Genomic DNA, 394,664 nt, shown 5'->3' with positions numbered 1-394,664 from the left:
CAGGCGCGTGCGCCGGCGTTTGCGCCGCCGGCGTGGCGGCGTCCGCGGCAGGCTTGGGGGCGCGTGCGGCACGCACCGCGCGCGCCCCGAGCCACAGGGCCGCCAGCATCGCCAGAGGCAGCGCGAAGAGATACAGCCCGATGTCCACGCCGGTCGGCAGCGTGCGGGATTCCTGCCACCAGATGATGACGGCCAGCCACACCACGGCGAACAGCATCAGGACCAACAGACCTTTCTTGACTACGCGGGCCATCACTTGGCGCCCTCGCGAGCGCGTTGCATGACTCCGGGACGACGCAGTTCGACGTGGCCGAAGTCCATCATCTTCCAGCGGCCGCCCCACGTCAGGCCGACCAGTTCGGCGGTTTCGCCAAAGAGTTCATAGCCGCGCATGGCCCAGGGGTCTTTTTCAGAGATGACGATCTTGCCGTCGCGGAAGAATGCGCTGTCGGCGGCCAGGCCATATTGGTGATAGCTCTGGAACGCGCCCGCGTTCGTCACGTGCGTGCCCATGCCCGCCAGTTCTTCCTGCCGCTCGGGGCTGCGATAGCCCTCGATCAGCGCCATTTCGTACCCATGCTGTTCACGCATGATGCGATACGCCAAGAGCAGGCGCTGGCGGAAATCCGCGTCCAGCAGATCCCAGTTGCGGCTTGCGCCGCCCAGCTTCGGACGCACCAATTCCACTTCGCGGGTGGTGAATGCATCGGGGGGCAGCGGAGCGGGCGGAGCCAGCCTTTCGCCCTCCAGCAAAGCCTGTATCCGGCGGTCCGGACCGGCCGTTTGGGTGCTGTAAACGAATGTGTGATTGTGTCGCATGAAGAAAGCAAAAAGTGACGGAAGCATTACAACTGTCAGCCCGATTGCGACTTGCCAGCGATACCTTCCGACCCAATCCCTCGACGCGTTCATGCCGCTGCGCAGCACGCCTGCCGTCCCTCCAACTGCACCGCCCGCGTGGGTCACGCCACGCGTCGCACCCCGCGCCACGCCTTGTACGCAGGCGCGCAGACCCCGGGCTGCGCCGTGGCGCAACGCGGGAAAAAAAAGGAGAGCGGAGACGCCCACCGCCAGTAAAAAATACAGGGGCAGTAGCAGCAACAAGATAGGTCCCTCATGTGAAGGCGTAATCTTTTGTTCTATTCGCGCACGAGGCAAGTGCTCGGGCGTTGCAAGTAGCGTCCGACCCTTAGGAATCGTAACAAGGAGCGATGATCGAAATGGATCGATCGGGTATTCTCGGCGGGCTTGGTTACAGGGGGGCTGCACACGCCTCCTGCTGACACGGGAATCCGCATGGCAGAAGACAAACAAGAATCTCGCCCTACGAAGACCGCGCCGAGTTTGCTCAGCGCCACGGCGTCCTCGTCACGCGAGATCGAATCGGCGCGCATTCTGGCGGCGCTAGAGGGGCGCGTACCGCAAGCCGAGGTCAAACATCTAGCGCCGCCGCGTCGCCGCGCGGGGCGGTGGCTGGCGCTGGCGCTGTTGCTGGCCTTGCTGGCTGGCGGCGTCACCTGGTTCATTCATGAAGAGGGCGCGGCGCCCATGACGGCGCAAGCGCCGGCGCCCGCCGTGGCGTCGGCCGAGCGCCCCGTCTCTGCGCTGCCGCAAGCGTCTGGCGCGGCCTCCGCGGCAGAGACGTCGCTACCCGCTGCGTTGGACACGCCGCCGGCGGTCGCCGCCATCGTTGACGAAGCGCCGCCCGCGCGCGATGCGAACATCGGCCGGGGCGATCCGGACCCGCTGGGCGAACCCACCAATCCGCTGTCCGTGCTGGCCATGACGCCGCCGCCCGCGGCCGCGCCCGCGCCCGGACCCACGCGTCAGGCAGCCGAACAGCAACGCGCACGCCAGTCTGGCGCGCCGCAAGCGGCCAAGCCCGCCAGCAACACGCCGCGCACTGCCGCCAAGCAGTCGGACACCGACGCCGCCTTGCTCTCGGCGTTGATGAGCTACGGGCTGCCGCCCGCGTCTCCGCCGGGCACGCGCGTCTACAAGTCCGACGGCGTGTTCATCCGCGAGATGCCCGGCTCGCCGCTGGCCGACCGGCTGAAGGCGTGCCGCAAACTCAGTTTCATCGAAGGCGAGCAATGCCGCCTGCGCGTGTGCGCGGGGCAGTGGGGCACGGCCCCGGAATGCCCCACGCCGCAAGCCAACGTCGAACCCTGAATTCGCATCGCCCGGAGCGGGCGAATGTCGTCAACGTCTTCCAAGAGGTTTTTGTTCCATGGCTGTCAACGCAAGCAGCGGCAGTTTCAGCGCCGAGACCCGCCTTTTCCGGCTGGACGGCGAAGGGGCGATGTCGTCCTTGCAGGTGGAAGGCTGGGCCGCGCGCGAGGGGCTGTCGACGATTGGTCAAATGCGCGTGGTGGCGCTGGCCGAAGATGCCGGGCTGGACCTGAACGACATGATCTCGCGCTCGGCCACCTTGTGGACCACGTGTGCGGACGGCACCGAAATCGGGCGCAGCGGCGTCGTGCGCGAGGCCGAGATGCTGGGCGGCAATCCGGGCATTGCGCGGTATCGTCTGACCTTGGCGCCGTGGTTGTGGCTGGCGACGCAGCGGCGCGAAAGCCGCATCTATGAAAGCCAGCCCGTATTGGACATCGTGCGGCACGTGCTAGATACCTACCCGGGCTACACGTACAAGGTGTCCGCCGAGGTCGAGACGCATCTGGCCGATCTGCCCGCGCGTCCCTACACCACGCAGTATCGCGAAACCGATTACGACTTCCTGTCGCGGCTGTTGGCCGAGTCCGGTCTGGGCTGGACCACCGTCGAAGACGACAGCGCGCCTGCGCGCCACGCGGTGCTGATCTTTGCCGACAGCCGAAGGCTGGCCGAGGACGCCCAGTCCGCCGGCGTTGGAGTGCGCTTTCAGCGCGCGCATGCCACCGAATCGCAGGACGGCGTGCAGGTGTTTGCGCGGCGGCAACGCCGCGGCGTGGAACGCGTCACCGTGCTGGGATGGCACGGCAGCGGCAAGCATGCCATTTCGGGGCAGGCCCTGGCGGGCCCGGCCAGCGGGGCCGATGACGAGAGCGCCGGACTGGAATGGTTCGAGCCGCTGGGCCACGGCGCCTTGCTGAATCAGGCGCATGCGCAGTTCCAGGCCACGCTGATGATGCAGGCGGTGCAGGCAAGCGCCGAGACGTTCGTGGGGCGCGGCAATGTGCGAACCTTCCGGTCTGGAACGCGGTTCACCCTGCAAGACATGTCGCCGCTCGGTCCGTCCGGCGAGGCGGGTTTTGAACCGGTCTTCGCGCTGGATCTGCTGGAGCAGGTGGGCGTGAACAATCTGCCTGGCCAGGCAGATGCCGGCATGGCGGGACTGCGGGGCGCGCTGGATGATTTTCTGCGATTCGACGACGAGGACATGGCGCACTGCGCGCACGAGGATGAGCCTGCCCGCAGCGACGCCTTCCTTGCCCAGGCGCAGCCCGACGCCGCCGTGCTGGCGCGCGCGCACGACGTCGGCTATGCAAACCGGTTCCGCGCCGTGCGTTGCGACCGGCCCTGGCGCGCCGCCTTCGCTGCGGGGCGCGGCGCACGGCTGGCGGGCGCGCCGTCGGTGGTGGGCGTGCACACGGCCATCGTCACCAACGCTGAAGGTTCCACCGAGGCCCGCGGCGAGGACGAGATCTACCGCAATGCCCGCGGCGATGTGCGCGTGCGCTTTCATTGGCAGGCGGACGGCGCGGGCCTGGCAAAAAGCCGATGGGCGCGCGTGGCGCAGCGCCAGGCAGGCGCGGGGATGGGCATGAGCTTCGTGCCGCGCGTCGGCCAGGAAGTGCTGGTGCGGTTTCTGGATGAAGACATCGATCAGCCCCTGGTGGTGGGCGCGCTGTACAACGGACGCGGCGAGGGCGGCATTCCCTCCACGCCCGGCGGCAGGGCCGGCGAACCGATGAACACCAACGTCTACGCCGCCGCCCTGGACGGCAAGCCCAGTGCGCAGGCCAACCTGGCCAGCGGCAATGCGCCTGCCTGGCATGGTGCGGCTGGTGGCGACGAACAGCATCGCAACGCGGCCGCGCTGAGCGGCTTCAAGAGCAAGGAATTCGGCGGCGACGGCTACAACCAGATCGTGTTCGACGACAGCGATGGCCAGCTGCGCATGCAGATCAAGACGACGCAGGCCGCCACGGAGTTGAACCTGGGCCACTTGATCCATCAAAGCGGCAACTATCGCGGCAACGTGCGCGGCGTGGGCGCAGAGCTGCGCACCGATGCATTCGGCGCAGTGCGCGGCGCAGGCGGCGTGTTGCTCACGACTTATAACGCGGGCGGCAGCGAGCCGGCGGGCGAGGCCGCGGCGCCTTTGACGCTGGCTGGGCAGGCCGACATCATGGCGCAGTCGTTCGATGGCGTGGTCGGCGCCCACCAGGGCGTTCGGCTGGCGTCCGCGCGCGGCACGACGTCCGAAGGCGCCAGCCGCCTGGATGGCGAACGCGCGCCGCTGGCCGCCATGACGCACGCCGTGTCCGGCACCGTGGCCGGCGAGGCGCTGGGCGGCGCGGCGGGCGATGCCTCGGCCAAACATACGGACGTAGTGGACGGCAAAGTGCCCCACCTGACGGACCCGCTGGTGCTGATGGCGGGCAGGGCGGGCCTGACGCAAGCGGCCGGACGCAACCTGCAGGTGGCGGCGGGCGAACTGGTGCATTGGTCTTCCGGGCAGGACCACAACCTGGCCGTCATCGGGTCGTTGCGCGTGCATACCGGGCAGGCGCTGGGCATCGTGGCCGGGGTGCAGCAGGGCGGCTCGGAATCGGGCTTGGACCTGATAGCGGGCACGGGCGATGTCGAGGTGCTGTCGCAGCACGATGTGCTGACAGTGCAGGCGCAGCAGGATCTGCGCATGGTGAGCGCCAACGCGGGCATCGAGTACGCGTCGCCCACGCGAATCCGCATCGCCAACGCGGCGGGAGCCAGCATCGTGATCGAAGGCGGCAACATCACCGTCACCGCCCCGGGCCGTATCGACGTCAAGACCGGCAACAAGCAATTTGCCGGCCCGACGCAGATGCCGTATCCGCTCCCCCAGTTCACCGTCTGCAAGACCTGCATCCTGGACGCCCTGGAGAGCGTGCAGTCCATCACCGACAAGGCATGACGGCGATGCAATATTCCTGGCAGGACGCGCTGCTGTCCACATTCGCCGAATTGCCCCATCACCGCGGCCCGTATGGCGAGGCCGCGCGCGCGTATGTGATTGTCGACTTCCGCGGCCATCCGGATCTGCTGGCGCGGCTGACCGCGACCGAGGACCTGAGCTTCGGCTCGGTGTGGGCGCAGACCGGGCTGGACATATACGGCGACGTGGCGCCGCTGCTGATCGAAGTGGACGGCGCCTCGCAAGGCGTGCTGCGCGGGCCGCGTCACGGGGATTTCAGCACCGTGCTGGTGCGCGTGCTGGAAGCGCTGCATGAGCGCGCCGCAGGCCGCTACGCGATGATGAGCTTCGCGTCGGCGGTGCCGCTGGAGAAGCTGATCGCGCACTTCGGCGCGTTCTGCGACTACGCCTTGCCGGATGCCAGCGAGTTCTTCCTGCATTGGTACGACAGCCGCATCCTCGCGCGCGCGGTGCAGGTCTGGACACCCGAGCAGCGCGCGCGTTTCGCGGCGCCCTTGATCACGCTGCGTTATGCGCTGCGAGATGGCTCGCAGGGCGAGCTGGCTGGCACGGGCCGGCTACCCGCGGCGCGGCCAGACGGCATCGAACGCTTCACGCCCGAACAGCACCAGATGCTGTTCGATCTGGACTACCCGGACAAGCTGGCGGTGCAGTTGCGCCGGCTTTATCCGAACCTGCTGCCCGGCAACCCCGATCAGGACGCCCTGGTGCCGCGCGTGCAGGCGCAATTGGAACGCGCGCGTGCTCACGGCGTGGCGGGGGATAAGGACACGTTCGACTATGTCGCGTGGGGCGTGGCGATCTCGCCGCGCTTCGATGAGCATCCGGCGATCGCCGACGGGCTGCGTGCGTATCGTGCAAACGCAGAAGGCGGGCTGTCGAAAGCGCTGGAAGGCGTGCCGGACGCGGTGTGGGATGCTGTGCATGCAAAGTGGCGCGAGACGATTTCGGAGAAATGAATGCGTAAGGGTTTGATCGGGGTACTGCTGTGGCTGGGTCTGTTGGCGGGGTGCAATGGCGAACCCACGTACCAGGGTGTCAGCTTCATCGCGTACAACTACACGCCCTGGAATCTGGAGCCGGTTAGGCTGAGTGACGCATCGGGCAACGTAGTCAGTTCAAGTACGTTGGTGCCGGGCGGAGGCGAGGGGCGGGTTTCCTGCTGCTACACATTCAAGGGGACTGACTTTACGGTGAAGTGGAGCGGGGGGGACCCTGAGTTGCTTCGCAAACATCTGTTCGACGACAAGTTCGACGATCTGTTGTTCAGGAAGGAAACAAAGGTGCATTTTCCCGCCACCAAGGCGCCCGACGGAGACGGCACGCTTTATCTGGAATTGCATATCTATCCTGACGAGCATATGGAGCTCGCGCTGAGTCGCAATCTGACCGGTCAAGTCAGAATTCCAATCGTGGAAACGACGCGATGGCTGTACGGGAAGTACGGCCCCGAGTTGACCGGCTACGAAAACGCGACCCAGTTGAAGCATGTTCTCGCAAAAGTCACCCAGCAGGCCTGGACGCGGTATCGCATTGAAGAGGCCGAGGACATGCGCGGCTACATGTATCTCTACTTTGTCGTGGCCTCGGATTTTGACAAGCAGGCCGAGATCGCGAAACTCTTGAAAGATCCGAATCGCAAGCCGGGTGATTTTGGCCGTGCCGTGTTTGCCCTGCCGAGCGAAAAGATTGCACAGATCAAGGCGTCCGGCACGCCTCCTGGAGAGAAGAATGTCCAGTGATCAAATTCCTGAAGTCGACAGAACGCCCGCTTCAGTCTTGAAGGCCATGGCGGCCAATGAGGCCGCCTATCCCAAGGATTCCTGCACCGAGTGCGGTATCACTTTGCGTATGGGCTTCTTTTTCGATGGCTTCGGGCGGAACAAGGATATCGATAAGGAGAATCCGACGTTCCTGTCCAATGTGAGCAGGCTGTGGATGGCCCACTTCAGCGAAGACGACGAAAACAGGCCGAACAAGCAGCACTGGTTTCCGTTCTACTACTCGGGCCTTGGCGTCGAGCTGAACGAGAGCGCAAAGGCTGACGTCGTTGTCCGCGCGCTGACGATTGCTGGAGGAAAAGTGGCCGACAAGGCGATCTCCAGCGCGCAGGACGCGGCAAAGAACATCACGCGTCTTGATGAAATTCCGGATGTGGATGCCACAGGACGCGCAAAGAAGGCTGTCCAGCAATCCATCAAGGATGGGTCCTTCCACCCCATGGTGAAGGCATACAAGGACGTCGTGAAAGACGTCCAGTCGCTTCCCGAGAAGACGGTAAGAATCTGGAATGCACTGGACCCCGAGCGAATCCGCAATCGCGCACAAGCCACCATGCGCGGCTTCTGGTCGGATTTCAAGAAGAATCCGCTGAAGGTTGCCTGGACGGCGGGAAAGAACGCTGCCAAAGCTACGTTGCTGGAGGGCGTGCCGGTCGTGCGGGACAATGCCGCCGTCGCCGAATTGATGGGAACCGGTGTTGACACGCGCCTGGACGCGGCCAGGCGTCAGTTCGAGGAAGCCTATCAGAAGGCAAACGCGGGCACGGAAAAGGTCGTGCGTATCGAGATCTGCGTTTTTGGCGCGGATCGTGGCGGGGTCATCGCCAAGCAATTCGTCAACGATATCGTCAAGAAGTACAAGCGCCGCCACGACACCGACCTGGCCATCATCGGAAAAGACGGTGCCCCGGACGCGAAGATTGTCATTCGATTCCTGGGACTGTTTGACAGTGTCGCTTCCATCATGGAAGAAAGCTGGTTCCTTGAATTCATTCCCTTCACGGATCTGATCAAACAGACGCACAAGGACCGCACGCTGACCATACCCGCGGCTGTGGAGAAGGCTGTGCATTTCGCCGCGGCGCATGAGTTGCGCCGCAATCAGCGGCTGGACTCCCTGGAAAAGACGCGTGGCCTGCAGTATCTCTATCCGGGCTCAAGCGGTGACGTGACCGGCGTGGCCCCAATGGGATCGCTGGGCACTCGCGCGTCGCTATCCCGGGTTCCATTGCGCGAGATGATGAACCTGGCGCTCGCGCACGGCGCTGCGATGTATAGCATGGAGAGCATTGCGTCCCGGGATCAGGTGCTGTACCGGATGCTGAGCCTGGCCGGCTCGATCGAAGACGAAGGACAGACCTATCACGTCCAGGAACTGGTCGATGCCTACCGCGAGATCGTCAAATACGAACCCGGCTGCGATTTCGCGCCCCACATGGAAGTTTTCCTGCGGTGGCTGGCGGTGCGATATCAAGACCCCGTGTTTCGCGCCGGGATGTCGGATCCCGCGGAGGCGTGGATCAAGGACCGGGACTTCTTCACCCCGGAGCAGGAGCTCATCGAAGAGCGCAGGCGATTGAGCATGCTTTCGCGGGAGGAGCTTGCCAAGCCCGAGACGACGGCGCGCGCGCGCGAACTGGAGGCCCTGGCCAATGAGCGCCGCGAGCGGGCCAATGCCAGCCGTGGCGAAGCGCCGCCGCGGCGCTTCCTGCCGCTGTGGGAGCGCCTGGAAGAAGAGTACAAGGGCCTGGAAGAAGCCGAGCGCCAGGATGCGGCGACGGAGCAGCGGCGTCAGGACATGGAACGCAACCAACCCGAGCAGCTGCGGACCATGGAAAGATGGGAGCAGGAGGCGGTCGTAATGGAAAACATGCGCCTTGGCAGAAAGCCGGGCGACCCCGATTACGTTCAGAAGCTGCCGGACCCCTTCGCCGACATGAAAGCCGATCGCGCCATGCAGCGGCGTCTGCTGACCGCCTGGCGTGATGCGCGCGACGGCAAGACGCAATTGCCGCCCAAGGTGATGACGCTGTTCGACTGGCTGGTGCATGACGCGATGCTGAGCAGCTGGCCAGACCATCTGCTGGCCAGCACCCGCATGTATTTCCGCGTGCGCGACAAGGATGTGTTCGCCAAGACCGACGCGAAGGCCGAGATGGAACAGCGCGCCAAGGATATGCGCAACGCTGAGAAGGTGGAGGCGATGGCCGCGCGCAACGAGCAGAACATCCGGCAGATGACGCCCGCACGGCCCTGAGCGGCGGCTTGTTGTTGATGGAAAGACTGCCCTGCAGAGCAGGGCCGTCTTCATTTGACCGGCCCGTTCCTTTGGCAGCCCGATCTTCTGCTGGCCGGCTCTTTCCCTGGCCGGCGCTTGCTTCTAGCCAAGTTTTACTTTTGGCCTTCTTCGACCTCGATGGTCACCGTGTTCGACTTCACGTCCTCGGCCTCGATGTAGACCTCATAGGTGGCCGGCGTGGCCGGCAGGTGCAGCACGCCGGCCATGTCGGTGGTGAAGCGCGTTTCCACGGTCATGCCCGGCGGCAGGGCGATCTTCGGGGGGCGGGGGCCGCCTTCGCGCGGGTCCACCGAGACATTGGGCAGCTTGGGACGCACGTAGTTGAACGCGACGCCGCGGTAGACCTTGCCGGTGCGCGTATCCTTCGCCACGAAGCGCGGCAGTTGCGGATTGTCGATGACGGGCAGGATGCCGCGTGCGCAGACCGGAATCGTCAGGGTGCTGCCGTCGCGGATCCTTACGCGCGAGGGCGCGGCGATGCGCATCTGCGCGTCGTAGCCTTGCAGCGGCGGCATGCAGGCGTGTTCCTGCTGCGAGTGCGTGGGCACCGAGGCAAAGGAGGCGGGCTCGATCCAGTCGGTAGTCATGATGGGCATGTCGATGTCGTTTCAGAGGGCGAAGGTGATCAGGGGCGCGTCGTCAGAATGAGGTCCAGCCTTCCGAGCAGTCCACCTTGCGCACGGCCTTGCTGCAACTCGGGCAGAAGTGGATGTTGGCGCAGGTGATGCCGTACATCACGCACTGCCCGATCTCATCGCTGTACTGGCCGTTCCGGTTGGGCAGGCCAAAGTAGCAGTGTCCTCCCATGTTGTAGTAGAAGTACTGCGGCGGATCCAGCTTGGAATCGTCGGCCGAGGAGTCTTCGTTGCGCAGGCCGGGCCAATCGGGGCCGCTGGGCACCATGCCGAGCAGGTGGCCCATTTCGTGGGCCAGCGTTTCCGTCAGGTACGCCTGCGAGTTAGGGACGTAGGGATCCAGCGTGGACACGAACAGCAGGTTGGTGCCGGTGATGGCCAGGCCAGCATAGCTGGCGGCGACCGTGTTGAACTGGATGTTCAGCACACCGTTCAGGGGCGTTGACGAAATCTGGGTCAGGTCGACTTTCACGGAGAAGACGGCGCCGGAGCTTTCGCGCAGCGGCGTCATCAAATGGCGCGGAATGGGAATCGACCGTTCCGCGCCTGACGCGTCGGTGTAGATGTACCGGGCGTGGACGAGCCAGTCGTCGCTGTCGTCGAACTCGTACCATAGGCTGGCAAGGGTGCGGTCGTCGTTGACGATGGGCACCGTCATCACGCGTCCGCCCGGGCCGGCCGGCACGGGCAGGCGCATGTCGCCGCTGGTGCCAGGCGCGGCCAGCCGGTCGACGTGGCACACCACCAGCGTGTAAGGCTCGCGCTGCTTGCCGGGCGAGGTGGCGTACACGCGGCGCACGGCGTCCATGATCGCCTGCTGCGCGTCGACGTTGTCCGCCGCATCCACCGCCGAGCGGCCGCGGAATTGCAGGCGCGGCAGCTGGATCATGTCGATGCCGTGCAGCGCGAATTCCGCGGTGACCGGCGTCACGTCGGCCAGATGGTTCGCCGGGCGGGCGCTCATGCACATCACTTCCTGGATATACAGGCGGCGCGCGGTCTCGACGCGCTCCGTCTTGATGAGCTGGCCGCGTTCGTCGCGCACCTCGAACAGGTAGACGTTGCGGCCGGCGGCGGGCAGGTCGATGTCATCGACGATGCGGGTGCCGTCGGCGTCCGTGACGTAGCTGCGCGGGTTGGCGTGCGGCTCCTGGTAGCTGGCGCGGCGGCCGCGCTCGCGGCTGGAGTAGGCGATGTTGCCGGCGTCGGCCTTGACGGTGATGGTGAAGCGGTGCGCGCCCGGACGGTTGAACTCCACGTGGATTCGCGGGCGTCGGGTCTGCCGCTCGGTGGTGGTCAACGCGTTGCCGTCGTTCCAGCGTTCGTCCGCGCGTTCCAGGTTGACGTATTGCAGGCGCGCGCCATCCTGGCGGCCGCGATACGTGGAGACGCTGGGCACCACACGCCCGGAGCCCGACGGGCCGGGCAGGCCGCCAGGCAGATTGGTGCCCTGCGTGCGGGCGACCGGGCCCAGTCCGATCGTGTCCAGCACGTCCCGCGCGATCTGCGGCAGCGGCGAATCCGCCACGCCCGGGATCTTCATCAACACCTCGGCCACCTTCGGCAGCGTTTCGGTGGCGAGCGTGGGCGATTGCAGGATGGCGCCAATGACGCCCGGCACCGACGAGGACGACAGGCCCGGCATGCTGAGAATGGCGCCGGCCACGGCGGGAATGTTGGCCTGCTTCACGTCGGGCAGCGAGAACAGTGTGTCCACGGCTGAACTCAGCGCGGCGGCGCGGTCACCCGCCGCGTTCAGCGCTTGCGTCATGACGGGCACGATGGCCGCGCCGACGTTGGCGCTGACGCCGCCGCTGGCGAGCGTGCTGGCGCTAGATAGCACGGTGGAGGCGGTGCTGGCCTGCTGCGCGACGGCCGCCAGGGTGCCTCCGCCAGCCACGGCGGCAATGCCGGACGCCCCGGCGCCGCCACCTCCGCCCGCGGCAGCGCCGGCTGCACCGCCTGCGGCCGACAGGTCCGTCGCGCGGGTTGCCGGTGTGCTGTCGGCCATGCCCGCCGCGCGCGCGGTCTCGGCGCCGAGCACGGTGTCCGGCGGGGCGGCGGGGGCTGTGGTTCCGGCCGGCGCAAAGGGCGGCGTGGCGCTTGCAGCGCCGGCCGTTGCGAGGGGAGGCGTTGCGCCGGTGGCACCGGCGCCGGTGCTGGCGAGGGGTGGCGTTACGCTGGTGGCATCGGCACCGGTGCTTGCGCTGGCCAGGGGCGGCGTTGCGCCGGTGGTGTTGCCGGCGGCGAGGGGAGGCGTTGGGCTGGCGCCGCCGCCAGCGATGGGGGCGGTGCTCTCGGCCGGTTGCGTCGAAGCGACGTCCGCCGGGGAGGGCGCGCCGGTAGTTTGCGTTGTGACGGTTGCCGGTGCGCTGCCATTGGCCGCTGCGGAATCGCCCGGCGCGGCCGCACCATTCGCGCCGATGGGAGCGGAGGCCACCGAGGCATTCGTTGAACTTGCGGTCGCGTCGGCGCCGGGGATTGCCCCTGCGCCTGCATCCGCTGAGCCTGTCTCTATTCCGGCGCCTGCCGCCGTGCCTTCGCTGACGTCGGCAGTTGCCAAACGGGGAGAAGCCCCCGCGGAACCTGCAACCGAGTCTGTTCCCGCGAGCGGGCCCGCGCTGGCGATGCCGCCCGTGGCTGCGGGCAGGGTCGAGGTCGCGGCGCCGCTTGTCGCGGCCGCGTCAACCGCCGCTCCCGCGCCCGCCGCGCCGACGGCGACGGACGGGCTGGGAGAGGCTTCGATGTTCGGAAGCCCGAAAGTATCGTCCCCGGTCGTACCGGGCAGCCCGGTTCCCTGCGGCAGGCTCTCGCCGGACGCAGGCACGAAGCCGGGCATTTGCGGCGCCGCGCCAGACAAGGGCGGCGTGGTTAAAACGCCGGCCGATTCGGGCAGCGACGGCGCGCCTGCCAGGGTAGCGCCCGGGTCCGTGGCGCCGGAGGAGACCGCCAACCCGCTTATCGCCGCGTCAGACGCGACCGGCACGCTCGGCGCGGCAACGGAGGGCGCGCCAGTCGGCAACGCCAATGCATCGGGCAGACTGCCCGGCGCGGCGGTCGAGCCGGACGCCGCTTGCGTGACGCTGCTGGCCGCGGCAGAGGTGGCGCCGAGCAGACTGCCCGCGCCCGCCGCAATGGACGCGAGCAGCGCGGCATTCGCAGCCGGGCTGCGCCCCTTGGTCGTGTCGTCCTGCTGCGCGGCATCAGCCGCGTCAGGAGCGGGGGCGTTTATGGACCCGCGCGCAGCGGCCGCGCCGGTGGCTACGGGGGCATCGGCACGCTGGCTTGCGTGTACGCCGGACGCTGTGTCGCTGCCGCCTTCGCGGTGGGCGGACGTGCCGCGCGCAAGCCAGTCGCGCGCGTCTCGCGCAGTCTGTTCCGCGTGGGTGGTCTGCTCGTCCCGTTCCGCCGTGCGATCGAGATGCGGGGCTGGGCCGGTCGAGCGATGCGCGTCAGGCGACGCGCCCGGATGCTGCGCTGTCGATCCTTGCGTGAACGCGGGCGCCAGTCCCGCGGCGGCGGCGCCGATACGTGTCGGGTCGATGTGCGCGTGCTGGGTGGCGTCGTCGCCGTCATGCGCGTGCTGCGTGTCGTCATCGCCGTCCTGGGCGTGCGTACGACGGGACGTCGTCGCGGCCACGGTTCCGGCGACGGCGGCGAGCAGGCCGATGGCGGCTCCCGATCCCTCAGCCTGACGGGCGTGGCCCTGCGCGGCCATGGACGCGGACGGCGGCGCGTCGTGGGTCGAGCCCGGCGCCGTCCTGGCGTCCGCCTCGATGCGGCCGGGCGCTTCCGTGCCCGAGCTGGCGGACAGATGCGAGCGGGCGGCAGCGTCGGATTGCGTAGCGGACGTGGACGCGTCTGACGAGGACGAGCCGAAAGCGGGCTCGCCTGCCTTGGACGCTTGCGAGTCAAACGCCGATCCGGACCCCGATCCCGATTGGGTCGCGATGGGCATCGTTGCGGACGCCGAACTGCTGCGGCCCGCCAACGAGGCAGCCAGCGCGCCCGTGGCCGGGATGCCGACTCCCGTTGCGCCAGCAGCAAAGGCGGCGGCGCCGCCAGCAGCCGACGCGATGGACGGGACGGCCGTGCCGGCGCTTGAGGTGGCGATGGCAGACGCAACGCCAGCGTCCGCGCCAGCAACAGATGCGGGCGAGGCGATGTTCGCATCCGCGCCAGCGGCCACGACGCCGGGGACCAGGCGGTCGTCCGCGCTTGCGGGGGACGCGGCGGAGGCAATACCGGCGTCTGTGTTTGCGAGGGACGTGTCGGAGGCAATACCGGCGTCTGTGTTTGCGAGGGAAGTGGCGGAGGCAATACCGGCATCCGCGCTTGGGAGGGAAGTTGCGGAGGCTATCCCGGCGTCTGCGTTTGCGAGCGACCCGGCGGAGGCAATCCCGGCGTCCGCGTTTGCAAGGGACGTGCCGGAGGCAATACCTGCGTCCGCGCTTGTGAAGGACGTGCCGGATGCAATGCCCGGGTTCGCATCTGCCAGGAACATGCTGGAGGCGTCGCCGGTGTCCGCACCGGCGAGCGACGCATTGGACGCGATGCCTGTGCCTGCCAGGGTTGCGCCCGATGCGACACCCGCACCAGCGACTGAAGCGATGCCCGCGCCCGCGCCGGAGCTACTTCCCACGCCGGCGCTGGCGCTTGCTTGGGAAGGAATTGCAGACGCGGCGCCGCTGCCGGCCGCTGCCGTGGCAAGCGTGGGCGTTTGTGTTCCGGCGTCGGATGCGGACGGCGCTTGCAGGGTGCCGTTGGCCGGATGCGCACTGTTGTCAACCATGGCGCCTGCGGGCGATGCCGCGGGCGCCGCGGCGGCGGGGGCCGCCGAAGACGGAGGCGTTGCGGCCGCTGTGGCCTGCGGGGCGGACGTCGCGGCGGATTCCGACGTCGCGGCCGATCCCGATCCCAACGCCGTTTCCGAGGCTGATTGCGAGGCCGGTGACGAGGCCTGTGCCGACGCGGACGCCGGAGTTCCTGAAGCGGCGGAGGGGGCCGCGGATGGCGGTGTTGCCGTGGTCGCGGAAGCCGTGGTCTGCGTCGATGCGCCTGCCGTGCCCGACGCACCTGCCGTTCCCGATGCACCCGCAGTAGCCGACGCACCTGCCGTTGCCGATGTCCCTGCCGTAGCCGATGCGCCTGCGCCTGCCGGGTCGGCGGCCGGCGACGCACTCGCCGCAGTCATCGGGCTTGATGCCGACGCTGGCGCCGATCCTGCAGCCGCCGATTGCGCAGCGCCGGTCCCCGTCGGCGCGAAAGACGGCGTCGCGGCCGCGCTCGTCAGTCCGCCGTCGGCGCCAAGTCCCGCGCCCGAACCTACCTCTGCACCCTTGCCCAGTCCCGCGATCGACGCGGCGCTCGTGATCATCTTGGACGCGCCTTCGGGCGCGGCCGAAGCCAGCATGTCGGTCGCGGCGGGCAGGGCGGCGGTGGGGTCCTTGACCCATTCAGCCGCCTTCGAGACCGTGCCAACGGCTGCCGTCGCGCCGTCGATCATGCCGCCCGCGCCAGGCGCGATGGACTCCAGCATGCCGGAGGCGGCGGGCAGCGCGGACATCGGGTTGGCGATCATGGCTTGCGCCTGCGACACCATGCCCATCGTGTTCTTGGCCGTGTTCAGCAAGCCTCCCACGGCGGAGGGCGTCGAACCCATGCCGCCGAGCAAGCCCGGCGCCTGCGACAACGCGCCCATGGGATTTTTCGCCAGCCCGGCCAAGGTGTTTGCCTGGCCGGCAAATTGCGAGAGCTTGGCGGCCGCGCCGGCGGCCGTCTTGCCCAGCTCGCCCAAGCCGCTGGGCGCCAGGTCGCCCAATCCGCCCAGGCCCCCGCCCGCACCCGCCGCGCCGCCGAAACCGGCCATCAGGCTGGTTCCGGCCTTTTTGGCCGCCGAGGCCAGGGCGCCGTCCTTGTGGATAAGCTCTGCGCTGACGATTAGCGGGTCGTCGACCGTGGTGCTGGGCAGCGCCGGCAGCGCGGCGGCGTCGCTGCCGGGGCCGACGAAGTTGTGCGTGGCGCCCTTGACCGAAAACAGCCCCGGTCCCTTGAAGACGATATCGGCGCCGTCGAGAATGACGCTGCCGCCCGCTGCCTGCAAGGTGACGCGCTGCTGGCCCAGGATCTCGATGCCTTCGGCCGATGACGTGACGGTGATGTCTTGCCCCGCCAGGGCTTCCAGAATGTCGGTGTGCGCGTGCAGCGACACGGGCGCGTGCGCCGAAACCGCGCGTATCGCCCCTTGCTGCGCGAACACGCTGGCCGACCGCGCCGACACCGCCGCATAGGTTTGCGTGGCGGCCACATGCGCATCGGACTGCGCCGTGGCGTGCAGGTGTTCGCCCGCGTGCAACACGGCGCTGGCCGGCGTGGCCAGGTTCAGCGAGTTCGGCGAATCGATCAACAGATGCGGACCGTTGATGCGCTCGACGGCGGCCTCGCCGGTGCGTTTCCCATCGACGGCCTTGCCCGCGGCCTGCCCGTTCACCTGAGCGGCGTAGCGGCCTTCCAGCTTGGGGTCCAGCGCCTTGAGCAGATCCTCGTAGCCTTCGGACGCCGCCAGCGGGCGCGCCTTGTGCTGGCCCGCGCTGTCGTTCAACCGGCGCGACGCGTCCTGCGCGCCGCGCAGCAGCAGCAAGGCCTCTTCTGCATCGGCTTGCGTCGACTTGCCTTGTTCCCGCGCGGTGGCCGACAACAGCATGCCCTGACCGGAACGCACGACCGTCCACGCATCCGAGCGCAGTTCAAAGCCGGTGCCGCGCCATTGGCCGCGGCTGGCGTCGTCCAGATCCTGTTCCACCAGGTAGCCCAGCCCAAGTTGCGTGGCCGCGGTGGAACTGGCCAGCCGTGTGCGCAGCTTGCCCTTGGTGTCGTCGAACAGCCATTGGTTGCGGCCCGCGCCATCCAGGCCCTGGCTGTGCCACCCGCTCAACACGCCGGCGTGATTGGCGTCGCCGTCTTCGCCGGCGGACCAGGGCGGCAGATCCGCATCGTTGTAGAGCTGCCCGGCGACAACGGGCTGGTTGATATCGCCGTCGATGAATTCAACGATGACCTCGGTGCCGGCGCGCGGAAGGTGATGCGCGCCCCAGTTCGGGCCCGCCTGCGCGCTGGCCACGCGCAGCCACGTGCCCGAGCGGTCATCGCCGGGCGCATTGCCGCTGGCATCGCCATGCGTGCGATGCGGCAGGCCGCCCGGAAGCGGCTTTTCGCCGCGCTGCCACGGAAACTGCACCTTGACTCGCAGGTCGCGGTCGGCGGTGATGGGCGCATCGGCCGCGCTGACGACCACGGCAGCCAGGCTTTCCGGCGCCGTGGGGCGCGCGCGCCACGCGGGCATCAACGCGGCCGCGTCGGGCTGCGCAACGAAGACATTGCGATACGTGCCGCGCTCCATGTCCGGGGTGTTCAACATCTGCGCGGCCTGGCTGCCCAGGTTGTTCGTGGCTTCGTGCGTCACGTCGAGCACCACGTAACGGTTGCCGCCCAGTTCGTCGGCGGCCTGTCCGCCGCCGCCTTCGGCGTAGCGTGCGTGCTGGCTCAGCGCGAACACGTGCCCTGCCGCCAGCGAGCGGGCGGTGCCCGCGCCCTCAAAGCGCACCACCTCGGATTCATGCGCGCGCAGCGCCCGCGCGGCGCTCTGCTCGGCCGCGTCGTCATCGCCATAGCGGCCATGGCCGGCGTAGTCGTAGTCTTCAAGGACGGGCAGCGATTCCACCTGCACCTGCGACTGGCTCTGCGCGGCGTGCGCGTTCAGCGTGCGCTCGTTCCAGGCGGCGCGCGCCACGCGGTTGGGCCGCACGGCCTGCCGGGCGGCAAACCGGGTGATGCTGTCGCTTGTTTCGGTCGCGTCGCTACGGTGAAAGCGCAAGGGCGAGGCCGGGTCCTGCGGACGCGCGGCGTCGGCGTCGAAGATCACCACGCGGTGGCGCGCGCCGCCGCTGGCAGACTGGCCGTCGTCCTGCTGATGTTCGAAGCGATAGCTCAGCCCCGCCTCGGCCAGGATGCGTTCGACGAACGCCAGGTCCGACTCTCGATACTGCGTGCAGACGGCAAGCGGCTCCAGCGCCTGGCTCAATTCAAAGGCGAACGCGGCCTGGGGATAATCCGAAAACACCTCGCTGACGATGTCCTGCACCGACAGGTCCTGGTAGATAAAGCTGTCGCGCCGCAACGCCAGCGCGGCCATCCACGGCGCGGCATGCAGGCGGAAACGCGCCAGCCCGCCGTCGGCGCCCAGCGCGTCCACCCCTTCCACCACCGCATGCCACCGCCGCATTGCGCCATCGGCCTGCAGCAGGCTGACGCTGATCTCCTTGCCCAGCAACGCGCTCACGTCCACTTCGGCGCTGGCCGCCAGGCAATCCAGCGTCAGCGAGAACAGGCGCGACACGCCTTCGCGCAGGCTCAGGTGTTCGACCACGAGTTCGGCGTTCAGCGGGGTGTCCAGGCGCAGCAGGCGCGCCTGCTGCGACAGCGTGGCGATGTTCAATGACGAGTAGGCCGGGGCGTTCGAAGGCAAGGCGTTCATAGGACGTGGCGAATGTCGGTCGGCAGAGCCGGGGCGCGGGGCACGCGCCGGGAGGGGGCGGGTGAAAGCGGGGCCGGTAGCCGGCCCGGACGCTATGGCAGCGAAATCGTCAGGTGCGCGGCACGCGGACCCAATTTGACGATGTCGTGGTACGGCGCCATCGCCGTCTGCATCTCGGTGTTCAGGAAATGGCGCATCCCCAGAAACGCCAGCAGGCCGAGCAGCGCAAAGACAGCCATGATCGACCACAGCGGCACGTCGCGTTTCAGCGTGTGCGCCACCTTGTCGGGCAGCGGCCAGTGCGGCGCGAAGCCGGTGCGCTTGCCGCGCAGCAGCGCGATCTCGTCGCCCAGCCGCGCAGTCAGATAGCCGAGTTTTTCCTGGCCCTCGATCAGGTACTTGCCCTGAAAGCCGAGCAACAGGCACATGTAATAGATCTCAAGCGATTGCAGGCGCGGCGCGCCTTGGGCGCGCAGGTCTTCCAGCCGGGCAAAGAAATTCTCGCCGGCCAGCTGTTCGCCGAACAAGGTGAGCTGCAGGGGCTGCAGCATCCACGCATCGCGAATGGCGAACTGCGAATTCAGCACGGTCTCATCCACCGCGGCGCAGAATGCATACTTCGTGGCGTACACGTCCTCCGCGGGAATATCCATTTTCTTGGCGGCGCGTTCGTAGTCCGCCAGAAACTGCTGCACCCGCGCCGAGAACGCCGCGGCGTCGGTGGGCTCCTGTCCGCTCTTGAGCAGGAACAACATCAGGAAGCCGTCATACAGCAAGTCCAGCAAGGACCGGGCCGGACGGCTGGCGTGGAACTCGGCGGCCCGGGGCGGCAGGGTGGCGCCGGGCATCAGGGAGGGAGCGTCTGCGGTCATGGAAGTACGTGTCCTGTCAGCGGGTGACTGCAATCAAATCCAGCTTGAGTTCAGGGATGCCGGCGGGCGCGTAGATCGCGATGCTGCGCGCTTGCAGCATGCGGTCATAGAGCGAACCTCGCGCCTGTAGCGCGAAATACACCGCCCCGGGCTTGACGGGCACCGCCGGCGGCACCTGCGGCGTGTAGGCCAGCGGCACGCCGGGCATGGCCGACAGCACCAGCTTGTCCACGTCTTCCGGCGCGCCCACCTTAAAGCGCATGGGTACGCTTTCGGATAGTTCCGAGGCAGGCATCGCGGCCTGCACCGCCAGATACAGCGACGTGGTTTCGTCGAGCTTTTCCGAATCCAGCCTGCCCATGTGGAACGACGGCCGCAACTCTTCCAGCACGATGGAGAAGTAGCGTGTGGAGATCACCGTTTCCAGCAGGTCGCGCAGGATTTCGTCCATGCGGGCAAACGCCGGGCCGGGCGCGTCATGCCGGTAGACGGGCAGGTCGGCCAGCGTATGCAGCTTGGAGAACGTCATCAGTGCGCCCGCCAGCCGCGCCAGTTCCTGGAACAGGCGTTCCGGGTGGAGCTGCGGGTGGTGAAACAGATGCGACAGCGTGGCGTAGGCCTCGTTGGCCGTGTGCAGCAGCCAGAACGAGGCGACGTCGCCCGAGCGGAACTCGATGATGTTCTTGCTGGGTTCGCGGTGAAAGCCGTACAGCGCATTCACCTTGGCCTGCAGCGCGTCCAGCAGGCGGCGCAGCTGTTCATGCAGGGCGCCAGAGGCCGTCAGCGACAGGCTCGGCGCAACGAAGGTGGTGTCCAGCTCATAGCCCGCGCTGGCGGTGCGGCGCACGCGCGCCACCGGAATGGCCAGCAGGGCGTCGCGCGGTTCGAATTCCGAGATCAGGCGCACGTCTTTGCGCAGGAACGCCAGCTCAGCCGTGGTGGCCCCGGTGTACAGGTCGGGGGCCGGCGCATTGTTGTGCGTGTAGCGTGAGTCGAAGCTGGCTGCCGATTGGCCATCGCGGTAATTGCCGCCAATCGCCTTGAGCGGATGGATGGCCAGGTAAAAGACCGCTTCGGTGACGCCATCCAGCGCGGTCAGCGCAACCGGCGGCGGCAGTTCATCGCCGTGGGGGGCGTTGTAGAGTTCACCGTCCGGAAACACCGCGCTCATCTCGGTGGCGCGCAACATGCCATTAGCTAGCGCCGATGCATCGAAGCGCGCGGCGCGCAGGCCCCACGCATAGGGATGCAAGGCGCGGGCCATCTCGGCCAGCCGGTCTTCGTGATAGGCATCCTGCCGCTGAAAATGTTGCGGCCTCAGAAACAACCCTTCGCCCCAAAGGACTTTGGCTGAGTGACTCAAGTTGGCGCTCCCTTTGCTTGTCTTTCCATGTCTTCATATAGAAGTCGGGCCTACGCGCAATGCGCGTCAACCGGGACACTGCACGCCGGAAAGGCGTGCCGGGTCATAGGCTGGCAGGCCCGCCGGCAACGTGGGTTTGCCAGTGGCGACGGTGAGCGCACACGCGTGCGCGCCCAGCACAATCCCACTGTCTTCCACGTCGTCGACCTTGAATACATACTTCCAACGCATCGGCGCGGGCGCGTAGAACAACCCGGCGATCGCGATGTAATCGGCTTGCTTGGGGACCTTTTCGACGGCGTCGAACCGTTGGCCGGGTGTGAGCGTCAGCTCACGTATTCCCAGCACGGATTCCCCGAGCGTGGCTTTCTCGGCAGCAGTGTCTATCAATTGCGTGAGCGGCGCACGTTGGAATTGCTCAGGATTCTTCAGGTAGTATATTTTTGTAACTACAGCCATCGACTGTCCGCTGCTGGCATTCAAATTTTCTCCGGCATGGATCGTCAAATTCACCTCGACAGGCGCGTTTTCGGGCTTTTTCAAGCCCGCCATCTCCATCGCATTTCCGGTCAAGCCGGCCACCGCGCCGATGGCTGATACGGCCGCACATCCAGTAATGACGGTGCTTGCAAGCGAGCAAGCCGCGACTGCGAAGAAGCGTGATAAATGGATATGTTTGGACATGGCCCTTTATACCGGAAGTGTGTGAAGCAATACAGATCGCAGCACGTTAAGCGCAATTTCGACGCAAGTAACATGAAGACACGTGCTGTAGCGCTGGGCTAACAAAAGGTTGTTGAAATACGGCCCCTAGTTACAACCCCGCTAGGTGCTTAAAAATGCGCTTTCCTCGCCTCGTCGTTCTCGCAGGTGTCGTTGCCCTAATGGCCGGCTGCGCGTCGGTAAAACCGCAGTCGGAAACCGAATACAAACAATCCATGGCCGAAGCGGAAAAGGCGCTTGAGCAAAAGAGCGCCGACCAGGCCGTCGCGCAATTCGAGGAGATTGCGGTCCGCAATCCGTCCAAGGGATTGCCGTGGTCCTACATCGCGAAGATTCGTTTCGACGAACAGAAATATGGTCAAGCCATCGTCGCGGCCGACGAGGCGCTGAGCCGCGATCCGGATGATTTCGTGGCTAAGAGCGTGCGCGCCGTCGGCGGCCTGCGCGTGGCCATGCAGTCGCTGGCGGACCTGCGCGCCGATGCGTTGCTGGCGGGCAATGCGCGCGCAGACGCCGTGGCCCTAGCCGCGGCAATGCGCGAGACGCTGGGGCAGGATGTGCTGTTTCCGGAAGGCCGCCGCCCGCCGCCGCGTCCGCGTCAGCCGCCGCGCAAGGCCGACCCCGCCCCGGCGAGCGCGTCGCCTTCTAGCGCCGCCCCTACGGGCGCAGTACCCGCCGCATCGACGTCTGCCGCACCCAAGGTCACTCCCAGCGCCGCGCCGGGGGCCGCATCCAATGCGTCGCCCGCCGCAACCCAGCCCGCCCAGCAGCCCAACCGCGCGCCGAACCCGTTCGGCGACCTGCTTACCAAGTGATTCGCCCAGGCCGCGCCGGCTAGCCCGGCGCGCCTGACCGACCGCCACGATCCTTTGCACGGAGCCATCCATGGCCAAGAAAGAAAGCGTTCAGAAACGATTGCAGAAAGTCCGTCCGCCGCGCGTTCAGCTCACGTATGACGTGGAGAAGGGCGACGCCATCGAACAGAAGGAGCTTCCCTTCGTCGTGGGCGTGGTGGGGGACTTTTCGGCGCAATCCGAAGCCGAGCTGCCGCGTCTGAAGGACCGCAAGTTCGTCAACATCGACGTCGACAACTTCGACGACGTGATGCGTGGGCTGGAGCCGCGCGCCGCGTACCGCGTCAAGAATGCGCTGACCGAGGAAGGCGGCACGTTCGGCGTGGATCTGAAGTTCCGCTCGATCGAGGATTTCCGCCCGGAAGCCGTGGTCCAGCAGGTGGATCCGCTGCGCGAACTGCTCGACATCCGCACCAAGCTGGCGGACCTGCGCAACAAGCTGGCGGGCAACGACAAGCTGGAAGACCTGCTGGGCGAAGTGTTGTCCAGCACCGAGAAGCTGCAACAGTTGACCAGCGAGACCGACAAGGGAGGCCGCAATGAGTAATTCCGCCGCTGCACAGAACACCGCTGCCGCTCCGGCCGACGCGCAAGGCGGCCTGCTGGACCAGATCGTCGAGCAAAGCCGGGTCGCCAAGTCGACGGCCGAGCACGATCGCGCAAAAGACATCATCGGTGAGCTGGTGCGTGAAGTCATGAAGGGCACCGTGGTGGTGTCCGACAATCTTTCCGCGATGCTGGACGCGCGCGTGGCCGAGCTGGACCGCCTGATCTCCGCGCAACTGAGCGAGGTGATGCACGCGCCGGAATTCCAGAACCTGGAGAGCACGTGGCGCGGCCTGCACTACCTGTGCCAGGAGACCGACACCAGCCCGATGCTGAAGATCAAGGTGTTGAACACTACCAAGCGTGATCTGGTTCGCGACTTCCAGACCGCAATCGACTTCGACCAGAGCCTGATGTTCAAGAAGGTCTACGAAGAAGAATTCGGCACGTTTGGCGGCGCGCCGTTCGGCGCATTGCTGGGCAACTTCGAGATCACGCGCCAGCCCGAGGACATGTACTTCATCGAGCAGATGTCGCACGTGGCCGCGGCGTCGCATGCGCCCTTCATCGCCTCGGCCTCGCCCGAACTGCTGGGCCTGGACAGCTTTGCCGACCTGGGCCGCCCGCGCGACCTGGCCAAGGTGTTTGACACCGTGGAATACACCAAGTGGCGCAGCTTCCGCGATTCGGAAGACTCCCGCTATGTGGGCCTGACCATGCCGCGCTTTCTGGGCCGCCTGCCCTACGATCCGGTGGAAGGCACCACGGTCGAAGGCTTCAACTTCGTCGAGGACGTGGACGGCACCGACCACTCGAAGTACCTGTGGTGCAACGCGGCGTGGGCGTTCGGCGCCCGCCTGACGGCCGCGTTTGCCGACTTTGGCTGGTGCGCCGCGATCCGCGGCGTGGAAGGCGGCGGTCTGGTCGAGAACCTGCCGACCCACACGTTCAAGACGGACGACGGCGAAATCGCGCTCAAGTGCCCGACCGAAATCGCAATCACGGACCGCCGGGAAAAGGAACTGAGCGATCAGGGCCTGATCCCGCTGGTGCATTGCAAGAATTCGGACTACGCGGCCTTCTTCGGCGCACAGTCGGTGCAGAAGGCCAAGAAATACAACACGGACAGCGCCAACGCCAATGCGGTGTTGTCGGCGCAGCTGCAGTACATCTTCTCGGTGTCGCGCGTGGCGCATTACCTGAAGGCGATGATGCGCGACAAGATCGGCAGCTTCGCGTCGGCGCAGTCCGTTGAGAGTTTCCTGAATCGCTGGGTGTCGCAGTACGTGCTGCTGGACGACAACGCGACGCAGGAACAAAAAGCGCAGTTTCCGCTGCGCGAAGCTTCGGTGCAGGTGGCCGAGGTCCCGGGACGTCCAGGCGTCTTCCGCGCCGTGGCGTTTTTGCGGCCGCATTTCCAGCTTGACGAACTCTCGATCTCGTTGCGCCTGGTTGCCGAACTGCCGGCTCAGGCTCAGAAATCCTGATCGTCATTGCACTGACCACTCATCCATTGAAAGAGGTTATCAACAATGAAGGACATCTACGTCAAGTTCGGCAATCCGGCGCTCAAGGGCGAATCGCAAGACAAGGACCACCCGGACTGGATCGAAGTCAGCTCGTGGCGCCATGAAATCATCCAGCCGCGTTCGGCCACGGCGTCGACCTCGGGCGGCCATACCGCCGAGCGCACCGAACACGGCGAAATGGTCTTCACCAAGGATCTGGACGTGGTCAGTCCGCTGCTGTATCAGCACGCGTCCGGCGGCACGACGTTCGATGAAGTCACCATCGATTTCCTGCGCGCGGACGGTGAGGGCAATCGGGTCAAGTACCTGGAAATCAAGCTCAAGTACGTGATCATTGCGCGCGTGGCGCCGGAAGTGGTGGCCGAAGGCCTGCCGCACGAGTCGTTCTCGCTGAAGTACGCCGCCGTGCAGTGGAAGTACACGCAGCAGAAGGTCGGCGGCAACCAGGGCGGCAACGCCCAGGGCGCCTGGAGCCTGACCAAGAACGACAAGACCTACTCGGTCTGATCGCTGCCAGGTTGCCAAGAGACCGCGGCCCGAGCCGGGCCGCTGTCCATTTTTTTGCTGTCTCCGGATTGATCAGGCCCCGATGAAAGGATTCGAACCGAGTCTGTTCGACAAGCTGTTCGAGGCGGAGGGCCAATCGCCCTATGCGCTGCGCCGCCTGTCGATCGAAGAGATGAAGGAAACGGTGGCGCGCGACATCGAGGCCTTGCTGAACACCCGCATGGTGTTCACCGAGGAAGACCTGCGGCGCTTCCCCAACTGCCAGCGGTCGGTGCTGACGTACGGCCTGTCGGACTTTTCCGGATTGAGTCTTGCCAGCCACTATGACCGCGAATTCATCTGCCGGTCGCTGGAGCAGGCGATCGCGCGCCACGAGCCTCGCCTGACGCACGTGCGGGTGATGCTCCAGGTGGACAGCCGCGCGACGTCGGTGCTGTATTTCGCGATCACGGCGATGCTGGACGTGGGACCGGCCCACGAGCCCGTCACCTTCGACGCCACGTTGCAGCCCTCGACGCTGCAGTACTCCGTGACCAAGGGCTGGGCCAAGAGCCCGGCCACGGTCTGAGTCCCCATTCGTAACGCAGGTGCATTGGCGCGCTGGAAGGAAAGACAACAATGGAAGAATTGCTGCCTTATTACGAGCGCGAACTGGGCTTTCTGCGCTCGTCGTCGCGCGACTTCGCCGAACGCTACCCGAAGATCGCCGCGCGGCTCGGCCTGTCGGGCGAGACCTGCGAAGATCCGCACGTTGAACGCATGATCGAGTCGTTCGCCTTGTTGAGCGCGCGCATCAACAAGAAGCTGGACGACGACTACCCTGAATTCACTGAAGCGTTGTTCGAGGTGATGTACCCGCATTACCTGCGGCCATTTCCCTCTTGCAGCATCGCGCAGTTCGACCTTGGCGGCGCGGGCGCGCAACTGACCGCGCCGGTCCGGATTGCGCGCGGCACGGAACTGAAGTCGCACCCGGTGCGGGGCGTGTCGTGCCGGTTTCGCACCACCTATGAGGTCACGCTGGCGCCTGTCGAAGTCCTGCGCGCCGGCTTTGAGTCCAGCGCCAATGCGCCCGCCACGGCCAAGCTGCCGGCCGGCGTGACCGGGCGCTTTTCCGTCACCCTGCGTTGCCTCGGCGAGAACCAGCATTTCGGGGCCCTGGGCGTGGACCGGCTTCGGGTGTACCTGCACGGTGAACCGTCATTCGTGGCGGCATTGCGCGACGCGCTGTTCCTGCGCGCCGCCGCGGCCTATGTCGAGCTGCAACCGGGGCGCTGGGATCGTCTGCCCGCCATTCCGGTCGGGCAGGTCGGGCTGGCGGAAGAAGACGCGCTGATCGACTTTCCGGCCAGTTCGCACCCGGCGTATCGCCTGCTGGCCGAGTACTTCGTGTTTTCGGAAAAATTCAACTTCGTGGACATCGACCTGGCCGCGCTGCGCCCCTATCTGGGCACGGTGCGCCAGTTCACGCTGCACCTGCCGGTAAGCGGCCTGCGCGCGGATTCCAATACCGCGCGGCTGCTGGAGTCGACGTCCGCCGACAATCTGCGGCTCGGTTGCACGCCGGTATCGAACCTGTTTTCGCAGCGTGCGGATCCCATCCGCGTCACGCATGCGTCGGCGTCGTACCCTGTGGTGGCGGACGCGCGGCGGGCCTATGGTTACGAGGTCTATTCGATCGACCGCGTGCGCCAGGTGCGTCAGAACGCGCAGGGCGATGCGGTCGTGGAATTCAGGCCGTTCTATTCGCTGCACCATGGCGAGTCGCCCGAAAAGGCGGGCCACTACTGGACGATGCGGCGCGATGCATCGATGGCGCAGCGCAGCCCGGGCTACGAGACGGAGATTTCGATCGTCGATATCGATTTCGACCCGTCGGTGCCGCAGACCGAAACGCTGAGCCTGGATCTGACCTGCACCAATCGGGACTTGCCGTCGCAGATTGCGGTGGGCCAGGCGGGCGGCGACCTGTTTTTGGAAGGCGGTTCGGTGGCGCGCACGATCCGCATGCTGCGCCGCCCGACGCATTCGCACCGGTTCCAGCAGGGCCGCGCGGCGCATTGGCGCCTGATTTCGCATCTGGCGTTGAACCATCTGTCCCTGGTGCAAAGCGGTTTGCCGGCGCTCAAGGAAACGCTGCGCCTGTACGACCTGTCCGGCTCGGCCGTGGCCGCGCGCCAGATCGAAGGGCTGGTCGGACTGGACTACAAGCCCGCCACGCACTGGATGCCGGGCGAACCGTTCGCCACCTTCGTGCGCGGCATCGAAATCCGGTTGACCGTCAATGAAGACCACTTCGTGGGCACCAGCCTGCACACGTTCGTGGCGGTCATCAACCGCTTCTTCGGCCTCTATGTGCACGCGAACAGTTTCGTGCAGTTGGTTGTGTTGTCGCGCCGCGGCGCGGAGGAACTTCTACGATGCCCCCCTTGCAACGGCGACGCCATCCTAGCGTGATGGACGCGCTGCTGGCCGAGCCGCAGCGCTTCAAGTTTTTTCAGGCGGTGCGCCTGCTGGAGCAATGTTTTGCGCGGCAGGAGCGCGGAGCGACTCGTCATCCGGTGCCGGTGCACCTGCGCTTTCCCAACGCGCCGGGCCTGGGCTTTCCGCCCAGCGAGATCGTGGATGCGGTGGCGTACGACAAGAACGGCGAAGTGCTGGCGGACGAGGCTGCGCGGCAGGCCGCCGTGGCCGAAGGCAGGCTGGGCCGCGTGGACGTGACGCCCGCATTCTTTGGCCTCTTGGGCGGGCAGGGCGCATTGCCGCTGCACTACTCGGAAATGCTGGCCAACCGCGAAAGCCTGCGGCGCGACAGGGGCGCACGCGCGTTCTTCGACATTTTTTCGAATCGGGCGGCGGCGCTGTTCTACGCGGCGTGGAAGAAGTACCGCATGCCGCTGCGGCACGAAACCGAACAGGACCATCATTACCTGCCGCTCCTGCTGGCCTTGGGCGGCATCGGCCATCCGGCGCTGCGGGACCGGCTGCACAACGGCGCGGGCCGCGTCTATGACGAATCGATCGCGCACTACGCGGCGGCGGCGCGTCAGCGGCCGGTGTCGGCGCCGTACCTGCAGCGCGTGCTTCAGGATTACTTTGGCGTGCCGCTGCGCGTGGAACAGTTCGTCGGCCGCTGGTATGACGTGCCGCCGCAGAACCGCACGCAGCTTGGGCATCCTGGCGCCGTGCTGGGCGTGTCGGCGCTTGCTGGCGACCGCATCTGGCAGCGCGACCTGCGCATCCGGCTTTGGATCGGCCCCTTGTCGGGCCAGGCGTTCACCGACTTCCTGCCGGGTGGCGAGCGCGCGCAGGCGCTGGAGAAACTGCTGACGATGTTCGGCGGGATGACGTTCGAATACGAGGTGCGGCTGGTGCTGGCGCGCGAGAGCGTCACCCCCAGCCAGTTGGGCGGGGGCGGCGAGGTGCGCCTGGGCTGGAATTCGTTCCTCTGCACCGAGCCCGCCCGGCAAGACCGCGACGACGCCAGTTACGAACTGCACACCATTCATTGACCCCATCACCCTCAGAGACTCATGGCCACACCGCTGAAGACCTTGATCGGAAAGCTCAACCAGACCTGCCGCCAGGCCGCCGAACGCGCCGCCAGCCTGTGCATGGCGCAAGGCCACTACGAAGTGGATCTGGAGCATCTGTTTCTGGCCTTGCTGGAAAAGCCGGCCAGCGACGTGAGCGTCATCGCGCAGCGTTGCCACATCAAGACCGACGCGTTGGAGGCGGACCTGAATGCGGAAATCGGCCGCTTCAAGAACGGCAATACGCGCACCCCGGTGTTTTCGCCGCATCTACCCAAGCTGTTTGAACACGCGTGGCTGATTGCGTCGCTCGATACCCAGACGACGCGCATCCGGTCCGGCCACCTGTTGCTGGCCCTGCTGACCGAGCCCGATCTGGCGCAACTGGCGCGGCGCGGATCGACGCTGTTCGAATCGTTCCGGCTGGATGCGTTAAAGCATGACTTTGCTGCCTTGACGGCCGGTTCGGAAGAGGCCGGGCAAGCCGTGGGTTTTGCCGATGGCGCGGGGCCGCAGGGCGACGCTGGCCAGCCGGCGCCCGCGCTGTCGGCCACCCCGGCCCTGGACCAATACACCACGAACCTGACCGAACGCGCCCGCGAGGGCAAGATCGACCCGGTGATCGGGCGGGACGCCGAGATCCGCCAGATGATCGACATCCTGACGCGGCGGCGGCAGAACAACCCCATCCTGACCGGCGAGGCGGGCGTGGGCAAGACGGCGGTGGTCGAGGGATTGGCGCTGCGCATCGTCTCGGGCGACGTGCCGCCCGCGCTGGCCGAGGTGACGCTGCGCACGCTGGACATGGGTCTGCTGCAAGCGGGCGCCAGCGTCAAGGGCGAGTTCGAGAACCGCTTGAAGAACGTCATCGACGAGGTCAAGAAGAGTCCGTCGCCCATCATCCTGTTCATCGATGAAGCCCACACCATGATCGGCGCGGGCGGGCAGGCGGGGCAGAACGACGCGGCCAACCTGCTCAAGCCGGCCCTGGCGCGCGGCGAACTGCGCACCATCGCCGCGACCACCTGGAGCGAATACAAGAAGTTCTTCGAGAAGGACGCCGCGCTGGCGCGCCGCTTCCAGGTAATCAAGGTGGAGGAACCGGACGAGACGCTGGCCGCGTCGATGTTGCGCGGCATGGCGCCGCTGATGGAGCGCCATTTCGGTGTGCGCATCCTGGACGAAGCGATCAGCGCGGCGGCCCGGCTGTCGCATCGCTACATCACCGGCCGCCAGTTGCCCGATAAGGCGGTCAGTGTGCTGGATACGGCGTGCGCGCGCGTGGCGTTGGGCCGCAGCGCCACGCCGGCCTTGATCGATGATGCGCGGCATCGCCTGACGCGCCTTCGCGCCGAACAGGCGGCGTTGCAGCGCGAAGCCGCCACGGGTGCGTCGCACGCGCGCCTGGACGAATTGCGCGACGAGATCGCGGCGGTTACGCAGACTTTGGCCGATGCCGAGTCGCGCCATGCGGCGGAAATGGACCTGGTGGAGCGGATACACGCCTTGCGGGCGGAGCTGGAGACCGCGCCGCAGGAAGCGGCCGCGGAGGCGTCCGCGGGGACGCCGCCGTCCTCGTCGCGCCGCAAGGCCGCGCAGGCCGTGCCGCTGACGCCCGCGCAGCAGCGTCTGGCGGGCTTGATGGACGAGCTGCGGGCGTTGCAAGGCGAACAGCCCCTGGTGCCGGCCTGCGTGGACGCGCAGATCGTGGCCGAGATCATCTCGGCATGGACCGGGATTCCGCTGGGCCGCATGGTCAACGACGAGATCCGCACGGTGCTGCAATTGCAGCCGCTGCTGGCCGAACGGGTGATCGGGCAGGACCACGCGCTGGAGGCCATCGCGCAGCGCGTTCGCACGGCGCGCGCCGGGCTGGAAGACCCGGACAAGCCCAAGGGCGTGTTCCTGTTCGTGGGTCCGTCGGGCGTGGGCAAGACCGAGACCGCGCTGGCGCTGGCCGACATTCTTTATGGCGGCGAACGCAAGCTCGTCACGATCAACATGAGCGAGTACCAGGAGGCCCACAGCATTTCGGGCCTGAAGGGCTCGCCGCCGGGCTATGTGGGCTACGGCGAAGGCGGCGTGCTGACCGAGGCGGTGCGCCGCCAGCCCTACAGCGTGGTGCTGCTGGATGAAATCGAAAAGGCTCACCCCGATGTGCTGGAGCTGTTCTTCCAGGTCTTTGACAAGGGTGTGATGGACGACGCGGAGGGGCGCGAAATCGACTTCCGCAACACGCTGATCATCCTGACGTCGAACGTCGGCTCCAGCGCCATCATGCAGGCGTGCCTGAACAAGCCGGCCGCGGAGCGCCCGACGCCGGACGCCTTGTCCGAGCTGTTGATGCCGCAGTTGTACAAGGCATTCAAGCCGGCCTTCCTGGGCCGCATGAAGACCATTCCTTACTTCCCCGTGGACGATGACGCGCTGGCGCACATCATCGAACTGAAGCTGGGCCGCATCGCGCGCCGCGTGGCGGCCACGCACCGCGCGGTGTTCGAATGGGATGAGGCGCTGGTCGAGGCGGTGCTGGCCCGCTGCACCGAAGTGGACACGGGGGCGCGCAATGTCGATCACATCCTCAATGGAACGCTGCTGCCCGAGATTGCCGGGCAGGTCCTCAGCCGCATGGCGCAAGGTGAGGCGATCGCCAAGATCCGTGTCAGTGCGGGCAAGAACGGCGAATTCCGCTTCCGCATGAGCTGATTCAAGACAGAGAGGTTACGCCAACATGGCTCAGACACTTGCCGCCGCCAGCCCATTGGGCGCGGGCTTCACGCAGGCCGACCGCCTGCTCGACCTGTGCACGCCGCTGGGGCCGGACAAGCTGCTGGCCGAGCGTCTTCAGGGCACCGAGCAACTGAGCGATGGCGGCTTTGCGCTGATGGTCGATGCGCTGTCGGACGATGCGCATGTGCCGCTGAAGTCGCTGATCGGCCAGCCGGCGCAGGTAAAGCTGCAAACGGCCTTGGGCCGCGACGCGCATCGCGTGTGGTGCGGCCTGGTGACGGAGGCGCGCTTTGAAGGGGCCAACGGCGGCTTCGCGCGCTACCGGCTGCGCATCGAGCCGTGGCTGGCGCTGCTGCGCCAGCGCCGCGACAGCTTCGCCTTCCAGGACTTGTCGGTGATCGACATCGTGGACAGCGTGTTCGGGGACTACAACGGGCAGGGCGCGGTGGCGGCGCAGTGGCGCTGGGAAGTGAAGGACCGGGACGCTTACGCCAAGCGCAGCCTGACCATTCAGTACCGCGAGACCGACTACGCCTTTGTCGAGCGGCTGCTGGCCGAAGAGGGGCTCTTCTATTGGGTCGAGCACGAGGCCGGTGACGGCGCGCCGGGCGGCCATACCGTGGTCATTGCCGACCACAACGGCGCATTCAAGGCCGGGCCGCAAGACAGCATCAAGTTCCAGCGGGCGGACGCGACCGAAACCGAAGACACCATCCAGGCGTGGCGCCAGCGCCGCGCGTGGCGCACCAACGCCGTGCGGCTGGCCACGTGGGATTACCGCGCGATGCAGGCGCGGCGGGTCAGCGCGCAAGTCGAGGACAAGCTGGCCAACGCCGTGGAACTGGCGGATTCGGACTACCCCGGCCAGTATCTGTTCGAAGACGGCGCCCAAGGCGAGCGGCTGGCGCACAACGCGTTGGCCGCGCAGCGGGTGCGCCAGTCGTTGCATGAAGGCGAGGGCACAGCGCGCACCTTGGCCCCGGGGCAGCGCTTTACGCTGACGGGGCATTTCGGGCCGTCGCAGGGGGCGGGTGCGGAATTCGTGGTGCTGCGCATCGCGCACGAGGCCCGCAACAATTTCGATGAAAGCCTGGGCCGGGCGGTGGCCGACGCCCTGGGCGCGGCAGGGGAAAACCAGGACCAAGACAACGCCGATGGCGCCGGGGCGGATTTCTATCGCAACCGCTTCGAGGCGATCGCCGCCACGCTGGAGTACCGTCCCAGCACGCTGGATGGCCACGGCGCGCGTCTGCATCCCCGTCCCACCGTGCACGGCGCGCAGACGGCGCTGGTGGTCGGGGCGAATGATCCGGTCCATACGGACCGCGACCATCGCATCAAGATCCAATTCCATTGGCAGCGCGGCAGCGCGTCCAGCAATCGCCAGGATCACCCCGCGGGCGAAGACAACGCGCCGGCCAGCGACGCGCTGGGCACGTGGGTGCGCGTGGCCGAACCGGTGGCGGGATCGGACTGGGGCGGTCACTTCGTGCCCCGCCTGGGCCAGGAGGTGCTGGTGCAGTTTATGCACGGCGACATCGACCGGCCGGTGGTGGTTGGCGCGCTGTATAACGGCGCGGGCAGCGAGAACGCCGCCAACAACCAGGTGCAGGCCGGCGCGGCCAAGGCCACCGGCAACGCGCCTGCCTGGTTCGCGGGCAGCGAGGCCGGGCACGCGCACAACGTGGTGATGTCGGGCTTCAAGACACAGGCGCTGGCCGATAGCGGGCAGGGCATGGGCGGCTACAACCAGTTGGTGCAGGACGACACGCCGGGACAGTCGCGCCTGACGGCATCGACCACGCAGGCCGAGGCGCGGCTGAACCTGGGCCACCTGAAGCAGCAGCGCGACAACGAGCGGCTGTCGGACCTGGGACATGGTGCGGAACTGGCGACCAGCGAGGCAGTGGCGTTGCGCGCGGGCGAGGGCCTGCTGATCAGCGCGGACAAGCGCGAGGGCGCGACGGGCGGCCTGCTGGATAGCGAGCCGGCCATCCAGCAGATGGAAAAGGCCATCGAGCAGGCCAAAGAGCTGTCGGCCACGGCGGCGCGCCAGGAAGCGAAGTTGTCCGGCGACGGCGACAAGACGCGTCCGCTGGATGAACTGGACGCCGTGCGCAAGATCATCGAAGGCACCCGCGCCGAGGAGGGCGCGCAGGTGCCGGCGTACAGCCTGCCGCACATCCAGGTCAGCGCCCCGAAGGGCATTGGCCAGTACACGCCAAAGAACGCGTTTGCCGTGGCGGGCGCCACCTTGTGCCAGGTGGCGCCGGACGTGAACTGGGCCGCCGGCGCGCACCTGTCCCTGTGCGTGGCGCAGGGCGTGGTCTTGTTCACCAAAGGCTTGGGCGGCGACGGCCGGGCCGTGCCGGAGAAAGGGATCCGGTTGCACGCGGCAGGCGGGCAGTTGCGGATGCAAAGCCAGAAGGCGCGCATGCGCCTGGCCGCCGAGAAGTCGGTGACGCTGGCCTCGGCCCAAGGCGCCGTGGACGTGAACGCATCGAAAAAGGTGCTGGCCACCGCGGCCGGCGCGTACATGCGGATCGAGGGCGGCGGGATTCAATTGCATGCGCCAGGCAAGGTGGAATTGAAGGCGGGTGTGCATAACTGGGTGGGACCGCAAAGCGGAACCGGCCCGGCGCAGCCGCCGCAGGGCGATATGGAAGGCTGCGCCGCGGCGCTCGAAGACGCGGCCGGCAGCGGCGCATTGGCGGCATGATGGCATCGTCAACGCCCCGTCTTGCGCAAGCGTCTCAAGGACGTTGGGAACCGCCTCGCGCCGAGGACTGTGTCGAACGCGCCATCGCGGGCTTGCGGGCGGTGCTGGACGGCCGCGCCAGCCGGCGCGTGCTGCTCTTGTGCGATTCCACCTTGGCCGATCCGCTGGCCGACGACATCGCGGCTGCGGGATTGGCGCGACGCGAGGTCGATCTGATCTCGCAGGGCGCGGCCGCGCCACCGCTGTATCTGGCAGAGGTGCCGGACGAGATCCGCCATGAGCGGCTGATCAACGCCAGCATCCGCGTGGCGGTGGACGAAGCCTTGCGTCCCGCGCCCGCCGCCAAGCGCCCGCGGTCGATGGCGGCGTGGCTGGCCACGGACCTGCCGCTGGCCGAAGTGGCGCAGCGGCTCGCGCTGCGCGCCCGTTTGCGCGACGCGCAGGCGCGCGTGCGCATCCTGCGATTCTGGGATCCACGCACCACGCAGTACCAGAGCGAGCTGTATGCGGGCACGGCGCCCGCCTCGTGGATACCGGGCGTCACGTGGATGACGATAGACGGCTTTGCGCGCTGGCAGGTGCTGCCCGATGTGCCGGGTCCGATGCAGACCGTGACGCCTGACTGGCCGCGCCTTGCGCGGCTGGGACGCATCAACGCGGTGCTGCAGCGCTTGAACGCGAAAGGCCTGTGCGTGGGGCCGTCCGTGCTGGACGCGGTTCGCCGCGCGCTGGACGCGGCCGCGGATTGCGGGATTGACGACGATGAAGACGCGGCGCTGTTCGCCGCCTGGCGTGTGCGCCTGGACGCGCCGCTGGAACGTGCGCCGTCCTTCGCGGCCTTGCTGCGCGAGGTGCAAGAAGAAGGCGGCCGCCTGCGCGGCGCCGCGCAGGACATGGACGACGAGGATTGGCAGCGGTTTGCGCAAGAGGCGCACGCGCGGGAGGATCTGCAAGCATGACGACTGACTACGACGCGTTGCCCTGCAAGGGCAAGTTCTGCGGCCGGCCGGGGCTGCCCATCCTGCCGATGCGAATTGCGTACGTGCCGGGCGGCAAGAACGATTTGCCCGACGGCGTGTACATGGATCCCGAGCTGTACTACGAGACCATGCGCCAGGGCGCCTACATGCTGCGCGCCATCACCGCCGGCTACGTGTACCTGTGGGATCCGCGCCGCAGCTACGGCTGGCGCGCGTTCGCGGCCACGGCAACGGGGCAGATGAAGGAAGTGCCGGTTGACGACGACAACCGACCGTCCGAGCAACCGACGTTCACGTGCACGCGCGAAGGCCACGGCCTGGAATCCGCGTTGATCAACGTCGAGGCGCCCGCAAACGCGTCGCGCAGCGTGTGGGTCGGCTATTCGCGCGTGTGGTGGACGCAGGATATCCGCCGCGAGCTGGCGCGCAATGATCGCTGGCGCAAGAAGGTCATGGTGGAGCTGGACGCCAAGGCCGTCTGGGCGGGGGGCTACCCCAAGCCCGAAACCGGCTTTCGCGTGGCGGAAGACGGCGCCAATCTGGCCAAGCATTCGATCGAGTTCCGGGACGCCGCCGGCGCGGCGACCTTGTTTGCCAACACGCTGACCCCCGGCGTCAGCGTATTTGGCGGGCAGGCGGCGGAGATGGCCGGCAAGATGCGGCAGATGACGCCCAAGGGCGGCGTGGCGCTGGCGCTGCGCGACCCGGTGGGCGTGCTGGCCGACATTTCCACCTGGCGCAACAAGTGCATGGGCGAGCTGGCCGAGCATCATCTGGAGCCCACCCGGCTGCGCGAGGTGGCGGTGGCGCAGATCATCGACGGGCTGGAAAAGCAGATGGACTCGTCCAGCGACGAACGCCAGCGCTTGCGCGAGCGCATCGACACCGGCAAGGTCGCCAAGACGCTCAGCGACAACAAGGCGGCCATAGCCCGCATGCGCGACAAGATCGAGGGCGCGGGCAAGGACTGGGCCTGGTGGTATGGCCGCGATACGTTCTGGCTGGCCTGCAAGGCATATTCGCCCAAGGACGCCGCCGCCGGCGAGCGCCTGGAAGACGACATGGCGATGTGCGTCGATGGGGCGGGCGCGGTGGCCAGCGAGCACAAGGCCATCGATGACGCGCTGAAAGACGAGGACATGGTCGACGGCACCTACGAGGCGCTATGGCGATCGCTGGCGGGCAACGATGGCGACTTGCTGGCCTTCCTGAACCGGGAAGGCAAAGGCAAGGTGATCTCCAAGCAGGTGTCCAACCTGCGCAAGATGGTCAAGAGCTACAACGATTGGATCAAGTTGCGGGCGGCCGAGGGGAAGCTGCCGCCCATGCGGGCGGCGGGCTCGGCCATTGGCCGCTTCATGGCCACGCAGCTTTTGCGTATGACCCTGTCGGGCGACCCCATCGCCGAACGGGTGGCGGCGCGCGTCACGTTGTCCGTGTCGGCGCGCATGAACATCGTGGTGGCGGTGCGCACGCATACGACGACGCTGCCGCGAATGATCGCGGACATGCACCAGATCGTCTGGGAGCCGAATCTGACGTCGGTCACGGTCGGCGGCGGGGGCGGGATCTACGCGAACAAGCACATGCAGTCCGGCTGGATCGGCACGCAGGCCGAACGGTCCACCCCGCTGACCATCAACTACATCATTCCCGAGGAGGTCGACGCGCAGCTGAACGCGGCGGCCAACGCGCCGCCGCCTTCTCGCCCCGCGGCCTCGCCGCAATTGTCCCTGCCGTCGCCGCCCAGGGTGCTGGCCTTGCCGGCGCCCACGATGTCGCCGCTGGCGGGGCTGGTCAAGTGGGCAAAGACGCGGGACGGCCAGAACGCCAGCGCGACGGGCGTGTTGACGCTGGTGGCCCTGTACACGTCTGTGTCGGACTTGAACAAGGCCGACGCCATCGGCGATGCGAAGGCGGCGCGCAAGGCGTGGTTCGGCATCACGTCCGGCGTGTTGGGCGTGGGCAGCGTGGCGATCGAAGCCACGGCGGGCGCGATCGGCGCGCGCGTGGGCACGAATACCGCGTATTCGATGAACCTGACCCTGAACATGCGTCTGGCCACGGTGCGCACGGCGGGCGCGGTGTTTGCCGCTGCGGCCACGTTTGTGGATGGCGCCAACAACGCGCTCAGCGCCGTGGATCAATATGACGTCAAGAACTACGAGGCGGGCGGCGCGTATGCGACTTCCTCGATGTTCCTGTTGCTGTCCGGCCTGACCGGCGTGGCCGCGTCGCTGGTCAGCCTGGGCGGCGCTTTCAGCGCGGCGGGCGTGGTGGCGGGCGCCGGCGGGTTTGGCAGCGCGATGGTCGGGTTGACGAGCGGCGGCACCGTGCTGCTGGGGATTCCGGTCTGGGGCTGGATCGTGCTGGGCCTGTGCCTGCTTGCGGCGGGCCTGTATTTCAAGTTCTGGGGCGATAGCGCCAAGGACAGCGAGCTCGAAATTTGGTACACCCGTTGCTGCATGCGCTCGGCCGCGTATGAAGACGTGAAAGACCGCCCGCCGTTCGAGAACCGCGAAGAGGAACTCGATGCGTTCAACCGTGCGGTGTTCGGCGTGCGTGTGACGCTGGACTGGAAGGGCCTGTGGCAAGGCGAAATTTTTGGCCGTGACCGGCTGGTGCTGGAAGTGATGATGCCCGGCTATACCGAACACAGCGACTACGCCTACAGCCTGAAGCTGGTGGGCGAGGGCGTCAGCGCCGTGGTGTCCAGCAAGGGGTCGATGCGTTCGAATGACCCCGAATTGCAGCCGCGCGGCCCCTCCAATGCGCAGCTCGTGCAAGGCCGGCCCAAGCCGGAAACGTGGGCCGACCGCATGGACAAGTACGTGGACAACATGGCCTCGCGCCCGGGATGGGCCGATGCGTGGCGCTGGATACGCAAGGACCGGAGCCAACCCATCGAGTTCACGAGCAAACCGTGGGAAGAGGTCGTGAAGTTCAACGTCAGCAATGGCTGCGCGGTGCTGCGCACCGAGGTGCTGGTCGATGACGACATCTTCCAGGAAGCGATCATCAAGGTCGAATACTGGCCCGATCCGGACCGCATGCCTGACATTCGCTCGGTGCCGATGGGCGGCAACGGGTCCAATCTGATAAAAGCAAACAATTGAGCCGGCGATCCGCCGGATGATTTCGCAAACGACAGACCAGCATGGGCGGCAAGCATGAAAAGCAGTGAAGGGATCCAGGCGGCGGTGTACACGCGATGGCATCAGTTGTCGGTGCCGTTGGCGTTCGTGCTGGCGGCGGGCAGCTTCATGCTGGTGGTGCTGAACCGGGGGCCGATCGGGTTGGGCGCGGCGCTGGCCGTGCTGGGCCTGCTGGTGCCGCCGCTGGTGGCGTTCAAGGGCTTTCCCACGCGCAACGCCGTCAGGGTGACGCCGGATGGCCTGGAGTTTTCGCGCCGGTCGCCCATCGCCTTTGCCGACCTGAGCAGTTGGGGCACGGACGACTACCTGAAACTGGTCCGCCCCGGCCTTCCCACGCTGCTGGTCAGCCCGGCGGACCTGCCCAGCCGCGAAAAGCTGCTGCGCGAATTTGAAGCGGCGCTGGCCGCGTGGCAGGCGCGGCAGCCGGCGGGCACGGCGGCCGCGCGCCGCACGCATTTCTACGGATCGACGGGCGGGCGTCTGGTGGGCGGCGTGATCACGGCCCTGGGCGCGGGCTCGGCCATCATGGCGCTGAACCTGCGCGAACCGTCGATCTCGCTGGCGGTGGTGGGCGGGCTTGGCGCGGTGTTCGGCCTGGCCCTGCTGTTTGGCAAGCGGGGCTGAGGGCGGCGGCAGACCGTTACGCGACCCCATGGCAACGACATTTCAGCTGGACACGCTCAAGATTCGGATGAGCGAGGCGGCGCTCCAGCGATTGGACCTGCATCAGCGCATCCAGCGGGCGCTGCGCGCGCTGATCCTGGACGGCGCGCTGGGCCCGGGGGTCAAGCTGCCCGCGACGCGCGGCCTGGCCAAGTCGCTGGGCGTGTCGCGCGACACCGTCGAGAATGCCTATGTGCAGCTGCACCGCGACGGTTACATCGTGCGCCGCGAGGGTTCGGGCAGCTATGTGTCCGAGACGGTGGGCATCGAGCTCCGGGGCGCGACGCGCAAGCGGGCAACGCCGGAGCGCAAGCCGGGCGCGGCGCAGCCCGGGACAGGCCTGAGCCGGCGCGGGCGGGCGATCCTGGAGAGCGGCGGCGTTTCCGATCAGCAGGTCATCAGGGCGTTCGCCACCGGACTGCCCGAGACGCGCACGTTTCCCACCGGTGTCTGGGAGCGCCTGCAGCGCCAGGTCATGAAGGACAGCCGCGCCCACGTGCTGCTGCATGGCGACCCGCAGGGCGCAGAACCGCTGCGCCGCGCGATCGCGGCCTACCTGAACCTGGAGCGTGGCGCCAAGGTGTTGCCTGAGCAGGTGCTGGTGCTGAGCAGCACCCGGCAAGCGCTCTTTCTGTGCGCGCAACTGCTGGCGGACGCAGACAAGCCCATCCTCATGGAGAATCCCGGCTACTTCGGCGCTCGCAAGGCGTTCGAAGCCGCGGAGACGCGGATCGTACCCATCGACGTCGATGCGCAGGGCATACGCACGGACCTCTTGCACGCGGACCGCAGCGGCGCCAGTTGCGTCTACGTGACGCCGTCGCACCAGTATCCGACCGGTGTGACGTTATCGCTGGAACGCAGGCTGGCGCTGATCGGTTGGGCCGCAAGCCATGGCAAGTGGATCATCGAGGACGACTACGACAGCGAATTCCACTACGACGGGTTGCCGACCGCTTGTGTGCAGGGCCTGGACCGGCATCAACGCACCTTGTACCTGGGCACCTTCAGCAAGACGCTGTATCCCGGCCTCCGGATGGGATACATGGCGCTGCCGCTGGAACTGGTCGACGCCTTTTCACGGGCGCGCAGCATCATGGACGGGCACACCCCGCAGATACTGCAACTGACGCTGGCCCGTTTCATGGAAGACGGTCATTACCATACGCACGTGCGGGCGATGCGCAAGCTGTACGCGGGACGCCGCGAAGTGCTGCTGGCGTCGCTGGTAAAGCGGCTGGGCGGCGTCGTGCAGGCCGTGCGTCCGCCGGGCGGCTTGCAGATTCCATGCCTGCTCCAGCCGGGCTGGACCGAGGAAAAGACCCTCCGTCTGGCAGAGCGCGCCGGTCTGCGCCTGCCCGGACTGAGCCGGCTGTATGCCGGCGAGTTCAAGCAGCCCGGCTGGCTGTTGGGCTACGCGTCGCTGACGGCCTACGAGATCGAGGACGCCGTGCTGCGTCTGGCGAACGCGTTGTCAAGCGCCTGACCGGCCTTCACGGGTCAGAATGAAGGCCCGGCCGCCATGCATCAGCAGGTGCGCGGTCAGGCCGGCCACCAGTCCCCAGAATGCGCCGCCCACGCCCAGCAAGGTCACGTTTGCGGCGGTGGCCAGGAACGTGATGAGCGCCGTTTCCCGGGTGCGTGCGTCGGCCATGGCGTTGGCCAGGCTGCCGCCGATGGCGCCAAGCAGCGCAAGCCCGGCCAGCGTGGTGATGAAGGCCTTGGGCAGCACCATGAACAGCGTCGCCAACGTGACGCCGAACGTGCCCACCAGAATGTAGAACACGCCGCAGGCCAGACCTGCGATGTATCGCTTGGCGGGATCTTCATGGGCATCCTTGCCGGTGCAGATGGCCGCGGTGATCGCCGCGACATTGAACGCGTGCGCGCCAAAGGGCGCCATGACGAGCGAACCCAGCCCCGTCACGGTCAGGATCGGATTCGCGCTGGTCCGGTAGCCGTCGTTGCGCAGCACCAGCATGCCGGGCATGTACTGGCCCGTGAGTGTGATGATGAAAAGGGGCAGCGCGACGCCCAGCAAGGCCTGCAACGAGAAGCTGGGCATTTCGAACACGGGCGCCGCCAGGCGCAGATGGACGGCCGAGAAGTCGATGCGGCCTTGCACGATGAGCAGTCCGAGACCGATGGCCAGGATGCCGACCACGGCAAAGCGCGAGGTAAAGCGCTTGAGCAGCGCGTAGGAGATCACCAGCACGATCACCAGCAGGGGGTCGGCGCTGGCGCCGCCGAAGGCATTGACGCCGAACTGCAGCAGGATGCCCGCCAGCAGGCCGGCGGCAATGCCGCCCGGGATCCTGCGCACAAGCTTTTCAAAAGCGCCCGACAGCCCCAGCGCGATGAAGCCCATCGCCGAAAGCATGTACGCGCCGATGACTTCGCCATAAGGCGTGAATGGCATGACGGTTGCCAGGAACGCGACGCCGGGCGTGGACCACGCCGTGATGATCGGCGCCTTGTAGCGCCAGCTCAGCAGCGCGCCGGTCACGCCCACCCCGACGGAAACCGCCCATACCCAGGAGGTGGTTTGCGCCGGCGACAACCGGGCCAGCTCGGCCGCCTGGAACACCAGGACGAAGGTGCCGCCGTAGTTCACCAGGACCGAGATCAGGGCTGCGACGGTGGGGGATAGGAAGTCGGCGGGTCTGAGACCCGCCCGAGGTGCTGTCATGAGTGGCTCCGCATTCAAGAGGCGCCCGGCCGCAGGCCGGACTTGAACGGGGAGTCTATGAGGAACGCGGTACGTTGATACCCGCCACATGCGGTAGAACGGGCAGACCGCTTTGGGCCTTTCGGTGGCGACTACGCTATTCTTCGGTCGGTCGTTCCCTTGCCGGCAGGGGCGTCGCTTCAGTAGCGCAAGGCCAGGCTGACCAACGTGGTGCGTCCATCCCCCAGCGCGACGGCGTTGCGCACGCCGCCCGCGTAATACTGTTTGTCGAACAGGTTGTTCATGGTCAGGGCCGCCCGCCAACGCCCCGCGTCATAGGCCACGCCCGCATCGGCCACCAGATATCCGGGAATGTCGTAGCCGTAGGTATAGCGGCTTCCTTCTGCACGAAGGCCGCCCGTCAGCTCCCAGCCGGCCAGGCTGCCCTGCATCCGATAGCGCGCCGTCACGTTGAAGCTGTGCCGCGGCACGCTGTTGAGCCGGGTGTTGTTGGTGGAGGGCACTTGGCCGCCATCGTCCACGACCACGGCCGATAGATAGGCGTAGCCGCCCATGAGGCTCAGGCCATTGCCCAGGTCCGACGCCCACCCCAGTTCCGCGCCGCGTGTGCGCTGCTTGCCGACCGCGATGCTGTAGCCGTCATTCACCGGGTCCGCCTGCAGGACGTTGCGCCGCTCCAGGTCGAACGCGGCCACCGTGATGCTGGTGGCGCCGTCGTCAAGATCGATCTTCACGCCGGCTTCCCATTGCCTGCCGCTTTCGGGCTTGAAGGTGTTGCCGTCGACGTTGGTGCCGCTGTTGGGATAGAACGACGTGGCGTAGCTGATATAGGGCCGCACGCCAGGCAGGATCTCGTACATCAGCGCGCCCGAGCCGGTGATGGCGTTATCGCTGCTGTCCTCGCGGGCTTGCGTGAGATGGTCGGTCGAATAGGTGCTGGCGGTGTCATGGCGCAGGCCGAAGACCGCGTTCCACCGTTCGCCCAGGGCGATCTGATCGCGGGCATACACGCCGATCGCGCGCACGGTGGTGCTGCTGTCGGTGCGCGGATTGGCCGGGCAGTTGATGGGGCTGCCGTAAACCGGCTGGTAGACGTCCAGATCCCGCACCGAGCAGTTGTACGACAGGCTGTTTTCGCGGGTGCGCAGGTAATCCACGCCGACCGTGATGTCGTGGGCGCCGAATCCCGTTTCGAATCTGCGCTGCGCGTTGGTGTCCAGCGTGATCGTGTCGCCGTCCCAGTGCTGGTCCGTGGCGGTGCGCCGCAGCGTCCGATTGTCGGCGCGCAGCAGGCCATTGGCGACCAGTTGGCCGTTGAGCGTGAACGACTGCCAACGCGCGTTCTGGTTGACCGTCCAGCCATTGTCGAAGCGGTGCGTCAGCGCGTAACCCACGCGGCTCTGGTAGCCGCGATAGGGGTCCTGGCCGGGCTCGCCGGTGAAGCGGTCCCGGGGGATGGCGCCATTGGGGTTGGACTGGACCGTCCCGACGATCGGCAGTCCCTGCTGGCGGATGTAGCGGCGTTCCTGGTAGCTGGTCAGGATGGTGAAATCCGTGCGCGGACCCAGATCCAGCGACAGCGACGGGGCGATGAATCGATTCTTGAACCACACGTGGTCGGTTTCGTCATTCGAATTCATGGCCAGGCCATTGACGCGAAACGCCGCCTTGCCGTTGTCCGACAGCGGGGTGCCCATGTCCAGCGTGGCCTGCCGGAAATCGTGGCTGCCCAGCGTGGTGGCCGCTTCGGCGAAGGTTTCGGCGCGCGGGCGCTTGCTGACCATGTTGACCAGGCCCCCGGGAAGGACCTGGCCGTAAAGCAGCGAGGCCGGCCCCTTCAGCACTTCCACTTGCTCCACACCGAACAGCTGTTCGGCGACGCGGTTGCTTGCCGCCGTGCGCAGTCCGTCCAGAAACAGGGAATCCGAGGCGACCTGGCCGCGGATGATGAGGTCGTCCCAGCCGCGGCGGCCAAACTGATTTGCGACCACACCGGGCACGTTATGCAACGCGTCGGCCAGGGTCTGCGCCTGCTGCGCGTCCAGAACCGAGCGGGGCACGACGGTGATCGACTGCGGCGTCTTGGACAGGGGAACGGACGACTTGTTGACGGCGGGCGGCGCGACCGGGTTGAAGAGTCCGTCCTGGCCGGCGTCATCGTCGCCGGTGACGCGCACGGCGGGCAGTTGCACGGGGGAATCGGCAGTCTGAGCGACAGCGGCAAAGGGGGCGGCCAGCACGATGGCGGCGGCCAGTGCCGAATAGGAATTCAAGGGCATGGAAGGACGGCGGGCGCAGGAGAAGCGGTGGGTATGCATGCGCGGCGGCACGCTTGATCGATGATCAACGCGCTTTGCGAATGAGAATAACAACGATTAATTATAAGCACTACAATGCGCGTTGGGCGCGGCAATGCGCCCGAAAATTTCGTCCTTGTGTCGCTTTACATCACGTTCATGTCCCATGCCGTCTTCGCTTGAATCTTCCGCTGGCACGCTTGCCGCAGCCAAGACGCGTTCGTCCGCCCGCCGGCTTTGGTTCGATCTGCATAGCTGGATTGGCATGAATCTATGCCTTCTGCTCAGCTTCATTTTCTGTACGGGGACGCTGGCGGTGGTGGCGACCGAGATCGATTGGCTGATCGAACCCGCCATGCGCGTGACACCCCAGGACCGCCAGGCCAGTTGGGGAGAAATGCTGGCGGCTGCGCAGCGGGAGCACCCTGGTTTGCGCCTGCGCAGCCTGGCCGCGCCACACGGCGAGCGCTTTGCCGCCGAAGCGCTGATGCGTCGGGACAATGGTGAGTTGTTGCGGGTGTGGGTGAATCCGCATACCGCGAAAGTGACCGGGCAATCGTCGTGGTGGAGCGCGCAGCGATGGCTGCGGGACACGCATCGCAACCTCATGCTGCCCCCGAAATATGGCGTGCCATTGGTCGCCCTTCTGTCGATTCCGCTCTTGTTGATGGTGGTCAGCAGTCTTTACATCTACAAGCGTTGGTGGCGCGGATTTCTGGCCTGGCCACGCAAGGGCAAACCGCGACTGACGTGGGGCGACGTGCATCGCCTGGCGGGCGTCTGGAGCCTCGGGTTCATGTTGCTCATCGGCTTGACCGCCTTTTGGTATCTGGTCGAATCACTGGGGGCGAAGGCGCCGCTCCCGCCGGCGATCGTGCAGCTCAAGGGCGCGGCCACGCACGCGCCGCTGGCCGCCCAGGACGTGGACAGGGCGATTTCTGCCGCGCAGGCGGCGTGGCCCGATCTGAAGATCTCCAGCGTGCGGCCAAGCCCAAATGGGAAGGCGCTGCTGTTGGAAGGGCAGGCAAACGGATGGCTGTTGCGTGAGCGCGCCAACGTCATCGGCGTGGAGATCGCCTCGGGCGCCATCCTGGGACGCAACGACGGGCAGGACATGAGTGTTCACCAGCGCGTCGGCGAGGCGGCCGACCCCATCCATTTCGGCACGTTCGGCGGCTGGCCGGTGCGGGCGTTGTGGTGCTTTTTCGGAATACTGTTGACCACGCTATCCCTGACCGGCGCGTATCTCTACGGCATCCGCATCGCCGAGTCGGCGCGCACCGCGCTCAAGCGCCGCGGTGCCCCGGCCGGCGCACCGCATTCCCGCGACCCGTCTGCCTGGGCGGCCGCGTGGCGCCGAATGGGCCGGTGGCGCTGGCTGGCCGGCGGCCTGCTCGGCATGTGGCTCGCGCTCGTGCTCATCCAGGCGCTGAAATGACGTCAAGGGCCGCGCGGCAGGCAGTTCAGTAGGCGGCGCGGTAAATGTCCAGCGCCTGGGCCTCATCAATCGGCAGCGGGTTGTTCATCAACAGGCGCTGCTGCGCCATGGCGGCGCTTGCCAGCGTGGGCAAGTCGGCTTCCGAGATGCCCACGGCGCGCAGCCCCTTCGGCAACTCGGCCTGGCGGATCAGGTCTTCCAGGAAGGCGATGAAGGCGGCCGCGCCGCTGGCGTCATCCGCGGCCGGCGGCAAGCCCACCGCCCGCCCCAGTTCCGCGTAGAGAGGCGCCGCGGCCTGCGCATTGAAGTGCAGCACGGCGGGAAGCACCAGCGCGTTCGACAGGCCATGCGGCACATGGAATATGCCGCCGATGGGGTAGGCCAGCGCGTGCACGCCACCGACGGGCGCATTGGCGAATGCCTGACCGGCCAGCATCGCGCCCAGCAGCATGTCCGAGCGCGCCTGCAGATTGGCGCCGTCGCGGCAAACGGTGATCAGGTTGGCGGACAGCAGCTTCAACGCCAGGATGGCCAGGTGATCGGACAGCGGATTCTTCAGGCGTTTGCTGGTGTAGGCCTCGATGGCGTGCACCATTGCGTCCACGCCGGTGGCGGCCGTGGCCGCTGGCGGCAGGCCGACCGTCAGTTCGGCATCCAGAAAGGCCGCGTCGGCATAGAGTTGCGGCGCGACCACGCCGCTCTTGGTGGTGGCGCCCGTGGTCACGATCGAGATCGGCGTGACTTCCGAGCCTGTGCCGGCCGTTGTCGGCACCTGAATCAGCGGCAAGCGCTGGCCTTGCACCTGGTTGACGCCGTACATGGCGGCCAGCGGCTGATCGCTCTTGCACAACAACGCCACCAGCTTGGCCACGTCCATGGACGAACCGCCGCCAAAGCCGATCACCACGTCGGCGTCGAACGCACGGGCGCGTTCGGCGGCCGCCTGGACGACGGCTTCGGGCGGGTCGGCGACCACATCGTCGATCACCAGCGTCTGCCAGCCGCTGGCGGCCAGGCTGTCCAGCGCCGGTTGCAGCGCGCCGCTGCGGTTCAGGAAGTTGTCGGTGACGAGCACCGCGCGCGCGCCGGCGTGGCGCTCGCGCAGCAGGGCGCCCAGGCGGCGAGCCAGGCCCGGTTCGACAAGAATGTGGGGGACGGTCTGAAATGAAAAGGCGGACATGGGATCAGGAGAATTCGTTGATGATGGTTTGCGCCACGTCTTCGAGCGACGATCGCGTGGCCATGGCGCGCCCCTGGATTCGGCGGTGCGCCTCGTTTTCGGTGATGCCTTCGCGCGCGATCAGCAGCGTCTTGGCGGTGGCGACCTTGCTGACCGCGGCGTAACGCCCTTCGAGCTTGCGCATGTGTGCCATCGTGGCGGCCTGCTGGCGCCAGGCGGTGCGCGCCAGCAGCAGCTGGGTCAGCAGGCCAAAAGGGCGGATCGGCCGTTCGATGACGCCGGTGCATCCGCTATGCAGCACCAGTTGCAGCGTGGCAGGGTTCTCGTACTCGACGATGCCGACCAGCGGCGGGCTCAGCGCATTCAGGCCATCGGCCAGCTTCTGGATGGCGTCGCGATAGTCTTCTTCGATGGGCAGAACGACCACGTCGGTATCGGTGCAGAGCGTATCGGGCAGCGGCCATTGCTGGGTCGGCACGCAGCCGATGCGTTTCAGATGCGACATCAACAGACGCGATTCGGCATCCTGCGGGTGCAGGACCAGCACGCGCAGGCCGTTCAGTTCGCGCAGCGCCGTGGTGCTGCGGCCGGGCCGGGTCAGGGAGGCGGTCACGGTAGCGCCAGGGCCTCGGGGTCGAGCGCGTGGTCCACGAGGTACGGCACCGGCCGCACCGCGGCCCGCGCGGCGTAGATGATCTTGAACTGGCGCTGCGCATCGATGCGCGCGATGCGCGGCCAGAGCGAGGTGTGCTGCGTGTCGCCATCGATGGTGACCAGGCCTTGGGGCGCTTCGAACTGGGCGCCGTCCAGGGCCTGAACCAGGTCGGGCACGGCCAGACCGCCCGCGCGGCGCGCGGCGTCGGCCACGAGATGGACCTGGGAGTAGGCGGCTTCGGCGCCTGCCGTGATCGGGCTGTCTTCGCCGAAGCGCGCATGGTAGGCCTGGGCGAACCGGCGGCTGGGCGCAGTGTCCAGGGACGCGAAGTAGGGCGCGGCCGTGATGTGGCCTTCGGCTTCTTCAGCGGTAAGCGCTGCCACGTCGGTCTCGTTGGTGGCAAGGCTGACGATGGGCATGCGCGCCGGGTCCAGGCCCAGCTCGCGGTACGCGCGGTACAGCTTGACGATGTCCCGGCCGACCATGGTCGAGTAGATGGCGTCCGGACGCAACGCCACGGCGCGCTTAAGGACATCGGCCAGGTCTTCCTGGGGCGCGTTCAGCGGCAGGTAGACCTCGTCGACCACTTCGCCGCCCGCCTGCTCGTAGAGCTCGCGCATGATGCGGTTCGACTCGCGCGGGTAGACGTACTGGCCGCCAATGAAGAGCACGCGGTTGCCGAAGTGGCGGATCACGTAACTGGCCAGCTGCACCGAGTTCTGGTTGGGCACCGAGCCGCCGTAGAAGCAATAGGGCGAGTACTCGAAACCCTCGTAGAGCGTGGCGTAGAACAGCAGCGCGCGGCGGCTTTCGACGACCGGCAGCACGGCCTTGCGGGTGCTGGACATATGGGTGCCGAAGATCAGCGGCACGCGCTCGCGGTCGCAGAGCCATTCGGCGGCTTGGCGATAGTCGGCCGGCTGGGCGCCCACGCGTGCGCTGACAGGAACCAGAGGCACCCCGCCGATGCCGCCGGCGGCATTGACCTCGTCGATGGCCAGCAGCGTGGCGTTTTCCTGGGTGATCTCGGTGGCCGCCGTCAAGCTCTCGTGCGAGAACAGCAGGCCGACCCGATGGCCGGTGGTGGCGGTCACAGCGATGTCCAGTCGAGCGATTGCTCGAAAGCATGGGCGGCGCGATACAGCGTCGTTTCGTCGAAATGGCGGCCCACCAGCATCATCCCGACGGGCAGGCCGTCGCGCAGGGCGCAGGGCACGGAGATGGCCGGATGGCCGGTGACGTCGAAGGGCGCGGTATTGGCGTTCATTTCAAGGGCGCGGGTCACGAAGAGGTCCGGGGCCGCGCCGGCATCGATGAGACGGGGCGCGCGCATGGGCACGGTCGGCATCAACAGCAGGTCGACGCGGTCCAAAGCCTGATCATAGGCCTGGCGCAGGCGGCGCGCGAGGTTTTGCGCCTTGCCATAGTACTGGCCGCCGTAGCGCGCGTAGAAGTATTCGCCGGCCAGCAGGCAGGTCTTGACGTCGTGCGGGAACTCGTCGGCGTGGTCGCGCCAGTGGCGTTGCGCCTGCATCAGGCCGGTCACGTACAGGCCCTTCCAGTTGGTGCCGTAATTGAAGCCTTTCATCTGCTGGGTGGTGCCCTCGACCGCGATCGGCGTCCAGATGGCATGGCCCTTGCGGTGCAGGGGCACCGGCAGCTCGATGACGTCGGCGCCCAGCGCGGCCATCTCCCGGGCTGCCTTGCGCACCGCTTCGTCCACCTCGCTTTCACTGTTTGCCCAGCCAAAGCCCTCGGGCACGACGCCAACGCGCAACCCCTTGAGCGGCATGTCCAACGCGTCGCGGTAGGACGGGCGCTTGGCGGGCAGGCCTTGCTGGCGCGGGTCCAGTCCGTCGGCGCCGGCGATGGCGTCCAGCAGCAAGGCGTTGTCAGCCACATTGGCGGTCATGATGCCGGCGTGGTCCAGCGTCATTTCGATCGGCATGATGCCGGTATAGGGAATGAGGCCGTGGGTGGGCTTCATGCCGTAGATGCCGGAGTAGGCCGCCGGAATGCGCACCGACCCGCCCTGGTCCGTGCCGATGGCCATGTCGGCTTCGCCGGCGCCGACCAGGGCCGCCGCGCCCGAGGACGAGCCGCCGGCAGAGTGCTCGGGGTTGCGCGGGTTGCGCACCGGGCCCGCGGCATTGGTATGGCTGCTGCCGGACACGCAGAAGTACTCGCAATGGGCCTTGCCGACAATGCGGCCGCCGGCATCCAGAATACGCGTGGCGACGGTGGCGTCCTGGTCGGGCACGTAGCCGCGCAGCGTGGCCGCGCCGTTCATCATGGGCACGCCGGCCAGGCAGACGTTGTCCTTGAGCACCACGCGCTTGCCCGCCAGCGGACCGCCGGGGCGGCCGTCGATCTCGGTGCGCACATACCAGGCGTTGAGCGGGTTGTCTTCGGGCTGCACGCCGGGCGTGCGCGGATAGCGCACCACCGGCGGCTGATCGATCAGCGCATCGACCTGATCGTATTCGGCAAACGTGGCCTCCAGAATGCTGCCGTAGGCGTGCAGCGTGGCATCGTCCAGATTCAGGCCGATGCGGCGCGCGGCCTGATCCAGCGCTTCCAGGGTGGGACGGGGAAGGGACATCTCGGATTCCGTATCAGGATTGCAGACCGCCGTAACGCCGGGCGATCTCTTGGGGTGTGGTGGTGGCGGTGGGAACGTCGGCGATCAGCTCGCCTTTTTCCAGCACCAGGATGCGGTCGGACAGCGCGCACAGGAAGTCGATGTCCTGTTCGACCAGCAGGATGGCGATGCCATGCGAGGCGCGCAGCGTCTGCAAGGCCTCGACGATCTCATCGCAGATAGACGGCTGGATGCCTTCGGTGGGTTCGTCCAGCAGCATCAGCTTGGGTTCGCCGCACAGGCAGCGGGCCAGCGCCAGCAATTGCTGTTCGCCGCCCGACAGGCTGCCGCCGGGACGATCGAGCAGCCTTTGCAGACGCGGAAAGACCTTCAACACCGAGGCGATCATGGCATCGGCGCCGCGCAGGTTCTTCACGCAGCCCATGCGCAGGTTTTCAGCCACGCTCAGCGCGGGGAAGATCTGCCGGCCTTGCGGCACGAAGCCCAGGCCCTGGCGCGCGCGCGCATGCGGGGCAAGCGCGCCGATCTTCCGGTCGGCCAGCGTCAGGTCGCCGCCGGTGAGCGGCAGCTCGCCCATCAATGTGCGCAACAACGTGGTCTTGCCCATGCCGTTGCGGCCCAGGATGCCGGTGAATTCCCCGGCGGCCATGCTGAAGCTCACGCCATGCAGCACCGGGATGCGGCCGTACCCGGCCTTCAGGTCACGCGCCTGGAGCATGTGTCTCTCCTTGCTTGCCCAGATAGGCGGCACGCACTTCGGCATGCGCCATGATGTCGTCGAAGCTGCCTTCGGCCAGCACTTCGCCCTGGTTGAAGACCGTGATGCGGCCGGCGATCAGCCGGATAAAGGCCATGTCGTGCTCGACCACGACCACGGTGCTGTGGCGGTTGATGGCGCCAATCAGGTCGGCTGTCTTGCGCACCTCCTGGTGCGTCATGCCGGCTGCCGGTTCGTCCAGCAGCACCAGCTCGGGCCGTGACGCCAGGATCATGCCAAGCTCGACCCATTGCCGTTGGCCGTGGGCCAGCGCGTTGACCGGCGTGCCGGCCACCGCGTCCAGGCCGATTTCCGCCAGCACCTGGGCGGCGATCTCGTCCGGCACGCCCTGCGCGCGCCGCGCCGCGGCCAGGCGCAGGTTCTCGCGCACGTCCAACCCTTCGAAAACGCTGGGCACCTGGGTCTTGATGCCGATGCCCAAACGCGCCACTTCGTGCGTGGCCAGCCCGCGCAGGGGGCGCCCCTTGAAGCGGATCTCGCCGCGGCTGGGCTGCAACTGGCCCGACAGCATCTTGAAGAACGTGCTTTTGCCGGCGCCGTTGGGGCCGATCAGGCAGCGCACTTCACCGCGTTCCAGCCGGAAATCGACCTCTCTGACGGCGTGCACGCCACCGAAGCTCACGCCCAGGCCCTGGGTTTCCAACAGCAGCGTGCTCATGTTTGCTCCTTGGCCGGCCGCACCATGCGGCGGCACGCGTCGAGCACCGTCGGGGCCAGGCCGCGCGGGATCAACAGAACGAAGAGAATCAGGATGACGCCCAGCACCAGGCCGGTGTCGACGGTGTGCTGCGCGCCCAGTTGCGTGACCATGGCTTGCAGCGCCACGCAGGCGATGATGGGGCCGATCAACGTGCCCCGGCCGCCGACGATCACCCAGATGATGATCTGCGCCGACTGCGACAGGCCGAACACGCCAGGGCTGACGAAGGCGCCCCAGTTGGCGTAGAGCATGCCGGCAAGGCCAGCCAGCGCGCCGCCCAGCGTGAACGCGGCCAGCTTGTACAGGCTGGCGTTGTAGCCCAGCAGCAGCGCGCGCTGCTCGTTTTCACGGACGGCGGCGACCACGCGGCCAAAGCGCGAGGCCATGACGGCGCGCAGGCCGAAGTACGCCGCGATCAGGATCAGCGCGGCCAGCGTGAACGTGCCTTCGGGCGACAGGGGTTCGGCCGCGCCCGGCAGCGTCAGCGGCGGAATGGACGGAATGCCATTGAATCCGCCCAGCAGCGCCTGGCCGATGCGATAGCTGTCGCCCGAGGTCGAATTCATCAGGTTGAACAGGATCAAGGTCACGGCCAGCGTGATGACGCCCAGATAGACGTCGCTGATCTTGCCGTAGAACATGAAGTAGCCCAGCAGGGCGGCAAAGGCTGCCGGCACGGCGACCGCCAGGGCCATAGCGGCAAGGCCGGGGCCGAAGTTGAAGGCGCCGATCGCCCAGGCGTAGGCGCCCAGGCCAAAGAAGGCGGCCTGCCCGAAGCACAGGATGCCGCCGTGCCCCCAGACGAACGCCAGGCTCAGGGCCAGCAACGCCATGACGAGGTAGACCGTCATGGACAAGAGGCTGAACATGTCGACGACGGTGGGCAACAGGATCGCGGCGGCGACGGCCGCGGCGCCCAGCGCCAGAGAAATCACAGGTACACGCATCAGATCGCTCGCTTGAAGAATCGGCCGGTGATGCCTTGCGGCAGCAGACGGATCAGCACGATGGCGGCCAGCAGCAAGGCCACCTGGCCGTAAACCGGCGTGGCAAGAAAGGTCACGCCCTGGCTGATGGCGCCGAAAAATCCCGATGCGCTTACCGTGCCGGCGATGACGGCGCTGCCGCCGCTGATGACGGTGATGAAGGCCTTGGCGATATAGGCCGCGCCGATGGTCGGGATGACGCCGGTCAGCGGGGCGAGCACGGCGCCCGCCAGACCGGACAAGGCGGCGCCCAGACCGAAGGTCATCTTGTAGACGCCATTGGGGTTCATGCCCAGCGCATTGGCCATCGCGGCGTTCTGCATGCAGGCGCGGGCGCGCAGGCCGAAATCGGTAAAGCGCAATAGGCACCACAGCGCCACCATGACGCCGGCGGCCAGCGCAATCAGAAAGAGCGTGTAGCCGCTTGCCTGGCGCGCGCCGATCGTGATGCCGCCCAGGGGCGAGGAAATGCCGACCGTGGTGTTGCCAAAGACCATCGTGGCCAGGCCGATGACGGCCAGCGACAGTCCCCAGGTCGCCAGCATGGTGTCGATCATGCGGCCGTACAGATGGCGCACCAGCAGGTGCTCGACCAGCACGCCGAAGACGCCGACGATCAAGGGGGCCAGCACCAGCATGGAGATCCAGATCGGCACGCCCCACTGGTTGGTGGCAAGGATGGCGACGTAGCCGCCCAGCATCATGAACTCGCCGTGGGCGAGGTTGATGATCTTCATCATCCCGAACACCACCGCCAACCCGACGCTCAACAGCGCCAGGATGGCGATCGCACCCAGGATATCGATGGCATAAATGGCAACGAGATCCATGGAACGCTCAGAACTTGATGGCGTATTGACGGTTGTCCGCCGGGTTCTTGATCAGGTCGCAGACCGCCGCGGTGTCGCCGGGCTGCTGCTGCGGGAAGCTCTCGACCAGATTGAGCTTGCGGTCGCGCACTTCGGCGATGTGAACGTCCAGCGTGCAGTGGTGGGTGGCCGGGTCCAGCGACACGCGGCCGCTCGGCGCATCGATGGCGATGCCCGATTCCAGCGCTTCGATGACCTTCATGCGGTCCAGCGAACCCGCCTTGCGCACGCCTTCGGCCCACAACATGAAGCCTTGATAGGCGCCCATGGCCAGTTCGGTGATGTAGGGATAGTCGGCGCCGTAGCGGGCATGGAAGCGCTTGACGAAGTCGGCGTTGGCCGCGCCGGGCAGCTCTTGCAGGTAGTTCTGGCAGACCAGGAAGCCATTGCATTCCTCGGGCGAGAGCACGATGTGTTCATTGCCGCCGGCAAAGGTGGTCGAGGCGAGCGGGATCTTGCCCGTCATGCCGGTGGCCTTCCATTGCCGGTAGAACGACATGTGCGCGCCGCCCACCAGACCCGACCAGATGAAGTCGGGCGAGGCGGCCTGGATCTTGGAGATGGCGGCGCCGAAATCGGTCACATCCAGCGGGAAGAATTCCGTGGCGACGGTCTTGCCGCCCACGTCGGCCGCGTACTTGCGCACCCAGTTGGACACGATCTGGCCGTAGTTGTAGTCCGCGGCCACGATGTACACCTTCTTGCCCCAGTTCTTGACGGCGTAGGGGGCGAGCTTCTGCACGGTCTGCGCGGGCGTCACGCCGGCCGCGAAGTAGTTGCGATCGCAGACACCGCCTTCGTACTGGTTGTTGTAGAAGTACAGGGTGCGATAACGGTTGAGCACCGGACGCACGACCTCGCGCGAGGCCGACGTGATGCCGGCGTGGACCACGGCGGCCTTGTCGCGCAGCGCGGCCTGCTGCGCGAACTGCGCATACAGCTGCATGTTCGACTGCGCGTCATAGGCGATGAAGTTGATCTGCCTGTCCAGCAGGCCGCCCTTGGCGTTGATTTCCTCGGCCGCGAATCGCAGCGCGTCCATCACCGGCTTGCCGTAGATGTCCAGGCCCCCCGACAGATCGTAGATGGCGGCGACGTTGATTTTTTCCTCGCCGGCCGCAAAGGCGCGCGAGCCCGCCAGCCCCATCAGGGTGGCGGAGGCGGCGGTGGCAGCGGTGGACGAGAGGAACTGGCGGCGGTTCATGCTCATGTTGATGGCCCCTTGAGCGCTTGCGGCGCGCACGGTCTGACGCCCGGCGCAAAGTGCAGGGACGAGCAGAGGCCGACGCCGAAAGTCGCGTAGACGTGTATAGGTGTGTGGGTATGCCGAGAACCCGGCAGGATGTCGACGCCGTTGTCGACGAGAAAAACTGAGCGGCCTTGCGGGCAGTTGCGCCTTTGGAACTTGCCGAGCCGGCCTTCAATGCGTGAAGGCAGGGCAAATTCTAGGGGAAGGGCAAAGTCCAGGCTAGCCCCGGGATTTCCCTAGGGGCTGGCGCAGGTTCGGCGTTTCGCGTTGCGTTGGGCCTGGCGTTAGCGGCGCCCCGGCAGCATGCGCGCCAGCGTATTGTCCTGCAGGATGTAGTGGTGAAACAGCGCCGCGGCGGCGTGCAGGCCCACCAGAAAGTAGCCGGCCGTCGCCAAGGTTTCATGCAGTTCCTTCAGCTGGCTTGCCAGCGCCTTGTCCGCGCCTACCAAGGCGGGCATCTCAAGGCCGAACAGCGGAATGGTCTTTCCGCCCGCGCTCAGCGTCAGCCATCCGAGAATCGGCGTGGCGATCATGAAGGCATACAGGGCGTAGTGCATCAGCCGGGCAAGCACCTCCTGCCAAGTCGGCATCGGCGGCCGGACGGCAGGCGCGGCGCCGGCGGCCACGCGGATGCCCAGCCGCAAGACAACCAGCCCGATCACGCACAGCCCCAGCGAGAAATGCAGCGCCTTGACGTTGTTGTAGAGATCGGTGCCTTTCGTGGCCAGGCCGCGCAGCTCCATGCAGGCGTAGACCAGGGCCAGCACGATGAGCATGAGCCAGTGCAGCGCGATGACCAGGCCGCCAAACTGTGTATCGGTGTTCTTGATTGCCATGAGGATTCCTTATTTTCAGGACTGCTGCGCAATGGTGGGCGTGATGCCGGACGCACCCTGATCGGAACTTGCCGGCGCGCCGGTGCGCCGCCAGGGGTCGACGTGGGTCATCAGATTCAATACACGGTGCCGCTGCATGACCCGGTGGCGGGCCTCGACCGCGATCTTGTGCCCTTCGTCCACGGTCAACGCCGCGTCGATTTCCAGGTGGGCATCGGCCAGAATCATGTCGCCCATTTTTCGGGTCCGCAGGTCATGCACGCCTTGAACGCCGGCGGTATCCAGCAAGGTCCGGCGTATGGCTGCGGTTTCGTCTTCGTCGGCCGCACGGTCCATCAGATCGTGCAGGGCATCCCACCCAAAATTCCAGCCCATTCTTGCCACCATGAACCCCACGATGGCGGCGGCCACGGGATCCAGGATAGGGTAGCCGAGCAGGTTGCCGACGATGCCGATGCCGACCACCAACGAGGAAGCGGCATCCGAGCGCGCATGCCAGGCATTGGCCACCAGCATGCTGGACTTCACACGCTTGGCCACAGCGAGCATGTAGCGGAACAGGATTTCCTTGGCGACCAGGGCGGCGCCCACGACCCAGAGGGCAATGCCATGCACCTGCGGGATCGCGCCGGGCTGCTCCAGCTTGCTGATTGCCGCCCAGAGCATGCCGCCGCCCACGAGCAGCAGCAAGATGCCCAGCGCAAACGACGCCGCGGTCTCGTAGCGGTAATGCCCATAGTGATGACCGGCATCGGCTTCCTTCTGGCTATGCCGGTTGGCAAGCAGCACAATGAAGTCTGCGACCAGATCTGAAAGCGAGTGAATGCCGTCGGCTACCAAGCCTTGGGATTTCGAGAATATGCCCAGGATGATCTGGGCGGTCGCAAGCGCCACATTGACGCCCACGCTGACCCATGTGCTGCGGGAGGCGGCGGCAGCGCGCTCTGCCGGCGTGTGTTCGTTATCTTCGGGGGCGTCGGGCGCGGGCCGAAGGGGTGTCATGGGTACAGCTCCGATGCTTGGTGTTTGCGATGGGATATTTGGGCGCCCAGCATAACGGCCCGACCTTAACGCAGGATGAATGCCGCCGGAATGATTCGCGCTCTGGCGTTGAGCGAGTCTTACAGTCCTTCCAGGCGCGTCAACGTCAGCGCCGCCTGCTCACGCACCGCGGCCTGCGCCTCCTCGGGAAGGTCCTGCCATCGCCGGTACACCATGGCAAGGCGCCGGTTGTCCTCAAGCTGCGATCTGTGGCGCGCAAAGAAATCCCAGTACAGGGCGTTGAACGGACAGGCGCGTTCGCCCGTCTTCTGTTTCTTGTCGTACGGACACGCGTGACAGTAATCGCTCATCCGGTCGATGTATGACGCGCTGCTGACATAGGGTTTGGTGCCCAGCAAGCCCCCGTCGGCAAACTGGCTCATCCCCACTGTGTTGGGCAGCTCGACCCATTCGAACGCGTCGATGTAGACGCCCAGATACCAGCGGTGCACCTCGGCAGGGTCCAGGCCGGCCAACAGCGCGAAGTTGCCGATGACCATCAGGCGCTGGATATGGTGCGCGTAGGCGTTCTCCAGCGAATTGCCGATGGCGTCGCTCATGCAGCGCATGCGGGTCTGCCCGGTCCAGAACCAAGCCGGCAGCGGGCGCGTGTGCCCCAACGCGTTGCGCGTCTCGTACCCCGGCATGTGCGCCCAATACACGCCGCGGACATACTCGCGCCATCCCAGGATCTGCCGGATGAAGCCTTCAACGGCCGCAAGGGGAGCTTGTCCCGTTTCGTAGGCGGCCTGCGCCTGCCGCACCAGCTCGGCGGGGTGCAGCATCTTCGTGTTCAGGGCGAACGACAACTGCGAGTGAAACAGGCGCGGATTGCCCGCGCTCATGGCGTCTTCGTAGGCCCCGAAGTTGGGCAGCGTGTGCTGGATGAAATGGTCCAGCCATTCAAGCGCCTGCGCGCGATTCAACGGCCAGCGGAACTGATCGGCCTGCGGATTTCCAAAGCTCTGCACGCCTGCCTGACAGATCGTCTCCCATAACGCGCGATGGTCGTGCACCGGCCGGACGTCGGGCGGCAGCGGCGGGGTGCCGGGCCAGGGCTTGCGGTTGTCGTGATCAAAGTTCCATCGCCCGCCCACTGGCTCGCCAGTTGCATCCATCAATACGCCGTGACGCCGGCGCATATGGCGGTAGAACGTCTCCATGAGCCAGCTCTTGCGGGGGCCGAAGAATCTGGCCACTTCATCACGCGTCGTATGGAAATGCTCGCTGTCGGCCTGCTGCACGGAGAATGCCTGCGTCGCACTCCAGGCGCCAAGGACCTGGCTGACCCGCCATTCATCGGGTTGCTGGTAGACCAGTTCGCGGGCGCCGTAGTGCGCCATCAGCGCAGCCAGATTTTGGGTGATGTCCTGCCGGTTGCTGGGGTTGTCGATCGCGACATACCTGACGCGATGTCCCGCCTTGCGCAGATGGCGCGCGAAGTCGCGCATGGCGGCGAATATCGCCAGGATTTTTTGCGCGTGGTGCAGCACGTAGTCCGTCTCTTGACGCACTTCCATCAGCACATACACCACGTCTGGATCGGTCCGGGCGAACCAGCTGTGCAGCGGGTTCAGCTGGTCGCCGAGAATCAAGCGCAGGGTGTGCGCGCCAGCGCCTTTGGATGTCATGGCGCGCGACGCGGCATCAGGAAGCCGGTTCCAGCGGCGGCTGTTCGCGATCCTGGCTGACCCAGATGAACGCGTCGGTGTCCACGCCCAACGCCTTGGCGCGGCTCAGGATGTCGTCGCGCGTCTGCGCATTCAGTGTCTTGTCGCGCGCGAGGATCCAGGCATAGCTGCGATCCGGGCCCACCACCAGTGCCCAGCGATAATCCGGATCCAATGCGGCCACATGGTAGCCGCCATAGAAGGGGCCGAAGAACGACACCTTCAGAGAAGCTACCGAGGGGTCTCCCGTGAAGCGGGCCAGCCCCTCTGCCGAACGCCAATCGCCTTGCGACCCCTTGGCCGGGTCGAATCCGCGGTTCACGACGCGCACGGTGCCGTCATCCTGAAGCGTGTAGTGCGCGGTGACGTCCGTCATGCCGCGTTCGAAACGGTGGTCCAGCCGCGCGATTTCGAACCAGCGGCCTTCATAACGATGCACGTCGAAGTCGCCCACGGGCGTCACGCCTTTGGGCGGCGTGGTCGCGGCACAGCCATACAACGTCAAGCCCAATAGTCCCAACGCCAACCACGGCGCGACGCGCCGCAACGGGTGGGTGAAACGACGACCGGCTTCTGCATGGCGCATGGCAAACCTCCGCTGAATTTGAGTCCTGGAAATTATATTTGCGCGGTTTCCGGGCCATGCTTGCGGTTCGGAAAAAATGGAAACAAATCTTGGTGCGCGAGTTTCGGCTCCGCTTCAGTGGGAAAGATCGCGGCCATCGGCCGCTGAAGTTGAACGTGATTTCAGAACTGATACTCGAACCGCGCATACCCCGCTTGCGCCGACGCGTGCCCGGTATTGATCAGCGCGTCGTAACCCACCGAGATCGACGTGGCCTTCGAGGGGCGAAAACCGATGCTCGCGCCGCCCGTGACGTAATTGCGCGGCAGCGCGACGCCGGGCGCGGCGAAGCGGGTGCCGTCCTGCGACAGGACGGTGACCTGCCGGCTCGTGCCCATCAGTTCCCGCGCATAGCCCACGCGCAACTGGGCATCGACGGCGCGTTCTCCCTCGCCGAACGTCTTGTCCAGCTTGAGCATCACGTAGGGCTGAAGACTGCGCGCGGTGTCGGAATCGACGCTCAGGTTCTGCGCCGAGGCGCCGCTTTCGGTGAAGCTTGCGCCCCGGAAGAAGGCGTAGCGCAGCCCGGCGGCGGGCGTCAGCGTGATACTGCCCACGCGCATCGGCACGGCGGCCTGGGTGGCGGCCGAGATCTCGTGCCCGATGTGATCGCCTTGCGCGGTGCCAGACGCGCCAAACGGGCGCTTCTGCGACAGGAAGTCCAGGCCATAGCCGAGCGTTGCCGACACGGTGACCGGTCCGAAGTCGCGGCCGCCATAGAGGGCCAGGCGCACGGTGTCGGTGGCGCCGGAGCTGCCCGTCTCGTCTTCGTCGAGCGACGTATGCGCGTAGCCGCCGGCCAGGCCCACGGTGTAGTCGCCGACGCGCCGGTCGCTGCCCGCCAGAAAGCCGAACTGGTTTGCCTTGAAGCCAGGCTGCCCGTCGTCGGCGTGCAGGCGCGTGCTGGACCCGGTGGCCTCGATCCAGGCGCCGCGCGCGGCCGGCTGCGTCTGCGGCGAGGGCACGAAGCGGCCGAGCAGCGTCGCGTTGACCGATTGCGCGCGCATGATCGCCGCCGTGCCAAGCGCGGTGTAGATGCTGGTGTTGGTGGGAGCGACGATCACGGAGCCAGGGGCGTCGGGGGAGAACAATTGCAGGCCGACCTCGTTTGCGCCGTAGGTGACCGACTGGTTGAGCGTGGACAGATCCGCGCCGGCGGACGTGGTGCTGGTCACCGTGGCAAAGGTGCCGTTGACGCCGTTGGCGGCCGAAAGCAGGGTATAGCGGCGCGCCGTATAGGTGCCGGGCGCGTAGACGATCGACAGGCCGCCGTCCAGGGTGGCGGCGCCACCGACGCGCAGCAGCGAGCTTTCCAGCGGATTGACCTCGATGGACAGCGTCGCGTTGCTGGCCTGGGTGTAGTTGCCGCCCACGCTCAACGTGCCGACCGACCCGCCTGGCATGACGATGCCCTGGTTCAAGAGGCTGCCGGCGATCGTGCCGTGACCCTTCAACGTGCCCTGGGCCCCCACGGCCACGTTGCCGCCGAGCAGCGCGGTGTCGTGGTTGGCATCGCCCACGGCCAGCGTGCCGCCGTCCACCCGCGTGAGGCCGGCGAAACCGCTGCTGTCGCCGTTCAGTGTCAGCATGCCGGCGCCTTGTTTGGCGAAGACGCCAGAGCCGTTCAATGCGCCGTCAAACGTGCTGTCGGCCGGCGAATCCAGCGTCAACGTGCTTGTGCCGAGTTGCAGGCGCGTGCCCGCCCCGCCGGCCAGCGCGGTCATCCGCTGCGCGCCGGCGCCCGACACATCGAGCGCGGCGCCCGGGCCGGCCAGCACGACGTTCGACGCGGACGACAGGCTGCCCGTGACGGCAAGCGTGCCGCTGTTGATGGTGGTGGCGCCCGTGTAGTTGTTGGTGCCCGCCAGGACCTGCGTGCCGCCGTTAAGCGTCAGGCCGCCCGTGCCGGCAATGGCCCCCGAGAAATTGCCCGCCGCGTTCGTCAGCGTAAGCGTGCGCGCGCCGAGCGCCACGTTCCCCGAGCCGCTCAGGCTCGTTACCGACGCGCCCGCCGCCGTGCCCGAGATATCCAGCGTGCCTAGGTTCGTGATCCCGTTGGAGGCTGCGATGCTGCCCGCGCCGTTGATGGCGAGCGTGGCGCCCGGGCTGATCGTGGTTGCGCCGGTATAGGTGTTTGCGCCGGTGAGCGTTTGCGTGCCGCCTCCCACCGTCAGGCCGCCCGTGCCGCCAATGCTGCCGCCGAAGGCGCTCGCCGCGTTGCTGATCGTCAGGGTGCGGCTGCCCAGCGCGACCGCGCCGCTGCCCGACAACCCCGTGACTGATGCGCCCGCCGCGGCGTTGGAAATATCGAATGTGCCGTTGTTGACGACGACATTGGAGGCCGCGGCGCTGCCGTTGCCCGTCAGCGCCAGCGTGCCGCCGTTGATCGTGGTCGCGCCGCTGTACGTGTTGTTGCCGGTCAGCGTCTGCGTGCCGGCGCTCAGCGTGATCCCGCCCGTTCCGCCAATGGCGCCCGCATAGGTGCCCGCCGCGTTCGTCAGGGTCAGGGTGCGCGAGCCGAGCGTGGTGATACCTGCGCCTGTCAGGGCCGTGATGGATGCGCCCGCCGTGGTGCTGGAAATATCGAACGTGCCGTTGTTGATGACGCCACTGGAGGCCGCGAGGCTGCCGCTGCCTGCCAGCGCGAGGGTCGCGCCATTGCCGATGTCGGTCGCACCGGTGTAGATGTTGACGCCCGAGAACGTCTGCGTGCCGCCCGCCACCGTGAAACCACCGGCGCCGCCGATCACGCCGCTGAAGTCGCCAGCGGCGCTGTTCACGGTCAGGGACTGGGAGCCCAGCGCGATGACGCCGGTGCCGGACAGCGCCTTGAGCGAAGCGCCTGCGGCGGTGCCAGAGATTTCGAACCGGCCATTGTTGACCAGCCCCGACGAGGCCGCGATGTTGCCGTTGCCCGTCAGCACCAGCGTGCCGCCATTGATCGTGGTCGCGCCACTGTACGTGTTGTTGCCGGTCAGCGTCTGCGTGCCGGCGTTCAGCGTGATCCCGCCCGTTCCGCCAATCGAACCCGCATACGTGCCCGCCGCGTTCGTCAGCGTCAGGGTGCGCGAGCCAAGCGTGGTAGCGCCAGCGCCAGTCAGGGCTTGGACGGAAGCGCCCGCCGTGGTGCCGGAAATGTCGAACGTGCCGTTGTTGATGACGCCGCTGGAGGCCGCGAGGCTGCCATTGCCTGCCAGCGCGAGGGTCGCGCCATTGCCGATGTCGGTCGCACCGGTGTAGATGTTGACGCCCGAGAGCGTCTGCGTGCCGCCCGCCACCGTGAAGCCACCCGCGCCGCCGATCACGCCGCTGAAGTCGCCAGCGGCGCTGTTCACGGTCAGGGACTGGGAGCCCAGCTCGATGACGCCGGTGCCGGAAAGCGCCTTGAGCGAAGCGCCTGCGGTGGTGGCGGAGATATCGAACCGGCCATTGTTGACCAGCCCCGACGAGGCCGCGATGCTGCCGTTGCCCGTCAGCGCCAGCGTGCCGCTCGTGATCGTCGTGGCGCCCGTGTAGCCGTGGACGGCCGACGTTGACAGCGTGCCTCCCATCGCGGTCACGCCGCCAAATCCGGAAATGGTGCCCGTCAGCGTGAGGGGGGCCGTGCTGGTGTTGAAGGAGACTGCGGATGCGGCGTCGGTCAGGATCACGGCATTGCCGAGAGATAGGCCCTGGTGTGCCGGGTTGATCTGGGCAGATGCGCCGGCGGCTATGACCAGGTCGCCTAAAAGCGTGGAGCCCGAGAGCAGCGTGAGCGAGTTGCCCGAGCCCTCAAACTGGATGGCAGCCGCGCGCGTGCCGTTGGCGACGCCGCCAACGATGGTGCCGGCATTCGTGATGTTGGTAAAGCCGTGCGCGATCACGCCTGCGCCCGCCGCCCCGCCGTTGCTGCTGCCGCCGGTGATCGTGCCCGCGTTCAGTATGGTGCTGTAGCCTCCCGCGAAATTGACGCCGGCGCCGCCGTCACCGCCGGTTCCGTTGCCATTGGCGCCTGTGCCGCCCGCACCGCCTGCACCGCCGTTTATCTCGCCAAGGTTGAGGATGGAGGAGCCAGTGCCAAACACCACCAGCCCATCGCCTCCGCCACCGCCACCCCCGCCAAAGCCGCCCGGCCCGCCCGCGCCGCCGCCGCCGCCCTGGAGCAGCCCGTGCGACGTGAGATTCGCGCCAGTGGTGATCGATATCATCCCGGCGCCGCCACCGCCACCGGCGCCCGCATTGCCTACGGCACCATTGGACGTGGTGCCCCCGGCACCTCCGGCGCCGCCCGACATGGCGGCATTGACATCGATCGTCGCCTCGGTCCCGCTGTAGTACAGCCCGGTGCCCCCACCGCCGCCGCCGCCGCCAAAGTTGGTGCCGTCTGCGCCCGCGTTGCCCGCGGCTCCGCCGAAGCTTGTGTTTACGCCGACGTTGGTGGACGAGAGAGCCAGGCCGGTGGCACCGCCGGCAGCGTTGCCGCCCGCATCGCCCGCGGCGCCGCTGCCGCCGCTGCCGTTGGCGCCTGGCGCGCCGCCGGGAACCGTCACCGTGACGTTATTGGCGTCGAGCTCGCTTGAGCCGCCGCCCTGACCGTTGCCCGCCCCGCCGTTGCCGCTGCGTCCCGGGTAACCCGCGCCGCCGGCCGCGCCGCAGGCGCTGGCATCGCCGGGTGCGCACCCGGCGGCCCACACGGAAGGTAAAGCGCAGGTCAGGCCGAGCATCAAGGCGATCTGCCTGGCCCTGTGCGCGGCGCGGGGAAGGGAGCGCCGTGGTGTCCCGCAATGTGTCGCGCTGCCTGGGACCGAGGATCTGGATGAAGCGATTTCGGGCGCGACCTGCATCATTTGCAAGGCCTGATTCCAGACGAGCCGATAGCTGCGGTTCATCGTTGCTTTCCCTTTGCGCGCCCATTGGTCGGCCGGCCCGGAGCCGGCGTTCGCTGACAACTGAGGCAGCGCTGATTCATTGATGGTGGTGGATCCGGGCGGCGATCCTCCCGAGTGCTCGGGTACGACAGGTCGACATGCCGCCTACGGCATTCGCATGAGGCGGTCGGACTATATCACCGGGCCGCCGGTCGTCATTCGCGGAATTAAGCCCAATTTTTGAGGCAATTCGATGCGGACCGGTTCGCGACGATCGCATGGCGGCGGGGCAACAGGCGGGCGGCTTGAAGTGCAACAGCGCTGTGCAAAGGCAAGCGTCACTGGTAAAAAACGTCCGGAGCAGAATCAATCAGAAAACTTATGCGGCCCGTTGTTACGGCTCGCACCGAGGGGAAGACGATGGGAAAGCCGACCGCAAAGCGACCTTTGCGAGCCAGGGCCACTGTTGTTGGGGCGCTGGAACCACGCCGTTCGCTGCCACGTCCCCCGGACTGGCGTGAGATGCTCTCCGTCACTGCCGTGGGGCTCGTCATGGCGCAGCCCGCCGTCGCGGCATTGAGTTGTCCTTCGGTCGACACCAACCCTGCCAATTCCACCACCTGCACCATTTCGTCCAGCCAGGGCGGATCGGGTGCACAGGTCAGTGTCGTCAACACCGCCAGCGCCGGCACCGGCGACAACGTCGGCGGCTATGGCGGCAACTACACGGTGGTCAACAACGGCGCCGTGTTGCAGCCGAGCGTCCCGCAGGGCGGCATCTTCGTTCGCCTGACGGGCGGCATGGGGTCCAGCGACACCAGCAACAATGCGACGAACGGCGGCAACGGCGGCACCATCACCATCAACAACAACGGCGGGACAATCACCGTTCAGAACGCGCCGACCTCCAGCACCCAAGGCAGCGGTCCTGGCATCTGGGCGGATTCGGGCGCGCAGTTCGGGATCTACGGCGTGTCGGTCGGGGGGATCGGCGCCAATGCCAACGAGACGGTGATTGGCGGGGGCAACGGGGGCCAGGGGGGCGATGGCTCTGCCGTCACCATCACCAATAGCGGCAACGTCAGCGTCTTGAACCTGCCCTATGGCGGCGTGGGCCTCTACGGCGCCAGCATCGGCGCGACGGGCGGGAACCAGGACAATGCGGCGACCGGCGACCAGGTCGGCGGCAACGGCGGCGGTAGCAATATCGTCAATATCTCGAATTCCGGGGCCGTGTCGGTCACCGGTTCCACGTCGCGCTATGCATGGGGTGTCGGCGCGGAATCCATCAGCGGCAGTGGCGGGCTTGACAACGGTAGCGGTTCCAGCGGCGGCGCGGTCAATTATTCGAATCCGACGATCATCACGAATACGGGCTCCGTTACGGTGAACGTCAACGGGACGGCCCTGAGCAGCGTGCGCGGCCTGTATGTCCTGAGCCAGGGCGGCAACGGCACGACGTCCGAGGACGGCAGCGACAACGGCGGCACCGGCGGCCAGTTTGGCGCGATGACGGTGGTGAACTCGGGCCAGGTGTCCGTGTCCAGCACCTCGACCGTGCAGCCCGCGAGCCTGTCGAAGGTGTCCGGCGGGATCGTTGTGATCGGGCTGGGCGGCAATGGCGGCATGGGTCCGCAGACGATCACCAACACCAGCGGCGAAATCGGCGGATACGGCGGCGGCAACGGCAATACGACCACCACGGTCACCCTGAACAGCGGGTCGTCGGTCACGACATCGGGCGACTACCTGCCTGGCGTCAACGTGATCACGCAGGGCGGCAACGGCGGGGCAGGACGCGAGGACAGCAATGGGGCGGCCGGCGGCAACGGCGGCACGGTGAACGTCACCCTGAGCGGCAATGCCACCATCCGCACCAATGGCGTGCAGTCCACCGGCATCTCGGCCAGCAGCCTGGGCGGCGCGGGCGGAGGGGTGGAGACCAGCAGCGGCATCATCGACTTCACGCCCGAAAACGCCGGCAGCGGCGGGGCCGGCGGCGCGGTGACGGTGACAACCACCGGCGGCTCCATCCAGACTTCCAACAACTATTCCATTGGTATCCTCGGCCAGTCGATGGGGGGCATTGGCGGCACGACCACGTCCAACTTCGAACTGTTCGGCAATGCTGGCGCGGATGCGGGGATTGGCGGGGCCAGCGGCTCGGTTTCCATCAACAGCCAGTCCTCGATCACGACCACCGGGCAGTCCTCGCACGGCATATCGGCGCAGTCCATCGGCGGCGGCGGCGGCACGGCGGGCGTCAGCAGCGGCATCGTTGCATTGGGCGGGGCGGGCGGCACGGCGGTCTCCGGCGGCACGGTCACGATCAACCAGTCCGGCACATTGACCACGGGCGGAACGTCGGCCATCGGGATGCTGGGCCAGTCCATCGGCGGCGGCGGCGGAGATGGCGGCGCGGCCAGCGGGGTTGCCGTGATCGGCGGGCAGGGGGGCGGCGGCGGCAACGGCGGCTCGTCCACTGTCGGCCTGAACGGCTACACCTTGACCACGGGCGGCGACCATGCGTACGGCATCGTGTCTCAGTCCATCGGCGGCGGCGGGGGAACCGGCGGGGCAGCCTCCTCCTACGACGCCGGCGTGGGCTTTGCCATGTCCGTCGCGGTGGGCGGCACCGGCGGCAGCGGCGGTGCGGGCGGGAGCGCGGCGGGCAACGTGTCCAACGCAACCTTGACGACCGGTTCGTCGGGCACCACGAATGGCGATGCGCACGGCGTGGTCGTGCAGTCCATTGGCGGCGGCGGCGGGGCGGGCGGCGCGTCCGTCGCCAAGGCCCTGGCGATCGCGGTGCCAGACGAGGACGCGTCCTTTGGCGTCGCGGTCACGTTTGCCATGGGAGGTTCCGGGGCTTCGGGCGGCGCGGGCGGCACCGCGTCGTCGGCCATCAACAATTCCATCCTGACCACGTATGGTCCCAATTCGCAAGGCGTCCTGGTGCAATCGATCGGCGGCGGCGGCGGGCTGGGCGGCAGCGCATCGGCCCTCTCGACGGTAGTCGGCACCGGCGATTCCGTCGGCGGCACGGTTCAGTCGTCGGTGGGGGGCAGCGGCGGATCGGGCAGCTACGGCGGCAACGCCACGCTCAGCCTGGCGAGCAGTTCCATCACCACGTGGGGAGACTCCGCGAATGCGCTGGTGCTGCAAAGCATTGGCGGCGGCGGCGGCGCGGGCGGCGTGGGTTCCGCTACGGGACGCAGCCCCAATGTGGATGCCAACGTGTCGATCACGGCCAACGTGGGCGGGGTCGGCGGCTCGGGCGGACAGGGCGGCACGGCGTCGCTGACCGTCAATCCGGCCAGCACCATCATCACGCACGGCGATGGGGCGCGCGCCGTGCTGGTGCAGTCCATCGGCGGCGGCGGCGGGGCGTCGCAAGGCGGCCAGGTCGGGCTGGCCGTCAATAGCGAAAGCGAGGACAGCACGACCGACGTCAGGGGCACCGTGTCGGTTGGCCGCGGCGGCACCGGCGGGGGCTATGGCGGCGCCATCAACCTGAACAGCGATGGCAATGTCACCACCTATGGCGCCGATGCCGACGCGCTGCTGGTGCAGAGCATCGGCGGTTCGGGCGGGCTGGGCGGCGCGGTCGGCGGCACCAGCCAGAACAATTCATCCGACGCGCTGGACGACGCCGGCACGACCTACCAGTTCAACGTCTCGGTGGGCGGCAATGGCGGCGCAGGCGGCAATGGCGGCGCGATCGGCACGACGTCCAATGCCGCGAGCATCGGGGCATCCACGAACACGTACGGGGATTACGCGGACGCCGCAGTCCTGCAATCCATCGGCGGCGGCGGCGGCGCGGGCGGCGCATCGACCGCCTCGTCCAGCATTTCGTCGTCCAACGTGTCGATTTCGGTGGGCGGCTCCGGGGGAAGCGGCGGGGCGGGCAACAGCATCGTCGCCTTCCTGAACGGCAACGGGACCAATAGCTTCAACACGGCCGGCTATGGCGCGATGGGCATTGTCTTGCAGTCGATCGGCGGCGGCGGCGGCATGGGCGCCACGGGATCGCCGCTGGCAAACGGCTCGCTGCGGGCCGGCGCGACCGGCGGCAGTGGTGGCGCGGGCGGCAGCATCACGGTCACGAGCGGCAGCTACGCGGCCATCCAGACCACCGGCGACAGCGCCTACGGCCTGGTGGCGCAGTCCATCGGCGGGGGCGGCGGCATTGCGATGGCGGGCAGCACGGCATCGGCCGCGAATCCCGGCAGCCAGCGATTCAACCTGCACGCGGGCGGCGCGGGCGTGGCCGGCGCGGGCGGCACAGTCAATCTGTCCACCGGCCTTAATCTGAACACCCATGGCGATCGGGCCATCGGTGTCATCGCGCAATCGATCGGCGGGGGCGGCGGCATCGTGACCTCCGGCACGGCGACCGGCGTCGGAACGACGGTGCTGGGTGGCGGGAACGCCAATGCCAGCGCCGTGAACGTGGATCTGCGCTACACGCTGGCCACGCATGGCGCGGGCGCGCACGGCATCGTGGCGCAGTCCATCGCGGACGGCGGGGGCATCCTGGGCGACACCACCAAGCTGATCACCACCAACCCGGCCGGATTCCTGCCGACCGCGTTCAGTTCGGGCACCGCCGGCAACGTGACGGTTTCCTTTGACGGCAATCTGACGACCGCGGGCGCCAATGCCTACGGCATCATCGCGCAGTCGATCGGCGGGGGCGGCGGGCTGGCTGGCGGGCCGCAGGCCGGCTTTGCCGGGTCGGTCAGCAGCGCCACGGGCAATGCAGGCAGCGTCACCGTGAACCAGAGCGGGACGCTCAGCGTGACGGGTTCGGATGCGACGGGCATCATGGCGCAAAGCCAGGGCGGACAAAGCGAGCAGGGCGTCACGGTCAACATCAGCGGCAGCGTGGCGGGCGGCTCCAACACCGGCAAAGGCGTGTGGATACTGAGCGGCCGGGACAACGTGGTCAACGTCAACGCAGGCGGTTCGCTCAGCGCGCTGTCCGGCACGGCGTTGACGTTCAACGGCGATTCGACCACGGCGGCGGGGTCTTTCCTCACCATCAACGACTACGGCACCATCTCCGGCAACGTCTATTGCGGCAACGGCGATTCCTCCAATGCCTGCAACTACTACGTGCAGTCCGGCGGCGTGGCCAACGCGGCCACTGCGTATCAGGCCAACGTCATCAACTCGGGCCTGGTCGTGATCGGCTCGCCGGGCCAGTTCCAGACCCTGACCGTCAGCGGCAATTTCAGGCAGTCCGCCAGCGGCGTCCTGCGCGCCGACGTGGACTTCGACCAGATGCGTGCGTCGCAGATGGTGGTGCAAGGCAATGGCGATCTGAATGGCAATGTCGACGTGCTGGCCGCCGCGCTGATGCCGAACCGCGAGCTGACGGTCCTGACGGTTCAGGGCGATTCGCAAGGCAGCGTGGGCGCCGTCGACAGTCCGGTCTTCGATTACGCCACGCGCCAGGTCGGCCAGTCCACTCGGATCCGCGTGGCGGCCGCCGACTTGAACGCGCCGTCGATGCAACTGAAGGCCAACCAGCGCCAGGTCGCCGATCAGCTTCAGCGCATCTGGGATGCAGGCGGCAATTCCGCCCTGGCGCCGCTTTTCGGGCAGCTGGATCAGGCTTCGCGCCAGGGGGCAGGCACGTATCGCGACCGCGTGTCCAACCTGTCGCCGGGCGTGACGAGCGCGCCGGCGGCGCAATCGGCCGCAAACCTGGGTCATTTCACGGGCGCGATGATGTCCTGCCCCACGTTCACCGGGGTCGACGCCTTCTCGGGCGAGCAGAACTGCTACTGGGGCCAGGTCACGGGCCGCGCCACCAGCCAGGACGGCAGCAAAGGCACGGCTGGCTTTGACTACGACACGGTGACCTACCAGATTGGCGGGCAGCGCGAAGTCAGTCCGGGCTGGTTCGTCGGCGGCTCAGTGGCCTACGAAAGCAGCAAGGTGCGCGCCAACGACGGCAGTGTGCGCGGCGATGGCGACAGCGGCTACGCCGGCATGGTCGTCAAGCGCCAGGAAGGGCCGTGGGTGTTCTCGGCGGCGGTCGGCGGCGGTTATGGCGGTTATCGCATGGACCGCAACATCGACATCGCGGGATACCAGGACACCTTGACCAGCCGCCCAGATGTCTATGGCTTCAATGCACGTTTGCGCGCCGCCCGCACCTTCGCCTTCGAGAGTGTGTACGTGAAGCCGTACCTGGACTTCGACGCCAGCTATACCCGCATGCCGGGCTACAAGGAATCGGGCGCGAATCCGCTGGCCTTGTCGGTGGACAGCAGCGACCAGGTCATCCTGGGCCTGTCGCCCATGATCGAGTTCGGCGGACGCGCCAAGCTGTCCAACGGCGCGATGCTGCGGCCGTTCGTGTACGCCGGCGTGTCGTTCCTGTCCAAGGACGATTGGACGACCACCTCACGCCTGCGCGGGGCGCCCGCCGGCACGGGATCGTTCGATACGTCGCTGCCCATCGACGATGTGGTGGGCAAGGTGGGGGCGGGGCTGCACGTCATGCGCGCCGCGGGGGTCGATTTCCGGCTTCAGTACGACGGCCAGTTTTCCGAGAACGTGCGCAGCCACAGCGGCACGTTGAAGGTCATGGTGCCGTTCTGAGGCCTGCGCCAACTTCGGTTACGCTCTGACGCTGGAAAATTCTAGGCGGAACGGCATGTGGCGCAGGTTCTTCAAGATGACGCTGGCGGTGGGCTGGTTGCTTTGGCTGGCCGCCATGGCGTGGTTTGCGGTCGGCATGGTGCGGTATGCGCAGTCCGCCGACGCGACGCTGACGCCGATCGTCCTGACGCCCGGCCAGACCGCGCGCGCCGAGGTTTACCGCATCCGTGAAGCGCCGCTGTGGATGGAGGCGCGTTTCGGCGGGCCGCGCGGGCGCGACCGCCCAGAACTGGGGGATTCGGCGACGCGCATTGGCGCGGCGGACGGAAAGCCGCGCAGCGTCAACCCCGGTGAGCCGGTGCGAATCCGTGTGCGCGATGGCAAGGGACTGGACCTCGTGGTCAGTGCGGCGCCGCTCAGCGCCGCCAGCGCCACGCATTTCTACCGCAAGCTCTGGCCTGAAACCCATGCCAATGGCGCGCAGCTTCAAACCGCGCCCGGCTACCCGAAACTGGCGAAGGGGGCTTCCACACTGACGTTCACCGTGGAGGAAGCCGGGCCGGCGCTGCAGGGCGAACAGATCGAGCTGGAGATCAGCGCGCCCATCGGCCTGAAGCGCACGGCGGGCGGCTGGGACGACGTTGCCACGTTCATCTTCTGGCCCTTCATTGCCGCGATACTGGGCGCCTGGGCCTTGGTCTGGGCGGCGCTGACGTGGTGGTATCGCCGGCGGAGCCGGCGGACCGCGCTTTAGAACCGGTACGTCGCCTGCAGCTGGAACGTTTGTCCCGACACGTTGCCCGTGTCGAACAGCCGGTCGTAGCTGGCGGTCAGGTCCATGGCCTTGCTGACGGGCATCGTGAGACCCAGGCCGGCAGAGAACATGCCGCGCGAGGGCGACACGCCGGGTAGCGTGAAGCCGGTGCCGTCGGTCGCCGTGGCGTGGAATGCGCGGTTGCTGTCCAGGGTTTCGTAGGCGTAGCCGACGCGGGCCTCGACGACGGCGGGTTTGTCCGACTTCATGCTGAAGGGCAGACCCACGACGAGCTGCGCATAGGGTTGCAGGCTGTTGAAGTCCTGGGCGCCCACATCCAGATTCTGGCTGGTCGAACCCGTTTCGCTGAAGCGTTCGGCGTGCAGGTACAGATAGCGCAGCCCGAGACGCGGCGTGATCGTGAGCGGGCCGGCGGCCAGCGGCAGGCTGGCTTGCAGGCCGGCCGTGATTTCCTGTGCGTCGGAGTCGCCACGGGCCTTGCCCGGGCCGGGGAAGGACCGGCGCGTCTGGAGAAAGTCGTAGGCGGCGCCGACCGTCGCGGCGAGGGTAACGGCCCCCACGCGGCGGCTGCCATAGCCGGCGATGCGCAGGGTGTCGATCTTGCCGCTTGCCTCGTCTTCGGTCACATCAACGTGGCTGTAGCCGCCCGCGACGCCCAGCGTCCAGGCGCCGACCTGCTGATCCAGGCCGGCAAGAAAGCCGTAATGGCGATCTTTGTAGCTGGGCGCGTCGTCGTTGCCGCGCACGTTGACGCTGTTGGAGACGATCTGGGCCCAGGCCTGGCGGCCGGGGCGCGCGCAATTGGCGGGCGTCGAGGCGTCCGCGCAATCCTGGCCCAGGCGCGCGAGCAGCGTGTCGTTCACGCGCTGGCCTTCGCGGATGGCGGCCGAGGCGACGGCGCCGAAGATCGTGGCGTTGGTGGGGGCAATGACGACGGACCCGCCGCCAGTGTCCGTGCCGCCGCCGGTGTCGGTGCCGCCGCCGGTGTCCGTACCGCCGCCGTTATCCGTGCCGCTGGCGGCCAGCGTGAGGGTGCTGCCGTCGGCCAGGTTCTGCACGCTTTGCGCCAGTTCGGCCGGCGCGTTGCTGGTCACGGACGCGAAACGGCCGGTGACGCTGGCCGCGTCGACAATGCGGAAGGATGTCGCGCTGTAGGTGCCCGGGCCGTACAGCACGTTCAGGGTGCCGGCCAGGGTGGCGGTGCCGCTCACCTTCAGTTGCGAAGCAGCCGTGGGGCTGACGTCGATGAACAGCGTGCCGGTCGGGGACTGCGTGTAATTGCCCAGGATCGTCAGCGTGCCGATGGAGCCGCCCGGACGCACGATACCGTCGTTGGTCACATTGCCGCCGATGGAGCCGTGCCCGCGCAGCGTGCCGGCGCTGCCGACGGCCACGTCGCCCAGGATGCTGGCGGTGGGATGCGCGGCATCGCCGATCTCAAGCGTGCCCGCGGACACCGAGGTGCCGCCCGAGTAGGTGTTCACGCCGTTCAGGATCAGCATGCCGCTGCCGGTCTTGGCCAGCGCGCCGCTGCCGTTCAGCGTGGAATCGATGATGGCGGTGGCGTTGGTATCGACCTCGATGGCCGAGGTGGCCGCCGCCAGCCCGATGGCGTCGCCGGTGACGCGGTAGCCATCGGTGGAGAACTGCATGCCGTTTACGGCGATTGCGCCGTGGCTGGCGTCGACCGTCACGGTGCCCGCCGTGCCGCCGAACACGGGCCGCACGTCGGTCTGGTCGAGCTGGCCGTTGGCGGCGCCGTCGGTCGAGGTCCAGTTCTTGCCGTTGGCCGTCCAGGTGCCGGAGCCGCCGGCAATCGTGCCGTCGGCCACGGTGTTGGCGCCGTCCCAGTAGTGGGTCTGGGCGTCGGGCGCGATGGTCACGGTCAGCGCGCCGTTCACGTCACTCAGTTGGGCGAGCAGGCCGTTGTTGGTGGAGACGAAGGCCGTGTTGTTGACATAGGTGCCAGACCCGGTCGCGCGCACGACCGTGTAGGACTGGCCATTGGCCAACCCCGTGCCGCCCAGGCTTATCGCCGCGCTGCTGATGGCCGCCGAGCCGTTCACGTCCAGGTAGCCATAGCTGCTGGTGTCGACGACATTGAAGGCCAGTCCGCCGCCGGTCTGCGAATAGTTGCCCGTGACGGTGATGGGGTTGTTGATCTGAAGGGTCGCGCCATAGTTCATGACGGAACGGCCCACCGCAGCGATGTCGTTGTTCAGCAGCAGGTTTCCGCCCGAAAACACCAGGTTTGCGCCCGTTACCTTGATGAGGCCTTTGTCGGCCACGCCCAAGCCGCCGCTCGCGCCGGTAAGGGTGCCGAAGACGTTGCCGCTGCCGCCTGCGATGGCGAGGGGGATGGCGCTGGCGGAGGTCAGGTCGCCCGCGATGAGGCCGCTGTTGGTGATCGTACTGATATAGCTGTTGCTATCGAGCTGGATCGCCGCATTCCGGCCGGTGATGGTGCCGCTATTGGCGAGCAGGCTTACGCTGCTGGCGCGGGACAGGTAGATGCCGGCATCGAACGATCCGCCCATGGCGCTGCTGGGCGCACCCACGATCAGGCCCGTGTTCGTGATGGTGCCGGCCGTGCTGGCATCCATGAAGATGCCTGCGATGTCGCCAGAGAGGGTCCCGGAATTCGTGAGCGTGCCTAACCGGGCGTTGTCCTGAGCCAGGATGCCTAGCTGGCCGACGATGGTCCCCTCGTTTTGCAGCGTTTCGATGGCGCCATTTTCGGTGACCACACCGAACCCCGCAAGGACACCGCCAATGTTGGCGCTTTGCAAGGTGCCGGTGTTGGTCAGGTTGGTGATCGTTCCGCCATTGTTCCAGATGGCTGCAATCGTCCCGCCGAAGGAACTGTTGCTGCTGATCATCCCGGCATTGCTGATCGTGCCGATGCTGCCCTCATTGAAGATCCCGGCACGTGCGCCGGCGATGGAGCCGCCCGTGTTGTTGACCACGCTGGTGATGCTTCCGGACCCCGTATTCAGGATGCCGGCCACGGTGACGCCCGTTCCGGTGGACCAGATCAAGCCATTGTTTTGCACCTGAGCCAGAACGCCGTCGTTCTGCAGGCCCGCCAGTGTGCCAACGATGGTGCCCTGGTTCGTCAGCGTGCGGCCGGGGCTGGTGCCGGAGGCGTGCATACCGATGTCGGCGCCGGAGAGCATGCCGCTCCCGGTGACCAAAAAGTTACCGCCCGTCCATTCGATGCAGTCTTCGGAGCCGAAGAGCGTCGCGTTGTTCCCAATGCTGATGCACGCCGCTGCATGGACCATGCCGGGAAGCAGACTGGCGGCCACTAGGGAAACACCCGACAGAATTTGCGTCGACCGGGCAGGGGCCGCCGTCGAGCCGGCTCGCGCGGATGCCACGGGAACAGAGTTGATACGCTTTTTTTGGTGTTTCAGCTTCAAGGCAAGCTCCCGCCTGGGGCGATGTCGGTTGGAATGTGCGGCAACCGTTGGAGCTATGGACTATCCGCGCGGCCGGTGCCAAGGTATGAGGGCAGACAGGCGGCCTTTTGCTGGGGGCGCACTATCTCACCCCGCACATTACTGGCGATGGTGCCTTTTCAAAGGCCGCAATAATGCCAAAATTCAGGCCTTTTTCCGGTTGATACATGCGGGCGCGCCGGCTTGGGCGCCGGCTGCGCCCGCATGTTCAGGCCCGGCCGCGGTGAAACCGGGTTGCCAGCGCCCGGCCCACGTCGTGCATGACCCGCTTCCAGTCGCCCGGCGCGGGCTGGCGAAACAATTGCAGCGACGGATACCAGGGGGAGTCGGACCGATGCAACAGCCAGCGCCAGTCGGGCAGGAAAGGCAGCAGCACCCAGGCGGGCCGATTCAATGCGCCGGCCAGATGCACGGGCGAGGAGTCGACCGAGACGAGCAGGTCGGCCAGGGACAGGATCGCGGCGGTGTCCTCGAAGTCGGCAATCTCGGCGTCCAGCGGCACGATGTTCATGCCGGGCGGGGCCGTGGCGGCCTGGGCCGCGGCAGGGCCTTTCTGGATGGCCAGGTACGTGATCCCGGGCACGGCCAGGGGCGCCATATCCGCCAAGGCAAGGGAACGATTGGCGTCGTTCGAATGCGTGGGTCTGCCTGCCCAGGCCAGCGCCACCCACGGCCGTGGCAAGCCGGCCAGCCGCTTGCGCCATTTCTCGACGCGGGCCGCATCGGCCGACAGGTAGCCGACCTGGCCCGGCAGGTCGGCCATGCGCAGGCCGATCGCCATGGGCAGGGACATCAGTTCGCAGTGCTGGTCGAACGGCGGGGGGATCTGGCCGCGCGGGAAGGCGTCCGGGCCGACGAGGCGCCGGGCGAAGGGCAGCAGGTCGGGATGGACTTCCAGCACGACACGCGCGCCGCTGCGGGTCCGGGCCGCGTCGATCAGGCGCATGAATTGCAGCGTGTCGCCGTACCCCTGCTCGTCATGAATGAGCAGCGTCTGACCCGCGATGCGGCTGCCGTCCCAGCGCGGCCGCTGCACCTTGCGGTCCATCGCCGCGGTATGGGAAAGGCTGTAGCGCCAACGGTATTCCGTCCAGCCGCGCTCGAAATCCCCTTGCAGCAAGAGCGTTTCGGCCAGGTCGAATCGGGCGGACAGGTTGCCGGGCATGGCTGTGGCGAGCATGGCCTGAATGTCAGCGGCTTCCTGAACGCGCCCTTGAAATTTCACTGCCAGACCGAGAAGGCGCCAAAGTACGGCGGGAGCGCCGCGCGGGTCCATGGTCTCGCGCAGTAGCCGCTCGGCTTCGGCGTTCTGTCGCTCAGTCAGCAGATCGCGGACGTGGCGGGCCAAGTCTTCCAAGTCTTGCGCTTGGGCTGTCGCAGCCTGCGAGCCGCATGCCGTCTGTAAGCGCGTGCGTAGTTCGAGCGCCTGCGGGTGGCTGGGCGCAAAGGCCAGCAGCGCTTCAGTCCATTGCAGCGCTTGTGCGGGCCGCGACCGCGCCGCTTCGATTTCCGCCAGATTGATGTACGCGTTCGCCAGGCGCGGGTTGCATTCGATGGCGCGCTGTCCGGCGTTTGCCGCAGCGTCGTAATCGCCCAGTTCGCGCAGCACGAAGGCGAGGTTGCTGTGCGCCTCGGCGTAGTCGCCGCGCAATGCGAGCGCCCGGACGTAATGCTGACGCGCTTCGTCCAGGCGATTCACGCCCGTGTACGCGTTGCCGAGGTTGTTGAGGGCTTCCGGGCTGTGCGGCTGAAGTTGTGCCACCCGTTCAAGACATTCGACGCTGTCGGCGTGGCGCCCGGATTCCTGCAGGATGATTCCCAGGTTGTTCCACGCCATGACCAGCCCGGGGTCTCGTTGCGTGGCATGGCGCGCGGCGGCCTCGCCTTCAGTGAGCAGGCCTTGCTGCCGGCAGATTTCGGCCAGGTTGCCGAAGTAGACCGCGGGCGCGGCGTCGGTCTGGCAAGCGTGCCGCAGCAGGTCGAGCGCCAGCGCGGGCTGGCCGTGCGCGTGCGCGATCAAGCCCAGCAGGTGGGAGGCATCGGCCTGTCCTGGCGATACGGCCAGAATGCGGCGGCAGAGGACCTCTGCCTGGAACGCCTGTCCGGCGTTCCAATGGGCGTGGGCCTGTTGCAGGGCTTCGCGTAGGGAAAGCTGCGTGCCTGTCGTGGGCGGTGGCGGTGCGGGCGTGGAGGCCATGGTGAGACCTGCGGCCGCTGTCCGGGCCGGCCTGAAGGGAAACGTGAAGCGCAGATTCTAGTGCCTTCGCGCGGGCTTGCCAGCTACGCGCCGCGGCGTATCGTCACCCGCAGGCCCGGGCCGAAGTCGCTTTGCGCATCGCGCATGGCGAAGGCGATGCGCATGCCGTGCGCATGGGCGATGCGGCGGGCGATGGAGACGCCCAGGCCGCTGCCGGCTTCCTCGTTGCCGGCGGCGCGAAGGAACCTGTCGCCCAGCCGCGGCAGCACCTCGGGCGCAACGCCCGGCCCTTGGTCGTCGACCGATATTTGCGAGGGCGAGAATGCCAGACGCACGCGGCCATGGCGCGGGCCGTACCGGATGGCGTTGTCCAGGATGTTTTTCAGCATGATGACCAGCGCGTCGGCATCGCCGGCCATGGGCAGCGGCAGCACGCCCGGCTCGGGCCATTCCACCGCGATGTCCACGTCCCGCCGGTTGGCGATCCAGAGGCAGTCGCTGACGGCCTGCTCGGCCACGCTGCCCCAGTCGACAGCACTGCCGAAGTCCGTGTGATTGGCATTGTCCAATCGCGCCATCGTCAGCAGCTGCGACACCAGCCGGTCCAGCCGCTCCATGCCGCGCGTCACGCTGGTTTGCGCCTGTTGCAGCGCCTGCGGGTCTTGCGTGCGCCGCATCACATCCCACTGCGCCCGCACGGCAGCCAGCGGCGTGCGCAGCTCGTGCGCCGCATCCGCGGTCAGCCGGCGCTCTTGTTCGATCAGCGTACCGACCCGCGCAAGCAGGCCATTCATGGAAGTCACCAGCGGCGTGAGCTCGCCCGGCACGCCGGACAGCGGCAAGGGCTTGGCGTCGTCCGGGCTGCGCCGTTCCAGTTCGGACGACAGCCTGCGCACGGGGGACATCGCCTGGCGCACCGCGTAGATCAGCAGCGCGATCAGCACCGGCAGGCCCAACAGCCACGGCAGGATCTGCCCCGCCACGTAGGCGATCACGAGGTCGTCGCGTTCTCCGATGCGCTGTCCCACGCCGACCCGCGTCTGGCCGGAGGAATCGTCCAGGTAAAAGAGGCGCCAGCGTTCGCCGTTGACGATGCTTTCCGCAAACCCTTCGCGGTCTTCGTTGCGAGGAAACTGCAGGGCTTCGGGGTCCAGCACCAGGGGGGCCTGCGACCCGCGCCATATGGCCACCGACAGATCGCCAAGACCCGCATCGCCGGCGCTGTCCGACGCGGGCAACTGGGCGCGCGCCGGCTGCGTCTGGGCGGAAGGCGGGATCAGCGCGGATATGGCGATGGTCTGCTGCGCCAGGCGCACCATGTCGGTGTCGTAGAGCTCGTTGATCTCGTGGGCGGCGCGCCAGTACGTGCCGGCGATGGTGATGAGCCAGGCGACTGGCGCCGCCAGCAGCACGGCAATGATCAGGCGTCGTTGCAAAGTCATGAGTCGGCTTCCACCTGGCCCAGCGCGTAGCCCGACCCCCGCACGGTGCGCACGATCTTCGGGTGGATCTTCTTGCGCAGATGATGCACGAACACCTCCAGCGCATTGCTTTCGAGTTCGGCTTCCCAGTCGTAGAGCTTGTCGCGGATGAAGTCGCGCGTCAGCACGCGATTCGGATGCGTCAGGAACAGTTCCAGCAGCAGCGCTTCGCGTGTCGTGAGGTCCACCTTCTGGCCCTTCCAGTGCACTTCATGCAGGGCTGGGTGGTAGTCAAGATCGCCATGACGCCAGACGGGCTCGGGCTTGCCGGCCACGCGCCGCGTCACCGCGCGCAGGCGAGCCGCCAGTTCATCCAGGGTGATGGGCTTGATGAGGTAATCGTCCGCGCCGGCATCCAGGCCCGCAATGCGGCTGGAGACCGCTTCGCGCGCCGTCAGGATGACCACCGGCACGGTGCGCCCTTCGCGGCGCCAGCGGCCCAGCAGGGATACCCCGTCTTCGCCGGGCAGGCCCAGATCGAGGACCACGGCGTCGTAATGCACGACGCTGATCGCCTGATCGCCTTCGCGGCTGCTGGAGAACCAATCGACGGCATAGCCCAGAAGCCGTAAGCCGGATTTAAGACCATCGCCAATGAGCGGGTCGTCTTCAATGATGAGAATTCTCATTTATCGTCTTCTCGCCGTGCAGGACTGAGATTAACACCGCGCGGGTGGTTAATTTCTCATTAAGGTTCCATGCCTAAGCTGCGCTCCATCGTATCGGGAAAATCAGTTCCTAAGCATGGAATACCGCATGCCTCACAACAAATGTTTCGCCCCGTCCGCCTGGACGGCGATGGCCGCGCGGCCTCGGGCCATGCCCGCAACGCTGCACGTCCATCCCCTCGAGGATCCGATGCGCGCGCGGATCGAGTCCTACATTCACCAACGTTATCAACAGCGCTTCGGCGCCCGGCTGACCGAGTGGCTGCCCACGCTGGTCAGCGTGCAGCGCGACGGGGAGATCCTGGCGGCGGCGGGCTATCGCAGCGCGAGCGATCCGCTTTTTCTGGAGCGCTATCTGTCCGCGCCCATCGAGCAATACCTGCGCGATCAAGGCGCGCCTGTTGCGCGCAGTCTCATCGTTGAAGCCGGGCAGTTCGCCGCCGTGCGTCCCGGCGGCGGCCGATTGCTGGTGCCGCTTCTGGCAAGGCATCTGCACGCCGAGGGCTTTGATTGGGCGGTCAGCACGCTCACCATCGAACTGCACCATCTGTTCCGGCGGATGGGGTTGGCGCACCAGCCGATCTCGGCAGCGACCTCGGACCACCTGAACGAAGCCGAGCGCAAGGATTGGGGCAATTACTACGCGCATGCGCCGACGGTGTTCGCAGGGCGGCTCAATGCCATTCTTGGCCGCCTTCCGGAGCTGGACGTATGAACGTGTCCCGTTTTTTCTCGTTGTTGAGGGAACCCGCCCGCGCGCGTGCCGTTGCGGTCCAGACCCAGGCAGAGGGATCGGATTACGCCGCGCTGCTCGCCCGCGTGGACACGCTTGCCGACGCCCTCGCGGCGCGCGGGGCGACGGTCGTGGCCTCGCTGATGGACAACGGTCTTGAGTGGATCGTGCTGGATCTGGCCTGTCTTCAAGCGGGCGTGGTGCACGTGCCCCTGCCGCTGTTCTTCACGCCAGGCCAGTGGCGCGAGACCCTGGATGCCGCGGGCGTGAACGCCGTCGTAGGGCCTGCGTCACTGCAGCCCATGCTGCAGGCCTTCGGTTTCGAGATCGCCGCGCAAGGGCAGGGCCCCTCGGCGCTTTTCCGGCGCGCTTTCGCCAAGGTGCCGTTGCCCGCTGGCACGGCGAAGATCACCTTTACGTCAGGGTCGACTGGCAGCCCGAAGGGCGTGTGCCTGGGCGCGGCCCAGATGCTCGCGGTGGCGAGCGGTCTGGCGGCCGCCACGCAGCCGCTAGGCATTGCGCGCCATTTCACGGCGCTGCCCCTGCCCGTGCTGCTGGAGAACATCGCGGGCGTCTACGCGCCCCTGATCGAGGGCGCGGCGATCTGCGTCAACCCGTTGAAGGACATCGGGCTCCAGGGATCGTCGCGCTTCGATCCGGCCGTGTTTCACCAGGCCCTCGTGGCCGGCCGCGCGCAAAGCGTCATCGTGCTGCCGCAGATGTTGCGCGCTTATGTGGGCTGGCTGCGAGCGGCGGGCCTGGCAGGCCCCGGCACGCTGCGTTTCGTCGCGGTGGGCGGGGCGGCGGTGGGAAGCGACCTGCTGGAAAGCGCCCGCACGCTGGGGATACCCGCCTATGAAGGCTACGGGCTGTCGGAGGCCTGCTCGGTGCAGACCCTGAACCTGCCCGGCGCGGACTGTCCCGGATCGGCGGGCCGCCCCTTGCCGCATGCGCGCGTGCGCGTCGCTGCCGACGGTGAAATTGAGGTGGCCGGGGCGCTGGCGCTGGGCTATCTGGGGCAGCCCGCGATGCCTTCGAAATGGCTGCCGACAGGCGACCTGGGCCGCATCGACGATGCCGGATTCCTGCATATCCGCGGTCGAAAGAAGAATGTGCTGATTACCGGATACGGACGCAATGTGTCGCCCGAATGGGTCGAGTTGCGCTTGGCGAACCAGCCCGTCATTGCCCACTGCGTCGTGTTGGGCGAAGGGCAGGCAGCGCTGGGCGCCGTGATCTGGCCGCTGGGCAATCCCAGCGATAGCGCCATTCAAGCGTGCGTCGACCAGGTCAACCAGGGGCTGCCGGACTATGCCCGCATCGGGTCCTGGATGCGCGCGCGGGCCGAGTTCTCTGCCACCAGCGGTCTGGCGACGGTGAATGGGCGTCCGCGCCGGCAGGCCGTCGCCGAATTGCATGCCGATCTCTTTTCCGCGGGTTACCGCTCAACTATCGATGTAGACCCATCATGACCTTTTTCGAACAGTTGCTTGATCAGACGCGCGAGGCCCGGGAGTCCCTGGTGGCCACGCCCATCATCCAGGATTGCCTGCGCGGCCAGGTCGCGCGGCCCGCCTATGCGGCGTTTCTGCGCGAGGCCTATCACCACGTCAGCCACACCGTGCCGCTGATGCACGCGTGCCGCGCGCGCATGCCGGCACGCCTGGCATGGATGCTGCCCGCGATCGATGAATACATCGAGGAGGAGACCGGCCACGATGCCTGGATCCTCAATGACCTGCGTGCGCTGGGACACGATGCGGACGAGGTTCGCCGCGCCGGACCCGGGCCGGCCACCGAAATCATGGTGGCCTACGCCTACGACACCATCGCGCGCAAGAATCCGGTGGGATTCTTCGGCATGGTGCACGTGCTGGAGGGCACCAGCGTCACGCTGGCCTTGAACGCCGCCGACCAGATCCAGCGCGCGCTGGCGCTGCCGCCAAGCGCCTTCAGCTATCTGCGGTCCCACGGCACGCTGGACCAGGAGCACACCGCGCATTTCGCCGATCTGGTCAACCGTCTGGACGATGACGCCGACCGCGCCGCCGTGGTCCATGCCGCCAACATGTTCTACGGGCTGTATGGGGCGATCTTCCGTTCCCTGCCGCGCTCGTCTTCGCAAGGACAGGTCGCATGAGCCCGCGCGATGCCTCCGTCGTGTTGACGGGCGCCGCTGGCGGCCTCGGAAGCGCGATTGCGCGCCGGCTCTTCGACGAAGGCGCGAGCCTGCTGCTGGTCGGCCGCAGCGAAGCGCCCTTGCTGGCGCTGGCGCAGTCGCTGAGCGCCGGGGCGCGCGACCGGTCGCGTGTGGACGCGCTGGTGGTGGACGTGACCACAGACGCCGGCCGCAACGCGGTCATCGATGCCGCTAGCGCCCGCAATGCCAACGTGCTCATCAACAATGCGGCGCTGGCCGCGTTCGGGCCAGCGCAGTCCATGCAGACCGAAGCGCTGCGCCAGCTCATGGACACGAATGTCGTCGCGCCCATGATGCTGACCGCCGGCATGCTGCCGCTGTTGCTGGCGCAGCCGCGCGCACAGGTGCTGAACATCGGATCGACGCTGGGCAGTCTGGGCGTGCCGGGGTTCTCGGCCTATGCGGCAAGCAAGGCCGCGCTTCGGATGTACTCCGAAGCCTTGCGCCGTGAACTGGCCGACTCGTCCGTCCGGGTGCAGTACTACGCGCCCCGGGCCATCGACACGCCGTTCAACTCGCCCGAAGTGCTGGCGTTCAATAAAGAAGCCGATTCGGCCAGCGATAGCCCGGAAGAGATCGCGGAGGCGGTATCGCGCATGCTGCAAAGCGAATCACGCCAACGCTTCGCGGGCGGAATCGAATCCGTCGCGGCACGGCTGAATGGTCTTTGCCCTGAATGGTTGGACGGCGCGTTTGCGAAGCATCGCCGCGCCTTGATGTCGTTGAAATTTCCTACTGGAGCCTAGTCATGAATCAGAATATCGGCCTGCGCAATGCGGCCGCCGGCTTGCTGGCGGGCGTGGCGTGCTTGTTTTCCACCATTACCCTCGCGGCGCCTGCCGAAATGGACCAGGGTATCCGCGAGCTGCAAAACGGCTGGGCGGAAATTCAATACAAGACCCCGCCCAACGATCGCGCCAAGCGCTTCGAGGCACTGTCCAAGCAGGCCCACGACCTGACGCAGCGTTACGTCAACAAAGCCGAACCGCATATCTGGGAAGGCATCATCCTGAGCTCGTGGGCCGGCGCCAAGGGCGGCATGGGCGCCCTCAGCTTGGCGAAACAGGCCAAGGCCGAGTACGAAACCGCCATCCAGATCGACAGCAAGGCGCTGGACGGGTCCGCGCTGAACAGCCTGGGCGTGCTGTATTACAAGGTGCCCGGCTGGCCAGTGGGATTCGGCGACAACAAGCGCGCCGAGGCCTTGCTGCAGCAGGCGTTGACCATCAACCCGGACGGCATCGATCCGAACTACTTCTACGCGGATTACCTGGTGTACCGGAACCGCAAGTCCGAAGCGATTCCGTACCTGGAAAAGGCGCTGAAAGCCCCGCCCCGGCCCGGCCGCGAAGTGGCTGACGAGGGCCGGCGGGAGGAAGTCCGGACGCTGCTGAAGGAAGCGCGCTGAATCAATACTGATAGCGCAGGGTCAGCATCACGCTGCGCGGTTGCCCATAGTAGTTTTGCCGAGAGGCGCCGCCCAGCTTTTCGTAGTACTTGCGGTCGAACAGGTTATCGACCGTGAGCGTGCCTTCCAGGTGCCGGTTGTAGCGGTAGCCGATCTGTGCCGAGACGAGCGCGTAGCTGCCCTGTTCCCAACGCACGTTGCCGCTTTGCAGATAGTTGCCGCTGTTCCAGCGCACGCCAGTGCCCACGCTGAAACCTTCCAGGGCCGGCTGCGTGAAGCGGTAGCGGGTCCAGAGATTGATGGCGTGGCGCGGGGTGATGGTGCTGTACGACAGTCCCTGCTGGGCTTGGGCCGCCTCCAGGTATTTGGTTTGCGTGTAGGCGTAGCCGGCCACGATGTCCCAGTTCGGCAGCAGCAAGCCGCTGACCTCGGTTTCGAAGCCCTGGCTGCGCACCTTGCCCGCGGCGACGGAGTACATGGGATTGTTCAGGTCGCTCATCGCGCGGTTGCGGTCCACGATCTGGAACAGCGCGGCATGCGCGTTGAGCGCGCCGTCCATGAACGCGCCCTTCAGGCCGGTTTCGATCTGGCGGCCCACGCGTGGCGACAGCGTGTTGCCTTGCGCATCGATCTCGGTTTGGGGCTGGAAGATGCTGGTGTAGCTTGCGTAGGCGGACAGCTGCGGCGTCAGCTCGTACACCAGCCCGGCGTAGGGCGATGTGCGCGCGGAGATGCGGGTCGTTGTCTGGCTGAAGTCGCCGAAGTACTGGTTGTCGTTGCGCGCGTCGTTCTTCCACCAGGACAGGCGCGCGCCCGCGATGACCTTCAGGTGGTCGGTTGCCTGGATGTTGGCGCGGGTGTACAGGCCGAATTCGCGGGTGCGCCCGTCATTGCCGTTGACCTGTTCCATCTCCGGCAGCGGCATGTTGATGACCGGGTCGTACACGTTGGTCGGGAAGATCGTGCCGCCGCCGTAGTTGAACTGTTTGCGCGTGTAGCTGTAGTCGGCGCCCATGAGCAGGCTGTGTTCGCGGCCGAAGGCTTCAAAGGGCAGATTCACGTGGGCGTCCGCGCCGGTGGTTTTCCAGTGGTTGCGGTACGACCAGGCGATGAGGTTGGTGTCGCCGGTAAGCGGATCGACGGCGCGGTTGGGCCAGGTGGTCAGGCGCGTCGGGGTGTCGGTGTCGCGATGAAACACGCTTGCGTTCACGGCGCCGCCGCCGTCCAGGCGATGCGAGAGGTCGGCAAAGATCTCGGTGGATTCTTCTTCGATGCGGTTCCATTCCGCGCTGAGATTGGTGCCGCGGCGCACTTCGAGCAGCGAGCCATCGGCATACGCCGGCAGACCGAACGCGGGCTTGATGCGGGAGCGCTGATGCGTGAGGCCGGCCGCCAGCGTGGTGCTTGGCGTTAGATCGGCCTCGATGATTCCGTACAGCGTGGGCCGCTCGGAGCTTACCCGGTCCACGAAGGAGCCACGATCCTCGTAGGCCGCGATGAAGCGCCCGCGGACCTTGCCTTCGCTATCGAATGGCGTGCTCAGGTCGGCCACGGCCCGGTAGTAGTCCCATGACCCCACACTGGCTTGCGCGCCGAATGCGAATTCCTGCAGCGGGCGCTTGCGCACCAGGTTCACGCTGCCGCCCGGTTCGCCCGTGCCTTGGTATAGGCCGGACGGCCCGCGCAGCACTTCAATGCGATCGTAAATGGCGAGGTCAAAGCCCGCCGACAGGTTGCCTGCCCCGGCGGGGGCGCGCATGCCATCGACCTGGATCGAATCGAGCGTGTAGCCGCGCGAGATGAAGCCGGACATGTTGCCGCCGCTGGAGAGCGTTTCGACCGTGATGCCCGTCACGTTGCGCATTGCGTCAGACAGGCTGTTCAGGTTCTGGTCGTCAAGCCGCTGGCGCGTCACGACCGACACGGACTGCGGGATCTCCTTGAGCGTTTGCACGCCCTTGCCCAGCGTGACCGCATTGCTGGTGTACGAGTTCGTGCCTTCGCTGGTGGCGCGTTCTGCCGTTCCGGTTACGGTGACGGGCGCCAGTTGGGTGACCGCGCCTTGCTGGACGGCCTGCAGGGAGTAAGTGCCGGCCGCGCTGGGCTGGGCGCGGTAGCCGGTGCCCGCGAGCAGGCGGTCGAACCCTTGCTGCACGGTCATCTCGCCCGAAATGCCGGGGCTTTGGCGGCCAGCGAGCCAGGTGGGGTCGTAGACGATCTGCACGCCAGCTGCGGCGGCGTAACGCGCCAGCACGTTGTCGAGCGGGCCCGCCCCAATCGCGACGGAGCGCATCTGCGAGGACGGCGCCGTGCCAGCCGGGGCTGCGGATTGCGCGCCCGCCGCCGCGCTTGCGGTGGCGGCGCACCAGAGCGCCGTCCAGATCATTGCCTTGCGGGATCCTCTGTCCCGCGCTGCGCGTACACGTGCCATCACTCTTTCATCCTTACATCGTCAAGCAAGAAGCGCCCGCATCCCCTTGATGCGGTCTTACTTCCTACTCCGCACGACATCGAAAAAGTGATCACCTCGACGCAAAATATTTTTCCGCGCGGCGGCTCAAGCGCCGGCGGGGCCGACCGATACCCAGTAGCGGGTGACCCGTTGCACGGTGATGGGCAGGCGTTCGGACAGCGCCTGCAGGGCTGCATCGGTATCTCGAAGCGATAGTGCGCCGGAGACCCGCAGGTCGGCGACCTCGGGCGCGCAGCGCAGAAAGCCCGGGCGATGGCGCGCCAGCTCGGCCACCACGTCGGCCAGGCGCTGGTCGCGCACGACCAGCATTCCCTGCGCCCAGAGCGCCGCGCTGTCGTCCACCGGCGCCAGCGCGCCGGTCTGGCCAAGCGTGAAGCTGCTGCGTTGCCCGGCGTCGATGCGCAGGGGCGTGCTGCGGGCGGGGCGCGCCAGCACCGCATGCTCGAACACCATGACCTCGGTGCGGTCGTGGGTCAGACGCACCGAGAAGCGCGTGCCCAGCGCCTCTACCTCGCCTTGCGGGGTTTGCACCACAAAGGGCCGGTACGCGGCCTGGGATTCCTGGCCGGTCGTCACCAGCACTTCCCCGGCCACCAGGATCAGACGGCGTTCGCCGGCGCCGTAGCGCAGGTCGACGGCGCTGCCGCTGTTCAGCACCAGCTGCGTGCCATCGTCGAGCAGACGTGTCAGTTGCTCGCCCGCCGCGGTGCGCAGGTCGGCGCGCCAGGCGGGCGCCTCGCGCCACGCCATCCAGCCGGCCGGGGCGAGCACGCCCAGCCCCAGCGCCGCGCGCAGCACGGTTCGGCGGCCCTGGCGCTTGCGGGTGGCGCGCAGCACGCGATGTCCGATGGGGGCGGGTAGGCCTTCGAACACGCCCAGCACCTGCTCGGCGCGGGCCCAGGCCTGCACGTGGGCCTCGCCTTGCGCCAGCCACCGCTCGAATGCCCGCCGCGTGGCCGCGTCGGTGGTCTCGTAGCGCAGCCGGATGACCCAGTCGGCCGCTTCCTCCAGCAATAGATCGCCCGGCGCGCTCATGCGGCGACCGTCATGCAGGCCATGAGGGCCTTGCGCAGATGGCGCCGCACCGTGATCACGGGCTTGCCGGTCTGCTCGGAGATCTCTTGCAGCGTCAGACCGTCCAGTTGCGCCAGCAGGAACATGTCGCGCGTCGCGGCGGGCAGGCGCTGCAGCATGGCGTCGATCGCCACCAGCGTCTGCACGATCATGAGTCCCGTTTCCGGAGACGGTACCTGCGGCTCCGGCAGGTGCGCGATGGCGTCCAGGTAGGCCTGTTGCACGGCGCGGCGGCGCCAATGGTCAACCAGCAGCCCCTTGGCAATATGCGTGATCAGCGCGCGCGGTTCTTCGCGCAGCACGGGCGGACGGCGCGCGGCCATCAGCCGAACGAACGTGTCCTGCGCCAGATCGGCCGCGTCGCCGCTGTCGCCCAGCTTGCGATGGAGCCAGCCTTGCAGCCACCCATGGTGACGGCGATAAAGCTGCTCGACTGCGGGGAGGGATAGGGAGTCGGGAGATTGCAAGATGCCCAGCAGTCTACCGAATGCGAATAAGAAATACTATTAATTAGAGTTGTCGGATGGCGGGGCGCGGCGCGCGCGCAACACCGCATGGGTAATCAACAGCCGTTCACTTGCGCGGATAGGAACCCAGCAACCGGAATTCGGGATGCGCCTTCAAAAGCCCGGCAAGGGGTTCCTGCGTGGCATGGCCCGCGACCTCGACGACATACCGATGCGTGTCCAGGGTCTTTTTGCTGGGACGCTCATAGATCGTCAGCACGGCAACGTTGGCCTGCACGAGGGCGCGCAGTGCTTCATTCAGTTTGTCGTCCGCGGTCGAGAGCACCAGCGAGGTCTTGTCATGTCCCGTGGGCGCCGGCAGGTCGCGGCCCAGCACCCACCAGCGCGTCACATTGTGCGGTCCTTCCTCGATCCCATCGACCAGCGCGCTCAGCGAATACACGCTGGCGCCCACCTTCGGACCGAACGAGGCCTTGTCCAGGGTGGCGCTTTCGGCGACGGTCTTGGCCGCAGCGCCGCCACTTGCGGACTCGGTGCGCTTCACCGTGGGCATTTCCCGGTCCAGCCAGGGTTTCACTTCCTCGAATGCCACCGGGTGGGCGAACACTTCCTTGATGTCTTGCAGCGTCGCGCCGGGACGCGCCAGCAGGCTGTAGCCCAGCATCTTGGGGTATTCGCCCACCACCACGGCATTGGGCAGATCCAGCACCGCGTCCAGATAGGGCGTGACACCAACGACCGACGTCGTCACGGGGACGCACGCCTGGGCCAGCTTGCCCGACGCGTAGCCGGAAAAGAGTTCGTCGCGCGTGAGCGGGACAAGCTCGTTGGGCCCGAACAGGTCCAGGCACGCCTGATGGGTCCAGGAGCCCGCGGGCCCCAGGTAACCAATGGAACCGGCAAAACTGGGGGTCATCGTCATCATCCAGGTCATGAGGCCAATTGCCGCGCCAAGGTGTCTTTTTGCCATGGTGTCGCCTTCGAAAAGGGCCGCGCGACGGCCGCGCAATGTCATGGATCGCCAAAACGGTATGAAACACCAGGCGCGCCGATCTGTATAGAGGGATCCGCTTTCAGCGTGTGAGGGCGGGCCGCCACGCGTCGGAGGGCGTGATCCTTGGTTCAAAAAACATCAACCTAAACGCCGCTGTTACCCGATACACTGAGCCGCAAATGGGTCAAAGAAACATGTCGGATCAATAAAAGGTTGCAAGGCACAGCCAAGCGCAACCTCGGGGGGAGACAAACGTGCTTGGTTCTGAGTTGATCATTCGCTCGCTGCGTCGGCGGGGCGTCAATACCATTTTCAGCCTCTCCGGCAACCAGATCATGCCGCTATACGATGCCTGTATCGACGCAGGCATCCGCATCATCCACGTCCGGCACGAAGCGGCCGCTGTCTTCATGGCCGATGCGTGGTCGCAGATCACCGGCGAACTCGGCGTGGCGTTGATCACTGCCGCGCCGGGCCTGACCAACGGACTCGCGCCGCTTTATTCGGCCTCGCAGGCGGAAAGCCCGGTGCTGCTCATCTCGGGCGACTCCTCGGTGTCGGAAGACGGTTCTGGCGCGTTCCAGGAACTGGACCAGGTCTCCATCACCCGTCCGCTGACCAAGTTGTCGGTCCGCCCGCGGTCCGCGGCAGAGCTTTGCCCTGCGCTTGAAGCGGCGATCTCGCAGGCGCTTGCGCCTCGTCGCGGCCCCGTCCACCTGGCGTTGCCCTTTGACCTGCTGACCGCCGAGTCGGGCATGGCGGACCTTCCCGAGGCGCCGGCCGTTCAGGCGGTTGCCGCGCTGGATGCTTCCGGCGTGAACCAACTGGCTGACCTGTTGCATTCGGCTCAGCGTCCGCTGGTGCTGGCCGGGCCGGCGAGCGCGCGTCCGCAAGCACGTTCCGCGCGCGCGGCAGCCGAAGCCGCGCTGGGGCTGCGCATCATCCCGATGGAAAGCCCCCGCGGGCTGAAAGATCCGTCGCAGGGGGCCTTGGCCGGCATCATCCCAAGCGCCGACCTGATCGTGCTGGCGGGAAAGTGCCTGGACTTCACGCTGGGATTCGGCAGCACCGGCGCCCTTGGGCAAGAGGCCCGCGTCGCGGTCATCGACCCGGACCCCGCGATGCTGGAACGCGCGGGCCGGCTGCTTGGCGCGCGTCTGGTCCTGGCATTGCAGGCCGACCCGGCGGCGGCGCTGGCGGCGGTGGCGGCGGCGCAACCGTCGGCCGAACGCCTTGCGTGGCGCGCCCAGGTCGATGAAGCGCTGCAAAGCCGGACGGTGAAGACGCCGTCCGCACCGACGCAGGGCGCATTGGATCCGCGCGCGCTGTGCGAGACCGTGCAGGCGTTCCTGGCGTCCGCGCCCGATCCGATCCTGATCTGCGACGGCGGCGAGTTCGGCCAATGGGCGCAGGCGTTCTGCCAGGCGCCGGTCCGCATCATCAATGGCATGTCCGGGGCGATCGGCGCAGGAGTCTGTTATGCGATCGCCGCGAAGATCGCGCGGCCGGGGGCGACGGTGGTCGTCATGATGGGCGACGGCACCGCCGGGTTCCACCTGATGGAGCTGGACACGGCGGTGCGCGAAGGCGCGGCGATCGTGGCGGTGATCGGCAACGACTTGCGCTGGAACGCCGAACACCTGATTCAAATGCGCACCTACGGCCCGCAGCGGCTGATCGGGTGCGATCTTTCTCCGACGGCGCGCTACCACGACGTCGCCTCGGCGCTGGGCGGCGCGGGGTTTGCGGCGCACGACGCCGCGGGCCTGGCCACCGCCTTGCGCCAGGCCGCCGCCAGCGGCCTGCCAGCCTGCATCAACGTGTCCCTCGCGGGCGAGGCCGCGCCGGTTTTCCACGCAGCATCAATGCAGTCCACGACCGGTCATTGAGCTCAAGGCATCGAGCGTCGCCGCAGTCCGGTTTCGTCCCGTAGAACGAACAGGAGACATCCCATGATCAGCCTCACCGGCATGCGCCCGGGCGGGTCCGCTCGCGCCGCGTTTTGCCTGCTTCTCACCCTTCCCGGGCTGGCCGCCGCCCAGGCTTACCCAGCCAAACCGATCCAGCTCATCGTGCCCTTCAGCGTGGGCGGCGACGCCGACATGGCGGCGCGCAATCTGTCCGCCGCCGCGCAAGGCGTTCTGGGGCAGCCGGTGGTCGTGGTCAACAAGGCCGGCGCCAACGGCGCGATCGGATCGGCCGCGGTCAAGAACGCGGCGCCCGACGGGTACACGCTGCTGATGGGCCGCATCGGTTCCCAGGTCCTCCTGCCCGCGTTGCAGCCCAAGACAACGCCCTATACCTCGAAGGATTTCACGTTCATCGGGCTGCTGGAGCTGAACCCCGTCGTCTGTGTGGTGCATCCGGATAGCACCTATCGGACCATCGGCGACCTGTCCCAGGCATTGAAGGCCAGGCCCGGCAAGCTGAACTACAGCCATTCCGGCCCCGCGACCGTGCAGAACCTTGCCCCGCAACTGCTGCTAAGCAGTCTGGGACTGAAGCCCGACGCGGCCGTCAGCGTTCCGTACAAGGGCGGCAGCGAGGTGGCGATGGCGGTGCTGAGCCGCGATGTGGACTTCGCCTGCAACAACTTGAGCTCGATGACCGGAATTCTTGCGGGCGGAAAGTTGCGCGCCTTGCTGACGACGACGCCGGAACGCCTTGCGCAGTTTCCGGACATTCCGACCGCACGCGAATCGAACCTGCCGCAGCTTGAGGCCGTCATCGGCTGGAGCGGGCTGTTCGGGCCGCCGGGCATGAGCGCCGAAGCGGTGGATAAGTGGGCCTCCGCGCTTCAGCAGATTTCGAAGGACCCGAAATGGATCGAGGGCAACGCCAACTTCGGCGGCATTCCTCATGTGTTGTCGCCTGCCGATACGGCAAAGTACGTCGATCAGGGCGCCACCATTTACGCCGAGCTGGTGGCCAAGGCGGGGCTGCAGGTCAATTAGCCGTTGGCTTGCGGGGCGATTCCGGCCGCCAGGCCTTCGGCGGCCGGAATCGCCTGGCGCAGATACTGGACGAACGAGGTCACGGTCAGGGGCACGCGGGGCGTGTAGGGCCTGACCGCATAGAGCCGTTCGGCATAGTCGCCGACGACGCGCCATCCTGGCAGGACCTCGACCAGCGTGCCGCGCTGCAACGCCTGGCCCGCGCTGAAATCCGGAAGCAGCGCGATGCCGACCGAGCCGGCGGCCGCTTCCCGCAAGACTTCGCTGTTGTTGGCCGTGAAGCTGCCGCGCACCGGCACGGCGATGCGCTTGTCCCCATCAAGCGATTCGAATGACCAGGTCGCGCCGCCGCTGCGGCGCAGGTAGTGCAGGCAATTGTGGCCCTCCAGATCCGTGGGCGTGCGCGGCGTGCCGTGCGCCGCCAGGTACTGCGGCGTGGCGACGAGGACCGAGCGCGTCTCGCAGATCAACGAGGCGACATGGGTGTCGGGCACGCCGGCAACATGCCGGATCGCCAGGTCGAATCCCTCGGTGGCCAGGGACGCCAGGTGGTCGCTCAGCTCAAGCTGAATCCGGACGTCCGGAAAGCGCGCAAGGAAACCGGGTATCAGCGGCGCGATGACCTGGCGCCCCAAGGCGACGGGCGCCGTCACGGACAACACGCCGCGCGGGCCGTCGGACAAATCGCGAACCGCGGAAAAACCTTCTTCGATGCGCTGGTAGGCCGACGCCGTGTGGTCGACCAGGCTTGCCCCCGCCTCGGTCAGGCTGACACTGCGCGTCGTTCGCCGCACGAGGGGAACGCCGGCCGCCTGTTCCAGCTCCACGATGCGCTGGCTGACCGACGCCTTGCTGATCTGCAGCCGGCGCGCGGCGGCCGTGAAGCTTCCCGTGTCGGCCAGCACGCCCAGGCAGTGAATGTGCGACCACAGGTCTTCCAGGCGTCTTGTCTTTGTCATGCCAATTTCCATTGTTCAGAACCGCAAACACTGATTCCAGCCTTCTGGGCTCGACGGGCGGCGGGCGGCACGACATAGTGCCAGCACCCGCACTTCACGCTTGAGCACAGGAGAACACCATGCATGCAACCCCGCGCAGCGCCGCCGAATCCATTGCCGGACACTTTATCGCCGGAAGCCGCGTCGATGGGACAGGCGCGCGCCAGCCCATCTTCAATCCGGCCACGGGCGTCGTCACCCGGCACGTCACGCTGGCCACGCCCGACGAGGTGCAGCGCGCGGTGGCCAGCGCGCAGGCCGCTTTCCCGGCATGGGCCGACACGCCGCCGATCCGCCGTGCGCGCGTGTTGTTCAGATTTCTTGAACTGCTGAACCGCCACCGCGACGAGCTCGCTCACCTGATCACCGCCGAGCACGGCAAGGTGTTCAGCGATGCGCAAGGCGAAGTCGCGCGCGGCATCGACATTGTGGAGTTCGCCTGCGGCATTCCGCAACTGCTCAAGGGCGCGCATACCGAACAGGTGTCCACCGGCATCGACAACTGGACGTTGCGCCAGCCGCTGGGCGTCGTGGCCGGCATCACGCCTTTCAATTTTCCGGTGATGGTGCCGATGTGGATGTTTCCGGTGGCGATCGCCGCGGGCAACACGTTCGTGCTCAAACCCAGCCCGACGGATCCCAGTCCGTCGCTGCGCATCGCCGAACTGCTGCGCGAGGCAGGTCTGCCCGATGGCGTGTTCAACGTGGTGCAGGGCGACAAGGTCGCCGTGGACGCGCTGCTCACGCATCCCGGCGTGAAGGCGGTGAGCTTTGTCGGATCCACGCCGATCGCCAACTACATCTATGAGACGGGTGCCCGCCTGGGCAAGCGCGTGCAGGCGCTGGGTGGCGCGAAGAACCATATGGTGGTGATGCCCGATGCCGATATCGACCAGGCCGTGGACGCCTTGATCGGCGCCGGCTACGGATCGGCGGGCGAGCGGTGCATGGCGATCAGCGTGGCCGTGCTGGTGGGCGACGTGGCCGACCGCCTCCTGCCCAGGCTGATCGAGCGCACAAAGGCCTTGAAGGTGCTGGACGGCGAGAACCCGGCCGCCGAAATGGGACCAATCGTGACCCGCGCCGCGCACGAGCGCATCAGCGGCTACATCGCGCAGGGAGAAGCGGAGGGCGCGAAGCTGCTGGTCGATGGCCGAGGCTTCAACGGCACGCAGGCAGGCGAGGGGTGCGGCGACGGCTTCTGGATGGGCGGCACGTTGTTCGACCACGTCACGCCCGACATGCGCATCTACAAGGAAGAAATATTCGGTCCGGTCCTGGGCTGCGTGCGGGTCAAGGACCTGAAGGAAGCCGTGGACCTCATCAACGCGCATGAGTTCGGCAACGGCGTCGCCTGCTTTACGCGGGACGGCAACGTGGCGCGCGAATTCGGCCGGCGCATCGAGGTGGGCATGGTGGGCATCAATGTGCCCATTCCCGTCCCGATGGCCTGGCACGGCTTTGGCGGCTGGAAGCGCAGCCTCTTTGGCGACATGCATGCCTATGGCGAAGAAGGCGTGCGGTTCTACACCCGCCAGAAGTCGATCATGCAGCGCTGGCCGGAGAGCATCGGCAAGGGCGCCGAGTTCGCGATGCCGACGGCGAAGTGACCGTGGTAGCGGGCGGCTCGAACGCGGCCGCCTGCCCGCGCCGCGCGTCGCCAGCCCGCGCGGCGCGATGCCGCTCATGCGGGCGACATCCACCCGCGGTAGATCGCACCGGCGCCCGCGATCGCAAGCAGCACGAAGATGGATCGCTTCAGCAGTTCGGGAGAGACGCGCGTTCTGAAGCGCGAGCCCGCGTACAGGCCGATGAGCGCGACGGGCAGGAGCACCGCGGCGGCGCGCAGGATGTCCGGATTGGAGTACATCCCCGCGGCCCCGAACGCTGCGGCCCGCACGATCCCGCTCAGCAGGATCACGACCGAAATGGTTGCCCGGAATTGCTCCAGCGCGTCCAGGCGTCGCGAGAGGTAGATCGTGTAGATGGGGCCGCCGGTGCCGAACAGCGCGCTGAAGACGCCGCCGAACACCCCGAACGGAAACGCCCAGAAGGGCTTGAGTGGCGGTTTGGCGCCGCCCCGGGCGCCGCGCAGGCCCTGGATGCACACGACTAGGACGAACGCGCCCAGAAGGATCAGGGGCCAGCGGGCCCCGGCGTCGCGCAGCAGCGTGACGCCCAGCGCGATGCCCAGCAGCATCCAGGGCAGCAGACGCTTGAATTCGGCCAGGCTGACGCGTCTCCAGTTTCTGCCGCCGACCAGGGCCGTGCAGGTCAGGTCAAACAGCACGACCAGCGGCACGGCCAGTTGCAGGGGAATGAATTGGACCAGCACAGGCACGGCGACCATGGCCGCGCCGAATCCCGTCATCCCGAAGACCGTGTAGGCGACGAAGATGACGGGGATGACAAACGCAAGCGATTCGGTGGGCATGGGTGGAAACGGCACCTCGATGGGCGAAGCAGGGCTGGAGCGCAACGAAGCCCTGCGGATGTTCAGCTGGCGGTGATGCCTTTCTTTTGCACGAGAGCCTGCCATTTGGCGGACTCCGCCGCAATCTCCTTTTGCAGCGCCGCGCCAGGCACGATGGTGGGGGCCATGCCCTGGTCTTGAAGGTACCGCTTCAAGCCAGGTTGCTCAACGGCCTGGTTGGCCACCGCGAGCAGCCGGTCTATCGCGGCTTGCGGCGTGCCGGCAGGCGCCATCAGCGCGAACCAGCCGGTGAACTCGAAGCCGGGCACGCCGTCTTCGGCGGTGGTCGGCACGCCGGGCAGCAAGGCCGCGCGCTCCTTGCCCGTGACGGAAAGCGCGCGCAGGCGCCCGCCCTTGAGCAGCGGCGCAATCGCATTGATATTGCCGACGGCCACCTGGATGATTCCGGCCATCAGGTCCGTGTAGCCGGGCCCTTCGCCCTTGTACGGGACGTGCATGAGGTCAATCCCGGCAGCGTCGGTAAAGGCTTCGCCAGCCATATGCGTCTGGCTCCCGACACCGGCGGACGAAAAGCTGAGCTTGCCCGGCCGCGCCTTGGCGTAGGCGATGAGTTCCCGCGTGTTCTTGACAGGCAGTTCGGCATTGACGGTGATGACCATCGGTCCGCTTGCGACCTTGGCGATGAGGCTGAAGTCGTTGAGCGAGTAGGGCAGCTTGCTGTAGATGAACTGATTGACGGTGAACATGCTTCCCGAAGCGAGCAACAGCGTATAGCCGTCCGCGGGGGACCCGGCCACGGCCTGCGCGCCCACGCTGCCGCCGGCGCCCGCGCGGTTCTCGACGACGATGGTCTGGTTCAGGCCCTTGGCCATTTCGGAGGCGAGCGCGCGCCCCAGCAAATCGGTGGCGCCGCCCGCCGAGAACGGGATGACCATGCGGATGGCCTTGTCCGATGGCCAGTTCGCGCGCGCGGGCGCCGCCAGCCAGGGCGACAGCGCCAGCCCATACCCCATGGCCTTGATGAGACGGCGGCGTCCATGCACAGGTTGATTTTCGTCTTTCACGGTGTTGTCTCCTTCGTTCGCGGTAGGCGCGGCCCGCCGATCTGCGGGAAGGGCGGGTTTTGCCAGGCAGCAACTGTCCCTCGGGCCAGTCGGCTCGATTTTTTTTTGGGGCGTCGCGGTGATTGTTGGCGGACTACTGGACTGCTGGGTTACGCACTGCTGGACTGCTGAGCTACGTACTGCGGATCAGGAATTGGGATGCGCCTCGCGTCGTCATCGGGTCTGGCTGGCGCAGACCGACTTCAATGCGTCGAGCAGCAACTGCGAAAGATGCGATCGGGGATTCTCCTGGGGCGCCAGGATGCCCAGACGGCGCTTGATGGTCGGCGAGCCGAACGGCGTGACCCGGATTCCCGCCGGGAACTCGTTGCGGCCGCGCCTGGCCGGCACCACGGATGCGCCAAGGCCATTGGCCACCATCGCAATGACGCCTTCCAGGTTGTCGATTTCCATGGTCGATCGCACCGTGATGCGCCTGCGCACCATTTCTTCCTGCACCAGATGGCCGACGCGGGCAGAGCGGTTGAATCGCACATACGGGTTCTGCTCCAGGATTTCCTGGTCGCTGGCGCCCTGCACCGACCGGTGCGCGATGACGACAAGCTCTTCTTCAACGAAGGGCAGGAAGTCCAGGCCGGAGCGCGGCGCATCTGGCTCGGTCACGATGGCGACATCGAGCTGGCGGTGGTAAATGGCCCGCTCCAGGTCATGCGTCAGCCCGGTGGTGACGTGAACCTCCAGCCCATGCCCCTGCTTTTGCAGGTGCCGCAAGGCCAGCGGCAGCACGCCCGACACACAGGTGTGCACGCTGCCCAGTTTGAGCAGGCCGGCCGACGTTCCCTTCTTGAGCGAGGCGCTCATGCTCTCCCAATGCGTGATCAGGTCGCGCGCCCGGTGAACCAGCGCGAGGCCCGTGTCCGTCAGGATAGGCGGGCGGCGGCTGCGGTCGAAGATCGTGATGCCCAGTTCATCCTCCAGCGCGCGGACCTGCATGCTCACGGCTGACAGCGACAGGCCGATCGTGTTGCCGGCCTCGGCGAAACTGCCGTGGTCTGCGATCGCTATCAGCGTGTAGAGGGTCCGGATGTCCATGCAAGAGTCGTCCTGGTAGGGGGCGCGTTGCGAAACGCGCGGGGTTCGGGCGCTAAATTCCGAGCAGCCGCCGGGCGTTGCCTCCCATGACCTTCTTGAGGTTTTCCTCACGGATCGGCAAGCGCTCAAACCACTCTTTGTACCCTTGCACGGGACAGAAGGGAAACGAGCTGGCGTACAGCATCCGGTCGGATAGAAAGCTGTCGGCGGCCTTCACGTATTCCTCCCAGCCGGGCATGCGCGAAAAGTACATGTCGGGCGACAGCCACAGGTTCGGCCGCCGGAAGCCCAGGTGCAGGATTTCGTTGACCCAAGGCCAGCCGCCGTGGGCGACCACGATATTGAGGTTGGGAAAATCCGTCAGGACGCGATCGGTCCGTATCGGATCGGAATAGCTCAGGTCGGGCCCTGCGGTGCCGCCCACCATCATGATCACGGGCACGCCGACGTCTTCGCAATGGCCATAGATGGGATAGAGGCGCCGGTCGTCGGCGTGCATGGGCACCGGATACGAGCCTGGTTCGATGTTGATGAGCCGGAAGCCGTCTTCGATGGCCTGATTGATGGTCTGGCAGGCCTTGCGCCGGTCGGTGGGGTCGATCGAGGCCGCGCCGATGAACCGGTCCGGGTGTGCGGCCACGATGCCGCGCACGTCGTCGTTGGACACGCTGCCCAGCACGCCGGCCAGCCTGCCCACCACCACGCCGCGGTCGATGCGGGCCGCCTCCATTTCTTGCAGCAGCAGGTCCATCGACTGCTGCTGCGCCGCCTTGGAGGGTTCGAATCCCACCGTGCGCGTGAAGCCGTCGCGCCGTTCGCCCGCTGAATACATCAGCGTGTTCAGGAAGCCGCCCACGGGCGGCCGAAGCCGAAAGTCGATGATCATCGCAGTCTCTTTGAATGGAATCCGATTGGGGGCGCGGCAAGGCGGCGCCTACATCACTTCGTCCTTGCGGTCGTCGGTCTCGCCGTAGCGGTGCAGGGCGGGCGGCTTCAACCCGGCATAGAGCTTTTCGATGCCGGCGTTGATCGTTTCCGCGTGCTGCGCAAAAAGCGAGTTCCCGTCCAGGTCGCTTTCGACGATGAAAGGCCCGAAGTCCTTGACTTCAAACAGCCACATGGCCTGCGCGATGCCAAGCTCATCCAGCCAGTGCACCTCGCGCACCTGCTTGATGCCCCGTCCCAGCAACGCGCCCGTGCCGTAGCCGACGGTGGTCAGGTAGATGGCGCCGCCCGGCGCCAGCACTTGCTTGTAGTCATCGGCGGGCATGCCGCCTTTGCCGATCAGGATTCGGCATCCGGTCTCGCTGAGCCACCGGGGAATCCATTTGGAGAACCGGAACGATGCGGTTGCGGTGACGGCGCCCACGTTGTAGCCGCCGTGGCCGTCGGGTGCGGCGGCGGGCGAGCAATGGAAGTTGACGTTGCTGACGGACCGCAGATCCACAGGCAGCGGCAGACCCTCGTCCAGCACCTTCTTGTAGACGCCCTCGCGGGCCGTGTACACCAAGCCATTCAGGTACACGGCCGATCCCAGTTCAAGCTTGGCGATGTCTTCCGTCTTGGCGGGCAGATCCAGGTGAAAGACCTTGATGTCGTCGTCGTTGTTTACCATTCGACCGTCTCCCGGCGCATGTAGGGCGTGAACCATTGGGGATCCGTGCGGTACTGGATCTCTCCATTGGCATGAATTCGCGCGGTGGCGCGGCGCGAAGACAGACAGAACGTATGCAGGCTGATGGGCATGCCGCCGGTGTGCGTGTAGCCGCATTCGATGTGGCAGTCGACCACCATGCCGGTGCCGACGAAGCCCATCGCGCCCATGCCGATCGAGTTGCCAAGCTTCATCAGTTCAAGCTCCAGCTCGGCCACCTTGGGATCGGGATTGCGGTCGCCCACCGTGCGCAGACAGGCCGCCTGCTTGCCGAGCTGCATGCACGTGTCCTTGGAGCCGCCCAGACCGATGCCGACGATGGCGGGCTGGCAGGCCAGCCCGCGCTTGCCGAACGCGATCAGGGTATCGAGCACAAAACGCTTGATGCCGTCTATGCCGTCGCCCGGAAACAGCATCCGGTAGTCGGTGCCGAAAAGCCCGCCCTTGTGCACGGTGGTGATCTCGATCCAGTCGGCGTCCGGTTCGAACGACCATTCGATTTCCGGCGCGTTGATGCCGACGTTGTTGTTGTGGTCGGTGCGCCAGAGCGGATGCACGCGATTCGGCCGCAGCGGGATGGTGACGGTGCCTTCGGCCGTGGCGTGGCGCAGCGCACGTTCCACGGCCACGAACCCGGCGTCCACGGATGCCTCGTTGCCGACCTTGACGTAATAGCGCGGCAGTCCGGTATCGGCGCACATCGGGCGCCGGTCCTGGTCGGCGGCTTCCCAGTTGTCCATCATGGCGTGGATGACGAATCGCGGCAGCTTGCCGGTTTCCTTTTTCTGGAGCGCCTGGATGCCTTCCTTGTAGTCCTTGGGGATTTCTATTGCAGCGCGGCGCATGATTTCCAGCGCGGCTTGTTCAATCTTCTGGACGGGAATTCTCATGGTGGGTTGCCTTCAGCTTTGGGGGTTGCCTGCTTCGCCTTCGATCAGCGATTCGCCGGGCTTCACGATGTCAAAGGAAACCGGCACCATCTCCAGTTTCACATCGCCGTCCCGCGCGCTGACGCGCGTGTAGCAGCTGGTGTGCAGGTCGCCGGGTTCGGAGAAGTCTTCGCGATAGTGCGCGCCACGGCTGTTTTCACGAGCGAGCGCCGACACCGTGATGACCTTTGAGATGTCGACCAGGCTTTCAAGGTTGAGCCAGTCGTGCCAGGTCAGGTTGAAGCGCCGGTCGCCGTCCGCCACGCCGATGTCGCGCAGGGCGGCGCGGTGGGCGGCAATGGCGTCAAGGCCATGTTCCATTGCATCCCGATTGCGCAGCACGCCCACGTCGTCCCACATCGTCTGCGACAGCGCATCGCGCAGTTCGTGAATGCGTCCGGCGCGCCGAGAAAATGGGAACTCGGCGCGTTCGACACCGCGCGCGATGACCTGCTGGTCCGGATCGCGCCAGTGGCCTTCGCGGGCGACATAGGCGGCCATCGCATCGCCCGCGATGCCCCCGAACACCGTGGAATTGGCGACGCCGTTTCCGCCCAGGCGGTTCGCGCCGTGCACGCCGCCGCAGTCTTCTCCCGCGGCATACAGGCCCGGCGAGGCGGTTGAGCCATCCACATTGAATTCAACGCCGCCCATCAGGTAATGCGCGGTCGGCACCACTTCGACCTTGCCGCCGGCCAGGTCGAATCCGCAGTCCTTGCATCGGTTGACCATGCCGGGAAAGGTCTTGGCGACTTTCTCCGGGCCCAGATGGCTCATCTGGATGTAGACGCCGCCCATCGGGCCCGTGCGTCCCGCGCGCATTTCGGCGTAGATCCCGCGGCTGACCACGTCACGCGTGGCCCGTTCGCCGCGCTTGTCGTAGTTCGTCATGAAGCGTTCGCCTTCGCCGTTGAGCAGATAGCCGCCGGCGCCGCGCAAGCCTTCTTCCAGCACCGTGCCGGTCATCCGCGTATCCGGTCCACCCAGCAGGCCGGTGGGATGAAACTGCACCATCTCCATGTCCCTGAGCTTCAGGCCATAGCGCAATGCCATGGCCAGGCCATCGCAGGTCTTGTCGCCCGACGGCGTGTGGTAGCGGTACATCGTCGGGCCGGCGCCGGTGGCCAGCAGAACGGCCTTGGCCTGCACGAACCGGTAGGTGCCCGCCCGCATGTCGATGAAGAGCACGCCCGAGATGCCCGAACCGTCTGCGGCCGGAATGAGCTCGATGGCGCGATGCTCCTCAAGTTCTTCCACATCCAGCGCGCGCACCTGCTCCATCAGCCGGTTGATGATCTCGATGCCCGTCAGGTCCGCCTTGTGCACGGTCCGGTCAAAGCTCTGGCCGGCAAACGCCTTGGAGTGCAGCGATCCATCGGGATTGCGGTCGAAGAAGCAGCCGATCTCGTTTTCGAGTTCGCGCACGCGTTCGACCGCGCCTTCGACCAGCCGCCACGCCAGATCCTGGCGCGGCAGCCACTTGCCGCCCTCGATCGTGTCCATGAAGTGGCGCTCGACCGAGTCGCCCGCGGCCAGCGCGACGTTGTAGCCGCCCTGAACCATGCGGGTACAGCCGCATTTGCCAAGCAGGCCTTTCACGGTCACCGTCACCTTCAGCGAGGGGTTTGCCTTCTTCGCATGCAACGCGGCAAAGAGTCCGGCCCCGCCGGTGCCCAGCACCAGAATGTCCGTCTTGTGGTTTTCGATACGCATGTCAGATCACTCCGGCGATGAACGCCAGTCCGGTGGCCATCGAGATCGCAAATCCCCATCCGATCCAGGCGACGCGCGCGTCGCGCGGAGAGCGCCACGGCAGAAGTTCCAGCGCAAGCAGGCGCAGCCCGAAGAACATGTGAAGCGTCAGCAGCAGGACCAGCCCCCATTCGCCGGCTTTCATCCAAGGCATTTCCGCCAGCTTCAGGAAGGCGTCCAGCCTGGCCTCGTCCAGCGCCATTGCCAGCACGTAGAAGTGCACGGGAACGAACAGCGCCAGCGCCAGGCCGGAAAGCCGATGTCCCAGGAAGGCCCAGTACGCGCGGTGATTGCGTGCGGACCTCATCACGCCAGCCCTCCCACCGCGGCGACCGCGCGCATGCCCAGGACGAGCAGCGCCGCGCCGAACGCCAGGCCGACGACGGAGGCCGCCGGCCGGCCAAGCTTGAGCCACTCGATCAGGATGTTGCGCAAGCCGATGGGGACGTGGACCGATACGCTGACCACGAACAGGCCGTAGAAGACGATCCATAGCCAGTTCCCCTCGGTGCGCGAGAGGATTTCGCCAGCGGTCAGGCCGCCGCGGACCGCATAGATCACCAGGCCGACATGCACCAGGACAAAGGGCGCCATCACCATTGCCGTGAGGCGCTGGAGCGCGAACAGACGGGCCTCCATGTCAGTCTCCCTTGAGCAGGCTGAAGATGGCGCTGCGTTTCAACCCGGCAATGCTGCCGGTCGGGCTCAGACTGACCGGACAGTGCTTCATGCAGCTGCCCTGCGTGTGACAGGAATTGCAGCCGCTGCCGGAGGTGGCCTTGTGCAGGACGTCCTTGGGATCGGCGTGCCGTTCGTCGTTGTAGAGCGTCCACGCGCGGTTCAGCGCCGCCGGGCCCAGGTAGTCCTTGTCCCAGGAAACCACGTCGCAGGCGGCGTAGCAGACGCCGCAGTTGATGCATTCGATGGCCGCGTCGGCAAGCTTGCGCTGCTTGCTTTGGGGCAACACCCGTGCCGGCGGATCGTCGCGCGTGGCGGTGCCGACAAACGTATTTCCGGCGCGCGCCCACTTTTGAAAGAACTCGCGCATGTCGACGACCAGGTCCTTGATCCGCGGCATGTTGCGCAAGGGCTCGATGACGATCACGCCGGCTTCTTCGACGCGGCTCACATGCGTGCGGCATGTCCAGCGCGGCGTGCCGTTGACGGTCATCGCACAGGATCCGCACACGCCGACGCGACAGGCGTAGCGGTACGAGAGGCCGGGTTCCTGCGTTCGCTGGACTTCCGTCACCACGTCCAGGACGGTCTGGTTGTCACGCCACGGGACCAGGTAGGTGGAGAACTTGCCGTCCTCCGTGCCTCGCGAAATGCGAACCGTCAGTTGCTTCGGGTTCGCGGAGTGCTTCGTATCCATTTTCCGTCCTCAAGCGGCATGCTGCGCCTATGAACAGAATTCTGGAACTTGCGAATCCCTGAAGCAATACAGATTTGGTTGATATTTTTTGAACTTATTTCGGGCGGTCCGAGGGGCGGCGCGTGGCGCTGCGGGGTTGCCGCGACGCGGTAGATTCAGCGGTTTGCGATGACGCGGTGCGTCAATACCGCCCGCCGCGGCCTGTTATGGCGACGCCCGACGCGGCAACCACCGCCAGAACACCCCGGCCGCGACCAACCCCAACGTTCCCACCCCAAACGACGCGCCGCCCAGCGACAACAGCGCCGTCAGCGCCGACAACGCCACCGGCCCGCCGCTTGCGCCCAGATCGGCCATGAAGCGCCAGATGCCCAGGAATTGCGTGCGCGCGCCCGGCGGGGCGGCATCGGCGCCCAGCGTCATCACGATGCCCGAGCCGATGCCGTTGCCAAAGCCCAGCAGCAGCGACACCAGGATGAAGCTCGTCACGCCGCCCGTCAGCGGGATCGCCATCAGGCTCAGCCCCATCAGCAGCGTGCACGGCAGCGCCACCCACAGGCGGCCGCGCTGGTCCATCACCTTGCCGGCGGGATAGAACACGGACATGTCCACCGCGGCAACCAGCCCGTAGACGAGGGACGTGGTGGTGGCGTCCAGGCCGAGGTGGTCCGCCCAAAGCGGTATCACCACCTGACGTGATGCCCGCAGGGCGCTGATCAGCATCACGCCCACGCCCAGCGTGGCATACACGCCGCGATGATCGCGCGCGACCTCGCCGATGCGGGCGCGCGGCTTGCCAGCCGCCTTGACGTGAACGGGTTCGATATCCGGCGCCTTGATGGCGATGAATCCCGCGCCGAGCATCGCGCAGACGGCGATCCAGTACGCGCCATCCAGGCCCAGGAAGTGGATCAGCGCCGCGCCCGCGAAGGGGCCGATGAAGGTGCCGATCCGCGTCGTGCCGCCCAGCGTGGACAGGGCGCGCGCGCGGTAGGCCAGCGGCACGACCTCGATCATGTAGCTCTGCCGCGCCAGCTGGAATACCGATTGCGCGCATCCCTGCATCAGCATGGCCAGCGCCAGCACCCAGAGATGCGGCACGCCAATGACCAGCAGCAGTCCGGCCACGCTGAGCAGCGCGGCGCCGGCCATGGCGCGTTTTTCGCCGAAGCGCTCGGTGATGAGCGCCGACGGAATGTTCGAGAGTAGCGAGCCGACGCCGATCAGGGCGGCGATCAGGCCGGCGGCCGCGAACGACGCGCCTTGTTCCCGCGCGGTGAGCGCGATGACGGGAAGGATCGCGCCGTTGCTGATGCCGTAAAGCAGCGACGGACCGAACGCCGGCACGGCGATCTGCTTCAGATTGAACGATTCGGGATGCGACATGAGGGGAGCGTGGGTGCGCCGGACGGCGCGGCGGTCATCGGTGCGGAATCCCGTGAGTGTATCGAAAGGCCTTCGTGCCCGGCTGTCGGCAGCCTGACTGCACTTGGCCAATTGGGGCGATACGGTCGGCCGAGCAATGCTGCAGCTTCTCCGGGTTTCTCCCTATGTGCATACGTATGCAAGGCTTTGAAAGTGCCCTCCATCGAGGAACTTGCCCGCCTATTGACGCTATCCGCCCACCGCCCGGCAGAACGCCTGCGCATCGCCGTCGATGATCACGCCGGACGGCAGATAGCCCTCGCGCTGTTTCGTGGCGCGAAGTTGCTGCGCCAGGGCCGCATCGCCGCCGACCGCGTACACGAAGACGCGCACGGACTGTGCGGCGGCGTCGCGCAGCAGTTGCGGGTTGGCGGCCAGCGTCAGCGCGTCCACGTGCACGCCCACGGGCGCGCCGACGGTGGCGGCCAGATTCGCCAGCCACTGGCGCGTCAGTTGGGGCGCGGCGGCGCGTTGCGACACGACCTTGCCCAGCGGGGTGCCGGCCAAGGGGTTGGATCCTGGCGATTCCGCGTGTCGCGGGTCGAAGACGATCAGGCCCAGATAGCCCTGCCGGTCGGTGCCGCGCACGCAGCGCAGCGCTTCGGGAAAGGCGGACGTGATCATCCAGTTGCCGTGCGGCAGCGCGGCCTTCATGCCGGCGACCAGCTCGGACACCGGCGCGCAGTCGCGGTAGATGACCTTCAGTTCCGCATTGAAGGTCTTTGCGGGCTGCGCGGCCGCGACGCGCAGCGCATCAGTCAGGAACGGCGGGGGCGTCCCGCCGCCCGCGCCCGTCAGCCTGGCGTCGCGCCATTGGTCGCTGGACAGTTGCAGCACGGCCTTGCGTCCGACGCCGCTTACCGTCCTGCCGGTCAGCAGGTCGTGATGCAGCACCCAGGTGCCGTCCTTCAGGCGCTGCATGTCGATTTCGACGCCATCCCACGCGCCCGCGTAGGCCGCGCGAATCGAAGCCAGCGAGTTCTCGGGCAGCGCGGGCGCGCCGCGATGCGCATGCACCTGCATGCCCAGGCAGGCGGCGCTGGCGCCGGACCAGGGCAGCGCGGCGGCTAGCACCGCCGCAATCAGACGGCTAGCTCGCATTGCCGTGGTATCCGAACTGGAAGCCGCCCAGCACGTAGGTGCGCACGGCCTCGTTGAAGGGGTAGGTGTAGGCTTGCCCCACCACGATTACATGCGCCACGTTGGCCAGCACGTGGCGGCGCAGCGCCTGGCCGATCGATTCGTCATCGCGGCCGCCTTCCACGCGCGACATCTGCTGGAAGAGGTCGCTTTGCGTGACGCCGTTCTGCATGAACGAAAACGCGGTCCAGACGCAGGCCAGCGTCAGGACCAGGGCCAGGCCCGCGGCCCGCGTCGCGGTGCGTCCCGGCTGCTGGCCAGCGGGCGTGCGCAGCCAGACGATGAGCTTGACGATCAGGTACAGCAGCTTGCCGAAGTGGCCCACCGCGCCCAGCAATGAAAACAGCAACGCGACGGGCGGTACGATCGCCGCGCGCGCGGCGTCTTCGCCCAGCTTGTAATGCTGGCCGCCGCGCGAAAAATCCGCGCTGCTCGCCGAAAAACGCGGCAGGGCTTCGTCCACCGCGCGGTCCAGCATGCCGTCGTACAGCCGCTTGAAGCCGGCGGCGTCGGTGTAGTTGGGCGCGACGTTCATGGTGGCCGGCACCATCAACGTTTGGCGCAGCAGCTTCTGCACGCCGGGCCGCGCTACGAAATCTTCGTACGACAGGCCCGGCGGGATGGCGTCGCCTTCGACGTGCACCGTGCGGCTGCGCATCGTTTTCCAGTATTGCTGCGCGACGGCTTCGTTGAAGGTGGCGCGGTCGTGCGGCTGCCAGCCCGCAGGCACGGGAATGCGCTTGCGCACGTCCTGTACCACGCGGCCTTGATAGCGGGCGGGCACGCTTTCCGGGGTCCAGCCGCGGCGCGACAGGTTGCGGCGGTAATCGCCCCAGGCGCGGTCCTGTTCGCGCGCAAGGCCGATGTCCGATGCCACGGGCACACCCGCATATTTCTTCCAGCGTTCGGCCACGGACTGCATCACGCTGGTGTAGACCTGGTGATACCCCCGAATGCCCGGCGCTGTCATGCGGACTTCGCGGTCATCGAAGGTGAAAGTCTTCATCTGGCGTTGCAGGTCGGTGCGGATGACCTGCCGCTTCTTGGGTTCGACCTTGTCGTCCAGGTTGTCGATGTTGGACAGCAGCACCTGGAACACCGCCAGGAACGCCTTGCCCTCGGGGCGCGCGTAGACGCCATCGTCGACCAGCCCATCCAGATGCAGGTCGCCCTGCACGAGCGACCGTTGCAGCAGTCCGGCGTTGGTGGCAACGCGGCGGAACTCGCCGTCGCGCGAGTCCACCAGCACGTTCACCATCATCTTGATGGCGCTGAAGACGACCAGCGCCGTCACGACGCAGGCAACGGCAATCTTCAGGTACGACGGCCGGCCGCCGGTGGCAAGCCGCCGCGCCAGCATCAGTTGCAGCACCACCAGCGCCGCGGCGATGCCGGACAGGGTGCGGCCGAAGAATTCCAGCTCCTCGATGTCGTGCGGTGTCGCGCGGCTGCCCACCACATCGAGCAGCCGGGCGTTGAAGCCGAGTTCGAAACTGAGGTAGATGACCGTCAGGACGATCAGGAAGAGGATCTGGCGAATCTGGGCTTGGCGCACGATCAATCCCTCAGATCCAGGCGGGTCGAGGTGATTTCCTCGTCGGGCAGGTCCAGCTTGGCCGGCGTGCGCGATGGCGTGCCCGAGCGGGCCGGCGCGGGCGTGTCGCCCGCCGGCACGCGTTGCGGAGGCGGCGGCACGACGCGGCCTGCGCTTGCGGCGCCGCTGGCCGTCTGGGTTTGAACTGCTGCGGGAGCGTCGGGGGCCGTGCGCCGGTTCGGCCGGTTGCCGCTGGCGGGCTTTGCCGCCTTGCCTGGCCGGGCGGCCGGCGCGGCGGGCGGCGGATAGACGCCATGCAGCCGGATCGAATCCATGTACCCGGGCGGATACAGCGACTCGTCGGCGAACGGCTTGGCGCGCGGATTCAATCCGGCCACCGCCTTCACGTTGCCGCGGCGCATGCGGCCGTCCTGCGTGTAGACGAAGCGTTCGATCGCCGAGCCCTTGGGGAAGTCGAAAGTCAGCGCGCTGCGGTCATCCTGGACCAGCACGACCGGCCGGTCGCGGCAATTGCCCACGTCCCACGACAGCACGTCGGACCCTTCGATGGCCAGCACGCTGTAGCGGTAATCGCAGTTGCGGCGCTGCGTCTCGATCACGACCACCGTGCGCGAGCCGACGTTCTCGGTGCGCGCGATGCGCGCCGATTCCACGTTGTTGATCGGCACCACGCGCTGGTTGCCCGACAGCTTGACCGAGAAGTTCTTGCCTTCGCGCCGCAAGGTGCCCAGCCCGCCATCCTGCAAGGGGAACTGGCCGATCTCGGTGCCGAACAAGGCGGCGGTGTCCACACCGTACACGAGGTTGCCCCGCGAGTTGGTCTTGACGGCGCAGGCGGACAAGCCTGCCAGGAGCAGCAAGCTGGCCGCAAGGCGAAGGAGCAACGAACGGGAATCGGACAGGCGCATCGACATCATGTTGGAGGCAGAAAAAATTGGCGCCTCTTGGGCGCCATTTTCGTCAAAGCCCTGCAATGTATCGCAAAGTTACAACGCGGGGCCAGACTTGTTTCAATTGCGCGGCGCGGGCGCGCGTCAGTTGGCGGACTGCTTGAACTCCATCGACAGCTTGACCAGTTCGTGCACGCCATTGCGCACGGCCGACACGCAGCGCGCCGCGATGCCGCGCAGCAGGGCGAGGTCGGGCAGCGTGTCGGGGGCGGCCACGAAGCTCTCCACCGACGCCGACACGCGTGCGGGGCGTTCGGCGCTTTCGGGCGCCAGCGTCAGCTTGATGGCCTTGCAGCGGTTGTTCACGACGTTGATGACTTCCAGGAACTGCTCGCGCGTCAGGTCCAGTTCGTCGGCCTGCACGAAGCTGGGGTAGACCAGGCGCAGGAACTCGGGGTCCGCATCGCTCAGGCTGAAGTACATGATGCCCAGATCGGGATGCTTGAAGACCACGTCGCCTTGATCGTCCTGGCTGGCGACCAGGCCCAGTTCTTCTTGCACGACGGTCTGGTACAGGGCGGACAGCGGGGTAGGGGTGGACATGTTTGAAGGCTCCGTTCTTGATGGTGGGAAATATCGGCAGGTGGAAGTGGCGGTTTGCTTTCCAGCAGGCGGGGCTGAAAAGGCGAGCCCTTGACCATGGCTACGCGCCGATTCGGAAAAGGTTCGAAAAAAGTTGGGGCGAAGCATAAACCGGAACCCGAAATGGCAATCGCCGAAATAGACCCCAAAAAAAAATCGAACCTTCTGTTCGGCCGCGCGTAGCGACAAGTACCGGCCTTCGCGCCTCACCCTCACAAGGAAAGACCATGCAGGACAAAGCACAAGACGTATTGGCGCAGGCCAGGACCCATGCGGCGCGTTGGACGGCGATCGCAGCGCGGCGCGTCAACCGCGGCGACGCGGCGGGCGCACTGCTGTTCCTGCTGGGCTCGACGCTCTTTGCCGTCATTACCGTGCGCATGATGGGATCGGCCGCCAGCCTGAGCTTCTACGACATGCTTCGCCTGCAGAACGGCGCCAGCCTGCAGGGCGCAATCGCCGGGCAGGGTGCGGGCGCGGGCGTGTATGCCGTGTTGTGGCTGCTGGCCGTTGCGGGGCCGCTGCTGCCTTCGCTCTTGGAACATCGCGCGGCGCGCTTGGGCTATTTCGCGCCGCTGGCGTTGTGGGCCATTGCGCTGGCGGGCGTGGTTTCGCAAGTGCGGGAAGTCATGGAAGCGACGCGCCAGTTCGCGGGTTTCATGGGCGGTTCGCGCGCCAGCCGCAGCCTGGCGGGCGACATGGCGTCCAACCTGTGGAACAGCCTGTCGTTCGGATTCGGCTTCTATCTGTGCGCGGCCATCGCTATCGCCTTTACCGTCCGCGGCATCGCCGCGATGCGCCGCCGCGCTTGATTTTCCGCCCCTGCGCGGCTAAGGTGCCGCAGCTCCCAGAATCCGAATCATGAACACGCTCGATTCCAAGCGTTACGTCATCAATAACGTCGACGCGCTGCTGCGCATCCTGCACGCCGACCCGCGCTACGCGCTGGCGTTTCGCAACAAGGCCGAGCAGCACATCACGCTGAAGCTGCGCAGGAAGTTCTTCAATGCACCGCCGGAAGGCGTGGTGGATGCGTTCAATAACGCGCTCATGAAGTTCCTGCAAACGCGCTCCTTCAAGGACGAAGCCCTGTTGCACGGCCAGCCCGAGGGCGGATGGACGGCGCATGAGCTGGCGGTCAGCAAGCTGGGCGGCTACCTGTACCGCGGATCGCTGCATGAATTGATCCAGATCCATCGCCGCACGCGGCACGAAGTGCACTGGACTGGCCCGCAGGGCAATGAGGAAGGGGAGGACGCGGCGCTCGGCGATACGCGGCACGTGGCCGATCCGTCCGAGTTCAACGACCCGGCGCGCGCCTACGAGCACCTGTCGATCATCAAGCGCATGCGCGATTGCATCAACAAACTCAGCGACACGCTGCGTACCACCATGTTCCTGTATCTGGACGACATGCCGATGGAACAGATCGCGCGGCAGCAGGACCTGCACGTGCCCACCGTGAAGAGCCGCCTGCACGCCGCGCGCAAGCTGGTGACCGACTGCACGCGTAAAGGAATGGACTGATGATTCCCGAAGACCGAGTGCTGACCTATCTGTCGGGCGACATGGATCCGGATGCCCGCCGGTCCTTCGAAGCCGACCTCGCGCGCGATCCCGCGCTGCGGGCAGAGCTTGAGGCTTGGCGCAACCTGGCACAAGCCCGCCAGCTGGCGCACAACGAGATCGGGCAGGCCGAGCGCGATGCCGCCTTTCTGCGCGCGCTAGCGCAGCAGCGTCCGCGGAGCGCGCCAGCCTCCCGCGCGCGCCGGCTGTGGCAGTGGCTGTGGCCCACGCCCGCCAGCCCCTTGATGCCATTGGGCTGGGCTCTGGCGATCGTGCTGTCCGTCATGGTGGCGCAACAGGCGCCCGTCGGTCCGGACGTTGGCGGCGCGGCGCCCGATGCGGTGCTGACGCGCGGGGGCGCCTCGTGCCCGCGCCTGGTGGTGGACCTGCCCGACGCGTTGACCGCCCGGCAACTGCGCAACACCCTGTCTCAGTACGCCGTGTCCATCGTCGACGGCCCCGACGCCGATGGCCGTTACGTCCTGGCCGCCACGCGTGAGTCGTCGCTGCGAGACGCCGCGGCGGCGCTGGGCGCGCTGTCCGCCACGGCAGCGCCGGCCGGCGCCTGCCCCACGCCTTAAAGCCCCCCTTTGAAACCCCGTTCGCGAACCCTCATGAAGCGCATCGACCCACCCGCCCATGCCAGCGCACCCGTTTCGCGCGCACACCCCCTCATGCGGCGGCGTCTGCTGACGGCTCTGCTTGGCGCCGCCCTGAGCGGCGGACCGGCGACCGCCGTGTGGGCGGCGGGCAGCAACGCCAGAGGGCTGAACAATCGGAACATGGTGGACGACGACCCGCCGCCGTCCGCCGCGCCGTCGAACCCGCCCGCCACGCCCGCGCCGGCGCCGGATGACAATCCCGCCGCCAGCGCGGCGGCGCCCAACCCCGAATCCAATGCGGCCTCCCAGGCGGACCGCGAGGCGGCGTCCAATCCGACTGCTGCCCGGCGCCGTTACGCGCTGGTGATCGGCAACGCCCGCTACGCCGTGCCGGCCAACGCGCTCGTCAACCCGGTCAACGACGCGCGCCTGATCGCCGAGGCGCTGCGCCAGCGAAGCATCGATGTGACGCTGCTCACGGACCTGACCACCGCGCAGATGGAAGCCGCCGTCGACGAATTCGCCGATCGCGCCGCCGGCGGGGATCTGGCGCTGATGTACTTCGCCGGACACGCCGTCGCCGTTGACGACGTGAACTATCTGTTTGGCGTGGACCTGTCGTTGCCGCTGGGCGACGTGCGCATCCGCACGGCGCAGCAAAGTTCACTAAGCCTGCGACGCGTATCGCAGGCGCTGCGGCGCGCCAATGTGCGCGCGCGCCTGATGGTGCTGGACGCCTGCCGCACCAACCTGACGCGCGGCACGCCTGCCGCCGGGCTGGTGCATGCCGTGCCCGCGGGCGGGGAGCTGATCGCGTTTTCGACGCAACCCGGTGCGACCGCCGAGGACGGCTTCGGCAATCAAGGGCCGCGTCACAGCCCTTATGCGTACTACTTTGCGCAGGGCCTGCGTGCGCTGCCCGGCACGGCGCCCGTGGAGACCTTCTTCAAGCAGTTGACCGCCGACGTGCAGGTGGCTACCGCCTACCGGCAGATTCCGCACTACGCCAGCAGCCTGGTCGGCACGGTCACGTTCACCACGCTGGCGGACGGCCAGACGCCCGCGACGCCCGGCGGATCCGGCGGCCAGACCGCGCAGGGCCGCGGCCCGTCGCCCACCCTGGGCCGCGACCTGATCAAGGCGCGCATGAGCGCGTGGGAATACGAGATCGAGCGGGGCGCCCAGTATGTGGACGAACCCCGGCTGGCGTCGCTGCAAGCGCGCGCCAAGGCGGGCGACGTGGTCGCCATGACCACCTTGGGCCTGATCGCCGAGAACGGCGAGCACGTGCAACAGAACTACCCCGTTGCCGCCCGCTGGTACCAGCGCGCCGCCGACCAGGGCTTCGCACCCGCGCAGACCTACCTGGGCGAACTGACCGGCATGGGCCGCGGCGTGCCCAAGAACTACGCCGTGGCCGAACGCCTGTTCCGCGACGCGGCCGAGGCGGGACACCGGCGCGCGGCGCTGGACTTGCTGGACGTGCGCGCGCGCATGGGCGAACCGATCGACCCGCGCGAATGGGCCCGGGTGCTGCAAGACGCCGCGCTCAATCCCGTGGGCTTTCCGATGCCGGGCGGGGCGCCCATCCAGGGACTGCCGGACATGCCGTGGATGCGCGCGCTGGGCGTGCGTCCCGGCCAGCCTTGAAATTCGTGCACTGGGTCAGACGGCGCGGTCGCACTTTCGAGCAGGGGCAAGAGGGCGGTGACGTTTGAAAACTACGCTACCGCGATGCGAGTCTGAAGCTGAAGCGAGGGCGTGCGGGCGGTGGGGATGTCGCCCCGTTCTCTGCTGCCGACGTGCAAGAGATGTCCTGAATCTTTGCCGCAAGCACCGAGAAGTTCCGCCTTTGACTCCAGGCTTGCCGGTCGCCAATGACGTAAAGGCGGCTTTTCGCTCGGCTGACTGCAACGTTGAGCAGATTCGGCTTTTGCGCGGCCCAATCCTTGGCGCCGTGGTTCTGCGGGTTGCCGCCCAGAACCAGGATGACGACGTCGGCTTCCTTGCCTTGGGTCGTGTGGATGGTGCCAGTTCTCTTGGTATTGAGTCCGAATTGCTTGGCCAGGCCGAAAAGTTCCTTTGCGCAGTCCTTGAAGGGGGAAATGAGGAAAATATCATCCGTGGGAACGCCCTCCTGCTCGGTCAACCTGCACACCAGATCGCGTGCCGCCGTTCCTTCGTTTGGAACCCAATGGCCATTACTCGTATCCGACCGCACATCGATCCAGTGACACGCTGGGTAGGATTTCTGCTTGACGGCCTTCCCCTGGACCATCAGGCCATCGTAGGCGATCTGGTTGCTTATCGAGAACATGGGGTCGTCGCAGCGTCGGTGGACGCGCAAGGGAGAACCAACCCAGATTTTCTCCATGGCCTCATCGGGCAGCCAGGTGCCCATGGTCATGGTCTGATCGGCGAGGCGCTGAGCAGAGGTGTCGCCGGGCCACCAGGGGTTGTCCACGCCGAAGTGCTTGGCGAGCGCGCCTTGCAGCCCTGTGGGTAGCGCCAGTACAGGTTCAAGCTGGTTGGGATCGCCTACAACCACTGTTCGGCGCGCGCGCCAGATTGCACCGGCCGCCTGCTGGGGCATTGCCTGGCCGGCTTCGTCAATCAGGAGCCAGCCGATGGCTTCGCTGGATACCTGCTTGAACATGCGCGGCAGGGACGCGAACGTTGTCGAAAGCACGGGTACTACAAGGCACAGACTGTCCAAGGCCTGCTGCGCCATTGCTTCGGGCATGTTCTTGCCCGTCAGCCAGTCCGCAGCCAGCCCTAAATTGGCGAGCATTTCGGCTGGGTGCCTTTCAATGAACGCCCGATGGACCGCCAACGCCGCGAGAAACAATTCCTGGCGCGCTTGTCTCCAGTCGGACGTCGCCCATGGCGAGGAGAGTTCGCGGACGGCATCTTCCGCGTGATACATGGGCCAGGCGCTGCCGAGCGTTTGCTGCGCCTGTTCCAGCCGGCGCTGCGCCTGTTCGGCGTCCGATAGCGCTTGGGTGTGCATGTGTCGCGCCTGGGCTACCTCGCTTTCGACTTTGCTGATGCGAGCGTTAGCCGCCTTGTGTTTGGCCGTGAGGCTGCGCAGGTCGCTATTGGCTCGCGCGTGGGCAGTCTCGGCTTTGGCGTGAATGTCCGCGAGGATCAGGCGCTGGTTCCACCACTGCCGGTGCGCTCGGCCCAAAGTGGACAACCAAATCAGAAATCCCGGTTTGGCGGCATCATGCCGTTCGAGGTTTCGGTTGGCGGCCTCAAGATTGCCGGCGAGCTCACCGAGCTCCTGCTGCTTTCTGGATTGCGCTTGTGCGATGGTCTCCTGCTCGCGCCGGATTGGTTCCAGCCCCTCGATGACACGGCTTGCGGATTCCGCCAGTTGCGTGGCGAGCGCTTGAAGGGTGTCCGCATTCGGGCGCAATGCGTTGGCGTCGATCAATGCCTGCCGCAGCCGGCCTTCCTCACGCTGCGCGGATCGAAAGCGCTCAACCGCCGCTTCCCAGGTCAGAACGGGCGCGCGAGCTTTGTTTCTGATGCGCTCCAGGTGATAGCGCAGTCCTTCGTCACCATAGGCGAAAGGGACCTCATCGGCGTTCAGGCCTGGAGATCTCTCTGTGGGCTCCGACGGCTTTTTCCACCAGAACGCAGACAGGAATTCCGAACGGTTGCCTTTCGATCCCAGCCGTGCGGCGAGCAGTCCCCACGCGGGCTTGCCCAGCACGGTCGTGGCCAGCATGGAGTAGTGGTCCGGGCGGGTCAATGCGGGAGTAGATAAGGTCTTGGCGACGCTTTGGGGCACCGCGCTGATGCCGGGCAACTCCAAAGAAATATTCTCCACGGCGCCATTGTTGGCCGAAGCGACCACGATGGCGTGGCCGCACAACGATGGGTGCAGGGTGTAGTGGCTGACGGAGGCGCCGCCAAGCTTGGTCGTCTGCTTGACGCCAAATGCCTTGTCGCCCGCCGCCACCAGCTTTGCCGCGCGGGCGGTGACGACGGCAGCCACAACGTCGCGCAGCAGCGTCGTCTTTCCGGTCCCCGGAGGTCCATTGACCGCGAAGATTCCGGAATCATCGCCAAGTTTTCGCCATAACTCGTTGACCGCCAATTGTTGGCTGAATGCGAGCGGAAATTCTGAAGGCCAGCTACCTTCCGGCATACGGTCCGGACTCAGCGCGTCAAATGCAGCTTGCACGCCGTCCTTGCTGCGGACATCGATCCTGGCGTTCTGCGCGCGCGGGCGGGTGCCGATGTACTCGCGCAGGCCCGCTCCATAGCGTCCTTGTTCCCATGCGTCGGAAAGTGCCTTGAGGTCGTCCACGAAGAAACTGTTGAGCAAACCGTCGCTTTGGGTGACGGCATTCTCGAGAGAGTTCGGGTTTTCTTCCTTTCTGGGGCGCTTGATCTGAATGCACTTCGCGACGTAAGCCGTCTGGATCAACTCCAGGGGGAACACGCAATAGTTCGCGACCATCAATGTGAACTCGTCGAACCAGGGGTGCCCTGGCGGCGTTTTCTCCTGCCGCAACCGGTCCGCTTCGTTAATGAGCCATTGCGTGAGCCGGCCGCTGAGTACGTCGAATGCGTGAAATCCCGTCTGGGGAATTGGGGTGCCTTCTTCGGCGGGAGGCAGGGTGCTGGAATCGGTTTCGCCGCCGCTTTCCAGCACGGCGATGCCGTTGCGGTAATGCAGGATCTGCCCGGCGGACCAACACGCCAGCGACAAGGTAAAGCTCTGAGCTAGCGGGTAGCCCTCCTCGTCGAAGCTCAGGTCGAAGAGGCGGCCTTCTCCGGCGGGGCGGCCTTCGCTGAAGACGTCTTCATGCGCGCCGATCTTGTCCTCGATCCTATTGCATAGCTTGCTGATGTCATACAGCCCGCACTGCAACGTGTAGCGCCACATTAGCTCGCGGCGGATGAATTTGGCCAAATGGGCAGGGAGAGCCCAGGGGAACTGCACCCCGGTCGAGGGAATTTTGTAGACAGGCGCGGTCTTGTGGCGGGGATCGACTCTGTCGATTTTTTGGGGAATGCACGCTTCGATGGCACGCCAGAATCGAAAAATGGTATCGGTCTGCACGGATCTTCAGTAAGGCGCGGCGCTGCCGGGAATAACGCCGCCGATGAACGGAGAGCAAGCTCGCAACGCGGAGCGCTCGAAAGATGAATGTTGCTAATAGTAACTTCAATGCTGCTTTCTCGCCGAATCTCACCACCGACGATGCGTTGCAAGGGGGCCGAAACGCACATCGGGCCTGACACCCAGAAGGATGGCAGGCCCGATGTGTCCGATGACCGGTGGGCGACTTGGGCCTGAACTGAGCGGCAAGTCAAAGGCTTCCGATCAGAAACTTTCCCAATCGTCATTCGACTGCGCAGGCTTGCTATCGCCCGGCACGCGCAGCGGCGCCTTAGCCTTCGCGGCAGGCTTCGCCTCGGCGCGGCGGGGCTGCGCCGGTTTGCCAGCCGCAGCCGGGCGCGACGCGCTGGGCTTGGTCAGCACGCGTTGCGGCTTTGCAGGCGGCGGCGAGACGGGTTCGGGCTGCGTCTCGCGCGCCTGAACAATGTGCGCCTGAGCGGGGCGCGCCTGCGCAATCTGCGCGTGCGCCACGGGGCGCGGCGCTTCGTCTTCGGCCAGGCGGAACACGCTGACCAGCTTCACCAGCGTCGCGGCCTGGGCGTTCAGGCTGTGCGCGGCCGCGGCGGATTCTTCCACCAGCGACGCGTTCTGCTGCGTGGTCTGGTCTAGCTGGTTGATGGCGTCGCCCACCTGCGAGATGCCTTGTCCCTGCTCATGCGCGGCGGCGCCGATTTCGGCGATCAGGTCGGCCACGCGGCGCACCTGCGTGACGATGTCGTTCATCGTGCTGCCCGCCTCGCCCACCAGGTTGGAACCGGCTTCGACGTTGCCGACGCTGTCGCCGATCAATTGCTTGATTTCCTTGGCGGCGCTGGCGCTGCGCTGGGCCAGTGCACGCACTTCGCTGGCCACGACGGCAAAGCCGCGGCCCTGTTCGCCGGCGCGGGCGGCTTCGACGGCCGCGTTCAGCGCGAGGATGTTGGTCTGGAACGCGATGGAATCGATGACGGCGATGATGTCGACGATCTTGCGCGAACTGGCGGAGATGGCGTCCATGGTGCTGACCACGTTGCCGACCACTTGGCCGCCGCGCGCGGCGGCTTCGCTGGCCGAGCCGGCCAGGCTGGCGGCCATCTGCACTGACTCCAGGTTCTGCTTGACCGCCGCGTTCATCTCTTCCATCGAGGCCGCGGTCTCTTCGACGTTGGCGGCCTGCTCTTCGGTGCGCTGGCTGAGGTCGGTATTGCCGGTGGAGATCTGGGTGGCGCCCGTGGCGATCGATTCGCTGGACTGGCGCACCTGGCTGACCAGTTGCGCCAGGTTGGCGCGCATGGCGTCCATGTTGGCGAGCACGCTGGTCTGGTCGCCGTCGCGGCGCTGCACGCGCACGGCCAGGTTGCCCTTTGCGACTTCCTGCGCGATCTGGGCCGCGTAGGCGGGTTCTCCGCCCAGGCGGCGCATGACGGAACGCACGAGGCCCAGGCCCAGGATGCTGCCGATCAGCGCGCACAACACGATCAGCGCGGTCAACGTCCAGAACGTGCGTTCGACTGCCGCGGCGGCGTCTTCGGTATCCAGGCGGGCCAGCTCTTCCTGGCGCTTGGCCGCTTCCATCAGGATATTGCGCGCGGCCACGTGCAGTTCGGCCGTGTCCTTGTGCAGCACGGTCATCGCGGTCGGATCGTTGCGGTCGGCCAGTCCCTTCACGTCGTTCACGGCCGCCTTGTAGCGGGTCCAGGTGTCGGCCAGCTTGCCGCCCAGGGCACGCAGGGCAGGGTCTTGCTCCTGCTGCAGGCGGTCACGCGCTTGCAGTACCGATTTCTCGGACTCATCGTTCAGGCGCAGTTCGTTCTGCCGGGCTTGCGGATCGGTGTTCCAGATGTAAACGTACATGCGCCGGAAATGCGTGGCGCCTTGACGGGCGGCGTCGACGACGACGCGCAGCGGCATGACAGTTTCCGTGTACATGGCGCGCTGCTTCTGGCTGATGCTCCAGAGCTGCTGCATGGCGATGGCGCCGACGGCCACCAGCATCAGGATGAAAAAAAGCACCAGTGCAGTCAGGCTGCTCCGGAGAGAGAGATTTCTGAGTTTGGACATGATGGGCACGCGACGGGGGCGCGGAATGCGCCCTCCACTCGGCCACTACAGCACGTTTTGCTGCACTGCAATACGGGGAACTACGGGTGAAAAAGGCGGATTGGCGCTATCGGCCCACCTGCACATGCTCCACGCGGTTGCGCCCATTGTTCTTGGCCAGGTACAGCGCCTGATCCACGCCCTTGATGAAATCGGCCGCCGTCACCGGGCCGGCCGGCGACACCGTGCCCGCGCCGGCGCTGACCGTGACGCGCCTGCCGTGCGGGGACAGCGCGTGGACGATGGCCTTTTTTTGAAGCTGGCGCTGGCAGCGTTCGGCGACCTTGCGGGCGACCTCGGCGTCGGCCTCGGGCAGCAGCACCACGAATTCCTCTCCGCCGTAGCGCGCAACCAGGTCGCGCGGCCCGTCCAGCGCCAGGCTCAGCGTCTCGGCGATTTCGATCAGGCACTTGTCGCCCTGCGTGTGGCCATACAGGTCGTTGTACTGCTTGAAGAAATCGACGTCGAAGAGCAGTACCGACAGGGGCTGACCCTCGCTGCGCGCCCGCTCCCATTCCAGATCGAAACTGCTGTCGAAGCGCCGCCGGTTGGCGATGTTGGTCAAGCCATCCTTGAATGACAGCACTTCCAGCTCTTTCTGCAGGCTGAGCAGCTTTTCCTCGGTTTTCTTGCGTTCGGTGATGTCGAACATGAAGCCGATCAAGGCCTCGGGCTCTCCGCTTTCCGTGCGCACGACGTGAACCACGTCGCGGATCCAGACGTATCCGTTGTCGCGAGTCAGCGCCCGGTAGTCGGCCTCATGGTCGATGCCGGCCTGGGATTGCGAGACGCAGAAGTTCACCACGTACTCCCGATCCTCGGGGTGCATGCGCATGGCCCAGTCCTCGACGCTGACCCAGCTGTCGGCGCGCCAGCCCAGCAATGCTTCGATCTGGGGGCCGATGTAGGCGAACTTCATGGTGGCCCAATCGATCTTCCAGGGAATAGCCTTGGTCGATTCCAGCAAAGTCCTGTACACCGCGTTGTCATTGAGAAGCGTGCTGTCGTCGGCCATGCTCGATCCTTCGTGGATTCCGATGAACGGGCACTGTAGCCCGAAGCATGTGGTGGCGGGAATGGGGGGACGCGATCCGGGGAATGTCGACATTCGACCCGCGCCCGCCGTGATCGCGGGGTTAGCCGCCCGTCGACTCGCGTTCGACGATCTGGAAACCCACGTCGATGATGCGCTCCTGCATGCTCTCGCCGCGGCAGCGCGCCATCAGGATGCGCGCGGCCTGCGCGCCGATGTTCGCGCCGTCGACCTGCACGGTGGTCAGCGACGGCGCCAGGTGCGCGGCGAAGTCGGCGCCGCCGAACCCGCAGACCGCCAGGTCCTGCGGCACGCGCAGGCCGCGCACGCGCGCTTCGGTCAGCACGCCTTCGGCAAGCGCGTCGGCGCTACAGAAAATGGCCTGCAGGCCGGGCGCCTTGTCGAACAGTTCGGCGGCGGCGCGCCGGCCGGAAGCCACATTGCTGGGCGCCGGCACCACGGCCGTGGGCACGTCGTGGCCCAAGGTTTCCAGAAAGCCCGCGCGGCGCACGGCGGCGCGCTGGTCGTCGCCGGTTGCCAGCCCCACGTTGCGCCATCCCTTGGACAGGAAGAATTCGGCCACGGCGTTACCCACCCGCCGGTGCGAAAAACCCACCAGCATGTCGAGGGGGTGCCCGGTCAGGTCCCAGGTCTCGACGACGGGGATGCCGATTTCGCGCAGGCGGTGCGCGGCCGGTATGTCGCTCAGCAGGCCGGCGACGACGACGCCGTCGACCCGGCGTCCCGCCATGGCATTGAGCAGGGCTTCCTCGCGGCCACGGTCATAGCCCATCTGCCCCAGGATGAGCTGGTAGCCGTCGCGGTCGAGCTCGGCGGTCAAGGCTTCGATGGTGGGCAGGAACTGCGGCACCGAGATGATCGGAACCAGCGCCGCGACGGTGTGGCTGCGCCGCGACTTCAGGCCGCCGGCCAGCAAGTTCGGGATGTAGCCCGTTTCCGTGACGGCCTGCTGGACTTTTGCGATGGTGGCCTCGGAGACGCGCCCCGGGTTGCCGAGCGCGCGCGAGGCGGTGATGAGCGACACGCCAGCGGCTCGGGCGACGTCATGCAGGGTGATGGACTTGGGCTTCATGGGATGGAAGGATAGTACGGGTATGTACGGATCGCAGCGCGGCTTGCCGTGAATTTTGGACAACGTTATCATGACCGCCAGCTGCCACGTTCTCATCGCCGCCGCCAGCAAGGCTCCGCATCCCGGCGCTTTTTATTGGGCCACGAATGACAACGTTGTCCATTGGATTGGACATCCCAGCGCCTGCTGCCTGCAATGCCCATTCAAGACACCTGGAGACTTCCATGACCGCCCCAATCCCCGCCGACCGCATCGCCTGGATGCGCATCTCGTCCTGCTATCTGCCGCTGGCTACCCCGATCAGCGACGCGAAAGTGCTGACCGGCCGGCAAAAGCCGATGACCGAGGTCGCCATGCTGTTCGTCGAAGTGCAGACCGAAAACGGCGACGAAGGCATCGGGCTCAGCTACTCCAAGCGCGCCGGCGGCCCGGGCCAGTTTGCCCATGCCAAGGAGATCGCGCCCGTCCTGATCGGCGAAGACCCCAGCGATATCGGCCGGCTCTGGACCAAGCTGTGCTGGGCCGGCGCGTCCGTGGGCCGCAGCGGCCTGTCCACGCAGGCCATCGCCGCCTTCGACGTGGCGCTTTACGACCTGAAGGCCCGCCGCGCCAAGCTGCCGCTTGCCAAGCTGCTGGGCGCCTATCGCGACTCGGTCGCTTGCTACAACACGTCGGGCGGATTTCTGCACACGCCGCTTGAACAACTGCTTGTGAACGCCAGCGCGTCGCGCGAGCGCGGCATTGGCGGCATCAAGCTGAAGGTCGGCCAGCCCGACCGACAGCTCGATATCCGCCGCGTCCAAGCCGTGCGCAAGCACCTGGGCGACGACGTGCCGCTGATGGTCGATGCCAACCAGCAATGGGACCGCCCGACGGCCCAGCGCATGTGCCGCATCTTTGAACAATTCAACCTGGTGTGGATCGAAGAGCCGCTGGACGCCTACGACCACGAAGGCCACGCCGCGCTGGCCGCGCAGTTCGATACGCCGATCGCCACCGGCGAAATGCTGACCAGCGCGGCCGAGCACAGCGAGCTGATCCGCCACCGCGCCGCCGACTACGTGCAGCCTGACGCCCCGCGCGTGGGCGGCATCACGCCGTTCCTGAAGATTCTTTCGCAGGCCGAGCAGGCCGGCGCGATGCTGGCGCCGCACTTCGCGATGGAGCTGCACGTGCACCTGGCCGCCATCTATCCGACCGAACCGTGGGTCGAGCACTTCGACTGGCTGGAGCCGCTGTTCAACGAGCGGCTGGAGATCCGGGACGGCCGCATGCTGGTGCCCAACCGCCCGGGCCTGGGCATCTCGCTCAGCGATCAGGCGCGCGCCTGGACGCGTGAGCGTGTCGAGGTCGGCAAGCGGATCTGATCCATTTCCTGTTCCCGCCGCGGGCCTTGCGGCGGGATGCATGCAACACCACCGGCGCGACAGACGCCATCCCAGAGGAGACCCGCATGAAAAAATGGTTCACCACGCTCGCACTCGGCCTGGCCGTCACGGCGTCGGCCCAGGCGCAGAACTGGCCGGCCAAGCCCGTCACGATGATCGTGCCGTTCCCGCCGGGCGGTTCGACCGACCTCATCGCCCGCACGGTGGCGCCCAAGCTGCAGGAAAAGTTTGGCGCCACCTTCGTGATCGAGAACAAGCCCGGCGCGGGCGGCACGCTGGGCGCCGGACAGGCCAAGCGTGCCGCGCCCGACGGGTACACGATCCTGGTGTCGTCGCTTGGACCCTTCGTGATCGGTCCGCATCTGGTCAAGGACCCCGGCTACGACGCGCTCAAGGACTTTGAATACATCACGGTGGCCGTGCAGGCGCCCAACGTGCTGGTGGTCAACGCCAACTCGCAGTTCCGCGACCTGAAGGGCGTGCTGGCGTACCTGAAGGCCAACCCGGGCCGCATGACGTTCGCCTCGGCGGGCAACGGCACCTCTGACCACCTGACCGCCGAACTGTTCTGGCAGGAGACCGGCACGCAGGCCACGCACGTACCGTACAAGGGCGGCGCGCCCGCCATCGTGGACCTGCTGGGCGGCCAGGTCGACGCCAGCTTCAGCAACATCAACACCAGCCTCACGCACATCCAGTCTGGCAAGCTGCGCGCCCTGGCAGTCACGAGCGCGAAGCGTTCGCCCCTGCTGCCGGACGTGCCCACCATGGAAGAGTTGGGCCTGAAGGGCGTGACCGTGACGTCGTGGCAGGCGTTTGCCGGTCCCAAGAACATGCCCGCCGACGTTCGCGACAAGCTGCGCGGCGGCATCGTCGAGGCGCTGAACGACCCTTCGGTCAAACCACGTCTGCTGGAACTGGGCTTTGAGGTCGTCGGCAATACGCCGGCGGAATTCACCAAGTTCCAGGCCGACGAGTTTGCCCGGTGGAAGAAGGTGATCGAAGTGGGCAAGATCACGGCGAATTGATCCGGCCCGGGGGCGGGGGGGAGGAGGCGGTCCCCGAGAGGGTGGTCCGCACCGTGCTCAGGCCTGATCGCTCCCGTCCCGCTTCCAGCCCGATATAACCTGAAAAGTATCGGCCTTTGGCCCCGCTCTTCTAAGGCGGGGCTTTTTATTTATGCCTTGAAGGTATCAATTCGGATTTTCAAAGTATTGGACGCGCAAAGTCGCCGGCTCTTATAAACGCCGTGTGACCACCTCTTCTACACCGCCGTCCATGCCCGCAGCCTTCATCGAACGCATCGAAACCTCTCTCGTAGACCTTCCCACCATCCGCCCGCACAAACTGTCGGTGGCCACGATGTATGGCCAGACGCTGATGCTGGTGAAGGTGTTCTGCAGCGACGGCGTGGTGGGGATCGGCGAAGGCACCACCATCGCCGGCATGGCGTACGGCCCGGAAAGCCCCGAAGCCATGAAGCTGTCGATCGACGCGTACTTCGCGCCCGCCATGATCGGCCAGGACGCCACGCGCATTCAGGCGCTGATGGCGCACCTGGGCAAGCTCGTCAAGGTCAATCACTTTGCCAAGAGCGCGCTGGAGACCGCGCTGCTGGATGCGCAGGGCAAGCGCCTGGGCGTGCCGGTCAGCGAACTGCTGGGCGGCCGCCGCCGGGACCGGCTGCCCGTGGCCTGGACGCTGGCGTCCGGCGACACCACGCGCGACATTGCGGAAGCCGAGCAGATGCTGCAAGAGCGCCGTCACCGCATCTTCAAGCTGAAAATCGGCGCGCGCGATCCGAAGACGGATATCGAGCACGTGGCCGCGATAAAGCGCGCGCTGGGCGACCGCGGTTCGGTGCGGGTAGACGTGAACATGGCATGGAGCGAAACGCAGGCGGCCTGGGCGATTCCGGCATTGGCCGAGGCGGGCTGTGAGCTGGTGGAGCAGCCGGTGGCCAGCGCCGCGGCGCTGGCGCGGCTGGTGCGCCGGTTCCCGGTGGCGCTGATGGCCGACGAGGTCTTGCAAGGCCCGGACACCGCGTTCGAGATCGCGCGTCAGCACGGCGCCGATGTCTTCGCCATCAAGATCGAGCAGAACGGCGGCCTTTTCGCGGCGCAGCGCGTGGCGGCGATTGCCGACGCGGCGGGCATCGAACTCTATGGCGGCACGATGCTGGAAGGCGCGGTCAGCACGGTGGCGTCGGCCCAGCTGTTTGCGAGCTTTGCCCAACTGCAATGGGGCACGGAGCTCTTTGGCCCCTTGCTGATCACCGAGGAAATCCTGACGCAGCCGCTGGACTACAGCGACTTCGAGCTGACCGTGCCCACCGGCCCGGGTCTGGGCATCACACTGGACGACGACCGCGTCAAGCGCTTCACGCGCGATGGACTGGTCAAGGTCACGGACAAGAAACACTGAACGCACCAAACAAACAGATAACCCACTGGAGACAGACATGAGCCTCGACGTATTCAACACGAAGGAAGTGCAGGACCTGCTGAAGGCCGCGACCAATCTGGATGGCAGCGAAGGCAACCCCCGCTTCAAGCAGATTCTGAACCGCCTGTTGAGCGACCTTTTCAAGGCCATCGACGATCTGGACATCACGCCCGATGAAGTGTGGGCGGGTGTCAATTACCTGAATCAGCTTGGCCGCGATGGCGAGGCCGCGCTGCTGGCCGCCGGACTGGGCCTGGAGAAGTACCTGGACGTGCGCATGGACCACGAGGACAAGCTGGCCGGCCTGGACGGCGGCACGCCGCGCACCATCGAAGGCCCGCTCTACGTGGCCGGCGCGCCGGTGCGCGATGGCGTGTCGCGCATCGATGCCGATCCGGATGCCAACGCCGGTCCGCTGGTGATCCGCGGCATCGTGCGCGATACCCGCGGCGAGCCGCTGGCCAATGCGGTCGTCGAGTGCTGGCATGCCAATTCCAACGGCTTTTACTCGCACTTCGACCCGACGGGCGCGCAGACCGACTTCAACCTGCGCGGCGCGGTGCGTACTGGCCCGGACGGCAAGTATGAGTTCCGCACCCTGATGCCGGTCGGCTATGGCTGTCCGCCCCAGGGCGCCACCCAGCAGCTGCTGGACGCGCTGGGCCGCCACGGCAACCGCCCGGCGCACGTGCACCTTTTTGTCAGCGCGGATCAGCACCGCAAGCTGACGACGCAATTCAATATCGAGGGCGACCCCCTCATCTGGGACGATTTCGCTTACGCCACCCGCGAAGCGTTGATCCCGCCGGTGACCGACAAGACCGGCGGCGCCGAACTGGGCCTGAAGGCAGACGCGTACAAGGAAATCGTCTTTGACGTCGTGCTCACGGGCCTTGTGCAAGGCAAGGACAACCAGATCGTCAATCGCCTGCGCGCGTCCGCCCAGGCCTGATCCCGGCAGGCATCGCCGTGACGCGATGCCGCCACCACCCCATACCCCATACCGATAACGGGCTCCGCGCGAGCCCGGGGAGACTCTCATGGCCTCAACCCTCTCCATTCCGAGCCTGATCGATCAGGAACGGATGGGCGCCTTTCAATGGCGCGTCCTTGCCCTGTGCTTTCTGATCGCGCTGTTCGATGGCTTTGACACGCAGGCAATGGCGTTCACCGGGCCGGCGATCCTGGCGGCATTCAAGCTGCAGCCCGGCGAACTGGCGCCGATCCTGACGGCGGGCATCGTCGGCATGACGGTGGGCGCCATGACGCTGGGCCTGGTGGGCGACCGGATCGGCCGACGGCCCGCGGCGCTTATTGGCGTGGCGGTGTTCGGGCTGGCGACGCTTGCGACGGCGGGCGCCACGCAAACGTGGCACATCCTTACGCTTCGGTTCATCGCGGGGTTGGGCATGGGCGGCTGCACGCCGATCGTGCTGGCGCTGGCGGCGGAATACGCGCCGGCGCGCCATCGTGGTTCGGTGATCACCGGCGTGCTGCTCGGCCTGCCTGCGGGCGCCATGCTTGGCGGCCTGCTGGCCGCGCGCATGTTGCCGGTGATCGGTTGGGAGGGCATCTTCATCGTGGGCGGCGTGGCGCCGCTGCTGCTGCTTGGGGCGCTGGCCGTGCTGCTGCCCGAGTCGCTGCAATTCAAGGCCATGCGCGGCGACGCGGCGGGCCAGGGATATGTCGCCCGCGTCCTGGCAAAGATCTCGCGCCAGCCGCTGCCGGCCGGCACGCGCTTCACGGTGCCGGAAGACGCGACGATCCGCGCCAGCGTCAAGGCGCTCTTTGCCGACGGCTATGCCCGCAAGACGCTGGCGATCTGGTCGGTGTACCTGCTGAATTGGGTGGCGTGGTTCATGCTGCTGTCGTGGCTGCCCACGGTGCTCAAGGCGGCGGGCTTGCCGGCCGACCAGGCGCCGATGGGCACGTTCACGGTGAACCTCGTGTTTATCGTGTGCGCCTTTCCGCTGTCCTACCTGATGCCGCGCGTGTCGACGCGGTCGCTGCTGATCGCGATGTTCGCGCTGGGCATTGCGGTGGCGTTGGGGCTGGGCTACGCGGGCACGGACTGGACGCTGGTGTTCATCCTGATTGGCGCGGCCGGCCTGGGCATCGGCGGCCAGCAGTTGGCGCTGAACTATCTGGTCATCGGCGCGTATCCGACTGCGCTGCGCGCCACCGCGACGGGCTGGTCCATCGGCATCGGCCGCGCCGGCGCCATCATCGGCTCGGCCATCGGCGGCACGTTCCTTGGCTGGTTCGGACCGTCGGGCTTTTTCATGGTGCTGGCCATTCCGCTGGCGGGCGCGCTGCTTGCCGTGCTGGCCGTGGACAACCGGTCGTCGCAGCCCGCGCCGGGCGAGCTGTCGCGTGCGCATTGAGGGGGAGTCCGCATGAATCGATTTGAAAATCAGATCGCGCTGGTCACGGGCGCCGCCCAGGGGGTGGGACGCGCCACCGCCAAGCGGCTGGCGGCCGAAGGCGCCACCGTCGTCCTGGTCGATCGCGCCGCTGAACTGGGCGAGATCGTGGCCCGCGAGATCCGCGACGCGGGCGGGCAGGCGTCGTTCATCGACGCCGACCTGGAAACCCATGCGGGCGCGCAGCGAATGGTGCAGTACACGCTGGACTCACACGGCAGGATCGACGTGTCGGTGCACAACGTGGGCGGCACGATCTGGATGAAGCCCTTCTGGGAGTACACGCCCGACGAGATGCAGCGGGAGGTGAACCGGTCGCTGTGGCCCACGCTGTGGTCGTGCCGCGAGGTGATCCCGGTGATGCGCAAACAGGGCCGGGGCGCCATCGTGAACGTGGGCTCAAACGCCACCCGCGGTATTTACCGCGTGCCGTATTCCGCGTCCAAGGGCGGCGTGCACGCCGCCACCGTCTGCATGGCGCTGGAACTGGCTGAATCCGGCGTGCGCGTGAACGGCGTGGCGCCGGGCGCCCTGGACAACGGCGTGCGCGCCATCCCGCGCAACACCGAAGCGCCTTCGGAGCAGGATCGCATCTGGCAGCAGGAAATGTATACGGATTGTCTGGCCGGAACGCCCATGCACCGCATGGGCAGCATGGAAGAGGTTGCCGCCGCAATCTGCTTTCTGGCGGCGCCCGAGGCGTCCTACATCACAGGTCAGGTGATGTACGTGGCGGGCGGACACGTGGGGTGAGGACGCCGGTAAGGCGGCGTCATGCCGCCTGAATGAGCCGTTCCAGGCTGGCGTCGCCCAAGCGGCTGAAAGAGGCCGTCAGCCGGCCCGAACCCCCGCGCGCCGGCGAGGGCGGCTGCGCCGCCTGCGTCAGGCGGCGCACCGCCTTCAGCACTTCTTCCGGGTTGGCCGGCTTGCGCATCAGGACCGCGCGTTCGCCACAGGCTTCCAGCATTTCATGTTCCGGGCGGCCGCTCAGGACCAGCACGGGCGTTTCGTGCAGGTAGGCGTTTTCCCGCATGGCGGTCAAGAGGGCGCCGCCGTCCATGCCGGGCATGGACAGATCGGTGATGACGAGGTCGGGGCGCAGCGCAATCATCTGCTGCAGCGCGGTGAGTCCGTCGGTATGCGTCGTTACGTCATAGCCTTCGCTGCTCAGGAACTCGCTCATCAGGGCGACCAACGTGGGTTGGTCGTCCACCAAAAGGATTTTCTTCATGATTGTCAGTGCCGCGGACGGCTGGGAATTCGGTTGTCTGCGCCATCGGCTGGCCGCGCGGTCACGCGGGCAGGACCGGGCCATGCCGGGCTAGGCGGCAGCCGCGAGTAGGGGGCAGTGCGTGCAGGCGAAATCCTAGGGCATGCCCGGGCGGATAGGGTGTCGTAGTTGTATCCATACGCAACCATCGCGCCGCAGGTACCTGTATAGTTCCACAGTTCGAAGGATTTCTATGGTTTTTTTAATCCGCATAATCCTTCGGACCCTCGCATTGCGCAATTCGCGCGCCTTTCAAGATTTGGTAAATCGACTTCATGCTGAAATCGCCGCAGCCCGCCAGCCGCCTTGCCTTTCCTCGCACTCTGATGGCCGGATTCGTATTGGCGGCGGTGGCCACACTGGTCATCGCCTTCGTCAACGTCCGGTCCGCGGACACCCGGGCGCGGGCCGTCCAGGCCATGGACCGCGCCACCGAGTCGCTGCGCCAGCTCAGCCTGTTCAATTCCGCCTTGAAAGACGCCGAGATCGGCCAGCGGGGATATCTGCTGACGGGCGACCCGGCTTATCTGGAACCCTACGTGCGTTCCGTGCCGCTGATCGAGCAGCGGTTGTCGGTCGTGAAGGAGACCGCGAATGACAATACCGCGCAGCGCCGGATCGCCAATGACATCGCCGGCATCACGCAGCAAAAGCTGAGCGAACTGAACAACACCATCGAAATGCGCAAGGCGGGCGACGCCGAGGGCGCGATGGCGGTGGTGCGGACCGATTCGGGCAAGGACGCCATGGACCGGCTGCGCGATCTGGTCGGCGAGCTTTACGCCCTGCAGATGGATCAGATCCAGCGCGAGCGCAATGCGTGGAACCAGGCCTCGACGACGTCGACCTACTACTCGTGGAGCGGCGCGCTGGTGCTGCTGGCCCTGATCCTGGCCTCGGCCGGCATGACCATCCGCGAATACCGCATCAAGGCGCGGCAGGCGTGGGTGACGACGGGCCTGTCCGGTCTCAGCATGCGGCTGCGGGGCGACCTGCGCCTGGATGAAATCGGCAGGCGGGCGCTGGATTACCTGGCCGAGTACCTGCATGCCAGCGTCGGCGCGGGGTATGTCGTCAACGGTGACGACCTGGAGCTTTTTGGCGGCTATGCGCTGCCGCCCGAGCGGCTGCCGCAGAAAATCCCGCTGGCGCAGGGCCTGGCCGGTCAGTCGGCCACGTCGCGCAAGCTGCTGCACGTGCGCAACGTCCCTGCCGGCCATCTGGAAGTGTCGTCGGCCACGGGGCGCTCGACGCCGACCGAACTGGTGGTGGCGCCGGCCATGCAGTATGAGCGCGTGTACGCCGTGATCGAGCTGGGCTTCAATCATTCGGTCAGCGAGAGCGAGCGCAGCCTGCTCGAAGGCGCATCGGAAATGCTGGCGTCGGCGATCCGGGCGGGCATGGACCGTTCGCGTCTGGAAGCGCTGCTGGCCGAGACGCAGCGCCAGTCCGAAGAGTTGCAGACCCAGCAGGAAGAGCTGCGCGTCAGCAACGAGGAGCTGGAGCAGCAAAGCCGCATCCTGCAGGAATCGCAGGCGCGCATGGAATTGCAGCAGACCGAGCTTGAGCAGACCAACCTCAACCTGGAATCCCAGACCGAGCAGCTCCTGCGCGTGCAAAGCGCGCTGACGGACAAGGCGCGCCTTCTGACGCAGGCCAGCCAGTACAAGAGCGAGTTTCTGGCCAACATGAGCCACGAGCTGCGCACGCCGCTGAATTCGACGCTGATCCTGGCCAAGCTGCTGTCCGACAACAAGACGGGCAACCTGTCGGCCGACCAGGTGAAGTACGCCCAGACCATTCACGCGGCGGGACGCGACCTGCTGGCGCTCATCAACGACATTCTGGATCTGGCCAAGATCGAAGCCGGGCAGGCGACGGTGGAGGTCGAAGATGTGGCGGTTGCCCCGGCCCTCCAGCGCCTCTTGGAACCGTTGCAGCCGCTGGCCCACGAGAAGGGGCTGACGCTGGAGCTGGATATCGCGCGCGACGTGCCCGACACCCTGCGCACGGATCCGCAGCGCCTGGGGCAGGTGCTGAAAAACCTGCTGTCCAACGCCATCAAGTTCACCGACAAGGGGTTCGTGGCGCTGCGCGTGGCGCGGGCTCCGGGACGGATGGTGTCCTTTGCGGTGCACGATACCGGCATCGGCGTGCCCGCCGAACAGCACGAACTGATTTTCGAGGCATTCCGCCAGGCCGACGGCAGCACGCACCGCAAGCACGGCGGCACCGGGTTGGGCCTGTCGATTTCGCGCGACCTGGCCAAGCTGCTGGGCGGCACGCTGTCGCTGACCAGCACCCCCGGGCAGGGCAGCGTGTTCACGCTGCTGCTGCCGATGAACCTGCTGGTCATTTCGCCCGAGCCGGCGGCCAAGGATCGGACCGCTGCGCCCGCGATGCCCGCGATCCCGGCGCAACCGGCCCCGGCCACGTACGCCGTTCCCGCCACCTCTCAGGCCGATCCGCAAGCGCCGGCTGAGCCCGCCGAACCGGAACCCGCGCAAACGTACGCCCGCACCATCCTCGTCATCGAGGACGACGAGCGGTTTGCGGGCATCCTGGCCGATCTGGCGCACGAGATGGGCTTTGGCTGCCTGACCGCGCACACCGCGACGGATGGGCTGGCGCTGGCGTCCCAGCGGCGGCCCGACGCGATCGTGCTGGACGTGAACCTGCCCGACTTTTCCGGCCTGGGCGTGCTGGATCAGCTCAAGCGTAATCCAGCCACCCGGCACATCCCGGTGCACATCGTGTCGGTGGCGGACTACGCGCAGGAAGCGCTGGTTCGCGGCGCGGTGGGCTACGCGCTCAAGCCGGTCAAGCGCGAGGAACTGGTCCACGCGCTGCACCGGCTGGAAGCCAAGTTCACGCAGAACGTGCGGCGCGTGCTGGTCGTCGAGGACGATGACCGCCAACGCGACAGCGTGCGCGAACTGCTGGCGCGCGACGACGTCGAGATCGTGCTGGCCGCCAATGCCGGCGATGCGCTGACGCTGCTGCGCGACACCACCTACGACTGCGTGGTGATGGACCTGAACCTGCCCGACATGAGCGGTTACGAACTCCTGCGTGAAATGGCCGAGCAGGACAGCGTGTCGTTCCCGCCGGTGATCGTGTATACCGGCCGCGCGCTGTCGCGCGACGAAGAACAGCAGCTGCGCCGCTTCTCCAAGTCGATCATCATCAAGGACGCGCGCTCGCCCGAGCGCCTGCTGGACGAGGTGACCCTGTTCCTGCACCAGGTGGAAGCCGAACTGCCGCCGCAGCAGCGCCAGATGCTGGAGCTGGCGCGCAGCCGCGACACTACGCTGGAAGGGCGCACCGTGCTGGTGGTGGAAGACGACGTGCGCAACGTCTTCGCGCTGTCCAGCATCCTGGAGCCGACCGGCCTGCACGTGGAGATCGCGCGCAACGGACGCGAGGCGCTGGATGCGCTGGGCCGCGCCGGCGTGAACGGCCACCGCGCGGTCGACCTGGTGCTGATGGACATCATGATGCCGGAGATGGACGGCTACACGGCCATGCGCGAGATCCGCGCGCGGCCCGAGTGGCGCCGGCTGCCCATCATCGCCCTGACGGCCAAGGCCATGAAGGACGATCAGGAGAAATGCCTGGCCGCGGGCGCCAACGACTATATTTCCAAGCCGCTGGACGTCGAGCGCCTCTTGTCGCTGGTGCGCGTCTGGATGCGCAAGTAGGCCGGACCGGATCAGGACACAGCGATCACGCCCATGCCGACACAGAACAAGGCGCACATCGAAGACATCGAGCAGCGGCTGCTGCTCGATGCCATCTATCACCGGTATCACTACGACTTTCGCGAGTATGCGCAGGCCTCGCTGAAACGCCGCCTGCGCACCGCGCTGGGCGAGTTCGATTGCAGGACGCTGTCGCAACTGCAGGACCGCGTGCTGCACGATCCGTCCGTCTTCACGGGCCTTCTGCAATACCTGACGGTGCAGGTCAGCGACATGTTCCGCGACCCCAGCTATTTCCTGGCGCTGCGCAGCGAGGTCGTGCCGATCCTTCGCACCTATCCGTCGATCAAGGTGTGGGTGGCCGGGTGCAGCACCGGCGAAGAGGTTTATTCGCTGGCCATCCTGCTGCACGAGGAAGGACTGCTGGACCGGTCGCTGATCTACGCGACCGACATCAATCCGCACGCGCTGCGCGCGGCCGAGCAGGGCGTCTTCGACCTGGACCGCGCGGCGGCCTTCACTGCCAACCACGCGCAGTCCGGCGGGCGCAGCTCGCTGTCTGACTACTACACGGCGCGCTATGGCCGCGTGGTGTTCGACAAGGCGCTGCGCGAACACATGGTGTTCTCCGACCACAGCCTGTCCACGGACAGCGTGTTCGCCGAAGTGCACCTGGTGTCGTGCCGCAACGTGCTCATCTACTTCGAGCGCGACCTGCAGAACCGGGCGCTGGGACTGTTTCACGATGCGCTGGTGCATCGCGGATTCCTGGGACTGGGGTCCCGGGAATCGGTGCGGTTCTCTGCGCAGGCCGACGGCTTTGACGACTTCGTGCTGGCGGATCGCATCTACCGCAAGAAGGCCGAACTGTGACCGCGCGCGCACCGGACCCTCGTGCCGATGCGCAGGCCGCAGCCTCCTGGGATGCGATCGTCATCGGCGGATCCTCGGGCGCCATCGACGCCTTGAATGTCTTGCTGCCGGCGCTTCCGGCCGGCCTGCGCGCGGGCGTGGTCGTGGTGCTGCACTTGCCGTGCGACCGGCGCAGCCTGCTGCCGGAAATTTTTGGCTACCGCTGCGCGTTGACCGTGCTGGAAGCCCAGGACCAGCAGCCGATACAGCCCGGGAATGTGTATTTCGCGCCACCTGGCTACCACCTGCTGGTGGATCGGGGGCCGCGCCTGGCGCTGTCGATCGACCCGCCGGTGAATTTTTCGCGCCCGTCCATTGACGTGCTTTTCCAATCAGCGGCCGATTGTTATGGCGATCGGCTGCTGGGCGTGCTGCTGTCGGGCGCCAACGAGGACGGCGCCGAAGGCCTGGCCGCCATCCAGGCTGCCGGCGGCCGCACGCTGGTGCAGTCGCCCGAGTCGGCCCCCGTGCGCACCATGCCGGACGCCGCGCTGGCGCTGGTTCCGGCGGCGCGGGCCCTGACGCCCGACGAGATAGCCGCCGTTTTCGCGCAGTTGCCCACGAGGCGGCTGCCCTGAAACCCAACCGCATTGACACCATGATCCCGACATCAGCCCCTTCCCACGACGACCGCATCAAATGCCTGCTGGTCGACGACATTCCGGAGAATCTGATTGCGCTCGAGGCGCTGCTTGCCAGCGACCGTGTCGAGGTGCTGAAGGCCCAATCCGGCCCGCAGGCGCTGGAGCTGCTGCTGCGCCACGGCGACGTCGCGCTGGCGTTGCTGGACGTGCAGATGCCCGACATGAACGGCTTTGAGCTGGCCGAACTGATCCGGGGCAGCGAGCGCACACGCCACATTCCGCTGATCTTCATCACCGCCGGCTCGCGCGAGCAGAACTGGCAGTTCCGCGGCTACGAGAGCGGCGCGGTGGACTTCCTGTACAAGCCGGTGGACCCGTACATGCTGCGCAGCAAGGCGAACGTGTTCTTCGAGTTGCACGAGCGCAAGCGCGCGCTGGCGCAGCAGCTGGAAGAACGCACCGAGGCGCTGCGGGTGAACGAAATGTTCATGGCGGTCCTGAGCCACGACCTGCGTACGCCGCTGCAGGCCATCATCATGGGCGCCACGGTGCTGCAGCGCCGCGGCGACGACGAGCGCGTGGCCAGCCTGGCGCGGCGCATGCTGCAAAGCAGCGAGCGCATGTCGTGCCTGATCGAAGACCTGCTCGATGTAACGCGCATCCGCCAGGCGGGCGGCCTTGCGCTGTCGCCGGAAGCCCTGCGCATGGATGCGCTGGTCGAGCGCACGCTGGACGAGGTGCGCACGGGCTTTCCCGAACGCCACGTGGAGTCGCTTAGCCGCGGCGACGCGGCGGGTTCATGGGACGGCGCGCGCATCTCCCAGGTCATCGCCAACCTGGTCGGCAACGCCTTGCATCATGGCAGCAAGACCGCGCCGGTTCGCGTCGAGGTCAATGGCGAGGCCCCGTGCGAGGTGGTCGTGACGGTGTCCAATGGCGGCACTATTCCGCCCGAGCTGCTCCCGAACCTGTTCAACCCGTTCCGCAGCGGCGCGCGCCGCCCCGGCGGTCATCACGGCCTGGGCCTGGGCTTGTTCATTGCGCAACAGATCGTGACCTCGCATGGCGGGTGCATCAACGTGGACTCGCGCGACGACGTGACGAGTTTCCGGGTGGCCCTGCCGCGTCATGCCGAGCCGGCTGGTGCGCCGGTGATTGGCCAGCACGTCGGCAACGCGACGCCGGCCTGATTGCCGGGGCGGGTTTCCGGCCCGATAGCCGGGTTGATCGCCGGCCAGATCGCTGGCCGGACCGTCCCTTGATTAGCTGTCCCGCCGCGCGGCCGCCAGGTCGTCCGGCGTATCCACATCCGCGCACACGCCCGCGTCCTCGACCGCGAGTTCGGTCACGCCATGACGCGCCAGCACGGCACGCGCGCCCACATCGCCCGACAGCGCCGCCAGCGCCGGCCAGATCGACCGCTGAAAGGCGACCGGATGGCCGCGCTGTCCGCGCCAGACCGGCGCCACGATCGGATGCAGCCGCGCCGCCTGCGCGACCCGCAGGCAGGTGTCCGGGCGGATCCACGGCATGTCGCCCAGCGCGACGAGGCAGGCGTGGATGTCGGCGCCAGCGGTCTGCATGACGTGGCGCGCGGCGGCAGCCAGGCTGTCGCCCATGCCGTCGGCGCGCGGATCGATCGTCACGACCTCGCATCCGGCCTGCGCCAGTAGCGCGGCGACGCGGTCGTTATCCGCGCGGGTGATCGCCACGACGCGCGTCGTGGCCGCGCGCAGCGACGCCGCGGCGGCGGCCACCACGGGCAGGCCGTCCGTAAGGGGCGCAAGCAGCTTGTCCTGGCCCGCGGCGGCGCTGGCATAACGCCGGCCGCGCCCGGCAGCAAGCAGGATGCCCACGCAGCGCGAGGGCACGGCGTTGTCCGGATTGGTTTCGAGATCGAACATTTTCTTGTCAGGTTGGCGTGGCGGCCGGGCGATTGTCGTCGCTATCATCGATTGTTGAAGACGATCTTATCGGGAATTCCAGGATGCCATGCACGCGGCCGTGCGCATTGTCACGCCCGCGGCTCGCGGTCAGGCACACCGCTTGCTGGGAACCCGCCCTGGATGTCCGGGCTTCGGCCCGCCGGACGCTTACAGGAGTTCCAACCTTGGAAAATCCCACTGATATCAATATTTCGCGGCGCAACCTGCTCAAGGCGGGCGCCGCGTCCGCCACCGTATTCGGAACGCCTGCCATGTCCGCTGCCCAGAACACCGCGCCGCCGCAAATCCTGAAGGCCACCGTCACGCTGACCGTGAACGGCAACACCCACGAATTGGCGTTGGACCTGCGCACCAGCCTGTTGGACGCGCTGCGCGAGCACCTGCACATGACTGGCACCAAGAAGGGCTGCGATCACGGGCAATGCGGCGCCTGTACGGTGCTGCTGGACGGCAAGCGCATCAATTCCTGTCTGACGCTGGCCGTCATGCACGATGGCCAGCAGATCACCACCATCGAGGGGCTGGGCACGCCGGGCGCGCTGCATCCGCTGCAGGCCGCGTTCGTCAAGCATGACGGTTACCAGTGCGGCTACTGTACGCCGGGGCAGATCTGCTCGGCGGTGGGCATGCTGGACGAGGCCGCGCGCGGCATGCCCAGCCACGTGACCGGATCGCTGAACGAACGCCCGCTGCTGTCGCCCGAGGAAATCCGCGAACGCATGAGCGGCAACATCTGCCGCTGCGGCGCCTACGCCAACATCCTGGATGCCATCGAAGACGTCGCGGAGGGCAAGGCATGAGAGCCTTCACGTACGAGCGTCCCCGGACCGACGCCGAAGCGGCCGCCAGCGCCGCGCGCGAGCCGCGCGCCCGGTTCATCGCCGGCGGCACCAATCTGCTGGACCTGATGAAGATCGAGGTGGAAACGCCGTCGCATCTGATCGATGTCAACGGCCTGGACCTGGACCGGATCGAAACGGCCGGCGACGGCGGTCTGCGCATTGGCGCGATGGTGCGCAATGCGGACCTGGCGGCCCACGAGACCGTGCGCCGCGATTACGAGGTGTTGGCGCGCGCGCTGCTGGCGGGCGCCTCGGCACAGATCCGCAATCGCGCCACGACCGCCGGCAATCTGCTGCAACGCACGCGCTGCCCCTATTTCTACGACACCAATCAACCCTGCAACAAGCGCGTGCCCGGCAGCGGCTGTTCCGCAATCGGCGGCGTGACGCGGCAACTGGCCGTGATCGGAGGCAGCCAGGCCTGCATCGCCACGCATCCCAGCGATATGGCGGTGGCGATGCGCGTTCTGGACGCGAAGGTCGAGACGGTGCGCCCGGATGCGACGCGGCGGGTCATTCCCATTGCCGACTTCTACCGGCTTCCCGGCGACACGCCGCACATCGAGACCCATCTGGACGCGGGCGAACTGATCACCGCGGTGGTGCTGCCCAAGCCCCTGGGCGGCAAGCACTTCTACCGCAAGGTGCGCGACCGCGCGTCGTATGCGTTTGCGCTGGTGTCGGTGGCCGCCGTGGTGCAGGACGATGGCGCCGGGCGCGTGGCGCTGGGCGGGGTGGCGCCTCAGCCGTGGCGCGATGCGTCGGCGGAAGCGCAGCTGCCGGATGGCGCGGCGCGCCTGACCGATGCGCTGCTGGCCGGCGCTGCGCCCACGCCAGACAACGCCTTCAAGCTGACCCTGGCGCGGCGCGCGCTTGGCGCCGTCTTGACGCAAGCGAGGACGTAAGGCCATGAAATTCGAGACTCCCGCGACACAGAATCCCATCGACCAGCTCAAGATCGTGGGCCAGCCCGTCGATCGCATCGACGGTCCGCTCAAGACGAGCGGCCAGGCCCCGTATGCCTACGAGCATCACGACATCGCGCCGAACGCGGCTGTCGGCTACGTGGTGGGCGCCGCAATCGCCAAGGGCGCCATCACCGCTATGGACACCGATCTTGCGCGCCGCGCGCCGGGTGTCCTGGCCATCGTGACCGCGCAGAATGCCGGCAAGCTGGGCAAGGGCAAGATGAACACGGCCACGCTGCTGGGCGGCCCGGAAATCCAGCACTATCACCAGGCCATTGCGGTGGTGGTGGCCAACACGTTCGAGGAGGCGCGCGCGGCCGCCAAGCTCATTCGCGTGCAGTATGCGCGGGCCCCCGGCGAATACGACCTGGCGGCACTGCGGGACAACGGCGCCGCCGGCAAGCATATTCCCAAGACGGACACGGGCGACTTCGACGCCGCTTTTGCACAAGCGCCTGTCAAGATCGACACCACCTACACCACGCCCGACCAGTCGCACGCCATGATGGAGCCGCACGCGTCGCTTGCCGTCTGGAAGGGCGACAAGCTTACGCTGTGGACGTCCAACCAGATGATCGCGTGGGGGCGGTCGGACGTGGCGCGCACGCTGGGTATCCCCAAGGAAAACGTGCGCCTGATGTCGCCCTACATCGGCGGCGGCTTCGGCGGCAAGCTTTTCGTGCGCGCGGACGCCTTGCTGGCCGCGCTGGCCGCGCGCGAGGCGGGCAGGCCGGTCAAGGTGGCGTTGCCGCGTCCGCTGATCATCAACAACACCACGCACCGGCCCGCCACGATCCAGCGCATCCGGCTGGGCGCGGGGCGAGACGGCAAGCTGACGGCGATTTCGCACGAAAGCTGGTCCGGCGACCTGCCGGACGGCCAGCCCGAAGAGGCCGTGCAGCAGACCAAGCTGCTCTATGCCGGCGCCAACCAGCGCACCGCGCTGAATCTGATGGCGCTGGACCTTCCCGAAGGCAACGCGATGCGCGCGCCCGGCGAGGCGCCCGGCCTGATGGCGCTGGAGATCGCCATCGACGAGATGGCAGAGGCGCTGGACATGGATCCCGTGCAGTTCCGCGTGGTAAACGACACCCAGGTCGATCCCACCGATCCGTCGCGGCCGTTCTCGCGCCGGCGTTTTGTCGAATGCCTGCAGACGGGGGCCCGCCACTTCGGCTGGGACAAGCGTGATCCCAAACCCGGTGCGCGGCGGGAAGGGCAGTGGCTGATCGGGCTGGGCGTGGCCAGCGCCTTTCGCAACAACCTGGTGACCAAGTCGGCCGCGCGCGTGCGGCTGGACGCGACGGGCCGCGTGATCGTCGAGACCGACATGACCGACATCGGCACGGGCAGCTACACCATCATTGCGCAGACGGCGGCTGAAATGCTGGGCGTGCCGCTGTCGCGCGTGGTCGTGCGCCTGGGCGATTCGTCCTTTCCCGTCTCGGCGGGCTCGGGCGGCCAATGGGGCGCGAACAGTTCCACGGCGGGCGTCTACGCGGCGTGCGAGAAGTTGCGCGCGCAGGTTGTTGAACGCCTGGGATTCGATGCCGCGGGCGCGGTGTTCGCGGACGGCACCGTCACCGACGCCAGCGGACGCTCGGCGCCGCTGGTGCGCGCGGCGTCGGGCGGCGATCTCGTCGCGGAAGACGCGATCGAATTCGGCGACCTGGACAAGAAGTTCCAGCAGTCCACCTTCGGCGCGCACTTCGTGGAAGTGGCCGTTGACGCCGCCACTGGCGAGACCCGCGTGCGGCGCATGCTGGCCGTCTGCGCCGCGGGCCGCATCCTCAATCCCAAGACCGCGCGCAGCCAGGTCATCGGCGCCATGACCATGGGCGTGGGCGCGGCGTTGATGGAGGAGCTGGCCGTCGACCATCGCCTGGGTTATTTCGTCAACCACGACCTGGCAAGCTACGAGGTTCCCGTTCATGCCGACATTCCGCGTCAGGAGGTCATCTTCCTGGACGAGGACGATCCGGTGTCGTCGCCGATGAAGGCCAAGGGCGTCGGCGAGCTGGGCCTGTGCGGCGTGGCGGCAGCCATCGCCAATGCGGTGTACAACGCGACCGGCGTGCGCGTGCGGGACTATCCGGTAACGCTGGACAAGTTGCTGGACGGGATGCCCGTCGACGCGTGATGGCGTGCCGCCATGCGCTATGCTGGCGCGATGACGAAACACGACTATCAGGACGCGCTGCGCCGCGCGCTGGACGCGCACACGGCAGCCGCGTTGCACACGCTGGCCGGCATGTTCGCGCGGTTGCCCGAGAAGGCGCGCGAGATCCAGTTCGGCATCTTTCCCGACCAGGGCGGCGAAGGGACCTTTTCGGTGGTGATCGGTCTGGAAGGGCCGGATCTGTATGTGCTTAACAAAGCCATTGAGGGCTACCGCGATCTCTTTGACGTGGTGCACGGCGAAGCGGGACTGGAGCCGCCGGTGCCCATGTTTTCCACCGAGCCGGCGTTCTGCGTGCAGGACGCGATTGCCGACGTGGCGGCCGATTGGGTCGAAACGCTATGGGAACAAGCAGGCCGCGCCGTGTCGCCCTTGCCGGCGATGGTCTATGCCCACGACGATTACGGCACGGATCTGCCGCGGGCATTGAGCCGGGCATAACGGCGAAGTTACTTTCGGACAAGGCGGGGGGCTGGGCAGCGTCGGCGGGCTCCAAGCGAAACATTCGAAACAACCCATTACGGCTGAATTGCTTGGAATGCGCTTTGTTGGCGCGGTTCTGCGTCACGTTGCTTGCCACCAACTGTTTCAGCGGCCAAACCGGATGTTGCGAACCGTTCCCAAGCCGGTAGGATGCGCGCACATTGCCGTCTTACCGACCCAAGGATCGATCCCATGTCCCTGCCGCGCCCGCGCCTTGCCCTGTCTGCCCTGACGCTTGCCCTGACCCTGTCGGGCTGCGTCACGATTCCGTCGTCCAACGGCGAGGGCACGGCGGACGATCCGCGATACGGCAAGCTGGTCGACCTGATCGGCGAGGCGATGAAGGCGAACATGGCCGTGGTGCTGGTGGCGGATCTGATGCCGCACGCCTCGCTGAAGGACGCCATGCAGATGACGACCTGGACCGGCAACACCGTCTGGATGTTTGAACCGGACCCGCGCATCACCTTCGGCCGCAAGTTCCAGAACAACTCGCTGCAGCGGGACAAGGACACGACCTACCTGTTCAAGGCCTTTGAAGTCCACATCCTGCCGCCGGGCAAGTACCTGCTGACGGGTGGAGACGATTACAAGCTCAATGCCACGCTGAATCAGATCGGCGCGCGCCCCGGCGCTGAAGGGTCAGGCCGGGGCGCCAACGGCACCGCGTACCTGTCGCCCGAGCTGTACCGTGAGTTCTACAAGGAAACGAACTGGCACGAAGGCACCACCGGCTCGCGGACCAGCACGCAGAAAGTCTGCACGGCCGTGCATCGCGGGACGGGCGCCTGCGTGGCCTGGGGCGAGCAGCAGGTCACCGAAACCACACCTGGATCGCGCGCCGGTTACTACGAAGACACCGCGTCGCGCGAAATCCCGGCCATCAAGGTGCAATCGCGCGTGCTGCCCAAGTTGGCGCTGGCCAGCTTCACGCTCAAGGGCGGGGATCTGGTGCTGAGCCAGCGCATGCACATGAAGACGCCCAGCTACAAGTTCAAGCAGTCCGCCTGCCGCGCGGTGGATCCGAAGATGATCGAGTGCCCGTTGGAAGACTTCACGGTCTACACGTGGCCGGCGCCGATGGATTTTGCGCAGAAGTATTTCGCGCGGCTTACGAACCTGACCGACGCGCAGCGCGAATTGCTGTCCAAGCTCAAGCCGATGCAGATCACGCCCTTGGGCAAGCAGGGCATGCAGGATCCGGTGTGGGGCGTGCCCCTGTCGATCGGCAAGGGCAAGTAGGGCAGCGGATTGCGACCAATGGTGGATGGTCGTAGTCATTCCGGCTACTTGAGCAGCTAAAAAACTGCGCATAGATTGACCGAATCCGCTTCGTCTTCGCGCGAGTCGGTCGAATGGATGGTCCGTAGCCCAGTTCCTTCAGTGGTGCGTTTGCTCTGATTTCTTCAGGGAGCACATTCTTGGACGTCCACCCCGCCTTCCACACGCGTGCGCGCTCGCGCACCCGTGCTTCCCCCTTGGCCATGCGCACAAAGGCAGCTCCGCCCTTCGGCGGCACGCCGCCTGCCGTTTGCAGTGGTTCCTCTGACCCTGATCTATGGAGCGTGCCCCGCCACATCGACACCGAATGCGCATTAGCTTGAAAAACATCGTCGTGCTTGTTGGAAGTCCCCGAAGTGAACTTCGTCAGACCCATCCATTGGAGCGATAACAATGAAGCTAACTCGCCGCAAACTGAACGCAGGGGGTTTTGCCCTGCTAGCTGCAGGATCGCTGGGACCGGCGTTCCGGGCCTCGGCAGCCGCCTCCGAAGGGCTGGTGGCAAACCTGCCGGAAGCCGACGACCGTTTCGTCCTGGCCACCGAAGCCTACATCTACGCCTACCCGCTGGTGACCATGGAGATGACCCGGCGGGTGATCACCAACGTTGCTGAACCGAAGGGTACGCGCGCGCCGATGGGCCAGCTCATCAAGCTGCGCCAGTACCCGGACGCCAAGTTCCGCGACGTGACGGCGCCGAACGCCGACACCTTGTACACCACGGCTTTTATCGATGTGGGCGACCAGCCCTGGGTCATCAGCCTGCCCGACATGAACGGCCGCTACGCGCTGTTTCCGCTGCTGGACGGTTGGACGACCGTATTCGAGGCGCCCGGCAAGCGCACGACGGGTACTGGCGCCCAGACATTCATCGTGACGGGGCCGGGCTGGGAAGGGGCCGTTCCGCAGGGCATGAAGCAATACAAGTCGCCCACGAGCATCGTCTGGCTGCTGGGCCGCATCTATTGCACGGGCACGCCGGAGGACTATGCAGAAGTGCACAAGCTGCAGGACCAGGTGAAGATCGCGCCGCTGAGCGGCTGGGGCAAGGCGTGGACAGCGCCGCAGGGCAAGGTGGATCCGGCCATCGACATGAAGACACCGGTGCGCGATCAAGTCAACAGCATGGATGCCAGCGAGTACTTTGCGTTGTTCGCGCAGTTGCTCAAGCGCAATCCGCCGACCGCGGCGGACGCGCCCATGGTGGAAAAAATGGCCACCATCGGCATCGTGCCTGGGCAGGATTTCGACAAGTCCAAGTTGCCCGCCGATTTTGCCAGGCGGGTGCCCGAAACGGGATTCGCGCGGATCATGGCGCATTTCCGGTCCACCGATGGCGACATCCAGCATATCGACGGGTGGGGCTTTACGACCAAGACGGGGATCTATGGCACCAACTACCTGCAACGGGCCTTGGTCACCGCCATCGGGCTGGGCGCGAACCGGCCGCAGGACGCCATCTACCCGACCTCGCTCCGGTCGGCCAATGGGGCGATCCTGCGCGAATACAACGGGTCCGAAAAGTACGTGCTGACGTTCAAGAAGGGCCTGACACCGCCCGTGTCGGGATTCTGGTCATTGACCATGTATGACCAGAACTACTTCTTCGTCGATAACCCGCTGAATCGCTACTCCATCAGCGAACGCCAGTCGCTCAAGCAAAAACCCGACGGGTCGATCGATCTGTTGATCCAGAACGAATCGCCGGGCCCCGAGCTGGAATCGAACTGGCTGCCGGCGCCCAAGGGCCGATTCATCCTGATGATGCGCCTGTATTGGCCCAACGAAAGCGACCCGTCGATCATCAACGGGTCGTGGACGGTGCCGCCGGTGCGGCGGGTGAGCTGACGCGGTCACGGCGTCGCAACGCGCGCCGCGCTTGGCCGGGGCGCGGCGCCTTCCATTGAACATGCCTTCGGGCCTCTGGGATCTCGCGATGAAAAAGCACATCACTGTCTGCCTGACATGCGCGGCGTTCCCGCTAGGGGCCGCCGTCGCGGCCGAAACACCAGTGGCGTCCGCCCCGGCCGCCGCGGTTTCCGACGAATGGCAATTCTCGGTCTCGCCGTATCTGTGGGCGCCGGCGCTGTCGGGCACCGTCACACATCGCCGCCTGCCGACGGTGGACATCAATGCAAGCTTCGACAAGATCCTCGACAACCTGGATTTTGCCGCCATGCTGATGGGCGATGCGCGCAAGGGCCGATACAGCATTTTTGGCGATCTGCTGTACGTGAAGGTCGGTGCGCAAGGCGACACCCCCAGGGGAATCCTGGCCAGCAGTGTGGACGTGAAGAACGAATCGTTCACCGGCCTGATCGGCGCGGGCTATTCGGTGCTCGACCGGTCGGAGCACAGTCTGGACGTGGTGGGCGGCCTGCGCGTCTGGTCGGTGGATTCGGACGTCACCTTCAAGGGCAGATTCACGGACGGCCGCAAGCACAGCGAAAGCGCCACGTGGGTGGACGCCATGGTGGGCGTGCGAGGCACCTACAACTTTCATCCCAAGGCCTATCTGACGGGCTGGGGCATGATCGGCGCCGGGGGCGCGCAGGCGGACTGGGACCTCGGTCTTGGCGTGGGCTACAGCTTCAACAAATCGGTGTCGGCGACGGTCGGCTACCGGGCGATGGGCGTGGACTACGAGCGCAACGGCTTCAAATACGACGTGGTGCTGCAGGGGCCCATTGCGGGGGTGACCATCCGCTTTTGACGGCTGCGCCGGGCAGCCGTTTGCTCAGCGCAGGTCGGCCACGTTGACGGTGCGGGCGCCGCACGCCTGCACCAGTTCGGGGTCATGGCTGGCGAACAGCACGACGCGCGTCTGCGCCCAGGTTTTGAAGACGTCGGCCAGCACGCCGCGCGCCTGGGTATCCAGCCCGTTGCTGGGGCCGTCGGCCACGACAACCGCCGGGTCGCCCAGCGCGGCGGCCGTCAGGTAGACCTTGCGCCGCGTGCCCGTGGACATCTGCTCGAAACGCTTGTCCAGATGCGGCTCCAACCCCAGCCGATGGGCCAGGTCCAGCACGGCGTCGTCCAGCGCAACGTGCTTGGCTGCCGCCACCTGTTGCAGCAGGCCGCGGCCCGTCTGCTCGGGAAATTCCATGCAGTTGTCCGGCACATAGGCCAGACGGGACTGCGCCGCAAGCGGCGCGTCGCGCAGCGAGTGCCCGTCGATAAGGACGTCGCCGCTGTCGGGCGCCAGCGCGCCGGCAATGATGCCCAGCAGGCTGGATTTTCCGGTGCTGTCTTCTTCGCAGAGCGCCACGCAGCCCGGCGCGAAGGCGTGCGAGAGGCCCTGGAAAACGATATGGTCGCCGTAGCGCTTGCTGAGATTGTCGATGCGTAGCATGCGGCAAGTGTACGAGAGGTTTATTGTCATCAAAAGCCGCCGGTAGCATCGACGGCAAACATTTCTCGCCGGAGACTTCATGACTGCGCCCATTCCCTCGTTTCCCCATGCCCGCGTGACGCGCGATTCGCGCGGCGTCTACACCCTGCAGATCCACGACGCCAAGAGTCTGAACATTCTGGCCTCGGCCGTCACGCTTGGCCTGACCGAGGCCGCGCGCTGGATTGCGGCGCAGGACGACGCGCGCGCGGTGGTCATCCGCGGGACGGGCGACAAGGCCTTCGTGGGCGGCGCCAACATCCATGAGATGGCCGAGCTGGACCCGCAGGGCGCGCGCGCGTTCATCATGCGGCTGCGCGACCTATGCGACGCCGTGGCGGATATCCCGGTGCCGACTATCGCAAGGTTGCCGGGATTCTGTCTGGGCGCCGGCATGGAGCTGGCGGCGGCCTGCGACATCCGTCTGGGTTCGGCGGACGGCGTGTTCGGCATGCCCGAGGTGCGCGTCGGCATTCCGTCGGTGATCCATGCGGTGCTGCTGCCCGCGCTCATCGGTCAGGGGCCGACCAACTGGCTGCTGCTTACCGGCGAAACGGTGGACGCCGCGCAGGCGCGGGATTGGGGATTTCTGGAATTCCTGTGCGAGGCCGGCGAGCTGGACGCGCTGGTCGAACGTACCGTGGCGCCGATCGCGGCCAGCGGGCCGGCCGCGGTGCGCTCGCAGAAGGCCTTGTTGCGCTATTGGACCGAGTCCTCGATCCAGGCCGGTCTGGACCGCAGCGTGGACGCCTTCGGCGAGGCGTTCACCACCGACGAGCCGCGCCGCTACATGGCGCCGTTCCTGGCGCGCAAACAGCATCGGGAGGCCAAGTAATGGCGGGACCGCTGCAAGCAGCTTGCCTCCCGCGCGTGGTTCGCAGGCCGGGGGCCGCGCATCACACGAGGGCGCGTCGCGCCGCCGTGTTACTGCACGCGTGTCGGCGTGGCCGCGCGTGAGGTCTGCGCGGGCATGCGCTCGACCGTCAGCGCATCCGGTTCCGACGCGGACGGGCGCACAACCACGGCTTTGCCGGCGCTGGCCGCGCCCAGGTTGGGCAAGTCGGCCGGCCGCGCCGCCACGGACGCGAACGGGCCGCCGCCAGTGGCGGGCACGCCGTCCAGCGTCAGGCTGGCGGACCACGTGCCGCCGCGGCGCGAGAGCACCTGGTAGCGCTGCGGCGCGCCGGCGGCGCGGGCGACAACGTACAGCGCGCCGTCGATGAGGCTGATGGCGGGCGGCGATGCCGCTTCGGCATCCATCTTGGCGAGCTTGCCGTGTTCGAGCAGCCAGAGGTGTCCGCCCGAGCGCTCCAGGATGGCAAGCACGACGTTGCCGGCGGTGTCGGCCTGGATGGCCGGTCGGCCGATGAAGGGCACGCCCAAGTCCGCCGGCGCGCTCCAGTCCATGTCCAGGTCGGTGGTGTCGCCCGCTTCCACCAGCTTGGTCAGGTGGTTGTTGGCGCGCTGCCGGAAATAAAGCTCGACCCGGTTTTCATGGTTGCGGATGGCTGCCAGGCCGCCCGCGGCTTGCGGCGCGGCCACGCGGCGCCAACCTTGCCATTCCGACCGGTGGCCCTTGGCGGCGGGCAGCTGGCGGGTATAGAAAAGCTCGCCCTTGGCGGCAATGGCGAAGACGACATAGCGCCCGTCGGCGCCGCGCGCGGCGGCCGGCGAACCGGTGACGCCCTCTAGCGTCGGAAGCGCCTGCCACGTGCTCCAGCTGCCGTCGATGCCGGACGGGCTGATCCAGTGCAGCAGCCCGTCGTAGCCCAGCGCAACGGCGGCGGCCTCGCCACGGGGCGCCACCGCCGGGATCTGCGTGACCCGCAAACCGCCCAGCGCCTGCCAGCCCTGCCACGTGCCGTCATGGCGCTGTTTGTTGGCCCAGACGCCGCCCAGCGGATCGCGCGCCATCAGGCCGGCGGTGCCGTCGGCATGGGCAAACGAGACCACGGGGCCGGTGGTGCGTCCGCCCAGCGTGTGCCAGCGCTTTTCGGCCGAATCCCAGCTGTTGACGGCGGCATTGGTTTCGCCGGCGGCAAACACGACGAGCCCGCCGCGCCCGTCCGGGTACACCTGCGGCGCGACGTCCTGACGCGACACGTAGTAGGCGCGCTGGACCCACGCGGCGGCGGGGCCGGCCGGTTCCTTGCAGCCGGTGGGGCCGGCGCAATAGTGGTAGTCGTTCCAGGCGTAGTGCTGAAAGATCACGGACTTGCTGGCGATTTCCGCGTCGGCAAGGTTGGTGGCGCGTTCCTGGCTGGGGTAATCGATGTATCCCGTCTCGGCGTAGTTGCCGGGCGCGCGCAGCATGGCCTCGCGCGCCAGCCGCGCGCTGGCGATGTGGTCGGGGTGGCCGTGGCCGGCGCAGCGCCAGCACAGCTGGGTGTAGGGCACGCTGATCGTGTCGTCCAGGTGGCGCACCGTGGTGGGGCCGTACTGGCGGATCATCTCAGCCAGCGTGTCGACGAGTTGTTCGCGGGTATAGACCTCGGCGTGCGGTCCCAGCGTGTCCACGTTCTGGCCGGGTTCGGATTCGGTGCGGCTCAGCGGCGTCAGGCTGCCCCAGCCCTTGCCCAGCCACGGGTCCTTCAGCCGCATGTGCCAGAGCTGCACGCGCGGATTGCCCTGCAGCGTGAAGCGCGCGATCTGGCGGCCCGCGACGATGCCGGTGTCTTCTTTCCAGGCGTCGGGTTCGCGCGCCATGTAGGCGTAGGCGGCGCGCACGCCGCGCTCGCGGCCCAGCATGTAGCCTTCGCCTTCGCCCGCGTCGCTGGCGGTCAGATAGACGACGCGCACGCAGCCGCCCGCCTCGATGTTGGAGGCGACGTCCGGGTTCATGAAAAGCAGGTCGTCATCCAGATGTGCGACGAAGGCCAGGTCCTTGATCCCGTGGCACTGGGCCAGCGTCGGAGGAGCGGCCCATGCCTGGGCGGAAAGGAGGGCTGCGGCCAAGCAGCAGAGCGCCCGGCACAGCGGGCGCAGCAAGGCAGTCAAAGCGGGCATAAAAAAAGCGCTGCATGGTGGAGGTGCAGCGCGTCTTGAGGTGGTAAAGAGTGCGGAAAGTATAGCTGCGACGTGAACGTGCGCTGCAATAGGCGCTTGCCCCGGTGTGGCGCGGGGCCGACGATTTGTGACAGGCTAAATGGGGGACGTTTTAGGAAGGTGTCTGACACCCTTGAGACGACATTGCAGGATGACGTCGTTCTCGTTGGGTGTCAGACACCTTCCGTGAAATGGGGGACGCGCTCAGCGGGCCGATTCGGTGCTGACGACCAGCTTGTCCGCCCGCGCGGTGCGCGCCCGGCGTTCCAGCATCACGGCCCACAGCCACAGCGGCATGCTGGCGATGGCAAGCAGGCTGCCCACCCAGCCGGTGGAGGTCCAGCCGAACCCGGCCGCGATGGCAAGGCCGCCCAGGAACGGGCCCAGCGCGTTCGCCGTGTTGAAGGCCGAATGGTTGAGCGCGGCGGCCAGCCCCTGAGCGTCGCCCGAGACGTCCATCAGGCGTGTCTGCAACACGGTGCCCAGCGCGCCGCCCACCCCCACCAGGAACACGTTCAGGGTGATCAGCCAGACGTTGTGGGCCATCAGCGGAAAGAGGGCCAGCACCACGGCCGACCACAAGAGCAGCAGGCCGGCCGTGCGCATGACGGCGCGATCGGCAAAGACCGGCACCACCATGTTGCCCACCGTCAGGCCGACACCGAAGGCGCTCAGCACCAGCGGCACCGTCGCGGGCGACACCTGGGTGACGGCGGTCAGCGTGTCCGCGAGGTAGGTATAGATGGAGAACAGACCGCCGAAGCCCACCGCGCCGATGGCCAGCGTGATCCAGACCTGGCCGCGGCCCAGCGCGCTCAGTTCGCGCAGCGGGCTGGCGTGCGGATCGGCGGCCGTGTCCGGGGCGTAGGCGCGCACGCTCAGCATGGTCAGCACCGCCAGCAGCGACACCAGCCCGAAGCTCCAGCGCCAGCCGATGACCTGGCCCAGCCAGTTGGCCATCGGCACGCCGATGATGGTGGCCACCGTCAGGCCCAGGAACACGCGGCCCACAGCCACGGTGCGGCGGTTGGCCGGCACCATGGAACTGGCCACCAGCGAGGCGATGCCGAAGTAGGCGCCGTGCGGCAGGCCGCTCAGGAAGCGGAAGAACAGCATCCAGTGATAGTTGGGCGCGATGGCGCTCAGGCCGTTGCCGATGGCAAAGAGGCCCATCAGGGCGATCAGCAACCGGCGGCGCGGCATGCGCGCGCCCAGCACCGCAAGGATCGGCGCACCGACCACCACGCCCAGCGCGTAGGCGCTGATCACATGGCCGGCGGTGGGGGCATCGATGCCCAGCGACTGCGAGAAATAGGGAAGCAGGCTCATCGTCGCGAATTCGGTGGTGCCGATCGCGAAACTGCCAATGGCAAGCGCCAGCAGCACCAGGGCGGGCCGGTGCTGCGCGGAAACGGTATGGGACATGGAGACTACAGAAGAGGAATGGCGAAATGCTGCGATGCAACAGCGGCATTGTAGAGGTCCGAACCTGTCATTTGCATGTCGGGTCGTTGCGGCATGGTCGTGCGGTGTGAACGGCATCGGGCGGAAAGGTCTGGCGGGCGCCTAGCGAGGATCTTTGCATTTATTGATATTTGTTGCATTACACGGTCGAACATTAGAAAAGTTTCGATGGTTTGGGTGTCTGGTCGTCATTAGATTGAAAGAAAAATCCTTATGCCTCAATTGGTTAGGTGATTTTCTTGAAGCTGAATTTTTGACAACGAGCGCGCACCGGCGCTGGGTGGACACGCCATGAACCACGTCTTTTCGACCGTCCTGAATGCAATCCCAATCACTATGCAAACCACGCAGCAGGCCTTGCCTTGCGCCACGCGCCGCCGGCGCAAGCCCGGCAGGGTGCAGCGTGCGGCCTCTACTGCAGCTGTTGCGCTAGCCTGCGCGGGCGGCCTGGGATTGGCGACGAATACCCATGCAAGCGGCCAATTGCAGCTATGCAGTGCCGACACAATGACGGGAAACTCCCTCAATTCCGGCGCTCCAGTCTATTTGCTAGACTGCCCCGATGGCAGCCCGCTTTTTACCCTGCAGAACATCCTTGGCTCCAATACGGTTGACGGTTTAACCGCCGCGACGGCCCGGGTCACCGGCTACGCCGATGGCACGTTGGAACTGAAGGGCGAGAACGGCATCTCCATGCTGAACACCGTCAACATGAACGGAAACCGGATCACCCAGGTGGGCGCGGGCGTGTTGTCGTCCACCAGCCTGGACGCGGTGAATGGCTCGCAGCTTTACGCCACCAATCTGCAAGTGCAATCCAACAGCACGGCCATTACGACGTTGGGCACAGCGGTCGCGCAGAACACGGCCACGCTGAACACGCTGACCACCAGCCTCAACAACGGTGAGGTCGGCCTGGTCCGGCAGGACCCGGTCAGCGGCGCCATCACCGTGGCCGCCAGCAAGGGCGGCAACGTGATCGACATGGCTGGCACGGACGGCACGCGCACCGTCACGGGCGTGGCCAACGGCGTCATCTCGGCAACCAGCACCGACGCCGTGAACGGCAGCCAGCTCTACGCAATTTCCCAACAGGTCGGTCAGCTCAATGCCGCCAATGCCTATGTGCGGGCGGATGGCGCCAACGATGGCAGCGACAACGCTGTGGTCGGCGCGGGCACGCAAGGCGCGGCCTTGGGCGCCAACGCCACCGTCACCGCATCAAAGGGCGTGGCAATCGGCGCCAACGCATCGGCCATCGCGGCAAATAGCGTTGCGCTGGGCGCGGGCTCGGTGGCCGACCGCGCGAACACGGTGTCCATGGGCGCGCAAGGCGCCGAACGGCAGGTGACCCACGTGGCCGCGGGCACGCAAAGCACCGATGCCGTGAACGTGGGGCAACTGAACCCCGTGGTGGCCAGCCTGGGCGGCGGCGCGCATATCGATGCGTCCACGGGCGCCGTCACCGGTCCTTCGTATCAGCTGGATGGCCAGACTTACTACAACGTCGGCGACGCGCTGGGGTCGTTGGACGCCGGCGTGCAGCGCAACCGCGAAGGCCTGGCCCGCCTGGACAATCGCATCGACCAGACCAACCGCGCCATCGATGAAGTGGCGCGCAATGCCTACTCGGGTATCGCCGCCACGACGGCGCTGACCATGGTTCCGGAAGTCGACCCCGGCAAGCGGTTCGCGCTGGGCGTGGGCGCGGCCACGTATCGCGGCTACCAGGCCGTCGCGGTCGGCGCATCGGCGCGCGTCAATGACCGCGTCAAGGTCAAGGCCGGCGTGGGCATTGCCTCGGGCGGGCCCACGGCCGGGGTCGGCGCGTCGATGCAGTGGTGACGACGCCTCGGTCCACGCTCACACCGTCACCACGTTCAACCCGCCGTTCGCCAGGCTCTCCGGATTGGCGCCTGAAACGAACAACCGGAAATCGTTGTGGGCAAAGTTGCCGATCACCTTGGCCTGCGTGGCGATGAGCGCGCCCGCGTCGCCGTCGGTTAGAAGGTTGTTGCCCGTCACCGCCGCGTCGAACGCCGGGAAATGGCTGTAGGCCTCCAGCGCGTTGTCGGCCGCGCGCAGGCAGCGCCACGCGGCAAACTCGCCGCCGGTCTGGATGATGGTGAGCATGGCGCGCGCGGCCTCGGCGCCGAGCCGCATGCTCGGCAGTTGATTGCTTTGCAGGGTCAGCGTGCCATCGCCTTCGGGCACCATCTTGCCGGTGCGGATCCCGCCGCCCAACAGCTTCAATTGATCCGTCGTCAATTCCGGAAAATCCCCGGATTCCGCAAACAGCGCAATGCCGCCGCGCAGGCGGTTGTCGCGCACGGTGGTGTCGGCATCGTTGTCCAGCAGCGCCAGCGCGCACGACAGCGGATCGGCCAGCAGCGCGGCGGCCAGCGCGGTGATGGCGGGGCGCAGGCGCTTGGCCACCGGCGTCTCGCGGCCGACCTGCGTTGCCAGCGTGGTCAGCGCCGCCTGGACGCGCGGCGTCATCGTCAACGCATTGCCGGCGGCGCCCGCGCGCAGCAAGGCCGCGATCTCGGCGGTCATCGCCTTGCGCGCGTCCATGGGCTGGCGCGACAGCGCCAGAGCGGCGCGATTGTCGTCATCGTCCAGCAGCGCATCGGGCGCCAGCGCCCGCTTCAGCGCGGCCAGCGTGGGGGCGCGGGTAAAGAGCTGATCAAGCCGTTCGGCGGCGCCGCGGCCGGCGGCATACAGGCGGCATGCCTCGATGTGCACGCGCCGGCTGCCGTCGACGCGCACCAGGCTGTTGCCGGGACCGGCCGGACCCGTGCAATCGACGCGCGAAAGCCGCAGGTCGGCGCATTGATTGAAGGCGATGGCGCCCGGCTGTCCGCGGCGCGCGATCGCGAGGTCGGCCATGGATACGCTGGCAAAGCCGTCCAGGCTGAACAGGCGTTCGTCCAGCATCAGCCGGCTGGCCGGTCCGCAGCCATGCAGCATCAGGCGCACACGCGGCCCCTTGATGATGAGGTCGTCGTCCAGCTTGTGCTCGCCCGGGGTGAGGCACAGGCAGATGTCCATGCGGTCCTGGCCGATCAGCGTGCGCAGCGCCTTGTCCAGCGTTGGAAAATCGCCCGCCGGGCCGACGGTCAGGCAGCAGCCGCCGGCATGCGTGCGCCGGCACAGCGCGTCCAGCGCCTCCTGCACCGAGTAGGCCCGTTCCGCGAGCAGGTCCGCGCAGTTGCTCGGGTCGTAGGCGACCTCGGCGGCGAGGGCGAGGGTGGCGGTGTAGCGCAGCGGCAGATAGTGGTCGGGCGCGGGTTGGCCCGCCCGCAGCAATTGCGCGGTGGCGCGTTGCACGGGACGGGCGGCGTCGCACGCAAGCGACCAGGCAATCGATGCGATGCCGTCGGCGCCCGTCGTCACGTCCTGCGTGGCGGCGCCATTCGGCAGCCGGCCAGCATCCACGGTAAAGCGCACGACGGCGCCCGCCACCGGCAGGCTGCCGTTGGCCACGCCCGCGCGCAGTTCCGACGGCAACGCCACCACGTCCGGGGTCATCGCGGGGTTGGGCTTGACGCTTTGGCCGTCGCCGCCCGCGTAGTAAAGCTGCGTCAGTTCCGTCAATGCGGGAAAGCCGGGGCGGCAGTCGCTGACGACGGTCCACGCGCCGGCCTGCCAGCGCAGCAGCGCCAGCCGCGCGAATGCGCGCAGCACGCCGGCGGGCGCGTTGAAGGCGGGCTTGCCGTCGGGCAGTTGCGGCCATTCGATCGACGCGGTGGCGGTGCGCGCGGGAATAAGCCAATAGTCGCCCACGCGCAGGCGTCCGGGCGAGAACTTGATCTCAATGCCGTCCTGCTCCAGTTCCACCCAGCCGGCGTTGGCGCTGTTGATGGGCGCGGGCGTGATTTCCGCAACGCCGTCCCAGCGGCGTACGCGCGGGTTGGCCGGAAAGCGGGCGGCGTCCAGCGCGTGGCCGATCAGGCTGGCCGGATCGATCGTGACCGTGTTGCCGTCGGTGCGCACGACCTGCGCCAGCGGTCCCGGCTGCCCCAGCAGTTCGTGCGTGTCGTCCAGAAACTCCACCCAGCAGCCCGCGGTGATGGCCAGCACGTCGTCGCGGCCGATGCTGGCGACTTCGAACTCGTTGGCCACGGGATCGTCAAGCCAGCGCACCACGCGCGACAGGATGCTGCCGTTTTCGCGCGACCACTTGTAGCGCGCTTTGCCTGCGCCCGCGCCGTCCTGGTGAATCTCGATGCGGTACAGATGGTTTTCCAGCAGGCGGTAGCCGGCGTCGGGTGGCAGCTGGCACGGTGTCTTGGGCGGCACGCTGGCCTCGGCGCGCGCCGCCATGCGGGCGTCGGGCGCGGCGGTCAGGGCGTCCCACGCGGGCAGCGCGGACAGGCAGGTCAGGGCGGCGTCCGGCGCGCCCACCTGCATCAGCTTGACCTGCCAGACCGTCTTTTCGCGGGTGGCGGTGTCGGGGCCGCCCAGCGCGACTTCGCGCATGCTGGTGTCGCCGGCCCGCAGGTCCAGCGTGCACAGGTGGCGCTGCCACGCTTCCAGATAGGCCAGGTACTGGCCTTCGGGCGGCGGGGCGGTCTGGCCGCCCGAGCCGAAGACGACGATGCCGTCGATGTCGGCGGGCGTCAGCGCGGGCGGCGGCAGCGGCAGGACGGACGCGCCGGCGGGCAGCACGGGCGATGCCGTCGAGGGCATGTCGGGCTGCTTGGCCACGGTGGCGGGCAGCGGGTTCTCGCAAAGCAGGCCGTCCAGATACAGGCGGCCTGCCGACAGCGACAGGTCCTTGCCGGCAGGCGCCAGCGCGAAGCCGGGCGCGGCCAGCGGCACGCCCACGGGGCCCACGGTGTCCGCGGTTTCGGTTTCGATGCGCCGGTTCAGGATGTCCTGCTGCTCATTCCAGTCCGAATCCATCTGCACGCGGCCCTGCTGCATGCGGACGGCCCGGTAGCGCCGGGCGGGGTCGAAGGTGAGGCGGCTGAGATCGGCTTTCATGATGTTGTTCCCGAAGACAGAGGGCTCAGTTCACAGGGATCAATCCCGCTTCGAGGCCGAAGCGCAGATACTCGTCCAGCGCCTGCCGCAGATTGGCCTCGCGCTGGGCCTGCAGCAGGAAATTCCAGGCGCCCATCTCGGCGCCGTTGTCCGCGCCCTCTCGGATCTCGGCCGCGCAACTGGGGGCCAGTTGGCCATACGACGGTGAGCCGAACATGGTGGCGGTGAACGACGGGGCGACACGCGCCGCCGCGCGCTTGGCGGCCGCGCCGGTCAGGTCTTGCATGGCCAGATCGGGCTGGCAGCGGTAGCGGCGCGGCGTGACGGACGGCATGGGCACGTGGCAATAGCGCACGCAGCCCTCTTGCCGGCGGTTGATGGCAAGCGTGCCGCCGAACAGCGTGTTGGACGCGTCCAGCCGTCCGGCGGCCACGCGCCCGAACAGCGTGCTGGCCAGGATGCGCAGGGCGCTGTCGTCCACGTCGACCGCGGCCGCGGCGCTGCCTTGCGCATCGACGAGGCTTGCGTCGATCTGCACCGACGCAAGCGGCGATGCGCAGCGCACGGGCCCGCAGATGCAGCGCGTCAACCGCAGTTCCAGTTCGGGTGCGGCGCCCGTGTGACGCACGCCGCCGCGCGCCGGCACCAGCGTGCAGTGACGCAGCTCAACGGCGCGCAGCGCGCCTTCCAGCCGCAGGCGGCCATCCAGAAGCAGCCCGTCGAGCCGGATGCGGGTGCTGGCGTTGCCACGCACGCGCCAATCGCCTTGCAGCACGGGACGGCGCAGCGGCGCGGCCTCGATCGACAGCCGCGTGTCGGGCAGCACGAGATCGGGGGCAATGGTCTCGGTGCCGTCGTGGTCGATCACGATGCGTACCCGCTGCCCCGCCAGCACCGCGGCCAGCGCCGCCGTCAGCGTGGGCGTGGCCGCCGAGGGCACGCGCAAGAGGGCGTCGAACCCGCTTTCGAATGCCCCATCCGGACCATTACCCGCGTCATCATCCGCGTCATCGCCATCGGTCATGCTGCGGGCGTAGGGGCCCGCGCCGATGTCACCGGGAAAGCCGTAGGCATAGCGCACCTGCACCGATTGCGCGGTGACGCCCGGTGGCAGCGCCAGCCGCCCGCGGTGCGGATCCAGGCCAACCAGCACGCCGCCCGCGCCGGGAAAGCTGCGGTCCGGCCGTCCCGGCTTGCGCGCCTTGAACAGCAGGGTGGCGTCGGGCCGGCGCCATGCTTCGGGCACGACGCCGGGGATGGGCGCAAGATTGCAGATCACCAGATGCTCGGCGGGAACCGGCTGGCCGTCCAGCCACACCTGCACGACGGGGCCGGCGGCGCTGTCGGCAAACCAGCCTTGCGGGGGCGCGTCGCCATCGGTCAGGGCCTGGCGGCGCGCTTGCAGTTCCGCATGCAGATCGCGCCAGGACAGCGGTTCGGGCACGTTTATCGGCTCGGCCAGGTGGTCGATGTCGGTCTCGGTGCGCGGCCGGTTGAAAAGGGGCTGGTCGCGGCCCAGCGGATCGATGGTGTAGAAGCCGTCGTGCGTGGTGGCGCGCGCCGCATCGCCGCGCTGCACGGTGTACGACTGCAACCGCCAAAGAAAGAGCGCGACGTTGGGCAGGTTGTAGCGTCCGGCCGGCAGCGCGCGCACGTGCGCGGTGTGCAGTTCGGCGCCGAAGGGGCCATCCACGCGTTCCATCGCGCGCGAATCGCGCAGGTCGGGCGTGCGCAGCGCGTGCGCGCGGGGGTGATTGACGTGCTGCGTGGTGGCGACGCGCTCGAAGCACTCGGACACGCGGCTTGGCCAGCCGGTGGCGTTGGCCGCCAATTCTTCCAGCACCAGCGCCGTGCCTTTGCGGCGGCGCAGCCGCAGCGTGTTGGCCACCAGCGCCCGCGGCGAAAAGGCGGCGCCCACGGGATACAACGCGCGCACGCCGAGCAGGTCGCCCAGATAAGGCACCACCCAGTCCTCGCAGGTTTCGATGAACCAGTTGTCGTAGAGCCGGTCCACGTCGGCGTCCACCAGCGCGCCTTGGCGCGCCAGCACGTCCAGCAGCGCGCGCAGCGGCCCGCCGGCGGCGGCGTCGCGTTCGCGGTAGAACGCCGGCAAAAGGGCCATCAGGGCGTCGGCATCCAGGCGGGTGTTCATGTGCGCTCCGACAAGTCGATGCCGTCGGGATCCGGGCGCAGCAGCTCGGCAGGCTGCAGGGCGCCCTGTTGCCAACGCGCGGTGCGCGCCGGTAGCAGGGCGTCCGGACCGTTGCTGCGCCGCGCGCCCGCGCCGTCCAGACCGGCATTGAGTACCAGTGCGTCCAGATCCACCCACGCGACGCCCGGCACGTCCTGCAAGACGGCAAGCACCTCGGCGCCGTGCACCGGCTGGCCGAACGCCCGCGCGGCAAAGCCGAAGGCATCCAGGACGCGCGCGCGGGCGGCTACCAACACGGTCGCCGCTTCAAAGCGCGGATCGATGCCCAGGCCCGCCCGCAGGCCGAAATCCAGGTAGCGGCACGGCGCCACCTTCAGCGGCTGGTAGGGCGGGCGCGCCGCGTCGATGGCCGCGAGCAGGTTGCGATACAACGCACCGGCCGGATCCAGCGCGGCGCCATCTTCGCCCGCGACGGTCAGGTGCACGAGCCGTTGCTCGCCGTCCCACTGCCATACCGCCTGCGCCTTGCCGATGCCCGTAAAGGCGGCCGCGAAATCCTCGAAGTCGCGCAGCGACACGATGCGGTCCAGCGTGCGCACCCGCAGCGGCGCATTGCGGCGGGCGGCGTCGCCCGCTTCGGGGTCCACGCCGCCGGTCGCGGGCGCGGGGTTGACGACCGCCTTGACGCCAGGCGCGCGCGTGAGCAGCACGCTCAACTGGCCGGGCGCGACGTTGCCTTCGCGGCCCAGGCCCACGCGATAACGCGCCTGGACGTTGCCCGATCCGGACGGCAGACGCGCGCCATGCAGGCCATCGCCGAACTGCACGGTGGCTCCGCCGCTGTCGTCCACCCGCAGCAGATACGCGCGGTCGTCCGGCGCCAGCGCGGTGATGCGCGGCGCCTCGTCCCACAGCAGACCGTCGACGCGGACTTCCAGGCTGCTCGCCGCGCCGCTGGCGGTGGGCGCGGGCACGAACGTCAATGGCTTTTGCTGCAGCGTGAAACGCTGGAAGGCGCGGTTGCCGGCGCCGCTGCCCAGCACCTCCGGCTGGATGCGCATTTGCCGGCTGTCGCCGTGGCTGGCGGGCGCGACATTGGCGTTGATGCGCACCGTGGCGGGCAGATAGGCGTGCGCCAGGTCGGCGTCCAGCACGAGCGTCGTGCGGCCGCCAGCGCTGTCGTTGCGCTGGATGCGCACGATGTCGCTGGCGTCGGCCAGCGTGACGGTGGCGCGCGCGCCATCCTCGAATTCCAGGTCGGCGCTAGCGCGGTCGCGCGCCACGCGCACGTTGGCCACGGCATCGCCGCGCAACAGCCGCTCGCGCGGCGCAACGTTGGCGGCATCGGTCTCGGTCAGGATCAGGCCCGACACCGCCAGCACGCGGTCTTGCGGCAGGTCGGGCTCGTACGACGCCAGCACCAGCGTGTGGCCTTGCGTCAGCCCCGAGGCCGGGCGCACGCCCCAGTCCAGCGGGTCGGATTCGCCGTAGGCCGTGGTCTCGCGCAGGGCGTCGTTGAACTGCTCGCGCACGCGCTCGCCCCGCAGCGTGAGGCGCGTGGTCGGCCCCGCCAGCGCAAAGCCCGTGCGCGCGTCGGGGCCCGCGTCGGCAATGCGGTACAGCTCTTCATAGCCCGGCATCGACAGCACGGTCCAGCCGCCGGCCACCCATTTGGGATAGGAGGCGTCCAGGTGCACGCCGTGCACGTCGCCCGGGTACAGGCTGGCCGCGGGAATCGTCTGGCGCGCCAGGCCCGGCGCGGACCACGCCAGCACGAAGGTGGCCTCGCCGCCCGCCTCGTAGTATTCGATGCGGATGTCGTGCTTGCGCCCCGCCGCGAGCCGTGCGCTGGCGCTGTATTCGGTGGGAGATTGTTCGCGCCACTGGTCGATGAGCAGGTTGCCGTCCACCCACAGCCGCACGCCATCGTCAGCCGTGACGTGAAAGGTGTAGCTGCCGCTGTCCGGGGCGCGCACCCAGCCCGTCCAGCGCACGCAGAAGTTGTCCGCGGGCACGCCGTCGCCGGGGCCGCCCGCGCCCCAATGAAAATCCAGCTGCGGATCGGTGCGGGTCATCACGCGCTGGCTGAAGGTGCGGCCACGGTAATACTCGCCGTACAGCCCGGAGCCGGGGCCGCTGGGGCCAGGCGGATCGGACACCTCGGCCAGCGTATAGCCCGGCCACTGCGGAAACTGGCTGAATGACGGCTTGGCGTCGTCGGCCATGCCCAGGTACGCCGCGCGCAGCGTGGCGGGCATGGCGCGCCAATCGGGCGCGTTGTAGCCGAACAGTCGGGCCTGCGCGCGCAGCGCGAAGCAGCGCGGGTTGCGCCCCGCGGGCTGCACGTGCGGCGCGGCGCTGCCCAGGCCCCGCTCCAGCGAGATCAGCGTATAGGCGGGCGCGCTGTCTTCACCGGGACCAGGCACGTATTCGCGGACCTGCGTCAGGCGGCGAAAGTCCCAATTCTCGTTGCCCGGATCGCGCGCTCGCTCGTCGCCGACAACGAGCACGGCGTCGCCGGCCTTCAGGCGCGTGGCCGCGCCGGCCAGGCACAGCGTGCGCGCGCCAAAGCGCGGGGGCGCCGGTTCCAGCCACGCCAGTTCCAGCGCGTTCCAGGCGGCACGCGCCTCGACGGCCTGCAGGGTTTCGAAGGTCTGCGCGCGTTCGTCCTGCGCGGGCACGCTTTGCGCGCGTGTCCAGGGTTCGATTCGGGCGCGCGGGGGCGCGCCCGGCGCGGTTTCCAGAGAGAACGCCAGCCACGTCGTCGCCGCCACGCCCGGCCGCAGTTCGTAGCCGATGGCCCGCGCCAGCGACTGCACCGACCGGCGCTCGGTCGCGGTCCGCAGGTAGCCCTCGTTGCCAATCCGCTCCTGATAGAACGCCAGCACGTCAAGCACCGCCGCCCAGGCGTCGAACAGGGCGATGACGGGGTCATCGCGGTCGCGCGTCGTCAGCGCCGCCAGGGCCGGCGAGCGCGCCAGGTCCGCCGTCAGGCTGGCAAGAAAGCGGCCGTGTGTGCCGATGCGCAGGCGCAAGGCGGGCTGGCCGGGCGGATTGGCCAGGTCCGACGGCGTGAGCGCGGGCTGCCCGGCGCAGCAGCCGCAGTCGTCGCGAGTCGTCATGATCCGCCCTCCACGATGAAGTCGATGCGGCCGTTCTCCGGGAAGTTCGGATCGCCGTCGGCGCGCAGCACTTCCAGCGGCGCGGCCAGCAGACGGCCTGTGTCCAGTTCGCCCGCCGGGTCGCGGCCCCAGCGCTGAAAGCGCTCGGCGCGCGCCGACGCCACGCCCGGCACGGCCATGATGGCGCGCATCAGCGCCGACAGCGCCAGTGGCGTGCCGAAGGTGTAGCGGTCGGGATGAAAGAAGCCCGGCCGGCCCGCGCGGTCCAGGCCGGCGGTGAAGGCGTCGCGCAGCGCGGCCTTGACGTCCGCGGCGAAGTGGCCGGGCGCGGCGCAGACGCGCACCAGGATGTCCAGCGGCACATGCACCGGATCCGAGAACTCCAGGTCCTGTCCGGCCAGCCGGAAGCGTTCCATGAAGGCGCGCAGCGCGGCGCGAAACGGCGCATCGACCGCCAGCCCGCCGCGCCGGTCCACGGTCAGGAAGACGGTGTGCCAGCTGCCCGTCCAGCGCAGGCGGGCCGCCGCGCGCTGCACCTGCGGATGGCGCTGCGCAAGCCGCGCATAGTCGTCCGCGGTGACCGCGCGTTCCTGCACCCGGAAGGCCTCGGGCGCGTTGAGCTTGATCGCGTCGGCCGGTTCCGGCGCCGCGCCGCCCTGCGCGGGCAGGGGATTGCGCACGCGCGCCACGCCCAGCATCAGGTCCGGATCGTCGGTGACCAGCGCGCCGATGGCTTCCGCGCCCACGTTGCCTTGCGGCCCGCCGCCCAGCCGATAGCGCGCCAGCAGGCGTTCGCCGGGCGCGGGCGCGGCGCCGTAGCGGTTGTCGCCAAAGCGCAGCCAGGCCGCGCCGTCGTGTTCCATTTCGACGACGAATTCTCGCGCGTCGCGCGCGCTGGCCAGCAGGCTGCGCTGGGGCGACCACGGCGGGCTGGCCGGGGCGGGCGCGTCGCCGGGCTGATCGGCGTCGTCCGCCTGCAGCGACATGCCGCTGGGCAGCGCGCGGCGCGGATCCTGGGCCAGCGCCGCGCTGGCGGGCAGCGGCCCCGCCACGGCAAGCTCATGCCGGTAGGGCTCGGCGCAGGCCAGGCCGGCATCCGGCAGGCGCGGCCGATAGGGCCGCGCGGCAAACGCATCGCGCGCCGTCGCGGTGTCCGGCAGCAACGGCGTCCAATCGCGCTGCATGCCGTGATCGGCCAGCACCACGTTGCCGCGCGCCACCGATACCGCGCGTTTGACCAGCGCGCCGCCCTCGTCGAACTCCTGGCTCACGCACAGCGGGAACGGCAGCGCATCGTCCGGATGCCAGGCGATCAGCAGCAGGTCGGTGCCGGTCAGGTCGTCGCGGCCGGTGCGCGTTTCCGTCAGGCGCACGGCGTGGCGATGCGTGCGGTCCGCATCGGCCTTGCGGCCCGTCAACGGGTCTATCGTCTCTTCGAACACCAGCACGTCGCCGGGCGCAAGCGCCAGCGGCGGATCGTTCACCAGCGCCGCTTGCGTTTGGCCGCGCGGCAGGCAGTACGCCGGGTCGGCGAAGTCATGCAGAAAGATGCGGCTGTGCGCGGTGTGCAACAGCAGGTCGTGCAGCGTCTCGAACACTTCGATGCCGGGCGCGGGCAGCCCGTCCAGCGCGTCGCGGCGGCGCACGGGGGCCGCGAGCGCGGCTTCCGGGGAACTGGTCAATAGCGGCGTGCCGGCCGGGATGACCTTGCCTTCGCCGGCCGCGTGGGCTTGGACAGTGACGAAGACCCGCGCGTTGCAGCCGTCATGCAGGGGATAGTCCAAGAGGCGCGCATGACGGCGCAATGAGGTTCGGCGGCGCGCGGTGTCCAGATAGGCCTCGGTGGCGGCGGCGTCCTGCGCGTACGACAGATGGTCGGCGGCATAGGCCAGCGTTTCCACCAGCGCCACGGTGAAATCCGCGGGATTGCGCTCGGCGAAGTCGGGCATGCTTTGCGACAGGCGGTCCAGCATCAGCCGCCGGAAGCTCTCGTAGTCCTTGGCCAGGTAATCGAGCAGCGGCTCTGACGGCGCGGGCGCATCGCACGCGTGCGTATCGGCGCAGTCGAATTCCGATGGGCATCCCGCCTTGAAGTTGATCTCGATGGTGGACAGGCACAGGTCAAAGCCCGGCGCGGGCGCGTCGGGATCGGCGGGGTTCACCAGCGCCAGCGTGTACCACGAGAAGTCGCCGGCCTTGTCCACGCTCAGCCGGATTTCGTTGCCCGACAGCACCGGCTCCGCAGCCAGCGCAATGCCGCGGATGCGCGTGCCGCCTTCGATGCGCACGTGGGCGCGGCCGATGCCGGACACCGGATGCACGCACACCACGCGCAGCGTGCGCTGGTCGGCCGCATCGATCTCGACGAAGGCGATGCCGTTGTCGCCGGGCGGCTGCTGGGCGCGCAGCAGTTGCAGGCGGCGGGGATTGGCGCTGCGGAACTGGCGGTTCATGGCACGTCCCGCGTAAAGCGTGCCAGCCGTCGTTGCTGGCCTTGGCGCAGCACGTACTGCACGTCCACCTGCAGGGTCGCATCGCGATGCGCGACGTTGACGGATTCGACGGCAATGCGCTCGCCCAGCCACTGCTGCAGCGCGCCCTGCACGCTCATCTGCACGGCGGCAGCCAGCGTGTCGCTGTTGGGCGCGAACACGAGTTGCAGCAGGCCGCAACCGAAGTCCGGCCGGTTGACGCGTTCGCCGGGCACCGTGAACAGCACCTGTTCGATCATGTCGCGCACGTGCTCGGCGTCATCGGCATCGCGGCTGCGGCCGCGCGCGTCGGGTTCGAACGGAAAGCGCAGGATGGCCATGGCGGTGCGCCCTACATGCCCACGACGCGCGCCTGCGCCTGCAGCGCCAGCATGGGCGTGCCGGTGGGCGTGCAGATCGACGCGCCGGCCTGCAGCGCGGCCGGCTGTCCGCCGATCAGCACACGCGTCGCGCCGCTTAACCACATGCCGGTGACGCAGGGCCCGTTGCCCGAGGGCGGGGGCGGAAAGGCACAGCCCGCGATCGAATACGTCGACAGGATGGTCACGGCCGGCTGGCCCGACAGCAGCACGCGCGGGTTGGGCGACAGGGGAACGGCCTGGCCGCCGTGCGAACACTGCACGGTGGCGCCAAGATGCAGCAAGGGTCCGGGCATGGCTGCGCCTCCATGGATTCAAAGTCAGGTCACCGTCAGGGCGCCCTGGTTGATGTTGACGGCCGGACCGGCAAGCATCACGGTCGCGCCCTGGCCGTTGGACAGCGTGATGCCCACGTCGCTGATCGAGATCATCGCGCCGGTCTTGGTCTTGAGCAGGATGCCGCCCGTGGGGCCGGGCAGGTCGGAAATCATCAGCGTGTTCTGTCCACCCGTCTGCAGCACGATGCTGGGCGATACCGGCAGCCCCGCCAGCGCCAGCGCGGGCACTTCGGCGGCCGAGCCCCAGAATCCGCCGACCCAGATCGGGTAGTCGGGCTTGCCTTGTTCGAACTCCACCCACACGCCCGAACTGACCTGCGGCACCACGAAGACGCCGCTCTGCTGGCCGGCGAACGGCACGCAGGGCATGGCCCAGCTTGAGACGCCCAGGCCCAGCACGTCGGGCACCTGCACCTGGATGCGGCCCATCTGCATGGGATCGACGTTGTTGATCACCACGCCGCGGAATTTGCCGTAGTGGCGTTGGGGGTCTGTCATGGCGGCACCAGGGGCAGGGTCGAGATCAGGCCATTGCGGGCCAGCGAGAATTGCTGGCGGAACTCGCCCGCCTTGAGCGTGCTGTCCACCCGCTTGACGTAGTACAGGCCGTCGAACGCCAGGCCCGCGCCGCGCACGCCCACAAGCTGGCGCGACTTGAGCACGTGGCCGTAGCGCAGCACGTTCAGCGATCCATCGGCGGTGACCGCGTCGGCGGTGGTGCCGGCGGCCATGGCCAGGCCGCGTCCCAGCGCGGCGGCCGGCGACAGCTTGGCCGTGTCCTTGAGCAGCGTCAGCCCCTTGGCCAACGGCGGCAAAAGACCCAGCGGTGGGCTGGCGAGACTGATGTCGGGAACCGGCAGGGGGATCGGGAATTTGGTCAGGGGGTTCTGTATGAAGATGACGGGCAGCGCGGCGTCCGACTGGTTCACCGAGAACGACAGCGACTCGACGTTGCTGTGCACGTCCATGCCCAGGTTGAGCGCCGGCTGCACCGGTCCCAGCCGGATTTCGGGGCCCCAGTACGCCACGTTGGCGCCGGGCAGCGGCCCGGGTTCGATGTAGAACACGTGGCCGACTTCCGCGGCCAGCTGCCGCACGTAGGCCAGGTCCGTGCCTTCATGCAGGGGAATGCGTTCGACGGGGATCGGCACATCGGTGAACGGCGACGGCACGACGAGCGGCAGCATGCCGTACAGCGCGTAGCGGCCGATGATGGCCGCGACACGCGCGGGCGGCGGCATCGCCGGGTAGGGCAGGCCGCTCATGTCCTGCTTGTCCATCGCCACCGTCAGGTCTTCGCCCGTGACGGTCAGGCGTGATTGGCCGGGCGCGTTGCCGTCGGTGATTTCCTGGCGCGTGACCAGCCCGTCCATCAGCACGGTGGGCAGTCCGTTCAGCGTGGCGATCAGGATGACCCGCAGCCACGGCACCTGGCCGCCCGCGATCACCAGCAGCGTATGCAGCGGCGAGCGGTTGCTGACGGTGAACGAGAGCTGAAAGCCGCCTGGGCCGTCGGCCGACGACGACACTTCGACGCGCTCCAGGCCGTCCATGATGGGCCGCGGCGCAGGCACGGGCAGGCCGGGCCCCACCAGCAGCGTCAGGTGCACGCCGCTAAGCATCGCCGCCTCCGAATTGGCCAGTGAACGGCGCGCCCAGCGCGGCGGGCAGCGTCACGCGCAGGCTGCGGCCGGGCGTCCCCAGCGCGGCCGGGCGCGGCGCGTCGTTGCCGTCCGCCAGACGCCAGAACTGCAGCGGATCGCCCAGCGCCGCCGCGGCCAGCCGGTCCAGCCGGTCGCCGGGGGCAACGGCCACCTCGCCGACCGCGGTAAGCGCCGCCGGGTCCGGCAGGAAGCGGCGGCGCAGGTAGACGAGCGGGCGGCCGTCGGGCCCCGGCATTTCAGCCGTGGGCACGCCGTGATACCGGCTGTTGGCGGGAAAGCGCTCCACGCTCATGGCAGGGACTCCAGTCCGACGGAGCCCAGGTCGCCCAGCCCTGCCAGCGCGGCCAGCCGTTCCTTGCGCTGCTGATACACCAGGTACAGATGGCCGCCCTTGTCGCCGAAGCCCAGGTCGCCGACATGCAGCACGCGCAGGCCCAGCGACACCTTGGCGCGGATCGGATTCAGGCGCGCGTCGAAGGCCTCTTCGGTGATCGAGAAATCGGTCACGCGCACCGGCACCACGCGCTCGCGGCTCCAGACGAAGAGACTCAGCGGCGCGACCGTGGGCGCGATCTCCAGCGTGCCCAGATTCGCGATCTGGTTGTTGCGGATGAGCGCGGCGCTGTCCGGGTAGACGATGGTCTCCAGCGCCGCCAGTTGCGCGTGGATGCCGGTGTCGCGCGCGTCGCGGTGCTCGTCCGGAAACTCCAGCTGGTCGGTCGCGTCCAGCTCGGCGTCCAGCCGGATCGTCTCGGCCGGCGGCCCCTTGAGCCGCAGCGGTTCGCCCGCCGCGCCGCCGTCGTCCACGCTTTGCGGCTGCAGCGATCGCGTCAGCGTCTCGGGGTTGTACTGCAGCGAAATCACGCGCTGCACCGCCCCGCTGGACGGATCGATCAGGATGATGCCGCCGCGCAGCAGGCGGGGCGAAAGCGGTCCGCTCATGGGTAGGCCTGCGGCTCGGCGGCGTTGCGCACGGCGGTGATGCGCTGCGCGCCCACCAGCGATTCGGGCCAGTTGCGCGCCGCGCTGAACAGATCCGGGCGGTAGTCGAACTCCAGCACGAAGCGCGATACCGGCACGCGCGCCACGCAATCGATCTCGACGGCGCGCAGCTTGCCCGGCGGCTCGTCGACCATTGTGACGTCGGCATAGCGCGTCTGGCACAGGTCGAGCACCTCTCCCACGGTCTTGCCAATCCAGTCTTGCATGACGGCTCCTAGATGAGGCTCATGTTCTTGGGGACCGCGCTGGCGGCGTCGGGCCGGCAGGCGCGGTAAAAGCAGATGCCGCAGCCGTCGATCGATGCCCGCACGGCGGTCTCGACCTTGGCCTGGAACGTGCCGGTGGCAGCGGCAAAGGCGTCGTTCCAGCGCGTCTTGAAATCGACGTTGCGCTTGCGGCAGTCGTACACCGCTTCGTAGTCCTGGATGTTCAGCGCGTAGTGGCAGCTTCCGGCCCCGATGTACTTGACCCAGCCCTGGTTGCCGGCCATGAAGTTGGCCACGTCCGCGCCGGAAAACGCCACGCCCAGCTTGGATCCTTCCGAGCTGCTGTAGGGATGGGTGTGGTACGTGCCGAGGGTGTAGTCGCCTTTTTGCTCGGCGGGCAGGCTGATGCTGCCGCCGCCGCCCGAGCCCGTGCGGATGACGCGCTTGCCGTCCTTGTCGGACACGATGCGGCCGCCGTGCTCCTGCACGGTGTCGCCGCCGTGCCCGGACTTGGACCAGGCCTCATTGACCGCGTCGTACACGTCGTCCGGCATGGTGTGCGTGCCGGGGCATTTGCGTGCTTCGGCCTCGGCCACGCGCAGGTCGCCCATGCCGGCGCGCTGCACGGTTTGCGCCAGACCTGGCGCGGCGATGGGCTGGGACAGACTGTGCGCCGCGCGGTTGGCCTGCGCTTCAAGCGGCGAGTTGGCCGCACCCAGTTCCAGCGGCAGCCCGGGCCGGTAGCGCGCCTGCTGCTGCACCACGTGCGCCAGTTCATGCGCCAGCAGTTCGCGCCCCTGGCGCGTGCGCGGGGCATAGCGTCCGGCCCCGAAGGCGACGTGCGGGCCGACGGTGTAGGCCTGCGCATGCAGCGCGCGCGCCGAGTCCGCGGCCCGGGCATCGGCGTGGATGCGCACGCGGCCGAAGTCGTGGCCGTAGCGCTGCTCGAATTCCGCGCGGTCGGCGGCGGCCAGCGGCTCGCCGGGGCTGCGCAACACGTCCTCGACCTGATCGGGCACCGCCGTCTTCGCGCGCCCGCCCAGCGGCAAGGCGGCGCAGCCGGACTTGCCGCTGCTCTTGCCGCCGCACCCGCAGGCGCAGCGGCGCAGCACCAGGCGCGAGCGCGGCGGCGCGGCGTCAGGCCGAGGCGTGAACAATGCCGTTCGCATGGCCAGGCTCAATGCTTGAGGTGGAACGTGTCGGCGATGGCGCGCCCCGCTTGCGCCCCGGCCTGTTCCGCCTGCGGGCCGTCCGCCACGGTGCGCAGCTGATCGGCGCTGCCATCGGCGGCGGCGCCGCTGTGCTGCGCGGCGCGCCGCACCAGTTCGTGCACCAGGGCAGCCACGAACGCATTGCGCTGGGCGGCGTCGTGGCTCGGCAGGCTGAGCGCGCGGATATGCAGATGGATTGCGGATTTCATGGCCATCCCCTCGTTTCGGCGTCGGCCAGGGGCCGTTCGCGTTTGGCGGCTTCGGCGTGCGCGGCTTGCAGCACGTGAGCCATGGTGACATCGGAGCCGGCGTCGGCGGCCAGGAAGGCCGCGTTCAGCGCGACGTTGCGGATGCTGCCGCCCGTCAGGTTCAACCGCGCCAACTGGCGCGGATCGAGGTCGCGGGTGGGCGTGGCGGCCGGGAACACGCCGCGCCAGATGCGCGCGCGCTGGTCCTGGTCGGGAAACGGAAACTGCACGACAAAGCGCAGCCGCCGCAGGAATGCGCTGTCCAGGTTGGACTTCAGGTTGGTGGTCAGCACCGCCAGGCCGCGGTAGGACTCCATGCGTTGCAGCAGGTAGCTGATCTCGATGTTGGCGTAGCGGTCATGGCTGTCCTTGACCTCCGACCGCTTGCCGAAAAGCGCGTCGGCTTCGTCAAAGAGCAAAATCGCGCCGCCGTCCTCGGCGGCTTCGAACAGGCGCCGCAGGTTCTTTTCGGTTTCGCCGATGTACTTGCTGACGACGGCGGACAGGTCGATGCGGTACAGGTCCAGTCCCGTCTCGCGCGCCAGCGCCTCGGCGGCCATGGTCTTGCCGGTGCCGCTTTCGCCGGTGAAGAGGGTGGCAAGGCCCAGTCCGCGAGATTGCGCGGCGGCAAATCCCCAATCCTGGTGAACGCGGTAGCGCTGGCGCAGATGCGCCGCGATCTGGCGCAATACCGCCAACTGCGGCTCGGGCAGCACCAGGTCATTCCAGCCTGCCGCGGGCGTCAGGCGCTGCGCCAACCCGTCCAGCCGGCGGCGGCTGGCCTGCGCGCAACCCTGCCACAGCACGGCGGCCGGATCGGCGCCGTCCGCCAGCAGCGCGGGCGCGAGCGCCGCGGCGGTGAGCTGCAAGGTGCGCGAGTCCAGTCCGAACTGGCTGGCTGCATGGTCCACCGCCTGGCCCGCACGCGCGGCTGCCTGCGGACCCAATGCCTGCCGCCACAAGGTTCGGCGGTCCGCCTCCTGCGGCCGGCTCACGGCGTAATGACGCGACGCCGCGCGCAAGGCGACCGGCTCGCGCACCCCCACAAGGCACAGGCCGCCGGCCTGTTCCACCAGATGCCGCGCCGCGGGCGGCAAGCCGTCGGACGCGTCGACGTACAGGCCGGCGCCCAGCAGCACGGCCTCGCGCTGCCAGAGCGTCAGCATGGCGTTGCGTTCGGCCGCGTCCGCCGGCACGTCTTCGGCGGCCAGCGCCAGGCACGCCAGCCCGGCGGCATGCGCGGCGCGCGCCGCCACGTCCTCGTGCGCGCCGGCATCGTCGCCTTCCAGCACGAACACCGGCAATGGCGTGCCTTGCGCGGCGGCCACCTGCGCGGCGATCTGCTGCGCTGCCTCCTCGTGCGCGGGCGCGGCGTGGGGCAGGGGCAGCGCTGGACGCAACAGCGGGCGAAGGCGCGCGTCGGGTTCGTTCAACCCGGCCAGGTAGTGCAGCACGCGTTCGTCGATGCGCAACCGCGCGGTGCTCAAGTCGGTGGTGTCGTCCACGTCCAGCAGACGCCAGCGGCGCAGCGGGCGTTGCGGCGACAGCGCGCTCCAATGAGCGCCTTCAAGCTCGGCCAGCGCCAGCGCGAAGCTGGCGTGGCGCTGGCCGCCGCCGCGGCCGTTTGCGTGGGCGCAAAGGTCCGCCAGCACCGCGTCCATCTCGATGCCGGCGCACAACAGCAGCAGGTCGCGCTCGAACGCCGACAGGCCGAAGATGGCCGTCAGCTGGTCGATGGCGGCGTCGCCGTCCATGGCGGCGCGCGCCTGGGCCAGCTGTTGCGCGCCGTGCCGGGGCGGCCGGCTGCCGGGTTTGCGCAGCCGAGTACGCAGCCGCGTGAACTCCGCGGCCAGCAATTGCTGGTTGGCTTCGGTCCAGCCGGTGGGCGCGCGCGCGTTCATGGCAGCTCGATCTGGCGGTCAAGGTAGCGGACGGGGACCGACTCGCGGTCCACCAGCGGGCTTTCGATGCCGTCCACCCGCAGGCGCGCCAGAAACCGCGTACCTGCTGGCGGCGCGTCGCGCCATTCGAAGATGAGCGCGCTGGCGGGCGCGGCTGCGGGTTCGGCGGGCAGTTCCCGGTCTCCCAACAGCAGGCTGGCGGCCTGGCCGGGCAAGAGCGGCGGCGCGATGCCCAGCGTCATGCGTACCGTGCCGCCGTTGCGCGTGGCCGAGGCCGGCGGCAGCACGGGTTCGGGCGCCAGCACCAGCGCAAGCTGATTGCTGTCGCGCGGCACGCCGGTATCCGCGGCCTGCACGTGGGCATGCACGCGGTACAGGCCGACAGGCAGGTCTGCCGGCATCGTCAGCCGCAGCCAGGTATCCGTGCCGGCCTCGACCGGCACGTCGCGCTCGGCGTCCAGCGTGGAGTGGCGCAGCGTCACCCGCCGCGCCAGGCCGTCCAGATGATGCCCCACGAGCGTCACGGATCCGCCGGGCACGGCAACCGGTTGCCTGCCCGCCGGTTGCACGGACAAGAGCGTGGGCAGCGGCGGCGTCAGGCCGGGAAAGACCAGCACGCCCCGGTCGCGCGGCGTGCCGGGGATGGCCTCGCCGCGGGTCAGCACGGGCAGGGCGCCGCGCGCGGGCCGGCGCGATTCGATCAGCACCACCGACACCTGGAACGCCGCGGTCGGCCGGTAGTGGGCCTGTAGCGCGGACCACAGGCGCGACATCTCTTCGGCGCCCAGCGCCGCGGGCGTGATCTTCAACAGTTCGATCTGGCTGGCCAGATCCGCGCCGCGCAGGCTCTGGTACACCGTGGGCAAGATGGCGCCGTCGACCACGTCCGGATCCAGCGCGCGGCGCACGGCCTCGCGCGGCAGCACGGCCGACTCATGCAGCAGTTGCAGGGCGTAGCCCAGCAGCACTTCGGCCTGCAGTTCGGCGCGGCCATAGGCCGTCAGCAGATAGTGCAGGTCCAGGGCCAGCGGCGGATTGGCGATGCGGTCGCCGGCGGCATCGCGCGACGGCAGCGCCGCATTGCGCCATGCGGCGTTGGGCGTTACCTGATGCAGGAACAGGTTCAGCTGCGGGTCTTCCTGGTTGTCCAGCGACACGGCGTCGGGGGCCAGCGCGGACACCTTGACGCCCGCGCCCAGCGTGTCCGTCACGGCGTGGTCGATCATGCCCGAGTCGAGCAGGTCCTTGATGACGGCAGTGACCGCCGCGATCGCCAGCGCGTTGCTCATGGCAGCCCCGCGCGGCGCGCGGCCAGGTAGTCGCGCAACGAGAGCGCGGACGATCGTGGAGCGGCCGCGGCGCGCGGCGGCGGAGGCGCGACCTCAAGGCGGTCGATGGTGATGTGCACGTCGGGCGTGGACGATTGCTCGGCGGGACGAGACGCTGGGGATGCGGCGTCGCGCCGTGCGGCATGGTCGGGCTGCGTTTCTTCGGCGGCGGCATTGGTGCCCGCCGGTGCGTTGACAACATCGGTGATCGGCGGCGCGGCGTGCATCGATGTTTCGGACTCAGTGCGAGCGGGCGGCGTCACGATTGCGGAAATGGGCCGCTGCGCCTCAAGGGAGATTGAATCCCGATCGCCCGGATCGGGCACGATCGGGCGGCGTAATGGCGGGCGCGCCGCGTCCGTGCGCTGCGGCGCGCCGGACGTTCGCATACCGGCATCGGTCACTGGCGCGCTCGCAATAAAGTGCCTCTGCGGCATCGCCGCTTCGCGCCCGGTGGCGCGTGCATGCACATCCGCCGCCTCGTCGGCATGTCCGTGTGCCCCGAAAGCCGCCCCTTGTGAAAACCTCTGCCCCAGGCGGTTCCCGGTGTCCGCCAAGCCACTGCCGGCCTGCGCGGCCGAATCGTGCCCGGCCAGGTGACTGACCTGATCCTGCGTGTCGGCGCGCAACGGATCCTGCGGCACGACGCCATGCAGCGCCGCCGCCAGCGGCGACGGCGCGCTGCGCAGACGCGGGGCGGTGCCCAGGCTGCGGCTGGCCAACTGGCGCAGGAATCCGCTCATGGCATGGCCTCGCTGCCGGCCAGCGCCAGGTAGGCGGCGCGCCGGGCCGGGCCCAGCGCCAGCACCTGCGGCTCGGTCCAGCCGTAGGCGCGCGCCAGGCGATGCACGTCGCGCAACAGGCCGCGCGCGCACAGGCTGATGTCGTCCCACAGGCAGATGTCGGCATCCAACGCCGCCGACCAGGCGTGCGCGCAGTCGGCGCAGCGCAATGACAGCTCGATGTTGGCGGCGGGGTCCAGCGCCTCCATGCGCGCTTCGATGTCTGCCAGCGCCGCGCCTTGCGGCAGGCTGGCCTCGGGCGGTGTGCCGACGCGGCACGCGCGCAGCAACAGGGCGAGCGCGGCTTCGCTGTCGGCGGCCATCGCCGCGTGCGCCTGGTCCCGGCTGCTGGGCAGTCGCCAGGCGGCGCCGTGCGCGTCGAACATGGGTTCGGCGGACCCGCGTTCCGGCGGCGCGGGCAGGGTCTCGATCAGCGCGGCCAGATCCAGGTCAAACGCCATCGCCGCGCCGCACGCCGGGCAATCGGCGCAGGCCGGCAGCCGCGCGCCGAATGTCGCGCGCCGCAGGCGCAGCAATGCCAGCGTCCGCCATCCGACCGGCCGTGACGCCACCTCCACGCCGGGCATCGCCACGGCCAGCGCGCGCAGGCCACGATCTATCGGGTGGCGGTCACGGCCTGCCTCCCACAGCGCAAGCATCTGCGATTCGATCAGGGCGTTCATCACGGCGCTCCATCAAGCCGGCTCGACAAAGCTCGGTTCGGACGGCTCGGCAACTTCGTAGTCGCGCTCCCATCCTTCGTTTTCCAGCTTGATGGTCTGAATCGCGACGGCGTTGGCGTTGGCGTCCAGATCCGGGATGGCCTGGTATTCCGACACCCAGCAGCGGAACACCTTGTAGGCCAGCACCAGTTGCCCGGCTTCGTTGTAGACCTCGATGATGATGTCCTTGCGAAAGTTCTTCAGCGACACCTCGCTGCCAAGCCCCGAGCCAAAGTTCCACACCTTGTTGGCCCACTGCTCGAACTCGCGGTCGTGCGTGACGCCGCGCTCCAGCGTCACCGCCTCGTACTTGCTGCGGCCGGGGGACTTGCGTCCGCTGGACGGGTCGCCGCCTTCGCGGTGCTCGACCACTTCGGTGGTGCGCTTGAGCGCCGACACCTTGCTGATGCCGGCCACATAGCGGCCATCCCACTTCACCCGGAATTTGAAATTCTTGTACGGGTCGAAGCGCTGCGGATTGACGGTGAACTGCGCCATGGCAATCTCCTGGTAACCCTGGTCGGCGGGCGTTGCGGGCCGCAAGCGGCGCCGCCGCACGCCGGGCTCAAGCCTGTATCTGGCCGGCCAGTTGCTGGATGCTGATGACGACGAACTCGGCGGGCTTGAGCGGCGCGAACCCCACCAGGATGTTGACCACGCCACGATTGATGTCGTCCTGCGTGGTGGTTTCCCGGTCGCACTTGACCAGATAGGCCTCGCGCGGCGAACTGCCCTGAAAGGCGCCCTGGCGGAATAGCGTGTTCATGAACGCGCCGATGTTCAGGCGGATCTGCGCCCACAGCGGCTCGTCGTTGGGTTCGAACACCACCCACTGCGTGCCGCGATAGAGCGATTCCTCCAGGTACAGGGCCAGGCGCCGCACGGGCACGTACTTGTATTCGGAGGTGAGCTGGTCGGCGCCGCGCAGCGTGCGCGCGCCCCAGCAGACCGCGCCGTACACCGGGAACGTGCGCAGGCAGTTGACCCCCAGCGGGTTCAGGCTGCCGTTCTCGCCATCGGTCAGCGTGGTGGCCAGCGAGACGACGCCGGTCAGGTTGGCGTCCGTGCCCGCGGGGGCCTTCCATACGCCCCGGTTGCCATCCGTGCGCGCATACAGGCCGGCGACGGTGCCGCAGGGCGGCGCCAGGCGCGGCTTGCCGTTCTTGAGCGGATCGGACACGTACGTCCACGGGTAGTAGACGGCCGCGTGATCCGACTTGGGCAGCGCGGTGCCGTTGGCCACGGCGACCATCGAGGCGGGATCGGTGGCCGTGGGCGGCGCGTCCACGATCATGAAGGCGCGCCGCTCCTCGCAGTACGACGCGGCGTCGGCCAGGACGCCGCCGTGCGTGATGGCGGGCAGGCAGAGCAGGTTGAATATGTCGGCGTCTTCCAGCGCATACAGCCCCTGGCGCAGCGCACGGCTGCCGATGAACGCGGCATAGACGTCGTCCGGCCCGTACGGCGTTTCGGTGCCGCCTTCCAGCAGCGCGTCGACCGGCGGGGGCGAGGCGACGGCGCCCGCCATCAGATGCAGCGACGCCGCCAGATCGTTGGCCGGGGCCGCTGCCACCGCGATGGTGGAGCCCATGCCGCGCGAGCCGCTGGCCAGCACCAGCGTGCTGCCCTGCACCCGCGCCGTGAAGTCGCGGAAGGCGGGCGTGCCCGGGCGCAGCGCGCGCACCGCGGCCTGCAATCGCGCCGCCACATCTTCCAGCTTGGCGGCCAGCGAGCCGCCCGCGGCACTGGCGTCGCCCACGCTTACGAGTTCCGGGCCCAGGCCGTCCAGCGTGATGCGCAGGCTGGTGTGCGTGGCGTCGGGCAACGCGTCCAGGTCGGTCGCGCCGAAGGTGTCGCTGGTCAGCGTGGCCGCGTCGGGGGTGGGCGCGGGGCGGATGATGGCCGCGCCGTCGGTCTCGACGCCGCCCGCCAGCGACCCCAGCATCAGCACGCCCGCGGCGTTGTTGCGCGCGCCGGGCAGCACGCGCACGCTGGCGTTTTCGCCGCCCGCGCCGGAGGTCATGACAAGGGTGTTGCCGCTGCGCGCCGCCGTGAAATTGGCCAGCGCCGGACGGCCCATCGCCTGCGCCCGCACCTTGGCCTGGATCGCGGCGGCCAGCGCCGTCAGGCGCTGCGTCGCGGTGCCGCCCGCGATGTCGCCGGGCAGCGCGATGCTGACGCCGACGGGCTCCAGCCCGTTGACGGCCACGCGGAAATCGGTGTGCGTCGCGTCCAGCAGCGTCTGTACGTCGCCCAACATGCCGCTGACGCTGGTGCCCGCAGGCAGCGCGTCCAGCGCGCCCTGCGACAGCATCCGCTCCAGCCTGACAAGCTGAGATACGCCCTGCACCAGGTCCAGCAGATAACGCGGGTCCTTGGCGTTCAGAGAGACGTTGGCATAGCTTTCCGCCCGCCCATCGCTGGCGCGGATGAACTGGATGTTGAAGGTGCTGGACGGCACGGCGGTGGCGTAGTCCACCCGCACCTGGATGCTGTTGCCGGACACGCCGGGGTCCAGCGCCCGGACCGTCAGCACGTCCACCGCCGTGGCGCTGCGCAGGACGCGCTGCGCGGGCGATGCTTCCTTGACCACCCGCACGACCCAGGCATCCGTGCCGCCGTTCACGAAGAACTGGCGCACCGCATAACCAAGCTCGGAATCGTCGGCAAGCCCGCCAAAGGCGCGCTCATAGTCGGAGAAGCTGAATATCCGGACCGCCTTGTTGACGGGACCGCGCGGGGCCGCTCCCAGGAAGGCGGCGACCGAGGTCGCGACCCCGGCAATCGTGCGAACGCCGCTGGGAATTTCCTGGATGTAAACCCCGGGATGGGACAGGGTAAGGGCCATGAGCTGCTCCTTCGCGCGGCTGTCCGGACGGGAAGTCCATGCCGCAGGAGAGGCTTAGAGAGCCGCCAGCGCGCCGCTTGAGCGGGGCAGGAAGGGCTGGCGATTCGCGCGAGGCTTGCGCGGGTTGGCGGGCGTTGCGCCGCTCTAGTTGGATTGCAGCGGAAAGGCAATCGGGCAAAAGCAGCAAGCCCTGGTAGGAACGAGTTATAGAAGTTCTGTCTGATGCGATCAATAGCTTTTTAACGGCATTAACGATCTGTTTCTTATTCAGGGCGCGGTCAGCTCGGAACTTGCCGCCATTGAACGCGGGGCCCCGCTGGCGTATAACCCGAAGCGGCGGCGCCCGCTTTCATTCGGGTAGGCGGTTCGAACCTCAAGGAGCGTGATATGCATGGCGTGTCCCGATGGCTGCATCTGCATGCCTGGCTTTTCCGCTTGCCTGCCCCTTTCTGCGATACCGGCCACCGGCTGCGGATTGCGCGGGTGATGCTGGGCGTGGCGGCTGGAACGACGCTGGCCTTCGGCGCCGCCGCGCAGCCGCAAAGTCCCGGCCAGTCCGGCGCCGCGGCCGCGACCCCGCCGGGCGCGGTCCAGCCCGCCGCGCAGCCTGGCGCCGGCCAACCCCAACCCGATTCGTCCGCCGCGCGCGCGCTGCAATGGCCGCGCAGTTTTTCCGCGCCGGACGGCGCGCGGGTCGAGCTCTACCAGCCGCAGATCGACACCTGGACCGCCGACCGCCTGTCCGGCCGCATGGCCGTCGCCGTGGGGCCGGCCAAGGGCAACCCGACCTACGGCGTCGCGGAATTCTCCGCGCGCGCCGACGTGAACAAGCCCGCCGGGCTGGTGCGCCTGTCGGACATACGCATCGAACGCGTGCAGGTGCCGACGGCGCCCCAAGAGGCCGCGCGGCTGCGCAGCGAGCTGGAGGCCCGTATTCCACCCAAGGGCGTGGTCACGCCGTTGGACGGGTTGCAGCTGAGCTATGCGCTGTCGCAGAACAACCCGGCCACCAAGACGGTGCCCGTGGACAACACGCCGCCACGCATCGTCTACCGCACGGTCCCGGCGATCCTGGTGCTGGTCGACGGCCCGCCCGCGTGGACGGCGCTGCCCGGCACGCCGGGCTGGCGCCGCGTCGTCAACACCCGCGCGCTGATTCTGGGCGACAACGCCGGACGTCTGTACCTGCAGGCGGCAGGCCACTGGTATGACGCGGGCGGCATCAACGGGCCCTGGCGCACCGTGGCGCAACCGTCACCCGCGCTGCTGGCCGCCGCCGACGCCGCACGGCGCGGCCCTGCGGCGGACCCCTTGATGCCGCATGACGGCAAGGCGCCGCATCGCGCGCCCGATGTCGAAGTGTCCACGGTGCCGGCAGAGCTTCTGATCACGATCGGCCAGGCCGAGTTGCGGCCGGTGCCCGGGACCTCGCTGCTGTCGGTCACCAATGCCGACCACGCCGTGTTCATGAATCCGGGCGACAACCGCTATTACCTGCTTGTGTCGGGGCGCTGGTTCCGCGGCCCCCGGCTTGAGGGACCGTGGTCGTATGTGCCGGGCAAGGACCTGCCGCGCGACTTCGCGCGCATTCCGGCGCGCGATCCGCAGGGCGGGGTGCTGGTGTCGGTGCCCGGCACGCCGCAGGCCCGCGAAGCCGTCATCGCATCGACCATTCCGCAGACGGCAACCGTGTCGCGCAGCGCCGCCAGGCTGCAGGTCGAGTACGCCGGCGGCGCGCCGGTGCTGCGCCCCATCGAGGGCACGACGCTGCACTACGCGGCCAATTCGCAGGTACCGGTCATCCAGGCCGAAGGCCGTTACTACGCGTTGTCGCATGCGGTGTGGTTCGTGTCGGATTCGCCCACCGGACCGTGGCGCGTGGCCGACCATGTGCCCGCGGCCATCTACGCCATTCCCGCCACTTCGCCGTTGCACTACGTGACCTATGTGCAGGTCTATGGCTCGACGCCGCAGAGCGTGGTGTTCGGCTATTCGCCGGGCTACATGGGCGTGGTCGTCGCGCCGGACGGCACGGTTGTCTACGGCACGGGCTATTCCTACCCGCCCACGATCGTGCAGAACACCTGGGTCGGCTATCCGCCCAGCTATGGCTACAACGCGGCCTTCGATTCCGCGGCGGGCTTTGCCTTCGGGTTTGCCGCAGCCGAAGCCTGGGGCGGGGCGGCGCCTTACTGGGGCCCGTATTATGGCGCGCCCTATTGGGGCGGCGTCGACGTGAACAAGGTGGACGTCTACGGCGCGTGGGGCGGTTCCGGCACGGTCACCCACGCGGCCGGGTGGAATGGCTGGACGGGCACCGAATGGCAGGGCGCGCACGCCGAAGGCTACAACCCGCAAACCGGCGCCGCCTTCGAAGGCACGCGCGGCGCGGCCTACAACGAATACACGGGCAATGCCGCGGCGGGCCGCCGGGGCGCCTACACCGACCCGGTCACTGGTGCATCGGGCGCGGGCCGCGCGGGCGCGGTCGAGAACGACGACGGCCAATGGGCTGCGGGCCGGCAGAACGTGCGCACCAATGCCGACACCGGCCGCACCACGTATTCCGCCGCCGGCGCGACCGGCACGGCGGGGCAGGGCGCGGACAGCGTCGACCGGCGCGGCGCCACCTACAACCGCAACACCGGCAGCGGCATGGCGTGGAACAACGGCAACGTGTACGCGGACCACAACGGCAACGTGTACGAACACAACGACAACGGCTGGCAGCAGCACACGTCCTCGGGCTGGCAGCCGGTCCAGCCGAACACGCAGTCCAACTACCTGAACGCGCAGCGCCAGGCGCGCGATTATTCGACGCAGCCGGCGGGCGGCATGAACGGCGGCGGCTGGCAAAACCGCATGGGCGAATCCGCGGGCGGCTGGCAAGGCCGTGGCGAAGGCGGATGGCAGGGGCGCGGGATGGAGGGCCGCAGCTTTGGCGGCGGGTTTGGCGGATTCAGGGGCGGCGGCGGGTTCAGGCGCTGAGCGTCTCGCTCAGTCCTGCACCAGATACGCCTCGCCGCCCGGCTTCAGGTACGGCGTGAGGTCGTCGAAAGGCACCTGCGCCAGCGTTCCCAGACACACGCCCGACGCGTGGCCCACGCCGGATACCGACAGGCTGAGTGCGCCGGGCGTCGTGGCGCCCAGCGCAAGGTAGGCCGGCCACAGGTCCCAGCAACCTTCCTTGGAACGGTCTTCGGTCAGCCCGGCCTCGTCGCGCGCGGCCAGGGTTTTCTGCGCCTGGCCGACCAGCGCCGTCAGCGCGGGGCGGGGCTCGCGGCTGCCCGGCTGGTAGGCGTCGAACACGCGGTTCCAATCCAGGGTTTCGCCGCGCAGCAGGTCGAACGTGTAGGGATCGAAGTGGTTGTTCGGATGCGCGCCGCCGCAATCCAGGCTGCCGGATTCGGTCACCGTCATCATGGCGCGGGACAGCCAGGGCACGGCCACGACTTCTTCCTCGTAGTTGGCCAGTGTGCCGGCCGACGGGCCGCCGCTGGTGTAGGCCGAGGCCTTGCAGGCCAACGCCGCGTGGCTCATGCGCCAGTGGCGTTGCTCAAGCAGGTGATTGACGCGCGCCATGACCTGCGGGTCCGGATGGCGCGAGAGCCGCGGATAGCTGAACTGGGTGCGCGGGTCGCGCCACATGCGATACGCCACGGTGGCGCTGCCCACGTCCGCGCCCACGGGCACGGCGTGACCGGCAAGCTTGAGCGTGTCGTAGGGGACGCGCGCCGCATCGATGTCTTCGTCAAAGCCGATGCTGCCCTCGCGCTCCAACGCCCCGGCGTCGTATTGCGCGACCCGCTGCAGCGTGAAGGTGCGCTGCTTGCCCGTGCGCGTTTCGATCCACACGCCTTGATAGCCCTGCGCGTCGCGCTTGCCTTGCCACGTGGCTGCCGGCGGCGCGCCGGGCGCCGTGGCGGCAGCAAAAGTCATCGGCTCTTGCAGCGCGGCTTCGCTGCCTTTCAGCGGGATGTCCACGCCATGTTTGGGATAGAAGTAGCGGCCCGTCAGCGCGTTGCCGGCCGTGGCGCTGTCCAGCTCCATCACGATGTCGCCCACGCCTTGCAGCGTGCCGGTGTAGACGGTGCGCTCGGCGGCGCCGGCATGGCCTGCCTGCCACAGCATGGCCAGCGTCAGGACGCCAAACCGGATCGGGCGCGTGCGTGCAAAGGGAAAGGACATCTGCGTGGGGACCCTGAGACGTGGGCCGGTCAATATACCCGACGCGTCAGGGGTCCAGCGCCGCCGGTTGCCAATGGCCGCGCTCGGGGTCCACGCTGACGCGGCGGCCGCCCGCCCACACCGCTTCTTCGTCCAGCCGCGACGCCAGCCCCGGCTCGACATCGAAGGCGATCGCCAGCGCCTGCGCAACCGCCGGGTCTTCGTTGGGCAGTTCCCAGGTCAGAAAGAGTTGCGCCAGATCCTGTGCCTCCGGGAAGTCCGCTTCGTCGTAGCCGCTTGCGTGGCGGGCGATGACGGCGTGGGGCTGGCAGGTGTCAAAGACGATGGCGACGCCGCGCTTAAGTGGGATGCGGTGCCCGGTGCCGGGAAAATGCACGTCCAGGCCCTTGTCATCGGACAGGAACAGATTGCAGAACGCGGCGCCGCCGTATTGGCTGCCGTCGTGGTGATAGCGCGCGCCGCGGCAGGCCATGAGCGCCATGTCGCTGGCCGCCAGGACCTCGCCCAGTCCCTGCGCGCGCGTCCAGTCGCGCATGGCCTGCACGCAAAGGCCGAACTCCGGCCAGCGGGCGCGGGTGCGCGACAGCGGCATCTGCTCGACGTCGCCCGGCTCCAGCGCCAGCCGGGTCCGGATCTCGCGATCCCAATCGGCCATGATGCGCGCGGGCGGCGCGGGCACGTCCAGGTTCGCGGCCAGCAGGCGCGCGCTGACGCTGCGGCTGCGCAAGGCGTCATCGCGCGAAAAGAAGAACGACGTCAATCGATCCTGCATGGGGTGATTCATGAGCCGCGCCTGCCGCGCCTAGCCTCCGCGTCCCTCGTAGGCGCCTTCGTCGCCGTCTTCGTCTTCCATCGCCGCTTGCGCGCGCTCCAGGAGATAGGCCTTCAGCCCTTCCAGGGCGTCGGGCGTCCAGCCGGACACGCCGGTCACCGCGACCCAGGCGTCGACATAATGCTGCGGCGCGTAGACGTGTCCATACCCCATCGGCGTCGCGGTGCCCACCGCCATATCCAGCGCAAGCTGCAACATGGTCACCACGGGATACCAGCGCAGTTCCGGCGACACGTCCGGGCCCATCGGCGCGCTCATCCACGCGGGCGGACGATACAGGTCGCGATAGTCGAAGAATGTGACCGGGTCGCTCGCGTATTGCAGGTAGACGACGCGCATCGGCCCCCAAGGCGCGTCGGCCGGCACCGGCGAGCCGTTCTGGTTCATGAAGCGCACGAAGGCGCCATCGCGCAGTTCGGGCAACCAGGCGGGCGAGCCGGGATTGCGGGCATCGGTAATGGTGCGCCAGACGCGGCTTTCAAAGGGCGGGCCGCTCCAGAGTGCGCCCTGGATCGGGTCGCCGATCATCTCGAACAGTTCGGCCGACCCCGCGGAATTCTTCGCGCCCAGGCTCAGGCCGTGCAGGTACAGCCGCGGCCGCCGGTCCTTGGGCAGCGTGGTCCAGTAGCCATACACCGCCTGGAACAGGGCGCGCGCGGCTTCCGCGCCATATTCGGGTTGCGCCAGCAGCGACAGCGGACTGGACAGGTACGAATACTGCATGGCCACGCTGGCCACGTCACCGTTCAGCAGGTATTCCAGCGAGTCCGCCGCCGCGGGGTCGACCCAGCCCGTGCCCGTGGGCGTGATCACGACCAGCACCGAGCGGTCAAAGGCGCCCACGCGCTTCATCTCGTCCAGCGCGAGCTGCGCGCGCGCCGCTGGGGTTGCCGCGCCGCGCAGGCCGACGTAGACGCGAATGGGCTCCAGCGCCTCGCGTCCCGACTGCGTCTGGATTTCACTGGCGGTGGGGCCGGAGGCGATGTATTCGCGGCCGGCGCGGCCCAGTTCGTTCCAGCGGATCAGCGAGGCGGGGCCGCCCGTCTTCAGGTCCGCGGTGGGCTGCGGGCGTTCGGGCTCGAGCAGCGCGTCGAATTCGCGGAACGAGGCGTCCAGCACGTGCAGCGCGCCGCGGAAGAACACGTCGGTCGCCAGCAGCCAGAAGATCAGGATGGCGATGAGCGCGCCCGTCACGTTGGCCACACGCCGCGGCACGACGCGCCGCACCTGCCGGGAAAGATAGCGGGCGATCAGCTTGAACAGCCGCGCCAGCGCCAGCAGCACGGCAAAGGTGGCCAGGGCGATCAGGCTGACCTTGATGGGATGGGCGCTGGTCACGGGCTCCATCTGCATGAGGGCGCGGATGGTGTTTTGCCATTCGGCGGCGCGGCCAAGAAACACGATTGCCACCGCCACGCACAAGAGGCCGATGACGGCATTGATGATCCACGCGGCGCGGCCGCGGGGCGAGGGCAGTTCCAGGTAGGTCCACAGCCAATGCCACAGCACGCCCAGGCCATACCCGGCCGCAAGGCAGGCGCCCGCCAGGACGCCCTGGGTGACGTGCGTTCGGGGAATGAGCGTGGGCGTCAGCGCCGCGGCGAAGAACAACGTGCCGAGCATGAGGCCGACGCCGGAGAGGGATTCCAGGTGCGACCGGAAGAAGGAAGGCAGGTGTCGATGCAAGGTCTGCTGCACGGTGCGTCCTCATCGGGGAGGGAATGGCGGGGATTCTCGCATGTTGCCGCGGGGGGCGAGGCGTTTTCAGTCGCGGTCGGGCGCGCCCAGCGGAAACAGCGGCCGGTACGGCCGGGCTTCATCGACCGCCCGCGCGAACGACGGCCGCGCCAGCAGCCGCGCGCGGTAGGCCCGCAGGTGCGGATAGGCATCGGCGATCGGATGCGTCCAATCGGCGTAGAAGAGCGCGGGCGCCGCCGCGCAGTCGGCCAGGGTGAAGTCGCTGCCCGCGGCCCACGTGCGCGTGGCCAGGAGCGCGTCGATCCAGGCGTACGCCGGTTCCAGCTTCTGCGCGGTCAGCGCCAGCGCCTCGTCGCGCTTGGCGGGGTCGCCGGTCAGCGCGCCGTTGACCGCGTGCTGCATCCAGAACATGACGTGCAGGTCGAAGTAGCGGTCCAGAAAGCGCACGTCCAGCGCGGCCATCGGGTCATCGGGAATCAGCCGGACCGGGCCGGGGTGGGCGAGCTGCAGGTATTCGATGATGATGCTGGATTCGGCGATGTTGCGGCCGCCGTCCACCAGCAGCGGAAACTTGCGCAGTGGCCAGCGCTGCAGCCAGTCGGCGCCATGCTGGGGCGAGTCCGGCCCGATGCCGCGAAATTCGAAGGGCGTCGCGTTTTCGTACAGCGCGACGAGCACCTTCTGGGTGTACGAGGAAAAGGGATGACCGTAAAGTGCAGGCAGCATGCTCGAAGTCTCCTGGGCCGTGGCTCACAGGTTAATGGGTCCGGGGCTGTTTCACCAGACGGACGAGTGTCCCGCGCCCCACTGCGCGTTGCGCGCGAAAAGGAATACAGTGCATGACGGATCCCGGGGCAGTGGCCTCGGGCAGACACCAACAATACGGAGACAGGATGGATACGGCAGGCAAGCAGGGCGCCAGCGTGCGCGAACAGGTCGGCGAAACGGAATGGCAGGTCCGCAAGGATCTGGCGGCGCTGTACCGGCTGGTGGCGCTTTTTGGGTGGGACGATCTGATCTTCACGCACATCACGGCCAAGGTGCCGGGCACGGAGCATTTCCTCATCAATCCCTACGGCATGATGTTCGACGAAATCACCGCGTCCAGCCTGGTCAAGATCGACCTGCACGGCAACAAGGTGATGGCGTCGGAATACGACATCAACCCCGCGGGCTTCACCATCCATAGCTGTATCCATGCGGCCCGCAAGGATGCGATGTGCGTGCTGCACACGCATTCGATCAACGGGGTGGCCGTGTCGGCGCAGAAAGCAGGCCTGTTGCCGCTGTCGCAATTCGCGTTCATCGTGCTGCGCTCGCTCAGCTATCACGACTACGAGGGCCTGGCGCTCAACCCCGACGAGCAGCCGCGCCTGGTGCGCGACCTGGGCGCGAACAACTACCTCATCCTGCGCAATCACGGCCTCTTGACCGTCGGCCAGAGCATGGCGGAAGCCTTCCAGGCCATGCACCGCCTGGAAGCGGCCTGCATGGTGCAGGTGCGCGCCCAGGCGGGCGGCGAACTGACCCACATTCCGGCCGACATCCTGGCGCGCGCGGCGGTGGAGTCGCCCGCCGATCGCGCCCGCAAAGCCCAACTCGCGTGGCCGGGCCTGCTGCGCCGGCTGGACCGGCGCAATCCGGGGTATGCCGAGTAAGCGCGACTATTTTTTCGCGGTCGGGTCGGCGGACAGGAATTCCGTGCAGTCAGGCAGCGGTTTGGACGGCTTGTAGGACGATGTGCCCGGTTGCCACGCGTAGGTCACGGTGTAGCTGCACTGGCTGTCGATCTGCGGCGCGAGCTGGGCCTGGGTCAGCGGGGGGCGCGTGCTGGAGTCCTCGTAGCGGCTGGCGCCCGCCGGCGAGCGCGTCGCCTGCGTCTTGACCTGCAGATCGGGCAGTTCCTTGCCCGGCACGGCCTTCAGCGATGCCTTGAACTCGTAGATGTCGCTGCACTGGCCGGCCCGCTTTTGCTGGTCGGCCTCGTTGAAGCACGCGCGGATCGACGCGTCGGCCGTGTACGGCATGACGAGCACCAGGCTGGCGCCGGTCTGTTCGCCCAGGTTGACGTCGTACAGATACAGGTCGCGGCGCGAGAAGCCGCCGCCCGAGAACGGCGTCGACGCCTCGAAGTCCGGCTCGGCCGGACCGACCACGCCCACCAGCGCCCGTTCTTCGCTCAGCCGGATCAGTTCCGGCCACACGGAGAAATTCTTGAAGTCCGGGATTTCGGGCGAGTCCCAGAACCGGTAGTCGGCACGCAGGGTCCTGCTGGTGGCAAAGGGACCGTTTTCGCCGAACGCGCCATCGGTCTTGATGCCCACACACCAGTCGGTCTGGGCGTTGCAGTACAGCTTGTTGTCCGCGTTGAGCGTCAAGGGCTCGGTATCGGGGGCGGCCATTGCCGCGGCAGGCAGGGCAGCGCAAAGCAGCAGGGCAAGCACTTTTGACACGATTCTTCCTTCTTGTGGGATGCGCGCGGGGCTATATGTGTTACGGCCCCGCGCAACGCCCTCCGGGGGCGCGCCACATTTTGTAGGCAGTCGCACCGTTACGCGCGACCTGATGGTGTCAAAACATGAACAAACGTATCGGCGTCGACGCCGTCCGCTGCGGCGGCGTCAGTCGCGCACGGGGCCGTCGGGCGCATCGGACTCGACCAGCTGCGCCAGTTGCAGCAGCGACTCCTGCCAGCCCAGGTAGCACATCTCGGTCGGAATGACCACGGGTATGCCTTCCTGCACGATGACCAGTTCCGTGCCGCACGACACTTGCCGCAGGGTGACGGTGGTGGTCATCTCGCCCGGCAGGTTGGGATCGTTGAAGCGGTCCGTGTAGCGGATCTTTTCGCCCGGAACCAGCTCCAGATATTCACCGCCGAACGGCTCTTCATGGCCGGTGGCAAAGTTGTGGAAAGCCATCCTGTGGCGGCCGCCCACGCGCGCGTCCAGTTCCTGGACCGAGCAGGTGTAGCCATAGGGCGGAAGCCACTTGGCCATCGCATCGGGCTCGATGAAGGCGCGATAGACCCGTTCGGGGGTGGTGCGCAGGACGCGAAGGTGTCGTACGGTTCCGGTAGTCATGGTGTAGTCCGCCTTGAAGTGAGGGTGGGTGCATGACTACGACGAACCGCCAACACCCGGATCGACAAGCATTTTGCTGGGGATTTCCCTAGGTCGCGACGTGCTTTCCCATCAGGCCCGCGACCCACGCCCCTGGCTGGCCAGCGCCAGCTTCCAGCCCAGATTGAAGGCGTCCTGCAGGCCGGTGTTCAAGGGATGGCGGCTGCCAGCAAGTTTCAGGTCGATCACGCCAAGCTCGATCTTCGGTCTATTACTATTTGGGCCATGAGCCAGCGCAAGACACCTTCGAAGCCGGGCCCCGATGCCTGCATCCGCGTGCGAGGCGCGCGGGAACACAATCTGAAGAACGTCGACGTCAGCATCCCGCGCGACGCGCTCGTGGTGTTCGCCGGCGTGTCCGGGTCGGGCAAATCCTCGCTCGCGTTCGGCACCTTGTATGCCGAAGCGCAGCGCCGCTACCTGGAATCGCTGTCGCCGTACGCCCGCCGCCTGATCGATCAGGTGGGCGTGCCCGACGTCGACGCCATCGACGGCCTGCCGCCCGCGGTGGCATTGCAGCAGCAGCGCGGCACGCCCAACGTGCGCTCCACGGTGGGCAGTGTGACGACCCTGTCGAGCATGCTGCGGATGCTGTACTCGCGTGCCGGGATGTATCCCGCGCGCCAGCCCATGCTGTACGCCGAGGACTTTTCGCCGAACACGCCGCAGGGCGCCTGCCCGCATTGCCACGGCCTGGGCTATGTGTACGACGTGACCGAGGCGTCCATGGTGCCGGACCCGTCGCTGTCCATTCGCGAGCGGGCCATTGCCTCGTGGCCGCCCGCCTGGCATGGCCAGAACCTGCGCGACATCCTGGTGACGCTGGGCTACGACGTGGACAAGCCGTGGCGCGACCTGCCCAAGAAGGATCGCGACTGGATCCTGTACACCGACGAGCAGCCAACCGTGCCCGTCTACGCCGGCTTCACGCCCGCCGAGACGCGCGCCGCGCTGCGCCGCAAGGCCGAGCCCAGCTACATGGGCACCTACACCGGCGCGCGTCGTTACGTCATGCACACGTTTGCCACCACGCAAAGCGCCATGATGAAAAAGCGCGTGGCCCGCTTCATGACCGGCGCGCCCTGCCCGGAATGCGGCGGCCGGCGTCTCAAACGCGAGGCGTTGTCCGTGACGTTTGCGGGCCTGGACATCGGCAGCCTGTCGCAACTGCCGCTGGCCCGCATCGCCGAGATCCTGACGCCCGCCGCCGAAGGCCGCTTCGACGACGCGGCCGCCAAGGCCGGCACGACCCGCAGCAAGGCCGCCGGGGTGCGCGCCAACGCACGGCGCGTGGCGTCGGGCGGGCTGTCGCATGCAGGCAGCAGCGACGTGCGCCGCACGCCGGACGCATCGCCCGAGAAGCGCATTGCCGCGCAGCGCATCGCGCACGACCTGGTCGAGCGCATCGGCACGCTGCAGGCGCTGGGACTGGGCTATCTGGCGATGGACCGGTCCACGCCGACGCTGTCGCCCGGCGAATTGCAGCGCTTGCGGCTTGCCACGCAGATCCGCTCCAACCTCTTTGGCGTGGTGTATGTGCTGGACGAGCCCTCGGCCGGCCTACACCCCGCGGACGGCCAGGCGCTGCACCGTGCGCTGGACCAGCTCAAGGCGGGCGGCAACACGCTCTTCGTCGTCGAGCACGACCTGGACACGCTGCGCCGCGCCGATTGGCTGGTGGACGTGGGGCCCGGCGCGGGCCAGCATGGCGGGCAGGTGCTGTACAGCGGTCCGCCAGACGGCCTGCGCAAGGTCAAGGAATCAGTCACGGCCAAATATCTGTTCGATGCCCGGCCCGCCAGCCGGCGCACGCCGCGCGAGCCCACCGGGTGGCTTGAGCTGCGCGGCATCCACCGCAACAACCTGCATGGCGTGGACGCGCGCTTTCCGCTGGGGGCGTTCACGGCGGTGACGGGCGTGTCCGGGTCGGGCAAGTCCAGCCTGGTCAGCCAGGCGCTGGTCGAACTGGTGGGCGAACATCTGGGCCAGGAGCTGCCCGCCGAGGAATCCGACAGCGACCTGCCGCAGCCCGGCAATCTGCCGCGCACGACGGGCCGCCTCCATGCCGGCGCGCAAGCCATCAAGCGGCTGGTCAATGTGGACCAGAAGCCCATCGGCCGCACGCCGCGGTCCAACCTCGCCACGTATACCGGCCTCTTTGACCACGTGCGCAAGCTGTTTGCCGGCACCAAGGCCGCCCGGTCGCGGCGTTACGGCGCCGGCCGCTTTTCCTTCAACGTCGCGCAAGGGCGCTGCGAGACCTGCGAGGGCGAAGGCTTCGTCCACGTCGAATTGCTGTTCATGCCCAGCGTGTATGCGCCGTGCCCCACGTGCCACGGCAGCCGCTACAACGCCAAGACGCTCGAAGTCGAATGGAATGGCCGCAACATCGCGCAGGTGCTGGACATGACCGTGGACGAGGCGCGCGCGTTCTTCAAGGACGAGGCCGTCGTGTCGCGTCCCCTGACGCTGCTCTCTGACATCGGACTGGGCTATCTGCGCCTGGGGCAGCCCGCCACGGAACTGTCCGGCGGCGAGGCGCAGCGCATCAAGCTGGCGACCGAGCTGCAACGCAGCCAGCGCGGCAACACGCTGTACGTCCTGGACGAGCCCACCACGGGCCTGCACGCGGCGGATGTGGACAAACTGATGACGCAATTGCACGGCCTGGTCGACGCCGGCAACACCGTGGTCGTGGTGGAACACGACCTGCGCGTGGTGGCGGGCAGCGACTGGATGCTGGACGTCGGCCCCGGCGCCGGCGAAGCGGGCGGCGCCATCGTGGCGGCCGGCACGCCGCAGGCCGTCAGCCGCGGCAACGCCGGCGTAACGGCGCAGTTTCTGCGCCCCTTCTTTGATTGAGGAAACATGGAATTGATCTACCGGCCCGCCCGCGCCGAGGACGTGGCGGCCTGCATCGACATCCGCGGCAAAACCCGCGAGAACGCGTTTTCAGCCGAAGACCTGGCCGCGGCGGGCGTCACCCTTGCGTCCTGGGCGGCGGCAATCGACGACGGTTCGCTGCCCGGCTACGTGGCCACGTCTGACGGCAAGATCGCGGGCTACTGTTTTGGCGACAGGCAGGCCGGCGAAATCGTGGTCCTGGCGTTGCTGCCCGACTACGAGGGGCAGGGCGTGGGCAAGACGCTCTTGAACCTGGTGGTGCGCGATCTGACGGCGCTTGGCTTTAAACGGCTGACCCTGGGATGCGCCAGCGACCCCGCCGTGCGTTCCTATGGCTTTTACCGGCACCTGGGCTGGCGTTCCACGGGCACGTTCGACGACAGGAACGACGAGGTGCTGGAATACTTTCCCTGAACGCGCCTAGGGCTGCTGACGCATTTCATCGGCCAGCGTGTCCCGCATGCGTTCCATGCTTTCCTGGCCCACCTCGATCAAGCCGCCGCTCGGCTGGTCGATGTCCAGGATGAAGGTCAGCACCAGCGCGATCAGCGCGGCGAACATGCCGGTCGACACGGGCCGCCGCCGTCCGTGCAGGCCGGTGCCGTAGGCAATGTAGGCCATCGATCCGGCGGCCACAATGAAGAGCAGGTAGTACACCGGCTCCGGCACGTGGTTTTCCAGCGCGACACGGCGCTTTTCGTTGATCTGCGCCATCTCGTTGATGGCCTGGATGAACATGATGGTGGAGATGGTCGGCGGGTTCTCTGCCCGGGCGGCGACCGCCGCCCGGATCTGGCGTTCGATGCGGCGCGCGGTGGCGTTGGCGGCGGCAAAGCGCGGCGAATCCTGATCGGCCAGGTGGTAGTCCAGCGATGCTGAGGCGTATTCATGCAGCATCTTCGCCACGGCAGGCCGGTGTTCGGCGGGAATGAGCTGCGATCGCCAATAGGCGTTGCCGATGGCGTTGGCCTCTTCCAGCACCAGGTTCTTGCGCGTCTCGAAACGCGTGACCGACATGGCGAACGTAAACCCCAGCAGCAGGGCCAAGAGGCCGAGCAGCGCGGTCTGAAGCGCGGTGATGTGCGTCTTGGCTGCCTCGTCGGCCGGCTTGCGCAGCCGGCGGCCGAGCCGGTATGCAAGCTCGATGACGGCCAGGAAAATGATGAGCACGACGAAAAAGATGATGACTTCGTCAACTTCCCGCAGCATGCCGTCTTCCCCCGGTTTGGACGTGCGCATCAGCGTAAGCCGATTGCGCGGCGGCGGCAATCGGGCGTGGCCCTGACGCCCCGCCCGTCAGCGAAATGCCAACATCTTGGAGTAAGGTGTCGCTTCCCAACTTGAAGACCCCGCACGGAGCAGAACTTGAAATACCGCAAACTCGGCCGTACCGACCTGGACGTCAGCCTGATCGGGCTGGGCACCATGACCTGGGGCGAGCAGAACACCGAAGCTGACGCGCATCAGCAACTGGACTACGCGCTGGAGCGCGGCGTCAACCTGGTCGACGTGGCCGAAATGTACCCGGTGCCGCCCAAGCCCGAAACGCAGGGCCTGACTGAAACCTACATCGGCACGTGGTTGGCCAAGACGGGCCGCCGCAACGACATCGTGCTGGCCAGCAAGGTTGCCGGCCCCGTGCGCGACCCCAAGCGTCCCGGCCACATCCGCGACGGCAAGACCTTCCTGGACCGCAAAAACCTGACCGCGGCGCTGGACGCCAGCCTGAAGCGGCTGCAGACGGACTACCTGGACCTGTATCAGCTCCACTGGCCCGACCGCACCACGGCCACGTTCGGCCAGCTGAACTACCCGTGGGTCGAAGACGAGCACACCGTGCCGATCGAGGAAACCCTGTCCGTGCTGCAGGACTTCGTGCGCGCAGGCAAGGTGCGTCACGTGGGCGTGTCCAACGAAACGCCGTGGGGCGTCAGCCAGTTCCTGCGCCACGCCGAAACCCAGAGCCTGCCGCGCATCGCCTCGATCCAGAACGCCTACAGCCTGCTGAACCGCGTGTTTGAGATCGGCCTGTCGGAATTCACGCACCACGAAGGCGTGGGCCTGCTTGCGTATTCGCCGCTGGCGATGGGCATGCTGTGCGGCAAATACCTGGACGGCGCCAAGCCGGCCGGCGCCCGCCTGACGGTCTTCTCGCGCTTCACCCGCTACAGCAACCCCCAGGCCGAAGCCGCCACGCGCGAATACGTGGAACTGGCCCGCGCACACGGCATCTCGCCGACGCACCTGGCGCTCGCCTGGGTCAACCAGCGCCCCTTCGTCACCAGCAACCTGATCGGCGCGACGTCGCTGGAACAGCTCAAGGAAAACATCGACAGCGTCGACGTGACCTTGCCGGCAGACGTGCTGGACGCGATCAACCAGATCCACACGCGGCATCCGAATCCGGCGCCCTGAGGCGAGGCGTGCAGGGCAGGAAGAACTCAGTGCCCTGATCGGACGCTATTGATCTCTGTAACGGTCTACGTGCAAAAGCTCACTTGTGAAAGCGGTGGGCTTTTTGCTTTGCATGACGGGATGCCAATGCGTCAGGCGATTTTCGTGTTTATCTGATTCAAGCCGCATTCTTCGGCGCTCAAACTCCGGTGCATCAGCAATTGCCAGGAGCCATGATGACAGGGCGCCCGATCATTCGTGTTGGCGACAAGACAACCCATGGCGGCACGGTGATGGAGGGATTTTCTTCCTACATCCAGATTGGCTGCGCCACGGTGGCAGGATTGCTTTGCGCGCTGACGTTGTTTTGGTATTTCTGCCGACCGGTCGTGGTTATTCACTATTCGGCTGCGGGAGGTTCCCCGATAGGCTATTTCTACGATACCGACGTGTACCTCGCTAGAAGAACGCTACACCCCGGTGAGTCGGCGATGTATTACACCGATTGGCATCACGCTTCCGACTACTGGACCTCGGTCAGCTTGCCAGCGGAAAGCGGGGATTATGTGGAAGTAAACGGCCCGTACAGCCGAGTGGATGTGTACGTGGGTCCGGATGCGAAGGTGCAACGAACCGCCATTCGACATGGCTTTTTCGCCCGCTTCACGTCGCCAAGTGAGCCCTGCAATATTGCCGATCACGGGCGGTGATCGGCCGGTACTTCCCACAACTTCCCCGGCGCGAAGCCCTCCTGTTCCCCCTTCTTTGCATACCCCAGCGGATTCGCAATCACCCGGCAGCCGTCCTTCACGTAGTCCTGCGGACAGTGCAGATGTCCGTGTATCCACACGTCGGCCAGCGGCAGCAACCCGTCCAGCGCGTTGCAGAATCCCGCTGTCCCCGGCGTGACCCCGTAGCGCGGATCGGCGCTGGCCAGGGTGGGCGCAAAGTGCGTGATCGCTACCGTCGTGCCGTCAAACGGTACGCGCAACGCGGCGTCCAGCCATTGTTGGCAGGCCAGGCCTTGCTCGCGCATCTGTTCGGCCATGAAGGGTGCACCGTGGCGGCGCATTTCGGCCTTTTCCAGATAGAAGTCCGCGGCCCGGAAAGCCTTGGCGCGTTTTTTCAGGACTTCCCCCAGCGCGTCGTCCGGCGCGGCAAGCGCGTCGAAGTCCGTCCACAGCGTCGTGCCCACGAACCGCACGCCGCCGATCACCGTGGTCTCCCGTTCCAGCCATTGGATGCCCAGGGTCTCGCACAGGTCGCGCAGGCGCTCATGCGTCTCGTCGAAATCCACGTTGTCGTATTCGTGGTTGCCCGGCACGAAGAGAACAGGCGTGGGCCAGCCTTGGCGGGGCGAATAGTCGCCCAGGCCGAAATCGTCCCGCTCCAGCCGTGAGCCCTGGCGATACGAACCGATGTCGCCGGCCAGGATAAGCAGGTCGGCCCCGGGCGAAGGTTGTGCCACGAAGGTGGGATCGGTTTCAAGATGCAAATCGGAAAGCAATTGGATCTTCATGGGCCCTATCTTAGGCGACGAGCGGGCGCGCTGCGCGGGGCCGGCATCCGTGCGACACTTTCCCCCAAGCATTTGCCGACCCAACGGCAATCACCCAAACCCACCACCCACCGGATACAGGAGGAACTCCCATGCGTATCGTGTTTGCCGCCGCAGCGCTCCTGCTTGCAGCGGGGGCGCAGGCCCAAGTGCTCAAGTGTGACCAGGCCTCGACCCAGACCGACATGAACCTTTGCGCGGACCAGGCCTATCGCAAGTCCGACGCCGACTTGAACGCCGCGTACAAGGAAGTGACCGAGCGTCTGAAAGACAGCAAGGCCGCCTTGACGCAATTGCAGACCGCGCAGAAGGCGTGGCTGTTCTTTCGCGATGCCGAATGCGCGTTTTCGTCAGCAGGCGTTACGGGCGGCAGCGCGTATCCGATGGTGCTGAGCCAGTGCCTGGATAAGCTCACGCAGGCCCGCACCAAGGAACTGCGCGCGTATCTCGCGTGCGAGGAAGGCGACACCAGCTGCCCGGTGCCCCGCAAGCCATGAGCACTGGCAGGCAGACTGGCGGGGATCAGCTCAAGCCGGACCCCGCCAGCCCGGACCCCGCCAGCCCGGACCCCGGTAGCCCGGACGCCGGCAGTCCCGACCCTGGCCTGATCGTCGACGAGCACGGCGTGCCGCGCTGCTTCTGGCAGCCGTCCATGCCGGACTATCACGATCATGAATGGGGCCGGCCCGTGGCGGACGACCGGCGGCTGGTCGAAAAGATCTGCCTGGAAGGCTTTCAGGCCGGCATGGCGTGGATCACCATCCTGCGCAAGCGCGAGGCGTTTCGCGAGGCGTTCGACGATTTCGACATGGAACGCGTGGCTCGTTATACCGAGCGCGACGTGGAGCGCCTGATGGGCAATGCCGCCATCGTGCGCAACCGCGCCAAGATCGTGTCGGCCATCAACAACGCGCAGCGCGCGCGCGAACTTGCCGATGAAACCGGGTCGCTCGCCGGCTGGCTATGGTCGCACGAGCCGCAGCCGCAGGCGCGTCCGGCGGCCGTGGACCGGCACTACTGGGACAACAATCCCACATCCAAGGCGTCGATCGAACTTTCGCGCGCATTGAAGCGGCGAGGCTGGACGTTTGTCGGGCCAACCACCATCCACGCCTTCATGCAGGCCGTCGGGATGGTGAACGAGCACATGAGCGGCTGCGTCTGCCACGCGCAGATCGAGGCGGCGCGGGCGCGCTTCCGGCGTCCCGGCTGAATCGAAGCGCCGCAACGCCGGCCTGCGCCCGCGCAAGCGCGCGGTGCACCGGAAAGGCGTCAGACCACGCTGATGCGCAGTTCAGCCAGCAGCGCCGCCGCCTGGGTCTTGGAGATGGTGGCGCCCGCCAGCCGCGCGGCGGCCGTCAGGTCCAGCCCGCCCAGATCGGCTTCGCGCAGGTCCGCGCCTTCGAAGTGAACGTTTTTCAGGGTGGCGTTGCGCAGGCTGCCGCCGTGAAAGACCGTCTCGCGGAAATCGCTGCCCGACAGATCCGCGTCCGAGAAATCGAGCTGGAGCAGGTTGCTCTTGCGAAACGACACGCCGCGCAGCAGGGCGCCGACCAGCAGGCATTCCTCGAGCGACCACCCCAGGCACGCGATGCCATCGAAATCCGAACCCGTCAGCTTGCATGCCCGCAAGCGCGCGCTGGCCAGCCGCGCACGGCGCCAGTTGGCGTTGTTCAGGTCGCAGTTCTGGAAGGAGGCCTCGCTGGCGTCGGCCGATGCGAAATTGGCCGACCCGCCCCGGCAGCGCAGCCATTGCGTGTCGGTCAGGTCCGCACCTTGGAACGAGGCGCCGGCGATCGCGCAGCCGCTGAATTGAAAGCCGCGCAGATCCAGGCGCGAAAAGTCCGCTTCCTGGAAGTCGCAATCGACAAATGACAGCGGGACGCCCGGGGCGGCCTCGATGAGGGCCTGCATCGCCTTGCGGTCGATGTCCTGGCCCTCGATCGGTGGCGGTACGGTTTGCGTCATGCGGATCAGGCCGACGCGTCGGACTGCATGCGGCCCAGGATGAATCCGTCCACGGCGCTGGTGCGGCCGCGCCACAGGGTCGGCTGTCCTGCAATGGGCGTGCCGTCAGCGGTGAAGAACAGCGCGTCGGCCAGGTGGATGTAGTTGGGCAGCGGGTCGACGGGCTGCGGCAGGCGGAACACGTCGCCCAGCTCGGCCAGCGAGGCGTGCACGGTCTGGCGCGTGTCATCGTCCATCGACGCCAGCGAACCGGAGAAGGTGGCGGCGAAGGTGTCGAAATATTCAGCGCCCGAAACGATTGAGCCGGACACCAGCATGCCGCCCATCTGCAAGGTCACGCCAATGCTCTCGATCTGGCTGCCGTTGTTGACCAGGTTGACCAGGAACTGCAGGAACGCGTCCGCGGTGGGTACGGCGGCAGCAGGCTGGCTGGCGGCGGAGGTGTCGATGCTCATGAGAGGGGTCTCTGAAAGGTTTGCAAGAGGCACAAGATACTCGAAGGACGCTGAAAATGGTCGCGCGGCAATCCCGCGAGCAGCGGGCCGATCGGGTGCCTGACCGGGCCTTCCAGCGGCGCGGGCCGGGAGTATGTTGGCACCCTGACCGCCATTCCCTTTGGAGCCTCCATGAGCAGCGTGAATTTCCTGGGTATCAATGCCGGCGCCGGCCAACCGGCGTCCGCCCGCAACGCCAACGCCACTGCCGGCGAGGGCTTTCGCGCGGCGTTCGCCGACGCCACCGAGCGCAACCGTTCGGCCATGGGCCGTGGCGTCTCCGGCGCCTCGCAATCCGCGCCGTCGCAGGCCGAGCAGGAGTTCATGGACTACGCCGCGATGTCGATCGAGGACAAGATGTTCTACGCGGCCTTGGCAAGCCTGGGCATTTCCAAGGAAGAGTACGACGCCATGTCGGCCGCCGAACGCCTGGAAGTCGCCCAGAAGGTGTCGCTGGCAATGCAGCAGCTAGCCAAGGCCGAGAATACGAAGGAAGTGCTCTGAGGTCCTGACGGCCCAATGCGAAAAGGCCCGCTTGCGCGGGCCTTTTTCACATCACCAGCCCCAGCAGGTGCCCGCCGCCGGCTTGCCGCAGGTGCGGTAATTCACCGCGAACCACAGCTTGCCCGCGCCGCGCGGCGTGCCGTCCGATGTCTTGACGTCGTTGCGCGGCAGTTCTTCCAAGGTGTCGCGCGCGGTCTTGGTGGGCGAGCCGCTGGCCGCGTTGGGCGCCAGCACGATGCGGCCCAGGCTGGCGGCATCGCGGTCCTCGAACACGATATCCGTGTCGTTCAACGCGCTCATCTTCACCGAGGCATCGCGCACGGCGGCGGCGTAGCTGTCGCTGGCGCCGGTCGGCAGGATGTCCTTGTTCAGCGTGCTGACCGCCAGGATCTCGGCGGGCGTGGCCGGCGCCTGCATCTTGTACTGATCCAACCCGGGCAGTTGGCCCGCCGCGGCCTGCCGGCGCAGCCAGTCGCCCCACAGGAATTCCGCAAACTCGGGCAGATTGCCGTTGCTGTAGGCGATGTCGCGGGTGAAGTAGACCAGCGAGCGATAGCGGTCTTCCTGCATGCCGCCGGGTTCCTGCGCATGGGACAGCCCCAGGCGCGTGGGCAACTGGTCGACGGTGATGGGCTGATTCTGGCCGTCGCGCAGCCACGCGCGGCGCTCGTCCACCAGGCGTTGCCAGAAGGCGGCCGCGGTCGTCAGATCGCTGTAGTTGGCGTCGACCTTCACCCACACCGGAAGCTTGGGGCCGCCGTCAAAGATCTCGCGCAGGGACGAGAACGTGTGGTGGCCGTCGGTCAGGTACAGATTGCCGTCCCAGCCCACCACCACCGACTTCAGGTTGGCGGTGTGGGTGCCCGGCGCGTCCAGGCAGGCGAACGTGTCGGGCTGGTCCAGGCGGGCGGCGCGGGCCTCGGCGATGCTCTGGAACTTCTGCGCGCGCTCGGCGCCGCCCACGTCTTCGCAGTAATCGTCGAACTTCTTGCCGACCGTGCGGTTCAGGTAATCCAGTTGCAGCACTGGATCGGCCGCCCAGGTGGCGCGGTCGAAGTCGCCCTGCCAGCGGCCCAGCTTGTAATAGATCTGGTCATAGCCGATCGCGGCCTGCGTGGGGTGCAGTTCCTCGATGCGGACCTGGATCACGTCGCCCGGCTTGGTCTGCAGGTAGGCCATATTGCGCGGGGGCGTTTCAGGTTGCGGTTCCGGAGCGGGCGTCTGCGGCGGCGCCGGGGTTTCGGCGACAGGCGGCTGGACGGCGTCATCGTCATCGTCGCCGCCGCCATTGCAGGCGGCCAGGGCCAGCGGCAGCAACGCCAGGGCCAGGGCGCGGGCAAGGCGCGTTTGCGGACGGAATACGGGCGAGAACGCGGAAGGGGAACGAGATGGCATGACGGTTCGTTGGGGGCTGCGATCAGTAAGGGAGGCCGATCATGCCGGACGCGTGTTTCCTGCGCATTGCACGTCACTATGAATTTGACCGAGCATAGCTTGCGCGGCGCGCAGCAGGGAGATAATGGCAGCGCGCCCGGCGCGGGACCGCGGCGCGATACCGGAAAAACCAGGGAGGCTGCCGGCAATGGCTTACATCAACTTCTGGCGCATCTGCTTCGCGCTGACGCTCAGCGCAATCGGCTTCGGTGCGGCGGCGGACGACCGGGGCGCGCAACTGCTCGCGGCGTCCGGCAAGGGCGACACGGCGCGGGTGCGCCAATTGCTCGCGGAAGGCGCGCCGCTCGAGGCGCGGGACGGGCAGGGCAATACGCCACTCCTGCGCGCCACGCAGGGCAACCACGAAGCGGCCGCGGCGGCGCTGATCCAGGCCGGCGCGGACGTGAACGCCAAGAACGGCATGCAGGACAGCGCCTATCTACTGGCGGGCGCGCAGGGGTATCGCGAGATCCTGGAGCTGACGCTGACGCACGGCGCGGACCTGAAAAGCACCAACCGCTACGGCGGCACGGCGCTGATACCCGCTTGCGAGCGGGGCCATGTCGAGGTCGTCAAGCGTCTGCTTCAGGCCGGGGTGGACCCGAACCATGTCAACCGGCTGGGTTGGACCGGTCTGCTGGAAGCCATCATCCTGAGCGATGGCGGACCGCGTCATCAGGCCATCGTGGGGCTGCTAATCGAGGGGGGCGCGGACGTGAATCTGCCGGACAAGGACGGCCGCACAGCGTTGCAGCACGCCCGCCAGCGCGGGCAGACAGAGATCGTCCAGATGCTGGAGCGCGCCCGGGCGCGGTAGCGGCCCGGGCGGCGGGGAGGGCCGGCGCCGCGCAAGCGGACCGGCCCGGCACACGCTTAGAACTGGTGGCGGATGCCCACGCCGGCGGCGGTGCTCTTGACGCCGTCGATGAACGCGTAATCCGTGCCGTACGAACCGTAGGCGTACAGGTTGGTGCGCTTGGACAGGTCGTAGGTGTAGCCCACGCTGTAGACGTTCATGTTGGCGTCGCCGCCCGTCAGCTTGTCGTTGGACGGGGCCACGTGCTGCCACGAAGTGAACAGGCTGCCGGCTGCGCTGACGGGGAACGTTGCGCCCAGCATGTAGGAATTGGCCTTGAAACCGTCCACGAAGCGGTTGATGCCGAATTCATCGCTGAACGGCGTGCCGGCCGGCAGGTCCTGGCCGACGAACCAGCCGTCGGTGGTGCGGCCGTAAGCGGCGGCCAGCTTGACGACTTCCAGGTCGTACGACGCGCCGATGGCGTACTGGCGCGGCGTGGCGCCGTTGTCGATGGAACCGCGGTTGGAACCGTTCAGCTGGTCATACGTCAGCGTCACGTTCAGCGGACCTTGCACGTAGCGCAGGCCGGTCGTGATGCCGCGCGTGTTGTCCGCGGTCTTGAAGCCGGTCTGGTCCGTCGTGGTGTCGTCCACGCTGAACGAGTAGCCCACGGCGAATTCAAAGCCGTTCACCGACGGGGTGCGGTACATGACCATGTTGTCCCAGCGCATGGTGTTGGCCGCGCTGAACCCCAGGCCCAGGTTGGACTGGGTATAGCTGGTGTAGAAGGGATCGATGTCGGCCAGGTAGTTGGAGCCGACGGTGGCCTGGCGGCCGAATTCGAGCGAACCCCAGGCGTCGTTGGCCAGGCCGATGGTGGCTTGGCGGCCGAACAGGCGGCCCGACTGGCCGCGGCTGCCGTTGGCGGAGTCAAAGCCGCTTTCCAGCTTGAAGACGGCGCGCAGGCCGTCGCCCAGATCTTCGGATCCGCGCAGGCCCCAGCGGGAGCCGGCCTGGATGCCGTTGATCATGCCGACTTTGGAACCACTGTAGCCATCGCCCTTGATCTTGTTGTAGCCGAGGCCGGTGTCGATGACACCGTAGAGAGTGACTGACGGTTCTGCCTGGGCAACGCCTGCGAAAGAGGCCAGCATTGCCGCGGCGAGCAGCGTCTTTTTCATCCGGAAAACTCCTGTGTTGCAGTTGAAGAAAAGCAAAAGGAACACGGCGCCAAGCATCAACCCGGCGGTGTTCCTCGGGGCATAGTGTAGAACAATGCGTTAATTGTCGTTATCCGCCGTCAATTTTTGCCAAAATTCGAAGTTGTTCTAGTGGTGCTCGCGCTCGAAACCTGCGCAGGCGGACCAAGGCCGGATTGACCTGGAACCGTCATAGTGGCATCTTGCCCAAAACCCGAATCTTGGAACCCTCGTCTTGGAATTTCCCCAGCCGCTCGTCACCGTCGACGCCGTCCTTCTCACCCTGCGCGAATCCGGCCTGGAAGTCGCACTGCACCAGCGCGACCGCGAGCCCTTCCAGGGCGCGATGGCGCTGCCCGGCGGCGTGGTGCACGCCGATGAGGACGCGTCCACCGAAGACAGCATCCGGCGCGTGTTGCGGGAAAAGACCGGTTTCGAACCGCGCTACCTTGAGCAGCTGCAGGTGTTTTCGGGCATGGAGCGCGACCCCCGGCAATGGTCGCTGTCGGTGGCCTACGTGGCCCTGGTGCCCGCCGCTGAACTGGCCGCCGCCACGCGCGCCGAGTTCCGCTTTGTCAGCGTGGACGCGCTGCCGCCGCTGGCGTTCGACCACGCCACTATTGTTCGCGCAGCCGTGGACCGCCTGCGCAGCAAGTCCACCTATTCCACGCTGCCGTTCTTCCTGTTGCCCGAGCGCTTCACGCTGACTCAGCTGCAGCACACCTATGAAGCCATCCTGCAGACCCGGCTCGAGAAGTCCAATTTCCGCCGCAAGATGGAAGCGTGGGGCGCGCTGGAGGCCACCGACGAACAGGTCGGCGGCGCGCAGCGGCCGGCGCGCCTGTACCGGCTGAAGGATTTCACGTTTTTCGACCGCAGCGTCGGATGATGCGTGAGTGCGCCCGTTCAAATGCAAAGATAGTTGCATAACGACAATAAGTAGGCTTATACTGGCGCCACTTAGTTTTGAAATGCCACTAAGGGACGATCATGTTCACCATCACTGCGGTCATTGAAGGACAACGCCTGACCGATACGCCGGCAGCGTTCCGGTTTCCGGGCGGCGAAATGCAGGTCACCATTCCGGCGGGGTTGCGCGAGCAGGCGGACGCCGCCCGCGAATTTCGCATCCATGCCTTGTTGAAGTCGGCCGACGACGTGATGCAGTTGTTGCTGTTGACCGATGCCCTGCGCCGCTTGAACCCCGCCGTGCCGGTGCACCTGGACATGCCCTATGTGCCGTATGCCCGCCAGGACCGCGTGTGCAACCCGGGCGAGGCGCTGGGCGCCGCGGTGTTCTGCAAGCTGATCAACGACCAGCAGTACGCCACCGTCACCATTGTCGAACCCCACAGCGACGTCACGCCCGCGCTGCTCGCGCGGGTGCGGGTGGTCGATGCCGCCGCCTTCCTGAAAAAGGCGCTGGCCGCCCCGGCCTTCGCGCAGGGTGTCACGCTGATGGCGCCGGACGCCGGCGCCCGCAAGCGGGTGCAGGCGCTGGCCAAGGCGCTGGGCGTGGCGGATGTGCGCTACGCGGAAAAGGTCCGCGATCCGCAGACCGGCCGCATTACTGAAACCCGCGTGCCCGACGATATCCCGGCCCAGCCGGTGCTGGTGGTCGACGACATCTGCGACGGCGGACGCACGTTCCTGGAACTGGCCGCCGCCCTGCGCGACAAGACCCGCCAGCCGCTCTACCTGTATGTCACGCACGGCATCTTCAGCAAGGGCCTGACCGAACTGAAGGCCAACTACGCCGAGATTTTCACCGCCTACGACTGGACTCGCACCGAAGACGCCCCTGTGCCGGGCGCCGCCGCAGCCGTCCTGGTCAACTAAGCAGCCAAGAAGGAAAACGCCATGAATGCCCCCGACACCCTGGCCCCCGCGCTCAAGAACGGCCTGAATCCCTTTCTGCAGGCGGATTTCTACAAGACCGGCCACCCGTTCCAGTACCCCAAGGGCACCAACAAGATCCTTGCCAACTTCACGCCGCGTTCCGCGCGTCTGGCGCCGGTGCTGCCCGAACTGTTCGACGAGAAGATCGTCTGGTTCGGCCTGCAGGGTTTCATCAAGGAAATCCTGATCGGTCTTTTCAACCGCGAGTTCTTTGGCAAGCCTGCCGCGACGGCGGTGCGCCAGTACCAGCGCCGCGTGGACAACGCGCTGGGCAAGGGCGCGGTCACGGTGGACCACCTGCAGGCGCTGCACGACCTGGGCTACCTGCCGCTGGAAATCCGCTCGGTGCCCGAAGGCGCCCGCGTGGACATCCGCGTGCCGCCTGTCACCTTCATCAACACCCGGCCGGAATTCGCCTGGCTGGTGACCTACATCGAAACCCTGTTCAGCTGCGAATCCTGGAAGCCGTCCACGGTCGCCACCATCGCCTTCGAATACCGCAAGCTGCTGACCTATTTCGCGCAGCTGACCGGCAGTCCGATGGCGTTCGTGGACTGGCAGGGCCACGACTTCTCGATGCGCGGCATGTCCGGTCTGTACGACGCGCGCAAGTGCGGCGCGGGCCACCTGTTGTCCTTCACCGGCACCGACACGATCCCGGCCATCGATTACCTCGAAGACCTCTACCTCGCGGATTCGGATCGGGAACTCATCGGCGGCTCGGTGCCGGCGACCGAACACTCCGTGATGTGCCTGGGCAGCAAGGAAGGCGAGATCGAAACCATCCGCCGCCTGGTCAAGCAGGTCTATCCGGCGGGCATCGTGTCCGTGGTGTCGGACACTTGGGACTTCTGGCAGGTGGTCACGGATTTCGCCGCGGCGCTCAAGTCCGAGATCATGAGCCGCGAGCCGGATGCGCTGGGCAACGCCAAAGTCGTGTTCCGCCCGGACTCTGGCGATCCGGTGAAGATCCTGACAGGTTACTTCTGCACCGACGTGCCGGACGTCGCCGACCGTGCCGCGCTGCAAGCGGCGCAAGCCGCCGGCTTTGAGGCCGTGCGCGATGCGGCCACGGGCAACTACTGGCTGCTGGGTGAAGACGCCAGCGCGCGGCAAGCTCTGCGCGCCGCTGAGGTGAAGGGCGCGGTGCAATGCCTGTGGGATACCTTTGGCGGGGTAGAGACCGAGCGCGGCTACAAGCTTCTGGATCCGCACGTCGGCCTGATCTACGGCGACTCCATCACGCTGACCCGGGCGCGCGACATCCTGGTGCGGCTGGAGCGCAAGGGCTTTGCCTCGGGCAACGTGGTGCTGGGCATCGGGTCCTACACGTACCAGTACCTGACGCGCGACACCTTCGGCTGGGCGCTGAAGGCCACGTACGCCGAGGTCAACGGCGAACCCCAGGAACTGGTCAAGGACCCGGTCACCGACTCCGGTGTGAAGAAGTCCGCCAAGGGACTGCTGCGGGTGCAAGAGACGCCAAGCGGCTACGTGCTGCACGATCAGCAGACGCCCGAGCAGGCGGCGGGTGGGGCGCTGGTTCCGGTGTTCCGCGACGGCGAGCTGCTGGTCGAACAAAGCTTGGCAGAGATCCGGGCGCGGCTGCAGGGATCGTGGGTGTGCCCGGAAGCGGGCAGCGTTCGCTGGCCGGCCTGCTGATCCGGGCAGCATTCGCTGGCCGGCCTGCTAATGGCGCCGGCGTGTGCCGGCCGCCCAAGTGAAACGGCGCCCGAAAGGGCGCCGTTGTTTTTTGCCGCGTGAGGCTCAGGCCTGCCGGCGCGCGCGCTTTTCCTCGCGCACGAAGATCACCACGCCCACGATCACCATCAGCGCCAGCGCATACCAGGTGATGGCGTACGTCAGATGGTTGTTCGGAAAGTTGAGCATCGTCAGGCCGCCCACCGGTTCCCGCGCGGGATCCTTGCCGGGGCTGGTCGCCGCATCCGCATCGATGAAGTACGGCGCCACGTCGGTCAACCCGCGCGCCGCCGCGATGCCGGGCAGATCGCGCGAATACCAGAGGTTGGCGGCCGGGTCGTTGTTGCGCAGAAAGCCGCTGGCCGGCTCGCCCATGCGCAGCAGGCCCGTCACCTGGCCCGGGGCGGCGGGCTGGGCGGCATTGGCCGGGTCCTTGCGCCAAGCCGGCAGCACGAAGCCGCGATTGACCAGCACGGTGCCGCCGTCCGCCAGTTGCAGCGGGGTCATGACCCAATAACCGCTGCCCAGTTCGGTCGCGGCCTGCACGAGCGTCTGCTTGTCGAAGTGGTACGTGCCGGCGGCGGTGACGTGGCGGTATTCCGCGTTGTCCTGCGTCAGTTGCGCCCATTCGCTTTTGCCGGGGGCGGGCGTGGCGGGCGCGTGGGCCCGCTGATCCACCTGCGCGATCAGGGCGCGCTTCCAGGCCAGCCGGTGCACCTGCCAGGTGCCCAGGGCGCAAAGCCCGGCAAAGATGGCGACAGCCAGCAACCCCAGGATGACCAGGGTTGCCTTGCTGCGCGGATGTCGGGAGGTGTCGCGTGAAGAATTGTCTTTGACTGCTGCCATCAGGGCATCTTGCGCATGTCATGCGGGGACATGGGCATCATGTTGGAGTTCAAGTGATACATGATCCAGATGGATCCGCTGAGCGTGATCACGACCAGCACCAGCGTGAATATTAACGCCAACATGTTCCAGCCGCTTTCGGACTTGGTGTCCATGTGCAGGAAGTAGACGATGTGCACCACGATCTGCACGACGGCGAACGCCAGGATCACCAGGCCCGTGACGCGCGAGCTGTCGATGACCCGGTCCATCACCAGCCAGAACGGAATCGCCGTCAGGATGGCCGCCAGCACGAAGCCGGTCATGTAGCTCTTGAAGGTGCCGTGGGCGGCGGCGTCGTCATCGTCGTGGTGGCCATCGTGACCGTCGTGGCCGTGGTGGCCGCCGTGGCCGGTGTCGGCCAGGTTATCCATGTGTGACGTCATGGCAGCACTCCCATCAGGTACACAAAGGTGAACACGCCCACCCAGATCAGGTCCAGGAAGTGCCAGAACATCGACAGGCACATCAGGCGGCGGCGGTTTTCCGGGATCAGGCCGTGCATGCGGACCTGCAGCATCAGCGTCACCAGCCACACGATGCCGAAGGTGACGTGCAGCCCGTGCGTGCCGACCAGCGTGAAGAAGGCCGACAGGAAGGCACTGCGCTGCGGCCCCGCGCCCTGGTGGATCAGGTGCCAGAATTCGTAGATTTCCAGCGACAAAAAGCCCAGGCCCAGGATGCCGGTGACCGCCAGCCACAGTTGCGTGGCGCCGATGCGGTTGCGCCGCATCTCCAGCATGGCAAAGCCATACGTGATGGACGACAGCAGCAGCAGCGTCGTGTTCACCGCCACCAGCGGCAGGTCGAACAGGTCCGCGCCGGACGGGCCGGCCGCGAAGCTGCGGCCCAGCACGCCGTAGACCGCGAACAGGCACGCGAAGATGAGGCAGTCGCTCATCAGGTAAATCCAGAACCCGAGCAGCGTGCCGTTCTTGGGATGGTGTTCGCCAGGAACGTAGAAGACCGGTTCCTGGGCCGGCGCGGCGCCGCCGGGCATGGGGTGGGCGAGGGTATCAGACATGTTGCGCTAGCAGCCTTGTGCGGGCGTCTTCCGTGGCGACGACCTGTTCGGCCGGCACGTAGTAGTCGCGCTTGTAGTTGAAGGTATGGATGATCGACACCAGGATCAGCGCGGCAAACGCCAGCACCGCCAGCGGCCACATGTGCCAGATCAGCGCAAAGCCCAGCACCACGCTGATCCCGGCCAGCACGATGCCCGCCCACGTGTTCTTCGGCATGTGAATCGGAATGAAGCCCTGCTGCGGACGCTGGTAGCCGTGCTGCTTCATCTGCCACCAGGCGTCCAGGTCATGCACCCGCGGCGTGAATGCAAAGTTGTAGACGGGCGGGGGCGACGATGTGGACCATTCGAGCGTGCGGCCATCCCAAGGATCGCCCGTGGTGTCGCGCAGCTGGTCGCGGCGGCGGTAGCTGACCACGAGCTGGATGATGAAGCTGGCGATCCCGCACGCGATCAGCAGCGCGCCAAAGGCCGCGATCTGGAACCAGATCTGCAGGGACATGTCCTCGAAGTGGTTCACGCGGCGCGTCACGCCCATCAGGCCCAGCACGTAAAGCGGCATGAAGGCCACGTAAAAGCCCACCAGCCAGAACCAGAACGAGCACTTGCCCCAGAACGGATCGAGCTTGTAGCCGAACGCCTTCGGGAACCAGTAGGTGATGCCGGCCATCAGCCCGAACAGCACGCCGCCGATGATCACGTTGTGAAAGTGCGCGATCAGGAACAGGCTGTTGTGCAACGCAAAGTCGGCGGGCGGCACGGCCAGCAGCACGCCCGTCATGCCGCCGATCACGAACGTGACCATGAACCCGAGCGTCCACAGCATCGGCACTTCGAAGCGGATGCGCCCGCGATACATGGTGAACAGCCAGTTGAAGATCTTGGCGCCGGTCGGGATCGAGATGATCATTGTCGTGATCCCGAAGAACGAATTCACGCTGGCGCCGGACCCCATGGTGAAGAAGTGGTGCAGCCACACCAGATACGACAGCACGGTGATCACGACCGTGGCGTACACCATGGACGCGTAGCCGAAGAGGCGCTTGCGGCAATACGTGGACACCACCTCGGAGAAGATGCCGAACGCCGGCAGGATCAGGATGTAGACCTCGGGGTGGCCCCAGATCCAGATCAGGTTCACGTACATCATGGCGTTGCCGCCAAAATCCGCCGTGAAGAAATTGGTGCCGACGTAGCGGTCCATCGACAGAAGGGCCAGCACCGCCGTCAGCACCGGAAAGGCGGCCACGATCAGCACGTTGGTGCACAGCGCCGTCCACGTGAAGATGGGCATGCGCATCATCTTCATGCCGGGCGCGCGCATCTTCACGATGGTGACCAGCAGGTTCACCCCGGATAGCAATGTGCCCACGCCCGCTATCTGCAAGGCCCATATGTAGTAGTCCACCCCCACGTCGGGACTGTGCAGAATCCCCGATAACGGCGGATACGCCAGCCAGCCGGTGCGGGCAAATTCCCCGACGAACAGCGACATCATCACCAGGATCACGCCGCCTGCGGTCATCCAGAAGCTGAAGTTGTTCAGGAACGGAAACGCGACGTCGCGCGCGCCGATCTGCAGCGGCACGATGAAATTCATCAGGCCCGTGACCAGCGGCATGGCCACGAAGAAGATCATGATGACGCCGTGCGCCGTGAAGATCTGATCGTAGTGGTGCGGCGGCAGAAAGCCGGTGGAGTCGCCGAAGGCCACGGCCTGCTGGGAACGCATCATGATGGCGTCGGCAAACCCCCGCAACAGCATCACAATGCCCAGGATCACGTACATGATCCCGATCTTCTTGTGATCGATGCTGGTGAACCATTCGCGCCACAGGTAGCCCCACTTCTTGTAGTAAGTGACGGAGCCCAGCACGACGATGCCGCCGATCGCCACCACGAAGAACGTGCCCAGCAGGATGGGATCGTGGAAAGGAATGGCGTCCCAGGTCAGACGGCCGAAGATCAGCTTGGTGAGGTCAGGTTGATCAGGCATCTCGATTCCAGCAAAAAGACCGCGTTTACATGGCGCACGTGCCGTGCCGAAAAACCTGCCGCGCTACAGCACCAGACCTTCGGAGGCCGTGCACATGGCGCCCACGTACTTGCGCGGCGGCATTTCGGTGAGCCCCAGGCGCTCGCGCGTCTGAGGATCCAAGGTAGTGAGGTTGTGCGCGCCCGGGATGCCGGCGCCGCCTTGCGCGTCGATGGCCATCGCGTCGCGCATGCACATGCGGTTGGGCTCGACGCATCGGTTCACGATGGCGTCGAACAGGCCCGGCGCAACGGTGGCGTAAAGCTGCACCGGGTTGCGCTCGCTGGGTTGTTCAAGCTTCAGGTACGCCGCGCGGTCCAGCGTGGCTTGCGACTTGCGCGCCTGCGCGACCCAGTCGTCAAAGCCCTTCTGGTCCAGGCCATGAAAGCGAAAGCGCATGCCGGAAAAGCCCGAGCCGCTGTAGTTCGCGGACAGGCCCTCGTATTCGCCAGGGTGATTGATGACCGCATGCAGCGTGGTCTGCATGCCGGGCATCGCGTAGATCTGGCCGGCCAACGCGGGGACGAAGAACGAATTCATGACCGACGACGAGGTGATCTTGAACTGGATCGGACGATCCACCGGCGCGGCCATTTCGTTTACCGCCGCCACGCCTTGCTCGGGATAGAGGAACAGCCACTTCCAGTCCAGCGCCACCACTTCGACGACCAGCGGCTTGGTGTTGGGCGGCACCTCGCGGCCTTCGGACAGACGCGCCAGCGGGCGGTAGGGATCGAGTTGATGGGTGCTGACCCACGTGAGCGCGCCGAGCGCGATGATGATGAGCAGCGGCGCGGCCCAGATCAGAAGCTCCAGCATGGTGGAGTGGTTCCAGTCGGGATCGTAGGCGGCGTCCTTGTTGCTGGCGCGATAGCGCCATGCGAACAGCAAGGTCAGGATGATCACCGGCACGATGATGATGAGCATCAGGCCGGTGGAGATGATGATCAGGTTGCGTTGTTGCACGGCCACGTCGCCTGACGGCGAGAGCAAGACCGCATTGCACCCGGCGAGCAGCGGCAGGGCGGCAAACAGGATCAATCCGCGAAGCCTTGCGAAGGACGACATAGTCATACCCCGAAACGTAACCGTGCGAAGTAAACGAAACACTACGCTGGAAGCCGCGAAAAATCTAGGGTAAAAAGAGCAAAAGTATGCACGGCAGCGCATGCCGAGCCGTCCTGGGCCGTAAGGCTTGCGGCGTGCGGCATGATGCGCGTACTGTCATGCAGGTGTGTTGCAAGATCGTAGACAAGGCGTATCCAGATCCTTTTTTTGCGAGCGAATCCATGTCGACCACCACGCAATATCCTGGTCATCCCTCTCCCGTTTCCGGACCTGGGGCGATCAGCGGCGGGACCAGCCACGCCAAGGTGGCCCCTGGTGAGATCGCCGTGGGCGTGGTGGTGGGACGCGCCTCGGAATACTTCGACTTCTTCGTATTCGGCATCGCCTGCGTTCTGGTTTTTCCGAAGGTGTTCTTTCCCTTCGAAGCCCCGCTGGAAGGCACGCTCTGGGCCTTCGTCATCTTCTCCTTTGCCTTCATCATGCGTCCCATCGGCACGGCCGTGTCGATGGCGATTCAGCGCCGATGGGGCCGCGCCACCAAGCTGACCGTTGCCTTGTTCGTATTGGGCACCGCGACCGTCGGCATGGCGTTTCTGCCGGGCTATGAATCCATCGGCGTGCATGCAATCACCCTGCTTGCCGTGTTCCGATGCCTGCAGGGCCTGGCGTTCGGCGGATCGTGGGACGGCCTGCCTTCACTGCTGGCGCTGAATGCGCCGCCCAATCGCCGCGGCTGGTATTCGATGATGGGACAGCTGGGCGCGCCGGTCGGCTTCATGGTGGCCAGCGCGCTTTTTCTTTATCTGCACGTGACGCTCACGCAGTCAGATTTTCTGGAGTGGGGCTGGCGCTATCCGTTCTTCGTGGCGTTTGCCATCAACGTCGTGGCGCTGTTTGCGCGGCTGCGGCTGGTCGTGACCGAGGAATACACGCAACTGCTTGAAGAAGGCGAACTCGAACCCATCAGCATCCGCGAGATCGTCAGCCAGCAAGGCTACAACCTCTTCATCGGCGCCTTCGCCGCGCTGGCCAGCTATGCGCTGTTTCACCTCGTCACCGTTTTCCCGCTGTCGTGGATCGCTGTCAGCGGCACGCAACAGATTTCGGATGTGCTGATCGTGCAGATCATTGGATCGGTGATCGGCATCCTGGGCACGATCGCCTCTGGCTGGCTGGCTGATCGCATCGGGCGGCGCACGACGCTCGGGCTGCTGGCCATGCTGATCGGCGTGTTTGCGGTGGTGTCGCCCTGGCTGCTGGGCGGTGGCCCGAAGGCGCAGGACGCGTTCATTCTGATCGGCTTCGCGCTGCTGGGACTGTCTTATGGACAGGCATCCGGCACGGTCACCGCCAACTTCACGCGCCGGTTCCGCTATACCGGCGCGGCGCTGACGTCCGACATGGCGTGGCTGGTCGGCGCGGCGTTCGCGCCGGTGGTGGCACTGGGGCTGTCCGCGCGATTCGGGTTGGTGGCGGTCAGCGTGTACCTGCTGTCGGGCGTGGCGTGCACGCTGCTGGCGCTGCGGATCAACAAGGTGCTTGAAACGCGCGATTAAAAGGGTGCTGCGGTTTTGCGGCGGTGTCTGACACCCTGGGGAGATGGTCTCGGGTTTGCCGCGGTGTGCATAGGGTGTCAGACACCTTACATGCGGTAGACACCTTCAGGCCGTTCAGCCCAGATACCCTTCCAGCACATTCGCCACGTTGATGCCCACGTCCGCGACCGCATAGCCGCCCTCCATCGTGAACACCACGGGCAGCCCAAGCCCAGCCAGCATCTGACCGACCTGCAGATAGTCGGCGCTCTTCAATTTGAACTTCGAAATCGGATCGCCTTCGTAGGTATCCACGCCCAGCGCGACGACCAGCGCGTCGGCCTTGAACGCGCGCACGGCGTCTATCCCCTGCTGCAAGGCGGCGGTCCAGGCCGCGAAGTCGCTGCCGGCGGGCAGCGGCAGGTTCAGGTTGCAGCCTTGGCCAGGGCCTTCGCCGCGTTCGTCGGCGTAGCCCAGGTAGAACGGATACTCGGTGGTCGGGGCGCCGTGAACGGACACGGTGAGCACGTCGCCGCGGTCATAGAAGATGCTTTGCGTGCCATTGCCATGGTGATAATCCACGTCCAGCACCGCGACGCGTTGTGCCCCCGCGTCGCGCAGCGCCTGCGCCGCCAGGGCCGCGTTGTTCAGGAAGCAATAGCCGCCAAAGAAGTCCGGACCGGCGTGATGGCCGGGCGGCCGGGTCAACGCCATTGCGGCGCGCAGGCCCTGGCCTTGGGACACGGCGCGTGCGGCGTCGATGGCGCAGGCGGCGCCTGCCGTAGCCGCTTCCCAGGTGCCGGCCGTCAGCGGACAGCCGCTATCGAACGAGAACAGGCCCACGCGCGCCGCGAAATTGGTGGGCTCGATGTCGTGGCGAAATCCGCGCACCGGCCAGATCGACGGCAGCACGTCGATGTCGGCATTGGCCGGATCCAGGGCAACCCATTCGTTCCAGGCGCTTGCCAGAAAATCCACATAACGCGGCGTGTGCACCCGTTTGATGAGATCCATGTCCGGGCCGCCGGGCGGGCGCAGTTCGCCGATGCGGCGCTGGCGCAGCGCGTCCAGCACGAACGCCAGCCTTGCCGGCGTTTCGTGGCAGGGCACCAATTTGCCGCGGAACATTTCGTGGCGGCCGCTGTGTTTGTTGTGAACGGGGTTGTGGAAGATCAGCACGATGGGAAGTCCTGGATGGATCAGGCGGGCGGATGCGCCCTGATGGTTCGCCCTTATAGCGGCCGGAAAATATACAGCGCCACGGCGGGCAGCTCACGGAAAACGGAATAGAGGTCGCGCATTTCGAAAAATGCCGGATAGGCGCCGCTGACCTCGGCCACGCCCTGGCGCTTGAGCGCGAGCATCGTGCGCGGCACATGGAAATACTGCGTCACGGCCAGGGCCCGTGTGTAGCCGTGTTCGCGCATGTAGGCGCTGGCGTGACGGGCGGTTGCCCACGTGTCCACGCCCGCACTGTCGACGACGATGCGGTCCGCGGGCACGCCGCGCGCCCGCAGGTAATCGCGCATGGCGGCGGCTTCGTCCGTGCCGGCCGGATCCACGCCGCCGCTGACGAACAGCATGCGGCATCGCGATGCGGCATAGCAGTCGTAGGCGCGGTCCAGCCGCGCAGCCAGGCGCGGCGAAGGCTGGCCGCCGGGTTCTACCTTGTTGCCCAGCACGACGGCCACGTCCGCGTGGCGTGCGCCGGTCATCAGGCCAGTCGCGGCCAGGGCAAAGGCCGCCAGCAGCACCAGCGCGGCCAGAATCATCGCGGCGCGGGTCGCAAATCGGTAGATCGAAAATGTCATGTCGTGTGCCGGAGAGAAGGCGAGGGCATGAGCTTACGGCAAAGTGCGTCGAGGTCTCATTTGTCGTAATGAGAATCATGATTGATAATGCGACCCTTTCCGCCTGCGATTTTCTGCTGCTCTCCATGTCTCGTCCACCGCCCTCCGAAAAAGGTTGGCTCGCGCATTACCGCGAGCTGATCGGGACGTGGACGCGGCGCAGCACGAGCCGGCACGACGCGGAGGATGCCGCGCAGGACGTCGTGGCCAACATGCTGCGCAATGGCGAATCCGCCGTGTTGGACCCGAAGGCCTACCTGTATGGCGCCAGCCAGAACCGTCTGAATGGCGAGTTCCGCCGCCAGTCGCGGCGCGAGGTGCTGAGCCTGGATGCATTGTCGGATGCCGAGCATCCCGTCCAGGCGGATCCGGAGTCCTCGATACGCGCGGCGCAGCTTGCCGATGCGCTAAAGTCGGCGCTGGCCGAGCTGCCCCTCAAATGCCAGCAGGTGTTCTTGTGGAACAAGCTCGAAGGCTTCACCCAGGCCGAAATCGCCGAGAAACTCGGGTTGACGCAGAGCATGGTCGAAAAACACATGAAGCGCGCGCTGACCCATATCCATGACCGGTTGCAAGATCATGCCCCGCACTGATTCCCGCGCGGACGCCTCCCGCACGCCTGCAACGCCGCGCGACCAGGCGGCGCACTGGTTCGCGCGCGAGCGACTGGGCGCGCTGGATGGGGCAGAAAGTCGGGCGTTCGACGCGTGGCTGGCGGCGGACCCGGAACACGCGCGCCAGTACCGCGCGATGCAGGCCGTGTGGCGTGTCGCGGATAGCCTGCCGCAAGACGAGATGCGCGAGATCCTGGCGCGGTCCGACGAGGCGCCCGCCCGGCCGGGCCGCCGCAGGTTCGCCGCGGGGCTGTCGGCGGCCTGTGCCTTGACGCTTGCTGCCGGTGTGATTGCCCCGCGGCTGTGGTCGCCGTCGCCCGATTTCTCGCAATCGCTGGCGACCGCGCGGGGCGAGCGCAAGCGCGTGGCCTTGCCCGATGGCTCCCTGGTGGAGCTGAACACCGACACGCAATTGCAGGTCGCGCTGTACGCGGACCGGCGCGAGGTCGAACTGCTGGCGGGCGAGGCGTTGTTCACGGTTAGTCCGGACGCGGCGCGGCCCTTTACGGTGAATGCAGGGGCGGCACAGGTGCGGGTGACGGGTACGCGTTTCAATGTGCGGCGCGAGGGCGATGCCGTGGCGCTGGCGGTGGACGAGGGCAGCGTGGCGTTCTCCGCTGGCGAATGGTGGAACAGGACCACACGCCACCTGACGGCAGGCTACGCCGCGCGCTACGCGCCCGGCGGGCCCCTGGATGCGCCGCACCAGGAAAACGTGGCGGCGATCACGGCCTGGCAGCGCGGCCGGCTCATGTTCCGCGATACGCCGCTGGCACAGGTGGTGGCGGAGCTGAACCGCTACCTGCGCAATCCGTTGCGGATCGACGACCGCAAGCTTGCGCAACTGCGCGTGGCTGGCACCCTGCCGATCGACGAGCCCGAATCGGTGCTGGACGTGCTGCCTCACATCGCCCCGGTGATCGTGCTGTATCCGGCCGGGGGCGGCGCAGTCCTGGCGCCGCGCTAGCGCCGCTGCTGGCCACTCCCGGTTTCGGAAGCGAAAGGGCGACCGTCGCCGTTCAGAATTATTTTGTTTCAAATATTCTATCGAGAATCATTCCGGTTTTTCCGGGCTTGCGGCGTCTATCCGATGAAAGGGGTCGTACGCGAGAGGCCGATCGACCCTGGAAGCAACCTTTGGCCAAGGGTGTCGGGCGCTCACGGCGCGGGCAGTTGTACCGGAATTTTCTTCTGATGATGGACAAGCAAGTTAAGCAGCGCGCAGCGGCGCGCAAGGCCGCAAGACGCGGTGCGCACGGCGCCGGCGGCGCGCTGGCGATTTCCCTGGCATTGGCGTGGGGCGCCATGCCCAACGATGCGGTGGCGCAGACCGCGCCGGTGCAGATCAGCATCACGGCGCAGCCGCTGGGCGATGCGCTGCTGCAGTTGGGCGAGCAGGCGTCGCTGGTGATCTTCTATCTGCCCGAGACCGTGCGCGGCCGCACCGCGCCGGCGGTAGCGGGACAGTTGACGCCGGACGAGGCGCTGCGCCGGTTGCTGGCGGGCACCGGCATCGCCTTCCAGCGCGACGGCCGCAATGTGTCGCTGACCGCCCCGTCGGGCGGCTCCGCGCAGCTCGAGCCGGTGACGGTGCATGGCGTGGCGGTGGGAACGGCTGACAGCTATGTCGCGCTTTCCAGCCAGAGCGGCAAGCTGGACGTGCCGCTGATCGAGACGCCGCGTTCGGTGTCGATCGTGACGCAGGAGCAGTTGAAGGTGCAGGCGCCGCGCAACCTGGAAAGCGCGCTGGCCTACACGCCCGGGGTGCAGACGGAGGTGTCGGGGTCGAGCGATGCGCGGATGACGGGCGCCGTCATTCGCGGCTTCAGCGACGGCAGCGCCTATTTCAAGGATGGCTTGAAGCAGCTGTCGACCGGCACGTATGCGTCCTGGAACGACAACATCGAAGAGCTCGATAGCATCGAAGTGCTCAAGGGGCCCGCGTCGGTGCTGTTCGGCCAGGGGCGGCCGGGCGGGGTCATCAACGTGGTCTCCAAACGGCCCTCCGCGGATCACGTCAACAGCGTCGGCGCCAGCTACGGCACGTACAACCGCCGCCAGCTCACGGCGGACCTGGGGGGCGCGTTCGACGCCGAAGGCAAGGTACTGTATCGCCTGAACGTGTTGGGCCGCGACAGCGACGGCCGCACGGACGGTTCGCGCGACGACCGGATATCCGTGGCGCCGTCGATCCTGTGGAACATCACGAACCAGACCCGGGTGACCCTGCTGGGCACGTACTCCAAGGAGCGTGCGACGCCCAAGAGCTGGTGGCCCAACCTGTATACCTATCCAGAGATCGGCGACCTGCCGCTCAGCCGCACCGCGGGTGACCCGGATTTCGACCGCTTCGACCGCGACACGAAGTCCATCGGCTACGCCTTCGAGCACGACACGGACAACGGCTGGCGACTGCGCCAGAACCTGCGCTATTCCGAGATCGACATCGACTACCGGCACATCTACGCGATGGACCTGCTTGATGACCGGCGCACGGTCACGCGCGGCAGCCTCGCCCAACGCACCAACGGCAAGACGTTCGCCGTGGACAGCCGCGCATCGCGCGACTTCAAGTGGGGCGACCTGCAGCACACCTTTGCGCTGGGCGTGGACTATCTGCGCTACAAGGAGAACGATGCGCTGGGCTTTGGCTGGGACGTGCCCAACCTGGACATCTATGCGCCGGTCTATGGCCAGAACATCGATTATCCCGAGCTGGACCCGTCGCGCACGGACCTGAAGCAGACCGGCATCTACACGCTGAACCAGCTCAAGTGGAACAATTGGGTCGGCAACGTGAGCCTGCGCCGCGACTTCGTGCGCACCACCCAGACCAGCACCACGCAACCGCGCATCAGCGACTCGGCCACCACCGGCAGCGTGGGCCTGCTCTATCTCTTTGACAACGGGGTGGCGCCGTACGTCAGCTATTCGACGGCGTTCGATCCGATCACGGGCAAGCAGTTCGACGGCACGGCGTTCAAGCCGCGCGAGGGCAAGCAGTATGAAGTCGGCGTGAAGTACCAGCCGCCCGGCACGGATGCGCTCTTGACCGCAGCCGTCTTCGACATCCGCCAGACCAATGTGACAACGCAGGATCCGGACCATCCGCGATTCAGCGTGCAGACGGGCGAGGTGCGTTCCACCGGCGTCGAACTGGAGGCCAAGTTTCCGCTCTCGCGTGAACTCAGCGTGATGGCCGGCTACACCTACATCGACCCGCGCACCACCAAGAGCAACCGCCTGCAGGATGTGGGCCGCCAACTCACGCAGACCGCGCGTCAGACGGCAAGCCTGTGGCTGGATTACCGGCCGCAGCAGGTTCAGGGCCTGATGCTGGGGGGCGGCTTGCGCTATCGCGGCAAGGCGCCGCTGAACACCGCGGAGGACGGCACCACGCAATACAACCCGGCCTTCACGCTGGCCGACGTTGCCATCGCCTATGAAACGCCGCGCTACCGCATTGCCCTGAACGTGAACAACGTATTCGACAAGCGTTACTACACCTACACGTTCCGTGGCATGGAGCGCGAGGCGATGCTGAGCATGAACTATTACTGGTAGCGGGAAGGGGCGGGCGCGGCACGCGCTTGCGGGTAAACGAGCAGTGCGCGTGTGCGGGCGGTCGTTCATCCTGGTTAGAATCCGGAAGATACCGTCCCGCGCCGTCGTGGCTGGCGCACCGTCCCCATGAACCTGCCGTTTCCCATCCGCCAAGAATGTCCTCCCGGCGCCTGTGTGTGCGACCGGGACCGGTTGCTGGCCAATCCGGCTTCCGACCTGCGCGTGCTGCGGCTGACCAGGGAAGAAGAAAAGCGCCTGGTCGCGCGGCTGGAAAACATCACCAGCCTGGACGACTTGCGGGCCATGCAGGGGCGCATCCAGGCCCAGCTTGGCATCGTGATCCACATCACGCCCAGCGAAAACGAGGTGCGGACCTCGCGCGGCATCTCGATTCAATTGGAAGAATTGCCTGGCCTGTGCCGCAAGACGCGGGCGTCGCTGCCCGCCGCGATCCGCCGCGGTTTCGACAACCGGCCCGAGATCGTCTATGCGCTCCTGAACGAGCGCGACCTCTTGAGCGGCACGTGATCGCGGTCAAAGGCCGCGGTCAATTCCCGCGAACGGCGGGGCAGGGCGCAAGCGGCACCACGTCCGCCGGCGCGCGCCCGGCGTCGGGCCGCGTGACGTCGCGTTTCTTGCCCGTGCGGGCGGGATAGATCAGCAGCACGGCGCTGCCGGGTTCCAGCTTGGCACTCTGCGCCGTGCCATAGGCCACCGTCCAGCCGCGCAAGGCCAGCGGCGCCAACGTGTATTGCAGGGCCGAGCCATGCGCGACATGGGCGACCTTGCCTGCGTAGAGTTCCTGTTGGGGGGTGTCGACGCCGTCGATGGTCTGGTAGGTGGCGATGCTGACCAGCGCCGCGGACTCGCCAGGGCGCGCCAGCACGGCGGTCTTGTATTTGCCGGGCGGCACGTCCTGCAGGTTGACTGTGACCTGCGCGCCGCCCTGGCCGGCGGCATCCAGGTGCACGCCCACCACGTCGGCGTGCGAGAGCGTCCTGTCGCTGGTGTTGCGCACCCGCACGCTGTACTGTCCCGATGTTCCCGTCACGGTGCAGACCGCGACGCCGTGGGCAGACGCTGCCTGGGCGGACGCCGCGCCGGCGCAGGCCAGCAGCGCCGAAAACGGCAGGGTCAGGCAACGGGTAGATCGAGACAGCACGGCACGCTCCGGGTAAGGGCAGCGTACCGGGCGGCGCGTTGCCTGCCCCCTTTTTACACCACTTGCCGCCCCGGGGCCTGCTGCTCGCGCTTGCCGGCCAGCCAGTGCAGGATCAGGGCAACCACCAGCAGGCCGGCCATGATGAAGCCCCAGAAGATCCAGCCGAGCACGGTGATCAGCGTGCCGAGGCTGCCTGCGAAGGGCAGCATCTGGTTAAGGCCTTGCGCGGCCCAGACCAGGCCGCCCTGCAGCGATTCCAGCCATGCCGGATCCACCCAGGGGGCCGCCCAGGCCGGCGCAACCCATTGCGAGGTGTCGACGGCGGCGCCAGGGACCTGCGTCGTGGCAATGGTGGCCAGCACCCAGTCGGTCAGTTGCAGGGTCAGCGCCACCAGCCCGGTCCAGAGCGCCGCGAGGACGGCAAAAGCGAGCCAGATGATTTTCTTCATTGATGTGGTACTCCGATGACTCAAAAAGAACCGCCACGATAGCGGGGATTCTATTTCCGAAAAACCAGAGTGGATGTGACAAACATTAAGATAAAACCGAAGTTTTGGCCTGGGAAAGAATCTCGCGGACCAGGGGGTGGTGCTGGCCGCGGCGGTTGCGGATGGCGTGGATTTCCTCGTGCACGTCCTCGCAGCGCGCCAGCGGCCGCAGACCGCGCAACAGCGCGACGTCATCCCCGCCCAGGCGGCTGAGCGGAAAGACGCCCAGGCCCCGCGCCGCGAACACCGACATGAGTGCGCTGTCCTCGAATTCGCCCACCACGTTCGGATACACGTTCTGGTCGGCAAACCAGCGGTCCAGCGTCTGGCGCAGCACCGAGTGGCCCGTGGGTAGCAGCACCGGCAGGCGTTCCAGGCAGCGCGGAAAATCCAGCGTGTCCGACTTGCGCACCAGCTTGGCGGGGCCGTACCAGTCCACCGGCGAGGACACCAGGCGATCGCTGGTCAGCCGCAGGTTGGGGTTGGCAGGGGCGCCCTGGCCGGCCAGCACCAGATCCAGGTGATGCCGCGCCAGCTCGCCCAGCAGCTCCTCCACTTCGCCTTCATGGCAGGTCAGATGCAGATCGGGCGTGTGCAGCACGGGGCCTAGCAAGGCGTGTGCCGCCAGCTTGGAAATGCCGTCCGACAAGCCCACGGACAGGCGCACGACGGGCTTGGTGGCGGCCGCGCGCACTTCCTGCGGCAGCACTTGCCCGATCTGGAAGATTTCCTCGGCGCGGGCGAACGCCGCCTGGCCGGCGTCGGTCAGCGCCACGCCACGCCCGGCCGGCTTGAGCAACTGATGGCCCAGGTTCTTTTCCAGTTCCCGGACCTGGGCGCTGATCGTCTGAATGGCCATGTCCAGGCGCTCGGCGGCGCGGGAAAACCCGCCCTCCTTGGCAACCATCCAGAAATAGTACAGGTGACGGTAGTTCAGCATGGGTGTCGGCTCACTTCGGTTTTTCCGAACCTTAACTCACTTTCAGGCTGATTTCTCCATTCTGGGCGGAGCGGGATGATGGGCTCCTTCGAATCTAGCGGGGTCAATCATGGACACTCTGATCACCTTCTTCAATGCCGATTTTCTCGGCACACCGGCGTGGAGCTGGCTGCTCTTCGTCGGTATCGTCGTCAGCCTCCTGGCCTTTGACCTGGGCGTGCTGCACAAGGAAGACCGCGAGATCGGCGTGCGCGAAAGCCTGTTGCTGTCCGCCGGCTACATCACCGCGGCCGTGCTGTTCGGCGGCTGGGTCTGGTGGAACATGGGGGCGGAAAGCGGCATGGCCTACTACACGGGCTTCATGATCGAAAAATCGCTGTCCATGGACAACGTGTTCGTGATCGCGCTGATCTTCAGCTTCTTTGCGATCCCGCGCCAGTACCAGCACCGGGTGCTGTTCTGGGGCATCCTGGGCGTCATCGTGCTGCGTGCCACCATGATCGGTCTGGGCGCCGCCCTGGTCAGCAACTTCGGCTGGCTGCTGTATCTGTTCGGCGCGTTCCTGGTGTTCACGGGCATCAAGATGTGGATGATCGCGGACCAGACGCCTGACATCGCCACGAATCCGATCCTGAAGTTCCTGAAGCGTCACATGCGTGTCACGGACGACCTGCGCGGCAACGCGTTCATGGTGACCGAGGTCGATCCGGCCACGTCCAAGAAGGTGCGTTACGCGACGCCGCTGCTGCTGGCGCTGGTGCTGATCGAGTTTGTCGACCTGGTGTTTGCCGTGGACTCGGTGCCCGCGATCTTCGCCATCACGACCGACCCGTTCATCGTGTACACGAGCAACATCTTCGCGATCCTGGGCCTGCGTGCGCTGTACTTTGCCCTGGCGGCGATGATCCACCGCTTCCATTACCTGAAGTACGCGCTGGCGCTGGTCCTTGTGTTCATCGGCACGAAGATCTTCCTGGTCGGTTTCATCGGCAAGGTGCCTCCCGCGATTTCGCTGGGCGTGACCTTCAGCCTGATCCTTGGCGGCGTGCTGTTCTCGCTGTGGAAAACCCGCTCGGATGAACTGAAGCCGCAGTAACCCTGGCGTCCCGCCTTCCAACCGCCCGCCGGCGACAACCGGCGGGTTTTTTCATGGTGGTCATTTTGTGCAGTCCATATGCAGCCGATATGGCAAGCGACGCCACCGTGAATTTGTCAGGGGAAAAGGCGAGGCGTACAGTCGGCGCTACCCCCATCGCCACGCAAGGAACGATTATGAACAGCTGGTCCGCCAAGCAATATTCCGCCTTTGAAAACGAACGTACCCGCCCGGTGCGGGACCTGGTGGCGGCCCTGCCCAATCTGCTCGTCAAGCGCGCCGTGGACCTGGGCTGCGGGCCGGGAAATTCCACCGAAGTGCTGGCAAGCCGCTATCCAGACGCCGAGATCTCGGGCATGGACAGCTCGCAGGACATGATCGAGGCGGCGCGCAAGCGCTTGCCGGCGCTGTCGTTCGAGCTGGCCGACATCGCCACGTGGAATCCGCCGCAGCGCTACGACGTGATCCTTGCCAACGCCGCGCTGCAATGGGTGCCCGACCACGAGACGCTGTACCCCGCGCTGGTGGCCAAGCTGGCCCCCGGCGGCAGCCTGGCGGTGCAGACGCCCGACAACCTGGAAGAACCCGCGCATCGTCTGGCCAGGCAGGTGGCGGGCGAGGCGCCTTGGGCGGCCAAGATCGGCGGCGTCAAGCATCCGCCGCGTCACAGCGCGGCTTGGTATTACGAACTTCTCAAGCCGCATTGCGGCACGCTGGACGTGTGGCGCACGACCTACCACCATCCGCTCGCGGGCGCCGCCGCCGTGGTCGAGTGGTTCAAGGGGACGGCCTTGCGGCCCTATCTGGACAAGCTGGATGCCGCCGAGCAGGCCAGTTTCCTGGCGCGCTATCAGTCGTTGATCGAGCAGGCCTATCCGGCGCTGGCCGATGGCACCGTGCTGCTGCCGTTTCCGCGCCTTTTCATTGTGGCCGGTTCCAGACAGGCGTGACCCGCGCGCGCGTTCAGGGCGGCGTGGCCTGCGGGTCGCTCTTGTCCGCGAAGTAACGCGCGGGCGTTTTGCCCAGCGTCTTCTTGAACATCGTGATGAAAGCGCTGACCGACTCGTAGCCCAGGTCTTCGGCCGTGCGCTGCACCGACACGCCCGCCGACAGACGTTGCAGCGCCAGGATGATGTGCAGCTGCTGGCGCCAGCGGCCGAAGCTCATGCCGACCTCCTGCTGCACCAGCCGCGCCAGCGTGCGTTCGCTCATGGCGACGCGCTTGCCCCACTGCGCGACGGTGCTGCGGTCCGCCGGATCCGCGTTCAGCGCGCCGGCGATTTCGCGCAGGCGCGGATGATCCGAGATGGGCAGGTGCAGGTGCTCGGTGGGCATCTGCGACAGCTGCTCCATCAGCACGTCGGCCAGCCTGAGGTTGGCGGGCGCCGCCGCGTCGGCAGGCGCCAGGTTGGCCAGGTGCACGACCAGTTCGCGCACCAGCGGGGTGATTGCCAGCGTGCAGCATGCCGTGGGCAGGCGCGGCGCGTCGGCCGGCACGAACAGGAAGCAGACGCGGCCATTGGCCGTGACCCGGTTGCTGTGCGGCACGCCGCTGGGGATCCAGACGGCGCACTGCGGCGGCACCATCCACAGGCCTAGCGGCACCGAGCAGGTGACGCCGCCGCGCAGCGCCAGGACAAGCTGGCCCATGTGGTGCCGGTGCGTCGGCGATTCGTTGTCCTGCTCGGCCGCATGCACCGGCATGGCAAACGCCCATTGCGTGGCGGAATCGGGATCGAAGGGGGCGGGCGGTATGTCGGGCGTGCGCATGGGCGGCGGCGCTGCAAATGGGGAATGTGGCCGAATTGCGGGAAAAGTTGTCATTATCTCGAAATTCGGTAAGGCGGGCGGCGCGTAAGCTGGTGGCCTTTCCGTTTCCCTTAGCCGACAGCCGAGTGACCATGCACGTTTCCCGCCCTTCGACGCCACCCAGCCGCCCAGCGCTGCTGATCCTGGGCATTCTCTGCATTGCGATGGCCCTGCGCGCGCCGTTCACCGGCGTGCCGCCGCTGATCGGCCTGATCCGCGCCGAGCTGGACCTGTCGTCCGCGGCGGCCGGCATGCTCATCACGCTGCCGCTGCTGGCCTTCGCGGTGGTGTCGCTGTTTGCCGCGGGGCTTGCGCGCCGCTTTGGCCTGGAGCGCACGCTCTTTGCGGCGATGCTGCTCGTCGCTGGCGGTATCGTGATCCGCACGATGGGCGCGGCGGCGGGGCTGTACGCGGGCACGGCCATCATCGGCGCGGGCATTGCGTTGGGCAACGTGCTGCTGCCCAGCCTGCTGAAGCGGGACTTCCCGCAGCGCCTGGCGGGGCTGACGTCGGCCTACGTGCTGACGATGGGTCTTGCGGCGGGATTGGCCTCGGCCGTTGCGATTCCGCTTGCCAATCTGCCCCTGGGCGGCTGGCGGTTTTCGACGCTGTGCATGCTGGCGCTGCCGTTGATCAGCCTGTTGTTGTGGCTGCCCCAGCTTGCGGGCCACACGCCGCCCGCCGCGACCACCGCCCACGCGCCGCACGGCGTGCGCCTGTGGCGTTCGCCGCTGGCCTGGCAGGTCACCGTGTTCCTGGGCATCAATTCTTTCGTGTTCTATGTGGCGGTGAGCTGGCTGCCCGCCATTTTGCGCGACGCGGGTTACTCGGCCGAACGCGCCGGATCGCTGCATGGATTCATGCAGCTCGCGTCCGCGGCGCCCGCATTGTTCATGGCGCCGCTACTGCGCCGGTTGAGGGACCAGCGGGTCGCGGCGTTCTGCGCGGCGGGCGCGTCGTGCGTCGCGTTCGCGGGCCTGATCGCGGCGCCCGCATGGGGCGCGTTGTGGATCGCGCTGCTGGGCCTGGGCACCGGCGCGGGCATCATCCTGGGCCTGGCGTTCGTGGGATTGCGCGCCAGCCATGCGCAGCAGGCCGCGGCGCTGTCGGGCATGGCGCAGTGTGCCGGCTACCTGTTCGCCGCGACAGGCCCCGCGCTGGTGGGCGGCGTGCATGACAAGCTGGGCGGTTGGGGCGCCGCGCTAGGCGTGTGCGTGGCGTTGTGCGCCATCATGGCGGTGACTGGTCTGTATGCGGGGCGCGCTATTCAGATTGGCCGGGCGGGCGCTTCCAAAGACGCACCAGCGTTTCCGGCGCATCGGCCTCCGGCACGTCAAAAGTGACCCGCGCGGTATCCGCGCCTTCGAATTCCACTTCCACGTGGAAATAGCGCTGATCGCCGCCCGCGCTGGCGCTGCTGGGCATGGCTTTCGGCGCGGCATGCAGGATCGCATCGCAGACCTCCTGCCGCACGCCAGGCGGGCAGGTGGCCATGTCGATACGGCGCGGCTGGGCAAGGCCGGGCAGGTATGCCAGGCCGCCCTCGCGGCTAAGGCGCACGAGCTGGGCAAGGTCGAGGGGCGGCAGTTCGATCATGGCAGCACGCCCACGGCCTTCCAGGCCTCGTCGATGGCGCGGCGCACGTCCGTTCCGTGTTTTTCGCCGGCGACCAGTAGCGTCAGGCCCGCAAAATCCTTGAACGCGGCATCGTGGCGCAGGCGCTTGTCGCACAGCGTGTCGTACCAGACGTGCCCCGCGCCGTTCCACGCATTGCCGTCCAGCGCCGTGGCGGCCAGATAGAACGCGCGGTTCGGAATCCCCGAGTTGATGTGCACGCCGCCGTTGTCGCGCGGCGTATCGACATAATCCCGCATGTGCGCCGGCTGCGGGTCCGTGCCCAGCACGGGATCGTCGTACGCGGTGCCAGGCTCGGCCATCGAGCGCAGCGCGCGCGCTTGCACGTTTTCCGTGAATAGGCCCTGGCCCACCAGCCAATCCGCCTCCCGGGCCGTCTGCCCCAGCGAATACTGCTTGACCAGCGCGCCGAACACGTCGCACAGCGATTCGTTCAGTGCGCCGGGCTGGCCTTGGTAGAGGAGGGCGGCCTCGGTGTCGATCACGCCATGGGTGAGCTCGTGGCCGATGATGTCGACCGCGACGGTGAAGCGGTTGAAGATCTCGCCGTCGCCATCGCCGAACACCATCTGCGCGCCGTTCCAGAAGGCGTTTTCGTAGTCCTCGCCGTAATGCACCGTGCCGATCAGCGGCAGGCCATGCGCGTCGATGGAGTGCCGCTTGTACACATTCCAGAAAAGCTTGTAGGTCGATCCCAGATGCGCGTAGGCCTCGTCCACCGCCGGGTCGCCGCTCGGCCGCGCGCCTTCGGCGCGAATCAGCTTGCCGGGCAGCGTGGTGCCGTTGCCCGCGTCGTGCACGGCGCGGTCGGGCGTGCCCGCCGGCGCCACCTGGCGCGCCGGTGCCAGCGTCGCGCGAGGCGGCTGTCCCGCCATCTCGCGCAGGCTGCGCTGCTGCTGATCAATGATCATCGTCTTGACGGCAGGCATGCTGACGCGCGCATCGGTGTGCTGCGCAAGCCGGTCCAGCATGTACGGCGGGACCACTCCGATGAGGGGAGCGGACTCGGAAGGGCGGGGCATGGTCGATCTCCGACAAGCGCGCCGGATGGGACCCCGGCGCGGTCCTGTTTAACGTAGCAGATGGGTGAACAGGGAGCCGTAACAGGATGCGGCGCGATGCGCCCCGGCAACGGGCGCGCCTCGACAGCGCCGCGCCGATCCGGTAGGGTCTTGCGCTTTCCTGTCATGCCGGACCCTTGCAATGCCGACTCCCGACTACCGCATCACTGCCCTGACGTTGACCGATACGCACGTGCTGTTGACGCTTGCCGACGGCCGCGAGGTCAGGGAGCCGATACGGCGGCACATCCGCCTGCATGAGGCCACGCCCGAGGCGCGCCAGGCGTGGCAACTGGTGGATGACGGGCACGGCGTCGTGTGGCCCGCGCTGGCCGCGCCGGTGCCGCAGGGCATGCTCAACGTGCACGATCTGCTGTGGGACATGCGTTACGAGCAGGCCATGGCGGCGTTGCAGGCAGCCGAATGGAAGCTTGACCGCTTGTCCCCCACCGACCAGGAACTGGTCGCGCTGTGGCGCATGGAGGCCGACATCAACAACGGTGGCTTCATGCAGTTTCTGTGCAATTGGGGCGACGAGACCTGCCAGCTTGCCTTGCAGGCGCTGCGCAAGATCGGGGCCGTGAACATGCTGGACGTGCTCTCGCGCATGCGCGCGTTGATCGACCGTTTTGAGGCTTCGCCCGAGGTGGTGCAGCTCAACGATATCTACGGGGCGATGACCGAGGCGGAGCAGGAAGAGATGGAGACGCTGGACCACGCGTTCTGGGACTATCCCGATCCGCTGTCCCGGTTGGGGTTGCGCTGGTACGGGGCGTAAATCCGCCAAAATTCCGCTGCGTGAAACGTTCGGAAACGTATCGCCACATTACGTTGATACCCGCTTGCGGCAGCGCGCCCGCTGCGGGCTAGAATCCCGTCCTTCTTTCCCGGGGGGGACGCTCGATGCGGTATTTCCTGATCTTGGTGGGGGCGGCGGTCATCGCCTATCTGCTCGCGCGCGGCATCGCAGCGGTGCTCTCGGACCGTAAACGCAAAAGAACAGACAGGGATTGGAAGTGAAGATGAAGCCGACAGATATCCAGATGGTCAAGACGATCGGCGCGGTCAAACCGCGCAAACTGACATTCGCCATTGGCACCGCGCTCATCTTCCTGCTGATCCTGTTCATCGCGTTCGGCTCGTGGTTCCAGGTGGATCAGGGCGAGCGCGGCGTGGTGCTGCGCAATGGCAAGCTGGTGCGCGTGGCCGAACCCGGCCTGGATTTCAAGACGCCGTTCATCGACAACGTGATGACGGTGTCCGTGCGCGACCACACCTTCGTGTTTGAAAAGCTCGAGGCCTACAGCTATGACCAGCAGCCGGCCACGCTGCGCGTGTCGGTGACCTACCGCGTGCCGGCCGAGCACGTCGCAGAGCTTTATTCCGAGTACGGCACCATCGCCAATCTGCAGATGCGCGTGCTGGAGCGCAAGACGCCGGACGCGGTGAAGAACGTATTTGGCCAGTACACGGCCGTGCGCGCCATCCAGGAACGCCAGAAGCTCGGCCTGGATGTGAACAACGCCGTCCTCAAGACGATGGAAGGCGCGCCGGTCCAGGTGGTGGGCGTTCAGATCGAGGAAGTGGGTTTCTCGCAGGCCTACGAGCATTCGATCGAACAGCGCATGCTGGCCCAGGTGCAGATCGAAACCACGCGCCAGCAAAAGGAAACGGCGATGATCACCGCCGAGATCCAGGTGGTCAAGGCCAAGGCCGAAGCCGACGCGCGCCGTCAGCAGTTCACCGCGGAAGCCGACGGCATCCGCATGCGCGGCGAAGCCGAGGCGGCCTCGATCCGCGCCAAGGCCGAGGCGCTGGCCGCCAACACCAACCTCGTCAGCCTGAACGCCGTGGAAAAATGGGATGGCGTGCTGCCGTCCACCCAGGTGCCGGGCGCGGCGCTGCCGTTCATCGGCATCAAATAGCCTTTGCTTCGGGCAGGTTCGCCGGCAGGGCAGGCCCTTCCTGCCGCCGGCGCGCGAAGTCCACGACAAGCTCGCCCGACACCGCCTTGCTGTAGTACCAGCCCTGCACGATGATCTCCGCGCTGGACGCCAGCGCGGACAACTGTCCATCGGTTTCCACGCCTTCGACAATGATCTGCAGGTTCAATGCCTCGCAGAACCGCAAGAGGCCGCTCATCACCAGCGCGCCCCGGTCATGGCTCTGCGCCATCACGAAGCTGCGGTCGATCTTGACCGCATCGATCTGGAACTGGTGCAGGTAGCTCAACGCGGAATAGCCCGTGCCGAAGTCGTCGATGTAGACACGGGCGCCGATGCCGTGGAGCCGGTCAAAGGCGGTGTGCAGCGCCTGCGCGTCCTCGACCAGCGCATCTTCCGTCAGCTCCACCGAGACCTGGCCCCGCGTTTGGTCCAGCACCTTGATCAACCGGTCCAGGTAAGCCGGCGAGGTCAGCGTGGCGCCCGTGACGTTGATCGTCATGGGCAGCGAGAAGCCCTGCGCGCGCCAAGCCAGGCATTGCCGCACCGCTTGCCGCGCCACCCAGAGATCCACTTCGCCCATCAGGCCGGCCTGCGCCAGCCATCGCAGGAATTCCAGCGGCGCCTGTTGCGTGCCTTCGGGGCCGGTGGCGCGCAGCAGCGCCTCGCAGCCGGTGCACTGGCCCGTGCGCAGCGAGACCTGTGGCTGGTATTCCAGGTAGAAGTCGTACTCGCTGATGGCGCGGATGCGTGCGACTTCGGCGCGGCGCCGCGCGCGCGTGGCGTAGGTGGACGCAACGGGGTCGTGCGCGTACAGCAGCGATTCTTCCTGCAGTTGCGGAAAGGTCGCGTCCAGCGACTTGAAATACACCGTGGAATCGGCCTTGCGCTGCCGCTCCAGCGCGATCAGAAAGGGCGCATAGATGCACGCGCCCAACGCCACCAGCGCGCATTGCAACGCGATCCCCGCCACCTGTTCGCCCGCGCCCAGATAGGCGTTGAACAGCACGGGCGACGTCAACGGCAGCGCCACGGTGGCGGGCGCAAGCCAACCCAGTTGCACCGCTGCCAGCGCCATCAGCACGTTGATGACGGGCGTGAGCACGAAAGGCAGCAGAAGCCGCGGGTTCAGGATCAGCGGCAGGCCGAACAGCAGGATCTCGTTGATGTTCAGGAGCGACACGGGAATGCTCGCCAGCGCCAATACCCGCAGCGAATCGCTGCGCGAGAACAGCAGGATCGCCACGACCAGCGACAACGTCGCACCCGAGCCGCCGATGAAGACGAAGGCGCCCAGCAGCGTGCCGTTCAGCGCATAGACGCCTTCGTAGCCCGCGGCGACGCTTGTCGCGTTGAGCCGCGTGGCCTGGTCCAGCACGTCCATGATCGGCGCCATGGCGTGCGCGCCGTGGATGCCAAAAAACCAGAACATCGAATTCAACGCGGCCACGATCGCGCCAGCGCTGTAGGGACTGTCCAGAGACGCCATGCTGAGCGGGATGTCGACTTGCGCCACCGCCGGGATCGAGAGCGCGGCGGACAACGCCGCCATCACCAGGCCGGCGGTCAGCAGACCGGGGACGATCATGTTCAGCGAGTCGCGCACGTTCTCGCCGATGAGCCCGTCCGGCGCCAGCTGCGTCCAGCGGCGCCGGTGCAGCCAGGCCATCAGCGGTACGGACGAAATCGGGATCACGATCGCGATGAACAGGGTGAGCGTGGACGCCGCGCGGGGGTAGGGCGCCAGCAGGCGTTCGGCGATGACAACGAGGCACAGGCACAGCAACGCGGTGGGCAGGTGCGGCAGCCGGTGGCGAATCGAGAGCATGTAGCCGATGGCCGTGCCGGCCAGGAGCGGCATGACGGCGGACAGCGCGCCGTGCAGGTCGGCCAGGGCGTCGGCAATGCCGCCCGGCAGGCCCATCAGCCGGGCGCAGACGGACAGCACCAGGAACAGCGCGGACACCAGCAGGCAGGGCATGGCCCAAAGCAGACCTTCGCGGATGGCGCGCAGGGAAGTGGCGCTTGCCAGAGCGGCCAGCCGATCCCTCGGGTACTGCGGGAAGATCGATTTCGGCATTGCCGTCGTAGGGCGCAGGGGGGAACGGGCGGCCCGTGTCCGTCCGGCGGGTAAAAATCCGTTGCCGCATGCTAGCGCCTGAATTCGGGCTTTAGCAATCCAAAAAAATGCGGCCGGCCTAGGGATTCCCCTCTGTCAATAATGCGTTGTCCCGGCTTTTTGACCGGGGACAAGTCTGGCCGGACGCTATACGATCGGAGGAACGCCGCTCTTTCGTAGACGGCGGCGCCTAGCGCACACGCTTCACCAGGAGGAGACCTGGATGTCTCAGTTGGATTGGACGCCCGGCGATACCGTGCCGGATCGTCAGGGTTATTACGAGACGCGGCTGGACACGGGCGGCACCGCGATTTCGCTGTACAGCGTATTGGGGTGGATGCCCGTGAAGACACCGGGCAACCTGGTGAGCTGGCGCGCCTTGCCCCCCGCCGTCGAGCGTCAGGAGGCCGAACGGCATCTGCAGGAGATCCGCGCCGCGCAGAGCCACGTGCCGATGGATTACTAGGCCCGGCCGCGGCTGCCGGTTGTAGCGCTCGTGTATAACGTCCCAACCGGCGCCCGTGTCGGGCGCCCTCGGGAGAACATCTTGCGCGAGTTCGTGGCGACGTGCCTGGATGCGGGCCTGCTGGTGCTGGCGGTGCTGGCCTTCCTGTTGCCGGCGCTGTCGGCGCTGGCCCTGGTGCTGCGCGCAAAGGCCGGCAGGTTTCCCCGTCTGAACACGCCGGGCTGGCGCCGCGCAGGCATCGTGGTGCTGTGGCTGCCGTTCATCGTGATGGCCGTGTATGGCGGCACGGCATGGTGGGCGGCCAGCGTCTACGACCGCTACTATTTCTTCGGCCTGCTGATCTGCTTTGCGTATCTGCTGTGCGCCATGCTGTTGTCGGCGGCCGGCCTGTTCTGGATCCGCACGACGCGGGGCCGGCACCCCTGAGCGCCGCCCCATCAGCGCATCAACGCATGCACCTGGCTCGACAGGTCATCGAGCATGAAGGGTTTGAGCAGCACCGGCGCGTCGCTCGCCGGAACATTGGCGCCTTCGGCGCTTTCGCCGTAGCCGGTGATGAACAGCACCTTCATGCCGGGCCGCATCGCGCGGCCGGTTTCCGCCACGCGCCGGCCGTTCACGCCGCCCGGCAGCGCCAGGTCGCAGACCAGCAGATCGATCCGCGGCAGGGCGGTCAGTTGCCGTAGGGCGCTGGCGCCATCGGTGGCCTCGATCACGTCGTAGCCCATTTCCTTCAGCACTTCGGCCGTGACTTCGCGTACTGCGGGGTCGTCCTCGGCCAACAGGACCGTGCCCCCTTGCAGGACGCGGGGCGGCTGGTCCGCTGTCGCGACGGCCGAGGCCATGTCGACCCCGGCGCCACCGTGGCGCGGGAAAAACAGGTCGATGTCGGTACCCTGGCCCGGTTGGGAGCGCACCTGCACGTGCCCGCCCGATTGCCGGACGAAATCGTGCACCAGCGACAGGCCCAGACCCGTGCCGCGGTCGGCCGGCTTGGTGGTGTAGAAGGGCTCGAACATGCGTTGCACGGTTTCCGCCGTCATGCCGCAGCCCGTGTCGGAGACGCGCAGCAGCACGTGATCGCCGGCCTGCAGGCCACGGTCGCGAGCGGCGTCCGCGTCCAGCGTGACGTTGCGCGTTTCGATGCGCAAGATGCCGCACGCGTCGAGGGCGTCGCGCGCGTTCAGGCACAGGTTCAGGAGCGCGTTCTCGAGCTGGTGCGAGTCAACCCATACGGGCCACAACCGGGGCGCGCAGTCCATTTCCAGCGTGACTGCGGATCCGGCGCTGCGCGCGATCAACGCTTCCATGCCGTCGATGACGCCATTGATGTCCACCACCGAACGCTCGAGCGGCTGGGTGCGCGAGAAGGTCAGCAGGCGCCGCGTCAGGACGGCCGCCTTTTCGGCGCCGCTTTTTGCCACGGCGATGTGGCGGTCGAGGTCATCGGTGTGGCCGCGCGCGAGACGTTGCGAAAGCAGTTCCAGGCTGCCTGAAATCCCAGTCAGCAGGTTGTTGAAGTCGTGCGCGACGCCGCCGGTCATTTGGCCAATGGCTTCCATCTTCTGGCTTTGCCGCAGGGCCTCTTCCGTCAGGCGCAGCGCATCGGCCTGGGCCTTTTCGGCCTCGATCCGCGCGGTGGTCTCGATGACGGTGTCGATCATGCCGACGACCTTGCCATGTTCGTCGTACACCGGGCTATAGCAGAACGTGAAGTGCGCCAACTCCAGGCGGCCGTACCGCGCGAGCTCGACGGGATAGTCCTCGATGAAGGTGGCCTCGCCGGCAAAGGCGCGTTCGGCGATGGGGCCGATCTGGAACCAGGCTTCGCGCCAGACATCACTGAAAGGGCGGCCCAATGCGTCGGGCTTGGCGCCCAGGATGGGCACGAAAGCATCGTTGTAGATGGAGATCAGGCCCGGGCCCCACACCAGACAGGACGGGAACCTGGACGACAGCACCATGCCCACGGCAATGCGCAGGGAAGCGGGCCAGTTGGAGAGGGGACCGAGCGGAGTGGCCGACCAGTCATGACTGGCGACCCGGGCACCCATTTGCCCGCCGCTGGCAAGGAACTGAGGCATGGACGGGTCGTTCGGCATGGCACTCGTGGCTGTGGCGGGAAGGTGTCCGATTCTATCGCACCGCCCCGAAGCACGCGCGAGTGCGAACGGCTCGTATAGAATAAAAACAATTCCTATTTGCATGAAAGCCGAGGTGCGCCTTGCCTGCGCCGCTAATTCCATCCGCCGACAACGTCACGAAGCTCTATCGCGAACACCACGGCTGGCTCTCGGCATGGCTGCGCAAGAAGCTGGGCAGTTCCTTCGATGCCGCGGACCTGGCGCACGACACGTTCGTGCGGCTGATGGCCGGCCGGCGCCGGGAAGACACCGGCGCCGAGCCGCGCGCGCTGCTGGCCCACATCGCCAAGGGTCTGGTGGCGGACCACTGGCGCCGCCGGTCGGTCGAAGACGCCTACCTGGCCGCGGTGGCGCAAGTGCCGCCCGCCGAAGCCCCCTCGCCGGAGGCGCGCGCACTGATCCTGGAAACGTTGCACGCCATCGACGCCGCCCTGCATTCGCTGCCGTCCCGCACTCGCGAGGTCTTCCTGCTGTCGCAGTTCGACGGCATGGGCTATGACGAGATCGCCCGGCAGCTTCGCGTGTCGCTCTCGACCGTAAAGCGCCATATGCAGGCTGCTTTTGCCGCCTGCCTGATCGCCTACCAGGCGGATGCGGCATGAACGCGGTCATCGACCCCGCCATCCTTGAAGAGGCGGCCGGCTGGCTGGTGCGCGTGCAGTCCGAAACGCTGTCGGCGGCGGATAGCGCGGCGCTGGACCGTTGGCGGGCCCGCAGCGCCGATCACGAAGCCGCGTGGCAACGCGTCGAGACGATGTTGCGCAGCTTCGGCCAGGTCCCGCCGCACATCGGCGGGCAGACGTTGCGCCAGGCGCACCGCGCCGGGCGCCGGCAGGCCGTGCGGGCGCTGGCCGGGTTGCTGGTGCTGGGACCGGCGGCCTGGATGGGCGCGCGCGAACTGCCCTGGCGCGAATGGCGCGCGGACCTGCGCACGGCCACGGGCGAGCAGCGCCGCATCGCGCTGGCCGACGGCACGCAGCTGGTGCTGAACACGGCCAGCGCCGTGGACGTCGACTACACCCCTGCCCAACGCGTGCTGTGGCTGCGTGCGGGAGAAATCCTGCTGACCACGGGGCATGATCCTGCGCCCGTGCCGCGCCCTTTCCTGGTGCAGACGACCCAGGGCGTGTTGCGTGCGCTGGGAACGCGCTTCATGGTGCGCGACGAGGGCGCGCGCGTCCGCGTGGCGGTGTTCGAAGGCGCGGTCGAGGTCCGGCCTGCCCGGGAAGGCGCAAACCCGTTGGTGCTGGCCGCGGGCGAACAGACCGTCTTTTCCGCCGAGGAGGCTGCCGCGCCCGTCTCCGCCGATCCGCTGGCGGCATCGTGGGCGGACGGGATGCTGGCCGCGCGCAACTGGCGGCTGGCAGATCTGGTGGCCGAGCTGGGCCGCTACCGCCACGGCGTGCTGCGTTGCGATCCCGGGGTGGCCGGCCTGCGGGTGTCGGGGGCGTTCCCGTTGAACGACATCGACGCCAGTCTGCGACTGCTGGAAAAGACGCTGCCGGTGCGGGTGAGCCAAGTGACGCCGTGGTGGATCACGGTCGCGCCGCGCGCCGCCGTTACACATTAATCGCCGATCGGCTGACACTTTTTTCCGCTTCGTCCGGTGTACCGGGTGAACCGCCGCGACATGCGCGCCACCCCATACCCACGAAGGATCGCTTGATGGTTTCCCGACTCTCCCGTCCGCCCCGCCTGCCGCGCGGCCTTGCCGTTCTGTCGCCAGCGGCGTCGCTTGTCCGGGCCGCCGGCCTTGGGCTGGCGCTGATTGCGGCCACGGGAACGCTGGCGCCGGTGCACGCGGCCGAGCCCGCCGCTGCCGCCGCGCGCAAGTCCTACGCCATCGCGGCCGGACCGCTGGGCGACGTGCTGGCGCAGTTTGCCGCCACCGCGGGGGTGCCGCTGTCGTTCGATCCCGCCCTGGTGGCGGGCCAGCATAGCGACGGCCTGCAGGGCGCGTACACCGTGCGCGAAGGGTTCGCCCGCCTGCTGTCGGGGTCCGGCTATGCCCTGTCGGAACAAGGCGGCGGCGCATACTCGCTGCGCAAGCTGCCGGTGGCCGCTGGCGAGACCACCGTGCTGCCCGCGGTGACCGTCGCCGGGGCAGGCGTGAGCCCGTCCGCGCTGCCCGCTGAGTTTGCCGGCGGCCAGGTGGCGCGCGGGGCGCGTCTGGGCCTTCTGGGCAATCGCGACGTGATGGATACGCCGTTCAATGTCACCAGCTATACGGCGGAATTGCTGGCGAACCGCCAGGCCGTGACGCTGGCCGATGCGCTGACCGTCGAACCGTCGGTGCGCTTTACCGGCCAGATCGGCGGCGTGACCGACTCGTTCTACATCCGCGGCTTTCCAATCGGGGAAGGCAACCTCGGCGAAATCGCCTTCGACGGCGTCTATGGCGTGGCGCCCAACTACCACGTCTTCACCGACTACATCGAACGGGTGGAAGTGCTGAAAGGGCCGGCGGCGCTGCTGTACGGCATGTCGCCCAACAGCGGCGTGGGCGGCGTGATCAACATGGTGCCCAAACGCGCGCTGCCCGAGGACCTGACCCGCGTGTCGGCCGATTACGTCGGCGACTCGCAGTTCGGCGCCCGGGTGGACCTGAGCCGCCGGTTTGGCGAGGCGGGCGAGTGGGGCGTGCGGGTCAACGGCATGCAACGGCAGGGCGACACGCCGCTGGACAACATGACCTCGCGCACGACCATCGGCGCGCTGTCGCTGGATTACCAGGGCGAACGGCTGCGCGCCTCGCTGGACCTGCTGACGCAGCACGAGAAGATCGACGCCCCGACGCGGCCGTTCCTGGTGGCGCCCGGCATTGCCGTGCCGCGCGCGGCGGACGGCCGCCGCAACGCCACGCAGCCGTGGGGATGGTGGAAGTCCGACGGCCAGTCGGCGCTCTTGCGCGTGGAGTACGACATCAGCGACCGGCTGACCGTCTTTGCGGACGCGGGCGGTTCGGATACCGCGGTCTCGCGTCTGTCGGACCAGACGCCCACCATCGTGAACGAGGCCGGCGACACGGTCGTGACGCCCAACAACTTCCGCTTCCAGGTCGACCGCAGCACCTACAACGCCGGGTTGCGCGCCAAACTGGACACGGGGCCGGTGCGCCACGCCGTCAGCTTCATGGGCAGCCTGTACAGCGACCGCAACAGCCAGGCCAGCGTGAGCGGCACGCCGCTCACGTCCAACATCTACCGTCCGATCACCCGTCCCGAGCAGCATATTCCCGCGCCGGCCAACGTGCCCAAGGTGTCCTCGTCCGATCTGTCCGGGCTGGCGCTGGCCGACACGCTCAGCATCCTGAACGAGCGTGCGCAGCTGACGCTGGGCCTGCGCCACCAGCGCATCGAGTCGCGCAACTTCAATGGCGCGACGGGCGTGCGCACCGTCAGCTACGACGAAAGCGCGACCACGCCGCTGGCGGGCCTGGTCATCAAGCCCTGGCACAACGTGTCGCTCTACGCCAACTACATCGAAGGCCTGAGCAAGGGCGACGTGGCGCCCGCTACCGCCATCAATTCGGGAGAGGTCTTCAAACCCTACAAGGCCAAGCAGAAGGAAGTGGGCGTCAAGGTGGAGCTGGACAGCGCGATGGTGACGCTGAGCGCCTTCGAGATCACCAAGCCCAGCGGGCAGCTCACGAACGGGGTGTATGCCGCCGACAGCGAGCAGCGCAACCGCGGGCTGGAGCTGAATGTGTCCGGCGAGCCGTTGCGCGGCCTGCGCCTCTTGGGCGGCGTGACGCTGCTGGATGCCGAGCTGACGCGCACCAGCAGCGCGGCCACGCAGGGCAACCGGCCGGTGGGCGTGCCGACCGTCGCGGTCAATCTGGGCGCCGAATGGGATACGCCGTGGGTGACCGGGCTGACCTTGACGGGCGGCATGGTCTATACCGGCCGCGAATACATCAACCAGGCCAACACGCAGTCCGTGCCGTCGTGGACGACGTTCGACCTGGGCGCGCGCTATGCCCTGAAGGTGCAGGGCCGGGACGTTACGCTGCGCGCCAATGTGGTCAACGTGTTCAACCGCGCCTACTGGTCCGGCGTGGCGTCGTACGGCACGATCTCGCAAGGCGTGCCGCGCACCGTGATGCTGTCGGCGTCGATGGACTTCTAGGGGCCGGCGAACACCATGCACACCGGGCTGCCAACGGGCAGCGCGTAGTCGTCATGCGTCAGCGTGCCGCGCGCCGGATCGACGCGAAAGCGTTGCAACGTATCGCTGTCTTCGTTCAGCGCGAAGAGGAACCGGCCGTCGGGCGACAGCGTGAAAAAGCGCGGCGTGCGGCCGTGGGAACGGGTGTGCTGCACCGCCGCGAGCCGTCCGCTGGCCGGGTCCACGCTGAACACCGCGATGCTGTCGCCGCCGCGGTTCGACGCATACAGATGCAGACCGCCCGCGCCGAGCGCGATGCCGGCGGCGCGGCTGTTGCCGGTGTAGGTGTCGGGCAGGGTGGGCAGCACTTGAAAGGGTAGCAAGACCCCTTCCTGCACGGCGTATCCGGTGACGGTGTTGTCCAGTTCGTTGACGACATAAAGCCATCGGCCGGAAGGATGAAAGACGGCGTGGCGCGGCCCCGCGCCCTCGCGCGTGGCGACGGCGCTGGCGGGCTGCGCGGCCAGGCCGCGCGCGTCCGCCGCATACAGAAAGACCCGGTCCAGTCCCTTGTCCGGCACCGCGACATACCGGCCCGAGGGGTCCAGCACGTTGAAATGCGGCTTGGAAAACGGCTGTTCCTTGCGGTGCGGGCCCGGCTCGCCGGCCAGCGGCACGGCCTGCGCCACGGCCTGCAACGCGCCGTCCGCCGCCACCGGCAGCACCGCCAGCGTGCCCGTCAGGTGGTTGGACACCATCAGGTAGCGGCCAGAGGGCCCCAACGCCAGATGCACGGGATTGCGGCCTTCGCATCCTTGCGTGTGCCACGGCTTTAGCGTGCCGTCGCGCGGATCGCGGCGCAGGGCGCTGACCTCGCTGCTGTCGCCATGCACGGTGTAGATCACGTCAAGGGTGGGGTGCGGCAACAGATACGACGGGTTGTGCAAGCTGCCCAAGACCTGCTTGAGCGTCAACGTTCCCGAGCCGGGCGCGTAGTCGTACACGCTGATGCCCTCGCCGCGGGCGTTGCGTTCCCGGGTGGTCCGGGAGCCGATGTAGACATGCATGGCGCGAGCCTCTTTTCTGCCAGTTGAAAACGGCCGCGCCCCGCGCGGCCTACGAAGTCAGGATGCCGCTGATGCGGGCCAGGTTGTCGAGTGTGCTGCGCAGATGGGCGGCCAGCGCGTCGGCCGCTTCGTCGTTGCGCTCGCGTTCCAGCAGGTCCAGGATGGCCAGGTGCTGATCGCAATGCTGCTTGTAGCGGCTGCGGTCCTGCATCGAGCGGTACGACAGCAGGCGGCGCACGCGGTTGACGCGTTTAATTGTGTCGATGAAGAACGGATTGCCCGAGGCTTCCACCAGCGACTCGTGGAATCTCACGCCGCGATCATGCAGCTGATCGGCGGTGTCGGTGGCAATGCCGCCCTCAAGCAGGTGCATTTCGGCGGCGCGGCAGCGCGCCAGCACGGATTTGTCGATGTGAAAGCCCGGTTCGCGCAGCGCCGCCGGCTCCAGCGCCAGGCGCAGCCGGTAGGACTGCAGCAGGCTGTCGGGCGTGGTCATCATGGAAGAGAACTCCCACCCGTAGCCCGGCCGGCGCTGCGCCCAGCCCTCCTGCGAGATGCGGGCCAGCAGCGCCTGCGTCTGCGCCTGCGTAAGCGCGTAGCGCGTGCGCAGCAGCGCTTCGCTGCACTGCATGGGCAATTCGCCGCGCAGCAGTTCGTCGGCCAGCGCGAAGTACGTCTGCGTGACGATGTCGTCCGCCGACGGGGGCGTGATGTCCGCGGGGGCGTCGCCCGTCGCGTCGAAGTCGCGCAGCAGGAAATACCCGCGGTTGGGCTTGCGCGCCACGACGCCGTGCTGCGCCAGGATGCCCAGCGCATCGTTGACCGGCGAACGCGACAGCCGCAGGCGGTCGGCGATCTGTTGCGCGCGCAGGTGCGCGCCCTCCTGCAGGCGGTCTTCCCGGATCAGGTCCAGGATCTTCGTGACGGTATTGGTTTGCGCGCTCATGGGTGGCGGACGGCCGATGACAGGGTGTCCGACAGGATAGCGGGAATGACGCCGCCCAACTGCAACAGGCGGATCTCCAGCCGCGTTTCGACCGCGGCGGTGGTGGTCAGCGGTTCGGTCCCGCCCTGTGCGCGCAGAATGCGAACCGGGATGGCGGCGCGGGGCGTCAGCGCGGCGGCATCGGCATCGATGTCGATCCGGTCGCCCGGTTCAAGCCGCAGGGTGCCGGGCGTTACGCCGTCCGGCAGGCGCAGCGGCAGGATGCCCATGCCGATCAGGTTGGACCGGTGGATGCGTTCGAAGCTGACAGCCAGCACCGCGCGGATGCCGAGCAGGCGCTGGCCCTTGGCCGCCCAGTCACGCGACGAGCCCGTGCCGAAGCGCGCGCCCGCCACCAGCACCGCCGGCTGCGAGGCCTCGGCGTAGTGCGCGGCGGCCTCCCAGATGGGTTCCAGCCTGCCGCTGGGTGCATGCAGGGTGTGACCCACGGGCGCTGGCGGACAGAGCAGATTCGTCAGGCTCTTGCTGTAGAACGCGGCGCGCATCATGACTTCCCAATTGCCGCGGCGCGAGGCGAACACATTCAGGTCATTGCGGTCGTCGCCGCGTTCGACCAGGAAGTCGGCGATCAGGCTATCCGGCGGGATCGCGCTGGCGGGCGACAGATGGTCGGTCGTGACGTCGTCGCCCACCACCAGCAGCGGATACGCGGTGTAGCGGCCAAGCTGGCTGACCGCCTCGGTACTGGCAAATGGCGGCCGGCGCAGCGCGGTCGAGGCGGGGTCCCACGGAAATCGGGGCGTGTCGGGCGATTGCAGGGCCTGCCAGGCGGGATTCGCGCTGGCGATCTTGAAGGCCGCGCGATAGTCCTCGGGACGCTGCCCCGCGGCCAAGGCCGCATCGATCTCCGCTTCCGTCGGCCACAGGTCCGCCAGATGGACCGCGCGGCCATCGGACGTCACCTGGACGGGGTCGCGGCTCAGGTCCCGTTCCGCGTCCCCCGCCAGCGCGAACGCGATGACCAGCGGCGGCGACATCAGAAAGCCCAGATCCAGGTCGGGATGAATCCGCCCCGTGAAATTGCGGTTGCCGGACAGCACCGCGACGGGGTGGATGGCGCCGTCGGCCAGGGCATCGCGCACCACCGCCGGCAGCGGGCCCGAGTTGCCGATGCAGGTGGTGCAGCCGTAGCCGACGATGTCAAAACCCACGGCGGCCAGGTCGTCCAGGAGACCCGCGCGCGCCAGATAATCGGCTGCGGCCGGCGAGCCCGGACCCAGCGAGGTCTTGACCCACGCCGGCGGCCGCAATCCGGCCTGGCGCGCCTTGCGGGCCAAGAGGCCGGCGGCGGTCAGCAGGCGCGGATCGGATGTGTTGGTGCAGCTGGTGATCGCGGCGATGGCGATGGCGTGGCGGGGCAGGGCCGTGTGCGCGCGCGGCGTGAAATTTAGCGCGGCAAGAATGGCGCGGGTCTGGCCGTAGGGATGCAGGTCCTGCGGACGCTTGGGGCCCGCCACGTGCATCTGCACGGCGTCCAGCGCAAGGTCGACCACGCGGGTATAGCGCGGCTCAGCGTTCGGATCCAGCGCGATGCCGGTGCATTGCGCGTAGGCCTCGATGCGGGCGATCTGCGCCTCGTCGCGGCCCGTCTGGCGAAGGTAGGCCAGCGTTTCCCCATCGATCGGAAAGTAGCCCGTGGTGGCGCCGTACTCGGGCGCCATATTGGCGACGACGCAGCGGCTGCCGGCGGGCAGCGTGGCCACGCCCGGTCCGAAGAATTCGACGAATTCGCCGGAGACGTGGATGGCGCGCAGGCGCTGCGTGACGGTCAGCGCCAGATCGGTGGCTGTCACGCCCGGCTGTAGCGCGCCGGTCAGCCGCACGCCGATCACATCGGGAATGCGCAGCATCGTCGGCATGCCGAACATGACCGTCTGCGCCTCCAGTCCGCCCACGCCCCAGCCCAGCACCCCGATGCCGTTGATCATCGGCGTGTGGCTGTCGGTGCCGATCATCATGTCGGGATACAGGGCGATGCCGTCGGGGCCGGGTTGCTGGCAGACCACCGTGGCCAGCTGCTCCAGGTTGATGGTGTGCATGATGCCGGTGCCCGGCGGGTGGATGCGGACATTCGTCAGCGCCTTGGAGGCCCAGCGCAGGAAGCGGTAGCGCTCGGCGTTGCGGCGCAGTTCCAAGTCAAGGTTGCATTGCGCCGCGTCGGCGCGCGCATAGGCCTCGACGGCCAGCGAGTGGTCGACCGACACGTCCACGGGCAGCACGGGGTTCAGGACCGCCGGATCGACGCCGGCCTCGGCCAGCGCGTCGCGCATTGCGGCAATGTCGACCAGCGCGGGGGTGCTGGTTGTGTCGTGCATCAGGACGCGGCTGGGTTGGAAGGCGATCTCCGCTTCGCTGGTGCCGTGCGCCAGCCAGCCGAACAGGGCGGCCACGGCGGCGTCGCGCTCGGCACCCTGCATGTTGCGCAGCGCGTTTTCCAGCAGCAGGCGCAGCACGACCGGCAACCGGAAATAGTCCACGCCGAACTCGGCCGGCAGGTCCGGGCAGATGTACCGGATGCCGTCCAGGGTGAAGTGCGTGCGGCGAAGCGGGGCATTGGTGTTTTCCATAGCTGCCAGTTTTGCATATTGACTGCATAAAATGCAATTAAGGAAAAACCCGGCCACGCAATGACGCTGGCCCCACCGGAGACAAAATCATGCCCCCCATTCGCACCCTGGCCGCTGCCGCGGCCCTGGCGATCGCCGCCTCATCGCTCCTGCACGCCGCAGACCTGCCGGCAAACCGGCCGATCACCTTGATCGTCCCGTTTGCGGCGGGCGGCGGCGTGGACGGCATGGGCCGTCTGCTGGCCGAGCGGCTGCGCAGCGAACTGCCGCAGGGCGTCGTCGTGGAGAACAAGCCCGGCGCGAGCGGCATGCTGGGCGCGGCGGCGGTCGTGCGCGCCGCGCCGGATGGCGCCACGCTGCTGCTGGGGTCGGCCGGCGAGACCGCCATCAATCCCCTCGTCTTCAAGACCAAGATGCAGTACCAGCCCGAGAAGGACTTGGCGCCCATTGCGCTGATCGCGCGTGTGCCCAACGTGCTGGTCGCCAATCCCAAGCTACCGGTCGCCTCTGTCGAGCAGCTGGTTGCCTATGGCCGCGCGCATCCCGACAAGCTGACGTACGCGACCAGCGGAGTGGGCAATCCGCAGCACCTGAACGGCGAGCTGCTGCAGTCGCTGGCGGGCATCAAGATGGTTCACGTGCCGTACAAGGGCGCCGCGGCGCAATTGGTGGACGTGGCCGCGGGCAGCGTGGACCTCACCTTCGTCAGCCTGGCGGGCGCCTTGCCCTTCATCAAGAGCGGCAAGGTCAAGCCGCTGGCGGTGACGTCGGCCAAGCGCGCGTCGTTTGCGCCGGACATTCCGGCGCTGGCCGAGTACGCGCCGCTCAAGGACTACGCGCTGGAAAACTGGTTCGGCGTTTTCGTCCCGGCGGGCACGCCGCCGCAGGTGCAGCAAAAGTTGGCAGCCGCCATCGACCGCGCGCTGAAAGATGAGAAATTCGTGGCCAGCATCCGCGAGCTCGGCGGCGAAGTGCAGCCCATGAGCCAGGACGCATTCCGGGCTTTCATCAAGGCGCAGACGGCGGTGTTTGCCAAGGTCGTGGCCGACGGCAATATCACGGCCGAGAATTGATCCGAAGGCGCTGCGGGCCGCTGCGTGGTTTGCGGCTACGGCGCGTCGTGCAGCATCAGATTCAGGCTGACGTGTTCGCCGCTGCGCACGCGGCTGATGGCCTGCCGCGCGGTGACGCGATAGATGCCCTGCGCGCCCTGCACAGGCCGGTGCGACGTTGCGATTACCGCCGCGTCGCCCAGTCCCATCGGCAGTACCAGGGGACGTGACTGCATTCGAGGGCGCTGCTCGGTCATGACCAGTTCGCCGCCCGTGTGGTCAACACCGGCTTCGGACAGCAGGACGATCAGCCGCAGCGGAAATACGCAGGTTCCGTCGGCGTGCTGCAGCAGCGGCTGGTAGCCGTCCGTGGGGATGCGCTGGAGAGCGGACAGGCTGCGCGATTGGCCCGCCTGGCGGTTCATTTGCGTGTAGGCGGCCAGCGCGTCGGGATACGAGGCGTCCAGGTCCAGCGCCGCCGCCCAGGCGCGCGCTATGGGAAGCAGGCGGTCGTAGAGGCCGGCGCGCAGGTGGGCAAGCGGCGCGGGCAAGGGATCAGGCAGGGGGGTGGACTGCGGGAAAGCATGAGCCAGCGCGCGCGCGTCGTCCGGCGCGTAAAGCCCGGGCAGCATCGTCCAGCCCTGCGCGTTCAGGTCCTGGGCAACGCAAGTCCAGTCGTAGTGGCCGAGCGGCCTGGAATCGGGCGTGGTCATGGTCAGTAGGCGGGCAGGTCGAAGTGACAGCTTAGCCACTCCCGCCCGCCCGGGCACTCCGCGGCTTGCTGCGTGGCGGCCCCGCCCGCCCGGGGATGCAGTGGCCGTGCAGTATGCTTACCCGCTTCATGGACACTCCCTTCGCTGCCCCCAATGACTGATTTTCCCTTTGACGCCGTGCTGTTCGACTGTGACGGCGTGCTGGTCGATTCCGAACCCATCACCAGCCGCGTGCTGACCGAGATGCTCAATGAGCTGGGCTGGGGCATCACGCACGCCGAGACGATGGAGATCTTCACGGGCAAGGCGGTCAAGGACGAACTGCCGCTGATCCAGGCGCGTACCGGCGCCACGATCACGCCAGCATGGTTCGACCAGTTCCGCCAGCGCCGCAACGACGCGCTGGACCGCGACCTGGTCGAGATTCCCGGCGCGCCGCATGCCGTGCGCGCGCTGCACGAGGCGCTGAGCGGACGCATTGCCGTGGCCTCGGGGGCGGACCGGCGCAAGGTCGAGCTGCAACTGGTCAAGGTCGGGATTGCCGACTGCTTCGAGGGCCGCGTCTTCAGCGGCCACGAAATGCCGCGCAGCAAACCCTTCCCGGACGTGTACCTGGCGGCCGCGCAGGCGCTTGGCGTGGATCCGAAGCGTTGCGCGATCGTGGAAGACACCGTCACCGGCGCGACGGCGGGCGTGGCCGCCGGCGCCACCGTGTTCGGGTACAGCCCGGGCGAACCCGGTCACAGCGGCGCACAGGCGCTGCGCAGCGTGGGCGTGGCGCACGTCTTTACCGACATGCGCGCGCTGCCGGCGCTGCTGGCGGGTTGGCAGGCCGCCGCCTGATACGCAACGGCCGCGCCGCACGCGCGCGTCCGGGCGTGGCGGACTGCCCGCCGCCTGCTATGCTCGGTTTCTCCTCGGATCCAAGGACTCGTCGATGTCGCAAATCTGGCTGGAAATCTGGACTGCCGTGCGCACTGAATTTGCCGATATTCCCGATGTGGCAGAGGCAACGCGCATCGTGCTGCGCTTAAGCATGGCCGTCCTGTTGGGCGGCCTGCTGGGTTACGAACGGGAACGCAGCGGCAAGGCGGCCGGGCTGCGCACGCATATGCTGGTCGCGCTGGGCGCGGCCATTTTCGTGCTGGTGCCGCTGCAGGGCGGGATGGAAGTCGGAGACCTGAGCCGCGTGCTGCAGGGTGTGATCGCGGGCATCGGCTTTCTGGGGGCGGGCGCCATCATCAAGCTGGGCGCCGAGCGCGAAATCCATGGTCTGACGACATCGGCCAGCATTTGGATGACGGCCGCCATCGGCGTGGCCGCGGGCATGGGACGCGAGGCCACGGCGGTCGTCAGCACCTTGATGGCGCTCTTCGTGCTGGCCGTGCTGCGGCGCGTCGAATCGCGCATTTCCGAAAGCCAGGCGAAGTCCGTGATTTCCACGGACGACAAGTAGTCGTCCCGCATTGCCGGCCTGGCCGGATGCCGGTGCCGGCCTGGCAAAAGCTTGCCGGGCCGCGCGCTAGCTGCCGCCCGACACCTCGATGAACGATCCGCTGGTATAGCCCGCCTCGTCCGAAAACAGCCACATCACCGCCCCGGCCACTTCTTCCACCGTGCCGCCGCGGCGCAGCGGAATGACGCTTTTCAGGCGGTCCACGCGGCCCGGTTCGCCGCCGCTGGCGTGCATCTCGGTGTAGATCGTGCCCGGGCGCACCCCATTCACACGGATGCCTTCGGGTGCAACTTCCTTGGACAGGCCGATGGTCAGCGTGTCCATCGCGCCCTTGGACGCGGCGTAATCCACGTATTCGTTGGGCGATCCCAGACGGGCCGCGGCCGAGGACACGTTGACGATGGCGCCGCCCTCGCCGCCGTGGCGCGGCGACATCCGCCGCACCGCTTCGCGCGCGCACAGGAATGCCCCGACCACGTTGGTGGACAGCACCCGGTGCAGCCGGGCGGCGTCCATGTCTTCGACGCGCATCTGCTTTTCCAGAATGCCGGCGTTGTTGACCAGCGCGTCGATGCGGCCCAGGCGCTCGTCCAGCGTGCGGAACATGCGTACCACCTGATCCTCGTCGGCCACGTCTGCCTGGATGGCAACCGCCTTGCCGCCGCCGCGCGAGATATCGTCCACCACGGCTTGCGCGGCATCAGCATTGGCGTGGTAGTTGACGCCGACGGCGTAGCCGCGGCGGGCGGCCAGTTTGGCAATGGCGGCGCCGATGCCGCGGCCCCCGCCGGTGACCAGCATGACTTTGGACATGGTTTCCTCTTGTTGGGGCATCACGTTAGCAAAGCCGCCGGATCCAGTCGTTGCAGCGCGCATGGCGGGGCATGGCTGCGGGTCCGTGTTCAGGCCGGCTGCTTCAACTGCACCAGCACGAACTCGTTGCCGTACAGGTCGATGAAGTGCGCGTAGGCGGCGGTTTCCTCGTGCACGGGCTCGCGGGTAAAGCGCACGCCCTTGGCCGCGAAGTGGGCGTGATCGCGCAGCACGTCGTCCGTGTAGAACACGCCGACCGGCTGGCCGCCGGTCTGGTCGCCCACGCGATCGCGCTGCGCCTGCGTCTGGGCTTGCAGCAGCCACACGCCCACCGAAGGCTGATCGTGCAGGCGCAGGTGCACATAGCGCTGCTGGCCGACAGGCATGTCGACAGACACCTCCATCCCGAGCTTGTCCCGGTAGAAGGCGATGGCGGTGTCGTAGTCGTTTACAAGCAGGACGAGACGGCCCAGCGTGTGCATGTGAGGATTCTCTTCAAATGGATCGTGCGGCCATGCTAACCCACCAGGCAGTCTTTTTCTTCAGTCGGCGGCGTGGGCTTCGCGCACGAGGCGCACGCCGACCAGCGGATAGCGCGTTTCCTGCGTGTTCCAGTTGCGGTACGACGCGCGCGTGTACAGCGCCCAGGTGTGCCAGGAGCCGCCGCGCCGCACGCGCACGTTGCCGGTGTCCGGACCCTGCGGGTCGTCCGTGGGGGACTTTGCGTAGTAGTCCTCGCCGTACCAGTCCGCCACCCATTCCCAGGCGTTGCCGTGCATGTCGTACAGGCCGAAGGCATTAGGCGCGTAGCTGGCGACGGGCGCGGTGAAGGTGTTGCCGTCGTGGCGTGGCGAGGCGAAGGCCTGCCATTTCGGCCACAGCGGGCTGGCGTCGGCATCGAAGCCGTTGCCCACGTCCGGCATCGCGGCCGGGTCGTCGCCGTTCTGGTAGCGGGTGCGCGTGCCGGCGCGGCAGGCGTATTCCCATTCGGCCTCGGTGGGCAGGCGGTACACGCGGCCCTCCGTCTTCGTCAGCCACTGCGCCAGCGCGGTGGCGTCGTTCCAGCTGATGTTCACGACCGGGTGATCGTCGCCTTGCGCGAAACCGGGGTTGCGCCACGAATACCGGCGGTCGCGGCCTTCGAAGGCGTCGCCCGAGGCAGACGTTTCCGGGTCGTATGCGGCGTTGTAGCCGTAGCCGCCCGTGCCGTCGGCCTCGGACTCCGGCACGTAGCCGGACGCCTCGATGAACCGGCGGAACTGGCCCACCGTGACTTCGGTGCGTTCCAGGTAGAACGGCCGCGTGATGCGGACGGTGTGCACCGGCGCTTCGTCAAAGAGCTGGGCGTGACGCTCCGGCGGATACTGCGGATAGGCGGCGGCCAGCGTGCGGGGGTCTTCGTCGCTGCCCATCTGGAACGTGCCCGCCGGCACGCGCACGAACGTCATGCCCAGCGAGTTCTCGATGATGTCGGGCGGCGTGGCCGCCAGGACGGGCGCGCAGGTCAGGGTGCAGAAGAGGGCGATGGCGGTGCGGGTACGCATGGGTGTCCGACGGGTTGGGCCAGAGGGTGCGCCATAGTAGGGCCGCCGCGCAGCCGCCGCCAGACATGGTGAACCCTCATGTTGCAGGCATCGGACGGCCAGCATGAGCATCCTGCCAAGTCGCAGCACGGCGTGCGGCCACGTCATGGCCGCCGCGCGCCTAACCCGCCTTGCGGATCGTGAAGTTGATGCGCTGGCTGCCCAGCCGCGGATGCGGCAGGTCTTTCAGCGGCATCACGCCATGAAACCGCAGGCGGTCCACGCCGCCCCACACGACGACGTCGCCATGAAACAGCGGCACCCGCGCGGCCCGGTCCGCGCGGTCGTCGCCGCCGAACAGAAACATCGCCGGCATGCCGAGGGACACGGAGACAATCGGCGCGCCGTAATCGCGTTCGTTGCGGTCCTGATGCAGCGACAGGCGTGAGCCGGGCGCGTAACGGTTGACCAGGCACGCATCCGGCGCGAAGTCCGCAAAGCCGGCTTCCCGCGCAGCGTCCTCGGCCAGCTGCCTGAAGGCCTGCGGCATCGCCGGCCAGCGTTGGCCGGACACGGGGTCGATGCGGCTATAGCGGTAACCGCGGGCATCCGTTGTCCAACCCAACTCGCCGCAATTGGTCAGGGCCACCGACATCGTGTAGCCGCCGGGCGTCTCCATGTGGCGGAACGGGGCCTGCGCGATCACGTCGTCCACGCCGGCCAGCAGCGCGTCCACGGCCGGTAGCGCAAACCCGCGCAACACCACCGATTGCGCACCGAGCGCCACGCGGCCGTGCTGGGCGGGATCGTCGCCGCCAAATAGGTCCAGGGTCGAGGTCATGTCACACCGCGTCGTGAAAGATGATGCCCAGTGTGTGGCGCCGGCCCGAGCGCAGTTCGCTCACGCCGTGGCGCATGGCCGCCTTGCGCCAGCCGCGCACGCCCGCGACGGGGCGCTGGTTCACCGTGAAGATCAGCGCATCGCCTTGCTGCAAGGGCAGCACGTCGGCGCGCTGCTCGCGGCTGCTGGTCTCGGTCATGACGAATTCTCCGCCCGTGAAGTCCACGCCGGGCGCCGACAGCAAGAGCGCCACCTGCAACGGAAAGACGTGTTCGCCGTACAGGTCCTGATGCAGGCAGTTGTAGTCGCCCGGCCCGTACCGCAGGATCAGCGGCGTCGGCCGGCGCTGTCCGGCCGCGTGGCAGCGCGCCAGAAAGCCGGCGTGGTCTGCCGGGTACTGCACGTTGATTCCCATCTGGCGGTTCCAGCGGTTGGCGATGGGCGCCAGCCGGGCATACAGCGCGCCGCGCAGGCGGGCAATCGGGCCGGGCAGGGGGTAGCGGAAATACTTGTATTCGCCGCGTCCGAATCCGTGGCGCGCCATCACGACACGGCTGCGGTAGCGATCGTCCTGGTCGTACGCATTGGACAGCACATTGCACTGCGCGGGCGTCAGCAGGGCGGGCAGGATGGCATTACCGTGCGCGTCGAGGTCTGCGGCGGCGCGGGTCCAGTCTTGCTGTGCGAGCAAGGCGTCGGCGGGCGTCAGGGTCATGATCGGCAAAAAAAGGAATGTCGCTGCGTCCAGTCTACGCCTTGCGCGTGCGCCGGCCACTCCGCTTGTTGCGGGCGCCTAGAGCAGCGGTTCCAACGGCAGCTTCGATGCAAACCACACCGTCGCGCGTTGCAGCAGGGTGGCGCCCGGCTCGCGGTCGTGCCGCACCGTCTGGCCGTCGCGTTCCTCCAGCCAATAGAGCTTGCCCATGTCGTCCAGCCGGACGCGGTAGGCGGTGCGGCTCAGCTCCTTGTCGAATGCGTTCTCGATGCCGCGGGCCAATGCGGGGCTGTCGATCACAAAGCCCAGCTCGGTGTTCAGCCGCGCCGAACGCGGGTCGAAATTGAACGAACCCACGAAGACGCGTTCACCGTCCACGGCGAAGGTCTTGGCGTGCAGGCTGGAGCCCGAACTGCCGAAGGGGCCCATGCTTCGGTTGCGTTCGACGCCGTGCGACGCGCGCTTCATTTCGTGGATCTCGACGCCGGCGGCCAGCAGATCCTTGCGGCGTTTGGCGTAGCCGGAATGCACCACCGCCACGTCGGTGGCTTCCAGCGCGTTGGTCAGCACCCGCACCCTGACGCCGTTGCGCGCCATCTTGGCGAACGCGCGCGTGCCGGCGGCGGTGGGCACGAAGTAGGGCGACACCAGCAGCAGATCCTTGGCCGGCACGCCCACGATGTCGTGCAGCTGGTGCGGCAGCATCGCCTCGGGCGGCGCGGTGCCCAGCGTCTTGCGGGGATCGTCGCTGACCATGCGTGTCGTCGACCATTCCAGGGGCAGTTCGCCCCTGAGCAACTGGCGGATGAACGGCAGGTCGCGCATGGCCTGCGCATAGGCCGCGGCCTGCGGCGATCGCTCGACCGTGGCGGCATCGGCTTCCAGTTCCTCCAGTTCGTTGGAGGCCGCCTTCTTGACCAGGCCTTCCACGGGATAAGCGGAATCGCTGCGCCAGTAGCGGTCGAAATCGGCCGACACGTCGCTGACCGTTTCCCCGATGGCCAGCACGTCCATGTCCGTGAACACGACACCGTCGGTGGCGCCAAAGTATTCGTCGCCGATATTGCGGCCGCCGACGATGGTGACCTGGTTGTCGGCGGTGAACGACTTGTTGTGCATCCGGCGGTTCAACCGGTTGAAGTCGGTCAGGTAGCCGAGCGGCTTGGGCCAGCGCACCGCAAACGGGTTATAGAGGCGGACTTCGATGTTCGGATGCCCGTCCAGGGCGGACAGCGTCCGGTCGAGCCCCGCGGTGCCGTTGTCGTCCAGCAGCAGGCGCACGCGCACGCCGCGATCGGCGGCCTCGTGCAGCGCCTCGAACAGCATGATGCCCGTCATGTCGTCGTGCCAGATGTAGTACTGCACGTCCAGGCTGCGCTCGGCCGCGCGCGCCAGCATCATCCGGGCGGCGAAGGCGTCCAGGGGATTGGCGAGGGCATGGATGCCGGATTTGCCCGGATGCGCGGCGGCCAGCGGCGCAATCGCCTGTCCCAGCGGCGTGGTCTGGGCCTGGTCTTCGGGAAGCGCCTGCGACACGCTGCGCTTGTCGAGCGAGGGAAGGGAACAACCGGAGGTCAACGCGCAAAGGATGGTCATGTAGAGGAGTTTGCCCAGTTGCATGACCGCTATTGTGCCGAATCCTGCGCGGGTCCTCCGTAGTGTCCGGCGGCCGAACGAATCGCGCATTGGGGAAACCACGCAGTCGACGGTTTTTCATATACGGGATAAATTCCCAAATATGGAAAACACAAACGCTTCTGCCGACGCCGGGCTGGACCTTCGTCTTGCCGCCCGGCTCAAAACGCTGCGCCAGGAACGCGGCTGGTCCCTGGACGATCTGGCCAGCCGGGCCGGCATCAGCCGCGCCACCCTGTCCCGGCTGGAGAATGGCGAGGTCAGTCCCACCGCCAGCGTGCTCGGCAAGCTGTGCGCCGCTCACGGCATGACCCTGTCGCGCCTCATGCTGATGGTCGAGGACGACTTTGCCGCCTGCGTGCCGGAAGCCGCGCAGTCCGTGTGGGTGGACGACAGCGTGGGCTTCACGCGCCGTTCGGTGTCGCCGCCCTCGCAACGCCTGGCCGGCGAGGTGCTGGCCTGCGAATTGGCTGCCGATGCCCGCATCCATTACGAGCAATCCCCCCGGCCCGGTCTTGAACACCATCTGCTGATGCTGGACGGCGAGCTGTCCGTCACGGTGGACGGGCAGGCGCACCGCCTGCTGCCGGGCGACTGTCTGCGCTACCAGCTATTCGGCGCCAGCACCTTCGTCACCCCGCCGCATCGCGGCGCCCGCTACCTGCTATTCATTGTCTGAGCCCCCATGACGCCTTCAAATCTTGAATTGACGCTGCTGCCGGCCGACGCCGCCGCAGCCTCCGTGTCCGACCTCGCCACCTTGCTGCACGCATGCGTGCAGGGCGGCGCCAGCGTCAGCTTCGTGCTGCCGTACAGCCATGACGACGCGCAGGCGTTCTGGCGCCGCAAGGTGCTGCCGGCCGTGGAAAGCGGCGCGGTCAAGTTGTGGGTGGCGCGGGTGGACGGGCGGGTGGCCGGTTCCGTGCAGTTGGACGTGGATACGCCGCCCAACCAGCCGCACCGCGCCGAGGTGCGCAAGCTGCTGGTGCATCCGGATTTCCGGCGCCAGGGCATTGCGCGCCGGTTGATGGGCGAGGTCGAGGACATGGCGCGGCGGCTGCATCGCAGCCTGCTCACGCTGGACACGCGCACGGGCGACTCGGCCGAGCCGCTATATGCGTCGCTGGGCTACCAGACCGTGGGGGTGATTCCGGGCTTTGCGCGCGATCCGCTCGACCCGGACAAGGTGGATGGAACGACGATCATGTACAAGCAGCTATGACCGGCGTTCGGGGCGGGGCGATCAGGCCAGCGGCTTGATGCCCACGCTGTAGGGCGGCGCGTTGCCGCGGGCGGCGGCCTTGATCTTCAGCATGGAGCCGCCCGGCGTGAACTCGAATTCCTGGTAGGGCACTTCGAACCACTGGTGAAAACTGGTGCGCGAGAACTCCGGCACCCACACCTTTGCGCGCTTCGCATCGCAGTGGAATTCCACCAGGGTGCGGTCGATGCCCAGCGGGCGGGTGTTGCCGATGCGGTAGCTGACGCGCAGTTCGGCGCGTTCGGCTTGGCCGGGCCGCCAGGTCAGGCCGATGGATTCCATGAAGTGTTCGATCGCCTCAATGCCGCGATACATAGCTGACTCCGAAAGCAGCGGGGGCGGTTGCCCCCGTGATGATCCGCCGCGCAAGGCGGCGGCAAACAGACGGATTATCCGCCATATCGCATTGCCGTAGAAATAGGCAGGTTTCACGCAAGATCCTGCCTGTACGCCCGCGCGGACGATTCTTACTATCCTGTCCAGGGCCGCGCCGGCCGTGGTTTTGCCAAGCGCGGCGGCATCGGCCGGGCGGCACGGCATCTTGCCGGCCGCCGCAAGCAAGGAAAGGGAATCGCATGAATACCGAAAAAATCTGGTTGGTGACGGACGTATCGGCGGGCCTGGGCATCACCCTGGTCAAAATGCTGCTGAACCAGGGACACAAGGTGGCCGCCACCTCAGGTGATGGCGATGCGTTGCTGGAGGCGGTGGGCGCCAAGCTCGAAGGGCGGTTCCTGCCGCTGACGGTCAACCTGGCCGACGAGCGCGCGGCGCGCCGCGCCGTCGATGCCGCCGTCGCCGCGTTCGGCGGGATCGACGTAGTGGTGAACGGCGCCGGGCAAGGGGTGCAGGGCGCGCTCGACAGGTTGACCGACGCGCAGTTGCGCGGCACGTTCGATACCCACGTGTTCGGCGTGCTGAACGTCATCCGCGCCGTGATGCCGCGCCTGCGCGCGCAGCGCGGCGGGCATGTGTTCAACATTTCGTCGATCCTGGGCTTCGACGGGCGCACGACGCAATGGGGCGCCTACAGCGCCGCCAAGTTCGCCGTCTGCGGGCTGACCGAATCCTTGGCCGCCGAAGCCGCGCCGCTGGGTATCCGGGTTTCGCTCGTCTATCCCGGGGCGATGCGCGCAGGCGAATCCGAGGTGTCGCCGGAGCTTTCCGCGCGCGGCGCGCAGGGCTGGGATCAGAGCGGCGACCCGGCCAAGGCGGCGCAAGCGCTGATCGATGCCGCGCAGGCGCAATACGCGCCGCTGCACCTGTTCCTGGGCCGCGATGCTTTCGACCAGGCGCGCAGCAAGATCCAGTCGGTGCAGCAGGAGCTGGCGCGCTGGCGCGAGATGTCGGTCTCGATCGGTTTTGTCGACGCACGCCGGCTGGCCGCCTAGACGCCCAGCAGGCCGCGTCCGGCCTGATAGGCGCCCAGCAGCGCCAGGCTGACCATGAAGCACAGCTTGAAGGTGCGCGCGGACATCCGGTTGCGCAGCCGTTGCCCCAAGGCCATGCCGGCCAGCGCGGGCAGCAGCATCAGAAGGGACGCGCTTGCCGCGCCGGCCGTGTAGCCGCCGTTGAGCCACAGGCCCGCAGCAAGCGCCGCGGTCGACACCGTGAAGGAAATTCCCATGGCCTGGATGAGCGCGTTCTTGTCCAGGTTCAGCGCCTGCAGATACGGCACGGCGGGGATGACGAAGACGCCCGTGGCCGCCGTGATGACGCCGGTGACGGCGCCGGCGGCGATGCCCAGCCAGGGTTCGTGACGGGGCTGCACCGTGGGCGGCGCGCCAAACAGTCCCCACCCGGCATAGGCCACCAGCGCCAATCCCAGGCAGATGCCCGCCCACTCGCCCGAAGGCGGACCCAGCCACAGCGCGCCCGCCACCGTCCCGGCGCAGACGCCCGCCTGCATGCCCGCGATCCGGCGGAGCACCGCCCGCAGCGTGACCCTCGGCCGCGCCTGCCACAGGTTGGTGATCAGCGACGGCACGATGAGCAGCGCCGCCGCCTGCGCGGGCGCCATCACCAGTGCCAACAGCGCCATGGAAATCGTGGGCAGGCCCAGGCCGACCACGCCCTTGACCACGCCCGCCAGGACGAACACCGCGACAACGGCGGCCAGCAAAACCGGGTCCAAGAGATTCATGCGGGCTCGCAGTGCGCGGTCAGCGCGTATTGGCGGGCAGGCGTGAGGGGCCGCCGAGATCGTGGTTCGCTTCGGCCACGCCTGAGGCATGCAGCGTGGATGCGGTCTCGGCCACGCGCGGCCAGCACGCGGCGCGGGTGCGCAACGGTGCGAGGTTCATGTTCTTCGCCTTTTCTGAAGGGGGGATGAACGCATTCTGACGATCGCGCCGCGATGCGCCTATCGGGATCTGGCTTATCCAGTCTATGGATGTGCCTGAGGCTCGCGTGCTACGCTTTTTTCCATGCGTTTCGACCTGACCGACCTTCGCCTATTTTTGAATGTGCACGAAACCGGCTCCATCACGGCGGGCGCGGGGCGTTCGCACATGACGCTGGCCTCGGCCAGCGAGCGCATCCGCGGCATGGAAGACGCGCTGGGCGTGCCGTTGCTGGTGCGCGAGCCGCGCGGCGTGCAGGTCACACCCGCCGGGCGCACGCTGGTCCACCATGCCCGGCTGGTGCTGGGCCAGATCGACCGCATGCGCGGTGAACTCGACCACTACGGGGCCGGCCTGAAGGGGCACGTGCGCGTGCTGTGCAACACCACGGCGCTCAGCGAATACCTGCCGCCCGTGCTCGGCGCGTTCCTCAAGGACCACCCGCATATTTCCGTCGACCTGGAAGAACGCCTCAGCCACGAGATCGCCGACGCGCTGCGGGCGGGCGCGTGCGACATCGGGGTGCTGGCGGACTCGGCCGACCTGCATGGCTTGCGCACGCGCATATTCCGGCACGATCCGCTGACGCTGATCGTGCCGCGCGGCCATCCGCTGGCGGCGCAGCCGCAGGTGCTGTTGCAGGACGTGGCCGGGCATGACTTCGTGGGACTGGTGCAGGGCAGCGCGCTGCAGGAACACATTGCGCATCATGCGCGCCGCAGCGGCAGGTCCCTGTCCTATCGCGTGCGGCTGCGCAGCTTCGACGCCGTGTGCCGGATGGTGGGCCAGGGCGTGGGCGTGGCCATCGTGCCGCGAGCAGCGGCGCTGCGTTATGGACGCGCGGCGGGCGTGAGCCGGGTGGCGCTGGCCGATCCCTGGGCCGCGCGCGACCTGGTGCTGTGCGTGCGCGACGATCTGCCTGCGTACGCGGATGAGCTGGTTGCGTATGCGTTGCGCGATGCGCCGGAAAATGTGCGGGCAAATGCGCCGGAAAATGCGTCGGAAAAATCGCCGGCAGGCATCACCGCGCGAACAGCCGTCGCCCCGGCAGGTGCCCGGGGCCGAACCAGGACCCCGACGCGACGGCGGCCAGGATGACCAGGCCGTAGACGCACATTGCCACGGCCGAAATCACGAAGAACACGGTCAGCGACCCGGTCAGGTGCAGCGCAATGCCGCCCGCCCCGATGCCGATGAGCAGCCGCAGGAATCCCGCGGTCAACGGCCACTTCAGCCGGCCCGCGCCCTGCGACGCGAAGTACAGCGAAAAGCCGAGCGCAAAGAACCCGTACACCGGGCCCACCGTGCGCAAGTAGTCGGCGCCCGCCTGCAGCATGTGATCCTGCGCGCCAAAGAGACGCAGCCATGCCTCGGGAAAACACGCCGCGGCCAGCTCGATCGCTTCGGCCAGCACGAAGGCCATCGCCCCGCCGGTCAAGGCGATGCGCATGGCGCGCTCGGGCTGCCCGGCGCCGATGTTGGAGCCCACCATCGCCACCATGGGCGCGCCCAGGCCGAACGCAATCGGCATCAGCAGGTATTCAAGCCGGACCGCCACCCCATAACCCGCGACAGCGGCCTCGCCCGCGTAGGCGCCCACCAATGCGGCGGTCAGGGCCACCAGCGCGTTGGTCAGCAGCGGGTTGATGGTGGCCAACGCACCCACGCTGAGGATGTTGCGCATCAGCGTGACGTGCAGCCGGCTGGCCACGAGCCGCGCCGCGTTGCGGCCGCTGGCGCAGTACGCACCCAGGATGAGCGTGCCCACCGCGTAGTAGATCACCAGCGCCCAGCCGCCGCCGGCCACGCCCAGCGCGGGGAAAGGGCCCCAGCCAAAGATCAGGCACGGCGACAGGGGAATCAGCAGCAGCGCGCCGCCGCAGATGACCGCGCCCGGCACCAGCATGTTGCCGGTGCCCCGGATGGCGCTGGCGAAGGCGTTCATCAGCCACATCAGCACGATGCCGCCAAAGATGACGTTGGAATAGGCCAGCGCCGCATCGAGGGCTGCGCCCTCGGCGCCCAGCGCCCGGTACAGCGCCGGCCCGAAGGCCAGCAACAGCACGCAGAACAGAACGCCCAGCAACGCGTTGAGCACGACCGCGTGCAGCACGAGCTGGTCCGCCTCTTGCTGGCGGCCGCCGCCCAGCGCCCGCGCCACCGCCGCGGATATGCCGCCGCCCATCGCGCCCTGCGATATGTTCTGCATCAGCATCAGGACCGGCACGACCAGCGCCACGCCCGCCAGCACCGGCGTGCCCAAGCGCGCGAGAAACCAGGTTTCGATCAGGCCGGTGGACGACTGCGCCAGCATCATCAGGATGTTGGGCCACGCCAGCCGCGCGAGCGTGGGCGCGATGGGGGCGTGCAGCATGGCCTGCAAGCGCGCATTGGCGGGGCGAGGCGGAACGGTCGCGGTCATGGGACGGGCCGGTGAAAGGGGTCGGCAAAATTTACGTGCATATGCCAATATCTGTCAATATCGCGCTGGACGCGGTGCCTGCCCCGGCGTTAGCGTTATGTCCTTGCCCGCACACTTTCCTTCGCCGCTCGCCATGTCCGACGCCCCGCTCCCTGGCCCCGCCGTTCCTCCGGATCCGCTCATCTGCAACGGCGCGGCGCTGCGCAAGGCGACGCGCCGCGTGTCCCAGTTGTACGACACGGTGCTGGCGCCCTGCGGGCTGAAGGTGTCGCAGCATTCGATCCTGGTGCACATCGCGCGCGCAGGTTCGCCCTCGATGACGGATCTGGCCCGCGCAATGGTGCTGGACCGGTCCGCGCTCGCCCACAACCTCAAGCCCCTGCAGCGCGACGGCTACGTGCGCATGATGCGCGACCCGCTGGACGGCCGCAGCCGCCGGGTCGAACTGACCGAGACCGGCCGCGCGAAGCTGGCCGAATCGCGCCGTCTGTGGAAAGACGCGCAGAACCGTTTCGAGGCCGCCTACGGCGCCGAGCGCGCCGCGGCCCTGCGGCACGCGCTGGCCGACATCTTTTCCGACGAGTTCGCGCTGGCCTTCAGCCGGGGTTAGCAGCCGCCCGCCGCGTGCCGCCCAGCACCACGACCGCGCCCAGCACGCAGCCCATGCCGGCGATCTGCGCGGCCGACAGCGGCTCTTTCAGCACGCCGGCGGCCAGCAGCACGGCGGATACCGGCGCCAGCGCGGTGAACAGCGCCGCTTCCGAGCCGGGCACGCGCGCTGCCCCGGCATACCAGAGCAGAAAGCCGCCCACCGTGGGCACAAGCGCGTAGTACGCGACCGCCGCCACCGCGTCCTGCGTGAATGTCAGCGTCCAGGGCGCCTCCGCGAGGCTGGCCGCGGCCGAAAATACGAGACCAAACGCCGCCATCAGCGTCGACAGCGCCAGCGGCGCAACGGGCGTGCGCAGGCGCTTGTTCAACAGGATGAAGAGCCCCTCGCAAGCCACGGCGCCCAGGATCAGCGCATTGCCGGCCAGCGATCCTGCCTTGCCGGGTCCGGCCGCATGGCCCGACATCAGCCACACGCCGAATGCCGCCAGGCCGATCGCCGCCAAGGCCGCCTTGCCCGGGCGCTCGCCCAGGAGCAGCACGGCAATCGCGGCGGTGACGAGCGGCAGTGTCCCCAGAATGACCCCGCCGTCCACCGCCGATGTGCGTTGCAACCCCGCGATGAGCAGCGTCGTGTACCCCACGCTGCCCGCCACGGCCTGCACGGTCAGCAGCAGCCAGTCGCGGCGGTCCAGCCGGGGCATGCGCGCGCCCGACGCGGCCATCAGCAGCGCGAAGCACGGCAGCGCGATGGCAAAGCGCAACGCGGTCGCGGTGAAGGGCGGCAGGCCAGCGCCAATGATCTTGCTGGCGGTCACGGTACTGCCCACCAGCACCATGGCCCCCGCCAGATAGAGATACCCGAGCCGTTGCTTGCTGATCGCCATCGCGCGCCTTCCCCCTTGTGGAAAAGCGCAGCGTAAGCGGGCGGGGCGGCGTCGGTCTTGAACGAAATTGCAGGGTCAGGCGCCGGCCGCCAAGGCATACCGGCGCGGCGACACGCCATAGGCTCGGGCGAAGGTGCGCGTCATGTGGCTCTGGTCGGCAAACCCGCCCAGCGCGGCCGCGTCGGCCAGGGCCACGCCCTGCCGGATCAGGCGGCGCACCAGCAGCAGGCGGCGCTGCGTCTGGTAGGCATGCGGGGTCAGTCCCGTCGCGCGCGTGAAGGCGCGCAGCACCTGGTAGCGTGAGAGCCCCGCGACGCCAGCCAGGTCGGCCAGCGACAGGGCGGCGGCCGGATCGTCGTCAATCAGCGACAGCGCATGGCGCAAGGACTCGGGCACGCCTTCCCGGCCGGACGCAGACACGGGCGCCCCGCGCGGCCCGCCGGCCTGCGCCAGCACACGCAGCAGCAGCGCCTCGCACGCCAGCGCCGGCGCGCCGGAAGTCACCTGCGCATACAGCGCCAGGACCGCGCGGCCGAGCGCCGGCTGTTCGCGGGCGGGGTGCTCGAATTCGTAGCGCGATGCGCCCGCGATCTCCTGGCTGCAGGCGTGGACCACGTCTGGGTCCAGATACAGCATCTGCCAGGCGCGCGCACCGCCGCCCACGGGCGCGCCATCGTGCACCTCGCCCGGATTGACCGTGATGACGTAGCCCGGTCCGGCTTCGACCTGGCCGCGCCCGCTGTGCGACACCTGCGCGCCCGCGCGCATCACGCCGATGCCGAACTGCTCGTGCGTGTGGCGCGCAAACGCGTGCCCGCTGCAGGCGGAAACGGCCTGCACGCCGGCGATGGCGCTGCGTTGCATGAGGAATTGGCCTGCGGGCATGGGCGAACGGGGGCGGCGATGACGCGGGAGATTCCGGCCAGTATCGCCCGCGGCTTGCGCCGCGATCAAGCGGGCTACTGCAGCCCGTTCCAGCGCGTCACCGAGGGCTCGGCAGCGGCCCACTTCCATTGGCCGTCCGGGCGCTGGCAGATCGTGCTGGCGTAGGCCGGGGAGGCGCCTTCGACCTCGACCGTGAACAGCACTTCGCGGCAATGCGCCAGCGGCGTCTTGATGTCGCGCACCGCCTGGATGCTGCCGCGCTCGTTGCCCACCGGCAGCGTGCGCTTGACCTGCCACTGCCGGACTTCGCCCAGGGGCAGCGCGCCCACCGCGTTGGCCATCACGTTCTGCTGGTCGTTCTTCCACTCGCGCAACACGTATTTCACCGTGGCGTCGACCGCGGCCTGCACCGAAACGCCGATGGCGAAGCCGGCGACGGGATTGGCCGTGGCCGCGCCGCTCAGCGTGCCGACCACCGCGCCCGTGGCCGGACCGATGGACGAACTCTGGCAGCCCGCGAGCGCAAGGCTGGCGGCCAGCGCCAGCATCCCAAGCGCGCGCGTCACTGGAGCGAACCCCAGCGGGCGGTCGCCGGTTCGGCGCTGGCCCAGCGCCAGTGTTCGCCGTCGCGGCAGACGGTCGTGACGTAGAACTCGCGCTCGGGATCGGCGCCGGGCTTGTCGGCAGGGGTGTCCACCGAGAACACCACCTCCTTGCATTGGAGATCGCCGCCGCCGATCAGCCGGCTGACGGTGACCTGGCCCCGCGCGTCGTCTTCGATGGGCAGCTTGTGTTTGACGTTCCAGCTGGCGACCTTGCCCACCGCAAGCGGGCCGGCGGCCTTGGCGATGGCGTCCTGTTCTTCGCCGCGGGTCTGGCGCTGCGCGTAGGCCAGCGCGGCCTTGGCGCCGGCCTGCACGCCCAGGCCGATGCCGGTGGCGACGGTGGCGTTGTCTGTGACTTTATTGGCGATGGCCGTGCCGGCGATACCTGCCGCGGCGCCCGTGCCTTCGCCCAGCATCGAGCTGCAGCCGGAAAGCGCGGTCAGCGCGGCGATGCCCACGGCGGTAAGCGCGCGGCGGCTCGCAAGGATTGGCGAGATGGTGAACACGCTGCGTGCCCTCCTGCGTGAAACTTGGCGGGCGCAAGTATAGGAGCGCCCACGGCCTTGCGGCCGCGGGCTTTACATTTGTTGGCATTTTTGTGGGCGGGCGCCTTACCCTGCCGGACGCTGCGCCAGCGCCACGCGGTCGCGCCGCGCCCGCCACGTGCGCAGCACCAGCTTCTCGGCCTCGACCACGCAGAACAGGATGCCGGCGGCCACCAGCGTCAGCGTCCAGTATTCCGGCGGCAGCGGCACGGTGCGAAAGACACGGTTCATCACGGGCAGGTAGATCAGCGCGCCTTGCAGCACGCCCAGCATGATCGTCACCAGCCACAGCGCCTTGTTGCGGAACATGCTGGGCGTAAGCGGAAAGCGGTCCTGCAGGCGGCAGTTGAACAGGTAGGTCCATTGCGCCGTCACCAGTGTCTGCAGGATGACTGTGCGGATGAAATCCGGATCGCGGCCCGCGGCGATCAGGCTTTTTTCAATGACGAAGGCCGACGCCATGAAAAGCAGCCCCACGAAGGCGATGCGCCAGATGGCGAAGGCGTCCAGGATGGATTTGGCCGGATCGCGCGGCGCGCGCTGCATCACGCCGGGCTCGGCCGGTTCGAACGCCAGGCCGAACGCCAGCGTGATGGAGGTGGCCATGTTCATCCACAGGATCTGCAGCGGCGTCAGCGGCGCCTGCGCGCCCGCCAGCAGCGCCGCGATGACGAGCAGCCCCTGCGCCAGATTGGTCGGGAGGATGAAGAGGATCGTCTTTCTCAGGTTGTCGTAGACGCGGCGCCCTTCGCGCACCGCGTAGGCAATCGAGGCGAAGTTGTCGTCCGCCAGCACCATGTCGGCGGCTTCCTTGGTGACCTCGGTGCCTTTGATGCCCATGGCCACGCCTACGTCAGCCTGCTTGAGCGCGGGGGCGTCGTTGACGCCGTCGCCCGTCATGCCGACCACTTCGCCCATCCCCTGCAACGCGCGCACCAGGCGCAGCTTGTGTTCGGGACTGGTGCGGGCAAAGATGTCGTGGTCGCGCGCCAGCGCAGCCAGCGCTTCGTCGCTGGTCTGCTCCAGCTGCGCGCCGGTCACCGCCTCGCTGACGTGGGTCATGCCCAGCATCGTCCCGATGGCCAGCGCGGTTTCGGGATGGTCTCCGGTGATCATCTTCACGCGGATGCCGGCCTGGTTGCACTGCGCGATGGCCTCGATGGCTTCGGGCCGGGGCGGATCCATGATGCCGGCCACGCCCAGCAGTATCAGGCCGGTCTGGAAATCTGGATGGTTCAGCGCCGTGGCGCCCGCGGCGCCGGGCTTGTAGGCGGCGGCCAACGTGCGCAGGCCCTCGTGCGCAAAGGTCTGCAACCCGCTTTCCCAGTAGTCCAGCCGCAACGGCTGCGGTCCGTCTTCGCCCTGTTCCTGCGCGCACAGCTGAAACAGCACGTCGGGCGCGCCGGTGACGTAGATGACGTTCTGGCCGTGGTCGTCGCACCGGCGCGCCATGTACTTGTAGCCCGAGTCGAACGGCACCTTGCCATGCTTGGCCACGCCATCCAGGCCCTGGCCCGCCTTGGCGGCCAGCACCATCATCGCGCCTTCGGTGGGCCCGCCCACGATGCGCCACTGCCCGTCGGCGTCTTCGTGCAGCTGGCTGTCGTTGCAGATGGCCGCCGCGCGCACGAAACGCGTCAGCGCGTCCTCCTGGCTCCAGTCCACCGGCATGCCGTCGGACTCCCGGGTGACCTCGCCGACCGGGCGGTAGTCGTCGCCCGACACGCGATAGACGCCCTGCGCCAGCAGCACATTCTTGGCGGTCATCTCGTTCATGGTCAGCGTGCCAGTCTTGTCCGAGCAGATCACCGTCATCGCGCCCAGCGTTTCCACGGTCGGCAGCTTGCGGATGATGGCGCGATTGCGCGCCATGCGCTGCACGCCCAGCGACAGGATGATCGAGATGATGGCCGGTAGCCCTTCGGGCACCGAGGCAACCGCGATGCTGATCAGCGACAACAGCAGGTCGGGCAGGGGCATGTCCAGCACGTAGCGGCCCAGCACGAACAGCGCCGCCACCATCACCAGCACCACCTGGAAGATGCGCTTGCCCAGCAGCTGCATCTGCCGCAGCAGCGGCGTCTGCAGCGTCCGCACGTTGCTCATCATCCTGTTGATGTGGCCGATCTCGGTGTCGCTGCCGGTGGCCACGACAATGCCGCGCGCGTTGCCCGCGCTGACGTTCGTGCCCGAGAAGCCCAGATTCAGGCGGTCGCCCAGCGGCGCCTCGCCGGGCAGCGGCGCATCGTGCTTCTCGACGACGGTGGACTCGCCGGTCAGCATCGATTCCTCGACGCGGAAATTGTGGGTGTCAAAGAGCCGCACGTCGGCCGGAATCTTGTCGCCGGGCCGCAGGATCACGATGTCGCCCGGCACCAGGTCGCGGGCGTCGATCTCTTCCTTCTGGCCGTCGCGCACCACGCGGGCGTGGTTCGACAGCATGTTGCGGATGCCGTCCAGCGAGCGTTCGGCGCGGCTTTCCTGCACGTAGCCGATGACGGCGTTGATGACGGCCACGGCTAGGATGACGATCGTGTCCAGCCAATGGGCCATCAGCGCCGTCACCACGGCCGCCGCCAGCAGGATGTAGATCAGCACGTCGTTGAAGTGGCCCAGAAAGCGCAGCCAGGCGCTGCGGCGGGCGGGCGGGGGCAGGGCATTCAGGCCGTGGGTTTCCTGCCTGCGCCGGATCTGGTCCTGCGTCAGGCCGGACGGGCTGGTCACCTGCGCGTCCAGCGTCTCGTCGACGGAGAGCTGGTGCCAGGGGCGAGGAGTTTGCGGAGCCTGCGTGTGCGCCTGCGTCATTGCGACGGCCTCCCGGGAGGACCGGCGCCGTGGCCGGGCCGGGAGTCGGGGGCCGCACGCGTCAGTCCGGCGTCCATGATACGACGGCCAACTGCCCGTGGACGATCACAGCGGCGGGCGGGCGCCCTTCAGATAGACCTCGCGCAAGGCGGCGGCGAAAAGAGCTTCGACGTTGCGCCGCAAGCCATCAGACCGCGTGAAAAGCGAGATCGGCGGCAGCGTCCAATCGAACGAGTACGGCACGATGGCCGCGCCCGCGATGCGGACCAGCTCGTCGGCGATGTCGGCCGGCAGGATCGTGACGGCGCGGTCGCTGGCCACGATCATTTCGCCAATCAGCTTGGACGAGTCGCTTTGCACGGACGGCGGCGGGGGCGCCAGGCCGGCCCGCAGAAAGATGTCGGCCACCTGCTCGCGGATCGGGCTGCCCGGCGTGCCCAGGATCCAGTCCAGGTCGGCCAGCCGGTTCCATTCCAGGCGCGACCGGCCCAGACGCGCGGCCAGCCGGCGGCTGGCGATCAGGCGCGGCTGCTGGTGATACAGGACCTCGAAGCCGATATGGGTCAGGTCCACCGAAGGCGTGGCCCAGCCCACCACCACGTCCAGCGTGTGGTCGCGCAGTTGGCGCAGCAGGGCCGGCCCCTGGCCTTCGTGGATGGTGGCTGTGAGCTGCCGGCCCTGCGGCAGCGTGCGGCCGATGGCCGCCGACAGCATCTGGCCCGACACGAAGGGGATGACGCCGATGTGCAGGTGGGCGGCGTGCCCGGCCGCGACCGTTTCCATTTCCTGCACCAGATGCCCCAGGTCGTGCACAAGCCCGCGGGCGCGCGCCAGCACCACCGCGCCCATCGGCGTGGGCCTCATGCCTCGCACGGAACGGTCGAACAGCGGCACGCCGAACATGCTTTCCAGTTCGGCCAGCGCATTGGTCACGGCGGGCTGGCTGGTGGCCATGTGTTCGGCCACCCGGGTCAGCGACCCGTGCTGCTCGATCTGCAGCAGCAGCATCAGGTGGCGCATCTTCAGGCGCGAGGTCAGTTTCCGGAAAACGGCATCCGGATCAAAGGCTGTCATAGACGAGGCATTAGGGAAACATAATGGGACGATATTAAATCCGAATGAACGCCTTATGCCTTCCGTCCTAGAATTTTGCAAATTCAAGACAGCGAGGCCACAGCCCATGAACAACCCCTCCGACCGCCAGGCAGCCCTGGACTATCACGAGTTCCCCACCCCGGGAAAGATCTCTGTCGTGGCGTCCAAGCCGCTCGTCAACCAGCGCGATCTGGCGCTGGCGTATTCGCCCGGCGTGGCGGCGGCCTGCGAGGAAATCGTGGCCGACCCGGCCAACGTGTACCGCTACACGGCGCGCGGCAACCTGGTGGGCGTCATCACCAACGGCACCGCCGTGCTGGGACTGGGCAACATCGGCGCGCTGGCCTCCAAGCCCGTCATGGAAGGCAAGGCCGTGCTGTTCAAGAAGTTCGCCGGCCTGGATGTCTTTGACATCGAAATCAACGAAACCGACCCGGACAAGCTGGTCGAGATCATTGCCGGCCTGGAAGCCACCTTCGGCGGCATCAACCTTGAAGACATCAAGGCGCCGGAATGCTTCACCGTCGAGCGCAAGCTGCGCGAACGCATGAAGATCCCGGTTTTTCACGATGACCAGCACGGCACCGCCATTACCGTGTCGGCGGCCTTCATCAACGGCCTGAAGGTCGTGGGCAAGGACATCAAGCAGGTCAAGGTGGTCACGTCCGGCGCAGGCGCCGCGGCGTTGGCGTGCCTGGACCTGATGGTGGACCTGGGCCTGCCCCTGGAAAACATCTGGGTCACCGACATCGAGGGCGTGGTCTATGAAGGCCGCACCACGCTGATGGACCCGGACAAGGCGCGTTTTGCGCAAAAGACCGACGCCCGCAAGCTGGCCGAGGTGATCGGCGGCGCGGACGTGTTCCTGGGCCTGTCGGCTGGCGGCGTACTCAAGCCGGAAATGGTGGCCGCCATGGGCCCGCGTCCGCTGATCCTGGCGCTGGCCAACCCCACGCCGGAAATCCTGCCGGAAGTGGCGCACGGCGTGCGCGACGACGTGGTGATGGCCACGGGCCGGTCGGACTACCCGAACCAGGTCAACAACGTGCTGTGCTTCCCGTACATCTTCCGCGGCGCGCTGGACGTGGGCGCCACGACCATCACGCGCGAGATGGAAATGGCGGCGGTGCATGCCATTGCCGACCTGGCCGAAGAAGAGCAGAACGAAGTCGTGGCCGCGGCCTACGGCACGTATGACATCTCGTTCGGCCCTGAATACCTGATCCCCAAGCCGTTCGATCCGCGCCTCATCGTGCGCATCGCGCCCGCCGTGGCCAAGGCCGCGATGGAAGGCGGCGTGGCCACGCGTCCGCTGGCGGACCTGGAAGCCTACGAGGAACAGCTGCAGCAGTTCGTGTATCACTCGGGTGCGTTCATGAAGCCGCTGTTTTCGGCCGCCAAGCGCATCGTGCGTTCGGGCGGAAAGGCGCGCATCGTCTTCACCGAAGGCGAAGACGAACGCGTGCTGCGCGCGGTGCAGGTCATCGTCGACGAAGGCCTGGCGCGTCCCATCCTGGTGGGCCGTCCTGCCGTGCTGCTCTCGCGCATCGAAAAATTCGGCCTGCGCCTGCGCCTGGGCGAGGACGTCGAAGTCACCAACCCCGAATACGACGAGCGCTTCCACCAGTACTGGACGACGTACTGGGAACTGATGAGCCGCCGCGGCATCACCAAGGAAATGGCGCGCGTGGAAATGCGCCGCCGCCTGACGCTGATCGGCGCGATGATGGTGCACCTGGGCGATGCCGACGGCATGGTCTGCGGCACGGTGGGCGCGTACCACGACCACCTGCGCTTCGTGGACGAAGTGATCGGCCGCAGCCCCGGCCACAACGTGTACGCCGCCATGAACATCCTGTTGCTCGACGAGCGCACGGTGGTGCTGGTGGACACGCACGTGAACGACGATCCCACGGCCGAGCAGATCGCCGAATTCACCATCATGGCCGCCCAGGAAATGGCGCGCATGAACCTTGCGCCGAAGGTCGCGCTGCTGTCGCGTTCGAACTTCGGCTCGGGCAGTTCGGCCTCCGGCGAAAAGATGCGCCGCGCGCTGGAACTGGTCCGCGAATCCGCACCCGAACTGGAAATCGACGGCGAAATGCACGGCGACTGCGCGCTGGACGAGGCACTGCGCATGCGCATCCTGCCGTCCTCCACGCTCAAGGGCGAAGCCAACCTGCTGGTGTGCCCGAACGTGGACTCGGGCAACATCGCCTACAACCTGCTCAAGACTGCCGCGGGCGGCAATGTGGCGGTGGGTCCGTTCCTGCTGGGCGCCAATGCCCCCGTGCACATCCTGACCAACAGCTCCACCGTGCGCCGCATCATCAATATGACGGCCATGACCGTGCTGGACGCCAACCGCGTCGAAGGCGCCTGATCGGCCTTCACTGGCCCGCGCGTCTTGCGCGGGCATGACAATGCGCGCCACCCCTTACGGGGCTGGCGCGCATTTTTCTTCGGGGGGGCGCCGGGCGGCCTAGTTGGCGCTGGCCTTCCAAGTGCCGTCGGGCTGTTTGCAGAACCAGAACTGCCACGTTTCCGTGGTGCTGGTCCGCGCAAAGTTGCCCACCAGGAAGCGGCAAACCCGGTCGTTGCCGGCGCGGGTGGTCTGCTTGGGAGTCAGCTGCACCGTGATCGGCGCCGCACGCTTGGGCTGGTGCGCGCTTTTCCATTCGGTGCTCTGGCCGTCGGCCGAGCTGTTCAGCGCTTGCGCCACGGCTTCGTGGAACGAGGCGCGGTCGGCCTTGGGTATCTGGGTGATGAGGGCGTCGTTGAGCATGACGGGCGGGGCGGCAACCGCCACCGACGCCATGCCGCCGGACAGCAGCAACGCGGCAAGAACGCGGGGGTATATCAAGATGGGCTCCCTGGTGTGAACAGCCGGTTTGGCGGTAAGCGAGTCTGCATCATGAATCTGAGCCGATAGTACGCCAAAAAAAGGCCGCCCAACCGGGCGGCCAACATACAACAAGGGGAGGGTAAATCTACGTGCGGCGCAGCGGGCGGGTAAGTTGACGCTTCAGTTGCCGTCCTAGTTGCTGCCTCAGTTGCCGCCTCAGTTGCCGCGATATACGCCCGCGAACGGCATGTCATTCGGTTCCACGTTGGACACCTGGCCCGCGGCTTTCGCGGCGGCCAGTTCGGCCTGGACCTCGGCGCGGGTCTTGCCCGTGTGCGGCGTGCCGTAGACACCCTGGAAGGGCGTGTTGTTAGGTTCAGCGTTGGTGTTGATCCCGGAGGCCTTGGCGGCGGCCTTCGCGGCGGCCAGTTCGGCCTGCACCTGGGCGCGGGTCGGACCTTCGTAGGGGGTGCCATAGACACCCTGGAAGGGCACGTTGTTGGGTTCGATGTTGGGCGAGGCGTAGGCGCCGGCGCTCAGTGCGGCCAGCGAAAACATCACAGCGGTAGCAAGGGTCTTCATGGTAAACCTCCGATTTCTAGAGCCTGGGAGCGAATCCGGCGGCCTTTCCGTCGTGGTTCGTTGCTGTTTCCCGATGGCTGAATCTTGCGCCGATCTAGAATGCGGATAAACCCGGATATCCGTAAAAGATAATTCCATCAATGGAAAATTCTGGCCGTATTTCAGGCTTTGATGCCGCTGATGGAACGTTTGGTCGTGAGATAGTCTTGGCGTCGCCGGCGCGCCCCGGCAGCGTCGACGAGCCGAGGCCACGAACCCGATGGCCCCGCGCAGCGGGCACGATATTCGCTGCGGGCGCGGGGCGCCCCTATGGCGGATGCGCCACTTAGGGGCCCTTGGGTAGGATGACCAGGCTGCAGCGCCTTCAGGCTTCGCAATCAGTAGTGCGGCGGCAGTTCGTCGCGCAGGCTGCGAAAAGGCGCTGCGCCCTCGGGCGCCTGCTGGCGCAGGTCGGCGACCTCGCGCATGAGCCGGTCGATCTGCTGTTGCTGGCGGACGATGATCTGGTTCAACTGCTCCAGAAGATCATCCGAGAAGCTGGCCTTGACCTCCAGGTCCAACAGCCGGCGTTCAATGTCTTGCGTATTTTCCATGGCGGGTATTAGAACCCATTCCCGCCCAGGCACAGGAGAGAAGTTTGGTACAGCGGCAATGGCGGGACAGCGGGACCTGGAGATGGACGGCGGGCACAATACTGGCGCTTGCGCCGGCTGCCACCGCGCTGGCGCAGGCCGACACGCTGGCCCCGGTGGTGGTGACCGGCACACGGCTGGGCACCGAGGTGCTGGAGACGCCAGCTTCGGTCGACGTCGTCCAAGGCAGCGCCATGCGCTGGCAGCAGCCGGGCATCAACCTGTCTGAAGGGCTGGCAAGCGTGCCGGGCCTGCAGATCCAGAACCGTCAGAACTATGCGCAAGACCTGCAGATATCCAGCCGCGGCTTTGGCGCGCGCTCCACGTTTGGCGTGCGGGGCGTGCGCCTGTACGTGGACGGCATCCCCGCGACGATGCCGGATGGTCAGGGGCAGACCTCCAATATCGACATCGGCTCCATCGATCGCGTCGAGGTGCTGCGCGGCCCGTTCTCGGCGCTGTACGGCAACTCTTCCGGGGGCGTCATCCAGGTCTTCACGCAGGACGGCGCCGACCCGCCCGAGATCACCGCCAGCGGCTGGGGCGGCAGCTATGGCACGTGGCGCTATGGCGCGATGGCAAGTGGGGTGTCGGGCACGGGCGCCGGTCAACTGGACTATGTGCTGGACCTGTCGCGCTTCACCACCGACGGCTATCGCGACCACAGCGCCGCCCGCAAGAATCTGAGCAATGCAAAGCTCGGCCTGCAACTGAATGACGACAGCCGCCTGACGCTGGTCGTCAACAGCGTCGACCTGAAGGCGCAGGATCCGCTGGGCCTGACCTACCAGCAGTTCCAGGACGACCCGCGCAGCGCGCCGCTTGCCGAGCAATACAACACGCGCAAGACGGTAAAGCAGACGCAGGGCGGGCTGGTCTTCGACCACCAGGTCGACGGCCGCAACGCGCTGCGCGTGATGGTCTACTACGGCCAGCGCGACACGACGCAGTACCAGTCGATTCCTCCCGCGGTGCAAATCCCAGCCACGCAAGCCGGCGGCGTCATTGATCTCAAGCGCGAATACGGCGGCGCCGACGTGCGCTGGACGTCCGAGCTTGCCCTGGGCGGCCGGGCGCTGACCCTGATCGGCGGCTTTGCCTACGACGCCATGCAGGAAGACCGCAAGGGCTACCAGAACTTCACCGGCGCGGGCCCCAGCCGGCAACTCGGCGTGCAGGGCGCCCTGCGGCGCGACGAGACCAACCGCGTCTACAACGCTGATCCCTATGTGCAGGCCTCCTGGAACTTCGCGGACCGCTGGACGCTGGACGCCGGGCTGCGATACAGCACGGTCCGCTTCGATTCCGACGACCACTACATCACCCCCGGCAACGCCGACGACAGCGGCAGCGCGCGCTACCGCAAGGCCTTGCCCGTCGCCGCGCTGCGCTACGCCTTCAATGACGACGTCAGCGTCTACACCTCATACGGGCGCGGCTTCGAGACGCCGACGCTGAACGAAATCTCGTACCGGCCCGATGGCGACCCGGGCCTGAACTTCGGCTTGATGCCGTCGGTCAGCACCAACCTTGAAGCCGGCATTAAGGCGCGCATGGCAGGCGGCCTGCTGACGGCCGCGGTCTTTCATACCCGCACCGACGACGAGATCGTCTCCGCCGGCAGTTCAGGCGGCCGCACCAGTTACCAGAACGCCGGCCGCACCCGCCGCGATGGGCTGGAACTGAGCTGGTCCGGAGAATTCGCGCAGCACTGGCGCACGCAAGTGGCCTACACGCTGCTCAACGCCCGCTACGCCGACGACGGTTCGGGCAACATCCGCGCCGGCAACAAGATCCCGGGTATCGCACGCCAGGCGGCCTTCGCGTCCCTGGCCTGGGCGCCGCCCGAAGGCTGGCAGGCAGGCGTGGAAGGCCGCTACCTGTCCAAGATCTACGTCAACGACGCCAACAACGCGGACGCACCCGCCTACTTCGTGGCCGCTGCCAGCGTCGGCTACGTGAAGCAGGTAGGCCAGTGGAAACTGAACGCCTACGCCCGCGTCGACAACCTGTTCGGTCGCGACTACGCGGGATCGGTGATCGTCAACGAAGCGAACGGGCGCTACTACGAACCGGCGCCCGGCCGGAATGCCGGCGTTGGGGTGGGGGCGACTTATCGGTTTTGATGCCTGAGGCGCGGCGGGCTGCCGAGCCCCCGCCACGCGTCTTATGCCGCGGCCCGGTAGCAGAACTCGCTGTCCTCGCAGTCGCCGCATCCGGGCGCGGCTGCGGCGGGCAGGCCGGCGTGTTCGCGGGCGGAGTAGGCCAGGAATTTCTTCCAGCGCATGTTGTCCACGTTGCGGCTCACCAGCCCGGGGTAGTGGCGCGCGAGCAGAACGGTGACGTCTTCGCGTCCGGACAGGCCCAGGTCGCGCCACAGATGATCGGGCCGCAGGCAGGCGTGCGCGAGGATGCTGCTGACCCATTGGGACGTCTCGGGGCCGGGCGCGCGGTAGGCGTCCAGCAGCACGCGCATCAGTAGCGTGAACCCGGGTTGCGGATCGCTGGCGCCCTTGCCCGCATAGGCGGCGAACTGTTCGCGCAGCGCGGACAGGGACGTGTCGAATCCGGTCAGGGCGCTGGGGAAAAGATAGTCCAGAAGGTCCTTCAGTTCGGCGGGAGACAAGCCGCTGCGGGCCAGGTCCTCGTGCGCGATGCTGGTGCCCAGGACCGCGGCAAAAAAGCCGGCATCGGGATGGACGGGAGGCGCGTGACGCAACAAGGCGTCGGCAAACCGTTGGGCCCGATCGGCGATGCGGGGGTCGGGAGTAAAGGGCGGCACGGGCTCGGCGTCCATGATGATCTGCTGCGGAAACGGTTTGCTAAGGTGTTAACTAAACGATGTAGGGGCGACTATATAACGAATAGTCGGCGGGTTTGTGCCATCTACGGGTCAATCCCCGTTGGGACATACCCGAGGGTGCCTGGCGGGGACAGGTATCATCGGCATCCCTTTCATTGCCGACGTCTCCTCTACATGCCGCGCCCGTTCCGCCCCGTTGTCACCCGTCTGTTTGGCGCCGTCGCGCTGACGCTGGCCGGCATGGCGGCCGCGCCGCCACCGGCCCTGGCATCCGACATCGGCGCGGTCATCGAATCGATCCGCCTGTCGCGCTATCCGCTGCGCGAACCCGAGCGCCGGGTCTGGGGTACCGAGAACGTCAAGGACGTGGTGCTTGTCGGCCAGATGGAGAACCGCCTGTACCTGTACCGCTATGTGCGCGAGGGGGGCAAGGACTTCCGGCTGGATTTCCGGTCGCAGCCGCTGGTGATCGATCCCGAAGGCTGGACGGTCTCGCGTGAGGAGAACGTGCAGGTCAGGTCGCCGCGCGCAGACGAGGCTTTTTACTGGGTCGGCCTGGCCGATCGCCGCGTCCCGGCCGGCAAGGCCACAGGGTTTCTGGTGGACGGCAAGGGCGAGGCAGCATCCGTGAATGCGGACGTGCAGCTTGCCGTGGTCACGAGCGGCCGGCCGTGGGATGAGGCGCGCCGGGCGCAGGCCATGACGACGCTGCAGGCGGCGCTGCGCGAGTATCCCGCGCGGCTGGACGCGTTTCCCGCGCAGGTGCGCTTCGAGCATCAGACGGCGCCGGATGTGACGGCCACGTTCCGAACCCTGCATCAGGTGGCGCGCGCCATTCCGCGTGCCAAGACGGCCGAGTTCCAGCGGGCGCTGGCCGATCTGCGCCGTTTTGTGATGGCGCAGGATTATCGCGAGATCGATCCGGCCGGCAAGGACGCCGAGATGACGACCGCCTTGAACGACTACGGCTTCTGGCTGGCCGAGTCGGGCGACACGGCGCAGGCGGACCGCATTCTGACCGACGTGCTGCGGCGCGATCCGTCGCGCACCGCCGCCTACCTGAACCGCGCCGATGCACGCTGGAAGCAGCGCGAGACGTCGCGCGAGGAGCGCGCCTACTACGAGTCGCTGGCGCGCGAGGACTACCGGCTGTATTGCACGCGGCGCCTCGCGGCCAAGGAAGCCATTCCCGGCAACGTTGCCGCCCGCATCGGCGCCGCGCTGGAAACCCCGGCGCTTGATGCGAATGCCTGCCGTCCGCGCCTGGCGATCTTTCAGGCGATCCAGGCCGGTGATGTGAACGCGGTGCGCGCCGAGCTTGCCGGCGGTCAGGATCCGAATGGCGTGAACGAACACGGCAGGTCCGCGCTGGCCGTGGCCGTGTCGCGCAAACAGCTCGAGATGGTGCGCGCGCTGCTGGATGCGGGCGCGAAGGCGGATGGCCCTGACAACGGGTTCTCGCTGGTGGCCAGCGCATTGCCCGACGCCAAGGACACCCGCCCTGCCGCAGAGCGCTACGCGCTGGCCGACCTGCTGATCGCCGCGGGCGCGCCGGTGGATGCATTGGACTCCAACGGCACACCGCTGCTGATGCGCCGCATCTCTTACTACAGCGACAGCAAGGACAACCTGGTCTACCTGCTGGAAAAGGGCGCCAATCCGAACGCGCGCGAAAAGAACGGGCGCTCGCTGCTGCACGCGGCGTTGCAAACGCCAAAGAACTTCTGGTTCGCCGAAAAGCTGCTCGCGCGCGGCGCGGACATCAATGCCGCCTATATCCGCATGTACTACGGAAACAGTCCCATGTGGGAAACGCCGCTGCTCTCGGCGTTGCGCGAATTTCCGGGCGGCGACCTGACGCCGGCCGCGACCTACGCCGTCCCCGAGCGCGTGACGTTTGCGCTGGCGCACGGGGCCGATCCCGCAGTGGGTGGCTACGGCGCGACGAAAGAGAAGCCGGACCGCAATGGACTGGACGAGGGCCTGTCGCTGGCGGCCCGCTATCTTCAGCCGGGTCTGATCGATCAATTGGTGCAGGCTGCGCGCCCGCCTCGGGCGCCGCTGTCCACGGAGCCGCTGTCCAGCCTGCTGTCGGTGTGGAACCGCGCGGAGCAACGTGCGGCGGCCGACGGCAACAGCGCGGCGTGGGACGGTCAGCGCACGCGGCTGCGCGCCACCGCTGACCGCCTGGTGGCGGCGGGCGTGCCGCTTGCGGCCGCCGCGGACGCGGCAGGGCCGCTGCGCAACCGGATCGCGCCCCTCGGCCTGCCGTGGCTGCCCGACGATCTGTACGAGGCCTGGTTGAAGGCGGGGGCGGACCCCACGGACCGGAGCGATCCGGACCTGCGGCTGGAAGGCGTTGCCGCGCCGGACGCGCTGCCGTTGGTGACGATGCTGAACCTGGGCAAGGACAACAAGGTGCGCCTGTTGCTGGAATACAGCGGCAGGCCCCGGACGCCGGCGCGTTGCGGCATGGCCGTGGCGGATGTGCTGGCCTGGCAGCTGGGCAATAGCGGTCCGGTGAGCCCGATGGGCGGACGCGCGGTCAAGCAGGTGCTCGAGGCGGCCGCAGGCCCGGCGGGGTGCGACCTGAATCAGGCCGCGCGCGTGCAGCCGTTCGTTGGCGTGACGGCCGCGGAACTGGCGCGTCGCGCCGACGTGACCTTTACGGCGGCCGGCCCGGCGCGCTGACCCACGCGGGCGCGCCGGCAGCGCAGCCCGCTGCCGCCGTGTTGCCCACCACGCGCGGTCGTGGCTTTCATTTGAGCGCAGCAAAAAAAAACAGGCGCCCGAGGGCGCCTGTTCTGCTTGCCTGAACGGCAGGCCGTCTTACATGGCGTGGCCCATGTTGACGTTCATGTTGTACAGCACCCAGGCCGAACCACCGACGATGATGAAGATGATCATCACGGTGAAGACAAACGTGGCCAGGTTGTCGCGGGACGACTTCGATGCGCCCATGTGCAGGAAGTACACCAGCTGGACCAGCAGCTGGAGTATGCACAGCGCCACCACGCCAATGATGGTGGCGGTGTGGGACAGCGCGCCGTGCATCACCAGGCCGAACGAGCCGAAGGTGAGCAGCAGCGAGAGCACGAAACCGATGATGTAGGACTTCAGGCTGCCGTGATCGGCGGCGTGATCGTCGTGGCCGTGTGCGGCCGCAGCGGAGTGCGACATCAGAGGGCTCCCAGGAGGTAGACAAAGGTGAAGACGCAGATCCAGACGATGTCCAGGAAGTGCCAGAACAGGCTCAGGCACGCCAGACGACGCTTGTTGATCGAGTCCAGGCCATGACGGCGGATCATGTCGAGCATGACGATGATCCAGATCAGGCCAAAGGTCACGTGCAGGCCGTGCGTACCGATCAGCGTGAAGAACGCGGACAGGTAGGCGCTGCGGCCCGGACCGGCGCCGATGCTGATCAGGTGATGGAATTCATAGATTTCCATCGCGATGAAGCCCGCGCCGAACAGGAACGTGACCATCAACCAGCCCATGGCACGGCTCTTGTTGTTGGCGTGCACGTTCAGGTTGGCCATGCCGAAGGTGAAGCTGGACACCAGCAGCAACAGCGTTTCGACAAGGACGAAGTTCAGGTCGAACAGTTCCTTGCCGGACGGTCCGCCCGCGGTGGCGTTGGACAACACCGCGAACGTGGCGAACAGCACCGAAAAGATCAGCAAGTCGCTCATCAGATAGACCCAGAAACCGAAAACGGTCTTGGATCCATCGTCGTGATGCGCGTGATCGTCGTGACCCGCGTGGGGGTGAGTGGCTACGGCTTGAATCATGGCTCAGGCGGCCTTCTGCATTTTGTCAAAGTGAGCGTTTTCGATGCGTTCGACTTCCGCGGCCGGGACCCAGTAGTCGACGTCGCGGTCATAGGCGCGAACGATGAACGAACCGATCATGCCCACGAGGCCGGCGATCGACAGCCACCAGATGTGCCAGATCAGCGCAAAGCACATGACCAGGCCAAAGGCGCCAATCCAGACACCGGCGGCGGTGTTCTTCGGCATGTGGATGTCTTCGTACTTGGCCGGGCGCTTGTAGGCCTTGCCGCTTTGCTTGTCTTCCCAGAACTGGTCCAGTTCATCGACGTGAGGAACGTGGGCGAAGTTGTAGAAAGGCGCGGGCGACGAGATCGACCATTCCAGGGTGCGGCCATCCCAGGGATCGCCGGTGACGTCCTGGTTCTGCTTGCGCTGACGCACGGAGACGAACACTTGCTGCAGCAGGAAGAAGATGCCCAGCATGATCAGCGCGGCGCCAGCCAGCGCGACCAGCAGGTACGGCTGCCATTCGGGGTTGTCGTAGTGGTTCAGGCGGCGCGTCATGCCCTTGAAGCCCAGGATGTACAGGGGCATGAAGGCCAGGAAGAAACCGACGAACCAGCAGTAGAACGAGTAGCGGCCCAGACGCTCGTTCAGCGTGAAGCCGAACGCCTTCGGGAACCAGTAGATCATGCCGGCGATGCAGCCGAACACCACGCCACCGATGATGGTGTTGTGGAAGTGCGCGATCAGGAACAGGCTGTTGTGCAGCACGAACGACACGCCGGGGATGGCCAGCATCACGCCGGTCATGCCGCCGATGACGAAGACGATCATGAAGCCCAGCGTCCACAGCACCGGCGTCGTGATGCGCAGGCGGCCGCGGTAGATGGTGAACAGCCAGTTGAAGATCTTCGCCCCGGTCGGGATCGAGATGATCATTGTCGCTATGCCGAAGAAGGCATTGACGTTGGCGCCCGCACCCATGGTGAAGAAGTGGTGCAGCCAGACCAGGAACGACAGCACGCCGATGGCGGCCGTGGCGTAGACCATGGACTTGTAGCCGAACAGCGTCTTGCGGGCGAACGTGGCAACGATTTCCGAATACACGCCGAATGCCGGGAGCACCAGGATGTAGACCTCGGGGTGGCCCCAGATCCAGATCAGGTTCACGTACATCATGACGTTGCCGCCACCGTCGTTCGTGAAGAAGTGCGTGCCCAGGTAGCGGTCCATCGTCAGCAGCGCCAGGGTCGCGGCCAGCACGGGGAAGGCGGCGACGATCAGGACGTTGGTGACCAGCGAGGTCCACGTGAAGATCGGCATCTTCATCAGGGTCATGCCAGGCGCGCGCATGCGCAGGATGGTGACGATGAAGTTGATGCCGCTAAGCGTTGTTCCCAGACCGGAGATCTGCAGCGCCCAGAGGTAGTAATCCACCCCCACGCTTGGACTGTAGTCCAGCCCGGACAGCGGCGGATAGGCGAGCCAGCCGGTCGCGGCGAATTCGCCCACGAACAGCGAGATCATCATCAGCGCGACGCCGGCGCCGAACAGCCAGAAGCTCAGCGAGTTCAGGAACGGGTACGCCACGTCGCGTGCGCCAATCTGCAGCGGCACGACGATGTTCATCAGCCCGGTGATGAAGGGCATCGCCATGAAGAAAATCATGATGACGCCGTGGGCGGTGAAGATCTGGTCGTAGTGGTGCGGGGGCAGGAAGCCGGCCGAGTCTGCTGACGCGACGGCAAGCTGCGTGCGCATCATGATGGCGTCGGCAAAACCGCGCAGCAGCATGATGAGCGCAACGATGATGTACATCACACCGATGCGCTTGTGGTCGACGGTGGTGAGCCATTCCGTCCAGAGGTACTTCCACTTCTTGAAGTAGGTGATGGCGCCGAAGACCGCTAGGCCTCCCAGGCACACGGCGGCCAGCGTAACCATGACGATAGGTTCATGGTACGGAATGGCCTCGAGGGTGAGTTTCCCGAGCATTGTTAGTTGATTCCTGCGATCAGATTATTCGACGTGGAGGTGCACGTGGCGGAGTCCACGCCGGCCATCTTGCTCATCGTGCTGCCCAGAATGAAATCAAACATGGCGGGCGGCGCCGACGAGTACTTCACGACCGGATTGCGCTCGCTGCGCTTGGTCAGTTCCGCGTAGACCTCGGGGGTCAGGGCAGAGGGAGAAGCCTTGGCTTCCTTGATCCAGTTGTCGAATCCTTCCTGCGACATGGCGTGGGCCTTGAAGCGCATGCCCGAGAAACCGCCGCCGCTGTAGTTGGCCGAAATGCCGGCGTAGGTGCCGATTTCGCGCGCATTCAGGTGCAACTTGGTTTCCATGCCGGCCATCGAGTAGATCTGGCTGCCGAGCTGGGGGATGAAGAAGGAATTCATCACCGATGCCGACGTGATCCGGAAGTTGACCGGAACGTCCACGGGGAACGCGATCTCGTTGACCGTGGCGATGTCGTACTCGGGGTAGATGAAGAGCCACTTCCAATCCAGGGAGACCACCTCGATGGTCACCGGCTTGTGTTCGGACACGAGCGGCTTGTAGGGATCCAGCGCGTGCGTGGAGCGCCAGGTGATCACGGCCAGGATCGCCACGATGATGCAGGGGACGGTCCAGACGACGGCTTCGATTGCCGTGGAGTGAGCCCACTTGGGCTGGTAGTCGGCTTTGGTGTTGGAAGCGCGGTACTTCCAAGCAAAAGCCACGATCATGATGAGGACGGGAATGACAACGATGAGCATGAGCCCGGTCGCCGTCAGCAGCAACGTCTTTTCCTGGATGCCGATATCTCCCTTGGGGGAGAGGATTTCCATGTTGCAGCCGCCAAGCAGCATGACCGCGCCGACGCCAAATATGCGCGTAAGGGTCGCAAGGAGGGGGTGTTTCACGTACAGCCTTGGATGGAAAGGTGGGAAATGCTGCAAAGCAGCAGACTGGAATGCTGCTAGGCAGCAACCTCCATCCTATCGGTTTGATTTTGGTCAAGCGTGCGACGAATGGTCGCATTGCCTGGGAGGAATCCGGCTCGAGGGCGGCAGATTCAGGGTTTTCCTAGGGGAGCAGACGCCGCAAGGGGAGGGGGTGGGGTGCGACGATATGTCGCACCTGCACACGGGGGTGTTGTAAAGATGTGTCGCCCCGCAGCATTCAATCCGCGAGGACTTCGCGTTCCGGCCCCGGTTTTTTTGCCAGCTTGCGCTGGAGCGAGCGCCGGTGCATGCCCAGGAGGCGCGCTGCGGCGGAAACGTTGCCGCCGGTCTCGTGCAGCGCCTGATGAATGTGCTCCCATTCTAGGCGGTGCAATGGGGTCATGGTCGTTTCGATCGTAACCGTTTCTGGCTTCACTAGACCCAGCGTGCGCAGGATCATGGGCGCCGTGGCCGGCTTGGGCAGGTAGTCGTCGGCGCCGCGCTTGATGGCTTCCACGGCGGTCGCCACGCTGGCGTAGCCCGTGACCAGCAGGATGCGCATGTCCTCGCGCAGCGCGCGCAGCGGCCGGATCAGGGTCAGGCCGGAGTCTTCGCCCAGGCGCAGGTCGACCAGGGCAAAGGCCGGACGGATTTCTTCGGCCACGCGCAGCGCCTCGGCGATGCCGGTGGCGGTGCGGGTTTCCAGACCGCGGCGCGACAGGCTGCGTTGCAGGGTGCGCACGTAGAGTTCGTCGTCGTCGATCAGCAGGCCAAGATCGTTTGCATTCATCACATTCAGGTCCCGGGGTTGCCGAGAGGTAAATAAAAGCGGATGCGGGTGCCGCCGCCTTCGGCCGCGGTCATGGTCATTTCGCCGCCCAGCTGCTCCACCGTGGCATGCGAGAGGGCCAGGCCCACGCCCAGTCCTCCCGGCTTGCCGCTGTTGAACAGGCTGGTCGCCGGCAGCATGGCGTGGTCGGGATCGAAACCCCGTCCGTAATCGCGGACTTCGCCACGCAGGGCGCCGTAGCCGTATTCCAGGTGCAGGTCCACGCGGGGCGCGTCGGCGGCCTCGCCCGCGTCGGCGGCGTTGTTCAGCAGCGCCTGCAAGAGGTGGGCGATGGCCGGATCGACGCGCAGGCTGGTGGGCAACGTGCCCGAGCGCTGCAGGTCGATGGTCGGGCGGATCAGGCGCCATTGTCCCACCACGCGAACCAGATCCACGGCGGTTGGGACCGCCAGATTGCGGATCCGTTCCCGGCACAGGGCCAGAAGCTGGCTCAGGGTAGTGACGTCGGCCCGCAGGTCTTCGTCGTCCTGGACTTCGGCGGCAATCTCGTCGGTCAGCAGCGTCATGGTGGCCAGCGGCGTGTTCAGCTCGTGCGCCATGGCCGCCGCGTGCGTGGCCAGGGCGACGATGCCCTCGTTGCGGGTGAAGCGTTCGCGCAGGCGAGCAAGCTCGCGCTCACGGGCGCGCATGTCGGCGGCCAGCCGGGTCGAAAACACCAGCACGACCACCACCGAAATCAGGAAATTGGCGCCCAGGCCCCACAGCAGCAGGCTGTGGGGATCGACGTCGCCGCGCAGGGGCTGCCCGAAGATCGCGGCGGCGCCATAGCCCAGCACGCCGGCCAGCGCGGCTGCAAGCGCCCAGTTGCGCGGCAGCGCCAACGCGGCCAGGGCGGTCAGGATCAGGAACATCGTCCCGAACGGGTTGCTGATGCCGCCGCTCCAGCCCACCATCCATGCCAACACGGCCATGTCGACGAACAGGTGGCCGAAGGCGGTGGCGTGGGAGAGGTCGCGCGGGTGGCGCAGGCGCAGGCTGGCGTAGACGTTAAAGCCGATCAACAGGCCCACGCCCAACCACAAAGGTTCCAGCGGCAGATCCAGGCGCAGCAGGCTGCTGGCGAGCAGGATGGTGGCGGCCTGGCCCGCGATGGCGAGCCAGCGCAGGCTGCAGAGGGTACGCAGGAATGAAAAGGCGGAACTACCGGGCATATCCAGATACAGAGGCGCCGGCCAGCCTGCCGGCAGTTACGGGCGCCCGGCTGCGCGGAACGCTGGCATCCTGAGCGCGGCGGCGGTGGCCGGCTGCCGCCTGGCCGGGTGGGCGCGGGCGGCGGATGTGCAGGCATTGTATGGCGAATCGGAGCCAGCCGCCGGGCCATGCCCGGCGTTATGCGTCCCTGATATCACCGGTCTGACTGAATGGCGCCCGTACCGCGATGCGGCACGGGCCACTATATATAGATCAGTGGCCGTGGCTGGCCGCCGGCGCGGCGGTGGCGTTCAGCGGCCGCGCCACGGCGTCCACGGGGATGCGTCGCTGCTGCCTGGCGGCGTCCTCAACGATCAGCGTCAGCGCGACATGGTCGCCGGCCGCGATGGGCTTGGCCAGGTCGATCAGCATCACGTGGTAGCCGCCCGGTTTCAGTTCCACCGCCTTGCCGGCCGGCAGTTCGATGCCCGCCACCTGGCGCATCTTCATGACGTTGTCCTGCATGGCCATTTCGTGCACTTCCACGTGTTTGGCAGCCTGGGACTCCACGCCGACCAGCCGGCCGGATTCGGCGGCGGTCAGGCGCATGAACGCGCCGGTCGCGTGCTGGTTGGGCACCGTGGCGCGCACCCACGCGTCTTCCACGGTCAGTCCGGCGTTCTGAGCCAGCGCCATCGGGCCCAAGCCAGCCAGCGCCAAAGCGAGCGCGGCGGCCACGGGTTTGATCGAGATCTTCTTCATGAGCGTTTCCTTGAATATTGGGTCAGAGGACGGTGCGCAGATCCTGCGCGCAGTCCTGGGCACTTTGTTCGTGGCGCAGGGCGATGCGCAGCTTGCCCTGGGCATCGATGACGTAAGTCAGCGCGGTGTGGTCCATGGTGTAAGAGGATCCCGTGGGGACCTTCTGGAAGAACACCTTGAACGACTGGGCGGCGGCGCGGGTCTGTTCGGCCGTGCCGCGCAGGCCGATGAAGCCGGGATCGAAGGCCTGGGTGTACGCGCGCAGGATCTCGGGCGTATCGCGCTCGGGGTCCACGGTGATGAACAGCACGCGCAGCTTGTCCGCGTCGGCGCCCAGCAGGGACTTGATCTCGACGGCGCGGGTCAGCGCGGTCGGGCAGACGTCCGGGCACTGCGTGAAGCCGAAGAACAGCATGATCGGGTGGCCCTGGTAATCGGCCAGCCGCCGCGTCTGGCCATCGGTGTCCTGCAGCTGGAAGTCGCCGGCGGGCATGCCGGACAGATCCATGCCGTGCAGCGGCGGGGTGTCCTTGCCGCAGCCGGCCAGGGGCAGCAGGGCCAGGGTGGAAAGCAGCAGGCGGCGCCGCGGATCGGGCGCGAGGCCGCGCGGCGCGCCGGCGGGCGCGCGGGTAAACAGCGAATTCATGGGTACCTCTGGATTGACGAGTCGCCACGCAGCCGGGCCGCGCGGCGGGGCAGTCCGTACGCCCAGCGGATGCGCCAGGGGCACGGACGATCCTGGACGGAGTCAGGCCAGCGGGGGTGGGGCGCGCGATCCGAGGGGTGGACCGTGGGCGGGCTGCGCGGGTAGCGCGCGATGGGCGGAGAAGGGCGGGGCGTGCCCGGCTGCCGTCAGCAGCAGCGGCACCATGGGCGGCGCGGTGGCGGGCGTGACGTGGGCGAGCAGTCCGAAGGGACATTGGGCGCCGGTATTGGCGGTGTCGTGCCCGGCCTTGCCGTCTGCGGCGGGCAGCGCCACGCTGATCGCCGGCAAGTTGCCCGCCGCCGAGCAAAAGGTGACTTCCAGGCGGCCGTCATGCAGTGCGCGGGTGTCCGGCATGTAGCCGGCCGGCACCAGCGCGCGCAGCGCCAGGGCCAGCAGCGCCAGCCACAGCACGCCGTCGGCGCGCAGGGCGCGCAGCGTGCAAAGGAGGCGGGTCGGGTAAGACCGGGTCGCGTAAGACATGAGAGGCATTCTATGCCAAGCGGTCCCGATTTCTTGGTACCCTTGAACGCACTTCTTTCCGACACGCGACCCCGTGCCCCAGGTTTCAGAGCTTTCCTTGTCCGTTTCGAGCGTGTCCGTTCCGACCTTGTCCGTTTCGACCGTGTCCGCTTCGACCTTGCCCATTTCCAACTTGTCCAGCAGAGCACCGCTCGCCGGACGGAGGCGTGCCGGGCCTTACACGCGCTTATGGTTGGGTGCGTTGATGGCGGCGCTGCTGGTGCTGCTGACGGCGTGCGGCACGACCAAGGTCCAGCCAGGCTTTTACCGGGTCCAGTCGGGCGACACGCTCTATCAGATTGCGCGCAAGGAAGGCACCACGGTCAGTAATCTGGTCCGGTGGAACAATCTGTCGAACTCCAATACGATCGAAGTCGGCCAGCTGCTGCGGGTCGAGCCGCCCGCGGGGCAGGCGCGCTCCTCGCCGCCCAGCAAGGCCAGCACCAAACCCAAACCCGCGCCGCGCGCCACCACGTCGTCCGGCAAGCGGCGCACGGCGCCGCCCGGCGCGATTTCGCTGGTCTGGCCCGCGCAGGGCAAGGTCACGCGCGGCTACGACGGTTCCGGCTCGAACGGCATCGTCATCAGCAACGCCGCCGGCACGCCGGTTGTCTCGGCGGCCCCGGGCACCGTGGCCTACTCGGGCAGCGGCCTGCGCGGTTACGGGCATCTGGTGATCGTCAAGCACAACGCCAACTTCCTCAGCATCTACGCGCACAACAGCAAGCTGCTGGTCAAGGAAGGCCAGCGCGTGACGCAAGGACAGAAGATCGCCGAGATGGGCAACAGCGACAGCAAGCAGGTCGGGCTGTACTTCGAGCTGCGCTACGACGGCCAGGCGGTCGACCCGGCGGGCTCGCTGCCGCCGAAGTAGCCTGCCATCTGCGCGTTGGGACCGGTGTCTGACACCCGGGAGCTGGCGGTGGCGTGTCGGCTTGCGGCAGGTGTCTGACACCCTGGCGAGATGACCGTCAACTCGCGGCAGCCTCGCAGAGGGTGTCAGACACCGAGATCCACTAGCCCCCCCGGATCTACGGCGCTTCCTGCGTCAGCGTCGAGATGAACGACGCAGTGCGTGGATCCTGCGGTTGTGAGAACACCGTGCGGGAATCGCCGGCCTCCACCACCACGCCGTCCAGCAGAAACACCACTTCCCGCGACACGCTCGCTGCCAGCCGCAAATCATGCGTGGCCATCAGCATCGTCATGCCTTCCGCGGCCAGCTGGCGCAGGACATCCACCACTTCCGCCGCCAAACCCGGGTCCAGCGCCGACGTCGGCTCGTCGCACAGCAGAACACGCGGCGCGGGCGCAAGCGCGCGGGCGATCGCCACGCGTTGTTGCTGGCCGCCGGACAGGTTTGCGGGCCACGCATCGGCCTTTTCCAGCATCCCCACCTTGCGCAGCAATTCCTCCGCCCGCGCGCGCGCACGATCGGCAGGCCATTTCTGCACCGTCACCAACCCTTCCATCACATTGCCGATCACGGTCTGATGCGGAAAGAGCTGGAAGTTCTGGAACACCATGCCGGTTTGCATGCGCACGGCCTGGACCTGTTCGCGCGTCAGCTTGCGGCCGGGTTCAAAGTCGACCGTTTCCGGTCCGATCTCCAGCCGCCCGCGATCCGGCACTTCCAGCAGGTTCACGCAGCGCAACAGCGTGCTCTTGCCGCTGCCGGATGGGCCGATCAGGGCGGTGACGCTGCCTTCGTCGATCTGCACATCCACCTGCTTGAGCACGGGATTGCCGCCGAAGGACTTTTCGATTTTTTCAAGCCGGATCATCGGGTCTTCTCGCTAAACATCGCGTGCTGGCCGAAGCGCCGCTCCAGCCGCACCTGCGCCGCGGACAGGACGGAGCTGAAGGCCAGATAGATCAGCGCGGCCTCGGTGTACAGGATCAGCGGCTCGTACGTGACCGCGGCGATGCGCTGGGCTGCCTGGAAAATCTCGGGCACCGTCAGCACGGCGGCGAGCGACGTGTCCTTGACGAGCGCAATGAAGGAATTGGACAGCGGCGGCACGGCCACGCGGGCCGCCTGCGGCAGGATGGTGCGGCGCAGGGCCTGGCCGCGCGTCATGCTGAGCGAATAGGCCGCTTCCCATTGACCCTTGGTGATCGATTCGATCGCGCCACGGATCACTTCCGAGTTGTAGGCGCCGACGTTCAGCGTGAAGCCGATGAGCGCGGCGGGCAGCGGGTCCAGCACGATGCCCACGCTGGGCAGGCCATAGAAGATCACGAACAGCTGCACCAGCAACGGCGTGCCGCGGATCAGCCAGACGTAAAAGCGCACCACGGCCACCAGCGGCGCGGGGCCGAACAGGCGGATCAGCGCCACCACAAACGCCAGCGCCAGGCCCAGCGCAAAGGACATCAGCGTGAGCGGCACCGTGAATACCAGCCCCGCGTGCAGCAGCGGCCAGAACGAATCCGCCATCAGCTGCACCCAGGCCGGCACCGACCATTCGCCTATTTTTGCCAGCAGCCAGTCCGGCAGGAAGGCGTGAAGCCAAGGGGGCAGCGTCATGGGCGCTCCAGAGGTTTACTGCGCGGACAGATCCGTGCCGAAGTATTTGACCGAGATGGTCTTGTACGTGCCGTCCGCCTTGATGTCGGCCAGCGCCTTGTTGATGGCGGCCTGCAGCTCAGGGTTGTTCTTGCGGATCAGGACGCCCGAGTTGCTGAACTCCGCCGTCTTGTCGGTGGCCGCGATCTTCACGCGGGCATTGGGCTTTTGCTTCTTGAAATCCAGGAACGACAGGTTGTCGTTGACGGTGGCCTCGACGCGGCCGGAGGTCAGGAGATCGATGGCTTCGTTAAAACCCTGCACGGCGACCACTTCGGCGCCGTGGCTCTGCGCCAGCTTGCCGAAATTACTGGTCAGTGTGTTGGCGGACTTCTTGCCCTTCAGGTCCGCGAAGGACTTGATGCTGGTGTTGTCGTCGCGCACGATCAGCACGGCGGCCGACGAGATGTAGGGATCGGAGAAGTCGTACTTCGCGCGGCGCGCATCGGTGATGCCCACCTGGTTGATGACGGCGTCATAGCGCTTGGCATCCAGGCCGGCGATCAGGCCGTCCCACTTGCCTTCGATGAATTGCGCCTTCACGCCCAGGCGCTCGGCGATGGCCCGGCCGATGTCCACGTCAAAGCCGGTAAGCTTGCCGGATGCATCGTGGAAGGTGAACGGCGCGTAGGTGCCTTCGGTGCCAATCTTGAAGACGCCCGCGGATTTGATCTGGTCCAGTTCGGACTGGGCATGGGCGGCGGACAGGGCGGCGACCTGGACGAGGCCGGCGATGAAAAGCGTACGAAAGAGTTTCATGGCAATGCTCCACGGATGATCACTGTGGAGAGCATGTGGGCCTGCAATGCCCTCCGGCGTAGCGGCACTCTAACAACCGGCCTATTTTTCCACAAAGCATAAGGAATAGTAAAAATATAGCCACAGGTCATATAGCGTTACCAGACGCCCGGCGCAGTCGGCTCGGGATCCTTCAGGCTTTACCTTGATGGAGACGGATGTGCAACAGCAATGGAACAGGCGAGCGTTCATGATGGCGGCCGCAGGCGCGGCGGCGGCGGGGTCGATGCCCGCGCAAGGCGCCGGCGGCGCGGCGCCGCTGCCGGGCGGCGGCAGCATCACCGACGTGGCGGGCTTGCGGGTGGGGCACTACACGGAAACGCGCCGGCCCACCGGGTGCACGGTCATCATTGCCGAAGCGGGCGCGACGGGCGGCGTGGACGTGCGCGGCGCGGCGCCGGGCACGCGCGAGACCGACCTGCTCAATCCGATCAACATGGTCGACAAGGTGCACGCGATCGTGCTGACGGGCGGCAGCGCGTTCGGGCTGGACGCGGCCTCGGGCGTGATGCGGTATCTGGAAGAAAAGAAGATCGGCTTTGATGTGGGCGTGGCCTTCGTGCCCATCGTGCCGAGCGCGGTGCTGTTCGACCTGGGCGTGGGCGATGCGTCGGTGCGGCCCGATGCCGCCGCGGGTTATCAGGCCTGCCGGGCCGCTACCGCCGACGCGCCCCAGGAAGGCAACGTGGGCGCGGGGGCGGGGGCGACCGTAGGCAAGCTATATGGTCCCCAGCGCGCCATGAAGGGCGGCATCGGCAGCGCGTCGCTAACCGTGGCGGGCGTGACGGTCGGGGCGATTGTCGCGGTCAACGCGGTGGGCGATGTGCTGGACCCGGCCACCGGGCGCATCCTGGCCGGCGCGCGCACCGCGGACGGCAGGACGCTGCACGACACCCGCGCGGCCATCCTGGCGGGCGATCTGCCCAAGTCCATGCGCGCGGGCGCGGCCACCACCATCGGCGCGGTGGCCACCGATGCGCGGCTCACCAAGGCCGAAGCCCAGAAGATTGCCGGCATGGCGCATGACGGCCTGGCCCGCACGATCAACCCCATCCACACCATGCTCGACGGCGACACGATCTTTGCGCTGGGCACGGGCGCGTCGGGCAAGACGGCCAACGTGATGCTGCTGGGCGTCATGGCGGCCGAAGCGATGGCAATAGCGGTGCAACGCGCGGTCCTGGCCGCGCGCGCCATCGAAGGCTATCCGGCCGCGGTGGATTTCGTGGGGTGATGCCGCTGTCCCGCCGCTGTCATATAAGCGCGCCATGATGACAGGCGCCGGCATGCCGCCGGCGCGGGGGGCGCACATGCAGGAAGGCGAACGACTCAATGGCGTGACGCATCTGGCCGGGCTGGCGCTGGCGGTGCTGGCATCCGGCGCATTGATCACGCGCGCGGCCGAGCTGCGGGTGGACACGCGCCAGATCATCAGCTGCGCGGTGTTCGCGGCGTCGATGATCGCGGTGTACGCGTCGTCTTCGCTGTTTCATTGCTCGCGAGGGCGCCGCAAGGAAATGTGGGCCAAGGCGGACCACTGCGCGATCTACCTGCTGATCGCGGGCACATACACGCCGCTGGCCTTTGGCCCCGTGGACCATCGTTGGGGCGCCGCGATGGGCGTGGCGATCTGGCTGCTGGCCTTCGTCGGCATCAGCCGCGAACTCTGGTGGGCGCGCAACGCGCCGCCCGCCTTGCCGCTATACCTGGCGATGGGTTGGCTGGGCGTGGCCTTTGCCGCCCCGATTGCAGGCGCGCTGTCGTCGGCGGGACTGACGTGGCTGCTGGCGGGCGCCGCCATCTATACCTGCGGCACGCTGTTCTACGCCAACGACCAACGCTGGCGGCATGCGCACGGCATCTGGCACCTCTTCGTCATGGCTGGCACGGCCTGCCACTTCGTGACGGTGTTCGGGTTTCTGGAGCACGCGCCGGTATAGCGTGTCCCGCTTCCGGACGGCGGACGGAAACCGCTAGCGCCAGGCTGCCAGCGGCAGCATGCCTTCACGGTTCTTCACCTTGCGCATGACGATATGCGAGCACAGATCGCGCACGCCCGGAATCTTGCTGAGCTTGTCTTCGACAAAATTCGAAAACGCAGACAGGTTGCGCGTGCGCACGGTCAGGATGTAATTGGACGCGCCGGTGACGATGCAGGCTTCGGTGATCTCGTCGTGCAGCGCGATGCCCGCCATGAATTCCTCGTGCCAGCCGGCGCGCGACTGGTCCAGCGACACATGGACGATGGCCTCCAGCTCGAAGCCCAGTTTTTCGGCGTCCAGCACCGCGCGGTAGCCTCGGATGAGCCCGGCTTCTTCAAGCGCGCGCACGCGGCGCAGGCAGGCGGACGGCGACAGCGCCACCTGTTCGGCCAGGTCCTGATTGCTGAGGTGTCCGTCCTCCTGCAGGCGGGCAAGTATGCGATGGTCTATGGCGTCGATCTGCATGGCGCAATCCAGTTCGAAAAATTGAAGACGAATGCAATTTAATGCGGAAAACGCGGGTAAGTCACGACCGATTTTGCAATTTTTCGGACTGGCTGCGCTGATAGCATGTATCCGGAATCCAGTTGGAAGGAACGGAACATGAACACTCGTGAAGCCTGCGTCACCGCCGATCGCCAGGACCCCCTGGCCCGCGTGAAAGAACAATTCGACCTGCCGCCCGGCGTGCTCTACATGGACGGCAATTCCCTGGGCGTCCTGCCCAAGACCGCCGCCGCCCGCGCCGCGCAGGTCATCGCGGACGAATGGGGCAACGGCCTCATCCGCAGCTGGAACACGGCGGGGTGGTTCGACCTGCCGGCGCGCCTGGGCGACAAGCTGGGCCGCCTGCTGGGCGCGCGCGAGGGCGAACTGGTGGTCACCGACACCACGTCGCTCAACATCTTCAAGGCGCTGGCCGCCGCGCTGCGCATCCAGCAGCACAAACAACCCGCGCGCCGCGTCATCCTGTCCGAGCGCGACAACTTCCCCACCGATCTCTACATGATCCAGGGCATGATCGACCTGCTGCAGCAGGGCTACGAAATGCGCCTGATCGACGACGACCTGCCGCTGGACAAGGCGCTGGACGATTCCGTCGCGGTCATGCTGCTGTCCCACGTCAATTACCGCAGCGGCCAGATGCACGACATGGCCGCCGTGACGGCGAAGGCGCACGAACGCGGCGCGCTGGCCATCTGGGACCTGGCGCATGCGGCCGGCGCGGTGCCTGTCGACCTGAACGGCGCCAATGCCGACTTCGCGGTGGGCTGCACGTACAAATACCTGAACGGCGGCCCCGGTTCGCCCGCCTTCATCTGGGTTGCGCCGCGCCATACCAAGGATTTCTGGCAGCCGCTGTCCGGCTGGTGGGGACACAGCCGCCCGTTCGACATGGCCGTGGCCTATGAGCCCGCGGGCGGCATCCGCCGCTACCTGTGCGGCACGCAGCCCATCGTGTCGCTGTCGCTGGTCGAGTGCGGCCTGGACGTGGCGCACGCCGCCGGCATGGACGAAGTCCGCAAGAAGTCGCTGGCGCTGGGCGACCTTTTCATCGACCTCGTTGAATCGCGTTGCGCCGGCCACCCGCTGACGCTGGTCACGCCGCGCACGCATGCCGATCGCGGCAGTCACGTGAGCTTTCGCCATCCCAACGGCTTTGAAGTCATGCAGGCATTGATCGCGCGCGGCGTGATCGGCGATTACCGCGAGCCCGAGGTTCTGCGTTTCGGCCTGACGCCGCTGTATTTCGGCTACGCCGACGTGTGGGACGCGGTCGACATCCTGAAGGACGTGCTGGACAACCGGGAATGGGACAAGCCCGAGTTCAAGCAGCGGTCCGCCGTGACCTGATCGCCGGAGATCACGCCTCATCGCGCCGGCCCCGGTGGCCGTACATCCAATAAGAATGCGCAGTACAGGAGGAGACAATGCAACAACAGAAGGGGTTCGGCCAGATCGCCGAACGCGAACAGGGACTCAAGCGCCGGCTGACGTCCGGCCAGATGAGCATGATCGCCATCGGCGGGGCCATCGGCACGGGGCTGTTCCTGGGCAGCAAATTTGCCATCGGCTTTGCCGGTCCCAGCGTGCTTATCAGCTATGCCATCGGCGGCGTCATCACGCTGCTGCTCATGGCCTGCCTGGCGGAAATGACGGTCGCGCATTCCACGTCCGGCTCGTTCGGCGCTTACGCCGAGCATTACATCGGCCCGCTTGCGGGCTTTCTTGTGCGTTATGCGTACTGGTCCTGCGTGGTGCTGGCCGTGGGCACAGAGGTCACGGCGGTGGCCAAGTACATGGCCTTCTGGTTTCCCGGCGTGCCGGGATGGCAGTGGGTCTGCGTGTTCTCGGCGGCGCTCATCCTCATCAATGCCCTGAGCGTGAAGGCGTTCGGCACGATCGAATATTGGTTCTCGACCATCAAGATCAGCGCCATCGTGGGCTTCATCATCCTGGGCGCCTATGTGGTCTGGGGCGATCCGCAGTACGGCACCGCGAACTACACCGCGCATGGCGGGATTTTTCCGAATGGCGTGTGGGGCATGTGGATCGCGGTCGTGATTTCGATCTTCAGCTATCTGAGCGTCGAGATGATCGCCGTGGCGGCGGGCGAAGCCGAAGACCCGGAACGTGCGGTCAAGCAGGCGTTTCGCGCCACCATCGTCCGGCTGGTCGTCTTCTATCTGCTGACGCTGGCGCTGATCCTGGCCATCGTGCCCTGGAATGAAGCCGGCAAGGACGGCAGCCCCTTCGTGAGGGTGATGCAGGTGCTGGATATTCCGGGGGCGGCGGGCGTCATCAATTTCATCGTGCTGGTGGCTGCGCTGTCGGCCATGAACAGCCAGCTCTACATCACCACGCGCATGATGTTCAGCCTGTCGCGGGCGGGCCACGCGCCGTCGGCGATGGGCCGGCTGTCCCGCAACGGCACGCCGCTGAACGCGCTGCTGCTGTCCACCAGCGGCATCGCCATCGCCACGGTGCTGAACGTGCTGTATCCGGAAACGGCCTTCACGCTGATGATGGCCATCTCGATGTTCGGTGCGCTCTTTACCTGGATGATGATCTTCGTGACGCATTACTTCTTCCGCCGCCGCTGGGTGCGGGAGGGCGGCGCGAAGCTGTCGTTCCGCATGCCGGGTTTTCCGGTGCTGACGCTGCTGGGCGCGGGGGCGATGCTGGCGATTCTGGTGACCACGTACTTCACCAGCGTCTTCAAGCTGACGCTGGTGTTTGGCGTGCCATTCCTTGTGCTGCTGGCCGCGGCGTACTACCTGCTCTTCAAGAAGCGCGGCGAAGCGGTGGCCATGAACGCGCGCCGGCAGCGTGCGTGATGCATCATCGGCGGCCGCGCTCATGGGCGCGGCCGTTTGCCGCCAATACGGCCGTCAAGATTTCTTCAAACGGCGGCGACCGCACGCTCTGTCCGGACGGCGGCCGGTTCCGGCGCGGGGGCGAAAACCCGCAGGCGGTGGCCGTCGGGGTCCAGCGCTACAAAGGTGCGGCCAAAGTCCATGTCGGTCGGCGCCTGCAGGATGGGCAGGCCGCGCAGGCTCCAGTCCACATGACGCTGGTTGACCGCGTCGGCATCCGCCACGGTGAATGCCAGTTCGGACGCGCCGCCGCGCCCGGCCGCGGGGGGCGCCACGGTGTAGCGCGACCACAATCCCAGCATCAATCCGGAGTCGAGCGCAAACAGCGCGAACGTGGGCGAGGATTCGACCGGCGGGCGCTGCAGCAGCGCGCTATAGAAGGCGGCGCTGGCCTGCGGCTTTTCCACATACAGGATGACGAAATTGGTGTCTGACATGATGCGCTCCAGGGGGGAATGCGCTCATGATAGGCAGGGGTACTGTCAGATTTTGGCAGTAGTCGATATCAATTCTTGCGGGCCTCGTGGTCGAGCGCGCGCCACTCCTTGAGCAGGATGTGGCGGCGCTTGGGATATCGGCCCGCAACCGTCAGCGTCGCGATGCGGTCGGTGCGGAAATGCCGGAAGTCTCCGCGCAGTTCGCACCAGGCCATCACCAGTCGCACGCTGTCGAAAAATCCCAGCGCGAACGGCCAGATGATGCGGTTGGAGTCGGCTCCCTTGTCATCGCGGTACGTGATTTCCAGCTTCTGTTCGCCGCGGATCGCCTGGCGGATCAGCGACACGTCCACGCGATCCGTGACAGCCACGGCGCTGGGCGCGACCAGCAGCGGGATGGCGTCGAGCTCGTCGCGCAATTCCTGCGGCAGCACCGCGCCGATCTTGGCCAGCGCATTGCTGGCGGCCAGCCCCAGGCGCTCGTCCGAACGGCGCGCCACCCAGCGCGTGCCCAGCACCAGCGCTTCGATCTCTTCGGTGCTGAACATCAGCGGCGGCAGCATGAAGCCGGGCCGCAGCACGTAGCCCACGCCGGGTTCTCCCTCGATCTCCGCGCCCTGGCATTGCAGGGTGGCGATGTCGCGATACAGCGTGCGCAGGCTGACGCCCATTTCGGCCGCAAGCCGATGGCCGCTGACGGGCAGGCGGTGGCGGCGCAGGGTCTGGAGCAGGTCCAGGAGGCGTTCAGTGCGGGACATGGGGGGCGGGCGCGGGGCGGACGGCGCAATACTGCCATGAAATGGCAGCAGGCGGGAACAGTCTGCCGCCGATCGTCCCCTACCTTCAACGCTGCCTGCCTACCTGCCCGGCCTAATTGCGGACCGGCTTGCCTGACGCGACGTCCAGCACCGACCCGTCCTCCAGGCTGACGCGGTAGATCTCGCGCACGACGTTGCCGGCAAAGCCGATCTCCACGATCGAGACATCCTTGAACGTGGTCTGGATGCCGTCGGGCAGCACGGCGTTGAACTTGTCCGATTCGGCCTTCATGGCTTCCTGCATGCGTGCGTCGTAGGGCGTCATGCTGTAGACCAGCGTGGTGTGCGGGTTGTGCGCGCGCACTTCCTTGCCGTCCTGCACGGTGTTCACGCCGCTTACGCCCAGCGTCTTGACCAGCTCCTTGCCGGCGTCGCTCATCTTGGCGTAGACCGGGCCCGTCACGCGCGGCAGCGGGCCGTCGCGCAGCGGGGCAAGGGCGGCGGTGGCCACGGTGTTGTAGCGCATCATGTCCTCGAAGCCCTGGCCGCTCTTGACCACGCCCAGGTCCAGCCACCACGGATGGCCCGCGCCCTTGGCGGCCTCGGTGGGATAGAAGGTCTTCAGGGTCACGGGCAGTGGTCCGGGCGGCTTGGGCAGCGCCTCGAGCATGCGCGCGGGCGTCTGCGGATCGGCGTTATGGATGTGGACCACGGTCACGTGCGGCAGGTTGGGCGTGTCGGCCTCGGTCTTCAGGCCGAGCGCGATGAGGTCCTGCTTGAGGGTGCCGTTGACCTTGGCGTCCAGGATGGCGTTGACCTCGGCCGGCAGGCGGTAAACCACGCCGTAGGTGGCCTTGTGCGCACGGAACCCGGGTTGGGCGAGGGCGCTGTTGTCGATGGGCTCGGCCTGGGCGGCGCCGGTGGCGGCGAGAAGGCCGATGGCGGCCAGATGCAATGCGCGTTTGATCATGGGTGTTCCCTGTTGTTGTGGACGTGACCCGCGAGAGTCATGCGCAGTGTGGCCAACGGGGATGTACGGCGTATTGCACCAAGGCCAAGATTTCTGATGGCAACCGGCAATTGTCCGATCGGTCCTGGGGCGGCACGCCCCGTCGCTACCCCAGGAACATGACGCCCACGATGGCGATGCCCAGCAGCAGGTTCACGCCGACCCAGCGCCGGATGCCGGCCATCGCCCGGCCGCCCGCCGGCCAGTCGGACGCCGCCACGGCCGCGGCCAGCCGCTTGTACAGCGCGAAGCGGATGTGGCCGAAGATCGCCATCATCACGATGCCGCCGCTGGCCATCAGCGTCCAGTTCCGGGGCATGAAGAACGCGCCGCCGGTCTGGGCGGCCTGGCTGGCTGACGCTCCGATCATCCAGGCGCCCGTCACCAGAATCAGAACGATGGCCGCCAGCACGGCGTTCAGAAACGGCCCCAGCACCGACGCCATGAGCGGCAACCGCACCGGGGGTTCCAGCTTGGCGGCCGCCGGCCGCAGAAAACAGTGGGCAAAGAGCATGCCGCCCACCCAAAGGATCACGGCCATGACGTGGACGAACTGCAGGACGGCGTAGAGCATGGGGATCAGCCTGTAGAAATCGGCGCCACGGAAGGCGGCGCGTGTCGTTGGGATGATATATGGCGCGAAGCCGACGCGCGGACTTGACCTGGATCATGGTTTTGCATTTAGAATGAGATTGATTTCTATTTGTAGTTGTGATTTTTGCAGTTGTGAGTCAGGGAGCCATCCGTGCCGAATTCCGTGCTCGCCTCGGGCGACGCCGTCAACCTGCTGTACCGCGCCCATCACGGATGGCTGCATGGCTGGCTGCGCGCCAAGCTGGGCAACAGCTTCGATGCCGCCGATCTTGCGCAGGACACGTTCGTGCGCGTATTGCGCCACCGGCACGAACTGGATGCGCTGCGTGAACCGCGCGCCTACCTGACCACCATCGCCAAGCGCCTGCTGCTGAACCACCATCGCCGCCGCTCGGTCGAGCAGGCTTACATGGAGGCGCTTGCGCTGATGCCCGAGGCGCTGGCGCCGTCCGCGGAGCAGCGCCTCATCATTCTGGAAACGCTGCAGGAGATCGAAGAAATGCTGGCTGGCCTGTCGCTGCCCGCCCGCCAGGCGTTCCTGATGGCGCAGCTGGAGGGGCTGAGCCACGCCGAGATCGCCAGCCGCCTCGATGTGTCGCTGCGCACCGTGCACCGCTACATCACCAAGGGACTCGAGCAATGCATCATGGCGGTGATGTGAGCGCGCAGGCCGATCCGGCGGGCGAACTGCCTGCTGTCGAACGCAACGTCGCGCGCGAGGCCGCGCGCTGGCTGTTGCGCCTGAGCTCGGAACGCGCCACCGACGCCGACGTCCATGCCTGCGCCCAATGGCGCGCCAGCAAGGCCGAGCACGAACATGCCTGGCAGCGGGCGCAGCGCGTGAACGCGCGTTTCGGGTTGATTCCGTCGGCGCTGGGCATGGCGACGCTGAATCGCCCGGACCTGAAGTCCCGCCGCGCCGCCCTGAAGACGCTGATCGCCCTGATCGTGGCGGGGCCGGCAGGCTGGGCCGCATGGCGGACCGATCCCCTGGACTGGCGCGCGGACTACCGCAGCGCCGCGGGCGAGCGGCGCGACGTGATGCTGGCCGACGGGTCGACGTTGCACCTGAACACCTCCAGCGCAGTCGACGTGCTGTTTGACGACGCGACGCGGCTACTGCGCTTGCGCGGCGGCGAGATCGCCGTGCACGCGGTGGCCGATCCCGCCAGCCAGCCGCGCCCGTTCATCGTGCGCACGCGGCTGGGCGATATCGAAGCCCAGGCCTCGCGCTTCTGCGTGCGCCAGGAGGGGGGACGCTGTCAGCTCAGCGTGCAGGAAGGGCGCGTGCGCGTCGCGAGCACCGGGCAGCCTGGGCATTACGTCGACGTGTCTGCCGGCGAGCAGAGTCAGCTGTCGCCCGGGTCCGTGGCCGTGGCCACGCCCGCGGACCCGCACGCCAGCGACTGGCTGCGCGGCGTGCTGTACGCCAGTGCGTTGCGGCTGGATGCCTTTGCGGCCGAACTGGGCCGCTACCGCCAGGGCATCGTGCGCTGCGATCCCGACATCGCGCACCTGCGCATTTCTGGCGCGTTCCAGTTGCACGACACCGATGCGGTGCTCGCCGCGCTGCCCGCGACCCTGCCCGTGCAGGTGCGCTATCGCACGCCGTATTGGGTGACGATCCTGCCGCGCGACGCCGCGGCATGAGGCCGGGCGAAGACATGGCAGGCCGCTCGCGCGTCGTGTTGGCGGGCGCGATTTTCAGCGCACCGGAATTTTTTCGAACATTGTTGTCCGGTTTTGAATTCACGAGGGTCATGGTCTGTATGGGCACACGGATGCCGATACCTGTTGGATCGAAAGGACGACCATGGCTTACTACCCCGCCGGCCGCGCAAGCGGCTCCCGATCAGCCCGAGGCGCGCAATGCCGGCTGACCCGTCTGACCGCCGCCGTGCACGCGGCGCTGGCCTTGTGCGCGGCATCCGCCGCGATGCTGCCGATGTCCGCCGCGCAGGCGCAGGGGGCCGCGGCGGCGCAGGCCGGCATGCGCGGCTACAGCATTCCGGCCGGGGCGCTGGCGGATGCGTTGCCGCGCTTTGCGGACAGCGCCGGCGTGACCGTGCTGTTCGATGCGGCGCTAGTGGGTCAACGGCGCACCGCGGGATTGCAGGGGGCCTATTCCGTGCATGATGGGTTCTCGCGTCTCCTGGCTGGCAGCGGACTGGGCGTGCAGGAACGCAGCGCGGGCGTCTTCGTGTTGCAAGCGCTGCCGCAGGGCGGCGTGACGCAGCTTGCGCCAGTGCGGATCGACGGCGAGGCCGCCGCTGTCACGCCAGCCTGGGACACCAGCACCGACCGCCGCCGCATGGACGATTTGCAGATCCGGAACTGGACCGACCTGGGTCGGCGCGCCGAACCTGGCGTGAACTTCAATCGCACGACCAACAGCATCAACATCCGCGGCCTGGACCAGGACCGCGTGCTGACCCGCGTGGACGGCATCCGCCTGCCCTGGCTGGACGACGGCGCGCGCGGCGTGAAGGGCGGCCTGGAGGCCGTGGACTTCAACAGCCTGTCGCGCCTGGACATCGTGCGCGGCGCGGACGCGACCGGCGGCGGCTCCGGCGCCATCTCGGGCATCGCCGACCTGCACACGCTGAATCCCGCGGACTTGCTGAGCGATGGCAAGACCTTCGGGGCGCTTGCCAAGACCGACTACGACTCGGCCGACAACAGCTGGGGCGCCAACGCCGCGCTGGCCGGCCAGATCCATAGCAACACGTTCTGGCTGGTGCAGGCGGGTGTGCGCAACGGTCACGAGCTGGACAACCGGGGCGACGTCGGCGGCTACGGCGCCACCCGCAGCAAGCCCAGCCCCGAGGACTACGACCAGCGCAGCTTCCTTCTGAAGCTGCAGCAGCGCGTGGACGGTGCGCATCTGTTCGGCCTGACGGGCGAATACTTCAAACGCAATGCCGACATCGACAACATGTGGGAGCAAGGCCCCGGCACCAGCTACCTCATCGGCGAAAACAGCACGCGCAAGGAAACCGAACGCGAGCGGGTGTCGTTCGACTACACGTACACGGCGCCGGACTCGGGCAGCCTCATCGACACGGCCCACGCCGTCGTGTACTGGCAGCGCGTGCGCCTGGACAACTCGCTCACCGGCATCCGCGGCGTCGACTCGCGTGCTCGCATTATTCCGGGCGATCCGTTCCGCTACGGCTTTCCCAACGGGCCTTATGGCCGCAGCAACTCGATCCAGCAGACGCTCTTTGGCGCCAGCACGGAATTGACCAAGCGCATCGCGGGCGCATCGGTGTCCCAGCTTTGGTCGTTCGGCGGCGAGTGGTACGGCAACAAGACCGAGCAGAATTCCAGCGGTTACGACAATTGCCCGGTGCTCCGCCCTGGCATGCCGGCGCCCTTCGGTCCGCGTGCGTGCGACATGCTGCATACCAACCAGGCCGACGTGCCGCAATCCAAGGGCGACCAGTGGGCGCTGTGGGTGCAGGACGAGTTCAGCTTTGCCGACGGGCGCTACACGTTGGCTCCCGCCTTGCGCTATGACCACTACGAGCAAAGGCCGCAGTCCACGGCCGGCTACGAAAGCAATCCCAACGCGGGCGCGCTGCCGCCCAGCAACAGCGGCAGCCGCTTCTCGCCCAAGCTGTTGGGCACGTGGCGGGCGGCCGAGCAGCTCAGCCTCTATGCGCAGTACGCCTACGGCTTCAAGGCGCCCAGCGCCACGCAGCTCTACACCAACTATGGCGGCCCGGGCACCTATCTGCGTGTGGGCAATCCGTACCTGAAACCGGAGACCAGCAAGGGCTGGGAGCTGGGTGCCAAGCTCGGTTCCGACGACCTGGGCGGTGCAGTATCGTTCTTTGATAATCGCTATCAGAACTTTATCGATGGCGATGTGCCGCTGAACGCCAGTTCGCCGCAGTGGCAGCCCGGTTGGACAGGCCAATATCCGCTGGGCGTGACGGGCAACGTCAACCGTGCCAAGGTCCGCATCTACGGCGCCGAGGCAAGCGCGCACTGGAAGTTCGCGCCGGGCTGGCGCACGTGGGGTTCGCTGGCGTGGGCAGTGGGCAAGGACGAGGGCACGGGGCAGTACCTGAATTCCGTGGCGCCATTGAAGGCGGTGCTGGGCGTGGGGTACGGCCGCGACGTGTGGGGCGTGGACGCCATGCTCACCACGGCGATGCAGCGCAACAAGGTCGAGTACCCCGAGGCGTCTGCCGATGCGCCCAATCCCGACTTCAAGGCGCCGGGCTATGGCGTGGTCGACCTGATGGGCTACTGGCGTCCGGCCGCGGTGAAGGGCCTGCAGGTGCAGGCGGGCGTCTTCAACCTGTTCGACAAGAAGTACTGGGAGGCCATCAATGTGCCGACCGCCGGCGCCACCGCAATTCCGCGCGCGGTGGACTGGTACACGGAACCGGGACGCAGCGTGCGCGTCTCGCTGACGTATCAATATTGAGTTCGGTCCGCCGCCATTCGGCGCTGACCGGACCCGGCGGCGGTTTTCAGCAATGTGTTTTGCACTGGCCGGAGGGCCTACGATGACGACTACCGATTTCACCACCCGCGCTGAGCAACTGCGCGCCCGCAACGAGGCGCTGGCCGCCTCGCAACCCGGGCTGCGCGCCCGCAATCTGGCGCAAGCCCACGGCGTGTCCGAGGCTGAATGGGTGGCCGCGGGCTGTGGCGGCGTGCAGGCGACGGCGCTCATTGGCACGCCGCAAGAGATCTTCCGCGAGCTGGGCACGCTGGGCGAGGTCATGGCGCTGACGCGCAACGACTGGTGTGTGCACGAGCGCCACGGCCGGTATGAGGACATCCAGGCCGACGGTCCGGTAGGCCTGGTGCTGGGGCCGGACATCGACCTGCGCGTTTTCTTTACCGCCTGGAAGTCGGCCTGGTCGGTCGAGCAGGACGGCCGCCGCAGCCTGCAATTCTTCGATGGCGCGGGCGTGGCCGTGCACAAGGTCTACCGCACCGACGGCACGGATGCCGCCGCGTGGGACGCGCTGGTTGCGCGATTTGCGGGCCAGGCGCAGTGGCCCGTCACGGAAACCTACGCGCCGCCCGCGGACGCCGCGCAGGTCGAGGACCCGCAGGCCTGGCGCGAGGCCTGGCTGGCCATGAAGGACACGCACGAGTTCTTCCCGCTCCTGCGCAAGTTCAAGGTGTCGCGCCTGGCGGCGCTGTCGGCCGCGGGCGAAGACCTGGCGCAGCCGGTGCCGGGCGACGCCGTCGAGCGGATGCTGCAGGCCGCCTCGGAATCGGGCCTGCGCATCATGTGCTTCGTGGGCAACCGCGGCATGATCCAGATCCATTCCGGACCGGTGCAGTCGCTGCGCCGCACGGGGCCGTGGTTCAACGTGCTGGATCCGAAGTTCAACCTGCACCTGGACACCACTGCGATCGCCTCGGCGTGGGTGGTTAACAAGCCCACGACGGACGGGTGGGTCACCTCGCTGGAGGTGTACGCCAGCACGGGCGACCTGATCGTGCAGTTCTTTGGCGAACGCAAGCCCGGTCAGCCGGAAATCCCGCAATGGCGCGAACTGATGGTTGGCCTGTGCAGCGCGCCGCTGGCCGCCTGAGCGTTGAGCGCATAAGGAAACGAAAGCGATGAAGAAATGGTTGGCAGTGGCGGCCTGGTTCCTGGCGGCGGGCGCGCACGCGGCGCCGCCCGAACGGGTGGCGACGCGGGTGGTGACGCTGGGCGGCAGTGTGACCGAGATCGTGTATCGGCTCGGGCAGGGCGGCAAGCTGGTGGGGGACGATCTGTCCAGCCTGTACCCCGAGGCCGCCACCAAGCTGCCGCGCGTCGGCTATTACCGTGCGGTGCCGGTGGAAGGCGTGCTGGCGCTCAAGCCGGATCTGGTCCTGGCGTCCGAGCAGGCCGGCCCGCCCGATGCGCTCAAGCGCCTGGGCGACGTCGGCGTGCGCATCGTCACGGTGCCCGATGCGCCGTCAGTGGACTCGCTGAAGGCCCGCATCCGCAACATCGCCGAGGCGCTGGACGTAGCCCCGGCGGGCGACGCGCTGGTGACCGAGATCACGCGCGACCTGAAGGCGGTCGAGGCAATTGCGGCCACCGGCGCCCGCGCGATCCTGGTCATCAACCGCACGGGCACGCTGCAGGGCGCCGGGGGCGGCACGGCGGCCAACGAGGTCATGACGATGGCGGGCCTGGCCAATGTGCTCAAGGACCAGCACGGCTACAAGCCCCTTTCGGCCGAGGCCGTCAGCGCGCTGGCGCCGGAGATCATCGTGGTGACGCGCACGTCGCTGGAAGCGTCCGGCGGTGTGGATAAGCTGCTGGCGCTGCCCGGCCTGGCTTCCACGCCCGCCGCGGCGCGCAAGCGCGTGATCGTCATGGACGACCTGCTCCTCTTGGGCATGGGCCCGCGCCTGCCGTTGGCGCTGACCGAACTCAAGCGGGAGGCGGCCGGTGTCATGGGGCGCTAGCGCAAGAAAGCGCGTCTCGGCACCGCTGGCGCTGGCCGTGCTGGGCGCTGTGCTGGTGGGGGTGGCGCTGGCCGCCAGCGCCAGCGGCGCGGTGCAGATTCCGCTGCGCGACATGCCCGAGCTGCTGTTTGGCAATCCCGCGCCGGACGATGCGCTGTGGCGCAATGTTCTGATCGACATCCGGCTTCCCCGGGTGCTGTTTGCGATGGTGGCGGGCGCGGCGCTTGCCATATCGGGCGCGGCGATGCAGGCGCTTTTTCGCAATCCGCTAGCCGAGCCCGGCCTCATCGGCATTTCGGCGGGCGGATCGCTGGGCGCGGTGGCCGCCATCGTGCTGACCGCGGGCGGCTTCTGGGTGCTGGCTCCGGCCGCCTTTGCGGGTAGCCTGCTTGCCACCTTCTGCGCGTACACGCTGGGTCGGCGCGTGCCCGGCATGGCGGGACTGCTGCTGGCGGGCATCGCCATCAACGCGGTGGCGGGCGCGATGATTGGTCTCTTCACGTTCGTGGCCAACGATGCGCAACTGCGCGACCTCACGTTCTGGACCATGGGCAGCCTGGCCGGCGCCAATTGGACGCTGCTGGCCTTTCTTGGGCCGTGGGTGCTGGCGATGTCCTGGTGGCTGATGCGCCAGTGGCGGGTGATGAACGCGCTGCTGCTGGGCGAACGTGAAGCGCAGCACCTGGGCTATGCGCTCAAGCGGGTCAGGGCGCAACTGGTGCTGGCGTGCGCGCTGATCGTGGGCCCGCTGGTGGCCGCAACCGGCGGCATCGGCTTCGTGGGCCTGGTCGTGCCGCATCTGGTGCGCATGACCTTGGGCGCCAACCACCGCTGGCTGCTGCCCGCGTGCGTGCTGGGCGGCGCGCTGGCGCTGACGCTGGCTGACTGGCTGGCGCGCGTGGCCGTCGTGCCAGCCGAGCTGCCGATCGGGCTGGTGACCAGCCTGGTGGGCGGCCCCTTTTTCTTGTGGCTGCTGGCGCGCGGCCGGAGGCATGGATGATGCTCGCGGCGGATGAGTTGGTGTTGACGCGCGGGGGCAACCGCATCCTGGACAAGGTGTCGCTGGCGGTGCGGCCCGGCGAAGTGGTGGGCCTGCTGGGCGCCAACGGCGCGGGCAAGTCGACGCTGCTGGGGGCGATGTCGTCCGAACTGCCGCCCGATTCGGGCACGGTCCGGCTGGGCGATGCCGACGTGCGGCGGCTGGCGCACCGCCAGCAGGCCCGCTTGCGCGCCGTGCTGCCGCAAAAGCCCGGGCTCAGCTTCGATCTGGACGTGCGCGAGGTGGTGGGGATGGGCGCCTATCCGTTTCCGGAGCTGTCGCCCGCGCAGGTGGACGCGCTGGTGGAGCAGGCGCTGGGCTGGGCCGACGTGGCGCATCTGCGCGCGCGCCGCTACCCCGAGCTGTCCGGCGGCGAGCAGCAGCGCGTGCAATTCGCCCGGGTGCTGGTGCAGTGCAAGGCGGCGCGCGGGCAGGGCGAACCGCGCTATCTGCTGCTGGACGAACCCACCGCCAGCCTGGACCCCAAGCACCAGGGGGATCTGCTGCGCGTGGCGGCGGGCCTGGCCCACGCCGGCGATACAGGGGTACTGGTGATCCTGCACGACATGAACCTGGCGGCGCGCTGGTGCGACCGGCTGTTGCTGCTGTGCGGCGGCCGCGCCATCGCGGCGGGCACGCCCGCGCAGGTGCTGACCCCGCGGAACCTGTTCCTGGCGTACGGCATCGACGCCCACGTCATGCCGCATCCCTTGCAACCCGAGCGCCTGCTGGTGGTGATGGCATGACGGCGTGACGCCGCGCGCGAGGCCGGTAAAATGGCGGGCATTGCATTTTTCCGCCAATTTTCACAGGATCCCGTGTCATGCCTACTTTTGACGTCGTCTCCGAAGTCGACAAACACGAACTGGCCAACGCCGTCGACCAGGCCAACCGCGAACTGGCCACGCGCTTCGATTTCAAGGGTACGGACGCCAAGTTCGAACTCGAAGGCTTCGTCGTGACCCAGGTCGCTTCCAGCGCGTTCCAGCTCAAGCAGATGCTGGACATCCTGCGCGGCCGCCTGTCTGCCCGCGGCATCGACGTGCGCTGCCTGGATGTGGCCGACCCGCTCGAAAACCTGGGCGGCGCCCGCCAGAAGGTCACGATCAAGCAGGGCATCGAACAGCCCGTCGCCAAGAAGCTCATTGCCGCCATCAAGAACGCCAAGCTCAAGGTCGAATCGCAGATCAACGGCGACAAGCTGCGCATTTCCGGCAAAAAGCGCGACGACCTGCAGACTGCCATCGCGCTGCTGAAAAAGACCGACGTCGACCTGCCGCTGCAGTTCGAGAACTTCCGCGACTGAGCGGCCGGTCCCCGCTGATGGGCCATTCCGGCGAGCTGCTTCTTGTGGTGGAACTTGCGCGCGCGGGCGGCATGTCGGCCGCGGCGCGTGAACTCGACGTCACGCCCGCCGCGGTCAGCAAGCGGCTGGCGCAGATCGAGGCGCGGCTGGGCGTGCGGCTGTTCAACCGCAGCACGCGGCGCCTGAGCCTTACCGCCGAGGGCGAGGTCTACCTGGAAAACGCCCGCCGCATCCTGGGCGAAATCGACGATCTGGATGCGCTCATCGCCAGCCGGCAGGCCGCGCCGCGCGGGCTGCTCAAGGTCAATGCACCGCTCGGTTTCGGGCGCAGTTACATCGCGCCTGCCATCGCGGAATTCGCGCAGAAATACCCTGAGGTCTCGCTGCAATTGCAGCTGACCGACCGGCCCGCCGACTTCGTGCGCGAGGCCTTCGACGTCGCCGTGCGCTTCGGCGATCTACCCGACACCAGCCTGATTGCGCGCAAGATCGCGCCCAACCGCCGCCTGGTCTGCGCGTCGCCCGGTTACTTGAAGAAACACGGCATGCCGGCCACGCCGCACGACCTGGCGCGGCATCAGTGCATCGTGCTGCGCCAGAACGAGGCGGCCTATGGCCTGTGGCGGTTCACCCGGGGCCGGCGCAGCGAAACCGTAAAGGTGCGCGGCAATCTCAGCAGCAACGACGGCGAGGTCACGCTGACCTGGGGGCTGGCGGGCCTGGGCATCCTGCAACGCGCCGAATGGGATCTGGCCCGCTACCTGCGCAGCGGCCGGCTGGTGCAGGTGCTGGAAGACTATGCGCTGCCGCAGGCGGACATCTACGCGGTGTTTCCTGAACGGCATCACCTGTCCGCGAAGGTGCGCGTGTTCGTGGACTTTCTGGTGGCGTACTTTGGCGAAGGCTCGGAGGGGCGTTGGTAAAGGCCGGCCGCCCATGCCGGGGTCAGGCCGTCCAAAGGTGCTGCGCCGCATAGGCGCGCCACGGCCGCCAGGCCTCGGACCGCGCCAATAGCTGCGCGGGCGTGTAGGGCCGGGATTCCAGCTTTTCCAGTGCGCGGATCAGGCCGATGTCCGCATGCGGAAACGCATCCGGTTCGCGCAGTTGCCGTAGCGCGATGTACTGCGCCGTCCATTCCCCCACGCCGCGTATCGTGCGCAGCCGCCGCACCGCGTCTTCCAGATCGACGGCGGCGTCAAAGAGATGCGGGTCCGCGACGGCGGCCGCGGCCACCGCCGACAGCGTCGCCGCGCGGCTGCGCGGCATGCCCAGCGATGCCAGCTCGGCGGCGGCCACCGTTGCGGGCTCGGGGAACACATGCGTCAGCGCACCGTCCGGTTGCGTCAGCGGCGCGCCGTGAGCCGCCACCAGCTTGCCGGCCAGCCGGATGGCCGCGGCCACCGTGATCTGTTGACCCAGCACCGCGCGGATGGCGAGTTCAAACCCGTCCCATGCGCCCGGCACACGCAAGCCCGGCCGCGCCTGCATCAGCGCCGTCATGACCGGATCGGCGGCAAACTGCGCGGCAATGGCCGTGGGGTCGCTGGCCAGATCAAAGACGCGGCGCAGGCGCGCAATGATCGCGGGCAGCGATTGCAGGCGGGGAAAGCGCACCGTCACGTGCAGCGCGTCGCCGGCGCCCGGCCGGACCGTGACCGTGCCCTGCGCGCCGTCCAGGCTGATGGTGCGCGCATAGGTGTCGCCGGTTACGGATTCCACCCCCTGGATGGCGCGCACCCGCAGGAAGGCCAGCATGGCTTGCCAGTCGTAGGGCGGGCGATAACGCAGCAACAGCTTGATTTCTCCGTCCCGTCCCGCGGGCACTTCCGGCTTGCCTGAACGCCGCAATTCGCCGGGCGCGCGGCCGAACAGGTCCAGGAATACCTCGTTGAAGCGGCGGATGCTGCCGAAGCCGGCGGCGAACGCGATCTCGGCCATGGGAAGCTGCGTTTCATGGATAAGCTGCTTGGCCAGCAGCACGCGGCGCGTCTGCGCGAACGCGACGGGCGAGGCGCCCAGATGCTGGCGGAATTGGCGGCGCAACTGCCGTTCGCCGATGCCCAGGCGCTGCGCCAGCACATCGACGCCGGCCTCGTCCAGCGCGCCCAGTTCGATGCGCTGCAGCGCGCGCGCCACGCCGGCCGGCAGTTCGTGGCCAGGGCTCAGTTCGGGCGCCGTTTCCGGACGGCAGCGCAGGCAGGGGTGGAAACCTGCCTCTTGCGCGGCCGCGGCGGTCGAGAAGAACGTGACGTTCTTGGACAGGGGCGTGCGCGCCGGGCAGACCGGCCGGCAGTAGATGCGCGTGGTTTTCACGGCCGTGAAGAAGCGGCCGTCGTAGCGGGCGTCGCGCACCTGGATGGCGCTGTAGCAGGCATCGTGGTTCAGGTTCATGAGGCGATGCTAACGCCGCCGGGCGGACGAGATCTAGCGGATTTCGGACGGGGATGTGAATGTCACACAGCTGTCCGAAAACCGCCAGCGCACGGTCGGGCCGCAGGTCTATATTGGCGGCTTAAACCCTAGCCCGGAGCGGCGTCATGCCCATACAGACCTTTCTGCTCGAACGCGTGCCTACGCCCATCGGCCGGATGCTCGTGCTGACGGATGCGCAGGACCACCTGCGCGCCGTGGACTGGGAAGACTACGAATCGCGCATGCACCTGCTGTTGCAGCGGCAGTATGGCCGGGGCGCGGTGCAACTGCAGAGCGCCGCGCAGCCCTCGCAGGCTAGCCGCGCGCTGCAAGCGTATTTCGACGGCGATGTAGGCGCCATCACGGATCTTCCGGTCGCCTTCGGCGGCACGCCGTTCCAGCAGCAGGTCTGGCGGGCGCTGCGCGGCATCGACGGCGGCTGCACCATCAGCTACGGCACGCTTGCGGCGCGGATCGCGCGGCCCACGGCGGTGCGCGCCGTCGGGCTGGCCAATGGCGCCAATCCGGTGGGCATCGTGATTCCGTGCCACCGCGTGATCGGCGCCAACGCCGCGCTGACGGGGTACGGCGGCGGCCTTGCCCGCAAGCGCTGGCTGCTGGCGCACGAGGCGGGCTGGCGCAGCGCGCAGCCGCCGTCGCCGACCCATTCCGCACTTTCAACTTCAGGTTGAAAATGTTGTGAATTTGGGCGCGTGCGCCACGCGCCGCGCTCGGTACAGTGCCAGCAGACTATTCCGCACGGAGCGCTGGCACCATGAAGACCTATCGCATTGCAACCATCCCCGGCGACGGCATCGGCAAGGAAGTAATTCCCGCCGGCCAGCGCGTCATGCAGGAACTGGCGGCCCAGGGCGGGCTGCGTTTCGAGTTCCAGGATTTCGACTGGGGCGGGGACTATTACCGCAAGCATGGCGTCATGATGCCGGCCGACGGGCTGGACGCGCTGCGCGACAAGGACGCGATCCTGTTCGGCTCGGCGGGCGACCCCGACATCGCCGATCACATCACGCTGTGGGGCCTGCGCCTGAAGATCTGCCAGGGCTTCGACCAATACGCCAACGTGCGTCCCACGCGCATCCTGCCGGGCATCGACGCGCCGCTCAAGCGCTGCACGCCCGAACAGCTGAACTGGGTAATCGTGCGCGAGAACTCCGAAGGCGAATACTCCGGCGTGGGCGGCCGCGTGCATCAGGGCCATCCCATCGAGGCCGCGACCGACGTATCGATCATGACGCGCGCCGGCGTCGAGCGCATCCTGCGCTTTGCGTTCAAGCTGGCGCAGTCGCGGCCGCGCAAGCTGTTGACCGTCGTCACCAAGTCCAACGCGCAGCGCCATGCCATGGTGATGTGGGACGAGATCGCCGTGCAGGTCAGCCGCGAGTTTCCGGACGTGACCTGGGACAAGGAACTGGTCGATGCCGCCACCGCGCGCATGGTCAATCGCCCCGCCTCGCTGGACACCATCGTCGCCACCAACCTGCACGCCGACATCCTGAGCGACCTGGCCGCGGCGCTGGCCGGCAGCCTGGGCATCGCGCCCACCGGCAACATCGATCCCGAGCGGCGCTATCCGTCAATGTTTGAACCCATCCACGGCTCGGCCTTCGACATCATGGGCAAGGGGCTGGCCAATCCGGTCGGAACATTCTGGTCGGTGGTGATGCTGCTGGAGCACCTGGGCGAAACCGAAGCGGCTGCACGGCTGATGCAGGCCATCGAAAGCGTCACCGCCGATCCCGCGCTGCATACCGGCGATCTGGGTGGGCGCGCGACGACCGAGCAGGTGACCCAGGCGGTCTGCGCAAAGCTGGCGGAATCGGCACAGGCCAAGGCGGCGTAGCGGGATTCCGGGTGCAGACTCCATGCACAGGTGTCGGTGTCTGACACCCTGCCCGCACCGGGCAACACAACAACAAGCGAAGCTCATTCGTAGTCAGGAGACAAATCATGCAAAAGAAAGCGATGACGACGCGCGCCTTGGCGCTCGCCTGCCTGATCGGCGTTTCATTCGCGGGCGGCGCCCAGGCGCAGTCCTATCCGTCCCGCCCGGTGAACCTCGTCGTGCCGTTTCCGGCCGGCGGCACGACGGATGTGCTGGCGCGCGCATTGGGGCAAGAGCTGGCCAAGAGTCTGGGCCAGCCGGTGGTGGTGGAGAACAAGCCGGGGGCGGGGTCGACGCTGGGCGCCGACTACGTGGCCAAGGCTGCGCCGGACGGCTACACGCTGCTGATGGGCGCGGTGCATCACACCATCGCCACCAGCGTCTACAAGAACCTGAACTACGACTTCCAGAAGGACTTCGCACCGGTCACCACCGTGGCGCTCGTGCCGAATGTGCTGGTCGTCAATCCCAAACTGCCAGCCAAGGACGTGGCCTCGCTGCTGAAGCTGGCGCAGGCCTCGCCCGGCAAGCTGACCTACGGATCCAACGGCATGGGCACGGGCCAGCACCTGATTGGCGCGCAATTCGAGCGCGCGGGCAACGTGCAGCTCCTGCATGTGCCGTACAAGGGCAGCGGGCCGCTGACGACCGACCTGCTGGGCGGGCAGATCGACATGTCGTTCGACACCATCACCCCGGTGCTTGCGCACATCCAGAGCGGAAAATTGCGCGCGCTGGCCGTGACCACGAACCAGCGTTCGGCCGCGCTGCCGGACGTGCCGACAATGGAAGAGGCGGGTCTGAAGCCGTTCAACATGGGCACGTGGTTCGGCGTGCTGGCGCCCGCGGCGGCGCCCAAGGACGTGGTCGACAGGCTCAATGCCGAGATGGTGAAGATCATCCGTTCGCCGGACTTCACGCGGCGCATGGCCGAGATCGGCGCGGTGCCGATCGGCGACACGCCCGCGGAGATGAAGGCGCGCATCGGCGCCGATACGGCAAATTACGCGAAGCTGGTCAAGGAAGCCAAGGTCGCGATCAATTGAGGGGCAGGGTGGCCGCGACGGCCGTCGCGGCCACCGTTACGCCCGGATCCATCCGCGCGCAATCGGCAGGGCCAGCACCTTGCGGTACACCTCCTGCGCCACCCCCGTCAGCGGTTCGCCCGCGCGTTGCCACACCGGAACCGTGATGGCCGCAGCCAAGGGCGCCAGCAGCAATCCGCCCGCGATATCCAGCGGGAAATGCACGCCCAGATACACGCGCGACGTCCCCACGAGCAAGGCGCCCGCCAACGCCAGCCAGCCCCATCCCGCCCAGCGCCTGTCCAGGATCAGCGCGAAGGCGAAGGCGGCGATGATGATCGTGTGATTGCTGGGAAAAGACGACGTGGGCTTGTGCGCGAAGAAGACGTGACCCAGGCCGATCACGAAGGGACGCGGATGCGGCCATAGCGCGCCGCACACGTAGCTGAGCCCCAGGGCCACGGCGACGCTGGCCAGCGCCTTGAGCATCAGGCTGCGCTGGGCTTGTCTGCCCCACAGCCACACGGCGGCCATGACACCCGGAATCAGCAGGATGAGCTTGTTTGCCACTAGCATGGCGGCGTGGATCCGCCACGCGGGCGTGGCGGGGTCGGCATTGATAAAAAGAAAAAGGGACTGGTTGAAGCTTTCCAGGAAATCCATGACACGTCATCTCGGCGTAATGATTCGGTTGCCGCGATGGTAATGACCGTACCCGTCAATTCCCTTGCAAAGCGCTTGGATGCGGCCGCTTTTACTTCTGGATGCGATTGCCTTGCGCGTCGATGACGGGCTCGCCGCTTTCCTTGGCGAACGCGCCTTGCTGCGGGGACGGAAGAATATCCAACACCAGTTCGCACGGCCGGCACAGCTTCGCGCCCAGCGGCGTCGACACAAAGGGGCGGTTCAAAAGAATGGGATGCTGTTCGATCGCATCTAGCAGCGCGTCATCCGAAAGCGACGTGTCGTCCAGACCCAGCTCCGCATACGGCGTGCCCTTTTCGCGCAGCGCATCGCGCACGCTGATGCCAGCCTGCTTGAACAGCGCCTTGAGTGTGTCGCGGGAAGGCGGCGTTTCCAGGTACAGCACGACCTGCGGCTCGATGCCCGCGTTGCGGATCAGGCCCAGCGTGTTGCGCGAGGTGCCGCACTTGGGGTTGTGGTAGATGGTGACGTCGGACATGAGGGCTCCTGTTCGGGTGTTGCGTAATGCCGATGCGCGATGCAAATGCATGCTGCAAGACCCGGAGCATAGTCCATCCGCGGCGCCCAACGATTAGCGCCGCGCCGCCCCTCAAACCGATAGATGCCGCCGCACGTCCTCGCCGTCGATCGCATCGCGCCCGCCGCGGGCCACCACCTCGCCGCGCGACAGCACCACGAACTGGTCGGCCAATTCGCGCGCAAAGTCGAAATACTGCTCGCACAGCAGGATCGCGATGTCGCCGCGCTGGCGCAGCATGTGGATGACGCGCGCGATGTCCTTGATGATGGACGGCTGGATGCCTTCCGTGGGCTCGTCCAGGATGATGAGCTTGGGCTCGGCCACCAGCGCCCGCGCGATGGCCAGCTGCTGCTGTTGCCCGCCCGACAGGTCGCCGCCGCGCCGCGACAACATGCTTTTCAGCACGGGAAACAGCTCGAAGACTTCTTCCTTGATGCGGCGGGCCCGGGCCGCGGGCTTGGTCGCCATGCCCATCAGGATGTTCTCTTCGACCGTCAGCCGCGCGAAGATGTCGCGGCCCTGCGGCACATAGGCCATGCCGCGCGCGGCGCGCTGATGCGGCGCCAGGCGGGTGATGTCGGCGCCGTCGAACGTGATGCCGCCGCGCGCCACGGGCAGCACGCCCATCACACACTTGAGCAGCGTCGTCTTGCCCACGCCATTGCGGCCCAGCAGTGCCAGGCATTCGCCTTGGCGCACCGACAGCGACACGCCGCGCAGGGTGTGGCTGCCGCCGTAGTATTGGTCGATCGTGCTTACGTCTAGCATGTTCAGCGCCCCAGATAGACTTCGATCACGCGCGGGTCGGCCTGCACGCGGCTCATCGGCCCCTCGGCCAGCACGGACCCTTCATGCAGCACGGTGACCTTGCCGTCGCCCGCGATCTGGTTGACGAAGTCCATGTCGTGTTCCACCACCATCAGGGAATGGCGGCCCCGCAGTTCGTTCAAGAGCTCGCCGGTACGTTCGGTTTCGGCGTCGGTCATGCCCGCCACGGGTTCGTCCAGCAACAGCAGCTGTGGTTCCTGCATCAGCAGCATGCCGATCTCCAGCCACTGCTTCTGCCCGTGCGACAGCAGGCCCGCGGGGCGCCAGACCTCGGGCCGCAGCCGGATCAGGTCCAGCGTCTCGCCGATCCGGTCGGCCTGTTCGCTGGACAGCCGCGAGAACAGGGTGGGGCGCACGCGCTTGTCCGTCTTCATGGCCAGCTCCAGGTTCTCGAACACGGTGTGCTGCTCGAACACCGTGGGGCGCTGGAATTTGCGGCCGATGCCGGCGTGCGCGATCTGCGCCTCGCTCAGCGTGGTCAGGTCGATGCTCTGGCCAAAGTAGGCCGTGCCGGACGTGGGCCGCGTCTTGCCGGTGATCACGTCCATCATCGTGGTCTTGCCCGCGCCATTGGGGCCGATGATGCAGCGCAGCTCGCCCACGCCGATGTCCAGCGTCAGGTCGTTCAGCGCCTTGAAGCCGTCGAAGCTGACCGTGATGCCTTCCAGGTACAGGATCGCGCCGTGGCTGGTGTCCAGGCCCTTGGGACTGACGCGGCCGTAGCCGGCGTCGCCGCTGGGGCCGCCGTCCAGCATGGCCGATTCGGTGTGCGTGGTGGTCATGCCTTCTTCTCCTGGAAGCGGGCCGCGATGCGGCGGGCAAGGCCCACGATGCCGGTGGGCAGGAACAGCGTCACCAGGACGAAGATGAGGCCCAGCGCGTACAACCAGTATTCCGGCAGCACGCTGGTGAACCAGGTCTTCAGCCCGTTGACGGCGCCCGCGCCGATGATGGGACCGATCAGCGTGCCGCGCCCGCCCGTGGCCACCCAGATCACCATTTCAATGGAGTTCTCGGTGGACATCTCTCCCGGGTTGATGATGCCGACCTGCGGCACGTACAGCGCGCCCGCGATGCCGCACAGCACGGCCGACAGCGTCCACACGAACAGCTTGAAGCCCAGCGGGTCGTAGCCGATGAAGCGCACGCGGCTCTCGGCGTCGCGCACGGCGGTCAGCACGCGCCCCAGCTTGCTTTGCGTGACCGCGCGCGCCAGGATCAGCGCGCCGGCCAGCGCGGCAAGCGTCACCCAGTAGAGCGTGGCGCGCGTGCCGGGCGCGGTGATGTCAAAGCCCAGGATGCGCTTGAAGTCGGTAAAGCCGTTGTTGCCGCCAAAGCCCGTGTCATTGCGAAAGAACAGCAGCATCGCGGCAAAGGTCAGCGCCTGCGTGATGATCGAGAAGTACACCCCTTTGATGCGCGAGCGGAACGCAAAGTAGCCGAACACGAAGGCCAGCACGCCGGGCACCAGCACCACCAGCAGCATCGCGTACCAGAAGTGTTCGGTGAAGGACCAATACCAGGGGTAAGTCTTCCAGTCCAGGAACACCATGAAGTCGGGCAGGTCGCTCTGGTAGACGCCGTCGCGGCCGATGGCGCGCATCAGGTACATGCCGTGCGCGTAGCCGCCCAGCGCAAAGAACAGGCCGTGGCCCAGCGACAGGATGCCCGCATAGCCCCACACCAGGTCCAGCGCCAGCGCCGCCATCGCGTAGCACATGAATTTGCCGAGCAAAGCCACGGCATAGGCCGACACGTGCAGCGTATGGCCCGGCGGAAACCACAGATTCATCAGCGGAAGGAGGGCCAGCAGGACAACTCCCGCAGCCAGCGCGGCCCACACCCGGCCAGAGAAGAGCGGGCGGCGTGCCAGCAGGTTCAGGTCGGTCAGCGCGGTCTGTTTCATTCGACGCTCCGGCCTTTGGGGGCAAACAGGCCTTGCGGCCGCTTTTGGACGAACAGCACGATGAGCACCAGGATGGTGATCTTGGCCATGACAGCTCCCGCGTAAGGCTCCAGGAATTTATTCACGCCACCCAGGCCCAGCGCGGCGATGACCGTGCCGGCCAGCTGGCCCACGCCGCCCAGCACCACCACCATGAACGAGTCCACGATGTAGCCGCGGCCCAGGTCGGGCCCGACGTTGCCAAGCTGCGAGAGCGCCACGCCCGCCAGCCCGGCGATGCCCGAGCCCAGGCCGAAGGCCAGCATGTCGATGCGGCCGGTCGGCACGCCCACGCAGTCGGCCATCCGCCGGTTCTGCGTGATGGCGCGCACAAAGAGGCCCAGCCGCGTGTGGTTCAAGAGTGCCCACACCAGAAAGACCACAAAGAAAGCGAAGCCGATGATGACGATCCGGTTGTACGTCAGCACCAGGCCGCCCAGCACGTTCACGCCGCCCGACATCCAGCTGGGATTGCCGACCTCGACGTTCTGCGCGCCGAAGAGCGACCGCACGCCCTGCATCAGCATCAGACTGATGCCCCAGGTGGCCAGCAGCGTCTCCAGCGGGCGGCCATACAGCCAGCGGATCACGGTGCGCTCCAGCGCCATGCCGACCAGCGCCGTCACGACGAACGCGAGCGGCAGGGCGGCCACCACGTACCAGTCCAGCCAGCCCGGCAGCCACGCGCGAAACAGCGTCTGCACCACATACGTCACGTAGGCGCCGATCATCAGCAGCTCGCCATGCGCCATGTTGATGACACCCATCAGGCCGAAGGTGATGGCAAGACCCAGCGCCGCCAGCAGCAGCACGCTGCCCAGGCTGACGCCGTAAAACAGATTGCCCGCCCATTCGATCGTGGCCAGGTGCCGGTCGATCTGCTTGACCGCGTTGGCCGCCGCCTCGCGCACGCCGGCATCGGGTTCTGCGTACGTGCCGTCGCGCTCCTGCGTCAGGGCGGCCAGTGTGGGCCGGAACGCGGCGTTCTGGGTGTCGCCCAGCACTTGCACGGCGTGGCGGCGCTTTGCGGGGTCTTCGCTTTTCAGTTCCAGATTGGCCTGCGCGATCAGCAGCGCGTCGCGCACGGCCTCGTTCTTTTCAGCCGCCAGCGCCTTTTCCAGCATGGGCAGGCGCGCGGGGTCGCCCGTCTGCTGCAGCCGCCGCGCCGCGGCGAGCCGTTCATTGGCGTTGTCGGAGAACAGACGCGATCCCGCCAGCGCGGCCTCGATGGCGCGGCGCAGGCGGTTGTTGATGGAAATCGTGCCCGCATCCGCAGGCAGGTCCACGGCCGCGCCCGTGGACGGATCGGTGGCGCGCGTGCCGCTCGTGCCGATCAGCACGCGGCCGTCGGCGGTGGCGTAGAGCTGGTCGCTACCCAGCGCCTGCAGCACCGCCGCGGCGCCCGGATCGGGCAGTTGGCCCAGCGCGGCAATCGCTTGCAGCCTGGCGTCGGTGTCGTCGCCGGCCAGCGGCGCAAGCAGGGCGGGGTCCACGCCGGCGGCGGCCGCGGGCGCGGCCATCGCCGGCACGGCCAGCAGCCATGCCAGAAGGAAACGACGCAAGAAGTGTGCGATTGCCGCGATGCGCATGGCTGCCCTTTCCTTGATGTTGAGACTACAGGCCTTGCTTGCCTTCGTTGCCCGGGATGTACGGGCTCCACGGCTGCGCACGGATCGGGCCCTTGCTCTTCCAGACCACGCTGAACTGACCGTCCGCCTTGATCTCACCGATGTAGACGGGCTTGTGCAGGTGGTGGTTGGTCTTGTCCATCTCGATGGTGTAGCCGTCGGGCGCGTTGAACTTCTGGCCGCCCATCGCCGCGATCACCTTATCGACGTCGGTCGTCTTGGCCTGTTCGACGGCCTGCTTCCACATGTGGATGCCGATGTACGTGGCTTCCATCGGATCGTTCGTCACGACCGTGTTGGCGTTGGGCAGGTTCTTGGCCTTGGCGTAGGCCTTCCACTTGGCAATGAACGCGTCGTTGACGGGGTTCTTGACGGATTGGAAGTAGTTCCAGGCGGCCAGGTGGCCGACCAGCGGCTTGGTGTCCACGCCGCGCAGTTCCTCTTCGCCCACCGAGAACGCGACGACCGGCACGTCGGTGGCCTTCAGCCCCGCGTTGCCCAGTTCCTTGTAGAAGGGCACGTTCGAGTCGCCGTTGATCGTGGAGATGACCGCGGTCTTGCCGCCCGTGGCGAACTTCTTGATGTTGGCGACGATGGTCTGGTAGTCGGAATGGCCGAACGGGGTGTAGACCTCGTCGATGTCGCTGTCCTTCACGCCCTTGGAATGCAGGAAGGCGCGCAGGATCTTGTTGGTGGTGCGGGGGTAGACGTAGTCGGTGCCCAGCAGCACGAAGCGCTTGGCGCCGCCGCCGTCTTCGCTCATCAGGTATTCGACGGCGGGAATGGCTTGCTGGTTGGGCGCGGCGCCCGTGTAGAACACGTTCTTCTCCAGCTCTTCGCCCTCGTATTGCACGGGGTAGAACAGCAGGCCGTTCAGTTCCTTGAACACCGGCAGCACCGACTTGCGCGATACCGAGGTCCAGCAGCCGAAGACCACGGCCACCTTGTCCTGGGCCAGGAGCTGGCGCGACTTCTCGGCGAACAGCGGCCAGTTCGACGCGGGGTCGACGACCACGGCTTCGAGCTTCTTGCCCATCACGCCGCCGTTGGCGTTGATCTCGTCGATGGTCATCAGGGCCACGTCCTTGAGCGACGTTTCCGAGATGGCCATGGTGCCCGAGAGCGAATGCAGGATGCCGACCTTGATGGTGTCCTCGGCGGCGTGAACCTGCGGCATCCATCCGGTCATGGCCAACAGGCTCACGGCGGTCAGTTGCTTAAGGGCTAGTCTGCGTTTCATGGTGACTCCTGGATGGAATAGGCCGGCCGGGCCGGCGAGAACGTTCAGAAAAAGCAGTCGCACAGGAGTCAAAAGCAAAACGTGTGCCAAGTGCTGGCAACGCGTCCCGCTGCTGTATGAAGGGGGTGGGTTTACGCCAAGGCGCGTGGCGGCCGGGGCGTGGCGCGCGTGCGATCAGAACGGTGCCGTCTGCACAAAAGCGGTGCGCGATGCGCCCGATCCCGGTGCGGCGAACGGGCCGATGCGGGGACCGGCGCCGGCGGCTTGCGTGCGGTCTGGGCGCGCGTCAGAGGGAAAGCGCCGCGCGCCGCCAACATGGCACGCAGATTGCTTGGGAATCCGTACTTGTATACAAGAAAGGATTCCAGCATGAATGCCGCAGCAACGCAGAAGCAACCCGCCGGTTGGACCATCGCGCAATGGCAGGCCGCCTATCGCGGCGGGGCGCAGCCCGAGGCGCTGTTGGCCGGCTACGCCGCCGAGCCCGGCGATCACGCAGACAAGGACAACGCCTGGATCCGGCGCGTGGACCGCGTCCAGCTCGATGAACAACTCGACGGCCTGCGTCTCTTGCTGGCCGCGGCGGGCGGCGACATCTCGCGCCTGCCGCTGTATGGCGTGCCTTTTGCCATCAAGGACAACATCGATGCGGCGGGCTGGCCCACCACCGCGGCGTGTCCCGCGTTTGCCTACACGCCGCAGGAAGACGCGACCGTCGTGCGCCGTCTGCGCGCGGCCGGCGCCATCCTTATCGGCAAGACCAATCTGGACCAGTTTGCGACCGGCCTGGTGGGCACGCGCTCGCCGCATGGCGCCGTGGCCAACACGTTCAATCCCGACTACGTAAGCGGCGGCTCCAGTTCGGGCTCAGCGTCGGTGGTTGCGCGCGGCATCGCGGCGTTCTCGCTGGGCACCGATACCGCGGGCTCCGGTCGCGTGCCGGCGGGCTTCAACAATATCGTCGGCCTCAAGCCCACCAAGGGCTGGCTCAGCACCGCGGGCGTGGTGCCGGCGTGCCGCACGCTGGACTGCGTGTCGATCTTCGCGCTGACCGTGGACGATGCCGACAAGGTCGCGCAGGTGGCGGGCGGGTATGACGACGCCGATCCCTATTCGCGCAGCGTGCCGGCGGGCGCGGCGCGCCCGTGGCCCAAGGCGCCGCGGCTGGCCGTGCCGGCGTCGCTGGAATTCTTTGGCGACACGCAAGCCGCCGCCGTGTTTGAGGACGCCGTGCGCGCGCTGCGCGCCGATGGCGCCCAGGTCGAAGCCATCGACTTCGCGCCGTTCAGCGAACTGGCGGCATTGCTGTATCAGGGACCGTGGGTGGCCGAGCGCTTTGCCGCGGTCCAGGCGTTGTGGAACGAGAACCCCGACGCCATCAATCCGGTCGTGCGCGGCATCGTCGAGCAGGCCGCGAACTACAGCGCGCTGGACGCGTTCAAGGCCGAGTACCGCCGCGCCGAGCTGACCCGCCAGATTCACCGCGCGCTCGAAGGCTTTGACGCGCTGGTCGTGCCGACCTCGCCGTCCATCTACACGATCGCCCAGCTGGAAGCGGACCCCGTCACGCTCAATTCCCGCCTGGGCGTCTACACCAACTTCGCCAACCTGGCCGACCTGTCCGCGCTGGCGGTGCCCGTCGGCATGCGCGCCGATGGCCTGCCCTCGGGCATCACGCTGATCGGGATGGCGTGGCAGGACCGCGCGCTGGCGCAGTTCGGCAGGCAATGGCAGGCGCGCCGCGGACTGCCGCTGGGCGCGACAGGTGCGCCGCTGCCCGCGCTGGCCGCCGATGGCGCGCCGTCCGCGGACAGCGTGCGCGTCGCGGTGGTGGGCGCCCACCTGACCGGCATGCCGCTGAATCATCAGCTCACCTCGCGCCACGCAGTGTTCGTGGAGAAGACCGCGACGGCCGGCGACTACCGGCTCTTCGCGCTGGCCAACACCACGCCGCCCAAGCCGGGGCTGGTGAAGATGGACAGCGGCGCCGCCATCGAAGTCGAGCTGTGGGACGTGCCCGTGACGGCGTTTGGAGCGTTCGTGGCCGAGATTCCCGCGCCGCTGGGCATCGGCACGCTGGAGCTGGCCGACGGACGCTTGGTCAAGGGCTTCATCTGCGAACCGCGCGGCCTGGAAGGGGCGCGGGACATCACCGAATTCGGCGGCTGGCGTGCCTATCTGGCCAGCCTGAACGCCGCCACCCGATAACCCCGCCTCACCCCAGGGAGTCGCATCGTGTTCGATACCGTTCTGATTGCAAACCGCGGCGAGATCGCCGTTCGCGCCATCCGCACCCTCAAGCGGCTGGGCATCCGCAGCGTGGCCGTCTATTCCGATCCGGACCGCAATGCCGCGCACGTGCGCGAGGCCGACGTGGCCGTGGCGCTGGGCGGCGAGAAGGCCGCCGACAGCTACCTGCGCATGGACCTGTTGCTGGAGGCGGCGCGCGCGCACGGCGCGCAGGCGATCTACCCCGGCTACGGCTTTCTGTCCGAGAGCGCCGACTTCGCCGAAGCCTGCGAGGCCGCCGGCATTGCCTTTGTCGGCCCCACGCCGCTGCAGATTCGCGAATTCGGCTTGAAGCACCGCTCGCGCGAACTGGCGGCTGAGGCGGGTGTGCCGATGACGCCGGGCACCGGACTCTTGTCCAGCCTGGGCGAGGCGCTGTCGCAGGCTGAACGCATCGGCTATCCGGTCATGCTGAAAAGCACGGCGGGCGGCGGCGGCATTGGACTTTCGCGCTGCGAGAACGAGGCCGAACTGACCGTCGCGTTCGACAGCGTTCAGCGCATGGGCGAGCACTTCTTTCGCGACGGCGGCGCGTTCATCGAACGCTATGTGGACAACGCGCGGCACGTCGAAGTGCAGATCTTTGGCGACGGCGCGGGCCGCGTGCTGGCGCTGGGCGAACGCGACTGCTCGGTGCAGCGCCGCAACCAGAAGGTCATCGAGGAAACCCCGGCGCCGTTGCTGCCGGCCGCCACGCGCGCCGCGCTGCTGGATGCCGCCGTCAAGCTGGGCGAATCCGTGAACTACCGCTCCGCGGGCACGGTGGAGTTCATCTACGATCCGGCGCGCGACAGCTTCTACTTTCTGGAGGTCAACACGCGGCTGCAGGTCGAGCACCCGGTGACCGAGGCCGTGACCGGCCTGGACCTGGTGGAGTGCATGCTGCGCGTTGCCGCGGGCGAGCCGCTGGATTACGCCGCCATGTCGCGCGCCCCGCAAGGCGCGTCGATCGAAGTGCGCCTGTATGCCGAGGATCCGCTGCGCCAGTTCCAGCCATCGCCCGGCGTGCTGACCGACGTGTCGTTCCCGGACGGCGTGCGCGTCGATGGCTGGGTCGAGACCGGCACCGACGTGCCCGCGTTCTACGACCCGATGCTGGCCAAGCTGATCGTGCATGCGGACACGCGCGAGGCTGCGCTGGACAAGCTGGCCGACGCGCTGGCGCGCACGCGCCTGCACGGCATTGCGACCAACCTGGATTACCTGCGCCAGATCGTGGCCGATGCGCGCTTTCGCGCCGGCCAGCTGTCCACGCGGTTTCTGGAAGGCTTTGCGTACCGCCCCGCAGCCATCGAGGTCCTGGAGGCGGGGACCTACACCAGCGTGCAGGACTATCCCGGCCGCGCGGGCTACTGGGACATTGGCGTGCCGCCCTCCGGTCCGATGGACGACTACGCGTTTCGCGTGGCCAACCGCATCGTCGGCAACGCGCCGGACGCGGCCGGCATCGAGACCACGCTGATCGGCCCGACGCTGCGCTTTCACGGCGATGCCGTCGTGGCGCTGACGGGCGCGTCGTGCGCGGCCACGCTGGATGGCGAGCCGGTGCCGATGTGGCAGCCCATCTTCGTCAGTTCCGGGCAGGTGCTGGCCACCGGCCGCGCGCTGTCCGGCTGCCGCAGCTACCTGGCGGTGCGCAACGGGCTGGACGTGCCGGTGTACCTGGGCAGCCGGTCCACCTTTGCCCTGGGCCAGTTTGGCGGCCATGCCGGCCGCACGCTGCGCGTGGGCGACATGCTGCCCGTCGTGCGTCCCGAACTGGCGGGCGCCACGGCCGCGCCGCCCGAGACACTGCCGCAGGCCGCGCCCGCCGCGCTGATCCCCGAATACGGCAACACCTGGGAGATCGGTGTGCTGTACGGCCCGCATGGCGCGCCGGATTTCTTTCAGCCCGACGCCATCGACGCCTTCTTTGCGGCCGACTGGGAGGTGCACTACAACTCCAATCGCCTGGGCGTGCGGCTGATCGGTCCCAAGCCCACGTGGGCGCGGGAAAACGGCGGCGAGGCCGGCCTGCATCCGTCCAACATCCATGATTGCGAATACGCAATCGGCAGCATCAATTTCACCGGCGACAGTCCCGTCATCCTGACGCGCGACGGCCCCAGCCTGGGCGGCTTCGTGTGTCCCGTCACCATCGCGCGTGCCGAGCTATGGAAGGTGGGGCAGGTCAAGCCCGGCGACCGCATTCGCTTCGTGCGCATCGATTACCCGCAGGCCGTGGCGCTGGAAGCCGCGCAGGACCGCCGCATCGCCGAACTGGCGCCCGCGGCGCCCGCCGCGACCGAGCCCGCGCCCGTGCCGGCAACGGTCTCGGAGACCATCATCGCCGCGCTGCCCGCCGACGGGGCGCGCCCGTCGGTCTCGTACCGGCAGGCCGGCGACGGCTATCTGCTGCTGGAGTACGGCGACAACGTGCTGGACCTGGCGCTGCGCATGCGCATCCACCTGCTGATGGAGGCGCTCAATGCGGATCCGGTTGAAGGCGTGCTGGAGCTGTCGCCCGGCGTGCGCTCGCTGCAGATCCGTTACGACAGCCGCGTCATCCTGCAGGGCGCACTGATCGCGAAGCTGCTGGAGATCGAACAAGGGCTGGCCGACGTGGCCACGCTCAAGGTGCCCACGCGCGTCGTGTACCTGCCGATGGCGTTCGAGGATTCCGCCACGCTGGGCGCGGTGCAGCGCTACCAGGAAACGGTGCGCGCCAGCGCGCCCTGGCTGCCGAACAACGTCGACTTCATCCAGCGCATCAACGGGCTGGACGCGCGCGACGAGGTGCGCCGCATCGTCTTTGACGCCAGCTATCTCATCATGGGCCTGGGCGACGTGTATCTGGGCGCGCCGTGCGCGGTGCCCATCGACCCGCGTCACCGCCTGCTGACGTCCAAGTACAACCCCGCGCGCACCTTCACCGCCGAAGGCACGGTGGGCATCGGCGGGGTGTACATGTGCATCTACGGCATGGACTCGCCCGGGGGCTATCAGCTCGTGGGCCGCACGCTGCCCATCTGGAACAAGTTCCTGAAGAACCCGGTGTTCCAGGACGGCAAGCCTTGGCTGCTGCAGTTTTTCGACCAGGTGCGTTTCTATCCCGTCACCGAGGCGGAGCTGGATGTGCTGCGCGAGGACTTCCGCGAAGGCCGCGCCACCGTCCGCATCGAGGAGGAAGTGTTCGACTTCGCCGCGCATCGGCGCTTTCTGGCCGAGCAGGCGGACAGCATTGCCGCCTTCCAGGCGCGCCAGAAGACGGCGTTCGATGCCGAAGTGGCGCTCTGGAAGACCGAGGACGTGGCGGCCGAACCGCCTGCCGCCGAACCCGAGGCCGAGACCGTGCTGCGCGAAGGCGAGCGGCTGGTCAGCGCTGACATGTGCGGCAACATCTGGAAGATTCCGGTCCAGGTGGGGCAGAGCGTGTCGGCCGGCGACACGCTGGTGGTGGTCGAAGCTATGAAGATGGAGCTGTCCGTCATCGCGCCGGCGTCGGGCACGGTGTCCGCCATCCGCTGCGTGCCCGGCAAGCCCGTCAACGCGGGCGATCCGCTGGTCGTGATCACCGAAGACGCCACGTGCGTCGTGACCGGATGATGCGGCTGGAAGCCGTCCAGGCCGGCCCGGCCCTCCGCACCGCGCCGGCGCTTGCCGGCTCGCTGGCCGATCAGGTCTACCAGCGCATCAAGGACGACCTGTTCGGCTTTCGGATGCTGCCCGGCGAACGCTTCACCGAGGCCGACCTGGTGGCGCGCCTGGGCGTGAGCCGCACGCCCGTGCGGCTGGGCCTGGCGCGGCTGGAACGCGAAGGCTTCGTGCTGGCCCGGCCGCGCAGCGGCTGGCAGGTGCGGCCGTTCGACTTCGAACGCTTCGAGGCGCTGTACGACGTGCGCGTGGTGCTGGAGCAGGCGGCGGTGGAAAAGCTGTGCGCCCGCGAGCACATGGATCCGGCCGGCATTCTGGGCGCGCTGACGGACGTCTGGCTGGTGCCGCCGCCGCAGCGCATCCTGGACGGCCGGCTGGTGGCGCAGCTGGATGAAGCCTTCCATTGCTCGCTGGTGGCCGCGGCAGGCAATCCGGAGATGGCGCAGATCCACCGCGACGTCACGGAGAAAATCCGCATCGTCAGGCGGCTGGACTTCACCAAGGACTTCCGCGTGGACGCCACCTACGACGAACACGCGGCCATCCTGCGGGCGATCCTGGCGCGCCGGGCGGAGGAAGCCGCGCGCATGCTGCGGTCCCACATCGACATGAGCAAGGCCGAGGTGCGCAAGATCACGCTGCACATGCTGCACGAGGCGCGCGCCAGCGCGGGCTGAGCGACAGCTGGCAGCCTGCCGCCCGCAGCGGGGTGCGTCTAGCCCTGCAGCTGGCGGTAGACCTCTTGCGACACGCGCTGCAGTTCTTCGCGGCTGACGGCGCCGGAGAGCGCGTAGCCGAACTCGCCCTCGACCCAATAGAACACCCGCACGGGACCTTCCTGCGTGAACTGGAAGGCGGTCTGTCCGCCGGCGGCTTCGCGCGTGACGTACAGCGTCAGGCGCTGGCCATCGGCCGCGCCATACATGAACTGCGCCACCGGACCAGCGCCGCCCGGCAGCAGCCGTCCGCCGATGAGTTCATAACCCGTTTTCGATAGCGACGGCGCACGCATCGGCGCGCCCATGCGCTTGGTCAGCCACGTCACCAGCGCCTTCTCGTTTTCGCCGCTGACTTCAACGGGCCGGCCCATGTCGGGCGCATACACCGCGTGGGCGATGGCGGCGCGCTGGGCATAGCCGCCTGCAGCCCGCTCCGGGCTGGCGGTGGCCAGCACCGTCTGCAGATGGCGCGCATCCACGGCGCCGCGCAGCATCCAGGCCGCGCTGGCGCTGACCACGGCGACGGCCACGCTGGCCGCCAGCGCGCGCCAGGGCCAGGTCCGCGCCGGTGCACGCAGCGGCAAGCGCAAGGGAAGGGGTTCGTCCAGCACGGGGTCCAGCAGGGCGTGCAGCGCGCGGCGCTGCGCCTGCCACTCGTCCACCCGGATCTGGTCCTGCGGGTGCGCGGCCAGGAATGCGGCCACTTCCGCATGGCGCGTGGCGGACAACTGGCCGTCGGCATAGCCATGCAGGTCGGCTTCCGTGATGGGCGTGCCCGCGGCGGGAACCGGATGGAGGCGTTTGTCGGTCATGGCATTTCACGCGGGGAGGGAACGGGCCGCAGCCGTCTGGCGGGTTCGCGGCCCTGCATCAGCGCGCCGAGCTTTTCGCGGGCGCGCGAGAGCCGCGACATGACGGTGCCGATCGGCACCGACAGGATTCGCGCGGTCTCCTGGTAGGACAGGTCTTCGACGGCGATCAGCAAGAGGACCTCGCGCTGCTCTGCCGGCAGGGCCAGCAGGCAGCGGTCCAGGTCCCGTACTTCGAGCTGGTCGGTCTGGGTGGCGCGCACCGGCGCATCGGGCAGGTCGCCCGGCGCCGTCTGGTCGGTGCGCCGGCCCGCGGCGCGCACGCCGTCGATGAAATGGTTGTGCATGATGCCGAACATCCAGGCGCGCAGCTCGCCGCGCTTCTGCCAGCGGGAATAGCGGCTCCATGCGCGCTCCAGCGTGTCCTGCACCAGATCGTCGGCGCGATCCGGGTCGCCCGTCAGCCCGCGCGCATAACGGCGCAGGCTGGGGATGCAGGCCAGTATCTGGGCTTCGTCTTCGGCGCGCATGGGCTGATCGGGCAAGCGTGGCGGATCAGGGTTTGACGACGTGCCAGATTTCCTTGAAGTTGTCGCCAGTCTTGTCGCCCGGCTTGGTGTCCTTGGCGAAGAGATACAGCGGTTTGCCCTTGAAGGCCCATTGCTTGCTGCCGTCATCGCGGGTGATGACCGTCAGGTCGCCCATCGGCTTGGCGTCGGCGGCGGCCATGGCGGGCGGCCAGGCCTTCGCGCACGCGTCGACGCAGGCGCTCTTGCCTGCGGAGTCCTTGTCGAAGGTGTACAGCGTCATGCCGGCGCTATTGACCAGGATGCCGTCCTGGGTCTTGACGGCCTGGGCGTGGGCGCCGGCCGAGAACAGGGCGGCGCAGGCGAGAGCCAGGGCCGCGGCGGTGTGTTTGCGCATGGTGTGCCTCGTAGGTGGGGAGGATTGTGGGGGACTGCCCTCTACGGACGCCGGCCGGAGCCGCTTTATTCCGCGGTCCGGAAAAAAATGTGCCGCAAAAGGCTCAACCACCCGGCCGGACGGCGCCGGGGTCATACCGCATTTCGTGCTCCAGCTCGGTCTCCATGACAGGGGTAAAGCCCAGCGCCTCGTACAGCCGCCGGGCGGGATTGCCTTTCAGGACGCTCAACGTGACGGGCGCCCCTTCCTGGTCCGCGCGGTCCAGCACGCCGGACACCAGCCGGCGTCCCAGCCCCTGGCCCTGAAAATCCGGATCGATCTGGATCTGCACGATGCGCCAGCCGGAGGCATCGCGGTAGTGCTTGAACAGCCCCGCGGGCCGCCCGCCCAGCCAGACGATCTGGGCGTCATCGAAGTGGTACTGGATGCGCGCCAGGTGCCCGGCATCGTCCAGCGACACGCCCGCACGCTCCAGATGCGCCGTCATCGTGCGCTTGCGCAGGGCCAGCAGGAACGGCACGTCTTCTTCGGTGGCGGGCTGGAGCGCCAGCTCGGGAGGCAGGTTCATGGTGCGATGCGCAAAGACCGTGGAAACGCGCGCGCCGCCGAATGGCGGAGCGCGGTGTCTGAGGTTATAGATCGGAAGCGGGGGGGACGCTAGGGCCTACCCCGTCAACATCCCCAACGGCTCCGGCCCGAAGTGCCGCAGGTTCGGAAACACCGTCCGCAGATCGTCCCGGCTGGCGCCGAACCAAGCGCCCAAATCCGCGCCCAGCTGATCCACCGCTGTCGTGGGCAGCAGGCGGCCGTTGTCGACGAATCCCGGGCCGTTGAGCGCGATTTCCGGGTGGGTGCCGTAGCAGCGCCCGCCGTTGACCGCGCCGCCCAGCACGAAGTGATGCCCGCCCCAGCCGTGGTCCGAGCCGTTGCCGTTGGATCCCAGCGTGCGGCCGAATTCGGATGCCGTGAAGGTGGTGACTTGGTCGGCCACGCCCATGGCCGACAGGGCGTTCTGGAATGCCGCCAGCGCCTGGCCCAGTTCCTTCAACAACGCCGGGTGCGTATCGGACAGGCCCGTGTGGTTGTCATAGCCGTTCTGCGAAACGAAGAACACCTGCCGCCGCGCGCCAAGCGTGTCGCGGGCCGCGATGATGCGCGCCACGATACGCAGCTGCTGCGCGAGCGGCGATGAAAAATCGCCGGGCACGGCGACGTCGGCCAATGCGGCGCGCAGGCGCGTGTCGGCTGAGATGGACTGGGCAGCGATGCGCGACATCTCGCGTTCCATCAGGTGTTCGCGCGGCTCGGTGATCAGTTCGCGCAGCAGGGCGGTGCAGGCGCTGGAGCCATACATGTCGCGATGCAGCAGGTCGATCTGGGTGGAACCGTTGATGCCCACGCGATAACCCGCCACCTTGCGGCCGGCCAGCAGCACCGTGCTGCCGCCCGCCGTGATGCCCGTGAAGGTGCGGTGCGCGTTCGCGCCCGCGAAAAGATCGGTCAGCCGGCCCGCCCAGCCCGAGGACGCGCCTTCGGGCGCCAGCGCCTGCCAGACCGACTGCTGGTCGTTGTGCGAGAACAGCTTGGGCGGCAGCGGCACGCGCGCGCCGATGTATTCGGCCTTGCTGGTGGGCACGATCAGCGGGCCGACGTTCAACAGCGCGGCCATCTCGCCGCGTTCGTACAGCGGGGCCAGCGGGGCCAGCGCGGGGGCCAGGGCGAACTGCATGCCGCCCTGGGTGTCCGCCTTGCCGCGCAACACGGTGGCGCGCAGCGCGTCGCGCGGCAGCGCGATGTCGCCGCGCGCGGCGGCGTAGGAGCGATACGACGACGGATCGTAGGGGACCAGCGTGTTGTACGGATCGTTGCCGCCGTACAGGAAGACGCAGATCAGCGCCTTGTACGCGGGCGGGGCGGATTGCGCCGCGGCGGCGCCGATCGCGGCCAGGTTCAGCGCCAGCGGAGCGGCGCCGCGGGTTGCGCCCAGCGCCACGGCGCGCAGGAGAAAGTTGCGGCGGTCGAGGCCTTGGCGGTCTGTCATTTCTGCACCAGGTATTCCGGGGTGGCGGCCACCAGCATGATGGCGGCGCGGACCCGGTCGCGCGGGCGGTCGGGCGGCAACGTGGCCACGGCCTTGGCGATGGCGGCCGCCGTGCGCGCGCTGAAGGCGTCGCCCGCCAGCAGCAGCACCACGCGCGCCACCAGCGCCTCGGGGTCCTTGGCCAGCGCGATCTCGGGCGTGTAGGCGGTCTGCAGGTCCTCCCAACCGCGGTCCACGTAGATGGCCAGGAAATTCAAATAGCCCGCGATGCTGGTCTCGTCGGTGATCTGCAGCTCCGGCGCAACCAGGTGGCGGCGCGCAAGCTCGGTGACGGGCGGCACGTAGCGGGGCCGGAAGAAGTTGAACACCGACGGCGACCGCATCGGGCTCTGCGCCAGCCGGATCGTGTTGTCGGTGGTGTCGGGCATGGCCCATTCGCCGTTGGTCGAATCCGCCCCGAACGCGCGGGCCCATCCCGAAAACCGCAGGATCGGTTCGCGCACCTTGCCCCAATAGGGCGAGCTCAGGTCCGGCTGGCGCGCCTCCGGGTCCAGCAGGATCGCGCGCACCACGGCCTTCAGGTTGCCGCGCTGGCCTTTCCCGTCGTCATTGAACACGGCCGACACGCGGCCCACGTACGCCGGACTGGGATTGCTGGTCACCATGCGCTGGATGAGCTGCATGCCGATGAAGGGCCCCACGTTGGGATGGGCGCTGATGACCTGCATGGCGCGCTTGAGCGACAGGTGGCCATCCGTGCCGGGCGGGATGACCGCGCCCAGAAAGCGCTTCTCCGACATCGAGTGCAGCGCGTTGTTCAGCGCCATTGGGCGGCGGTGAAACTCCACGTCCGTTTCCGGGCCGTTGATGTCCCAGCCCGTGAAGACCTTGGCCAGCCCCTGCACGTCGGCATTGGTGTAGGTTTCCACGGGCGCGCCGTTGACGAGCTTGACCGTGCCGTCCTGCTCCAGCACCAGCAGGCCGATGCTGAACAGCTGCATCACCTCGCGCGCGTAGTTTTCGTCGGGATGGCGGCCTGTTTTGGGGTCTTCCTTGCGGTTGCCGCGATAGGTCAGCATGCAGCCCATCGACAGGTTCTGCGTCACCGCGGTCAGCAGATCCTGGTAGTTGCCCAGGGCGTGCCTGGCCAGCAGATCCATGAAGCCGGCCGCACCGAATAGCGGCCACGACGCCGTGATGGCGGACACGCCGACGACGAAGATTTCCGACAGCGAAAACGCGACCCGCGTGCGCACCTGATCGGGCGCGCTGATGAACTTGCGCCACAGCGTGGATTCCAGCGGCGCATTGATGCCGTTGCCCTTGAAGGCCTCGGTGTTGCGGTTCTTCTGGAGCAGCCAGTCGAAATGTGTCTGCGATGGCGGCATGTCGAGCTGGGCGTCCAGCCAGGCGGCATAACCGACCCGCACGACGGCATCGATGTCGGCCGGCGTGGGGCCGAAAGTGGCCTGCGCCAGAAAGCGCGAGGCCTGGCCGGGAGTTGGGGGGGCGGACTGCGGCGCAGCCGCTGACGATGTAGCGGACATGCGCCAAACACCTCGTCGAATGTGAAAACCTACGGTACTAAAAGCCCGCCGGGGCCTTCAATACCGTCATTCGGACGAGGGACTACGCCAAACGCATGAGGCCGGCGATCCCGCGCGCGTCACACGGAGCGCGTGATGCCGCCGTCGATGCGGATGTTCTGGCCGGTGATGTAGGACGATGCGCTCGACGCCAGGAACGCGATCAGGTCCGCCACTTCTTGCGCCGTGCCGTAGCGGCCCATCGGGATGCGCACGCGTCGGTCTTCCTTTTCGGGCAGGCTGTCGATGAAGCCCGGGAGCACGTTGTTCATGCGCACGTTGTACTGTGCGTACTCGTCCGTGAACACCTTGGTGAAGGCGGCCAGCCCGGCGCGGAACACGCCCGACGTCGGAAACAGCGCTTCCGGTTCGAAGGTGGCGTAGGTGGAGATGTTGACGATGGCGCCGGATTGCTGCTGTTTCATCACCGGCGCCACCAGGCGGGTAATGCGCACCACGTTCAGCAGGTAGAACTCCATGCCCAGGTGCCAGTCGTCGTCGCTCAGTTCCAGCAGCGGACCCTTGGGGCCGTGGCCGGCGCTATTGACCACCGCGTCCACGCGGCCCCACTTTTGCAGGGTGGCGTCCACCAGGCGCGACAGGTCTTCGGGCGAGCGGTTCGACCCGGTGACGCCTAGGCCGCCCAGTTCCTGCGCCAGCGCCGCGCCCTTGCCGGACGAGGACAGGATGGCCACGCGGTATCCGTCCGCCGCCAGCTTGCGCGCCGCCGCCGCGCCCATGCCGCTGCCGGCCGCCGTGAGGATCGCCACTTTTTCCGTGCTCATGCTCGCTCCAGTCTGGAATTCGGGAGCGGCCATTGTAGGGGCGGGCATGCGCTGCGCACAGCACCTGCGCGGGGGCGCGTCTACGGTTTGGCGGCCACGCGCCAGACGACATTGCCGACATCGTCCGCCACCAGCAGGCCGCCCTGCTTGTCGATCGCCACGCCCACCGGCCGGCCCTGCGCCTGGCCGGACTCGTCCAGAAAGCCGGTGAGCACGTCCTTGGCCGGCCCGCCGGGCTGGTTCTGGTCGAAGGGCACGAAGATCACCTTGTAGCCGCTGCGCGGATCGCGGTTCCACGAACCGTGCTGGCCCACGAACATGCCGTGGGCATAGGACTTGGGCAAGGTGGTCCCGCCCGACCACGCCAGCCCGAGCGATGCGGTGTGCGGGCCCAGCGCGTAATCGGGCACGATTGCCCGCGCGACGAGATCGGGCCGCGGCGGCTGCACGCGCGTATCGACGTGCTGGCCGAAGTAGCTGTACGGCCAGCCATAGAAGCCGCCGTCGCGCACCGAGGTCATGTAGTCCGGCACGAGGTCGCTGCCCAGCTCGTCGCGCTCGTTGACGGCCGTCCACAGCGTCTTGCCGTCCGGCGCCCAGGCCATGCCGACCGGATTGCGCAGCCCCGTGGCGTAGAGCCGCTTCTGCCCGCTGGCCACGTCCAGCTCCCAGATGGCGGCGCGGCCTTCCTCGATTTCCATGCCGTTCTCGCCCACGTTGCTGTTGGACCCCACGGACACATACAGCCGGGAGCCGTCCGGGCTGGCGATGAGGTTCTTGGTCCAGTGGTGGTTCAGGCCGGCGGGCAGGTCGGTGACCTTGACGCCCGGCGCCGTGATGCGCGTCTGGCCCGGTTCGAAGGGAAAGCGCATGACGGCGTCGGCATTCGCTACGTACAGCTGGTTGCCGACGAGCGCCATGCCGAACGGCGAATTCAATCCTTCCAGCAGCGTCGTGCGCGTTTCCGCCACGCCGTCGTGATCGGCGTCGCGCAGCAGCGTGATGCGGTTTGCGCTGTCGGTCTTGGCGCCCGCGCGTTTCATCACCAGGCCGGCGGCCCATTGCTTGATGCCGCCCGGCGCGTCTTCGGGCTTGGGCGGCGCGTTGGTCTCGGCGACCAGCACGTCGCCATTGGGCAGCACGTACAGCCAGCGCGGATGATCCAGCCCGGTGGCGAAAGCCGTCACGGTCAGGCCGTCCGCGGGCAGCGGCTGCGCGCCCGGCTTCCAGCCCACGGCCTTGGCCGTGTTCACGGTGGGAATGAGCGTGGTGTTGGGGGGCGGCAACTGAGGCGTGGGCCCCATGCCGGCTTCGACGGGCAGCTTGGCGACCTCGCCGCAGGCGCTGAGCAACGTCAGCGCCAGGGCGGCCGCCAGCGCGAAACGCAGGTTGACCATGATGGGGACTCCAGGGCTTGCAAGTCGCCCCATCATACCCAGGCGGGCTTACTTCACCAGCGTGACCGGCACCTGCGCCAGCTGCACCACCTGATTGGCCACCGAGCCGATCAGGATGTTGGTCAGCTTGCCGTTGCCGCGCGTGCCCATGACGATGCGGGCGCAGCGGTGGTCCTGCGCATAGCCGGCGATTTCGGCGGGCGCGTTGCCAAAGATCACGTGGCTGACGTAGTCCACGCCGGCCGTGTCCAGCAGCTTGCGCGCTGCTTCGGTGGCTTCGCGGCCTTCGCGGGCGTAGAAATCGTCGATCATGTCCTGCGTGATCAGGCGAGACAACCCGGCGCGCCCGCGCGGCGGCGTCTGGATGTTGATGAGGTGGATGCGCGCGGATTGCGCGCCCTGCGCCAGGCGGCGGGCATATTCGACGGCGCGGTCCGCGTTGTCGGAGCCGTCGACGGGAACGAGGATGTTCAGCATGGCGGCTCCTTACTTGACCAGCGTGACGGGCAGTTCGGTCAGGGACAGCACGCCCGTGGCGACCGACCCCATGAAAAGCGCCGACACCGAACCCAGGCCGCGCGTGCCCATGAATATCTCATGGGCGCCGGTTTCATCGGCCACGCGCGTAATGGTCTCGGCTGCCGCGCCGGCCTCGATGTGTACGTCGAACGGCACGCCGGCCTGCGTCAGCAGCGCGCTGGCGGCCTGTACCGCGGTCTCGCCTTCCTCCTTGTGATAGGCATCGATCTCTTCCTGCGACAGGCCGCTGCCGAACGCGCCGGCCTTCAAGGGCATCTGGACCGTGAGCAGGTCCACGCGTTCGACCGGGTCGTAGCGGCGCGCATCGAGCAGCGCCTTGACCGCCTTCAGGGAAGTTTCCGAACCGTCGACGGGAATCAGGATGCGTTTCATGGCGTCTCCTTGCGGGCCGTGGGGGCGTGCGTTCCACTGTATCTCACATTCGCTCCGCCGGCCCCTCCCGGCGCTGCGGCAGATCAAGCGAGGCGCAGTCCCCGCCACGCGTCGGGCACCGTGCCGGCCGGCATGGGCGTACCCAGTAGACGGCTCGCCAGCTGCGCCAGCGCGTCGGCGTCGCCCGTGGTCTGCAACTGCAGGGCGCCCGGACCTTGGGTCACCAGCAGGCCGCGTTCATGCAGCTGGTGGCGCAGCCAGCGCGCCACCGGGGCGCCCGTCTCCAAGAGCGGCACGCCGGGGCCGGCGGCGTCCTGGATAACATCGCGCAGGAAAGGAAAGTGCGTGCAGCCCAGCACCAGCACGTCCGCCCCGGCTTCGCGCAGTTCGGCGACCGGTCCGCGCACGGCCTCGGCGGCTTCTGGGCCGCAGAGCACGCCTTGCTCGACCAGCCGCACCCATTGTGGGCAGGGCCGCAGCACGATGCGCACCTCGGGCGCCTCGCGTTGCACCAGCGCGGCGAACTTGGGGCTGGCCAGCGTTCCGGTCGTGGCGAAGACGCCCACCACGCCCGTGTGCGTCAGGTGCGCGGCGGGCTTGATGGCCGGTTCGACGCCGATGATGATGAGTTCCGGATGGCGCTTGCGCAGCAGCGCGATCGCCGCGGCCGTAGCGGTGTTGCAGGCCACCACCATGGCGCGGGCGCGCTGCGACACGAAGTAGTCGGCGATGGCGCAGGCGCGTTGCTCGACGAAGGCCTGGGTCTTTTCCCCGTAGGGCACATGGGCGGAGTCCGCCACGTAGCGCAGCGGCTCGTGGGGCAGCAGGTCGCGGATCGCCCGGACGACGCTCAGCCCGCCGACGCCGGAGTCGTATACGCCGATGGGGGATTCGGAATGCATGGAAAGCCGTGGGTCGTTGCAGGATGCGGTGGCGGCAAGTGTAGCGCCGGGGCAGGGCGGGCCAAAGGCGGCCCCCGCGTCAGGGGCTTTCGCCCGCCCGGGGTTCGTCGCGCTGGCGCCGCGCCTCGTCGATCAGCTTGCGGGCGGCGCCGGACAGGGGCGCGTCGCGCCAGATCAGGTTCAGCGGCGCGCGCAGCGCCGCCGGATGGGTGACGCTGACGTACACCACGCCTTCGATGTTGACGCGGCGCAGCGACGCGGGCACCAGCGACACGCCCAGTCCCGCGGCGACAAAACTTAGGGTGGAAAGCATGCGCGGCGCTTCCTGCGTGACGCGGGGGCTGAAGCCCTCGGCGCGGCATGCGCTGATGATGGCGTCGTACAGCCCCGGCCCGCTGTGACGCCGGTACAGGATCAGCGATTCGTCCGCCAGCTCCGAGAGCGAGATCCGCTTGCGCGCGCGGCCCCTGACGGCCGGGTGATCGGCCGGAAAGGCCGCCAGCATGGCTTCCTCGAGCACGGTTTCCATCTGCACGCCCGGGTCCGCGCCATGCGCGCCGCGGATGAACGCGACATCGATGCGCCCCTCGGCGACTGCCTCGCGCAGCTCGCCCGTGCTGCTTTCTTCAAGCACCAGATGCACGTGCGGCGCGCTTTCGCGGAAACGCCGGATGACCGACGGCACGAACGGATGAAACGCCGCCGAGCCCGTGAACCCCACCGTCAAACGGCCCGCCTCGCCCTGCGACACGCGCCGCACGCCGTCCACGGCCTGGTCCACCAGGGCGATGATGTTACGCGCGTCCTCGAGCAGCGCGCGCCCGCTTTCGGTGAGCTCCATGCCGCGCGGCAGCCGGTGAAAGAGCGTCACGCCCAGCTCCGCTTCCAGCACACGGATCTGCTGGCTGAGCGGCGGCTGGCGGATGCCCAGCCGGGCCGCGGCCTTGGTCAGATGGGATTCCTCGGCGACTGCCAGGAAGTACCGCAACAGCCGCAAATCAACGCTTGCCATATTCTGTGGATATGAGTTTTTGACGAGTCATATATTAGACATTATCTGACGCGAGGAGTAGCCTGCAATCTCGTGATCCATCCCTGGCGCGTTGCCCGCGCCAGCTCCCTTAGCCGGTTCCGCGCCGGCCACAATAATGACGAACGCAGCACTTTCCACCGACGAGGCCGGCCTACGGCCTCCCCCCACTTGCGGCCAGCTGTTCCACGGTTTCCTGATGCTGGGCCTGACCGCCTTCGGCGGCGCCTTGCCCCTGGCGCGGCGCATGGTCGTCGAAAAGCACCGCTGGCTGACCGGCGCCGAATTCACCGAACTGCTGGGCCTGTGCCAATTCCTGCCGGGCGGCAACATCATCAACCTGTCCGTCGCCCTGGGCATGAAATTCCGCGGCCCGCGCGGCGCGTTCGCCGCGCTGATGGGCCTGATCCTCGCGCCGTCCATCATCGTCGTCATGCTGGGCATGGTCTATGACCGTTTCCAGAACGATCCCGACATCCAGCATCTGTTTGCCGGCCTGGCGGCGGCCGCGGCCGGGCTGCTGATCTCCATGGCAGTCAAGATCGGCATGCCGGTCGTCAAGCGCCGCGACTGGCTTGCGGGTGTGGTCGCCACCGCCTGTTTCATCGCCATCGCCGTCCTGCGCATCCCGCTTCTGCCCACGATGCTGGTGCTGACGCCGCTCAGCATCCTGATGGTCTGGAGGCAACGCCGATGATCCATACCCTCGTTGCCCTCGTCCTCATCTTTTCCGAACTGTCCGTGCTGGCCTTTGGCGGTGGCAACACCATCCTGCCCGAGATGCAGCGCCAGGTCGTCGAGGTCCACGGCTGGATGACGGCCGCCGACTTCTCCGCGCTCTTTGCGCTGGGCCAGGCCGCGCCGGGGCCCAACCTGATGGTCGTCACGCTGGTCGGCTGGCACGTCGCCGGCCTGCCGGGCCTGCTGGCCACGACCATCGCCAAGTTCGGACCCTCGTCGCTCATCACGGTTTTCGCGCTGGGCCTGTGGGAAAAGTTCAAGGACCGCCCGTGGCGCGGCGTCATCCAGGCGGGCATCTTCCCCATGACCGTGGGGCTGGTCGCCGCCAGCGCCTCGCTCATCACAGAGGCCTCCGTGCACACCTGGCTGCTGGGCGCGATCACCGCCGTCGTCGCCATCCTGGGCAGCGGCACGCGCATACACCCGCTGTGGCTGCTGTTCGGCGGCGCGCTGGCCGGTTTGCTGGGTATCGGTTAGCGTAGGGGCCTATCGCGGGACCGCCACCGGCAACACGCCCCGGCCCCGCGGCGCAGACAGGAGCCCGCCATGCAGCCGCTCAAAGATGACAGCGCCGGAAACGCCTCGAATGCCGACCGGCTGCCGTTCTTCCATGCCCACCGCCGGCTGATGCTGTGCGCCGGCCTGCTGCTCGCGGTCGCGGGCGGGCTGTACGCAGCCGGCCTGCCGCCCAGCCTGGCCATCCTGCTGGGATTTGACGCCGGGGCGCTGATCTTCCTGGTCCTGACCGTCCGGGTCTTTGGACGCACCAGCGCCGCCGCCATGCGCCGGCACGCCCGCCAGCACGACGTTGGCCGCGGCGGCGTCCTCTGGAGCAGCGTCGCGCTGTCCTGCATGGTGCTGGTCTCGTTGTGGGTGGAAATGCGCGCGCAGAACAATGTGGGCGCGGTGGTCGACATGCTGGCCGCGGCCGTGACCATCGTGCTGTCGTGGCTCTACATGAACATGATCTTCGCGCTGCACTATGCCCACGGGTACTACGGGCATGAAAACGCCATGCACAAGGGCCTGGATTTTCCGGGCACGGACGAGCCCGACTACTGGGACTTCGCGTACTTCTCGCTGGTGCTGGGCATGACCTTCCAGGTGTCGGACGTGCAGATCGTCAACCGCCGGTGCCGCCGCATGGCGATGACGCACGGCGTCATCGCGTTCTTCTTCAACGTGTTCATCATCGCGATCAGCGTGAACGTGGCGGCGGGGCGGGCGTAGGATCGAGGGGTGCTGGGTCCTGCCCCTGAGTCTGGCAGAGCTTTTCCAACACAACCGCCACGGCCTGCGCCATCGCGGCCACCAGTCCAATCGCCCAGATTGCGCCGGCGCCAAGGATGGCGGCGCCCAGCGCGCTGCCCACCGAAAAGCCGAGGTACATCGTCGACGTATTCAACGCCAGGGCAACCGGCGCCTGTCCCGGGGCCCCCGCGCCGATAAGGCGTGCCATCTGCGCGGGAAAGAACGACCAGACTGTGAAGCCCCACAGGAATACGGCGATCAAAACGGGGGCTCGCGCGGTGGACGCAGGCAGCGCCGTTGCCAACGACAATCCCAGGAATGCCAGTCCCAGCATGGTCAGCGACGCCTGTACCACGCGATTTGCCCCCAGCCTGTCAGACAGCGCACCGCCCGTTGTCACGCCGAGTGCAGCCGCCACGCCCCAGAGTGATACCGTCGCGCTGATGGCGGCGTCTCGAAATCCCAGCACGCTCGCCAAGTACGGTGCGAGGAAAGGGTATGCCGTGAACGCTCCAATTGCCCAGAAAAGGCTGACCGACAGCAATCGCAGTATCGACGCTTGGCGCACGACTGCAAGGCGCTGCCGAAGCGTTGCGACCGCAATACCTGTTCCTGCATCGGCGGCGATGCCCACCCCGATGCCGGCGATGGCCACAAGGCTCATCACCGCGACGATGGAGAATGTGGCGCGCCAACCGAGAAAGTGACCAGCCACCGCGCCCAGCGGCAGGCCTAGCGCAATGGCCAACGTCATGCCGGCGCTGACGATGGCCAGCGCCTTGCCCCGTCTTTCGGGCGCTACGATTACGCCGGCCAGCGCATTCGCGCCGGGTACATACAAGCCAGCCGCCACTGCCATGACGACCCGCGCCGTCATCAGCGTCCAGAAAGTGGGCGACCAGGCCGCAAGCACGTTGCCCAAAGCGAACAATCCCATGGCGAGCTGCAAGGCCGCGCGGCGATTCCAACGTGCGGTCAGGACAGTCATGATGGGCGAGCTGACCGCCAGCGTCAGCGTGAACACCACAATGAGCGATGCCATCTGCGGCACAGTCATACGGAAATCCGCCGCCATTGTCGGCAGCAGCGGTGCAATCATGAAGCCTTCCGTGCCGATGGCGAAGGTGCCGAGCGCCAGGAAGCCGGCCGGCAGCAGTTCCGTGCCGCGGCCCGCTGCCGCGGCTGCGCCCGCCGGTCCGGAGCCTGCGGTATCCAAGTTCGTTGTCATGGGATCTTTCCAGAGGGGGGCGGCGCCCACGGCGGGCGCCGAGTGCCGGCCGCGTCAGACCGGAATCGGTTCGTCCACCAGGCTTTGGTTGAACGCGTGCACGAAGGCGTGCTCATTCGACCCGGGGTTGTCGCGGAGCGGGCGAATGGCCTCGACCAGCACCTCGGGCGCGTCGGACGCCAGCCCTTGCATCGTCTCGGCGATGAACGCATCCAGCGGCATGGCGCGCGGATCGCCGCTTTTCTTGATGAGGTCCGTGTCGACCCACGGCGGGGCAATTTCCTGCACCGTGACGTTGGTGTCGCGCAGCATGAACCGTTGCGACAGCGCGTACGAATGCAGCGCGGCCTTGGAGGCGGAATACACCGCGTTGGAGGCGATCGGCACGTAGGCGAGGATCGACGTGTTGTGGATGATCGTCGCGCGCGGCTGGCCCTTCAGATGCTCGATGAGCGCGGACGTGAGGCGGATCGGACCCAGCAGGTTCGTTTCCAGGATCCGCTGCGACACGGCGTCGTCGATCGTGGACGAGGGGTCGTCGAACGGCATGATGCCGGCGTTGTTGATCAGCACGTTCAGCGACGGATATTTTGCGATCAGCGTCTTGGCGACGCGCTCGATGTCCTGGGCGTCGGAGATATCCAGCGCGATGCCGTCGATGCCCGGATGCGCTGCGGCGATGTCGTCCAGCAGCGCCTGCCGGCGGCCGGCGACGATGACCTTGTTGCCCAGGTCGTGAAGGGCGACGGCCAGCGCGCGGCCGATGCCGGAGGTGCCGCCGGTGATGAAGATGGTGTTCTGGGTCAGTTGCATGTGCGAGCCTCGGTGGGGTGGATGAGCGTCTGCATTGGGATCAGATCGCGGTGCAGTCACTATGCGGTAGATCGGCTTTGTCTCAAATGTCAATAAAGCGTCGATTTAAGACATAAGCATCTTCTAGCCTTTGGCCAGCCCGGCAGCCGCACAAACGAAACTTGTCTTGGAATCGAGCGGTTGTCGTCGCAGAAACGATTCGCTCATTGACGTACGTCGATGGCTTCAATAGGCTATATCCGTCATTTACAGCCACGGATACGCACATGCGCCAGATCGGCCTCATTCTCGAAGACGGTTTCCAGGTGATGGGCCTGGCCGCGCTGGCGGCCTTCGAGTTCGCCAACATCGCGCTGGAGCGCGACGGATACCGCGTGACCATCCTGTCGGAAGGCGGCGGCATCATCCGCTCGACCATGAACGCGGGTATCGAGACGGTGGCCCTGGGCGTCATGCCCGACACCCTGATCGTGGCGGGCGAGTTGATGCCCCGGCCAATCACGCCTGGCCTGGCGCGCTACGTGGCGCGCGCCGGCACCGAAGCGCGGCGGGTCGCGGGCGTGTGCACGGGCGCCTTTGTCCTGGCCGAGGCGGGCCTCTTGAATGGCCGCACGGCCACCACCCATTGGGCGCATGCGCGCACCCTGCAAGACCGTTTCCCCGAGGTGCGCGTCGACCCCGACCGCATCTTCGTGCGTGACGGCAACATCTGGACGTCCGCCGGCATGTCGGCCGCCATCGACCTGGCCCTGGCGCTGATCGAAGACGACCACGGCGCGGCGCTGGCCCGCGACGTGGCGCGGCGGCTGGTCGTCTATCACCGGCGCCCGGGCGGCCAATCCCAGTTTTCGGCCTTGCTGGAACTGGAACCGCGCTCCGACCGGGTGCAACGGGCGCTGGTCTATGCCAAGGAACACCTGCGCAATCCCTTGACGGTGGACGAACTGGCCGAGGCGGCGCGCCTGTCGCCGCGGCAGTTCAGCCGCGTGTTCCGCGAGGAGACGGGCCATTCCCCGGCCAAGGTGGTGGAGTTGCTGCGGCTGGAGGCGGCCCGCGCCATGCTCGAAGCCGGGCGGCATTCGCTGGACATCGTGGCGCGCGACACCGGCTTTGCCGACCGCAACCGCATGCGGCGGGCGTTTCTGCGTGCCTATGGCCAGCCGCCCAGCGGGGTGCGGCGCGCGGGACGAATGACGGCGCCGGATGACGCGCTGGCGCCGTGAAACTGTCATTGAGCTGAACGCGCGAGCGCCGTAGCGCAATGTCGCTGACGGCCGGATCGTTGTGATCTAACATGCGCCATTCCCGCCTGCCGCGCATGCGGTATCCACGTTCCCACGGTTGCCTTGCACTCTCCATCCCCCGCGACGCGTCCTCTCGATTGGCTGAATTTTTTCGTGGCCGATGTGCGGGATGGACTTGGGCCTTACCTGGCAATCTACCTGCTCGCCGTCCACCATTGGCGGCCCGACAGCATCGGGCTCGTCATGACAATATCTGGGCTGGCCGCGCTGGCAGCGCAGACGCCGGCTGGCGCGCTGGTGGACCGCGCGTCGAACAAGCGCGCGCTACTGATCGCCGCCGCCGTGCTGGTGACGGTGGCGTGCATGGCCGTCCTGGCCAGCCCGAACTTCGCCTGGGTCACGCTGACGCAAGCCGTCGCCGGCGTCGCGTCGTCGGTGTTCGCGCCCGCCATCGCCGGCATCACGCTCGGCCTGACCACCGCGCACGCCTTCACGGCGCGCATCGCGCGCAACGAATCGTTCAATCACGCCGGCAACGGCTTCGCGGCGCTGCTGGCCGGCGGGCTGGCGTATGTGTGGGGACCGGTCGCGGTGTTCTACCTGATGGCGGCGATGGCGCTGGCCAGCCTGGCGGCCACCATGCGCATCCCCGCGCATATCGATCCTGACAAGGCGCGCGGCCTGGGCGCAAGCCCCAATGCGGGGGCGCATGCGCATCCCGTGCCGCTGCGCCAGTTGCTCTCGAACCGGCCGCTCCTGCTGCTGGCCTTGAGCTGCGCGCTGTTTCACCTGGCCAACGCCGCCATGCTGCCGCTGGTCGGACAAAAGCTCGCCCTGGCAAACCCGGCGCTCGCCACGCCGCTGACCGCCGTCTGCATCGTGGCGGCGCAGTTCGTGATGATTCCCGCCGCGATGGCCGTGGGGCGGTACGCAGACCAATGGGGGCGCAAGCCGCTTCTGCTGATCGGGTTTCTCATCCTGCCGCTGCGAGGCGTGCTGTACACGTTTTCCGACGACACCGCGTGGCTGGTGGGCGTGCAGTTGCTCGACGGCATTGGCGCGGGCATCTTCGGCGCTGTCCTGCCCTTGATGGTGTTGGACCTGACCCAGGGCACGGGCCGCTTCAACGCCAGCCTGGGCGCCGTCACCACGGTATTCGGCATCGGCGCCGCGCTGAGCAACGGGCTCGCCGGCGTGATCGTCCAGCACGCGGGTTACAGTGCAGCGTTTCTTGCGCTGGCCGGCATTGCCGCGCTGGCCTGCGTGACCCTGCTGGTCTTGCCGGAGACGCGCGGGTCCGCCGCATCGGCCCCCGCGCCGGCTTCCTCTTCTATTCCTTGATGCGTTCCTGAAAGCATGTCGCTATCCAATGCCGTGATCTGGTTGATTGCCGCCGCGACCACCATGGCCATTCTCTTTCGTCCCTGGCGGCTGCCCGAGTACGTGTGGGCAACGGCCGGCGCGGTCGCCCTGGTGGCGCTGGGTTTGCTGCCCGCCCGGCAGGCTGGCGGCGCCATTCTGGAAGGCACCGATGTCTATCTGTTCCTGATCGGCATGATGCTGGTGGCGGAGGTCGCCCGGCAGGCAGGCCTGTTCGACTGGGTGGCCGTGCTGGCGGCCGATCATGCCGCCGGCTCGGCGCGGCGGCTGTTCGACCTGGTGTTCCTGGTGGGCACCGTGGTCACCGTGCTGCTGTCCAACGACGCCACGGCCGTCGTGCTGACGCCCGCGGTCTATGCGGTGACGCGTGTCGTCGGCGCGCCGCCGTTGCCGTATCTGTATGTCTGCGCCTTTATCGCCAACGCGGCCAGCTTCGTGCTGCCGATCTCGAATCCGGCCAACCTGGTCGTGTTCGGCGACCGCATGCCTGCGTTGGGGCCGTGGCTGGCGCACTTTGCCCTGCCGTCCGCCCTGGCCATCGGCGCCACCTACGTGACGTTGCGGCTGGTGTTTCGCCATGACCTGCGCCAGCCCTTGAAACCGTCGCCGCCGCTGCCGCCCATGACCTTGCCGCTGCGCATGGCTGCGCTGGGCGTGGCCATCACCGCGGGCACGCTGCTCATCACCTCGGCGCTGGGCCAGCGGCTGGGCCTGCCCACGCTGATCGCCGGTTGCGTGTCGGCGGCGCTGGTGCTGGCGGTTACGCGATCCAGCCCGATTCGCCTCATCAAGGGCGTGGCGTGGGGCGTGCTGCCGCTGGTGGCGGGTCTTTTCGTGCTGGTCGAGGGCATGGCCGCCAGTGGCGTGCTGCAGGACCTGGCGAACCTGATGCGCAGCCTGTCCGCCGACGCGGCGCTATGGGCCGGCGGCGTGGGCGCCGCGCTGTCGGGCAACGTCATCAACAATCTGCCGGCCGGGCTGATGGCGGGCACGCTGGCGCGCATGGCCTACCTGCCCAGCGCCACCACCGCGGCGCTGCTGATCGGGATCGACCTGGGCCCCAACCTGTCCGTCAGCGGATCGCTTGCGACCCTGCTGTGGCTGCTGGCCGTGCGCCGCGAGGGCATGCACATCAGCGCGCTCAGTTTCCTGCGGCTGGGCATCGTGGTCATGCCGCCGGCGCTGATCCTGGCGCTGGGCGCGCTGCACGTGTTCAGCTGACACCGCGCAGCGCGCCCATTTCAGAATGTCCCGCGCACCGTCAGGGTGGCGTTGCGCGGATCGCCGTAGAAGCTGCCCCAGCGCGGCGCGCCGGCGGTCTGGTCGTGTTTACCGATACCCGTGTGCCTTCACACCGCGCCCAATCGCCACAGCGACGTCATCTCCCGGGACCGCGCCGCATGCAGCGGATCGTTCGCGTCCCGCGCCTTGCCGTGCACCGGCCGCGTGTCCAGCTTCTCGATCACGCGCAGGCCGGCGGCCTCGATCATCGCGAGCAGTTGCTCGCGCGTGCGCAGCCCCAGATGTTCGGCCAGATCCGACAGGATCAGCCAACCTTCGCCGTTCGGCGTCAGATGGTCTTTCAAGCCGTTCAGGAAGCCCCGCAGCATGCGGCTGTCCGGGTCGTACACAGCATGTTCCAGCGGCGAGCTGGGCCGCGCCGGCAGCCAGGGCGGGTTGCAGACGATGAGCGACACGCGGCCTTCGGGGAAGAGGTCGGTCTGTTCGACCTCGACCTGCCCGGACAATCCCAGGCGTTCCAGGTTCTCGCGCGCGCAGGCAATCGCGCGGGGATCCATGTCGGTGGCGATGACGCGCTTGCCGCCACGGCGGGCGATGACGGCGGCAAGCACGCCCGTGCCCGTGCCGATATCGAAGGCCACGCTGCCGCGCGGCATCGGCGTGTTGGCGACCAGGTCGACGTATTCGCCGCGCACCGGCGAGAACACGCCGTAGTGCGGGTGGATGCGGTTGTTCAGGGCGGGAATCTCCACGCCCTTCCTGCGCCATTCGTAGGCGCCGATCAGGCCCAGCAGTTCGCGCAGCGACGCGACGTAGGGCGTATCGCCCGGCACGTTCGCGGCTTCGCAGGCCAGATGCGCGTCGGGCGCGCGGCGCAGGGGGATGGTGTGACCGGCGTCGAAGGGAATCAGCAGCATGCCCAGGATGCGGGCGCGCTGCGATTGGACCTGACGATGCTGGTTGAAGGCCTCAAGTTGGGTTTCTACCGGTTTGCGCGGACGCTTGTCGACGCGGCGGGTGATGGCCTGCAACAGCTGGCGCGCGTTCTGGAAGTCGCCGCGCCACAGCAGGCCCACGCCCTCGCACGCGTGGCGGTAGGCCATGTCCGCGGTCAGGGTGTCGTCGGCGACGATGACGCGCTTGGGCGGCGTGGCGCCGGTTTCCGAGTGCCAGCGCGCCGAGCGGGCGACGCCGTTTTCTTCCCAGTGCAGTTCGGGCGCGTTCAAGATGTCGCTCCAGCGGGGAATGGGGGGAAGGGCAGGATCATGGGAAAAGGCACATAAAAGAGAAGGGCGCGGGCTGCCAATGTAGCAGCTTCGCGCCCGGGGACCTTCGCGCGGCGCACCGGGCGCCGCGGCATGGCGGGGTCAGTGGAACAGCACGACGGCCTTTTGCAGTGTGATCCAGATGCCCCAGGCCAGCGGAATGCCGACGCAAGCCCACGCAAAGGCGATCAGCGCGGGCGGGGTGCGGAAGTTCGACCTGCCCACGCCGTGGGTTTCGGCGGCGGCCGCGCGCTCATGCGCCAGCGCCTTTTCCTTGGCCAGTTCCTCGTCGGTCATGAAGTACTTGGCGTTGACCGGGCGGATGGCAAGGTTGCACAGGAAGCCCACGACCAGCATGCCGGCCAGGATGTACATGGTGATGTCATACACCTGGGCGCGCGGCACGCCGATGGACAACTGGTATTCGCGGATGTAGTTGACGAGAACCGGCCCGAAGATGCCCGCCGCGGACCACGCGGTCAGCAGCCGGCCGTGGATGGCGCCGACCATCTGGGTGCCGAAGAGGTCGGCCAGGTAGGCGGGCACCGTGGCAAAGCCGCCGCCGTACATCGACAGGATCACGCAGAACGCCGCCACAAAGAGCGCCAGCGCGCCCATGTGCGCGGTCCACGGAATGGCGGCGTACAGCACGAAGCCCAGGACGAAGAAGACGAAGTACGTCATCTTGCGGCCCAGCTTGTCGGACAGGCTGGCCCAGAAGAAGCGGCCGCCGATGTTGAACAGGCTGAGCAGGCCGGTAAAGCCGGCGGCAATCGCGGCGATGGCCGCGAGCTGGTCCTTGTCGAGCTGCCCGAAGCCCAGTTCGGGTTTGTCGATCAGGCCGCCGCCGAACACTTCCTGCAGCAGCGGCGAGGCCATCCCCAGGATGCCGATGCCCGCCGTGACGTTCAGGCACAGCGCCCACCACACCAGCCAGAACTGCGGCACGCCCCAGACGCGCTTCACGTGAACGTGGCGCTGCGTGATCATGACGTTGTTGACCTGCTTGGCGGGCGGCGTCCAGCCGTCGGGCTTCCAGCCTGTGGGCGGCACGCGGTAGCCCAGCGCGCCGGACATCATGAAGATGAAGTACACCAGCGCCATGGTCAGGAAGGTCTGCCAGACGCCCGGCGAGGTCGGGGTGGCAAAGTGGCGCATCAGCATGTCGGCCAGCGGTGCGCCGATCATGGCGCCGCCGCCAAAGCCCATGATGGCCATGCCCGTCGCCATGCCGCGGCGGTCCGGGAACCACTTGATCAGCGTGCTCACCGGCGAGATATACCCCAGGCCCAGCCCGATCCCGCCGATGACGCCAGACCCCAGCCACAGCATCCACATCTGATGCAGGTAAATGCCGATGGCCGAGATGACCAGGCCGCCGCACCAGCACAGCGCCGACACCACGCCGGCCTTGCGCGGGCCGGCCCGTTCCAGCCAGCCGCCCCACAACGCCGCCGAACACCCCAGCAGCACGAAGAACAGGGTGTACATCCACCCCATGGTCGAGATCTTCCAATCGCAGCTCGTGGTGAACAGTTCGGCCACGAGGCTCATGTCGGGCGGGCACGCCAGCGGCTTGGCCCCGCCCACCACCTTGGACAGCGGCAGCCAGAACACCGAAAAGCCGTAGGCCATGCCGATGCAAAGGTGGATGGCCAGCGCGGCTGGGGGCACCAGCCAGCGCGAGAAGCCCGGTCCCGCGATGGTGCGTTCTTTGTCGAAGAATCCCGGCCGGGAGCCCGGCAGGTCCAGGGTGGCGCTACTTTCCATGATGTCTCCTCAGGGGTGCGGCTTTATAGCGTGCGTGGGCCGGAAGTGCCCGGTCCCGCCGCCTCTTTTATGGATCTGTTGCTGTCCTGCCACTGCGGGTGGACCGCCGCGCGGGCGGTCCGGGTGCGCTATGCGACGCGCGCGCGCGGCGTCAGGCGCTCGCGATGCTGGGTGACGGCCTGCAGCACCAGCGGATGCAGCTGTTCCTCGCCGGCGTCGCCGTCCGGGCTGCGCGCCAGGAAATCCAGCAGTTCGGTGCGCATGCGCGGTTCCCAGAACTTCTGGATGTGGTTCGTGACGCCTTCCAGCGCCTCGGGCCGGTCCGGCATGGCGTCGAAGAACTGGCCGATGCGGTTGGCCATGCGGATCAGGTTGACGATTTCCATTGCTGTCTTGCGTCCGGTTCAGGTAAGGATGCGTTCGGGGTGGGTGTAGATGGCGGCGTCGCCATCGCGCGTGAAGCCCAGCAGGGTGACGTTGGCGTCGGTGGCCAGACGGATGGCCAGCGCGGTGGGAGCGGACACCGAAGCCAGCACCGCAACGCCCGCCGCAGCCGTCTTCTGCACCATCTCGAAGCTGGCGCGGCTGGACACCACGACGATGCCGTCGGCGCCGTTGACCGCCTGGCGCGCCAGCGCGCCGGCCAGCTTGTCCAGCGCGTTGTGGCGGCCCACGTCTTCGCGGACCAGCGCCACGGCGCCATCGGCGCCCGCCCAGCCGGCGGCGTGCGTGGCGCCGGTGATGTCGTGCAGCGTCTGGCGGGCGCGCATGTCGCGCATGGCGGCCAGCACCGCCTTGATGCGCACCGGCGCTCCATTGGCGACCGGCGCCACGGGCCGCAGCACCTCGGGCAGGGTTTCCACGCCGCACAGGCCGCAGCCGGTGCGCCCAGCCATGGCGCGGCGCCGCGACTTCAGGCCCATTTCACAGGCGGACGAAATCTCCAGCTGCACGACGATGCCGCCGCATTGCGGCAGCAGATCGATGCCGCGCACGTCGCTCACGCTGCCGATGATGCCTTCGGACAGCGAGAACCCCACGGCGAAGTCTTCCAGGTCCGCGGGCGTGGCCAGCATGGTGGCGTGACTGATGCCGTTGAATTCCAGCGCCACCGGGGTTTCCTCGGCCACGTAATCGGTCTCGGCGTCGGGGGCGATGACCCCCGAGCGCACGCGGATGACCTGGGTCGGCGTGCAGTCGGGGCGGGCGTTGGTCGGAATAGGCATGGGATCCCTGGCTGGCTGTCGGTTACTTCCCGGTCAGCGCCGCCTCGCTCTCGCGCGAGCGTTCGCGCAGGAGCTTTTGCTGGATGTCCGCAAATCGCGACCATTGCCGCTGCCATTCCGAGGGTTGCGACACGCGCGTCACCTGCACGGCCGTGACCTTGTATTCGGGGCAGTTGGTCGCCCAGTCGGAGCTGTCGGTGGTGACGACGTTGGCGCCGGACTCGGGAAAGTGGAACGTGGTGTATACCACGCCCGGCTGCACGCGGTCGGTCAGCGTGGCGCGCAGCACGGTTTCGCCGGCGCGGCTCTGGATGCCCACCCAGTCGCCTTCGGCCACGCCGCGGTCCTCGGCGTCCTGCGGATGGATTTCCAGCACGTCCTCGCCGTGCCACATCACGTTGGGTGTGCGGCGGGTCTGCGCGCCCACGTTGTATTGCGACAGGATGCGGCCCGTGGTCAAGAGCAGCGGGAAGCGGCGCGTGCTGCGCTCGTCGGTGGGCACGTACTTGGTGATCATGAAGCGGCCCTTGCCGCGCACGAACTGGTCGATGTGCATGATCGGGGTGCCTTCCGGCGCGTCGTCGTTGCACGGCCATTGCAGGCTGCCCAGCTTGTCCAGCTTGTCGTACGTGACGCCGGCAAACGTGGGCGTCAGCCGCGCGATCTCTTCCATGATTTCGCGCGGGTGCTTGTAGTTCATGGGGTAGCCCAGCGCGTTGGACAGCGCCACCGTTACTTCCCAATCGGACTTGCCGTTCTTGGGTTCCATCACTTTGCGCACGCGCGAGATGCGGCGCTCGGCGTTCGTGAAGGTGCCGTCCTTTTCCAGGAACGAGGAACCCGGCAGGAACACGTGCGCGTACTTGGCGGTCTCGTTCAGGAACAGGTCCTGTACGACGATGCACTCCATGGCCGCCAGCGATGCCGCGACGTGCTGCGTGTTGGGATCGGACTGCACGATGTCTTCGCCCTGGCAGTACAGCCCCTTGAACGACCCGCCCAGCGCGGCCTCGAACATGTTGGGAATGCGCAGGCCCGGTTCGGGCTGCAGCGTGACGCCCCAGTCCTTTTCAAACTGCGCGCGCACGGTGTTGTCGGAGATGTGGCGGTAGCCGGGCAGTTCGTGCGGGAACGAGCCCATGTCGCACGATCCCTGCACGTTGTTCTGGCCACGCAGCGGATTCACGCCCACGCCTTCGCGGCCGATATTGCCGGTGGCCATCGCCAGGTTGGCAATGGCCATGACGGTGGTCGAGCCCTGGCTGTGCTCGGTGACGCCCAGGCCGTAGTAGATGGAGCCGTTGCCGCCGGTGGCAAACAGGCGCGCCGCGCCGCGCACCGCCTGCGCGGGCACGCCGGTGATTTCTTCCATGGCTTCCGGCGAGTTCTCGGGCAGCGAGACGAAGTCGCGCCATTCCTTGAAGGCCTTTTCTTCGCAGCGCTCGGCCACGAAGTCCTCGGCGATCAGGCCTTCGGTGGCGATGACATGCGCCAGCGAGGACAACAGCGCCGTGTTGGTGCCCGGCCGCACCTGCAGATGGAAGTCGGCCTTGATGTGCGGCGAGCTGACCAGTTCGATGCGGCGCGGATCGATGACGATGAGCCGCGCGCCTTCGCGCAGCCGGCGCTTCAAGCGCGAGGCAAAGACGGGATGGCCGCTGCTGGGGTTGGCCCCCATCACGATGACCACGTCGGTGTGCATGACGGAGTCAAACGTCTGCGTGCCGGCCGATTCGCCCAGCGTCTGCTTCAGGCCATAGCCGGTGGGCGAATGGCACACGCGCGCGCAGGTGTCGACGTTGTTGGTGCCGAAGGCGGCACGCACCAGCTTTTGCACCAGCCAGGTTTCCTCGTTGGTGCAGCGCGAGGACGTGATGCCGCCGACCGCGTCGCGCCCGTACTGGCTCTGGATGCGGCGGAATTCGGAGGCCGCATAGTTGATCGCCTCGTCCCAGGACACTTCCTTCCAGGAATCGGTGATGTGCTTGCGGATCATGGGTTTGAGCACGCGTTCCTTGTGCGTGGCGTAGCCCCAGGCAAAACGTCCTTTGACGCAGGAATGGCCGCGGTTGGCCTGGCCGTCCTTCCACGGCACCATGCGCACGACTTCCTGGCCCTTCATTTCGGCCTTGAAGCCGCAACCCACGCCGCAGTAGGCGCAGGTGGTCACGACCGAGTGCTCGGCCTGGCCCATCATGATGACGGTCTTTTCCTGCAGGGTGGACGTGGGGCAGGCCTGCACGCAGGCGCCGCAGGACACGCATTCGCTATCCAGGAACGGCTGGTCCTGGCCGGCCGATACGTGCGAGTCGAATCCCTTGCCGGAGATCGTCAGCGCGAACGTGCCCTGGGTTTCCTCGCAGGCGCGCACGCAGCGGTTGCAGACGATGCACTTGGATGCGTCGAACGTGAAGTAGGGGTTGGACTCGTCCTTCTCGGCCTTCAGATGGTTGGCGCCGTCCTGGCCGTAGCGCACGTTGCGCAGGCCCACGACGCCGGCCATGTCCTGCAGTTCGCAATCGCCGTTGGCCGGGCAGGTCAGGCAATCGAGCGGATGGTCCGAGATGTACAGCTCCATCACGCCGCGGCGCAGGTCGTGCAGCTTTGGCGTTTCGGTAAAGACGACCATGCCGTTTTCGGCGGGCGTCGTACAGGACGCGGGATAGCCGCGGCGGCCTTCGATCTGCACAAGGCACAGGCGGCACGATCCGAACGGTTCAAGGCTGTCGGTGGCGCAGAGCTTGGGGATGTTGATGCCGGCGTCCGCGGCCGCGCGCATCAGCGACGTGCCTTCGGGAACGGTGATTTCCTGGCCGTCGATGGTCAGGGTGACGGTCTTTTCGGACACGCGCGCCGGCGTGCCCATGTCGCGATCGCGCTTGATGACGGTTTCTAGCATGGCGGTCTCGGGTTCAGGCCGCGTGGGCGGCAGACTGGGAGGACTCGATGCCGAAGTCCTGCGGAAAATGGTTCAGCGCGGACAGCACCGGGTAGGGCGCCATGCCCCCCAGCGCGCACAGCGAACCGCCAAGCATCGTGTCGCACAGGTCGCGCAGCAGATGCACCTGCTGTTCGCGCTGTTCGCGGCTCTGGTTGCCGGCCGCGATCTTGTCGATGGTTTCCATGCCGCGCGTGGAACCGATGCGGCACGGCGTGCACTTGCCACAGGACTCGATGGCGCAGAATTCCATGGCGTAACGCGCCATGCGCGCCATGTCCACGGTGTCGTCGAAGGCGACGAGGCCCCCGTGGCCGATCATGGCCGAGATCTGGATGTAGGCTTCGTAGTCCAGCGGCACGTCCCATTGCGATTCGGGCAGGTAGGCGCCCAGCGGACCGCCCACCTGCACCGCGCGCAGCGGCCGGCCGGACGCGCTGCCGCCGCCGAATTCGTAGAGCAGGTCGCGCAGGCTGAGCCCAAAGGCCTTTTCCACCAGCCCGCCTTGCTTGAGGTTGCCGGCCAGCTGGAACGGCAGCGTGCCGTGCGAACGGCCCACGCCGTAGTCGCGGTAATACGCCGCGCCCTTGGCCAGGATGATCGGCACGGTGGCCAGCGAGATGACGTTGTTGATGACGGTGGGCTTGCCGAACAGGCCCGAGATGGCCGGCAGCGGCGGCTTGGCGCGCACCACGCCGCGCTTGCCTTCCAGGCTTTCCAGCAGCGAGGTTTCTTCGCCGCAGATGTAGGCGCCCGCGCCCTTGCGCACTTCCAGGTCGAAGCGGCGGCCGCTGCCGTGCACGTCGTCGCCCAGCCAGCCGACGCTGCGGGCGCGCGCGATCGCGGCTTCAAGCGTGGCGATGGCGTGGGGGTATTCGGAGCGGACGTAGATGTAGCCGTAGGTCGCGCCGACCGCCAGGCCTGCAATCGTCATGCCTTCGATCAGGACGTACGGGTCGCCTTCCATCAGCAGGCGATCGGCAAAGGTGCCGGAGTCGCCTTCGTCGGCGTTGCAGACGATGTACTTGGTGTCGCCGGGCGTGCCCGCCACGGTCTTCCATTTGATGCCGGTGGGAAATGCCGCGCCGCCGCGGCCGCGCAGGCCGGATTCCACCATTTCGTCGACGATCTGCGCCGGCGCCATGGCCAGCGCGCGTTTCAAGCCTTGCAACCCGCCATGCGCGGCGTAGTCCTGCAGGGACAGCGGATCGATCACGCCGACGCGGGCGAAGGTCAGGCGCTCCTGGTGCTTGAGGTAGGGTATTTCCTCGGTCAGGCCCAGGCGCAACGCGTGTTCGCCGCCCGTCAGCCAGCCGGCGTCGAACAGCGAAGCTACGTCTTCCGGCTGCACGGGCCCATAGGCGATGCGGCCCTGCGGCGTGGCGATTTCAACCAGGGGTTCCAGCCACAGCAGGCCGCGCGAACCATTGCGCACCACCTGCACGGACAGGCCGCGCTGGTCGGCCATGCGCTCGATGTCGCGAGCCACCGTGTCGGCGTCCATGGCCAGCGCCGCGGCGTCGCGCGGCACGTAGATGACGACGGGGGCGCTCATGGCGTGTCCTCCAGCGTGCGGGCCAGCAGGCGGTCCAGCTTGGCTTCGGTGACGCGGGCATGGGGCTGGCCGTCGATCATGACGGCGGGCGACTGCGCGCACAGTCCCAGGCAATACACGGGTTCCAGCGTGAAGTTGCCGTCCGGGGTGCTGGCGTGGAAATCACAGCCAAGCGCAGCGCGCGCGTGGGCGGCCAGGCGTTCGCCGCCCATGGATTGGCAGGCTTCCGCCCGGCAGACCTCCAGCGTGTGGCGCGCGGCCGGCTCGGTGCGGAAATGGGGGTAGAACGTGATGACGCCGTGGACTTCGGCGCGGGAGAGGTTCAGGGCCTCGGCGATGGTCTGCACCGCCTCGGCCGGAATACAGCCCAGTTCGTGCTGCACCGCATGCAGCACCGGCAGCAGCGGGCCGGGCTGGTCTTTCAGCCGGGCAAGGATGCGGGCTGTGGCCGCGATAGCCGGGGTGGTGGATGCCCGGGCGGCGTCCAGGGCCAGCTTGCCGCCCCGGGCGCCACCGCTGGATGCCAGATCGGATTTTGCCTCGCGCAGGTGCACGTCGGTCTCCTCCTGTGTTGCGTGACCCCATCAAGGGGGGCTTGTGCCGGCCTGGATCTGTCAGCAAATAATATGTTTAAAAAAACATATTAAATGCCCGTCCGCCGCGTTATTTGTGTACTCTAACGAGGTACTTGAACGCCTTCAATAAGAAATAAATGACATATAAGTTCCGAATCGGCCTGCGGCCGCAATGGACATTGGGCGGAGACGACGAGGCGACGCCCGTGCCGTTGCAGGACATGCTTGCGCTCCTGGCGGCCATCGACGCCACCGGCAACATCGCGGGCGCCTGCCGCGCCTGCGGCCTGTCCTACCGGCACGCGTGGGGCGTGCTGCGGCGTTTCGAGTCCATCTTCGGCACGCAGCTGCTCATCACCAATCGCCGCCAGGGCACGCAGTTGTCGCCCTTTGCGCAGCGGCTGCTGTGGGCCAACCGCCGCATCGAGGCGCGGCTGATGCCCACGCTGGACAGCATGGCTTCCGAATTGCAGGAAGAGCTTGAACGCCTGCTGCCCGAAAGCGGCCCGCACCTGCGTCTGCACGCCAGCCACGGCTTTGCCGTGGAATCCCTGATGCAGCACATGGGCAACCGCACGCCCGGCCTGGAGTTGCGCTACCGCACGGCAATCGAGGCCCTGGCGTCGCTGGAACGGCACGAATGCGACCTCGCGGGCTTCCAAGTGCCGCTGGGCGATTTCGAATCCCCCATCATGGAACGCTATGCGCAGTGGCTCAACGCCGACGAATACATGCTCATCCATCTGGCCGTGCGCAATACGGGGTTGTTCGTCACGGCCGGCAATCCCAAGCAGATCCGCGGCATGGCGGACCTGGCGCGCAGCGACGTGCGCTTCGTGAACCGCCAGATCGGCTCCAGCACGCGTTATCTGGTCGGCCTGATGCTGCAACGCGCCGGCGTGTCCATCGGCGAAGTGCAGGGCTACGAAACCAACGAATTCACCCACATGGCGATCGCGGCGCACATTGCCAGCGGCATGGCGGACACAGGGGTCGGCGTGGAGACGGCGGCCTGCCGCTTCGGGCTGGACTTCATTCCGCTGGTGCGCGAGCGCTATTTCTTCGCCATCCGCAAGGCGTCGCTGGACACGCCGGCCATGCAGGACCTGCTGTCCATCATGCGCGGCCCGGATTATGTCGGTTACGTGGGCCAGCTCGTCGGCTACGACGCCCGCGACACCGGCCGGCTGCAGACCCTGGAAGAGGCCTTTCCGCGAGAACGCGCGCCGCGATCCGCCGGGATATGATGTGCCAATGAGCAAAGTGATAATCCTTGCCGATCACCGGAGTTCGCCACGGCCTTTTGCCCGGCCCGGCGAACTTCCGCCGCACGGGCAGCCCGCGCTGGACCAGCGCGCGCGTCCGCTGCGCGACCTGCGCATTTCCGTCACTGACCGCTGCAACTTCCGCTGCACCTATTGCATGCCGCGCGAGGTCTTTGACAGCAGCTACAGCTTCATGCCGCATTCGGCGCTGCTGTCGTTCGAAGAAATCAGCCGGCTGGCCGGCATCTTCACGCAGTTGGGCGTCGAAAAGATCCGCCTGACCGGCGGCGAGCCGCTGCTGCGCAAGCACATCGAAAACCTGGTCGGCATGCTGGCCGAACTGCGCACGCCGCAAGGCCGGCCGCTTGACCTCACTCTCACCACCAACGGCAGCGTCCTCGCGCGCAAGGCCGCCGCGCTGAAAACCGCCGGGCTCACGCGCGTGACGGTCAGTCTGGATGCGCTGGACGCCGCCATGTTCCAGGGCATGAGCGACAGCGGCTTCACGCCCGACGACGTGCTGCGCGGCATCGACGCCGCGGCGGACGCGGGTCTGGCGCCCGTCAAGGTCAACATGGTGGTGCGCAAGGGACTGAACGACGGGCAGATCCTGCCCATGGCCGAACGCTTTCGCCACAGCGGTCACGTCCTGCGCTTCATCGAGTACATGGACGTGGGCAACAGCAACGGCTGGAATCTCGCCGAAGTGGTGCCATCGCGCGAAGTGCTGGACCGCATCGGCGCCGTGTATCCGCTGGAACCCGTGGAATCGGTCGAGATGGGTCGCGTCGCCGAACGCTGGCGCTACGTGGACGGCGGCGGCGAGATCGGCGTCATCTCCAGCGTCACCCACGCCTTCTGCGGCGGCTGTACGCGGGCGCGCCTGTCGCCCGAAGGCAAGCTCTACCTGTGCCTCTTCGCCCACGAAGGCCACGACCTGCGCGCGCCGCTACGCGATGGCGCGACGGACGAGGAACTGGCGCGCATCCTGGCGGGCATCTGGTCGGCGCGCGGCGACAACTATTCCGAACTGCGCGGCCAGAACATGGCGGACCCATCGCGCAAGATCGAGATGAGCTACATCGGTGGCTGAATTGCAACGCGACAGGCTTGCCGGCCTGATCCTCGCCGGCGGGCAGGGTTCCCGCATGAATCATCAGGACAAGGGACTGGTCGCGCTGCACGGCGAACCCATGGTCGCGCACATCGCGCGCCGGCTTGCGCCGCAGGTCGGCCGCCTCATCATCAGCGCCAACCGGCATCCGGAACGTTACGCGCAGTATGGCGACGTCGTTGCCGATGGCGAACGCGAACTGGGCGCCTGGCAGGGTCCGCTGGTGGGTATCGCGACGGCGCTGCAGACGCTGCAGGGGTCGGCAGGTGCGCCGCCCGACTCCGCCGCGCAGTGGCTGGTGGTGGTGCCCTGCGATACGCCCTTCCTGCCGGAAGATCTGGCCGCGCGCCTGATCGGCGCGGCTGCCGCGGCCGATGCGCCGCTGGCCTATGCCGCGGCCCACGGCCAGCGCCATTCAGCCTGCATGGCGCTGCGCACGTCGTTGCTGCCGAACTTGCGGGAATATCTGCGGTCGGGCGACCGCAAGGTGGGTCTCTGGCAGGCGAGGGCGGGCGCGGCCGAAGCGGTGTTCGACGATTGCCCGCCGCATGCCTTCATGAACGTCAACACGCCAGAAGACCTGGCGCTGGCCGAGCGCTACGCCAGCCAGTGACGCAGGTCGTAATACGCGACCGTGTCCCTGTCCTGCACCAGCACGTCGGCCGGCAGGCGCGCCAAGCCGGTGGACCACGGCAATGAGCTGATCACGCCCGATCCCTGATGGCCGTACGGCACGAGTTCGCTGCCGCCTTCGTCGGCCACGCGGCATTGCACCCGCAGGAATTCCTCGCGGCCGTCCTGGCGCGGCTGCGCGGTGCGCAGCGGCAACTGGCTGACCGGCGGGAAGATGTCTTCGCGGCCCTGCATGCGGCGCATCAGCGGCGTCACCAGCGTGGCGAACACGGCATAGGCCGACACCGGGTTGCCGGGAAGGCTGACCACGGGCTTGCCGTCGATCTGCGCCAGCGCCACCGGCTTGCCGGGCTTCATGCGTACCTTCCACAGCGACAGTTCGCCGCCCAGCGCGGCCAGTGCCGGTTTGACGAGGTCACGCTCGCCCACCGACACGCCGCCCACGCTCAGCACGAGGTCGCAATCGGCCAGCAGGGTCTTGAAGGCGTCCAGCAGATCGGCTTCGGTATCGCGGGCGTGCAGCACGTGAACGGGCAGGGCGCCCATGCCGCGCACCATCGCGGCCAGCATCGGCCCGTTGGAGTTGTAGATCTGTTCCGTGGCGCGCGGCTGGCCCGGCAGGACGAGCTCGTCGCCCGTGGTCAGGATGCCGACGCGAAGCTGGCCGTAGACGGGAATCGTAGCCATGCCTTGCGAGGCCAGCAGCGCGACGTGCGCGGCCTGCAGCAGCGTGCCCGCCGGCAGCAGCGCGGCGCCCGCCATCGTGTCTTCGCCGCGGCGGCGAATGTGCTGGCCCAGCCGGGGTTCGCGCGAAATCTGGACGTGGTTGTCGGCTTCGGTGGTGTCTTCTTGCATGACGACCACATCGGCGCCCGCCGGTATCACGCTGCCCGTGAATAGGCGAATGGCGTGGCCGGGCTTCAAGGGTTCGGGCACGTCGCCCGCGTAACAGCGCTGCTGGATCGGCAGGCGCGCCTGCGGGTTCCAGTCGGCCAGGCGCAGGGCATAGCCGTCCATGGCGCTGTTGTCGGCCGGCGGAATGTCCACCGTGGCGTCAAGGTGCGTGGCCAGAACGCGGCCGCTGGCCTGCGCCAGTTCCACGTGCTCGGTGCGTTGAAGGGGGGCGGCGGCGTTGGCCAGCAGGGTCTGGGCTTGATCGAAATCCAGCATGGGTCAGGCTTCTTGATCGCGTTTCGGAAATTGCGAGGCGAAATTGCAGGGGCCGTGGCCGCTGTCGAGCTGCTCGCGCAGAATCTTGGTCCAGGCGGTCTCGCACGCGTTGTTCGAGCCCGGCAGGCAGAAGATCAGGGTCTGGTTGGCCGACCCCGCGAACGCGCGCGACTGGATCGTGGAGCTGCCGATCTCTGTGTAGGAAATCTGGCGGAAGAGTTCGCCGAAACCCGGAATCTCGCGATCCAGCAACGGCATGATGGCCTGCGGCGTATGGTCGCGATGCGAGAAGCCCGTGCCGCCGGTGGTCAGGATGACCTGCACCTCGGGGTCGGCGATCCAGTCGCTGATGACGCGGCGGATCTGATAGATGTCGTCGCGCACGATGTCGCGGCGAACGCACTGGTGGCCGGCATGCGCCAGGCTGTGCGCCAGCAGATTGCCGGACGTGTCGTCACCCGCGCTGCGGGTGTCGCTGACGGTCAGTACGCCGCAGCCCAGCGGGACCGGGGTGGCTTCGCTCATGGATTCTCCTTGTTGTCGGCAGTGTCTTCATCCCAGGCGTCCGTGCGGTCCTGGTCGGATTGGCGCTGTTCCACCCAGAAGCTGTTGCCGCCGGCGAGGGTCTCGCGCTTCCAGAAGGGTGCGCGCGTCTTGAGCGCGTCGATGATGTATTCGCAGCCGCGGAAGGCGTCGCCGCGATGGGCGCTGGCCGCCGCCACGAAAACGATCTGCGCGTTGCGGTGCAGCGCGCCCACGCGGTGCACGATGACCGTGCCTGCCAGATTCCAGCGCGCGCGGGCCGTGGCGGCGATTTCTTCGAGCTCGCGCTCGCACATGCCCGGATAGTGTTCGAGAAAAAGCGTGTCGGTGGGGGTATCGGGCGCGTAGTCGCGCACGTAGCCCACGAACGTCACGATGCCGCCCACGCCGGGGCCGGCGGATTCCCGCAGCGCGGCGGTCAGCGCCGCGCCGTCGAAGTCGGCTTCCTGGACGCGGATCATGGCGTCAGCCTCCGGTGACCGGTTCGAATACCGCGACCTCGTCGCCCGCGCGGATCGGGGCGGTGGGCTTGGCGTGCGTCTGGTTGATGGCCAGCTTCAGGCGCGTGGCCGGTTCCAATTGGGGATAGCGTTCGCCCAGTGCGGCCAGCAACTGCGCGCCGGTTGATTCGCCCGCGAGGGGCCAGGTTTCGGTGCGCTTGCCGACCAGTTCGGCAACGCGCGCGAAGTACAGCAGATTAATCGTTGCGCCATTCACCGCTTTTACCTCCCGCCTTGTACTTGAGGCGAACTTGTTCGATCACGATGCCCTTGTCGGCAGCCTTGCACATGTCGTAGATGGTCAGCGCGGCCACGCTGCACGCCATCATGGCTTCCATTTCGACGCCCGTCTTGTAGCTGGTGCGGCAGGTGGCCAGGATGTCGATGCGATGCTCGGCGTCGTTCAAGGCGAATTCCACGCCGACGAACGCGAGCGGCAGGCTGTGGCACAGGGGGATCATGTCGGCGCAGCGCTTGGCGGCCAGGATCGCGGCCACGCGCGCCGTGTTGAGCACCTCGCCCTTGCCTTGGCCGGGTTGGGTCAAGAGGCCATAGGCGACGGCGTTCATGCGGATGCTGCCGGCGGCAACCGCCACGCGCTCGGTGTCCGTCTTGGCGATGACGTCGACCATGCGGACCTGGCCGGCTTCGTCCAGGTGACTCAAGGTGGGGGTGGTCTCGGACATGGAAATCGGGATCAAGAATTGTTAATGAATGAAAGGAGCGGGGCCGGGCTGGCCGGCGGGGTCCGCTGTTCCGCCTATGATAGACGAGCAGTTAAGGGGGCGCGATAATCGCGCCAGCAGTCAGAGGAAGGTTGGATCGCCTTCAATGTGTATCAGGAGACTTTCAATGCCCGTGCGGATGCCCAAGCTACGGTTCACCCGACGCGCCGGCAAGATTCTCCTGGGTATTGTGGCGTTCGTGCTGATTCTGTTTGGCGTGGCAGCGTGGCAGGTGCCGAAAGTGCTGCACGGCGTGCTGACCGATGACGTCGCAAAGATGATTGGACGCGACGTTTCCGTGGGCAAGATCACCTTCAATCCGTTCACGCTGACCGTCCGCGCGCAAGACCTGACCGTGGCGCAGCCTGGCTCGCAGACGCCGCTGTTGACCCTGGCTGAACTGGATGCCAGCGCGTCGTGGACTTCGCTGTTCTGGTTCGCGCCGGTGGTCGACCGTCTGACGCTTCGGCAGCCTAACATCGCCATCGTCCGCGAAGACGTCCTGCGCTTCAATTTCTCTGACATAGAACAACGCGTGGCCGAATTGGCCGCCGCCAAGCCCCAAGAGCCGCCCAAGCCGGACGAAGGATTGCCGCGCTTTTCGCTCAACAACATGGTGATCGAGGACGGCGCCATCACGCTGGACGACAAGGTCACCGGCCGCAAGCAGGTCGTGGACGAGTTCACCATCGGGGTGCCGTTCATCTCGACCTTCGGCTACGCCACCGACATCGACGTGCAGCCGCGCCTGCACCTGCGCATCAATGGCAGCCCCTTCGACCTGACCGGCGTGGCGCGGCCGTTCGATGTGGTCCCCTCGTCCACGCTGCGCGTCGCGTTCGACGGCCTGCAGCTCGAGAAGTGGGCCGACGTCTGGCCTATGCCGCTTCCCTTCAAGGTCGAGCGCGCGCTGCTCGACTCGAATCTGCAGGTCGTCTTCGAACAGCCCAAGGACGCGCCGCCCAAAATCCGCATCGTCGGCGACCTGGGGTTGCGCCGCCTGGACGTGCGCGATCCGTCTGGCGGAAATCTGGCCGCCTGGAGCGCATTGACCGTCAGCCGCCTGGAACTGGAGCCGATTGCGCGGCAGGTGTATATCGGCGAGGTCGGCCTCTGGGCGCCGCAAATCCATGTGCGTCGTCACGCCAACGAACACCTGAATTGGCAGGACGTCGTCGCGGGACTGAAGGCGCTGGGCGGCGTGGAACCGACGGCCACGCCCGTGCGGGACGAGATGCGCAAGGCCAGCGGCCTGAAGCCGCTCTCCCCAAGCGGGCCGCAGGTTGCGCCGGGCGCGGCCGGCGCGCCTGCGCCGGTTCCTGGGCCGGCCGGTCAAGCGTCGGCACCGCGCCCAGACCAAGCGGCCACGGCGCCCGCTGACCAAGCGCCCGCCGCGCAGACCCCCGCGCCACCCCCCGCGCCCGCCGAATGGAAGGTCGTGCTCGACGCCTTCAACCTGCATGAAGGCGAGGTCTACGTCACTGATGCGGTCAGCAAGCTGGACTATGTGATGACCGGCCTGGCCGCCACCGTCGAAGGCGTGGCGCTGCCGCAGCCGCCGGACCAGCCCATCAACCTGTGGCTGACCATGGACAACAGCACCGACGGCGGCTGGCTGCGCGCCAAGGGGCCGCTGGTCATCAAGCCGCTGTCGCTCGACATGAACGTGCGTCTGGGCAACATCGCGCTTGCGCCCTTGGCGCCAGCCGTGCGCAGCGCCGCGCCCATCAACCTGCTCGACGGCCGGCTGGGCGCCACCGCGCAACTGCACGTGCGCGAGAAGGGCGGCGCGATCGATGCGTCCGCCACCGCCGTGCAGGCCGACCTGACGCAGTTCAAGGCCCGCGACGAATCGCTCAAGCCGGTGCTGGACATCGCCATGCAGTCCCTTCGCATCACGGCCGACCGGCTAGCCCTGGGACCGGGCCCCAGCAACTTCACGGTGGCCGCAGCCGGCGTCCAGGGCGACGGCAAGCTGGACCTCAAAGGGGTCTTCACGCCGCAGCCGCTCACGGTCAAGACCGCGGTCGACCTGTCCAACCTGAACGTCGCCAGCTTCGCGCCGTACTTCGCCTCCAGCCTGAACGCCACCGTCCGCGCCGTCACGCTAAGCGCCAAGGGCAACGCCGAATTCACCGCCGCCGCCGGCAATGCGCCGATGAAGGCCGGCTGGAAGGGCGGCGTCGACATCACCGACCTGGACCTGCAGGACCGCGTCAACAAGGACGACTTCCTGAACTGGAAGCGGCTGGGCTTTACCGGCATGGACATCTCCGTGGCGGGCGACAAGATCGGCGCGCGGTTGGGCGATATCGCCCTGGAAGATTTCTACGGCCGCATCCTGCTCAACGCGCAGGGGCGGCTCAACGTCATGGATCTGGTGGCCGCGCCCGGACAGGCCGGCGGCTCGATCACGCAAGACACCCAGACCCCCGGCCGCAGCGCCGAGCCCCCGGCCGCGCCGCCCGCGGCCGCCGCGTCGGCCAAGGGCAGCGGCGCGGCCTCCATGCCGGATATTTCGGTCAACAGCGTCACGCTGACCCGCGGCCGAATGACCTTCACCGACCGCTTCGTCAAGCCGAACTACGTCGCTGAACTGTCCAGCATCGAGGGCGACATCACCGCCGTTTCGTCCACCAATCCGCAGCCCGCCAAGGTCAAGGTCACGGGCCGTGTCTACACGACCGCGCCGCTCTCGATCAGCGGCATCGTGCAGCCTTTCGCCAAGTACCTGACGCTGGACCTGAAGGCCTCGGCCAAGGGCGTCGACCTGCCGCGCTTTACCACCTATTCGGCCAAATACGTGGGCTATCCGATCAAGCGCGGCAAGCTGTCGGTCGACCTGGAATACAAGATCAAGAACCGTGCCTTGCAGGCGACCAATCACGTCGTGCTCAACCAGCTAACGTTCGGCGACAAGACCAACAGCCCGGACGCGACCAAGCTGCCCGTGCTGCTGGCCGTTGCGCTGCTGAAGGACTCGCGCGGCAACATCGACATCAACCTGCCGATCTCCGGCTCGCTGGACGACCCCGAGTTCTCGGTCGGCGGCATCGTCGTGCGCGTGCTCATGAACCTGGTGGTCAAGGCGGTGACCTCGCCCTTCAGCCTGCTCGCGTCCGCGTTCGGCGGCGGCGAAGAGCTGTCCTATGTCGAATTCGCGCCGGGCAGCGCCGTGCTGACCGACGACTCGCTCCAGCGCATCGAGACCCTTACCAAGGCCCTTGCCGACCGTCCGGCCCTGAAGATGGACATCAGCGGCCGCGCCGATCCCAAGACCGACACGGAGGGCCTGCGCCAGGCCTGGGTCGACGCCAAGATCCGCGCCGCCAAGGCCGCGGACGTCGCGCCGCGCGGCAAGAAGCCCGACCCCAAGGGCGTCGAGGTCTCCGGCGCGGAACGTGCCAAATACCTCGAAGCGGTCTACGATGACACCGACCTCAAGGACAAGCCGCGCAATTTCATCGGCATGGCCAAGTCCATTCCGGCCGCGCAGATGGAAGCGATGCTGCGCGCGGCGGCCCCCGTCGGCGAGGATCAGCTGCGCCAATTGGCCGATGCCCGCGCGCAGGCGGTTTATGAGAAGTTGCAAGCCCAGGAAGGACTCGCGGATCGCGTGTTCATCGTCGCGCCGCAGCTGGACGCCGATGGCATCAAGGACGAGGGGCAACCCTCGCGCGTGGACTTCTCCCTGAAGTGAACTCGGCAGGCCCCGGCAGGGACGCGAGGCGCGTCCCGCCGTGCCCGTCTTTTACCAGGAGATTTTTCGATGAAAGACCAGGACGCGCACTTCGACAGCCTGCTTCCGCCCTTGCGGCTGGACCGCCGAGGCTTTCTCGCCACCACCGCGGCGGCGGGATTTTCGCTGGCGGCAGGTCCGGTGGCGGCACAGACTGCAATCGCCACGGACGCCAAGGGCCTCGTGGCCGGCAAGGTCGAGATTCCCACTTCCGACGGCAAGATCCCCGCGTACCGCGCCGCGCCGGAAGGCAAGAAGAACCTGCCCACGATCCTGGTCGTCCAGGAAATCTTCGGCGTGCACGAATACATCCAGGACGTCTGCCGGCGCCTGGCGCACCTGGGCTACCTCGCCATCGCGCCGGAACTCTACGTGCGACAGGGCGACCCGTCCAAGTACACCGAAATCCCCAAACTGCAGGCCGAAGTCGTCAGCAAGGTCCCGGATAAACAGGTCACAGCCGACCTGGACGCCACCGCCGCCTGGGCGGCGGCGCATGGCGGCAACCCGGACCGCCTGGGCATCGTCGGCTTCTGCTGGGGCGGCCGCCAGGTCTGGCTCTACGCCGCCCACAACCCCAAACTCAAGGCCGGCGCCGCCTGGTACGGCCAACTGGCGGGCGACCCCTCCGAACTCAAGCCCAAGCCGGCCCTGGCCATCGTCAACGACCTGAAGGCCCCCGTCCTGGGCGCCTACGGCGGCAAGGACGCTGGCATCTCGCAAACCGACGTCGACCGCATGCGCGTGGAACTGGCCAAGGGCTCCGCCGCCGCCAAGGCCTCCCGCATCGACATCTACCCCGAGGCCGGCCACGCCTTCCATGCAGACTACCGCCCGTCGTACCGCAAGGCGGAAGCGGAACAGGCGTGGACGCGGATGCTGGATTGGTTCAAGCAGAACGGGTTGTAAGGCGCCAACCTCCCCCGAAAGCTCGATGATCGGGCCAACTTTGACCTGCTCGGGTCAAAGTTGGCCCGATTTTCTTTGTTTGTTTTCAGGGGGTTGAGGGCCGTCGGGCCACCGTTGGCCTGAAAAGCCACCGAAAAAAACACTTTCGCGGTTTCGGGCGATTCGAGCGCGGCAGGCGTCGCGGCAAAGGGATCGCCAAGCGGTTGATAAGAAAGCAAAAGTTGCGACATGCGGCCAAGCTGGCACGGAGATTGCAACAGGCCCGAGGTGCTCCGGAGCTTGCCATGCCAATCCAATCCAATCTGCGCTTCACATTTGCTGTCGGCGACGAGTCCTTTGAAGTCGTCGGGTTTTCGCTGGAAGAAGGTTTGTCCGAGACCTTCAAACTTGAAGTGGACTTGGCCAGTGCGAAGGCCGCCATCGATTTCGGCAGCGTTCTGGACCAAGCCTCGCTGCTCACGATCTGGCATGGCGACACGCCCGTGCGCTACGTGCACGGCGCTGTTTCCTCCTTCGTCCAGGGCGACACGGGATTTCGCCGAACACGCTATTCAGCCGTCGTCGAGCCGCGTCTGGCGCGCTTAAAGCTCAGTTCCGACTGGCGCATTTTCCAGTCACTCACTGTCCCGCAGATCACCGAGGCCGTGCTCAAGGCGCATGGGCTCACGCTTGACTACGAGCAGCGCAACACCACCGAGCACCAGTCACGCGAATACTGCGTGCAAGCCGGCGACACCGACTACCACTTCATTGAGCGCATCATGCGCGAGGAAGGGTTCTTCTATTCCTTCCGGCATAGCGCGGAGGGCCACCAGCTCGTCCACAGCGATCGCCTGTTCATTCATGGCCGCGTGGGCGATCGGCCGGTGCAGTACAACCCCGCGCCCGGTGGCGATCAACCGCAACCCGCGCTGCGCCGCTTTGCCTATGGCGAGAGCGTGCGCACTGCTCGTCAGACGCAGCGCGACTACACCTTTCACCATCCCCGCTACACCCACGAGCACACCCGCGACGGACGGGATCTGAATCATCAGGGCCGCCGGTATGAGCGCTACGATTATCCTGCCCGCGCCAAGTTTGACGAGGCCGGCAAGCCCTTCGCCGATAACCGCCTGCGCGGGCATCGCCGCGATGCGCGCGTTGCCTTGGCCGAAGGCGATGATCCGCGATTGCAGCCGGGCATCTCCTTCATGCTGGCCGGCCACCCGCGGGAAGACATGAACCGCGGCTGGCGCCCGGTCCGCATCGTTCACCGCGGTACGCAGCACGCGAGCCAGGCCGAGGACAGCGCGGAGGCGCAGTCGGGTACGCATTACGCCTACGAGGCCGAACTGGTGCCAGACGATGCCGAGTGGCGCGCCGATCCGTTACCAAGACCCCGCATCGACGGACCGCAGAACGCTGTCGTGGTCGGACCGCCCAACGAAGAAATCTACACCGACGCGTACGGGCGGGTGAAGGTCCAGTTCCCCTGGGACCGTGAAGGCAGACAGGACGAACACAGCTCCTGCTGGATCCGTGTTTCGCAAGACATCGCCGGCGCCACATGGGGCCACATGGCCATCCCAAGGATCGGCCAGGAGGTCATCGTTTCCCATTTCGACGGCGACCCAGACCAGCCCGTGATCACAGGCCGGGCATACAACCGCCTGCAATTGCCCCCCTACGAACTGCCGCGCCACAAGACGCGGATGACGATCAAAAGCAAGACGCACAAGGGCGAGGGGTACAACGAACTGCGATTCGAAGACGAAAAGGACCAGGAAGAAATCTGCGTCCACGCGCAGAAGGACCAGAACATCCACGTCAACCGCAACGAAACCACCTTCGTGGGCCACGACCGCGGAGAACAAGTGGAACACGACGAATCCATCACCATCGGCCACGACCGCAAGGAAACCGTGGGTAATGACGAACAGGTGAATATCGGCCTGGACCGGCGGCATGAAATCGGCCAGGACGACTTCCTGACGGTGGGGCGCAACCACACGATCTACACCGCCAAGGACCGCACCGAAGAGGTGGGCAACAACCGCCGCGACAAGACTGCGGCAAATCATCGCGTGAGTATCGGCGGACACCAGGAACAGACGGTGGAGGGGCACGCGGAACTGCAGGCGGGGCAGGCGATTCGGCAGCGCACCAAGGTCTATGAGATCCATGCGAAGGAGAGCCTATCCCTCAAAGGCCCGGGAGGAACCATTCGAATCGACGGATCAGGCATCACGCTCGATGGAGTTGTGATCCAGGTGAAGGGACCGATACGCCGACAGAGCGGCAGCGCAAGCCCGATCTCGGCCCCTGTGGGGGTTCCCGCTCCGGGCCTGCCGTTCGACGTGCTGTGCAGGAAGCGCAGCGACGGCAGTTGTCCGCGGTCGGACTGTCCGTGCGGCAACTTCCAGGAGACTTGATATGTTGATAGCCCTGGACCAGATGACGCAGCCCGAACTGCATCCGCCTTCGCTAGCTACGTTCTTGCTCCTCGAAACCGAAATTCTTGACGAGTGGCTGGTGCGCCAACCGGACTTGCCGGAGCGCGCCAACATAGGTGACTTCGTGCGCAAAGTCGACTATGCCACTTCCCTGCGGTGGGTCTGGAGCGACACCGAGTACGACTCCCATTACCCGGTCGGGCCGGTGCTGGTGCAGTACCAATCCGATTCGCATTTATCGGGATTGTTCGTGGACTCCTGGGCGTCAACGGGTGGGGCGGTCTTCCTCGCGTCGTCCCGTTCGATCGACGAGGTAGTAGCCCAGTTGCGAGCGGTTCTGTTCGTGCTAATGCCCAATGGCAACAAGGCTCGCTTCCGGGTTCAGGAAACAACGGCTCTTGCGAGCGTGCTGCGAGCCCTTGAGCCTTTCCGGGCCGCTGCGCTGCTGGGGCCCATTCAGGAACTGATCTGGCGGGAAAGCCTCGGGCAAGCGCATCAGTGGTGGCGCTATCGACAACCGGATGGTCCGCACCCGGTGCAAGGCGGCTTCCAATTCAATCATGCAGAAATGAGCGCCATTGATGCCGGGTTGACTGACCACCACTTTCACAAGCACATCGCGATCACTCGGCAGGCTCCTCACAGCTTTCGCGACGACCCGCGTCGGCAAACCCGGGTGTGGATGGAGCAGCTTAATAGCTGGGGCTTCAAAGAGTTCTCTCACCTGGACATCGCGTTGGACGCCCTCCGTCATCCCGCTTACCGACGGTGTGCGGCGACGGTCGTCGCGCTGTTGCAGGACACCGCGTTGACACCTGGCGCCCGCGCCGCACGGGCAATGAATCACCTGATGACCGAAGGGCACTGATCATGGCAGCAAGCACTGGCTACTGCAGCACCAACGAAAGCTGCAAGGTCCGAATCCCCCTGTTTCCGCTTCGTTATTCAGCACATCCACGGCCCAAGGTTGGCGCCGACTATGCCTATGATGCGCCGTCGCTGGAGACTGGCTTTCAGACGTTGGACCACGCGCAGTATGGATTGCGTTGCGTGGGCGCGGGATTCGTCTATCTGTTCGATGAGACCGAAGGTACGGTATTCGTTTGGCGGGTCAACGAAGAGACCGGTCAATTCGTCGAGCTTTTTTCCAGGTACCGCTCATTAGAAGCGGCGATCGAGGGCTATAAGCCCGGACGCTCCCTGCCTCACATCTGGGCGAATGACGGTTCGTTGGTCCACATATTGTTGACGGACACGCTCCTGACCGAACGAAAAATTCGCGAAATCCAATCGGATTTGGACGGCATCCGGGCAAAGTTGGCAACGACCGTTGACATGAAGGCTTGGGCGGAAAGCGCGCCAGCCAGGCATACCTTTCCGGCAAGTCGGTTGGGTGAACTGGTGGAGGAGTTCAAGGGCTCCGACCTAAGCTTCTCGCCCTGGCGCATCAAACAGTCGACACCTTCTGCTCAATCATTGTTGACGGGCATGAAAGCGGTAGCGTCCGCCATGCAGATCGCTGTCGTCATGCACGACAACATTGCGCTCGTGCAGGATCTGGGCGGCATATTCCATGAATCTCGCTCGGAGATGGAGACATACAACTCGGCGCCTGATGCTGCAAGCAAGGGCGACGATATCCAGCGCTATCGAAAGACGATCATAGCCCAGTTGATTGGACGGATCTACGAGGCTGCCTATGCCAGCAGCAAGGGAATTGATCTACAGGATGAGGCGGGTCAGGAGAAGCTGGACAAGGCCCTGAATCGCGACGTCTACGAGTACGAGTACAAGCGCAAGTGGTTTGAAGACAATCTTGCAGTTCAGGAGCGCGAGCCACCGAGGCATCGTCCATCTTCGTACCCCAGCGCCAAAGCGCAGCTGGAAGCCATGCCCAAAGACCCGGCAGGCCAGCGGATGGCAGTTCTGGCGCTCAATGCCGAGCGCTATTCCAGGCATGTGAAGGAAGACGAGCGGGTCGCCTATTTGAAGAATTTCGAGCGAGAGCTGGAAAAGCGGCACATTGCCGTGCTGGACCATAAGAATGACCGATGCGTCTGGTTGAAAGGCTACCGTCAGCGTGCGAAACCTGCGGACTTTGGCGCAACCTTTCTGCGCTACGACCTCACCGACCCAGTGGCTTCAACCAGCCATGCCACGGCCTTCACCCATTGCGTCGAAGGCATGATCTGGGGCACTGCGACGACGCCCGCCGGCAAGAAAGACCACGAAAGAGCGCTGTTCGGAGAATGGTGGGCGTTGCCATGGCGGGAAAACCCGATCCTGGAGAACCTGGGGCATGACAAAGGCTTCGGGGACACGCTTGTGGAGAACAAGGCCGACGTGCTCGTGGATACGGCAGCCGGCAAGGTGTTTGCCGGCCTCGTGAGATTCGTGGCCGTTCAATATCTGATGGAGCAGGTCGGGGTCTATACCTTGACCCGTGCCCCGAATTGGCGTGGCGCGGTCCGAAATAATGTGGATGCTCTTATTCATCGGTTGGCAGGCACAGGCAGTGAGGCCGACGCCGCGCATTTGCGTGGCCTGCTCGAAGAACGCTACCAGGATCGAATCGTCGGACGCAGCCTGACGCTCGAAGAGGGCTACGCCAGGCTGAGACAAGTACCGGGTGTCCGAGGGTTCACTGCTGAAGGATCGATTGCCCAACGTGCTGGCAATGAAATTGTCCTTCTGGAATGGGAGCGTTTGACGCCGCTTACCCGTTATGCGAATCCCTTTTTGCAGGTGTTCGAAGGAGGGGCGGCAAGCGGTGTTGCAGTGCTCAGCATCTGGAATCTCATGAAAGCTGTTGAGGATTTTCGAGACGGCTCGGATATCCGCGACAGAGCAACACAGTCGAATTTAGTTGCGGCCGTATTGGGTACGGCGAGTGCAATGAATGGAGCATTGATAGCAACGCGCGCGCTGGCACCGGCCATGTTTGAAAATGCATCAGTTTTGGGTGGCGCAGTTCGTGCAATGGCGAGTACACGCGCATTGCGCTTCTTTGGTTATGGAGGCGCTTTAGCTGATGCTGCCACCAACTGGCTTAAGGCGTACAAACAATATCAGATCGGAAATACGAGCGCCGGTACCTACTACGCACTGGCGGGCGCTGGAATGCTTTCCGGCGGAATTGCATTGACACATGCTGGTGCCGGAGCGATGACTACGGGCATCGGACTGGCCGGTTCCGTCATGGGCATTCCCGTTTGGGGCTGGATTGTGGCGGGTGTCATTCTTCTTGGATTGGGTCTCTGGTGGCTGTTCAAAGGGGACGACAGCCGGTATTCCGCTCTCGAGTTTTGGCTGAACGACGGCACATTCGGCAAGCGCGCATTGCTGGGGCGCGAATCTGGAGCCGCTTATGCCTCGCTCGCGGCAGAGAACAAGGCCTATGTCGAAATAAACTATGCGCCCAAAAAGTCCGACAGCGAATGGAAAGTTTTCGCACTTGATGCTTTGGTGAGCCCAGTTGGCACGGTGGGGGTAACGACGACTTATTCGCCCCGGCTAGTTGTTGAAGTTGCGTACCCACTAGAGGGGGATATTCTGCCCATGCAACCAGCTTCTGTGACGGGCGAGATGTCTCCCAATGCTTCGGATGGTTCCGAGACGGATTTGAAGATCAGGCAAGAGCGACGGAAGCAACTGGACTCCGGCGGGTCGCTGATCACCTACGTTATCACCGGCCTGCGGAACGATATCGACTTTAGTTTGTCACTGACCGCCAAATATGTGCCGAAATTATTGGGCGAACCTTTGACTGCCATGTATTCCTTTGCCAAAGAGGATGTGCCTTGGTACTACCGATCGAAGTGAGAGAAATGAGATGTTGGACCAATGCGCGTGCAAAGGATGAGGTTTCTTGTTTACGAGCATTGATCCGACTGTCAGGTGGTTTCCACGGAGCATTCAAATGACAAGTGAACGGAAGCGGCGCACCGTGCCGAAGACGGAAAAAAGCTGGGTATACAACCGCGTGGACGCGCTGCGAATTGATGACCCGCCTCTGGGCGTCGCCCCTGCGGCGGATAAAAATTTCATGAAAGTGACGGAATGTTGTCTGTTTATGCGGACAGCTTCTGGTTCCTTTTATGGTGGACGAGGGAGCATGAGTTGGTGGGCGGTCCTTCTCGCGGTTTTTTTTTTTGGCGATATTTTCTTTGTATGAGTTTGCAGTTTATAAAAAGTCGTTGTCACAAACGCGGGGTTGCAAGTAATTTTTTCGAGTTTTACTTGCATTATTCGTATATACCATTCGGCGTAAGTCTATTTGTGTTTATTGCGTGCTCCTGGATTTTTGTCCCGTGGCGCCGCCAGCTACCCATCGTATTTAACCGAAAAACAAAAGCTGTCAGTTTTTTTCATGAGGGAAAAGTCGTTTCTGAGGATTGGGGCAAGATCGAGGTCTACATTAAGGACGTCACTACCGCTTCAGCCGGCGGCGTTCCCATCAATGAGGGAATTCTCTGTTTGGTTTTTCCTCGTTGGGGGTTGGACGGAAAGCAACTGCGCACTGTCATCATGGGTACCCAGGACGCACCGGCAGCCATGTCGAAGCGAGGTATTTACGGTGCTGCAATGATCTGGGAGTACATCCGGCTGTTCATGCGCGAGGGCGCGGCCGCCGTTCCCGCTGCGGCTCCGTATCTGGAGTATCGGCTGCAGCGGCCCCTTGACGCGTTCCGGCATTTCAACCCGCTGAAGATGCTGCGCGTGAAGATCTGGTGGTATCCGGTTGCCGTGCCCTTTTTTCTCTTCGTCGCATTGCCGCTCGCGCCCGTTGCGATCATCGGAGACTTGCTCTACTACGCACTTGACCGCGTTCTGCCTCGCCGGAAGTGGCCACAGGGGCTGATCGAGGCGTGCGATAGCGTTTGGAACGGCCGGAACGATTGATGAAAAAAGCCACCGCCCCAAAAAAAGAACATAGCGTCTTCTATAGCCGTGTGGAGGCGCTGCGGCCGGATGGTCCGTTGCTCAGCGTAGCCCCTGCAGCCGACAACAATCTCATGAGGATGACGGAAGATTGTCTATTCATGCGGACAGCTTCTGGTTTTCTTTACGGTGGACGGGGAAGTATGAGTTGGTGGGCGGTCCTAACGTCGGTTTTTGTTTGGGCGATATTTTCCGTATTCGAATTTCGAAATTACAAAAAATCAGTTTCCAACGGGACGTTTGATGGTGTTTTTTTTGATTTTTATTTGCAATATTGGTATATATCGTTCGGCATGAGTCTATTTATGTTTATTGCCTGCTCGTGGTTTTTTTTCCCGTGGCGCCGCCAGCTACCCATCGTATTTAACCGAAAAACAAAAGCTGTCAGTTTTTTTCATGAGGGAAAAGTCGTTTCTGAGGATTGGAGCAAGATCGAGGTCTACATTAAGGACGTCACTACCGCTTCAGCCGGCGGCGTTCCCATCAATGAGGGAATTCTCTGTTTGGTTTTTCCTCGTTGGGGGCTCGACGGAAAGCAACTGCGCACTGTCATCATGGGTACCCAGGACGCACCGGCAGCCATGTCGAAGCGAGGTATTTACGGTGCCGCAATGATCTGGGAGTACATCCGGCTGTTCATGCGGGAGGGCGCGGCTGCGGTTCCCGCTCCGGCTCCGTATCTGGAGTATCGGCTGCAACGGCCCCTTGACGCGTTTCGGCATTTCAACCCGTTGAAGATGCTGCGCGTGAAGATCTGGTGGTATCCGGTTGCCGTGCCCTTTTTTCTCTTCGTCGCATTGCCGCTGGCGCCCGTTGCGATCATTGGCGACTTGTTCTACTTCGCACTCGACCGAGTTCTGCCTCGCCGAAAGTGGCCACAGGGGCTGATCGAGGCATGCGATGGCGCTTGGGACGGCCGAGAAGACTGAGGCTTGCAGAGCCGCCTTCCGGACACCGTCATTCACTCGTTACCGCGCCTTCTCCCCCGGCAGCCCGTCGCTGACCTCCGCCAGCGCGCGCTTCATATCCTCGTACTTCATTTCCCGTTCGCTCTGAAATCCGCCCAGCACGCCCCGGCAGCCATCGACGCCGGACCGCTTCATGTCTTCCATCATCGTCTTGCCTTCGGCCTGCCCCTTGGCAAATTCGGTGTCATACCCGCTGGCGGCAAACCCATACTCTTCGGCATAGCGCGTGAGATTCTTGCGTGCCGTGTCCTGGTGCTGCGCCAGGTCGGGTTCGGACGCGCCGCACGCGCGCGCGGCGCCGTTTGATGCGCCGGCGGCCACGACAAACGAATCGTATTGGGCCTGCTCGGCGGCGTCGGGGGCCGCCATCACGGGGGCGGCGGCCGCCAGGGTCAAGGTCAGGGCGGTCAGGAATCTGCGCATCGAAATCTCCCTGTAAGGCCCGATGCGCGGCGCAGTGCCTCTCGCGGCCGCGGCGGGCGATGTCTTTACCACGGCATTATGGCAAGCGCGCGTTTCCTCCCCGTGAGGCTGCCGTGTGGAGTCGTTTCGAACTGTTCATCTTCTTTTCGCGCTTTCGCCAAAGGCAGCAAGCCGGCCGCGCACGAACTATGATGGGGGCTGTGAGGCGATCCTGCCTCAATGCATTGCCCCCTTTCATCCTGGAGATCTACATGACGATCAAAGTCGGCGACCGCGTGCCCGATGGCACGTTGACCGAATTCATCGAAACCGAAACCGCCGGCTGCTCGCTCGGCCCCAACGCGTTCCAGGTCGCCGACCTGACGCGCGGCAAGACCATCGCGCTGTTTGCCGTGCCGGGCGCCTTCACGCCCACCTGCTCGGCCAAGCACCTGCCGGGCTACGTCGAACAGGCCGCAGCCCTCAAGGCCAAGGGCATCGATGAGATCTGGTGCGTGTCCGTCAACGACGCCTTCGTCATGGGCGCCTGGGGCCGCGAACAGAAGACCGACGGCAAGGTCCGCATGCTGGCCGACGGTTCCGCGCTGTGGACCAAGGAACTCGGCCTCGAACTGGACCTGGTCCAGCGCGGCATGGGCGTGCGCTCGCAGCGCTACTCCGCCCTGATCGTCGACGGCGTCGTGAAGCAACTGAACGTGGAAGCGCCTGGCAAGTTCGAAGTCAGCGACGCGGCCACCATGCTCTCGCAAGCCTGATCCCCGCAGGTTCCTGTTTTACCGCCAGTGTTGCGGGCCGCCCCGGCGGCCCGCGGCGCTGAAAGCCAGCAGCGGTTGTCCACGCCATGCTCTCCACGATCTCATCGTTCTCGTCGCTTTATTTTGCGACCTTGCTGATGCTCATCGGCACGGGTCTGTTCAATACCTACATGGGCCTGCGCCTGACCGCGCAGTCCGTCAGCGAGGTGTGGATCGGCACCTTGATTGCCGGCTACTACCTGGGTCTTGTGTGCGGCGCACGGCTGGGACACAAGCTCATCATCCGCGTCGGGCACATCCGCGCCTTCGTTGCCTGTGCGGCCATCGCCACCAGCATGATCCTGGCGCAGACGCTGGTCGATTCCATGCCGCTGTGGCTGGTGTTCCGCGTCATCTCCGGCATCGTGATGGTGACCGAGTTCATGGTGATCGAGAGCTGGCTCAATGAGCAGACCGAAAACCACCAGCGCGGCCGCGTGTTCTCCGTGTATATGGTCGTTTCCGGCCTGGGCACCGTGCTCGGCCAGTTGGCGCTCACCGCCTACGCGACGCTCGACCTGCGACCGCTCACCCTGGTTGCGATGTGCCTGGTGCTGTGTCTGGTGCCGCTCGCGGTCACGGCGCGCTCGCACCCGCCCACGCCGCTGCCCGCGCCGCTGGACGTGCGGTTCTTCATGCGGCGCGTGCCGCTGTCCATGACTGTCCTCTTCGTGGCGGGCAACCTGTCCGGCGCGTTCTATGGCCTGGCGGCGGTCTACGGCGCCAAGAACGGCCTGTCCACCTCGCAGGCCGCCATCTTCGTTGCGGCCGCCGTCACGGCGGGCCTCTTGTCGCAATGGCCGATGGGCTGGCTGTCCGATCGCATCAATCGCGCCGGTCTCATCCGGTTCAACGCCTTGTTGCTGGTCCTGCTGCCCGCCGTCATGTGGGGCTGGATCGCGTTGCCGTTCTGGGCGCTGGTCGTCATGTCCTGCATCTTCGGCATCCTGCAGTTCACGCTGTATCCGCTGGGCGCGGCATTTGCCAACGACCACGTGGAGTCCGAGCGCCGCGTCAGCCTGTCGGCGGTGCTGCTCATGACGTACGGCCTGGGCGCCTGCGTCGGGCCCATGATCGCCGGCTGGATGATGTCGCTGGGTGGCCCCGCCATGTATTACGTGTTCATCTCGGCGTGTGCCGTGATTTTGGTCTGGCAGGTTCGGCCGACGCGCGTCACGGGCGCGCACCAGGTCGATGAGGCGCCGACGCATTTCGTGCCCATGCCCGACACCCTGCAAAGCTCGCCGGCGGCGGCGGTGCTGGATCCGCGGGTGGATCCCGAGAACGACATCGCCATGGAAATGGTGCAGCCCGATCCGTCCGCGGCGCCGGCGCCGCCCGAGGCCGCGGCGGAACCCGTCCCGGCCGACCCACTTGCTGCCGATGCGCCAATGGGCGCCTTTGCAGATCCGGTCGCGGGACCAGACGCCGGAGCGAATGCCGCGCAGGATTCCGCAGGCGATTCCGCTTCGGATGTCTCCCCGGAGGCCGAGCCCGAACGCCAGCGGCGCACGGGCACCTGAGTCCGGTCTACCAGGGCGTCATCAGCACGATGGCGGACAACGCCAGCGCGATGCCCAGCAGGTTCAGACGCGTGAGCGGTTCACGAAACGCCAGGGCGCCCACCAGGGTGCCCAGCGTGATCACCCCCATGTTCATGGACGCGAACACCAGCGCGGGATGCTCGGGCAGCGACTGGTGTGCGCGCACATAGGTCAGGATGTTGCCGAAGTTGGCCAGCCCCAGCGCCACGCCCGCGGCCAGATGCCGCGCCTGCCAGCGCACGCGGCGCCACAGCAGATACGCCAGCATCAGCACGCCCGCCATCAGGAAAGCGAGCAGCAGGCCGCCCGCAAACGCGGTGCCGGTGCGCGCAACCTGCTTGAACAGGATGTCGATCACGCCATAGCCCGCCCATACCACCAGCGGCCAGAGCCACATGGCGCGGCTATCGCCCGCAGCCGTGTCTTCGGACAGGCGGACGCGCGGCGGCTGGCGCAACAGGCAGAAGAGGGCGGTGAACGCCAGCAGGATCGCGGCCAGCTTGCGGCCCGTGACCGGCTCGCCAAACAGCACGAACGCGGCCAGCAGCGGAATGAAGAGCGACAGGCGCTGCGCGGCATCGCTGCGCACGATGCCCGCATGCCGCAACGCCGCTGCCATCGCCAGAAAGACACTGGGCAACAGCACGCCCAGCGCGGCCAGCACCAGCCAGGGCGTTTGCGGCGCCAGCAGGCGCGCCGGGTCAGGGCGCAGCACCAGCCAGCAGAGCAGGGCGGCCACGGCGTAGTTCATGGCGATCGCCTGGCGCACGTCCACCTGCCAACGCCGTGCAAGTTTCAGCATGACGGCCACCGTGACGCTGCAGGCGACGCTGGCCGCGAGATATAGAAGGCCTGGGGTCAGGGGCATGCTGGCGTGTCGTGGTGGTCGTGGGCGGCCGCGTCGACCCGCATGCCCAGGCGATCGAGCAGGCGCTGGTCGGCGGCCATCTGCGGGTTGGCGGTCGTCAGCAGCGCGTCGCCGTAGAACATGGAATTGGCGCCCGCCAGAAAACACAGCGCCTGCAGCGCATCGTCCATGGCCTCGCGTCCGGCCGACAAGCGCACTGCGGCGCGCGGCATTGCAATGCGCGCTACCGCGATGGTGCGGACGAACTCGAACGGATCCAGCGCCTCCACGGCGGACAGCGGCGTGCCTTCGACCTGAACCAGGTTATTGATCGGCACGGACTCGGGGTAAGGCTCCATGCTGGCCAGCTGGGCGATCAGGCCGGCGCGCTCGCGGCGCGATTCGCCCATACCGACGATGCCGCCGCAACATACGCTGATGCCGGCGTCGCGTACCCGGTCCAGCGTGTCCAGGCGGTCCTGGTAGGTGCGCGTGGAGATGATCTTGCCGTAGAACTCCGGCGAGGTATCCAGGTTGTGGTTGTAGTAGTCCAGGCCGGCGTCCTTCAACTGCTCGGCCTGGCCGTCTTTCAGCATGCCCAGCGTCACGCAGGTCTCCAGGCCCAGCGCCTTGACGGCGCTGACCATCTCGGCCACGGCATCCAGGTGATGGGGCTTGGGACTGCGCCACGCGGCGCCCATGCAGAATCGTTGGGCGCCGCCCGCCTGCGCCGCGCGCGCTGCGGCGACCACGTCCTCAAGGGGCATCAGCTTGTCGGCGTCCACGCCGGTGTCGTAGTGCGAGGACTGCGGGCAGTACGCGCAATCCTCGGGACAGCCGCCGGTCTTGATCGACAGCAGGCTGGACAGCTGGATGACGTTCGGATCGAAATGGGCGCGGTGCGTCTGCTGCGCCCGGTACATCAGATCCATGAACGGCAGCTCGTAGAGCGCCATGATGGCGTCGGTGCTCCATGCCGAGGCGGGCGGGCGCTTGGGCGCCGTTGGAACGGGAATGTACGCAGTCTGCATGATCGGGGGCTCCTTCGTTCGTGGCCGGATCTCGCCCCGGTGACCAGTGGGCCAGGGGCTGGATCGGCGGATCGTAAGAAGGGGCGGCCGATTTGCGCAATGCGGGTGATAAGCCCGGATTTAGGGGCAGCTTGCAGGGCTGATCAATGAAAATGGCCGCTTTTGGGCAGCCGCACGTACTAACGCGTTGGCATCTTCGGGGAGGCCGAGGGGGCGAATATTTTGATTCAAATTGTAAATCGGCCCCGCAGCTCTTAGGACTTCGTCTGCTTATCGCGGTTGCGAGCGCTTTCGTGGCCGGTGATGCCGCGGTCGCGTGCCCAGACAATGGCAGCGCTTCGTCGATGCACGCCGATCTTGCTGTAGATCGTGGCGACGTGATTGCGCACGGTGTTGCGCGACAGCTTGAGCGCCTTGGCGATGCCGTCGTCGTCATGCCCCTGGCATAACAGCCCGAGGACTTCGCGCTCGCGCGAGGTGAGCTGCGCAAGTTCGGCCACGTCGCGTGTGGCGGGTGCGGGCTGGCGTAGTTGCGCCAGTTTCTCGATGATGCCGCGGCTGAACCAGGAAGTGTCCTGCATCACCGCCTCGATCGCGGTCAACAGTTCGGTCTCGGATCGCTTGCGCTCGGTGATGTCCTGCATGACGATCAGCACGCGGCGCAGCCCGCCGATCATGACCGGTTCGGCCGACACCAGGCAGTCCAGTTCGCCGCCGTCGCGCGCAATCATCACGGCTTCGCGGTTGCGTACGCTTTCGCCGCGCTTCAGGCCTGCCAGCATGCCTTCGTACGGACGCAGTCCCAGCTCGACGAGGTCCTGTTCCGCCTTGTCGTCCAGCGACAGGCCGGTGGCCGCCGCAAAGGCGTCATTCAGGTTCAACACGTTCAGGGTGTCGCCGTCACAGACCGCCATCGGCACGGGCGCCAGCTGGAACGCCTTGGAGAATCGCTCTTCGCTTTCCCGCAAGGCTTCTTCGGTACGCTTGCGCCCTTCCAGGTCGATGAAGGTGAACAGCATGCACGGTTCGTCGTGCATGTCGATGGGCTGGCCCGCCACCACGACGAACTTGCTGGTGCCATCCGGCAGCTTCAGCACGCCTTCGCGCTGCGGAATGGTCTGGCCTTCGTTGAGCCGCGCCACGGCGGTTTCCTTGTCGTCGCTGCCGTCCAGCACGTCCAGTTCGTAGGCCGATTTGCCCAGCACCGCTTCGCGCGAATAGCCGGTCATCTCCAGGAAGCCCTGGTTCACCTTGACGTAGCGCAGGTCGGAAAGCCGGCAGATCAGCGCAGGCGCCGGATTGGCGGAAAAAGCGCGCTCAAACCGTTCCTCGGCATTGACCTGGGCCGTCTGGTCGTGAAGGATAAGCACGCGGTACGGAATGGGGCCGCCGTCGTCCAGGTCCAGCCCGCGCGCCATCAGGTTGCGCGTGAATTCGTCGTCGTCCTTGCGGCCCAGATCCAGCAGCAGGTCTTCGAATTCTTCGCCCGCCGAAAGCCGGTCCATTGGATACTGGCGGGCCGGCACGCGGTGATGGTTGCGGTAGGTAAGCGTATATCGCTTGCGGTAGCCGGCGGGCGTGCCGCCCAGCTCTTCGATGGCGTTGGCGCCGTGCAGCGCGAGTGCGCTGGCGTTGGCCCAGGCGATAGAGCCGTCGGCCTCAAGCAGGATGATGCCCTCGTTCAGGCCCGCGATGATGCTTTGCAGGTGTTGGCGATGTGCTTGGGGTGCGGCGTCGTTGGGGGTCACGTAGGCCTCTTTTTTCTTCGCATGGCGTGTACGCGCAAGCATGAAGCCGCGCGCCGGTACTGTCCAGAGGTCAAAACGGACGAGTCTCGCGGAAGGGGTGCAGCGGGAGGGGATTGCACCGCGAACGCGTCGCCTTGAGCCGGATCCGCAAAAGCAAAAAGCTCCGGAATCCGGAGCTTTCGATGCGTGCTGCGAGCAGCGTTCGGTAAGCGCAATGTGCTTGGCGGAGCGGACGGGGCTCGAACCCGCGACCCCCGGCGTGACAGGCCGGTATTCTAACCAACTGAACTACCGCTCCGCAGCGGCTTACTGATGTCTTCAAACTTCTTTACTGCGGCTGTGGTGTCAAGACAGCTTGTACTGCTTGCCAGCGGAAGCTGGCGTCCCCTAGGGGATTCGAACCCCTGTACTCACCGTGAAAGGGTGATGTCCTAGGCCTCTAGACGAAGGGGACCCGGAACTAACAACTTTACTACTGTACTGCGACTGGTGGAGGTAAGCGGGATCGAACCGCTGACCTCTTGCATGCCATGCAAGCGCTCTCCCAGCTGAGCTATACCCCCAGGGCGTCCTGCTGTCCCAAACTTCAGACAACAAGGTCTCACACTTATAAAACAAAAAAGCCCCGAAAACGGAGCTCTTGAAAGACTCTGAGCGAGAGAGCTTTTGGCGGAGCGGACGGGGCTCGAACCCGCGACCCCCGGCGTGACAGGCCGGTATTCTAACCAACTGAACTACCGCTCCGCAGCGGCTTAACTCAACTACATTGTCACTTCAACTGCATCACTTCTACTGCATGCCAGAAGACTGGCGTCCCCTAGGGGATTCGAACCCCTGTACTCACCGTGAAAGGGTGATGTCCTAGGCCTCTAGACGAAGGGGACTTGGACTTGCTGTACTACTCTTCGCTTTGGACTGGTGGAGGTAAGCGGGATCGAACCGCTGACCTCTTGCATGCCATGCAAGCGCTCTCCCAGCTGAGCTATACCCCCGTTCCGCTAATCAATCCGTTCAACGTTTTTGCTAGAAACTTGCTGTTTAAAGCGCGTTTTTTGCTGTTTCGTTGCCGGTTTTGTTTAGTGCCGTTGGCGAAGAAACGAGATTATGCACGAACTAAATTTGGTGTGCAAGTCGCTTCATGGCAAAAAACAAAAAAGTTGCGAAAAAAGAGGGATGGATAGCCGTGAGTAGGGCATTTTTTGGCGCGAAAACCACGCTGCAAGCCGTGGTCGATTGATGCAGAAATCAATAAAATCAACGGCTTGTGCAGGTGCTATCGTAAACGGCTGATTTTTTTTGCGAGGCGCGCGTTTTTTACACGTGCTCGCCCTATGGCGAGCCGCACGGAAAGCTGCCGCAGACCGGCAAGGACATCGACACATGAGCACTTCTCCATGAGCACCACCGCCTTTCCCACCGTCGCGCTGGGCCGCACGGACATGGAGATCACGCGCATCGGCCTGGGGGCCTGGGCGATGGGCGGCAATGGATGGGCGGTGGGCTGGGGGCCGCAGGAAGACGCCGAATCCATCAAGGCGATCCGGCATGCGGTCGACCGCGGCATCAACTGGATCGATACCGCCGCGGTGTATGGGCTGGGCCATTCCGAGGAGATCGTGCGCCAGGCGCTGGCCCAGATGCCGGCCAGCCAGCGTCCCTACGTGTTCACGAAGTGCGGCCTGACGTGGTCGGCCGCGCAGCCCCAGGCCATGCCGCGGCGCACGGGCGCGCCGTCCAGCATCCGGCGCGAGCTGGAGGGGTCGCTGCGGCGGCTGGGCGTCGAGCGTATCGACCTCTACCAGATGCACTGGCCTGCGGGCGACGGCACACCGCTGGAGGCGTACTGGCAGGAGTTGCTGGACCTCAAGCAGGCGGGCAAGGTCCGGGCTGTCGGACTATCCAACCACAACCTGGCGCAGTTGCGTGCCGCCGAATACCTGGGCCACGTGGACACGCTGCAACCCCCGTTTTCGGCAATCCAGCGTACTGCGGCCAGCGACCTGATTCCCTGGTGCGCGTCACACGGCACGGGTGTGATCGTGTACAGCCCCATGCATTCGGGCCTGCTGACCGGCAAGTTCAGCGCCGAGCGTGCACGGGCCTTGCCGCCGGACGATTGGCGGTCGCGGCACGCGGATTTCCGCTCGCCGGACCTGGAACGCAATCTGGCGCTGGCCGATGCCTTCAAGCCGATCGCGGAACGGCATGGCGCCACCGTCCCTGCCGCGGCGGCGGCCTGGACGTTGGCGTGGCCGGGTGTGACGGGCGCCATTGTGGGGGCGCGCAGCGCGTCGCAGGTGGATGGCGTGATCGGCGCGGCCGAGCTGGAATTGGACGCCGAGGACATGCAGGCCATTGCGCAGGCGATCGAAACCACGGGAGCGGGGAGCGGACCGTTGGCGCCGCCCGACGAAACAGGCTCGCTGCCCGCGAACCTGTTTGCGTGAGCCGGGATCAGCCGCGGCGCGGGCGGCGGGCGCTGCCCACCGCGGCAATGAGGGCCAGGCCGATCAGCGCGAGCGCGGTCTTGTCCCCAAAACGCGCGTAGGGCGTCAGCCCCGTCATGCCTTGGACCGAGACGGGCAGCACGCCCGCCTGCAGCGGCGCGAGCTGCGCGGCAACGTGGCCCTTCGCATCGATAGCCGCGGTGATGCCCGTATTGGTGGCGGTCAGCATCGGACGCGCGGTTTCGATGGTGCGCAGCCGCCCGATCTGCAAGTGTTGGCGCAGCGCCCAGCTGTCGCCGAACCAGCCCAGGTTGCTGACGTTGACCAGGATGGTCGCACCCGGCTCGCCGTTGGGGCCGGGCTGCAAGGCGGGCAGCAGGTCGGGGCCGAAGAGGTCTTCGTAGCAGATGTTGAAGGCGATGTGCTGGCCGCCGACGGCAAAGGGCGTCTGGCGTTCGCCGCCCCGGTCGAAGTCGCCCAGCGGAATGTTGAGCATCTCGACGAACCAGTGAAAGCCGGGCGGCACGTACTCGCCCCACGGCACGAGATGACGTTTGTCGTAGCGCATGGCGGTATTGCCGCCCAGCAGCTGTTCGACCGGCGTGGCGCCGTCAAAGCCGATGACGCTGTTGGTGTAGCGTTCGCGGCCGTCCACGCGGTCGTGCAGCGGCACGCCCATCGCGATGACGGTGTTGCGCTGGCGGGCCAGGTCGCGCCAGACCTCCCAGACCCGCGGATCGAGCTGATCCTGGAAGATGGGCAGCACGGTTTCGGGCAGGATCACCAGTTGCGGCGCGGGCACGCCGGGCGCGGGCGGCATGGCCGTCAGATCGAGGTGGCGCCGCACGCTCTGCTCGAGAAGCGCCGGATCGAATTTCTGGGATTGCCCGATGTTGCCCTGCACGAGGCGCACGTTGAGTGGGTCGCCCACGGGCGCCGACCAGTCGATGCGCGAAAGCGGCCAGCCCGCCCCGGCCAAAGCCAGTGCGATGCCGGCGGCCAGTGCGTGGCGCGGACCCACGCCGGCCTTGCGGGAGGGCTGCCAGAGGCTTGCGGCGGCGGCCGCGACAAAGGCGGCCAGGAACGCCATGCCGTGCACGCCGACGAGCGGCGCCCAGCCCGCGATGGGGCTGTCGACCTGCGCGTAGCCGATGTTCAGCCACGGAAAGCCGGTCAGGAGCACCGCGCGCAGCCATTCGAACGCGGCCCACATCGCGGCCCAGGCCAGTGTGGCGGTCAGGATGCGGGACGGCGCGGCGTCCGGGGCCAGCGGCGCGTAGCGGCGCGCCAGCGCGTTGGCGGTGGCGGGAAACAGGGCCAGGAACGCCGACAGCGCCAGCACGGCGGCAACGGCCAGCGGCGCGGCCAGATCGCCGTAGCGGTGCAGGCTGATGAAGATCCAGTACAGCCCCAGCGCATAGCTGGCGAAGCTGAATAGCCAGCCGCGCAGCCAAGCCTGACGGGCAGACGGGGCGTACAGCGTGACGCGGGCCAGCACCGCCAGCGCGGCGATCTGGGTGAACGCCAGCGCCCATCCGGGCAGCGGGCCGGGGGCAAAGGTCAGGGCGTGGACGGCGCCCGCCAGCACGAGGCCGGCGGCGCCGCGCAGGAGTCGGCTGCGCGCAGTGCTGGTCATGCGTCGTTGGCGGGTGCTGCGGACTGCGGAGCGGCAAGGCGCTTGACGCGTAGCCAGATGGCCCGGCGGGCATCGCCGCGCGCCACTTCCAGGCGCAGGCCTTCGATGTCGGCGTGGTCGCCGCGGCGCGGGATGCGGCCGAGCTGACCGCCCATCCAGCCGCCGACGCTGTCGTACTCGTCGTCGGGCAACTGGCAGCCGAATACTTCATTGAAGTGCGAGATGTCGGTGGCCGCGAGCACGCGCCACTGGTTTTCGCCTTCAGGGAAGATGGAGTCTTCCTCGGTTTCGTCGAACTCGTCTTCGATGTCGCCGACGATCTGTTCCAGCACGTCTTCCATCGTGACCAGCCCGGAAATGCCGCCGTGCTCGTCGATGACGATGGCCTGGTGGTTGCGGCTGGCGCGGAACTCATGCAGCAGCACGTTCAGGCGCTTGGATTCCGGGATGAACACGGCCGGGCGGACCAGCGAGCGCACTTCGATGTTGGGTTCCAGCATGCAGCGCAGCAGATCCTTGGCGAGCAGGATGCCGATGATGTTGTCGCGATCGCCCTCGTAGACGGGGAACCGCGAGTGCGCGGTTTCGATCACCGAGGCCACCAGGTAGGGAATGGGCTGCGTGACATCGAGCAGATCCATGCGCGAGCGCGGGACCATGATGTCGCCGACAGTGCCCTCGGACACGGCTAGCGCGCCCTTGATCATCTTGTACGACTCCGCGTCGAGCAGATCGCGCTCGTGCGCGGCTTCGAGGATGGCCTTGATGCCTTCGCGGTCCTCGGGCTCTCGGCGCACAAGGGAAAGGAGGCGGTCTAGGAGGGATTTGGTGGCGGGTTTGGCAGAGCGAGCGGAAGTCGCTTCGGGAGCAGGGTAAGGGTCAGACATCGTCCGGGAGGACAAGTTATGGAGGAGCCAGCATAACCGATACTGGCCCTTCGTTTGTAATGCCAACCGGGAAAATGGGTGCATTGGGCGCGATCTGCGCCTTGCTGCACGCCATTTTCCGGCAATTTCTCAGGGTTGACCCGAAGCCGCTGCGCTTAGGCCGCGACGTAGGGGTCGGCGATGCCCATTTGCGCGAGGGTGGCGGTTTCCAGGGCTTCCATGCGCTTGGCCTCGCGCGCCTTGATGTGGTCGTAGCCCAGCGAATGCAGCACCCCGTGGATGGTGAGGTGGGCGGCGTGGTCCAGCAATGGCTTGCGCTGCTCGCGGGCCTCGCGCACGAGCACGGGCACGCACATGACGATGTCGCCGCGGGCCACGCCCAGCGGGTCGACGCCGTACTCGAAGGTCAGCACGTTGGTGGCGTAGTCGCGGCCGCGGAAGTCGCGGTTCAGGCGGCGGCCTTCGGCCGCGCCGACCAGCCGCAGGCTGAGTTCGGCGGCCGAGAACGCGACCAGGCCGTCTTCATAGGCGGCGCCCAGCGCGCGTTCGGCCCAGCGGCGCAGGCGCCAGCGGGGCAGGCGGGCTTCCTCGACCCCGTACTGCACGGACAGGGACAGCTCAGGCTTCATCTTCGGCGGCGCGGTCGTAGGCGTCGACGATGCGGGCGACCAGGGGGTGGCGCACGACATCGCGGCTGGTGAACTTGGTGGTGGCGATGCCCTGGACGTCATGCAGCACTTTCACCGCATGCGCCAGCCCGCTGACCTGGCCCCGCGGCAGGTCGACCTGCGACGGGTCGCCGGTGATGACCGCCTTGCTGCCGAAGCCGATCCGCGTGAGAAACATCTTCATCTGCTCGGGCGTCGTGTTCTGCGCCTCGTCCAGGATGACGAAGGCGTGGTTCAGCGTGCGCCCGCGCATATAGGCCAGCGGCGCGATCTCGATGGTCTGCTTCTCGAACAGGCGCTGCACTTTTTCGAAGCCCATCAGGTCGTACAGCGCGTCATACAGCGGGCGCAGGTACGGGTCGACCTTCTGCGCCAGGTCGCCGGGCAGAAAGCCCAGGCGTTCGCCGGCTTCGACGGCGGGGCGGGTCAGCACCAAGCGCTGCACCGTGTCGCGCTCCATGGCGTCGATGGCGCAGGCCACGGCCAGCCAGGTCTTGCCCGTGCCGGCGGGGCCGACGCCGAACGTGATGTCGTGCTTGAGGATGTTGTTCAGGTAGTCGCGCTGGCGCGGCGTGCGCGGACGCAGGTCGCTGCGCTTGGTGCGCAGCGCGATGCCGTCGCTTTCGTCGTCCAGGGGGGGCAGGGCATCGAGTTCCTGGGCCTGCTCCTCCTTGAGTTTGTCCTCCTGGCGGCCCACGCCGATCTCAACCAATCCAAGCTGGATGTCGTCGATGGACAGGGCGCGGTGCACGGCCTGTTCGTGGAACCGGCGCAGGATGCGGCCGGCCAGTTCGGCCCGCTCGCCTTCGATGGTGACGCGGCTGCCGCGGCGCGACAGCTTGACCGTCATGCCGTCGGCAAGCTGCCGCAGGTTTTCGTCCAGGGGGCCGCAGAGGTTGGCCAGGTGGGTGTTGTCGCCGTCCAGGGTGACGATGACGGGCATGCTGCGACGCGCGCGGGAGCGGGGAGTGGTCATTCAGCCTCTTGCGATGTGCGGTCCACGTCGGCAACCCGGGCGCGCAGGGAGTTCGTGTGCGCCTCGGTGATGATGACGTCGACCATTTGTCCGATGAGCCGCGCGGGCGCGGGGAAATTGACGATGCGGTTGTTTTCGGTGCGGCCCATGAGTTCGTTCGGGTCGCGGCGCGAGGGACCTTCCACCAGCAGGCGCTGGCGCGTGCCCACCATGTTGCGGGCAATCGTTGCCGCCTGTTCGTTGATGAGCGCCTGCAGGCGCTGCAGCCGGCGCAGCTTCACGTCCTGGGGCGTGTCGTCCGTCAGGTCGGCGGCGGGCGTGCCCGGGCGGCGCGAGTACACGAACGAGAACGACGTATCGAAGCCGACGTCCTCGATCAGCTTGAGCGTCTTTTCGAAGTCTTCCTCGGTCTCGCCGGGAAAGCCCACGATGAAGTCGGAGGACAGCGTGAGATTCGGGCGGGCGGCGCGCAGACGGCGCACGACGGACTTGAATTCCAGCGTGGTGTAGCCGCGCTTCATGCTGGCCAGCACGCGGTCGCTGCCGGCTTGCACCGGCAGGTGAAGGAACGAGACCAGCTTGGGCAGGCGGGCGTAGGCGTCCACCATGCGCTGGGTCATTTCCTTGGGGTGAGAGGTCGTGTAGCGAATGCGCTCGATGCCGGGGATCTCGTGCACGTATTCCAGCAGCATCGCAAAGTCTGCGATCTCGTCGGAATCGGTCATGCGGCCGCGGTAAGCGTTCACGTTCTGGCCCAGCAACGTCACTTCCTTGACGCCCTGGTCGGCCAGGTCGGCCACTTCGATCAGCACGTCGTCGAACGGGCGCGAGACCTCTTCGCCGCGCGTGTAAGGCACGACGCAGAAGCTGCAGTACTTGCTACAGCCTTCCATGATGGACACGAAAGCCGTGGCGCCTTCGACGCGCGGCGGCGGCATGTTGTCGAATTTCTCGATCTCGGGAAAGCTGATGTCGACCTGCGAGCGGCCTTCGTCGCGGCGGCGCTTGATCAGGTCGGGCAGGCGGTGCAGCGTCTGCGGGCCGAACACCACGTCGACGTACGGCGCGCGCTTGACGATGGCCTCGCCTTCCTGGCTGGCCACGCAGCCGCCCACGCCGATGACCAGGTTCGGATTGGTCTTCTTCAGGTGCTGCACGCGGCCCAGGTCAGAAAACACCTTTTCCTGCGCCTTTTCGCGCACCGAACAGGTGTTGAACAGGATGACGTCGGCCTCTTCGGGGTTGTCGGTCAGTTCGAGCCCGCCCTGGTCCTCGCGCAGCACGTCTGCCATCTTGTCCGAGTCGTACTCGTTCATCTGGCAGCCGAAGGTGCGGATGTACAGCTTGCGGGGGGAGCCGGCGCCGGGAATGGCCGAAGGCAGGACGGGGGAGCCGCCGTCGCGGGTTTCGCCGGGGACATTGCCCGCGCGCTTGAGAGAAGTTTCTTGCATGATGGTCGCCGTGACGGGTGTAGATCCCGGGGGCTGGGAAGAGGGGAAAGGCGGAATTTTAACCCTTGCCCAAAAATTGTTTCTTGGTCGGGCGCGCGTTGGCCGTTACGATAGCGGTCCGAGCGCCGGGTGGCGCCGGCAATATCTCCTTTTTTTGCTCGTGCGGAACCGATGAATTCCAATCGCCTCACGCCTGCGGCAGCCACTCCGTCCCTCGATGGCGGCGCCGGTTCCGTCGTCCAGGACGAATACCGAAATCCCTATCCCACGTCCGTGTGGGCGCTGCTGGCAGGCGCACTGGCGCTGGCCGCGGCTGCCTGCGCGCTGTGGGTCGACCTGCCGCTCGCGATCTGGATTCAGCAATCGGTGTCGGCTGGCGTGGACCAGTCGTTTGAATGGGTGGGCGAGCTGGGTGAAAGCGGCCATTACATCGTCATGGCGCTGGCGTTCTACGTGATCGGTCTGGTGGGTCTGGCGCGCGGATGGCGCAATCCGCTGCGCGTCAGCTATGCCGCCATGGCGCGCGGCAGCCTGCTGATGCTGTCGACGATGGCGGTGGGCGGGCTGGTGGTGCTGGTGCTCAAGCGCACCGTGGCCCGCGCGCGCCCCGAGCTGTATTTCGAACAGGGCATCTACGGCCTGGGCGAATCGTTTTCCCGCGCCCAGCAGTTCAATTCCTTTCCTTCCAGCCACACCTACGCCGCCTTTGCCGTGGCGGTGGTGCTGGGCATCCTGGCGCCCCGCTGGCGTTGGATTTTCCTGTTGCTGGCGGCGCTGGTCGCGATCAGCCGTCTGGTGAACCTGGATCACTATCTGTCGGACGTGATGACGGCCGCCGGCATCGCCGTGCTGGTCGGCCACTATCTGGCCCCCCGGGTGCTCGGCAGCAAGTACCAATGGCCGCTGCGCGCCCCGTGGCGCTGGTGGAAGAAGGCCTGAGGCAGGGCTTGGGAAGCAGACAAGGCCGCGGAATTCGCGGCCTTTTTTTCGTCCGGTGACGGGGGCCGGGGACGCAATGCCGGTTTAAAACGGGGGCCGGCGCGTGAGTGTCAGGCCAGCACTTTGACCCCGGACGGCGTTTCGATCTGCGCGCGCAGGCGAGGCGGGCCGTCGGCCTGCTCGACGTCGATCAGGCTGTCCGCGCCCATCCAGGCCAACCCCTGGCGCAGCAGCGAGGCGCGCGGATGGCAGCCGGTCAAGCGGAGCAAGCGCAGCGGCTGGCGCGGCAGGGTCGCACCGGGCGGATTCTCGACGTCCCATTGGATCAGCGTGGGCAGCAGGCCTTCGCCGGCTTGGTAGCCGGCCTCGCGCCACGCCGGCAGGCTGCCGTCTTCCGGCACGGTCAGGCGCCAGCGCAGGTCGCCGCGCGTCATGGCGATGGCGGGCGGCAGCCGGTCCGGGTGCTCGGCCTGCATGCGCGTCAGGTCCAGCGGCGCCTCGACGCGCGCGGCCCAGTGCGCCAGGAACGGCCCCTGTTCGAGACGCGCGCGCACGTCGCCCTGGTCCAGCCCGAACCAGCGGGGGCGCTCCGGCGCCGGCGCGTCGGGATCGATCGCGATGACTTCCAGATACACGCCATCCGCCATGCCCAGCACCCGGTTATGGGTGCCCATGCGCGGATGCGCGCCGCCGCCCTGCGGCGCGATGCCCAGCAGTCCGGCGACATATTCGGTACCGCTGGCGAGGTCCGCGGCGGCGATGACGAGGTGGTCGATGGTGAGTTTCATGAGGGGCATGGTAACGAATCTGTGGAATTCCATGCTCGAAGACTGAAAAGGGAACCGCTCGGAACCGTCTCTGTCGCCCCAAAAGAAAAACCCGTCGCAAGCGACGGGTTTTGCATGTCAGCAGGCTGGCAATCAGGCGACTTCGCCTTCCTCGCCTTCCTTCTTGACCGGCTTGATCAGGTCTTCGCGCTTGACGCCCATCCACATGGCCAGCGCGGCGGCGACGAACACCGACGAGTAGATGCCGAACCAGATGCCGATGGTCAGGGCCATGGCGAAGTAGTGCAGGGTGGGGCCGCCGAAGAAGAGCATGGCCAGCACCATCATCTGGGTCGAACCGTGGGTGATGATGGTCCGCGAGATGGTCTGGGTGATGGCGCTGTTGATGACTTCGTGCACGTCCGCCTTGCGGTACTTGCGGAAGTTTTCGCGGATCCGGTCCATGATGACCACGGATTCGTTCACGGAGTAGCCCAGCACGGCCAGCACGCCGGCCAGCACCGCCAGCGAGAACTCCCACTGGAAGAACGCGAAGAAGCCCAGGATGATGACCACGTCGTGCAGGTTGGCGATCACGCCGGCCACCGCGAACTTCCATTCGAAGCGGAAGCCCAGGTAGACCATGATGCCGATCACCACGACCAGCAGCGCCATGAGGCCGTTGTGCAGCAGTTCCTGGCCAACCTGCGGGCCCACGAATTCGACGCGGCGCAATTCCACGCCCGAATCGGCGGCCTTCAGCGCGGCCATGACGGTTTCGCTTTGCGTGGCGGACGTCTGGCCTTCCTGCAGGGGCAGACGGATCATGACGTCATGCGACGTGCCGAAGTTCTGGACCTGGAAGTCGGTGTAGCCCAGCTTGGATACCACGCCGCGCACGTTTTCAAGCTGCGCCGTCTGGGCGTAGTTGACTTCCATGACCGTGCCGCCGGTGAACTCGATCGACAGGTGAAAGCCGCGCGTGACGATGAAAAAGACCGCCAGCAGGAAGGTGACGAGACTGATGATGTTCAGCACCAGGGCATGGCGCATGAACGGGATGGTGCGGTGAATCCGGAAAAATTCCATTTTTCGCCTTCGGTTCTTTTCTGTGGCGGACTGCCGGGGCCGTCCGCCCTATTTTCAGTTTGCCTTCGGCTTCCAGACTTCGCCGATGGAGATCGAGGTGAGCTTCTTCTTGCGGCCGTAGTACAGATTGGCCAGCGCGCGAACGCCCACGACCGACGAGAACATCGAGGTCAGGATGCCCAGGCAGTGAACCACCGCGAAGCCCCGGATCGGGCCCGAACCGAACGCCAGCAGCGCCAGACCCACGATCAGCGTGGTGAGGTTCGAGTCGAGAATGGTGCCCCACGCGCGTTCGAAACCGTGATGGATGGCCTGCTGGGGTGTGGCCCCCGCACGCAGTTCTTCGCGTATGCGCTCGTTGATCAGCACGTTCGAGTCAATGGCCATGCCCAGTGTCAGCGCAATGGCCGCGATGCCGGGCAGCGTCAGCGTGGCCTGCAGCATGGACAGGAGCGCCAGCAGCAGCAGCACGTTGAGCGTCAGGCCGATCGTGGAGAACACGCCGAACAGGTGGTAGTAGATGATGATGAACGCGGCGATCGCCAGGAAGCCGTACAGCGTCGAGTAGAAGCCCTTGGAAATGTTGTCGGCGCCAAGGCTCGGGCCGATGGTGCGTTCCTCGATGATGGACATCGGCGCGGCCAGCGCGCCGGCGCGCAGCAACAGGGCGGTGTCGGCGGCTTCCTCGGAGGTCATGCTGCCCGAGATCTGCACCTGGCCGCCCGCGATTTCGCCGCGGATGACGGGCGCGGTGACCACTTCGCCCTTGCCGTTTTCGAACAGCAGGATGGCCATGCGCTTGTTGATGTTGTCGCGGGTGACGTCGCGGAAGATGCGGGCGCCCTTGGAGTCCAGCGTCAGGTGGACAGCGGCCTGCTGGGTCTGCGAATCGCGGCCGGGCTGGGCGTCCTGCAGGTTTTCACCGGTCAGGATGACCTGGCGGCGGACCAGGATGGGACGGCCGTCACGGTCGTTGTAGCGTTCCAGACCAAACGGGACGCTGCCGCCCAGCAACGCGGCTTGCGCGGCGGGGGAGTCGTCGACCATGCGGATTTCCAGCGTGGCGGTGCGGCCGAGCAGTTCCTTGGCCTTGGCCACGTCCTGCACGCCGGGCAACTGCACCACGATGCGGTCCGAACCCTGCTGCTGGATGACCGGTTCGGCCACGCCCAGCTCGTTGATGCGGTTGTGCAGCGTGTTGATGTTCTGCTTGAGCGCGGAATCCTGCACGCGGGTGACGGCGGCCGGGTTCAGGGCGGCCATCAGCAGCTGCTTGCCGTTTTCTTCGCGTTCGGTGAATTCCAGGTCGGGCAGGCGCGAGCGCAGCGTCGAGATGGCGCGGTCGCGGTCGTCGGAATTGGCGAAGGTGGCGGCAATGCCCATGCCGGAGCGTTCGACGCCGGCCACGGGGATCTTCTGGTCGCGCAGCACCGAGCGCACGTCGGCGGCCAGGGAATCATAGCGGGCGGTCAGGGCGCCTTGCATGTCGACCTGCAGCAGGAAGTGCACGCCGCCGCGCAGGTCCAGGCCCAGGTACATGGGCTTGGGAGCGAACCAGCCCAGCGCGCGCATCCAGGGCGGCGAGGCGGGCAAGAGGTTCAGCGCCACGGTGTAGTGCGGGTCGCCGGGAACGGTGTTGAGCGATTTTTCGATCAGGTCGCGGGCCTGCAGCTGCACGTCGGTCGACGGGAAGCGGGCGCGAACCGTGCCGAGCGTGCCGTTCAGTTCGAAATAGGCGCCGTCGTTGGGAATCTTGGCATCGGCCAGGATCTGTTCCACGCGCGCCAACACGGTCGTGTCGACCTTGACCGTGGCCTTGGCGCTGGACACCTGGACGGCGGGGGACTCGCCGTAGAAATTGGGCAGCGTGTACAGCAGGCCAATGAGGACCGCGACCAGGACCGTAATGTACTTCCAGAGGGGATAGCGGTTCATTGCCGGCTACTTCATTGAAAGAGATGAAAGGGCCGCCCGGGCGAAACGCGGCGGGCGGCGGTAGGCGCCTTCTAGGACAAGAGCCCCGTTGGGGCTCTTCTGGGACGCTTACAGGGCCTTGATGGTTCCCTTGGGCAGGACGGTCGACACCGACGACTTCTGCATGATGACTTCGACGGGCTTGTCGGCCAGTTCGGAGACTTCGACGGTGACGTAGCTGTCGTTGACCTTGGTGACCTTGCCGAGCAGGCCGCCGGCGGTGACGACTTCGTCGCCCTTGGCCAGGGCCGCGATCAGGTTGCGGTGTTCCTTCTGGCGCTTCATCTGCGGACGGATCATCAGGAAGTAGAGGATCACGAACATCAGGATGATGGGCAGCATGCCCATCAGCGCATTGCCTTCGGGAGCGGCAGCCTGGGCCACGACGAGGCTGGCGGTATCGATAACGGACATTGAATTCTCCTGCGTTTGAGTCTGTTTGGGTTTATCGCTATGTTTTTGATGCGCCCATCCCCGCGCGAGCCATGGATAGGGCAAGCCGACTATTGTATATAGGTTATCGCCAGCCTTTAACTAGGGCGTCATCCCAGGCGCCAGGCGGCGGTCGCCTGCAACGGCGGCGTGCCTGGTCAAATGGGGGCGAAACCCGCCGGAAAAAGCCCCCGGCGGCGGCTTTTTTACCGGACTACTCCACGCCGCGGGCACGGTCCGCGGCGAACTGGGCGCGCCAGGCGTCAAAACGGCCTTCTGCAATGGCCTCGCGCATTTCCTTCATGATAGTCAGATAGAAGTGCAGGTTGTGCAGGGTGTTCAGGCGCGCGCCGGTGATTTCGTTGGCGCGCTGCAGATGGTGCAGGTAGGCGCGCGAGAAATTGCCGCAGGTGTGGCAACTGCAGCTCGGGTCCAGCGGACGGGTATCGTCGCGATACTTGGCGTTGCGGATCTTGACGTCGCCAAAGCGCGTGAACAGCCAGCCGTTGCGCGCATTGCGGGTCGGCATCACGCAGTCGAACATGTCGACGCCGCGGCTCACGCCCTCGACGAGGTCTTCGGGGGTGCCGACGCCCATCAGGTAACGCGGCGCCTGCGCGGGCAGCTTGGGCGTGACATGCGCCAGGATGCGCATCATGTCTTCCTTGGGCTCGCCCACCGACAGCCCGCCGATCGCGTAGCCGTGAAAGCCGATTTCCTGCAGTCCGGCCAGGGATTCGTCGCGCAGCGACTCGTACATGCCGCCCTGCACGATGCCAAAGAGCGCATTCGGGTTGCCCAGGCGGTCGAATTCGTCGCGCGAGCGGCGCGCCCAGCGCAGCGACATGCGCATCGAGCGGGCGGCCTCTTCGACGGTGGCGGGGCGGCCGTCGATTTCATAGGGCGTGCACTCGTCGAACACCATGACGATGTCGGAGTTGAGCGAGCGCTGGATGCGCATCGATTCTTCGGGTGTGAGGAACAGGCGCGCGCCGTCGATGGGAGAGGCGAACTTGACGCCTTCCTCGGTGATCTTGCGCATGCCCTGCAGGCTGAACACCTGGAAGCCGCCCGAGTCGGTCAGGATGGGCTTGTCCCACTGCATGAAGCCATGCAGGCCGCCATGCTTTTCCATGATTTCGGTGCCCGGGCGCAGCCACAGGTGGAAAGTGTTGCCCAGCACGATCTGCGAGCCGATTTCCTTGAGCTCGTGCGGCATCATCGCCTTGACGCTGCCGTAGGTGCCCACCGGCATGAAGATGGGGGTCTCGACCACGCCGTGGTTCAGCGTGATGCGGCCGCGGCGGGCGCCGCCGTCGGTGGCGAGCAGTTCGAAGTTGAGTCCGGTCATGAGGCAGGGGTTTCGATGAACATGGCGTCGCCATAGCTGAAAAAGCGGTAGCGCGCGGCGACGGCGTGGGCGTAGGCGCGGCGGATGGGCTCGACGCCGGCCAGCGCCGACACCAGCATCAGCAGGGTCGACTGGGGCAGATGGAAGTTGGTGACCAGCGCGTCCACCACACGGTACGCGTAGCCCGGGGTGATGAACAGGCGCGTGTCGCCCTGGGCGGTGGCCAGCGGGACGCCGGGGGCGGTGCGGCCCTCGGTCTGCGCGGCGGCCGATTCCAGCGCGCGCACGCTGGTGGTGCCGACGGCGATCACGCGTCCGCCCTGGGCGCGGGCCGCGGCAATGGCGTCCACGGTGGCCTGGGGCACCGTGAACCATTCCGCGTGCATGACGTGGTCGGCCAGGTTGTCCACGCGCACTGGCTGGAAGGTGCCGGCGCCCACGTGCAGCGTGACGAAGGCGCGGGCCACGCCCAGCCCGGCCAGGCGATCCAGCGTGGGCTGGTCAAAGTGCAGGCCGGCCGTGGGCGCGGCGACCGCGCCGGGTTCGCGCGCGTAGACCGTCTGGTAGCGGTCGTCGTCGCCCGCGTCCGCCGCATGCGTGATGTAGGGCGGCAGCGGCGTGGCGCCGTGCGCGTCCAGCAGGTCGAGCACGGGGCCCGGAAAGCGGATGTCGAAGAGTTCGCCCTCGCGGCCCAGCACGGTGGCCTCGAATGCGTCGGCCAGGCGCAGGACCATGCCGGGGCCCGGCGACTTGCTGGCGCGCACGTGCGCCAGGACGCGGTCGGGTTCGGTGATGCGTTCGACCAGCACCTCGATCTTGCCGCCGGTGATCTTGTGGCCGGGCAGGCGCGCCTTGATGACGCGGGTGTCGTTGAACACCAGCAGGTCGTTCGGACGCAGCAGGGAGGTCAGGTCGGCGAACTGGCGGTCATGGAGCTGGCTGGCGGCATCCAGGTGCAGCAGGCGGCTGCCCGTGCGCTGGGCGGCGGGCGTCTGCGCGATGAGCTCGGGCGGCAGTTCGTAGTCGAAATCGGAAACGGTGAAGGACTGGGTCACGCGGATATCGGGATGAGTGGGGCCCGTCTGGCGGGCTTGGGGCAACCCGCTATTGTAAAGGGGACGGTTAATAGGGGCGGAACAGCGGCTTGCGCAGTTAAATGCGTCTGCTCCGGCGCTCGGGGCGGGCTCGCGCCGCCCGCAACCCGTCCAGGTTTTGTATGCTCTCGGTTTTGCTGGACGAGCAACCGGGTGGGCGTGCAATGACGGGACAAGTGATCAGGCGGGTGGGCGGACTGAAGCAATGGCTGGCCGGCGGTGTCCTGGCCCTGGCCGCGCACGCCGCCTTTGCGCAGGTTCCGGGATTGCCCCCCGACGTGGTCAAGGCCTGGAAGGCGAGCAAGCTGCCGGAAAGTTCGCTGTCGCTGGTGGTCCAGGAGGTCGGCGGCCCGCGGCTCGTGGCGCTCAACGCGAAGGAAGCCCGCAATCCGGCCTCGGTGATGAAACTGGTCACGACCTGGGCGGCGCTGTCCGAGCTGGGTCCCAATTACGTCTGGCGCACCGAATTCATGACGGCGCCCGGCGCGCGTCCCGACGCCAAGGGCGTGCTGGCCGGGCCGCTGTACCTGCGGGCCGGAGGCGATCCCCAATTCCTGATGCAGGACCTGTGGACGCTGCTGCGCGAACTGCGGCTGCGCGGGGTCAAGCAGATCAACGATCTCGTGATCGACCGCAGCATCTTCGGCCAGGTCACGACCGACCCGGGCGCGTTCGACGGCGCGCCCGACCGGGCTTACAACGCCAGCCCGGACGCGCTGATGGTGGGCTTTGGCGCGCTGCGGCTGCTGTTCACGCCGGACCCGGTCGCCAACAAATGGGTGCCGCTGATCGATCCGCCGCTGCCCGGCCTGAAGATCGAAGGCCAGGTCGAATGGAGCGACGTGCGCTGTCCCGGCCCGCCGGTGGTCACGACCGACCCCCTAATTACCCAGCAGGGCGTCACCATCCGCGTCAACGGCAAGGTGGCCGGTTCCTGCGGCGAGTTCAGCCTGTATCGCCTGGCGCTGTCCCAGCCCGAATACGCCACCGAAGTCTTCCGCATGCTCTGGAAGGAGCTGGGCGGCACGTTCAAGGGACAGGTCCGGTCCGGCATGGTGCCGGCCGACGCGGTGGTGCTGGCCTCGCACGACTCGCCCACGCTGGCCGAGGCGATCCGCCTGATCAACAAGCGCAGCAACAACGTCATGGCGCGCACCCTGCTGCTGACGCTGGGCGCCGAGCGGGGCCGCCGTCCGGCCACCGTCGGCAGCAGCGAGGAAGTGGCCAAGCAGCTCCTGGCCAAGCAGGGGCTGGACATGCCGGAACTGGTCATCGACAACGGCGCCGGCCTGTCGCGCGACGCCCGCGTGTCGGCGGACAGCCTGGCGTCGATGCTGACCGTGGCCTGGAATTCGCCGGTGATGCCGGAATACATTTCGTCCTTCGCCATCGCCGGCGTGGACGGCACGGTGCGCCGCCGCCTGAAGGGCAACGGCACGCTCGGCATGGCCCACCTGAAGACCGGCTCGCTGCGCGACGTGCGCTCGATCGCCGGTTACGTGCTGGGCGCCAGCGGCAAGCGCTACGTGGTCGTCAGCATCGTGAACCACGAGCAGGCAGGCGCCGTCCGCGCCTTTGACGACGCCCTCATTTCCTGGCTCGCCGAACAATAGCCAAAACGATTACGATCCTCTCGTGTGGCTCGCGAGCGGGCGGCGCAGGTGCGCTGCGCCGCGCCGGGTCCGCCTGAGGCCAAAAGCATTCTGACCAACAAATACTCTGGAGAGTTACGCACATGCCCGTGCACGAAATCCGCCATCCGCTGATCCGCCACAAGCTCGGGATCATGCGGCGCGCCGACCTCAGTACCAAGAGCTTCCGTGAACTGTCGCAGGAAGTGGGCGCGCTGCTGACGTACGAAGCGTCCAAGGACCTGCCGCTGGCGCCCGCCACGGTCGAGGGCTGGTGCGGTCAGGTCGAAGTCGAGAAGATCGCCGGCAAGAAGGTCACCGTGGTGCCCATCCTGCGCGCCGGCATCGGCATGCTGGACGGCGTGCTGAGCCTGATCCCGGGCGCCAAGGTCAGCGTCGTGGGCGTGGCTCGCAATGAAGAGACGCTGGAAGCCCACACCTATCTGGAACGCCTGGTGGGCGAACTCGACCAGCGCCTGGCGCTGATCGTCGATCCCATGCTGGCCACGGGCGGTTCGATGGTTGCCGCCATCGATCTGCTCAAGCGCGCCGGCTGCAAGGAGATCCGCGCGCTGGTGCTGGTGGCGGCGCCCGTGGGCATCGACGCGGTGCTCAACAAGCACCCGGACGTGCATATCTACACGGCGTCCATCGACGAGGGTCTGAATGAGCACGGCTACATCATGCCGGGCCTGGGCGACGCCGGCGACCGCATCTTCGGCACGCAGCAAAAGGGCTGAAGACCCATCCGGCCGCGCCCGCCAGGGATGTCGGCCGTGAAGAACCGGCGCCGCGCCGATGCCGCGCCGGACAGCGGTTCTAGGCTGTCAGCGCCTGCTGTCCGAGATGCTGGCCAAACCAGTGCAATTGGGGCGCCAGGCCGGCGACCTCGCCCACGATTAGCAGGGCGGGAGAGCGGACGGCATGGTCGCGGGCCAGTTCCGGCAGTTGCGCGAGCCGTCCCGACACCACGCGCTGTTCGGGCCGGCTGCCGTTCTCGATCAGCGCGAACGGCGTGCCGGGCGAGCGGCCGTGGCGCAGCAGGCGCTGCGTCAGCAGATCAAGCTGGCCCACCCCCATATAGAACGCCAAGGTTTGCTTTTCGCGCGCCAGCGCGGGCCAATCCAGGTTGTCTTCGTCTTCGCGGCAATGCGCGGTGATGAGGCGTACCGATTGGGCGTGTTCGCGGTGCGTCAGCGGAATGCCGGCATAGGCCGCACAGGCCAGCGCCGCGGTGATGCCCGGCACCACCTCATAGCGCACGCCATGCGCGCGCAAAAACTCCAGTTCCTCGCCGCCGCGGCCAAAAATGAAGGCGTCGCCGCCCTTGAGCCGCACCACGCGGAGGCCCGCCTGCGCGTACTCCACCAGCAGACCATGAATGCGCGCCTGCGTGGCGTGGTGGTTTTCGCCGGGCAGCTTGCCCACCGGCACGCGTTCGGCGTCGCGCCGGGCCAGCGACATGACTTCGTCGCTGACCAGGCGGTCGTAAAGAATGACATCGGCTTCGTTCAGCGCGCGCAAGGCCTTGAGCGTCAAGAGGCCCGGATCGCCCGGCCCCGCGCCCACCAGCACGACGCTGCCCTCGGCGGGCGCAATCGGCGCGGCCAACGCGTCAGCCAGCGCGGCCTCGGCCTGCGCCGGCTGCTGCTGGCGCAGAAAGCCCGCCACCGGGCCGTCCAGCAGCCAGTCGTAGAAGCGGCGGCGCGCGCCCAGGTCGGGGTGGCTGGCGCGAATGCGCTTGCGGTAGACGGCGGCCAGACCGGCCAGCTGGCCCAGCGTGTGGTCAAACAGCGACTCGATGCGTTCGCGGATGCGGCGCGCCAGCACGGGCGCCACGCCCGACGACGAAATGGCGACGATGACGGGGGAGCGGTCGACGATGGACGGCACCTGGAAGGACGACAGTTCAGGGTCGTCCACCACGTTGCTGAAAATACGGCGCGCCTCGGCGGCCTCGGACACCGCGGCGTTGACCGACCGATCGTCGGTGGCGGCCACCACCAGCCAGACGTCTTGCAGCCAATCGGGGTTGAACGTTCCGGGCAGGTGGCGCACGCGGCCCTCGGACACAAGCGCAGCCAGCGCGGGCGTCAGTGCCGGCGCGCCCACGACCACGTTTGCGCTGGCTTCCAGCAGGGCCAGGGTCTTGCGCTCGGCGACCGCGCCGCCGCCAACAACGAGTACCAGCCGGTCTGTCAGATCGGCAAAAATCGGGAAAAGCTTCATGTATGCCAGCCTCGGGCGCACCCGGCTCAATGTGGGTCGATGATAGGGACGGGCTCTCATCCCCACAACTTTTGATTTCTTTATTTCATATAGCCATAAATTATTTGGCGGCCCGTCAGGCGCTGCCCAGCCATTGGCTCATCTCGACGACCTCGCGGGCGACCTCGCCCAGCCGCTTCTGGCTCTGCATGGCGCGCTCGCGCAGCAGCCGGTGGGCCTCGTCCTCGGTCACGGCGCGCGTCTTCATCAGGATACCCTTGGCTTTTTCCACCCACTGCCGGTCCGCCAGCCGCAGTTGGGCCTCTCGCAGTTCCTCGCGCCGGGTTTTTTCCATGGCGAAGCGCTCGATCGCCACGGTCAGCAGGGGTTCGATGCGGGCGGCCGGGACGTCGCCGACCACGTAGGCGGCAACGCCTGCGCGCAAGGCCGTGCGGATGGTCTCGCGATTGCCGTCGTCGGTGAACATCACGACCGGGCGGTCGCTGTGCGAACTGGCCACACAGATGTTCTCCAGCGTGTCACGGCCGGGGGCGTCGCTGTCGATCAGCACCACGTCGGCGGCGGACTGCGCGATGCTGGCGGCCAGGTCCGTGCCGGGCGCCACTTCGGCCACGACGTGTATGCCCGCCGCGGCAAGCGTTTGCCGCAGCGACGCCGCGCGTCCCTCGCCATCGTTGAGCAGCATGACCTTCAACATGAAACACCCCCTGTGTCCGGATTGATGCAAGTTCCATGCCATCGTTGCCGCGCGCGGCGCGGGGGGCGCGCGCACGACGGCGGGGCGTGCGCCGCACAGCGATGGTGCGCTGCGGCATCGACCTGCGCACCAATATGGCTCCGCCCCTGATTCGGCCGGGCCTGGCCGGGCCGGCACGAGGCGGCCGCATCGCCAGCGCTGGCGCGGGTTGCGGCGCGGTTTGCGCAAAGCGCCAAAAATCTGGCACGGCGATTGCTTGAGTGAAGTCGGGGCGGCCAACGGCGGTCGCCCGACGCAACGCGCCGCATCACGCGGCCAGGGACAACGACGTTCCGCTGCGCCACTGGATAGAGATCCGTGGCGCGCGGAACGTTTTTTTTTGCCGCCACCCGCAAGGAGCCTCGCATGACGCCTATGACCCGCAGTCCCTCGACCGACGCCGCCCGCGCCGACATGACCGCCAATGCCGGCCGCCGCAAATGGCTCAGCGGCACGGCGCGCGCGGTGGCTGGCGCCGGTCTGCTTTCATTGGTCGACCCGCTGGTGCGCGCCGGCGCATGGGCGGCGGGCACCGACGCGCCGGAAAAGACCGAGGTGAAGATCGGCTTCATCCCGCTGACCGACTGCGCATCGGTCGTGATGGCGTCGGTGCTGGGCATCGACAAGAAATACGGCGTCAAGATCACGCCATCCAAGGAAGCCTCGTGGGCCGCCGTGCGCGACAAGCTCATGAACGGCGAGCTGGACATGGCGCACGTGCTGTATGGCCTGGTCTACGGCGTGCACATGGGCATCGGCGGACCGAAGAAGGACATGGCCGTGCTGATGAGCCTGAACCAGAACGGCCAGGCCATCACCCTATCGAACAAACTGCTGGAAGCCGGGGCGCGCGACGGCGAATCGCTCGCCAAGCTGATGGCCGCGGACAAGCGCGAATACACGTTCGCGCAGACCTTTCCGACCGGCACGCACGCCATGTGGCTGTATTACTGGCTGGCCGCGCATGGCATCAATCCCATGAAGGACGCCAAGGTGATCACCGTGCCGCCGCCGCAGATGGTGGCCAACATGCGGGTGGGCAACATGGATGGCTACTGCGTGGGCGAGCCGTGGGGCGCGCGCGCCATCATGGACAAGATCGGCTTCACCACGGTGACGTCGCAGGGCATCTGGACGGACCATCCCGAGAAGGTCCTGGGCGCCAGCGCCGACTTCGTAAACCGCAACCCGAACACCGCGCGCGCCGTCACGGCCGCGATCCTGGAAGCCGGCAAGTGGATCGACGCGTCGCCCGAAAACCGCCGCAAGACGGCCGAGACCATCGCCGCCAAGTCCTACGTCAACACGGACGCCAGCGGCATCGTGGACCGCATGCTGGGGCAGTACGACGACGGCCTGGGCAAGAAGTGGTCGGACGCGCACGCCATGCGCTTTTACGCCGACGGCGCCGCCAACTTTCCGTACCTGAGCGACGGCATGTGGTTCCTGACGCAGCACAAGCGCTGGGGCTTGCTCAAGGAGCACCCGGACTACCAGGCGATCGCCGCGCAGATCAACCGCATCGACCTCTACAAGCAGGCCGCGCAGGCCGCAGGCGTGGCGCTGCCTGCCAGCGAAACGCGCACCTCCACGCTGATCGACGGCGTGGTCTGGGACGGCAGTAATCCCGCGGCGTATGCCGACGGTTTCAAGGTCAAGGCCTGACGGCCGCTACGAGAAGGGGACTGGCGATGTCTACCGTAACGATGACAAGCCGCGGCAGCGAATTTGCCGCGCTGTGGCGGGAACGCCTGGAATCGGCGTTGAAGGCCGTGGTGGGGCCGGTTGCCGGCTTTGCGCTCTTTGTGCTGGTCTGGCAGGTGGTGGCGATGCGCATCCCGGAGATTCCGACGCCCGGGGTCACGTGGCATGCCGCCGTGGAATTGTTCGCCGATCCGTTCTATGACAACGGTCCGAACGACAAGGGCATCGGCTGGAACCTGCTGGCCTCGCTGGAACGCGTGGCGGCGGGATTCGGGCTGGCGGCGCTGGTCGGCATCCCCGTGGGCTTTGCAATTGGCCGCTACGCCGCGGTGCGCGCGATGTTCTCGCCCATCGTCAGCCTCTTGCGGCCGGTGTCGCCGCTGGCGTGGCTGCCGCTCGGGCTGCTGCTGTTCAAGGCGGCCAATCCGGCCGCGATCTGGGCCATCTTCATCTGTTCGATCTGGCCGATGATCATCAACACCGCGGTGGGCGTGTCGCGCGTGCCGCAGGATTACCTGAACGTGGCGCGCGTCCTGAACCTGTCCGAATGGAAGGTCACGACCAAGGTGCTCTTGCCCGCGGTGTTGCCCTACATGCTGACCGGCGTGCGGCTGTCCATCGGCACCGCATGGCTGGTGATCGTGGCCGCCGAGATGCTGACGGGCGGCACCGGGATCGGCTTCTGGTTGTGGGACGAGTGGAACAACCTGAAGGTCGAGCACATCGTCATCGCCATTTTCGTGATCGGCATCGTGGGGCTGCTGCTGGAGACCCTGCTGGTCGCGCTGGCCCGCCGTTTCACCTACACCGAGGAATAGCGCCATGAAGAAATTCGTACGCATCGAGCGCGTGGGACAGACCTTTGACACCCGCAAGGGCGCCTTCGTGGCGCTGCGCGACATCGACCTGACGGTCGAGCAGGGCGAGTTCATCACGCTGATCGGCCACTCCGGCTGCGGCAAGTCCACCTTGCTCAACCTGATCGCGGGTCTGACCCGGCCGACGAGCGGCGTGCTGCTGTGCGCCGAACGCGAAATCACTGGCCCGGGTCCGGACCGCGCGGTGGTGTTCCAGAACCATTCGCTGCTGCCGTGGCTGACGTGTTTTCAGAACGTGCACCTGGCGGTCGAGCGGGTGTTCGGCGCCACGGAAAAGCGCGCCCAGCTGGCCGAGCGCACGCGCGCCGCCCTGGACCTGGTGGGCCTGCTGCCGGCGCAGAACAAGCTGCCGCGCGAGATCTCGGGCGGCATGAAGCAGCGCGTGGGCATCGCGCGCGCGCTGGCGATCGAGCCTGGCGTGCTGCTGATGGACGAGCCGTTCGGCGCGCTGGATGCGCTGACGCGCGCGCATCTGCAGGACGAGCTGCTCAAGATCGTGGCCAAGACGCGCACGACCACCATCATGGTCACGCACGATGTGGACGAGGCCGTGCTGCTGTCGGACCGCATCGTCATGCTGACCAATGGACCGGCCGCGACGATCGGCGAGATCCTGCCGGTGCCGCTGCCCCGGCCGCGCGACCGCGTCCGGCTGGCCAACGATCCGACGTACCTGGCGTGCCGCGCGGGCGTGGTGGACTTCCTGCATCGCCGGCACGGCAATCCCGAGCGTTCCCAGGCCGCGGTCCAGGCCAACGCCGCGCTTGCCGTCGTGCCCGCGCCCTTGCAGGAAGCCGGCGCAGCAGCGGCGCGCGCCGCCGCGTAAGGGGGCGGTCATGCAAGCCAGGCAGAAGCTGGTCGTGGTCGGCAATGGCATGGCCGGCATCCGGACCGTGGAGGAGCTGCTCAAGCTCGCGCCCGATCTTTACGACATCACGGTGTTCGGCGCCGAGCCCCACACCAACTACAACCGCATCCTGCTGTCGCCGGTGCTGACGGGCGAGCGCACGCTGCAGGACATCGTGCTGAACGACGAGGCTTGGTATGCCAGCCACGGCATCCGCCTGCGGCGCCAGTGCACGGTGACCGGCATCGACCGCGCGCGGCGGATGGTCGTGGCCGGCGACGGCACGCGCACGCCATACGACCGGCTGTTGCTGGCGACCGGATCCAAGCCTTTCATCCTGCCGGTGCCGGGTCACGACCTGGCGGGCGTGGTGGCGTTTCGCGACATTGGCGACGTCAACCTGATGATCGACGCCGCCTCGCGATACCGCCACGCCGTGGTGATCGGGGGCGGATTGCTGGGGCTTGAGGCCGCCAACGGTCTGGCGGCGCGTGGCATGGCCGTGTCGGTGGTGCATCTGGGTGCGGCGTTGCTGGACCGGCAACTGGACGGGGAGGCCGCCGCGCTGCTGCGCGAAAGCCTGGAGGCCCGTGGCCTGAAGTTCCTGCTTCAGCACCAGACCGAGGCGATCCTCGGCGGGCCGGACGGGCGCGTGCGCGCGGTGCGCTTCGCGGACGGCTCCGAAGTCCCCGCCGACCTGGTGGTGATGGCGGCGGGCGTGCGGCCCAACACCGAGCTGGCGCAACGCTGCGGCCTGCATGTGGATCGCGGCGTCGTGGTCAGCGACACCTTGCAGACGTTTGACCCCCGCATCTACGCGGTGGGTGAATGCGTCAGCCATCGCGGCACGGCATACGGCCTGGTGGCGCCGCTTTTCGAGCAGGCCAAGGTCGCGGCCAATCACCTTGCGCAGCATGGCATCGGCCGATACGAAGGCAGTGTCACGTCGACCAAGCTCAAGGTCACCGGCATCGACCTGTTTTCCGCAGGCGACTTCGCGGGCGGCGCGCAGACCGAGACCATCACGCTGGCCGACATGCCGGGCGGCGTCTACAAGAAACTGGTGATCCAGAACGACCGGCTGGTGGGCGCCTGCCTGTACGGCGATACGGCGGACAGCGCCTGGTACATGCGGCTCATCCGTGAAGGAGCCGGCATCGGCGTGCTGCGCGAGCAGCTCATGCTCGGCGAAGGCGCGGCAAGGGAGTAGGACATGGACACGCCGATGATGGCGCGACGGATTGAAATCGTCAGTGAGGCGGCGCATGAGGTCGCGTCCATCTGCTGCTATTGCGGCACGGGCTGTGGGGTGCGCGTGCAGGTGCGCGGCGGCGCGGTGGCGGGCGTGCGCGGCGACGACTCGCATCCGGCGAATCGCGGGCGCCTCTGCAGCAAGGGCCTGGCGCTTGCCGACACCGTGCGGCGCGATGGCGCGCGCGTGCTGTCGGCGCAATGGCGCGAAGCCCGTGGCGAGCCGCTGCGGGATATCGGGCTGACGTCCGCGCTGGACATGGCCGCGGACCGGCTGGCCGAGGCGATCGCCAAGCACGGGCCCGATTCGGTGGGCTTTTATCTGTCGGGCCAGTTGCTGACGGAAGACTACGCGGTCTTCAACAAGCTGGCGCGCGCGCTGGCGGGCACCAACAACATCGACACCAACTCCCGGCTCTGCATGTCGAGCGCGGTGTCGGGGTACAAGCGCACGCTGGGCGCGGACGCGCCGCCCGCCTGCTATGAAGACCTGGAGCTGGCCGACACGGTGCTGATCGCCGGGTCCAACATGGCCTACGCGCATCCGGTGCTGTTCCGGCGGCTGGAAGCCGCACGCGCGCAGCGCCCGGACATGAAGGTGATCGTGGCCGATCCGCGCCGCACGGACACGGCCGCGTTTGCCGACCTGCATCTGCCGATTGCGCCGGGGTCGGACGTGGCGCTCTTTAATGCCATGCTGCACGTGATGCTGCGCGAAGGCTTGGCCGACGAGGACTACATCGCGCGTCATACCGAGGGCTTCGAGGCGCTGCGGGCGCGCGTGCGGACGGTCACGCCCGAGGCGGCGCAGCGCATCTGCGGCGTGCCGGCAGACGACATCGTCCAGGCCGCGCGCTGGTTCGGCAAGGCGAGCGCGGCGTTGTCGCTGTACACGATGGGCTTGAACCAGTCGGTCGCGGGCACCGACAAGAATGCTGCGCTGATTCACCTGCATCTGGCCACGGGGCAGATCGGGCGTCCCGGCGCGGGGCCGTTTTCGCTGACCGGACAGCCCAATGCCATGGGCGGCCGAGAGGCCGGCGGCATGGCGACGCTGCTGCCGGGCCACCGTGATCCGGCGTCCGCCGCGCACCGCGCCGAGGTCGCGCGGCTGTGGGGCGTGGACAGCCTGCCCGACGCGCCGGGCGCCACGGCGCTCGATATGTTCGACGCCGTGGCGGACGGGCGCATCAAGGTCCTGTGGATCGCCGCGACCAACCCGGCGCAGTCGCTGCCCGACCAGGCGCGCGTGCGGGCCGCGTTGGCGCGCGCCGAGTTCGTGATCGTGCAGGAGGCGTATGCCGGCACCGAGACGCTGGCCCATGCCGACCTGGTGTTGCCGGCGGCGACCTGGCCCGAGAAGTCCGGCACCGTGACCAATTCCGAGCGGCGCGTCAGCCGGGTCCGCGCGGCGATCGCGCCGCCCGGCGACGCGCAGCCGGATTGGCGGCTGGCGCAGTCGGTCGCCGTCCGGCTGGCCGCGCGCATTGCGCCGCACAAGGCGGGTCTTTTCGCCTATTGCGATGAAAGCAAGGTCTTTGCCGAACACGCGCGCATGACGGCCGGCCGGGACCTGGACTACAGCGCGCTGGACTACGCCGCGCTGGAAGAGGGCGGACCGCAGCAATGGCCGTATCGCGCCGGGCAGGGCACGCCGCGGCTCTATGCAGACGGCATCTTTCCCACGGCGAGCGGCCGGGCCCGATTCTGCGACGTGTCGTGGCGGCCGACGGCCGAAGCGGTCTCGGAAGACTATCCGCTGCAGCTCACAACCGGCCGGTTGCGCGATCACTGGCACACCATGGCGCGCACCTCGCTTGCCCGGGCGCTGATCCAGCACGTCGAGGAGCCCTGGGTGTCGCTGCATCCGGACGACATGCGCCGCCTTGGCCTTGCGGCCGGCGACCTGGCCCGGCTGGACTCGCGGCGCGGCGGCCTGGTGCTGCCGGTGCAGGCGGACGACACGCTGCGGCCGGGGCACGCTTTTGTGCCGATGCACTGGGGCAGCGCCTTCATGGCCGGGTTGGGCGTGAACGCCCTGACCAATCCGGCGTCCGATCCCATCTCGCGCCAGCCGGAGCTCAAGTTCACGGCATTGCGCGCGGAACCGGCCGGGCTTGCGTGGCAGGCCGCGGCCTGGCGGCAGGGCGACGCCGTGGCGTTGCGGGCCCGGCTTGCGCCGTGGCTGCGCCGTTTCGACTACGCCGTCTTGCTGCCGGCCGGCGCCGGGGGCGTGCGGCTGCGGCTGGCGAGCCGCGTCGCGCCGGATGCCGCCGTGCTGCATGAGCTGG

Annotated in this window: 331 protein-coding genes, 6 tRNA genes and 6 pseudogenes; 141 read left to right on the top strand and 202 right to left on the bottom strand. The window is 67.2% G+C overall.

Annotated features, from left to right (window positions below; genetic code table 11):
• A pseudogene (locus HV786_RS05305) lies at positions 1 to 253 on the bottom strand (hypothetical protein); the annotation flags it as partial.
• Complete coding sequence (locus HV786_RS05300; protein ID WP_218895215.1) at positions 253 to 1,104, bottom strand: M15 family metallopeptidase; 852 nt, start codon at positions 1,102 to 1,104, stop codon at positions 253 to 255. The pseudogene HV786_RS05305 and the gene HV786_RS05300, both read right to left, overlap by 1 nt.
• Positions 1,105 to 1,296: 192 nt before the next feature.
• On the opposite strand from HV786_RS05300, the gene HV786_RS05295 reads away from it, so the two are divergent.
• The 5 genes from HV786_RS05295 to HV786_RS05275 are packed head-to-tail and all read left to right on the top strand — an operon-like array spanning position 1,297 to position 9,178.
• Positions 1,297 to 2,172, top strand: a complete 876-nt coding sequence (locus tag HV786_RS05295) for a hypothetical protein (protein WP_175210225.1) — start codon at positions 1,297 to 1,299, stop codon at positions 2,170 to 2,172.
• Between the two features lie 58 nt (positions 2,173 to 2,230).
• Positions 2,231 to 5,119: a type VI secretion system Vgr family protein gene (locus HV786_RS05290; protein ID WP_175210223.1), complete on the top strand. Its 2,889-nt coding sequence runs from the start codon at positions 2,231 to 2,233 to the stop codon at positions 5,117 to 5,119.
• Positions 5,116 to 6,099, top strand: coding sequence for a DUF4123 domain-containing protein (locus HV786_RS05285; RefSeq protein WP_254599448.1), 984 nt, complete (start codon positions 5,116 to 5,118; stop codon positions 6,097 to 6,099). Before HV786_RS05290 ends, HV786_RS05285 begins: the two co-directional genes overlap by 4 nt.
• Positions 6,100 to 6,882: a DUF3304 domain-containing protein gene (locus HV786_RS05280; RefSeq protein WP_128829289.1), complete on the top strand. Its 783-nt coding sequence runs from the start codon at positions 6,100 to 6,102 to the stop codon at positions 6,880 to 6,882.
• Positions 6,872 to 9,178, top strand: a complete 2,307-nt coding sequence (locus HV786_RS05275) for a DUF2235 domain-containing protein (RefSeq protein ID WP_128829290.1) — start codon at positions 6,872 to 6,874, stop codon at positions 9,176 to 9,178. The genes HV786_RS05280 and HV786_RS05275 overlap by 11 nt, the downstream gene beginning before the upstream one ends.
• A gap of 134 nt (positions 9,179 to 9,312) precedes the next feature.
• On the opposite strand, the gene HV786_RS05270 is transcribed toward HV786_RS05275, so the two are convergent.
• From HV786_RS05270 to tssJ, 5 genes are all read right to left on the bottom strand, one after another.
• A complete protein-coding gene (locus HV786_RS05270) occupies positions 9,313 to 9,816 on the bottom strand; it encodes a hypothetical protein (protein ID WP_056325710.1) in 504 nt (167 codons plus the stop codon).
• 43 nt (positions 9,817 to 9,859) lie between these two features.
• Entirely contained in the window at positions 9,860 to 18,388 is an 8,529-nt protein-coding gene (tssI, locus tag HV786_RS05265; protein ID WP_175210221.1) for a type VI secretion system tip protein TssI/VgrG, read from the bottom strand.
• 92 nt (positions 18,389 to 18,480) lie between these two features.
• Positions 18,481 to 19,260: a type IVB secretion system protein IcmH/DotU gene (gene icmH, locus HV786_RS05260; RefSeq protein WP_056325715.1), complete on the bottom strand. Its 780-nt coding sequence runs from the start codon at positions 19,258 to 19,260 to the stop codon at positions 18,481 to 18,483.
• A 16-nt stretch (positions 19,261 to 19,276) separates the two neighbouring features.
• Positions 19,277 to 20,623 carry a type VI secretion system baseplate subunit TssK gene (gene tssK / locus HV786_RS05255; protein WP_056325717.1) on the bottom strand — a complete coding sequence of 449 codons (1,347 nt, stop codon included), beginning with the start codon at positions 20,621 to 20,623 and terminating at the stop codon, positions 19,277 to 19,279.
• Positions 20,624 to 20,689: 66 nt separating this feature from the next.
• Complete coding sequence (tssJ, locus tag HV786_RS05250; RefSeq protein ID WP_128829292.1) at positions 20,690 to 21,307, bottom strand: type VI secretion system lipoprotein TssJ; 618 nt, start codon at positions 21,305 to 21,307, stop codon at positions 20,690 to 20,692.
• Between the two features lie 254 nt (positions 21,308 to 21,561).
• Here tssJ and HV786_RS05245 point away from each other — a divergent pair, with 254 nt between their 5' ends.
• The 13 genes from HV786_RS05245 to pdxR all read left to right on the top strand — a co-directional run bounded on the left by HV786_RS05245 (position 21,562) and on the right by pdxR (position 40,048).
• Positions 21,562 to 22,161: a tetratricopeptide repeat protein gene (locus tag HV786_RS05245; protein WP_254599447.1), complete on the top strand. Its 600-nt coding sequence runs from the start codon at positions 21,562 to 21,564 to the stop codon at positions 22,159 to 22,161.
• A gap of 70 nt (positions 22,162 to 22,231) precedes the next feature.
• A complete protein-coding gene (tssB, locus tag HV786_RS05240) occupies positions 22,232 to 22,747 on the top strand; it encodes a type VI secretion system contractile sheath small subunit (protein ID WP_056325727.1) in 516 nt (171 codons plus the stop codon).
• Complete coding sequence (gene tssC, locus HV786_RS05235) at positions 22,740 to 24,233, top strand: type VI secretion system contractile sheath large subunit (protein WP_056325730.1); 1,494 nt, start codon at positions 22,740 to 22,742, stop codon at positions 24,231 to 24,233. Before tssB ends, tssC begins: the two co-directional genes overlap by 8 nt.
• A 45-nt stretch (positions 24,234 to 24,278) precedes the next feature.
• A complete protein-coding gene (locus HV786_RS05230) occupies positions 24,279 to 24,782 on the top strand; it encodes an Hcp family type VI secretion system effector (protein ID WP_006226591.1) in 504 nt (167 codons plus the stop codon).
• Between the two features lie 82 nt (positions 24,783 to 24,864).
• The gene (gene tssE / locus HV786_RS05225; protein WP_056325732.1) at positions 24,865 to 25,350 is read left to right on the top strand and encodes a type VI secretion system baseplate subunit TssE; all 486 of its coding nucleotides are present in this window, start codon (positions 24,865 to 24,867) and stop codon (positions 25,348 to 25,350) included.
• Positions 25,351 to 25,400: 50 nt separating this feature from the next.
• A complete protein-coding gene (gene tssF / locus HV786_RS05220; protein ID WP_128829293.1) occupies positions 25,401 to 27,239 on the top strand; it encodes a type VI secretion system baseplate subunit TssF in 1,839 nt (612 codons plus the stop codon).
• The gene (tssG, locus tag HV786_RS05215; RefSeq protein WP_175210219.1) at positions 27,203 to 28,294 is read left to right on the top strand and encodes a type VI secretion system baseplate subunit TssG; all 1,092 of its coding nucleotides are present in this window, start codon (positions 27,203 to 27,205) and stop codon (positions 28,292 to 28,294) included. Before tssF ends, tssG begins: the two co-directional genes overlap by 37 nt.
• 21 nt (positions 28,295 to 28,315) lie before the next feature.
• Positions 28,316 to 31,021, top strand: coding sequence for a type VI secretion system ATPase TssH (tssH, locus tag HV786_RS05210; protein WP_175210217.1), 2,706 nt, complete (start codon positions 28,316 to 28,318; stop codon positions 31,019 to 31,021).
• Positions 31,022 to 31,046: 25 nt separating this feature from the next.
• Positions 31,047 to 33,764, top strand: a complete 2,718-nt coding sequence (locus HV786_RS05205) for a type VI secretion system Vgr family protein (protein ID WP_175210215.1) — start codon at positions 31,047 to 31,049, stop codon at positions 33,762 to 33,764.
• Positions 33,761 to 34,723 (top strand): DUF4123 domain-containing protein, encoded by a 963-nt coding sequence (locus HV786_RS05200; RefSeq protein ID WP_254599446.1) that lies wholly within the window; start codon positions 33,761 to 33,763, stop codon positions 34,721 to 34,723. The genes HV786_RS05205 and HV786_RS05200 overlap by 4 nt, the downstream gene beginning before the upstream one ends.
• A complete protein-coding gene (locus HV786_RS05195) occupies positions 34,720 to 37,860 on the top strand; it encodes a T6SS effector BTH_I2691 family protein (protein WP_175210213.1) in 3,141 nt (1,046 codons plus the stop codon). Before HV786_RS05200 ends, HV786_RS05195 begins: the two co-directional genes overlap by 4 nt.
• A gap of 54 nt (positions 37,861 to 37,914) precedes the next feature.
• The gene (locus HV786_RS05190; RefSeq protein ID WP_175210211.1) at positions 37,915 to 38,523 is read left to right on the top strand and encodes a hypothetical protein; all 609 of its coding nucleotides are present in this window, start codon (positions 37,915 to 37,917) and stop codon (positions 38,521 to 38,523) included.
• 28 nt (positions 38,524 to 38,551) lie between these two features.
• Positions 38,552 to 40,048 (top strand): MocR-like pyridoxine biosynthesis transcription factor PdxR, encoded by a 1,497-nt coding sequence (pdxR, locus tag HV786_RS05185; RefSeq protein WP_175210209.1) that lies wholly within the window; start codon positions 38,552 to 38,554, stop codon positions 40,046 to 40,048.
• On the opposite strand, the gene HV786_RS05180 is transcribed toward pdxR, so the two are convergent.
• Both HV786_RS05180 and HV786_RS05175 read right to left on the bottom strand, forming a co-directional pair.
• The gene (locus HV786_RS05180; protein ID WP_128830164.1) at positions 40,037 to 41,251 is read right to left on the bottom strand and encodes a benzoate/H(+) symporter BenE family transporter; all 1,215 of its coding nucleotides are present in this window, start codon (positions 41,249 to 41,251) and stop codon (positions 40,037 to 40,039) included. The two genes, pdxR and HV786_RS05180, sit on opposite strands and share 12 nt — an antisense overlap.
• Positions 41,252 to 41,430: 179 nt before the next feature.
• The gene (locus HV786_RS05175; RefSeq protein WP_128830163.1) at positions 41,431 to 43,530 is read right to left on the bottom strand and encodes a TonB-dependent siderophore receptor; all 2,100 of its coding nucleotides are present in this window, start codon (positions 43,528 to 43,530) and stop codon (positions 41,431 to 41,433) included.
• Positions 43,531 to 43,663: 133 nt separating this feature from the next.
• Between HV786_RS05175 and HV786_RS05170 the strand changes: the two genes are divergently transcribed.
• Positions 43,664 to 44,986 carry a PepSY-associated TM helix domain-containing protein gene (locus HV786_RS05170; protein WP_420809625.1) on the top strand — a complete coding sequence of 441 codons (1,323 nt, stop codon included), beginning with the start codon at positions 43,664 to 43,666 and terminating at the stop codon, positions 44,984 to 44,986.
• Positions 44,987 to 45,011: 25 nt separating this feature from the next.
• On the opposite strand, the gene HV786_RS05165 is transcribed toward HV786_RS05170, so the two are convergent.
• The 15 genes and pseudogenes from HV786_RS05165 to HV786_RS27555 form a co-directional block, all read right to left on the bottom strand.
• The gene (locus HV786_RS05165) at positions 45,012 to 46,166 is read right to left on the bottom strand and encodes an iron-containing alcohol dehydrogenase (RefSeq protein WP_062839648.1); all 1,155 of its coding nucleotides are present in this window, start codon (positions 46,164 to 46,166) and stop codon (positions 45,012 to 45,014) included.
• A gap of 4 nt (positions 46,167 to 46,170) precedes the next feature.
• Complete coding sequence (locus HV786_RS05160; protein ID WP_056325766.1) at positions 46,171 to 46,779, bottom strand: ANTAR domain-containing response regulator; 609 nt, start codon at positions 46,777 to 46,779, stop codon at positions 46,171 to 46,173.
• Positions 46,776 to 47,915: a transporter substrate-binding domain-containing protein gene (locus HV786_RS05155; RefSeq protein ID WP_128830195.1), complete on the bottom strand. Its 1,140-nt coding sequence runs from the start codon at positions 47,913 to 47,915 to the stop codon at positions 46,776 to 46,778. The genes HV786_RS05160 and HV786_RS05155 overlap by 4 nt, the downstream gene beginning before the upstream one ends.
• The gene (locus HV786_RS05150) at positions 47,912 to 49,423 is read right to left on the bottom strand and encodes an amidase (RefSeq protein WP_128830196.1); all 1,512 of its coding nucleotides are present in this window, start codon (positions 49,421 to 49,423) and stop codon (positions 47,912 to 47,914) included. Before HV786_RS05150 ends, HV786_RS05155 begins: the two co-directional genes overlap by 4 nt.
• Before the next feature lie 13 nt (positions 49,424 to 49,436).
• The gene (locus HV786_RS05145; RefSeq protein WP_128830197.1) at positions 49,437 to 50,141 is read right to left on the bottom strand and encodes an ABC transporter ATP-binding protein; all 705 of its coding nucleotides are present in this window, start codon (positions 50,139 to 50,141) and stop codon (positions 49,437 to 49,439) included.
• Entirely contained in the window at positions 50,125 to 50,859 is a 735-nt protein-coding gene (locus tag HV786_RS05140) for an ATP-binding cassette domain-containing protein (protein ID WP_128830198.1), read from the bottom strand. The genes HV786_RS05145 and HV786_RS05140 overlap by 17 nt, the downstream gene beginning before the upstream one ends.
• The gene (locus tag HV786_RS05135; RefSeq protein WP_175210205.1) at positions 50,856 to 51,848 is read right to left on the bottom strand and encodes an ABC transporter permease subunit; all 993 of its coding nucleotides are present in this window, start codon (positions 51,846 to 51,848) and stop codon (positions 50,856 to 50,858) included. The genes HV786_RS05140 and HV786_RS05135 overlap by 4 nt, the downstream gene beginning before the upstream one ends.
• On the bottom strand, positions 51,848 to 52,717 hold the full coding sequence (locus HV786_RS05130; RefSeq protein WP_056325781.1) for an ABC transporter permease subunit: 870 nt from the start codon (positions 52,715 to 52,717) through the stop codon (positions 51,848 to 51,850). The genes HV786_RS05135 and HV786_RS05130 overlap by 1 nt, the downstream gene beginning before the upstream one ends.
• 7 nt (positions 52,718 to 52,724) lie before the next feature.
• Positions 52,725 to 53,966 (bottom strand): urea ABC transporter substrate-binding protein, encoded by a 1,242-nt coding sequence (locus tag HV786_RS05125; protein WP_128830199.1) that lies wholly within the window; start codon positions 53,964 to 53,966, stop codon positions 52,725 to 52,727.
• Between the two features lie 323 nt (positions 53,967 to 54,289).
• Complete coding sequence (locus HV786_RS05120; protein ID WP_128830200.1) at positions 54,290 to 54,841, bottom strand: cytochrome b; 552 nt, start codon at positions 54,839 to 54,841, stop codon at positions 54,290 to 54,292.
• A 15-nt stretch (positions 54,842 to 54,856) separates the two neighbouring features.
• Positions 54,857 to 55,843: a cation diffusion facilitator family transporter gene (locus HV786_RS05115; RefSeq protein ID WP_128830201.1), complete on the bottom strand. Its 987-nt coding sequence runs from the start codon at positions 55,841 to 55,843 to the stop codon at positions 54,857 to 54,859.
• A 119-nt stretch (positions 55,844 to 55,962) separates the two neighbouring features.
• Complete coding sequence (locus HV786_RS05110) at positions 55,963 to 57,513, bottom strand: cryptochrome/photolyase family protein (protein ID WP_128830202.1); 1,551 nt, start codon at positions 57,511 to 57,513, stop codon at positions 55,963 to 55,965.
• A gap of 16 nt (positions 57,514 to 57,529) precedes the next feature.
• Entirely contained in the window at positions 57,530 to 58,138 is a 609-nt protein-coding gene (locus tag HV786_RS05105) for a lipocalin family protein (protein ID WP_128830203.1), read from the bottom strand.
• 161 nt (positions 58,139 to 58,299) lie between these two features.
• The gene (locus HV786_RS05100) at positions 58,300 to 62,880 is read right to left on the bottom strand and encodes an autotransporter domain-containing protein (RefSeq protein ID WP_420809627.1); all 4,581 of its coding nucleotides are present in this window, start codon (positions 62,878 to 62,880) and stop codon (positions 58,300 to 58,302) included.
• A gap of 42 nt (positions 62,881 to 62,922) precedes the next feature.
• Positions 62,923 to 63,045, bottom strand: a pseudogene (locus HV786_RS27555) (ESPR domain-containing protein); the annotation flags it as partial.
• Between the two features lie 501 nt (positions 63,046 to 63,546).
• On the opposite strand from HV786_RS27555, the gene HV786_RS05095 reads away from it, so the two are divergent.
• Entirely contained in the window at positions 63,547 to 69,642 is a 6,096-nt protein-coding gene (locus HV786_RS05095) for an autotransporter outer membrane beta-barrel domain-containing protein (protein WP_175210192.1), read from the top strand.
• Positions 69,643 to 69,697: 55 nt separating this feature from the next.
• Positions 69,698 to 70,396 carry a hypothetical protein gene (locus HV786_RS05090; RefSeq protein WP_128828448.1) on the top strand — a complete coding sequence of 233 codons (699 nt, stop codon included), beginning with the start codon at positions 69,698 to 69,700 and terminating at the stop codon, positions 70,394 to 70,396.
• Here the strand turns inward: HV786_RS05090 and HV786_RS05085 are convergent.
• The 4 genes from HV786_RS05085 to HV786_RS05070 form a co-directional block, all read right to left on the bottom strand.
• Positions 70,393 to 73,593, bottom strand: coding sequence for an autotransporter outer membrane beta-barrel domain-containing protein (locus HV786_RS05085; protein ID WP_175210190.1), 3,201 nt, complete (start codon positions 73,591 to 73,593; stop codon positions 70,393 to 70,395). The genes HV786_RS05090 and HV786_RS05085 overlap by 4 nt on opposite strands.
• A gap of 493 nt (positions 73,594 to 74,086) precedes the next feature.
• Entirely contained in the window at positions 74,087 to 76,075 is a 1,989-nt protein-coding gene (locus tag HV786_RS27550) for a tetratricopeptide repeat protein (RefSeq protein ID WP_128828926.1), read from the bottom strand.
• Positions 76,076 to 76,158: 83 nt separating this feature from the next.
• Positions 76,159 to 77,517, bottom strand: coding sequence for an ATP-binding protein (locus HV786_RS05075; RefSeq protein WP_128828925.1), 1,359 nt, complete (start codon positions 77,515 to 77,517; stop codon positions 76,159 to 76,161).
• Complete coding sequence (locus HV786_RS05070; RefSeq protein ID WP_062839814.1) at positions 77,514 to 78,185, bottom strand: response regulator; 672 nt, start codon at positions 78,183 to 78,185, stop codon at positions 77,514 to 77,516. Before HV786_RS05070 ends, HV786_RS05075 begins: the two co-directional genes overlap by 4 nt.
• A gap of 127 nt (positions 78,186 to 78,312) precedes the next feature.
• Here HV786_RS05070 and HV786_RS05065 point away from each other — a divergent pair, with 127 nt between their 5' ends.
• Genes HV786_RS05065 through HV786_RS05045 form a run of 5 tightly spaced genes read left to right on the top strand, consistent with a single transcriptional unit; the run spans position 78,313 to position 82,565 of the window.
• Complete coding sequence (locus HV786_RS05065) at positions 78,313 to 78,939, top strand: thermostable hemolysin (RefSeq protein WP_175210183.1); 627 nt, start codon at positions 78,313 to 78,315, stop codon at positions 78,937 to 78,939.
• Entirely contained in the window at positions 78,936 to 80,429 is a 1,494-nt protein-coding gene (locus HV786_RS05060; RefSeq protein WP_128828924.1) for an AMP-binding protein, read from the top strand. Before HV786_RS05065 ends, HV786_RS05060 begins: the two co-directional genes overlap by 4 nt.
• Positions 80,426 to 81,097, top strand: a complete 672-nt coding sequence (locus HV786_RS05055) for an iron-containing redox enzyme family protein (protein WP_128828923.1) — start codon at positions 80,426 to 80,428, stop codon at positions 81,095 to 81,097. Before HV786_RS05060 ends, HV786_RS05055 begins: the two co-directional genes overlap by 4 nt.
• Positions 81,094 to 81,903 (top strand): SDR family oxidoreductase, encoded by an 810-nt coding sequence (locus HV786_RS05050; RefSeq protein ID WP_128828922.1) that lies wholly within the window; start codon positions 81,094 to 81,096, stop codon positions 81,901 to 81,903. The genes HV786_RS05055 and HV786_RS05050 overlap by 4 nt, the downstream gene beginning before the upstream one ends.
• Positions 81,904 to 81,905: 2 nt before the next feature.
• Positions 81,906 to 82,565 carry a tetratricopeptide repeat protein gene (locus HV786_RS05045; protein WP_128828921.1) on the top strand — a complete coding sequence of 220 codons (660 nt, stop codon included), beginning with the start codon at positions 81,906 to 81,908 and terminating at the stop codon, positions 82,563 to 82,565.
• A 1-nt stretch (position 82,566) separates the two neighbouring features.
• Here HV786_RS05045 and HV786_RS05040 read toward each other — a convergent pair whose 3' ends face one another.
• The 4 genes from HV786_RS05040 to HV786_RS05025 all read right to left on the bottom strand — a co-directional run bounded on the left by HV786_RS05040 (position 82,567) and on the right by HV786_RS05025 (position 87,513).
• On the bottom strand, positions 82,567 to 84,951 hold the full coding sequence (locus tag HV786_RS05040; RefSeq protein ID WP_175210182.1) for a TonB-dependent siderophore receptor: 2,385 nt from the start codon (positions 84,949 to 84,951) through the stop codon (positions 82,567 to 82,569).
• 171 nt (positions 84,952 to 85,122) lie between these two features.
• Entirely contained in the window at positions 85,123 to 86,073 is a 951-nt protein-coding gene (locus tag HV786_RS05035) for a FecR domain-containing protein (RefSeq protein ID WP_175210181.1), read from the bottom strand.
• Positions 86,070 to 86,579: a sigma-70 family RNA polymerase sigma factor gene (locus HV786_RS05030; protein ID WP_128830226.1), complete on the bottom strand. Its 510-nt coding sequence runs from the start codon at positions 86,577 to 86,579 to the stop codon at positions 86,070 to 86,072. The genes HV786_RS05035 and HV786_RS05030 overlap by 4 nt, the downstream gene beginning before the upstream one ends.
• A gap of 106 nt (positions 86,580 to 86,685) precedes the next feature.
• Positions 86,686 to 87,513 carry a prephenate dehydratase gene (locus tag HV786_RS05025; RefSeq protein WP_252870439.1) on the bottom strand — a complete coding sequence of 276 codons (828 nt, stop codon included), beginning with the start codon at positions 87,511 to 87,513 and terminating at the stop codon, positions 86,686 to 86,688.
• A gap of 314 nt (positions 87,514 to 87,827) precedes the next feature.
• Between HV786_RS05025 and HV786_RS05020 the strand changes: the two genes are divergently transcribed.
• Positions 87,828 to 89,462, top strand: a complete 1,635-nt coding sequence (locus HV786_RS05020) for a thiamine pyrophosphate-binding protein (protein WP_175210180.1) — start codon at positions 87,828 to 87,830, stop codon at positions 89,460 to 89,462.
• Positions 89,463 to 89,525: 63 nt separating this feature from the next.
• The gene (locus HV786_RS05015; RefSeq protein ID WP_128827576.1) at positions 89,526 to 90,527 is read left to right on the top strand and encodes a Bug family tripartite tricarboxylate transporter substrate binding protein; all 1,002 of its coding nucleotides are present in this window, start codon (positions 89,526 to 89,528) and stop codon (positions 90,525 to 90,527) included.
• Here the strand turns inward: HV786_RS05015 and HV786_RS05010 are convergent.
• On the bottom strand, positions 90,524 to 91,486 hold the full coding sequence (locus HV786_RS05010; RefSeq protein WP_128827575.1) for a LysR family transcriptional regulator: 963 nt from the start codon (positions 91,484 to 91,486) through the stop codon (positions 90,524 to 90,526). The genes HV786_RS05015 and HV786_RS05010 overlap by 4 nt on opposite strands.
• Positions 91,487 to 91,605: 119 nt before the next feature.
• Between HV786_RS05010 and HV786_RS05005 the strand changes: the two genes are divergently transcribed.
• The gene (locus HV786_RS05005; protein ID WP_128827574.1) at positions 91,606 to 93,135 is read left to right on the top strand and encodes a CoA-acylating methylmalonate-semialdehyde dehydrogenase; all 1,530 of its coding nucleotides are present in this window, start codon (positions 91,606 to 91,608) and stop codon (positions 93,133 to 93,135) included.
• A gap of 74 nt (positions 93,136 to 93,209) precedes the next feature.
• On the opposite strand, the gene HV786_RS05000 is transcribed toward HV786_RS05005, so the two are convergent.
• From HV786_RS05000 to HV786_RS04930, 15 genes are all read right to left on the bottom strand, one after another.
• Positions 93,210 to 93,959 carry a sulfite exporter TauE/SafE family protein gene (locus HV786_RS05000; RefSeq protein ID WP_128827573.1) on the bottom strand — a complete coding sequence of 250 codons (750 nt, stop codon included), beginning with the start codon at positions 93,957 to 93,959 and terminating at the stop codon, positions 93,210 to 93,212.
• 62 nt (positions 93,960 to 94,021) lie between these two features.
• Positions 94,022 to 95,023, bottom strand: coding sequence for a Bug family tripartite tricarboxylate transporter substrate binding protein (locus tag HV786_RS04995; protein ID WP_223572758.1), 1,002 nt, complete (start codon positions 95,021 to 95,023; stop codon positions 94,022 to 94,024).
• A 213-nt stretch (positions 95,024 to 95,236) separates the two neighbouring features.
• The gene (locus tag HV786_RS04990; protein ID WP_128827572.1) at positions 95,237 to 96,115 is read right to left on the bottom strand and encodes a LysR substrate-binding domain-containing protein; all 879 of its coding nucleotides are present in this window, start codon (positions 96,113 to 96,115) and stop codon (positions 95,237 to 95,239) included.
• A 52-nt stretch (positions 96,116 to 96,167) separates the two neighbouring features.
• Positions 96,168 to 97,001, bottom strand: a complete 834-nt coding sequence (locus tag HV786_RS04985) for an amidohydrolase family protein (RefSeq protein WP_128827571.1) — start codon at positions 96,999 to 97,001, stop codon at positions 96,168 to 96,170.
• A 48-nt stretch (positions 97,002 to 97,049) separates the two neighbouring features.
• Complete coding sequence (locus tag HV786_RS04980; RefSeq protein ID WP_056325841.1) at positions 97,050 to 97,730, bottom strand: fumarate hydratase C-terminal domain-containing protein; 681 nt, start codon at positions 97,728 to 97,730, stop codon at positions 97,050 to 97,052.
• A complete protein-coding gene (locus HV786_RS04975) occupies positions 97,724 to 98,659 on the bottom strand; it encodes a fumarate hydratase (protein WP_056325844.1) in 936 nt (311 codons plus the stop codon). The genes HV786_RS04980 and HV786_RS04975 overlap by 7 nt, the downstream gene beginning before the upstream one ends.
• 12 nt (positions 98,660 to 98,671) lie before the next feature.
• On the bottom strand, positions 98,672 to 100,411 hold the full coding sequence (locus HV786_RS04970) for an L-aspartate oxidase (protein WP_108696762.1): 1,740 nt from the start codon (positions 100,409 to 100,411) through the stop codon (positions 98,672 to 98,674).
• A gap of 1 nt (position 100,412) precedes the next feature.
• Positions 100,413 to 100,757 (bottom strand): succinate dehydrogenase/fumarate reductase transmembrane subunit, encoded by a 345-nt coding sequence (locus HV786_RS04965; protein WP_108696761.1) that lies wholly within the window; start codon positions 100,755 to 100,757, stop codon positions 100,413 to 100,415.
• Positions 100,757 to 101,089: a succinate dehydrogenase gene (locus tag HV786_RS04960; RefSeq protein ID WP_062839802.1), complete on the bottom strand. Its 333-nt coding sequence runs from the start codon at positions 101,087 to 101,089 to the stop codon at positions 100,757 to 100,759. Before HV786_RS04960 ends, HV786_RS04965 begins: the two co-directional genes overlap by 1 nt.
• A 1-nt stretch (position 101,090) precedes the next feature.
• Positions 101,091 to 101,825 carry a succinate dehydrogenase/fumarate reductase iron-sulfur subunit gene (locus HV786_RS04955; RefSeq protein WP_108696760.1) on the bottom strand — a complete coding sequence of 245 codons (735 nt, stop codon included), beginning with the start codon at positions 101,823 to 101,825 and terminating at the stop codon, positions 101,091 to 101,093.
• Positions 101,826 to 102,029: 204 nt separating this feature from the next.
• Positions 102,030 to 103,211 (bottom strand): MFS transporter, encoded by a 1,182-nt coding sequence (locus tag HV786_RS04950; protein WP_062839840.1) that lies wholly within the window; start codon positions 103,209 to 103,211, stop codon positions 102,030 to 102,032.
• Positions 103,212 to 103,439: 228 nt separating this feature from the next.
• A complete protein-coding gene (locus tag HV786_RS04945; protein WP_254599445.1) occupies positions 103,440 to 104,351 on the bottom strand; it encodes a glycerophosphodiester phosphodiesterase in 912 nt (303 codons plus the stop codon).
• Positions 104,341 to 105,945: a hypothetical protein gene (locus tag HV786_RS04940; protein ID WP_128828920.1), complete on the bottom strand. Its 1,605-nt coding sequence runs from the start codon at positions 105,943 to 105,945 to the stop codon at positions 104,341 to 104,343. The genes HV786_RS04945 and HV786_RS04940 overlap by 11 nt, the downstream gene beginning before the upstream one ends.
• A gap of 2 nt (positions 105,946 to 105,947) precedes the next feature.
• Complete coding sequence (locus tag HV786_RS04935) at positions 105,948 to 106,862, bottom strand: hypothetical protein (protein WP_254599444.1); 915 nt, start codon at positions 106,860 to 106,862, stop codon at positions 105,948 to 105,950.
• A 117-nt stretch (positions 106,863 to 106,979) separates the two neighbouring features.
• Positions 106,980 to 107,438, bottom strand: a complete 459-nt coding sequence (locus tag HV786_RS04930; protein WP_128828919.1) for a hypothetical protein — start codon at positions 107,436 to 107,438, stop codon at positions 106,980 to 106,982.
• Positions 107,439 to 107,704: 266 nt separating this feature from the next.
• On the opposite strand from HV786_RS04930, the gene HV786_RS04925 reads away from it, so the two are divergent.
• The 4 genes from HV786_RS04925 to HV786_RS04910 are packed head-to-tail and all read left to right on the top strand — an operon-like array spanning position 107,705 to position 111,295.
• Positions 107,705 to 108,289: a hypothetical protein gene (locus HV786_RS04925; protein WP_128828918.1), complete on the top strand. Its 585-nt coding sequence runs from the start codon at positions 107,705 to 107,707 to the stop codon at positions 108,287 to 108,289.
• A gap of 49 nt (positions 108,290 to 108,338) precedes the next feature.
• The gene (locus HV786_RS04920; protein WP_128828917.1) at positions 108,339 to 109,004 is read left to right on the top strand and encodes an RNA polymerase sigma factor; all 666 of its coding nucleotides are present in this window, start codon (positions 108,339 to 108,341) and stop codon (positions 109,002 to 109,004) included.
• Positions 109,004 to 109,624, top strand: a complete 621-nt coding sequence (locus HV786_RS04915; RefSeq protein WP_254599443.1) for an anti-sigma factor — start codon at positions 109,004 to 109,006, stop codon at positions 109,622 to 109,624. The genes HV786_RS04920 and HV786_RS04915 overlap by 1 nt, the downstream gene beginning before the upstream one ends.
• A gap of 33 nt (positions 109,625 to 109,657) precedes the next feature.
• Positions 109,658 to 111,295 carry a caspase family protein gene (locus tag HV786_RS04910; protein ID WP_254599442.1) on the top strand — a complete coding sequence of 546 codons (1,638 nt, stop codon included), beginning with the start codon at positions 109,658 to 109,660 and terminating at the stop codon, positions 111,293 to 111,295.
• A gap of 76 nt (positions 111,296 to 111,371) precedes the next feature.
• Here HV786_RS04910 and HV786_RS04905 read toward each other — a convergent pair whose 3' ends face one another.
• The 4 genes from HV786_RS04905 to HV786_RS04890 form a co-directional block, all read right to left on the bottom strand.
• On the bottom strand, positions 111,372 to 114,722 hold the full coding sequence (locus HV786_RS04905; RefSeq protein WP_128828916.1) for a DEAD/DEAH box helicase: 3,351 nt from the start codon (positions 114,720 to 114,722) through the stop codon (positions 111,372 to 111,374).
• 264 nt (positions 114,723 to 114,986) lie between these two features.
• Complete coding sequence (locus HV786_RS27430; RefSeq protein WP_175210179.1) at positions 114,987 to 116,822, bottom strand: methyl-accepting chemotaxis protein; 1,836 nt, start codon at positions 116,820 to 116,822, stop codon at positions 114,987 to 114,989.
• Positions 116,823 to 116,928: 106 nt separating this feature from the next.
• Positions 116,929 to 117,876: a sensor domain-containing diguanylate cyclase gene (locus HV786_RS04895; RefSeq protein WP_128829275.1), complete on the bottom strand. Its 948-nt coding sequence runs from the start codon at positions 117,874 to 117,876 to the stop codon at positions 116,929 to 116,931.
• A gap of 121 nt (positions 117,877 to 117,997) precedes the next feature.
• Positions 117,998 to 118,987 (bottom strand): LacI family DNA-binding transcriptional regulator, encoded by a 990-nt coding sequence (locus HV786_RS04890; RefSeq protein WP_175210178.1) that lies wholly within the window; start codon positions 118,985 to 118,987, stop codon positions 117,998 to 118,000.
• Between the two features lie 224 nt (positions 118,988 to 119,211).
• On the opposite strand from HV786_RS04890, the gene HV786_RS04885 reads away from it, so the two are divergent.
• The 6 genes from HV786_RS04885 (at position 119,212) to HV786_RS04860 (ending at position 125,996) form a co-directional block, all read left to right on the top strand.
• On the top strand, positions 119,212 to 120,354 hold the full coding sequence (locus tag HV786_RS04885) for an L-talarate/galactarate dehydratase (protein ID WP_128829130.1): 1,143 nt from the start codon (positions 119,212 to 119,214) through the stop codon (positions 120,352 to 120,354).
• Positions 120,355 to 120,440: 86 nt separating this feature from the next.
• On the top strand, positions 120,441 to 121,403 hold the full coding sequence (locus HV786_RS04880; RefSeq protein ID WP_128829129.1) for a Bug family tripartite tricarboxylate transporter substrate binding protein: 963 nt from the start codon (positions 120,441 to 120,443) through the stop codon (positions 121,401 to 121,403).
• Between the two features lie 250 nt (positions 121,404 to 121,653).
• The gene (locus HV786_RS04875) at positions 121,654 to 122,799 is read left to right on the top strand and encodes a muconate/chloromuconate family cycloisomerase (RefSeq protein WP_128829132.1); all 1,146 of its coding nucleotides are present in this window, start codon (positions 121,654 to 121,656) and stop codon (positions 122,797 to 122,799) included.
• Positions 122,800 to 122,836: 37 nt separating this feature from the next.
• The gene (catA, locus tag HV786_RS04870; RefSeq protein WP_128829128.1) at positions 122,837 to 123,772 is read left to right on the top strand and encodes a catechol 1,2-dioxygenase; all 936 of its coding nucleotides are present in this window, start codon (positions 122,837 to 122,839) and stop codon (positions 123,770 to 123,772) included.
• An 88-nt stretch (positions 123,773 to 123,860) separates the two neighbouring features.
• Entirely contained in the window at positions 123,861 to 125,204 is a 1,344-nt protein-coding gene (locus HV786_RS04865) for an MFS transporter (protein ID WP_424915388.1), read from the top strand.
• A gap of 12 nt (positions 125,205 to 125,216) precedes the next feature.
• The gene (locus HV786_RS04860) at positions 125,217 to 125,996 is read left to right on the top strand and encodes a 1,6-dihydroxycyclohexa-2,4-diene-1-carboxylate dehydrogenase (RefSeq protein WP_128829127.1); all 780 of its coding nucleotides are present in this window, start codon (positions 125,217 to 125,219) and stop codon (positions 125,994 to 125,996) included.
• Positions 125,997 to 126,015: 19 nt separating this feature from the next.
• Here the strand turns inward: HV786_RS04860 and HV786_RS04855 are convergent, their stop codons facing one another.
• Positions 126,016 to 126,474: a response regulator gene (locus HV786_RS04855; RefSeq protein ID WP_252870269.1), complete on the bottom strand. Its 459-nt coding sequence runs from the start codon at positions 126,472 to 126,474 to the stop codon at positions 126,016 to 126,018.
• Between the two features lie 314 nt (positions 126,475 to 126,788).
• Between HV786_RS04855 and HV786_RS04850 the strand changes: the two genes are divergently transcribed.
• Genes HV786_RS04850 through HV786_RS04835 form a run of 4 tightly spaced genes read left to right on the top strand, consistent with a single transcriptional unit; the run spans position 126,789 to position 132,900 of the window.
• Positions 126,789 to 130,214 carry a response regulator gene (locus tag HV786_RS04850; RefSeq protein WP_128829126.1) on the top strand — a complete coding sequence of 1,142 codons (3,426 nt, stop codon included), beginning with the start codon at positions 126,789 to 126,791 and terminating at the stop codon, positions 130,212 to 130,214.
• Positions 130,215 to 130,247: 33 nt separating this feature from the next.
• Positions 130,248 to 131,087: a CheR family methyltransferase gene (locus HV786_RS04845; RefSeq protein ID WP_128829125.1), complete on the top strand. Its 840-nt coding sequence runs from the start codon at positions 130,248 to 130,250 to the stop codon at positions 131,085 to 131,087.
• The gene (locus HV786_RS04840; RefSeq protein WP_152382468.1) at positions 131,084 to 131,704 is read left to right on the top strand and encodes a chemotaxis protein CheB; all 621 of its coding nucleotides are present in this window, start codon (positions 131,084 to 131,086) and stop codon (positions 131,702 to 131,704) included. The genes HV786_RS04845 and HV786_RS04840 overlap by 4 nt, the downstream gene beginning before the upstream one ends.
• A gap of 20 nt (positions 131,705 to 131,724) precedes the next feature.
• Positions 131,725 to 132,900, top strand: coding sequence for a hybrid sensor histidine kinase/response regulator (locus HV786_RS04835; RefSeq protein ID WP_128829124.1), 1,176 nt, complete (start codon positions 131,725 to 131,727; stop codon positions 132,898 to 132,900).
• 72 nt (positions 132,901 to 132,972) lie between these two features.
• On the opposite strand, the gene HV786_RS04830 is transcribed toward HV786_RS04835, so the two are convergent.
• On the bottom strand, positions 132,973 to 133,614 hold the full coding sequence (locus tag HV786_RS04830; RefSeq protein ID WP_175210177.1) for a nucleotidyltransferase family protein: 642 nt from the start codon (positions 133,612 to 133,614) through the stop codon (positions 132,973 to 132,975).
• Positions 133,615 to 133,820: 206 nt separating this feature from the next.
• Between HV786_RS04830 and paoA the strand changes: the two genes are divergently transcribed.
• From paoA to HV786_RS04795, 7 genes are all read left to right on the top strand, one after another.
• On the top strand, positions 133,821 to 134,456 hold the full coding sequence (gene paoA / locus HV786_RS04825; protein WP_128830182.1) for an aldehyde dehydrogenase iron-sulfur subunit PaoA: 636 nt from the start codon (positions 133,821 to 133,823) through the stop codon (positions 134,454 to 134,456).
• Positions 134,453 to 135,403, top strand: coding sequence for an FAD binding domain-containing protein (locus HV786_RS04820; RefSeq protein ID WP_175210176.1), 951 nt, complete (start codon positions 134,453 to 134,455; stop codon positions 135,401 to 135,403). The genes paoA and HV786_RS04820 overlap by 4 nt, the downstream gene beginning before the upstream one ends.
• A gap of 4 nt (positions 135,404 to 135,407) precedes the next feature.
• Positions 135,408 to 137,606: an aldehyde oxidoreductase molybdenum-binding subunit PaoC gene (paoC, locus tag HV786_RS04815; RefSeq protein WP_128829203.1), complete on the top strand. Its 2,199-nt coding sequence runs from the start codon at positions 135,408 to 135,410 to the stop codon at positions 137,604 to 137,606.
• A gap of 12 nt (positions 137,607 to 137,618) precedes the next feature.
• A complete protein-coding gene (locus HV786_RS04810; protein WP_254599441.1) occupies positions 137,619 to 138,086 on the top strand; it encodes a DUF6389 family protein in 468 nt (155 codons plus the stop codon).
• Between the two features lie 234 nt (positions 138,087 to 138,320).
• Positions 138,321 to 139,370: a hypothetical protein gene (locus tag HV786_RS04805; protein WP_128829204.1), complete on the top strand. Its 1,050-nt coding sequence runs from the start codon at positions 138,321 to 138,323 to the stop codon at positions 139,368 to 139,370.
• Positions 139,371 to 139,802: 432 nt separating this feature from the next.
• Positions 139,803 to 141,257 carry a DUF1254 domain-containing protein gene (locus HV786_RS04800; protein ID WP_128829205.1) on the top strand — a complete coding sequence of 485 codons (1,455 nt, stop codon included), beginning with the start codon at positions 139,803 to 139,805 and terminating at the stop codon, positions 141,255 to 141,257.
• A gap of 88 nt (positions 141,258 to 141,345) precedes the next feature.
• A complete protein-coding gene (locus HV786_RS04795; RefSeq protein WP_128829206.1) occupies positions 141,346 to 142,122 on the top strand; it encodes a hypothetical protein in 777 nt (258 codons plus the stop codon).
• Positions 142,123 to 142,146: 24 nt separating this feature from the next.
• On the opposite strand, the gene HV786_RS04790 is transcribed toward HV786_RS04795, so the two are convergent.
• Positions 142,147 to 142,761, bottom strand: coding sequence for an ABC transporter ATP-binding protein (locus tag HV786_RS04790; RefSeq protein WP_128829207.1), 615 nt, complete (start codon positions 142,759 to 142,761; stop codon positions 142,147 to 142,149).
• 79 nt (positions 142,762 to 142,840) lie between these two features.
• Between HV786_RS04790 and HV786_RS04785 the strand changes: the two genes are divergently transcribed.
• Positions 142,841 to 143,635: an enoyl-CoA hydratase gene (locus HV786_RS04785; protein ID WP_128829208.1), complete on the top strand. Its 795-nt coding sequence runs from the start codon at positions 142,841 to 142,843 to the stop codon at positions 143,633 to 143,635.
• Positions 143,636 to 143,724: 89 nt separating this feature from the next.
• On the opposite strand, the gene HV786_RS04780 is transcribed toward HV786_RS04785, so the two are convergent.
• Both HV786_RS04780 and HV786_RS04775 read right to left on the bottom strand, forming a co-directional pair.
• Positions 143,725 to 145,806: a DUF8189 domain-containing protein gene (locus HV786_RS04780; RefSeq protein ID WP_175210175.1), complete on the bottom strand. Its 2,082-nt coding sequence runs from the start codon at positions 145,804 to 145,806 to the stop codon at positions 143,725 to 143,727.
• A gap of 243 nt (positions 145,807 to 146,049) precedes the next feature.
• The gene (locus tag HV786_RS04775) at positions 146,050 to 147,270 is read right to left on the bottom strand and encodes an MFS transporter (RefSeq protein WP_128828473.1); all 1,221 of its coding nucleotides are present in this window, start codon (positions 147,268 to 147,270) and stop codon (positions 146,050 to 146,052) included.
• Positions 147,271 to 147,600: 330 nt separating this feature from the next.
• On the opposite strand from HV786_RS04775, the pseudogene HV786_RS27545 reads away from it, so the two are divergent.
• The 3 pseudogenes from HV786_RS27545 to HV786_RS27535 form a co-directional block, all read left to right on the top strand.
• A pseudogene (locus tag HV786_RS27545) lies at positions 147,601 to 148,422 on the top strand (hypothetical protein); the annotation flags it as partial.
• A gap of 150 nt (positions 148,423 to 148,572) precedes the next feature.
• Positions 148,573 to 148,720, top strand: a pseudogene (locus tag HV786_RS27540) (trimeric autotransporter actin-nucleating factor BimA); the annotation flags it as partial.
• 194 nt (positions 148,721 to 148,914) lie between these two features.
• Positions 148,915 to 149,154 (top strand): annotated as a pseudogene (locus HV786_RS27535) (YadA C-terminal domain-containing protein); the annotation flags it as partial.
• Positions 149,155 to 149,172: 18 nt separating this feature from the next.
• Here HV786_RS27535 and HV786_RS04765 read toward each other — a convergent pair.
• The 19 genes from HV786_RS04765 to HV786_RS04675 all read right to left on the bottom strand — a co-directional run bounded on the left by HV786_RS04765 (position 149,173) and on the right by HV786_RS04675 (position 172,673).
• Positions 149,173 to 152,298 (bottom strand): DUF6519 domain-containing protein, encoded by a 3,126-nt coding sequence (locus HV786_RS04765; protein WP_175210174.1) that lies wholly within the window; start codon positions 152,296 to 152,298, stop codon positions 149,173 to 149,175.
• A gap of 25 nt (positions 152,299 to 152,323) precedes the next feature.
• Positions 152,324 to 154,450: a phage tail protein gene (locus tag HV786_RS04760; protein ID WP_175210173.1), complete on the bottom strand. Its 2,127-nt coding sequence runs from the start codon at positions 154,448 to 154,450 to the stop codon at positions 152,324 to 152,326.
• Positions 154,447 to 157,572: a putative baseplate assembly protein gene (locus tag HV786_RS04755; RefSeq protein ID WP_175210172.1), complete on the bottom strand. Its 3,126-nt coding sequence runs from the start codon at positions 157,570 to 157,572 to the stop codon at positions 154,447 to 154,449. The genes HV786_RS04760 and HV786_RS04755 overlap by 4 nt, the downstream gene beginning before the upstream one ends.
• Positions 157,569 to 160,025, bottom strand: a complete 2,457-nt coding sequence (locus HV786_RS04750) for a putative baseplate assembly protein (RefSeq protein ID WP_175210171.1) — start codon at positions 160,023 to 160,025, stop codon at positions 157,569 to 157,571. Before HV786_RS04750 ends, HV786_RS04755 begins: the two co-directional genes overlap by 4 nt.
• Entirely contained in the window at positions 160,022 to 160,384 is a 363-nt protein-coding gene (locus tag HV786_RS04745; RefSeq protein WP_128827156.1) for a GPW/gp25 family protein, read from the bottom strand. The genes HV786_RS04750 and HV786_RS04745 overlap by 4 nt, the downstream gene beginning before the upstream one ends.
• Positions 160,385 to 160,395: 11 nt before the next feature.
• Positions 160,396 to 160,719 carry a hypothetical protein gene (locus HV786_RS04740; RefSeq protein ID WP_056326115.1) on the bottom strand — a complete coding sequence of 108 codons (324 nt, stop codon included), beginning with the start codon at positions 160,717 to 160,719 and terminating at the stop codon, positions 160,396 to 160,398.
• Between the two features lie 24 nt (positions 160,720 to 160,743).
• Complete coding sequence (locus HV786_RS04735; RefSeq protein WP_056326117.1) at positions 160,744 to 161,259, bottom strand: phage baseplate assembly protein V; 516 nt, start codon at positions 161,257 to 161,259, stop codon at positions 160,744 to 160,746.
• The gene (locus HV786_RS04730) at positions 161,256 to 162,383 is read right to left on the bottom strand and encodes a hypothetical protein (RefSeq protein ID WP_056326120.1); all 1,128 of its coding nucleotides are present in this window, start codon (positions 162,381 to 162,383) and stop codon (positions 161,256 to 161,258) included. Before HV786_RS04730 ends, HV786_RS04735 begins: the two co-directional genes overlap by 4 nt.
• Entirely contained in the window at positions 162,376 to 162,717 is a 342-nt protein-coding gene (locus HV786_RS04725) for a LysM domain-containing protein (RefSeq protein ID WP_175210170.1), read from the bottom strand. The genes HV786_RS04730 and HV786_RS04725 overlap by 8 nt, the downstream gene beginning before the upstream one ends.
• Complete coding sequence (locus HV786_RS04720) at positions 162,714 to 163,367, bottom strand: hypothetical protein (RefSeq protein ID WP_056326125.1); 654 nt, start codon at positions 163,365 to 163,367, stop codon at positions 162,714 to 162,716. The genes HV786_RS04725 and HV786_RS04720 overlap by 4 nt, the downstream gene beginning before the upstream one ends.
• Positions 163,364 to 163,633: a hypothetical protein gene (locus HV786_RS04715; protein WP_056326128.1), complete on the bottom strand. Its 270-nt coding sequence runs from the start codon at positions 163,631 to 163,633 to the stop codon at positions 163,364 to 163,366. Before HV786_RS04715 ends, HV786_RS04720 begins: the two co-directional genes overlap by 4 nt.
• Positions 163,634 to 163,641: 8 nt before the next feature.
• Positions 163,642 to 164,802 (bottom strand): eCIS core domain-containing protein, encoded by a 1,161-nt coding sequence (locus HV786_RS04710; RefSeq protein WP_175210169.1) that lies wholly within the window; start codon positions 164,800 to 164,802, stop codon positions 163,642 to 163,644.
• 8 nt (positions 164,803 to 164,810) lie between these two features.
• Entirely contained in the window at positions 164,811 to 165,053 is a 243-nt protein-coding gene (locus HV786_RS04705; protein ID WP_175210168.1) for a hypothetical protein, read from the bottom strand.
• Complete coding sequence (locus HV786_RS04700) at positions 165,050 to 166,993, bottom strand: ATP-binding protein (RefSeq protein WP_175210166.1); 1,944 nt, start codon at positions 166,991 to 166,993, stop codon at positions 165,050 to 165,052. Before HV786_RS04700 ends, HV786_RS04705 begins: the two co-directional genes overlap by 4 nt.
• Positions 166,990 to 168,282 (bottom strand): Pvc16 family protein, encoded by a 1,293-nt coding sequence (locus HV786_RS04695; protein WP_175210164.1) that lies wholly within the window; start codon positions 168,280 to 168,282, stop codon positions 166,990 to 166,992. Before HV786_RS04695 ends, HV786_RS04700 begins: the two co-directional genes overlap by 4 nt.
• On the bottom strand, positions 168,279 to 169,064 hold the full coding sequence (locus HV786_RS04690) for a hypothetical protein (protein WP_175210162.1): 786 nt from the start codon (positions 169,062 to 169,064) through the stop codon (positions 168,279 to 168,281). Before HV786_RS04690 ends, HV786_RS04695 begins: the two co-directional genes overlap by 4 nt.
• Positions 169,061 to 169,786: a hypothetical protein gene (locus HV786_RS04685; protein WP_175210160.1), complete on the bottom strand. Its 726-nt coding sequence runs from the start codon at positions 169,784 to 169,786 to the stop codon at positions 169,061 to 169,063. The genes HV786_RS04690 and HV786_RS04685 overlap by 4 nt, the downstream gene beginning before the upstream one ends.
• A gap of 12 nt (positions 169,787 to 169,798) precedes the next feature.
• Positions 169,799 to 170,323, bottom strand: a complete 525-nt coding sequence (locus HV786_RS04680; protein ID WP_056326957.1) for a phage tail protein — start codon at positions 170,321 to 170,323, stop codon at positions 169,799 to 169,801.
• 67 nt (positions 170,324 to 170,390) lie between these two features.
• The gene (locus tag HV786_RS04675) at positions 170,391 to 172,673 is read right to left on the bottom strand and encodes a phage tail sheath family protein (RefSeq protein ID WP_175210158.1); all 2,283 of its coding nucleotides are present in this window, start codon (positions 172,671 to 172,673) and stop codon (positions 170,391 to 170,393) included.
• Between the two features lie 387 nt (positions 172,674 to 173,060).
• Here HV786_RS04675 and HV786_RS04670 point away from each other — a divergent pair, with 387 nt between their 5' ends.
• Positions 173,061 to 175,661 (top strand): carbohydrate-binding family V/XII, encoded by a 2,601-nt coding sequence (locus HV786_RS04670; RefSeq protein ID WP_254599440.1) that lies wholly within the window; start codon positions 173,061 to 173,063, stop codon positions 175,659 to 175,661.
• Positions 175,662 to 175,670: 9 nt separating this feature from the next.
• Here the strand turns inward: HV786_RS04670 and HV786_RS04665 are convergent, their stop codons facing one another.
• The 4 genes from HV786_RS04665 to HV786_RS04650 form a co-directional block, all read right to left on the bottom strand.
• Positions 175,671 to 176,861 carry a hypothetical protein gene (locus HV786_RS04665; RefSeq protein WP_420809624.1) on the bottom strand — a complete coding sequence of 397 codons (1,191 nt, stop codon included), beginning with the start codon at positions 176,859 to 176,861 and terminating at the stop codon, positions 175,671 to 175,673.
• Positions 176,862 to 176,907: 46 nt separating this feature from the next.
• The gene (locus HV786_RS04660; RefSeq protein ID WP_175210156.1) at positions 176,908 to 177,645 is read right to left on the bottom strand and encodes a hypothetical protein; all 738 of its coding nucleotides are present in this window, start codon (positions 177,643 to 177,645) and stop codon (positions 176,908 to 176,910) included.
• Positions 177,646 to 177,663: 18 nt separating this feature from the next.
• Complete coding sequence (locus HV786_RS04655; RefSeq protein WP_128827160.1) at positions 177,664 to 179,391, bottom strand: alpha/beta hydrolase; 1,728 nt, start codon at positions 179,389 to 179,391, stop codon at positions 177,664 to 177,666.
• A 66-nt stretch (positions 179,392 to 179,457) separates the two neighbouring features.
• Positions 179,458 to 180,117 (bottom strand): glutathione S-transferase family protein, encoded by a 660-nt coding sequence (locus tag HV786_RS04650; protein ID WP_056326156.1) that lies wholly within the window; start codon positions 180,115 to 180,117, stop codon positions 179,458 to 179,460.
• 167 nt (positions 180,118 to 180,284) lie between these two features.
• Between HV786_RS04650 and HV786_RS04645 the strand changes: the two genes are divergently transcribed.
• Positions 180,285 to 181,049 (top strand): class II aldolase/adducin family protein, encoded by a 765-nt coding sequence (locus tag HV786_RS04645; RefSeq protein ID WP_063952416.1) that lies wholly within the window; start codon positions 180,285 to 180,287, stop codon positions 181,047 to 181,049.
• Positions 181,050 to 181,055: 6 nt separating this feature from the next.
• Here HV786_RS04645 and HV786_RS04640 read toward each other — a convergent pair whose 3' ends face one another.
• The 3 genes from HV786_RS04640 to HV786_RS04630 all read right to left on the bottom strand — a co-directional run bounded on the left by HV786_RS04640 (position 181,056) and on the right by HV786_RS04630 (position 182,702).
• On the bottom strand, positions 181,056 to 181,844 hold the full coding sequence (locus HV786_RS04640) for a hypothetical protein (protein ID WP_175210154.1): 789 nt from the start codon (positions 181,842 to 181,844) through the stop codon (positions 181,056 to 181,058).
• A 168-nt stretch (positions 181,845 to 182,012) separates the two neighbouring features.
• A complete protein-coding gene (locus HV786_RS04635) occupies positions 182,013 to 182,474 on the bottom strand; it encodes an SRPBCC family protein (protein WP_128828465.1) in 462 nt (153 codons plus the stop codon).
• A 111-nt stretch (positions 182,475 to 182,585) separates the two neighbouring features.
• The gene (locus tag HV786_RS04630; RefSeq protein WP_175210152.1) at positions 182,586 to 182,702 is read right to left on the bottom strand and encodes an FAD-dependent monooxygenase; all 117 of its coding nucleotides are present in this window, start codon (positions 182,700 to 182,702) and stop codon (positions 182,586 to 182,588) included.
• 36 nt (positions 182,703 to 182,738) lie between these two features.
• On the opposite strand from HV786_RS04630, the gene HV786_RS04625 reads away from it, so the two are divergent.
• Both HV786_RS04625 and HV786_RS04620 read left to right on the top strand, forming a co-directional pair.
• The gene (locus HV786_RS04625) at positions 182,739 to 185,375 is read left to right on the top strand and encodes an excinuclease ABC subunit UvrA (protein WP_175210150.1); all 2,637 of its coding nucleotides are present in this window, start codon (positions 182,739 to 182,741) and stop codon (positions 185,373 to 185,375) included.
• Positions 185,376 to 185,381: 6 nt separating this feature from the next.
• Entirely contained in the window at positions 185,382 to 185,831 is a 450-nt protein-coding gene (locus HV786_RS04620; RefSeq protein WP_128827207.1) for a GNAT family N-acetyltransferase, read from the top strand.
• Positions 185,832 to 185,837: 6 nt separating this feature from the next.
• Here HV786_RS04620 and HV786_RS04615 read toward each other — a convergent pair whose 3' ends face one another.
• A complete protein-coding gene (locus HV786_RS04615; RefSeq protein WP_235512780.1) occupies positions 185,838 to 186,656 on the bottom strand; it encodes a bestrophin-like domain in 819 nt (272 codons plus the stop codon).
• 126 nt (positions 186,657 to 186,782) lie between these two features.
• Here HV786_RS04615 and HV786_RS04610 point away from each other — a divergent pair, with 126 nt between their 5' ends.
• Both HV786_RS04610 and HV786_RS04605 read left to right on the top strand, forming a co-directional pair.
• Positions 186,783 to 187,832, top strand: a complete 1,050-nt coding sequence (locus HV786_RS04610) for an NADP(H)-dependent aldo-keto reductase (RefSeq protein WP_128827208.1) — start codon at positions 186,783 to 186,785, stop codon at positions 187,830 to 187,832.
• Positions 187,833 to 188,044: 212 nt separating this feature from the next.
• On the top strand, positions 188,045 to 188,521 hold the full coding sequence (locus tag HV786_RS04605; protein WP_143221166.1) for a PAAR domain-containing protein: 477 nt from the start codon (positions 188,045 to 188,047) through the stop codon (positions 188,519 to 188,521).
• Here the strand turns inward: HV786_RS04605 and HV786_RS04600 are convergent.
• Positions 188,509 to 189,330 carry a metallophosphoesterase gene (locus HV786_RS04600; RefSeq protein ID WP_128827210.1) on the bottom strand — a complete coding sequence of 274 codons (822 nt, stop codon included), beginning with the start codon at positions 189,328 to 189,330 and terminating at the stop codon, positions 188,509 to 188,511. The genes HV786_RS04605 and HV786_RS04600 overlap by 13 nt on opposite strands.
• Before the next feature lie 131 nt (positions 189,331 to 189,461).
• Between HV786_RS04600 and HV786_RS04595 the strand changes: the two genes are divergently transcribed.
• Both HV786_RS04595 and HV786_RS04590 read left to right on the top strand, forming a co-directional pair.
• Positions 189,462 to 189,866, top strand: coding sequence for a lysozyme inhibitor LprI family protein (locus HV786_RS04595; RefSeq protein WP_128827211.1), 405 nt, complete (start codon positions 189,462 to 189,464; stop codon positions 189,864 to 189,866).
• Complete coding sequence (locus HV786_RS04590; RefSeq protein WP_128827212.1) at positions 189,863 to 190,582, top strand: DNA-3-methyladenine glycosylase I; 720 nt, start codon at positions 189,863 to 189,865, stop codon at positions 190,580 to 190,582. Before HV786_RS04595 ends, HV786_RS04590 begins: the two co-directional genes overlap by 4 nt.
• A gap of 59 nt (positions 190,583 to 190,641) precedes the next feature.
• On the opposite strand, the gene HV786_RS04585 is transcribed toward HV786_RS04590, so the two are convergent.
• Together HV786_RS04585 and gvpU are read right to left on the bottom strand one after the other, a co-directional pair.
• Complete coding sequence (locus tag HV786_RS04585; protein WP_128827213.1) at positions 190,642 to 191,337, bottom strand: pentapeptide repeat-containing protein; 696 nt, start codon at positions 191,335 to 191,337, stop codon at positions 190,642 to 190,644.
• Positions 191,338 to 191,342: 5 nt separating this feature from the next.
• The gene (gene gvpU / locus HV786_RS04580; protein WP_175210148.1) at positions 191,343 to 191,792 is read right to left on the bottom strand and encodes a gas vesicle accessory protein GvpU; all 450 of its coding nucleotides are present in this window, start codon (positions 191,790 to 191,792) and stop codon (positions 191,343 to 191,345) included.
• Positions 191,793 to 191,963: 171 nt separating this feature from the next.
• On the opposite strand from gvpU, the gene HV786_RS04575 reads away from it, so the two are divergent.
• On the top strand, positions 191,964 to 192,335 hold the full coding sequence (locus HV786_RS04575; RefSeq protein ID WP_128827214.1) for a hypothetical protein: 372 nt from the start codon (positions 191,964 to 191,966) through the stop codon (positions 192,333 to 192,335).
• 51 nt (positions 192,336 to 192,386) lie between these two features.
• Here the strand turns inward: HV786_RS04575 and HV786_RS04570 are convergent, their stop codons facing one another.
• Positions 192,387 to 193,730 carry a ParB/Srx family N-terminal domain-containing protein gene (locus HV786_RS04570; protein WP_128827215.1) on the bottom strand — a complete coding sequence of 448 codons (1,344 nt, stop codon included), beginning with the start codon at positions 193,728 to 193,730 and terminating at the stop codon, positions 192,387 to 192,389.
• Between the two features lie 187 nt (positions 193,731 to 193,917).
• Between HV786_RS04570 and HV786_RS04565 the strand changes: the two genes are divergently transcribed.
• A complete protein-coding gene (locus HV786_RS04565) occupies positions 193,918 to 194,586 on the top strand; it encodes an ankyrin repeat domain-containing protein (protein WP_175210147.1) in 669 nt (222 codons plus the stop codon).
• Between the two features lie 56 nt (positions 194,587 to 194,642).
• Here the strand turns inward: HV786_RS04565 and HV786_RS04560 are convergent, their stop codons facing one another.
• Positions 194,643 to 195,749 (bottom strand): porin, encoded by a 1,107-nt coding sequence (locus HV786_RS04560; RefSeq protein WP_128827217.1) that lies wholly within the window; start codon positions 195,747 to 195,749, stop codon positions 194,643 to 194,645.
• A gap of 253 nt (positions 195,750 to 196,002) precedes the next feature.
• Between HV786_RS04560 and HV786_RS04555 the strand changes: the two genes are divergently transcribed.
• The 3 genes from HV786_RS04555 to HV786_RS04545 all read left to right on the top strand — a co-directional run bounded on the left by HV786_RS04555 (position 196,003) and on the right by HV786_RS04545 (position 199,328).
• Positions 196,003 to 196,656, top strand: coding sequence for an NUDIX hydrolase (locus HV786_RS04555; protein ID WP_128827218.1), 654 nt, complete (start codon positions 196,003 to 196,005; stop codon positions 196,654 to 196,656).
• 101 nt (positions 196,657 to 196,757) lie between these two features.
• Complete coding sequence (prs, locus tag HV786_RS04550; protein ID WP_128827219.1) at positions 196,758 to 197,606, top strand: ribose-phosphate diphosphokinase; 849 nt, start codon at positions 196,758 to 196,760, stop codon at positions 197,604 to 197,606.
• 21 nt (positions 197,607 to 197,627) lie between these two features.
• Positions 197,628 to 199,328 (top strand): nicotinate phosphoribosyltransferase, encoded by a 1,701-nt coding sequence (locus HV786_RS04545; RefSeq protein ID WP_128827220.1) that lies wholly within the window; start codon positions 197,628 to 197,630, stop codon positions 199,326 to 199,328.
• Positions 199,329 to 199,433: 105 nt separating this feature from the next.
• Here the strand turns inward: HV786_RS04545 and HV786_RS04540 are convergent, their stop codons facing one another.
• The 5 genes from HV786_RS04540 to cyoA (HV786_RS04520) all read right to left on the bottom strand — a co-directional run bounded on the left by HV786_RS04540 (position 199,434) and on the right by cyoA (HV786_RS04520) (position 204,379).
• Positions 199,434 to 200,213, bottom strand: coding sequence for an SURF1 family protein (locus tag HV786_RS04540; RefSeq protein ID WP_175210145.1), 780 nt, complete (start codon positions 200,211 to 200,213; stop codon positions 199,434 to 199,436).
• Entirely contained in the window at positions 200,213 to 200,626 is a 414-nt protein-coding gene (gene cyoD / locus HV786_RS04535) for a cytochrome o ubiquinol oxidase subunit IV (RefSeq protein WP_128827463.1), read from the bottom strand. Before cyoD (HV786_RS04535) ends, HV786_RS04540 begins: the two co-directional genes overlap by 1 nt.
• An 8-nt stretch (positions 200,627 to 200,634) precedes the next feature.
• On the bottom strand, positions 200,635 to 201,276 hold the full coding sequence (gene cyoC / locus HV786_RS04530; RefSeq protein WP_128827221.1) for a cytochrome o ubiquinol oxidase subunit III: 642 nt from the start codon (positions 201,274 to 201,276) through the stop codon (positions 200,635 to 200,637).
• Positions 201,269 to 203,272 (bottom strand): cytochrome o ubiquinol oxidase subunit I, encoded by a 2,004-nt coding sequence (gene cyoB, locus HV786_RS04525; protein WP_128827222.1) that lies wholly within the window; start codon positions 203,270 to 203,272, stop codon positions 201,269 to 201,271. Before cyoB (HV786_RS04525) ends, cyoC (HV786_RS04530) begins: the two co-directional genes overlap by 8 nt.
• Before the next feature lie 63 nt (positions 203,273 to 203,335).
• Positions 203,336 to 204,379, bottom strand: coding sequence for a ubiquinol oxidase subunit II (gene cyoA, locus HV786_RS04520; protein ID WP_128827223.1), 1,044 nt, complete (start codon positions 204,377 to 204,379; stop codon positions 203,336 to 203,338).
• Between the two features lie 221 nt (positions 204,380 to 204,600).
• Here cyoA (HV786_RS04520) and HV786_RS04515 point away from each other — a divergent pair, with 221 nt between their 5' ends.
• Positions 204,601 to 205,935: an MFS transporter gene (locus HV786_RS04515; RefSeq protein WP_056326974.1), complete on the top strand. Its 1,335-nt coding sequence runs from the start codon at positions 204,601 to 204,603 to the stop codon at positions 205,933 to 205,935.
• A 114-nt stretch (positions 205,936 to 206,049) separates the two neighbouring features.
• Here the strand turns inward: HV786_RS04515 and HV786_RS04510 are convergent, their stop codons facing one another.
• The gene (locus tag HV786_RS04510) at positions 206,050 to 207,093 is read right to left on the bottom strand and encodes a histone deacetylase family protein (RefSeq protein WP_128827224.1); all 1,044 of its coding nucleotides are present in this window, start codon (positions 207,091 to 207,093) and stop codon (positions 206,050 to 206,052) included.
• Positions 207,094 to 207,146: 53 nt separating this feature from the next.
• A complete protein-coding gene (locus HV786_RS04505) occupies positions 207,147 to 207,725 on the bottom strand; it encodes a YdcF family protein (protein ID WP_175210143.1) in 579 nt (192 codons plus the stop codon).
• Between the two features lie 125 nt (positions 207,726 to 207,850).
• Between HV786_RS04505 and HV786_RS04500 the strand changes: the two genes are divergently transcribed.
• The 4 genes from HV786_RS04500 (at position 207,851) to HV786_RS04485 (ending at position 212,470) form a co-directional block, all read left to right on the top strand.
• The gene (locus HV786_RS04500; RefSeq protein WP_056326976.1) at positions 207,851 to 208,357 is read left to right on the top strand and encodes an RNA polymerase sigma factor; all 507 of its coding nucleotides are present in this window, start codon (positions 207,851 to 207,853) and stop codon (positions 208,355 to 208,357) included.
• A complete protein-coding gene (locus tag HV786_RS04495) occupies positions 208,344 to 209,345 on the top strand; it encodes a FecR family protein (protein ID WP_254599439.1) in 1,002 nt (333 codons plus the stop codon). The genes HV786_RS04500 and HV786_RS04495 overlap by 14 nt, the downstream gene beginning before the upstream one ends.
• Before the next feature lie 227 nt (positions 209,346 to 209,572).
• Positions 209,573 to 211,942 (top strand): TonB-dependent siderophore receptor, encoded by a 2,370-nt coding sequence (locus HV786_RS04490; protein WP_175210106.1) that lies wholly within the window; start codon positions 209,573 to 209,575, stop codon positions 211,940 to 211,942.
• Positions 211,943 to 212,068: 126 nt separating this feature from the next.
• A complete protein-coding gene (locus HV786_RS04485; RefSeq protein ID WP_056326215.1) occupies positions 212,069 to 212,470 on the top strand; it encodes a hypothetical protein in 402 nt (133 codons plus the stop codon).
• Between the two features lie 19 nt (positions 212,471 to 212,489).
• On the opposite strand, the gene HV786_RS04480 is transcribed toward HV786_RS04485, so the two are convergent.
• The 3 genes from HV786_RS04480 to HV786_RS04470 all read right to left on the bottom strand — a co-directional run bounded on the left by HV786_RS04480 (position 212,490) and on the right by HV786_RS04470 (position 214,532).
• Positions 212,490 to 213,104 (bottom strand): hypothetical protein, encoded by a 615-nt coding sequence (locus HV786_RS04480; RefSeq protein ID WP_338076519.1) that lies wholly within the window; start codon positions 213,102 to 213,104, stop codon positions 212,490 to 212,492.
• A gap of 53 nt (positions 213,105 to 213,157) precedes the next feature.
• A complete protein-coding gene (locus HV786_RS04475) occupies positions 213,158 to 213,553 on the bottom strand; it encodes a hypothetical protein (RefSeq protein ID WP_128827225.1) in 396 nt (131 codons plus the stop codon).
• An 85-nt stretch (positions 213,554 to 213,638) separates the two neighbouring features.
• Positions 213,639 to 214,532, bottom strand: a complete 894-nt coding sequence (locus tag HV786_RS04470; protein ID WP_128827226.1) for a LysR family transcriptional regulator — start codon at positions 214,530 to 214,532, stop codon at positions 213,639 to 213,641.
• 109 nt (positions 214,533 to 214,641) lie between these two features.
• Between HV786_RS04470 and HV786_RS04465 the strand changes: the two genes are divergently transcribed.
• Together HV786_RS04465 and tam are read left to right on the top strand one after the other, a co-directional pair.
• Entirely contained in the window at positions 214,642 to 215,628 is a 987-nt protein-coding gene (locus HV786_RS04465; protein ID WP_062839718.1) for a TerC family protein, read from the top strand.
• Positions 215,629 to 215,804: 176 nt separating this feature from the next.
• The gene (gene tam / locus HV786_RS04460; protein WP_128827227.1) at positions 215,805 to 216,578 is read left to right on the top strand and encodes a trans-aconitate 2-methyltransferase; all 774 of its coding nucleotides are present in this window, start codon (positions 215,805 to 215,807) and stop codon (positions 216,576 to 216,578) included.
• Positions 216,579 to 216,591: 13 nt separating this feature from the next.
• Here tam and HV786_RS04455 read toward each other — a convergent pair whose 3' ends face one another.
• Positions 216,592 to 217,398: an AraC family transcriptional regulator gene (locus HV786_RS04455; RefSeq protein WP_128827228.1), complete on the bottom strand. Its 807-nt coding sequence runs from the start codon at positions 217,396 to 217,398 to the stop codon at positions 216,592 to 216,594.
• Positions 217,399 to 217,529: 131 nt separating this feature from the next.
• Here HV786_RS04455 and HV786_RS04450 point away from each other — a divergent pair, with 131 nt between their 5' ends.
• Positions 217,530 to 218,780: an MFS transporter gene (locus HV786_RS04450; protein WP_175210104.1), complete on the top strand. Its 1,251-nt coding sequence runs from the start codon at positions 217,530 to 217,532 to the stop codon at positions 218,778 to 218,780.
• Here the strand turns inward: HV786_RS04450 and HV786_RS04445 are convergent.
• Positions 218,701 to 219,033, bottom strand: a complete 333-nt coding sequence (locus HV786_RS04445; RefSeq protein WP_128827229.1) for a protealysin inhibitor emfourin — start codon at positions 219,031 to 219,033, stop codon at positions 218,701 to 218,703. The two genes, HV786_RS04450 and HV786_RS04445, sit on opposite strands and share 80 nt — an antisense overlap.
• Positions 219,030 to 220,094, bottom strand: a complete 1,065-nt coding sequence (locus HV786_RS04440; RefSeq protein WP_175210102.1) for a M4 family metallopeptidase — start codon at positions 220,092 to 220,094, stop codon at positions 219,030 to 219,032. The genes HV786_RS04445 and HV786_RS04440 overlap by 4 nt, the downstream gene beginning before the upstream one ends.
• A gap of 181 nt (positions 220,095 to 220,275) precedes the next feature.
• Here HV786_RS04440 and HV786_RS04435 point away from each other — a divergent pair, with 181 nt between their 5' ends.
• Positions 220,276 to 220,911 (top strand): DMP19 family protein, encoded by a 636-nt coding sequence (locus HV786_RS04435; RefSeq protein ID WP_128827231.1) that lies wholly within the window; start codon positions 220,276 to 220,278, stop codon positions 220,909 to 220,911.
• Between the two features lie 244 nt (positions 220,912 to 221,155).
• Positions 221,156 to 222,058 carry a prohibitin family protein gene (locus tag HV786_RS04430; protein ID WP_056326237.1) on the top strand — a complete coding sequence of 301 codons (903 nt, stop codon included), beginning with the start codon at positions 221,156 to 221,158 and terminating at the stop codon, positions 222,056 to 222,058.
• On the opposite strand, the gene HV786_RS04425 is transcribed toward HV786_RS04430, so the two are convergent.
• A complete protein-coding gene (locus HV786_RS04425; RefSeq protein ID WP_128827232.1) occupies positions 222,051 to 224,156 on the bottom strand; it encodes a PTS sugar transporter subunit IIC/EAL domain-containing protein in 2,106 nt (701 codons plus the stop codon). The two genes, HV786_RS04430 and HV786_RS04425, sit on opposite strands and share 8 nt — an antisense overlap.
• 262 nt (positions 224,157 to 224,418) lie before the next feature.
• On the opposite strand from HV786_RS04425, the gene HV786_RS04420 reads away from it, so the two are divergent.
• Positions 224,419 to 224,661 (top strand): hypothetical protein, encoded by a 243-nt coding sequence (locus HV786_RS04420; protein WP_056326242.1) that lies wholly within the window; start codon positions 224,419 to 224,421, stop codon positions 224,659 to 224,661.
• Positions 224,662 to 224,742: 81 nt separating this feature from the next.
• The gene (locus HV786_RS04415; RefSeq protein ID WP_128827233.1) at positions 224,743 to 225,087 is read left to right on the top strand and encodes a hypothetical protein; all 345 of its coding nucleotides are present in this window, start codon (positions 224,743 to 224,745) and stop codon (positions 225,085 to 225,087) included.
• Positions 225,088 to 225,098: 11 nt separating this feature from the next.
• Here the strand turns inward: HV786_RS04415 and HV786_RS04410 are convergent, their stop codons facing one another.
• Positions 225,099 to 226,745 carry an ATP-binding protein gene (locus tag HV786_RS04410; RefSeq protein ID WP_128827234.1) on the bottom strand — a complete coding sequence of 549 codons (1,647 nt, stop codon included), beginning with the start codon at positions 226,743 to 226,745 and terminating at the stop codon, positions 225,099 to 225,101.
• Positions 226,746 to 226,885: 140 nt separating this feature from the next.
• Between HV786_RS04410 and HV786_RS04405 the strand changes: the two genes are divergently transcribed.
• The 3 genes from HV786_RS04405 (at position 226,886) to HV786_RS04395 (ending at position 230,933) form a co-directional block, all read left to right on the top strand.
• Positions 226,886 to 227,407: a sigma-70 family RNA polymerase sigma factor gene (locus HV786_RS04405; RefSeq protein ID WP_056326252.1), complete on the top strand. Its 522-nt coding sequence runs from the start codon at positions 226,886 to 226,888 to the stop codon at positions 227,405 to 227,407.
• Positions 227,404 to 228,375 carry a FecR domain-containing protein gene (locus HV786_RS04400; protein ID WP_175210100.1) on the top strand — a complete coding sequence of 324 codons (972 nt, stop codon included), beginning with the start codon at positions 227,404 to 227,406 and terminating at the stop codon, positions 228,373 to 228,375. The genes HV786_RS04405 and HV786_RS04400 overlap by 4 nt, the downstream gene beginning before the upstream one ends.
• A gap of 95 nt (positions 228,376 to 228,470) precedes the next feature.
• A complete protein-coding gene (locus tag HV786_RS04395) occupies positions 228,471 to 230,933 on the top strand; it encodes a TonB-dependent receptor (protein ID WP_175210098.1) in 2,463 nt (820 codons plus the stop codon).
• Here the strand turns inward: HV786_RS04395 and HV786_RS04390 are convergent.
• The 3 genes from HV786_RS04390 to acnA are packed head-to-tail and all read right to left on the bottom strand — an operon-like array spanning position 230,930 to position 235,552.
• Positions 230,930 to 231,979, bottom strand: coding sequence for a lactonase family protein (locus HV786_RS04390; protein ID WP_175210096.1), 1,050 nt, complete (start codon positions 231,977 to 231,979; stop codon positions 230,930 to 230,932). The genes HV786_RS04395 and HV786_RS04390 overlap by 4 nt on opposite strands.
• Positions 231,980 to 232,028: 49 nt before the next feature.
• On the bottom strand, positions 232,029 to 232,925 hold the full coding sequence (locus HV786_RS04385) for a GntR family transcriptional regulator (protein ID WP_128827236.1): 897 nt from the start codon (positions 232,923 to 232,925) through the stop codon (positions 232,029 to 232,031).
• Positions 232,922 to 235,552, bottom strand: a complete 2,631-nt coding sequence (gene acnA, locus HV786_RS04380) for an aconitate hydratase AcnA (RefSeq protein WP_175210094.1) — start codon at positions 235,550 to 235,552, stop codon at positions 232,922 to 232,924. The genes HV786_RS04385 and acnA overlap by 4 nt, the downstream gene beginning before the upstream one ends.
• A gap of 89 nt (positions 235,553 to 235,641) precedes the next feature.
• On the opposite strand from acnA, the gene HV786_RS04375 reads away from it, so the two are divergent.
• Positions 235,642 to 236,625, top strand: a complete 984-nt coding sequence (locus HV786_RS04375) for a Bug family tripartite tricarboxylate transporter substrate binding protein (protein WP_175210092.1) — start codon at positions 235,642 to 235,644, stop codon at positions 236,623 to 236,625.
• 35 nt (positions 236,626 to 236,660) lie between these two features.
• Here the strand turns inward: HV786_RS04375 and HV786_RS04370 are convergent, their stop codons facing one another.
• Positions 236,661 to 237,317 carry a 2OG-Fe(II) oxygenase gene (locus tag HV786_RS04370; RefSeq protein ID WP_128827238.1) on the bottom strand — a complete coding sequence of 219 codons (657 nt, stop codon included), beginning with the start codon at positions 237,315 to 237,317 and terminating at the stop codon, positions 236,661 to 236,663.
• A gap of 153 nt (positions 237,318 to 237,470) precedes the next feature.
• Here HV786_RS04370 and HV786_RS04365 point away from each other — a divergent pair, with 153 nt between their 5' ends.
• Together HV786_RS04365 and HV786_RS04360 are read left to right on the top strand one after the other, a co-directional pair.
• A complete protein-coding gene (locus tag HV786_RS04365) occupies positions 237,471 to 238,160 on the top strand; it encodes an HAD family hydrolase (protein ID WP_056326271.1) in 690 nt (229 codons plus the stop codon).
• Between the two features lie 94 nt (positions 238,161 to 238,254).
• A complete protein-coding gene (locus HV786_RS04360; protein ID WP_128827239.1) occupies positions 238,255 to 238,773 on the top strand; it encodes an MgtC/SapB family protein in 519 nt (172 codons plus the stop codon).
• Between the two features lie 66 nt (positions 238,774 to 238,839).
• On the opposite strand, the gene HV786_RS04355 is transcribed toward HV786_RS04360, so the two are convergent.
• From HV786_RS04355 to HV786_RS04330, 6 genes are all read right to left on the bottom strand, one after another.
• Complete coding sequence (locus HV786_RS04355) at positions 238,840 to 239,586, bottom strand: SDR family oxidoreductase (protein ID WP_175210089.1); 747 nt, start codon at positions 239,584 to 239,586, stop codon at positions 238,840 to 238,842.
• An 89-nt stretch (positions 239,587 to 239,675) separates the two neighbouring features.
• Entirely contained in the window at positions 239,676 to 240,068 is a 393-nt protein-coding gene (locus tag HV786_RS04350) for a VOC family protein (RefSeq protein ID WP_056326283.1), read from the bottom strand.
• A gap of 60 nt (positions 240,069 to 240,128) precedes the next feature.
• The gene (locus HV786_RS04345; protein WP_082586390.1) at positions 240,129 to 241,130 is read right to left on the bottom strand and encodes a formylglycine-generating enzyme family protein; all 1,002 of its coding nucleotides are present in this window, start codon (positions 241,128 to 241,130) and stop codon (positions 240,129 to 240,131) included.
• Between the two features lie 160 nt (positions 241,131 to 241,290).
• Positions 241,291 to 241,950: a DNA oxidative demethylase AlkB gene (gene alkB, locus HV786_RS04340; RefSeq protein WP_128827240.1), complete on the bottom strand. Its 660-nt coding sequence runs from the start codon at positions 241,948 to 241,950 to the stop codon at positions 241,291 to 241,293.
• Between the two features lies 1 nt (position 241,951).
• Positions 241,952 to 242,665, bottom strand: a complete 714-nt coding sequence (locus HV786_RS04335; RefSeq protein WP_128827241.1) for a 2OG-Fe(II) oxygenase — start codon at positions 242,663 to 242,665, stop codon at positions 241,952 to 241,954.
• Positions 242,666 to 242,743: 78 nt separating this feature from the next.
• A complete protein-coding gene (locus tag HV786_RS04330; RefSeq protein WP_128827242.1) occupies positions 242,744 to 244,285 on the bottom strand; it encodes a phospholipase D family protein in 1,542 nt (513 codons plus the stop codon).
• 118 nt (positions 244,286 to 244,403) lie between these two features.
• Here HV786_RS04330 and HV786_RS04325 point away from each other — a divergent pair, with 118 nt between their 5' ends.
• Positions 244,404 to 244,979: a helix-turn-helix domain-containing protein gene (locus HV786_RS04325; protein ID WP_128827243.1), complete on the top strand. Its 576-nt coding sequence runs from the start codon at positions 244,404 to 244,406 to the stop codon at positions 244,977 to 244,979.
• Between the two features lie 6 nt (positions 244,980 to 244,985).
• The gene (locus HV786_RS04320) at positions 244,986 to 245,522 is read left to right on the top strand and encodes a GNAT family N-acetyltransferase (RefSeq protein WP_128827244.1); all 537 of its coding nucleotides are present in this window, start codon (positions 244,986 to 244,988) and stop codon (positions 245,520 to 245,522) included.
• A gap of 21 nt (positions 245,523 to 245,543) precedes the next feature.
• On the opposite strand, the gene HV786_RS04315 is transcribed toward HV786_RS04320, so the two are convergent.
• Positions 245,544 to 245,876 carry a hypothetical protein gene (locus HV786_RS04315; protein WP_056326291.1) on the bottom strand — a complete coding sequence of 111 codons (333 nt, stop codon included), beginning with the start codon at positions 245,874 to 245,876 and terminating at the stop codon, positions 245,544 to 245,546.
• A 260-nt stretch (positions 245,877 to 246,136) separates the two neighbouring features.
• Here HV786_RS04315 and HV786_RS04310 point away from each other — a divergent pair, with 260 nt between their 5' ends.
• A complete protein-coding gene (locus HV786_RS04310; RefSeq protein ID WP_128827245.1) occupies positions 246,137 to 246,952 on the top strand; it encodes an SDR family NAD(P)-dependent oxidoreductase in 816 nt (271 codons plus the stop codon).
• Here HV786_RS04310 and HV786_RS04305 read toward each other — a convergent pair.
• Entirely contained in the window at positions 246,949 to 247,704 is a 756-nt protein-coding gene (locus HV786_RS04305; protein WP_175210088.1) for a sulfite exporter TauE/SafE family protein, read from the bottom strand. The genes HV786_RS04310 and HV786_RS04305 overlap by 4 nt on opposite strands.
• A 19-nt stretch (positions 247,705 to 247,723) precedes the next feature.
• Entirely contained in the window at positions 247,724 to 247,864 is a 141-nt protein-coding gene (locus HV786_RS04300) for a hypothetical protein (RefSeq protein WP_175210086.1), read from the bottom strand.
• A 123-nt stretch (positions 247,865 to 247,987) separates the two neighbouring features.
• On the opposite strand from HV786_RS04300, the gene HV786_RS04295 reads away from it, so the two are divergent.
• Positions 247,988 to 249,001, top strand: a complete 1,014-nt coding sequence (locus HV786_RS04295) for a LysR family transcriptional regulator (RefSeq protein WP_175210084.1) — start codon at positions 247,988 to 247,990, stop codon at positions 248,999 to 249,001.
• On the opposite strand, the gene HV786_RS04290 is transcribed toward HV786_RS04295, so the two are convergent.
• Positions 248,925 to 250,325 carry an MATE family efflux transporter gene (locus HV786_RS04290; protein ID WP_128827246.1) on the bottom strand — a complete coding sequence of 467 codons (1,401 nt, stop codon included), beginning with the start codon at positions 250,323 to 250,325 and terminating at the stop codon, positions 248,925 to 248,927. The two genes, HV786_RS04295 and HV786_RS04290, sit on opposite strands and share 77 nt — an antisense overlap.
• 133 nt (positions 250,326 to 250,458) lie before the next feature.
• Between HV786_RS04290 and HV786_RS04285 the strand changes: the two genes are divergently transcribed.
• Positions 250,459 to 250,935, top strand: coding sequence for a MarR family winged helix-turn-helix transcriptional regulator (locus tag HV786_RS04285; RefSeq protein WP_056326992.1), 477 nt, complete (start codon positions 250,459 to 250,461; stop codon positions 250,933 to 250,935).
• On the opposite strand, the gene HV786_RS04280 is transcribed toward HV786_RS04285, so the two are convergent.
• From HV786_RS04280 to HV786_RS04255, 6 genes are all read right to left on the bottom strand, one after another.
• Entirely contained in the window at positions 250,922 to 251,821 is a 900-nt protein-coding gene (locus HV786_RS04280) for a DMT family transporter (protein ID WP_175210082.1), read from the bottom strand. The two genes, HV786_RS04285 and HV786_RS04280, sit on opposite strands and share 14 nt — an antisense overlap.
• Before the next feature lie 75 nt (positions 251,822 to 251,896).
• Complete coding sequence (locus HV786_RS04275) at positions 251,897 to 252,706, bottom strand: AraC family transcriptional regulator (protein WP_175210080.1); 810 nt, start codon at positions 252,704 to 252,706, stop codon at positions 251,897 to 251,899.
• A gap of 74 nt (positions 252,707 to 252,780) precedes the next feature.
• Positions 252,781 to 253,272, bottom strand: a complete 492-nt coding sequence (locus tag HV786_RS04270) for a hypothetical protein (RefSeq protein WP_254599438.1) — start codon at positions 253,270 to 253,272, stop codon at positions 252,781 to 252,783.
• The gene (locus HV786_RS04265; protein WP_142053641.1) at positions 253,269 to 253,817 is read right to left on the bottom strand and encodes a hypothetical protein; all 549 of its coding nucleotides are present in this window, start codon (positions 253,815 to 253,817) and stop codon (positions 253,269 to 253,271) included. The genes HV786_RS04270 and HV786_RS04265 overlap by 4 nt, the downstream gene beginning before the upstream one ends.
• Positions 253,818 to 253,922: 105 nt before the next feature.
• On the bottom strand, positions 253,923 to 256,661 hold the full coding sequence (locus HV786_RS04260; RefSeq protein WP_128827247.1) for a cation-transporting P-type ATPase: 2,739 nt from the start codon (positions 256,659 to 256,661) through the stop codon (positions 253,923 to 253,925).
• Positions 256,662 to 256,766: 105 nt separating this feature from the next.
• Entirely contained in the window at positions 256,767 to 257,735 is a 969-nt protein-coding gene (locus HV786_RS04255; RefSeq protein ID WP_128827248.1) for a LysR substrate-binding domain-containing protein, read from the bottom strand.
• Between the two features lie 106 nt (positions 257,736 to 257,841).
• On the opposite strand from HV786_RS04255, the gene HV786_RS04250 reads away from it, so the two are divergent.
• Positions 257,842 to 260,139 (top strand): NADP-dependent malic enzyme, encoded by a 2,298-nt coding sequence (locus HV786_RS04250; RefSeq protein ID WP_128827249.1) that lies wholly within the window; start codon positions 257,842 to 257,844, stop codon positions 260,137 to 260,139.
• A 99-nt stretch (positions 260,140 to 260,238) separates the two neighbouring features.
• On the opposite strand, the gene HV786_RS04245 is transcribed toward HV786_RS04250, so the two are convergent.
• The 3 genes from HV786_RS04245 to HV786_RS04235 all read right to left on the bottom strand — a co-directional run bounded on the left by HV786_RS04245 (position 260,239) and on the right by HV786_RS04235 (position 261,776).
• Entirely contained in the window at positions 260,239 to 260,619 is a 381-nt protein-coding gene (locus tag HV786_RS04245) for a hypothetical protein (protein WP_128827250.1), read from the bottom strand.
• A gap of 198 nt (positions 260,620 to 260,817) precedes the next feature.
• Positions 260,818 to 261,183 (bottom strand): DUF4148 domain-containing protein, encoded by a 366-nt coding sequence (locus tag HV786_RS04240; RefSeq protein WP_128827251.1) that lies wholly within the window; start codon positions 261,181 to 261,183, stop codon positions 260,818 to 260,820.
• 377 nt (positions 261,184 to 261,560) lie between these two features.
• Positions 261,561 to 261,776 (bottom strand): SlyX family protein, encoded by a 216-nt coding sequence (locus HV786_RS04235; RefSeq protein ID WP_056326323.1) that lies wholly within the window; start codon positions 261,774 to 261,776, stop codon positions 261,561 to 261,563.
• Between the two features lie 98 nt (positions 261,777 to 261,874).
• Between HV786_RS04235 and HV786_RS04230 the strand changes: the two genes are divergently transcribed.
• Positions 261,875 to 263,941 (top strand): TonB-dependent receptor, encoded by a 2,067-nt coding sequence (locus HV786_RS04230; RefSeq protein ID WP_128827466.1) that lies wholly within the window; start codon positions 261,875 to 261,877, stop codon positions 263,939 to 263,941.
• A 41-nt stretch (positions 263,942 to 263,982) separates the two neighbouring features.
• Here the strand turns inward: HV786_RS04230 and HV786_RS04225 are convergent, their stop codons facing one another.
• Complete coding sequence (locus HV786_RS04225; protein ID WP_128827252.1) at positions 263,983 to 264,612, bottom strand: nitrogen fixation protein NifQ; 630 nt, start codon at positions 264,610 to 264,612, stop codon at positions 263,983 to 263,985.
• A 180-nt stretch (positions 264,613 to 264,792) separates the two neighbouring features.
• Between HV786_RS04225 and HV786_RS04220 the strand changes: the two genes are divergently transcribed.
• Entirely contained in the window at positions 264,793 to 267,309 is a 2,517-nt protein-coding gene (locus HV786_RS04220) for an ankyrin repeat domain-containing protein (RefSeq protein WP_175210079.1), read from the top strand.
• A gap of 138 nt (positions 267,310 to 267,447) precedes the next feature.
• On the opposite strand, the gene cyoD (HV786_RS04215) is transcribed toward HV786_RS04220, so the two are convergent.
• From cyoD (HV786_RS04215) to HV786_RS04175, 9 genes are all read right to left on the bottom strand, one after another.
• Positions 267,448 to 267,798 (bottom strand): cytochrome o ubiquinol oxidase subunit IV, encoded by a 351-nt coding sequence (gene cyoD / locus HV786_RS04215; RefSeq protein ID WP_056326358.1) that lies wholly within the window; start codon positions 267,796 to 267,798, stop codon positions 267,448 to 267,450.
• A complete protein-coding gene (cyoC, locus tag HV786_RS04210) occupies positions 267,798 to 268,412 on the bottom strand; it encodes a cytochrome o ubiquinol oxidase subunit III (protein WP_056326361.1) in 615 nt (204 codons plus the stop codon). Before cyoC (HV786_RS04210) ends, cyoD (HV786_RS04215) begins: the two co-directional genes overlap by 1 nt.
• Before the next feature lie 3 nt (positions 268,413 to 268,415).
• The gene (gene cyoB, locus HV786_RS04205) at positions 268,416 to 270,392 is read right to left on the bottom strand and encodes a cytochrome o ubiquinol oxidase subunit I (protein WP_056326363.1); all 1,977 of its coding nucleotides are present in this window, start codon (positions 270,390 to 270,392) and stop codon (positions 268,416 to 268,418) included.
• Between the two features lie 2 nt (positions 270,393 to 270,394).
• Entirely contained in the window at positions 270,395 to 271,303 is a 909-nt protein-coding gene (cyoA, locus tag HV786_RS04200; RefSeq protein ID WP_128827253.1) for a ubiquinol oxidase subunit II, read from the bottom strand.
• Positions 271,304 to 271,562: 259 nt separating this feature from the next.
• Positions 271,563 to 272,114 carry a response regulator transcription factor gene (locus tag HV786_RS04195; RefSeq protein WP_062839675.1) on the bottom strand — a complete coding sequence of 184 codons (552 nt, stop codon included), beginning with the start codon at positions 272,112 to 272,114 and terminating at the stop codon, positions 271,563 to 271,565.
• Positions 272,115 to 272,119: 5 nt separating this feature from the next.
• Complete coding sequence (locus tag HV786_RS04190) at positions 272,120 to 273,325, bottom strand: HAMP domain-containing histidine kinase (RefSeq protein ID WP_056326371.1); 1,206 nt, start codon at positions 273,323 to 273,325, stop codon at positions 272,120 to 272,122.
• Between the two features lie 253 nt (positions 273,326 to 273,578).
• Positions 273,579 to 274,067 (bottom strand): copper chaperone PCu(A)C, encoded by a 489-nt coding sequence (locus HV786_RS04185; RefSeq protein WP_175210076.1) that lies wholly within the window; start codon positions 274,065 to 274,067, stop codon positions 273,579 to 273,581.
• A 22-nt stretch (positions 274,068 to 274,089) separates the two neighbouring features.
• Entirely contained in the window at positions 274,090 to 274,713 is a 624-nt protein-coding gene (locus tag HV786_RS04180) for an SCO family protein (protein ID WP_175210074.1), read from the bottom strand.
• 102 nt (positions 274,714 to 274,815) lie between these two features.
• On the bottom strand, positions 274,816 to 275,253 hold the full coding sequence (locus HV786_RS04175) for a DUF2946 family protein (RefSeq protein ID WP_175210072.1): 438 nt from the start codon (positions 275,251 to 275,253) through the stop codon (positions 274,816 to 274,818).
• 244 nt (positions 275,254 to 275,497) lie between these two features.
• On the opposite strand from HV786_RS04175, the gene HV786_RS04170 reads away from it, so the two are divergent.
• Positions 275,498 to 276,166, top strand: coding sequence for a peptidoglycan DD-metalloendopeptidase family protein (locus HV786_RS04170; RefSeq protein WP_175210070.1), 669 nt, complete (start codon positions 275,498 to 275,500; stop codon positions 276,164 to 276,166).
• Between the two features lie 157 nt (positions 276,167 to 276,323).
• Here HV786_RS04170 and HV786_RS04165 read toward each other — a convergent pair whose 3' ends face one another.
• The 3 genes from HV786_RS04165 to HV786_RS04155 all read right to left on the bottom strand — a co-directional run bounded on the left by HV786_RS04165 (position 276,324) and on the right by HV786_RS04155 (position 278,620).
• Entirely contained in the window at positions 276,324 to 277,076 is a 753-nt protein-coding gene (locus HV786_RS04165) for an amino acid ABC transporter ATP-binding protein (RefSeq protein WP_128827256.1), read from the bottom strand.
• On the bottom strand, positions 277,073 to 277,753 hold the full coding sequence (locus tag HV786_RS04160; protein WP_056327000.1) for an ABC transporter permease subunit: 681 nt from the start codon (positions 277,751 to 277,753) through the stop codon (positions 277,073 to 277,075). Before HV786_RS04160 ends, HV786_RS04165 begins: the two co-directional genes overlap by 4 nt.
• 84 nt (positions 277,754 to 277,837) lie before the next feature.
• Positions 277,838 to 278,620, bottom strand: a complete 783-nt coding sequence (locus HV786_RS04155; protein ID WP_063952100.1) for an amino acid ABC transporter substrate-binding protein — start codon at positions 278,618 to 278,620, stop codon at positions 277,838 to 277,840.
• A gap of 187 nt (positions 278,621 to 278,807) precedes the next feature.
• Here HV786_RS04155 and HV786_RS04150 point away from each other — a divergent pair, with 187 nt between their 5' ends.
• Together HV786_RS04150 and trhA are read left to right on the top strand one after the other, a co-directional pair.
• Entirely contained in the window at positions 278,808 to 279,893 is a 1,086-nt protein-coding gene (locus HV786_RS04150) for a P1 family peptidase (RefSeq protein WP_172802122.1), read from the top strand.
• 76 nt (positions 279,894 to 279,969) lie between these two features.
• Positions 279,970 to 280,599 carry a PAQR family membrane homeostasis protein TrhA gene (gene trhA, locus HV786_RS04145; RefSeq protein ID WP_062838687.1) on the top strand — a complete coding sequence of 210 codons (630 nt, stop codon included), beginning with the start codon at positions 279,970 to 279,972 and terminating at the stop codon, positions 280,597 to 280,599.
• Positions 280,600 to 280,632: 33 nt separating this feature from the next.
• Here the strand turns inward: trhA and HV786_RS04140 are convergent, their stop codons facing one another.
• Entirely contained in the window at positions 280,633 to 281,106 is a 474-nt protein-coding gene (locus HV786_RS04140) for an Lrp/AsnC family transcriptional regulator (RefSeq protein ID WP_128827257.1), read from the bottom strand.
• A gap of 138 nt (positions 281,107 to 281,244) precedes the next feature.
• Between HV786_RS04140 and kynU the strand changes: the two genes are divergently transcribed.
• Entirely contained in the window at positions 281,245 to 282,495 is a 1,251-nt protein-coding gene (gene kynU / locus HV786_RS04135; RefSeq protein WP_128827258.1) for a kynureninase, read from the top strand.
• A gap of 77 nt (positions 282,496 to 282,572) precedes the next feature.
• A complete protein-coding gene (locus HV786_RS04130; protein WP_128827259.1) occupies positions 282,573 to 283,979 on the top strand; it encodes an amino acid permease in 1,407 nt (468 codons plus the stop codon).
• Between the two features lie 65 nt (positions 283,980 to 284,044).
• Here HV786_RS04130 and HV786_RS04125 read toward each other — a convergent pair whose 3' ends face one another.
• From HV786_RS04125 to HV786_RS04110, 4 genes are all read right to left on the bottom strand, one after another.
• Positions 284,045 to 284,455 carry a VOC family protein gene (locus HV786_RS04125; RefSeq protein WP_056326395.1) on the bottom strand — a complete coding sequence of 137 codons (411 nt, stop codon included), beginning with the start codon at positions 284,453 to 284,455 and terminating at the stop codon, positions 284,045 to 284,047.
• Positions 284,456 to 284,523: 68 nt separating this feature from the next.
• Positions 284,524 to 285,213 carry a helix-turn-helix transcriptional regulator gene (locus HV786_RS04120; RefSeq protein WP_128827260.1) on the bottom strand — a complete coding sequence of 230 codons (690 nt, stop codon included), beginning with the start codon at positions 285,211 to 285,213 and terminating at the stop codon, positions 284,524 to 284,526.
• Between the two features lie 112 nt (positions 285,214 to 285,325).
• Positions 285,326 to 286,183: a hypothetical protein gene (locus HV786_RS04115; protein WP_128827261.1), complete on the bottom strand. Its 858-nt coding sequence runs from the start codon at positions 286,181 to 286,183 to the stop codon at positions 285,326 to 285,328.
• Between the two features lie 145 nt (positions 286,184 to 286,328).
• Positions 286,329 to 286,796: a CopD family protein gene (locus HV786_RS04110; RefSeq protein ID WP_175210068.1), complete on the bottom strand. Its 468-nt coding sequence runs from the start codon at positions 286,794 to 286,796 to the stop codon at positions 286,329 to 286,331.
• A gap of 171 nt (positions 286,797 to 286,967) precedes the next feature.
• Here HV786_RS04110 and HV786_RS04105 point away from each other — a divergent pair, with 171 nt between their 5' ends.
• The 9 genes from HV786_RS04105 to HV786_RS04065 all read left to right on the top strand — a co-directional run bounded on the left by HV786_RS04105 (position 286,968) and on the right by HV786_RS04065 (position 296,522).
• Complete coding sequence (locus tag HV786_RS04105; protein ID WP_062838694.1) at positions 286,968 to 287,477, top strand: sigma-70 family RNA polymerase sigma factor; 510 nt, start codon at positions 286,968 to 286,970, stop codon at positions 287,475 to 287,477.
• Positions 287,456 to 288,466 (top strand): FecR domain-containing protein, encoded by a 1,011-nt coding sequence (locus HV786_RS04100; protein ID WP_175210066.1) that lies wholly within the window; start codon positions 287,456 to 287,458, stop codon positions 288,464 to 288,466. Before HV786_RS04105 ends, HV786_RS04100 begins: the two co-directional genes overlap by 22 nt.
• A gap of 163 nt (positions 288,467 to 288,629) precedes the next feature.
• Positions 288,630 to 291,254, top strand: a complete 2,625-nt coding sequence (locus HV786_RS04095) for a TonB-dependent receptor (RefSeq protein WP_175210064.1) — start codon at positions 288,630 to 288,632, stop codon at positions 291,252 to 291,254.
• 82 nt (positions 291,255 to 291,336) lie between these two features.
• Complete coding sequence (locus HV786_RS04090) at positions 291,337 to 292,383, top strand: hemin-degrading factor (protein ID WP_128827262.1); 1,047 nt, start codon at positions 291,337 to 291,339, stop codon at positions 292,381 to 292,383.
• 28 nt (positions 292,384 to 292,411) lie between these two features.
• The gene (locus tag HV786_RS04085; RefSeq protein WP_128827263.1) at positions 292,412 to 293,254 is read left to right on the top strand and encodes a heme/hemin ABC transporter substrate-binding protein; all 843 of its coding nucleotides are present in this window, start codon (positions 292,412 to 292,414) and stop codon (positions 293,252 to 293,254) included.
• A 25-nt stretch (positions 293,255 to 293,279) separates the two neighbouring features.
• Positions 293,280 to 294,254 (top strand): FecCD family ABC transporter permease, encoded by a 975-nt coding sequence (locus tag HV786_RS04080; protein WP_420809626.1) that lies wholly within the window; start codon positions 293,280 to 293,282, stop codon positions 294,252 to 294,254.
• Positions 294,251 to 295,039 carry a heme ABC transporter ATP-binding protein gene (locus HV786_RS04075; RefSeq protein WP_175210062.1) on the top strand — a complete coding sequence of 263 codons (789 nt, stop codon included), beginning with the start codon at positions 294,251 to 294,253 and terminating at the stop codon, positions 295,037 to 295,039. The genes HV786_RS04080 and HV786_RS04075 overlap by 4 nt, the downstream gene beginning before the upstream one ends.
• Positions 295,040 to 295,116: 77 nt before the next feature.
• Complete coding sequence (locus HV786_RS04070) at positions 295,117 to 295,599, top strand: YajQ family cyclic di-GMP-binding protein (RefSeq protein ID WP_056326426.1); 483 nt, start codon at positions 295,117 to 295,119, stop codon at positions 295,597 to 295,599.
• A gap of 17 nt (positions 295,600 to 295,616) precedes the next feature.
• Entirely contained in the window at positions 295,617 to 296,522 is a 906-nt protein-coding gene (locus HV786_RS04065) for a LysR family transcriptional regulator (protein ID WP_128827264.1), read from the top strand.
• Positions 296,523 to 296,544: 22 nt separating this feature from the next.
• On the opposite strand, the gene HV786_RS04060 is transcribed toward HV786_RS04065, so the two are convergent.
• Positions 296,545 to 297,990 carry an AlkA N-terminal domain-containing protein gene (locus tag HV786_RS04060; RefSeq protein WP_175210060.1) on the bottom strand — a complete coding sequence of 482 codons (1,446 nt, stop codon included), beginning with the start codon at positions 297,988 to 297,990 and terminating at the stop codon, positions 296,545 to 296,547.
• Between the two features lie 146 nt (positions 297,991 to 298,136).
• Here HV786_RS04060 and HV786_RS04055 point away from each other — a divergent pair, with 146 nt between their 5' ends.
• The 3 genes from HV786_RS04055 to HV786_RS04045 all read left to right on the top strand — a co-directional run bounded on the left by HV786_RS04055 (position 298,137) and on the right by HV786_RS04045 (position 300,960).
• Positions 298,137 to 298,703: a methylated-DNA--[protein]-cysteine S-methyltransferase gene (locus HV786_RS04055; RefSeq protein ID WP_175210058.1), complete on the top strand. Its 567-nt coding sequence runs from the start codon at positions 298,137 to 298,139 to the stop codon at positions 298,701 to 298,703.
• 83 nt (positions 298,704 to 298,786) lie between these two features.
• Positions 298,787 to 299,872, top strand: coding sequence for a tartrate dehydrogenase (locus HV786_RS04050; RefSeq protein WP_128827266.1), 1,086 nt, complete (start codon positions 298,787 to 298,789; stop codon positions 299,870 to 299,872).
• 107 nt (positions 299,873 to 299,979) lie between these two features.
• Positions 299,980 to 300,960 carry a Bug family tripartite tricarboxylate transporter substrate binding protein gene (locus HV786_RS04045; RefSeq protein WP_128827267.1) on the top strand — a complete coding sequence of 327 codons (981 nt, stop codon included), beginning with the start codon at positions 299,980 to 299,982 and terminating at the stop codon, positions 300,958 to 300,960.
• Between the two features lie 36 nt (positions 300,961 to 300,996).
• Here the strand turns inward: HV786_RS04045 and HV786_RS04040 are convergent, their stop codons facing one another.
• From HV786_RS04040 to urtA, 7 genes are all read right to left on the bottom strand, one after another.
• The gene (locus HV786_RS04040) at positions 300,997 to 301,602 is read right to left on the bottom strand and encodes a phosphatase PAP2 family protein (protein WP_128827268.1); all 606 of its coding nucleotides are present in this window, start codon (positions 301,600 to 301,602) and stop codon (positions 300,997 to 300,999) included.
• Positions 301,603 to 301,693: 91 nt separating this feature from the next.
• Positions 301,694 to 302,122 carry an arsenate reductase (glutaredoxin) gene (gene arsC / locus HV786_RS04035; RefSeq protein WP_128827269.1) on the bottom strand — a complete coding sequence of 143 codons (429 nt, stop codon included), beginning with the start codon at positions 302,120 to 302,122 and terminating at the stop codon, positions 301,694 to 301,696.
• Positions 302,123 to 302,233: 111 nt separating this feature from the next.
• A complete protein-coding gene (urtE, locus tag HV786_RS04030) occupies positions 302,234 to 302,932 on the bottom strand; it encodes an urea ABC transporter ATP-binding subunit UrtE (RefSeq protein WP_128827270.1) in 699 nt (232 codons plus the stop codon).
• A 2-nt stretch (positions 302,933 to 302,934) separates the two neighbouring features.
• Entirely contained in the window at positions 302,935 to 303,774 is an 840-nt protein-coding gene (gene urtD, locus HV786_RS04025) for an urea ABC transporter ATP-binding protein UrtD (protein WP_108696601.1), read from the bottom strand.
• Positions 303,771 to 304,898, bottom strand: coding sequence for an urea ABC transporter permease subunit UrtC (urtC, locus tag HV786_RS04020; protein WP_128827271.1), 1,128 nt, complete (start codon positions 304,896 to 304,898; stop codon positions 303,771 to 303,773). The genes urtD and urtC overlap by 4 nt, the downstream gene beginning before the upstream one ends.
• Entirely contained in the window at positions 304,895 to 306,526 is a 1,632-nt protein-coding gene (urtB, locus tag HV786_RS04015) for an urea ABC transporter permease subunit UrtB (RefSeq protein ID WP_175210056.1), read from the bottom strand. The genes urtC and urtB overlap by 4 nt, the downstream gene beginning before the upstream one ends.
• Before the next feature lie 25 nt (positions 306,527 to 306,551).
• Positions 306,552 to 307,805, bottom strand: a complete 1,254-nt coding sequence (gene urtA / locus HV786_RS04010) for an urea ABC transporter substrate-binding protein (protein ID WP_128827272.1) — start codon at positions 307,803 to 307,805, stop codon at positions 306,552 to 306,554.
• Between the two features lie 369 nt (positions 307,806 to 308,174).
• Here urtA and atzF point away from each other — a divergent pair, with 369 nt between their 5' ends.
• The 3 genes from atzF to HV786_RS03995 are packed head-to-tail and all read left to right on the top strand — an operon-like array spanning position 308,175 to position 314,404.
• The gene (gene atzF / locus HV786_RS04005; RefSeq protein ID WP_175210054.1) at positions 308,175 to 310,013 is read left to right on the top strand and encodes an allophanate hydrolase; all 1,839 of its coding nucleotides are present in this window, start codon (positions 308,175 to 308,177) and stop codon (positions 310,011 to 310,013) included.
• A gap of 27 nt (positions 310,014 to 310,040) precedes the next feature.
• Positions 310,041 to 313,679: an urea carboxylase gene (uca, locus tag HV786_RS04000; RefSeq protein WP_175210052.1), complete on the top strand. Its 3,639-nt coding sequence runs from the start codon at positions 310,041 to 310,043 to the stop codon at positions 313,677 to 313,679.
• Complete coding sequence (locus HV786_RS03995) at positions 313,676 to 314,404, top strand: GntR family transcriptional regulator (RefSeq protein WP_128827470.1); 729 nt, start codon at positions 313,676 to 313,678, stop codon at positions 314,402 to 314,404. The genes uca and HV786_RS03995 overlap by 4 nt, the downstream gene beginning before the upstream one ends.
• A 38-nt stretch (positions 314,405 to 314,442) precedes the next feature.
• Here HV786_RS03995 and HV786_RS03990 read toward each other — a convergent pair whose 3' ends face one another.
• The 12 genes from HV786_RS03990 to HV786_RS03935 all read right to left on the bottom strand — a co-directional run bounded on the left by HV786_RS03990 (position 314,443) and on the right by HV786_RS03935 (position 324,814).
• Positions 314,443 to 315,258 carry an anti-sigma factor family protein gene (locus tag HV786_RS03990; protein WP_175210050.1) on the bottom strand — a complete coding sequence of 272 codons (816 nt, stop codon included), beginning with the start codon at positions 315,256 to 315,258 and terminating at the stop codon, positions 314,443 to 314,445.
• On the bottom strand, positions 315,255 to 315,785 hold the full coding sequence (locus tag HV786_RS03985) for an RNA polymerase sigma factor (protein WP_128828987.1): 531 nt from the start codon (positions 315,783 to 315,785) through the stop codon (positions 315,255 to 315,257). The genes HV786_RS03990 and HV786_RS03985 overlap by 4 nt, the downstream gene beginning before the upstream one ends.
• 25 nt (positions 315,786 to 315,810) lie before the next feature.
• Positions 315,811 to 316,179 (bottom strand): COG4315 family predicted lipoprotein, encoded by a 369-nt coding sequence (locus HV786_RS03980; protein ID WP_062838716.1) that lies wholly within the window; start codon positions 316,177 to 316,179, stop codon positions 315,811 to 315,813.
• 103 nt (positions 316,180 to 316,282) lie between these two features.
• The gene (locus tag HV786_RS03975; protein ID WP_128828988.1) at positions 316,283 to 316,747 is read right to left on the bottom strand and encodes a GNAT family N-acetyltransferase; all 465 of its coding nucleotides are present in this window, start codon (positions 316,745 to 316,747) and stop codon (positions 316,283 to 316,285) included.
• 96 nt (positions 316,748 to 316,843) lie between these two features.
• Complete coding sequence (locus HV786_RS03970; protein ID WP_175210048.1) at positions 316,844 to 318,220, bottom strand: DUF1501 domain-containing protein; 1,377 nt, start codon at positions 318,218 to 318,220, stop codon at positions 316,844 to 316,846.
• A complete protein-coding gene (locus HV786_RS03965; RefSeq protein WP_175210046.1) occupies positions 318,217 to 319,767 on the bottom strand; it encodes a DUF1800 domain-containing protein in 1,551 nt (516 codons plus the stop codon). The genes HV786_RS03970 and HV786_RS03965 overlap by 4 nt, the downstream gene beginning before the upstream one ends.
• A 119-nt stretch (positions 319,768 to 319,886) precedes the next feature.
• Positions 319,887 to 320,591 (bottom strand): SDR family oxidoreductase, encoded by a 705-nt coding sequence (locus HV786_RS03960; protein WP_062838720.1) that lies wholly within the window; start codon positions 320,589 to 320,591, stop codon positions 319,887 to 319,889.
• 80 nt (positions 320,592 to 320,671) lie between these two features.
• Positions 320,672 to 321,988, bottom strand: a complete 1,317-nt coding sequence (locus tag HV786_RS03955) for a PQQ-dependent sugar dehydrogenase (RefSeq protein WP_128827273.1) — start codon at positions 321,986 to 321,988, stop codon at positions 320,672 to 320,674.
• 48 nt (positions 321,989 to 322,036) lie between these two features.
• Positions 322,037 to 322,465: a universal stress protein gene (locus HV786_RS03950; protein WP_128827274.1), complete on the bottom strand. Its 429-nt coding sequence runs from the start codon at positions 322,463 to 322,465 to the stop codon at positions 322,037 to 322,039.
• Positions 322,466 to 322,474: 9 nt separating this feature from the next.
• Positions 322,475 to 322,900, bottom strand: a complete 426-nt coding sequence (locus HV786_RS03945; RefSeq protein ID WP_158216647.1) for a universal stress protein — start codon at positions 322,898 to 322,900, stop codon at positions 322,475 to 322,477.
• 83 nt (positions 322,901 to 322,983) lie between these two features.
• Positions 322,984 to 323,802: a glutamate racemase gene (gene murI, locus HV786_RS03940; RefSeq protein ID WP_175210044.1), complete on the bottom strand. Its 819-nt coding sequence runs from the start codon at positions 323,800 to 323,802 to the stop codon at positions 322,984 to 322,986.
• A 79-nt stretch (positions 323,803 to 323,881) separates the two neighbouring features.
• Complete coding sequence (locus tag HV786_RS03935; RefSeq protein WP_175210042.1) at positions 323,882 to 324,814, bottom strand: LysR family transcriptional regulator; 933 nt, start codon at positions 324,812 to 324,814, stop codon at positions 323,882 to 323,884.
• A 136-nt stretch (positions 324,815 to 324,950) separates the two neighbouring features.
• On the opposite strand from HV786_RS03935, the gene HV786_RS03930 reads away from it, so the two are divergent.
• The 3 genes from HV786_RS03930 (at position 324,951) to HV786_RS03920 (ending at position 326,803) form a co-directional block, all read left to right on the top strand.
• Positions 324,951 to 325,529, top strand: coding sequence for a chromate transporter (locus HV786_RS03930; RefSeq protein WP_056326511.1), 579 nt, complete (start codon positions 324,951 to 324,953; stop codon positions 325,527 to 325,529).
• On the top strand, positions 325,526 to 326,050 hold the full coding sequence (locus tag HV786_RS03925) for a chromate transporter (RefSeq protein WP_056326514.1): 525 nt from the start codon (positions 325,526 to 325,528) through the stop codon (positions 326,048 to 326,050). Before HV786_RS03930 ends, HV786_RS03925 begins: the two co-directional genes overlap by 4 nt.
• A 69-nt stretch (positions 326,051 to 326,119) precedes the next feature.
• Positions 326,120 to 326,803, top strand: a complete 684-nt coding sequence (locus tag HV786_RS03920; protein ID WP_128827275.1) for a DUF1345 domain-containing protein — start codon at positions 326,120 to 326,122, stop codon at positions 326,801 to 326,803.
• On the opposite strand, the gene HV786_RS03915 is transcribed toward HV786_RS03920, so the two are convergent.
• Positions 326,772 to 328,082 carry an MFS transporter gene (locus HV786_RS03915; RefSeq protein WP_254599437.1) on the bottom strand — a complete coding sequence of 437 codons (1,311 nt, stop codon included), beginning with the start codon at positions 328,080 to 328,082 and terminating at the stop codon, positions 326,772 to 326,774. The two genes, HV786_RS03920 and HV786_RS03915, sit on opposite strands and share 32 nt — an antisense overlap.
• A gap of 24 nt (positions 328,083 to 328,106) precedes the next feature.
• A complete protein-coding gene (locus HV786_RS03910) occupies positions 328,107 to 328,865 on the bottom strand; it encodes an SDR family oxidoreductase (protein WP_128827277.1) in 759 nt (252 codons plus the stop codon).
• A 266-nt stretch (positions 328,866 to 329,131) separates the two neighbouring features.
• Here HV786_RS03910 and HV786_RS03905 point away from each other — a divergent pair, with 266 nt between their 5' ends.
• From HV786_RS03905 to HV786_RS03895, 3 genes are all read left to right on the top strand, one after another.
• A complete protein-coding gene (locus tag HV786_RS03905; RefSeq protein ID WP_175210040.1) occupies positions 329,132 to 330,088 on the top strand; it encodes a GlxA family transcriptional regulator in 957 nt (318 codons plus the stop codon).
• 174 nt (positions 330,089 to 330,262) lie between these two features.
• Positions 330,263 to 331,450 carry an MFS transporter gene (locus tag HV786_RS03900; RefSeq protein WP_254599436.1) on the top strand — a complete coding sequence of 396 codons (1,188 nt, stop codon included), beginning with the start codon at positions 330,263 to 330,265 and terminating at the stop codon, positions 331,448 to 331,450.
• A gap of 15 nt (positions 331,451 to 331,465) precedes the next feature.
• Complete coding sequence (locus HV786_RS03895; protein WP_175210036.1) at positions 331,466 to 332,710, top strand: arsenic transporter; 1,245 nt, start codon at positions 331,466 to 331,468, stop codon at positions 332,708 to 332,710.
• Between the two features lie 128 nt (positions 332,711 to 332,838).
• On the opposite strand, the gene HV786_RS03890 is transcribed toward HV786_RS03895, so the two are convergent.
• The 7 genes from HV786_RS03890 to HV786_RS03860 all read right to left on the bottom strand — a co-directional run bounded on the left by HV786_RS03890 (position 332,839) and on the right by HV786_RS03860 (position 342,039).
• Positions 332,839 to 333,957, bottom strand: a complete 1,119-nt coding sequence (locus HV786_RS03890; protein WP_128827280.1) for a methyltransferase — start codon at positions 333,955 to 333,957, stop codon at positions 332,839 to 332,841.
• Between the two features lie 141 nt (positions 333,958 to 334,098).
• Positions 334,099 to 335,766: an OFA family MFS transporter gene (locus HV786_RS03885; protein WP_128827281.1), complete on the bottom strand. Its 1,668-nt coding sequence runs from the start codon at positions 335,764 to 335,766 to the stop codon at positions 334,099 to 334,101.
• A 128-nt stretch (positions 335,767 to 335,894) separates the two neighbouring features.
• A complete protein-coding gene (locus tag HV786_RS03880; protein ID WP_056326544.1) occupies positions 335,895 to 336,152 on the bottom strand; it encodes a formate dehydrogenase subunit delta in 258 nt (85 codons plus the stop codon).
• A gap of 18 nt (positions 336,153 to 336,170) precedes the next feature.
• Positions 336,171 to 336,992 carry a formate dehydrogenase accessory sulfurtransferase FdhD gene (gene fdhD / locus HV786_RS03875; protein WP_175210034.1) on the bottom strand — a complete coding sequence of 274 codons (822 nt, stop codon included), beginning with the start codon at positions 336,990 to 336,992 and terminating at the stop codon, positions 336,171 to 336,173.
• A gap of 22 nt (positions 336,993 to 337,014) precedes the next feature.
• Positions 337,015 to 339,891, bottom strand: coding sequence for a formate dehydrogenase subunit alpha (gene fdhF, locus HV786_RS03870; protein ID WP_128827282.1), 2,877 nt, complete (start codon positions 339,889 to 339,891; stop codon positions 337,015 to 337,017).
• 13 nt (positions 339,892 to 339,904) lie between these two features.
• Positions 339,905 to 341,485, bottom strand: coding sequence for a formate dehydrogenase beta subunit (locus HV786_RS03865; protein WP_128827283.1), 1,581 nt, complete (start codon positions 341,483 to 341,485; stop codon positions 339,905 to 339,907).
• Positions 341,482 to 342,039, bottom strand: coding sequence for a formate dehydrogenase subunit gamma (locus tag HV786_RS03860; RefSeq protein ID WP_128827284.1), 558 nt, complete (start codon positions 342,037 to 342,039; stop codon positions 341,482 to 341,484). The genes HV786_RS03865 and HV786_RS03860 overlap by 4 nt, the downstream gene beginning before the upstream one ends.
• Before the next feature lie 158 nt (positions 342,040 to 342,197).
• Between HV786_RS03860 and HV786_RS03855 the strand changes: the two genes are divergently transcribed.
• From HV786_RS03855 to mobA, 3 genes are read left to right on the top strand one after another with little or no spacing between them, the layout of a single operon-like run.
• A complete protein-coding gene (locus HV786_RS03855; protein ID WP_062838739.1) occupies positions 342,198 to 343,307 on the top strand; it encodes a substrate-binding domain-containing protein in 1,110 nt (369 codons plus the stop codon).
• 7 nt (positions 343,308 to 343,314) lie between these two features.
• Positions 343,315 to 344,418, top strand: a complete 1,104-nt coding sequence (gene moaA, locus HV786_RS03850) for a GTP 3',8-cyclase MoaA (RefSeq protein ID WP_128827285.1) — start codon at positions 343,315 to 343,317, stop codon at positions 344,416 to 344,418.
• Entirely contained in the window at positions 344,411 to 345,052 is a 642-nt protein-coding gene (gene mobA / locus HV786_RS03845) for a molybdenum cofactor guanylyltransferase MobA (RefSeq protein WP_420809623.1), read from the top strand. Before moaA ends, mobA begins: the two co-directional genes overlap by 8 nt.
• Here the strand turns inward: mobA and HV786_RS03840 are convergent.
• The 5 genes from HV786_RS03840 to moaC are packed head-to-tail and all read right to left on the bottom strand — an operon-like array spanning position 345,037 to position 347,971.
• Positions 345,037 to 346,242 (bottom strand): molybdopterin molybdotransferase MoeA, encoded by a 1,206-nt coding sequence (locus tag HV786_RS03840; protein ID WP_175210032.1) that lies wholly within the window; start codon positions 346,240 to 346,242, stop codon positions 345,037 to 345,039. The genes mobA and HV786_RS03840 overlap by 16 nt on opposite strands.
• Before the next feature lie 3 nt (positions 346,243 to 346,245).
• Positions 346,246 to 346,767: a molybdenum cofactor biosynthesis protein B gene (gene moaB, locus HV786_RS03835; RefSeq protein WP_128827286.1), complete on the bottom strand. Its 522-nt coding sequence runs from the start codon at positions 346,765 to 346,767 to the stop codon at positions 346,246 to 346,248.
• Positions 346,764 to 347,246, bottom strand: a complete 483-nt coding sequence (locus HV786_RS03830) for a molybdenum cofactor biosynthesis protein MoaE (RefSeq protein ID WP_128827287.1) — start codon at positions 347,244 to 347,246, stop codon at positions 346,764 to 346,766. Before HV786_RS03830 ends, moaB begins: the two co-directional genes overlap by 4 nt.
• 4 nt (positions 347,247 to 347,250) lie before the next feature.
• Positions 347,251 to 347,502 (bottom strand): MoaD/ThiS family protein, encoded by a 252-nt coding sequence (locus HV786_RS03825; RefSeq protein WP_056326580.1) that lies wholly within the window; start codon positions 347,500 to 347,502, stop codon positions 347,251 to 347,253.
• The gene (gene moaC / locus HV786_RS03820) at positions 347,483 to 347,971 is read right to left on the bottom strand and encodes a cyclic pyranopterin monophosphate synthase MoaC (RefSeq protein WP_056326583.1); all 489 of its coding nucleotides are present in this window, start codon (positions 347,969 to 347,971) and stop codon (positions 347,483 to 347,485) included. The genes HV786_RS03825 and moaC overlap by 20 nt, the downstream gene beginning before the upstream one ends.
• 166 nt (positions 347,972 to 348,137) lie before the next feature.
• Here moaC and HV786_RS03815 point away from each other — a divergent pair, with 166 nt between their 5' ends.
• The 8 genes from HV786_RS03815 (at position 348,138) to HV786_RS03780 (ending at position 360,960) form a co-directional block, all read left to right on the top strand.
• Positions 348,138 to 351,710, top strand: coding sequence for a DUF748 domain-containing protein (locus tag HV786_RS03815; RefSeq protein WP_175210030.1), 3,573 nt, complete (start codon positions 348,138 to 348,140; stop codon positions 351,708 to 351,710).
• Positions 351,711 to 351,779: 69 nt separating this feature from the next.
• Positions 351,780 to 352,658, top strand: coding sequence for a dienelactone hydrolase family protein (locus tag HV786_RS03810; protein WP_128827288.1), 879 nt, complete (start codon positions 351,780 to 351,782; stop codon positions 352,656 to 352,658).
• A gap of 284 nt (positions 352,659 to 352,942) precedes the next feature.
• Positions 352,943 to 355,069 carry a type VI secretion system Vgr family protein gene (locus HV786_RS03805; protein ID WP_128827289.1) on the top strand — a complete coding sequence of 709 codons (2,127 nt, stop codon included), beginning with the start codon at positions 352,943 to 352,945 and terminating at the stop codon, positions 355,067 to 355,069.
• Position 355,070: 1 nt separating this feature from the next.
• The gene (locus HV786_RS03800) at positions 355,071 to 355,958 is read left to right on the top strand and encodes a DUF4123 domain-containing protein (protein ID WP_128827290.1); all 888 of its coding nucleotides are present in this window, start codon (positions 355,071 to 355,073) and stop codon (positions 355,956 to 355,958) included.
• A 2-nt stretch (positions 355,959 to 355,960) separates the two neighbouring features.
• Positions 355,961 to 358,912, top strand: a complete 2,952-nt coding sequence (locus tag HV786_RS03795; protein ID WP_128827291.1) for a toxin VasX — start codon at positions 355,961 to 355,963, stop codon at positions 358,910 to 358,912.
• Positions 358,913 to 359,009: 97 nt separating this feature from the next.
• Complete coding sequence (locus tag HV786_RS03790) at positions 359,010 to 359,264, top strand: hypothetical protein (protein ID WP_175210028.1); 255 nt, start codon at positions 359,010 to 359,012, stop codon at positions 359,262 to 359,264.
• A complete protein-coding gene (locus HV786_RS03785) occupies positions 359,261 to 359,992 on the top strand; it encodes a DUF6708 domain-containing protein (protein WP_128827292.1) in 732 nt (243 codons plus the stop codon). Before HV786_RS03790 ends, HV786_RS03785 begins: the two co-directional genes overlap by 4 nt.
• Entirely contained in the window at positions 359,992 to 360,960 is a 969-nt protein-coding gene (locus HV786_RS03780) for a DUF6708 domain-containing protein (protein ID WP_128827293.1), read from the top strand. Before HV786_RS03785 ends, HV786_RS03780 begins: the two co-directional genes overlap by 1 nt.
• A 39-nt stretch (positions 360,961 to 360,999) precedes the next feature.
• On the opposite strand, the gene HV786_RS03775 is transcribed toward HV786_RS03780, so the two are convergent.
• Positions 361,000 to 361,422 (bottom strand): hypothetical protein, encoded by a 423-nt coding sequence (locus HV786_RS03775; protein WP_128827294.1) that lies wholly within the window; start codon positions 361,420 to 361,422, stop codon positions 361,000 to 361,002.
• 251 nt (positions 361,423 to 361,673) lie between these two features.
• On the opposite strand from HV786_RS03775, the gene HV786_RS03770 reads away from it, so the two are divergent.
• Together HV786_RS03770 and HV786_RS03765 are read left to right on the top strand one after the other, a co-directional pair.
• Positions 361,674 to 362,177 carry a peroxiredoxin gene (locus HV786_RS03770; protein ID WP_056326595.1) on the top strand — a complete coding sequence of 168 codons (504 nt, stop codon included), beginning with the start codon at positions 361,674 to 361,676 and terminating at the stop codon, positions 362,175 to 362,177.
• 86 nt (positions 362,178 to 362,263) lie between these two features.
• Positions 362,264 to 363,739, top strand: a complete 1,476-nt coding sequence (locus HV786_RS03765; RefSeq protein ID WP_128827295.1) for an MFS transporter — start codon at positions 362,264 to 362,266, stop codon at positions 363,737 to 363,739.
• A gap of 7 nt (positions 363,740 to 363,746) precedes the next feature.
• Here the strand turns inward: HV786_RS03765 and HV786_RS03760 are convergent, their stop codons facing one another.
• The 9 genes from HV786_RS03760 to HV786_RS03720 form a co-directional block, all read right to left on the bottom strand.
• The gene (locus HV786_RS03760) at positions 363,747 to 364,622 is read right to left on the bottom strand and encodes a DMT family transporter (protein WP_175210231.1); all 876 of its coding nucleotides are present in this window, start codon (positions 364,620 to 364,622) and stop codon (positions 363,747 to 363,749) included.
• Positions 364,619 to 365,638, bottom strand: a complete 1,020-nt coding sequence (bioB, locus tag HV786_RS03755; RefSeq protein ID WP_128827297.1) for a biotin synthase BioB — start codon at positions 365,636 to 365,638, stop codon at positions 364,619 to 364,621. Before bioB ends, HV786_RS03760 begins: the two co-directional genes overlap by 4 nt.
• A gap of 254 nt (positions 365,639 to 365,892) precedes the next feature.
• Positions 365,893 to 367,428, bottom strand: coding sequence for a helix-turn-helix transcriptional regulator (locus HV786_RS03750; protein WP_175210026.1), 1,536 nt, complete (start codon positions 367,426 to 367,428; stop codon positions 365,893 to 365,895).
• 179 nt (positions 367,429 to 367,607) lie between these two features.
• A tRNA-Asp gene (locus tag HV786_RS03745) sits at positions 367,608 to 367,684 on the bottom strand.
• 80 nt (positions 367,685 to 367,764) lie between these two features.
• Positions 367,765 to 367,840, bottom strand: a tRNA-Glu gene (locus HV786_RS03740).
• Between the two features lie 33 nt (positions 367,841 to 367,873).
• Positions 367,874 to 367,949: transfer RNA gene (locus HV786_RS03735), tRNA-Ala, on the bottom strand.
• Between the two features lie 104 nt (positions 367,950 to 368,053).
• Positions 368,054 to 368,130: transfer RNA gene (locus tag HV786_RS03730), tRNA-Asp, on the bottom strand.
• A 64-nt stretch (positions 368,131 to 368,194) separates the two neighbouring features.
• A tRNA-Glu gene (locus HV786_RS03725) sits at positions 368,195 to 368,270 on the bottom strand.
• A gap of 32 nt (positions 368,271 to 368,302) precedes the next feature.
• Positions 368,303 to 368,378 (bottom strand) — tRNA-Ala (locus tag HV786_RS03720).
• Between the two features lie 402 nt (positions 368,379 to 368,780).
• Between HV786_RS03720 and HV786_RS03715 the strand changes: the two genes are divergently transcribed.
• Positions 368,781 to 369,833 carry an aldo/keto reductase gene (locus HV786_RS03715; RefSeq protein ID WP_254599435.1) on the top strand — a complete coding sequence of 351 codons (1,053 nt, stop codon included), beginning with the start codon at positions 368,781 to 368,783 and terminating at the stop codon, positions 369,831 to 369,833.
• 7 nt (positions 369,834 to 369,840) lie between these two features.
• Here HV786_RS03715 and lnt read toward each other — a convergent pair whose 3' ends face one another.
• The 5 genes from lnt to miaB all read right to left on the bottom strand — a co-directional run bounded on the left by lnt (position 369,841) and on the right by miaB (position 375,451).
• Positions 369,841 to 371,469, bottom strand: a complete 1,629-nt coding sequence (gene lnt, locus HV786_RS03710) for an apolipoprotein N-acyltransferase (RefSeq protein ID WP_175210024.1) — start codon at positions 371,467 to 371,469, stop codon at positions 369,841 to 369,843.
• Positions 371,466 to 372,356 (bottom strand): HlyC/CorC family transporter, encoded by an 891-nt coding sequence (locus HV786_RS03705; protein ID WP_175210022.1) that lies wholly within the window; start codon positions 372,354 to 372,356, stop codon positions 371,466 to 371,468. Before HV786_RS03705 ends, lnt begins: the two co-directional genes overlap by 4 nt.
• 155 nt (positions 372,357 to 372,511) lie before the next feature.
• Complete coding sequence (gene ybeY, locus HV786_RS03700; RefSeq protein ID WP_175210013.1) at positions 372,512 to 372,985, bottom strand: rRNA maturation RNase YbeY; 474 nt, start codon at positions 372,983 to 372,985, stop codon at positions 372,512 to 372,514.
• Entirely contained in the window at positions 372,975 to 374,000 is a 1,026-nt protein-coding gene (locus HV786_RS03695) for a PhoH family protein (protein WP_128827302.1), read from the bottom strand. Before HV786_RS03695 ends, ybeY begins: the two co-directional genes overlap by 11 nt.
• A complete protein-coding gene (gene miaB / locus HV786_RS03690; protein WP_128827303.1) occupies positions 373,997 to 375,451 on the bottom strand; it encodes a tRNA (N6-isopentenyl adenosine(37)-C2)-methylthiotransferase MiaB in 1,455 nt (484 codons plus the stop codon). The genes HV786_RS03695 and miaB overlap by 4 nt, the downstream gene beginning before the upstream one ends.
• A 171-nt stretch (positions 375,452 to 375,622) precedes the next feature.
• On the opposite strand from miaB, the gene HV786_RS03685 reads away from it, so the two are divergent.
• Positions 375,623 to 376,390 (top strand): phosphatase PAP2 family protein, encoded by a 768-nt coding sequence (locus HV786_RS03685; protein ID WP_128827304.1) that lies wholly within the window; start codon positions 375,623 to 375,625, stop codon positions 376,388 to 376,390.
• Between the two features lie 110 nt (positions 376,391 to 376,500).
• Here HV786_RS03685 and HV786_RS03680 read toward each other — a convergent pair whose 3' ends face one another.
• From HV786_RS03680 to queA, 6 genes are all read right to left on the bottom strand, one after another.
• The gene (locus HV786_RS03680; RefSeq protein ID WP_175210227.1) at positions 376,501 to 377,178 is read right to left on the bottom strand and encodes a VOC family protein; all 678 of its coding nucleotides are present in this window, start codon (positions 377,176 to 377,178) and stop codon (positions 376,501 to 376,503) included.
• Positions 377,179 to 377,310: 132 nt separating this feature from the next.
• Positions 377,311 to 378,246 (bottom strand): protein translocase subunit SecF, encoded by a 936-nt coding sequence (secF, locus tag HV786_RS03675; RefSeq protein ID WP_056326612.1) that lies wholly within the window; start codon positions 378,244 to 378,246, stop codon positions 377,311 to 377,313.
• Between the two features lie 54 nt (positions 378,247 to 378,300).
• The gene (gene secD, locus HV786_RS03670; RefSeq protein WP_128827305.1) at positions 378,301 to 380,181 is read right to left on the bottom strand and encodes a protein translocase subunit SecD; all 1,881 of its coding nucleotides are present in this window, start codon (positions 380,179 to 380,181) and stop codon (positions 378,301 to 378,303) included.
• A 108-nt stretch (positions 380,182 to 380,289) separates the two neighbouring features.
• Entirely contained in the window at positions 380,290 to 380,634 is a 345-nt protein-coding gene (yajC, locus tag HV786_RS03665) for a preprotein translocase subunit YajC (protein ID WP_042794815.1), read from the bottom strand.
• Positions 380,635 to 380,866: 232 nt separating this feature from the next.
• Entirely contained in the window at positions 380,867 to 382,003 is a 1,137-nt protein-coding gene (gene tgt, locus HV786_RS03660; protein WP_056326615.1) for a tRNA guanosine(34) transglycosylase Tgt, read from the bottom strand.
• Positions 382,000 to 383,058 (bottom strand): tRNA preQ1(34) S-adenosylmethionine ribosyltransferase-isomerase QueA, encoded by a 1,059-nt coding sequence (gene queA, locus HV786_RS03655; RefSeq protein ID WP_175210011.1) that lies wholly within the window; start codon positions 383,056 to 383,058, stop codon positions 382,000 to 382,002. Before queA ends, tgt begins: the two co-directional genes overlap by 4 nt.
• A 203-nt stretch (positions 383,059 to 383,261) precedes the next feature.
• Between queA and dacB the strand changes: the two genes are divergently transcribed.
• Together dacB and upp are read left to right on the top strand one after the other, a co-directional pair.
• The gene (gene dacB / locus HV786_RS03650; RefSeq protein ID WP_128827306.1) at positions 383,262 to 384,710 is read left to right on the top strand and encodes a D-alanyl-D-alanine carboxypeptidase/D-alanyl-D-alanine endopeptidase; all 1,449 of its coding nucleotides are present in this window, start codon (positions 383,262 to 383,264) and stop codon (positions 384,708 to 384,710) included.
• A gap of 122 nt (positions 384,711 to 384,832) precedes the next feature.
• Complete coding sequence (gene upp, locus HV786_RS03645; RefSeq protein ID WP_056326620.1) at positions 384,833 to 385,468, top strand: uracil phosphoribosyltransferase; 636 nt, start codon at positions 384,833 to 384,835, stop codon at positions 385,466 to 385,468.
• 79 nt (positions 385,469 to 385,547) lie between these two features.
• Here upp and cysG read toward each other — a convergent pair whose 3' ends face one another.
• Together cysG and HV786_RS03635 are read right to left on the bottom strand one after the other, a co-directional pair.
• Complete coding sequence (cysG, locus tag HV786_RS03640) at positions 385,548 to 386,957, bottom strand: siroheme synthase CysG (RefSeq protein WP_175210009.1); 1,410 nt, start codon at positions 386,955 to 386,957, stop codon at positions 385,548 to 385,550.
• Positions 386,958 to 387,072: 115 nt separating this feature from the next.
• Entirely contained in the window at positions 387,073 to 387,654 is a 582-nt protein-coding gene (locus tag HV786_RS03635; protein ID WP_128830220.1) for an ANTAR domain-containing response regulator, read from the bottom strand.
• A gap of 405 nt (positions 387,655 to 388,059) precedes the next feature.
• Between HV786_RS03635 and HV786_RS03630 the strand changes: the two genes are divergently transcribed.
• The 5 genes and pseudogenes from HV786_RS03630 to HV786_RS03610 form a co-directional block, all read left to right on the top strand.
• Positions 388,060 to 389,358: a CmpA/NrtA family ABC transporter substrate-binding protein gene (locus HV786_RS03630; protein ID WP_128827307.1), complete on the top strand. Its 1,299-nt coding sequence runs from the start codon at positions 388,060 to 388,062 to the stop codon at positions 389,356 to 389,358.
• Positions 389,359 to 389,384: 26 nt separating this feature from the next.
• Positions 389,385 to 390,215, top strand: a complete 831-nt coding sequence (gene ntrB, locus HV786_RS03625) for a nitrate ABC transporter permease (RefSeq protein ID WP_056326628.1) — start codon at positions 389,385 to 389,387, stop codon at positions 390,213 to 390,215.
• A 4-nt stretch (positions 390,216 to 390,219) separates the two neighbouring features.
• Positions 390,220 to 391,101, top strand: a complete 882-nt coding sequence (locus tag HV786_RS03620) for an ABC transporter ATP-binding protein (RefSeq protein ID WP_056326630.1) — start codon at positions 390,220 to 390,222, stop codon at positions 391,099 to 391,101.
• Between the two features lie 10 nt (positions 391,102 to 391,111).
• A pseudogene (locus HV786_RS03615) lies at positions 391,112 to 392,314 on the top strand (NAD(P)/FAD-dependent oxidoreductase); the annotation flags it as partial.
• Between the two features lie 21 nt (positions 392,315 to 392,335).
• Positions 392,336 to 394,664: molybdopterin oxidoreductase family protein (locus tag HV786_RS03610; protein ID WP_175210003.1), on the top strand; the 2,329-nt coding region annotated here is incomplete at its 3' end.

The organism is Achromobacter mucicolens (assembly GCF_902859725.1).
Classification (GTDB): domain Bacteria; phylum Pseudomonadota; class Gammaproteobacteria; order Burkholderiales; family Burkholderiaceae_B; genus Achromobacter; species Achromobacter mucicolens.
This window is presented reverse-complemented; position numbering and strand designations above follow the sequence as displayed.

Bases quoted from the DNA above. Each gene is read 5' to 3' on its own strand.
- HV786_RS05245 (WP_254599447.1), top strand. From the start codon at position 21,562: ATGGCCGAAGCGGAAAAGGCGCTTGAGCAAAAGAGCGCCGACCAGGCC.
- HV786_RS03970 (WP_175210048.1), bottom strand. From the start codon at position 318,220: ATGACAGACCGCCAAGGCCTCGACCGCCGCAACTTTCTCCTGCGCGCC.
- HV786_RS04745 (WP_128827156.1), bottom strand. From the start codon at position 160,384: ATGGCCATCCTGCGCTTTCCGTTCGAACCCGACGCGCGCGGCCGCAGC.
- HV786_RS04910 (WP_254599442.1), top strand. From the start codon at position 109,658: ATGAAGCGCATCGACCCACCCGCCCATGCCAGCGCACCCGTTTCGCGC.
- HV786_RS04360 (WP_128827239.1), top strand. From the start codon at position 238,255: ATGTCGCAAATCTGGCTGGAAATCTGGACTGCCGTGCGCACTGAATTT.
- HV786_RS04465 (WP_062839718.1), top strand. From the start codon at position 214,642: ATGGACACTCTGATCACCTTCTTCAATGCCGATTTTCTCGGCACACCG.
- HV786_RS04850 (WP_128829126.1), top strand. From the start codon at position 126,789: ATGCTGAAATCGCCGCAGCCCGCCAGCCGCCTTGCCTTTCCTCGCACT.
- HV786_RS04110 (WP_175210068.1), bottom strand. From the start codon at position 286,796: ATGCTCTACGCCGTCCTGCAGTTCGTCCACGTCATGGCCGTGATCCTT.
- HV786_RS04220 (WP_175210079.1), top strand. From the start codon at position 264,793: ATGCCGCGCCCGTTCCGCCCCGTTGTCACCCGTCTGTTTGGCGCCGTC.
- HV786_RS03635 (WP_128830220.1), bottom strand. From the start codon at position 387,654: ATGTTGAAGGTCATGCTGCTCAACGATGGCGAGGGACGCGCGGCGTCG.
- HV786_RS04865 (WP_424915388.1), top strand. From the start codon at position 123,861: ATGGCCTCAACCCTCTCCATTCCGAGCCTGATCGATCAGGAACGGATG.
- HV786_RS04730 (WP_056326120.1), bottom strand. From the start codon at position 162,383: ATGCTTAGCGGCGTGCACCTGACGCTGCTGGTGGGGCCCGGCCTGCCC.
- HV786_RS04990 (WP_128827572.1), bottom strand. From the start codon at position 96,115: ATGGACATCCGGACCCTCTACACGCTGATAGCGATCGCAGACCACGGC.
- ntrB (WP_056326628.1), top strand. From the start codon at position 389,385: ATGTCTACCGTAACGATGACAAGCCGCGGCAGCGAATTTGCCGCGCTG.
- HV786_RS05115 (WP_128830201.1), bottom strand. From the start codon at position 55,843: ATGACACCCCTTCGGCCCGCGCCCGACGCCCCCGAAGATAACGAACAC.
- HV786_RS04690 (WP_175210162.1), bottom strand. From the start codon at position 169,064: ATGAGCGGATTCCTGCGCCAGTTGGCCAGCCGCAGCCTGGGCACCGCC.
- cyoB (WP_128827222.1), bottom strand. From the start codon at position 203,272: ATGCCTGATCAACCTGACCTCACCAAGCTGATCTTCGGCCGTCTGACC.
- HV786_RS03935 (WP_175210042.1), bottom strand. From the start codon at position 324,814: ATGGCAAGCGTTGATTTGCGGCTGTTGCGGTACTTCCTGGCAGTCGCC.
- HV786_RS04250 (WP_128827249.1), top strand. From the start codon at position 257,842: ATGAACAACCCCTCCGACCGCCAGGCAGCCCTGGACTATCACGAGTTC.
- catA (WP_128829128.1), top strand. From the start codon at position 122,837: ATGAGCCTCGACGTATTCAACACGAAGGAAGTGCAGGACCTGCTGAAG.
- HV786_RS03895 (WP_175210036.1), top strand. From the start codon at position 331,466: ATGTCGCTATCCAATGCCGTGATCTGGTTGATTGCCGCCGCGACCACC.
- HV786_RS04070 (WP_056326426.1), top strand. From the start codon at position 295,117: ATGCCTACTTTTGACGTCGTCTCCGAAGTCGACAAACACGAACTGGCC.
- HV786_RS05005 (WP_128827574.1), top strand. From the start codon at position 91,606: ATGCATGCAACCCCGCGCAGCGCCGCCGAATCCATTGCCGGACACTTT.
- HV786_RS04760 (WP_175210173.1), bottom strand. From the start codon at position 154,450: ATGAACACCCGCCTGGATGCCGACGCCCTGATGGCCCTTTTGCCGGCG.
- HV786_RS04890 (WP_175210178.1), bottom strand. From the start codon at position 118,987: ATGAAGCCCAAGTCCATCACCCTGCATGACGTCGCCCGAGCCGCTGGC.
- HV786_RS03840 (WP_175210032.1), bottom strand. From the start codon at position 346,242: ATGCTGGATTTCGATCAAGCCCAGACCCTGCTGGCCAACGCCGCCGCC.
- HV786_RS04675 (WP_175210158.1), bottom strand. From the start codon at position 172,673: ATGGCCCTTACCCTGTCCCATCCCGGGGTTTACATCCAGGAAATTCCC.
- HV786_RS04450 (WP_175210104.1), top strand. From the start codon at position 217,530: ATGCACGTTTCCCGCCCTTCGACGCCACCCAGCCGCCCAGCGCTGCTG.
- HV786_RS04050 (WP_128827266.1), top strand. From the start codon at position 298,787: ATGAAGACCTATCGCATTGCAACCATCCCCGGCGACGGCATCGGCAAG.
- HV786_RS04225 (WP_128827252.1), bottom strand. From the start codon at position 264,612: ATGGACGCCGAGCCCGTGCCGCCCTTTACTCCCGACCCCCGCATCGCC.
- moaC (WP_056326583.1), bottom strand. From the start codon at position 347,971: ATGTCCGAGACCACCCCCACCTTGAGTCACCTGGACGAAGCCGGCCAG.
- HV786_RS04945 (WP_254599445.1), bottom strand. From the start codon at position 104,351: ATGCGAGCTAGCCGTCTGATTGCGGCGGTGCTAGCCGCCGCGCTGCCC.
- HV786_RS05290 (WP_175210223.1), top strand. From the start codon at position 2,231: ATGGCTGTCAACGCAAGCAGCGGCAGTTTCAGCGCCGAGACCCGCCTT.
- HV786_RS03960 (WP_062838720.1), bottom strand. From the start codon at position 320,591: ATGAGCACGGAAAAAGTGGCGATCCTCACGGCGGCCGGCAGCGGCATG.
- HV786_RS04565 (WP_175210147.1), top strand. From the start codon at position 193,918: ATGGCTTACATCAACTTCTGGCGCATCTGCTTCGCGCTGACGCTCAGC.
- HV786_RS03905 (WP_175210040.1), top strand. From the start codon at position 329,132: ATGCGCCAGATCGGCCTCATTCTCGAAGACGGTTTCCAGGTGATGGGC.
- secD (WP_128827305.1), bottom strand. From the start codon at position 380,181: ATGAACCGCTATCCCCTCTGGAAGTACATTACGGTCCTGGTCGCGGTC.
- HV786_RS04780 (WP_175210175.1), bottom strand. From the start codon at position 145,806: ATGCCCGCTTTGACTGCCTTGCTGCGCCCGCTGTGCCGGGCGCTCTGC.
- HV786_RS04090 (WP_128827262.1), top strand. From the start codon at position 291,337: ATGACGACTACCGATTTCACCACCCGCGCTGAGCAACTGCGCGCCCGC.
- HV786_RS04720 (WP_056326125.1), bottom strand. From the start codon at position 163,367: ATGAGCGGACCGCTTTCGCCCCGCCTGCTGCGCGGCGGCATCATCCTG.
- HV786_RS05015 (WP_128827576.1), top strand. From the start codon at position 89,526: ATGATCAGCCTCACCGGCATGCGCCCGGGCGGGTCCGCTCGCGCCGCG.
- HV786_RS04790 (WP_128829207.1), bottom strand. From the start codon at position 142,761: ATGCTACGCATCGACAATCTCAGCAAGCGCTACGGCGACCATATCGTT.
- cysG (WP_175210009.1), bottom strand. From the start codon at position 386,957: ATGAAGCTTTTCCCGATTTTTGCCGATCTGACAGACCGGCTGGTACTC.
- HV786_RS04810 (WP_254599441.1), top strand. From the start codon at position 137,619: ATGCGCTATGCTGGCGCGATGACGAAACACGACTATCAGGACGCGCTG.
- HV786_RS04490 (WP_175210106.1), top strand. From the start codon at position 209,573: ATGATGGACAAGCAAGTTAAGCAGCGCGCAGCGGCGCGCAAGGCCGCA.
- urtB (WP_175210056.1), bottom strand. From the start codon at position 306,526: ATGCGCATCGCGGCAATCGCACACTTCTTGCGTCGTTTCCTTCTGGCA.
- HV786_RS03955 (WP_128827273.1), bottom strand. From the start codon at position 321,988: ATGGTCAACCTGCGTTTCGCGCTGGCGGCCGCCCTGGCGCTGACGTTG.
- HV786_RS04880 (WP_128829129.1), top strand. From the start codon at position 120,441: ATGAAAAAATGGTTCACCACGCTCGCACTCGGCCTGGCCGTCACGGCG.
- HV786_RS04600 (WP_128827210.1), bottom strand. From the start codon at position 189,330: ATGAAGATCCAATTGCTTTCCGATTTGCATCTTGAAACCGATCCCACC.
- HV786_RS04470 (WP_128827226.1), bottom strand. From the start codon at position 214,532: ATGCTGAACTACCGTCACCTGTACTATTTCTGGATGGTTGCCAAGGAG.
- HV786_RS04100 (WP_175210066.1), top strand. From the start codon at position 287,456: ATGCATCATGGCGGTGATGTGAGCGCGCAGGCCGATCCGGCGGGCGAA.
- HV786_RS03980 (WP_062838716.1), bottom strand. From the start codon at position 316,179: ATGCGCAAACACACCGCCGCGGCCCTGGCTCTCGCCTGCGCCGCCCTG.
- HV786_RS04715 (WP_056326128.1), bottom strand. From the start codon at position 163,633: ATGCAAGACTGGATTGGCAAGACCGTGGGAGAGGTGCTCGACCTGTGC.
- HV786_RS03680 (WP_175210227.1), bottom strand. From the start codon at position 377,178: ATGAAACTCACCATCGACCACCTCGTCATCGCCGCCGCGGACCTCGCC.
- HV786_RS04485 (WP_056326215.1), top strand. From the start codon at position 212,069: ATGAACCTGCCGTTTCCCATCCGCCAAGAATGTCCTCCCGGCGCCTGT.
- HV786_RS04400 (WP_175210100.1), top strand. From the start codon at position 227,404: ATGAACGCGGTCATCGACCCCGCCATCCTTGAAGAGGCGGCCGGCTGG.
- HV786_RS05230 (WP_006226591.1), top strand. From the start codon at position 24,279: ATGAAGGACATCTACGTCAAGTTCGGCAATCCGGCGCTCAAGGGCGAA.
- HV786_RS04385 (WP_128827236.1), bottom strand. From the start codon at position 232,925: ATGAGCGCGCAAACCAATACCGTCACGAAGATCCTGGACCTGATCCGG.
- HV786_RS03715 (WP_254599435.1), top strand. From the start codon at position 368,781: ATGAGCACCACCGCCTTTCCCACCGTCGCGCTGGGCCGCACGGACATG.
- HV786_RS03910 (WP_128827277.1), bottom strand. From the start codon at position 328,865: ATGCAACTGACCCAGAACACCATCTTCATCACCGGCGGCACCTCCGGC.
- HV786_RS04305 (WP_175210088.1), bottom strand. From the start codon at position 247,704: ATGAATCTCTTGGACCCGGTTTTGCTGGCCGCCGTTGTCGCGGTGTTC.
- HV786_RS03920 (WP_128827275.1), top strand. From the start codon at position 326,120: ATGCAGCCGCTCAAAGATGACAGCGCCGGAAACGCCTCGAATGCCGAC.
- tssC (WP_056325730.1), top strand. From the start codon at position 22,740: ATGAGTAATTCCGCCGCTGCACAGAACACCGCTGCCGCTCCGGCCGAC.
- urtD (WP_108696601.1), bottom strand. From the start codon at position 303,774: ATGACCACCACGCACACCGAATCGGCCATGCTGGACGGCGGCCCCAGC.
- tssH (WP_175210217.1), top strand. From the start codon at position 28,316: ATGGCCACACCGCTGAAGACCTTGATCGGAAAGCTCAACCAGACCTGC.
- HV786_RS04765 (WP_175210174.1), bottom strand. From the start codon at position 152,298: ATGAAAGCCGATCTCAGCCGCCTCACCTTCGACCCCGCCCGGCGCTAC.
- HV786_RS05000 (WP_128827573.1), bottom strand. From the start codon at position 93,959: ATGCCCACCGAATCGCTTGCGTTTGTCATCCCCGTCATCTTCGTCGCC.
- HV786_RS04425 (WP_128827232.1), bottom strand. From the start codon at position 224,156: ATGCCGAAATCGATCTTCCCGCAGTACCCGAGGGATCGGCTGGCCGCT.
- HV786_RS04495 (WP_254599439.1), top strand. From the start codon at position 208,344: ATGCCCCGCACTGATTCCCGCGCGGACGCCTCCCGCACGCCTGCAACG.
- HV786_RS03925 (WP_056326514.1), top strand. From the start codon at position 325,526: ATGATCCATACCCTCGTTGCCCTCGTCCTCATCTTTTCCGAACTGTCC.
- cyoB (WP_056326363.1), bottom strand. From the start codon at position 270,392: ATGCTCGGGAAACTCACCCTCGAGGCCATTCCGTACCATGAACCTATC.
- HV786_RS04335 (WP_128827241.1), bottom strand. From the start codon at position 242,665: ATGACCCTGACGCCCGCCGACGCCTTGCTCGCACAGCAAGACTGGACC.
- HV786_RS04445 (WP_128827229.1), bottom strand. From the start codon at position 219,033: ATGATCGAACTGCCGCCCCTCGACCTTGCCCAGCTCGTGCGCCTTAGC.
- HV786_RS04925 (WP_128828918.1), top strand. From the start codon at position 107,705: ATGCAGGACAAAGCACAAGACGTATTGGCGCAGGCCAGGACCCATGCG.
- tssB (WP_056325727.1), top strand. From the start codon at position 22,232: ATGGCCAAGAAAGAAAGCGTTCAGAAACGATTGCAGAAAGTCCGTCCG.
- HV786_RS04750 (WP_175210171.1), bottom strand. From the start codon at position 160,025: ATGAACCGCCAGTTCCGCAGCGCCAATCCCCGCCGCCTGCAACTGCTG.
- HV786_RS03795 (WP_128827291.1), top strand. From the start codon at position 355,961: ATGGCAGCAAGCACTGGCTACTGCAGCACCAACGAAAGCTGCAAGGTC.
- cyoD (WP_056326358.1), bottom strand. From the start codon at position 267,798: ATGTCGCACTCCGCTGCGGCCGCACACGGCCACGACGATCACGCCGCC.
- HV786_RS04310 (WP_128827245.1), top strand. From the start codon at position 246,137: ATGAATACCGAAAAAATCTGGTTGGTGACGGACGTATCGGCGGGCCTG.
- HV786_RS27550 (WP_128828926.1), bottom strand. From the start codon at position 76,075: ATGGCCTCCACGCCCGCACCGCCACCGCCCACGACAGGCACGCAGCTT.
- HV786_RS04835 (WP_128829124.1), top strand. From the start codon at position 131,725: ATGATCCCGACATCAGCCCCTTCCCACGACGACCGCATCAAATGCCTG.
- HV786_RS04420 (WP_056326242.1), top strand. From the start codon at position 224,419: ATGTCTCAGTTGGATTGGACGCCCGGCGATACCGTGCCGGATCGTCAG.
- HV786_RS04290 (WP_128827246.1), bottom strand. From the start codon at position 250,325: ATGACCGCGACCGTTCCGCCTCGCCCCGCCAATGCGCGCTTGCAGGCC.
- HV786_RS04355 (WP_175210089.1), bottom strand. From the start codon at position 239,586: ATGTCCAAAGTCATGCTGGTCACCGGCGGGGGCCGCGGCATCGGCGCC.
- HV786_RS04185 (WP_175210076.1), bottom strand. From the start codon at position 274,067: ATGAAGAAGATCTCGATCAAACCCGTGGCCGCCGCGCTCGCTTTGGCG.
- HV786_RS04475 (WP_128827225.1), bottom strand. From the start codon at position 213,553: ATGAAGAAAATCATCTGGCTCGCTTTTGCCGTCCTCGCGGCGCTCTGG.
- HV786_RS05135 (WP_175210205.1), bottom strand. From the start codon at position 51,848: ATGCGTGTACCTGTGATTTCTCTGGCGCTGGGCGCCGCGGCCGTCGCC.
- HV786_RS03965 (WP_175210046.1), bottom strand. From the start codon at position 319,767: ATGTCCGCTACATCGTCAGCGGCTGCGCCGCAGTCCGCCCCCCCAACT.
- cyoA (WP_128827223.1), bottom strand. From the start codon at position 204,379: ATGTCGTCCTTCGCAAGGCTTCGCGGATTGATCCTGTTTGCCGCCCTG.
- HV786_RS04390 (WP_175210096.1), bottom strand. From the start codon at position 231,979: ATGCATGTCTACATCGGCTCCCGGACCACCCGGGAACGCAACGCCCGC.
- HV786_RS05040 (WP_175210182.1), bottom strand. From the start codon at position 84,951: ATGATCTGGACGGCGCTCTGGTGCGCCGCCACCGCAAGCGCGGCGGCG.
- tssE (WP_056325732.1), top strand. From the start codon at position 24,865: ATGAAAGGATTCGAACCGAGTCTGTTCGACAAGCTGTTCGAGGCGGAG.
- HV786_RS05190 (WP_175210211.1), top strand. From the start codon at position 37,915: ATGAAAAGCAGTGAAGGGATCCAGGCGGCGGTGTACACGCGATGGCAT.
- HV786_RS05130 (WP_056325781.1), bottom strand. From the start codon at position 52,717: ATGGATCTCGTTGCCATTTATGCCATCGATATCCTGGGTGCGATCGCC.
- HV786_RS04605 (WP_143221166.1), top strand. From the start codon at position 188,045: ATGATGACAGGGCGCCCGATCATTCGTGTTGGCGACAAGACAACCCAT.
- HV786_RS05285 (WP_254599448.1), top strand. From the start codon at position 5,116: ATGACGGCGATGCAATATTCCTGGCAGGACGCGCTGCTGTCCACATTC.
- HV786_RS04395 (WP_175210098.1), top strand. From the start codon at position 228,471: ATGGTTTCCCGACTCTCCCGTCCGCCCCGCCTGCCGCGCGGCCTTGCC.
- HV786_RS04410 (WP_128827234.1), bottom strand. From the start codon at position 226,745: ATGCCTCAGTTCCTTGCCAGCGGCGGGCAAATGGGTGCCCGGGTCGCC.
- HV786_RS04165 (WP_128827256.1), bottom strand. From the start codon at position 277,076: ATGATCCGGCTTGAAAAAATCGAAAAGTCCTTCGGCGGCAATCCCGTG.
- HV786_RS05105 (WP_128830203.1), bottom strand. From the start codon at position 58,138: ATGCGCCATGCAGAAGCCGGTCGTCGTTTCACCCACCCGTTGCGGCGC.
- HV786_RS04920 (WP_128828917.1), top strand. From the start codon at position 108,339: ATGAACACGCTCGATTCCAAGCGTTACGTCATCAATAACGTCGACGCG.
- HV786_RS05060 (WP_128828924.1), top strand. From the start codon at position 78,936: ATGAACGTGTCCCGTTTTTTCTCGTTGTTGAGGGAACCCGCCCGCGCG.
- HV786_RS04935 (WP_254599444.1), bottom strand. From the start codon at position 106,862: ATGATGTCGATGCGCCTGTCCGATTCCCGTTCGTTGCTCCTTCGCCTT.
- HV786_RS04195 (WP_062839675.1), bottom strand. From the start codon at position 272,114: ATGAATGCAAACGATCTTGGCCTGCTGATCGACGACGACGAACTCTAC.
- HV786_RS05275 (WP_128829290.1), top strand. From the start codon at position 6,872: ATGTCCAGTGATCAAATTCCTGAAGTCGACAGAACGCCCGCTTCAGTC.
- HV786_RS03855 (WP_062838739.1), top strand. From the start codon at position 342,198: ATGACATATAAGTTCCGAATCGGCCTGCGGCCGCAATGGACATTGGGC.
- HV786_RS05050 (WP_128828922.1), top strand. From the start codon at position 81,094: ATGAGCCCGCGCGATGCCTCCGTCGTGTTGACGGGCGCCGCTGGCGGC.
- HV786_RS04075 (WP_175210062.1), top strand. From the start codon at position 294,251: ATGATGCTCGCGGCGGATGAGTTGGTGTTGACGCGCGGGGGCAACCGC.
- HV786_RS03765 (WP_128827295.1), top strand. From the start codon at position 362,264: ATGCTCTCCACGATCTCATCGTTCTCGTCGCTTTATTTTGCGACCTTG.
- HV786_RS04130 (WP_128827259.1), top strand. From the start codon at position 282,573: ATGCAACAACAGAAGGGGTTCGGCCAGATCGCCGAACGCGAACAGGGA.
- HV786_RS04985 (WP_128827571.1), bottom strand. From the start codon at position 97,001: ATGATCATCGACTTTCGGCTTCGGCCGCCCGTGGGCGGCTTCCTGAAC.
- HV786_RS04280 (WP_175210082.1), bottom strand. From the start codon at position 251,821: ATGGCGATCAGCAAGCAACGGCTCGGGTATCTCTATCTGGCGGGGGCC.
- HV786_RS04875 (WP_128829132.1), top strand. From the start codon at position 121,654: ATGCCCGCAGCCTTCATCGAACGCATCGAAACCTCTCTCGTAGACCTT.
- HV786_RS03810 (WP_128827288.1), top strand. From the start codon at position 351,780: ATGAAAGACCAGGACGCGCACTTCGACAGCCTGCTTCCGCCCTTGCGG.
- HV786_RS03995 (WP_128827470.1), top strand. From the start codon at position 313,676: ATGATGCGGCTGGAAGCCGTCCAGGCCGGCCCGGCCCTCCGCACCGCG.
- HV786_RS05280 (WP_128829289.1), top strand. From the start codon at position 6,100: ATGCGTAAGGGTTTGATCGGGGTACTGCTGTGGCTGGGTCTGTTGGCG.
- HV786_RS05055 (WP_128828923.1), top strand. From the start codon at position 80,426: ATGACCTTTTTCGAACAGTTGCTTGATCAGACGCGCGAGGCCCGGGAG.
- HV786_RS04585 (WP_128827213.1), bottom strand. From the start codon at position 191,337: ATGACGCAAACCGTACCGCCACCGATCGAGGGCCAGGACATCGACCGC.
- HV786_RS04785 (WP_128829208.1), top strand. From the start codon at position 142,841: ATGACTGCGCCCATTCCCTCGTTTCCCCATGCCCGCGTGACGCGCGAT.
- HV786_RS04350 (WP_056326283.1), bottom strand. From the start codon at position 240,068: ATGCACACGCTGGGCCGTCTCGTCCTGCTTGTAAACGACTACGACACC.
- HV786_RS05070 (WP_062839814.1), bottom strand. From the start codon at position 78,185: ATGAGAATTCTCATCATTGAAGACGACCCGCTCATTGGCGATGGTCTT.
- HV786_RS05200 (WP_254599446.1), top strand. From the start codon at position 33,761: ATGATGGCATCGTCAACGCCCCGTCTTGCGCAAGCGTCTCAAGGACGT.
- HV786_RS04955 (WP_108696760.1), bottom strand. From the start codon at position 101,825: ATGGATACGAAGCACTCCGCGAACCCGAAGCAACTGACGGTTCGCATT.
- HV786_RS04325 (WP_128827243.1), top strand. From the start codon at position 244,404: ATGGAAAACACAAACGCTTCTGCCGACGCCGGGCTGGACCTTCGTCTT.
- urtE (WP_128827270.1), bottom strand. From the start codon at position 302,932: ATGCTAGACGTAAGCACGATCGACCAATACTACGGCGGCAGCCACACC.
- HV786_RS04320 (WP_128827244.1), top strand. From the start codon at position 244,986: ATGACGCCTTCAAATCTTGAATTGACGCTGCTGCCGGCCGACGCCGCC.
- HV786_RS04275 (WP_175210080.1), bottom strand. From the start codon at position 252,706: ATGCCCGCAGGCCAATTCCTCATGCAACGCAGCGCCATCGCCGGCGTG.
- trhA (WP_062838687.1), top strand. From the start codon at position 279,970: ATGCAGGAAGGCGAACGACTCAATGGCGTGACGCATCTGGCCGGGCTG.
- upp (WP_056326620.1), top strand. From the start codon at position 384,833: ATGCCCGTGCACGAAATCCGCCATCCGCTGATCCGCCACAAGCTCGGG.
- HV786_RS05045 (WP_128828921.1), top strand. From the start codon at position 81,906: ATGAATCAGAATATCGGCCTGCGCAATGCGGCCGCCGGCTTGCTGGCG.
- HV786_RS05180 (WP_128830164.1), bottom strand. From the start codon at position 41,251: ATGACAGCACCTCGGGCGGGTCTCAGACCCGCCGACTTCCTATCCCCC.
- HV786_RS03685 (WP_128827304.1), top strand. From the start codon at position 375,623: ATGAATTCCAATCGCCTCACGCCTGCGGCAGCCACTCCGTCCCTCGAT.
- ybeY (WP_175210013.1), bottom strand. From the start codon at position 372,985: ATGAAGCCTGAGCTGTCCCTGTCCGTGCAGTACGGGGTCGAGGAAGCC.
- HV786_RS04620 (WP_128827207.1), top strand. From the start codon at position 185,382: ATGGAATTGATCTACCGGCCCGCCCGCGCCGAGGACGTGGCGGCCTGC.
- HV786_RS04190 (WP_056326371.1), bottom strand. From the start codon at position 273,325: ATGCCCGGTAGTTCCGCCTTTTCATTCCTGCGTACCCTCTGCAGCCTG.
- lnt (WP_175210024.1), bottom strand. From the start codon at position 371,469: ATGACCAGCACTGCGCGCAGCCGACTCCTGCGCGGCGCCGCCGGCCTC.
- HV786_RS05120 (WP_128830200.1), bottom strand. From the start codon at position 54,841: ATGGCAATCAAGAACACCGATACACAGTTTGGCGGCCTGGTCATCGCG.
- HV786_RS05195 (WP_175210213.1), top strand. From the start codon at position 34,720: ATGACGACTGACTACGACGCGTTGCCCTGCAAGGGCAAGTTCTGCGGC.
- atzF (WP_175210054.1), top strand. From the start codon at position 308,175: ATGAATGCCGCAGCAACGCAGAAGCAACCCGCCGGTTGGACCATCGCG.
- HV786_RS04915 (WP_254599443.1), top strand. From the start codon at position 109,004: ATGATTCCCGAAGACCGAGTGCTGACCTATCTGTCGGGCGACATGGAT.
- HV786_RS04590 (WP_128827212.1), top strand. From the start codon at position 189,863: ATGAGCACTGGCAGGCAGACTGGCGGGGATCAGCTCAAGCCGGACCCC.
- HV786_RS04175 (WP_175210072.1), bottom strand. From the start codon at position 275,253: ATGTCTTACGCGACCCGGTCTTACCCGACCCGCCTCCTTTGCACGCTG.
- HV786_RS04700 (WP_175210166.1), bottom strand. From the start codon at position 166,993: ATGAACGCGCGCGCGCCCACCGGCTGGACCGAAGCCAACCAGCAATTG.
- HV786_RS04860 (WP_128829127.1), top strand. From the start codon at position 125,217: ATGAATCGATTTGAAAATCAGATCGCGCTGGTCACGGGCGCCGCCCAG.
- HV786_RS04740 (WP_056326115.1), bottom strand. From the start codon at position 160,719: ATGCCCGGACCCTTGCTGCATCTTGGCGCCACCGTGCAGTGTTCGCAC.
- HV786_RS04085 (WP_128827263.1), top strand. From the start codon at position 292,412: ATGAAGAAATGGTTGGCAGTGGCGGCCTGGTTCCTGGCGGCGGGCGCG.
- HV786_RS03620 (WP_056326630.1), top strand. From the start codon at position 390,220: ATGAAGAAATTCGTACGCATCGAGCGCGTGGGACAGACCTTTGACACC.
- HV786_RS04375 (WP_175210092.1), top strand. From the start codon at position 235,642: ATGCCCCCCATTCGCACCCTGGCCGCTGCCGCGGCCCTGGCGATCGCC.
- HV786_RS03705 (WP_175210022.1), bottom strand. From the start codon at position 372,356: ATGTCTGACCCTTACCCTGCTCCCGAAGCGACTTCCGCTCGCTCTGCC.
- HV786_RS04755 (WP_175210172.1), bottom strand. From the start codon at position 157,572: ATGACGACTCGCGACGACTGCGGCTGCTGCGCCGGGCAGCCCGCGCTC.
- HV786_RS05025 (WP_252870439.1), bottom strand. From the start codon at position 87,513: ATGACCTGGATGATGACGATGACCCCCAGTTTTGCCGGTTCCATTGGT.
- HV786_RS04260 (WP_128827247.1), bottom strand. From the start codon at position 256,661: ATGACGCAGGCGCACACGCAGGCTCCGCAAACTCCTCGCCCCTGGCAC.
- cyoC (WP_128827221.1), bottom strand. From the start codon at position 201,276: ATGTCTGATACCCTCGCCCACCCCATGCCCGGCGGCGCCGCGCCGGCC.
- HV786_RS04370 (WP_128827238.1), bottom strand. From the start codon at position 237,317: ATGACCACGCCCGATTCCAGGCCGCTCGGCCACTACGACTGGACTTGC.
- miaB (WP_128827303.1), bottom strand. From the start codon at position 375,451: ATGCAAGAAACTTCTCTCAAGCGCGCGGGCAATGTCCCCGGCGAAACC.
- HV786_RS04635 (WP_128828465.1), bottom strand. From the start codon at position 182,474: ATGACTACCGGAACCGTACGACACCTTCGCGTCCTGCGCACCACCCCC.
- moaA (WP_128827285.1), top strand. From the start codon at position 343,315: ATGAGCAAAGTGATAATCCTTGCCGATCACCGGAGTTCGCCACGGCCT.
- HV786_RS04670 (WP_254599440.1), top strand. From the start codon at position 173,061: ATGCATGGCGTGTCCCGATGGCTGCATCTGCATGCCTGGCTTTTCCGC.
- HV786_RS04970 (WP_108696762.1), bottom strand. From the start codon at position 100,411: ATGCGTATCGAAAACCACAAGACGGACATTCTGGTGCTGGGCACCGGC.
- HV786_RS05090 (WP_128828448.1), top strand. From the start codon at position 69,698: ATGTGGCGCAGGTTCTTCAAGATGACGCTGGCGGTGGGCTGGTTGCTT.
- HV786_RS04665 (WP_420809624.1), bottom strand. From the start codon at position 176,861: ATGTCCTTTCCCTTTGCACGCACGCGCCCGATCCGGTTTGGCGTCCTG.
- HV786_RS03770 (WP_056326595.1), top strand. From the start codon at position 361,674: ATGACGATCAAAGTCGGCGACCGCGTGCCCGATGGCACGTTGACCGAA.
- bioB (WP_128827297.1), bottom strand. From the start codon at position 365,638: ATGCAGACTGCGTACATTCCCGTTCCAACGGCGCCCAAGCGCCCGCCC.
- HV786_RS03885 (WP_128827281.1), bottom strand. From the start codon at position 335,766: ATGGAAAGTAGCGCCACCCTGGACCTGCCGGGCTCCCGGCCGGGATTC.
- HV786_RS04500 (WP_056326976.1), top strand. From the start codon at position 207,851: ATGTCTCGTCCACCGCCCTCCGAAAAAGGTTGGCTCGCGCATTACCGC.
- HV786_RS04345 (WP_082586390.1), bottom strand. From the start codon at position 241,130: ATGCGTACCCGCACCGCCATCGCCCTCTTCTGCACCCTGACCTGCGCG.
- pdxR (WP_175210209.1), top strand. From the start codon at position 38,552: ATGGCAACGACATTTCAGCTGGACACGCTCAAGATTCGGATGAGCGAG.
- HV786_RS04330 (WP_128827242.1), bottom strand. From the start codon at position 244,285: ATGCAACTGGGCAAACTCCTCTACATGACCATCCTTTGCGCGTTGACC.
- HV786_RS05175 (WP_128830163.1), bottom strand. From the start codon at position 43,530: ATGCCCTTGAATTCCTATTCGGCACTGGCCGCCGCCATCGTGCTGGCC.
- fdhF (WP_128827282.1), bottom strand. From the start codon at position 339,891: ATGCTAGAAACCGTCATCAAGCGCGATCGCGACATGGGCACGCCGGCG.
- HV786_RS04695 (WP_175210164.1), bottom strand. From the start codon at position 168,282: ATGAGCAACGCGCTGGCGATCGCGGCGGTCACTGCCGTCATCAAGGAC.
- HV786_RS04045 (WP_128827267.1), top strand. From the start codon at position 299,980: ATGCAAAAGAAAGCGATGACGACGCGCGCCTTGGCGCTCGCCTGCCTG.
- arsC (WP_128827269.1), bottom strand. From the start codon at position 302,122: ATGTCCGACGTCACCATCTACCACAACCCCAAGTGCGGCACCTCGCGC.
- HV786_RS04455 (WP_128827228.1), bottom strand. From the start codon at position 217,398: ATGCGCACGCCCGACATACCGCCCGCCCCCTTCGATCCCGATTCCGCC.
- HV786_RS04430 (WP_056326237.1), top strand. From the start codon at position 221,156: ATGAAGCCGACAGATATCCAGATGGTCAAGACGATCGGCGCGGTCAAA.
- secF (WP_056326612.1), bottom strand. From the start codon at position 378,246: ATGGAATTTTTCCGGATTCACCGCACCATCCCGTTCATGCGCCATGCC.
- HV786_RS04615 (WP_235512780.1), bottom strand. From the start codon at position 186,656: ATGCGCACGTCCAAACCGGGGGAAGACGGCATGCTGCGGGAAGTTGAC.
- HV786_RS04685 (WP_175210160.1), bottom strand. From the start codon at position 169,786: ATGAACGCCCTGATCGAATCGCAGATGCTTGCGCTGTGGGAGGCAGGC.
- HV786_RS03785 (WP_128827292.1), top strand. From the start codon at position 359,261: ATGAGTTTGCAGTTTATAAAAAGTCGTTGTCACAAACGCGGGGTTGCA.
- acnA (WP_175210094.1), bottom strand. From the start codon at position 235,552: ATGGAAAACACCAATGCCCCGCTTCGCCGCACGCACTTCACCCTGGAC.
- HV786_RS05075 (WP_128828925.1), bottom strand. From the start codon at position 77,517: ATGACTTTGCAACGACGCCTGATCATTGCCGTGCTGCTGGCGGCGCCA.
- HV786_RS04125 (WP_056326395.1), bottom strand. From the start codon at position 284,455: ATGTCAGACACCAATTTCGTCATCCTGTATGTGGAAAAGCCGCAGGCC.
- HV786_RS04300 (WP_175210086.1), bottom strand. From the start codon at position 247,864: ATGAACCTCGCACCGTTGCGCACCCGCGCCGCGTGCTGGCCGCGCGTG.
- HV786_RS05295 (WP_175210225.1), top strand. From the start codon at position 1,297: ATGGCAGAAGACAAACAAGAATCTCGCCCTACGAAGACCGCGCCGAGT.
- HV786_RS04885 (WP_128829130.1), top strand. From the start codon at position 119,212: ATGACCGCCCCAATCCCCGCCGACCGCATCGCCTGGATGCGCATCTCG.
- HV786_RS03985 (WP_128828987.1), bottom strand. From the start codon at position 315,785: ATGCGCGCCGAAGACGAAGCCCAGATACTGGCCTGCATCCCCAGCCTG.
- HV786_RS04710 (WP_175210169.1), bottom strand. From the start codon at position 164,802: ATGCGAACGGCATTGTTCACGCCTCGGCCTGACGCCGCGCCGCCGCGC.
- HV786_RS03815 (WP_175210030.1), top strand. From the start codon at position 348,138: ATGCCCGTGCGGATGCCCAAGCTACGGTTCACCCGACGCGCCGGCAAG.
- HV786_RS05270 (WP_056325710.1), bottom strand. From the start codon at position 9,816: ATGCCCATCATGACTACCGACTGGATCGAGCCCGCCTCCTTTGCCTCG.
- HV786_RS04065 (WP_128827264.1), top strand. From the start codon at position 295,617: ATGGGCCATTCCGGCGAGCTGCTTCTTGTGGTGGAACTTGCGCGCGCG.
- HV786_RS04960 (WP_062839802.1), bottom strand. From the start codon at position 101,089: ATGGAGGCCCGTCTGTTCGCGCTCCAGCGCCTCACGGCAATGGTGATG.
- HV786_RS04515 (WP_056326974.1), top strand. From the start codon at position 204,601: ATGTCGACCACCACGCAATATCCTGGTCATCCCTCTCCCGTTTCCGGA.
- HV786_RS04255 (WP_128827248.1), bottom strand. From the start codon at position 257,735: ATGACAGCCTTTGATCCGGATGCCGTTTTCCGGAAACTGACCTCGCGC.
- alkB (WP_128827240.1), bottom strand. From the start codon at position 241,950: ATGACCTCGACCCTGGACCTATTTGGCGGCGACGATCCCGCCCAGCAC.
- HV786_RS04830 (WP_175210177.1), bottom strand. From the start codon at position 133,614: ATGTTCGATCTCGAAACCAATCCGGACAACGCCGTGCCCTCGCGCTGC.
- HV786_RS03780 (WP_128827293.1), top strand. From the start codon at position 359,992: ATGAAAAAAGCCACCGCCCCAAAAAAAGAACATAGCGTCTTCTATAGC.
- moaB (WP_128827286.1), bottom strand. From the start codon at position 346,767: ATGAGCGAAGCCACCCCGGTCCCGCTGGGCTGCGGCGTACTGACCGTC.
- HV786_RS04440 (WP_175210102.1), bottom strand. From the start codon at position 220,094: ATGCCCCGCCCTTCCGAGTCCGCTCCCCTCATCGGAGTGGTCCCGCCG.
- HV786_RS04645 (WP_063952416.1), top strand. From the start codon at position 180,285: ATGGATACGGCAGGCAAGCAGGGCGCCAGCGTGCGCGAACAGGTCGGC.
- icmH (WP_056325715.1), bottom strand. From the start codon at position 19,260: ATGACCGCAGACGCTCCCTCCCTGATGCCCGGCGCCACCCTGCCGCCC.
- HV786_RS04170 (WP_175210070.1), top strand. From the start codon at position 275,498: ATGGCGGCGCTGCTGGTGCTGCTGACGGCGTGCGGCACGACCAAGGTC.
- HV786_RS03945 (WP_158216647.1), bottom strand. From the start codon at position 322,900: ATGAAACGCATCCTGATTCCCGTCGACGGTTCGGAAACTTCCCTGAAG.
- HV786_RS04735 (WP_056326117.1), bottom strand. From the start codon at position 161,259: ATGACAGACCCCCAACGCCACTACGGCAAATTCCGCGGCGTGGTGATC.
- HV786_RS04140 (WP_128827257.1), bottom strand. From the start codon at position 281,106: ATGCAGATCGACGCCATAGACCATCGCATACTTGCCCGCCTGCAGGAG.
- tam (WP_128827227.1), top strand. From the start codon at position 215,805: ATGAACAGCTGGTCCGCCAAGCAATATTCCGCCTTTGAAAACGAACGT.
- HV786_RS04680 (WP_056326957.1), bottom strand. From the start codon at position 170,323: ATGGCGCAGTTCACCGTCAATCCGCAGCGCTTCGACCCGTACAAGAAT.
- HV786_RS04820 (WP_175210176.1), top strand. From the start codon at position 134,453: ATGAGAGCCTTCACGTACGAGCGTCCCCGGACCGACGCCGAAGCGGCC.
- HV786_RS05065 (WP_175210183.1), top strand. From the start codon at position 78,313: ATGCCTCACAACAAATGTTTCGCCCCGTCCGCCTGGACGGCGATGGCC.
- HV786_RS04150 (WP_172802122.1), top strand. From the start codon at position 278,808: ATGGAGACGGATGTGCAACAGCAATGGAACAGGCGAGCGTTCATGATG.
- HV786_RS04115 (WP_128827261.1), bottom strand. From the start codon at position 286,183: ATGATCAAACGCGCATTGCATCTGGCCGCCATCGGCCTTCTCGCCGCC.
- HV786_RS04725 (WP_175210170.1), bottom strand. From the start codon at position 162,717: ATGAGCGTGGAGCGCTTTCCCGCCAACAGCCGGTATCACGGCGTGCCC.
- urtA (WP_128827272.1), bottom strand. From the start codon at position 307,805: ATGAAACGCAGACTAGCCCTTAAGCAACTGACCGCCGTGAGCCTGTTG.
- gvpU (WP_175210148.1), bottom strand. From the start codon at position 191,792: ATGAGCATCGACACCTCCGCCGCCAGCCAGCCTGCTGCCGCCGTACCC.
- kynU (WP_128827258.1), top strand. From the start codon at position 281,245: ATGAACACTCGTGAAGCCTGCGTCACCGCCGATCGCCAGGACCCCCTG.
- HV786_RS03630 (WP_128827307.1), top strand. From the start codon at position 388,060: ATGACGCCTATGACCCGCAGTCCCTCGACCGACGCCGCCCGCGCCGAC.
- HV786_RS03975 (WP_128828988.1), bottom strand. From the start codon at position 316,747: ATGAACCTGCCTCCCGAGCTGGCGCTCCAGCCCGCCACCGAAGAAGAC.
- HV786_RS04950 (WP_062839840.1), bottom strand. From the start codon at position 103,211: ATGTCGCATCCCGAATCGTTCAATCTGAAGCAGATCGCCGTGCCGGCG.
- HV786_RS04155 (WP_063952100.1), bottom strand. From the start codon at position 278,620: ATGAAACTCTTTCGTACGCTTTTCATCGCCGGCCTCGTCCAGGTCGCC.
- HV786_RS04055 (WP_175210058.1), top strand. From the start codon at position 298,137: ATGCCCATACAGACCTTTCTGCTCGAACGCGTGCCTACGCCCATCGGC.
- HV786_RS05100 (WP_420809627.1), bottom strand. From the start codon at position 62,880: ATGCTCGGCCTGACCTGCGCTTTACCTTCCGTGTGGGCCGCCGGGTGC.
- HV786_RS03750 (WP_175210026.1), bottom strand. From the start codon at position 367,428: ATGCTTGCGCGTACACGCCATGCGAAGAAAAAAGAGGCCTACGTGACC.
- HV786_RS05010 (WP_128827575.1), bottom strand. From the start codon at position 91,486: ATGACAAAGACAAGACGCCTGGAAGACCTGTGGTCGCACATTCACTGC.
- HV786_RS04895 (WP_128829275.1), bottom strand. From the start codon at position 117,876: ATGGCCGACGACAGCACGCTTCTCAATGACAACGCGGTGTACAGGACT.
- HV786_RS05150 (WP_128830196.1), bottom strand. From the start codon at position 49,423: ATGTCCCTTCCCCGTCCCACCCTGGAAGCGCTGGATCAGGCCGCGCGC.
- HV786_RS03775 (WP_128827294.1), bottom strand. From the start codon at position 361,422: ATGCGCAGATTCCTGACCGCCCTGACCTTGACCCTGGCGGCCGCCGCC.
- HV786_RS04315 (WP_056326291.1), bottom strand. From the start codon at position 245,876: ATGTATCGCGGCATTGAGGCGATCGAACACTTCATGGAATCCATCGGC.
- HV786_RS03805 (WP_128827289.1), top strand. From the start codon at position 352,943: ATGCCAATCCAATCCAATCTGCGCTTCACATTTGCTGTCGGCGACGAG.
- paoC (WP_128829203.1), top strand. From the start codon at position 135,408: ATGAAATTCGAGACTCCCGCGACACAGAATCCCATCGACCAGCTCAAG.
- HV786_RS04295 (WP_175210084.1), top strand. From the start codon at position 247,988: ATGCGTTTCGACCTGACCGACCTTCGCCTATTTTTGAATGTGCACGAA.
- HV786_RS04235 (WP_056326323.1), bottom strand. From the start codon at position 261,776: ATGGAAAATACGCAAGACATTGAACGCCGGCTGTTGGACCTGGAGGTC.
- murI (WP_175210044.1), bottom strand. From the start codon at position 323,802: ATGCATTCCGAATCCCCCATCGGCGTATACGACTCCGGCGTCGGCGGG.
- HV786_RS05205 (WP_175210215.1), top strand. From the start codon at position 31,047: ATGGCTCAGACACTTGCCGCCGCCAGCCCATTGGGCGCGGGCTTCACG.
- tgt (WP_056326615.1), bottom strand. From the start codon at position 382,003: ATGACCGGACTCAACTTCGAACTGCTCGCCACCGACGGCGGCGCCCGC.
- HV786_RS04505 (WP_175210143.1), bottom strand. From the start codon at position 207,725: ATGACATTTTCGATCTACCGATTTGCGACCCGCGCCGCGATGATTCTG.
- HV786_RS04575 (WP_128827214.1), top strand. From the start codon at position 191,964: ATGAGCAGCGTGAATTTCCTGGGTATCAATGCCGGCGCCGGCCAACCG.
- HV786_RS03800 (WP_128827290.1), top strand. From the start codon at position 355,071: ATGTTGATAGCCCTGGACCAGATGACGCAGCCCGAACTGCATCCGCCT.
- HV786_RS04650 (WP_056326156.1), bottom strand. From the start codon at position 180,117: ATGCTGCCTGCACTTTACGGTCATCCCTTTTCCTCGTACACCCAGAAG.
- dacB (WP_128827306.1), top strand. From the start codon at position 383,262: ATGACGGGACAAGTGATCAGGCGGGTGGGCGGACTGAAGCAATGGCTG.
- tssI (WP_175210221.1), bottom strand. From the start codon at position 18,388: ATGAACGCCTTGCCTTCGAACGCCCCGGCCTACTCGTCATTGAACATC.
- HV786_RS04845 (WP_128829125.1), top strand. From the start codon at position 130,248: ATGCCGACACAGAACAAGGCGCACATCGAAGACATCGAGCAGCGGCTG.
- HV786_RS03930 (WP_056326511.1), top strand. From the start codon at position 324,951: ATGACGAACGCAGCACTTTCCACCGACGAGGCCGGCCTACGGCCTCCC.
- HV786_RS27430 (WP_175210179.1), bottom strand. From the start codon at position 116,822: ATGTCCAAACTCAGAAATCTCTCTCTCCGGAGCAGCCTGACTGCACTG.
- HV786_RS04805 (WP_128829204.1), top strand. From the start codon at position 138,321: ATGTCCCTGCCGCGCCCGCGCCTTGCCCTGTCTGCCCTGACGCTTGCC.
- cyoD (WP_128827463.1), bottom strand. From the start codon at position 200,626: ATGGATAACCTGGCCGACACCGGCCACGGCGGCCACCACGGCCACGAC.
- HV786_RS05035 (WP_175210181.1), bottom strand. From the start codon at position 86,073: ATGAGCGCGCCGGGCGATCTATTGCTGGAGGAAGCGGCCGACTGGGTC.
- HV786_RS04855 (WP_252870269.1), bottom strand. From the start codon at position 126,474: ATGAAGAAAATCCTTTTGGTGGACGACCAACCCACGTTGGTCGCCCTG.
- HV786_RS04365 (WP_056326271.1), top strand. From the start codon at position 237,471: ATGACTGATTTTCCCTTTGACGCCGTGCTGTTCGACTGTGACGGCGTG.
- HV786_RS04625 (WP_175210150.1), top strand. From the start codon at position 182,739: ATGAGCCAGCGCAAGACACCTTCGAAGCCGGGCCCCGATGCCTGCATC.
- HV786_RS04800 (WP_128829205.1), top strand. From the start codon at position 139,803: ATGAAGCTAACTCGCCGCAAACTGAACGCAGGGGGTTTTGCCCTGCTA.
- HV786_RS04980 (WP_056325841.1), bottom strand. From the start codon at position 97,730: ATGGTAAACAACGACGACGACATCAAGGTCTTTCACCTGGATCTGCCC.
- HV786_RS04180 (WP_175210074.1), bottom strand. From the start codon at position 274,713: ATGAATTCGCTGTTTACCCGCGCGCCCGCCGGCGCGCCGCGCGGCCTC.
- cyoC (WP_056326361.1), bottom strand. From the start codon at position 268,412: ATGATTCAAGCCGTAGCCACTCACCCCCACGCGGGTCACGACGATCAC.
- tssG (WP_175210219.1), top strand. From the start codon at position 27,203: ATGCCCCCCTTGCAACGGCGACGCCATCCTAGCGTGATGGACGCGCTG.
- HV786_RS04060 (WP_175210060.1), bottom strand. From the start codon at position 297,990: ATGAACCTGAACCACGATGCCTGCTACAGCGCCATCCAGGTGCGCGAC.
- HV786_RS04120 (WP_128827260.1), bottom strand. From the start codon at position 285,213: ATGTCCCGCACTGAACGCCTCCTGGACCTGCTCCAGACCCTGCGCCGC.
- HV786_RS05140 (WP_128830198.1), bottom strand. From the start codon at position 50,859: ATGAGCACGCTGCTGTTGGAAACCCAGGGCCTGGGCGTGAGCTTCGGT.
- HV786_RS04540 (WP_175210145.1), bottom strand. From the start codon at position 200,213: ATGGCAGCAGTCAAAGACAATTCTTCACGCGACACCTCCCGACATCCG.
- HV786_RS05125 (WP_128830199.1), bottom strand. From the start codon at position 53,966: ATGAGCATGAACCGCCGCCAGTTCCTCTCGTCCACCGCTGCCACCGCC.
- HV786_RS03865 (WP_128827283.1), bottom strand. From the start codon at position 341,485: ATGAGCGCCCCCGTCGTCATCTACGTGCCGCGCGACGCCGCGGCGCTG.
- tssF (WP_128829293.1), top strand. From the start codon at position 25,401: ATGGAAGAATTGCTGCCTTATTACGAGCGCGAACTGGGCTTTCTGCGC.
- HV786_RS04240 (WP_128827251.1), bottom strand. From the start codon at position 261,183: ATGAAGACCCTTGCTACCGCTGTGATGTTTTCGCTGGCCGCACTGAGC.
- fdhD (WP_175210034.1), bottom strand. From the start codon at position 336,992: ATGCCTATTCCGACCAACGCCCGCCCCGACTGCACGCCGACCCAGGTC.
- HV786_RS04570 (WP_128827215.1), bottom strand. From the start codon at position 193,730: ATGCCATCTCGTTCCCCTTCCGCGTTCTCGCCCGTATTCCGTCCGCAA.
- HV786_RS05085 (WP_175210190.1), bottom strand. From the start codon at position 73,593: ATGCTCTCCGGCGCCGACATCGGTATGCACGCCTCCGGCACCAGCCCC.
- HV786_RS04660 (WP_175210156.1), bottom strand. From the start codon at position 177,645: ATGAATCACCCCATGCAGGATCGATTGACGTCGTTCTTCTTTTCGCGC.
- HV786_RS03880 (WP_056326544.1), bottom strand. From the start codon at position 336,152: ATGGAAATCGTCAACCTGATCCGCATGGCCAACCGCATCGGCCAGTTC.
- HV786_RS05170 (WP_420809625.1), top strand. From the start codon at position 43,664: ATGCGCCCGAAAATTTCGTCCTTGTGTCGCTTTACATCACGTTCATGT.
- tssJ (WP_128829292.1), bottom strand. From the start codon at position 21,307: ATGTCCAAACATATCCATTTATCACGCTTCTTCGCAGTCGCGGCTTGC.
- HV786_RS04285 (WP_056326992.1), top strand. From the start codon at position 250,459: ATGTCCGACGCCCCGCTCCCTGGCCCCGCCGTTCCTCCGGATCCGCTC.
- HV786_RS03990 (WP_175210050.1), bottom strand. From the start codon at position 315,258: ATGACCGACAAACGCCTCCATCCGGTTCCCGCCGCGGGCACGCCCATC.
- HV786_RS04095 (WP_175210064.1), top strand. From the start codon at position 288,630: ATGGCTTACTACCCCGCCGGCCGCGCAAGCGGCTCCCGATCAGCCCGA.
- prs (WP_128827219.1), top strand. From the start codon at position 196,758: ATGTTCACCATCACTGCGGTCATTGAAGGACAACGCCTGACCGATACG.
- HV786_RS03950 (WP_128827274.1), bottom strand. From the start codon at position 322,465: ATGCTGAACATCCTCGTTCCCGTCGACGGCTCCGACAACGCGGACCGC.
- HV786_RS04775 (WP_128828473.1), bottom strand. From the start codon at position 147,270: ATGTCCCATACCGTTTCCGCGCAGCACCGGCCCGCCCTGGTGCTGCTG.
- HV786_RS04040 (WP_128827268.1), bottom strand. From the start codon at position 301,602: ATGGATTTCCTGGAAAGCTTCAACCAGTCCCTTTTTCTTTTTATCAAT.
- urtC (WP_128827271.1), bottom strand. From the start codon at position 304,898: ATGAAACAGACCGCGCTGACCGACCTGAACCTGCTGGCACGCCGCCCG.
- HV786_RS05145 (WP_128830197.1), bottom strand. From the start codon at position 50,141: ATGCTCCAGGCGCGTGACCTGAAGGCCGGGTACGGCCGCATCCCGGTG.
- HV786_RS04560 (WP_128827217.1), bottom strand. From the start codon at position 195,749: ATGAAAAAGACGCTGCTCGCCGCGGCAATGCTGGCCTCTTTCGCAGGC.
- HV786_RS03790 (WP_175210028.1), top strand. From the start codon at position 359,010: ATGACAAGTGAACGGAAGCGGCGCACCGTGCCGAAGACGGAAAAAAGC.
- HV786_RS04975 (WP_056325844.1), bottom strand. From the start codon at position 98,659: ATGAGAATTCCCGTCCAGAAGATTGAACAAGCCGCGCTGGAAATCATG.
- HV786_RS05165 (WP_062839648.1), bottom strand. From the start codon at position 46,166: ATGTCCGCCTTTTCATTTCAGACCGTCCCCCACATTCTTGTCGAACCG.
- HV786_RS05095 (WP_175210192.1), top strand. From the start codon at position 63,547: ATGCTCTCCGTCACTGCCGTGGGGCTCGTCATGGCGCAGCCCGCCGTC.
- HV786_RS04595 (WP_128827211.1), top strand. From the start codon at position 189,462: ATGCGTATCGTGTTTGCCGCCGCAGCGCTCCTGCTTGCAGCGGGGGCG.
- HV786_RS04545 (WP_128827220.1), top strand. From the start codon at position 197,628: ATGAATGCCCCCGACACCCTGGCCCCCGCGCTCAAGAACGGCCTGAAT.
- HV786_RS03695 (WP_128827302.1), bottom strand. From the start codon at position 374,000: ATGACCACTCCCCGCTCCCGCGCGCGTCGCAGCATGCCCGTCATCGTC.
- HV786_RS05110 (WP_128830202.1), bottom strand. From the start codon at position 57,513: ATGACATCCAAAGGCGCTGGCGCGCACACCCTGCGCTTGATTCTCGGC.
- HV786_RS04965 (WP_108696761.1), bottom strand. From the start codon at position 100,757: ATGAGGTCCGCACGCAATCACCGCGCGTACTGGGCCTTCCTGGGACAT.
- yajC (WP_042794815.1), bottom strand. From the start codon at position 380,634: ATGTCCGTTATCGATACCGCCAGCCTCGTCGTGGCCCAGGCTGCCGCT.
- HV786_RS04705 (WP_175210168.1), bottom strand. From the start codon at position 165,053: ATGAAATCCGCAATCCATCTGCATATCCGCGCGCTCAGCCTGCCGAGC.
- HV786_RS03830 (WP_128827287.1), bottom strand. From the start codon at position 347,246: ATGATCCGCGTCCAGGAAGCCGACTTCGACGGCGCGGCGCTGACCGCC.
- HV786_RS04795 (WP_128829206.1), top strand. From the start codon at position 141,346: ATGAAAAAGCACATCACTGTCTGCCTGACATGCGCGGCGTTCCCGCTA.
- HV786_RS04435 (WP_128827231.1), top strand. From the start codon at position 220,276: ATGCCGACTCCCGACTACCGCATCACTGCCCTGACGTTGACCGATACG.
- HV786_RS04930 (WP_128828919.1), bottom strand. From the start codon at position 107,438: ATGTCCACCCCTACCCCGCTGTCCGCCCTGTACCAGACCGTCGTGCAA.